This window comes from Pseudoalteromonas tetraodonis (genome assembly GCF_002310835.1).
In the GTDB taxonomy this organism is placed as follows: domain Bacteria; phylum Pseudomonadota; class Gammaproteobacteria; order Enterobacterales; family Alteromonadaceae; genus Pseudoalteromonas; species Pseudoalteromonas tetraodonis.
Map to the genome: position 1 here is coordinate 897,843 of NZ_CP011041.1, position 332,158 is coordinate 1,230,000.

At 40.7% G+C, this 332,158-nt stretch carries 301 protein-coding genes, 16 tRNA genes, 4 pseudogenes, 1 riboswitch and 1 other annotated feature (1 of these 323 running past the window's edge); of the genes and pseudogenes, 211 read left to right on the top strand and 110 right to left on the bottom strand.

The features are described from left to right. Positions 1–5 precede the first annotated feature (5 nt). Positions 6–1,013, top strand: a complete 1,008-nt coding sequence (locus PTET_RS04205; protein WP_096038252.1) for a general secretion pathway protein GspB — start codon at positions 6–8, stop codon at positions 1,011–1,013. A 7-nt stretch (positions 1,014–1,020) separates the two neighbouring features. On the opposite strand, the gene PTET_RS04210 is transcribed toward PTET_RS04205, so the two are convergent. Together PTET_RS04210 and putA are read right to left on the bottom strand one after the other, a co-directional pair. After that, the gene (locus PTET_RS04210) at positions 1,021–2,217 is read right to left on the bottom strand and encodes an HD-GYP domain-containing protein (protein ID WP_096038253.1); all 1,197 of its coding nucleotides are present in this window, start codon (positions 2,215–2,217) and stop codon (positions 1,021–1,023) included. Positions 2,218–2,327: 110 nt separating this feature from the next. After that, entirely contained in the window at positions 2,328–6,131 is a 3,804-nt protein-coding gene (gene putA / locus PTET_RS04215; RefSeq protein WP_013464326.1) for a bifunctional proline dehydrogenase/L-glutamate gamma-semialdehyde dehydrogenase PutA, read from the bottom strand. Between the two features lie 169 nt (positions 6,132–6,300). On the opposite strand from putA, the gene PTET_RS04220 reads away from it, so the two are divergent. Next, a complete protein-coding gene (locus tag PTET_RS04220; RefSeq protein WP_016899359.1) occupies positions 6,301–6,783 on the top strand; it encodes a winged helix-turn-helix transcriptional regulator in 483 nt (160 codons plus the stop codon). Positions 6,784–6,874: 91 nt separating this feature from the next. Here the strand turns inward: PTET_RS04220 and PTET_RS04225 are convergent, their stop codons facing one another. Continuing rightward, positions 6,875–7,480 (bottom strand): TIGR04211 family SH3 domain-containing protein, encoded by a 606-nt coding sequence (locus tag PTET_RS04225; protein ID WP_096038254.1) that lies wholly within the window; start codon positions 7,478–7,480, stop codon positions 6,875–6,877. A gap of 212 nt (positions 7,481–7,692) precedes the next feature. Here PTET_RS04225 and PTET_RS04230 point away from each other — a divergent pair, with 212 nt between their 5' ends. Next, entirely contained in the window at positions 7,693–9,213 is a 1,521-nt protein-coding gene (locus PTET_RS04230) for a CYTH and CHAD domain-containing protein (RefSeq protein ID WP_096038255.1), read from the top strand. Next, positions 9,213–9,905, top strand: coding sequence for an START domain-containing protein (locus tag PTET_RS04235; protein WP_096038256.1), 693 nt, complete (start codon positions 9,213–9,215; stop codon positions 9,903–9,905). Before PTET_RS04230 ends, PTET_RS04235 begins: the two co-directional genes overlap by 1 nt. A gap of 53 nt (positions 9,906–9,958) precedes the next feature. Here PTET_RS04235 and PTET_RS04240 read toward each other — a convergent pair whose 3' ends face one another. Beyond that, positions 9,959–11,476, bottom strand: coding sequence for a S10 family peptidase (locus tag PTET_RS04240; RefSeq protein WP_096038257.1), 1,518 nt, complete (start codon positions 11,474–11,476; stop codon positions 9,959–9,961). Between the two features lie 304 nt (positions 11,477–11,780). Here PTET_RS04240 and PTET_RS04245 point away from each other — a divergent pair, with 304 nt between their 5' ends. From PTET_RS04245 to PTET_RS04270, 6 genes are all read left to right on the top strand, one after another. Then, entirely contained in the window at positions 11,781–12,206 is a 426-nt protein-coding gene (locus PTET_RS04245; protein WP_244186371.1) for a response regulator, read from the top strand. A 259-nt stretch (positions 12,207–12,465) separates the two neighbouring features. Continuing rightward, a complete protein-coding gene (locus tag PTET_RS04250) occupies positions 12,466–12,828 on the top strand; it encodes a response regulator (protein ID WP_244186372.1) in 363 nt (120 codons plus the stop codon). A 255-nt stretch (positions 12,829–13,083) separates the two neighbouring features. After that, positions 13,084–13,422 carry a P-II family nitrogen regulator gene (locus tag PTET_RS04255; protein ID WP_010391070.1) on the top strand — a complete coding sequence of 113 codons (339 nt, stop codon included), beginning with the start codon at positions 13,084–13,086 and terminating at the stop codon, positions 13,420–13,422. 9 nt (positions 13,423–13,431) lie between these two features. After that, a complete protein-coding gene (locus tag PTET_RS04260) occupies positions 13,432–14,661 on the top strand; it encodes an ammonium transporter (RefSeq protein ID WP_016899363.1) in 1,230 nt (409 codons plus the stop codon). A 138-nt stretch (positions 14,662–14,799) separates the two neighbouring features. Then, positions 14,800–17,133, top strand: coding sequence for a penicillin-binding protein 1B (mrcB, locus tag PTET_RS04265; RefSeq protein ID WP_096038258.1), 2,334 nt, complete (start codon positions 14,800–14,802; stop codon positions 17,131–17,133). A 237-nt stretch (positions 17,134–17,370) separates the two neighbouring features. Continuing rightward, positions 17,371–20,391: a TonB-dependent receptor gene (locus PTET_RS04270; RefSeq protein WP_096038259.1), complete on the top strand. Its 3,021-nt coding sequence runs from the start codon at positions 17,371–17,373 to the stop codon at positions 20,389–20,391. A gap of 88 nt (positions 20,392–20,479) precedes the next feature. Here the strand turns inward: PTET_RS04270 and hemL are convergent, their stop codons facing one another. The 4 genes from hemL to PTET_RS04290 all read right to left on the bottom strand — a co-directional run bounded on the left by hemL (position 20,480) and on the right by PTET_RS04290 (position 25,061). After that, positions 20,480–21,760 carry a glutamate-1-semialdehyde 2,1-aminomutase gene (hemL, locus tag PTET_RS04275; RefSeq protein ID WP_024601882.1) on the bottom strand — a complete coding sequence of 427 codons (1,281 nt, stop codon included), beginning with the start codon at positions 21,758–21,760 and terminating at the stop codon, positions 20,480–20,482. Between the two features lie 38 nt (positions 21,761–21,798). Beyond that, the gene (locus tag PTET_RS04280) at positions 21,799–22,815 is read right to left on the bottom strand and encodes an aspartate carbamoyltransferase (protein WP_013464336.1); all 1,017 of its coding nucleotides are present in this window, start codon (positions 22,813–22,815) and stop codon (positions 21,799–21,801) included. 112 nt (positions 22,816–22,927) lie between these two features. Continuing rightward, complete coding sequence (locus tag PTET_RS04285) at positions 22,928–23,362, bottom strand: CopD family protein (protein ID WP_010391077.1); 435 nt, start codon at positions 23,360–23,362, stop codon at positions 22,928–22,930. A 16-nt stretch (positions 23,363–23,378) separates the two neighbouring features. After that, positions 23,379–25,061: a chloride channel protein gene (locus PTET_RS04290; RefSeq protein WP_016899367.1), complete on the bottom strand. Its 1,683-nt coding sequence runs from the start codon at positions 25,059–25,061 to the stop codon at positions 23,379–23,381. Between the two features lie 238 nt (positions 25,062–25,299). Here PTET_RS04290 and erpA point away from each other — a divergent pair, with 238 nt between their 5' ends. Beyond that, positions 25,300–25,638, top strand: a complete 339-nt coding sequence (gene erpA / locus PTET_RS04295; protein WP_096038260.1) for an iron-sulfur cluster insertion protein ErpA — start codon at positions 25,300–25,302, stop codon at positions 25,636–25,638. Between the two features lie 58 nt (positions 25,639–25,696). Here the strand turns inward: erpA and PTET_RS19155 are convergent, their stop codons facing one another. Then, positions 25,697–25,885 (bottom strand): hypothetical protein, encoded by a 189-nt coding sequence (locus PTET_RS19155; RefSeq protein ID WP_013464338.1) that lies wholly within the window; start codon positions 25,883–25,885, stop codon positions 25,697–25,699. Between the two features lie 361 nt (positions 25,886–26,246). Between PTET_RS19155 and PTET_RS04305 the strand changes: the two genes are divergently transcribed. Next, positions 26,247–26,486, top strand: a complete 240-nt coding sequence (locus tag PTET_RS04305; RefSeq protein WP_008111877.1) for a helix-turn-helix domain-containing protein — start codon at positions 26,247–26,249, stop codon at positions 26,484–26,486. Between the two features lie 68 nt (positions 26,487–26,554). Here PTET_RS04305 and PTET_RS04310 read toward each other — a convergent pair whose 3' ends face one another. Genes PTET_RS04310 through PTET_RS04325 form a run of 4 tightly spaced genes read right to left on the bottom strand, consistent with a single transcriptional unit; the run spans position 26,555 to position 30,320 of the window. Then, the gene (locus PTET_RS04310) at positions 26,555–27,934 is read right to left on the bottom strand and encodes an AmpG family muropeptide MFS transporter (protein WP_016899368.1); all 1,380 of its coding nucleotides are present in this window, start codon (positions 27,932–27,934) and stop codon (positions 26,555–26,557) included. Positions 27,935–27,987: 53 nt separating this feature from the next. Further along, the gene (locus tag PTET_RS04315) at positions 27,988–28,608 is read right to left on the bottom strand and encodes a peptidylprolyl isomerase (protein ID WP_013464341.1); all 621 of its coding nucleotides are present in this window, start codon (positions 28,606–28,608) and stop codon (positions 27,988–27,990) included. Positions 28,609–28,610: 2 nt separating this feature from the next. Next, positions 28,611–29,171: a YajG family lipoprotein gene (locus tag PTET_RS04320; RefSeq protein WP_013464342.1), complete on the bottom strand. Its 561-nt coding sequence runs from the start codon at positions 29,169–29,171 to the stop codon at positions 28,611–28,613. Continuing rightward, positions 29,172–30,320, bottom strand: a complete 1,149-nt coding sequence (locus PTET_RS04325) for a methyltransferase (RefSeq protein ID WP_096038261.1) — start codon at positions 30,318–30,320, stop codon at positions 29,172–29,174. 43 nt (positions 30,321–30,363) lie between these two features. Here PTET_RS04325 and PTET_RS04330 point away from each other — a divergent pair, with 43 nt between their 5' ends. The 17 genes from PTET_RS04330 (at position 30,364) to cyoE (ending at position 46,174) form a co-directional block, all read left to right on the top strand. Next, positions 30,364–30,963: an alpha-ketoglutarate-dependent dioxygenase AlkB family protein gene (locus PTET_RS04330; RefSeq protein WP_096038262.1), complete on the top strand. Its 600-nt coding sequence runs from the start codon at positions 30,364–30,366 to the stop codon at positions 30,961–30,963. 68 nt (positions 30,964–31,031) lie between these two features. Further along, positions 31,032–31,343 carry a BolA family protein gene (locus PTET_RS04335; protein ID WP_096038263.1) on the top strand — a complete coding sequence of 104 codons (312 nt, stop codon included), beginning with the start codon at positions 31,032–31,034 and terminating at the stop codon, positions 31,341–31,343. A gap of 108 nt (positions 31,344–31,451) precedes the next feature. After that, positions 31,452–32,645: an enoyl-ACP reductase FabV gene (gene fabV / locus PTET_RS04345; protein ID WP_069440331.1), complete on the top strand. Its 1,194-nt coding sequence runs from the start codon at positions 31,452–31,454 to the stop codon at positions 32,643–32,645. A 355-nt stretch (positions 32,646–33,000) separates the two neighbouring features. Then, entirely contained in the window at positions 33,001–34,344 is a 1,344-nt protein-coding gene (locus PTET_RS04350) for a Na(+)-translocating NADH-quinone reductase subunit A (RefSeq protein ID WP_036983299.1), read from the top strand. Between the two features lies 1 nt (position 34,345). Continuing rightward, on the top strand, positions 34,346–35,560 hold the full coding sequence (locus PTET_RS04355; protein ID WP_096038264.1) for an NADH:ubiquinone reductase (Na(+)-transporting) subunit B: 1,215 nt from the start codon (positions 34,346–34,348) through the stop codon (positions 35,558–35,560). After that, positions 35,553–36,302 carry a Na(+)-translocating NADH-quinone reductase subunit C gene (locus PTET_RS04360; RefSeq protein ID WP_096038265.1) on the top strand — a complete coding sequence of 250 codons (750 nt, stop codon included), beginning with the start codon at positions 35,553–35,555 and terminating at the stop codon, positions 36,300–36,302. Before PTET_RS04355 ends, PTET_RS04360 begins: the two co-directional genes overlap by 8 nt. After that, positions 36,302–36,934 (top strand): NADH:ubiquinone reductase (Na(+)-transporting) subunit D, encoded by a 633-nt coding sequence (locus PTET_RS04365; RefSeq protein ID WP_036979663.1) that lies wholly within the window; start codon positions 36,302–36,304, stop codon positions 36,932–36,934. The genes PTET_RS04360 and PTET_RS04365 overlap by 1 nt, the downstream gene beginning before the upstream one ends. 10 nt (positions 36,935–36,944) lie before the next feature. Continuing rightward, the gene (gene nqrE, locus PTET_RS04370) at positions 36,945–37,553 is read left to right on the top strand and encodes an NADH:ubiquinone reductase (Na(+)-transporting) subunit E (RefSeq protein WP_036979660.1); all 609 of its coding nucleotides are present in this window, start codon (positions 36,945–36,947) and stop codon (positions 37,551–37,553) included. Between the two features lie 17 nt (positions 37,554–37,570). Further along, a complete protein-coding gene (nqrF, locus tag PTET_RS04375; protein WP_036979658.1) occupies positions 37,571–38,794 on the top strand; it encodes an NADH:ubiquinone reductase (Na(+)-transporting) subunit F in 1,224 nt (407 codons plus the stop codon). A gap of 140 nt (positions 38,795–38,934) precedes the next feature. After that, positions 38,935–39,960, top strand: coding sequence for an FAD:protein FMN transferase (locus PTET_RS04380; protein WP_096038266.1), 1,026 nt, complete (start codon positions 38,935–38,937; stop codon positions 39,958–39,960). A 97-nt stretch (positions 39,961–40,057) separates the two neighbouring features. Further along, positions 40,058–40,270 (top strand): (Na+)-NQR maturation NqrM, encoded by a 213-nt coding sequence (gene nqrM / locus PTET_RS04385; RefSeq protein ID WP_096038267.1) that lies wholly within the window; start codon positions 40,058–40,060, stop codon positions 40,268–40,270. 324 nt (positions 40,271–40,594) lie between these two features. Further along, complete coding sequence (locus PTET_RS04390) at positions 40,595–41,023, top strand: hypothetical protein (protein WP_013464351.1); 429 nt, start codon at positions 40,595–40,597, stop codon at positions 41,021–41,023. A gap of 327 nt (positions 41,024–41,350) precedes the next feature. Further along, the gene (gene cyoA / locus PTET_RS04395; RefSeq protein WP_096038268.1) at positions 41,351–42,304 is read left to right on the top strand and encodes a ubiquinol oxidase subunit II; all 954 of its coding nucleotides are present in this window, start codon (positions 41,351–41,353) and stop codon (positions 42,302–42,304) included. Positions 42,305–42,306: 2 nt separating this feature from the next. After that, positions 42,307–44,295, top strand: a complete 1,989-nt coding sequence (cyoB, locus tag PTET_RS04400) for a cytochrome o ubiquinol oxidase subunit I (protein ID WP_096038269.1) — start codon at positions 42,307–42,309, stop codon at positions 44,293–44,295. Further along, the gene (gene cyoC / locus PTET_RS04405) at positions 44,292–44,924 is read left to right on the top strand and encodes a cytochrome o ubiquinol oxidase subunit III (RefSeq protein WP_008111916.1); all 633 of its coding nucleotides are present in this window, start codon (positions 44,292–44,294) and stop codon (positions 44,922–44,924) included. The genes cyoB and cyoC overlap by 4 nt, the downstream gene beginning before the upstream one ends. Continuing rightward, complete coding sequence (gene cyoD, locus PTET_RS04410) at positions 44,924–45,280, top strand: cytochrome o ubiquinol oxidase subunit IV (protein ID WP_096038270.1); 357 nt, start codon at positions 44,924–44,926, stop codon at positions 45,278–45,280. Before cyoC ends, cyoD begins: the two co-directional genes overlap by 1 nt. A gap of 9 nt (positions 45,281–45,289) precedes the next feature. Beyond that, complete coding sequence (gene cyoE / locus PTET_RS04415) at positions 45,290–46,174, top strand: heme o synthase (RefSeq protein ID WP_096038271.1); 885 nt, start codon at positions 45,290–45,292, stop codon at positions 46,172–46,174. Between the two features lie 95 nt (positions 46,175–46,269). Here the strand turns inward: cyoE and PTET_RS04420 are convergent, their stop codons facing one another. The 4 genes from PTET_RS04420 to PTET_RS04435 form a co-directional block, all read right to left on the bottom strand. After that, positions 46,270–46,947 (bottom strand): hypothetical protein, encoded by a 678-nt coding sequence (locus PTET_RS04420; protein ID WP_036983297.1) that lies wholly within the window; start codon positions 46,945–46,947, stop codon positions 46,270–46,272. 135 nt (positions 46,948–47,082) lie between these two features. Further along, the gene (locus tag PTET_RS04425; protein ID WP_096038272.1) at positions 47,083–49,050 is read right to left on the bottom strand and encodes a phytase; all 1,968 of its coding nucleotides are present in this window, start codon (positions 49,048–49,050) and stop codon (positions 47,083–47,085) included. 11 nt (positions 49,051–49,061) lie between these two features. Then, positions 49,062–50,036 carry a metallophosphoesterase gene (locus PTET_RS04430; protein WP_096038273.1) on the bottom strand — a complete coding sequence of 325 codons (975 nt, stop codon included), beginning with the start codon at positions 50,034–50,036 and terminating at the stop codon, positions 49,062–49,064. A gap of 64 nt (positions 50,037–50,100) precedes the next feature. Continuing rightward, complete coding sequence (locus PTET_RS04435; protein ID WP_096038274.1) at positions 50,101–52,407, bottom strand: TonB-dependent receptor plug domain-containing protein; 2,307 nt, start codon at positions 52,405–52,407, stop codon at positions 50,101–50,103. Positions 52,408–52,692: 285 nt separating this feature from the next. Between PTET_RS04435 and PTET_RS04440 the strand changes: the two genes are divergently transcribed. Further along, the gene (locus PTET_RS04440; RefSeq protein ID WP_096038275.1) at positions 52,693–53,601 is read left to right on the top strand and encodes a GGDEF domain-containing protein; all 909 of its coding nucleotides are present in this window, start codon (positions 52,693–52,695) and stop codon (positions 53,599–53,601) included. Beyond that, on the top strand, positions 53,585–54,583 hold the full coding sequence (locus tag PTET_RS04445) for an AraC family transcriptional regulator (RefSeq protein WP_096038276.1): 999 nt from the start codon (positions 53,585–53,587) through the stop codon (positions 54,581–54,583). The genes PTET_RS04440 and PTET_RS04445 overlap by 17 nt, the downstream gene beginning before the upstream one ends. On the opposite strand, the gene PTET_RS04450 is transcribed toward PTET_RS04445, so the two are convergent. The 3 genes from PTET_RS04450 to ettA all read right to left on the bottom strand — a co-directional run bounded on the left by PTET_RS04450 (position 54,584) and on the right by ettA (position 57,723). After that, a complete protein-coding gene (locus tag PTET_RS04450; protein ID WP_096038277.1) occupies positions 54,584–55,492 on the bottom strand; it encodes a histone deacetylase family protein in 909 nt (302 codons plus the stop codon). Positions 55,493–55,549: 57 nt separating this feature from the next. Continuing rightward, positions 55,550–55,912, bottom strand: coding sequence for a PilZ domain-containing protein (locus PTET_RS04455; RefSeq protein WP_096038278.1), 363 nt, complete (start codon positions 55,910–55,912; stop codon positions 55,550–55,552). Positions 55,913–56,049: 137 nt separating this feature from the next. Next, positions 56,050–57,723: an energy-dependent translational throttle protein EttA gene (gene ettA, locus PTET_RS04460; protein ID WP_024601901.1), complete on the bottom strand. Its 1,674-nt coding sequence runs from the start codon at positions 57,721–57,723 to the stop codon at positions 56,050–56,052. Between the two features lie 224 nt (positions 57,724–57,947). Between ettA and PTET_RS04465 the strand changes: the two genes are divergently transcribed. From PTET_RS04465 to PTET_RS04500, 8 genes are all read left to right on the top strand, one after another. Continuing rightward, positions 57,948–58,895 (top strand): homoserine O-succinyltransferase, encoded by a 948-nt coding sequence (locus tag PTET_RS04465; RefSeq protein ID WP_016899385.1) that lies wholly within the window; start codon positions 57,948–57,950, stop codon positions 58,893–58,895. Next, positions 58,885–59,955 carry a homocysteine S-methyltransferase family protein gene (locus tag PTET_RS04470; protein ID WP_016899386.1) on the top strand — a complete coding sequence of 357 codons (1,071 nt, stop codon included), beginning with the start codon at positions 58,885–58,887 and terminating at the stop codon, positions 59,953–59,955. The genes PTET_RS04465 and PTET_RS04470 overlap by 11 nt, the downstream gene beginning before the upstream one ends. A 10-nt stretch (positions 59,956–59,965) precedes the next feature. Then, positions 59,966–62,596: a methionine synthase gene (gene metH / locus PTET_RS04475; RefSeq protein WP_096038279.1), complete on the top strand. Its 2,631-nt coding sequence runs from the start codon at positions 59,966–59,968 to the stop codon at positions 62,594–62,596. Positions 62,597–62,846: 250 nt separating this feature from the next. Then, positions 62,847–63,713, top strand: a complete 867-nt coding sequence (locus tag PTET_RS04480) for a hypothetical protein (protein WP_013464370.1) — start codon at positions 62,847–62,849, stop codon at positions 63,711–63,713. A 54-nt stretch (positions 63,714–63,767) separates the two neighbouring features. Continuing rightward, on the top strand, positions 63,768–64,535 hold the full coding sequence (locus PTET_RS04485; protein WP_096038280.1) for a hypothetical protein: 768 nt from the start codon (positions 63,768–63,770) through the stop codon (positions 64,533–64,535). Between the two features lie 71 nt (positions 64,536–64,606). Next, positions 64,607–65,302: an aspartate/glutamate racemase family protein gene (locus PTET_RS04490; protein ID WP_013464372.1), complete on the top strand. Its 696-nt coding sequence runs from the start codon at positions 64,607–64,609 to the stop codon at positions 65,300–65,302. A gap of 281 nt (positions 65,303–65,583) precedes the next feature. Then, a complete protein-coding gene (locus PTET_RS04495) occupies positions 65,584–66,114 on the top strand; it encodes a DUF6795 domain-containing protein (protein WP_013464373.1) in 531 nt (176 codons plus the stop codon). Between the two features lie 32 nt (positions 66,115–66,146). Further along, entirely contained in the window at positions 66,147–67,295 is a 1,149-nt protein-coding gene (locus PTET_RS04500) for a lipase family protein (RefSeq protein WP_013464374.1), read from the top strand. 71 nt (positions 67,296–67,366) lie between these two features. Here PTET_RS04500 and PTET_RS04505 read toward each other — a convergent pair whose 3' ends face one another. From PTET_RS04505 to flgA, 5 genes are all read right to left on the bottom strand, one after another. Then, positions 67,367–67,564 (bottom strand): CsbD family protein, encoded by a 198-nt coding sequence (locus tag PTET_RS04505; protein WP_010391132.1) that lies wholly within the window; start codon positions 67,562–67,564, stop codon positions 67,367–67,369. A gap of 336 nt (positions 67,565–67,900) precedes the next feature. Beyond that, positions 67,901–69,418 carry a DUF3360 family protein gene (locus PTET_RS04510; RefSeq protein ID WP_013464375.1) on the bottom strand — a complete coding sequence of 506 codons (1,518 nt, stop codon included), beginning with the start codon at positions 69,416–69,418 and terminating at the stop codon, positions 67,901–67,903. Between the two features lie 507 nt (positions 69,419–69,925). Next, complete coding sequence (flgN, locus tag PTET_RS04515; RefSeq protein WP_013464376.1) at positions 69,926–70,348, bottom strand: flagellar export chaperone FlgN; 423 nt, start codon at positions 70,346–70,348, stop codon at positions 69,926–69,928. Then, positions 70,345–70,635, bottom strand: a complete 291-nt coding sequence (flgM, locus tag PTET_RS04520) for a flagellar biosynthesis anti-sigma factor FlgM (protein WP_096038281.1) — start codon at positions 70,633–70,635, stop codon at positions 70,345–70,347. The genes flgN and flgM overlap by 4 nt, the downstream gene beginning before the upstream one ends. A 93-nt stretch (positions 70,636–70,728) precedes the next feature. Then, positions 70,729–71,490, bottom strand: coding sequence for a flagellar basal body P-ring formation chaperone FlgA (gene flgA / locus PTET_RS04525; protein WP_013464378.1), 762 nt, complete (start codon positions 71,488–71,490; stop codon positions 70,729–70,731). Positions 71,491–71,549: 59 nt separating this feature from the next. On the opposite strand from flgA, the gene flgB reads away from it, so the two are divergent. The 40 genes and pseudogenes from flgB to PTET_RS04730 all read left to right on the top strand — a co-directional run bounded on the left by flgB (position 71,550) and on the right by PTET_RS04730 (position 108,213). Beyond that, positions 71,550–71,969 carry a flagellar basal body rod protein FlgB gene (gene flgB / locus PTET_RS04530; protein WP_081745136.1) on the top strand — a complete coding sequence of 140 codons (420 nt, stop codon included), beginning with the start codon at positions 71,550–71,552 and terminating at the stop codon, positions 71,967–71,969. After that, positions 71,969–72,385 carry a flagellar basal body rod protein FlgC gene (flgC, locus tag PTET_RS04535; protein ID WP_010391144.1) on the top strand — a complete coding sequence of 139 codons (417 nt, stop codon included), beginning with the start codon at positions 71,969–71,971 and terminating at the stop codon, positions 72,383–72,385. Before flgB ends, flgC begins: the two co-directional genes overlap by 1 nt. 4 nt (positions 72,386–72,389) lie before the next feature. Beyond that, the gene (locus PTET_RS04540) at positions 72,390–73,043 is read left to right on the top strand and encodes a flagellar hook assembly protein FlgD (RefSeq protein ID WP_013464380.1); all 654 of its coding nucleotides are present in this window, start codon (positions 72,390–72,392) and stop codon (positions 73,041–73,043) included. 18 nt (positions 73,044–73,061) lie between these two features. Then, positions 73,062–74,390, top strand: coding sequence for a flagellar hook protein FlgE (locus PTET_RS04545; RefSeq protein ID WP_013464381.1), 1,329 nt, complete (start codon positions 73,062–73,064; stop codon positions 74,388–74,390). An 11-nt stretch (positions 74,391–74,401) separates the two neighbouring features. After that, positions 74,402–75,133: a flagellar basal body rod protein FlgF gene (locus tag PTET_RS04550; RefSeq protein WP_013464382.1), complete on the top strand. Its 732-nt coding sequence runs from the start codon at positions 74,402–74,404 to the stop codon at positions 75,131–75,133. Between the two features lie 14 nt (positions 75,134–75,147). After that, complete coding sequence (flgG, locus tag PTET_RS04555; RefSeq protein ID WP_010391154.1) at positions 75,148–75,933, top strand: flagellar basal-body rod protein FlgG; 786 nt, start codon at positions 75,148–75,150, stop codon at positions 75,931–75,933. A 2-nt stretch (positions 75,934–75,935) separates the two neighbouring features. After that, positions 75,936–76,658, top strand: a complete 723-nt coding sequence (locus PTET_RS04560; RefSeq protein WP_013464383.1) for a flagellar basal body L-ring protein FlgH — start codon at positions 75,936–75,938, stop codon at positions 76,656–76,658. Between the two features lie 18 nt (positions 76,659–76,676). Then, on the top strand, positions 76,677–77,786 hold the full coding sequence (locus PTET_RS04565) for a flagellar basal body P-ring protein FlgI (RefSeq protein WP_013464384.1): 1,110 nt from the start codon (positions 76,677–76,679) through the stop codon (positions 77,784–77,786). Positions 77,787–77,797: 11 nt separating this feature from the next. Then, the gene (locus PTET_RS04570) at positions 77,798–78,259 is read left to right on the top strand and encodes a rod-binding protein (RefSeq protein WP_013464385.1); all 462 of its coding nucleotides are present in this window, start codon (positions 77,798–77,800) and stop codon (positions 78,257–78,259) included. A 6-nt stretch (positions 78,260–78,265) separates the two neighbouring features. Further along, positions 78,266–79,573 carry a flagellar hook-associated protein FlgK gene (gene flgK / locus PTET_RS04575; protein WP_010391163.1) on the top strand — a complete coding sequence of 436 codons (1,308 nt, stop codon included), beginning with the start codon at positions 78,266–78,268 and terminating at the stop codon, positions 79,571–79,573. A 12-nt stretch (positions 79,574–79,585) separates the two neighbouring features. After that, positions 79,586–80,482 (top strand): flagellar hook-associated protein FlgL, encoded by an 897-nt coding sequence (gene flgL / locus PTET_RS04585; protein ID WP_013464386.1) that lies wholly within the window; start codon positions 79,586–79,588, stop codon positions 80,480–80,482. 26 nt (positions 80,483–80,508) lie between these two features. Next, positions 80,509–81,534 (top strand): flagellin, encoded by a 1,026-nt coding sequence (locus PTET_RS04590; RefSeq protein ID WP_096038282.1) that lies wholly within the window; start codon positions 80,509–80,511, stop codon positions 81,532–81,534. A gap of 235 nt (positions 81,535–81,769) precedes the next feature. Then, on the top strand, positions 81,770–82,609 hold the full coding sequence (locus PTET_RS04595) for a flagellin N-terminal helical domain-containing protein (protein ID WP_016899401.1): 840 nt from the start codon (positions 81,770–81,772) through the stop codon (positions 82,607–82,609). 124 nt (positions 82,610–82,733) lie between these two features. Beyond that, a complete protein-coding gene (gene fliD, locus PTET_RS04600) occupies positions 82,734–84,032 on the top strand; it encodes a flagellar filament capping protein FliD (protein WP_096038283.1) in 1,299 nt (432 codons plus the stop codon). A gap of 6 nt (positions 84,033–84,038) precedes the next feature. Next, positions 84,039–84,425 carry a flagellar export chaperone FliS gene (gene fliS / locus PTET_RS04605; RefSeq protein WP_016899403.1) on the top strand — a complete coding sequence of 129 codons (387 nt, stop codon included), beginning with the start codon at positions 84,039–84,041 and terminating at the stop codon, positions 84,423–84,425. Between the two features lie 225 nt (positions 84,426–84,650). Further along, positions 84,651–84,986 (top strand): hypothetical protein, encoded by a 336-nt coding sequence (locus tag PTET_RS04610; RefSeq protein ID WP_096038284.1) that lies wholly within the window; start codon positions 84,651–84,653, stop codon positions 84,984–84,986. Beyond that, positions 84,983–86,272 carry a flagellar hook-length control protein FliK gene (locus tag PTET_RS04615; protein ID WP_096038285.1) on the top strand — a complete coding sequence of 430 codons (1,290 nt, stop codon included), beginning with the start codon at positions 84,983–84,985 and terminating at the stop codon, positions 86,270–86,272. Before PTET_RS04610 ends, PTET_RS04615 begins: the two co-directional genes overlap by 4 nt. Positions 86,273–86,297: 25 nt before the next feature. After that, positions 86,298–86,729 (top strand): flagellar basal body-associated FliL family protein, encoded by a 432-nt coding sequence (locus PTET_RS04620; RefSeq protein WP_016899406.1) that lies wholly within the window; start codon positions 86,298–86,300, stop codon positions 86,727–86,729. 9 nt (positions 86,730–86,738) lie between these two features. Beyond that, complete coding sequence (locus tag PTET_RS04625; protein ID WP_096038286.1) at positions 86,739–87,461, top strand: FliA/WhiG family RNA polymerase sigma factor; 723 nt, start codon at positions 86,739–86,741, stop codon at positions 87,459–87,461. Between the two features lie 17 nt (positions 87,462–87,478). Next, a complete protein-coding gene (gene motA, locus PTET_RS04630) occupies positions 87,479–88,342 on the top strand; it encodes a flagellar motor stator protein MotA (protein ID WP_010391179.1) in 864 nt (287 codons plus the stop codon). Then, positions 88,342–89,340, top strand: a complete 999-nt coding sequence (locus PTET_RS04635) for a flagellar motor protein MotB (protein WP_049775587.1) — start codon at positions 88,342–88,344, stop codon at positions 89,338–89,340. The genes motA and PTET_RS04635 overlap by 1 nt, the downstream gene beginning before the upstream one ends. After that, positions 89,333–89,734: a PilZ domain-containing protein gene (locus PTET_RS04640; RefSeq protein ID WP_013464393.1), complete on the top strand. Its 402-nt coding sequence runs from the start codon at positions 89,333–89,335 to the stop codon at positions 89,732–89,734. Before PTET_RS04635 ends, PTET_RS04640 begins: the two co-directional genes overlap by 8 nt. Before the next feature lie 33 nt (positions 89,735–89,767). Beyond that, positions 89,768–90,673 (top strand): FliM/FliN family flagellar motor switch protein, encoded by a 906-nt coding sequence (locus PTET_RS04645; RefSeq protein WP_013464394.1) that lies wholly within the window; start codon positions 89,768–89,770, stop codon positions 90,671–90,673. Between the two features lie 3 nt (positions 90,674–90,676). Continuing rightward, complete coding sequence (locus PTET_RS04650; RefSeq protein WP_013464395.1) at positions 90,677–91,009, top strand: FliM/FliN family flagellar motor switch protein; 333 nt, start codon at positions 90,677–90,679, stop codon at positions 91,007–91,009. Between the two features lie 4 nt (positions 91,010–91,013). Next, complete coding sequence (fliP, locus tag PTET_RS04655) at positions 91,014–91,766, top strand: flagellar type III secretion system pore protein FliP (RefSeq protein WP_013464396.1); 753 nt, start codon at positions 91,014–91,016, stop codon at positions 91,764–91,766. Then, positions 91,763–92,032, top strand: coding sequence for a flagellar biosynthetic protein FliQ (locus PTET_RS04660; RefSeq protein ID WP_013464397.1), 270 nt, complete (start codon positions 91,763–91,765; stop codon positions 92,030–92,032). The genes fliP and PTET_RS04660 overlap by 4 nt, the downstream gene beginning before the upstream one ends. Continuing rightward, the gene (gene fliR / locus PTET_RS04665) at positions 92,029–92,808 is read left to right on the top strand and encodes a flagellar biosynthetic protein FliR (protein WP_028835454.1); all 780 of its coding nucleotides are present in this window, start codon (positions 92,029–92,031) and stop codon (positions 92,806–92,808) included. The genes PTET_RS04660 and fliR overlap by 4 nt, the downstream gene beginning before the upstream one ends. Positions 92,809–92,812: 4 nt before the next feature. Continuing rightward, a complete protein-coding gene (gene flhB, locus PTET_RS04670) occupies positions 92,813–93,943 on the top strand; it encodes a flagellar biosynthesis protein FlhB (RefSeq protein WP_096038287.1) in 1,131 nt (376 codons plus the stop codon). A 16-nt stretch (positions 93,944–93,959) separates the two neighbouring features. Continuing rightward, positions 93,960–96,035 (top strand): flagellar biosynthesis protein FlhA, encoded by a 2,076-nt coding sequence (gene flhA, locus PTET_RS04675; protein WP_096038288.1) that lies wholly within the window; start codon positions 93,960–93,962, stop codon positions 96,033–96,035. Positions 96,036–96,174: 139 nt separating this feature from the next. Continuing rightward, positions 96,175–96,257: riboswitch (cyclic di-GMP riboswitch) on the top strand. 95 nt (positions 96,258–96,352) lie between these two features. After that, a complete protein-coding gene (locus PTET_RS04680; RefSeq protein ID WP_096038906.1) occupies positions 96,353–97,225 on the top strand; it encodes an OmpA family protein in 873 nt (290 codons plus the stop codon). A gap of 20 nt (positions 97,226–97,245) precedes the next feature. Then, a complete protein-coding gene (locus PTET_RS04685) occupies positions 97,246–98,559 on the top strand; it encodes a sigma-54-dependent transcriptional regulator (RefSeq protein ID WP_096038289.1) in 1,314 nt (437 codons plus the stop codon). A gap of 17 nt (positions 98,560–98,576) precedes the next feature. Next, positions 98,577–98,900 carry a flagellar hook-basal body complex protein FliE gene (locus PTET_RS04690; protein WP_096038290.1) on the top strand — a complete coding sequence of 108 codons (324 nt, stop codon included), beginning with the start codon at positions 98,577–98,579 and terminating at the stop codon, positions 98,898–98,900. An 8-nt stretch (positions 98,901–98,908) separates the two neighbouring features. Continuing rightward, the gene (gene fliF / locus PTET_RS04695) at positions 98,909–100,636 is read left to right on the top strand and encodes a flagellar basal-body MS-ring/collar protein FliF (RefSeq protein ID WP_096038291.1); all 1,728 of its coding nucleotides are present in this window, start codon (positions 98,909–98,911) and stop codon (positions 100,634–100,636) included. After that, positions 100,617–101,636, top strand: a complete 1,020-nt coding sequence (locus PTET_RS04700) for a FliG C-terminal domain-containing protein (protein ID WP_028835449.1) — start codon at positions 100,617–100,619, stop codon at positions 101,634–101,636. The genes fliF and PTET_RS04700 overlap by 20 nt, the downstream gene beginning before the upstream one ends. A gap of 2 nt (positions 101,637–101,638) precedes the next feature. After that, on the top strand, positions 101,639–102,271 hold the full coding sequence (locus PTET_RS04705) for a FliH/SctL family protein (RefSeq protein WP_013464405.1): 633 nt from the start codon (positions 101,639–101,641) through the stop codon (positions 102,269–102,271). Beyond that, positions 102,264–103,613 carry a FliI/YscN family ATPase gene (locus PTET_RS04710; protein ID WP_096038292.1) on the top strand — a complete coding sequence of 450 codons (1,350 nt, stop codon included), beginning with the start codon at positions 102,264–102,266 and terminating at the stop codon, positions 103,611–103,613. The genes PTET_RS04705 and PTET_RS04710 overlap by 8 nt, the downstream gene beginning before the upstream one ends. After that, the gene (locus PTET_RS04715) at positions 103,606–104,022 is read left to right on the top strand and encodes a hypothetical protein (protein ID WP_013464407.1); all 417 of its coding nucleotides are present in this window, start codon (positions 103,606–103,608) and stop codon (positions 104,020–104,022) included. Before PTET_RS04710 ends, PTET_RS04715 begins: the two co-directional genes overlap by 8 nt. Positions 104,023–104,070: 48 nt before the next feature. Next, positions 104,071–106,497 carry an ATP-dependent helicase HrpB gene (gene hrpB, locus PTET_RS04720; RefSeq protein ID WP_096038293.1) on the top strand — a complete coding sequence of 809 codons (2,427 nt, stop codon included), beginning with the start codon at positions 104,071–104,073 and terminating at the stop codon, positions 106,495–106,497. Between the two features lie 220 nt (positions 106,498–106,717). Continuing rightward, positions 106,718–107,269 (top strand): heme NO-binding domain-containing protein, encoded by a 552-nt coding sequence (locus PTET_RS04725; protein ID WP_013464409.1) that lies wholly within the window; start codon positions 106,718–106,720, stop codon positions 107,267–107,269. After that, a pseudogene (locus tag PTET_RS04730) lies at positions 107,262–108,213 on the top strand (sensor histidine kinase). The gene PTET_RS04725 and the pseudogene PTET_RS04730 overlap by 8 nt, the downstream one beginning before the upstream one ends. Positions 108,214–108,289: 76 nt before the next feature. On the opposite strand, the gene PTET_RS04735 reads toward PTET_RS04730, so the two are convergent. After that, positions 108,290–108,511: a hypothetical protein gene (locus tag PTET_RS04735; protein WP_008108632.1), complete on the bottom strand. Its 222-nt coding sequence runs from the start codon at positions 108,509–108,511 to the stop codon at positions 108,290–108,292. 192 nt (positions 108,512–108,703) lie between these two features. Between PTET_RS04735 and PTET_RS04740 the strand changes: the two genes are divergently transcribed. Next, positions 108,704–109,417, top strand: a complete 714-nt coding sequence (locus PTET_RS04740) for a DUF1499 domain-containing protein (protein ID WP_013464411.1) — start codon at positions 108,704–108,706, stop codon at positions 109,415–109,417. 119 nt (positions 109,418–109,536) lie between these two features. Continuing rightward, complete coding sequence (locus PTET_RS04745) at positions 109,537–110,583, top strand: NAD(P)-dependent alcohol dehydrogenase (RefSeq protein WP_013464412.1); 1,047 nt, start codon at positions 109,537–109,539, stop codon at positions 110,581–110,583. 55 nt (positions 110,584–110,638) lie between these two features. Here PTET_RS04745 and PTET_RS04750 read toward each other — a convergent pair whose 3' ends face one another. Further along, complete coding sequence (locus PTET_RS04750; RefSeq protein WP_013464413.1) at positions 110,639–111,844, bottom strand: MFS transporter; 1,206 nt, start codon at positions 111,842–111,844, stop codon at positions 110,639–110,641. A 520-nt stretch (positions 111,845–112,364) separates the two neighbouring features. Between PTET_RS04750 and PTET_RS19160 the strand changes: the two genes are divergently transcribed. The 3 genes from PTET_RS19160 (at position 112,365) to PTET_RS04765 (ending at position 115,016) form a co-directional block, all read left to right on the top strand. Beyond that, positions 112,365–112,607, top strand: coding sequence for a hypothetical protein (locus tag PTET_RS19160; protein WP_244186373.1), 243 nt, complete (start codon positions 112,365–112,367; stop codon positions 112,605–112,607). Then, positions 112,604–112,801: a helix-turn-helix transcriptional regulator gene (locus PTET_RS04760; RefSeq protein ID WP_013464415.1), complete on the top strand. Its 198-nt coding sequence runs from the start codon at positions 112,604–112,606 to the stop codon at positions 112,799–112,801. The genes PTET_RS19160 and PTET_RS04760 overlap by 4 nt, the downstream gene beginning before the upstream one ends. A gap of 88 nt (positions 112,802–112,889) precedes the next feature. Beyond that, positions 112,890–115,016, top strand: coding sequence for a TonB-dependent receptor (locus tag PTET_RS04765; protein ID WP_013464416.1), 2,127 nt, complete (start codon positions 112,890–112,892; stop codon positions 115,014–115,016). A gap of 79 nt (positions 115,017–115,095) precedes the next feature. On the opposite strand, the gene PTET_RS04770 is transcribed toward PTET_RS04765, so the two are convergent. Beyond that, positions 115,096–115,977, bottom strand: coding sequence for a LysR family transcriptional regulator (locus PTET_RS04770; RefSeq protein WP_013464417.1), 882 nt, complete (start codon positions 115,975–115,977; stop codon positions 115,096–115,098). A gap of 111 nt (positions 115,978–116,088) precedes the next feature. On the opposite strand from PTET_RS04770, the gene PTET_RS04775 reads away from it, so the two are divergent. Continuing rightward, positions 116,089–117,069, top strand: coding sequence for a TDT family transporter (locus PTET_RS04775; protein ID WP_013464418.1), 981 nt, complete (start codon positions 116,089–116,091; stop codon positions 117,067–117,069). A 73-nt stretch (positions 117,070–117,142) separates the two neighbouring features. On the opposite strand, the gene PTET_RS04780 is transcribed toward PTET_RS04775, so the two are convergent. Then, entirely contained in the window at positions 117,143–118,543 is a 1,401-nt protein-coding gene (locus PTET_RS04780; protein WP_096038294.1) for a pre-peptidase C-terminal domain-containing protein, read from the bottom strand. Positions 118,544–118,838: 295 nt separating this feature from the next. Continuing rightward, positions 118,839–119,012 (bottom strand): DUF2986 domain-containing protein, encoded by a 174-nt coding sequence (locus PTET_RS04785; protein ID WP_013464421.1) that lies wholly within the window; start codon positions 119,010–119,012, stop codon positions 118,839–118,841. A 161-nt stretch (positions 119,013–119,173) separates the two neighbouring features. Here PTET_RS04785 and PTET_RS04790 point away from each other — a divergent pair, with 161 nt between their 5' ends. Next, the gene (locus PTET_RS04790; protein ID WP_041695847.1) at positions 119,174–120,661 is read left to right on the top strand and encodes a dipeptidase; all 1,488 of its coding nucleotides are present in this window, start codon (positions 119,174–119,176) and stop codon (positions 120,659–120,661) included. 71 nt (positions 120,662–120,732) lie between these two features. On the opposite strand, the gene PTET_RS04795 is transcribed toward PTET_RS04790, so the two are convergent. The 5 genes from PTET_RS04795 to PTET_RS04815 all read right to left on the bottom strand — a co-directional run bounded on the left by PTET_RS04795 (position 120,733) and on the right by PTET_RS04815 (position 125,481). After that, on the bottom strand, positions 120,733–121,494 hold the full coding sequence (locus PTET_RS04795; RefSeq protein WP_013464423.1) for an EAL domain-containing protein: 762 nt from the start codon (positions 121,492–121,494) through the stop codon (positions 120,733–120,735). 256 nt (positions 121,495–121,750) lie between these two features. After that, a complete protein-coding gene (locus PTET_RS04800) occupies positions 121,751–122,179 on the bottom strand; it encodes an OsmC family protein (protein WP_013464424.1) in 429 nt (142 codons plus the stop codon). 192 nt (positions 122,180–122,371) lie between these two features. Further along, positions 122,372–123,529 carry a N(5)-(carboxyethyl)ornithine synthase gene (locus PTET_RS04805; RefSeq protein WP_013464425.1) on the bottom strand — a complete coding sequence of 386 codons (1,158 nt, stop codon included), beginning with the start codon at positions 123,527–123,529 and terminating at the stop codon, positions 122,372–122,374. Between the two features lie 285 nt (positions 123,530–123,814). After that, positions 123,815–123,949 carry a DUF2256 domain-containing protein gene (locus tag PTET_RS04810; protein WP_010391223.1) on the bottom strand — a complete coding sequence of 45 codons (135 nt, stop codon included), beginning with the start codon at positions 123,947–123,949 and terminating at the stop codon, positions 123,815–123,817. A 2-nt stretch (positions 123,950–123,951) separates the two neighbouring features. Then, on the bottom strand, positions 123,952–125,481 hold the full coding sequence (locus PTET_RS04815) for a cryptochrome/deoxyribodipyrimidine photo-lyase family protein (RefSeq protein ID WP_013464426.1): 1,530 nt from the start codon (positions 125,479–125,481) through the stop codon (positions 123,952–123,954). A gap of 102 nt (positions 125,482–125,583) precedes the next feature. Between PTET_RS04815 and PTET_RS04820 the strand changes: the two genes are divergently transcribed. Beyond that, on the top strand, positions 125,584–126,192 hold the full coding sequence (locus PTET_RS04820) for a flavin reductase family protein (protein ID WP_013464427.1): 609 nt from the start codon (positions 125,584–125,586) through the stop codon (positions 126,190–126,192). An 18-nt stretch (positions 126,193–126,210) separates the two neighbouring features. On the opposite strand, the gene PTET_RS04825 is transcribed toward PTET_RS04820, so the two are convergent. From PTET_RS04825 to PTET_RS04850, 7 genes are all read right to left on the bottom strand, one after another. Then, entirely contained in the window at positions 126,211–127,512 is a 1,302-nt protein-coding gene (locus PTET_RS04825) for an MFS transporter (RefSeq protein ID WP_013464428.1), read from the bottom strand. A gap of 67 nt (positions 127,513–127,579) precedes the next feature. Then, positions 127,580–128,848 carry a response regulator gene (locus tag PTET_RS19165; protein ID WP_307725482.1) on the bottom strand — a complete coding sequence of 423 codons (1,269 nt, stop codon included), beginning with the start codon at positions 128,846–128,848 and terminating at the stop codon, positions 127,580–127,582. Then, a complete protein-coding gene (locus PTET_RS19170) occupies positions 128,815–130,884 on the bottom strand; it encodes a PAS domain S-box protein (protein WP_244186374.1) in 2,070 nt (689 codons plus the stop codon). The genes PTET_RS19165 and PTET_RS19170 overlap by 34 nt, the downstream gene beginning before the upstream one ends. Next, the gene (locus PTET_RS04835; protein WP_036956826.1) at positions 130,884–132,122 is read right to left on the bottom strand and encodes an ABC transporter substrate-binding protein; all 1,239 of its coding nucleotides are present in this window, start codon (positions 132,120–132,122) and stop codon (positions 130,884–130,886) included. The genes PTET_RS19170 and PTET_RS04835 overlap by 1 nt, the downstream gene beginning before the upstream one ends. Before the next feature lie 179 nt (positions 132,123–132,301). Further along, the gene (gene yghU / locus PTET_RS04840; RefSeq protein WP_096038295.1) at positions 132,302–133,144 is read right to left on the bottom strand and encodes a glutathione-dependent disulfide-bond oxidoreductase; all 843 of its coding nucleotides are present in this window, start codon (positions 133,142–133,144) and stop codon (positions 132,302–132,304) included. Positions 133,145–133,162: 18 nt separating this feature from the next. After that, positions 133,163–133,768 (bottom strand): rhomboid family intramembrane serine protease, encoded by a 606-nt coding sequence (locus PTET_RS04845; protein ID WP_096038296.1) that lies wholly within the window; start codon positions 133,766–133,768, stop codon positions 133,163–133,165. A gap of 115 nt (positions 133,769–133,883) precedes the next feature. Continuing rightward, positions 133,884–134,567, bottom strand: a complete 684-nt coding sequence (locus PTET_RS04850) for a type 1 glutamine amidotransferase domain-containing protein (RefSeq protein ID WP_096038297.1) — start codon at positions 134,565–134,567, stop codon at positions 133,884–133,886. 156 nt (positions 134,568–134,723) lie between these two features. On the opposite strand from PTET_RS04850, the gene PTET_RS04855 reads away from it, so the two are divergent. After that, positions 134,724–135,641 (top strand): LysR family transcriptional regulator, encoded by a 918-nt coding sequence (locus PTET_RS04855; RefSeq protein ID WP_013464434.1) that lies wholly within the window; start codon positions 134,724–134,726, stop codon positions 135,639–135,641. A gap of 6 nt (positions 135,642–135,647) precedes the next feature. Here PTET_RS04855 and PTET_RS04860 read toward each other — a convergent pair whose 3' ends face one another. The 4 genes from PTET_RS04860 to PTET_RS04875 all read right to left on the bottom strand — a co-directional run bounded on the left by PTET_RS04860 (position 135,648) and on the right by PTET_RS04875 (position 140,939). After that, complete coding sequence (locus PTET_RS04860) at positions 135,648–136,382, bottom strand: dienelactone hydrolase family protein (RefSeq protein WP_013464435.1); 735 nt, start codon at positions 136,380–136,382, stop codon at positions 135,648–135,650. Between the two features lie 71 nt (positions 136,383–136,453). Then, positions 136,454–137,779 (bottom strand): glycerophosphodiester phosphodiesterase family protein, encoded by a 1,326-nt coding sequence (locus tag PTET_RS04865; protein WP_013464436.1) that lies wholly within the window; start codon positions 137,777–137,779, stop codon positions 136,454–136,456. 69 nt (positions 137,780–137,848) lie between these two features. Further along, a complete protein-coding gene (locus tag PTET_RS04870; RefSeq protein ID WP_013464437.1) occupies positions 137,849–138,703 on the bottom strand; it encodes a carboxylate/amino acid/amine transporter in 855 nt (284 codons plus the stop codon). Between the two features lie 100 nt (positions 138,704–138,803). Then, on the bottom strand, positions 138,804–140,939 hold the full coding sequence (locus PTET_RS04875) for a M3 family metallopeptidase (RefSeq protein WP_016899417.1): 2,136 nt from the start codon (positions 140,937–140,939) through the stop codon (positions 138,804–138,806). A gap of 289 nt (positions 140,940–141,228) precedes the next feature. Between PTET_RS04875 and PTET_RS04880 the strand changes: the two genes are divergently transcribed. The 6 genes from PTET_RS04880 (at position 141,229) to yegD (ending at position 148,187) form a co-directional block, all read left to right on the top strand. Then, positions 141,229–142,101 carry a mechanosensitive ion channel family protein gene (locus tag PTET_RS04880; protein ID WP_016899418.1) on the top strand — a complete coding sequence of 291 codons (873 nt, stop codon included), beginning with the start codon at positions 141,229–141,231 and terminating at the stop codon, positions 142,099–142,101. A gap of 348 nt (positions 142,102–142,449) precedes the next feature. Next, positions 142,450–144,714, top strand: coding sequence for a TonB-dependent receptor (locus PTET_RS04885; RefSeq protein ID WP_016899419.1), 2,265 nt, complete (start codon positions 142,450–142,452; stop codon positions 144,712–144,714). Positions 144,715–144,829: 115 nt separating this feature from the next. Further along, positions 144,830–145,129, top strand: coding sequence for a hypothetical protein (locus tag PTET_RS04890; protein WP_016899420.1), 300 nt, complete (start codon positions 144,830–144,832; stop codon positions 145,127–145,129). Positions 145,130–145,209: 80 nt separating this feature from the next. Beyond that, positions 145,210–145,866, top strand: coding sequence for an HAD family hydrolase (locus PTET_RS04895; protein ID WP_016899421.1), 657 nt, complete (start codon positions 145,210–145,212; stop codon positions 145,864–145,866). A 34-nt stretch (positions 145,867–145,900) separates the two neighbouring features. Next, the gene (locus PTET_RS04900) at positions 145,901–146,743 is read left to right on the top strand and encodes a DNA ligase (protein ID WP_016899422.1); all 843 of its coding nucleotides are present in this window, start codon (positions 145,901–145,903) and stop codon (positions 146,741–146,743) included. A 79-nt stretch (positions 146,744–146,822) separates the two neighbouring features. Then, positions 146,823–148,187 (top strand): molecular chaperone, encoded by a 1,365-nt coding sequence (gene yegD / locus PTET_RS04905; RefSeq protein ID WP_016899423.1) that lies wholly within the window; start codon positions 146,823–146,825, stop codon positions 148,185–148,187. A gap of 4 nt (positions 148,188–148,191) precedes the next feature. On the opposite strand, the gene PTET_RS04910 is transcribed toward yegD, so the two are convergent. From PTET_RS04910 to PTET_RS04925, 4 genes and pseudogenes are all read right to left on the bottom strand, one after another. Continuing rightward, positions 148,192–148,656, bottom strand: coding sequence for a methylglyoxal synthase (locus PTET_RS04910; protein ID WP_013464445.1), 465 nt, complete (start codon positions 148,654–148,656; stop codon positions 148,192–148,194). Between the two features lie 15 nt (positions 148,657–148,671). Beyond that, positions 148,672–149,304, bottom strand: coding sequence for a LysE family translocator (locus PTET_RS04915; RefSeq protein WP_024602846.1), 633 nt, complete (start codon positions 149,302–149,304; stop codon positions 148,672–148,674). 145 nt (positions 149,305–149,449) lie between these two features. Further along, positions 149,450–151,223 (bottom strand): annotated as a pseudogene (locus tag PTET_RS04920) (S8 family serine peptidase). 225 nt (positions 151,224–151,448) lie between these two features. Next, positions 151,449–152,624 carry a multidrug effflux MFS transporter gene (locus tag PTET_RS04925; RefSeq protein WP_013464448.1) on the bottom strand — a complete coding sequence of 392 codons (1,176 nt, stop codon included), beginning with the start codon at positions 152,622–152,624 and terminating at the stop codon, positions 151,449–151,451. Between the two features lie 184 nt (positions 152,625–152,808). On the opposite strand from PTET_RS04925, the gene PTET_RS04930 reads away from it, so the two are divergent. Beyond that, positions 152,809–153,282 (top strand): hotdog fold domain-containing protein, encoded by a 474-nt coding sequence (locus PTET_RS04930; protein ID WP_016899426.1) that lies wholly within the window; start codon positions 152,809–152,811, stop codon positions 153,280–153,282. Between the two features lie 76 nt (positions 153,283–153,358). Here the strand turns inward: PTET_RS04930 and PTET_RS04935 are convergent, their stop codons facing one another. The 5 genes from PTET_RS04935 to PTET_RS04955 form a co-directional block, all read right to left on the bottom strand. Beyond that, a complete protein-coding gene (locus PTET_RS04935; protein WP_013464451.1) occupies positions 153,359–153,841 on the bottom strand; it encodes a bactofilin family protein in 483 nt (160 codons plus the stop codon). Then, on the bottom strand, positions 153,831–154,994 hold the full coding sequence (locus tag PTET_RS04940) for a M23 family metallopeptidase (RefSeq protein WP_016899427.1): 1,164 nt from the start codon (positions 154,992–154,994) through the stop codon (positions 153,831–153,833). The genes PTET_RS04935 and PTET_RS04940 overlap by 11 nt, the downstream gene beginning before the upstream one ends. Before the next feature lie 142 nt (positions 154,995–155,136). Next, positions 155,137–156,450: a fumarylacetoacetase gene (gene fahA / locus PTET_RS04945; RefSeq protein ID WP_016899428.1), complete on the bottom strand. Its 1,314-nt coding sequence runs from the start codon at positions 156,448–156,450 to the stop codon at positions 155,137–155,139. Between the two features lie 197 nt (positions 156,451–156,647). Continuing rightward, positions 156,648–157,694 carry a 4-hydroxyphenylpyruvate dioxygenase gene (hppD, locus tag PTET_RS04950; protein WP_016899429.1) on the bottom strand — a complete coding sequence of 349 codons (1,047 nt, stop codon included), beginning with the start codon at positions 157,692–157,694 and terminating at the stop codon, positions 156,648–156,650. A 540-nt stretch (positions 157,695–158,234) separates the two neighbouring features. After that, positions 158,235–159,734 (bottom strand): peptide MFS transporter, encoded by a 1,500-nt coding sequence (locus PTET_RS04955; RefSeq protein WP_013464455.1) that lies wholly within the window; start codon positions 159,732–159,734, stop codon positions 158,235–158,237. A gap of 742 nt (positions 159,735–160,476) precedes the next feature. Between PTET_RS04955 and tyrR the strand changes: the two genes are divergently transcribed. Together tyrR and PTET_RS04965 are read left to right on the top strand one after the other, a co-directional pair. After that, positions 160,477–162,033, top strand: coding sequence for a transcriptional regulator TyrR (tyrR, locus tag PTET_RS04960; RefSeq protein ID WP_013464456.1), 1,557 nt, complete (start codon positions 160,477–160,479; stop codon positions 162,031–162,033). Between the two features lie 112 nt (positions 162,034–162,145). Beyond that, positions 162,146–162,682, top strand: a complete 537-nt coding sequence (locus PTET_RS04965; RefSeq protein ID WP_016899430.1) for a thioesterase family protein — start codon at positions 162,146–162,148, stop codon at positions 162,680–162,682. A gap of 53 nt (positions 162,683–162,735) precedes the next feature. On the opposite strand, the gene PTET_RS04970 is transcribed toward PTET_RS04965, so the two are convergent. Continuing rightward, positions 162,736–163,389: an OmpW/AlkL family protein gene (locus PTET_RS04970; RefSeq protein WP_013464458.1), complete on the bottom strand. Its 654-nt coding sequence runs from the start codon at positions 163,387–163,389 to the stop codon at positions 162,736–162,738. A 273-nt stretch (positions 163,390–163,662) separates the two neighbouring features. Here PTET_RS04970 and PTET_RS04975 point away from each other — a divergent pair, with 273 nt between their 5' ends. Together PTET_RS04975 and dapE are read left to right on the top strand one after the other, a co-directional pair. Beyond that, entirely contained in the window at positions 163,663–165,081 is a 1,419-nt protein-coding gene (locus PTET_RS04975) for an MATE family efflux transporter (protein WP_016899431.1), read from the top strand. 71 nt (positions 165,082–165,152) lie between these two features. Continuing rightward, positions 165,153–166,358, top strand: a complete 1,206-nt coding sequence (gene dapE, locus PTET_RS04980; protein WP_013464460.1) for a succinyl-diaminopimelate desuccinylase — start codon at positions 165,153–165,155, stop codon at positions 166,356–166,358. A gap of 83 nt (positions 166,359–166,441) precedes the next feature. On the opposite strand, the gene PTET_RS04985 is transcribed toward dapE, so the two are convergent. Beyond that, positions 166,442–168,172 carry a GNAT family N-acyltransferase gene (locus PTET_RS04985; RefSeq protein ID WP_013464461.1) on the bottom strand — a complete coding sequence of 577 codons (1,731 nt, stop codon included), beginning with the start codon at positions 168,170–168,172 and terminating at the stop codon, positions 166,442–166,444. A gap of 160 nt (positions 168,173–168,332) precedes the next feature. Between PTET_RS04985 and PTET_RS04990 the strand changes: the two genes are divergently transcribed. Further along, on the top strand, positions 168,333–169,253 hold the full coding sequence (locus PTET_RS04990; protein ID WP_013464462.1) for a 2-hydroxyacid dehydrogenase: 921 nt from the start codon (positions 168,333–168,335) through the stop codon (positions 169,251–169,253). Between the two features lie 257 nt (positions 169,254–169,510). Here the strand turns inward: PTET_RS04990 and smrA are convergent, their stop codons facing one another. From smrA to PTET_RS05005, 3 genes are all read right to left on the bottom strand, one after another. Further along, positions 169,511–170,092, bottom strand: coding sequence for a DNA endonuclease SmrA (gene smrA / locus PTET_RS04995; RefSeq protein WP_020476932.1), 582 nt, complete (start codon positions 170,090–170,092; stop codon positions 169,511–169,513). Between the two features lie 395 nt (positions 170,093–170,487). Then, the gene (locus PTET_RS05000; protein ID WP_013464466.1) at positions 170,488–170,733 is read right to left on the bottom strand and encodes a hypothetical protein; all 246 of its coding nucleotides are present in this window, start codon (positions 170,731–170,733) and stop codon (positions 170,488–170,490) included. Between the two features lie 106 nt (positions 170,734–170,839). Further along, complete coding sequence (locus PTET_RS05005; protein WP_244186375.1) at positions 170,840–171,259, bottom strand: hypothetical protein; 420 nt, start codon at positions 171,257–171,259, stop codon at positions 170,840–170,842. 109 nt (positions 171,260–171,368) lie between these two features. Between PTET_RS05005 and PTET_RS05010 the strand changes: the two genes are divergently transcribed. Continuing rightward, the gene (locus PTET_RS05010; RefSeq protein ID WP_008114419.1) at positions 171,369–171,752 is read left to right on the top strand and encodes a response regulator; all 384 of its coding nucleotides are present in this window, start codon (positions 171,369–171,371) and stop codon (positions 171,750–171,752) included. Between the two features lie 67 nt (positions 171,753–171,819). Here the strand turns inward: PTET_RS05010 and rpsT are convergent, their stop codons facing one another. After that, complete coding sequence (gene rpsT, locus PTET_RS05015; protein ID WP_008114420.1) at positions 171,820–172,080, bottom strand: 30S ribosomal protein S20; 261 nt, start codon at positions 172,078–172,080, stop codon at positions 171,820–171,822. 295 nt (positions 172,081–172,375) lie between these two features. Here rpsT and murJ point away from each other — a divergent pair, with 295 nt between their 5' ends. From murJ to PTET_RS05080, 13 genes are all read left to right on the top strand, one after another. After that, the gene (gene murJ, locus PTET_RS05020) at positions 172,376–173,914 is read left to right on the top strand and encodes a murein biosynthesis integral membrane protein MurJ (RefSeq protein ID WP_407681288.1); all 1,539 of its coding nucleotides are present in this window, start codon (positions 172,376–172,378) and stop codon (positions 173,912–173,914) included. 74 nt (positions 173,915–173,988) lie between these two features. Then, complete coding sequence (gene ribF, locus PTET_RS05025; protein WP_010391271.1) at positions 173,989–174,915, top strand: bifunctional riboflavin kinase/FAD synthetase; 927 nt, start codon at positions 173,989–173,991, stop codon at positions 174,913–174,915. A 29-nt stretch (positions 174,916–174,944) separates the two neighbouring features. Next, a complete protein-coding gene (gene ileS / locus PTET_RS05030) occupies positions 174,945–177,773 on the top strand; it encodes an isoleucine--tRNA ligase (RefSeq protein WP_013464470.1) in 2,829 nt (942 codons plus the stop codon). Between the two features lie 12 nt (positions 177,774–177,785). Next, positions 177,786–178,286: a signal peptidase II gene (gene lspA, locus PTET_RS05035; RefSeq protein ID WP_013464471.1), complete on the top strand. Its 501-nt coding sequence runs from the start codon at positions 177,786–177,788 to the stop codon at positions 178,284–178,286. Continuing rightward, on the top strand, positions 178,283–178,723 hold the full coding sequence (gene fkpB / locus PTET_RS05040) for an FKBP-type peptidyl-prolyl cis-trans isomerase (protein ID WP_013464472.1): 441 nt from the start codon (positions 178,283–178,285) through the stop codon (positions 178,721–178,723). The genes lspA and fkpB overlap by 4 nt, the downstream gene beginning before the upstream one ends. Continuing rightward, the gene (gene ispH, locus PTET_RS05045) at positions 178,723–179,652 is read left to right on the top strand and encodes a 4-hydroxy-3-methylbut-2-enyl diphosphate reductase (RefSeq protein WP_013464473.1); all 930 of its coding nucleotides are present in this window, start codon (positions 178,723–178,725) and stop codon (positions 179,650–179,652) included. The genes fkpB and ispH overlap by 1 nt, the downstream gene beginning before the upstream one ends. 30 nt (positions 179,653–179,682) lie before the next feature. After that, on the top strand, positions 179,683–180,717 hold the full coding sequence (locus PTET_RS05050) for a sensor histidine kinase (RefSeq protein WP_013464474.1): 1,035 nt from the start codon (positions 179,683–179,685) through the stop codon (positions 180,715–180,717). Beyond that, a complete protein-coding gene (locus PTET_RS05055; protein ID WP_013464475.1) occupies positions 180,714–181,418 on the top strand; it encodes a LytR/AlgR family response regulator transcription factor in 705 nt (234 codons plus the stop codon). The genes PTET_RS05050 and PTET_RS05055 overlap by 4 nt, the downstream gene beginning before the upstream one ends. Positions 181,419–181,532: 114 nt before the next feature. Continuing rightward, positions 181,533–182,093 carry a type IV pilus modification protein PilV gene (gene pilV, locus PTET_RS05060; protein WP_013464476.1) on the top strand — a complete coding sequence of 187 codons (561 nt, stop codon included), beginning with the start codon at positions 181,533–181,535 and terminating at the stop codon, positions 182,091–182,093. Between the two features lies 1 nt (position 182,094). Then, positions 182,095–183,093 carry a PilW family protein gene (locus tag PTET_RS05065; RefSeq protein ID WP_013464477.1) on the top strand — a complete coding sequence of 333 codons (999 nt, stop codon included), beginning with the start codon at positions 182,095–182,097 and terminating at the stop codon, positions 183,091–183,093. Then, entirely contained in the window at positions 183,081–183,584 is a 504-nt protein-coding gene (locus PTET_RS05070; RefSeq protein WP_016899436.1) for a hypothetical protein, read from the top strand. Before PTET_RS05065 ends, PTET_RS05070 begins: the two co-directional genes overlap by 13 nt. Before the next feature lies 1 nt (position 183,585). Next, a complete protein-coding gene (locus tag PTET_RS05075; RefSeq protein WP_013464479.1) occupies positions 183,586–186,759 on the top strand; it encodes a pilus assembly protein in 3,174 nt (1,057 codons plus the stop codon). 9 nt (positions 186,760–186,768) lie between these two features. Continuing rightward, positions 186,769–187,188 carry a type IV pilin protein gene (locus PTET_RS05080; protein ID WP_013464480.1) on the top strand — a complete coding sequence of 140 codons (420 nt, stop codon included), beginning with the start codon at positions 186,769–186,771 and terminating at the stop codon, positions 187,186–187,188. Positions 187,189–187,194: 6 nt separating this feature from the next. On the opposite strand, the gene PTET_RS05085 is transcribed toward PTET_RS05080, so the two are convergent. After that, positions 187,195–187,728 (bottom strand): GspH/FimT family pseudopilin, encoded by a 534-nt coding sequence (locus PTET_RS05085; protein ID WP_013464481.1) that lies wholly within the window; start codon positions 187,726–187,728, stop codon positions 187,195–187,197. 78 nt (positions 187,729–187,806) lie between these two features. Continuing rightward, the gene (locus PTET_RS05090) at positions 187,807–188,352 is read right to left on the bottom strand and encodes a GspH/FimT family pseudopilin (RefSeq protein WP_013464482.1); all 546 of its coding nucleotides are present in this window, start codon (positions 188,350–188,352) and stop codon (positions 187,807–187,809) included. Between the two features lie 158 nt (positions 188,353–188,510). Here PTET_RS05090 and PTET_RS05095 point away from each other — a divergent pair, with 158 nt between their 5' ends. Beyond that, entirely contained in the window at positions 188,511–188,849 is a 339-nt protein-coding gene (locus PTET_RS05095; protein ID WP_013464483.1) for a P-II family nitrogen regulator, read from the top strand. A gap of 54 nt (positions 188,850–188,903) precedes the next feature. Here PTET_RS05095 and PTET_RS05100 read toward each other — a convergent pair whose 3' ends face one another. Beyond that, positions 188,904–189,668, bottom strand: a complete 765-nt coding sequence (locus PTET_RS05100; protein WP_013464484.1) for an outer membrane protein assembly factor BamD — start codon at positions 189,666–189,668, stop codon at positions 188,904–188,906. 141 nt (positions 189,669–189,809) lie between these two features. On the opposite strand from PTET_RS05100, the gene rluD reads away from it, so the two are divergent. From rluD to clpB, 3 genes are all read left to right on the top strand, one after another. Further along, on the top strand, positions 189,810–190,787 hold the full coding sequence (rluD, locus tag PTET_RS05105; RefSeq protein WP_013464485.1) for a 23S rRNA pseudouridine(1911/1915/1917) synthase RluD: 978 nt from the start codon (positions 189,810–189,812) through the stop codon (positions 190,785–190,787). A 2-nt stretch (positions 190,788–190,789) separates the two neighbouring features. Continuing rightward, the gene (gene pgeF, locus PTET_RS05110; protein ID WP_013464486.1) at positions 190,790–191,521 is read left to right on the top strand and encodes a peptidoglycan editing factor PgeF; all 732 of its coding nucleotides are present in this window, start codon (positions 190,790–190,792) and stop codon (positions 191,519–191,521) included. A 96-nt stretch (positions 191,522–191,617) separates the two neighbouring features. Further along, positions 191,618–194,194 carry an ATP-dependent chaperone ClpB gene (clpB, locus tag PTET_RS05115; RefSeq protein ID WP_024602825.1) on the top strand — a complete coding sequence of 859 codons (2,577 nt, stop codon included), beginning with the start codon at positions 191,618–191,620 and terminating at the stop codon, positions 194,192–194,194. A gap of 62 nt (positions 194,195–194,256) precedes the next feature. On the opposite strand, the pseudogene PTET_RS19270 reads toward clpB, so the two are convergent. Further along, positions 194,257–195,802 (bottom strand): annotated as a pseudogene (locus PTET_RS19270) (methyl-accepting chemotaxis protein). Between the two features lie 427 nt (positions 195,803–196,229). Between PTET_RS19270 and gshA the strand changes: the two are divergent. Together gshA and PTET_RS05130 are read left to right on the top strand one after the other, a co-directional pair. After that, positions 196,230–197,807 carry a glutamate--cysteine ligase gene (gshA, locus tag PTET_RS05125; protein ID WP_096038299.1) on the top strand — a complete coding sequence of 526 codons (1,578 nt, stop codon included), beginning with the start codon at positions 196,230–196,232 and terminating at the stop codon, positions 197,805–197,807. Between the two features lie 388 nt (positions 197,808–198,195). Continuing rightward, positions 198,196–198,804, top strand: coding sequence for a transglycosylase SLT domain-containing protein (locus PTET_RS05130; protein ID WP_013464490.1), 609 nt, complete (start codon positions 198,196–198,198; stop codon positions 198,802–198,804). Positions 198,805–198,845: 41 nt separating this feature from the next. On the opposite strand, the gene PTET_RS05135 is transcribed toward PTET_RS05130, so the two are convergent. Beyond that, positions 198,846–200,114 carry an HlyC/CorC family transporter gene (locus PTET_RS05135; protein ID WP_013464491.1) on the bottom strand — a complete coding sequence of 423 codons (1,269 nt, stop codon included), beginning with the start codon at positions 200,112–200,114 and terminating at the stop codon, positions 198,846–198,848. 61 nt (positions 200,115–200,175) lie between these two features. Then, positions 200,176–200,982, bottom strand: coding sequence for a cytochrome C assembly family protein (locus PTET_RS05140; protein ID WP_013464492.1), 807 nt, complete (start codon positions 200,980–200,982; stop codon positions 200,176–200,178). A gap of 223 nt (positions 200,983–201,205) precedes the next feature. On the opposite strand from PTET_RS05140, the gene ffh reads away from it, so the two are divergent. The 7 genes from ffh to tyrA all read left to right on the top strand — a co-directional run bounded on the left by ffh (position 201,206) and on the right by tyrA (position 207,286). Further along, positions 201,206–202,585, top strand: coding sequence for a signal recognition particle protein (gene ffh, locus PTET_RS05145; protein WP_013464493.1), 1,380 nt, complete (start codon positions 201,206–201,208; stop codon positions 202,583–202,585). 261 nt (positions 202,586–202,846) lie between these two features. Further along, positions 202,847–203,095: a 30S ribosomal protein S16 gene (gene rpsP, locus PTET_RS05150; protein ID WP_008114468.1), complete on the top strand. Its 249-nt coding sequence runs from the start codon at positions 202,847–202,849 to the stop codon at positions 203,093–203,095. A gap of 17 nt (positions 203,096–203,112) precedes the next feature. After that, the gene (gene rimM, locus PTET_RS05155; protein ID WP_008114470.1) at positions 203,113–203,649 is read left to right on the top strand and encodes a ribosome maturation factor RimM; all 537 of its coding nucleotides are present in this window, start codon (positions 203,113–203,115) and stop codon (positions 203,647–203,649) included. Beyond that, complete coding sequence (trmD, locus tag PTET_RS05160) at positions 203,649–204,416, top strand: tRNA (guanosine(37)-N1)-methyltransferase TrmD (RefSeq protein WP_013464494.1); 768 nt, start codon at positions 203,649–203,651, stop codon at positions 204,414–204,416. Before rimM ends, trmD begins: the two co-directional genes overlap by 1 nt. Positions 204,417–204,449: 33 nt before the next feature. Further along, positions 204,450–204,809: a 50S ribosomal protein L19 gene (gene rplS, locus PTET_RS05165; RefSeq protein ID WP_008114473.1), complete on the top strand. Its 360-nt coding sequence runs from the start codon at positions 204,450–204,452 to the stop codon at positions 204,807–204,809. A 192-nt stretch (positions 204,810–205,001) separates the two neighbouring features. Continuing rightward, positions 205,002–205,871: an MYG1 family protein gene (locus PTET_RS05170; protein ID WP_013464495.1), complete on the top strand. Its 870-nt coding sequence runs from the start codon at positions 205,002–205,004 to the stop codon at positions 205,869–205,871. A gap of 281 nt (positions 205,872–206,152) precedes the next feature. After that, entirely contained in the window at positions 206,153–207,286 is a 1,134-nt protein-coding gene (tyrA, locus tag PTET_RS05175) for a bifunctional chorismate mutase/prephenate dehydrogenase (protein WP_013464496.1), read from the top strand. A 61-nt stretch (positions 207,287–207,347) separates the two neighbouring features. On the opposite strand, the gene PTET_RS05180 is transcribed toward tyrA, so the two are convergent. After that, positions 207,348–208,505: a chorismate mutase gene (locus PTET_RS05180; protein WP_013464497.1), complete on the bottom strand. Its 1,158-nt coding sequence runs from the start codon at positions 208,503–208,505 to the stop codon at positions 207,348–207,350. Positions 208,506–208,549: 44 nt separating this feature from the next. Then, positions 208,550–208,672 (bottom strand) — a sequence feature (Phe leader region). A gap of 189 nt (positions 208,673–208,861) precedes the next feature. On the opposite strand from PTET_RS05180, the pseudogene PTET_RS05185 reads away from it, so the two are divergent. Continuing rightward, positions 208,862–211,871, top strand: a pseudogene (locus PTET_RS05185) (bifunctional diguanylate cyclase/phosphodiesterase). 15 nt (positions 211,872–211,886) lie between these two features. On the opposite strand, the gene PTET_RS05190 reads toward PTET_RS05185, so the two are convergent. Further along, on the bottom strand, positions 211,887–212,216 hold the full coding sequence (locus PTET_RS05190) for an SUI1 family translation initiation factor (protein WP_008464752.1): 330 nt from the start codon (positions 212,214–212,216) through the stop codon (positions 211,887–211,889). Positions 212,217–212,463: 247 nt separating this feature from the next. Between PTET_RS05190 and PTET_RS05195 the strand changes: the two genes are divergently transcribed. Together PTET_RS05195 and PTET_RS05200 are read left to right on the top strand one after the other, a co-directional pair. Then, positions 212,464–213,123, top strand: coding sequence for a GAF domain-containing protein (locus tag PTET_RS05195; RefSeq protein WP_013464500.1), 660 nt, complete (start codon positions 212,464–212,466; stop codon positions 213,121–213,123). A gap of 78 nt (positions 213,124–213,201) precedes the next feature. After that, complete coding sequence (locus tag PTET_RS05200; RefSeq protein WP_008464755.1) at positions 213,202–214,392, top strand: amino acid aminotransferase; 1,191 nt, start codon at positions 213,202–213,204, stop codon at positions 214,390–214,392. Positions 214,393–214,544: 152 nt separating this feature from the next. Here PTET_RS05200 and PTET_RS05205 read toward each other — a convergent pair whose 3' ends face one another. Genes PTET_RS05205 through PTET_RS05240 form a run of 8 tightly spaced genes read right to left on the bottom strand, consistent with a single transcriptional unit; the run spans position 214,545 to position 222,762 of the window. Then, a complete protein-coding gene (locus PTET_RS05205) occupies positions 214,545–215,297 on the bottom strand; it encodes a DUF3379 family protein (protein WP_096038300.1) in 753 nt (250 codons plus the stop codon). Then, positions 215,297–215,854, bottom strand: coding sequence for a sigma-70 family RNA polymerase sigma factor (locus PTET_RS05210; RefSeq protein WP_013464502.1), 558 nt, complete (start codon positions 215,852–215,854; stop codon positions 215,297–215,299). The genes PTET_RS05205 and PTET_RS05210 overlap by 1 nt, the downstream gene beginning before the upstream one ends. A 54-nt stretch (positions 215,855–215,908) precedes the next feature. Further along, the gene (locus PTET_RS05215) at positions 215,909–217,555 is read right to left on the bottom strand and encodes a BatD family protein (RefSeq protein WP_013464503.1); all 1,647 of its coding nucleotides are present in this window, start codon (positions 217,553–217,555) and stop codon (positions 215,909–215,911) included. Next, positions 217,549–219,444: a vWA domain-containing protein gene (locus tag PTET_RS05220; RefSeq protein ID WP_013464504.1), complete on the bottom strand. Its 1,896-nt coding sequence runs from the start codon at positions 219,442–219,444 to the stop codon at positions 217,549–217,551. The genes PTET_RS05215 and PTET_RS05220 overlap by 7 nt, the downstream gene beginning before the upstream one ends. Continuing rightward, complete coding sequence (locus PTET_RS05225) at positions 219,444–220,427, bottom strand: vWA domain-containing protein (protein ID WP_013464505.1); 984 nt, start codon at positions 220,425–220,427, stop codon at positions 219,444–219,446. Before PTET_RS05225 ends, PTET_RS05220 begins: the two co-directional genes overlap by 1 nt. Beyond that, a complete protein-coding gene (locus tag PTET_RS05230) occupies positions 220,420–220,854 on the bottom strand; it encodes a DUF4381 domain-containing protein (RefSeq protein WP_013464506.1) in 435 nt (144 codons plus the stop codon). Before PTET_RS05230 ends, PTET_RS05225 begins: the two co-directional genes overlap by 8 nt. A 3-nt stretch (positions 220,855–220,857) precedes the next feature. After that, on the bottom strand, positions 220,858–221,802 hold the full coding sequence (locus PTET_RS05235; protein WP_024602812.1) for a DUF58 domain-containing protein: 945 nt from the start codon (positions 221,800–221,802) through the stop codon (positions 220,858–220,860). A 3-nt stretch (positions 221,803–221,805) separates the two neighbouring features. Beyond that, entirely contained in the window at positions 221,806–222,762 is a 957-nt protein-coding gene (locus PTET_RS05240; protein WP_013464508.1) for an AAA family ATPase, read from the bottom strand. 330 nt (positions 222,763–223,092) lie between these two features. Here PTET_RS05240 and fadI point away from each other — a divergent pair, with 330 nt between their 5' ends. Continuing rightward, the gene (fadI, locus tag PTET_RS05245; protein ID WP_013464510.1) at positions 223,093–224,403 is read left to right on the top strand and encodes an acetyl-CoA C-acyltransferase FadI; all 1,311 of its coding nucleotides are present in this window, start codon (positions 223,093–223,095) and stop codon (positions 224,401–224,403) included. Continuing rightward, the gene (gene fadJ / locus PTET_RS05250) at positions 224,403–226,595 is read left to right on the top strand and encodes a fatty acid oxidation complex subunit alpha FadJ (RefSeq protein ID WP_013464511.1); all 2,193 of its coding nucleotides are present in this window, start codon (positions 224,403–224,405) and stop codon (positions 226,593–226,595) included. Before fadI ends, fadJ begins: the two co-directional genes overlap by 1 nt. A gap of 110 nt (positions 226,596–226,705) precedes the next feature. Here fadJ and PTET_RS05255 read toward each other — a convergent pair whose 3' ends face one another. Further along, entirely contained in the window at positions 226,706–227,092 is a 387-nt protein-coding gene (locus PTET_RS05255; RefSeq protein ID WP_013464512.1) for an MmcQ/YjbR family DNA-binding protein, read from the bottom strand. 193 nt (positions 227,093–227,285) lie between these two features. Between PTET_RS05255 and efpL the strand changes: the two genes are divergently transcribed. Beyond that, positions 227,286–227,858, top strand: coding sequence for an elongation factor P-like protein EfpL (efpL, locus tag PTET_RS05260; RefSeq protein WP_013464513.1), 573 nt, complete (start codon positions 227,286–227,288; stop codon positions 227,856–227,858). A gap of 174 nt (positions 227,859–228,032) precedes the next feature. After that, a complete protein-coding gene (locus PTET_RS05265) occupies positions 228,033–228,227 on the top strand; it encodes a hypothetical protein (protein WP_138686387.1) in 195 nt (64 codons plus the stop codon). On the opposite strand, the gene PTET_RS05270 is transcribed toward PTET_RS05265, so the two are convergent. Both PTET_RS05270 and PTET_RS05275 read right to left on the bottom strand, forming a co-directional pair. Then, a complete protein-coding gene (locus tag PTET_RS05270; RefSeq protein ID WP_096038301.1) occupies positions 228,224–230,464 on the bottom strand; it encodes a sensor domain-containing protein in 2,241 nt (746 codons plus the stop codon). The genes PTET_RS05265 and PTET_RS05270 overlap by 4 nt on opposite strands. A 51-nt stretch (positions 230,465–230,515) precedes the next feature. Further along, positions 230,516–233,239 (bottom strand): insulinase family protein, encoded by a 2,724-nt coding sequence (locus PTET_RS05275; RefSeq protein WP_096038302.1) that lies wholly within the window; start codon positions 233,237–233,239, stop codon positions 230,516–230,518. Positions 233,240–233,423: 184 nt separating this feature from the next. Here PTET_RS05275 and sixA point away from each other — a divergent pair, with 184 nt between their 5' ends. Further along, a complete protein-coding gene (gene sixA, locus PTET_RS05280) occupies positions 233,424–233,900 on the top strand; it encodes a phosphohistidine phosphatase SixA (protein ID WP_020476934.1) in 477 nt (158 codons plus the stop codon). A 66-nt stretch (positions 233,901–233,966) separates the two neighbouring features. Here the strand turns inward: sixA and PTET_RS05285 are convergent, their stop codons facing one another. After that, positions 233,967–234,890, bottom strand: a complete 924-nt coding sequence (locus PTET_RS05285; RefSeq protein ID WP_013464518.1) for an AEC family transporter — start codon at positions 234,888–234,890, stop codon at positions 233,967–233,969. A gap of 32 nt (positions 234,891–234,922) precedes the next feature. Then, positions 234,923–235,480, bottom strand: a complete 558-nt coding sequence (gene smrB / locus PTET_RS05290; protein ID WP_016899440.1) for an endonuclease SmrB — start codon at positions 235,478–235,480, stop codon at positions 234,923–234,925. Positions 235,481–235,775: 295 nt separating this feature from the next. Here smrB and prmB point away from each other — a divergent pair, with 295 nt between their 5' ends. The 3 genes from prmB (at position 235,776) to PTET_RS05305 (ending at position 238,413) form a co-directional block, all read left to right on the top strand. Continuing rightward, a complete protein-coding gene (prmB, locus tag PTET_RS05295; RefSeq protein WP_013464520.1) occupies positions 235,776–236,711 on the top strand; it encodes a 50S ribosomal protein L3 N(5)-glutamine methyltransferase in 936 nt (311 codons plus the stop codon). Positions 236,712–236,802: 91 nt separating this feature from the next. Further along, positions 236,803–237,900, top strand: a complete 1,098-nt coding sequence (aroC, locus tag PTET_RS05300; RefSeq protein WP_033103875.1) for a chorismate synthase — start codon at positions 236,803–236,805, stop codon at positions 237,898–237,900. Between the two features lie 126 nt (positions 237,901–238,026). Next, entirely contained in the window at positions 238,027–238,413 is a 387-nt protein-coding gene (locus PTET_RS05305; RefSeq protein ID WP_013464522.1) for a DUF4112 domain-containing protein, read from the top strand. 46 nt (positions 238,414–238,459) lie between these two features. Here the strand turns inward: PTET_RS05305 and PTET_RS05310 are convergent, their stop codons facing one another. After that, entirely contained in the window at positions 238,460–239,158 is a 699-nt protein-coding gene (locus tag PTET_RS05310; RefSeq protein ID WP_029609924.1) for a 2'-5' RNA ligase family protein, read from the bottom strand. Between the two features lie 220 nt (positions 239,159–239,378). On the opposite strand from PTET_RS05310, the gene PTET_RS05315 reads away from it, so the two are divergent. The 5 genes from PTET_RS05315 (at position 239,379) to PTET_RS05335 (ending at position 246,398) form a co-directional block, all read left to right on the top strand. Beyond that, on the top strand, positions 239,379–242,564 hold the full coding sequence (locus PTET_RS05315) for an HD domain-containing phosphohydrolase (RefSeq protein ID WP_096038303.1): 3,186 nt from the start codon (positions 239,379–239,381) through the stop codon (positions 242,562–242,564). 165 nt (positions 242,565–242,729) lie between these two features. Further along, positions 242,730–243,284, top strand: a complete 555-nt coding sequence (locus PTET_RS05320; RefSeq protein ID WP_013464525.1) for an elongation factor P hydroxylase — start codon at positions 242,730–242,732, stop codon at positions 243,282–243,284. Then, positions 243,274–244,416: an ATP-NAD kinase family protein gene (locus PTET_RS05325; RefSeq protein WP_010391378.1), complete on the top strand. Its 1,143-nt coding sequence runs from the start codon at positions 243,274–243,276 to the stop codon at positions 244,414–244,416. Before PTET_RS05320 ends, PTET_RS05325 begins: the two co-directional genes overlap by 11 nt. A gap of 3 nt (positions 244,417–244,419) precedes the next feature. Next, positions 244,420–244,695 (top strand): YfcL family protein, encoded by a 276-nt coding sequence (locus PTET_RS05330; protein ID WP_010391380.1) that lies wholly within the window; start codon positions 244,420–244,422, stop codon positions 244,693–244,695. 143 nt (positions 244,696–244,838) lie between these two features. Beyond that, on the top strand, positions 244,839–246,398 hold the full coding sequence (locus tag PTET_RS05335; RefSeq protein WP_010391381.1) for an AbgT family transporter: 1,560 nt from the start codon (positions 244,839–244,841) through the stop codon (positions 246,396–246,398). Between the two features lie 79 nt (positions 246,399–246,477). Here PTET_RS05335 and PTET_RS05340 read toward each other — a convergent pair whose 3' ends face one another. The 3 genes from PTET_RS05340 to PTET_RS05350 all read right to left on the bottom strand — a co-directional run bounded on the left by PTET_RS05340 (position 246,478) and on the right by PTET_RS05350 (position 249,701). After that, positions 246,478–247,029 (bottom strand): hypothetical protein, encoded by a 552-nt coding sequence (locus PTET_RS05340; protein WP_236613528.1) that lies wholly within the window; start codon positions 247,027–247,029, stop codon positions 246,478–246,480. Positions 247,030–247,444: 415 nt separating this feature from the next. Then, the gene (locus PTET_RS05345; protein ID WP_016899447.1) at positions 247,445–249,277 is read right to left on the bottom strand and encodes a DEAD/DEAH box helicase; all 1,833 of its coding nucleotides are present in this window, start codon (positions 249,275–249,277) and stop codon (positions 247,445–247,447) included. A 160-nt stretch (positions 249,278–249,437) separates the two neighbouring features. Then, positions 249,438–249,701, bottom strand: coding sequence for a GrxA family glutaredoxin (locus PTET_RS05350; RefSeq protein WP_008114535.1), 264 nt, complete (start codon positions 249,699–249,701; stop codon positions 249,438–249,440). A 289-nt stretch (positions 249,702–249,990) separates the two neighbouring features. On the opposite strand from PTET_RS05350, the gene PTET_RS05355 reads away from it, so the two are divergent. After that, positions 249,991–250,437 (top strand): Hsp20 family protein, encoded by a 447-nt coding sequence (locus PTET_RS05355; protein WP_016899448.1) that lies wholly within the window; start codon positions 249,991–249,993, stop codon positions 250,435–250,437. Between the two features lie 59 nt (positions 250,438–250,496). Here the strand turns inward: PTET_RS05355 and PTET_RS05360 are convergent, their stop codons facing one another. The 4 genes from PTET_RS05360 to PTET_RS05375 form a co-directional block, all read right to left on the bottom strand. Further along, complete coding sequence (locus PTET_RS05360; RefSeq protein ID WP_016899449.1) at positions 250,497–251,009, bottom strand: hypothetical protein; 513 nt, start codon at positions 251,007–251,009, stop codon at positions 250,497–250,499. Then, a complete protein-coding gene (locus PTET_RS05365) occupies positions 251,006–252,196 on the bottom strand; it encodes a peptidyl-prolyl cis-trans isomerase (RefSeq protein ID WP_016899450.1) in 1,191 nt (396 codons plus the stop codon). Before PTET_RS05365 ends, PTET_RS05360 begins: the two co-directional genes overlap by 4 nt. Then, positions 252,196–253,209 carry a phospholipase C/P1 nuclease family protein gene (locus PTET_RS05370; protein WP_016899451.1) on the bottom strand — a complete coding sequence of 338 codons (1,014 nt, stop codon included), beginning with the start codon at positions 253,207–253,209 and terminating at the stop codon, positions 252,196–252,198. The genes PTET_RS05365 and PTET_RS05370 overlap by 1 nt, the downstream gene beginning before the upstream one ends. A 159-nt stretch (positions 253,210–253,368) precedes the next feature. Continuing rightward, on the bottom strand, positions 253,369–254,922 hold the full coding sequence (locus tag PTET_RS05375) for a cryptochrome/photolyase family protein (protein WP_016899452.1): 1,554 nt from the start codon (positions 254,920–254,922) through the stop codon (positions 253,369–253,371). Between the two features lie 224 nt (positions 254,923–255,146). On the opposite strand from PTET_RS05375, the gene PTET_RS05380 reads away from it, so the two are divergent. From PTET_RS05380 to PTET_RS05500, 25 genes are all read left to right on the top strand, one after another. Continuing rightward, positions 255,147–255,223 (top strand) — tRNA-Met (locus PTET_RS05380). A gap of 279 nt (positions 255,224–255,502) precedes the next feature. Further along, complete coding sequence (rimP, locus tag PTET_RS05385) at positions 255,503–255,958, top strand: ribosome maturation factor RimP (RefSeq protein WP_008114543.1); 456 nt, start codon at positions 255,503–255,505, stop codon at positions 255,956–255,958. A gap of 38 nt (positions 255,959–255,996) precedes the next feature. Beyond that, positions 255,997–257,496 (top strand): transcription termination factor NusA, encoded by a 1,500-nt coding sequence (nusA, locus tag PTET_RS05390; RefSeq protein ID WP_013464535.1) that lies wholly within the window; start codon positions 255,997–255,999, stop codon positions 257,494–257,496. Between the two features lie 25 nt (positions 257,497–257,521). Further along, positions 257,522–260,179 (top strand): translation initiation factor IF-2, encoded by a 2,658-nt coding sequence (gene infB, locus PTET_RS05395; protein ID WP_013464536.1) that lies wholly within the window; start codon positions 257,522–257,524, stop codon positions 260,177–260,179. Between the two features lie 157 nt (positions 260,180–260,336). Then, positions 260,337–260,744 (top strand): 30S ribosome-binding factor RbfA, encoded by a 408-nt coding sequence (rbfA, locus tag PTET_RS05400; protein ID WP_008467148.1) that lies wholly within the window; start codon positions 260,337–260,339, stop codon positions 260,742–260,744. Further along, positions 260,744–261,688: a tRNA pseudouridine(55) synthase TruB gene (gene truB / locus PTET_RS05405; RefSeq protein ID WP_013464537.1), complete on the top strand. Its 945-nt coding sequence runs from the start codon at positions 260,744–260,746 to the stop codon at positions 261,686–261,688. The genes rbfA and truB overlap by 1 nt, the downstream gene beginning before the upstream one ends. Positions 261,689–261,797: 109 nt before the next feature. Further along, positions 261,798–262,067: a 30S ribosomal protein S15 gene (gene rpsO / locus PTET_RS05410; protein WP_006793376.1), complete on the top strand. Its 270-nt coding sequence runs from the start codon at positions 261,798–261,800 to the stop codon at positions 262,065–262,067. Between the two features lie 362 nt (positions 262,068–262,429). Then, a complete protein-coding gene (gene pnp, locus PTET_RS05415; RefSeq protein WP_013464538.1) occupies positions 262,430–264,556 on the top strand; it encodes a polyribonucleotide nucleotidyltransferase in 2,127 nt (708 codons plus the stop codon). 185 nt (positions 264,557–264,741) lie between these two features. Continuing rightward, positions 264,742–265,614, top strand: a complete 873-nt coding sequence (nlpI, locus tag PTET_RS05420) for a lipoprotein NlpI (protein WP_013464539.1) — start codon at positions 264,742–264,744, stop codon at positions 265,612–265,614. Continuing rightward, on the top strand, positions 265,598–266,737 hold the full coding sequence (locus PTET_RS05425) for a hypothetical protein (RefSeq protein ID WP_096038304.1): 1,140 nt from the start codon (positions 265,598–265,600) through the stop codon (positions 266,735–266,737). Before nlpI ends, PTET_RS05425 begins: the two co-directional genes overlap by 17 nt. A gap of 289 nt (positions 266,738–267,026) precedes the next feature. After that, positions 267,027–269,819 (top strand): monovalent cation/H+ antiporter subunit A, encoded by a 2,793-nt coding sequence (locus tag PTET_RS05430; RefSeq protein WP_096038305.1) that lies wholly within the window; start codon positions 267,027–267,029, stop codon positions 269,817–269,819. Continuing rightward, complete coding sequence (locus tag PTET_RS05435; RefSeq protein ID WP_013464542.1) at positions 269,819–270,166, top strand: Na+/H+ antiporter subunit C; 348 nt, start codon at positions 269,819–269,821, stop codon at positions 270,164–270,166. The genes PTET_RS05430 and PTET_RS05435 overlap by 1 nt, the downstream gene beginning before the upstream one ends. Then, positions 270,163–271,680 (top strand): monovalent cation/H+ antiporter subunit D, encoded by a 1,518-nt coding sequence (locus tag PTET_RS05440; RefSeq protein WP_096038306.1) that lies wholly within the window; start codon positions 270,163–270,165, stop codon positions 271,678–271,680. The genes PTET_RS05435 and PTET_RS05440 overlap by 4 nt, the downstream gene beginning before the upstream one ends. After that, a complete protein-coding gene (locus tag PTET_RS05445; RefSeq protein WP_016899457.1) occupies positions 271,680–272,216 on the top strand; it encodes a Na+/H+ antiporter subunit E in 537 nt (178 codons plus the stop codon). Before PTET_RS05440 ends, PTET_RS05445 begins: the two co-directional genes overlap by 1 nt. Continuing rightward, a complete protein-coding gene (locus PTET_RS05450) occupies positions 272,210–272,479 on the top strand; it encodes a K+/H+ antiporter subunit F (protein ID WP_008114565.1) in 270 nt (89 codons plus the stop codon). Before PTET_RS05445 ends, PTET_RS05450 begins: the two co-directional genes overlap by 7 nt. A 9-nt stretch (positions 272,480–272,488) precedes the next feature. Beyond that, entirely contained in the window at positions 272,489–272,821 is a 333-nt protein-coding gene (locus PTET_RS05455; RefSeq protein ID WP_013464546.1) for a Na+/H+ antiporter subunit G, read from the top strand. A gap of 128 nt (positions 272,822–272,949) precedes the next feature. Then, entirely contained in the window at positions 272,950–273,447 is a 498-nt protein-coding gene (locus PTET_RS05460) for a DUF2059 domain-containing protein (protein ID WP_036956928.1), read from the top strand. Between the two features lie 209 nt (positions 273,448–273,656). After that, a complete protein-coding gene (locus PTET_RS05465) occupies positions 273,657–274,094 on the top strand; it encodes a MerR family transcriptional regulator (protein WP_096038307.1) in 438 nt (145 codons plus the stop codon). Continuing rightward, a complete protein-coding gene (locus PTET_RS05470; protein ID WP_096038308.1) occupies positions 274,091–276,334 on the top strand; it encodes a heavy metal translocating P-type ATPase in 2,244 nt (747 codons plus the stop codon). The genes PTET_RS05465 and PTET_RS05470 overlap by 4 nt, the downstream gene beginning before the upstream one ends. Positions 276,335–276,356: 22 nt before the next feature. Then, entirely contained in the window at positions 276,357–276,710 is a 354-nt protein-coding gene (locus PTET_RS05475) for a cupredoxin domain-containing protein (protein WP_058154388.1), read from the top strand. A gap of 69 nt (positions 276,711–276,779) precedes the next feature. Continuing rightward, positions 276,780–276,995 (top strand): TIGR02450 family Trp-rich protein, encoded by a 216-nt coding sequence (locus tag PTET_RS05480; protein ID WP_016899463.1) that lies wholly within the window; start codon positions 276,780–276,782, stop codon positions 276,993–276,995. A gap of 578 nt (positions 276,996–277,573) precedes the next feature. Further along, positions 277,574–277,786 carry an EF-hand domain-containing protein gene (locus PTET_RS05485; RefSeq protein WP_008467122.1) on the top strand — a complete coding sequence of 71 codons (213 nt, stop codon included), beginning with the start codon at positions 277,574–277,576 and terminating at the stop codon, positions 277,784–277,786. Between the two features lie 160 nt (positions 277,787–277,946). Next, entirely contained in the window at positions 277,947–278,159 is a 213-nt protein-coding gene (locus tag PTET_RS05490; protein ID WP_016899464.1) for an EF-hand domain-containing protein, read from the top strand. 69 nt (positions 278,160–278,228) lie between these two features. After that, a complete protein-coding gene (locus PTET_RS05495; RefSeq protein WP_013464551.1) occupies positions 278,229–278,444 on the top strand; it encodes an EF-hand domain-containing protein in 216 nt (71 codons plus the stop codon). Positions 278,445–278,675: 231 nt separating this feature from the next. Next, positions 278,676–279,623, top strand: a complete 948-nt coding sequence (locus tag PTET_RS05500; RefSeq protein WP_096038309.1) for an EAL-associated domain-containing protein — start codon at positions 278,676–278,678, stop codon at positions 279,621–279,623. 31 nt (positions 279,624–279,654) lie between these two features. On the opposite strand, the gene PTET_RS05505 is transcribed toward PTET_RS05500, so the two are convergent. After that, positions 279,655–281,268, bottom strand: a complete 1,614-nt coding sequence (locus PTET_RS05505; RefSeq protein ID WP_096038310.1) for a M28 family metallopeptidase — start codon at positions 281,266–281,268, stop codon at positions 279,655–279,657. Positions 281,269–281,430: 162 nt separating this feature from the next. Here PTET_RS05505 and PTET_RS05510 point away from each other — a divergent pair, with 162 nt between their 5' ends. Next, positions 281,431–282,801 (top strand): Gfo/Idh/MocA family protein, encoded by a 1,371-nt coding sequence (locus PTET_RS05510; protein WP_016899467.1) that lies wholly within the window; start codon positions 281,431–281,433, stop codon positions 282,799–282,801. Between the two features lie 53 nt (positions 282,802–282,854). Here PTET_RS05510 and PTET_RS05515 read toward each other — a convergent pair whose 3' ends face one another. Beyond that, positions 282,855–284,432, bottom strand: a complete 1,578-nt coding sequence (locus tag PTET_RS05515) for a lytic transglycosylase (RefSeq protein WP_013464555.1) — start codon at positions 284,430–284,432, stop codon at positions 282,855–282,857. A 187-nt stretch (positions 284,433–284,619) separates the two neighbouring features. Continuing rightward, on the bottom strand, positions 284,620–285,393 hold the full coding sequence (gene gloB, locus PTET_RS05520) for a hydroxyacylglutathione hydrolase (RefSeq protein WP_013464556.1): 774 nt from the start codon (positions 285,391–285,393) through the stop codon (positions 284,620–284,622). A 53-nt stretch (positions 285,394–285,446) separates the two neighbouring features. Here gloB and PTET_RS05525 point away from each other — a divergent pair, with 53 nt between their 5' ends. Continuing rightward, a complete protein-coding gene (locus tag PTET_RS05525; protein WP_008465729.1) occupies positions 285,447–286,208 on the top strand; it encodes a class I SAM-dependent methyltransferase in 762 nt (253 codons plus the stop codon). A 14-nt stretch (positions 286,209–286,222) separates the two neighbouring features. Here the strand turns inward: PTET_RS05525 and rnhA are convergent, their stop codons facing one another. Beyond that, on the bottom strand, positions 286,223–286,687 hold the full coding sequence (gene rnhA, locus PTET_RS05530; RefSeq protein ID WP_013464557.1) for a ribonuclease HI: 465 nt from the start codon (positions 286,685–286,687) through the stop codon (positions 286,223–286,225). Between the two features lie 68 nt (positions 286,688–286,755). Here rnhA and dnaQ point away from each other — a divergent pair, with 68 nt between their 5' ends. The 11 genes from dnaQ (at position 286,756) to PTET_RS19200 (ending at position 290,645) form a co-directional block, all read left to right on the top strand. Beyond that, complete coding sequence (gene dnaQ, locus PTET_RS05535) at positions 286,756–287,469, top strand: DNA polymerase III subunit epsilon (RefSeq protein WP_013464558.1); 714 nt, start codon at positions 286,756–286,758, stop codon at positions 287,467–287,469. Between the two features lie 9 nt (positions 287,470–287,478). After that, positions 287,479–288,849 (top strand): TIGR03503 family protein, encoded by a 1,371-nt coding sequence (locus tag PTET_RS05540; RefSeq protein ID WP_013464559.1) that lies wholly within the window; start codon positions 287,479–287,481, stop codon positions 288,847–288,849. Positions 288,850–288,947: 98 nt separating this feature from the next. Beyond that, positions 288,948–289,024 (top strand) — tRNA-Asp (locus tag PTET_RS05545). Between the two features lie 27 nt (positions 289,025–289,051). Further along, a tRNA-Asp gene (locus PTET_RS05550) sits at positions 289,052–289,128 on the top strand. A 41-nt stretch (positions 289,129–289,169) separates the two neighbouring features. Next, positions 289,170–289,246, top strand: a tRNA-Asp gene (locus PTET_RS05555). A gap of 31 nt (positions 289,247–289,277) precedes the next feature. Further along, positions 289,278–289,354, top strand: a tRNA-Asp gene (locus tag PTET_RS05560). A gap of 38 nt (positions 289,355–289,392) precedes the next feature. After that, positions 289,393–289,469, top strand: a tRNA-Asp gene (locus tag PTET_RS05565). Between the two features lie 37 nt (positions 289,470–289,506). Then, positions 289,507–289,583, top strand: a tRNA-Asp gene (locus PTET_RS05570). A 53-nt stretch (positions 289,584–289,636) separates the two neighbouring features. Next, positions 289,637–289,713, top strand: a tRNA-Asp gene (locus PTET_RS05575). Positions 289,714–290,051: 338 nt separating this feature from the next. Further along, on the top strand, positions 290,052–290,159 hold the full coding sequence (locus PTET_RS19195; protein WP_236613536.1) for a hypothetical protein: 108 nt from the start codon (positions 290,052–290,054) through the stop codon (positions 290,157–290,159). 78 nt (positions 290,160–290,237) lie between these two features. Next, on the top strand, positions 290,238–290,645 hold the full coding sequence (locus PTET_RS19200) for a hypothetical protein (RefSeq protein ID WP_013464560.1): 408 nt from the start codon (positions 290,238–290,240) through the stop codon (positions 290,643–290,645). Between the two features lie 63 nt (positions 290,646–290,708). Here PTET_RS19200 and PTET_RS05585 read toward each other — a convergent pair whose 3' ends face one another. Beyond that, positions 290,709–292,652, bottom strand: coding sequence for a S9 family peptidase (locus PTET_RS05585; RefSeq protein ID WP_013464561.1), 1,944 nt, complete (start codon positions 292,650–292,652; stop codon positions 290,709–290,711). 162 nt (positions 292,653–292,814) lie between these two features. On the opposite strand from PTET_RS05585, the gene PTET_RS05590 reads away from it, so the two are divergent. Both PTET_RS05590 and PTET_RS05595 read left to right on the top strand, forming a co-directional pair. Beyond that, the gene (locus PTET_RS05590) at positions 292,815–293,405 is read left to right on the top strand and encodes an ABC transporter ATP-binding protein (RefSeq protein WP_013464562.1); all 591 of its coding nucleotides are present in this window, start codon (positions 292,815–292,817) and stop codon (positions 293,403–293,405) included. Beyond that, positions 293,402–294,514, top strand: coding sequence for a DUF6136 family protein (locus PTET_RS05595; RefSeq protein WP_013464563.1), 1,113 nt, complete (start codon positions 293,402–293,404; stop codon positions 294,512–294,514). Before PTET_RS05590 ends, PTET_RS05595 begins: the two co-directional genes overlap by 4 nt. Here PTET_RS05595 and fadE read toward each other — a convergent pair whose 3' ends face one another. Further along, positions 294,515–296,977, bottom strand: a complete 2,463-nt coding sequence (fadE, locus tag PTET_RS05600; protein WP_013464564.1) for an acyl-CoA dehydrogenase FadE — start codon at positions 296,975–296,977, stop codon at positions 294,515–294,517. A 307-nt stretch (positions 296,978–297,284) separates the two neighbouring features. On the opposite strand from fadE, the gene PTET_RS05605 reads away from it, so the two are divergent. Continuing rightward, entirely contained in the window at positions 297,285–298,049 is a 765-nt protein-coding gene (locus tag PTET_RS05605; RefSeq protein WP_013464565.1) for a class II glutamine amidotransferase, read from the top strand. Between the two features lie 112 nt (positions 298,050–298,161). On the opposite strand, the gene PTET_RS05610 is transcribed toward PTET_RS05605, so the two are convergent. The 5 genes from PTET_RS05610 to cmoA form a co-directional block, all read right to left on the bottom strand. Further along, positions 298,162–298,959: a DUF3108 domain-containing protein gene (locus PTET_RS05610; RefSeq protein ID WP_244186386.1), complete on the bottom strand. Its 798-nt coding sequence runs from the start codon at positions 298,957–298,959 to the stop codon at positions 298,162–298,164. Beyond that, the gene (purN, locus tag PTET_RS05615) at positions 298,913–299,560 is read right to left on the bottom strand and encodes a phosphoribosylglycinamide formyltransferase (protein WP_013464567.1); all 648 of its coding nucleotides are present in this window, start codon (positions 299,558–299,560) and stop codon (positions 298,913–298,915) included. Before purN ends, PTET_RS05610 begins: the two co-directional genes overlap by 47 nt. After that, a complete protein-coding gene (gene purM, locus PTET_RS05620; RefSeq protein ID WP_013464568.1) occupies positions 299,560–300,612 on the bottom strand; it encodes a phosphoribosylformylglycinamidine cyclo-ligase in 1,053 nt (350 codons plus the stop codon). Before purM ends, purN begins: the two co-directional genes overlap by 1 nt. A gap of 196 nt (positions 300,613–300,808) precedes the next feature. Beyond that, a complete protein-coding gene (gene cmoB, locus PTET_RS05625; RefSeq protein WP_013464569.1) occupies positions 300,809–301,777 on the bottom strand; it encodes a tRNA 5-methoxyuridine(34)/uridine 5-oxyacetic acid(34) synthase CmoB in 969 nt (322 codons plus the stop codon). Positions 301,778–301,792: 15 nt separating this feature from the next. Further along, positions 301,793–302,518, bottom strand: a complete 726-nt coding sequence (cmoA, locus tag PTET_RS05630; protein WP_008111640.1) for a carboxy-S-adenosyl-L-methionine synthase CmoA — start codon at positions 302,516–302,518, stop codon at positions 301,793–301,795. Between the two features lie 116 nt (positions 302,519–302,634). Between cmoA and PTET_RS05635 the strand changes: the two genes are divergently transcribed. Further along, positions 302,635–303,318, top strand: a complete 684-nt coding sequence (locus tag PTET_RS05635; protein WP_008111638.1) for a DUF3334 family protein — start codon at positions 302,635–302,637, stop codon at positions 303,316–303,318. Positions 303,319–303,530: 212 nt separating this feature from the next. Here PTET_RS05635 and PTET_RS05640 read toward each other — a convergent pair whose 3' ends face one another. After that, a complete protein-coding gene (locus PTET_RS05640; RefSeq protein WP_013464570.1) occupies positions 303,531–304,028 on the bottom strand; it encodes a M48 metallopeptidase family protein in 498 nt (165 codons plus the stop codon). Between the two features lie 27 nt (positions 304,029–304,055). Continuing rightward, a complete protein-coding gene (locus PTET_RS05645; protein WP_013464571.1) occupies positions 304,056–304,904 on the bottom strand; it encodes a DUF72 domain-containing protein in 849 nt (282 codons plus the stop codon). A 237-nt stretch (positions 304,905–305,141) separates the two neighbouring features. Here PTET_RS05645 and aspS point away from each other — a divergent pair, with 237 nt between their 5' ends. Both aspS and PTET_RS05655 read left to right on the top strand, forming a co-directional pair. Beyond that, positions 305,142–306,920 carry an aspartate--tRNA ligase gene (aspS, locus tag PTET_RS05650; RefSeq protein ID WP_013464572.1) on the top strand — a complete coding sequence of 593 codons (1,779 nt, stop codon included), beginning with the start codon at positions 305,142–305,144 and terminating at the stop codon, positions 306,918–306,920. Between the two features lie 89 nt (positions 306,921–307,009). Next, positions 307,010–307,609 (top strand): pentapeptide repeat-containing protein, encoded by a 600-nt coding sequence (locus PTET_RS05655; RefSeq protein WP_013464573.1) that lies wholly within the window; start codon positions 307,010–307,012, stop codon positions 307,607–307,609. A gap of 35 nt (positions 307,610–307,644) precedes the next feature. On the opposite strand, the gene PTET_RS05660 is transcribed toward PTET_RS05655, so the two are convergent. Continuing rightward, positions 307,645–307,968 carry a hypothetical protein gene (locus PTET_RS05660; RefSeq protein ID WP_013464574.1) on the bottom strand — a complete coding sequence of 108 codons (324 nt, stop codon included), beginning with the start codon at positions 307,966–307,968 and terminating at the stop codon, positions 307,645–307,647. Between the two features lie 129 nt (positions 307,969–308,097). On the opposite strand from PTET_RS05660, the gene PTET_RS05665 reads away from it, so the two are divergent. After that, positions 308,098–308,844, top strand: a complete 747-nt coding sequence (locus PTET_RS05665; RefSeq protein WP_013464575.1) for an alpha/beta hydrolase — start codon at positions 308,098–308,100, stop codon at positions 308,842–308,844. A gap of 70 nt (positions 308,845–308,914) precedes the next feature. Here PTET_RS05665 and PTET_RS05670 read toward each other — a convergent pair whose 3' ends face one another. After that, complete coding sequence (locus tag PTET_RS05670; protein WP_013464576.1) at positions 308,915–310,117, bottom strand: bifunctional alpha/beta hydrolase/OsmC family protein; 1,203 nt, start codon at positions 310,115–310,117, stop codon at positions 308,915–308,917. A gap of 425 nt (positions 310,118–310,542) precedes the next feature. On the opposite strand from PTET_RS05670, the gene PTET_RS05675 reads away from it, so the two are divergent. Both PTET_RS05675 and PTET_RS05680 read left to right on the top strand, forming a co-directional pair. After that, positions 310,543–311,382, top strand: coding sequence for an isopenicillin N synthase family dioxygenase (locus tag PTET_RS05675; protein WP_013464577.1), 840 nt, complete (start codon positions 310,543–310,545; stop codon positions 311,380–311,382). 171 nt (positions 311,383–311,553) lie between these two features. Then, positions 311,554–312,951, top strand: a complete 1,398-nt coding sequence (locus PTET_RS05680; protein WP_013464579.1) for a DEAD/DEAH box helicase — start codon at positions 311,554–311,556, stop codon at positions 312,949–312,951. A gap of 69 nt (positions 312,952–313,020) precedes the next feature. Here PTET_RS05680 and PTET_RS05685 read toward each other — a convergent pair whose 3' ends face one another. Beyond that, positions 313,021–313,767: a DUF3307 domain-containing protein gene (locus PTET_RS05685; RefSeq protein WP_013464580.1), complete on the bottom strand. Its 747-nt coding sequence runs from the start codon at positions 313,765–313,767 to the stop codon at positions 313,021–313,023. Further along, complete coding sequence (locus PTET_RS05690; protein ID WP_013464581.1) at positions 313,767–314,390, bottom strand: hypothetical protein; 624 nt, start codon at positions 314,388–314,390, stop codon at positions 313,767–313,769. The genes PTET_RS05685 and PTET_RS05690 overlap by 1 nt, the downstream gene beginning before the upstream one ends. 139 nt (positions 314,391–314,529) lie before the next feature. Between PTET_RS05690 and PTET_RS05695 the strand changes: the two genes are divergently transcribed. From PTET_RS05695 to PTET_RS05730, 8 genes are all read left to right on the top strand, one after another. Beyond that, positions 314,530–315,024, top strand: coding sequence for a LabA-like NYN domain-containing protein (locus tag PTET_RS05695; RefSeq protein WP_013464582.1), 495 nt, complete (start codon positions 314,530–314,532; stop codon positions 315,022–315,024). Between the two features lie 187 nt (positions 315,025–315,211). After that, positions 315,212–316,138, top strand: coding sequence for an NAD(+) diphosphatase (gene nudC, locus PTET_RS05700; RefSeq protein ID WP_096038311.1), 927 nt, complete (start codon positions 315,212–315,214; stop codon positions 316,136–316,138). Between the two features lie 3 nt (positions 316,139–316,141). Further along, positions 316,142–317,320 (top strand): cystathionine beta-lyase, encoded by a 1,179-nt coding sequence (locus PTET_RS05705; RefSeq protein WP_013464584.1) that lies wholly within the window; start codon positions 316,142–316,144, stop codon positions 317,318–317,320. A gap of 143 nt (positions 317,321–317,463) precedes the next feature. After that, positions 317,464–318,291: an ABC transporter permease gene (locus tag PTET_RS05710; protein WP_013464585.1), complete on the top strand. Its 828-nt coding sequence runs from the start codon at positions 317,464–317,466 to the stop codon at positions 318,289–318,291. After that, positions 318,288–319,196: an ABC transporter ATP-binding protein gene (locus tag PTET_RS05715; RefSeq protein ID WP_013464586.1), complete on the top strand. Its 909-nt coding sequence runs from the start codon at positions 318,288–318,290 to the stop codon at positions 319,194–319,196. Before PTET_RS05710 ends, PTET_RS05715 begins: the two co-directional genes overlap by 4 nt. Next, positions 319,196–319,570: a PH domain-containing protein gene (locus PTET_RS05720; protein ID WP_013464587.1), complete on the top strand. Its 375-nt coding sequence runs from the start codon at positions 319,196–319,198 to the stop codon at positions 319,568–319,570. Before PTET_RS05715 ends, PTET_RS05720 begins: the two co-directional genes overlap by 1 nt. 208 nt (positions 319,571–319,778) lie before the next feature. Beyond that, complete coding sequence (locus tag PTET_RS05725) at positions 319,779–320,567, top strand: putative porin (RefSeq protein WP_013464588.1); 789 nt, start codon at positions 319,779–319,781, stop codon at positions 320,565–320,567. A gap of 213 nt (positions 320,568–320,780) precedes the next feature. After that, on the top strand, positions 320,781–323,057 hold the full coding sequence (locus tag PTET_RS05730; RefSeq protein WP_013464589.1) for an acyl-CoA dehydrogenase: 2,277 nt from the start codon (positions 320,781–320,783) through the stop codon (positions 323,055–323,057). A gap of 126 nt (positions 323,058–323,183) precedes the next feature. Here the strand turns inward: PTET_RS05730 and PTET_RS05735 are convergent, their stop codons facing one another. Continuing rightward, on the bottom strand, positions 323,184–323,633 hold the full coding sequence (locus PTET_RS05735) for a hypothetical protein (protein ID WP_013464590.1): 450 nt from the start codon (positions 323,631–323,633) through the stop codon (positions 323,184–323,186). Between the two features lie 145 nt (positions 323,634–323,778). Beyond that, the gene (gene cysK, locus PTET_RS05740; protein ID WP_096038312.1) at positions 323,779–324,747 is read right to left on the bottom strand and encodes a cysteine synthase A; all 969 of its coding nucleotides are present in this window, start codon (positions 324,745–324,747) and stop codon (positions 323,779–323,781) included. Positions 324,748–325,124: 377 nt separating this feature from the next. Here cysK and PTET_RS05745 point away from each other — a divergent pair, with 377 nt between their 5' ends. The 12 genes from PTET_RS05745 (at position 325,125) to PTET_RS05800 (ending at position 330,580) form a co-directional block, all read left to right on the top strand. Continuing rightward, positions 325,125–326,276 carry a dicarboxylate/amino acid:cation symporter gene (locus tag PTET_RS05745; protein WP_016899481.1) on the top strand — a complete coding sequence of 384 codons (1,152 nt, stop codon included), beginning with the start codon at positions 325,125–325,127 and terminating at the stop codon, positions 326,274–326,276. Positions 326,277–326,443: 167 nt separating this feature from the next. After that, positions 326,444–327,094, top strand: a complete 651-nt coding sequence (uvrY, locus tag PTET_RS05750) for a UvrY/SirA/GacA family response regulator transcription factor (protein WP_016899482.1) — start codon at positions 326,444–326,446, stop codon at positions 327,092–327,094. Positions 327,095–327,103: 9 nt separating this feature from the next. Continuing rightward, positions 327,104–328,927, top strand: coding sequence for an excinuclease ABC subunit UvrC (uvrC, locus tag PTET_RS05755; protein WP_024601643.1), 1,824 nt, complete (start codon positions 327,104–327,106; stop codon positions 328,925–328,927). A 42-nt stretch (positions 328,928–328,969) separates the two neighbouring features. Continuing rightward, positions 328,970–329,515, top strand: a complete 546-nt coding sequence (pgsA, locus tag PTET_RS05760; protein WP_013464594.1) for a CDP-diacylglycerol--glycerol-3-phosphate 3-phosphatidyltransferase — start codon at positions 328,970–328,972, stop codon at positions 329,513–329,515. A 139-nt stretch (positions 329,516–329,654) separates the two neighbouring features. Then, positions 329,655–329,730 (top strand) — tRNA-Gly (locus PTET_RS05765). A gap of 28 nt (positions 329,731–329,758) precedes the next feature. Continuing rightward, positions 329,759–329,832: transfer RNA gene (locus PTET_RS05770), tRNA-Cys, on the top strand. A gap of 36 nt (positions 329,833–329,868) precedes the next feature. Further along, positions 329,869–329,955, top strand: a tRNA-Leu gene (locus PTET_RS05775). Between the two features lie 66 nt (positions 329,956–330,021). Next, positions 330,022–330,097, top strand: a tRNA-Gly gene (locus PTET_RS05780). A gap of 39 nt (positions 330,098–330,136) precedes the next feature. Beyond that, positions 330,137–330,223, top strand: a tRNA-Leu gene (locus PTET_RS05785). Positions 330,224–330,288: 65 nt separating this feature from the next. Further along, positions 330,289–330,364: transfer RNA gene (locus tag PTET_RS05790), tRNA-Gly, on the top strand. A gap of 18 nt (positions 330,365–330,382) precedes the next feature. Then, positions 330,383–330,456: transfer RNA gene (locus PTET_RS05795), tRNA-Cys, on the top strand. 37 nt (positions 330,457–330,493) lie between these two features. Continuing rightward, positions 330,494–330,580 (top strand) — tRNA-Leu (locus tag PTET_RS05800). 687 nt (positions 330,581–331,267) lie between these two features. On the opposite strand, the gene PTET_RS05805 is transcribed toward PTET_RS05800, so the two are convergent. Beyond that, positions 331,268–332,158: the 3' portion of an alanine/glycine:cation symporter family protein gene (locus PTET_RS05805; RefSeq protein ID WP_013464595.1), read on the bottom strand. The gene runs 528 nt beyond the window's last position; only the last 891 of its 1,419 coding nucleotides appear in the window; its start codon lies beyond the right edge, outside the window; the stop codon is at positions 331,268–331,270.

A 332,158-nucleotide genomic window follows, 5' to 3' on the forward strand; every position in this document is an offset into this window, starting at 1 on the left:
GATTCATGTCTTATTTATTAGATGCGTTAAAGCAGTCAAAGCACGATACCATGAGCGCAGAGCAATATGACTTGCAAGCGCAACAATTAAAACAACAACACCAGTTGATGACCTATCGTCGAATTAGTTTTTTACTCGCAGGAAGTTTATTGGCAACGGGTATATTGACCAGTGGCTTTTTTGTCGGGAAGTTGCTGCAACAAGAAAATGTAGCCGTAAAAAATAAGGTTGTCCAAAATGACCTTAGTCAAAAAGACTCAGCAGTGGTAGAAAAACCAACAAGCCCAGAGGAAGTACAAAAAACGGTTGTTCAAGCAGTAACAAACCCTCAAGCGCCCCTTGTTACAACTGCGCCTAACAATTCTGTGCCACTGGCAGGGCAATTGGTTTATGTACAAACCCCAACGGGTGTACAGCAAATGTTGCTTACGCCTCAAGGGCAATATTTACCTATGAGCGTTAATCAAGCGTCTCAAGGGCAAGCGCACAATTTCTCGGCGCAGAATAACGTTCCATCTAGTTTTCTATCACCGAGCAACCAACCGAAAAGCGTACCAACTCAAGCAACGAAAAGAACACTCAGTGCCGATGAGTTAAGTAAATACAAAGTGTTAGGTAAACCACTTAATCAAAATGTGCCTGCCCAGCCAGAATCAACCGCTGAACTAGATACGGTTCCCGACACGCTTAAAAATGCGTTTGCGCAAGCCGTTAATGACACAGAAACAACAGCCGACTACGAAGTAACTCAAGGCTCTCGTCATTCATCACGGGTACAACCCGTTGAGCTACTGCCGGATGGCCTACAAAGTATGTTGCCAAGCATTAAATATCAGGCACATATTTATTCGTCGACAGCAGATAAGCGCTGGATAAAGCTCAATGGCAGAGAGCTATATGAAGGGGAGTCTATTGGTGCATTGAGGGTGCTAGAAATAGCACCGGATCAGAGCGTACTTGATTTTGATGGCTATGAATTTAGCTTAAAAGCTCTGCAAGATTGGCCACAGTAGTGGCCAATTAACTAAAGATAGAGTGCTTATAAAAACCCTCTAAATCTATATTATATTCTTTGGGTTTCACTGCTGATTCAAGCGTGTCTTGTGTTCTTTTGCTTGATAAGTCAATATCTTGAACTTCAGTGTAACGCCCATGTTTGGCATTAAAAAACGTTTTTACGACTGGTTTTAATGGTGTTGCAGGATTACTTTGGGTCACCAGCCCCACTTTTTGGCTGGAAAGTTTTACCAGCGTGCCCACTGGGTGAATACCAATGCATTGAATAAACTTATTAAGTAGCACGCCATCAAAGCTATCAGGGCAACCTTGTTTTAATATTTTAAACGCCTTAATTGGCTCCATACCCGCTTTATAAACGCGTTCAGCGGTTAATGCATCATATACATCAACAATAGAGGCCATACGAACATATTGGCTTATTTCATCGCCTTTCTTACCAAAGGGATAGCCTTTACCATCTAAGCGCTCATGGTGCATACCTGCGATATCAACAGCAATCCCCGTTAATCCTGCGTCTTCTAGTATTTCTTTGCTAAAGCGCGCATGATTTTGCATCACTTTAAATTCTTCGTCACTGTAGCGACCTGGTTTGTTGAGAATCGCGTCAGGTATTTTTATTTTTCCCATATCATGCAATAGGGCACCTGTTGCAAGTTCTTCAATGATTGGTTTTTCAATATTGAGATGTTTTGCAAAAATACTCATTAAAATAGACACATTTATCGAGTGCTCTAATAAATAGGCATCTTTTTGGCGCATTTGCGTAATGCACGCCAGCGCATCTTGATTTCTAAAGACGGAGTCAATAAACCCGCTAGCCAGCTCCCTAAAAGGAGCAACATCAACAGTGCGGCCAGATTCTATATCGCCAAATGCTTTGGTTTGTAAGTTTTTTGCTTCATCATAAAGCTTTTTAGCTTTACTCATTTCTTGCTCAGCGCTGTGGGTTATTAACCATGGATCGCGCTTTTTGATTTCGTGCTTAGTCGCAGGCGTTGGTTGTGTTTCAGGTTCTTCAGAGGTGAGCATTTTATCAGGATCGATTTCAACCTCTAAAATGCCAGATTTTTTTAATTTATCAATTCCACTTTGAGTTTTAACCCAGCCTTGGTTTTTTATTCTAATATTGCCAGTTTGCTTAACAACTTTTTGCACAAACATACCAGGTTTTAGCTGTGTAGTAGGAATGGTTTTCAAAGTGAACTCTAATTAACAAATATGATTAGAGAAAGTAACAAATAAATTCACATTTAGAAATAAAAAAAGGCATCAAATTGATGCCTTTTTAATTAAATGATGACTATTTTCTATTCATCATCTTCAACAAGCGTCATCAACGAGGTGTTACCGCCTGATGCCGTTGTATCGATACTGATTGTTTTTTCAGTAATTAAGCGCTTAATTAGCGTGTCGTAATACTCTGAGCTGATCACTGGCAGTATTGCGCCTTTACGTTGTGCAAGCTGTTGGCTGAAGTAGCCTAAGCGAGAAGAACGTGCAGCAACTACCGCACCCGCTAAGTGAGGGTGTGCCAATATAGCTTGTAACTGGTTTGGTTTAGCTACTTGGAAAACACCTTCAGCAACGCCGGTTGCAATAAACTTATCTCTAAAGGCAACCGCTTCGTCGTAAAATATTTCAGATGCAACAGTAATTACCGTATTACCAGCCGCTAGTGCGGTAATAATAGACAGTGCCCAAAAGTTAAATGAGGTGCTTTTATCTGCGTAACAAACCACACAACCCCGAGCTTCAAGGTGAAGTGTATTCGACTCACCTGTTGGCCCTGGCAATGTTGTATATTTACGCATGTGCTTTTCTAAGCGGTTTAACTGAGCGCGAGCATCGGCAAGTGTTAACGCTAAATCGTCCGCGAGGTCGTCAATAATTTCAACCGTCGCTACTTTCGCTAATAACTGACGTACCGCAGAAACACGGTCATTCAGTGGCGTTGCACGCCAGATTTTTTCATCGCGCATAGAGTTAACCATCAGCTTTTCTACTTGCTCATTTGCGCCACTGTAGTGGTGTAAATCAAGCTCATCTGGCGTTAGGTTAGTCATTTGTACGTTATCTGGTGATGCTTTTTCTTTTATTAGGCGTTGTAGATAGTTTGGTCCACCGGCTTTAGGGCCAGTACCAGAGAGTCCACGGCCACCAAACGGTTGCACGCCAACAATGGCACCAATCATATTACGGTTGATGTATACGTTACCTGCACGCGACATTTTCGCTAAATGTTCACAACGTTCTTCAATGCGAGAATGAATACCCATTGTTAAGCCGTAACCCGTGTTGTTGATTTGGTCGACAACACTATCAAGCTCACTCGATTTAAAGCGGATAACATGCACACACGGGCCAAATACTTCACGTTTCAATACCGATAAGTCTTTAATTTCGTATAAACGTGGTGCAAAGAAAAATGCGCCATTTTCGCTGTTATCAGGAATTTTACACTCATAGTGAAGTGTTGCATTACCCTTGAGGTATTCAACATGGTCGTTGAGTGTTTTAAGCGCTTTTTCATCTATTACTGGGCCTACGTCTGTAGAGAGTAATGATGGGTCGCCAATATGCAACTCAGCAAGTGCGCCTTTAAGCATATCGATAATGCCATCAGCTACGTCTTCTTGAATAAAGAGTACGCGTAATGCTGAACAACGTTGACCCGCACTTTGGAAACCAGAACTGATAACATCATCAACAACTTGCTCAGGAAGCGCTGTTGAGTCAACAATCATACAGTTTTGGCCGCCAGTCTCTGCAATTAAAGGCACCTGAATATCGTTACGTGCCGCTAATGTTTGCGAGATAAGCGTGCCCGTTTCAGTTGAACCTGTAAACATAACAGCTTGAATACGCTCATCAGGAACAATGGTTTTACCTACTTCGCTACCGCGAGCAATGACAGGTTGTACAACGTGCTCAGGTAAACCAACTGATAGCATTAATTCAATGGCACGTAGTGCGATTAAGCTGGTTTGCTCTGCTGGTTTTGCAATAACCGTGTTACCAGTAACAATGGCCGCTGCAACTTGACCCAAGAAAATAGCGAGCGGGAAGTTCCATGGGCTAATACATAAAATAACACCGCGGGCTTCAAAGCGTTCATCTTGCGCAAGCTCTTCAGCACGGGCTGCGTAGTAACGACAAAAATCAACGGCTTCACGTACTTCATCAATACCATCTTGTGCTACTTTACCTGCTTCTTTAATACAGATAGCAACAAGCTCATCGTGATGGCGCTCTAAAATATCAGCAACGCGACGTAATAAATTGGCGCGCTCTTTTACCGGTGTTTGTGACCATGATTCAAATGCGGTTTCAGCGTTGGCTAGCAACACTTTCATTTCATCACTATTTTGTAATTTTATATGGCCAATAATTTCTTTATGGTTTGCAGGGTTTTTAACTGCCAGCGCGCCCTCTGGTACTTGGCTTTCATCAATTAAATGCTCTTCAAACCAAGTATCTAAATTTTCTTTAAACGGGGTGATCACGTTAATATCAGTTAAGTCCATACCTTTTGAATTGGCACGTTCTTCACCGTATAAATCAATTGGCATTTTTATCTGTGTGTTGTATTTATTACGTAAACCTTGCAGTGTTTCAACAGGATCTGGCAATAATGCTTCAACCGGTTGTGTGGTATCTACAATGGCATTTACAAATGACGAGTTAGCGCCGTTTTCTAGTAAACGACGCACAAGGTAAGCAAGTAGGTCTTCGTGTTGGCCGACCGGTGCGTATACGCGGCACTGAATTTTTTCTTCATCAACGATTTGGTCAAATAAAGATTCACCCATACCGTGAAGACGTTGGAATTCAAAACCTTGGTTATCACCTTTGGCCACTTCTAAAATAGTCGCTGCGGTGTAGGCGTTGTGTGTTGCAAATTGCGGGTAAAGTACATCACGTGCTTCGAGCATTTTAATCGCACACGCTTTATATGATACATCCGTGGTTGCTTTACGGGTAAACACCGGGAAGTAATCTAAACCATCTTGTTGTGTGGTTTTGATTTCTGTATCCCAGTATGCGCCTTTTACTAAACGCACCATCATTTTGCGACCCACACGGGTTGCTAGGTCGGTTAGCCATTCAATAACAAAAATAGCGCGTTTTTGATAAGCCTGAACTGCTAAACCAAAACCTTGCCAATCGCCTAAATCGTCATCGCTAAATACTGCCTCAATAACATCAAGAGAAATATCTAAACGGTCAGCTTCTTCTGCATCAACAGTAAAGCCGATATCGTATTTTTTAGCGGCAAGGGCTAGCTCTTTTAGTTTTGGAACGATTTCTTCCATTACACGCTCTCTATGAGTGAACTCATATCGAGGGTGAATAGCCGATAACTTTACAGAAATACCTGGGCTTTTTATTGGACCACGGCCATTTGCGGCTTTACCGATAGCATGAATCGCATTCATGTAACTATCAAAGTAACGCTTGGCGTCTTTCATTGTGCGAGCACCTTCGCCTAGCATATCGTAAGAATATACATAGCCTTTTTGCTCTTTTTCAGCAGCACGCTCAATCGCTTCGTTAATGGTACGACCCATTACGAACTGTTTGCCCATTATCTTCATAGCAAAGTTAACAGACTTACGTATAACTGGCTCGCCTAAACGACCAATGGTTTTTTTGAGTATGCCAAACTGTTGCTCTTTAGTCTTATCGTTATAGTTAACCATTTTACCGGTTACTAATAATCCCCAAGACGAGGCATTAACGAATAAAGAGTCACTACTACCTAAGTGAGAGCTCCAATCGCCGTTTGCTAATTTATCACGTATTAATGTTTCTTGAGTTGCTTTATCAGGAACACGAAGCAGCGCTTCGGCTAAACACATTAATACCACACCTTCTTCACTCGATAGTGAAAATTCATTTAATAGCGCATCAACACCGCTTTGACCGTCTTGGTCTTTACGAATGTTTAAAACTATTTGGCGAGCTCTTTCCCATGCACGGCTTCGTGCTTTAACACCGACTTCTGCAAGTGGTAAAATGTGATCAATAACCGCATTTTCATCTATACGGTAGAAGTCACGGATCTTTTGTCTGATCGGACAAGTCGTTGTTAAATCGCCATTGAATAACATAAGCAACCCTCAGGAGTGTTAAGACTTAGGGTAATTGTTAATTACCGCTAAATGTTGTTGGTGTAAAGCGTGCATTCTAATTAAAATCCAGCAGAATATGCTGGTTAATTTTGCCGTTTTACGATAATTTACAGGGCATATTATTAACTTATCCATATAAAATACTGATATGACTAATCCGAATAGATTACGCCTGCTTGATCGTATCGATATATCAATTTTAGACGTTTTGCAGCGCAATGGTAGAATTTCAAATGTTAACCTCGCAAAACAAGTGAATTTAAGTCCTAGTCCTTGTTTAGATAGAGTTAAACGTCTGGAGCAAGAAGGCTACATTGAGGGATATTTTGCAAAGTTAAGCGAGGAAAAGCTCAATCAAAGCTTAGTGGCGCATGTGCAGGTATCATTAGTCACCTCAAATACAGCGGTATTTAAAGTGTTTCGCGAACACATTCTTAAAATTAAGCAGGTTGTTGAATGTGACATGGTAGCGGGTGGTTACGACTATTTATTAAAAATTCGCGTCTCTAATATGGATGAATACAGAGAAGTATTAGGTGATTTGGTTGATATTCCAGGGGTGGGTACACACCACACTTACATGGTAATAGAAAAAATCAAACAGGATCCTGGACTGCGTTTAGATATGTAACCTTTGAGTACATTATTGCAGGTATAAAAAATTGCAGGCATAAAAAAAGCATCTTTCGATGCTTTTTTTATGCCTGCAATATAGGTGGCGCTTACGCCCAACCTTCATAGCGTTTTCTGCGTGATAACACAATAGTTAAAATAATTCCTAAGAACAAACCTAAAAATGCAATAGCACCACCATAAGTGAGCAGCTGACGCTTTTCTTTAGCACTGGTTGCTTGCTTTAATTGTTGTTCTTGAGCAAGCGAGTCTTGTAATTGACTTATTTGTGCTAACAGCTGAGCATTTTGTTCGGTTAGCTGTGAGTTTTGTTCTTGTAGTTCAGGTAATTCTACTTGCGCTTGGCGTAATTTATTTTGCATAGCGCTAATTTCGCTGTTAAGCGCTTGATACTGCTGCTTTAAACCAGCTGATTCGCTGATGAATTTAGCCTCTACCCAGCCTTCACTGTCTTTATCATCTTTAACTTTTATAAAACCGTTTTGTTCATCAGATAATAAAGTCAGTTGCGTGCCTGCATCTATAGAACCGAGTAAGCGATAGTCTTTACTGGCGCCTGAACGCATAAAAGTATACAAGTTATCGATTATATAAGCTGTTTTAGCATTAGTAGGCGGCGTTGATTGAGCTTCCTCTGCTTGGCTCATAAACGGGGCGGCTGTTAAAAGCAGCCATAGTAAACAGTGTTTTAGCATTTATCTACCTTGTTAATCTAGCAGTGTCCGTTGTGAACGTGATTTTTATTTCGCATAAGTATATAGATAGTATGGATTTAATAGTTTAATAGCAAGATAGATATTGTAACCAAAGCATTTTGCTTGCGTGTTTATGACTAAAAAATTTGCAATATAGGTCTGCTTTGTTTATTTTGAGCACTTATTAATTTTAAGGGTAATCCGCAAGCCTAATGGATACTGAGATAGAACTGAAGTTTTTGGTATCAGATGACGTCATTCCACTGATCCCCTCGTTAATTACTCAATTTGCAAAAACAGTCACAAACAAGCCTTCTAAAAGTTTGCAAAATGCTTATTTTGATACGCCAAGCAGAGAGCTGAGAGCACTCGATATTGGTTTTAGAACGCGTTGTACAGACGAGCGCTGTGAGCAAACAATTAAGCTTGCAGGAGACGTGGTGGGGGGATTACATCAACGTCCAGAATATAACCTTCCCATAGAAACACACCGACCTAATTTAATGGCGTTTGATTCATCAATTTGGCCACACGGCATGCAAATTGATGTTATATCACAAAACCTCTACCCTATATTTAGTACTAATTTTATCCGCCGTACGTGGTTAATTGAAACGCAAAATGGTGCCAAAATTGAAGTGGTATTAGATAAAGGTGAAGTGGCCGCCTCGGGTAAAGTGGAGATTATTAGCGAGCTTGAAATAGAGCTCGTCGAAGGTAGCCGGGATGAGCTATTTGCTTTAGCAGATAAATTAATAAGCCAAAACAGTGTGCGCTTGGGGCTTTATTCAAAAGCAGCAAGAGGCTACCGCCTAGCGGATAACACACCGTTACAACCGAGTAAATCTATCGGTTTTGTTAAACTTACTAAGCAAGCCACTCAAGAGCAAGCACTTATTGAAGCCATGGGCTTTGGTATTCGCTTTGTGCAAAAACATGAGCAATGCTATTTTGATAAGCCAAGTTTAAAAACATTAAAACGTGTGACCGACGGTATTAGTTTAATTCGTCATAACTTTTGGTTATTTGATGATATTGTCAGTAAAGACAGCACCGAGAACCTCAGAACGGAGCTAAAGTGGTTATTGAGTGAATTAGCATGGGTTGAAAATGCCATTCAGTTAAAAACTTACACTTCTAAGCGCCATGCTTTTTATAAAAAAATAAACAGTGCGCCCGCCTTAGCTCAAGTTATTAACGATTTAAAAGAGTTACAACCGAGTATTGATGATATTTTTGCGCTTTTTCATAGTGCGCGTTACAACCGTTTATTGCTGAGCTTAACAACATGGCTGATAAATAAGCAGTGGCGTAAAGACTGGAGCCAAGCAGAGCTACAAAACGCTGAGCAGCCCGTTATTAATATTGCTCATCGTTTATTTGATAAAGATTGGAAAAATTTACACCGCTTATTGCCTAAAGAGCAAAGTTTAGCGGGCAATGATTATTTAAATTTTCGTACTCAGTTAGAAAATAGCTTACTCAGTGGTAACTGTTTAGGTGCACTGTTTAATAAAGATGAACGATTAGAATTTAGGCTTCCTTGGCTCGATATTTCTCATGGCATGTATGAGCTAAGCACGCTTGATTATTTAAAACAGCTGTGTGGCGGTCAAGAAGATGCTCAACTAGCAAAAATACAACTATGGTTGGAACAAAAGTCTGACTTTTTAGTCAGTGCCATGGAGCAAAGTCGACACGCTTCATTTGATACAGAACCGTATTGGCTTTGATGGCTAAGCACTTTTGCACGCTTAACTTGTTGCAAAAGTGCATTATTCTATCGCTTTTGTGTTTTGTTACAAATGTGTATTCACAGCCCTCTTGGCAGCTTTACGAGAGTAAACAGGGGGTGAGTATTTATTTTCAGCGTTTGAGCGATGATACCTTGAAAATGAAAGCTGAAACGGTGGTTGAAAATACCACAGCAGAAGATTTAATCGCCTTACTCAGTGATACCGATGCTGCTCCCCGCTGGATAGAAAATATTGCTAAAGTAAAATTACTGAAATATTTAAGCCCCTCAGAAAACCTTGTTTACAGCTTTATTGACTCCCCTTGGCCCGTTGCAAATAGAGATTTAGTCACGTATTCGTGCTATACAAAACGCAGCGCGTTGCAAACTCAACTTAGTATTCATGCCCGTCCTGATTTTTTACCTCAAACTAAAGGGGTAGTAAGAATAAGCACATTAGATGCGACGTGGTTACTGACTCAGCAAGCGAATAACTTGCATATTGACTATCAGGTTTATGCGTTACCAGGCGGAAGTATACCCAATTGGCTAAATAACCGAGTCGCTCTCAAAAGCACCTTTAACACGCTAATAAATTTAGCTGAAATACTTGCTACTAAGCAGTACACAGCAAAGCCAACCGTCATCCGTACTGGGGATTGCACACATGGCGAATTGCCGCGGTTATAAGCAAAAAAGTGACCTAAGTGGTCACTTTTTTAATTGTTATAAGCGCATAATCATTAGTATTTAGCGGATTGACCGTCTTTAGGTATAGACTGTTTTATAAACTCGCGTAAATCGTTGTTAGAGCTTTCTAAATCTGCATGACGTAGGTACATCATGTGGCCACTGCGGTAGCCTTTAAAGCTCAATCTATCTTGCATTTTGCCACTTGGATCTAGTTGCCACATTGTGTATTTAGCATCAAAGTAGTTTGTTGCACCATCAAAATAGCCCGCCTGAACCATCACATTTAAATACGGATTTTGAGCCATAGCTAAACGCAAGTTTTCACCGGTATTGTTTCCGCTTCTATCCCATGGGTGAACGTTACCAAATAAGTTATATTTGATGTCGGTTTTGTAATTAAGCTCTTCACGCAGGTAGTAGTTAATTGCAGGGGTAAAAGAGTGCAGCCACGATGTAAGCTCTGCCCAGTAATCTGGTGATTCACCGGCATCGCGCTTATCAATCCCTAAATAACGAGAATCCAGACGACCAACCATTTGTCCGCGTTCACGTAATAGCTCTTTCCAAAAAAATTGTGTCGGGATGTCTAAGTTATTTTGGCTAACAAATGTTTCAGATAGACCTGCATATTTGGCCATTTTTTTAATAATACGACGTTTTTCATCTGGGGCAATAAATCCGCCTTTTGCAAGCGCGGGAGTGAGCTCATTAACGGTAAACTGTTCCACTTCAGGTAATAGCTCGTCTAAGTCTTTAGCTTGTAAATCAGCGCTTAATGCCTTGTGGTACCAGGCTGTAGCTGCAAAGTAAGGTAAGCGGTTAGCGGCTTTTACAGGACCATCGCGCTTAATACCAATATCGGTAGGTGAAACGAGTACAACACCGTTAATGTACATCCATTGACTATTTTGTAGCTCATGCGCTAAGCCTGATACACGAGTGGTACCATAGCTTTCACCAATTAAAAATTTAGGAGAGCGCCAGCGTTCATTGCGAGATACAAAAGTATTAAGCCACTCTGCTAGATATTTTATATCGGCATTCACACCAAAAAATAACTCTTTTTGTTTATCCTTTGGTAGAAGGTTACCATCTTTATCTTCAACGACACGCGAATAACCCGTGTTTACAGGGTTTACGTAAACGATGTCGGCTACGTCTAAAACCGAGTAAGGGTTATCTTTAACACCGTAAGGTTGAATAGGGTAGCCTTCGTCGTCAATTTTTAAAACGCGTGGGCCGGTGTATGCTAAATGCATCCAAACTGACGCTGAGCCTGGGCCACCATTGAATGAAATAAGTAATGGGCGCTTTGTTCTATCATCGACCTTATCGCGCGTGTAGTAAGTGTATTGAAGGGTTGCGATGGCGTCTCCCTTGTCATCCCATACCGGTTGTGTGCCAGTTGCTACTGTGTAAGAAAATCGTTCATTATTTATTTTTGCTTTGTGCTGGGTAACCACTTTACTGTCAATATCAATGCGACGTTGATTATCGGCAAACGAGGCGCTACTTAGGGTGAGCGCAATAGCGGCAATGGGTAAAAATAGACTTCGACTAAATTTCATAAGTGACCCTTTTTATTTTATGTACTGCAGTTATAGCGATATTTGAGTAAAAAACAAAAGTAATGAGACTAGCTGCCGATAATAATCGTTGAGTTTATGTAATTAAGATTAATCTGATCACAGCAAACAGGCGAAATATGCTTGATGTGTATACCGCAATGTAAGTTTAAGGCGATTAAAAAATTTAATTATTAATTAAGTTTTTAAGTAGTTGGTCGCTTTACTTGTTTCTATATGGATGATTGAAAGTGATTTCTTTTTAGGTTTATAACCTTAAAGAGTGAGCGCAAATAAAAGGGAGTTTATGCAACGGGTTTTAATTGTTGAAGATAATATTAGGGTACAGCAGGTACTCAAACATACTGCTGCTCAATACCTTGATGTTTTGGTTGATTTTGCCTCGTCACTTACTCAATGCAAACAACTCCTGAGCCAAACAAGTTACTCACTCGCCTTAGTTGATTTGCCACTTAGTGGACAAAGCGATATGGATGTTGCTCGCTATATTTTATCGCAAGGTATCCCTACGCTATTAATGACAACGCAATTAGAAGAGTCCACGCGCTTAAAAATACTGGAATTAGGGATTATTGATTACATTATTAAAGATAACCGCGATTCTTATCTTTACGCTATTAAATTAGTTGCACAGTTACTGCGTAATCAAGGGCGTAAGGCGCTAATTGTTGATAATTCCTTGTTAAGCAGTAGTTTGAATAGGGTCTGTTGATCTTTCAGGGTTAAATTTGTTCAATCTAGGGGCGATTTAATCGCGGCGCGAGGTTTGTAACCTAGTGGGCTAAGTAAAAATCGAGCAACAAAGAGTAAATTGCCCCTAGGCAGAACCCTTCGGGCAGCGTGTGTTTGGCATTTATGCTACGTTATCGCCTATTTATGGGGAGTAACCACACTACATAGACTCTGTCTTGCCTAAAAACCAAACACACAGCTGCAAATTTAACCTCGAAAGATAAACAGACCCTCAGCAAATGCTCGAAAAACAGTTATTTGATGTTATTACTGCTGATAATAGCGCTCAAGCATTGCATATACTTAACCATAATAGGGCAATTAAGTTAGTCATTACTAATCATAATTTAACTGATATGAATGGGTTTGAATTAATTAGAGCAATTCGAAATGTTAAAAGTCGTGAGCAATTAGCTATTATTGGTCTGGCCGATGTATATAGTTATGGTGTTGCCACGCAGTTTATTAAATCGAGTGCAAATGACTTTTTAACTAAGCCCTTTACTCATGAAGAGTTTCATTTTCGAGTGGTAAAAACTATGGAATCGCTATGGCTGGGTGAAGCTATAAGAGCTGATTTATCCCTCGACGCGACTGAGTAAGTCATCATGCTTAAAAAATTAATCAGTACTTAGAACGTTTTGCAGCGGGTCACTAGAGATGACGTCTTGCTTTTAGTTATCTCGCACCAATGCAGTATTTTGTTTAAAAAAAGCGCACCTAAATGGTGCGCTTTTTTGTTTTATATATTATTTATTTTTTTAAGTTTATGTTTTTATTATTAATTTAAAAATGGCACAAAGGTTGGATTGTATAGAGGAAATACAATAACAAGCTAGCGTCCTAAGGGGGCCTTTGTGAAAATGATCAGTGCAATAATAAAGCCATTCAAACTAGATGATGTGCGTGAAGCACTCGCTGATTTAGGCATCGAAGGAATGACAGTGGTTGACGTTAAGGGATTTGGACGTCAAAGAGGGCATACTGAGTTATACCGTGGTGCTGAATATCAGGTTGACTTTATACCTAAAATTAAACTTGAAATTGCTACTCGTAGTGAAAATTGCCAACGCGTTGTAGAAACCATTACCAAAGTCGCTGGAACGGGCAAAATTGGTGACGGCAAAATTTTTGTTTACGACCTAGACCAAATCGTCCGTATTCGTACTGGCGAGCTTGATGATGATGCAATTTAAGGGGGCAACATGGAAAATACAATTATAGAGCTGAAGTTTTCGCTCGATACGTTTTACTTTTTAATGTCTGGCATCTTAGTCATGTGGATGGCAGCCGGTTTTGCAATGTTAGAAGCGGGTTTAGTGCGCTCTAAAAATACCACAGAAATTCTAACTAAAAATATCGCGCTTTATTCTATCGCGTGTACTATGTTTTTGTTGATAGGCTACAACATTATGTACGTAGATAATGTTGAAGGCGGTGTTATTCCTTCGTTTGGTGGCCTAATAGGTAGCCAAGCGGCAGATGCTAATCATTCGTTAGAGTCTGACTTTTTCTTCCAAGTAGTGTTTGTTGCAACGGCCATGTCTATCGTATCTGGCGCCGTAGCGGAGCGTATGAAGTTATGGGCTTTCTTAGTGTTTACTGTAGTACTAACAGGATTAATTTACCCAATTGAAGGTTACTGGACATGGGGTGGCGGCTTCTTATCTGAATTAGGCTTTGTTGATTTTGCAGGCTCTGCAATTGTACATGCAACGGGTGCGGCTGCAGCGCTTGCGGGTGTAATACTACTGGGTGCACGTAAAGGTAAATATGGTAAAAATGGTGAAATTTACCCAATTCCAGGTTCAAACTTGCCACTTGCTACATTGGGTACGTTTATTTTATGGATGGGTTGGTTTGGCTTTAACGGCGGATCACAGTTATTAATTTCAGATAAAGAAAACGCAACAGCGGTAGGTCAAATATTACTTAATACCAATGCTGCTGCAGCTATGGGGGCAATTTCAGCCTTGTTCTTATGTAAACTTTTATGGGGCAAAGCCGATTTAACCATGGTACTTAATGGTGCACTTGCAGGCTTAGTGGTTATTACTGCAGACCCATTATCACCATCACCACTAATGGCGTGTTTATTTGGCTTACTAGGTGGCTCATTAGTGATACTTAGTATTGTCGCACTGGACAAAGCGAAGATAGATGATCCCGTGGGTGCTATTTCTGTTCATGGTGTGTGTGGCATCCTAGGTATCGTGCTAGTACCTGTTACTAATGCTGAGGCCAGCATTGTTAATCAGTTGATTGGCCTACTATGTATTATTGGTTTTGTGTTTATTGCTTCATTCATTGTATGGGCAATCCTCAAGCAAACCATGGGTATTCGTGTTACCGAAGAAGAAGAGTTAAACGGTATGGATCAACACGATTGTGGTATTGATGCTTATCCAGAGTTTGTATCAGTTAGAAGTAATTAATTAAAAGTATTGTGTGTTCAATCAAAGCCCTACTCTGTTAGGGCTTTTTTGATTTCAGGGGAGGTTAATTTTTCAGGTGCTAGAGTAATGTGATAAGCTCCTCGCGTTAAATTAACCTTCGGAATATATTACACTTAAATGGCTGAAAAAAAGAAAACATCGACCAGTAAACCCTCGACTAAGCGCGCTACTAAGTCATCTAAATCATCGGCGCGAAAAAGTGCGACTAAAAAAACTTCAAGCACCACAAAACGGCCACTTTTTAAAACGTTGTTTTCTATTTTTTGGAAACTGAGTCTGGCGACGTTTATCGCCATTGCACTTTATTTTATTTACCTTGATGCAAAAATAACTCGCCAGTTTGAAGGTAATAAATGGCAACTTCCGGCACAAGTATATGCCCGCTCAATGACTTTTTTTCCAGGCCAGTTTTTATCAGAGCAAGAAGTTTTATGGGAGCTTAAGCGCTTAAACTACACGGCGGTTAATCGCTTAAGCCGGACTGGGCAGTATATTAAAACAGCCAATAGTATTAAGATTTTTCGTCGTGACTTTGAATTTTATGATGGTTTAGAGAGCGCTCATGTTATTGAATTGCGTTTCTCTGGAGAGAAGGTAGTCAGTATTAAAGATAAGTTTGGCCGTCGCTTAAACACTGCCAGATTAGAGCCTGTACAAATAGCCCGTATTGGTAATGACTCAAAACAAGATAGAGAGTTTGTACCATTAGATAAATTTCCTGACATGCTTAAAAATACCTTATTAGTAGTTGAAGACCGCGATTTTTATGATCATCACGGTGTATCGGTATTTTCAATTTTACGCGCTTTGTATACCAATATTCGCGCAGGGCGCACCGTGCAAGGGGGGAGTACATTAACCCAGCAGCTGGCTAAAAATATTTACCTTACCCGTGAGCGTTCGTTAGTGCGTAAAATTAATGAAGCCTTTATTGCGCTTATTCTTGATTACCGTTACTCAAAAGATCAGATTCTCGAAGCCTATTTAAACGAAGTGTACTTAGGTCAGTCATACAACCAAGGAGTACATGGAATGGGGCTGGCCGCCGAGTTTTACTTTGCCAAACCTGTTGATGAACTCGAGTACGACCAAATTGCCTTGCTGGTGGCTATGGTTAAAGGCCCATCTTATTACAATCCTAGACGTTACAAAGAACGTGCGATGGAGCGTCGTGACCTAGTGCTGCGTTTAATGGTCGATAACAAACTTATTTCTACTAAAGAGTATAGAGCCTCGTTAAAGCGCGCAATTGATATTGCACCAATGAAAGCCAGCTTGCAAAAGTCTTATCCAGGTTACTTAGAGTTGGTTAATCGCGAGCTTAAACAGCTACTACCCGATCAAGACGTATTGGATGCGGGTGTGCGTGTATTTACCTACTTCGATTTACAAAAACAAACCGCGATGGAAGAGTCGATTCAGGCCAGTTTACCTTATTTAGAAAGACGTCCAAATACCAAAGAGTTAGAAGCGGCGATGATCTCCGTTAATGTTGAAAAAGCCGGTGTATCAGCGTTAGTCGCTGGACGTGATGTACGCTACTCAGGATTTAACCGCGTGCTCGATACCAAACGAAATATTGGCTCATTAGTTAAACCTGCAGTGTATTTAAGTGCACTGCAGCTTCCTCATTATAACTTAGCGACGTTACTTGATGACTCGCCTGTTCAAGTCACCAACGAGGAGGGTAACGTATGGCAGCCAGAAAACTTTGATCATCAATACCGTGGTGCCATGCCTCTTTATAAAGCATTTAGCCACAGTATTAATATTCCGGCAGTTAACTTAGGGCTTGATGTAGGCGTGGATAAAGTGGCTAACACGCTCAGGGGATTAGGAGCTAAAGGCTATATTAATGAATACCCATCGTTATTATTAGGGGCTATTGAAATGTCGAGCTTTGAAGTGGCGCAGCTTTATACCACGATTGCAGCAGACGGTGAATACAGAGAGCTGACGTCTATTTCTGCGTTAACCGATTCTGTTGGTAAAGTACTTTATAAGCACAAAGTAATTAACGAGCAACGCTTTGATAAAGATGCCATGTACATGACCAAATATGCTATGAAGCGAGTAACTAAAGATGGCACCGCTAAGCGCTTAAACTTACATTTTCCGTCAATCCAGTTGGCAGGTAAAACAGGCACCAGTAATGAATTACGCGACAGCTGGTTTGCTGGATTTGATCAAAATACAGTGACGGTTGCATGGATAGGCCGTGACGATAATAAAAGCACCGGCTTAACTGGCAGTGTTGGCGCGCTTGAAACCTATATTCGTTATTTAAAACCGCTAAACCCGCAAGCAATTGCCGATACGCGTCCGCCTTCAATTAGGTGGGCATTTGTAAATGAGCAAACTGGGAAGCAAGCACCACCGGGCTGTGGCAAAGTGATTCAACTGCCACTTAGAGCCAGTGAGTTTAAACCAAGACTAGAATGTATTCGTTAAATAGTAATGCATAAAAAAAGCCCGAAAGGGCTTTTTTTATGCATTACTTTAGCTAAGAGGCTTGTAAGATATCTGGGTTTTTATTTTCATAGTAAAAGAACTATCTAGCCCTTTCAATGTAATTTTTTTAAGTTTTTCTGTTAATTAAGTGTTTATTTTGTTTGCATTTTTGTTTTACGGGAATATTATAAATATGCCTTTAAGGCATATAATTATAATTTCAAACAGGGATAAATAATGAAATCAATATTTAAGAAAAGTATAACGGCTATTGCCGTATCAGCATCCTTAGGTCTAGCATTACCTGCTGTTGCATCTGATGTAATAGGAACTGTTAATAATATTAATGATAATAGTTCTTACACTGTAAAAGTTAAAAACCCTGCAACTGGTTTAGAGCGTACTCTAAATATCTCTAGTGAAGGTACCTTTCGTTTTGCCTCCCTGCCTACAGGTAGTTACGAGATACAAATATTAAAAGGCGATGCTGTAGTTGCTGAAGACCGCGTTAGAGTCTCTTTAGGTGCCAATTCAAAAGCTAACTTTGACCTAAACAGTTTCGATTCTTCTGGCCCAGAGGTAATTCAAGTCGTTGGTGCTCGTATTTCATCAATAGATCTTTCAACAGCAGATTCGGGCCTAGTTATTACAGATGCTGAAATTGACAGAATGCCAATTAATCGTGATTTGACATCAGTTGCATTATTAGCACCTGGCGCAGTAAAAGGCGATAGCGCGTTTGGTAATACAGCATCATTTGGCGGTTCCTCTGTTGCAGAAAATGCGTGTTATATTAATGGATTAGAAGTTACTAATACTCGCCAAGGCTTAGGGTGTGGTGAAGTTCCGTTTGAATTTTATGATCAATTTCAAGTTAAAACAGGTGGTTATTCAGCCAAGTTTGGTCGAGCTACTGGTGGTACTATTAATACAACTACAAAAGGTGGTACTAACGAGTGGGAATTTTCTGCTGTAGTTCAGTACCAACCTGATTCTTTGCAAGAAGAGGGCAGCATTTCTCGTGGCAATAATGGAGCAGGTCAAATTTTCAGAGATGAAAGCTATGACTCTGATAACAAGACTGACGTTACACTTGCCGTTGGTGGCCCACTTATTGAAGACACACTTTTTTTCTATGGTTTAATAAACCCTCGTGATACTGAGTCGTCTTATACTTGGGGTGGAGATGAATTTTCACCGAACGATCAGTACCGAGAAGAATCTGCATCTGGCGGAGATAATTTATTCTGGGGTGGTAAACTCGATTGGGATATTAATGAAAACCATCGCTTAAGCTATTTTGCTTATTCAAATCGTCGTGATATTGAACGTTCTGTTTATGATTACAACAACGGTGTTATAGGCGACCGCAAAGATGGTGCATTACTTAAGCGTGGTGGCGAAGCGCAAAGCTTGAGTTACACAGGTGTACTAACTGAAGATTTAGTTGTCACAGCAATGGCTGGTACAATTGAGACTGAGTATGAAACGCAATCAGAAAACTTAATTTGCCCAAGTATTACAGATTCTCGTGGTACTTCTAATCCAATCACTGGTTGTGGTGCTGGTGGTAGCTTTGGTGCAAATAATGATGAAAATACTCAGTACCGCCTTGATATTGAGTATGTTTGGCAAGACCATCAGATTAGCTTTGGTATCGATTATCAAGAGCGTGAATCTGAGCGTGTGAGTCGTCCTATCGGTGGCCACAGTTATGATTACCGTACACTAGCGGCTAACGGCAGTTTTCAAGCTGATAATGGCGCATTAACAAACAATACTGGTAATGTATTGCAATACGTTGAAGATCGAGTGTTTGATGGTGGCGGTAGCTTTAAGTCAGAGCTTACGGCTTATTACATAGAAGATAATTGGCAAGTAACAGATGATTTTGCGGTAACTGTTGGCTTACGTATAGATGAGTTTGATAGTTGGGGCACAACAGATAAGCTACTTACAAGCTTCAAAACGGATGTTGCTCCTCGTTTAGGTTTCACGTGGGATCCAACGAGCACTGGCGACACTAAAGTATATGGTACTTATGGACGTTATTACTTACCTGTTGCAAATAACACTATTTTTCGTGCTGCTTCTGGGGTAAGTGATATTACTACTGCTTACACGTATACGGGTGTTGATGCAACGACAGGAGCACCTACAGGTTTGGCTCCTTTGGCGGATACTCTTGGCTCAGGCGGTTTAGCAAACTCACAACAAGTAAGTGGTGTTCCGGTTATCCCAGAAAAAGATATTTTCCAAGCGCAAGAAGCCGAACCATTTTCAAAAGATGAATATATTTTAGGTGTACAGCAAGCACTAAATGATGAGTACACTGTTGGTATTAAAGGTGTTTATCGTGAAGTTGCTACTGCATTAGATGATTACTGTGGTCGTTATGCTTACCCATATTGTGTGATGATTAATCCTGGTTCATCTTCTAGCTGGTATAGTGATGGTTACTATTGGAATGGTACTGATTGGGGTGATTCAAGCTTTGATAACGACGGTGTTCCAGATGAAGGTTCACTAACGACTTACTCTGCCGACACTATTGGTTTACCTAAGGCTAATAATGAATATACCGCCGTAGAGTTTAACTTAAATTATCAGGCTGATACGATTCGTTACCAGTTTGGTTATACATGGGCACGAAGTGTTGGTAACTTTGAAGGTGCTGTTAAATCCGATATTGGCCAAGCTGATGCGGGTATTACACAAGACTTCGACTTCCCAGCTGTAATGGATGGCTCTCAGGGTTATCAACCTAATGATCGTCGTCATACATTTAAATTCTTTGGTAGTTGGGAGCCAGTTGAAAACTTGACTGTAGGTTGGAATGCAACATTACAAAGTGGTCGTCCTAAAAGTTTATTCGGCCAAGGTTACCCGTCAAAAGATCCAAATCTAAATGGTGGTTGGGGTGATACTTTCTACATTTACACAAATGAGTGTCCTGATACCAATGGTAATGGTGAATGTGAGCAAGAAGAAAAAATCTATGAGAAGCATGACCGTGGTACAAATGGTCGTACACCATGGACATTTAACTTAGATTTATCTGCTGCATATGACTTTACTGTTTCAGATATTGATATGAGAGCATCAATCAATGTGTTCAACATATTAAATAGTCAGTCAGAAGCGTCTGTAAATGAGCATTACGAGCAAAATGAAGGCGAAGTTAATGCTTACCATGACGCTGCTTACTCTTGGCAGACTCCACGTTATGTTCGTATAGGGTTTGAAGCTCGATTCTAATCAACAGAATAACGATTCAATAGCGTTAAAAAACAAAAAAAGCCCGAAAGGGCTTTTTTTATGGGTAAGCGTTTTTAAAAACTAAACGTTATAGCTTAGCAAAAGCGCGCTCTGCCGCTTCAATCGTTGCTTGAACTTCTTGCTCTGTGTGCGCAGCACACACAAAACCAGCTTCAAACGCTGAAGGCGCTAAATAAACCCCTTCTTCAAGCATTAAGTGGAAGAACTTTTTAAAGCGCTCTAAATCACATTCAGTGGCTTGTTTGTAAGTAGTTACTTTTTCTGCATCGGTGAAGAAAAAGCCATACATACCGCCAGCGTAGTTAGTCGTTAAGGCAATACCTGCTTTTTTAGCTGCGGCTTCAAAGCCTTCACAAATCGCTTTACTAATGGCTTCTAACTTATCATGCACGCCAGGTGCGCTTAGTAGTTCAAGTGATTTTAAGCCTGCTGCCATCGCAATAGGGTTACCTGAAAGTGTACCCGCTTGATAAACAGGGCCCACAGGGGCTATGTAATCCATGATTTCTGTTTTACCACCAAACGCGCCTACTGGCATGCCACCACCAATTACTTTACCTAAACAGGTTAAGTCTGGTTTGATGTTGTAATACGCTTGAGCGCCACCAAGGGCGACACGAAAACCTGTCATTACTTCATCAAAAATAAGCACGGATTGATACTGATCACATACTTCACGCAGACCTTCTAAAAAGCCGGGTACTGGTGGAATACAGTTCATGTTACCGGCAACTGGTTCAACAATAATACACGCGATTTCATCGGCGTACTTGGCAAAAATCGCTTTCACTTCTTCAATATTGTTAAACGAAACGGTGAGTGTGTGCTTAGCTAAATCTTCAGGAATACCTGGAGAGTTAGGTACACCCATAGTTAATGCGCCAGAGCCGGCTTTTACTAGTAATGAGTCTGCATGGCCGTGGTAACACCCTTCAAATTTTAAAATTTTGTCACGACCAGTAAAACCACGGGCTAAACGAATTGCACTCATTGTTGCTTCAGTACCAGAGCTCACCATGCGTACTTTTTCGATTGATGGTACTAGCTCTTTTACTTTTTCAGCCATTAAAATTTCAGCTTCAGTAGGCGCTCCGTAGCTTAAACCATTTTCTACCGCGTCATGTACTGCTTGTTTAATTTCAGGGTGATTGTGGCCCATAATCATTGGACCCCAAGAGCCTACATAATCGATGTAACGGTTGCCATCAGCATCAAATGTAAACGCGCCCTGTGCTTTAGTAATAAACAGCGGAGTACCACCTACACCATTAAATGCACGCACTGGCGAATTTACTCCACCAGGAATAGAGTCTTGAGCTCGTTTAAATAAGTCTTGGCTAATTGTCATGAAAAATCCTATTGTTTTATCACTTTAAAATTAAAAGCTTAGCTGTCGCGTTTGCGGCTAAACCAAGGAACGCTTACTTCATACTGCTCGACTTTGTTTTCTACGCCGAGGGTTAAAGCAAACAGTGCCATACGAATGAGGACGCCATTTTGTACTTGGCGGAATATCGCTAGATTGTCGTTAGCATTTAAGTCGTTATCAAGTTCGTTTGCCTCTAGGCGACTATCGCGAGGAAGCGGGTGCATTAATACTGAATTAGGTTTGCAATGAGTATTATAAATAGACTGGCTAATTCTAAATCCACCACGATACTTATTAGCTTCTTCTTGTGATGGAAAACGCTCTTCTTGGATTCGTGTTTGATAAACGATATCGGCTGCTAAGTTACCTTCCATTTTATCTACCAGTTCAATTTTATGTCCTGCATTTTCAACCGCAGATAAAATTGAGTCAGGCATTTGCAAGCCATTAGGGGCAACCATCGAAAACTTAATGTCTTTGTAATGACACAGTAACTTAGAGAGTGAGTGAACAGTACGGCCATATTTTAAATCGCCGACTAGCGCAATATGCATACCATCGATATTTTGATCGAAGCGGTTAAGTTCACGCTCAATAGTTAATAAATCAAGCAGTGCTTGGGTAGGGTGCTCATTGGGTCCATCACCACCGTTTATTACTGGTACGCTGCAACCTGTTGCAAATTCAGCTACCGAGCCTGAGTCAGGATGGCGCATAGCAACAGCATCAGCATACGCTGAAATAACTCGTGCGGTATCATAAAGTGATTCGCCCTTAGCAAGCGCAGAGCTTTGCATGCCGGTGGTTTCACGAACTAGTCCACCGAGTAAGTTAAACGCAGTGCCAAAACTAACACGAGTACGTGTACTGGGTTCAAAAAACAGATTTGCTAAAATCGCGCCTTCAAGCACGTTGGTCCGCTTTTGTTTTTTAGCGTATGGCTCCATTTTTTTTGCCACAGCAAATATGCGTTCAATACAGTCTCGGTCGAGTTGATTAACAGAGAGTATATTTTCACCTTGGAAACTGAACATGGGGGTTATTCCTAGTTATTCAAAAAGGCGCGATAATCCACAAAGGAGCACGCAATCGCGCGTATTATACAAACTTAGTATGCGACTTGGCAGCGTAATTTATAAGCTTTTGCTAAAAGCTTGGCTTAATAATCGCCAAAGCGACAATAACGAGTAGCGCTAAAACAGGTAGCTCGTTGAAAATGCGATAAAACCGATCGCTTTTAGTATTTCTATCGTGTTTAAAATCAGCTAACAATTTGAAACAGTAGCCATGATAAATATATAAAATAATCACCAGCACGAGTTTGTAATGCAGCCACATGCTGTAACGAAACCATTCTCGGCCGTATTCAACAATAGTCAATACGCCAAATACTGCGGTAAGCACCGCAAAGGGTGTAACAAAATAAAGTAGCCGACGTTCCATTACTTTTAGCATTGAGTTACACGATTTTTCTTCACTCATAGCGTGATAAACAAAAAGTCGAGGTAGGTAAAAAATACCGGCAAACCAAGCAATCATAAAAAATACGTGCAAGGTTTTGTAGATTAATAATGCGCTCATATTGTTCTCATTATTGTTAAAGTAGACTGTTACGTATGGTTAAAATATGGTGGATTTGATCCCACCTTAGTAATCCCATAATTTGTTGATTATCTAATAAGTTATATACATAAAGTGCACCACTGCGTTTATCATTCAAAATTTCAAATGCATCTGCAAGGGTGGCTTGGCTGCTAATACCTTGTAAGCTAATGTATTTTATATTGACCGCCTGATCAGACATTAAACTTAAGTCATATTCAGCTAGGCGATAACCATTTTCTTCATCAAATACAATTAATGGTGTTTGGCTGTCCATGGCATCTAAACTGTTTTTTATTTGCTCTTTATCGTCGGAGTAGAGCAGTTTAAAGTCTTCATCCATGTCATCCATCACTCCTACTTTCTGTAAGGCTTCAGTGGCGGGAGAGACATGATAGGGAAGCCCTTGAAAGTCTAATTGCTGTAAAAATATGGAGCGGTTACCAAATACCTGTAAAGCTGTAACGTAGGCGGTAGTAATGACGATCATCGCAGGCACAATAATTTCCGGTGACGAGGTCAGCTCCATCACAGTGGTCAGTGCCGCTAAGGGGGAGTGTAGTGTGGCCGCTAATAATCCTGCCATGCCCAGCACCCCGTAAGTGCCGGCTATATCGGTGCCGGGGCTAATAAATTGAGCAAAAAATGCCATTAAAGTACCGGTTAAAACGCCCAGCCCAATAACCGGACCTATCAACCCACCAGGAATACCTAAGCCAATAGCAAATAAGGTGGCTAATAACTTAGCAATTAAAATAGTAGTGAGTAGTTGAATATTTTCAGGTGACTCAACCGCAATAGTGATAGCGCTCATACCCGAGCCCATTGCTTGTGGAACTGCATAGGCAATTAAGCTGGCAATACACCCTGCAATCATTAAACGTGGAAACATACTAAGTGGTTTAAAGGTTTTAATAATTAACATTAAATTCTGATTAAAAGCATAAGCCACCGCGCCTAATCCCATGCCGCATAAAATTAAATAGGGGTAATGCCACCCACTTAAGGGGGCAATGGTTATTAGCGCAAGTTCTGAGCCCTCACCAAATACAAACTGTGTTGCTAATGCGCCGGTAACGGCTGCGAGCATAATCGGCACAAAAATATGTACTTTGTATTCTCTGAGCACCACTTCCATTACAAAAATAACCGCAGCGAGGGGGGTGTTGAACGATGCAGCAATGCCCGCGGCAACACCACAACCACTGAGGGTACGCATAGCGTTGTGGGGTAAGTGTAGTTTATTTGCTAATATGCTTGCCCCCGCTGCTCCCATATGAACTGAGGGGCCTTCGCGGCCAACAGAAAAACCGCTGATCAGTGCCAGCGCGCCGCCTACAAACTGGTTAACCGTATTATAAAGTGGCATTTGCCCGTAATGACGTTTTATTCTGTGTATTACAAAAGGGATACCCAAGCGGTAATGTTTAAAGCCGGTAAAAGCCGCAAATGTGGCTATCAGAAGTGCAGCAATCAAAGGCATTAATACCCGTTCTAGGGTAGGGAGAGTAGTAAAGTCGTCAGGGGTTTCTAAAAATAAGCTTTGAAAAAATAAAATGGTTAGGCGAAACAGTATAATGAAAAATGCAGCAATTAATCCGGCACTTACGCCCAATAAGCATAATTGTACGGATGTTTTTGGTTTTGCTAATCGACGTCTCAGTCGCTCAAGCCACATGCTTTATTTCCCCGTAGCATTTTTAGGCGTCAAGTTTATCAAAATAGTCTAGGGAAGTCCTTGAGATTTTTAACAACCGATTAATTTAAATTAAATTTATAGTATATTGATTCACAGAACAGATTAAACGCGTATTGTTTTAATTAAAGCTTATAAACGCGAGCTTACTATACTTGATTAAAACACTCAGGTATTAGATAATCTGGTGCATTAGTATAAAGGTATTGAGGGTTATAAAATGTCTGGAGAATTACCCATTAAGTTTAGCGACGCAGCCGCTGTGCGTGTTAAACAGTTAATCGACGAAGAAGAAAACCCAGATCTAAAACTGCGTGTTTATGTCACAGGCGGTGGTTGTTCAGGTTTTCAATACGGTTTTACTTTTGATGAAAAAGCGAATCCTGGCGATTTAGAGATTGTTAAAAACGGGGTTACCTTAGTCATTGACCCAATGAGTATCCAGTATTTAGTTGACGGTGAAGTAGACTACACCGAAGGGTTAGAAGGGGCACGCTTTTTTGTCTCTAACCCTAATGCCACAACAACGTGTGGCTGTGGCGCTAGTTTTAGCGTGTAAAGATACCGTTATTTGAAAAAAAAACCGCTTAATTAGCGGTTTTTTTATGTGTTTAAAATCATAACTCAGTTGGTCTGTATTCTGTTATTTGCATTATTAACACAAAAAAACCAAGTACGAATGCAGAGAAAGCTAAAATATAGATAAAGCCTTTTTTACCCTGTTTGATTGGAATTGCATAATGGCGCAAAAAAAAGTACCAGCCCAAGCATAAAATAATAGGCAGTAAAAAAAGTAGTCTAAACATGATTTAGCCTTTTTAAGCAAATAATAAGTTAATAATAAACGGCTTATATTTAAATGAAACAAAAAAGTTATAAAATATTTAACCTTATTCAGAGTTAGTAAATATTTGTTGTTAAACTTTAATCGCATAATTACTAATTAATCATTCAGATCAACGATGAATGGTATATAATGTATCCAAGAGTGAAACGGGCAAGGTTTCATTTTTCACAATAATAAAGTGTTAATACATATTTGAGCGTTTTTATTGGTTGAATTGTAAGCGTTTACACTGCGCTTTAGTGAGTGGTTGTAGGTTTACAGTGTTGGCGATTTTAAGCGCTTAGCTATATGTATATTTAAACAACGAGTAGGAGTTGTATATGATGGGTAAAACCGTATCTTCGGAAGAAAATGCAAAATTAACAAAGTGGCTTAAAACTAAGCGCCATGAAAAAGGCTACACCATGCGCAGCTTAGCGCAAATCTTGGGTACGCCACATTCTTTTATTGGCAAAATTGAAAATCAGGAACGTCGTTTAGATGTAATTGAGTTTGTTCGCTACTGCAATGCATTAGAAGTCGACCCGTATGAAGCATTAAGCTTAATTAAAGCTGACTAACGCTTTCTTTTTGGCTGTAATCGTAAAGCTAAATTAGCGTCTACAGCCAATACTAGTGCAGGGATGCATTAGGTATTTTTATGATAATTTTGCTCTAGTGAATATAGTTTGTGCCTAATTAGAAATAAAAACACTAATGAGGGTAAAACCATAAGCGCAGTTAATACAAAGAACAATGACCAATTCCCCATTAGCCAATCATCAATAACCACGCCACTGTAACTCGATAATAACGTACGCCCTAAGTTGCCCAATGATGCCAATAGCGCATAATGAGTAGCGCTAAACGCTCTGTCACACAGCATAGATATAAAAGCAACCATTGCCACTAAAGACCAAGCTTGGGTAAAGCCATCAACTACAATTGCCATTGCATATAAGTGCTCTTGTGGACCAGCTAAGGCAATCCAAGAAAACATTAAGTTAGATGCTGCCATGGCTACGCCACTAATAAATAAGCCTTTCACAATGCCATATTTATGGTTAAAAATACTGCCCAAAAAGGCAAATACAATGGTAATTAACCCCGTGCCGAGTTTTGAGTAATTTGCTATTTGCGTATTACTAAAGCCAACTTCTTTATAAAATACAATCGACATCCGCGCTAAAAATGCTTCACCAATCTTAAATAAGAAAATAAACGCCAGCAGCGCCAACGCGGTTTTAACGCCATTTTTAGCAAAAAAGGTTTTAAACGGATCAACCACGGTAACGCCTAGCCATGCGAGCGTTTTTGTCAGTGGTGTTTGTTTAGTTGCGGCGAGTTTTTCAAGATAAACACGTTCTAGTTCGGCATGTACGGCTTCGCGATTTGATTGTGGCTCTTTAGCCCAAAATACACAGCTAATTAATAACAGCATAATCGCGGATAAAAAATAATACACCTGTGGCCAGTCAATATTTGGCATATCAGCCATGTAAAAAGGCACAGCTCCTAATAAAGCATAGCCAGTCCACCAACCTGAGGTGGCCATTGCAGCAGCCGCAGTGGCTTTGTGAGATTCATTTTCACTAAGGGTGTCTATTCGAAAGGCGTCAATTGCAATATCTTGCGTGGCAGAGGCTATGGCGATTAACAAGCAAAGTGCGGCGGCAACCGCTAGGTTTGCTTTCAAATCAAGTCCTGCAAGTAGCAATGTGCCAAGCAAAATAAAGCTTTGGCAAAACAGTATCCAACTACGGCGCTGACCAAGCCAATTATATAAAAAGGGCAGTTTAGTGCGGTCTATTAAAGGTGACCATAAAAAGTTGATGCTGTAGGCACCAAACACAATGCCAAATAGGCCAATCATGCTGCGGCTCAAACCTTCATCTTTAAGCCATGCCGACATTACTGAGCCAATTAATACCCACGGAAAGCCACTGCTCATTCCAAATATAAAAACATTAATCAAACGTTTATCTTTAAAATAAGAAAAGTATTCGCTAACAGAAAGTGTGCTATTCATAGGGGCTCATTGGCTTATACAAAGAGCAGCTAAGGCTGCTCTTATTAAAAAAGTTATAAAGGAACTTGCTCAAGCACCTTAATATTTAATATAACGACCGGTTTTTCGGGTACAAAGTTGTAGCCAATTTTGTCATTAAATCCGGTTTTTACAGCCATGATTTTATCGAGTGTTTCATAGCCTTCCATCACACTGCCAAACACTGCAAATCCCCAATCACGGCCAGGGTTTAAATGATCGTTATCATCCATATTAAAAAAGAACTGACGCGTTCCTGAGTGTGGTTCACGGTCTTGATAAGCCATCGCAATGCTATACATATCATTTGTTAAGCCGTTACCGCTTTCATTAAAAATAGGGTCGTTTTCATGTAGGCCATCGTAATCTTTATCATAACCACCGCCTTGAATTACAAAGTCACGATCATTTTCTACGTCGCGTTCTACACGATGAAACACACTACCTTGATAGCTTTTATCCGACACGTACGTTAAAAAATTATTGACAGTAATAGGAGCTCTTGATCGGTCTAATTCAACCACAATGCTGCCCAACGATGTCACAATTTCTACCCGAGGAAAAATGTTATCTTTTTGCACAAAACGACCCTCTTGAGCCGCTAAGCTACTAACGCTAAATAATAAGCTTACGCAGATTAAAAAAAGTTGCTTCATTGTTAACCTTCTAAAAATGCAATTAATTCTGGGTCAGATACAATGCGGGTAATTAACTGCTCAGTCAACTTATTGAGCTGACCTTCAACTTTTGCCCTATCGTGACCAAGCGGACCAGATAAATTAGCATTACCGCTGTAGCGTTTACTAAAATTACTGGTCGGGCGAATCACCCGCACTTCAAACTCAATCTTGGCTTCACTGGTATGGCTCATTAGCGTTTCTGTAACTACCGCTTGCAGCGTGTGAATATCTAACTCAAAACGCAATTGCGCTAAATTAGAAATGCTGGCGCCATTGCGACTCAGTGCACTGTCTAGCGCACTTTTAACCGATTCAGTAATACCCGTACTGGCAATGGTTTTGGTTTTGCTCGATTCAATTAGCTTTAAGGTTGCACTGTCACCACGTAAATCAATCACGCTGGTGTTTAAGCTGCTGTTTATTGAGCTTATTTGACCACTTTTATACACAGGGTTGAGAATAAGCTGATTAGGCTGATTGGCACACCCCGAAAAAACCACTAATGTACAACAGCTCAATAATGCTTTTAAGAGTTTCATTTATAACGTCCCACTATTTTTAGTTGCGCTGAGTACCACAAACTTTTTATTAGAGCCTAATAAAGTACAGTTACCAAACATACGGTTTAGTTTGTCGTGGTAATCTAGATGGCGGTTACCAATAATACGCAGCTCGCCACCTTCTTTTAATGTGTCTTTTGCTTGCTTGAACATTTGCCATGCTATGTGGTCGGTAACCGCTTGTGCTTGGTGAAATGGCGGATTACACAATACAATATCAGCGCTTTTACGTTCAAAGTCAGTTAAACAATCATTCTCTATAAAAGTACATTGTTCAAACTTGTCTTCCATGTTTAATTCAATGTTGAGTCGAGCTGATTCAACCGCCATATATGATTCATCAACAAAGCTAATATGAGCATTAGGACAGCGCGCTAATGTCATTAAACCAACCACGCCATTACCACAGCCTAAATCTATAATATTTTTGGCTTTATTTGTTTGTGGCAAATAATTAAAAAAGAAGCGCGCACCTATATCAAGTGAATCACGTGAAAACACATTGGCATGATTGCTTATTGTAAAATCAGTGCCTTCGAGTGGCCAGCTGACTGGGAAATCTGCGCCTTTATAACCGCCAGCGGCTTGGCTAATAATTAAGCGTGATTTTTTTACTGCGAGGCTTGTTTTCGTCTCACCAATAAAATCTTCAAATGCTTTAATCGTAGAGTTATGCACGTCTTTAGTTTTTGCTGCGCCAATAACCGGTGTACCGGGCGCCAGTACTTCGCTTAATTCAGATAACTGATATTGTAAAAAAGCCAATGTGCGTGGTACTTTTACCAACACTAGGTCTACTTGTTCGGGCAAAGCCGATAAACTATCAAGCTGGCTAAACGCAGTTGCTGCAATTTTGTTTTGCGCTAAGTTATGAGCCGCCGCCTGATGGCTAATATAAGAGTCGTTTACTGAACAAACAGTTAATTGTTGTTTGCTAAAATAACAGCTAAGTGCACCAAAGCTGTCGTTTAAGATCAGTAACGAGCGACAATCAGGGTAGTGTTCATTAACATAGTCAATGAGGTATTCGTCTGCTGAATCCCACGCTTGTAAGCTGCGGTTTTTTTGATCCAAAGGAAAGCGTTCAAGAGTAAAGGTGTTATCGCCGAGCGTAGCTTGCGTAGTCATAATAGTTTAATGATCGGTAATCAAATGATAGGTAAATTCTAACATGCAACCGCCAAACGCCAACCCCCAACTGTTACCAAATGGCTTTTCTTATCAAAGTAGGGTGCTTAGTGCGCAAAAAAGCCTCGGTTTATTTTATTATTTGCAGCAAAACTTAAATTGGCAACAACCAAATATCACGGTGTTTGGCAAAACGGGGCCAATACCAAGGTTGCAATGTTTTATCAGCGAAGAGAATCTTGAGTACGGCTATTCTGGGCATAAACTCGATTTAGAGCCTTGGCCAGACGTATTACTTGCTATGCGAACACGTTTAGAAAATTACCTACAGCAACCGTTTAATTCAATTTTGGTTAATTACTATCGAGATGGCCACGATAGTATGGGCTGGCATAGTGATGACGAAGCTGAGCTTGGCCCTGAGCCTACCATAGCCTGTGTATCGCTTGGCTCAGAGCGATTATTTAAACTTAAACACAAAGTAAGCAACAGCATTACTAACATTAAATTACAAAGTGGTAGTTGTTTAATAATGAGCGGACAGAGCCAACAAAATTACCAGCATGCGCTACCAAAACAAACAACACTTAAACACCCGCGGATCAGTTTAACGTTTCGCTATATTAATAATGGTTTCAGTTAAATAGCATTAGCCATGGTGTAGCCGCAGTTGTTATAGTAACCATATAACTGAATTTTGAGGGTGGTTTTATGTCAATGCAACAACAAATACGTGACAAGCTAGCAAATGCTATTGCGTGTAAGCATTTAAATGTTATTAACGAAAGCCATATGCACAGTGCAGGCACTGAATCACACTTTAAAGTGATTGTAGTTAGTGAGGAATTTGCTGGTAAGCGATTATTGCAGCGTCATCGTCAAATTAATGAAATTTTAAAAGATGAGCTGGCAAATCATATTCATGCGCTTGCGATGCACACTTATACTCCTGAGGAATTTACAGAGCACGACGGCGAAGCGCCGCAGTCACCTAATTGCATGGGCGGCTCAAAAGTTGGATAACAGGTATAGTGAATTGGTTTGAGCAGTGAGTAACTGATCAGATCAGTTTTTTTTGTTTTAGCCTTTAAACTAGCGCTAATTTTTATTGTAAAAGATATAGGATGATCAATGGTCATTAAGCCTAAAATTCGCGGATTTATCTGCACCAATGCACACCCAGTAGGCTGTGCAGAGCATGTACAAGAACAAATTAATTATGTTAAGCAGCAAGGGGCGTTAAAAAATGCACCTAAAAATGTATTAGTTATTGGTGCGTCTACAGGTTATGGCCTAGCGTCTCGCATTACCGCTGCATTTGGTGGTGGCGCTAAAACATTAGGTGTTTTCTTTGAAAAAGAAGGCACTGAGCGTAAAACAGGCTCTGCGGGTTGGTATAATACGGCGGCGTTTCAAGCAGCCGCTGAAGCTGAAGGTTTATGGTCAAAAAATATTAATGGTGATGCGTTTTCTAACGAAATTAAACAAAAAGCAATCGACACCATTAAAGCTGAATTAGGTAAAGTTGACTGTATTATTTACAGCTTAGCGTCACCTCGTCGTACTGATCCAAATACCGGCGAAGTGTTTTCTTCAACGCTTAAGCCAATTGGTAATGCGGTAACCACTAAAAACTTGAATACGTCAAAGCGTGAAATTGATGAAGTAACTGTTGAAGCGGCAAACCAAGACGATATCGACAACACCATTAAAGTAATGGGTGGCGAAGATTGGGAAATGTGGATTGACGCACTTAAGAACGCTGATGTACTCGCAGATAACTTTAAAACCACGGCTTACACTTATATTGGTAAAGAACTAACGTGGCCAATTTACGGTCATGCAACAATTGGTAAAGCCAAAGAAGATTTAGACCGTGCCACTGCTGCTATTAAAGCTGCTACCCAAGATTTAAATGGTGAAGCCTACGTTTCATCGCTTAATGCGGTTGTTACTCAAGCAAGCTCTGCAATTCCAATCATGCCACTTTATATTTCTGCCTTATTTAAAGTGATGAAGGCTGATGGCACGTATGAAGGCACCATTGAGCAAATTCATGCGCTATTTAGTGAGAACTTATATGGTGATTCACCTCGCTTTGATGAGGGCGGGCATTTATTCCAAAACTATAAAGAACTGGAAGATGATGTTCAATCTCGCGTTCAAGCCATTTGGGATAGTGTAGATACAAACTCAATTGATGAATTAACCGATTATATTGGTTACCATAATGAATTTTTACGCTTGTTTGGTTTTGGTATTGACGCGGTTGATTATGAACAAGATGTAAATCCTGTTGCACCTATTGCTAATATGATTGACTAACTTGTCGCTGATAACGCATTTTTGAAAAAGTCGCCTTGTGCGGCTTTTTTGTTTTTTAGCTTTGATTTAAAAAAATATTTGCTAATTGTTGGCTAATTTACCACTTTGGTCTAGCTTGTATTTTATTAATTGTTAATTACAAAACTAAATAAACGTTTCTCTCGTATAATTTTCATAAATACACTCGCATAGTCAGCCACAATAATGTTAAAATCAAAGTAATATGTGAGGAGTTTTACTGCGCTGCTTGTTTGGTATTTTTAGCGAGTCATTTTATATAGCTTGCAATAATACAAATAGCGGCGTGGTTAGTACGATTTTTCAGTTTCTTTCCGTTAATGTAGTGCAAGTGCGTATGATCAATATAAAAAAAGGTCTGGATTTACCCTTAGAGGGCGCACCTCAGCAAGTTATTCATGATGGTTCTGCCGTCAAACGTGTAGCTGTGCTAGGTGAAGAGTTTATCGGTATGCGTCCAACCATGCATGTTCGTGTGGATGACCAAGTCAAAAAAGGCCAGGTACTTTTTGAAGATAAAAAGAACCCAGGCGTATTATTTACTGCACCAGCTTCTGGTACAGTAAAAGAAATTAATCGCGGTGCTAAACGTGTTCTGCAATCTGTTGTTATTGAAGTAAACGGCAGTGAGCAAATCACCTTTGGTTCTTTCTCGGAAACTGAGCTTAACAGCTTAGATCGTGAAAAAGCTAAAGAAGTACTAGTTCAATCGGGTCAATGGGTAGCACTTCGTGCTCGTCCATTTAGTAAAGTAGCAGCGTTGGATGCAAATCCGAGCTCTATTTTTGTGACAGCTATCGATACCAATCCACTTGCTGCAGATCCTGCAGTAATTATTGCTGAAAATGCGAAAGCATTTGAAGCAGGTTTGGCTGTTGTGTCACGTTTAACCGATGGCAAAGTATTTGTTTGTAAGCAAGCAGGTAGTCAAGTTCCTAGTTCACCTATTGCTCAAGTAGAAGTGCATGAGTTTGGTGGCGTGCATCCGGCTGGCCTTGTTGGCACTCATATCCATTACCTTGACCCAGTATCTGCTAGTAAGCAAGTTTGGCACATTGGTTACCAAGACGTTATTGCGTATGGTCACCTTTTCCTTACTGGTGAAATTTACACAGACCGTGTTGTTTCTCTCGCAGGTCCACGCGTTAAAAATCCTCGTTTAGTGAAAACACAATTAGGTGCTTCACTAGATGACTTAGTGGCAGGCGAATTAGAAGACGGTGATAACCGTGTTATTTCTGGTTCTGTACTTGCCGGTGCTACGTCGTCTGGTGTTCATGCATTCTTAGGTCGTTACCATGTTCAAGTATCTGTTTTACTTGAAGGTCGCGAAAAAGAATTTTTTGGCTGGATTGCACCAGGTAGTGATAAATTCTCTGTAACGCGTACATTCTTGTCTCACCTTACACCGAGTCGTTTATTTAAAATGACAACGTCTACGGGCGGTTCAAAACGAGCCATGGTTCCACTTGGAAGCTATGAGCGTGTTATGCCACTTGATATTTTGCCAACGCTTTTATTACGTGACTTATTGTCTCGTGATTTAGATAGTGCAATTTCATTAGGTGCGCTTGAATTAGATGAAGAAGATTTAGCGTTATGCACCTTCGTTTGTCCTGGCAAATACGAGTACGGCGCAGCCCTACGCGATTGCTTAACTACGATCGAGAAGGAAGGCTAAAATGGGCTTAAAAACTTTCTTAGAAGATATCGAACCGCATTTTGAACCAGGTGGTAAGCATGAGAAATGGTACGCGCTGTATGAAGCCGCTGCGACTATTTTTTACACGCCAGGTTACGTAAACAAAGGTTCAACTCACGTTCGTGATAACATCGACCTAAAACGCATGATGATTTTAGTGTGGATGGCGACGTTCCCTGCCATGTTCTTTGGTATGTTCAATATTGGTCATCAAGCGGCAATCGCGCTTGGTAATGGTTTTGAACTAGCTAACATTTGGCAAGTAGGTTTATTCCAGTTATTAGGCGGTGAGTTAACCGTTGATGCTGGTTGGGGCGCAAAAATGTTCTACGGAGCATGTTTCTTCCTACCTATTTATGCAACAACCTTTATTGTCGGTGGTTTTTGGGAAGTATTGTTTGCTTCTGTGCGTAAGCATGAAGTAAATGAAGGTTTCTTCGTAACCTCTGTATTATTTGCATTAATCCTGCCTGCAACGATTCCTTTATGGCAAGTTGCGCTAGGTATTACTTTTGGTGTAGTTATCGCAAAAGAAATATTTGGTGGTACAGGTCGTAACTTCTTAAACCCTGCGCTTGCTGGTCGTGCGTTTTTATTCTTCGCATACCCTGCACAAATTTCAGGTGACACAGTATGGACTGCCGTAGATTCATTCTCTGGCGCGACTATGCTTGGTCAAGCGTTTGCTGGTACGTTAGGTGGTGACTTAGGTTACGCTAACATGCAAATGTGGTGGAATGCGTTCTACGGCTTCATTCAAGGTTCTATGGGCGAAACGTCTACACTAGCAGTGCTTATTGGTGGTTTATTCCTAATTTATGTACGTATCGCGTCTTGGCGTATCGTGCTAGGTGTATTTCTAGGTATGGTAGTAACCTCATCAATACTAAATACTATTGGTTCTGAAACCAATGCTATGTTTGCTATGCCTTGGTACTGGCATATGGTATTAGGTGGTTTTGCATTCGGTATGTTCTTTATGGCAACTGACCCTGTATCTGCTGCATTTACTGATAAAGGTAAATTAGCATACGGTGCGCTTATTGGCTTTATGGTAGTTATGATCCGTGTAGTAAACCCTGCATACCCAGAGGGCATCATGCTAGCAATCTTGTTTGCTAACTTGTTTGCACCTTTATTCGATCACTTTGTAGTGCAAGCTAATATCAAGCGGAGGTTGGCACGTAATGTCTAGTAATAACGAATCAATTGGCAAAACGCTAGCTGTTGTTGTCTCATTATGTTTAGTGTGTGCAGTTATTGTGTCGCTAACGTCTGTGCAACTTCGCCCTCTGCAAAAAGCAAATAAAGCAAAAGATATTCAAAGTAATATCTTAGCTGCTGCTGGTATTGGTAAAGTTGATAACGTTGCCGAAACGTTTGAAGCTAAAATCGAAACTCGCTTTGTTGATATGCAAAGTGGTGAGTTTGCTGAGCCGGTAGAAGATTTCGACTTTGAAAAAAGCAAATACGATGCTGATTTAAGTAAATCTTTAAAAGAGAATGGGATTAAGGACATCGCAGGTATTCAACGTATTACCAAACGTGCGCCTGTTTACATCTCTAAAAAAGACGATGGCTCTATTGATGCAATCATCCTTCCTATTCAGGGTTATGGTTTATGGGGTTTAATGTACGGTTTTATCTCGCTTGAAAGCGATGGCGAAACTATTAAAGACATTATTTTCTACAAACATAACGAAACACCTGGTTTAGGTGGTGAAATTCAAAACCCACAGTGGACTGCAACGTGGGAAGGTAAAGAGTTACCAATCCAAATCGTTAAAGGGACTGCAGCCGGTGATGAGCACAAGATCGACGGTCTTTCAGGTGCTACATTAACGTCTAATGGTGTTGACCATGCAGTTGACTTTTGGACTGGCGAAAATGGCTTTGGCCCTTTCCTTGCGAAAGTACGTAAAGGAGCATTGAACTAATGGCTGATACTAAAGAAATGAAGGCGGTCCTATTCGGTCCAGTTTTCGCTAATAACCCAATCGCATTACAAGTACTTGGTATTTGTTCTGCGCTAGCGGTAACGTCTAGCTTAAAAAATGCATTAATCATGTCAATCGCATTGACCTTGGTAACTGCATTCTCTAGCCTTTTTATCTCGACTATTCGTAACCATATCCCATCATCAGTACGTATCATCGTACAGATGACGATTATTGCATCATTAGTAATCGTGGTTGACCAAGTACTACAAGCTTTCTCTTACGCTACGGCAAAAGAGTTATCAGTATTCGTTGGTCTAATCATTACTAACTGTATTGTAATGGGTCGTGCTGAAGCGTACGCAATGAAGTCGCCACCACTTATGTCATTCTTAGATGGTATTGGTAATGGTTTAGGCTACTCAGTGGTATTACTTACTGTTGGTTTCATTCGTGAGCTATTTGGTAAGGGAACACTATTCGGTGTTGATATTATTCCATTAGTACAAAATGGTGGTTGGTACCAACCTATGGGTCTATTGATCTTACCACCGAGTGCATTCTTCATTATTGGTTTATTCATTTGGGTACTTCGTACTTATAAGAAAGATCAAGTAGAAGCTAAAGCGTAAGGGGCGATAAGTGGAACATTATATTAGTTTATTTGTAAAAGCCGTTTTTATTGAAAACTTAGCGTTAGCTTTCTTCCTAGGTATGTGTACTTTCTTAGCCGTGTCTAAAAAAGTAACTACATCAATTGGTCTAGGGGTAGCGGTTATTGTTGTATTAGGTATTTCAGTACCGGTTAATAACTTGGTTTACCATGCGGTACTTGCACCGGGTGCATTAGAGTGGCTTGGTTACCCAGAAGCGGATCTTAGCTTTTTACGTTTCTTAACGTTCATTGGTGTTATTGCTGCACTGGTGCAAATTCTTGAAATGGCATTAGATAAGTTCTTCCCACCGCTGTACAACGCATTAGGTATTTTCCTACCACTAATCACAGTTAACTGTGCAATTTTTGGTGCGGTATCATTCATGGTTGAGCGTAACTATAACTTCGGCGAGTCTGTTGTTTATGGTATTGGCGCTGGTGTGGGTTGGGCGCTTGCAATTACATTACTTGCAGGTATCCGTGAGAAAATGAAGTATTCAGACGTACCAGATGGTTTACGTGGTCTAGGTATTACCTTTATCACTGTTGGCTTGATGGGTCTTGGCTTTATGTCATTCTCTGGTATTTCACTGTAATAATAGCGAGGTCAATCATGGATATTTTCTTAGGCGTTGGTGTTTTTATCGCTATCGTTGTAATACTAGTTTTAATCATCATTGGTGCTAAATCTAAGCTAGTTGCAAGCGGTGACATCATCATCGGTATTAATGGCGATCCAGACAAAGCCATTAAAACATCAGCAGGTAGTAAGCTATTAGGTGCACTATCTGAGTCAGGTATTTTCGTATCTTCTGCATGTGGTGGCGGTGGCTCTTGTGGTCAGTGTCGCGTTCACATTAAAGAAGGTGGCGGTGATATTCTGCCAACTGAACTTGACCACATCTCTAAAGGTGAGGCACGTGAAGGTTGTCGTTTAGCGTGTCAGGTTAATGTTAAAAATGACATGGAAATTGAACTTGAAGAGTCAATTTTCGGTGTTAAAAAATGGGATTGTGAAGTTATCTCTAACGATAACAAAGCAACGTTCATCAAAGAACTTAAGCTACAAATTCCAGATGGCGAGTCAGTGCCGTTCCGTGCGGGTGGTTACATCCAAATCGAAGCGCCAGCTCACCATGTTAAATACGCTGATTTCGATATTCCTGAAGAGTATCGTGGCGATTGGAACCATTTTGGTTTCTTCGACCTGGAGTCAAAAGTAGACGAAGAAACAATTCGTGCTTACTCAATGGCTAACTACCCAGAAGAAGAAGGCATTATTATGCTTAACGTGCGTATCGCTACGCCGCCGCCAAGAAACTTGAGCCTACCATGTGGTAAAATGTCTTCGTATATTTGGTCACTTAAAGAAGGCGATAAAGTAACTATTTCTGGTCCATTTGGTGAGTTCTTCGCTAAAGACACAGACGCTGAAATGGTATTCGTAGGTGGTGGTGCAGGTATGGCACCAATGCGTTCACATATCTTTGACCAACTTAAGCGTTTAAACTCTAAGCGTAAAATTAGTTTCTGGTATGGTGCGCGTTCTAAGCGTGAAATGTTCTATGTTGAAGATTTTGACGGCCTAGCTGAGCAAAACGAAAACTTCGTTTGGCACACAGCGCTTTCAGATCCGCAACCAGAAGATAACTGGGAAGGCTACACAGGCTTTATCCATAACGTGTTATTTGAGAACTATCTTAAAGATCACGAAGCGCCTGAAGATTGTGAGTTCTACATGTGTGGTCCTCCAATGATGAATGCGGCAGTTATCTCTATGCTTAAAGATTTAGGTGTAGAAGACGAAAACATCTTATTAGATGATTTCGGTGGCTAATACCCAAACTAAATAAATTTAGTTAAAATACCAGCCTCATAGCACTAAGTGTTATGAGGCTTTTTTATATCAACTGACTGAGTTTGGCTTTACCGCTGATTTTAGTTGATACTCTATTTAACCTTTATAAGTAGGCTATTATGAATCGATTAAGCACAGTTAAAGGCGTGGTAGCCTTATTTTTAATCATATCCACGTTACTTATTACCGGTTGTGGCAATTCACAACACAACGAAGAAGCTTACCTTGAAGGTAAAACGATGGGGACAACTTACCACATCAAGTTTTACGCTGATCAAGTGGACCCTCAAGCAGTACAAGCAGAAATAGATGCGGTTTTAGTTGATATTAACCAGTCTATGTCGACCTATATTGAGGATTCAGAAATAAACACCTTTAACCGTTTAGGTGCTAATCAAGTAATGCCAATTAGTGATGATTTTAGAGCGGTTATTGCAGAATCTATACGAATTGGTGATTCAACTAAAACACTCGATGTGACTATGGGACCGCTAATTGATTTATGGGGGTTTGGTCCTGATAAAAAACCAACAAAGCGCCCAACGGATGAAGCACTGGCAAATATGGTCAGTAACATTGGTATAGATAAGCTGGTCCTTAATGAGCAAGGGTTAGCTAAAACAGTTGCTGATTTAGAGTTGTCGTTTTCAGCTACAGCAAAAGGCTACGGTATTGATAAAGTGGCTGAGCTATTGCAAAGCAAAGGCATTACAGATTACATGGTTGAGATTGGCGGGGAGCTACGTATTGCTGGTACAAAACCAGACAATCAAGCATGGCGAATAGCAATCGAACAACCTGATGCAAATCCGGGCGATCGCAAAGTACACCGCGTATTAACACCGGGTAATAATGGCATTGCCACCTCAGGCGATTATAGAATATTTTATACTATGGATGGCGAAACCTATACGCATCTCATTGATCCAATGTCAGGCATGCCGATTAAACACGACTTAGTCTCTGTTACTGTTTTACACCCAAGTGCAATGACGGCGGACGGTTTAGCGACTGCTTTAACGGTAATGGGCATGGAAAAGGCACAACGTTATGCGCAGCAGCATGATTTACCTGTGTATTTAATTGCGAAATCGGCACAGGGGTTAGCCACCTATTCAAGCCCTGCGTTTAAGCCTTATTTATAGTCTTTAGGTTTATATCCTTATCATGAGGGTATATAATGCAATGAGCTCAGATATGATGTTTGGGCTCATTTTATTGCTGAACAATAGGGGCTAAGCAATGTCACTTTTTTTTCTAACCTTTGGCTTACTTATTTTAATTGTCGCTGCAATGGCGGTAGGCATGATAGTACAAAGAAAATCGATGGCGAGTAGCTGCGGAGGCCTAGGCTCTGTAGGTATTGATAAAGCATGTGATTGCGATGATCCATGTGATAAACGCAAAAAGCGTCTGGCCAAAGAGCAAGTATGGAAAGAAAACCAAATTCTTTAAATAGGGTATCCCTGTTTAAAAAAAAAACCTCTCGTAGCTCACTACGGGAGGTTTTTTATTTATATCGGCATAAATAAATCACCAGCCGATAAAATAATCGTGTTTTTATCTTGAACAGAAAATTCTCTTTGTTATACTCATGCCCGAACTTTCAGTAAGTTTTGAAAGTTCTATTGATGCGGATCAAAACTAGCTTGGCAAAATAGTGCTAATGCGTTGAGACTGTATTTCATGTCACTGTATAAGGCTTTACGGCTGCAACTTGTTTTGTTGCCACGGTGTACTCCGAATTTTGTTATTAGTCATTTTAATAGGTTAATGTTTTTGAACTCACTTTCTTTGTTTCATACCAGCGCTTTGCTTACCTTAGGTAAGTCAGTGTTGCATGAGCGCTTTAAAAAAGCGAAAAAGGGCGTGAGTGTGGCTGTAACATTATTAGTTTTTAATGTCGTTATGTTGCTTAGTGGCGCTATTGAGGATGCCTTTAGGCTTGAAGCATTGGTCAGTGATGGCTTTTTTATAGAGCCATTATTACTGACAATTGCCGAATTTTTAGCTCATCCCATCTTATCGTGTCAGTTACTTATTGGCCTTTGTTGGCTATTGTTCCACATGTTTCCAGCGCGTCGTGCTGGGATAATCCTCCGTAAAGCAGCCTTTGCTTTTAGCGAGGCTAAAGTTCAGCAACCCGTGCAAGCTGCGCATGGTTGTCGTGCTCCACCTAGCTTTACAGGTTGTCTGTTTACCCATTAATTTTATGGGTATAGGTTACACCTGTGGTATCTAATTATTTATTCTTGCTGTAAATAACGATTACTTTCATTGTAGCTTAGTGTTTTTTACACACTCTCAGCCAACCACACCTCACCCAAGTTAATTTTTATTGCGTTATATTAATGTGTTTAAAAAGCTGGGTTGGTTCTGCTAGGTGTTTATTATTAAGCCAGTGGTCAATACTTCATGCTTGCATTCGCTCTGCATTATTGTAATTCAATCTTAATTAACTTGGGTTTTTATCAAATATCGTTGCTAAATATTTTTGGCAGCTAATAAAAACTCTTTAGGTTTTAGGATAGTCCCTTGTTAATTCGTAACCTTTTTAATATTGCTTTAGCTAGTATGGCGCTGATTTTATCAGGCTGTAATGGCGGGGTACTCGACCCAAAAGGGCAGATAGGTATTGATGAGAAAAATCTGATCATCATCGCCACTGTGCTTATGTTGTTAGTTGTGATCCCCGTTATTGTGATGACTTTATATTTTGCTTGGAAATACAGAGACACACAAAACCATGAAATTTACGCACCAAAATGGGCTCACTCTAATAAGATTGAGGCTGTTGTATGGGCGGTTCCTATTGTTATTGTTGTTATTTTAGGTGTGATCACCTGGCAGTCAACTCAAGAGCTTGACCCCTATAAACCGATAGAGGGTAAAGGTGAACATCTTACTGTTGAAGTGGTGTCACTTAATTGGAAGTGGTTATTTATTTACCCTGAACAAGGTATTGCCACGGTGAATGAATTGGTATTTCCTGCTAATGTTCCGGTTGAATACAAAATCACGTCAGAAAGTACCATGAACTCGTTTTTTATTCCTCAGTTAGGTAGTCAAATCTACTCAATGGCGGGCATGGAAACTAAGCTGCATTTAATTGCTAATCAGCCAGGCACATTTAAAGGCTTTTCGGCTAATTACAGTGGCGCAGGTTTTACCGGTATGAAATTTAATGCCATCGCAACGCCAACAAAAGCTGACTTTAACCAGTGGGTTGAACAGGTTAAAACCAACGCTAATAGCCTTACTCATGCCAATTATGTTGAGCTTGCCAAAGCGAGTGAAAACAATCCTGTCGCTTATTATGGCAAGGTTGATGACGGTTTATTTCATACCATAGTGATGAAATACATGCAGGCGCATGGCGATATGAATAAAAAACATCATGCTATGGGTAAACATCAGCAGATGAGTAATGAGCATCAAGCAATGGGTAATCATTCAATGCCATCATCACACAGCCAGGGCGAGGAATAATCATGTCGTTTTTAGGTAAATTATCTATAGATGCAATTCCGTTTCATGAACCTATTATCATGGTTACTATGGCGGTGATTGCTGTTGTCGGGCTTATTATAGCTGGGCTAATAACAAAATATAAAAAATGGGGTGTGCTTTGGCGTGACTGGATCACCTCGGTTGATCATAAACGCTTAGGCGTTATGTACATTTTATTAGCACTAATCATGCTGTTTCGTGGTTTTTCTGATGCCATTATGATGCGTGCGCAGTTAGCGCTTGCTACCAGTGGTGCGCCAGGCTATCTGCCGCCAGAGCATTACGATCAAATATTCACCGCTCATGGCGTTATTATGATCATCTTTATGGCGATGCCATTTATGATTGGTTTAATGAATATTGTTGTACCACTGCAAATTGGTGCCCGTGATGTGGCTTTTCCATTTTTAAATAATTTAAGTTTTTGGTTTACCGCTAGTGGCGCCATTTTAATAAATTTATCACTTATATTTGGTGAATTTGCTAAAACAGGCTGGGTTGCTTACCCACCGTTGTCGGAGTTGACCTTTAGCCCTGGGGTGGGGGTCGATTATTATATTTGGGCCTTGCAAATATCGGGGCTCGGTACGCTATTAACCGCTGTTAACTTCCTAGTGACAGTATTTAAAATGCGTGCCCCTGGTATGACACTGATGAAAATGCCAATTTTCACATGGGCATGTACCTGGGCAAATATCTTAATTGCGGCATCATTTCCAATTTTAACCGCAGTGCTGGCCATGCTAACGCTAGACCGTTATTTAGATTTCCACTTCTTCACTAATGAAGCCGGCGGTAACGCCATGATGTATATCAACCTGTTTTGGGCATGGGGTCACCCAGAGGTATACATTTTAGTATTACCAGCTTTTGGTATTTTTTCTGAAATAGTATCTACCTTCACTGGTAAACGCTTATTTGGTTATAAATCGATGGTATATGCCAGCGGTGCCATTTCTATTCTTGGCTTTATTGTATGGTTACACCACTTCTTTACTATGGGCTCAAGCGCCAATGTAAATGCCTTCTTTGGGGTGATGACCATGGTCATAGCTGTGCCTACTGGGGTTAAGTTATTTAGTTGGTTGTTTACTATTTACCGTGGCCGTTTGCGCATTACTGTACCGGTACTTTGGACGCTTGGTTTTATGGTTACCTTTAGTATTGGTGGTATGACGGGGGTATTACTGGCAATCCCTGGTGCCGATTATGTATTGCATAACAGCTTATTCTTAATCGCTCATTTCCATAACACCATCATTGGTGGCGCAGTATTTGGCTACTTAGCCGGGTTTGTTTTTTGGTTTCCAAAAGCAATGGGCTTTAAGCTTGATGAGCGTTGGGGTAAAGCGTCATTTTGGTGTTGGTTAATCGGTTTTTTCGTAGCCTTTATGCCATTGTACGTACTCGGCTTTTTGGGCATGACGCGTCGCTTAAACCACTCTAATAATCCTGATTGGAATATCTGGCTTTATATTGCTGCAGTGGGTGCCGTGATTATTATGTTCGGTATTATTTGCCAAGTTATTCAGCTTTATGTGAGCTTTAAAAACCGCGAAGCGCTTGATGATATCACCGGCGATCCTTGGAACGGCCATACGCTTGAATGGTCAACGTCATCACCACCGCAATATTATAACTTTGCTGAAATCCCGCATGTTGATGATATTGATGCATGGACTGACATGAAAGAAAAAGGCCTAGCTTATCAAGGTAAATCTAGCTATAGCCCAATTCATATGCCAAAAAATACCGCATCAGGTGTGCTTATTGCTGCGAGTTTAACGGCGTTTTGTTTTGCCATGATCTGGCATATTTGGTGGCTAGCAGGGCTTGGTTTTATTGGCGCGATTGCGCTGTTTATTAACCGTGCTTACACCAGTGATGTAGATTACTACGTGCAAAACGATGAAATATTACAAATTGAAGGCGCGCATATTGCCAGTAACACGAAGGAGGTAAGCGCATGAGTACGTTATCTGCAACTCAAGGCCATGTAAATTTAGAGCCTCATAGCGTAAGTCATACGCATGAACATCACGATACCTCAGGCGATACAATCTTTGGCTTTTGGCTTTATTTAATGACCGATTGCCTTTTATTTGCCTCATTTTTTGCAACCTACGCAGTGCTTTATATGAACACCGCAGGCGGTGTATCGGGCAAAGATATTTTTGAGCTTGATTTTGTTGCCGTTGAAACTGCGGCGCTACTTATAAGTAGTATTACTTTTGGTTTTGCCATGATTGCCGCTCAAGGGCAAAAAAAGGCGCTGACGCTTGGTTGGCTCGCGGTCACTTTTTGTTTAGGCGCGGTGTTTATTGGTATGGAAATTTATGAGTTTCATCATTTAATTGTTCATGGCAATGGCCCACAGCAAAGTGCTTTTTTAACATCGTTTTTCTCATTAGTGGGTTTGCATGGCTTACATGTAACTGCAGGCCTTATTTGGATGAGCATAATGATGATAGAAGTGATCAAGCGCGGTTTAGGTAAACAAACCGTCACGCGCTTAAGCTGCTTAAGCTTATTTTGGCACTTTTTAGATATTGTGTGGATTTGTGTATTTACCGTTGTTTATTTAATGGGAGCAATGTAATGAGTCATAGTGAAACGCATGCTTTAGCGCAAATGCAAAGCCAACATCATGATCAGTCACACGGCAGTGTTAAAACCTATCTTATTGGCTTTGTCTTATCAGTGATTTTAACGGCCATTCCATTTTGGATGGTGATGGAGGGCGATTTTTCAAAAGTCATCACGCTTTGGAGTATCGTTACTGTTGCAATCGTGCAAATTTGGGTGCATTTAAAATACTTTTTACACCTTAATTTCACCACTGATGAAGGCAAAGCGAATACCTTTACCTTCTTGTTTAGCGCGTTGATCATCGTCATGGTGGTTGGACTGTCTGTTTGGATCATTTATGAATCAAACGCAATGATGATGTATTAGAGGTTTCAGATGTTTCGCCGTTATTTAGCTGTTACTAAGCCAGGTATTATTATGGGGAATTTGATCAGCGTTGCCGGTGGTTTTTTACTTGCCGCCCGCGGTGATATAGACCCATGGTTAATGTTGGTTACCTTGGTTGGTTTATCGCTTGTTGTTGCATCGGGATGTGCCATAAACAATGTTATAGATAGAGACATTGATGTTGCTATGGCGCGTACTCGCTCACGTGTAACTGTAACGGGCGAAATGTCTGCAGAAGCCGCTTTAAGCCATGGCGTGTTATTAGGGCTAATTGGCTTTGGCTTATTAATCGGCTTTACCACTCAAGCGGCGGTATTTTTTGCCGCCTTTGGCTATGTGATTTATGTCGGGGTGTACAGCCTCTACATGAAACGCAACTCTGTTTACGGCACCTTTATTGGTAGTCTGTCGGGCGCAGTTCCTCCTGTTGTTGGCTATTGCGCCGTTACGGGTGTGTTCGATATGGGGGCATTAATACTGCTGGTGATGTTTAGTTTGTGGCAAATGCCGCACTCATATGCGATTGCTATTTTTCGCTTTAAAGATTACCAAGCCGCTAATATTCCAGTATTGCCCGTGGCGCAAGGTGTTAATAAAGCTAAGCGCCATATTGTTCTTTATATTGCGGTATATGCTTTAGTGGTGATGCTATTGCCAATTAGTGGTTATACCGGTGCTGCCTTTATGGCCGTTGCCTGTATTACGAGTTTTTGGTGGTTACTTATGGCACTTAGAGGATACCGCTACAATATAGATACTACCCGTTGGGCACGCCAAGTGTTTGCGTTTTCTATTATTAATATTACCGCTTTGAGTATTGCGATGGCGGTAGATTATCAAACAATTGCGCCACAATTAGTGGCGCTAAACTGATCTTATCTGATCAGTGAACCGAGTTAATTCCCAAAGTTAACCAAAGGCTCTGAGCATTGCGAGGAGCCTTTTTTCGTCCCTAAAACAAAGCTAAATTATTTACTTAAGCTTTCAGCATCATAAAACATGGGTTTCAATGTGCCACAATTTATAAACTTATAATTGAGCTCATCAGCAGAGGGCACTTCAGTTGAGGTGCGAAACTTTTGTAAACAGGCACCACTTAAATTAACAAACATTATATGATGATAGCTTGGTGGCTGAGTTATTTGGTGAATATAAATACGCTCGTTATTTTTTAGCGTAACCATATCGTACTGTTGCCATTTTGAGGCTGGGCTTAAATCAGTTAGCTCACGAGTAAATAACTGCTCGCTAAGCTCTATTAATTTATCACTATAAACTAAGCTACCTCCTTGTCTAAAATCTCCAAGATACACATCTGCGGTAATCGCGACTTCTTCGCCTCGCATTAAGCGTTGAATATTAAACGGCTTTGGTTTTACTGTAACTAACTCAGCATCGCGTACTAAATTTAAAAATGGAATATCAGATACATCTACCTTGTACATAACATGTACATCATAAGGAAGCTCAAAGCTTGGAATGTTAATCGCGTATACACTTGAACCTTTATTAACCAACACCATGGCATGCTCTGCTTCATATTTGGGGTTCAATGGCGGAAGTTCTGGTGGCTCTTCGGCATTAACAAGCGAGCTGGTACAAAATATAATGCTGATAAATAAATATACGAAGTAGGGTAGCCGCATAATAACCTCAATTAATTTATAGATATAAAGTGTAGTATACATTTATACATAATTATCTTTAGTTATATTTTAGTAAAGCTTAAACGTGATACACACTAAAGCTTTAGTGTGTATCAGTACATTTAGGGTTAGCTATTATCTAATTGCTTTTTTCACTTCGCGCCAGTCAATAATTTTAAAGTTTTGTGGTTGTAGAGGCATGCGATTGTAGCCATCTTGTACTATAAGCATGCCTTCAGGGTAACCTGGCAAAGCCGTTGCTGTAACGGTTAAACCGTCAGTTTCACCTACGCCATCAATGCCTTTATCTAGGTTTGCAATTACATTAAACTTACCTGCAAAGCTTAGACTAGGCTCTTTGTCATCTGAGATTTTATAAAGCACATAGCTATTATCGCCTTGGCTTGATACCACTAAATAGCGAGCATCATTAGCATGATAAATTTCCATACCTTCAACATCTGCCACCAGTTGCTCATTAACTCTTTGTAGCTTTACTGCTTTGTTACCAGCGGTAGGCTCTGCACCGATATACCAAATGCCTGCATCTTCTTCACCTGCAAATAGTTGGCCTAGATTATCATCAGCACTACAGCCTTCAGGTTGGCTTGGTAGAGTAAACTCTCTAACCAGTTCACCACTTAAATTACTTTGCTCACCGGTGAGTTTATACTGCTGAAATAAACCTGATTTATCATTAACAAACACGTAATGGCCAGACTCAGAGGAATACATACACATACCGTAAATCTCAGATAGGTTAGTGGCTATTTCTGTCACATGGTTTACTTGGTTATCGCCATCTACAGTAAATACGCTAATGCTATTAAGAGTACGGTTACTGGCAGTGATCCACGTATGGGTCTGGTTGTTTATACCTTGATGTTGGCGCACATCAACATTATTTAAACGCCCAACATTAAGCGATTGTACTTTGCTGCCAGCAAGGTCATAAACCATCAAGCCGCGGCGTTTATCTGTGCCTAAAATTAAGCTTTTTTTAGCGTCTTGCTGATTAATCCAAATAGCCGGATCATCTGCTGCATCACCAAACGCAGCAACCGGTGTAGTTTGTGCGCTGGCATGAAGGTGAGTCATCGCGACATTGTTTTGTGAAGTCGCTGTTTGCGCTGTGTAGTTAACGCTTGCTTGAATGTAAGCGCCTGTTTCATCATCAATTAATACCAGCTGGGCTTGACTGTCATTGATAAAGCTCGCTGCAACAGACTCTATTGTGTGCTCACCTGCCAGTGACCATTGGCTTAGCTTGTCTGTTTGAGCTTGGTAAGCATAAACCTTATTACCATCAGTGGCACTGAGCCATAAAGTACCGTCTTGTGATACCGATAGAGCCCCAATTTCACTGTTTAATTCGCCGTAGGGTTGTACCAAAGCCACAGGCTGCTTATTGGCATCAGATTCTGCATCCGCGTTAATGGCCCACACTCCGAGCTCTGCTTCACCCACATACAGGGTTTTTGTGTCGTCATTTACTGCACAACCTGAAGCCTCTGTGACTGCAGAGAACTCACGTACTGCGATATTTTTAGCTTGGTTAGTGGCTAAATCATAAATAACCGTTTCGCTGATCAAGCCGCGAACATCTGGCACAAATGCTGATACAGTTTTGTTATTGCTATTTTTAAATAAACACACGGCATCGGGCTGGGCTTGAGGTGGACTAATGCGGGTGAGTTCATTTAGCTGCCAAGTTTGGCCATTTTTTATAAGCTTAAAAATAACCACATTATCTTGGTTGTTATCTAGAGTTGCCAATAAAAATTGCTGCGCTGCTATTTTTTTCAGTGAAATTGACTCAAAGTTACCGGCGAGCAGCACACTGTCTTTCTCGTTATCGGCAAGTAATAAGCCTTGGCTTTCGCTCGCTATTAGCCATTGATTATTACCTAGCGATGCTGCTTGAGAGCCTTGCATGTTTTGTTGTGGGCCGAATAATTTGGTTTCAATGTCTGTTTTTTCAATATATGGTTTTGTAACTGCTGCATTATTTTGCGTATCGTTATTACGTGTACAGCCGCTTATAGTAGTCAATAGAAGTGCACTGCCAAGCACAGCTGAAATTGTATTTAGTTTAAAGTTCATTATTTTATCCTTTACTTATCTAGGTGCTTTTCAGTGCTAAAACGTACTTCACCAAGGTGGTTAATCGCGCTCATTGTTAGCGTTTCGCCATTGATAGAGATACTTAAAAAACCCGGTGTTGCTTCTGCGTAGCGGGTAAATTCACGTTGTTTGACAAACCGTGCTTCACTGCCACCACCAGAGACAAAGTGAGCCACCTTGCTATTTTTTGGTTGATTGTATTGCAAGTCATGCTCGTGCCCTGCGATATAAACGTGCACGTTATGGCGTTCTAAAATAGGTTCTAAAATGTCGCGAAGACCTTGGTTGCGACCAAAGCGTTTACCGCTAGAGTAGAGCGGGTGATGGCCAACAACAATTTTCCATTTTGCGTTACTGCCGGCAAGTTGGGTTTCAAGCCATGCCAATTGTGTTTGATAGCTTTGACCTTGGGTTGAGCGGTATTTTTCACGGGTTTTATATTCAGGTTGAATCGGGTTGGTATCTAAAAAAACCATTAACACTTGCTCGTTGTTTTCAAGTGCAAATGTTTTACTGTAGTACCTTGCTGGTAATTGCCAGCGCTGACTTTTTGCTGTGTAGTCAATTTGTGCTTGAGCATTACCAAGGTAATCGTGATTCCCCAAAACAACATACCAATCTTCAAATGTGTGAGGGCCGTGGTATATATTCTCAAAGGCTGATTGCCAAAGAGGATCGTTCACACTTGCCACACCATTTGGGTAAAAGTTATCGCCGGTCGAGACAACAAAATCGGCATCGGTTTGGTACATGGCGATTTCTAGCTGATGAGCCACCTCTTTTTGATAAAAGTGGCCGTTGTGTCCCCAATCACCAATAACCATAAAGTTAAGGCTATTAGGTAACGTAGTTAACTTGGCTATTTTTTGTTGTTGATATAGCGCATCTTTATAAATAACGGGCTCACCAGCACTAAGCGCTGATGAGCACAGTAGCGCGGCCATTATGAAAGACAATTTAAACATGTTTTAACTCCAAAAAAGCACGCGATGGCTTGCCAATACGTGCTTAAAATGACAATACGTGTGATTAAAATGCGTAACGTAGCATTACTTGAATCACAGGACCTGCTTCTTCAGACTCAAGCTCGTACTCATCAAAGTTACGATTATTTTGATCATCAAGAGAGTCAAACTTGTTGAAAACTTCATCTTTACTGGCATCAAGTAGGTTTGAACCAACTAGGCGAAGCGTTACATTTTCCCAGCGTTTTTCTACGAATAACTCTAAATCAGCACCATAAGAGGTTGTCACTTCTTCACCCACAAAGCGTCCGTATGCATCACCTTGATTACGGTACGTTGCACCAAATGATGCGCCAAGTGTTGGTAAATCTTGGATAAAGCCTACGTTATAAACATAATCAGATTGATCATTAAATTTACGCTTACCAAAGCTGTCTTCAACTTCACTGTCGAGCCAAGAGTAATTTAAGAAGATTCCAGTGTTAGGCATGTTCAAGGCGCTTAGTGGAGTTGATAAATCAAACTCAACACCTTGAACTGTGCCATCACCAGTATTTTGTGGTTGCAGTACAAATGTGCCTTCGCCTTCAGAGCCTTCAACACCGGTACTGGCAATTTCAATAAGGTCGCTAACGTCACGGTAAAATACGTTTACACCAACAACACCACTTTTACCTAAACGGTATTCGTAACCCAAATCGATCCCCCAAGATGATTCTGGCTTAAGGTTTGAGTTACCTAAAAAGTCATTATCGGCGAGCTCTTTTTCAAGTAAGGCGGGTGTCATGTAGTCAAAGTCAGGGCGGCGTAAGCTGCGAGCAACAGAGGCACTGACTCGTCCGTTATCGCTGATGCTATAACGAAAGTGAGCCGACGGTAAGAAAAAGTCATAATCATTCTCGGCAGTTACGCCTTCATTGGTATCAGTAATACTTGAATCAGTTGACTCCCAGCGCACCCCCATCTCCCACGAGAACACATCGGCTTCGTGTTTGATTAGCGCAAATAAATCAAAACGGTCTTCTTCTAGGGTATTAACGCCACCAGCCACTGGTTCAAAGGCGTTGTCAAAACCGGCAAGAGTCAGTGGATTCTTAGTAAATTGATCCCAATTGGTAAAGTCTTTTTCAAGCTCATCTTCAGCGACAAAAATAGCGGTATCGCGCTCTTTGCCTTGTATAAAAGCACCAAATTGAATTTCTTTTGAATCACCTACTAGTAAGCTGTGCTGCCATTGTAATGACCATTCTTTATCATCGATATCAACGGTTTCTTCTGCTTCTTCAAATACCATTGGAAGTTCTGAGGTATCAAGCTCAACTTCTTGTTCGTAAACAGACTCTTCAAAGCTGGCGTAACCCACTTTAAATTTACTGGTGCCGCCGAGCAGAGGTAATTCATAGCCAGAGTTAATGTTGTAGTTGGTTTGATTAATAAACGAAACGTTTGCGTTATCTGAGAGTAAATTACCCCCTTCAACAACAGAGCCTGATGTTGCCGTTGGGTTGTCGTATTCAAAAGAGCGCTCATCTTCGGTACGGTCGGTATCAACCCACATGGCGCTAATATCAAACTTACCGCCATTATCAAATACCTTCTCAAAGCTGGCATTTAAAGAGGTATCATCGCCATCACGGGTATCAGATTGATCTTCACGGTTATCAAAATCGTCTGTTGCGTAATTCGGGTTATTTTCAGGGCTATCACCATAACGTCTGCTTGATTTTTGTTTTGGGTTATAACGACCTTGTAAATTAGCGCCTAACAGTAAACGCCCGCCTGCAAACTCAGTGCCGTAAACGCCAGCAAAGCTCTCTTTTATTTCGCCATCATCATAACGTAAGCCACCAGCGCGAATATAACCGCCGTCTAAGCTATAGCCATCGCGTAGTACAATATTAAGCGTACCTGCTATGGCATCGGCAGAGCGGTTGGCACTAGATGAACGAATAATTTCTACACGCTCAATTAATTCTGCAGGAATACGGTCAACAAAGAATGAACGGTCAGCACCTGCGCCCGGAACTTCCTCGCCATTAATAAGTACTTTAGTGTAAGCAGGGCTTAAACCGCGCATACGTGCGCCGTCTGATTCCAGTACATCAGATAAAAAAGTAACACTAGGAACACGCTTTAATGCATCACCTGCGGTGAGTGGTTCAAAACGCTGGAAGTATTCTTGTGAGTATTCTAGCGTGGGCGCTAGTTCTTGCGAGCGGTTGCGATAACCAATCTCGCCATATACCACAAGTTCTTCAGAAACCTTTACTTCAGGTTCTCTTGGTGATGTTTGTTCTTGTGCATTCACGCTAACACTAAATTGGCTCAGTGCTAATGCCGCCACAACAGCATTTAACTTAAATTGTTTCATTGATTTGCTCCGGTTGTCCTTGGTTTGGTGAGCAAACTAAAAAAAGTTAATGACGCTAATGTGACAGTTTTACCGTTAATTCCTGACAAAACGCCAACTTAGTGCTTTTTAAACAGACATTTGAGCTGTTTAAACACGGCTCCAGCGCACTAAAGATGGTTATTACTAGGTTAAATACCTATAAATTTTAATCTCAATGTCATATCAATGAGCCAATATGACCCTGACGAACACAGCATGACTAAGCTAGCATGCAGACCAACATAGACTAAAGAAGCCACCCTAATGCGATATAACCCATTTACCAACCATGCAAAATTAACCAACACCATCATTATATTGTTAGTTATTGCTGTAGCAATATGTACTTATTTTGGCGAACTTAAGCAATGGCAAGACATTGCGTGGCTCGATATTGTCGGTGAGGGCGGGATTGTGTTGATGACTCTCAGCTGGATAGTTGCATTACTTATTTCACGTCCGCCAGGCAAAGTAACCACCTTATTGGTGCTAGGTTTGGGTTTGTTTATGTTCTCCGCCACGCTCGATTTACTCGATGAGTGGTTAAAACAACCACCACAATTATGGCTCACTTGGTTTGAATCACTGCCAGCGCCGTTTGGTATGTCGCTTACCAGTGTTGGGCTTTATTATTGGCATCAAGAACAATTTGTTTTAAATCGTCAATTGCGTCGTCGAGAAGCGCATCTGCGAGAGCATGAAAAAGTCTGTCCTGTAACAGGGTTATACCGAGTTAACTACTTACATTCACTGATGCAGCAACGCCAAACAGAGCAGCAATCCGCCACTTTAGGTGTTATTGATATTCGTGATTTTGCAAAGTTTAATGCGCAGTTTGGTTTTAGTGAAGGCGATAGGTTACTACGAGAAATTAGTGATTTATTAGTAATGAATTGCCGATTAAACGATGTGCTATGTCGCTATGCCGGTGATTGCTTTATTGTACTTATGCCGAATACCAGCCAAAGCCAAGCCAAAGAGCTATTAGCGCAAATGAAAGCGGCGCTTAATCACTGTGCGTTTAAAGTCGCAAAAAGCAAAGGTGCACAGTTTCAGCATATTTTAACCGCCACCATGGCAATGGATTTAGAGCAAGATCCAGTGCAGCAAACCAGCCAGCTACATCAACAATTACAACAACAAAAGGCGCTTGTAGGTGCAGCAGTATATTAGCTTAGACGATAAATACCTCAGCGCCGAGGGGATTATCACTGCGCTGGTGGAGCTTGCTCAAGGACGAGGGATCCCGTTGCATAAATTGCTGCGTGGTACGGGTATTTTTGAGCAAGATTTATATGACCTATCACAGCGTTTTAGTTTATCGCAGTTATTGGCTTTAATTAGCCAGTTTAAAACCTTAATGAAGAGTAACGACAGTGGTTTTTTACTGGGTCATCAATTGGTTAATGATGTTAGCCCTGCAGTGCAAAGTGTGCGTTTAAGCCCAAGTTTAGGTATGGCTTTGAAGCAATTACAACAAATTCGCACTGTTATTGCGCCTTTATTTTTTACCCGTAAGCATATTTTTCAAGACGATTTTTATCTGTACTTGCAACCGAGTATCGGTATGGACGAGTCATTAAAAAATTATTGTTTTGAAATATATAGTGCCGCGTTAATTAGCTTACTTAAAAGAGTGAGTGATCACTACCCACAGTGTTATTTTGATTTTACCTGTAAGCGCCCGCGGCATATTCAAGAGTATGAGCAGCACTTAGGCTTACGGGTTCGGTTTGAACAACCCTACACCCGTTGGCACTTTAATAAACAATTACTTAAGTGCTCAAACCCAGAGTCAAGCCCATTGCGGTGGCAGCAGTGCATAGCGCAAAGTCCATTGCCTAAAAATGTATCTTTGTCTTTTGTTGAGGCGGTTTGCCTATCCATTTACCACAATACAAACAATAATCTCGTTAGTACTGCAGAGCAATTTGCTATGAGCTCGGCGACTTTTAAGCGCAAACTGAAACAGCATGGTTTTAGTTATTCACAATTACAAGATGAACAAAACAAACTTAAAGCGCTTTATTTACTGGGGGTGTGTCAGCAAGGCAATGAAGAAGTCGCGATGCGTTTAGCATTTTATGATATTCCTAATTTTCGCCGTGCATTTAAGCGTTGGACAGGTATTACGCCGAGTCAGTTAAAAGTATAATTAAAAACTGGCAGCTTGCTCTATAACAATGCCATGGCGCTTTGCAAGGCGCTGATGATCTCTGTCATAACCTCCGCCAATCACAGTGGCTACAGGGGTGTTATTTGCTAGGCAACGCTTAAGTACTAAGTGGTCGCGCTTTTCTATACCTTGCCAACTAATATCCAGTTTACCTAAGCCATCCTCTTGCCAAATATCAACGCCAGCATCATACAAAACCAGATCTGGGTTAAGCTCGTTCAATAAAAATTGCAGGGTATCGTCAACAATACCTAAGTATTCAGCGTCTTGTATATTATTGGCTAAACCAATATCTAAATCGCTAGGGGACTTTCTAAATGGGAAGTTTTTCTCACAATGTATTGAACAGGTAAACGCATAAGGTTGATGAGCCAGCATGGCTGCGGTGCCATCACCTTGGTGAACATCTAAATCAAAAATCAGTACGTTAGTCACTTCACGGTTTTGAATTAACGTCTGTGCGGTAAAAGCTAAATCGTTCACCATACAAAAACCCGAGCCAAAATCACTGTGGGCATGGTGAGTGCCGCCCGCTAAATGGCACGCAAGCCCACTTTTAAGCGCTAAACGCGCAGTTTGCAGTGTCCCTAATGGGGCGGTAAATGTGCGGTTCATTAGTGCTTGTGACCAAGGTAGGCCTATACGGCGCATGGCTTTTTCATCTAGGCGGTTATGCCATAAATCGTGAATGTAGTTTTCACAGTGTACTATTTCTAACTCTTCAACACGACCATGTGGTGGCTCAATGATATTATCGCCAGCTAACCCTATTGTTTTAACATGCTGGTATAGCTGCGCAAATTTACTCATTACAAAGCGGTGTTTGGGATCAAAACTAAACGAGTAATTAGGATGATAAACTAAAGGTAGATTGGGATTTAAATTCATATCTGCGTCGTTTAATTATTTTTGGTTATGGTAATCAACTTCACGCAGTGCGTCTATTTATGTTTGGTAAATAAGCGTTTCAAGCTCACGGTGTAATAATGTTTCATCAGCAAGGTTTAATTCAACCAAGCGCTTTAAATGCGTAATGCTGTCTATATCAATGTTATGACATTTAAGACCAATATGATTTTCTTCTATATGACGAATAACCACCGGCATTTTTATTTCAATATCGCTTTGTGGCAAGGTAAAACGTAATATTGCTTCGTCATTTTTGTTGCCTGCAAAGGCATCGCTTTTAGTGATCAGTGCACCATGTAAAGAAATATCTAATAGGGTACATGCATACTGGGAGCTAGCCGTTTCCAATTGCGCTGCTGTAGAGAACATAATACGAGAAAATTGCCGACGGTTTTGCATAATAATCTTATAAAGTTGTTATTTATAATAAGCATAGCTGGTAATGCTCAACACGCCAATTTGCTCAAAGATAAAAATAGCTCGCATAAAAAAGCCCCGCATAAAATGCAGGGCTTTTAACTTATTAACGGTGGCTGTTAGCCAATTTTTTTGTACTTAATACGCTTAGGCTGTGCAGCTTCTGCGCCAAGGGTCTTTTTAAGCCATTCTTCGTACTCAGTGTAGTTACCATCAAAGAAGTTAATTTGGCCTTCGTCACGGTAATCTAAAATGTGTGTAGCAATACGGTCAAGGAACCAACGGTCATGCGAGATACACATGACACAACCAGGGAATTCTAAAATAGCATTCTCAAGAGCACGTAATGTTTCAACATCCAAGTCATTGGTTGGCTCATCCAGAAGCACCACGTTGCCGCCTGCTTTTAACAGCTTAGCTAGGTGTAAACGGTTGCGCTCACCACCTGAAAGGTCTTTAACAAACTTTTGCTGATCGTTACCTTTAAAGTTAAAACGGCTAACATAAGCACGGCTTGGGAACTCAAAGTTACCAATTTTTAGTACATCTTGGCCGTCAGAGATTTCTTGGAATACCGTTTTGCTTTCGTCCATGTTGCCACGGAACTGATCAACAGTTGCCAGTTCTACTGTTTCACCAATGCTGATATTACCGCTATCTGGCTGCTCTTCACCGCTTAGCATTTTGAATAGCGTTGATTTACCTGCACCATTGGCACCAATAATACCCACAATAGCGCCTTTAGGCATGCTAAAGCTTAAGTCATCAATTAAAACGCGGTCGCCAAAGCTTTTACGTAAGTTGTTTACTTCTAATACTTGGTCACCTAAACGTGGGCCAGGTGGAATAAACAGCTCGTTGGTTTCGTTACGTTTTTGGTAATCAGACTGTTGTAGCTCGCTAAACTGTGCCATACGCGCTTTTGATTTAGCTTGACGACCTTTAGGATTTGAACGCACCCATTCAAGTTCTTGAGCAATTGATTTTTGACGTGCTTTTTCAGATTTTTGCTCTTGCTGTAAGCGGGCATCTTTTTGCTCAAGCCAAGACGAGTAGTTACCTTCCCACGGAATACCTTCACCACGGTCAAGCTCTAAAATCCAGCCAGCAACATTATCAAGGAAGTAACGGTCATGCGTTACTGCCACAACGGTGCCTTCGTAGTCATGTAAGAAGCGCTCTAACCAGGCAACCGACTCAGCATCTAAGTGGTTAGTTGGCTCATCGAGAATAAGCATGTCTGGCTTTTCAAGTAACAAACGACAAATAGCAACACGACGACGCTCACCACCCGATAGGTGCTCAATTTTAGCATCCCACTCAGGTAAACGCAGTGCATCGGCAGCACGCTCTAATACGTTATCGATATTATGACCATCATGCGCTTGAATAATCGCTTCTAATTCACCTTGCTCTTTTGCCAGTGCGTCAAAGTCAGCGCCTTCCATTGCGTATTCGTTATACACTTCGTCAAGGCGGTTAAGGGCATGTTTTACTTCACCCACAGCTTCTTCAACAATTTCACGAACTGTTTTGCTTTCGTCCAAAACAGGCTCTTGCGGCAAGTAACCAATTTTAGTGCCTGGTTGAGGGCGAGCTTCACCTTCAAAATCTTCATCAACACCTGCCATAATGCGTAGTAATGATGATTTACCAGAACCATTTAGACCTAGCACACCAATTTTTGCGCCTGGGAAAAAATGCAACGAAATATCTTTTAAGATAGTGCGTTTTGGTGGCACAACCTTAGATACTCGACTCATCGAGAATATAAACTTATCAGGTAAAACCATAGAAGAAGCCTTCAATAATAATAAAAATTTCAATGCTGTATTGTAGTGGCTCACAGGTGAAACAGTCAACGAATGGGGCTGTTTTAAAGTACATATTCAATTTGTACAAAACGCGTGAATAAATTTCATTTAGACATCTATACATCTAGAGGTTGATATTTTTCACATTCTGTTCATAATGAGAGCGTATTAATTCTCGGTTTTTATGAGCAGGAGCTTTAAGAATGCCAATTACAGTAGAAGACGAATTGCCAGCTATTGCACGTTTACGTCATGAAAACGTGTTTGTAATGCCAAAAACACGTGCAAAAACGCAAGAAATACGCCCTATGCGTTTGGCTATTCTTAATCTTATGCCTAATAAAGTAGAAACCGAAGTACAGTTTATTCGCTTGTTGGCTAATTCTCCGCTGCAAGTAAATGTTGAGCTATTGCGCCTAGACACGCACCGTAGCAGTAGTAACTCAGAGCAACACTTAGATACCTTTTATCGTTATTTCTCAGAAGTGAAAGACAACAACTATGATGCACTATTAATTACCGGTGCGCCGCTCGCACATTTAGAGTATGAAGAGGTGGCGTATTGGGAAGAATTCAAAGTGATTATTGATTGGGCCGAGCAGCATGTAACCTCTACCTTGTTTTCTTGCTGGGCTGCCCACGCGGCTTTATATCACCGTTATAATTTAAAGCGCGATTTAAAAGAAAATAAACTGTGTGGGGTGTTTACCCATCAATGCTACTTTGCCCATGGTGCACTTACCCGCGGCTTTGACGATACCTTTTTAGTGCCGCACTCACGCTATGGCCACATAGATATAAATAAAATAAACGCCTGTGAAGAGCTGGTGGTATTAGCGGGCTCTGAACGAGTCGGGGCTTATTTACTTAAAAATAAATCGGGCAGCCAAGTGTTTATTACCGGCCACCCAGAATACGATGCCGACAGTTTAAAAGCCGAATATGAGCGCGATTTACAAAAAAGCCCTGATGCGCCAAAGCCCGAAAACTATTTTCCTGATGACGATGCCAGCAAGCAACCATCTAAAACATGGCAAAGCCACGCGTTTTTGCTGTTTTCAAACTGGTTAAATTATTACGTTTACCAAACCACACCCTATGATATTAACTTAGTTAGCCAAGACGTAAGGACTAACAACTATGCCGAATAATCCTCAAAACAATAAGCATCAAGAGCTGAGCGCTGCGCTCAAACAGCGCATTTTAATTTTAGATGGTGCAATGGGAACCATGATCCAAGCGCATAAGCTTGAAGAGCAAGACTACCGTGGTGAACGTTTTAAAGATTGGCACGTGCTTATTAAAGGCAACAACGATTTATTAAGCCTAACCAAGCCAGAAATTATTACTGATATACACCGCAGCTTTTTAGCCGCTGGTGCCGATATTATCGAAACTAACACCTTTAACTCTACCACCATTTCGATGGAAGATTACGACATGGCGAGCATAAGCCGTGAAGTCAATTTAGAGTCGGCTAAGTTAGCCCGCGCTTCATGTGATGAATTTAGCGCCAAAACCCCAGAAAAACCGCGCTATGTAGCCGGTGTGTTAGGGCCAACGTCTAAAACCTGTTCGTTATCGCCGGATGTAAACGACCCCGGCTATCGTAATATCACCTTTGATAAGTTAGTGACTGCGTATGTTGAGTCAACCCTTGCGCTTATGGAGGGCGGTGTAGATATTATTTTAATCGAAACCATATTCGACACGCTTAATGCAAAAGCCGCCTCGTTCGCAGTAGAAGAAGCGTTTGAACAAGCAGGGCGCACATTGCCAGTGATGATTTCAGGTACTATTACCGATGCCTCAGGCCGTACGCTTTCAGGGCAAACAACCGAAGCATTTTATAACTCTATTCGCCATATTAAGCCGCTTTCAATCGGCTTAAATTGCGCCCTTGGGCCAGATTTACTGCGCCAATACGTTGAAGAGCTATCGCGTGTGTGCGAAACCTTTGTCTCTGTTCACCCTAACGCGGGCTTACCTAATGAGTTTGGAGAATACGACTTAGAAGCAGACGACATGGCAAAAGAGATCATAGATTGGGGTAAATCGGGCTTTATTAATATTGTTGGCGGTTGCTGCGGCACTACGCCTGCGCACATTCGTGCCTTTGCCAAAGGGCTTGAAGGCACAGCACCACGAAAATTACCTGAGCTTGAAGTGCGTATGCGTTTATCAGGCCTAGAAGCCTGTAACTTAAATTAAGGAGCCGCCAATGACCCAACAAATTGCAGTATTTACCAATGTCGGCGAGCGTACTAACGTAACTGGCTCGGCGATGTTTAAACGTTTGATCATGGAAGAAGACTACGAGACCGCCCTTAATGTGGCCCGCGAACAAGTAGAAAATGGCGCACAGGTTATTGATATCAACATGGACGAAGCCATGCTGGACTCAAAAGCGGCCATGGTTAAGTTTTTAAACTTAATTGCCTCAGAGCCTGATATTTCTAAAGTACCTATAATGGTCGACTCCTCTAAATGGGAAGTAATAGAAGAAGGCCTAAAGTGTATTCAAGGCAAGGCCATTGTTAATTCCATTTCACTAAAAGAGGGTGAAGAGCCGTTTATTCGCCAAGCTAAAATTATAAAACGCTTTGGCGCCGCCGCTGTTGTGATGGCATTTGATACCGACGGCCAAGCCGATACTGCAGATAGAAAATACGAAATATGCGAACGTAGTTACAGAATATTAGTCGACGAAATTGGCTTTCCGCCAGAAGACATTATATTCGATCCCAATATATTTGCCGTTGCCACCGGCATAGAAGAGCACGACAACTACGCCGTAGAATTTATTGAAGGCACCCGCCGTATTAAGCAAAACTTACCGCACTGTAAAGTGTCGGGTGGGGTATCAAACGTATCGTTTTCGTTTAGAGGTAATAACCCAGTACGTGAAGCGATTCACTCGGTGTTTTTATACCATGCTATAAAAGCGGGTATGGATATGGGCATAGTAAACGCAGGGCAGCTTGCGGTTTACGACGACATCCCCGAGGAACTTCGTAAAGCCGTAGAAGATGTAATTCTTAACACCGACTCAGGTGCGGGCGAGCGCCTTGTTGAACTTGCGCCTAAATATTCAGGCATGGCACAAGCTGAGCGGGTAGAAGATTTAGAATGGCGCACTTGGCCTGTAGAGAAGCGCTTGGAGCATGCCCTTGTAAAAGGCATAACCACCTTTATAGATGAAGATACAGAAGAGTGCCGTGCTGGCGCCGATAAACCTATTCACGTCATTGAAGGGCCACTCATGGATGGCATGAACGTGGTTGGGGATTTATTTGGTGCCGGTAAAATGTTTTTACCCCAAGTGGTTAAATCGGCTCGTGTGATGAAGCGAGCCGTAGCCTACCTTGACCCATTCATTGAAGCCGAAAAAGAAGAAGGCGCCACCAACGGTAAAATTGTTATGGCTACCGTAAAAGGTGACGTGCATGACATAGGTAAAAACATCGTAGGCGTAGTACTACAATGTAATAACTACGAAGTAATCGACCTTGGGGTAATGGTACCAGCAGATAAAATACTGCAAACCGCCATTGACGAAAAAGCCGATATTATAGGCCTTTCAGGTTTAATTACCCCATCGCTTGATGAAATGGTACACGTAGCCAAAGAAATGAAACGCCGAGGCTTTGAGCTACCGCTCATGATTGGTGGGGCAACCACCTCAAAAGCGCATACCGCAGTAAAAATAGAGCCGCAGTACGACAAAGGCGTGGTGTATGTAAATAACGCCAGCCGCGCTGTGGGTGTAGTGTCTAACTTACTTTCTAAAGAGCATAAAGCAGAATTTTTAGCTAAAACCACCGCCGAGTACGACAAAGTACGCGAACAACAAGCACGCAAAAAGCCGCGCTCAAAACCAGTTACCATACAGCGCGCCCGCGATAATGCTGCAAAGCTCGATTGGGATAACTACACACCACCCGTGCCGAAAAAGCTGGGCGTGACCGAGTTTAAAAATGTATCAATCGCGACTCTACGCAAATACATAGACTGGACGCCGTACTTTATGACCTGGTCAATCGCCGGTAAATATCCGCGCATAATGACCGACGAAGTAGTGGGTGAACAAGCACAAAGCTTGTTTAAAGACGCCAACGACATGCTCGATGAGCTTGAAAAGTCAGGCACTTTGCAGCCATTGGGTGTAATTGGTTTATTCCCTGCAAACCGTGTGGGCGATGATATAGAAATTTACACCGACGAAACGCGAAAAGAGCTATTAACTACCTCATGCCATTTACGTCAGCAAACCGAAAAAACCGACTTTGCTAACTACTGCCTAGCCGATTACATTGCGCCAAAAGGCACACCCGATTACTTTGGTGCGTTTGCGGTAACAGGCGGTTTAGAAGAGGACGACCTCGCCAATGCGTTCGATGCCAAGCAAGACGACTATAATAAAATAATGGTAAAAGCCGTAGCCGACAGACTCGCTGAGGCGTTTGCCGAATACTTGCACGAACAAGTGCGTAAAGAGTATTGGGGTTATGCACCGGATGAAAACCTGGGTAACGATGAGCTAATCCGCGAAAACTACCAAGGTATTCGCCCAGCACCGGGTTACCCAGCGTGCCCAGAGCACACTGAGAAAAAGAAAATTTGGCAGTTACTCGATACTGAAAAACGCATTGGTATGCAGCTCACCAGCTCGTACGCCATGTGGCCAGGTGCTGCGGTGTCGGGTTGGTACTTTTCACACCCACAAGCAAAATACTACGCCGTAGCGGCAGTACAACGTGACCAAGTGGAAGACTACGCCAAGCGAACAAATATGACGCTCGCAGAAGCCGAAAGGTGGTTATCGCCTAACTTGGGGTATGAGCCGGAGTAAAGCGAAGTGGTTAAATAGCGAAGCGGTCAGTTTTTAGCTGTCAGCTATCAGTTAAAACAAAAACGAGCCAAGTTAGGCTCGTTTTTTATTTTTGTATCTTTTTATCGCAATAAATATCGATAACTCAATTGTTTACATAATAGGCATTAGATGTGACTATTGAATGAATTGAACGTGTAGTCTAGGTATTAATTTTTTGGACTAAGCATAAAGAATACTAAGTTTTAGTTACTCTAATTAAGGAATTATAATGCAGACAATTACGGAAGATCAGCTATCTCTTGAATATTACGGTGCAGCAGTTGAAAAAGGGCAGCTAAAAGCGAAAGATGTTGCTCGCTATATTTTAGCACTAGATGAATTTATGAACGTGATTACAACAGAAGCTTATGGTAAAGATGCATCGCTATGTATGGATGTCTCAGGTTTTAGAGGGCAATCATTTGATATTGATTTTTTACTACAGGTGGTAGGTTTATCCTCTGGAGCATTATTTTGTACTAGCTCCCCCAAAGACCTTATTACTCTGGCTACTGACTCAATTAAATTATGTATTCATTTAGCTGGCAATCAACCGAAGCAGTGCACACCAGATAGTAATGCGAATACAGTTAATATCGAAAACTCTAATGGTCATACTCAGGTATTTCATATTCAAACGCTAAACGTTCTTTCTGATCCAAAAGCTGCTAATTCGTTAGATACATTTATTAGGGAGCCTTTGGTTAAAGGATTAAGCGAAGTAAAGTTAAAATCTTCAAAGTTTGATATCCAAACTAAAGCTTCGGCTAATGATGCTGAATTTTTTAAACCTCTTGATTTCGATTTACCAATTTCAAAAAATACAATTACTACAGGTTTAACGATTGAATCTCCATCCTTTAAAGATGGAAATAAGTGGAAATTATTTGATGGACAGTCCAGTTTTTATGCAGAAATTACTGATAGAGAGTTTATTGATACTGTTGATAAGGGAGAGAGGTTTGGAAAAGGGGATCTATTAATAGTTGAAATGGAAATAATTCAGACTAAAACACCGCAAGGTTTGAAGATCGAAAAACTTATTACGAAAGTTACCGATCATAAAGAAGCGCCTCAACAGAAAGGTATGTTTTAAGATTTTAGGTCAAAGTATTAGCACATAACGAAAGTCAAAATTGAAGGTTTTTTAATGAAGTATCTAAATTACATATTGCTTTGCCTATCCCTATTTTTCACATCGAACACATTTGCGCTTGAGCAAAAGTATCACGAGAGTGTTTTACCTGTTATTACTGCTTTTAAAATGCATGATAAAACTGCGATTGCTGCGCATATTCGCTACCCTCTAAAAAGGCAATATCCATTGCCCGACATTAAAAATGAAGTTGAGTTTATTACCCGCTTTGATGAAGTGTTTGACGAAGAACTTGTTGGCGTTATTGCCAGTTCAAATATTGATACTGATTGGGATAAAGTGGGTTGGCGCGGCATTATGCTCAATAACGGCATAGTGTGGGTAGACAAAGACGGCAAAATTATTTCTGTGAATACACAAAATGCCACTGAGCAAGTGCGTGTTGAAAAGCTAATTTCTCAAGATAAACAATCACTCCATTCAAGTATTAAAACCTTTCAAAAACCAATACTCGATTGGGACACAGCAAAATACCGAGTTCGTGTTGATGATTTAGGCGATGGAAACTTCCGTTATGCGTCGTGGAGCATTGATAAAAGCCCAAGCGATAAGCCTGATATCGTTTTAATTAATGGTGATATTACCTTTGAAGGTAGTGGCGGCAATCATCACTATACGTTTAAAAACGGACGTTACAGTTACGTATTGCAAGTAACTGTAATTGGTTGTGATACCTCACCACCAGGTTGGCTTGAAGTATATAAAGACGATAAGTTGTTATTGTCTGACGCTGTGATAAGTGCAGTTAATAAAGCTAATTAAGTTTCTAGTGAAGAGCGGCTATTTTTAACTTACTGTGAAACGTAAACTGCGATCGAGAGAGGGAACTAGCTATGAAAACAATCGGCATGCTCGGAGGTATGAGTTGGGAGTCAACAGCCAGCTATTACAAAGTTTTAAACGAAGGCGTTAAAAACTCATTGGGTGGACTACATAGTGCCAAAATTTGTATGGTGAGCGTCGATTTTGCAAAAATTGAAGCGCTACAGCATCAAGGTGATTGGCAACAAACAGCTAAGTTACTCACCAAGGCAGCTAAATCTGTAGAGGCTGGTGGTGCCGAGTTTTTACTTATTTGTACCAACACTATGCATAAAGTGGCCGATGAGATTGCCAGTAATATTACTATTCCTATTTTGCATATTGCCGATGCCACCGCTGAGCAACTAAAGCACGATAACATTACGCGAGTAGGGTTGTTGGGAACGCAATTTACAATGGAGCAAAACTTTTACAAAGAGCGTTTAACTAATAAGCATAACATTGAGGTATTAATACCTGAGCCTAATGAGCGAAAGCGAGTGCACGAGGTTATTTATTCGCAGTTATGCCAAGGGATTATTGATGACGATTCGCGAGCTGATTATATACGCATTATAGAGCGATTATTTGCACAAGGCGCGCAGGCCATCATTTTAGGCTGTACTGAAATCGCCTTGTTGGTAAAGTCACAACATACGCAGGTTCCGCTTTACGACACCACCAAAATACATGCCGAGGCAGCAGTGAAGTTAGCACTGGCAAAATAGTTAAGCTTGAGATAACAAAAAAACCGCCAATTGGCGGTTTTTTATTAGCAAGTAAAGCTGTTAACACGCTTATATTAATGACCTTTCTCAAAGTCATTTACTTCGCGCTCGGCTTAACTTCCTTTAACCTATACATCTGAAGCTTTAATTATTGTATTTTATATAGGCTTGTTTATCATATGAGGTCTATTTACAAAGGCATGTGAATATTTAAGCTTATAGGGAATCATGTAGCAACCCTCCACAAAATGTTCACGGCCTATTTTTAAGGCTTCTTGTTTATGTCATTTTTAACGACACTTAAAAAGTTTGGTAATCATATTGGTGCTTACAAAGTGCACTTGTGCCCTGAGGTGAAAGGCCAAGTTAGTGAAAAGGGCAAGCCTTTATCTAATGTGAGAATAGACAGAGTATTAAATTTTTCTGATGGCAAATGTGCTGAAGATTTCACTTACACCGATAAGAACGGAAGTTTCTTACTACCTGAAATTAATATCCGTTCTAATCAACCAGCAGTCCCACTTGCTGAGATTTTTACTTCTCAAGCTATTTATTTATCCTACAATCATGAAGAATATTGCCTTTGGGGTTCCAGATTGTCAGGCGCTAAATACCGAGAGGAATATGCAAAAAAATTAAGGCAATTAATAGCCGATACCACTGATGAAAAGGTTCTTTTTAAATTTGAGAATAAAAAAACTGAAGGCTATAAATTTGAAGCTTTAAGTATCTGTCGTTGGTCTGATGATTTTGAAGTAGTGGAAAAAAATGCTTATTTTGACCTTTCAGAAATTGAAACGGATGAAAATTAATAAAACAAAACCTAAATTATAAGGAAATATTGATGAATGTTTTAAGCCCTGCAATAGCTGCTAACTTTGCTGCTATCTCATACGAAAGCCTTGATAAAAGAGGCTTAAGAGCTAATCCATATTTTGAAAGGATTAGCTCTTTATTTTCATTCGAATCAGAATCTATAAAAGGTGTAAGTGGTTCTATTCTTGAGCGAGTTTTTAATCACTCGACCAATTTTGGCTGTATTGCAAAAGGTAAGAAGGGTGCATATGAAGATGATTATGTTTTAGCTTTACGTGGCACGGCAAAAATACGTGATGTTGTTACTGACTTACATTGTGGTTTAAGTACTTGTAGTAATAATCAACCTGTACATGCAGGCTTCAACCATACATTTAACTCTTTCAAAAATCAGTTAGAGCTGTATTTTAAACAAAGCACTAAGAAAAAATTAAACATTCATGTTGTAGGTCATAGTTTAGGTGGTGCTTTAGCAAACTTAGCTGCTAACTGGTTAAAGCAACGTTTTGGAGCGAATGTAAAATTATATACTTTTGGTGCGCCGCGAGTTGGTTATAATAGTTTTGCAGTAAAAACTGAGTCCGCAACAGATAATAGCATTTATCGTTGTGTACATGCAGCCGACCCAGTTCCTTTAGTGCCTGTGTGGCCATTTATGCATACGGAGCAAGAATATATTTTACACGGTGCTGCCACTATTACTCCAAAAGCACATAGTATGACTAAGGATACGCCAGGATATTTGCATACAGCTAGCAACTTCAAAAGTTATTCTGCTATTAACAAGGGAATGGAAAAACGAATTCAAGAAGAGGTAAGGCTTGATTATGATAGACGACTCGAATGTAGCCGCACCTCTAAATGGGCTCGGAAAATTGGTGCAGCTTTAATTACTCATTTACGTGAGACTGGTAAATTATATGCGATACAAAATCATTTTTCGAACGCTCTCACAGTATACGATCAGATAGCTAAAGCATTAGCTGATAGCATTGATTTTTCTAAAAATTGTACTAAAGATGTAAAAGGGATTTTAGGGCATATGCTGACATTTTGTGGCTATCCATTTCAGGTGATTTCTTTTACTTACGCTTCTATTAGGCATATTTTGCAATTAATGCTTAAAAATATTTTTGCACTTGCTGGCGAAGCGCTAGCATTAGCAAAACCTTCCTAGAATTAAGGTATACAAAAAACCGCCAATTGGCGGTTTTTTATTAGCAAGTAAAGCTGTTAACACGCTTTATTTTAATGGCCTTTCTCAAAGTCATTTACTTCGCGCTCGGCTTCCTCTTTCGATTTACCGTATTTTTGCTGAATTTTACCAACAAGCTCGGTACGGCTACCTTCAATTTTATCTAAATCATCGTTGGTAAGATCGCCCCATTTTTGCTGCGCTTTACCTTTAAGTTCTTTCCAGTTTCCTTCGATACGATCGCTATTCATAATTAGCTCCTTATTAAGAGTGATGATTTTTCATTTTAAAAGCGTTACTAATAAAATGATTTTTAACGTTCACTTATAAAGTTGCAAAGGCTATACCAGAAAATAAAACTTTTAATTTCATTTATATATCAACTGCTTATGGTTTTTTGATGCGTAAAGTCTTTTAGCTGGTGGCGAGCTTTATAAAAATTCTGCAGGGTGGCTTGTAATTATTGCAGGGACTGTGACTTCAGGGGCTGTTACTTCAAGGGGGATTATTGCAAGTACACTGTGCTGGTTTTTATAAGTACAAAAAAAGCGAGCTATTAAAGCTCGCTTTGGTGTTTAATAAAGGAATTAATGTCTAAAGCTTGGCATTAGCGCAGGAATGCCTGGCAGCATACCTACCAGTGCCATTACACCGGTTAATAACACAAACATAATAAGTGGGATGATCCAGCGGCTCATTCGTGATAAATCAGCACTTCTTTCTTTACAGCCAATAAGGCCCAAGTTATCCAAAAGCATAGTCAGTGACCAACCAAATGCAGGGTTTACTAAGCTTGAGGCAAACACCACAATAGCTGCCGACTGCGTGGTTTTACCTTCACGGGTCATTTCCATACCCGCTTCAAGTAGTGGAATAAACACCCCTACAATTAAGGCAACACATAATACTGGCTGCCAAATAGCTAAGTCCATTGGATAGCCCCAAACACCCGCGATAATACAAAATAACGCAGTTAAAATAGCGCCTGCAGGAATAGGGCGTTTTGCAATAGCAGCAGGAACAATGTAAGTGCCCCAAGATGATGCAAAGTTAGCACCGCCTAATAGCGAGCCAAAGGTTTGTCTTGTTGATGCGCTAAGCATGGTATCGTCAATATTCATTTGTACTTTTTCAGTACGCTCTGGGTAACTAATTTTTTGAAATACTTGATGGCCTAAAAAGTCAGGCGACCACATAGCAACCGCTAAAACTGCAAAAGGAAGTACAACTACAAAGCTTTCAGCGGTTGGTAAACCAAGCATCCAACCAGTGTTTTCCCCCCACCAGTACATAGGGTTCATGTTTGGTAAGCCTGGAGCTGTATGAAACTCAAACGGTGCGCCCAATGCAAAAGCAGTAAAACCACCAATTAAACAGCTCAGTGGCACGGCTAACCAGCGTTTTTTGTAATGCTCCAATAAAGCATAAAGTAAAATTGTGGCTAAGATTACGATAAAAGCAATATGGGTCATTTGAATTTCTTCAGCCCATGCAAACAGCTTTTTAACTTGTGAAATGGTACCCACAAAGCCTAAATAGAGGAGTAGGCCACCACACACCCCTTTACTGGTGAGCTTGGCCATGAGGCTGCCGCCTTTACTAAATGCTAATATCAATCCAAAGGCACCTATGAGTAAACCAAAGGCCATAGGGTGTCCGCCTGCGGCAACTACAATAGGAATTAATGGAATGAGTGGGCCATGAGTACCCGCTAAGTTAGCGGTCGGTAAAATAAAGCCCGAAAATAGTAAAATAAATAGCGAAACAATTAAAAGTTCGTAGCGTACGTTTTCAAGTACAAAGCCATCACTTAAACCCAAAGGGCCTGCAAACGTGGCAGCAATGGCTGCAACCATGACTACTTTCCCTATAGTAGCGGCCATCGCAGGAATGGTGTCTTCAAATTCAAAGCGATAATCTCTAAATGGTAAATTTGGACGCCAGCGTTTTGGCTGCATAATTTGCAGTTCGTGCTCTAGGTAAGCGTCGCGGCTTTCAAACTCAGAGCTGGGCTTATGAAGATTTTCATAGCTATCGGACACGGTTTGAGTATCCGCTCCTGGTATAGCATCAGATGAATTATCATCTAGCGGCTTGGTGGTCATGACTTCTCCTGCAACTTAGTTGCTAACTCAAAATAAAAATACAGCTTTTACAAAGCAAATGAACATTGAGTGCGCAGGGTAAAACAGCTTGCTACAGATTGTAATTAGGCAAAAGGTCGTGCATAGCCCAGTTTAACGCTTTGTAAGTGTTAACAAAAATGGCAAAGGGATGTGTTGTAACTGGCTTGTTAAATCTAAAAGATATTTAAATTCAATGTCTTATGTTTTTGTTTTTACAGTGTGATCTTGCCATGCAGAATAGCAAAAAGGTCATAAAATCAGCAGGTTCAGCAGCAATCATTCTTTAGTCTAATAAAGGTGGCGTTAGCCGCTATTTGCTTATTATAAATACAATTAGCCGCAAAGTTGCACAAAAGCTAACAATACTAAGCTTTAACGGAACGACTATTTTTGGACTCAAGATAGGATTTTGAAAGGTAATAATAGGAGTAAAGTAAAAATATGGCGTAAAGTGACTAAACAAGAAAAAGCCTTTATGTAACGTATTTATAAAGGCATTTCTGGGTACGCTTGTTTGTTTTCACCGCCAGTTAAACGCTGTAACAACCGACGTTGGCTTGACAGTAATTGCCCTGAGCGTTCATTCATTATTTTGCAGGTTTTGGTTTTTAGCTCAAGTTGGTGTAATAATTTTGTGGTGAGCGAGTTTATATCAGCAGGCAGCAACGCGGTTAATTGTGCTAAGCCTTCTTTGCCACCTTGCAGGCCTAAACTCACCAAAAAGCCATCGCGCTGGTTATGCGATTCATTTAAGCTTTCTAAAAAGCCAAGCATTTTTTTATTGTGTGTTTCTAGCTGCACATTACGTTGGCTTAGCAATTCGTATTGCGTTTCAAGTAATTCAATTAATGCGTCTAGCTTAGTAATGTCTTGTTGCAGACTTACAATATACTCTTTTACAGTTTTCATTTTTTATGAAGTTCAACCATAGCGTTAACGGTTTCATCAATATTAATTTTAAATTCACCACTGGCAATTGCCGCTTTCATTTGGGCTACTTTATCCATATCAACGTCTGGCTTTGCAGCTAAATCTTGAAATGTTGAGTCTATTGATTTACTTAATGCACTCACTGAATTTACTTGCTCTTGTTTAGCCGCTACAGTTTGTTGCTCTGGTTTTGCATCCAGTGATGAACGCTGGTTTGTTTTTTGACTTTGCTCAACCGCAGTGGTCGTTATTGCGCTTATATTCATTGTTTGTTACCTAATTCGTTTATCGAATTTATATTGCTTAGTTTATATCAGCGACCAAGTACAAGCATTACTTAACTTTTATTTCGACATTTTTTAAAACGCCGCCTCTGCCACACCTTGCGCAATTACTCTGCCTTGAACAACTTTTTTTGATGATAAATTTTTTACATTAATAACCTCACCAAGTTGACCATCTTCAAGGGCAATAGCTTTAACATTAGCTGAGAAAGTTGCGGTCGTTATTTGCAGTGAAATATGCTCATTTTTATTGATTAAATACTGCTTTTCTAGGTACCGGTTGGAGATCACCGTGCCTTTATCAATCTCGCGTTTAACGGTGAATCCAACGAGCTGGTCAATACCTGTTTCGCCTTGATGGCGGTGCTTGCCTAAATCCACGCTTTTATATTCTAAGTCTTGCTTATTAAGCACTTTACCTCGGTTTAAAGTGTGCTTAGCAGCTACTAGGTTTATCCACACACTTACTTTGGCGCTGGCTCTAAAGCGCCAAGCAGGCGATGGGCAAGATACAGAAACACTTACTCTGCCTGCGGGTGGCGTGTGACTTTGTGAGCGAGTGATTTGCAATTCATCACAGCTTAAATTTTCGCTGCCTTTAGGAATAAATAATTCTATATCTTGTCGCTGACTTTGCGAATTAACCGAGCGCAAATAGCTCTTAATTTCACTGTGCAAAAACTGCTGAATTTCTTTATCAAAATTAATGGGGGTGGCCATAGCATGAGCTGGCAGTAGTCCAATAGTTAAAAGCAAGCGGAAAAACCAACGCTTCCCTTGGGGAAGTTTAGCTTCCGTATGTTGGGCTGTTTTTTGCTCTTTTTTTATATAAGTCATTGAAAAAATATACTTTTAAAAGTTGGCATAAAGGTTGTTATACACAAGGTAGAAAGTGTATGCGAAGCGCGAAAGCATACAAGAAACAAAAATTAGAGGCAACAATGGAACTATTTGATAAAGCGTTAGGTGTTCACCCTTTTTCAATGAAATTAAGGTTAGACAGAGCAGAAATCATTGCCAGTAACTTGGCTAATGTTGACACGCCAGGGTTTAAATCTCGAGATGTAGATTACCGTCAAATTATGCAAAGTGTTTCATCCAGTTTTTCGCAAAACAGAGATGTTGATTTTGCTGGCGTACAAACAGATGAACTTAAATATCGCGTTCCTTATCAACCATCAAGTGATGGTAATACTGTTGAGTTAAATATTGAGCAAGCAAAATTTGCTAGCAACAGTATGGATTTTCAAACCAGTTTGACCTTTTTAAATATGAAAATAAATGGCTTACATAAAGTTATTTCAGGGAAATCATAATGTCTTTTAATTCAATTTATGACGCTAGCGGCAGCGCCATGCGCGCTCAAGTTATTCGCCTCGATACCATTGCATCTAACTTAGCGAATGCCGATACCGCAGCCGGTTCAGAAGCCGACGCTTACAAGGCACTTAAACCGGTATTTTCTGCTTTGTACAAACAAACTCAAGACAGCCAATCAATTTCAGCCTCGGTTGATGTACTAGGGATCACTGAGTCAAACCGAGCGGTAGAGCAGCGCTACGAGCCAAACAACCCAATAGCTAACAACGATGGTTATGTATTTTACTCCAACGTAAATGCACTCGAAGAAATGGCAGACATGATGTCTGCAAGTCGCAGCTATCAAACATCTGTTGAAGTAATGGGGCGTGTAAATAGCATGCAGCAAAGCATTCTTAAGTTAGGGCAATAATATTATGCAAGTTAATTCAGCCGTTCCAAGCGCTGCAGACGCCACAAAAAACACCACGAATATTGCCGGTAATAGTTCTGCAGATGAAATGTCGACCATGTTTTTAGAGTTACTCGTTGCGCAAATTAGTAATCAAAATCCATTACAACCTATGGACGGCACTCAGTATGTAAGCCAGCTTGCAGAGTTTTCGAATGTTGAGTCGTTACAAAGCATTCGCCAAAACACCGCCGATGGCTTGGATTATGTCAGCAGCTTAGCGGTGCTTGAAGCCACTAATATGGTTGGTCAAACGGTTGATGTGCAAGCAAGCAGTATTGCCCTTGAGCAAGATGGCAGTGTCTCAGGCATGGTTAATTTAGGTGAAGCCGCAGACTCTGTCACTGTACAACTTTATAACCAAGATGGTGAGTTAGTTGAAGAAAAACAACTGCCTTATTCAGGAGTCGGTTCGCTGCGTTTTGAATTTGAAAACCAAGAAGCCGGTGCGTATGCAGTCAGAGCGTATGCCACTACAGCCGAGGTGCCAAAGCAGCTTGATACTTGGTTAAGCGGTGAGGTTGAGCGTGTTTCTGTAGGTAAGTCGTTAGAAGATATTTTATTGCAAGTCGATGGTTTGGGTAATTTTGGTATCACTGAAATTAATCAAGTGGCATAAATAAGAGGAATAAATAATATGTCTATGTTCAATATAGGATTAAGTGGTCTTAAAAGTACCCAAGCAGGATTAGAAGTAACCAGTAATAATATTGCTAACTCGGGTACTGCTGGTTATAAAAATAACACTGCAGAATTTGCCGCGGTTTATAACGGTAGCCAACGCGGTGGTGTAAAAGTTGCCAATGTTAAAGAAGATTTTGTTACCGGTGGTGAAATTGTGCGCACTGGTAATGCGCTGGATATTGCTATTGATGGCCAAGGGTTTTTTGCCATATCAGAAAACGGCCGAACGGCTTACACCCAAGCTGGCCAGTTTCAGTTAGATAACGACTTAAATGTTGTTAATGCCAACGGCGGCAAACTGCAAGGCTTTGGCGTGTCTCAAGTTGATGGTGGTGATCCGACAATTGTACCGGGTGTATTAACCGATTTAAAAATTGAAGCCTCAAACATAGAAGCGCAAGCTAGTACAAACATTAATTTTAACGGTAACTTAAGTTCTTCTAGCGACGTGATTGCTTATCCAACAGCTCCTGCGGTATTTGATCCTAAAGATGGTAGCCAATATAACTTTTCTCAATCTACCGAAGTGTTCGACTCATTAGGTAATAGCCATGTGATGACCCAGTACTTTAACCATACGGGTAGTAACGAATGGCAAGCGATGTTTTTCTTAGATGGTAAACCCCTTACTCAAGGTCAGCTCTCAGCGCTTGGTGCTACGACAGGTACTCAAGCTATTGATGATGGTGCGGGTGGTTCAATTAACGCCGGTACCATTACACTTAACTTTGATACCGATGGCCAAATGGTGCCGTTTTCAGGCGATTTAACGGCGGTTGATTTAGAAGTGCCTATTACTTCAACACCAGGTAATGCAGAAATAACCAGTGGTGCTGCAGCATTAAATATCGCACTTAAATTCGATGGCACTACGCAGTTTGGTTCAAGTTTCAGTGTTAACGAAAATGATGCCAACGGCTATACCTCAGGAGCGTTCTCTGGTGTGAAAGTTGAAGACGATGGCCGTGTATTTGCGACATTTACTAACGGTGAATCTAAATTACAAGGCCAAGTTGTACTTGCCTCGTTTGCGAACGTTGATGGTTTAGAGCAAGGCAGCAATACCGTGTGGTATCAAACTGAAGAGTCTGGCTCTGCACTCTACGGCGAGCCAGAAAGTGGCTCTTTGGGTAAATTGCTATCGGGTTCATTTATGGGCTCAAATGTTGATATTAGTGAGCAGCTGGTTGGCTTAATGTCATTTCAACAAAATTACCAAGCCAATGCTAAAACCATCAGCAGCGCTGATGAAATGATGCAAATTTTATTTAGTAACACCTAAGGAAGCTGAGCGTGGAAAAGTTAATTTATACCGCCGTCTCGGGTGCTGAACTTAATAATACCGCCTTACGTGTTGCTGCAAATAACCTAGCAAATGTTAGTACGGTGGGCTTTAAAGCCGACTTAGAGCAAGCGCAATCAATGATGGTACAAGGCGAGGGGTTTCGTACTCGTTACCACGCGCAACTAACGCCAGTAACTACTGATTTATCGTCAGGGCCAATCATGGACACTGGCCGTAACCTTGATATAGCGCTGAGCAATGGCGGTTATTTAGAAGTGATGGATGACAATGGCGAACCGGCTTATACCCGCGCGGGTAATTTAGTGGTTGATGCCGATGGCTTTGTTACTGTTAATGGCCGACGTGTGCAAGGTGACGGTGGCGATATTCAACTTCCTGAGTTTGGTGATATTGAAATTGGCTCAAACGGCATGATTAACCTAACCCCCATTGGTGGCGGTGTAATTGCAGAAGATGCGCAAATTAAATTAGCCAGCACCGATGCAAATTTAATTAAAGGTGCTGATGGCTTACTCAGAGCTAACGATTTACAGCCTCTTGAGGCCGACGAAACAATCACAGTAAGAACTGGTGCTTTAGAAGGCTCTAATGTGAATGCCGTGGCTGAAATGATCAAAACCATGAATATCAGTCGCCAATTTGAAATGAACGTAAAAATGATGAAGTCTGCTGACGAATTAGCGACCAGCGGTAATAAGCTCATCAGTGGACGTGGATAAACAGGAAGCCAAACATGAATTCAGCATTATGGGTGAGTAAAACTGGTCTTGCAGCGCAAGATTTAAGAATGACAACAATATCTAATAACCTCGCGAACGTGAGCACTGCCGGTTTTAAAAAAGACAGAGCGGTATTTGAAGACTTATTTTACCAAGTACAAAAACAACCTGGCGCGCAGGTAGATGAGCTTAATCAGCTGCCATCTGGGATTCAGGTGGGAACCGGTGTGCGTATTAACGGCACGCAAAAGCAATTTACTGAAGGCAGTTTTGAAACAACCAGTAATCAGTTAGATGTGGCCATTGCTGGGCAAGGTTTCTTTCAAATTGAAAGCCCTGACGGCGAGTTATTATTTACCCGTAACGGTCAGTTTCAGCTTAACTCTGAGTCATTACTGGTAAACAGCAACGGCTTACCATTGGCACAAAATATTGCGCTGCCAGAGGGCACCACTAAAGTGAGTATTGGCACCGATGGCACCGTTACTGCGGTAGTGGGTAAAGATGCGCAAGCGGTAGAGTTAGGTCAAATGTTAACGGTTAACTTTGCAAACCCTGCAGGCTTACAAAGTTTAGGTGGCAACTTGTACCGCGAAACAGCGGCATCCGGTGAACCTGTTGAGGGTATCCCTGGCGAAGATGCTTTTGGGGGCTTACAACAATTTACTATTGAAGGCTCAAACGTGAGCGTCGTTGATGAAATGGTGAGCATGATTGCCGTACAGCGCGCTTACGAGATGAACGCTAAAGTAGTCTCTGCGGCAGATGAAATGCTGCGCTTTATAAACCAAAACGTATGATTATGATGAATAAGTTAACATTATTTTTGCTGCTTTTAGGTGTTGCTGGTTGCAGCAACACTCCATCAAAAACCCAAATGGTGGAATGTGAAGTGGTGTATGGGGAAGTGAAATGCCCACAAAATACCACTCAAAAATCAGTTCAAGACTATGAAATAAGCCAAGATGCCTATGCACAGGGTTTGAATCAGCAAGATGGTAGCTTATTTCAAGATAACTATATGTTTTCTTTGTATGCAGATAAACGTGCTTACCGGGTTGGCGATATTTTAACTGTGGTGCTTAACGAGCGTACGCAATCGAGTAAAAGTGCCGATTCGAGTTTAGATAAAAGTACCGACTTGGATGTTTCGGTGCCAGTAGCTGGTGCACTCAATGTAGCTGATTTTAATTTGGGTATAGGCTCGAGTGCTAAGTTTGACGGTGAAAGCAGTGCCAGCCAGCAAAACTTCCTCAGTGGCGCTATTACTGTACGGGTTAATCATGTTTTATCTAATGGGTCGCTGGTTATTAAAGGGCGTAAGCAAATTAAGCTCAACCAAGGTGATGAATACATTGAAATTGAAGGGTTGGTTCGCCCAGGCGATATTGATGTAAGTAACCGTGTTTCGTCGCTTCGTATTGCAGAGGCACAAATAAGTTATACCGGCAAAGGCACTTTGGCAGATGCGAATCGCCCAGGTTGGTTTACCACTTTATTTACCCGATTCTTAAATCCGTTTTAAGGGATTACTGAGGTTTTAATGAAATATTTACTATTAATGCTAGTGTGCTTTTTTAGCCTATTAGCGCCTGCAACTGTAGCCGCCAAAGCACGTCCATTACTAGATATTGTTGATGTGCTAGGTGTGCGAGAAAACCAACTGGTAGGTTACGGACTAGTGGTAGGTTTACCGGGGTCGGGTGATAAAGCCCAAGTGAAATTTGCCGGCCAATCATTAAGTAATATGCTAAAGCAATTTGGTGTCTCTGTAGATGAAGAACGATTACCAAAATCAAAAAATATAGCGGCTGTTGCGGTACATGCTACGTTGCCGCCAATGGGAAGCCCAGGCCAAGCCATTGATGTAACTGTGAACTCATTAGGCGATGCAAAAAGCTTACATGGTGGTAGCTTAATGTTGACCCCGTTAAAAGGGGTTGATGGCAAAGTGTATGCGCTAGCACAAGGTAACTTAGTGGTAGGGGGTATTAATGCCAGTGGTAAAAGTGGCTCCTCGGTGACTGTCAATGTGCCTACTTCGGGGCTTATTCCCAATGGCGCCATCATTGAGCGCAGTGTTACGGCTATGTATGAAAGCCAAAGCGATGTGATTCTTAATTTAAAAGATCCAAATTATCAAACTGCTCGCAATGTCGTGCGCGCAATAAACAAAGTATTTGGACCCGATGTGGCCACTGCTGAAAATTGGGCGCGTTTAGTGGTCAGTGCGCCAAGCGATGCCAATAGTCGCAACACGTTTATGTCGATGCTACAAGACATTAGTGTAGAGCAAGGCTCTGAGCGTCCTAAAATCGTATTTAATAGTCGCACCGGTACTGTCGTAATGAACGATACTGTACGGGTGAATCAGGCGGCTGTTAATCATGGCAATTTAACCATTACCATTAGCGAACAAGAGCAAGTGTCGCAACCTGGGCCGTTTTCAAATGGCCAAACCACAGCTACACAATCAAGTGATATCACGGTAGATCAACAACAAAGAAATATGCTGCTGTGGCCTGAAGGCACCTCATTAGATGAGATAGTAAAAGCGGTAAATGCACTTGGCGCAACGCCAGCCGAGTTAATGTCGATACTAATTGCACTAGATAATGCTGGGGCTCTAGAAGCCGAGCTATTAGTTATTTAAAGGAAATAGCCATGAAAATAGAGTCATCAACCCAATTATCTCAGTCATTAGCGATAGACCCCACTCACCTAGAAAATATTACCGGCAACAGTGAAGCAGGCGTAAAGCAAGCGGCAGAGCAGTTTGAAGCGATTTTTTTACAACTCGTGTTAAAAAGCATGGACAGCACCACCAAAACTATGGCCGGTGACAATGGTTTTTTTAATAGTAACGAGCAAGCCCAATTTAGAGACATGCATAACGCCCAAACTGCGCAGCACTTGGCCTCAACTCATCAATTGGGTTTAGCCGAAGCGATTATTAAGCAGTTTGATGAGAAAATTACCCCGATAGAAAATACATTTAAGAATAGCCAAACCTTGGTCGCTAATGATCATCATAAAGATGCTGAAAATGTTGAACCCACCAAAAGCTATGATATTTATGCAGGGTCGGCGTTTGTTCAGCCATTGAATGCTAATACGATTAGGTAGTTAATTATGTCTATGTTAAATAACGCGTTAAGCGGCCTCAATGCTGCAAATATTGCGCTGACTGTGTCAGGGCAAAATGTCGCGAATGCAGCCGTTGAGGGTTATTCGCGTCAGCAAGCTCAATTTAAAACCTCTAATGTATATTTAGGCGGGGTTGAGGTGGCGTCTGTTGATCGGGTTGTTGACGCCTTTTTAAATGACGATATTTGGCGCACTAATTCTGATACCACTTATTATGAAAACAAACAGTCATATCTAGGTTTTATTGAGCAAATCATTGGTACCGACTCGTTAAACTTAAATAACTCCCTTGCAAGCCTAACAGATGCACTCAATGCTGCAGCAACCAAGCCTGATTCACAGGCTTTCAGGCAACAATTTTTATCCTCTGCAGAGGGCTTTATGCAAGATATTGCGCAAATTAATGGCGCTTTGGCAGGACAAGCAACAAAGTTAAATGCACAAATGAGTAATGTGGCGCTTAATGTGTCTTCTATTACTAAGCAAATAGCCGAAATTAACAGTAGCATTGGATTAGCAACAGCAAACAAGCAATCAACCGCAGAGTTAAAAGATAATCGAGAACGCCTAGTAAACCAGTTATCAGGGCATATTGGCGTATCTATTGTTGAGCGAGATAATGGCTTTATTGATATTAGTACCTTAAGTGGTGCCCCGCTGGTGGTAGGGAGTAAAGCGGCATCAATCTCAGTAAATGGAACAACAGTAACGAGTAACTTTATTGGTCAAGAATTCACCCTTGATAAAAACGTTGGTGGTCAATTTGGTGGCTTAATAAGCGTTGATAACGATGTAATAAAACCAACCCTTGCAACCTTAAATAGCTTAGTTGCCGACCTTGCCGATGATATGAATGGCGCATTACAAAGTGGTTTTGATTTAAATAACGACCCCGGTGAAGCACTGTTTACATACAATCCATTAAACCCATTAGGGACGATTGAGATTAACCCTGCGATCACCACTGATAAACTTGGCTTTAAAGACAGTAGTACCTCAGGACCTGGTGATAACTCTAATATTGCTAATATTGTTGCTTCAATGGCAGGAAAAGGCGATAAGTTTACGTTATTAGTAGGAGATCTTGCTATTACTAGTAAGCAAAACTTAAATAGCATTACCACCGCTACTAATTTAAGTGAAAACGCCATTGCTGCGCGCGATAGCTACAGCGGGGTGAACCTTGATGAAGAGGCGGCAAACTTAATGCATTTTCAACAAATGTACAGTGCCAATGCCAAAGTAATTAGCACGGCAGATCAAATGTTTAAATCTTTACTGCAAATGTTTTAAAAGGGCAATGTTATGCGAGTTAGTAGTCATCAGTTTCATTTAAATTCAATCAAAAACATTCAAAGTAATACTGAAAACTTTAACGAAAAATCAATTCAGTTAGCAACCAATAAGCGTATTCTTAAGCCCTCAGATGATCCGCTTGGCACTGTAATGATCATGAACCTAGGTTCAGAAATAAAATCGTTAGAGCAATACAAAACCAATATGGATGCAGTTAACTTTTCATTAGGTCAACAAGAAGTACAGCTAACCGGTATTGTTAACCAAATATATTCACTGCAAAGTTTAATTACCACCGCAGCTGATGGTTCAATGGGCGAGGCAGAAATTAAAGCACTCGGCCAAGAAATGAGTGTGGCTTTTCCGGCAATTGTTGATTTACTAAATGCAACCGACAGCGATGGACAATATTATTTTTCGGGTAGTAAAACCGATGAAAAACCGTTTCAAATTGATGCGACGGGTAATTATGTTTATGCCGGTGACGATATTGTCAGAGAAGTCGCTGTATCTGACGACTCAAGTGTAAAAAACAATATCGTAGGTAATGATTTAGACCCCGGTGCAGGTTTTTTAAATGCCATGCAAGACTATCTTGTTGATGTAAATAATCCGCCAGCAGGTGGTGTTGGCAATCAATCACGGGTGATGATAGATAAATTAGCTGACTTTTTAGGTACTATTAGTAGCCAAGTGACCACCATAGGCTCTACTATGGCTTCGCTTGATTCGATTACTACCAGTAATCTAGATATCACCACATTTACGGTTAACTTGCAGGACGATTTGAGTGCTGTAGATTATCCAGAAGCGTTTATTTCGATGAATGAATCTATGGCGGCGTATGAATCATCGATGCAGGTTTACTCGACAGTAAGTAAACTTTCATTGTTTTCATACATTTAAAATTATAATACTTTCAGGAACTAACTATGCTGGTTAAAAGTAGCGAAAAAGCGCAAGCAATTGACTTGGTTAATACCAATAAATCGGATGCACTCGTTACATCAACAAAGGATTCTGCTAACAATTTGTGGAAAAACAAAATTGTTGCCAGAGAGGAGCAAGTTAAAGTACTGACTGGCTGGGCGCAGCGCGGGGCACTGAGTCAAGCGCTAGCAAAAGCCGAGCAAAGCGAAAGCACTATTCGTAATTTGTATATGGGACTTGAAAAATTAGCACAACAATTAAATACCCAAGCTGCTAATACTCAGCCACAACCTATGCAACAACAGCAAATTAAAGTGCAAATAGGGTCATTACAAAACATAGCAAATAAAAAAGGCTCAGGACTTGATACCCAGCTAAAAATAACAGATCCAAATCGCGCTATTAGCAAACAGCTTAATGCAAATATAGACCTGCTTAGCGCACGTCCACATGAAGAAAATATCCAGTTAGTGATGGGTCGTTCGGGCAAATCATTAAGCTTAAAGCTACCCGCCTATCAAGACGAAAAAACCAATTTAACCACCATTCAAAATGCGTTTTCACCACATCATATTAATGTTGAGCTTAATCGTGAAAACCGTCTGCTTTTTAGTGCGCAAAAAGAAAATGCATCCCCACTTTTAGAGCCTTGGGTGATGAGTGGTCAAGGTGTGCGCGTTGCGGCGGGTAACCCGATTTCGTTGCAGCTTAATGATTTAGATAACCCACTTAATGAGCTTGCTAAAATAGCGGATAAAAATGCCTCTATTGCACAGCATCGTGAACAAATTCAAACTGCGCAGCGTCATTTAAAGGCCAATTTAATAAAAATTCAGGCACAAAAACAGCAATTACAAAGCCAACTAGAGCAGCTTGACTCTGCTAGTTCATTAGGCAATACCGATGAACTACTTGCTTTAAGTTTAGGGGTTAAACAGCATATGCAAAACCCGAGTGTAAATAGTGTGGCTGCGATTATGTCGCAAGCAAACATTACTCGTAATATGGTGCAATACTCTCTCACTTAATTTTTTAATGCAGCAATCTAGTATTGCTGCATCGTTTTTTATTTCTGCTATTCCACTTATCTGCTTTTAGCCAGTCTAAAACGCTTAATTTACCTTTTTTGAACACATTGATTAAAAAAATAAAAAAATAATTAGAAAAAAGTTTATGTAATTAAAAATATGGTCGCTCTTAGTTATTAGAAGGTGATTTAGGTTCACTAATTACTTTAGCTATTAATTCAAAGAGGAAATAAACATGGCTTTATCAATTCAATCAAACATGGCTTCAATGTCAATCCAAAACCAACTTGGTCGTAGCAACAACGATTTGTCTACAGCACTTGAGCGTTTAGGTTCTGGTTTTAAAATTAACTCTGCAAAAGATGATGCAGCTGGTCTACAAATCGCTTCACGCTTAAACGCACAAGTACGTGGTCAAGACGCTGGTTTATACAACGGTAACAACGCTATGTCTATGATGCAAACTGCTGAAGGTGCGTTTGATGAAATGACTAATATTGCTTACCGCATGAAAGAACTTGCTACCCAAGGTTCAAGTGATACAAACGGTGCAAAAGAGTGGGCTGCACAAAGTGCAGAATACACAGCACTAGCTACTGAGCTTACAAACATCATGACTAATACGTCGTTTGGTGATGGCACTAAACTTTTAGCAGCTGCTGGTAAGTTTGGTGCAGGTGCGGTTAATTTCCAAGTAGGTTCAAGTGCAGCAGAAACCCTTAATGTTGATATTTCTACAGAGCTAGGGAATGTGACAACGGCTATTGGTAATGCTGCTGCATTTACAGACGTTGCAACAGCACAAGCGCAGATTGCGTTTGTTGATACTTTGGTTGGCGAAATTGGTACTGCACGTTCAACGCTTGGTGCATCAATGAACCGTCTTGACCATACAATGACTAACGTATCTAACATGAAGCAAAACACTCAAGCTGCTGTAGGTACGTTAATGGACGCTGATTTTGCTGCTGAAACATCAAACATGACTAAGCAACAATTGCTAATGAACTCTGGTATCTCGGTACTGAGCACAGCTAACAGCACAACACAAATGATTGGTTCACTACTTCGTTAATAGTGATTAATCAATTAAGTATGCATAGCTACACCTAAGGGTGTAGCTATTATTGTTTATAGTCATAAGTAAAAATATTTACCCTAGATTTTTTTGCTTATAACTAAAATGCTTGGAGATTAAAATGAGCTCTGCAATAGGAATCAATCCTGGGCAATTAGCCTCACAATATACACAAATTGAGCGTAGCGCTAAAGATCAGCAATTAAGTACTAAAAGTAGCCTTTTTAGCAATCAAATTAAGGCGTTTGATAGCTTGAAAAGTAAATTATCAAGCTTTTTTGATGACTTACAAGCTAGCTTAAAAGACACCAGCAGTTTATTTTCCAACACAGCCACAGTGAGCAATCCATCGGCATTAGGTGTGAGTGCAACTGGCACAGCAGCCAGCGGCGAGTACGATGTATTTGTGGAGCAATTAGCACAAGCACACCAAGTGGCATTGAGTTTTGATCCGGCTAAAGCTTTAACCACCGATGGTGAGTTAAGTATCGATTTGGCAGGCAGTGCGTTTAGTGTTGACTTTGCAAGCCTTGGCGCCGATGCATCATTAACTGATGTTGCTAATGCCATCAACTCACATGTTGATAATAGCGGTGTTAAAGCCTCTGTTGTTCGCTCTGGTACCGAAACGTTTTTAACCTTAACCAGTGCTGAGTCGGGTGCTGCTAATCAGGTAGGGGTGAGCTTTACTCCAGCTGCGGATGCCAATGGCAGTGATATCACCAATGCTATAACAAACAAACAAGATTTAACCTTAGCGCAAGATGCGATTGTTAAGCTAGGGGCTAACTCGGCACTTACCATCACTTCAAGCAGTAATAAACTCGATACGGTTATTGATGGGGTAACGATTGATTTAACGCAGGCGCAGTCGCCGGGCGATCAGCCAATTCATATATCAATTAACCAAGATCAAGAAAGCTCTAAAGAAAACATTCAAAGTTTTGTAGATAAATTTAATTCGCTCACCAATGGTATTACCAGTAATCAGTACTTAAAAAGAGACAATATGGCTGCCGGCCTTGCTCGCTCTTTACGCAACGATTTTCAGGGTACGTTTGAAGGTAAAACCTTATTCTCTGTAGGTATTGAGTTTGATCGTAGCGGCAACTTAAAAATAGATAATAAAAAACTTGAAGAAGCCATGGCTACTAACCCTGAGCAGTTAACTAGCATGCTGACAGGTGAAAACGGGTTGTTATCTAAGCTAGAAACCCGCGTAGAGCCTTTCACTAAAAGCTATGGTTTGATGACGGATAAAAAGCAATCATTGCAGGCGAGCTTAAATATAGTCACTAGGCAACAAAAAGATCATGAAGTGTCGATGGAGCAAGTGTACCAACGTTACTTGTCGCAGTTTACACAAATGCAACAGACTATTGCGCAATTAGAATCTACAATGGGTCAATTTGGGAGCTAAACATAGATGTTAGATTTAAATGATGGCTTTTCAGCCTATAAAAGCACATCGGTAGATGCAAAAGCGGCCAGTGCTGATATTCATAAACTGGTGTTAATGTTATTTGATGGTTTTTCGGATGAGCTTGAAAGAGTAACCGGCCATATAAAACAAAAAAGACATGATAAAAAAGCCGAAAGTATTGAAAAGCTAATGCGCATTTTAGGCGGGCTTGAGGCCTCATTAGACCTTGAAAAAGGCGGTGAAGTAGCGCAAAACATGCAAAACCTTTATCAGCATTGTGGGCAAGCGTTATTGCAAGCGAGTATAAAAAACGACTTGAGCTATATTGATTCCACCCGTGTGGTGATGAACAACCTGCAAGAAGGGTGGCAAGGGTTAGGCACACAATAAACGTATTAGAACCAGCTACCCTTAGCTGGTTTTTTCATTTTTAACACGGCTATTTTTTACTTCCTCTACTGCTTAAATAATCTTTCTATTTATTATTAATAGCACATCACTTCCTTCCGAGGTGGAAGTTCCGCTTCCGCCTTTTTGGGTTTTTATTTTATTTATTAATATAAAACAACAACTTAAAATTGGCTTGCTTTTTGCTAAAAGAAATATGAACTTATAATGAATTCAGTATTGCTAATGGAACACTCTCAAAAATACGCAGCTCAAAAAATGGAACAATTACTTAGCACCATGGAAGATGCTATCCATGAGAGTAATTGGTATCAAGTTAAAGCAGCCGATAAGCAGTTACTTGCGCTTTATGCACAGTTACAAAGTATGCCTTGCTTTAGCTCAATGAAAACTGAACAAGACAATCTAAAAGCACGCTACGCGGACTTAATTGAGCTGGTTAGTCAAAAGCAAGCAGCTATCAAAGTGCAAATGCAGCGCCATCAAGAGGATAAAGAAGGCTTACTGGCATATGAAAAAGTACAACAAGGACTGTCATTATGAGTATTCAAGCGAATAATATGGCGACAAAGACTGACTTTGGCAGTGCCACTAATAAACCAACCATATTAAAAAGTAGTACGCCTGCAGATGCGCAAGAACTACAGAGCGAGCTTGAGCCGTTTACGCTTTCTTCAAAGCAACAGCAAACAAAACAGCAAAATGTGCAAGGTGAACAACCTCAAGAAAGTTCAGAACAACTAGCGCAAGAAGATGCTAGTGCAGAAACACAAGAAATAATAAATCCGTATTTTTTTAGCACCGCAAATTATAATCTTGATACCAATAAAATAAGCGCGCCTGTCAAAACCTTACTAAATCCAAATAGTAACCTTGGTGTAGATAGCGAAGTAATGGCTGAGGAAACACCAACAGCACAGCTTGTGACTAATGAACAGCTACAGACTACGCATTTAGAGACTCAGAGCGAAGACAGCTTTGTAACTCAAGAGCCTGCTAAAACTACGCCTGTGCAAAACATTGCAATGAACATAGCCACCACGGCTGCGCCTACTGCGGCGATAAATGTAACGCCAGCAAATGCAGTAGTTAATAAAGAATTAAATACACTCGAAGTAGACAAAGCACCACAAACACTATACTCGCAAGCGCTTTTGAATCGATTAAATCAACCTTCGGTAGTGTTGAACACTTATGCACAAGCGCAATCAAGTAGCCTAACCAGTGAGCAAGTAGCCATACAACCGAGTGTGTCGCTGAGCAAACTTGAGCTTGCGGCATTGTCACAAAGTGCGCAATCGAAAATGGTCTTTACAGAAAGTCGCGAGAGTACGGGTCAAAAATCAACATTAGTGAATGCATTTTCAGCGTCCGCACCCGCGCCAGAGAGCTTTGAGTGGCATAAAGAAAAATTAAAAGAGGCTCCCAGTGAGTGGGGGCAGCGCTTATTACATGTACTTGGCGACAAGGTAAAACTGCAAATAGGCCAACAACTACAACGCGCGCAAATTAGATTAGATCCTCCTAATTTAGGCAGTATTGAAATATCGATAAATATTGAAGGTGATAAAACCTCAGTCAGTTTAACTACGAGTAATGCGCAGGTGAGAGATGCTATAGCACAAACTTTAGATCAGTTGCGTCAGTCATTATCACAAAACTCATCCACCACAGTGGATGTTAATTTAAGTGATAAACAGCAGCAGTCGCAACAGCAGCTTGAAAATAACGAGATTGCAAATAATCAAACCGAGTCGCCCTCCCATAGTGATACAGCCAGCACTCACTCAGCAAAATCGCCATTAGATTGGTTAGATTTATTAGTATAACTACCTTGGATTAAGAGAGATAAAAGTGAAAAAAATAATAATACCCCTAACCGTATTAGCACTTATTGCGGCTGCATTTTTTGCGGGACAGTTTTTTAACGACAGTGACTCATCTCAAGGGAGTAAACAAGCTGACATTAGTAAAGTTGAATATCACGAAATGGAGCGCTTTATTATAAGCGTATCAGATGACTCAATTGCCCGTTATTTGGTGCTCGACTTGGTACTTGTTACTTCGCCATCAGTTTACAACACAGGAACAGAGGCCATGGAGCCGCTAGTGAGAAATGTACTGGTAAAACAGTTTGCCAACATGAGCCATAGCCAAGCAAAAGCTGTTTTTAAGGATATCGATGCGGTTCAAAAAGACTTACTCGAGCAGTTTAATTTGGTTTTAGCGAATGCTGTTTCGGTTCGTCTAGATAATGTACTCATTACGAATGTCTTTATTCAATAGGCTATCGCTATGATGCTGCAAGAGGAGTGGGGCGAGCTAGTCACCGAGCCGCCAGTGATATTCACACCGCAAAAAGAGACGCAACTATTATCGCAGTACGCTTTTTTAGTTAATAGAGCGGCTGCGCATATGCGCACTCAAGTAGGCGTTATTGTTGATAACGATGATATTTATCAAATAGGCATTATTGCCTTGCTGTCGTCTATTCGTCGCTATGGCCGCGACTTAGATGAAAAGTTTGCTGCATTTGCGTTTAAGCGTATTCGTGGAGCCATGCTAGATGAATTTCGACGTGTTGATTGGCGACCGCGTCAACTAAGGCAGCAGTCTCATCAGCTTCGTGATATGAGCCGCTCACTTCAAAAGCAGCTTGGTCGTGATGCAACAGACACCGAAATGTGTGAAGCATTAGGCATAAGCCATAAAGAGCTTATTCAACTGCACTACAGTGAGCAAGCCGAGGCATTTGATAGCCTTGAAGCGCTATTAGAAGCTAACCCTAATTTAGCGCTTACCAGTGCCCATACACACGACAAAGAAGAGACAGCAGCTACGCTAAAAGCGGCCATGAGCAAGCTCAATACCCGAGAAAAGCTGCTCTTACAATTGTATTACATGCACGAAATGAATATGAAAGAAATAGCATTAACACTCGATTTAACAGAGGCACGTGTTTGCCAACTTCATAAACAAGCACTTGAAGCGCTCACACAAGCGCTTCAAAAAATCTAATACCTAAGGAATAAAGAATGCAAAGAGTTATAGGGTTAATAGTGGTACTTGCAACAGTATTAGGTGGTTTTGCGTTTGCCGGCGGTAACATTGCCACTATGTGGCAGCCATACGAATTTTTAATCATTTTTGGCGCTGGCTTAGGAGCGCTAATTGTGGGTAATTCAAAATATGTACTGACAGAAATGCTATCGCAATTAAAGTATCAATTTATTAGTGGTAAAGGAACCGATACCTCTGAGCTTTACCACGACCTGCTACTGGTTATTTACTCTTTATTAGATTTAGCCAGAGTGAAAGGCATAAAGGGCCTAGATGAGCATGTTGAAAACCCCGAAACCAGCTCTATTTTTCTTGCCTACCCAAAAGTATATGAGTTCCCCCAATTAGTCACTTTTATTTGCGATAACTTACGTTTGTTTAGTATGGGAAAAATCAACTCGCATGATTTTGATGCCATGTTAGAGCAAGAAATTTACACCATTGAAGAGCAGCGCCTGAAGCCATCTCACTCACTGGCTAATATTGCTGAAGCTATGCCCGGTTTTGGTATTTTGGCTGCGGTAGGCGGCATTATTATCACCATGCAACACTTAGATGGGCCTTTAAGTGAAATTGGCTACCATGTAGCAGCCGCGCTAGTAGGAACCTTTATTGGTATTTTTGCCTGTTATTGTTTAATTGCACCGCTTGCTTCTGCGATGGAGCAGTATGTAAAAAAACAAGTGGCAATGTTTGAGTGTGTGCGTGCCATGTTAGTGGCTCATGCCAAGGGCCACGTGCCAATTGTGGCGACTGATTCAGGCCGAAAATTAATTAATGAAGAAATTAAACCGACCTTTACCACCATGGAAGAGTGGATCACTAACAAGGCGGCTTAATGATGGAAAACAAAAATCAAGAAATCGTCATCAAACGCTCTCGTAGAAGAGCAACCGAAAAGCCTCATGGTGGTGCTTGGAAGGTTGCCTTTGCCGATTTTACTTTGGCGATGATGGCGTTTTTTATGGTGATGTGGATCATGGCGATCACCAATGAATCTGAGCGTGAAGAAATAGCACACTATATGCGAACTCACTCAATTTTTGATGGTGGCCCCGCTATTTTTGATCCTCAAAACAGCCCATTCCCCGTTGATTTAGGGGGATCTCCTTCTGTAATTAAGCACTTAGAGTCGGGAATTACGCCTCCGGACTCTCCAAAACCTGGAATGAGTGAAGTATTACAAGTGCCCGATGGCACCGTTGAGCCTAAAGCTGGGCAAGGCGAGAAGTTAAATTCAGCCATTGATAGCCAATTTGAAGCTTCATCTGAGCTGAGCTTATTACTGGAAAGTATTGATGAACTCAGTAAAGAAGAGTTACTAAAAAATAACTTACTAGTTGAAGAAGTGCCCTTGGGGCTCAGAGTGATCATTAGAGACGACAAGCACCACCAAATGTTTGAACGCTCAAAGTCGCAAATGACTCCGTTTTTTGAAGATCTGTTTTTATACCTTGGCGGCTTAGTAAAAGACATTAATAACAAAATTATTATTTCTGGGCACAGCGACGCCAGCCTATTTATTGATGGTAGCTCTCGTAATTGGGATATTTCTGGCGATAGGGCGCAACAGGCCAGAAAAGTGATGACCATGGGCGGAATGCCATCAAGCCAAGTGTTGCAAGTAAATGCATTCTCCTCTAATCGACCACTGAACAAAGAAAACCAAAAAGCCAGTGAAAACAGACGGGTTGAACTACTTATTTTAACTAAAGATGCAGAGGGAAAATTTAATCAGTTGTTTGATGATAGCAATATTAATAACCCAGTAAAAAAATCTGCCAGTGCGGCAACTGCTAATAAACCTGTGCTACGCCTTGAAGAGAATTATGAGTAACCAATCAGAAACTAAACGAAGTTACAAAAGATGGAATTTAAACCTCAAAGATAATTACGAGCCAGAGTCAGTTCAGCTTGGCGGGGTGGGCGTACAGTTACTTCGCCGCTGCTTTATTGATATTCCACTTTGTCATGGCGTTGCAAAAGACATTAGCGTGGGTGGTGTGGGTTTATTAGTGCCTGCTGAAAAGGCTATTCCTGACAAATTTATTGTGGTTTTTGATAAAGCCAATCGATTGACTGGCAAGGTAACGTACCGCCGCGAAGTAAGTGACAAGTTAGTGTTTTTAGGGGTTGAGTGGATAAGTAAAAATGAGCGCCTACGCAGCGATATAGTTAACCATTTACAGTTACAAGCCCAATTAAAAAAAGCAAAAAAAACCAATGCATAGGCAACATAGAAATGAATCAGGAAATACAGTGATATGAGTAAAACGTTAAGCGCTAAAGCAAAGTTAATTAAAGCGAAAGATTCTGAGCATATTACTCCATTTGCACTAACGCTAGAGCAAAGAGCCTACGAACACGCGCAGCAAAAAGCAGCGCAAATAAACGTCAATATTCGTAAAGCATTGGAGTTAGAACTTGCCCAATTATTTAACGACAGCCGCTTTGATGTAGAAATTTCGCCTTGTTCGCATTCAACCATTAATAGTTGGTTTAAAGAATCGCCTAGAATATTTCTTGCCTGTCCTTTATTTGCACCCACTCAAGGCGAAGCTTTCTTAGCGCTTGATTTTCAAAGTGCTCATAAAACAGCTGATTTATGTTTAGGCGGGCAATTCAATAATTCAGATAATTCAAGCCACGATTACTCGCCTACCACGAATGAATTGAGTGCAACAGAGAGCCGTATTTGTGGCCGTTTATTACAACGCCAAGTGCAAGGTATTCAGGGCTTATTATTTAGAGAACGCTCTGCGCTATTAGGTGAAATACAAAAATCACATGCTTTACCAGAAGCATTACAATATTTGGCTTTTAAAGTGCGGTTTATATTAGAAAGCCAAGTAATAAGTTGGTTTTTATGGCTACCAATTAGCTTTTTTTGCGCAGCCGATAGCGAGCAAGACCCAGCAAGTAGCGACACACTCAATACCGATATGTGGGCACAGTTTGCAGTGCAAGGCCAAATTGAAATGGCGAAGAAAAAAGTCACATTAAAACAACTAAAAGCCTGTGTTGCTGGCGGTGTCTTACCGATTGAGCTTAATGAAGCGGCGCTATTTAATCTAGGGCATAAACAAATATTTAAAGGCCAAGTCGTTGAGCAAGAGGCTGGCTTAGCATTTCAAATCACACAATTATCAAACAATACAACGAGTAATTAAATTATGAACGAAAACCTTGATAGTGCCTTAGCGGGCTTAGAGCTGGATGCTTTTGATGGATTTGATGATAAATCTGCTAATAAAACGAACGAAGGCAGTATGTCATTTTTTCAAGACGTTCCTTTGTTAGTGACTCTTGAAGTTGCAAGTACTGAAATTACCTTAGGCGAGCTTAGCCAAGCCAAAGAAGGCGACGTGCTTAAACTAGATAAAGTAGCCGGCGAAGCGCTTGATGTAAAAGTGAATGGGGTGTTTTTTGCTAAAGCAGAAGTCGTGATGGTTGAAGGGCAGTATGGTTTGAAATTTGCTCAAACAGATACCGCAAAGGATCAGTAAAAAAATGAATAAACGCGTAATTTTTAAAGTTAGCCTACTGTTGATCATGTTGTTTATACCAAGCTGGCTAAATGCAGAAGAACTTACGCTGTTTTCGCTAAAAGATACGGCCGACGGACAAGACTATAGCGTTAAACTGCAAATACTTTTGTTAATGACGGTATTGAGCTTATTACCTGCGCTATTAATGGTTTTAACGTCTTTTACGAGGATTATCATTGTATTGGCGATTTTACGCCAAGCAATGGGGTTACAACAAAGCCCGCCGAATAAAATTTTAATTGGCATCTCACTGATGCTCACCATGTTGATTATGCGACCGGTTTGGCAAGATATTTATCAAAACGCGTATACGCCTTTTCAGCAGCAAACCATAGGATTAGAAGACGCTTTACTCACCGCTGAAAAGCCTTTACGTGCTTTTATGCTCAGACAAACCCGTGAAAGTGAGTTGCGCCAAGTGCTACTAATTGCCAATGAGCCAACGACACTCACCGCCGAAGAAATTCCGTTTGAAGTGTTAATGCCTGCGTTTGTATTAAGTGAGCTTACTACCGCTTTTCAAATTGGCTTTATGTTGTTTATTCCTTTTTTAATTATTGACTTAGTGGTCAGTAGTGTATTGATGTCTATGGGTATGATGATGCTATCGCCGCTGATCATTAGTTTACCGTTTAAGCTCATGGTGTTTGTACTTGCCGATGGCTGGTCAATGATAGCGGGTACACTGGCGGCTACATTTGGAATGTCACCATGACCCCAGAAATGTCGGTAGAGCTTATTTCAAGCGCAGTTTACACCATCATCAAGCTCATTTTAGTGCTTATTGTACCCGGATTATTGTTGGGTATTGTGGTCGCCATTATTCAAGGTGCTACTTCTATCCAAGAGCAAACTCTGACGTTTTTACCCCGTATGTTATTAACCTTGTTAATGGTGGTATTTGCAGGCCATTGGATGCTACAAATTTTGATTGATTGGTTTGATAAGCTCAAATTTATGTTACCTGGGGTATTTGGTTGAGCTCATTACTCTCTTTAACGTCTACTGATTTAGTCAGCTGGATGGGCACGCTTTGGTGGCCATTTGTGCGTTTTTCTGCACTTTTATGGTCTATGCCGGTATTTGATAATCCGGCGGTAACGCCGCGCTCTCGTATTTTAGTGTCTATGATGTTGGCTTTTTTAGTCGCCCCGCAGTTACCGCTAGCCCCTGCTATTGACTTATTTTCTTTGGATGCGGTCATTTTAACGTTCGAACAAATCATTTTTGGGGTGATGATGGGGCTATCACTGCGCATCTTGTTTGAAGTGATGGCGATGATAGGGCTGATTTTATCCATGCAAATGGGTTTGTCGATGGCGCTTGTTATGGACCCAGGCAGCGGTAATCAAGTTGCCCTGTTAGGGCAATTATTTTGGATTATGTGTGCCTTATTATTTTTTGCTGTTGATGGCCACCTGATAACTCTACAAGTTATGGTGGAGAGTTTTCATAGTTTTCCGATTGGGCGCAGTATTTATGAGTTTGATATTCAATCGATCATTATGCTATTTGCGTGGATGTTCTCCTCTGCTTTACTGCTTTCGCTACCAGGAATAGTCGCCATGTTATTGGTTAACTTAACCTTTGGTGTGGCAAGTAGAGCAGCGCCGTCATTGAATATTTTTGTATTGGGTTTTCCTATGTCGCTGTTGATGGGCTTTTTCTGTGTATTTATGACCTTAGAGTACACTGGAAGTGCGTTTTCAAGGCTAACGTATTATGTGCTAACAACCTTTGCACAGGCGATGAGGTAGCGATATGTCTCAAAATAGCTCGCAAGAAAAAACAGAACAACCCACAGAAAAACGGCTAAAAAAAGCCAAAGAAGACGGCCAAGTTGCGCGCTCAAAAGAGCTTAACACCGCTATTTTATTAATGGTTAGTATTGCTGGGCTATTGTGGTTTGCCAATTTATTTTACAGCTTATTTGTTAACTTAATGAACAGTACCATGGTGCTGGATCACACAATTATAAATAACAAAAAAATGATGCCCATCGCATTGAGTGACGCCATTATGAATATGCTGTCGACCCTTACGCCGTTTTTATTATTAAGCTTTTGCGCAATGTGGATCACTGGGTGTTTACCGGGTGGGTTTGTGTTTTCAAAAAAACTGGTCGCACTAAAAATGAGCAAGCTCAACCCATTAACCGGGTTAGGCAAAATGTTTGGTAAACAGTCGTTAGTTGAGCTGCTTAAATCGATATTAAAAATAACCTTACTGGCGATTTGCTTATATACCTTTTTAACCAAGCTGTGGATGCAGCTGATGATGTTACAAAACTTAGATATCAAAGTGGCGATAGGCCAAGGTATTGAGCTGTTATTTTTATCATTAATGATCACGGTAACTTTGCTGCTTTTTATTGCGGTTATTGATGTGCCTTTTCAGCAAAAACAGATTGCTGATAAAATAAAAATGACCCACCAAGAAGTAAAAGAAGAGCGTAAATCTTCAGACGGTAGCCCTGAGATAAAAAATAAAATTCGGCAAATACAATATCAGCAATCAAACCGAAAAATTGAAGAGCGTGTTCCCACTGCCGATGTCATTGTCACCAATCCAACTCATTATGCTGTGGCAATAAAGTACAGTGAAGAGGCAGCTAAAGCCCCTTATGTTGTCGCCAAAGGCGTGGATGAAATGGCGCTGAGAATACGCGAAGTGGCCCGTATGAATAACAAAGAAATTATAGAAATCCCTGCATTAGCACGGGCTATTTATTTTTCGACCCGGGTCGACCAAGAAGTGCCTAACGGCTTATACAGTGCGGTTGCCTATGTACTGACCTACGTATTGCAACTAAAAGCATACAAGCAAGGGCGTGGGCAAGCACCCGCAGCCTTACCTGAATTAACAATCCCTAAAAACTTACAGAAACCTTAGATGTTGGAGTTATAATTTGAACTGGCGCAGTTTTACTCAACCTTACACCGCTATTCCTATTTTGCTGTTAGCTGTTTTGTCGATGGTTATTTTGCCATTACCAGGATGGCTATTAGATGCATTATTCACTTTTAACATTGTATTGTCGGTGATTGTATTGTTAGTGGCGGTATCTACTAAAAAGCCGCTCGATTTTTCTGTATTTCCGACTATTTTGTTAGTCGCCACCTTGATGCGTTTAACACTAAACATTGCCTCAACACGTGTGGTATTACTGCATGGCCATGAAGGCTCCGATGTGGCAGGTCGCGTTATTCAAGCGTTTGGTGAAGTGGTTATAGGTGGTAACTACGTCGTTGGTATTGTGGTGTTTGTCATTTTAATGGTGATTAACTTTGTGGTTATTACCAAAGGTGGCGAGCGTATTTCTGAGGTGGCAGCTCGCTTTACCTTAGATGCTATGCCTGGTAAGCAAATGGCAATTGATGCGGATTTAAATGCCGGATTAATTGGACCTGAGCAAGCAAAAGAGCGACGTAGCACCATAGCCCAAGAGGCCGATTTTTATGGCTCTATGGATGGTGCCTCAAAGTTTGTGCGCGGTGATGCCATTGCCGGTTTAATTATTTTAGTGATTAACCTACTCGGTGGTGTATCAATAGGTGCTTTTCAACATGGTTTAAGTTTAGCCGAAGCGTTTCAACGTTTTGCCCTATTAACTATAGGTGATGGCTTAGTTGCACAAATCCCCTCGTTGCTGTTAGCCGTTGCTGCTGCAATTATTGTTACGCGAATGAACGATGAAGGTGATGTGAGTGAAGCGGTCGGTAAGCAGTTACTTGCCTCTCCGCGTGTTATTTTTACCGCCGCTTTAATCATGGTCACGCTTGGTATTGTGCCTGGGATGCCAACTGTCGCCTTTTTAGCATTTGCTGCGCCATTGTTTTATGTTGCTTGGCGATTGCAGCGCTCTCTCCCCGATAACTCTTTAATTGAAGCAGAGCAGATGACCGACACCATTTTAAGTGAGCAACAAGCTCACTTAGAGTGGGGAGATATTTCTCATGTTGATAAGCTGTCGGTTGAGCTTGGCTTTCGTTTGGTTTATTTAGCAGATAAAGACAAAGGGGAAGAGCTGGTAAAAACCTTAAGAGGTGTGCGTAAAAATCTCTCTGAACAACTTGGGTTTTTATTACCGGAGATCAGAATAAAAGATAACCTGAAACTAAATCCACAAGAATACAAAGTAAACTTAGCGGGTGTACCCGTTGCCAGTGCCAATGTGAATGCCAAAGAGTTACTGGCGTTAAATACCGGGGATGTATATGGCTCGCTAGATGGTGAAATAACCACCGACCCTGCTTATGGGCTTGAAGCTGTATGGATAAAAGATGACAGCAAAACCCAAGCGTTGAATATGGGCTACTCAGTGGTAGATTTAGGCACCATTATTGCCACACACACTGGTAAGGTGATCAAAGAGCATTTAGATGAGCTATTCAGTTATGAGGATGTACAAAAACTCAATGAGCGTTTAAAAGAGATTTCACCTAGCTTAGCGGAAACCTTCGAAAAAGTCTTACCCACTAACTTGCAGCTTAAAGTCATTCGTTTATTGCTTAAAGAGCACATTAGCATTAAAGATATTGTCACCATTGCAGGCACTTTAATTGACAGTGTTGAGGTAACTAAAGATCCTATTCTACTGGTTTCAGATGTGCGCTGTGCTTTGCAAAAAGTATTAGTAAAACAGGTAATGGGTAATCGTGATGAACTCAGTGCTTACAGCTTAGATGAAAAACTAGAAAGTACCTTACAAAGCTCACTCGACCAAGCGATGCAAGCAGGCAAAGTTGTACTGGATAGTTTTGCGGTTGACCCTAATTTACTAGGCCAATTTCAACGCACTATGCCACTGATTGTCGAAGATATGAAATCAAGAGGGGTAACACCTACATTAATTGTGGTGCCACAGTTACGACCCTTGCTGGCACGTTACGCCAAAACCTTTACTAAAGGCAGCTTAGTAGTTCTTTCTTATAATGAAATTCCAGATACCATTCGTGTTGATATACTCGGATCGTTGGGATAATTAGTTAGATTTCATCTATCAAATGAACTTAGCATGAATTTTGTAAGTAATATTTGCAATTAATTCTATTTAACTATAGTCTATTGTTTTTATTATACATAGTTACTAGTTTTTATGTTGGTAAAAAACAATGCATAAGTAAATTAAATGGCAAACTATGCGAAAGCATAGGACGCAAAGCTTCCAGTCTAAGGCAATCGCTACGATCGTGGGGTTACATTAACTTAGTGATATTAATTAATACCTTGTTTGTATTTGTTGTATTTCGCTATTCATTTAAAAAACTTAATTGTTCTCTAAACTTATACGGAATACTCATGAACGGATTTCCTAACATTATTAAATTTGCACTTCCTTGTGCATTATTTTTAACGCAATCAGGGCTGGCTGCAGAACAAAATCTGGTCCAAAGTTATGAAAACTCGACTTGGACTGTTAAGGGCGATTCTTTCGCTTGTTCGCTACAACAGCGCTTTGAAAATTATGCGTTGCTTGAAGTTAAAACCGTGCCAGCACTGCAGCAACAACTTGTGTTTACTTGGCTTTTAAAAGATAAGCCAATAACCCGCTTGCACGTTTCATCACGCAAAGCCGATTGGCAATCAGCAAATACAGTACTCACCCCACTTAACTTCACATCAACAGATATCGAAGACAATAAAGTGCAATTTTCAGCGGATGTAAGTGCTTTACTTCGTTTAATTAAGCAAGGTGGTTGGTTAGACACTTTAGTCAGCTTTAAAGATGAGCAGTTGCGCCTAACGTTTACCAATACCCATAGCGATGAAATAGTTGCAGATTATCAACAGTGTTTAAATAACCTTTCTCCGCTTTCTTGGGAGCAAGCACGTGATCATCAGTTACAGTTTGCCAGCGGGCAGCGCACGGTAACAGCTGAAAAAGACTTAAAATTTCTAAAGGATTTAGTGCGTTATATTTCTTTAGACAATCGCGTTAGTAAAGTACTTGTGGATGGCCACACCGATAATACAGGCTCGCCGCTATCTAATCGGCTGCTTTCAAAAGAAAGAGCGGATGACGTAGCTTCAAGACTCATTGAATTTGGTTTACCCAAAGACATTTTAGAAGTGAGAGCGCATGGTCAACGCTACCCCATTATTAAAAATTCAAAGCAGGGCGCATCGTCTAATCGCCGTGTTTTAGTTCGTCTTTTCAGACACTCAAGTTAATTGCATCGTAAGGGAATTATATGAGTCAAAGATACCTCTTATGGATCAGTGAACAACAGCCAACGCCTGAAATTCAGCAAGTTGTATTTGCCGAAAATTTTAAGTTTTTGCATACAAACTCCATCAGCGATGCGGTTAGTCACTGTCTTATTAATAAACCTGAGCTCGTGTTTGTTGATGCTGATACTCAACAACTCGAGCTGGTTGAATTAGTAAAATTACTGCGCAAAACATGCCCAACTTCACAAATTGTGACTTTAGTGGATTCATCGCAAAGTGAAATTGCTTCAAAAACAATTAATACCGGTGGCGCTGTTGATTATCTCTTAAAACCTTTCTTTGCTGAACAGCTTAAAAAAACAATCAGAAACACTGATTCAATGAAGCATGGGTTTGAAGATTTAATCGCTGTTTCTACTAAATCACAGCAAGTATTACGTTTAGCCAACCGCGCTGCACATACCTCAGCAGGCGTGTTAATCACCGGCGAGTCTGGAACAGGTAAAGAGAAGCTCGCGCACTTTATTCATAAAGCTTCAGATCGCAAAGATAAGCCATTTATTGCAGTTAACTGTGCTGCTATCCCAGAAAATATGCTCGAAGCTATGTTATTTGGATTTAATAAAGGTGCGTTTACCGGCGCTGTAAATACCCAGCCAGGCAAATTTGAAATAGCCAATGGCGGTACTATTTTACTCGATGAAATTACTGAGCTACCGCTCGATTTACAAGCTAAGTTACTGCGCGTATTGCAAGAGCGCGAAGTTGAAAGACTGGGTAGTCATCAAAAAATCAATTTAGATATACGCATTATTGCCGCCTCCAACCGCGTACTGCGTGAACAGGTTGAGCAAGGCGCTTTTCGTGAAGACTTATTTTATCGTTTAGATGTATTACCACTTAGTTGGCCTGCACTTCGGGATCGTGTTGATGACATCATCCCATTGGCTTATCACTTTATCAAAAAATATGGCAACTCTGAGTTTCATATTAGTAAACAAGCAGAAGATGTGATGCTTTGTTACAACTGGCCAGGGAATGTGCGTGAAATTGAAAACGTAATCCAACGCGCCTTAGTGATGGCAAGAGGGGCAGAGATTCAGGTTGAAGACTTAAATTTACCGCAATGCTCACCGGCGGCGGCAGCTTATTGTGCCACCCAGTTAAAAGAAAATAAAAAGCAGGCAGAATTTGATTACATATACAGTTTGTTGAGTCGATTTAAAGGGCATCGTACCCAAACAGCAAAGGCGCTTGGGGTAACTACCCGAGCATTAAGATACAAAATTGCCGCCATGCGTGAATGCGGTATTGATATTGATGCAATTGCATAATTTGAAGGAAAAATAAAATGTCGCCAATTGAAAGTCAACAAATGATGCTGGGCAAAATGATGGACATGCACAAAATTGCAGGTCCAGAAAGTATAGAGCCGGCTGCTATCAGTAATCAAAATGTAAATATTAGTGAAGATTTTAAGCATGTTATTCGCTCTATCAACGCCCAACAAAATATTGCCGGTGAGATGGTTAAAGCCGTTGATACCGGTGAAAGTGAAGACGTAGTAGGGGCGATGATTGCCAGTCAAAAAGCAGGGCTTAGTTTTTCTATGCTAATGGAAATGCGCAATAAAGTGCTCAATGGCATTGATGATGTCATGCGCATGTCACTGTAGAGGCTGATATGAAAGGAGAATTAGCAAAAGTACCTGAGCAAAATGAGAGTAACCTAAAAGAAAGAGTGGTTAATCTCTCAAATAAATTAAATTTTGGCAGCTCAGGTGACAGAAGTGTCGCGACCATTGCTCTACTAGCGACATTAGTAGCGGCAACCATAGTCCTTATTTTATGGACATCGGCTAAAAACTACGTGCCGCTCTACGGTAACCAAGAAAGCTACGATAAAGCCAATATTTTAGAGATTTTAGATAAAGAGCAAATCACTTTTCGCATTGATACCGATAGCGGCAATATTTTGGTTCCTCAAGAAAAGCTGGCGGATGCACGTATTACGCTTGCGGCCAGAGGAATAAAAGCCTCTATGCCTGAGGGAATTGAAAATATTAGCGATAAAGTGTCTATGGGCACCAGTCAATTTATCGAATCTATGCAATACCAGCATGCCTTAGAAGGTGAGCTGGCGCGCACCATTATTAACATGCAAGGTATTCGTAACGCACGCGTGCATCTAGCAGTTCCCAAGCGCAGCTTATTTGTAGGGCGTACTGAACAAAAAACTGCGGCTTCGGTAATGGTGGATTTAGCCCCAGGGCATGAGCTAAAACCAGAGCAAGTGGAAGCCATTATTGCACTGATTATTGGCAGTGTGCCAGGGCTTGATTCTCGTTCTGTGTCGGTGGTGGATCAGCGCGGTAAACTACTCAGCGGCGACTTATTTGATACCACCCCAGTAGGCAAAGAAACCGATAAAAAACTCGCCTTTATCGAAAAAGTTGAGCGCAACATAGAGCAACGTGCCTCTATTATGTTGTTGCCAATTTTAGGCGAAGGCAATTTTAGAATTCAGGTTTCAAGTGATGTTGACTTTAGCGTGGTAGAAGAAACCCGTGAAATGGTTGACCCACAAAATGTATTAACACAAGAGTTTATTAAATCTGATAGCACCCTAGATCAGCTGGCGGCGGGCATTCCGGGTTCTTTAGCTAATGAGCCACCAGTGCCTAATGAACAAGCTGAAGATGAAAACAACGAGCGTACTTCACAACGAAGTGAGAGCAAGCGACAGTTTGAAAATGGCCGCTCAGTCACTCACACCCAATTTGAAGTAGGCCGAATTAAAAACATGAGCTTATCGGTACTTATTAATGAGCAAGTAGCAGGTACTGCTGATGGCTGGAGCGAAGAAAAGCTCGCTTCATTAGGTGAAATGGTAAAAAAAGCCACGGGGTTTAACGACGCACGCGGCGATCAATTCAACATAACTAGCTTTGCCTTTGTAGAACAAAAAATACTTGCCCCAGGTGAAGGCCTTGAGTGGTGGCAAATGCCAGAGCTTAAAGAGTATGCCCGTTATATTGTTGGCACTTTAATTAGTTTATTGCTGATTTTATTTGGCGTGCGTCCATTAGTTAATCACTTAATTAAAGGCAAAAGTAACGACGCAAACAACGCCATGGCAACCACAGATAATGAGGTTAAGTCAGTCTCTGCAACAGAAAGACAAAGTAGTCCGCTTGATGAAGCCATTAATGCGAAATCGCAAATAGAAAACTTAACTGCCAAAGAGGGCGCAAGCGAACATCAAAATATGTCGTTACCGCAAATAGGCAATGACTTTGAAGAACAGATAGCGCACATGCAGTTACTTGCTAATAAAGAAACCGAGCGTGTCACATCGGTAATAAAATATTGGGTAGAACAAGGAGTTGAAATTGAATCAAGAAAAGCTTGATAAAGGCTCACAATTACCGGCGTTAGATCGCGCCGCTATTTTATTGCTAAGTATGGGCGAGGAAAACGCCGCCAGTGTTATTCGTAAATTAGGCCGCCGTGAAGTGCAGGCTATTTCTGAGCGTATGGCTAAAATTTCAAACGTTACTCAACATGATGTTGCAGGCACCTTGAGTGAATTTTTTGATTGCTACCGCAATGAAAGTGGCGTCAATGGTGCATCGCGTGTGTATTTAGAGCGAGCACTCGATAAAGCCGTCGGTAGAAAGCTTGCCAAAACTATGCTTGATGATATTTATGGTGGTGCCATGAATGACGATTTACGTCGTTTAGAGTGGATCCCGCCTGAACTTATCGTGCGCTTTTTAGAGCAAGAACACGTGCAAATGCAGGCGCTGTTTTTGGCTTTTTTACCGCCAGAGCAAGCCTCTGCCATTATTGTGCTGTTTCCAGAATCTAAACACGATGACTTACTTTATCGTATTGCGAGTCTTCGTGAAGTGAGTGAACACGTTATTGATGATGTGCGCTTAACGCTTGAATCGTGTATTGAATTTGTTGGCCGCCAAGTTGGCGCGCAGGTCAATGGCGTCGATAAAGCAGTTGAAATTATGAATCGTTATAACGGTAATAAGAGCCAAATTATCGAACTAATGAAAAAACATAACACTAACGTGGCTGATGAAATACAAGAAAAAATGTACGATTTTGACAGCTTAATTAAGCAAACAGACGAGACATTAACCTTGTTGCTTAATGACATTCCTGATGAGTTATGGACGATGTCATTAAAGGGTGTGAACAGTGAGTTTTTAGCGCGTGTTTTAGGTGCACTACCTAAACGTTTAGCGCAAGTGTACCAACAGCAAATAGACGGCTTAAGTGCACAACCACTGAGCAAAGTGATTGCCGCCAGAAAAGAAATTATGTCGATAGTTAGAGACATGAGTAAACAAGGTGATATTGAATATCGCTTATTTGAAGAAGAGACTGCAGGCTAGCTATGAGTCAAGCATTTAGGTTTCCCACTTTAAATAAAAATGAGCAACATCAAACGCTGCAAGAGCGTTTAGATGCTGCTCAGCGTGTTGGTTTACAGCAGGGCTATGAAGAAGGGCTCGCGCAAGGGGCTGCCAATAAGCAAAGCGAATTAGAGCAACAAATGGAGCAACAAATAGAGTTGCGTGTTGCTGAGCGTCTTGAAGCGCAAAAAACACAGCTTATTGAACGTTTTAACACTTTATTCGACAAAGCGAATAACGAACTACTTAACTTTAATGATGAGTTTAAACAAGACATTGCCTTGATGATAAACAAGTTAGCAGAGCACGTTATTGACTGCGAGCTAAAAGTACGCCCCGAAATACGCGCGCAGCTTATTGAAAAAGCCATTACCTTGCTTAGCAATCGCGATGTAGTAACAAAAGTTATGATCTCAGGGGCTGATCGCCACTGCTTTAATGATGCGCGTTTAGCTGAATTTTCGGTGCCGATTTACTTTGATGAGGCTCTGATCAGTGGAGACGTTGAATTGGTGGCAGAGCAACAAACACATCGGTTTTCTTTTTCAGAGCGCCTACAAAGCTTACTGGGTGAAGTGATACCTGAAATACTCAAAGCGCAGCCACATGACTAACCCCCTACACACTAGTTTAAAATCTGCGCTGACAGCGCTAACCCCGCCTGAATTAGTTAAAAGCTATGGTCGTTTAACACGAGTCAATGGTTTAACACTTACCGCGACGGGTGGGCAATTCGCTATGGGCGAAAAGTACCAAGTTGAGAGTGTTGACGGTCACTGGTATGACGCTGAAGTTGTGGGTTTTAATCAAGATGAAGCCTATTTAATGCCCTTGAAAAAAATACAAAATTTATATTCTGGTGGGCGAGTCAGACCAGTTATAAAAAACAGCCATGTGGCTATTTCAGAAAAGCTATTAGGGCGAGTAATTGATGCGCAAATGCAACCCATTGATAACTTAGGCCCACTTGAACAAGACAGCACAATGAGTGCTTGTAAATTGGGTAACGATTATTCTTTAACGCCACTGGAGCGCAAAGGCGTTACCGAGCCGTTAGATGTGGGTATTCGCGCTATTAATAGCCTATTTAGTGTGGGTAAAGGCCAGCGGTTAGGGTTATTTGCAGGTTCGGGTGTGGGTAAAAGTAAATTACTTGGCATGATGACCCGTTTTACCTCGGCCGATGTAGTTATTGTAAGCCTAGTCGGTGAGCGTGGTTGGGAAGTAAAAGATTTTATTGAGCAAAGCCTAGGTAAAGAAGGGCTAAAAAAGGCCATTGTAATAGCATCACCGGCGGACGATTCTCCCTTATTGCGTATTAAAGCCGCCGAGCTTAGTCATAAACTGGCGGCCTATTTTAGAGATAAAAACTCAAATGTATTGCTATTAATGGACTCATTAACCCGCTATGCGCAAGCACAGCGTGAAATTGGCCTATCGGTAGGCGAGCTGCCCGCATCTAAAGGGTACCCGCCATCGGTATTTAGTAAATTAACCCAGTTGGTTGAAAGCTCCGGTAATAGTGAAAAAAGTAAAGGCAGCATGACCGCCATTTATACGGTATTGGCTGAAGGCGACGATCAACAAGACCCAATAGCCGATAACGCCCGAGCAATTCTTGATGGCCATATAGTATTGGATCGCACCTTAGCAGAAAAGGGCCACTATCCGGCCATTAATATTGGTTCATCGATTAGTCGAGTGATGCCAAATATAGTGAGCGATGAGCAATTGAGCTTTTGTTATAAATTGAAAAAACTTTATAGCCGCTATATGCAAGTACATGAGCTTATACCTTTAGGGGCGTATCAGGCAGGTAAAGATCCGGAACTCGACAGTGCGGTAAATTTGTATCCAAAAATCGAATCATTTTTATGCCAAGGATTGAACGAACAAGTGGATTTCTCACAGTCAGTGAATCAGTTAAATGCAGTGATGGGTGAACTGAATGCTTAATAAATTTTTAGGATTACAACAACAAAAATTAGATAAAATGCTGGCCGAGCAAACTCAATTACAACAAAGAAGTAACTTAGAGCAGCAGCGACTATTGCAGCTACAGCAGCACATAAACAGTATGGATAAAAACCAGCAAATGAGCTCAGCGATAAGCTTACAAAATTTATCAGGGATGAAACGCATTTTGTCTGGTTTGTCAGCGCAGCAACAAGCGCGGATTAATGATTCACAGCAAGATGAATTACGTCAACAGCAAGCTTGTTTTAAGCAAATGAGCTTCACCAAAGGCATAGAAGGAATAGTGAGTAATAGGCATCGTGCTGATCAAAATAAAGCGCAGCAACAAGAAGCTAAAGTTTTAGATGAAATGATCAGCCAAGCACATAGTCGTACCCTACATAAATAACTGCTAATTTTTGCTACAATGGCGGCAAAGTAATTTAGGGTAAATAGCGTGCTGCCGGTTCAAGAAATATATAACTCACTCATTGATGCATTAAAAGCCAACCCAATCACCTTACTGCAAGCGCCGCCTGGTGCAGGTAAATCAACGTGGTTGCCATTACAGCTTATGCGCGATGGGCATTATAAACACATAGTGATGTTGGAGCCTCGGCGCTTAGCTGCACGTAATATTGCCAATTATTTAGCGCATTGCCAAAACGAATCCCTTGGACAAAGTGTTGGTTTACGGGTGCGAGGTGAGAGTAAAGTAAGTGCGAACACGCGCCTTGAAATAGTCACCGAAGGCATGCTGACACGCATGTTACAAAATGACCCTGAGCTCAGTGATGTTGATTTACTGATTTTTGATGAGTTTCATGAGCGCTCTATCGCAGCAGATACCGCGCTGGCTTTTGCTTTAGAATCGCAAGCGGCGCTACGTGAAGACTTAACCATTATGCTGATGTCGGCCACCCTCGATAGCGATCGTTATACCGCATTTTTTAATTGCCCAGTTATTCAGTCAAGCGGGCGAAGTTACCCGATTGACGAAATATATTGCCCAATAAAAGATGAAAGCCGCTGGCTTGATGCCATCCCCGCTATTATAAAACAAGCACTCAATGAGCAAACCGGCAGTGCGCTGGTATTTTTACCCGGCCAACGAGAAATACTGCGCGTGCAACAAGCATTGAGCGACTTACCTAGTAACTGCCTAGTCGCCACTTTATTTGGTGAGCAAGATAAAGCCAATCAACAAGCTGCAATAGCACCTGCGCCTCAAGGGATGCGAAAAGTAGTACTGACCACCAATGTTGCCGAAACCAGCTTAACCATTGAAGGCATTCGAATTGTGATTGATAGCGGCAAGCGCCGTGCAGCCAGCTTTAATTTAAAAACCGGTGTCACTGAGCTGACGACTCAAAGTATATCGCGTTCATCGGCAGTACAACGCGCAGGGCGTGCAGGACGAATAGAACCAGGGGTTGTGTATCGGTTAGGTTCCAAACAAACTTTTGAGCGACGAAACAGCCACGATAACCCTGATATTCTTACCTCAGATATTAGCCAACTGATGCTAGAGGCGAAGCAGTGGGGTGCAAGTATTAGTGAACTCACCTTACTTGACCCGCCGAGTGAGCAACAATGCAGCCAAGCTACTAATTTATTATCTATGCTTGAAGCTATAGATAGCCACGGTAAGCTCACCACGCTGGGTAGTAAAATGTTGGGCTTTGGTGCCGATATTCGCTTAGCGCATATGTTATTAAAAGCGCAAATGCTAGAACCACAGTTAAGCGGAATTTATCGCTTAGCTATTTATTTAGTCGCCTTACTAGAAAGCCGAGTTAGTACTGCCAATGAGCTCAACCTAGCACTGCATAGTCAACAGCAGCGTCCGCATCCTGTGTTTAAGCAACAATTAAATTATTGGTTAAAACGCTTAAAATTTACCGACAGCAAAACAGATTTAAACACCGATCATTTAAGCTTATTAGTGTCGCTTGCCTACCCAGATCGCATCGCTAAAAAACGCGGTAATGGCTACTTACTTGCTAATGGCGCAGGGGCCGAGCTAAACCCTGACTACTGGCATAATGACGAATATATAGCTATTGCCAGTATGGGCGGACACAAAGGCGGGCGAGTTTTTGCGGCCACGGCGCTAAATCCAGTAGCGCTTAAAGAGTATTTACCGCATTTATTCACTGAGTTGATCCGCTGCGAGTTTGATGAAAAAGCTGCTCGGTTTATTCATCAAGATGAAGTAAAACTTGGGGAAATTACCCTTAGTAGCCAACCAAGTAAACATAAGCTTGATAAAACAGAGCGCACCAAGGCATGGCTTAGTGTGTTTGCCAAACAGGGCTTTTCACTGTTTAACGAGCAAAAAGAAAGTGAGCAGTTACTTATTAGAATGTGCCTAGCCAGCAAATTGATGCCAGAACAGTTTCCTGTTATTAATCAGCAGCAGCTCATTGAAACAGCAGGTGATTGGTTAGGGGTATACCTTGAAGATATTAAAACCCTTGAGCAACTTAAAAAGTTTAATTATTTTGAGGCACTACAAAACTGTTTTAATTGGCAACAGCAAAGCGAGCTAAAATCTTTACTCCCACTGCGACTAACAGTACCAAGTGGCTCTAACATAAAAATTGAATACCAACTTGATGGACCTGCCAAGCTTAGTGTGCGCATGCAAGAGGTATATGGTTTAACCAGTACACCTATGTTAGCTAACGGTAAATTAGCATTGCTAATGGAGTTGTTATCGCCAGGCAAGCGTTCACTACAGTTAACCCAAGACTTAGCACATTTTTGGAATAGTAGTTACCGCGAGGTACAAAAAGAGATGAAAGGGCGCTACCCCAAGCACTTTTGGCCAGACGACCCTGCCAATAGCGTTGCCACCAATAGAGTAAAAAGCAGAATGTGATCACGCTTCCTTAATGTCACTTAATGTTAAACGTTGACGATACAAATAACGAACATTTTTGGGCGTTTTACAAGCGACTAAACTATTATTACTTTAATGCTGATATTTTACTGGGTAAGACTTATTACCCTAGTGTACATATGAGCCGTAAGGTAGCGAGCGTTTGTAACTAATTGAAGATGCAGCTAACAATCTAAAAGTGATAATAGAGGGAACATGCATGAAAGGCGTTATCTTTAGAGGGCTTGAGGCACTGGTTATTGAAAAATGTGGCATGGCAGCATGGGACGACTTACTTGAAAAAAATGCACCGGAGGGTCGTGTTTATATTTCTGCAGAAAGTTATCCAGATGAAGAAATAGTTGGTTTAGCACAAGATGTAGCAACTGCACTTTCTATGTCTATGCCAGAGGTATTAAAGGCCTTTGGTGAGTATTTATTTTCTCACTTAAAGGCACGTCATCCAAGCATTGTTGCTAACTTTAATTGTTTTGCTGATCTCATTATTGGTATTGATAAAGTAATTCATGTTGAAGTAGCTAAGCTTTATCATGAGCCTAATTTACCTGAAATTGACGCCCAAATTATTGAAGACGGGTTTATTTTAATGCGTTACAACTCTAAGCGACAGCTTTGTATGTGCGCCGAAGGGCTTATTTTTGGTGCTGCGGCTCATTATGGGGTTGATGCTAAACTTAATCATGCCCAGTGTATGCATGATGGGTTTGATTCGTGTTTAATTGAAATAAAATATGAGACTCCCCATGGCTGAAGACGACTACAATTATAAAAAAGCGTATTTGCGCGAAAAATCAGCCAGAGATCAATTAGAAACCCTACTAGAAGACAAAACACGGGCATTGTTTATTGTTAATCAAGAGCTGGAAGAAAAGCTCGAAACGGTCAAAAACCAACAAATAACCTTAATGCAAAGTGAAAAAATGGCCACGCTAGGGACACTCTCTGCTGGGATGGCCCACGAAATAAATAACCCGCTTGCTTACATAACCAGCAATGTAGAAAGTATAAAATTTATAAAGCCCGTGTTGGTTTCGTTAATGACGGCGGCTCAACAATTTGTAGATAAATCGATTTCAGTATCGCAGTTAGAGTCTATTTTAGTTCAGCTCAATCAAGAGAACGATTTAAGCTTTATTGTGGACGATATTGATGACTTAGTTGATGATACCCAAGAGGGATTAGAACGTATCGCTCATATTGTTAATAACCTTGTTGACTTTGCAAGCCTAAAAGACAACGTAACTGCAATGGCAGATATTACAGAATCACTCAATAGCACACTAAAACTACTCGACAACCAGCTAGGGACATGTGCTATAGAGTTACACATTGAAAAGTTACCTCTAACACGGTGTAATATATCATCGATGAAACAAGTGTTTGTAAACTTATTAATTAATGCCAAACACGCCTGCGACGATTTGCGCGATCAGCAAGGAAAAATAAGTGTTAAGCTGTTTGCCAATGAAAACAATATTTACATAGAGGTGGCAGATAACGGCTGTGGAATGGACGCTGATACACATTAAACAAATGTTCGATCCCTTCTTTACCACTAAACCCGTAGGCCAAGGCACTGGTATGGGGATGGCTATAGTTTACAATGTACTTAAAGAGCACAATGGCACTATAGAGGTTGAAAGTAAAGTGGGTATGGGGTCTTTAATACGTTGTGTAATACCTATTGCTACATAACTTTGTAAGCTTAAAGTTTACAATGCAGGCATGGCTACAAAGTGTGTTGTGGCTATTGAGCGTAGGTATAAGTATCTTAACTCGATACTTCTTGTCCGCCGTGTTGCTCGGCTAAATCATCAAGTTCGGCAACCGTATAATCAAATCCGCTTTCATCATATTCGTAGCTTACTTTAACGCTGTCGCCGCCATTAAAAAGACGTGTTTTTACGTCATTGACTGGCCAATCTTTTAATTCGTGTAAAAAGCGGTTGGCTACTTGTGATGACTCAAACCGATAACTAATCTCTGTTTTCATAAATAATAATACCCTGATAATTTTACCCCCGTAGTTTGTTGATTTTTACCAAGGAGTCAAGTTATCAACTTTAAAAGGGCAATAAATTATGACTTTATAGATACTTATCGGTCATAGTAATCTAAATTGGAGTGTTAACAGTATAAAGCTTGTTTAAAAAACAATAATCATATAACAATAACGGAGTAGGCAATGAAACATTTAGTGACCTTAGTTGGGCTTATCGCTTTTTTAATGGTGGTACTACCGGGACCTCTTTATAAATTTAATATTGTTGAACTAGGTACTGCCTTTGCTGGTTTTAGATTAGGCGTTTATGTTGGTGGGGCAGCATTAGCCTTATTATTAGTTCAAGTGCTATTCATGCGTAAAACAGTGAGCCTAACCAGTGCAGTGGTCACGGTTATTTTTGCAGCTGTTGCGATTGCAATGCCGATTAACATGATGAATACAGCAAAAAGTGTTCCGCCAATTCATGATATTTCTACCGATTTAATTAACCCACCTAAGTTTGTTGCGGTTGTGCCTTTGCGTGCTGATGCACCTAACCCTGTTGCTTACGCGGGTGAAGAAACGGCAGCGCAGCAACGTGAAGCGTACCCAGAACTAAAACCGCTCGAGTACAACCAAACCCAAACAGAGCTGGTGGCAGCAATTACTAAAGCCATGGAAAACTTAGGCTGGGAACTGGTTAATAGTGATGTTAATAATGGCATTGTTGAAGCAACAGACACCACGACCTGGTTTGGCTTTAAAGACGATGTTGTGGTTCGTATTAACGATAAAGGCAGTAAGCGTGTGGTCGACATACGTAGTAAATCACGCATTGGTAAAAGTGATTTAGGTAAAAATGCACAGCGTATTAAAACACTGATTGACGAGTTAAATGCCGTTGTTGTGGAATAATTGAATACTAATAAACAGCCCTGCACTTTATGGGGCTATTTGCAGTTGCACATGATCAGCTTATGTTCATAGCTGACAATGCATACTGTGGATGATTTTTAATAAACTATGGAGTTATTATGAAAACAGTCGGATATGCAGCAAAAAGCCAAGGTTCTGAGCTTACAGAGTTTTCTTTTGAGCGCCGCGATTTACGAAATAACGATGTAGCAATAGAAATTTTATATTGTGGTGTGTGCCATTCAGACTTACACGCAGTGCGTAACGACTGGGGGGGTAGTAATTACCCATTAGTTCCTGGGCACGAAATTGTAGGTAAAGTAATATCAGTCGGTAGTGATGTAAAAAAATACAAACAAGGCGATACCGTTGCCGTAGGGTGTATGGTTGACTCCTGCCAAAGCTGTGACCAATGTGATAATCACGAAGAGCAATTTTGTCGTGAAGGCATGGTCGGTACTTACAGCGGAACCGATAGAGTTAACGGCGAAATGACTCAAGGTGGTTACTCTAAACACGTTGTAGTACGCGAAGAGTTTGTATTATCAGTGCCTGAAAACTTAGAATTATCGCGCGTGGCGCCGTTACTTTGCGCCGGTATTACTACTTATTCACCGTTACATAAATGGGGTGTAAAAACAGGTAGCCGTGTTGCTGTGGTAGGCCTTGGTGGATTAGGTCATATGGCGGTTAAAAATGCAGTAGCAATGGGTGCAACCGTTACTGTTATTGGTCGTACAGAGTCTAAAAAAGAAGATGCAATTAAGCTCGGCGCACAGCATTATTTAGTATCAAACAATGATGATGAAATGAAAAATGCGCAGTCAGCGTTTGATGTCATTATTGATACCGTGCCTGTAAAGCATGACTTATCAATTTACACACCACTACTTGATATCGATGGTACCTTGGTTATTGTTGGCCAAGTAGGCCCAGTAGATGAGCTAAACACAGTTCCTCTTTTAATGGGTCGTCGTCGTGTGGCTGGTTCGTTAATTGGCGGCATTGCAGAAACACAGCAAATGCTTGATTTTTGTGGTGAGCACAACGTACTGCCAGAGTGCGAAATGATCAACATAGACGAAATTAACACCGCTTATGAGCGTATGGAACGCTCTGATGTGAGATACCGTTTTGTTATTGATATGTCATCTATTAGCGTTTAATACGCTAAAGAGTAAAATGTAAAAAAGAGCCGCTTAGCGGCTCTTTTTGTTTTTATTAACAAGGCTGTGCCTGTTTAGTTTTGTTGCCGCTAATTTGTATATAACTAAGCAGCCACATTAACAGCCCACCTAAAAATAAAGCCGCAGCAACATAGCCTGTTTGATTTGGCGCTGCCCCTTTTGCAATAGCAATGCCGCCAACCCAAGGGCCAATAGCATTTGCAATATTAAACGCACACTGCACTAATGCCCCAATCATGGCGTGGCCGTCAGGTGATACATCCATTAATAGCGTTTGCACTAAGGTTGATAGCCCTAAGCTGCAGCCAATAAAAAATATAACCGCATACAGCAGATAAATATTATAGCTGGCACTGACATATGCAAATGCAAAAACAATGGTAGAGGCAAGCGTAAATCCGGTGGTTTTTATCGCTGATTTATCGGCAGCTTTACCTAGTACGTAATTACCGAGCGTAGAGCCAATACCAAACATCACCATAGCAATTGAAATTGTATAGGGCGCGCTCTGAGTGACCTCTAAGATCGTATCGGCCACATAGGTATAAATACAAAATACGCCACCAAAGCCAATAATAACAATCCCTAATATTGACCAAACCAGTTTGTTTTTTAGCACCCCTAATTCGTTGAGTAAGTTCGAAGTATGGGTGTTTTTAACATTAGGCACCACGTTATACACAAAAATAAAGGCAATAAACGCCAACACCCCAGCCGCAGCGAGGCAATAACGCCAACTAAGATTTTGCCCAACCAATGTCACCACCGGCACACCAACGATAGTGGCTATGGTTAAGCCCATAAACACTTTTGACATAAAGCTAGCGCGTTTTCCTTGCGGTGCTATATCAGAGGCCAGTAATAACGCGGCACCAAAATAAGCGCCATGGGGAAGGCCACTTAAAAACCTAAACAGCACCAGTTGTTCTAACGAGGTCGCTAATGCACTTAAACTGTTTGAAATACACATTAAGCTTAAAAATAATAATAGCGCTCGTCGTTTTCGCATATTTGCCGTTGCCAACATTAAAATGGGTGCGCCAACCACCACCCCAAGAGCATAAGCACTAATAGCATAACCACTTTGTGACGGGGTACTGCCAAAAGCCTCACTAATTAATGGCAACATAGGCATCATAGAAAATTCAGATAACCCCAAAATAAAAGTACCCAACGCCAGCACAATTAAAATAGCGGTTCTATTGGGCTGACCCGACGGCGATGTAGTATCAACGGCCATATAAAATCCTTGAAGATAATAAATAAAATTTAATAACAAACTAAACGCCAGTGCGTTTAAAAATAAAGCACACACGCTTATTTAGTTGAATGTGGAAATGAGGAGTAAAGAGGCGTGCATTTTAAATTAAAAGCTCTCTTTCGTCATGGACTAAACCATAATTTAAGATGAATAAAATTTAACTTAAGCCAACCAAAGGATGGTTAAGTAAGTTCAGCAAAGTATTAACGCAATCAAAAATAAGCAGTGTTAAATTTAAAATGTAATGTTAACTTGACTTTTTGTAAGGCATGAATGATATTTGTAAAGTAAACATTACTTTTAAAAACAGGATAAAGGCAATGAAAGCAGAATTAAATTTAAAACAACGCCAAATTAAAATACCAGTTACCTAGCTAAATGGACCTTAATATGGCTTTTTACTTTAGCTATTTGCAGCTTTGGCCCCACTTTAATCTGGGATCGTTCAGCGCTAATTAGTGGCTTTTTTATTATTATAAATTTGGCTGCTGGCGTAGGGATGATTTTAGCCAACAAGCGCTATTTGCAAGGCATGGATGAATTAATGCAAAAAATACATCTCAGTGCCATGGGGTTTACCTTAGGTGCAGTGTTAGTAGGCGGGCTGGCATACACCAATTTACAATTGAGTGGTTTAATTGATTTTAAAGCGCAAATACCCGACTTAATGTTTTTAATGGGGGCGGTGTATTTAATTAGTGTGTATGTGCTTAATAAACACTATTGCGCAGGTGATGAATGAAAAATAGATTAAAAGTGTTAAGAGCCGAGCATAATTTCACTCAAGCAAAGTTGGCCGAGCTGTTGGATGTATCGCGCCAAACGATTAATGCCATTGAAAAGGGCAAGTTCGATCCCAGCTTGCCACTGGCTTTTAAGGCCGCAAGGTTGTTTAAACTTAAAATAGAAGACATTTTTGATGACGAACAGGGTTAAAAATTAACAAAGTGCGACAATATGTCGCGCTTTTTAACTTGCCGCAGCACGTATAATTTACCTACAAAATTTTTGTGGTAAATCAATAATGACTGATAAAAAAAATCCCCTAACCTCCTATTTAGTATCGCCTTTGGCACTTGTTATAAGTGGCGTACTATCGCCTGTTGCCTTTGCAGATGACGCCTCAATTGAAGTGATTGAAGTACACGGTCAAGCACAAAACAAACACCTATCGTTAGGTTCATCTGAATCGTTATTAACTGATTTAGGTGTGGACTTTTCAGCCGCCGGTGGCATGGCTAACTTACCTGTTTTAAATGGTTTAATGGGCGATAGAGTGGCGGTACTGGTCGATGGAGCGCAAATCACCGCCGCCTGTGCCAATCAAATGAACCCGCCACTGTCGTATATTTCAGCCAATCAAATTAGTAGCTACAAAGTAATTGCAGGTATTTCTCCGGTAAGCGCGGGAGGCGATAATATTGCAGGGGTGATCGCGGTTAATTCTATTTCACCTCAGTACAGTGAAAGCAAGCAACTTGGCTGGCACTCTGGCTACGTATCAGCCCAATACAATACGCTAGATAACGCCAAAAAGGTCGGCGCAGGTATGCGCATTGCCAGCGACGTATTCAGTTTTAATTATCAAGGTGCGTTTAGCGATGCTAACAGTTATGAAGATGGTAATGGCGATTTAGTGCTCGATACCCTGTACCGCGCGCAAAACCATAGTTTAAGTGCTGCCATGCGCGATGATAAGCAACAATTAGTTGTTAAGCTAAGCCATCAAAAAATACCCTATCAAGGCTTTGCTAACCAATATATGGATATGACAGATAACACCAGCTATGGCGCTGTTGCCCAGTATAAGCGTGCTTTTACAAACAGTGAGCTTGAAGCGCAGTTAAATTGGCATAGCGTAAAGCATGAAATGGGCTTTTTCAGCGCAGAAAAAACCGGAAAAATGCCAATGAAAACCGACGCCGAAGATATAAGCACTCAGTTAAAATGGCGATTAGCGCTTGAAAACAACAGCCAGTTATTACTCGCCCAAGAGTACCATTATATGAATATTGATGATTGGTGGCCTGCGGTTGAAGGCTCAATGATGATGGGGCCAAATGACTACAACAATATTAATAACGGCCGGCGTCAGCGTATTGCCCTGCTTGCTGAATATGAAAGCCAACTAAATACTCGCTGGTGGTTAAATGCAGGCGTTCGATTTGAAAATGTAATAACCAATACCGACGATGTACAAGCATACAACGCAGGTATGGCCGCTATGAGTGCGATGGCCATGGCGATGCCAAGCGATGCAATGGCCGCTAAAGAGTTTAATGGTCAGAACAAAAAACAAACAGACAACCTAGTCGATGCAAACGTGCTGATTAACTATCAACTAAGCAATAATGACGAGTTACAAATTGGTTTAGCTCGTAAAAATCGCGCACCTAATTTATACGAACGTTACAGTTGGGGGGTGGGAAATATGGCCACCACCATGATAGGTTGGTACGGCGATGGTAATGGCTATATTGGTAACATTGCCCTTAAACCTGAAACCGCACATACGCTTAGCACTACGTATACCCGTATGGCTAAAGACGACAGCTGGCGTATCAGTGCTAATGCGTGGGTGAGCGATGTAAATGATTATATTGACGTCAACAGAGTAAGAAGCTTTAACCGCACAGCGCTTGCTGCCAATACTCGTAATGTACTTATGTTTAATAACGTAGATGCCACGCTTTATGGAGTAAAGCTAGATGCGGTTGCTACTCTGCACGAGTCTAAGCAGTATGGTAGTTGGTCGTTAAAAGCTAACATTACCAATACCCGTGGTAAGCGCGACGATACCAATCAGCCGCTTTATCAAATTAAGCCACTGCAAACCTACTTTGCGATTAACCAGCAAATAGGCCGCTTTGAAAACGCACTCACGTGGCAGTGGGTCGATAGTAAAACCCGCGTAGATAGCAACCGCCTAGAAAACCAAACCGAGCAGTATCATTTACTTAATTTAAGCTCAAAAGCCAGTTGGGATGCATTGACTGTGAGTGTTGATATTACCAATCTGCTTGATGAGTATTATGAATTACCACTGGGCGGCGTAAGTATTGCTGAGTTTAAACAAGATTCAACGCAGGGGTTCAATCAATTAGCAGGGCAGGGTCGTTCTATTAATTTGGCTATGAGTTACGCGTTTTAAGATGAGAGAGTAAGTTAGTGTGAGCTGTCAGATTCGATTTTTGGTTAATCGAATCTGACAGTTAATTACTATTAATTTTTTAATTCTGCTTGTGACAAAAATCTATAAACTGCGTTAACAGCGGATTTTTGTATTTGTCTTTATGCATCACTAACCAAAACTGTCTTTGCATGGGGTGGTTTAAGTTAAGCTGCGTAACGCGGCCATCGTTTAAAGCGTACTGTGCCGCGAGTGACGATAAACATCCCAGCCCTAATCCTTCTGCAATGCTGTTGATCAATGCCTCTGTGGTATTGAGCTCAAAGCTTTGGCTCCAATTATCGATATGCGTAGCAAGGTTTTGTAAAAAGAATGAGCGTGAGCCAGAGCCAGCCTCTCTTAATACCCATTGACTGCTTGCTAAGTTATTAAAACTAAGCTGTGGTTTTGCAGCTAAAGGGTGGGATGGCGGCGCAATAATGCACATGGTGTCTTGACTAAACACGGTTGAGACTAAGTCGCTTTGCTGGGCATGGCCTTCTATTAATGCAATGTCGAGTTCAAAGTCGCGCAGTTTTTGACAAATAAGCTCAGAATTTGAAATAAAAACCTGCTGTGAATAATGCTGCTGTTGTTGGCGAAATCCACTGAGTATAGAGGGCAACACATGATTACCAATGGTATCGCTGGCACCTATTTTTAACGTGCCGCTGGCTTTTGCGTGGGACGAAAAAAGCGTATTAATATCATTTGCTCTGTGCAGTAATTCATCTGCCAAGGGCAGTAATTTTTGCCCTTCTTGATTTAAAATTAAGCGATGATTTACCCGATCAAACAATGGGTGACCTAACTGCTTTTCAAGCTCGCTAAGCGCCATACTGAGTGCCGCTTTAGACAAGTAAAGTCGCTCTGAGGCTGCGCTAAGCGTTGTATGCTGGGTAATACCTACAAACACTTTAAGTTGTTTAAGAGAAATATTCATGAGCTTGGTGTTTAGTTTTTCTGAACGTGTGTTCTATATAATTAGATTTAACTAAACAAAATGCAAGGTTAAACTTCTTTATAAGATAAACAGTGAGTGTGGAGTATAAACATGTTTAATCATATAAAAGCCAAAGTAATAACCGCACCCACCCCAATGGGCGGATTAGCATTAGGCATAGCCAGCCTTGGTTGGGCTTGGGAAAATATGTTCAATGTAAATGGCGCAGCGCAATACACTGGGGCGGCAATTGCAAGCGTATTATTGTTAATACTTGGCTTAAAATTTTTACTGCACCCGCAATTACTAAAAGCCGACTTAGCGCACCCTGTTGTAGGCAGTGTGGTGCCTACTTTTGCTATGGCAACGTTGGTGGTATCTAATTCGTTAGGGCACGTTAATCCATTAGCAGGGGATGTGCTTTGGGTAGGCGCATTTTTATTGCATTTGGGATTTTTACTGAGCTTTATTATTCATCGTGTTCGTGAGTTTAAAATTGAACACATGGTGCCAAGTTGGTTTGTACCACCGGTGGGGATTATTGTTGCCGATGTCGCGTTCTCGGGTAATCCTGCACTGCTATTTTTAGCGCAAGGGGCACTTTATTTTGGCATGTTAATGTACGCAGTTATGCTGCCGATAATGATTTATCGGATAATATTTGCTGAGCAAATTCCTGATGCTGCACAGCCTACACTAGCTATTTTAGCGGCGCCAGCAAGTTTATCGTTAGCGGGGTATTTCACTGTGGTGACCCAACCGTCACCAGTGATTATTGGGGGGTTATTTGGTATTGCCATACTAATGACACTCATTATTTATACGGCATTTTTTAAATTACTACGCCGCAGGTTTTGCCCAGGGTTTGCTGCATTTACCTTTCCCATGGTCATTGGTGCTACAGCGTTATTTAAACTCGCGGATTGGATGCTAACGATGAACGTGGATATGCAGTTTATAAATCAAATACATTACTTAGCGCTATTTGAGCTGCTAGTAGCAAGCGCTGTGGTTGGCTATGTAGCGATCCGTTATACGCATTATTTTAACCCTTTGGCTTCAAAGTGGCTTGAATATAAAACGAATAGGTAATTATCAGGTTTTTGTTTATTTAATTATTATTTTTGCGACAGTTAAGAGCCCAAAGGGCTCTTAACTGGGGGGATTAATAAGGATTGATAGGGGAGTAGAAGTTGTTGTTATTACCATTAATGCTCACGTCTAGTTGCATACCATTATGAGTGTGGCTAACCACATTGTAATTATCACCAGGTATTAGCTTTACTCTATTAATATTTTGATAGTTAACAGCACTGCCACATTGCAATGTCACTCTTTGCGTATTAGCGGTTTCTTTGAAGATGTAAACTTCATTGCTGCCGTCAACAACACCTGTACCAGAGGCCTCGATGAACAGTGAGGTTGCCTCACTGGCTGCAATAGAAAAGTACTGATTGCTGTGATGGCCTAAAGACACGATGGCGCGCCCCATTCTGTCTCGTTCTTGGAAGTGCGTATCGGTTAAGCTATTGTCTAAAACAGGCACATCAATAAAGCGACTGCTGAAGTTAAGTGTCTCATGGCAAAAGTCAGTGACTACTTCATCGGATACTGCACCAGCAACACCATCCGGGTCGTACACGCTGTTTGCCATTAATGCCATGCCTGCAGACGTTCCGCCAACGACACCGCCCTTATCAAAAACGTGTTGCACAGCGGTTTGTACTTTTGTACCTTGCCATTGATTAAGGTAATCAGATTGGTCACCGCCTGCAATCCATACAAATTCGGCACTGCGGATAGCCCAGTCAACATAGTCATCATTCGCTTTGTTGCGAGTATCAATGATCAGTGTTTCTACTGAGTCGGCATTCATTAAGTTCAGTAAATAATCGTTGTAGGCGTCAGTACCTGAGGTTCTAAGCACAACAACATCGGCACCGCTGCCAACATGGTTGGCAACGCGATTACTAAATGCTTGATCAACATCGCTGCCACCACCCATAAGTAATACAGCACCTTGATCAGCTGTTAATGTGCTACATGAATCAGCACTGCCACCTTGTAAATATGCTTGTAATGAACCTGGTTTTGCAGGACGAGAACTATAGCCACAATCATCGTTACCACTTCCGCCACCGGTGTTACTACCTTCACCAAAATTGACTGTTAGATCGTACCAACCTGTACCCGAGTAACGCGTTACTTTTACATAATAAGTACCCGTTGATTGCGCGTTATAACTGCCTGTTTCTGGCACATTACTGGTCGCCCCTTCGGCTAGGGCCGACCCCGTTTCTTGATATAATGCCCAGTCAAAGTCATCACGAGTATGATGATCAAGATTAACTTCAATAGGTCCGGTTTGCGTTAGTTCGAATCTAAACCAATCAGTATCATTTCGACTCAACGAGCCTGCAACGGCGGTATTACTACAAAGTGGGGAATTTGCATTGCTTTCAGTGTCGTTTGATTCAACTTCGTTTGTTAAACAAGCATTACTTGCAAACGAAAAAAACATGCACGCGGCTAGTGATCCATTAAGAATTGAGAGTTTTCTTTTCATTATTGTTACCTGAATTTTAATTACATAGAAGCCTTCCTACTGCGAGGCATTATTGCTTTTAAATTATTCAGGTTTTTTTATTCGTCGAACCATTCACTTAAATGATAGTCGACAGAACATTCTTGAGGAGCACTAGGAGTGATAATAAATAGTTTGTTCATTTATGCCTCCTAAGTGATTATTGGTGTGTTTCAGCATTGTTGCTGAATGTTCAATGTTACAGTTAGGTGTTTAGTTTGCAACTATTTATTAACTTTTATTTTACTTCCTGTTCCAGGCTTTTGTTTTTATTGATTTATAAACATGTTTCATCGTTTATAGACTCTATTTGCTGTTCTTGAGCCAGTAATGCTAATTTTTCACGTTCAGCTTTAGACACATAAGCAGGTTTATTACTTTTATGTAATTTTGCATTTGCGCGCTTATCTTTGTTATTAAACTTTGTAATGATCTTTTTTCTGCGATTCATGATTAACCCCGTAATTTTAAGGTGCGCATTATACAGGCATCTTTAGTAAAGCTGTTAGATAAATATAGTGGCGGTTTTACGCTCTGTCGCAAAGCGTTGTTTGTTATTAAACAAGGGCGTTATAATTATGGTTCTTAGTTGTTAATTAAATGGGATTTGTTTTGAAAAAGTTAGCTTTAGCTAGTATCGCTTTATTGGCCTTTAATACTCATGCACAATTAAATAAAATTAATGACAGCGTGGCTGATTACGCTGTAAATACCTACCAAAGTGCGCAAGTACATACACTCACAAATTTGGTGTCTTTTCCAACGGTTAATAAAAGTGATGTTAGCGCACCACAAAATCCCGACTTTATTGGCTTTAAAGCGTTACTAAAAATGAAAGCGGCTGAGCTTGGTTTTGATTATCAAGATTTAGGTTACACCGTACTTATTGGTATGGGGCAACAAACTGATAAGGTAACCATAGTAACTCATGGCGATGTACAACCTGCTAATGCCAGCAAATGGAAGCAAAGCCCTTTTATTATTGACACCTCAGAGCCGGATAAATTAATTGGCCGTGGTACCGAAGACGACAAAGGCGCTATTGCGACTGCAATGTACGCCATGAAGGCGATAAAAGATAAAGGCATAGCGCTTGATAACCGTATTGAATTAATGATTTACCTAGCGGAGGAGTCTGACTGGGGGCCGTTAACTGAGTTTATGAAAACTTATCAGCAACCAAAGTATGCGGTAACCATTGATGCCTCATACCCTGTAGTGGTTGCTGAAAAAGGCTGGAGCTTAATTGCGCCAACATTTGATGCAACATCACCACAAACAGGTGTGTATGTCAGTGATGTAACCGGCGGCGCATTTGCCAGTCAAATCCCTGAAGATGCCAGCCTATTACTACATAACGCCAACGAAACATTAATTAATCAATTAAAAGCAAAAGCTAACACACTTAAGCAAGTTGAATTTAATTTTACAGAGCAAAATAACGCGCTTGCCATAAGTGTTAAAGGCATGTCGGCCCACTCATCTGAACCGGAATCAGGCGTTAACGCCATTGCTTATTTAGCTGAAATATTTAAAAACGTTGAGCTTGAAAACAATAGTGATGGCCAGCTCATTGATTTTGTTAATCAGCTTATTGGTTTAGATATTCACGGTAAACAGTTTGGCGAAATTGCTTATGAACATGACTTTATGGGGCCAATGACCGTAGCGCCTACGGTTATTGAACGTGAGGGTAACGCGCTTACTTTAGCGGTCAATGCTCGCCGTCCGGTTGGTAAAGATGAGACGTTACTTAAACAACAAATTGATACTGCGCTTGCTAATTGGCAAACGGCTAATCAGGTTACGTTAGCTAACATTAAAACCACCATTGGTACGCCCATGCTTTTAGATAGCGCACCCCATGCGCAAAAGCTACTTGATATTTTTAAGCATTATACGGGTGATAAAAACGCTGATTTTGTTTCAATAGGGGGCGGTACAAATGCCAAGCTATTTGATAATGCCGTGTCGTTTGGCCCATCTATGCCGGGTAAACGCTACACCGGGCACTCAGAGCATGAGTTTATTACCCTTGAGCAATTAGCACTTAATTTACGTATGTACACCGCAATGATGATAGAGCTGGGAAATATGTAATTTTGGATATATAACCTATATCTAATACGAAAAAACCGCCGTAACGCCGGTTTTTTTATAGCAACGGTGTGCTATTGAAAATCAACTTCTGGCAAGCATTCAAACCCAGGTTTTGCAAATAAGTAACCTTGCATTAGCTCAATACCTGCGTATTTTAACCACTGATATTCTTCAACAGTTTCAATGCCTTCAGCCAGAGCTGTAACATTTAGCGCGCTAAACATGTTTAAACAGTGAGTTACGATTGCCTGGCGATTTTTATCTTTGTCGATATCTCTGATCAGCGCCATATCAAGCTTGATAATATCAGTTTGAAAATCGGCTAATAGGTTTAATCCAGAATAGCCTGAACCAAAGTCATCGGTGGCTGTTTTAAAGCCTAATTCTTGGTAATAGCTCACAACACGTTTTACATGTGCGCTGTCTTCTATTTTTTCGACTTCTGTAAATTCAAACATAATATTTGTTGTAGGGAAGTTATACTTTTTAGCGGCTTCTAGGGTGGTACGAATACAACGCTCTGGCTTGTAGATAGCGTTTGGTAAAAAGTTAATACTAAGCATCGAATCTACACCTAGCTTTGATGCAAGTGCAATCGCTTTAATTCTGCATAACTGATCAAACGTATAGCGGTTAGTATCGTTAACACGAGAAATAATAGAGTAGGCCGATTCATTATTTAAACCACGGACAAGTGCTTCATATCCAAAAATAGTATTATTTTGACAATTTACAATAGGCTGAAATGCCATGGTAAAGTCAAAATCTAGTTCATTCGAATCAGCGCAATTGCTACAAGAAACTTTTTCGCAATTTAGTGATTTATCATTCATTCATCGTACCCTTTGTTTTAACCTACAAAATAAGGTGTGGTTAAGCCTGCCCTTAATCCTAACAAAGTATTGATATTTTACATAATCTATTTAACTGTTTTTGTTTAACCTTTTTGTAACTCACCGCGATTAAACAGTGCCTTTATTTCTATGATTAATGAAAAAGTAGCAATAAGGTTATGGCTTTTTTACATGCGCATAACCTTACTTTTCATGAGCTTTAAGCGCTTTACGCCTAGCTTAATACACTAGGTATTTACTTAAGTGTGGCGTTAAGCGAAATCTCAGTATTTAATAATTTTGAGATAGGGCAGCCTTTTTTGGTTTGTTCGCACAATGCTTGAAATTGCTCATTTGAAATATCTGCAATGGTTGCATTTACTTCAAGGGCAATGTGCGTCACGGCAAAGCCATCATCCACTTCATCTAAACTAACCACTGCTTCGGTGTTTATGTTCTCAGCGGTAAAGCCCGCTTCACCAAGTGCCAGCGATAAAGCCATACCAAAACAGGCACTATGTGCTGCACCCACTAATTCCTCTGGGTTTGATCCTGGCTTATCTTCAAAGCGGGTATTAAACCCATACGGCTGGTTATCTAATGCGCCACTTTGCGTTGAGATATAACCTTTCCCTTTTTTAATATCACCAGACCATGTTGAACTTGCAGATTTTTTAATCGTCATTATGTTCTCCTTGTTGAGGGTGTAGGCTTTTTAGGTTAATTAGTCATACCGTGTAGTGTTTGCAATACCTTGTAAACACTACATGGTAAAACAGCTAAAAAGCGTTATTTACATAGATAGTTGCAAAATAGAAGCCAAATAATTTAATAAACAAGGTCCACGTTATGTTTGGGATTATTTATTATCCCGAATTTAGGTTATATCAGCTATTTGCAGGTGATAAGGCGGGGCGCTTTCACGGTTTTGAAACGCTAAAATAGCGTTGTTTTTAATTATTCCGTGTTCAATATTGATAGCGCGGCGAATGGTTTCGTCTTTTTGCCATTGCTCTGGGCCGGCTAAAACAGTTGGCAAGTATACAATGAGCGCGGCAGAAATAGAGCGCGTTGCACTTTCCCATAAGTAGCTAGGGGTATGATCAACCGCGTAATAATCCGTGGTTTTATAGCTAAACATTGGGTGTTTAAATGTTGTTGGCTTTGCAAAAAAGAATCCCATTCCTTCATCACAGCTTACATCTATTATAAGGCTATTGGGTTTTAAGCAATCGGCTTCAGATTCAATCAAAAAATTGACGGGGTTTGCGGTTTCTTGGTAGGTGCCATTAACAATAATGTCAGCTTCGCTAATAAGCTCAGTAAGCGGACGCTGCGACCCATCGTGCTCAACCACTATCATACGAGCTTCGCCTTCAGTGCCTGGGCGTACTTTAACATAATGACAATCAAGTACTTCTTCACGCACTTCATGATCGGGGCGCTGTATACAAATTGTAATATCTCTAAAACCATGAGCTTTTAATGCATAAATAGCGCCTCGGCTAACAGCGCCAAAACTAAAAATAATGGTTTTACGTTGATTACCGTAATGACCATCAATGCCTTTTAGTTGCAGAGCATGTAACACCGCACAATAACCAGCCATTTCATTGTTTTTATAAAAAGTATGACGGCCCACATTCCCCTGTGGTGACCATACAAACATGTCTTCAAAGGCAATAAGAGTAAGCTTTCTATCAAGGGCAGCTTGGGTAATTGCTTGTTGTTGTACGCAATGTACATAGCCCCAAATTGTGCCGCCTTCTTTAAGTTCTTGTAAATCAGCAAGCACTGGTTTGGCAATAATGACGGTGCCTAATTGGGTTAAAATATCACTGCGGGTGGCAATGCCGCCTGTCAGTGCTGCAATTTCTTCGTCGCTCATATTAAATGCCGCGCCATAACCTTGCTCAAAAATCATTTTTTTTCTGAGTTTTTCAGGTATACGCATTAAATGCGCAGGATGAATAGGGTAGCGTCTTTCATCTGTTTTACGTGATGTTCCAATTACGCCAATAGTTAATTCACTCATGCTATATCCTTGATTAAAGTATGCTGAGTTTATAAACGAATAATGCTACATCGCTAACAAACAAAGAGGGGTTTTACAGGCAAGCTCACGCCATGGCTGTAAAATAAGGCTTGGTAAAGGGTGTTCTTTTAATTAGCTGTGCTAGGTGTAATGAATGTTGAGCAGGCAGAGGGTAGAGTGTTAACTTGCATTGAATAACAAGTTGAAACGTTAACCACTATAACAGCTATGTAAGATATAAAGTGAGATTAAAGCGAATATGCGTGTATTGGTTTTTATAAGCGGCTATTTGCTGCGTTTGCACCGCTCTGAGCAATAAATAACGTTATCCCAATCTCGTTGCCACTTTTTACGCCACGCAAACGGCTTATTGCATACTGGGCAAATTTTTTGCGGTAAGTTAAGTTTTTTGTGCGCCATAATTAGGTGTTCTCTTTATTGCTGTTACTGCGAGTTTTGCGTTTTACACGGGTGATTTTTTGAGTCGGAGCTACGTGTTTTTTAAGAATTTTACCTATGGCGCGTTTTACATCGGGCCGCTCTCGGTATTGCCATAGCCGTTCGCGGGCTTCTTTTGAGGCGGTGGTTAAATCAAGCATCGGCTCAGGGTAGTCTTCACCTAGTTTAAAGTCGTTAAATAGCGCTTCCATGGGCGTTTGCTCCCAAGGTTGATGTAAATATTCAATGGGGAGCTTTTCAAGTTCAGGGCACCATTTTTTTATAAACGCACCGGTTGGGTCTTGATCCTCCGATTGCTTTATTGGGTTGTAATGACGAATGGTATTAATACCGGTGACAGAGGCTTGCATTTGAATTTGTGGGTAATGAATTCCCGGTTCAAAGTCTAAAAAGTAATTAGCCAGCGGAAAACTTGCCTGTTGCCAGCTGATGTTTAAATGATGCGTTACAAAGCTAACTAGCATAGCGCGCATTCTAAAATTAATATAACCGGTGGCTTTTAAACAGCGCATGCAGGCATCAATAATAGGAATACCAGTTTGCCCCTGTGCCCAGCGTTCAATATCGCTAGTAACCTGGGCGTCATCACGATACGGAAATGCATGGTAACCCGGATTTAGCGCTTTAAATTCCATGGTGCATTCGCTTTCAAACTTTTGCATAAAATGGCAATGCCAATGCAAGCGTGATACAAACGCGGCAAGTGGGCGCTTCCACCCTTTTTTATCAGCAGAAGTGCTATGGTATGCGTCAATCGCCATTTGATACACTTGCCTCAGGCTGATATTTCCCCACGCTAAATAGGGCGATAACCTAGAGCAATGCGTACGGCTTAAGCTTGGGCTGGATATTCCTTTTTGATAACCCTTACCGCGTTCAGCAAAAAAGCTTTGCATTACTTCACGGGCAAGTCGAGGGCCCCCGTGCTGAAAATGTTCATTATCTTGCGTGTAGGCGCTCGGCAGTATAGGTGTTTGATAATCAGTAAGAGTAAGTGGTTTTATTTGCTTCCAATTAGGTATAGCAATAGGTGCTTGCATGGTTTGTTGCCAGCGCTCGTTCCAATTACTGCGATTTCTTTTGCCACGTATCACAGCCCCGGTTGGCGACTCTAACCAGTTAATGTGATGGTGTTGGCACCAGGCTTTAATTGCTATGTCACGCTCAAAGGTATTGTTTAGCCCTATTTCTTGGTGGCTAAAGAGGTTTGTGATTTCAAACTGCGAGTGAAGCGATTCAAGTAGGGTTTGCATATCTTCATTAAATATATATACGCGGCTGTTAAAGCGAGCCAACTGAGTGTTTAAGTCGCAAATAGATTGATATACAAAGCGCCAATGCCGCTCGTTGTAATGCGCATCGTCAAGTAGTAAAGGTTCGAAATTATAAATTAAGAGGGTAGGCAGGCCGTTACTAAACGCATTTTTTAAAGGCTGATGATCGCTTAGGCGTAAGTCACGTTTAAACCAGACTATGTTTATTTTTATGCGCATGGATTCAATGTATTATTTAAAAATGCTATGAAGTAATTATTTAACTTGTACGCAGCGTAGCGATTTTCCGATTTAGTTTTTTAAGATTAAAAGTGAGAAACCATGTTTTTAGATTTAACCGATAATAGCAACCACTCTGTTTATAGCTACTTAGTAGGCGGTATAAGCCCAAGACCGATTGCGTGGGTAAGCACGTTAAGTGAAGAGGGGGTTGCTAATATTGCGCCTTATTCGTTTTTTACTGTTGCTAGTTGTAACCCGCCGGTTTTAAGCGTAACGCAGGTAAACCCTCGCGATAATGCAAATAAAGATACGTTAAATAATTTACTCGCTACCAAAGAGTGCGTAGTTAATATTGTTAGCCATTCGCTTGTTGAACAAATGAACCAAAGCTGCGCTAACTATCCACGTGACGTGAGTGAGTTTGATGCTGCAAATATACAGCGTACCCCCAGCCAATTAGTCAGTGTGCCAAGTGCTGCTGCGTCAAAAGTGCGCTATGAATGTAAGTTGCGAGAGGTGATTACTATTTCAGATGAGCCAAGCGGTGGGCAAATGATGCTGTTAGATGTAGTGGGTATTTTTCTCGACGACACCGTTTTAGTGAACGGATATATTGATCCAACGCGTTTAGATGCGGTGGGTAAAATGGGCGGCGATTATTTTAGTACCACGAAAGACAAATTTGCACTAAAGCGCCCACAGTTATAAAGCAATGTTGGTAACCTATTATTCGGTTTGTGGTAAAAAGAATGCACTTATAGCACCTAAAAAACCAAGGGTGCTGTAAAGTAAAATTAGCTCAGCGGTTGATAAAAAAGCCTCGAGTAAACCTATACTACCCAGAAGTAGTAATAACACCCCAATTACCGTGTTACTTACCGATACATAATCGGTGCGTTTATTGCCCTCAGCCATATCAACAAGGTAAGTTTTTCGCCCTAAACGCACGCCTTGGTGTGCAACTGAGAGTAAAAAATACAATATAGGCATAACCCACCAATTTAGCAGTAGTGCGCTATACCAAGTGGCAATAACAAATACGGCTAAGCCATTAAATGTGACTAATATAGCGCTAAGCACTAAAACACGCTGGCTAGATAAATCACTGAGCCTGCCCCAAATAGGCGCCGAGACTAAACTAGCAAAGCCAGAAACGGCAATAAAAGTGGCAAGCAGAGAAAATTCAAAAGACTGTTTACTGGCTAAAACTATATAAAAAGGGGCACTTAGAGCTGAGCATAAAAGTAGCGCACGGGTAACAACAAAATGGGCAAATTGTTTATCTTTATAAAGCAGCTTAAGTTTAGAAAACGCATGCAGCAAGCCATTTTCACCGCCATCGGTTGCCCCTTTATATTCATTTATTTGGCTGTAAAAAAAAGCCGCGATCACCCACATTATTGCACCGAGTGCTAAGGCTATAATGACGGTGTTTTGATCTTTTTGTTGTGAAAAAAACCACATGAGCAAGCCAAACGTTAAGGTGGCAAAACCGGCAATACTGGCAGCTAAGCCACTAATATTACCGCGCTGTTGCTTAGGAATAACTTTTCCAAGCACATCTTTTGCGGCCACCGAGTTAAACCCTCTAGCTAAGCTAAATAAAATTAATAAACCAATAATGGCGTAACCCGCAAGCTTGCCCTCAAGTGTAAACGCGACACCAACCATAGCCAAAATACATAAAGACTGCACAATAGCGCCAATAACCCACACCCATTTACGAATAGGCAATTGGCGGATAAAGCCAGCAATAGCTAACTGTGGCAGCAGTGAACCCGACTCTCTAATAGGTACTAGCCAAGCAATAAAACTCGCTGGCACGTTTAAGCTTTGCATTAACCACGGCAGCGTTATTTTGGGATTGAGTAGCGCATCAGCAAACTTACTAAACAGTTGGCTTAGCAGTAAAGTAATAAAATTACCGGGGACTTCTTGGCATGCGTTATCGTCAATGGCCTTACACGCGCGAGCATCTTCTTCGTTATTTAAGCGTTTATAAATTTGCTCTTTTGTTAGTTTTTTCACTCTATTTTACCGCTGTATAAGTACAAATATTTATATATATTAAGATGATATGGTTAACATATCTACTTTACTCATTGTTTTTAAGCTCATATGGCAACCACTTTAGAAGTTTTTTAAATAATATGTCTTGCGCAATGGGCTTAGAAATATAGTCGTTCATTCCAACCTGTAAGCACTTAGCTTTATCGCCCACCATAGCGTTTGCTGTCATAGCAATAATAGTAATTGGGGGATTTTTACTTCCAGCTTCATTTACTCTTATATGGGTTGTGGCTTGGTAACCATCCATCACTGGCATTTGGCAATCCATTAAAATGAGTGAGTACGGGTTATGGGAAGTTGTTTGTTTTAAATATTCGAGCGCGTGCTGGCCATTTTCTGCAATATCAATGCTATTAATTCCTATTTTTTTAAGCGTGGTAGAGGCGACGATTTGATTAATGTTGTTATCTTCAACCAGTAAAATACGAATGTTTTTGTCCCACACAATATCATCGCTCGACAAAGGCTGAGTGTCAGATAAATCCTCAGTAATGAGGCTGCTATTACTATGCTGTTTATCGCTAAAGCAGGTCGATAGCATCTTAAAAAGATTTTGTGTGATTATGGGCTTTGTAACAATGGCTGAAAACCGAGACGCTTGATATAAATCGCGCTGTTTATTTAGCTCACCCGTGGTCATTAAAACAACATGCGCAGCCATAAGATCTACTTCTTTATCAAGGGTTTTACTTAAGGTTAAAGCATCGCCGTCACTTAGCTGCATATCAATCATAATTAAATCAAAACAAAGGTTTTGTTTTTCGATATATTGCTGACATATTTGCACAGCCTGCTTTGCGGATGGGCTGATTACGGCTGTTGCTCCCCATTTAGTAAACTGCTTGTGTAAGATAGAAGATTGAGTTTGATTGCTGCACACAATTAAAATATTTAACGATGACATATCTACAGGGGGTAATACTTTTTGTGGGTTTTTACTGCGTTTTAGAACAACATTAAAGCTAAAGTTACTGCCCTTATTTTCTTTAGATTGTACCTGTATATCACCTTCCATTAGGTGGCATAACTTTTTAACAATCGCTAAGCCCAAGCCCGTGCCTCCATATTTTCGTGTTGTTGAAGAGTCAACTTGAGAGAATGATTTAAATAGCTTGGCTTGTTGGGCTGCAGAAATACCAATCCCAGAGTCTATTACTTGGCAGTTAAAACGCATTTGATTATTGTTAATCGGTGTGAGTTTAGCAATAACTTGCACTTCACCTTTATGAGTAAATTTAAGCGCATTATTTACTAAGTTTGTTAAAATTTGTTTGAGGCGTCCGGCGTCACCAATGACAAAAGCGTATTCAAGGTGCTTATATCTAGCATTAACGGAATATTTTTACTGTGGGCATGAATTGCTATTGTTTCGATAAAATCGTCGAGCATGTTACAAAGGTTAAACTCTAACTCCTCAAGCTCAAGCTTACCGGCATCCACTTTTGAAAAGTCTAAAATATCGTTAATAATATTTAATAAGGAGTTTGCACTATTGAGTGCAATGCTTACCTGATGGTGTTGTTTTTCATTTAATGAGCTATCTAAAATCAAATTAAGCATGCCTAATACGCCATTCATAGGCGTGCGAATTTCATGACTCATTGCTGCTAAAAACTCGCTTTTGGCAATGTTAGCCTGTTCAGCCGCCGCTTTTGCTTCAATTAATAATTGATTCGCTGCTTTTTGCTCAGTGATATCTTGCTGAATTCCCACGTAAGCTGTGAGTTGTTGCTGCTCGTTAAAAACAGGCGAGATTTGTAGGCTATTCCAAAATTCCGTGCCATCTTTTTTATAATTTAGTATTTCTATACGTTGAGTTTTTAATGTTTTTATTGCATTAGTAATAATATCTATTGCGTTCTTATCGGTGTTTGGCCCTTGAAGTAAGCTGCAATTTATTCCTAGCATTTCCTCTTTACTATAGCCTGTTATTTTTTCAAATTCAGAGTTTAAAAAGACTAAAGGAAAGCCTTGCACACTCGCATCGGCTATAGAAATACCCACATTACACGATTCGATTGCCTGCGCTAATAAATCATTTTGCTCTTTTGCTTGTTTTAATGCTTTTTGAGAACGTTTTTGCTCAGTAATGTCAGTTACAGAGCCTGCCATTCTAATTGCTTTATTATGCTCATTGCGCAGTGCCATCCCTTTTACTGTAAAATAACGATAAGCGCCTGATTTAGTCTTTAATCTATAATCGTAATTAAAGGGAATGTTGCTAATTAAGTGATTTGCTATTTGCTTTTTATGCTTGGTTATATCATCAGGGTGAAGTAACTTATAAAGTGCATCAGCACAGTGAGGCAAAGCGTTTTTATCGTTTTCGTCGTAGCCAAGCAATACGCTAATACGGGGAGAAAAATATACTTCATTTGTAACAATATCCCAATCCCAAATACCATCATTACTGCCCTTAACCGCCAGTTCGTAACGCGCTTCACTTTGCTTTATAGCTTCTCTTGAGGATTCTAAAAGCTTAAACGGGTTTAGTAGTAAGTGCCGACCAAATACAAACAGGAATAACGACGATAAAGCCATACTTACAATAATTGATATAGCAATATCGATTATGAAGCGAGTAGTTTTAGCAGCAATTAAATTGGCAGTAATGTAGTAGTTTAATGTTATATCTGTATTGCCAATGAGGTTTTGGTTAATACTGACATACTCGTCACCTTGATTTAAATTAGAATAATAAACCCATGGGCCTGCTAAAGTCAGTCCATGGCTTTCACGGTCAAAGTCGGTCGGTAGTAACTGGGTCATTGGCGTATTAAATTGCACCATAAGCACGCCCTCAGTAAAGTTATTATATTTTATAGGCACCGCAATGGTGAATAGGTCGGTATTGGTTGGCTTATTTAATATCACCGCCTTTTCTGTTTGCTCTTCAAGTAAGCTATTTATCCATGGTTGCTCAATTATACTCAGCTCGTTAAGCGAAGGGTCGTTACTAAAAACCACCTCTTTTAATACGTTTATAATCGTTATTTTTTCGGTGCTACCCATTATTTTATATTGAAAAAGGTAATCTTGGAGTAGCGCTTTTGAGGTGTCTGACCCCATTATGGCGTTAGATAAAATAGGTTGACGAGCAAGGTCATTAAGAATTTGTGTTCTTGTTTCTAAAAATAGTGTGAGGTAGCTGGTGGTGAGTTTAGATTCAATCTCAAGACTTTTACTTTGCAAATCATAGATAGCTGTATTTGCGCGATGACCAACAAACAGTAAAGAAATAGTCACTGATAATATTAAGCTCAATGCTAAAAAAGTATAAAAAGCATTATTTGTTGAGAGCTTAAATTTTTTATTTATTAATGCTCGCATTACTCAATATTGCCTATTGGGTTTTCGATAATGTGTATTTTTCCATCTGGCTGATAATTTGCCATGCATAAATCGTCAAAACCAAGTGCTTCGTGGGCATCAATATTATTAGCTGACCACACAGCAAAAGGACGTTGGTATTGTTTTATTAAGCCATTAACTGGCATGGTTAAGTTCTCAAGCGCATTTTTAATTTTTGCTCTGTTGTGCTCTGTATTATCGGTTAAAGTTATTTGTGATATGCCCTGTAACAATAGTTTTGTTAAGTCGTAGGCATGAATAAATCCAGCCGGAGAAATTAACTCAGTGGGTGCTACAGGGGTAGGCTTGAGGGATAAGCTTTGTGCTATAACATTTTTAGTTAAAGCGGTTTGCGGCGTTTTTAAAAATGAAAAACAGCTTTGTATAAAATGTAAGCTCAAGTTTGATTTTATGGCTTGCTCAACGTTGGCAAAAATACCCCCACCCGTTATTCCCCAATGACTAACAATAGGAAGGCGTTCATTTTTGGCAAAACTTGCCATCGCATTTATAAATACAGCCCCCTCAATGGCATTTCCAACAAATAAAATACACTCTGCAGGTGTATTTTTTATTTGATGTAGCATTAATTTGGCGTTATTTATTTTTGTGTTCCAGTTAAACCATTTTACTTGTGGTTTTATATCACCAAAGGCCTTAAGCATGGTGTTGTTGTTTGATTTTCCCCATGGCGTGTCTTCTAAAAGTAAGAGCGGATTTTTGCAATTTAGAGTTTGCGTTGCAAATTGGGCCATTCTATAACCGGCTTTTGTATCATCTACCGAGAGCCTAAATACCCAGTTATCATCGCTAGGGTATCGGGTAATAGACCCTCCGGCAGCCCAAGGCAGTAGTAGTAATAGTTTGTTTTTATTGATGAACTCTCTATTTTTTATATAGGGCGGGGAGTGCAATCCACCAATAAAAACCAGTGCATTGGGGTCTTTTAGAAACTGCTGCATGTGCAATAAGCTGCGATTCGCATTACCTCGGTTGTCTTTTTCAATCAGTGTGAGCTGATAATCTTGCACGTTATTATTAATCTCTGCTAAAGCAGTCAGCACCCCCATCTTCATTGCATAGGCCGATTCGTAATGGTTTGAATAGTCTGAGTCATGGTAGAGCGTTAATGTTTTCAGATCTTCGCTGCGTGCACTTAAAGGAAATGCTGCAATATAAAGTACACTTAAGAGGAGTACACAAACCAAAGATCGCATAATAAACTTTATGTTAGTAATTTTTATTAAAGTTAGTCCATTTTGGCGTGTTTTCCTGTTTTAAAAGGAAATTATTTAATTTTTTATAAAATATGAAACTGAAATATGATTCAGTTTTTTTTTATTAATGGACATAAAAAAGCCAGCTAAGCAGCTGGCTTATTGAACTGTTTTGACTTTTATTTAAAGTCTTGGGCCGTGTGGCGCTCTGCCATTTGCTCTTCTTCCGGGCCCCACGTACGATTAACGCGACGACCTCGTTTTACGCCTGGGCGTGCAGCCACTTGTTTAGCCCAACGAACCACATGGGTATAAGATGCAACATCTAAAAACTCTGCCGCGTCGTATAGGTCACCTAAAACCAGTGAGCCATACCACGGCCAAATAGCAATGTCGGCAATTGAATATTCACTGCCTGCCATGTATTCATTGTCACTTAAATGGCGGTTTAGTACATCAAGCTGGCGCTTAGTTTCCATGGTAAAGCGGTCAATCGGGTATTGCATTTTACTCGGTGCATAACTGTAAAAGTGGCCAAACCCACCGCCTAAGTAAGGTGCTGAGCCCATTTGCCAAAATAGCCAGTTACGACACTCTGTTTTGGCTTTGAGATCGTTAGGAATAAAGGCATCAAACTTTTCGCCTAGGTATTGTAAAATAGCACCTGACTCAAATATGCGTGTTGGCGGTGTGGTTGAATGATCCATCAGCGCGGGTATTTTTGAGTTCGGGTTGATATCAACAAAGTCAGAGCCAAACTGATCGCCTTCACCAATATTAATTAAATACGCATCGTATTCAGCATCGGTTAAACCAAGTTCTAAAAGCTCTTCAAACATAATACTAACTTTTTGGCCATTGGGTGTTGCCAGCGAATAAAGCTGAAATGGATGTTCGCCAATCGGTAGTGTTTTGTCATGAGTAGCGCCTGCAATGGGGCGATTTATATTAGCAAATTTGCCACCACTTTCACTGTCCCATGTCCATACTTTAGGCGGGGTGTATTCGTTGTTTTCACTCATAAATAACCTCTATTTTTATTAAACGCGTGTTTTAGTTGTTGCCTGCTGATCTTTTAATTTATCTGCTTTTGCTAGTTTATAGCCTAAAAACAATCCACTTAATGCACCAAAAAAATGGCTCTCAAACGAGATATGAAAACGCTGCGGTAATACGCCCCAGATAAAGCCACTGTATAAAAATGCTACGATAACAGCAGTAAAAATCGATTTAAATGAACGTCTTACAATGCCATAGCATAAAATAAAGCCCCACAAACCATAGATGACACCGCTTAGACCCACATGAATATTACTGCGGGCAAACATCCAAACTAATAGGCCACCTACTAAAGCGGTGAATATAAATACACTATAAAAGCGCTGTACGCTGTACTGGCAAATTAACCAGCTTAATACAGCAAATGGCAACATATTACTGGCAAAATGCCACCAGCTACCGTGTAAAAAGGGAGCACAAAGAATACCAACCAGCCCTTGAATACTTCTGGGATAAATACCTAAACCGTTTAAATTAATGCCAGGTAGGCTATTAATAAGCTGCAATACAAAACAAATAATAATAATGCTAAAAATAGCAAAACGGGTACTGGTAATAAGTGAAAGCGTGTTTGGTTTAGTGGCCATAGTGTGATCCTAATTTACCGAAAGTGTTGCCAGTATAGGAATTGTATAAGGTAATGAAAAGCAATTAAAAAAGCACAGCATAAAATGCTGTGCTGATTTGAGTTGTTGGCTGCTATTAACCTAGTTTAGTTAATAGCTTTTTAGCTGCAAGTTCTGAGCTTGCTGGGTTTTGACCGGTGATCAATAAACCATCTTCTAGAGCAAGTACGCCCCAGTCATCGGTTTTTTGGTAATCGCCACCTTTTTTGATAAGTTCGTCTTCAACTAAAAATGGAACAATGTCAGTAAGTTGTACAGCAGCTTCTTCGCTGTTAGTAAAGCCCGTTACTTTTTTACCGGCGACTAATGCATTGCCATCAGCGTCTTTAACATTTAAAAATACCGCACTTGCATGACACACGCCAGCGACTGGTTTTTGCTCTTTAATAAAGCTTTCAATGAGCGATACAGAATCGGTGTTATCGACTAAATCCCATAAAGGGCCGTGACCACCAGGGTAAAATACGGCGTCGTAATCAGAAGAGTTTACTTCGCTTAAAACCTTGGTATTTGCCATCAGTGTTTGTGCACCACTGTCTGCATCGTAACGTTTGGTTGCCTCAGTTTGAAAATCATCAAGTGTACTAGTTGGGTCAATCGGTGGCTGACCGCCGTTTGGAGAAGCCAATGTTACTTTAATACCTGCATCAACAAATGCGTAATAAGGGGCTGCAAATTCTTCTACCCAAAAACCAGTTTTTTCGCCTGTGTTACCAAGCTCTGCATGTGATGTAAGAACCATTAGTATTTTTTTAGCCATGTAAGGTATTCCTTATGATGATTTAAATTAATTAATCTTGCTTGGTAAATACTATATGCACTAAGAGAGCTTTAAACAACGATGATAAATTTAACTTAATTGATTCAATAATTGATACAATAAGAGGGTTGAAGTTAAAACCGCATTGGAGCACCTATGAAAGTCTCGTTTGAACAGTTAAAAAGCATGGTGGTATTTGCACAAATTGTAGAGCAGGGCAGCTTAACTGCAGCGGCAAAACAATTAGGGCTGACCCGTGCCGTAGCGAGTTATCACTTAAAAAAATTAGAAACACAGCTCGAAGTGACGCTACTTAACCGTTCTACCCGCACTATGGCGTTAACCGAAGCCGGAATGGCCTATTATGAGCGTTGCCGTGTTATTACAGAGCAAGCTAATGCCGCTAATCAGCAAATAGAAAATATAAAAAGCGAACCCCAAGGGCTATTAAAAATAAGCTGCCCCGTAAATGTGGGGATGCAGTTGATTGTACCGGCAATAAATACCTTTAAGCGCCAGTACCCTAAAATTGATATAGATTTACAGCTCACGGATGACGTTGTGGATATTATTAAGCACGGGTTTGATTTTGCGATTAGAGGGGTTGCACTGCGCGATTCGAACTTACAAGCCACTAAGCTCACTACTATGAGCACGTGTATTTGTGGTGCGCCCGATTATTTTGCGCATTTTGGCAAACCCACTACACCCGATGAGTTGGTAAAGCATCAGTGGGTGGTTTATCAATTAGGTAGTAAAACGCTGACCTTACAAAAAGAAGGCAAAAAGGTCGATATTACAATGCAAGGTAGTTTAAGCACCAATAACGCTGCTGCACGCACTGCGTTTGTAGAGGCGGGGCATGGTCTTGGCCGTATTCCACTTTACGATGCATGGCCAAAAGTACAAGCGGGTTTGCTGCAAATTATACTTGATGATTATAAAAGCAAAGACATTGAGCTTTATGGGGTGTTCCCGCCTGGGGCGGCGGGCTCTAAAAAACTGCGTTTGTTTATTGATTATTTAAAAGCGTATTTTGTAAAGCAACATACCGCATTAGGTATGCTTAAATAATAGCGCTTAAAGCACTCGGTTAAACAAAGCAACGGCTTGTTGATACATGGTGATAGCAAGTGCTGCGTCGTACCGCTCGCCTTCATCACGCATAAAGGCATGTTGCGCGTTCACTTCTTGCCATTGGTAATTAATACCCGTACTAACCGCTTGTTGATAAATTTTGTCGCGACCTTGTTGTGGCACATGAGGGTCTTGTTTTCCCCAAATAAAGTGGATTTCACCTTGTATATCGGCCATACGTTCAAATGAATTATTCCCTTTATGTGCGGGAAGAGTATCGCTATGAATATCAGTGGCATATAAGCAAAAAGCGGCTTTTATTGCGGGGTTTAATGCGGCCCTATAAGCTAAATGCCCACCAATACAAACACCCATTGCACCCACAGAGCCAGTACAATAATCGTGTGTTTGCACAAAGTCGATTAACGCTTGGGTATCGCTGTCGTGAGATTCAAGCGGTTTTGCCCATTTATCTTTATTGCCTTTATCTTTACCCGCATCGTCATAAGCAAGCACTGTCCCGATAGGGTTAAGCTCATGAAAAACTTCTGGCACAAGTACCACAAAACCATGGCTTGCTAAAATAGCGGCGCTGCGAGCAATAGGCGCGGTTTGCTGAAAAATCTCAGAGTAAAAAATAATGGCTGGGAATTGCCCGTGAGCGTGTGGGCGATAAACTGTAGTGCGCATTAACCCCGTTGGGGTAGGCAAGTCAGCATGGTGGTGTTGGATGATCATAAAAGCGCTCAATTAAATAATATATAAAATATATGGTAACTGAGCGCGATAAAATAAACACGCCTTAAAGTCTAAATACTTGCAGGCATGTTATTACAGCTAGCATAGTAACTTACGGTTGCTGGCCAATCGGAAAAGATACCCATTACACCTACGTCTTGCGCTAACACATCAACCACAGTGAACATATCGCCATCGTTATCTATAACATCACTAATTGACTGATAATAATAACCGCCACCTTGATTTAGAGGGCCTGAGCGCTCAAGACTCCACGCAATAATATTAAGCCCCGCGGCTTTAGCATCAATAGCATACTGTGAGGGGACAATATTACTGTTGTTATCTATGCTTAATAGCATCCATATGGGTGGCGCAATAATTTTAACGCCGTCGTTTACGAGCTCTGCCATAGATGGCTGCCATGTTGCAGCGTTGTTTGGATCAAACCCTGCATTGCTGTCGCGCCCATCTAAATAGACACTCTGCGCTGCAAATTCAGGATTAGTATTAATCCAATATTTTACGTCAGCTAAATTAAATGATTGCGGATACACTCGCGAAGCGGGTACTTCCATTTGCGTGTATTCATTCAGCATTTTTTGTGCGTATTGCGTTTGGGTCATACCGTTAAAGGGCATACTCACTTGAGGGGATTTAAGCTCTGGGGTCATTTTTACTCCCAGCTCTTTAAAGAGTGCAATACTTTGTTTGTGGGTCATGAGTGTGCCAGAGGTGGCGTATAAGTCAGTGCGCCAACTGGGTGTACCTTTCATGTAATCGCTAACATTGGTGGCACTGGTGTTTGCGCCATCCATCTTGCCCTCAAGAGTTAAAAATTCTGCCAAACTAATATCACTGGTACAACATTTAGCTGAAGCAGGCGTGCCACTGTTAGAGTTTGCAGGGGTAAATGGCTCACTACATTTAGCAGCCAATGTTGGAATGGCTAAAATATTGGTGGTGGTGTGCAAGTCGCACTGAGAATGACGACATACTAGCTCTTTATCATTGGTAAAGGTGACATCGCATTCGACAACACCTGCTCCCATGCGAGCGGCTGCAATATAAGATTCTTTAGTGTGTTCTGGGTATTGCATTGGAGCACCGCGGTGACCAATTGAAAAATCAGTACGATAAAAAGGACCTTCTTTGCACGATTCTAATTTTGTTTTTAGTGCGCTGTCAGCCATATCGTCAATTAAGTAGTCGGGGCGAGTACCTAGTTGCGTATTGGTGCCTTGAGCTACTTCAACAATAACCGGGGTAGGTACTTCAACAATTTCAACGTTAGTGTTGGTAACAACCACTTCTTTTTCGACTATTTTTACATCGTCATCACAGCCAGTAAGTGAGCTTAATAATAAAAAAGTTGTCAGAAAAGGTATGCGCTTCATTATTTGTCCTTAAAAATAAAAGTGGACGCTACCTTACTAATTATTAATGACAATTTCACTACAGAGTGATTAATTTGCTGATTTAGTTATTATTTGGTTTACCACTAAGGCAACTAGCATCACTCCCCCGCCAATGCTTAATCTAAGTAGGTCAGCGTCTCGATTCCAAATAAGCACATTAACAATTATACCGGCAGGAATAAGTAAGTTGTTCATCACCGCCAGCGCACCAACATTGACAAGCGTCGCGCCTTTATTCCACATAAAGTAGCCTAAACCAGAGGCCACAATACCTAAATAAATAAGTATGCCCCATTGAGTTGAGGTACTTGGTAATTTGTTAAGATCACCAAATAAGGCGTAACAGGCGCTTGCAACAATTAGTGCGCCAATAAAAAACCAACCAAATACGGTTTTATCATCGAGTTGTTTATTAAGCATTAATCGTTTGTAGGTTACTTGGCCGATGGCAAAACTAATATTAGCGCCTTGAACCAGTAATAATCCGACTAAAAAGTTACTGTCTAAGTTTTCATAACGAATGGTAATAGCACCTAGTACGGCAATAAACGCAACGATAAAAAACTGCGGATTAAACTGTTTATTTAGCGCATCGTTTAAAAGCGTAATGTAAAGCGGGGTCATTACAGTAAATAACAGCACCTCAGGCACACTTAAAAACAAAAATGAGTGGTAATAAAAGCCATACATAACCCCCAGTTGCAGTGCGCCTATCAGCATGAGTTTACATGCAAGCGGGGTGGGGGTTTTCTTTAAAAAAGGCAAAAATACTAACGCTGCTAAAGCCACACGAATTAACACACTAAACCATGCGTCAACTTGGCCTGCTAAATACACACCAATTAAACTAAACGAAAACGCCCAAAGAAGGGTAACTGCAAATAAATAGCCCATAACACTCATCTTGTCTTAAATAATGGTGTCAGTTTATCTGTTATGTATTGTTCTATAAACAATAAAAGCCCGCAAGCGGGCTTTTATATCAGTTGATTAAAAATATTAATTAATCAACTAAACCACGGCGCTTAAGCAGGGCGTCAGTGGTTGGTTTTTGGCCTCTAAACTCAATGTAGCTTTGCATTAAGTCACGGCTATTACCTTTTGATAGGATCTCTTTACGGAACTTATCGCCATTTTCGCGCGTTAAGCCACCGTTGTTTTCCATGTGAGCAAACGCATCGGCTGCAAATACTTCAGTCCACAGGTAAGCGTAGTAACCCGCTGAGTAACCACCTGCAAACGTATGGCTAAAGTAGTTTGATTTATAACGCGGTGGAACAGGGTAGTAATCAATACCATGTGCCTTTAATGCGTCACTTTCAAACTGCTGTACGTCAGTTACTTTCTTATCAGAACCAAATGAGTGCCATTCCATATCCAGTAGTGCTGCTGCTAAATATTCAGTGGTACCAAAACCTTGGTTGAACTTTTGCGACTCAAGTACTTTATCAAGTAGTGCTTGAGGAATTGGCTCTCCAGTTTTGTAATGTTTAGCGTAGTTAGCAAGTACCGTTGGTTCAATCATCCAATCTTCGTGTGCTTGTGATGGAAATTCAACAAAGTCACGTGCTGTTGCAGTACCTGCCAGGCTTGGGTATTTAACGTCAGAGAATAAACCGTGTGCCGCATGACCAAACTCGTGGAACATAGTTGATACTTCATCAAACGTCATGAGTGTTGGCTCGCCTTCAGCCGGCTTTGGAATGTTTTGTGCGTTGTAAATGACAGGTTTAGTGCCTTTTAAGCCGCTTTGGCTTACGTATGCACTCATCCATGCACCGCCACGCTTACCTTCACGTGCATATGGGTCCATGTAAAATAAACCAATGGCGCTGCCATCGGCGTTAAATACTTCAAATGCCATTACATCGTCGTGGTAAACCGGCAGGTCTTTACGCTCTTTAAAGGTAATACCGTAAAGTTTTTCCATAGCGAAGAACAGGCCGTTATGGATAACCGACTGCATTTCAAAATAAGGCTTAACTAAGGCTGGATCTAGGTCGTATTTTTCAGCGCGTACTTTTTCTGCGTAGAAAGACCAATCCCATGGTTTAAGTTCAAAGTTTTCACCCGAATCATTAATTACTTTTTGAATTGCTTGTGCTTCTGCTTTCGCTTTTTCAACGGCTTTTGGCGCTAAGTCATCTAAAATGCCGTACACGTTATCAGTAGTTTGCGCCATGCGTGAAGTCATTACATAAGAAGCCCAATCTTTAAAGCCTAACAGTTCTGCTTTTTGTGCGCGCAGGTTAGTTTCTTTAATAATGATAGGGCCATTTGTTTTAGCAGCACGATTGGTTGATGCTTTAAAAATTTGCTCACGTAGTTCGCGATTTTCAAGGCTTGCTAAAATAGGTTGTTGCGTGGTGTTCACTAAGGTGATCATGTAGCCATCTTTGCCTGCTTTTTCAGCAGCGGCTGCAAGACCGGCAATTTCACCTTCAGATAAACCCGCTAATTTGCTTTTATCTGTTACTAAAATGACATCTTCTTTAAACGATTTTAATACGTTTTGAGAAAACTCAGTTGATAGTTTTGCAAGCTCTGCGTTGATTTCACGCATTTTTGCTTTTTCAGCATCGTTTAATTTTGCACCGGCTTTTACAAACTGTTTGTAGTAAAAATCGACTAGGCGTTGATCTTCAGCGCTTAACTTATCTTTATTGTCGTATACCGTTTGTACACGTTTAAACAATGCACCATTTAAATAAATGTCATCAGAGTGAGCCGAGAAAACTGGCGCCATTTTTTTATCAATACGTTGGTATTCATCGTTTGAGATAAGGCCAGATAAGTTATAAAACGCAGCTGATGCGCGGTTTAGTAGCTCGCCTGCCAGTTCCATTTCAACTAAAGTGTTTTCAAAAGTGGCTGGCGCTGGGTTGTTGGCAATTGCCAATATTTCTGCATTGTGCTGTGCAATCCCTGCATCAAATGCGGCTTCGTATTCAGTCGTACCAAACTTATCAAACTCAGGTGCCATGTATTGAAGTGGACTTGGTTTGAACAACACATTGCTTGCGTTAATGTCTTGAACTTGTGCTGTGCTTTGTTGTTTTGTTTCTTGGGTGCTTTCAGAAGAACAGGCAGATAATAAAAGTGCACTAGCAATCGTAGTGGCAATCAGTGTTTTACGCATAATAACTCCATAAAAAATAGTAGCCGAAATAGGCTTTTCGAGTCGAAAACCCAGTTAACTTACCAAATTTTGACTTATATACAACAAAGTTTATCGATTTAAAGCGGGATTTAAACGCAAATTAGGTGATAAAAACTCGGTATGTAAATAAAAAAGTAGAAAAATACAGCAATTATGCAATTAGCTTTAAATTTGTTGCTGCGTATTTAAGCTAACCGCATGCTAAACTTGGGGTATTATTAGCGCATAAAAATAATCGTTTGTGTGCGACCTTACACATGGAAAATCAATGAACTTAGAACAAATTAATCACATTCTCGCCTTCGTATTGTTTAGCTACAACGACATTCACATTACCGTGGCAAAAGTAATTCAAGTGCCGCTAATTTTGTTTACTATGTGGGTTGTGGTGACTCAGATTGGCAAGTTAATTAAAAAGTCATTACTTGCACGAAAAATGAGCCCAGATGCAGTACATTTATTCACGCGTTTTTATTTTATTTTAAGTATTGCGATTTTACTTTTTACCTCCCTTGAGGTGCTCAACATTCCACTAACCGCATTTGCCTTTGTATCGGGTGCTATTGCCATTGGTGTAGGGTTCGGTGCACAAAATATTATTAATAACTTTATTAGTGGCTGGATATTAATGTGGGAGCGGCCAATCCGTATTGGTGACTTTTTAGAGGTTGGCACTGCAAAAGGGGTGGTTGAAACCATTAATACTCGCTCTACTCGTATTCGCAGGAACGACGGTGTTCATATGCTAATACCCAATAGCCAGTTATTAGAAAACACTGTAACCAACTGGACGCTTATTGACGGTAATGCGCGCTCATCTGTGAGCGTAGGCGTAGCTTATGGCTCTGATGTATTACTGGTTAAAAAGTTAATTCAGCAAGTATTAGATGAACATGAGGCAATATTGGCAACGCCTCAATCAACCGTATTGTTTGATGACTTTGCCGACAGCTCGCTGGTCTTTAATGCTATTTTTTGGGTGTGCGCTGAATCTGAAACTCGCTTAAGACAAGTGCGCAGTGATATTCGCTTTAGTATTTATGAAGTGTTTGAACAACACGATGTGGTGATTGCATTCCCGCAGCGAGATATTCATATTGATGGTGAAATTGCACTGACGCGTTCTTTAGTGAAAAAGTAGTATCTAGAAAGTACCGCTTTATTTAGCTATATTTTTTAATAATTCATTGTAAGGACATATGTCCGCTTTTTGGCTGTTTAGTTGCTAAAAGTACACTAAAAGTCGGGATAGTGCGCTTAAGTGTTAAAAATAAGTTTATATTTTTAACGCTCAGTATGCGGTAAATTAATTACAGCATGGTATAATCTCGCGCATTCAGTCAGCCTTATTTATGCCGTTTTTGTACTCTCGGTAATAAGGTCCGCGCCGCATAGAGCAAGTCGCGAAAAATTGACTGAATCCGTAATTATTTAATTGCGCAACACATCAACCGTTGAACAAGAGTGCACTAAAAAGGTTAACCCCGACATGAAAGCAATGAAAAGATCTACGTTAGCAACCCTTATCAATGCAACGTTGTTCTCTGCCGTAGCAGGTACTTCAATTTCAGCTGTAGCTGCTGAGCAAGAAACTACTGCTAAGAAGAACCAACTAGAAGTTATTCAAGTAACTGCTCGTAAACGAGTAGAAAACGCTCAAGAAGTACCTGTTGCTGTTTCAGCCCTGCAAGGCGACAGTTTAGATGCTTACAGCTCAGCTGGTATGGATATTCGTTTTATGAATGCGAAAATCCCAAGTTTATCTATTGAATCTTCATTTGGCCGTTCATTCCCACGCTTTTATGTACGTGGTTTAGGTAATACTGATTTCGATTTGAATGCTTCGCAACCAGTGTCGCTTGTGGTTGATGAAATTGTACAAGAAAACGCAATCTTAAAAGGTTTTCCTGTATTTGACGTAGCACGTGTTGAAGTGCTTCGTGGTCCTCAAGGTACATTATTTGGTCGTAATACACCGGCTGGTCTAGTTAAATTTGATACCGTAAAACCAAGTCAAGAATTTGAAGGCTATGGCTCTGTATCTTACGGTAGTCGTGGTGCTGTTGATTTTGAAGGTGCTGTTGGTGGTTCATTAACAGACCGTTTATCAACGCGTGTTTCAGTACTTTGGCAAGATAAAGACGATTACATTGATAATCGTGCACCAGGTTTTGAGCAAAAAGATGCCTTAGGTGGTTACACTGAACAAGCAGCCCGTATTCAATTTTTATATGAAGGTGATGATTTCACTGGATTATTAAACTACCATGTTCGTGATTTAGATGGCTCTCCAATTGCCTTTCGTGCCAATACTATCAAGCCTGGTACTAACGATTTAGTTGATGGTTTTGAAAATGACGTGGTGTATCACGATGCCGCATCTCGTGCGACGCAGCAAGTGGAATCGCAAGGTGCAAGCCTTAAGCTTGAGTGGGACTTAGCTAACCATACATTAACGTCAATCTCTGGTTGGGAAAGTGCAGAAATTTACTCTCGTGCTGACATCGATGGTGGTTTTGATTCATCTGGTATTCCTGGTTATATGGGTCCAGGTTCTACTCCTTTTTCTTCAGAAAGTGCTGATGGTATTCCAGACCAAGACCAATATACACAAGAACTTCGCTTATCAAGTAACTTTGCCGGTGATGTTAACTATCAAGTGGGTGTTTTTTACTTCGACGAAGCATTAACAATTGAAAACTTTAGCTATGATACAGCCAATAATGGCGTATTGAATGGGTTTGTTAGTCAGCAGCAAGACACTAAAGCGTGGGCAGTATTCGGCTCAGTTGATTACACCATTACTGATGATTTGAAAGTAACCGCGGGCCTTCGTTATTCAGATGATGAGAAAGAGTTCTCAGCAAATCGTACATTTGGTCCATTACCAGGTGAGGCAGGTGCTCCATTATTTATTGAGCGTGATGTAAGTGATGATCACGTAAGCTGGGACTTATCAGCTAACTATAAAATCAATGATGATGTAAATTGGTATGGCCGCATTGCTAACAGTTTCCGCGCACCGAGTCTTCAAGGTCGTATCTTATTTGGTAGTGAAGTAACCGTTGCTGATTCAGAGACTGTTACGTCATACGAGACAGGTATTAAATCTGATGTGTTAGATGGTCAAGGCCGTGTTAACGCAACGATATTTTATTACACCATGGACGACCAACAGCTAACAGCTGTAGGTGGTGGTGCTAACTTTAACCGTTTATTAAATGCTGATAAAACAACTGGCTACGGTTTTGAGCTTGATTCTGAGTGGGTGTTAAGTGATGAACTAAATGCTACGTTTAATTTAAGCTACAACAAAACTGAGCTTAAAGACGATACTCTTAGTATTGCTGCACCAAGTCGATTGGAGCTTTTAGATCCAATCATCAATGGTCAAGCTATGCTTGATGGTAACAGCTTACCGCATGCTCCAGAGTGGATCTCTAACATCACACTTCGTTACACTAAAGAACTCGCTGAAGGTGAATTCTTCACTTACGCTGATGTGTCGTACCGCAGTGAAATTGACTTTTTCTTATATGAATCAGTTGAGTTTGAAGGTAAGCCACTAACAGAAGTAGGTCTACGTGCTGGTTATGCATGGGCACAAGGCGACTACGAATATGAAGTATCAGCATTCGTGCGTAACCTATTTGACGAGCAACAAGCAATTGGTGGTGTTGATTTCAACAACAACACAGCAATGGTTAACGAAGAGCGTTACATTGGTGCTGAATTTAAAGTTAACTTTTTCTAATCGATAAATTTAACGTTAAATTGTAATTATTGATAAAAGCCTGCCTAGTGCAGGCTTTTTTATTTTTGTAGAGCTGCTAAAGTAGCGCTCATATGTTTATTAAAGAGAAAAAGTAATGGCTGGATTTTGGAATTACCGTGTAATTTTTTGTGAAGCAACCAAAGATGAAGCGGCGCAATATCAAATACATGAAGTGGAATATAACCTAAATGGTAAAGTAACTAACTGGTCAGAAACGGGGGCAGCGCCGTTTGGTACTTCGTTAGATGAACTAAAAGATGATGCTGAGCGCTTAAAAACCGCATTTGAAAAACCCGTACTTAAAGTGATGCGCAAAGCCCGTGGTTACGAGTTAGTTGATGTAAACACCGGTGAAGACGCTTATGCTGAGCCGCCAGCAGGCTTGACTGAGTAACACACATTAATGAAAGGTGCTTAGGCACCTTTTTTAATATTCAGGGCATAGGCTAAACAGCTAAATTACAAGGAGAAGGTATGTCTATTGAAGCGGTATTATTTGATATGGATGGCACGTTAGTTGATTCTGAAAGTGTGCATTATATCTGTTGGAGCCAATTACTTGCGCCTTTTGGTGTGCGTTATGACGAAGATGATTTTTGTCAGCGCTTTTCTGGGCGCCCCACAATTGACGCTGCAAAGGAAATAAAACAAACCCATAACTTGTCTGTGAGTAGTCGCTATTTAGCGGATGAAAAATACCGTTTGTTTAGCAAATTCGTTCAAACCAATTTACCGCCTTTAATGCCTTATGCTGCAGATATTTTATTCGCGGTTAAAGAGCAAGGCTTAAAAATGGCGTTAGTAACAGGCAGCGCACGCCATGAAGCTGAGCCAATACTAAAAGGATTAGGGTTTTATGATTTATTTGATACGGTGGTTACAAAAGACGATGTAACCAATCCAAAGCCTGCCGGTGATCCCTATTTATTAGCACTTAAAAATATGCAGGTCGCTGCAAAAAATGCGATTGCCGTTGAAGATACCTTCACTGGCGTAACAGCAGCAAACAATGCAGCCTTAGCCGTTGTAGCTATTGCTAATAAGCACACTGAGCAGCACGACTTCAGTAAAGCAACACAGCAAATGCATAACCTTGAAGAATTTTGGCAATGGCTTCAATCTCAACTATAGTTTAAGCCATATTTAAATTTGCAAGGATGCAGTTATGGTTACTATTCAAAGATACCTATTTATTTTTTTTACGCTTTTTAGTGCGAGTTTATTAGCGCAATTGCCGCAGGTGCAACTCGCTGATGTTTATGATGAAACTAAGCATAACGATATTCGCCAATATTTGGTGAGTGAAAAGTTTGACGGCGTTAGAGCAATATGGACGGGGAAACAATTTGTTACCCGCCAAGGTAATCCAATTAATCCTCCTAAGTGGTTTACCGCCCCTTTGCCTGATGTTTGGTTAGACGGTGAGTTATGGACCAAGCGGGGTCAATTTTCTGTTCTCAGTGGTATTGTTAGAACAAAAATACCCAACGACTTACTCTGGCAAACAGTGACTTATCAAGTATTTGATATGCCAGATACAAACACGCCTTTTCATCGTCGCTATCAAAATTACCTGTCACTCATTACTAAGTTAAATAGCTCACATATTAAGGCGGTTAAGCAATATCAATTTAGCGACAATCAGCAACTAAGTGATTACTTTAATGAGGTCACCAAACAAGGCGGGGAGGGCGTTATGCTTCATTTAGCAGAGGCTAAGCATACGAGTGGTCGCTCTAGTGCATTGTTAAAACTCAAACCTTATTTGGATGCTGAAGCGCTAGTTATTGAATATTTACCAGGTAAAGGTAAATACACAGGTATGCTCGGGGCATTGCGAGTGCAAACCAAGCAAGGCGTAACCTTTTCTATTGGCACGGGCTTTAGTGATGAAGAACGCAAGCGTCCGCCAGCCATTGGTTCAACAATCACTTATCGATACCACGGATACACTAAAAATGGTTTACCGCGTTTTGCTAGCTTTTTGCGAGAAAGACCCGAAAAATAAAGAGTGTAGGCCAATTCAGTATATATTTTTTAGCAATTATGCTAAATTGCGCGGCCTTTTTGGTAATGTTTGGTGATCTATGTTTGTTGGTTTTGATTATGGTAGTTCTAATTGTGCTATGGGTGTTTTAAACGAAGAGCGTGTTCAGCTCATCCCTTTAGAGCAAGGCAAACATTATCTTCCATCAACTTTATACACACATCATAGCGCCTTAGTCGTTGATTTTGTTGCGCAGCATTTGCAGGGCTCAGAGCATGAGCATGCCTATAAAACCGCGCGCCAACCCTTACTTAATACACTCCCGCGAATTAAATCAGACCTAGACTTACAAGCCGGCGACGACACTCTATTTATTGGCCGTGAGGCAATTAATGAATATGTGCAATTTCCTGAAGAGGGTTATTTTGTAAAATCCCCTAAATCATTTTTTGGCGCAACGGGCTTAAAGCAAGGGCAAATCAATTTTTTTGAAGATATTGCCACAGCAATGATTTTAAAAATAAAACAACGTGCTGAATTATCTTTAGGGTATACGCTGAGCCAAACTGTTATTGGACGCCCAGTGAATTTTCAAGCGGTCGGTGGTGAGCAGTCAAACCAACAAGCCGTGGGTATTTTAACACGCGCAGCAAACCGAGCAGGCTTTAAAGATGTTGAGTTTTTATATGAGCCACTCGCGGCTGGGATTGATTATGAAAGTGACTTAACGCAAGACCAAAAAGTATTGGTGATTGATATTGGTGGTGGTACCAGTGACTGCTCATTTGTACAAATGGGGCCAAGTTTTAGGAATAAGCAACAACGAGATGCAGACTTTTTAGCGCATAGCGGAAAGCGAGTAGGCGGAAACGATTTAGATATTGCTTTGAGCTACCATGGTTTAATGCCGTTACTCGGGCTTGGCAGTACGTTTAAGTCAGGTTTACCACTACCTAATCAACCATTTTGGCAAGCTTGTAAAATTAACGATGTGAATTTACAGAGCCAGTTTTATAGTGCCCAGCATTATCGTGAACTCAGTGCGCAGTTACGCGATGTCAGCGCTCCTGAACTTTATAAACGACTTATTCACTTACAGCAAAATAAGCAAGGTCACCAATTAGTTCAACAAGCTGAAGCGGCTAAAATTGCATTAACATCCGCAAATAGTTTTAATTGTGATTTAGCCTTTTTAGATAACTCATTAAGCAAAGATATTTCAGTCGCTGATTTAGCGCTTGCTGTTGACGATAGCATTAGTCAGATTGTTACCTTGGCTAAACAGGCAATTACTGATGCGAATACCACTCCCGATGTGATTTACTTAACGGGAGGAAGTGCACAGTCTCCATTAATTAAAGCGGCGTTGAGTGAGCATTTAGGCAACATAAAAATGGTGAACGGTGATCACTTTGGTAGTGTAACTGCTGGCCTTACTAAATGGGCCAGCATGCTTTATAAGTAAGCTGCTATAGAGATATTTGTCGGGTTGCGAGGTATTTTTCGTAATCTGGCAATGTTCGCTCAAGCTCTATATCCATTAATGGTGAGCTAAGTAGCATATCGGCACTCACTTCATTACACGCCACAGGAATATTCCACACAGCAGCTAAACGTAGCAGAGCTTTAACATCGGGATCATGAGGTTGCGAGGCTAAAGGGTCCCAAAAAAAGACTAATACATGTATTTCATGCTCCGCTATTTTCGCCCCGAGTTGTTGATCGCCGCCCATAGGGCCACTTAATAATTGAATAACATCAAGCCCTGTTGTTTTCTCAATTAAATGCCCAGTAGTCCCTGTGCCATATAAAGTGTGTTTACTTAGAGTGGCCTTATGTTTTTCACACCATAACTTAAGCGCGGCTTTTTTGCCGTCATGTGCTACTAAGGCTATATTTTTTTGCGCAGGTAGAGATTGTATTTTTTGATCCATGCTGGTTCTTATTAGTTAGAGTAATAAATTGATAGCCAAGGCAATAAATACAATGCCTGTGAACCTATCAATCCAGAGCTGGCTATTTGGGTGATTTCTAAAAAATTGAGCTATTTTATCGCCGAAATAAATATACGTGCAGTCAATCGGAAAAGCAAAGATTGGATAAAGTAGCCCAAAAAATGCCAGCTGAAAGGTTGCAGATGACAAGCTAGGGTCAACAAATTGTGGGATAAAAGCAATAAAAAACAAAGCCACCTTAGGATTAAGCACTTCAGTCATCATGGCTTGAAACATGACATTTTTGTTTTTATTGGTTGTAACATGCGGTTTATCGCTTTGCTCACAAGATGGTGGCATAAACGTGCCTTTAAGCATCATAAAACCTAAGTAACATAAATAGGCTGCACCTGCATATTGTACGCTGGCATAGGCTGTTTCAGAGGCTTTTAAAATAGCACTTAAACCAACAACCGCAAAAAATGTATGTACTACGCCACCTAAGGCAAAGCCAAAAGCACTTTGCATACCTGCTTTTCGCCCGTTAGCAAATGTTTGTGCCATTAAAAACGCGTTTGATGGCCCAGGCGCAACGGCCATGAGAAAACTGGCGAGTAAAAATGAAAGTAAAAAGTCAGGGTTGATCATTAAACAGTACGAAAAAGAAGTGATAAGTGATTTTATCAAGCAAATACAAAAATAAAAAGCGGGCATATTGCCCGCTAAGTTGAGGATACTAAGTTGTTATAAAACTAGCCGTTATGCTTTTAAACATAACGAAGTGCTAAATTTCTTAAAAACTAACGGTGATATTATTTGAGCACACCGTAGTGCTCAGCGCTTTACATACTTGATATGTATACGTACCACCCCCTTTAGTATTAATACTGTCGGTGTAGGCATTATTATTTGCAGTGGTAATGACTTTGCTACCATTGCGGTAGATATCAACTTGGCTTGTTGCTGCGCCATTCCAACTTAAATCAACAAATTTAGTGCCTTTTGATTTGTAACCTGAAGCGCTAAGAGAGATAGCATCTACGCCTGGCTCGGGATCAACACCACCAGTATCGCCACCCGCACAGCCGTTTGCTGTAAGGTAAGCATCAGCGTCTGCCGCTTTTACAATACCATATCCAAAGTAATCATCACGACCAGCAGTCCCTTGATCTTGCGCAGTTGCTTTTAACGCATCGCGAATTTCTGTGCCTGTAAAGTCGCTATGGTTAGACCATACTAGCGCAGCAATACCTGAAACTGCAGGCGTTGCCATTGACGTTCCACTCATAAAACCATAATCAGTTGCGCCAATATTAATTGTCACGTTTGTACTAGCAACTAATGCGCTACGATCTTCAAATGCAGCGCCTACAGCAGGAATTGAAGTATCGTTGGTATCACCTAGTGTTGCGCATAAAATGCCGGCTTCATTGTTAATAATAACCGCACCTAAACCGCCTGAGTTTTCAAAGTTAGCAACTTTGTCGTAAAATGAAACAACGCCGCGGTCAATCATACATACTTTACCAGCCGCTGCTGGATCAACTGTTTCGCCGGTCCCCATAAAGTAGGCACTCGCCGTGACTTGACCTGCATTTACCATTGCTGATGAATTTTATGCTGTGCCATCGGCTGACATACTCGCTGCTGTAGCCATACCTGCAGGGTAGGTTGATAGCGTATCAACACCACCGGCTGTTACTTCTACACAAATGGTTTCATCGTTTGTTGCACGTTTACCACGACCTGATGAACAACTTGGGAATTGTGAAAAATCAGCAATTTGATTATTGGCATCATTAGCACCAACCATCATTACCCGCGGCAGCAACAACAAGGCCGCCTGCATTAGTAAAGTTAGCAAACGCATTTGATTCTGTACTGTTTGAGCCGCCGCCCCCTAAGCTCATACTAATAATGTTCGCACCTGCTTGAGAACATAAATCGGCCGCTTGAGCTAAATCAGATGAGTAACCCCAGCCTGATTCGTTAAATACTTTAATAATGTGCATTGCCACACCCAGTGCCATACCCACAACACCGAGGTTATTATCTGCAGCACCAATTGTACCGGCTACATGCGTCCCATGTGGGCCGTCATTATCAAACCAATTACCGGTGATGTTGCCCCAAATAAAGTCAGGGTTTGAGCTATCTAAGCCGGAATCGATAACACAGACTTTCATGCCTGCATTGGCATCAAAAGTTACTTGATCAACCTGTGATTGATAAACGGCATAAGGCGTAATTTGCTGCTGCATTACATCGCCTACATCATCGTTAAATAATGACATAGGTACACGCTTATGATCTTCTTCAATGAGTTTAATATGTGGGTTGTTGAGTAGGCCTTTTAAGCTACTTAAATCTTGACCAGTAAATTTTGCGGCAATAAATCCATTACCATCTACTTTAATCTCACCACCTAGTTTTTTAGTAAGCGCTTTAACAACACCTTTTTTATTGTTATCAACTTGAATGATGAAGCGATCGTTTGCAGCATGGGCAGTTCCGGCTGCACAAATACCAGTAAGAACTAATGCTAAGGCGAGTTTATTCTTTTTCATATTATAATATCCTAGAATTAATTGGTTAACTTTCTGTTAACTTAAGCCGGCATTAAAATAATAAAAAGCAAAAAACAAGGTGTTTTATCTACAAAAACAAAATTGTTTAACTAAAAATTAATCATTTTCAAACAAAAAATATATACTTTGTTTGGATTAGGGGCGGCTAATCAAGTAGCACCTGAATTAGCCAAAATGAGAGAAGTATTGAAAATGCGTTAGTGGCTAAGCATATTTAGCATAACGAAACAGTAAATAACAAAATGGAATTAATAATAGAAAGTGCGTACCAATAAGCTCTGGGGTTGATAAGTTTAAGTATTGAGTAATAAAAACCAATAAGCTTGCTCCACTCATTTGCATTGCTCCCAAAAGAGCAGAGGCGGTGCCTGCTTGTTTAGGAAATAAACTCAAAGCACGCCCAGCGGCAGACCCAAGCGTCAAGGCAAAACCAAATGCTGCAATGAACATAGGGATCATTAATGCCAATGGCGTTTTATATTGGCTTAATAACAACATAAGTAAGCCGGCACTCACTAGCACTAAAAGGCCTATTTTTAAAGCTCTTTTAGGTTGGCGTTTAATGTAAATAGGCATAATAAAACTAGCAAGAATACTAAGCACTGCATTGAGCGAGAACCAAAAGGTAAAGTCGGCTACGCTGCCACCTAATTCAGTAATGAGCCAACCGGGAGCCAGTGTTACAAATACCAATATGGCTGACATAGTGACCATACATAACAAGCTATTAAATAAAAATAATGGAGTTGAAATGATGGGGAAAAAGCGTCTTAAATCTAAAATATGCCCCTGGTAATGACTGTCTGCTGGTCGTGTTTCCCTAAACAAGAACAAAGTGACAATAAACCCCAGTAATGCAAAACCGGTTAAAAATAGAAAGTTCATTTGCCAACCAAACTGTACGGTTAGCCAAGCACCTAAAATGGGCGCTAATGCTGGAATAAAGCAAACTATACCGTTTAGATAGGTAATTATTTGGCCACTGCGTTCACTACCAAACTTATCTCTTACTATTGCAAAAGCGACAACAAAGGTAGCGCACGCGCCTAACCCTTGAATAGCACGAGCAAACATCAGTACTAAAAAGCTAGGAGCATAATATGCACCCAATGCCGCCAGTCCATACAAAGCGACCCCAGTTAAGGCGACGGGCTTTCTGCCAAAACGATCAGCGAGTGGACCTGCAATTAACTGCCCCAAACCAACAGTAAGCATAAAAATAGCCACCGTTTGCTGTACTTGCTTTTCGCTCACTGAGAATTGCTCTGCGATAGTGGGAAAGGCAGGCAGGTAAATATCAATGCCCATCGGACAAAAAATGACGAGTAACGCTAATATAAGTAATAAAGTAAAATTGGGTTTAGCGGGCTGTGTATGCATCAGGTCTCCTTTTGTCGGTATTTTAAGTGGCGACTGATGAAAAAGAAAGGGCTTATGGCCGATGTATCAGCCAAGTTACCTACTTTTAACCTTATTATGATTATTTTTGTTTAAGTATCACACTTCTTTAAACTGATCCGATGTGTTAATTTGCTTTTTAAGCAAAGACAATGGAAAAATAATAATGAGTAATGAGTCTGCATTAATTAAAACATGGCATAAATTTAAAAAGTGGCCATGCGGTAACTGGCTTTTCAGTAAAGCCGTGTGTTTCAAGGCACCTTATTTTGGCTCTATGAAACCCACTATTTTAGATTTAAAAGCAGGACACTGTAGTGCTGTGGTTAAAAACACACGCCGTGTACATAATCACATTGGAACAATTCATGCGATTGCTCAATGTAATTTGGCTGAGCTGTGTGCGGGAGTGATGGTGGATGCGACGGTACCGTATAAAACACACCGTTGGATACCTAAAGGTATGACAGTACAATATTTAGCTAAAGTAGACACAGACGTTACCGCGATTGCTGAAATTGAGTTGCCTCATCAATGGATTGATAAAGAAGATTTAGTGGTGCCGGTAAAGCTTTATAATACCCGAAATGAGTTGGTGTTTACTGCAGATATAACCATGTACATCACAAAGAAGAAGTAATTGCTAAATTATATTTTTATATAAAGTATTAAAAACAATGGTTTAGTTTATTGACTAAACCATTTTTTGTTCAGGTTTAACTTTTTGCAGTAGACGACTTGTTTACAAACGAAAGGCCACTGTCTTCATTGTCAACAATGGCTTTTACATCGTTAACCGGTTTTGGTTTATCTTTAGCATGCTCAATGACTTCTTTTTCAAAGCGCTGCTTTAAACTACCTTCAATAATCGCACCGGCTTCTATGCTTAGTGTGTCATGAAAAATATCGCCAAGGACATGGGCATTATTTTCGATCTTCACTTCGCTTGCATTTAAAGAGCCTATGATTTTACCTTTAACAACAACGCTGCTAGCCTCAACAACGCCTTCAACAACACCGGAGGAGCCGATAACTAAATGCTCAGCTTTAATATCACCGTCAATACGTCCATCGAGTTGCACTTCACCTTGGCTAACTAAAGAGCCCGTAATACGCACATCGTTAGAAATAATTGAGGGAGTATGACTCACTCGCTTGATTGATGAGTCCGTTTTTGCTTGTTTATTTTTACCAAACACGAGAAAGCGCCTTTGTTATTTTTAGTGGATTGACATGCTTGTCGTCTATTAATACTTCATAGTGTAAATGAGTACTTGTACTTCTTCCGGTACTGCCCATTAAACCAATGACATCGTGCTTTGCAACAACTTGGCCTTTTTTAACATTAACTTTGTTTAAGTGACCAAAGCGCGTTACAACGCCATTTTTATGTTCTAATTCAATAAAGTTACCATAACCACCATTGCGGCCAGCTCGGCGTACCGTTGCATCGGCAGGGGCAAAAATTTCTGTTTTATGCCAGCCAGCTAAATCAACGCCTTTATGAAATGCGCGTCTTTTATTCATGGGATCTTTTCGAAGCCCAAAGTTGCTCGAAATATAATATTTTGCGGCAGGTAAGGGTAATGTGTTCGGCAAGGCGGTTAAAAAGTTTTCTAGCTGATTTAAAACAAGCAACTTATCGGCAATGGCTAAAAATGTATTGGGTATTTTACTTTCATCAAGTATGTCCAGCGGGCCACCTTGCGCCGTTGTTTGTGCCGCTAAGGCGAGGTGCTGTGCAAGTGCATTTTCAAGACCTGTGTCTTGCAATATCTCTAAAATAGCGTCGTGGCGTTGATTAATTTGCGCAGCTAATAAGGTAAAATTAGTATCGTATTGTTCATTTAGTAAAGTATAGCGCTGCTCAAAACTGGTGGCGCTATTATGGGCATGTTTGTTTTGTGACTTGTCATCTTCGAGCGGCTCATGGAATTCGCTCTCACTCTCATTTATAGGGGAGGAGTCAAGCTCACCCTCTAATTTAATGGCGTCTTTGCTAATAGAAGCAGGCAATGATTCAATCATACCTTGTAATAAAGCTTGTTTTTGTTCTAGTTCAGCTAACTGTTCTTGTTGTAATGCATAGCGTTGCTGCTGCTGCTTTACTTTTTGTTGCCACTGCGCTTGCTTATCAAGTTGAGTTTGTTCGATATGAGATATTTGGTGTGTTTGCATATACACACGAATACTAGAGACACTCATCCACACAATAGCGGTGATAATAATAGCGAGTACAGAAACTTGTAACCATGGTGCCAAAACCACATGCTTTACTTCGCCATTTTGGCGAATAAGCAGCTGGCGAGCTGGGAAGTTTTTATGAAAAAAAGATTTTATGAATACAGACATGTCACATATTTACTGGCTATTAACGGATTCAAGATAGCAATTTCAACTAAAAAAGCCAGAAAAAAATTGTAACTATGGCTTAATTAATAAAAAAGGGCGGCTTATTCGGCCACCCTTTTTTACTAGTTTATTGATTTTACAATTATTTTGCTGGCAATACCGTACTCTCCACGCAGCCGAAGCCAATACGTGCAAAACCTTCTTTTTCACACCAGCCACGCATTATCACGTTGTCGCCGTCTTCTAAGAAGCTACGCTGTTCGCCGTTGCTTAAGGTAATTTTTTCTTTACCACCACGAGAAAGCTCAAGTAATGAACCGGCTTCTTCATGAGTTGGGCCTGATTGCGTTCCAGAGCCCAGCATGTCGCCTGGCATAAAGTTACAACCGTTTACCGTATGGTGAGTCACCATTTGTGCCACAGTCCAGTAAGAATGCTTAAAGCTAGATTTAGACACTTGTGTTGGATTGTAGCCTTCATCACGCATTTTTTGTGTTTGAATTTTAACATCCATTTGAATATCAAATGCGCCTTGATCACGGTTAGCCGTTGATTCTAAATATTCCAATGGTTGCGGATCATTTTCATCACGCGTCCAGCTTGTTCTAAATGGTGCAAGTGCTTCGGTAGTTACAATCCATGGTGACACGGTTGATGCAAAGTTTTTTGCTAAAAATGGACCAAGCGGTTGGTATTCCCATGCTTGTAAATCACGTGCTGACCAATCGTTGAAAACACAAAAGCCAAACACATGTTTTTCAGCATTTTCAATGGCAATAGCATCACCCTGCTCATTACCCTTACCCAAGTAAATACCCAGTTCAAGCTCGTAATCAAGACGCTTACACGGACCAAATGAAGGTACTTCTGCGTCTGGCGCTTTAGTTTGTCCTTTAGGGCGATGGAACTGCTGACCAGATACGCCAATAGATGACGAACGACCGTGATAACCAATCGGTACCCACTTGTAATTCGGTAGCAGTGGGTTATCAGGGCGGAATAAACTACCTACGGCCGTAGCATGATAAATCGAGGTGTAAAAGTCGGTGTAATCGCCAATGCGACACGGCAGAGCAAATTCAATCTCGCTTTGCGCAATAAGTGCGTGTGTAAGTTGTTCTTGATGCTCAGAACCTTCACGTAATGCTTTCGATAATGCTAAACGTAGGGCTGACCAATATTGCTCACCCAGACCCATAAACTCATTTAGTGTAGGTTTACTTGCTGCAGCAATGGCGACTTGAGCATCGCCACTAAAAATAGCGAGTTCATTTACTTTTGCTAAATCAATAACCTGATCGCCAATGGCAACCGCGCCTCGGAAAGCTTCGTTGCTATTTTTGCGACGTACTTCGGCAAAAGGTAGATTTTGGATAGGGAAGTCACATTGTGCATCATTCGCTGATGCAACCCAGCTAGTTAAATTTATATCATGGGTTTCGTTAATTAAACTCATTACATTTCCTTTGGTTTAGTTGGTCGCGCATATCAATTTATTAGATAAGAACATAGCACCAGCAAATTTTAAATATCTACTAGTTATATGGTGATGAAAAGCGCGATTTAAACACGCAAAGAGAGATAAGCTCTCTTAGTTACGATTAAACGACAAAAAGCAGCGAAATACGCTGCTTTTTAGAGTCATAATTTTAATTATAAAACGCCGCGGCGTTCTTGATCTCGCTCGATTGATTCGAACAGCGCTTGGAAGTTACCTTCACCAAAGCCACCATCGTCAACACGTTGAATCATCTCAATGAAGATAGGGCCAAATAAGTTTTTAGAGAAAATTTGCAATAAGTAGCAATCTTCGCTTTGGCTATCAACCAGGATTTGATGCTCACGAATCTTTTCTTTGTCTTCTTTAACCCATGGTACACGGTCAAAAATAGTATCGTAGTACTCAGGGATAATATCTAAAGTGGCGATAGTTGATTTATCTAACTTATCAAGTGAGCTCACTAAGTCATCAGTTAAAAAGGCTAAATGCTGTACACCTGGGCCATTGTATTCGCCTAGGTATTCATCAATTTGGTTATTGTCGTTACCTTTACCTTCATTGATTGGAATAGAGAAAGTGCCACAAGGTGATTTTAATGCATAAGAGAGTAAGGCTGTTTTTTGGCCTTTAATATCAAAGTAGCGCACTTCGGTAAAACCAAACACGTCTTTATAAAAGTTAGCCCATGTTTCCATTGTGCCTTTATAAACGTTGTTAGTTAAGTGGTCGATACGTAAGAACCCTTTATCATTAACGACGTTTTGCTCAGCTAAATCTTCAAAGTCGTTTGCGTAGATAGAGCCTTTATCGCCAAACTGTTCAATAAAGTATATTAAGCTGTCGCCAATGCCGTAAATGGCAGGGTACGGTAAGTCTTTATTTGCCGCATCAGTAGCAGGCTTAGCGCCACGCTCAACCGCTGCTTCAAACGCCGCTTGAGCGTTCTCTACGCGCCAACCCATAGAACAAATTGCTGGGCCATGATTTTTAGCAAATTCAGCTGAAAAACCATCGCGTTCATTATTTAGTAAAAAATGAATATCGTTTTGGTTGTAATAAACAATGTCTTTACCTTTAAATTTTTTTAACTTTGAAAAACCAAAATCGGTAAACACTTTATCCATGTAATCGGCATCGGGTGTTGCGTACTCGGTAAATTCAATACCAACCAAACCTAAAGGGTTATTTACTTCACTCATTATAATTACTCCCGCAATTAAGCACTGCGATTATTAGTTATCGTATTGCCTGCATGATTAACCAGATTGGTGTTTTGGGGAAGAGGGTGTTGTTATTTAGTAAATAGCGCGTGTGTAAATTTTACGAGACGGTTATCAAAGTATGTTGTTTATTTACATACGAGCAGGTGAAAGTAAAAATTAGGTAGCGAGATGAAAGTGCAGGTTTTCTTGTTAAGTTATTGATTATTAATATTTTAATTTAATTTATTTATATGTGTTTTTAGTTTTTTTGCGCTTAAAAAAGTGCGGTTTTTGTATTTTATTATTTACACTTTTAATGAGTTTGGTTAGCTGCGATATATATAAAATCAAAGAGTATTGATGGTTTGCTGCTATAAACTCGTTTGTGCACAGTGATGAGGTATAAATAATAAACGGCTGAATGTAAAAATTGTGTGGTTTAATCTAGCGGCCATAAAAATACCCCCTGCAGTTAACTACAGGAGGTATTTGATATCATTTATCAAAGCTCATAATTATGCGTGTGATAAATCTAAATTATTGTGTTGGTGCGGTTTGTTCTAAACCTTGTTTTTCCCATATTTTAGCTTTAAAACTCATCAGTACTAAGATGATACCTACACCGATACTAAATAAGGCAATTTGTAGGTAAAGGTTCGGGATTTCTTCAACATTGTTAGGATCAAAGTTACCAGCAAGTAATCCTGAAATAACGTTACCGATAGAGTATGTAAGTACGAATACCCCCATCATTTGACCAGTAAAGCGGCGAGGCGATAACTTACTTACAGCGCTCAATGCAACTGGGCTTAAACAAAGCTCACCCACTGTGTGTAAGAAATACGTAGTAACAAGCCAATAAGGTGCTACTTTTAAGCCTTCAGCGGCATAGTGTGCTGCCATAAACATTACTAAAAAGCCTGAAGCCATAATAACGAGGCCCAACGCACATTTTACGCTGTAAGTAGGCGAGACCATTTTTTTAGATAAATTAATCCAAAAAGCGGCAAAGAATGGTGATAGCGCAATAATGAACAATGAATTTAGAGATTGGAACCAGGTCGTTGGAATTTCAAATGTGCCAACCAGACGGTCTGTGTAGTCACGAGCAAACAGATTTAATGAAGAACCGGCTTGTTCAAAGCCAGACCAAAAACAGGCTGAAGCGACACAGACTAAAAATAGCGCCCACATTCTTTGTTTTTCAGCATCGGTTAGTTTGCCTTTGAAGTATATAAGGCCAAAGTAAACGAAAAAGATAACAGTAAATATAACTGCGGTGTACCCTGCAACAATCGATGGGTTAATGACAATAGCACCTGTCATCGCAGCAGCGGTAACACCGGCGGTCGCGATAACAAATGCAGCAATACCACCCCATGCGCGCGAAGTACCTTTAGGACTTAATGGGTTAGCAGGTAAGGCGCTGTGATCTGGTAAGTTTTTAAGTGTACGCTTGTATTGAATTAAACCAATACCCATACCAACAGCCGCGGCACCAAATGCCCAGTGCCAACCTACGTTTTCCATAAAGTAACCACACACGTAGTAACCAATTAAAGAACCTAAGTTAATACCCATGTAGTAAATAGCGAAACCACCATCACGGCGCTCATCTTCGTCAGTATAAAGCTGACCAACCATGGCACTTATATTAGGTTTAAGTAAACCAGTACCTGTTGCAACAAAGATCAAACCAATGAAAAATGAATATTCATGTGGCACGGCTAAGATAATATGGCCACACATGATAATAATACCGCCATACCATACTGCTTTTTGGCCACCAAACAATCTATCTGCTAACCAACCACCAGGTAAACCTAAAAAGTATACTGAACCTGTGTATAAGCCATAAATTGCAGCAGCAGAAGCAACGGTAAATCCTAGGCCTTCTTGTTGTAAACTTGCTGTCATAAATAATACGAGCATCGCTCGCATACCGTAGTAACTCATTCGTTCCCACATTTCTGTGAAAAACAGGGTTGAAAGTCCTTTAGGGTGACCAAACCAGCCACTGTCAGAATTTGAACTCATATTTACTTCCTAATTCATTATTGTTTTGATGACCTTGTGGTTTTTTATTTAGCTAAATTTTTACTCATAAAAAGTATAATAAATGCTCGATCATCAGTGTTTTTATGCAGCTAAGGTAATGGTTTGCTAAACGCAGCTATACGTTTAGGTAAGAGTCACACCCTTATCCTAGTTACAATTGCGCCTAAGTATACATAGACCTTTGTGCGAGGGGAAGCGTTGAGCGCGCTATCATACATCGGTTATGTAATTGTTAAATACCAGTGTGTGAACCCCTATTTGCTGCAGTAAACACCTAAACTTATCAAAAAATATCTTTAACATCATAGGTAACATTGTCATACCAACGTTATCTTTAACACTGTTTAAATACAGCTTGAAAAATAAATAAAAGCTTTGTTTTACGGGTAGTTACAGCTACTAAATTTTTAATAATAGTTAACCTTTACTACTTTAATTTAATAATCACCACTTAGATTAAACATGAGCGAATATTGGCGTATGGACAGTAATGATTCGCTCATTGCAGCATATAATTTATACAAGGCCAGCTTGACTAAATTGAGTTGCAATAACCCCGACTTTTAGTGAACAGCCAAGCTTGAATGCGTTAAGTGCTTGAAAAAGCCCTCTAGTTAGTAAAAAAACATTTTTTCGTCCAAATTTCTTTACAATAAACTATGCTCGTAAACAGAGTTAGCGTATTATTCACGCCAACTAGTTTTTCCTTACCTGAGGGTGTATGCGTTTAGATATTCACTGTGCAGACCGAGTTGGTATTGCTCAAGAGATTCTTAATATTTTAGTTAGCTACAATGTTGACTTAAAGGGGATTGAAGTCGACTCAGTAAATTGTCGTATGTATGTGAGTTTTCCTGAGATTGAATTTGAACAATTTCAAAAAATCATGCCGTCTATTCGCTTAATCGATGGTGTACATGATGTACGCACAACCGCGTTTTTACCGTCTGAACGTGAGCACAACGAACTTAACACCTTATTAAGAGCACTTCCTGATGGCGTTATATCTATTGATGCTAAAGGGTGGGTGCGCCTGTGTAACGACGCAGCCTGCAAAGATTTACAACTCACAGAAAAAGAAGTCACCGGTGCTAATATTAATAATTTGCTCAAAGGCTTTAACTTTACGCGTTGGTTAGAGGGCAAAGAAGTACTGGGGCAAACCACGCGTGTTGAAGTAGCAGGTGAAGATTTTATTGCTGATATTCTGCCTATTGCGGTCCCTCAAGGCAGCGAAGGCGATGTGTTAGCGGGCGCGGTAATTAATATAAAATCGCAAAGCCGTTTAGGTCAGCAAGTGAGTGCTTTTAGGCGTTATGGCCAAGAAAGCTTCGCGACTATTCATAACTTTAGCACGGCGATGCGCCGTGTGGTTCGCGAAGCGCGAAAAATGGCGCAACTTGAAGCTCCCATTCTTATTACGGGTGAAACGGGGACGGGTAAAGAGTTGCTAGCACGAGCTTGTCACTATGCATCTAACCGCTCAGTAAAACCATTTATTGCTTTATCGTGTGCCTCGTTACCAGATGATGTTGCTGAGTCCGAACTATTCGGTTATGCCGGGTATGAAGAAAACGCAGCGCCTAAACGTGGTGTACTCGAACAAGCGGATGGTGGAACGGTATTTTTAGATGAAGTAGGTGAAATGTCGACGCAGCTACAAACTAAATTGCTACGTTTTTTACAAGACGGTACATTTAGAAAAGTTGGCGACGAAAACGAAGTTAAAGTGAACGTGCGTATTATTGCTGCCACGCAAAAAGATTTACCAGCAATGGTTCAAGAGGGCGTATTTAGAGAAGATTTATACTACCGAATTAATGTATTAACACTGGAAATTGCGCCGCTTAGAGATCGTAAAGCGGATGTTGGGCCACTTGCTGAACACTTTATTCAAAAATATGCGCAGCAAAATGGCCATACAGTCCCCGAGTTATCTGAAGAATGTTTAACGTTTTTACAAGATTACCCATGGCCTGGCAATGTACGCCAATTAGAAAACGCGATTTACCGTGCGGTATCGTTGTTAGAAGACAGTGAACTGCGCGTTGAACATTTACAGTTACCTACGTTTACCCATGATTTAGGCTATTTAGAGTCTGATTTTGAGGGCTCGCTTGATCAAGCGGTTAAGCGTTTTGAAGCCACCTTACTGCGTAAGCTTTATCCTGCCTATCCTAGCTCTCGTCAGTTAGCTAAACGCTTGGGACTGAGTCATACTGCTGTGGCTAATAAATTGCGTGATTACGGCATTAACCGCAAAACGGTTAAAGTTTAAAGATAGATACCCAAATATTCTCATTTAGTGATTGATTCCTTGGTTTAAAAACAACCAAAGGAGTCAATCGCTATGATACACTGATAAAAACTCAACTGGTAAGACCTCTACTGTGAACTTATATTTTAGACTACTGCTGTTATTTTTTAAAATTAAACGTAATCGTGACTATCAATCGTTGTTAGATACGGTTGATATAGACTACAAAGCATTACCAAGTGACTGCGATATTAATTTGCATTTAACCAATTCACGCTATTTGGCGATGATGGATTTATCGCGTACCTGGATGACTGAACGGGTTGGTTTGCTTAAGCAAATAATGAAACGTCGTTGGTTTCCTATTGTTAATGCGACAGCTATTACCTACATCCGCGATATTAAGCCAATGCAACGTTTTACTATTAGTACGCGTTTGGTTGGCTGGGATCATAAATACTTTTACATTGAACAAAAGTTTCATTCTGAGCGGGGCTTACATGCCATTGCTTATGTGCGCGGCGTGTTTAAAAGTAAGAAAGGGGTGGTCAGTGTTGAGCATATGCTCGAGGTTGCAGGCTTTGACGGGGTTGCCCCCATTTTACCGGCTGAAATAATTCACTGGAAAGAAATGCTTGAGCAAAAAAAAGTAAATAACTTACCTCGCTAAACACAGGCAAAAAAAAAGGCCTAACGGCCTTTTTAACACACACATAAACGTTATTAAAACGAGTATTTAAGACCAAACATGGCAACAACAGGGTCAAGTGACACGGTTGATGTTAATGCTTTTGCGCCATTAGCATAAACAGTCGCATCAGTATCAATATCCATGATTGATACCATAGCGTGTAGGCCCCATTTTTCATCAATCTTGTAGTTAGCACCTACTTGAGCAACAAAACCAAATGAATCATCTAGTTTTACTTCTACATCGTTAGTTCCTAACGTTGCTTTAAGTGCTGCAGAAGGCTGTTCGTCAAAGAACGTCGTATAGTTAATTCCCACACCTACAAACGGACGAAGTGCATAGCTGCTATCTAAAAAGTGGTATTGTGCAACCAGTGATGGTGGTAAATGTTTAATATCAGCAATTTTATTACCAGCTAAACCACCAGTACCTTCTACATCATGAGAAAACGGCGTTGCTGCAATAAGCTCTAATACCCATTGGTCGTTAAATGCGTAATCTACAGTAATACCTAACTGAGTATCTGAGTCGCCTTTTAAGCCTAGAGTAGGTGCTTCGTTAATTTTTGAACCATCGTTATCTGGATTAACATTAATTGCGCCAACATTAACACTAAAGTTAGCGTGTGCTGCAGGAGAAAGAGCCAGTAAAGAAGTAAGTATTGCAATGCTTAGTTTAGTTTTCATGTTGTTCTCCGTGAACTACTGTGTGACTATTTGTTGATTGAGGCTATTATTGCTCGAGGTTAAAAATAAAAACCTGTTCTAGATCAAAGTTTCAAAAGCGGATGAGTAAAGAGCCTCTATTTATTGATTTAGATTAAACTTTTACTTAATTAGTGCTTAAAAATTATTGACTGATCACTTAAATACAAGCCGCAAACGAAGTATTCATAATATAATCAGCTAGTTTTGTTAAACTAAGGCTATGTTCACGGTTTAATAAAAGAAAGCGACCTCATGACTCCCTCTGGTCAACTATTTCTTCAAGGCTCCATTGCTAAAGCGCTGTTGAAATTAGGTATTCCTATTATCCTCATTAATATATTGCAGTCGGCTTATCAGCTTACGGATGCATTTTGGGTTGGGCGATTAGGAGCAACCCAAGTCGCTGCAGTGTCTATTAGTACCCCGATCACTTTTTTAGTCATTGCTATAGGCTCTGGGCTTGCAATGGCCGGTGCTATTTTATCGGCGCAATACATGGGCGCAGGTCAGCAAGATAAAGTGAACCATGTTGCAGCGCAAACGGTGTTAATGGTTGCATTTACCGCCTTAGTGTTAGGGCTACTTGGTTATGTACTTTCCCCATACTTTTTAAAACTGCTAGGCGTTGAGCAGGCGGTTTACAGTGATGCGCTTAAGTTTATGCATGTGTCCTTTATTGGCGTTATTTTTGTGTTTATTTACGCCATGTTCCAATCACTAATGCGGGGCATTGGGCAAACTAAAGTACCTTTAATCATAGTTAGCACCACCGTGTTACTTAATTTTATTCTCGATCCGCTATTTATTTTTGGTTATGGCCGTTTTGAAGGGCTTGGCGTTATGGGCGCTGCGCTGGCGACTTTGGTTACACAAAGTTTAGCGGCGCTGGCGGGAATTATTATATTTTTACGCGGTCGCCATGGTATTCAATTACAGCTAAAAAGCTTCTATCCCGATTGGCAATATATGAAACGGGCTTTTTTCTTAGGAGCGTCTGGCTCTATTGAATTATCAACACGTGCTTTTGGCTTGATCATCATGTCATTTTTAGTGGCAAGCTTTGGAACCGTTACCATTGCGGCTTATGGCGTGGGCTCTAATATTTTGCAAATGGTGATGATCCCTGCCATGGGTTTATCAATGGCGGTATCAACCTTGGTGGGGCAAAATATGGGCGCCGGCAATATTAAACGGGCTGAGCAAATAACGAAGCTTGCCAGTATGTGGGGATTAATAGGCCTTTCTTTTGTTGGGGGCATTGCTTACTTGTATGCTGATACGCTGGTGGCATTTTTTATTCCCGAAGATAACAGTGTAATAAATAAAGGCGCGCAGTTTGTTCAAGTGATGTGTTTAAGCTGGGGGGGAATTGGTGTTCAGCTTTGTATTGTTGCTGCTTTTCGTGCCTCTGGGAATATGCTTAATGCCATGATTATCGCGTTATTATCACAATGCGTGGTGCAGTTTCCTGCCGCTTATATTCTTTCTAATCACACTTTGCTTGGCGATCAGGGAATATGGTATTCGTTTGCAATTACGAACATAACCATCGCACTGATAGCGTTCGCTTGGTTTATGCGTGGCGCATGGAAAAAAACCAGATTAACCAAAGAAGATAAACACATTGTGCAGGTGACACGAGAAACATTAATAGAAGAGGGCACACGTTAGCCTGTACTTTCATAATGCGGTCATAAAAAGTCGTTGTAATAAATACACTGCTAAAACGAGGTGTGTTTATTATGACAAAAGCTATCAACAAAAAAGTACCCGCGCCGTACTTAACTATTGCACAGTTAAAAACGCTCAGTCACTTACAAACGCTGATCCAATTTAAGTCAATTACGCCTAATTCCGCTGGTGGTATTGAGTGGCTGGCACATCAGCTAACTGATTTAGGTTTTAGCATTGAGCAGTTTAGTGCCCATAATGTCACTAATTTAATTGCTAAAATATCTTTTGGAGCAGGCCCTGTGGTGGCATTTTCTGGTCATATTGATGTGGTCCCTGCTGCGCAAGGTGGCTGGTTAGCTGATCCGTTTGATGGAAAAATAATTAATGATGCGATTTATGGGCGTGGTGCCGCCGATATGAAAGGAGGCATTGCAGCCATGCTTAGCGCAACGCAGTCGCTAATACATAGTGCGCAGCAAAAGCAGGGCACCTTGTATTGGTTGATCACCTCTGATGAAGAAGGTGAGGCAGAGCATGGCTCAGTGTTGATTGCGAAACGCCTAGCACAACAAGGTGTTGTACTTGATGGCTGTATTGTTGGTGAGCCTACAAGTCATTTGCAAGTGGGCGACACCATAAAAAATGGCCGACGTGGCGCGCTGTCAGCACGTTTAACCATTCAAGGAAAAGCAGGACACGTGGCCTATCCTGAAAATACCATCAATGCTGCGCATATCAGCGCTGAAGTAGTGAATAGATTAACCCAAATTGATTGGCTTTTAGATGAGCCAAGCTCAAAAACAAGCTTGCAAGTTACCGGTATTAATATTGATAACGTGCTTGATAATTTAGTGCCTGCTCAATGTGATATTACGTTTAATATTCGCTACAGCCATGGGTATAAAAGTACAGATGTGAAACAGCTGGTACTTACTGCACTGAATGATTTAAACGAATATTTAACGGTGCAATGGGAGCGCCCATGTGAGCCTTATTATACAAGCCATAGGGCAGAGCGCTGCTTACTCGCCCAGCTAGAGCAGGCAATATTTAACGTGACCGGAAGCTATCCAGTACTTAGTACCAGCGGCGGGACTTCAGATGGGCGGTTTTTTGCAAGTAAAAACACGCAAGTGATAGAGTGCGGGGTTTTAAACCAGACCATTCATCAAGTTAATGAACATGTGCCCATTAGCGACTTGTTACAAATAGAGAAAATATACACCCAACTATTAGTACATATATTTACTCAGTCTAATAATCAGGGGATTTGATAAATATGAAATTGCCTAAGTTTAAGTATTTAAGTTTAAGCGCCCAAGCTTAGGCGCTTAAGTTAATATTTTAACGGCAAAGCTTAGTTTATTGAGGCGGTGTCTTGCGCTCCCAAATAGCGTTTTGCTTTACTCGGTTTTACTTTCTTAAGGTCGACCAATACCAATCCATCAATACAATTATTAAATTGCGGATCAATACTAAAACTTAAAAACGTTACCCCATTTGGCTCACATAGCTCGGTGTATTGTTTAAATAGTGTGGGTACATGGGTGCCCATATTAGCCAGTATGTGTTTAAGTTCTACAAAGTCTTCTTTGATGTTGTTACCCATAAACAAATTAGTGCATTGAATCTGCTGCTCACGGGTATGACGAAAAGCATTGTTAGGCGTTGCGAGTGACTTTTCAGAGCCATAATAGTGCTGATAGTAATGCACCAGTAAGGATTTTGCTTGCTCTGGCAGTGCGTTTGACACACTCACTGCACCAAATAAGTAACGATACTGGGGGTAGCGATTAATAAAAGCACCAATGCCATACCATAAATAGTCGAGGCTTTTTCTGCCCCAGTATTTGGGTTGTACAAAACTACGGCCTAATTCTATGCCTTGCTTGAAGTATGGCGTCATCTCTTGGGTATAATTAAATAAGCTATCGGTATAAAGCCCACGTTGAGAGTGCTGTTCAATCACATCCTGCGCGCAGGCTAATCTGTAAGCGCCAACTAGTTCGAGTGATTGTGCATCCCATAAGACTAAGTGTTGATAATGCATGTCGTATTTGTCTATATCACGGCGATTGCCACTGCCTTCACCTACTGCACGAAAGGCAATTTCCCGTAAGCGACCCAGTTCACGAAATAACGGTGAGCTGCCTTGGTATTGGTATAAATAAATAACCATGCCATCACTGGTTTTACCTAAATGTTCACAGCTTTCGATGGCTTTTTTTAATTCTTTTTTACACTCTGGTGAGGCAATAGGGGCATGAGTTTTTAGTGGCAGTGTTTTTTTAGTGGTTAAACGGTACAGCTGTTTTCGTATAAGCTCGACCACTTCCTTGTCTTTTAAATCGGGTATTAAATAAGATTCAGGAGCAATGGAGGCGCCTATTTCAAATTCGAGCGATTTTTGGCGCTGTTTAAACATTTCTTTGACTAGTAATAAACTGGCAAGCGGTTTATATAGCATAGAGGCACCGTAAAAAAGCGGGCTGTTTCTGGCTTTTATATGTATGGGTAAAATTGGGCTATTGGCTTTTTTAGCGATACGTAAAAACCCGCTGTTCCATTTACAGTCTTTGATCCCTGTTGGTCGAAGTCGAGAAACTTCACCCGCAGGGAAAATAAGTAATGCTCCTTCATTTTTTAAATGCTGGTGGATATTACTAAGCTCTTGTTTTTTACTTTGCCCCGACAAATTATCAACGGGTAGTAATAATGAATGCATTGCATCAACGGTCATTAGCATTCGGTTAGCCACGACTTTTAAATCGGCACGCACCGTCGATAACACATTAATTAATGCAAGCGCATCTAAGGATCCAATTGGATGATTAGCAATAATGACAATTTTCCCTTCACTGGGAATATTTTCTATTTGTTTTGCTTTGTATCGAGTGTCAAAATCAAGTTCATCAAGTACTTGCTCGACAAATTCTATTCCTTGAAGATGGGGATAAGTTGTTGCAAAGTTTGTAAACTCTTGTTCATGTAATAAGTAGCTAAGGCTCTTTTTTACCAGTTTTTTTATTTTAAATGAGTTAGTTAACTGTGGTAAGTTAGTCGCAATTACTTTATCTACACTGATCATACGCACCTCTTTTTTATACTAGGCTAAAGCCAATATGTTTAGCTTAGAGTGCGGATATGACAATACGCGGTCAGTTGTGTGACTTTTTAAAACCGTTTACATACTATTGAATTGAACCATATCAGTACTACTATTCAGGGTTACTTTTTAAGGAATCATCATGTCAGTTTTGGTGGCTATAACAGGCCGAGACAACACAAAATTAATAGCAAAAATGCAATCACGATTGCCTAGTATTCGAATTGAAGAACTTAATGATTGCCAAAATTTAGAGAGTGTAGAGTTCGTTTTAGCGTGGAATGCGCCTGCATCACTGTGGCCCACGTTACCAAACCTAAAGGCTGTGTCATCATTTGGCGCAGGCGTTGATAGCATTGATTTAAGTTTATTACCTGCGGATGTAGAGGTCGTGCGTATTGTTGATAAACAGTTAGCCAACGATATGGCTGAATACGTACTTACCCATGTATTAGCACAAAAATTGCGATTAAAAGAATATGCAATAAAGCAACAGCAAAGTATATGGAAACCTAAAAGAGCGCATAAACATAATCAAGTAAGCATTTTAGGGTTTGGCGAACTAGGTCAAGCATGTGCACATAGGCTGGTTAATAACGGTTTTAACGTAAATGCTTGGAGCCGAAGCCCTAAAACATCAAACATTGCGACACTCTATCATGGTGATGACGGCTTAACACAGATGCTTGCGCAAACCGATTATTTAGTATGTTTATTACCGCTTACCAGCAGTACCCAAGGCATTATTAATAAACAGTTACTTGAGCAACTGCCTGAACATGCTGTGGTGATTAATGTGGCCAGAGGTGGGCATATAGTAGAAGCTGATTTACTTGATGCACTTAACAATACACGTATACGCGCAGCAACGCTTGATGTGTTTGCCAGTGAACCACTGCCAAGCGAACACCCTTATTGGTTGCATCCAGGTATTACTTTAACACCGCACTGTGCTGCGTTGTCAGATCTGGATAGTGTTATTGAACAAATAGCAGAAAACATTTTGCGTTTAAAAGCGAAACAGCCATTAATAAATTGCATTGATAAGCAGCAAGGTTATTAATTGGCAGTTGTTGGCCTTCAAGGATTAAAATTTGTTTAATTTTTAACAGAAACAGCTTGTTAACATTTGTAATTTTTATTATTGTTAAAAACAGTTCTAACAATAATAAAAAAATAGGATGAATTATGAAACCCAATCAAGGGGGCGCAAAAATTAGCATCGTGGTTGTATCTATCATTATATTAGGAATATCTGCCTGGTTTAATCAAGCCAATGCGGCAGCGCTGCTGATCTGACCCTTATTTTCACAGCAAGATTTAGCTACGCTTGCTGTGTATTTCTCTATTTTGATGCTTTTTATCATCACTTTTCTTCAATAAAACATACGTCGCACCACTTCCTCCATGCTGCCTAAGTGCAGTATGAAACGCTAAAACGCATGGAATTGTTTGTAACCACTGATTTACGTAACTTTTTAATATCCCTGGCTTGGTTTTATTTTTAATACCTATGCCATGGCGAACGAGTACCATTCTTATATTTCGCTGATGGCAGTCTTGAACAAAGGCTAATAATGATGCGTGTGCATTTTTTAAAAGTTGCCCATGTAAATCAAGCGTCGCATCAAGCTGATATTTCGCTAATCTTACATTTTTAAAAACCGCGCTTTGTACGCCCTCTTTTTTAAAGCTTAATATGGCAAATGGATCGAGTAATTCAAGTGGTTCATCCAACGGATTGAACTGTTCAGAGACTAAATCTGATTGTGCTGCTTTATTTTTTTCTTGCTGGGCGATGACCGCTTTATGGTTTTTAGGTGGTAAGGTCACAGTGTCATGCGTTATGGGGGTAACATCTTCCATAGAAGATAAGAATAAATCGAAATCTGACAATGGCATGGGCTTATCTCAAATTAGGCAAGGGTCTGTTGACCTTTGCGGATTAAAATTTGTTCAAAATAGAGGCGGTTTAATCGCGGCGCGAGGTTTGTAACCTAGTGGGCTAAGTAAAAACCGAGCAACAAAGAGTAAATCGCCCCTAGGTAGAACCCAAAGGGCAGCGCCTGTTTGGCATTGATGCTGCGTTATCACCTATCTATGGGGAATACCACACCACATAGGCTCTGCCTTGCCTAAATACCAAACAGACTGCTGCAAATTTAACCTTGAAAGGTCAACAGACCCTGTTACGAGATAAATTTTAACTTAGTTCAAACCCAGACCCAAGATTTTTAACAGTGAGATATAAAAATGCCCAGAAAAACTGGGCTATAAAATATTCTAAGGGGAAGTAATTAATGCTGAGATACGCTAAATTGCCCAAACGTATAAACTTTGAACAAGTAAAATGTGTTGATCAACACTAAACTCATATTTGAAATAATACTCGACGACATAAGATCTAAGCTAAATGATAGGAATAACAAACCACACGCACTAATCGCAGCAACGCGAAGCAGTGTCAGTTGGTTGATAAAGAATGCACCTAAACCTAGTGCAAGTAGTAATGTATTTAAAAGCCAATCTAGCTCGTTTAGCATGGTCGTTTCAATAGTTCAGTTGTTGAAAAAAGGAGCGCCATTATGTTGATCTTTTGCACAGCTTTCAACCAAGTAATTTTAAATTTTCAGATTAGTTTTTTTAATGCTAAAGGTAGGTCATTAATACCGAAAATAATCCCTCTTCAGCAATAACATGATATTTTTGGCAGCTTTGTGGTTGCTGAAGATCTACACAGAGGTATAGTGTTCTGCGATGCTTATCTAGTCTAGGGTGCAGCGTTGAATCCAGTAGCTTTGGTTTATTGGCAAATAGCCCTGGCCAATAAATACTTTTGCTAACCATGGCTGATTTTTTATAGGTGAGTAAACTAGGCTTTGGCGCTAAAACAAATATAAGTAATAATATCGTGAAAATAAAAAATGCGGTTAGTTTGGCGCCACGTTTTACACCTACTGCGCGCGGGTTTGATTGTGAGCCAAGGTTTGCAGGCTTGTTACTAAGTATTGGTTTAACATAGGCCGCTTTATTTTTTTTGCGACGACTCTTTTTTGTATTTTTCGACATAAAGCAAATCTGGCCTTTTTGGCTTAGCTCTCTATAATAAAGTAAATATTTGTATTTTAAGCAAATCACCAATTTCGCAGACACGGCTTTTAGCCTATAAGGATTATATATGAATACGCAGCTATCTATTTTAATAGTTGATGATGTTAGCACGGTGCGTAGCTTTCTAAGTCAAACATTGATGCATTTAGGGATAGAGAATGTAAAAGAAGCGTCTACGGCCGCGCAGTGCATAAGTGAATGCCGTGCAGCAAACTTTAACATTATATTTTTAGATATAGAGCTACCTGACGGCGATGGTAAAGAGCTTATTGCGCAGATAAATGAGTTATCACCAGAGACAAACGTGGTGATGGTGTCGGCGCATTCAGGCGTTGAAAATGTGAAGGATGCAATAGATAGAGGGGCAAAAGGATTTGTGGTTAAGCCTTTTTCTCCGAAGAAAATTGCGGCGATGCTGAAAAAGTTTTATCCAGAGCTCGATAACGTTTAAAAAGCGTATTTATTTTGGGCAAAAAAAAACCGGCAAAAGCCGGTTTTTTTAATCTTGCAAAAACAAATTATAGCGCTTTAATTTTAGCAGCTAAACGGCTCTTATGACGAGCAGCTTTGTTTTTGTGGATTAGACCCTTAGTTGCGTAACGGTCTAGGATAGGTGTAGCAACAGAAAAAGCTTGCTGTGCAGCTTCTTTATCGCCAGCTTCAATAGCTACGATTACTTTTTTGAAGTAAGTACGCATCATTGAACGACGGCTTGCGTTGTGCTGACGGTTTTTTTCGCTTGTGATAGCGCGTTTTTTTGCAGACTTGATGTTAGCCAAGGTTTGCTCCTAACAATCTTAAATAAAGCTTAAATTAAAGGCCGTGGAATATGCCTGTTTTTATCATGAATGTCAATTTAATTTTAACAATCCAAGAAAAACTGCTCCTTATAACGAACATCAATTTGCCGCTTTAGCAGTTAATGCCGCTATTGTAACAAAGCAAGGGGTTCGAGCCTAGTGCTTTAAAGCGATTTATAAAAAAGACTATGGCATAATTAACTTAATTGCTGATTTTTAATATGGATTTATAGTGTCAAAAGGTTTGTTTCGTTCCGGGATGATTGTAAGTGCAATGACAATGATCTCGCGTATTTTAGGGCTAGTACGAGATGCCGTCGTAGCTAACTTGTTGGGGGCAGGGGCTGCTGCCGATGTGTTTTTATTTGCAAACCGTATTCCTAATTTTTTACGCCGTTTATTTGCTGAAGGGGCTTTTGCACAGGCGTTTGTACCGGTATTAAGTGAAATTAAACAGCAGCAAGGCGATGAGAAGGTCAGAATATTTGTTGCCCAAGCCGCCGGCACGTTAGGCACTATTTTACTGATAGTGACGCTCTTTGGTGTGATAGCGTCACCTGTTATTGCTGCTTTATTCGGCACTGGTTGGTTTATTGATTGGTGGCAAGGTGGCCCTGACGCAGAAAAGTTTGAGCTTGCCAGTTCACTATTAAAGCTGACCTTTCCTTATTTATTTTTTGTAAGCTTAGTGGCGCTTAGTGGCGCAGTAATGAATGTGTACAACCGTTTTGCAGTTGCCGCATTTACTCCTGTATTACTTAATGTTTCTATTATTGGTTGTGCCATTTTATTGCATGACCAATTTTCTGTTGGTGCATATGCATTAGCAATAGGCGTATTTTTAGGGGGCGTGGTACAGCTATTATTTCAACTGCCGTTTTTATATAAAGCAAAAATGTTGGCCCGCCCGCGATGGGGTTGGCAAGACGAAAATGTTAAAAAAGTACGTAAATTAATGCTCCCAGCGTTATTTGGTGTATCAATTAGTCAAATTAACTTATTACTCGATACGGTAATAGCTTCATTATTGATGACAGGCTCTATCGCTTGGCTGTATTACTCAGATAGACTGATTGAATTCCCACTTGGTTTATTTGGTATTGGTATTGCGACGGTTATTTTACCTGCGCTATCAAAATTACACAGCAGTAAAAAAAGTAGCGACTTTCAACATACCCTAGATTGGGGAGTGCGATTTGTTATTTTTTTAGGGCTCCCGGCCATGATAGGGTTGATGATTATTAGCCCGTTGATTATTACCGTGCTGTTTGATCACGGTGCGTTTAAAGAGGCTGGCATTGATCACGTTAAGGCAGTGAGCTTAGGGGTGGTTGCCTACTCGGTGGGATTAGTCAGTTTTATGTTAATTAAAGTGTTGGCGCCTGGGTTTTATTCTCGCCAAGATACGAAAACACCGGTGCGCATTGGTATTGTCACTTTGGTGCTTAACATGGTGTTTAATATTATGCTGGCGCCCTTTATTGGCTATTTAGGCTTAGCCCTGGCAACCTCTATGTCGGCTAGTTGTAATGCCTACTTACTGTACCGACAGCTTAAAAAAGAGAATGTTTATCAGTTTTCCAGCATGAGTGGCTACTTCACTTTGAAGTGTTTGTTGGCAAGTATAACAATGGGCGCATTGGTTTGGTTTACTAGTAGGCAATATGACTGGGTTAGTTGGCACTTTAGCGAACAAGTTATGTTATTGGTTGTGTTATTAATTATTGCGATTGTTAGTTACTTTTTTATGTTGTTTTTGATGGGTGTTAGACTAAATACGATAAAAAGTGTAGCAATTACTGAATCAAATTAAAAAAAAGATTATAATCGGACACTCTGCGGCCCGAGGTCGCATTTTATCGCTCGCTGAAAAAGGCATTAGGTGGCATGGAGTTAATTAGAGGTATACACAATATACGCCCACAACACTTTGGTTGTGTGCTGACCATTGGTAATTTTGATGGTGTTCATTTGGGTCATGCTGCCGTATTAAAAGGGCTTTTAGCTGATGCAAAAGAAAATAATTTACCCAGCACCGTAATGTTATTTGAGCCTCAGCCACAAGAGTTTTTTGCAAAAAATAACGCTCCGGCTAGGCTGACTCGACTGCGTGATAAACTACGCCTATTGAGTAACTTAGGAATTGAACGCGTTATTTGTATTAGCTTTAATCAGGCTTTTGCAAACATGCATGCTGAGCAGTTTGTTAGCGATATTTTAATTAAAAAGCTGGGCGTTAAAGCATTAACGGTTGGTGATGATTTTAGGTTTGGTAAACAGCGCCAAGGTAACTTTAGTCTATTGGCAACTATGGGCACCCAAGCGGGAATGAGTGTTAAAAGCACTGCCAGCTTTAGGCAATTAAATGCTAGAGTAAGCAGCACCTTGATACGAGAGGCGCTTGCAGAAGGTGACCTAGTTAGTGCAAAAGTTATGCTTGGGCATAATTATGCAATATCTGGACGTGTTATTCATGGCTGGAAAAAAGGCCGCGAACTGGGTTTTAGAACGGCAAATATTGCGCTAAAACGTCAAGTTTGTCCGGTCAATGGTGTATTTGCGGTTCAAGTGATGATCGCAGGAAAGCAAGTTTTTGGGGTGGCTAACATTGGAAACAAACCCACGTTTAATGGAACTCGTGCCTTATTAGAAGTTCATCTTTTTGATTTTGCACAAGATATTTATGGACAATTTATGCATGTGGAGTTGATTGAAAAACTCCGCAACGAGAAAAAATTCGAGACATTAACACAACTGACGGCACAAATAGCAACCGATGTTGCCGCCGCTAAGCAGTGTTTTGGTTTAAATTAGGTAGCCGATAGAGACGGAAAGTAGGATTAATGAGCGACTACAAACATACTTTGAATTTACCGGAAACAATGTTTCCAATGCGTGGCAATTTGGCACAACGTGAACCAAAAATGCTTAAAGCATGGTATGAAGACGACCTGTATGGTCAAATTCGCAGCGCAAAGAAAGGTAAAAAAACTTTCATTTTGCATGACGGCCCTCCGTATGCAAACGGCGATATCCATTTAGGCCATTCAGTAAATAAAATATTAAAAGATATTATTGTTAAGTCTAAAACCTTATCAGACTTCGATGCGCCATACGTACCGGGTTGGGACTGTCATGGTTTACCAATCGAGTTAATGGTTGAGAAAAAAGTCGGTAAACCCGGTGTTAAGGTAACTGCTGCAGAATTTCGCGAAAAATGTCGTGCCTATGCTAAAAAGCAAGTGGAAGGTCAAAAAGTAGACTTTAAACGTTTAGGCGTTTTTGGTGATTGGGATAAGCCTTACCTAACCATGAACTTTGACTTTGAAGCCAATGCAATTCGTGTACTAGGTCGCATTATAAAAAATGGCCATCTACATAAAGGCGCAAAACCTGTGCATTGGTGTACAGATTGTGGCTCTGCATTAGCAGAAGCAGAAGTTGAATACCAAGATAAACAATCGCCAGCTATCGATGTACGTTTTACTTTTGCTGATCAAGACGCAGTAGTAAATGCGTTTAACTTAGCTGATGGTCATCAAGGCACTGGCAGTGTAGGGACTGTTATTTGGACTACGACACCGTGGACTTTGCCAGCTAACCGTGCGGTTGCTGTGCATGCTGATTTAGAATACGCGCTAGTACAAGTAGACGATGAAGGTGCTCAGCAGCGTCTGATTTTAGGTTCTGAGCTTGTTAAAGATGCGATGGATCGTTTTGGCTTTAACCACTTCCATATCCTTGGCTATGTTAAAGGTGCAGCACTTGAAAACTTAAACGTTGCACACCCATTTTATGACTTTAACGTACCGGTTATTGTAGCTGAACACGTAACCACAGATTCTGGTACGGGTGTTGTACATACTGCACCTGGTCATGGTCAAGAAGATTTCGTGGCAGGCCTTGAGTATAATCTTGAAGTAGCTAACCCAGTTGGCGCAAACGGAGTGTACTTACCTGACACTGAATTATTTGCCGGTCAACATGTGTTTAAAGCCAATGCGAGTGTAATTGAGGTATTAAAAGAAAATAATGCCTTAATGCATCATCATGCATTAACTCATAGCTACCCACATTGTTGGCGCCATAAAACGCCTATTATCTTCCGTGCCACACCACAATGGTTTGTTAGCATGGATCAGGCTAACTTACGCAAAGATTCACTGGCTGAAATTAAAAATACTCAATGGTTACCTGAATGGGGCGAAAGCCGTATTGCCAACATGGTTGAAGGCCGCCCTGATTGGTGTATTTCGCGTCAACGTACGTGGGGTGTACCTATTGCATTGTTTGTTGATAAAGACACGGGTGCATTACACCCAAATACTCAAGAGCTGATTGAACAAGCTGCAGTACTTGTCGAAAAATCAGGTATTCAAGCATGGTATGACCTAGAGCCTGCTACTTTGCTAGGTGAAGAAGACGCTAAACAGTACATGAAAGTACAAGACACGCTAGATGTGTGGTTTGACTCAGGTGTGACTCATGCCTGTGTTGTTGATGCGCGTGAAGATTTAGTTGGTCCTGCAGATTTATACCTTGAAGGTTCTGATCAACACCGTGGTTGGTTTATGTCATCAATGATGACTTCAGTGGCAATTAATGGTCATGCACCATACAAGCAAGTGCTTACGCATGGCTTTACGGTTGATGAAAACGGCCGCAAAATGTCTAAGTCATTAGGCAATGTTATTTCGCCACAAAATGTGATGAATAAACTGGGCGCTGATATTTTACGTTTATGGGTAGCATCAACTGATTACACAGCAGAAATGACCGTATCCGATGAAATATTCAAACGTTCGGCAGATCGTTACCGTCGTATTCGTAACACCAGCCGTTACTTACTTGCTAACCTAAGTGGTTTTGATCCAAAAACGGATCAAGTTGCTGTTGATGATATGGTTGAGCTTGATAAGTGGATTGTAGGGCGCGCAGCACAGTTACAAGATGATATTTTAGCGGCTTACGATAGCTACCAAATGCTATTAGTAACGCAAAAGCTAATGAACTTCTGTACCGGTGAGCTTGGTTCGTTCTACTTAGACGTTATAAAAGACCGTCAGTACACGGCAAAAAGCGACAGCCATGCACGTCGTTCTTGTCAAACAGCGCTTTATCATATTGCTGAAGCTATGACTCGCTGGATGGCGCCAATCATGAGCTTTACAGCGCAAGAAATTTGGGAAGCACTTCCAGGTGAGCGCAGTGACTATGTATTTACTTCAACATGGTATGAGGGATTACAAGCACCAACAACGACCAAGTTTAGTAATGAAGACTGGCAAGCTATTTTAAATGTGCGTGACGAAGTGAACCGTCTGTTAGAAGCTGCACGTAAAGAAGATGTGATTGGCGCAACATTACAAGCAACCGTAAACCTGTTTGCCAGCAAAGAGCTTGCAGCAAAACTTGCGGCGTTAGGCGATGAGCTACGTTTTGTGTTGTTAACCTCTGCGGTTAACGTTACCGAGGTAGACAGTCAACCTGCAGATTCACAAACTACTGAAATTGATGGCTTATACATTAGCGTATCAGCAACAGATGCTAAAAAGTGTGAACGTTGTTGGCATTACAGTGAAGATGTAGGTGTTGAGCCTGCTCATCCCGAAATTTGTGGTCGTTGTGTAAGTAACGTTGACGGTGAAGGTGAAAAGCGTCAATTCGCTTAGGAGTTGTTTTTAGTGAGCAAACTAACCCAAAAAAGTGGTTTAGTGTGGCTTTGGTTGAGTCTATTACTGCTTGTAATAGACTTTGCCAGTAAAACACTGGTTGTAAACACCATGGCTTATGGTGAGTCAATTAATTTACTGCCTGTTTTTAGCATCACTTATGTACATAACTACGGTGCAGCCTATAGCTTTTTAAGCGAAGCGGGTGGCTGGCAGCGTTGGTTTTTAAGTGCAATAGCAATCGCGATTAGTTGTTTGTTGGTGTGGTGGTTAAAACGTCTTCCAGCGTCTAATAAAGTATTATGTGGTGCTTACTCGTTAGTTTTAGCCGGTGCTATTGGTAACTTGTACGACCGCATTGCTTATGGTTACGTTATTGATTTTTTACATGTGTTTTACGAAGACTCACATTTTCCCGTATTTAATATTGCAGACTGCGCTATTTGTATTGGTGCTGCATTATTACTATTTGACGCCTTTACCGGCGAAAATCCAAAGGAGCATAAAGCATGAGCCAAGCTGTAATTGGTGAAAACTCAGACGTTATTTTTCATTTTTCTATTAAACTAGAAGATGGCTCTGCCGCTGACTCAACGAAAGTGCATAACAAGCCGGCTAAGCTCACTATGGGTGATGGCAGCTTAACCGCTAATTTTGAAAAATGTTTACTTGGCCTAACGGCCGGTGAGAGCAAAACATTTGAGCTTGAGCCGGAAGATGCCTTTGGTCAACCAAACCCAGATAATATTTATTATGTAGATCGTAGTAAGTTTGGTGTAGAAACGCCGGCTAAAGTAGGTGCTATTATTGCGTTTACTCAACCTGATGGCACCGAGCTTCCGGGTTTGGTGCGTGAAGTGCAAGGCGAGTCAGTTACTATCGATTTTAATCACCCATTAGCGGGCCAGCGCTTAACGTTTGAAGTTGATATTATTGAGGTGCAAGGTTAATGGAAATATTATTAGCTAATCCACGAGGCTTTTGCGCCGGTGTTGACCGCGCAATTAGCATTGTTGAGCGCGCTTTAGATATTTTTGAAAAACCAATCTATGTGCGCCATGAAGTGGTACACAATCGTTATGTGGTTGATGGCTTAAAAAATCGCGGCGCTGTGTTTGTTGAAGAGCTTGATCAGGTACCGGATGACAGTATTGTTATATTTAGTGCTCATGGTGTATCACAGGCTGTACGCAGTGAAGCAAAACGCCGTGAGCTTAAAGTATTTGATGCAACCTGCCCGTTAGTGACTAAAGTGCATATGGAAGTTACCCGTGCCAGCAGAAAAGGCATTGAATGCATTTTAATTGGTCACCATGGACACCCCGAGGTTGAGGGCACTATGGGTCAATACGACAATCAACAAGGTGGCATTTACCTAGTTGAAACCGTTGATGACGTGTTAAAGCTTGATGTTAAGAATGCAGATAACCTTTTTTATTGCAGCCAAACAACCTTGTCGGTAGATGATACTGCGGATGTGATTGATGCTTTACGCAGCAAGTTTCCTGCTATTGATGGTCCGCGTAAAGATGATATTTGTTATGCAACTCAAAACCGTCAAGATGCAGTACGTGACTTAGCAGACAAAGTCGATGTGCTATTGGTTGTAGGCGCTAAAAATAGCTCTAACTCCAATCGTTTACGAGAACTAGCTGATAAAATGGGTACGCGTGCGTACTTAATTGACGATGCCAGCAATGTTGAAGCGTCATGGTTTGATGGTATCAATAGTGTGGGGGTTACCGCAGGCGCCTCAGCACCTGAAGTGCTAGTGCAGCAAGTGATTACCCGCTTAAAAGAGCTCGGTGGTAACCAAGTAACAGAAAATCCTGGTGAAGAAGAAAACATTGTTTTTGCTGTACCAGTAGAGCTGCGTTAATTTAGAGATAAATCATAAAAGGAGGGTCGAATGGGTAAGCAACTGTCACCAGATGCGTTACTTTTTTCGGCCCTTTTTAATGAGCGTGGTGTGCTTGCATCCCTCGTAGTAACACAGGTTGTGGCTATTATATTAGCTTTTGCTCCTAATGCTGGCGATGACATATGGCTGCATTTGGGGGCGATCAGTTTGTTTCTCCATGTAACTGTGCTGGTCAGTACCTCTTTTTTATATCTTTGTCGTCGATTACTCGCAAAACAGACTCAGTTTATTCAGATCAGTTTTTTTATTGCTTCATATAGTCTCAGTACTGCTGTATTTAGTCTGGTGTTTTCTCATATTGCTTTTGATATTGAAAACGAAAAACAACTGACGTTTTTTGTGCTGCGTAATTGCATTATTGTATTTTTGCTTACCTTACTGTTTGTACAATTTTTGCTTATTCATTTTGAAAAAGAGCAGCAAACCAAAGCACTTTCTCGTGCAGAACTTGATGCTTTGCAGGCACGGATCCGACCCCACTTTTTATATAATAGCTTGAATACGGCGGCAGAATTAACGCATCATGACGTTGAGGCTGCAGAGCATGCAATTTTAGCACTAGCAGCGCTGTCTCAAGCTGCAATGCGTTCAGGTCAAAGTGTATTACTCAGTGATGAAATAACATTAACTAAACAGTATATTGCGCTTGAATCATGGCGCTTTGCAGAGCGCTTAAAGGTTGAGTGGTTATTACCAGAACATCTCCCTGCGCTCTATATTCCATATCTAACATTACAACCTTTGGTAGAGAACGCAGTATGTCATGGCATTGAGCCAAGCCAAAGTGGTGCTACTATAAGTATTGAACTGCATGTGACAACACATTATTTAACCTTAATTGTAACTAATCCTGTACCTACTGAAACTGAAAATACTAGAGAGCATAACGGTATGGCTCTTGATAATATTCGTTCTCGTTTAAGTATTTATTATAAAGGTCGGGCGCAACTGACAATAACCAACAAAGATAATCAATTTAGAGTCAAAGTAGTCATCCCAAAACAAGCAGAGAATACGTTATGAATGTATTGATTGTAGATGATGAACCCTTAGCAAGGGCACGATTGAAGCGTTTACTCGCTGAGAACCATACATCCATTCATGTGCAAGGAGAGGCTAGTAATGGCAACGACGCTTTAACACAAATGAAAAAGCAGCAGCCTGATTTAGTGTTTTTAGATATTGATATGCCAGGCTTAAATGGCATCGAAGTGGCCAATCAACTCAATGATCTAGCGGTACCTCCGGCGATTATTTTTATAACCGCTCATCCTGAGCATGCACTTGATGCGATGCAGTTAAATGCAGCCGGATATTTGGTAAAACCTATATCAGAAAAAAGTTTGCAACATGCATTACAACAGCTAGGACGTTTAAACAGAGTACACCTGCAACAACAACAAACAGAAAAAATAACCTATCAATTAGCAGGCACCGTAAGAAGTATAAAAATAGAAAATGTTTTTTATTTTTATGCACAGGAAAAGTATACCAAAGTTGTGTTCGATGGTGGGGAGGCTCTAATTGAAGACAGTTTAAAGCAACTTGAAATGCAATATCCTCGTCACATATTGCGAATTCATCGAAATACCTTAGTGAATAAAAATAAAATTTTGGCACTCCATACACTTAAAAACCATCAACATGTTATTGAACTCAAAGGGTGTTCACCTTTTTTAGCTGTTAGTCGTCGAGCGCTCAAAAGCGTAAAAAGCGTACTTTAGCACACCGACCTATTAACCGCTTATCAACATAATTAACCGTTGGTCGTGGTCCTAGTTGAATCTATTTTTTTATTGCATACACTTAGTATCAGATAATTATTATTTGGTTTTACTATGTCTTTGAGCACGTTTAAATTGCAAAAAGGTTTTACCCTTATTGAGGTCCTGATTGCGTTTATTATTCTTAGCTTTGGTTTATTAGGGGCCGTTGCCTTACAAGCTAAAGCTAAGCAAGCTAGTTTTGACTCAATGCAACGTGCCGCTGCTGTTGCGCTTGGTAATGATATTATTCAACGAATACGGGCTAATGACACACCGCAACTAGCTACATTATACGACCTTGAGTTTACCAGCGAGACAAGTATTAATTCCTCTACAACCTGTTTTACAAGTTCATGCAGTAATGCACAAATTGCGAGTTTAGATATAGAGCAGTGGAAGCGTGCTATTCGTGCCCGCGAAAATACGGGATCACTTGATGGTGCCACCGTATGTATTAATCCAGAGTCGGTAGCAGGCTCTGGCGGTAAGGCGTTTAATATTGAGGTCATTGTTTCTTGGCAGGGTCGTCAAGAATTTAAGGCGAGTGAAGCAACAGGCAAAATTAGCTGTGGTGTAGCAGATAAAAGGCGCCGTTTAGTTGTACTTACTAGCTACATTTACGTTAGGAGCTAAGATGAAGCAAGCTGGTTTTACACTCATTGAAATGATGATCTCTTTATTTATAGGGGGATTAATTTTGGGTGGCGTAATGTTTACCTATATTGGTATGAAAGTGACGACCCGCGATACGATGACAATAGGTGAGCTGCAAGAGTCTGGTCGATTAGCCATTAATATTATGCAACGCGATATAGAACAAGTAGGCTTTTGGGGAACATTTTATGATGATTCGTTTACTGCAATAAATACATCATCATTAACAAATCCTACAGGTGATTGCTTCGAAGGTCTCAACAATGGCAGCTTTCCTGATTTAACCAGCAGCAGTAATTTTAAAACCCTTTATGCAAAAACAGCGGCAAGTTCAAGTGAACTTAATTGTGTTAATAACCCTTTAGCGGGTACTGATATTTTACAGGTTAAGTTTTTACAAGGTCACCAACTAGAAGTTGATGCCGCAGGTGTTAATGAAACGCAAAGTGATGAGAATTACTTTATTGCTGAGCAAGAAAATGCACGCTTTGTTCGAGGTGTTATCGACCCTGATAGTTTAAATGTTAATGCCAGTGTTTGGCCTTACAGCCATCATAGTTATTATATTGCTGAGCAAACTTATACAGTCAATAATAAAAGTATTACTGTACCCGCACTCATGCGAAAACGTTTAGTAGCTGGTTCTATGAATACAGAAACTATAATGGAAGGCGTGGAGAATATGCGTTTTGTGTTTGGTTTAGATACCACCACCGACAGTCGCGTGGATACCTATAAAAGCATTAATAACATGACAGCCACAGACTGGGAAAACCGCAAAGGTATTTTAACGGTACAAGTTTTTTTATTGATTAGAGCACTGCAACCTGATCCAGGTATTACACTCAAAAACCAAACCTATGTATTAGGGGAAGATGCTAATAAACGCACCCTTACTTTTTCAGATAACTTTAGACGTACTGTATTCACAACAACTATCCGTTTAAATAACGTGGGAGCAAATTTATGGCGTATTTAATCCCGATGAAAAATAAACAGCAAGGTGTGGTGCTTATCACTGCACTAATAATGGTCATAGCCGTTACAGGTATTGCAGTGACGTTAATGAGTAGCAGTAGTATAGATATTAAAATTACTAATTCAGCACAAGAGCGAGAAGTTGCCGAAAATGAACTTATCGGCGAAGTGCAGCGCATGATTGCCGATGAAGCGAGCAATGGTGCAACAAATCAATTTTTTTTAACGCCAGAGGAAGTAACTACCATGGCGTCTGGCAATGAAAAAGGCATGGTTATAGCCGAACATAATGATATGCAAAGTAGAATGATTAACTTAAATAAAGGCGTGCTTGATTTAGAATGTCCTCGTCGTTTTAGTTTTACAGCTGGGATCTCATGCAACATGGTACAAGTTTCAACAACTATTGAGTATGGCTCTAAAAGTAAGCACCAACTAACAATTGTGACAGGCGTAGCCCAAGAGATGGCTAGCCTAAGCAAGGGGATTTAAAATGAAACTGATACTAAATAAAGCACTCATTTCTTTAATAGGAATAATGCTTAGCATGTCAGCAGGCGCTGAAGATATAGAGCTGTATGTTAATCATAATGTACAAACCAATGAAAAGCCTCGCGTAATCATGATTTTTGATACATCGGGAAGTATGGCATGGGATGTAAATGATGGTGATGCCTGTTATAAAAGAAGCGGTAATAGTTATTACGAGGTTGATTGCTTTGAAAGTAAAGACAGTTATAAACGAAATGAGCAATGTTATAAAAGAACTAGTTACTACAATTATGAACCCACATGTAGTGATAGCCGCTTAAGAGTTGCGCAAAATGCTATCACCCAATTAGTGAACGATAACGATGATATTGAATTTGGTTTAATGCGCTTTAATGGTAGTAATGGTGGGTATGTTTTAGCCAGAGTAGGGGCTGAAAAGTCATTTTTACTAAATAAAGTAGAAGAGTTACCTGCAAGTGGTTCAACTCCATTAACAGAAACACTCTGGGAAGCCTACCTGTATATCACGGGACAAAACGTATATTACGGGGGAAATACTAATGAACGAGATTTTACAGCAGAGTCATCAGGGATATATAAATCACCCTTTGCGCCTGTTACTGGCGAGCCACTTAGGTGTGATAACAGTATTAATATTATTTTAATGACAGACGGCGATCCAACCAACGATTCAAATAGAAATAATGATATATACAACCTTCATAATAGTTATTTCTCTGGTAATCCGCCTGCTGTTAGTAACAGCTATTTGGCGGCGCTAGCAAAAATTATTCACGGTACAGATGATGTAAAAGTTGACTTGTATAGCAAAACTAAGAATGTACTTGACATAGGACGTGTATTTCCTATCGGTTTTGGTACGGGTATGAGTGACTCAGGTAAAAACTTACTTACTGAGACTGCAGATTACGGTGGTGGGCAATACTTACATGCGAATACAGCTGCGCAACTATCTGATGCACTTAAAAATACGATTTCTCGTATTCGTGAAGTAAATGACAGTTTTTCATCGCCGTCAGTGGCGAGTAACAATGTAGATCAAACTCGAAGTCGTGATGCTATTTATTTTGCTATGTTTTATCCAGAAACCGGGGCGCGCTGGCGTGGTAACCTGAAAAAGTTAAAGGTATCGGGCAGCCAAATAGTCGATGCAACCAACAAACAAGCCCTTAATAGTGACGGTTTAATTTCAAAAGAGGCAAAAACATTTTGGTTACCTGCGGGCCAACCCGCTGATGGTAACGCGGTTGCGCAGGGGGGGGTAAACCATTATTTAAGCACCATAGATCCACTTGCTCGTAATTTATTTACGGAGAATCAAGGCTCGATTATTAGTTTTGATACTTCGGCTGTTAGTGACATTCTCAGTGGCATTGTTAATAACCCGCTGACCTTATCCACTCAAGATGTTAATTGGGCAAGAGGAGTAGATGTTGATGATGAGGACAAAGATGGCTCATCACAAGACCAACGCGCTGATATATTTGGTGATCCTTTGCATTCAAAACCAATTGCAATTGATTATGGTAATGATGATATTCGCATCCTCATAGGGACAAATGCTGGCTTCTTACATATGTTTAAAGATGCCGGTGAGACTGTAAGTGAAAGTTGGGCATTTATACCTTCAGCACTGTTTGACATTATTAAACCACTTAGAAATAAACAAGCAGATAGTAAAGTATATGGTATGGATGGCCCTATCAGTGTCTACTTTAGTAATAAAAGCTTAAATAGTGAAGGTTTGAATGACGGTATTATAGATGCTAGCAAAGGAGACGAGGTATGGGCTTTTGCTGGAATGCGCCGTGGTGGTAAAAACTACTATGGTTTAGATATTACAAATCCTAATCAGCCAAAACGTCTTTGGAGCAAACCAATTGAAGGGGGTAAAGGCGACTTTACTGAATTGGCACAAACGTGGTCAAAGCCACAAATAGCTTATATTAAAGCTTTTGGTAATAAGCCTTTGCTTGTGTTTGGCGCGGGTTACGATACAAATAAAGATGCGGCAATAAGAGCAGAGGACTCAAAAGGGCGTGGTATTTATATTGTTGAGGCAAAAACAGGCAGCTTAGTTTGGGCGTTAACCCCAGACAGTAATGGCTTTAAAGGTAAACACAGCATTGCTGCTGATTTAACTACGCTTGATTCAGATTATGATGGCTATATTGACAGAATATATGCTTCAGATACCGGTGGTAATATTTGGCGAATTGATATGCCTGGAGAAGATAGCAGTGAGTTTAGCCATTTCAAACTTGCAGAGCTAGGTAGTAATCAAGATACTCAAGATAGACGCTTCTTTTATAAGCCATTGGTTGCGCGTACTTTGTTTAGTAAAGTAACAGAGACCACGGTTAATGGTAATAAAGTGATTACTCGTTTAGATACTCCTTATGATGCAGTTGTTATTGGCAGCGGTAACCGTTCAAAACCAACGAATACAAACGAGCAAGATCAATTGTTTATGATCCGTGATGAGAATACTCTGACGCGTTCATTTAAAACTAATGCTCCTGCGCCAATTGTGCCTGCAGATTTAATGGTGATGAATAGTGACCCCTTTGGTAATACTTTAGATGACTTAGATGGTTTCACCCTTGTTGAAGCTGAACTGGCGAAAAAGAAAGGGTGGCGTTATGAGCTAGCGAAAGGTGAAAAGTCATTAGCTGCAGCTACCGTTGTTGGTGGGGTTGCTTATTTTACCTCTTTCACGCCAGCATCTGATGAAGTTGTAGAGAATCAATGTTCTTTAAGTGGCGGTGGCGGCGCACTTTATGCTTTTCATTTGCATTACGGTACTAAAGTGTATGAACAACTAAAATTTGCAACCAGTTATGATGTGCCAGATACACCACAGCTTTATTTTGGTGCGACTAATTCCTGTGCTGATTCTAACAATGATGGAAAATGTGATGATAATCCAGAGGAAGATGTTATCGAAGAGAGCCAGTTTTTTCTAATTGGTCCTGGGATCAAAGGGGAACAAGCTGAAAATCCACTTAAGCCAATAGAAATTACAGGACCTGGCTTAAAAGTGGTAGATGGTAAAATTAAGCTAGTGAATGATAAACAACCCATTGGCTTTGGTTTTAAAACGCAGCAAACATATATTTATAAGCGTGAAGAAAACGATGAGATCAACAATTAAGGGCTGTATATGAATAAGACACAACAAGGATTTACATTAATTGAGTTAATGATCACCGTTGCGATTGTTGGCATCATTGCCGCCATTGCAGTGCCTAATTACAGTGAATATATAAAAAGGGCATCACGCGCAGAAGCCGCTTCTGCGCTTTTAGATGCGGCAAACAAGCAAGAGCAATACTTTGTGGATAACCGAGCATATTCAACTTCGTTTAGCGACTTAGGTATTCAAAGTAAAACTGAAAACGGTCATTTTGAGCTAACAATTAATGTGGTTAATAGCAATGAATTTACAATCACTGCTAAACCCATTGCTGGTGCTGTGAAAGGGGATGCTGATTGCACGTCATTAACCATTAATGACGTTGGCTTAAAAGGAGCAACGGGTAGTAAAGGCAATACCGACATCAACTATTGCTGGGGTAGATAACATTAGTTATTTTTGGCATTTGTTAGTAGATTTTATTCGTATTCGCCCAGTTTGACTTATTGACAGAGCAAGCCCCTCAAGGCTTGCTTTTTCGTTATTTGGGCAATAGATAAAAGTACCGTTTTGAAAGCCGTTTAAAGAGCCATCGGGTCTAAAAGTGATGGCATCCCGAGGATACTCTAAGCTATCAGAGGGATGGATATGTTCAAAGGTACTAATAAGGCGCTCGTCATCATCTAAAGAGGTTGACTTGTCGTTATCAATAAAAAGTGACACCTGATTGTCCCAATCATCTTCTAAACACTCATTATTTTTCAAGGCACATAGAGTGACGTAGCTATTATTTTCTATTGCATAAAGACGTGCATAATTAATGTTTCTGTGTAATAGATTAATCTGGTTATCTGCGCGATTGAGCGCCAAGAAATCAGGAAAAAACCATAATGAGAGTTGGCTTAGTATCGCTATAACTGAAATGGTTACTAGTAATTCTAATAATGTAACGCCACCATTTTTGTGAGCACTTATAATTAACTTCATCCCTGAAGCCTTTCATTGAACAGTCCATTATATTAGTTTAGTAAACAATCAAAAAAACGACAAAGTATGAAATGGCTTTTAACCACAGCTCTCTGTGGTATCCCCTAAATAAAAAGCGGTGCCTGATTGCGTTAATGTTAACGCTTTTTGGTTTTTGTTGTCGCCGTTAGGACAAAATATGAAGTTCCCAGGATTTGTAGTTATACGTCCGCTGGTATTAAATCGTATACGGGTATCTGTAAATGAAACGCGATCATTAGGACTAATTTCCTCCATGACTCTGATCAAGCTATCTGTTTCATTATTATATTGGCCATTATTATTAGCATCTATAAAGGTAATAATTATTTGATCAACATCCCATTTACTTGAGCAAGTTAGGGTTTTATCATCACTTTTTACTTTTGTACCTGGAGCAGCGCACACAATTACGATCTCATCGGTACTAGCCGCTTGTGAGCGTGCAAAGCTAATATTACGTTTAAGTTCTAATAAAAAATTTTCACCTCGGTTTTCTTCCAGCATATCGCTACTGTTCCACAACGCAATAGTGGCTATAATGCCAACAATGGCCACGGTGACCATTAACTCTAATAGGGTAAATCCACGGTGCTTAGTTTTCATATAAATCTCATTAACTCGGTGATGTTTTAGTATAGTTATTTTTATTAAAATAATCATACCATGATTATTTTTCACCGGTGCTATTCAATCTCTTTGTTTGCTATGAACCTCATGATTGTCTAAAATCGAGGCAACTGAAGCTTTCAAAAGTAATTACTATGAAAAAAATAGAAGCAATCATTAAACCGTTTAAGCTCGATGATGTGCGTGAAGCATTATCTGATGTAGGCATTACGGGTATGACAGTAAGTGAAGTAAAAGGGTTTGGGCGTCAAAAAGGCCACACAGAGCTATACCGTGGTGCTGAGTACATGGTTGACTTTTTACCTAAAGTAAAACTAGATATTGTGCTCGGTGATGAAGACGTAGAACGTGCTATTGATGTTATTGTTAAAACAGCACAAACTGGCAAAATCGGTGATGGTAAAATATTTGTCACTGACGTAGAACGTGTGGTTCGAATTCGTACTGCAGAAGAGGATGAAGAGGCTATATAGTCGAGTAAACCTCGTAAAAAAGGCGCTAATTTTATAACTAGCGCCTTTTTCGTGTTATTTATTTCTGCTATTAAATTTACGCGTTTGCTCTGCATGCTGACTTAGTTCAGTCAAGCCAAGCTTCTCGTAACTTTTTTCCATCATGGCGAGTGCCGCATCAAGATAACTACTTTGTGAGTAGTGCTCTACCACATATTTACCGCGATTTGCGGCTGCTAAATAGGCTTCACGTTCGTAATAGTAAGTTGCCACTTTTAACTCATAACGTGCCATGCGGTTTAATAACCAAACTAAACGACGTTTTGCTTCTGGCGCATAATCACTTTCTGGAAAACGTTTAACCAAAGTTGATAAGTCGGTATAAGCAACACGGGTGCGTTTAGCATCTCTGTCAGCTCTGTCTACACCAAAGTATTCTTGGAAAGCATTTTTATCCGCCTTAATATTAACCAAGCCACGCATGTAGTACATGTAATCTAAATCTTTGTGGTTTGGGTTTAAGCGAATAAAACGGTCGATTGTAGCAAGCGCTTGCTCTGTATTACCTGATTGGTAATGTGCATACACTAAATCCATTTGGACTTGTTTTGAAAACGGACCAAACGGGTAGCGAGAATCAATTGCCGTTAATAATTCAATTGCACGAGCGTATAAACCAGAATCAAGCGTTTGTTTTGCATCTTCGTATAGTGCTTGTGCCGATCTGTTGGGTACGCGTTGAATATCTTCTTGGTCAGGTGCAGACGAGCAGGCCCCTAAACTAAGCACTGAAACTGAAAAAACAATGGCGAATGCACGTTTCCCTATTTTATTTATCATTTTATTTGTTACCTTCGATGTCTTCGGCTAGGCCAAGTGGGTAAAACCGAGTAAACTATGCGTATTATGTTATGCTTTTATTAAAAGCGATTCTAACCCAGTCAAGCAAAGCTTGCACTGGTAAATTGGGTAAAGTTACTAATGTCAGAGCAAATATCTCTCCAAGCCGAGGTCCCAACAGACTTAGGTGGTAAACGTCTAGACCAAGTATTAGCACAATTGTTCCCTGATTATTCACGATCACGGATAAAAACGTGGATTTTAGATGATAAAATCACCGTTGATGGTGAAATTTTCAACACCCCGCGTGAAAAACTACTCGGTGGTGAAGTTGTAGCTGTTGAAACAACAATAGAAGCACCTCGTGAATACGAAGCACAAGATATCAAATTAAACATCGTTTATGAAGACGATGATATTTTAGTGATCAACAAACCAATGGGATTAGTGGTTCATCCTGGCGCAGGTAACCCTGATGGTACGGTGTTAAATGCTTTATTACACTACTATCCGGAAATTATTAACGTACCACGAGCGGGTATTGTGCATCGTTTAGACAAAGACACAACAGGTTTAATGGTTGTTGCTAAAACGATTCAGGCACAAACACATTTAGTTAAAGCACTGCAAAAGCGCGAAAACTTTACACGTGAATATGAAGCGTTATGTAATGGCACTATGACAGCCGGTGGTATGGTTGAAAAACCAATTGGTCGTCATGCTACGCAGCGTACGCATATGGCAGTACATGAAATGGGTAAACCAGCTATTACGCATTACCGTGTTGCCGAAAAATTCCGCGCCCATACACGTTTGCGTTTACGTCTTGAAACAGGGCGTACACACCAAATTCGTGTGCATATGGCATACTTAAACCACCCATTAATTGGCGATCAATCTTATGGCGGTCGTCCTCGTCCACCAAAAGGGGCAACGCCTGAGTTATTTGAGTTACTGCGTAGCTTTAAACGCCAAGCGCTTCATGCCGTTAAATTAAGTATTGCGCATCCAATCACCGGTGAAATGATGACCTGGCAAGCGCCTATCCCTGATGATATGGTCCAAATGACTCAAGCATTGCGCGAAGACACAAAAGCAAACCCTGATATAGCGAGTTAACAATGTTTGGCTTATCAGCTACATGGCAATCTCTTCATGGTGTAGATACATTGAGTACTACACGTGAAGGGGGCGTATCTCAGCCTCCATTCGATAGTTTGAATTTAGGGTTGCATGTAGGTGATAACAGCCAAGATGTATTAAATAACAGAGCACGTGTAAATGCTCATTTGCCTAAACCGGCAATTTGGTTAAATCAGGTTCATAGCGCTGATGTAATTACAGTGGATGAGCGATTTGACCCCAATCAAATACTCACAGGCGATGCGTTATATACGCAATTACGCAATCAACCTTTAGCCATAATGACTGCTGATTGTTTACCTATTTTACTCTCATCGAGTGACGGGCAAGAAGTGGCCGCAATTCATGCCGGTTGGCGAGGGTTAGAGCAAGGGGTGATAAACAATACGCTGGCATGTTTTAAAAATACCTCGGCAAATATACATGCTTGGTTAGGTCCTGCAATAGGGGCTAATCAATTTCAAGTAGGCCAAGAGGTAGTCGAGTTATTTACAGCAAATAACCCCCTAATGCACAGCGCGTTCAAAGCTCAAAATAATGAAAAGTATTTAGCTGATATCTATCTAATAGCAACTATTTTACTTAATCAACAGGGCGTTATAAACATTAGCGGGGGGGAATATTGCACTGTAACTCAAGCTAACTTGTTTTTTTCTTATCGGCGCGATGGCCAAACCGGTCGTATGGCAAGTTTGATCTGGCGCAAGTAAATAATCATTAGGTGATTATTTTTCCCACAATACCTTGAACAAACCCGCTAACATACCCATCTATTAAGTAATTCGTTTTTTTATAGGTAAACCCCCATGCGTTTAGATAGATTTACAAGTAAATTTCAGTCTGCGCTTTCAGATGCGCAATCATTAGCGCTAGGTCGCGATCATCAATTTATTGAACCTGTGCATCTAATGTACGCTTTGTTAAAACAAAGCGGCTCAAGTGTACGTGCACTATTTGCACAAATGAGCATCAGCGTTGATGAACTCAACACTAAATTATCACAAGAGATAGAAAAGTTATTTAAAGTGGAAGGTGTTGGTGGCGATGTACAGTTGTCAAATAACATGGTGTCACTGATAAACCTATGTGATAAATACGCCCAAAAGCGTAAAGATAAATACATTTCAAGTGAGTTGTTTGTATTAGTTGCGTGTGAAGATAAAGGTCCGCTTGGCAGTGTTTTTAAAGCACTTAACATTACTGCGAGTAAGGTTGAAACGGCAATTGAGGCGATTCGTGGTGGCCAAAAAGTTGACGATCCTAATGCGGAAGAAACACGCCAAGCACTTGAAAAGTACACCATCGATTTAACTGAGCGTGCAGAGCAAGGTAAGCTTGACCCTGTAATCGGTCGTGATGATGAAATTCGCCGCACTATTCAAGTATTACAACGCCGTACCAAAAATAACCCTGTGTTAATTGGTGAGCCAGGGGTGGGTAAAACAGCCATAGCTGAAGGGCTTGCACAGCGTATTATTAATGGTGAAGTGCCTGAGGGCTTAAAAAACAAGCGCGTATTATCACTTGATTTAGGCGCATTAGTTGCTGGTGCAAAATACCGAGGTGAATTTGAAGAGCGTTTAAAATCAGTACTTAATGAGTTGGCTAAAGAAGAAGGCCAAGTTATTTTATTTATTGATGAAATTCATACCATTGTTGGAGCGGGTAAAAGTGATGGCGCTATGGATGCGGGTAACATGTTAAAACCTGCCTTAGCACGCGGTGAACTCCATTGCGTAGGCGCAACCACTTTAGATGAATACCGTAAGTACATTGAAAAAGATGCTGCGCTTGAGCGCCGTTTCCAAAAGGTATTAATAGAAGAGCCCTCAGTAGAAGACACCATTGCTATTCTGCGTGGCTTGAAAGAGCGTTACGAATTACACCATTCAGTGGAGATCACCGACCCCGCAATCGTTGCCGCAGCGCAGTTATCGCATCGTTATATTAGTGATCGCCAATTACCCGATAAAGCAATCGATTTAATTGACGAAGCGGGCTCTTCTATTCGCTTGCAAATTGATTCAAAGCCAGAAGCTTTAGATAAATTAGAGCGTCGCATTATCCAATTAAAAATTGAAGATAACGCATTGGCCAAAGAGAAAGATGAAGCAAGTCAAAAGCGCCGTACAGAAATGGTCGAGCTGATCACTGAGCTTGAAGGGCAATACCGTGAACTAGATGAAGTATGGAATGCAGAAAAAGCGTCTTTACAAGGCACGCAGGTTATTAAAGCTGAGCTAGAGCAGGCGCGACTTGATTTAGAAGTGGCTCGCAGAGCAAGTGACTTGCAGCGTATGTCTGAACTGCAATATGGACGTATACCTGAGCTTGAGCGCAAACTCGATTTAGCATCACAAGCAGAAATGCAAGAAATGAGCTTGCTTAAAAATCAGGTAGGCGAAGATGAAATTGCAGAAATTTTATCACGTTGGACCGGGATCCCAGTGGCGCGTATGCTCCAAGGTGAACGTGAAAAACTATTACAAATGGAAGAGCAGTTACATAACAAAGTCATTGGTCAAGATGAGGCCGTCGTTGCGGTGGCTAATGCCATTCGTCGTTCGCGTGCTGGGCTTGCTGATCCCAATCGTCCAATTGGCTCGTTCTTATTTTTAGGGCCTACAGGGGTTGGTAAAACAGAACTTACCAAGGCACTAGCAGGCTATATGTTTGATACCGAAAGTGCCATGGTGCGTATAGATATGTCTGAGTTTATGGAAAAACACTCAGTCGCACGTCTAGTCGGTGCGCCTCCAGGGTACGTAGGTTACGAAGAAGGTGGTTATTTAACCGAAGCTGTTCGTCGTAAACCCTATTCGGTTATTTTGCTTGATGAAATAGAAAAAGCGCATCCAGATGTGTTTAATATTTTATTACAAGTCCTTGATGACGGGCGTTTAACGGATGGCCAAGGGCGTACGGTTGATTTTAAAAATACGGTTATCATTATGACCTCCAACTTGGGCTCAGATATCATTCAAGAGCAAGCGGGAAGTAATGACTATGACGAGCTTAAAGCAAAAGTCATGGGTGTTTTACATAATGAATTTAGACCCGAGTTCATTAACCGTATTGATGAAACTGTGGTATTTCACTCACTTTCACATAGTCATATTAAAGAAATTGCAGATATTCAGTTAAGCAAATTACGTCAACGATTAACAGAGATGGGGTATTTACTTGAGTTGACAGATGCTGCTCTTGAGCGAATTGCTGCCAGTGGCTTTGATCCTGTCTATGGCGCTCGTCCGCTTAAACGGGCAATACAGCAAACCATTGAAAATCCATTAGCACAAAAACTGCTTAATAATGACTTTCAACCAGGTTGTATCATTGTCATTGATGCTAACGAAGACGGCTTAGTGTTTACGAGTCGATAATCTGAGCACAGCAAAAAGCCGCTGTTTACAGCGGCTTTTTTGTTTCTATTTTAGGGCGTTTGTTAAACTTTAAAAGTCAGTAATAAGTCATTCACTTTTCTTGAGCCTTCAACTAGTTCAGCCGCACCGCGTGCTACGCTAAAACTCAATTGTAAATTCTCATCCCCTAAGCCTTTAATCTTTTCAACATTACTACCAATGTCTTTACTTACAACCTGCTGCTGTTCTGCTGCGGCTGAAATATCCGTGGCGAGCTGTGAAATTTCACTAATTTGAATAAAAATACTATCAAGCTCTTGTTGTGTTTGTCCTGTTGTATTAACACAGTCATCGGCTTGTTGTTTTGTGCTCTGCATGATTTTAGACCAGCTAAACAAGGTATCTTGAATTTCTTTAATTGAGCTATGAATTTGTGCTGTGGCGTTTTGAGTTCGTGACGACAGCGCTCTTACTTCATCGGCAACGACGGCAAAACCACGCCCATGCTCACCGGCGCGTGCAGCTTCAATAGCCGCATTGAGTGCCAATAAGTTAGTTTGTTCAGCAATCCCTTCTATTTCACTCATGACTTGGCCAATTTTATCGGCTTCAGAGGCAAGCCCCGTTGCTGTGGCGGCCGCTTGCTCAACTTGTACAGCTAAGTCAGACACCATTTTACTGTTATCTGCAATATGATTTTTGATATCAGAGCAGCTTTGATAAGTAATGCCTACTTTATCAGCCGTGTTATTGGTATTGTTAGAGATTTCACCAATCGTGGTACTCATTTGTGACATCGCTGAAGCAATTTGTTCTAGCTGAGTGCCTTGAGAAGAAATACCTTGCTCGGTCAACGTCGATTGTTGATCTAACCCTTGGGCAATCGAATTAAAACTCAAGGTTGAATCTTTTACCCGCCCTAGTACCGTTCTTAATTTAGCACTGAGCATCTGCTCTCTATACTCACTAATACTATGTGGGTGCGAGCCACTAAACACATAACGAGATACAGAGTCTGCTTGGCTTTTTTGTTGTTTGAGGGTTGCAGGTGTTATTACCAGCTCATCATAATTTAAAACTAAAATAACAATACATACTAATAAGTTAATCGCGGCAAGCGAAAGAGGGCCCCACATTGCGACACTGGCTAACCAAATTATAATCCCTAATGCTCAAACCTTGTCTTAATGATGTCCGTTCGCGCCAGCTGAATAATGATTTATTAGCGTTAATTTTGGCATAGAGCTTTTGCGCTCTGCGTTTTGCGCGTTGCTCTAATTTTATTCGTACAGACTGATAACCAATAAGTTGGCCATGCTCAAAAATAGGCGTTACAAATGCATCAACCCAATAATAGCGGCCGTCCTTACATAAGTTTTTTACCGCGCCACGCCACGAATGGCCTTGTTTTAAAGTGTCCCACATTTCTTTAAATGCAGCTTTTGGCATATCAGGGTGGCGAACGATATTGTGATTTTTATTTATCAGTTCATCCATCTCGTAGCCTGCGATACTACAAAACTCATGATTGGCATAAGTAATAACACCGCGTAAGTCAGTGGTTGAAACCAACTCTTGGTGTTCTTCGAAGTTAACTTCTTCATCTATTAAGCTTTGATTACGACGCATAGTGACTCTTTATCATTCTTTATTATGGCGGCTATTGTAATTACTAAAACTAATGTACGTTAGTGATATGTGTAAAATAGCAGGAATAAGACATTTTTTTTGATATTTATATGATCTTTATCAATATTAAGCGTAATTGAATTTTTCAGTTATGACAAACTTTTAGGGTTTAACTCTATCTTATCAAAGTGTTTTAAAACGCCATGTCGTCAGCGGGGGGTTATGGCAAATAATATGTAAAAGAAATTGTATATTCGTAGTGGCAATGGCAAGATTATCTTTTATAGCGTGAAACAAAGCGTGTTTAAAATCCAGTAAAAACTATATCTAATAAATTCATATAGTTTTTTCATCGTTTAATCTTGAGTAAAGGTAAAAAGACCCCATAACCTTATGATTAAGCCACTTGGCTCGAGGAAACTTTTTTTTGACAACTTATAATTTAAAGAACACGCTCAACGCGCTATCTAATGCAAATAATCAACAGGCTATTAAAGGCATTATGCGCGGTATTGAGAGAGAATCATTAAGAATTAACCACGATGGTTCTATTTCTAAACAGGCTCATCCTCAAGGTGTGGGCTGTGCGCTCACCAATGGGCATATTACCACTGATTTTTCTGAGTCTTTACTTGAGTTCATTACACCGGTTAGCGAGTCATCAACGCAAACTTTGCAGCAGCTAAAAGATTTACAAAAGTTCACCCTAGAACATATGGGCGATGAATTGTTGTGGCCAATTAGTATGCCGTGCTTTATAAATCATCAAGACGATATTGTATTGGCACAATTTGGCGACTCTAATGTCGGTAAAATGAAAACCCTATATCGCGAAGGCTTGAAGAATCGTTACGGCAGTATGATGCAAGCGATTGCTGGCGTGCATTTCAATATTTCTTTTCCACAAACGCTATGGCAGTCACTGCACTCATTAAAGCAAAGTGACGCGAAACTTGAAGATTTTATATCGGATAGTTACTTGGCGTTAATTCGTAATTTTAAACGCGAACTGTGGTTAATTAGCTACATGTTTGGCGCATCACCGGCATTATGTAGCTCTTTTTTACAAGGGCGTAAAAGCGACTTACCGTTTAAAAAACTCGGTAAAGGCACTTTATATTTGGAAGTGGGTACCGCATTACGGTTAGGTAACTTAGGCTATACCAATAGCGCACAATCGTCATTACGAGTAATGTATAACTCATTAGATGAATATGTTGCAGGACTTAAAAAAGCCATAAATACGCCTTCAGATATTTACGGCAGTATTGACGATTACACCAGTTCGACGCCAAAGCAATTAAATAAAAACATTTTGCAAATAGAGAACGAGTTTTACTCGCCAATTCGTCCTAAACGTAATGCAAAAAATGGTGAAACGCCCACCGATGCATTGCTAAGAGCGGGTATAGAATATATTGAAATTCGTGCATTGGATGTTAACCCGTTTAGTGAAGTTGGGATTGACTTAGAGCAAATACACTTTTTAGATGTGTTTTTAACTTATTGTTTATTAAAAGATTCAGCGCCTATGGATTGGCAAGAGCAAACTCGTAGCACTGAAAATCTTGATACGGTGGTTAACCAAGGTCGAGAACAAGGCTTGATGCTTAATTTTAATAATGAGCAGCGCAGCCTAGAATCTTGGGGTGATGAAATATTTAGTCAGCTGAGTGATGTTGCTCAGTGGATGGATACTGCTTACGATGTTGACTACTACTCAAACACTATTAAGCGCATGGCGACTTGGATTCATGATCCGGCATTAACGTATTCTGGTCGTTATGTTGAGCAGTTAAAAGCGTCAGGGTTAGATAATGGCCACTTTGCACTGTCACTTGCTCAGAAGTACAAACAAAGCCATGAAACAGCAAGTTATACTGAATTTTCAAAATCGTGGCTAGAGCAACAAGCTGCAGAGTCGTACCAAGCCCAAAAGGCAATTGAACAAGCTGATAAACAATCATTTACCGCATTTTTAGATACGTATTTCAGGGTCTGTTGACCTTTGCGGATTACAATTTGTTCAAACTAGGAGCGGTTTAATCGCGGCGCGAGGTTTGTAACCTAGTGGGCTAAGTAAAAACCGAGCAACAAAGAGTAAATCGCTTCTAGGCAGAACCCGAAGGGCAGCACCTGTTTGGCATTGATGCTGCGTTATCGCCTATTTATGGGGAATAACCACACCACATAGGCTTTGCCTTGCCTAAATACCAAACAAACTGCTGCAAATGCAACCTTGAAAGGTCAACAGACCCAAGTAAGTAGCAGGCAAAAAAAACGCAGCTCATAGTAGCTGCGTAAATATTCTTTAGGGATGAAACAATGCTGTACTGCTGCATTCATAGATTCAGACCCACACTTTTTTAAAAAGTTCAGTGAGATCTTAAAAAATGAAAAAAAATATTATTACCTTATCTTTGCTGCTCACTATAGCTGGGTGTGCAACAGCTCCCCCAAAGCAACCAGAAGATATTTGTAAAATTTTCGAAGAGAAATCTGACTGGTATTTTGATGCCAAAGACGCGCAGGAAAAGTGGGGCTCCCCAAAACATGTGTTAATGAGCATGATGTATCAAGAAAGTTCTTTTCGCCACGATGCAGCACCGCCTATGGAATACTTCTTATGGATAATCCCTACTGGTCGTGCAAGCGATGCCTATGGCTATTCTCAAGCTAAAACGCCTACTTGGTCTGATTATATTCGTGAAACAGGTAACAGTGGCGCCGACAGAGACGAATTTGAAGATGCGATTGATTTTATGGCGTGGTTTGTTTATAAAACCCATAAAGTTAATGGTGTGTCTAAGTGGGACGCCTACGCACAGTATTTAAATTATCATGAGGGATGGGGCGGTTATAAACGAGGCACCTATCGTAAGAAAAAATGGCTAATGAGCGTTGCCAATAAAGTAAAACATCGGGCAAGCCGTTATGGCGCACAGCTAAGACGCTGCGAAGATGATTTAGATAAAGGTTGGTTAGAGCGATTGTTCTTTTAGATTAGATTAAAAAGGAGCCAGCAGGCTCCTTTTTTATTGGTTTATTTTTTACGTTTGTTTGGTTGAATTTTAACTTGTTTAATCATGTTTTCTTTTACCTCAAGTACTTCAACCGGATAGCCTGCAATACGAATACTTAAATTAGCATCGGGTATATCTTCTAAGTACTCAACAATCAAGCCACTTAATGTTTTAGGACCGTCTAATGGGAATTCCCAGCCCATTTCTTTATTTAAGTCGCGAACGTTAGCACCGCCGTCGACAATATAAGAGCCATCGTTTTGTGTGGTTACTTCTTCACTCGGTGTCCGAGTTTGAGTGGTAGTAAAATCACCCACAACTTCTTCAAGAATATCTTCAAGAGTGACTAAGCCCTGAATGTCGCCATATTCATCAACAACAATACCAATACGTTCTTTTGATAACTGAAATTTTAGTAGTTGAGTGTTCAGCGAGGTGCCCTCAGGGATAAAGTAAATTTCACGTACCGCACGCAATAGCGAAGGCTTATCAAACTGCTCTTTAGTTAAAAGGCGAAGCGCATCACGAGAGTGAATAAAGCCAACAGCATCATCAATATTGTCGCGGTATAAAAGCACCCGGGTATGTTGAGCGTGAGTAAGTTGTTTACTGATTATTTTCCAATCGTCATTAATATCAATCGCCACAATTTCATTGCGAGGGATCATAATATCTTCAACGGTAACTTGCTCTAAATCTAAAATAGAGGTCAACATACTTTGGTGACGAGCGGGGATCAGCGCCCCCGATTCATTTAGCACGGTTTTTAATTCTTCTTTACTCATGCTGTGCTCATCTATTTGTGCAGCGCTAATACCAAATAAGCGCAATATACCATTGGTCATCCAGTTAACAACGACAACAAATGGGAAGAGAATTTTTAGTAACCCTTTGAGTATCACCGAACTTGGAAAAGCGACTCGCTCAGGATAGAGGGCGGCCAGTGTTTTTGGCGTTACTTCAGCGAAAATCAGCACCACAAGTGTTAATGCACCTGTTGCTATAGCAATACCTAAATCACCATACAAACGAATACCAATAATGGTGGCAACTTGGGCAGCCGCAATATTGACAAGGTTATTACCAATAAGGATAAGACCTATCAACCTGTCAGGTCGACTGAGTAATTTACTAACGCGTTTCGCAGCACGATGATTCTCTTTAGCGAGGTGTCGTAAACGAATACGGTTGATTGACATGATTCCGGTTTCTGACCCGGAGAAGTAAGCAGAAAAAAGTACCAATAAACCTAAAATGATAAACAGCGTACTTGTCGATATGTCGTCCAACGATGGATCCTTTTTTTATAAACCAATGCGTATTAAGCTAGAGTGAGCTTTCAGAGTCAAGTTAAAACTTATTTAGAACCACTTCTTGTATAAAACGGCTGCCAAAATAAGCGAGTGTGAGTGTAAATGCGGCAATCATAATACTCACTACCACCATTTTCCCTCGCCAACCTCGTTTTACATGGCCAACGGCAATCGTAGCAAAAATAGCCCAAGCAACTAAAGATAAGATTGTTTTATGAATAAACTCTTTGGCAAACATGCCATCAAGAAATACAAACCCTGTAATCAGCGCCACGCTTAATAATACTGTGCCTAAATTTAATAGTTGATAAAGTTGACGCTCTACCACCATTAGTGGCGGTAAATGGCTATGTACTATTGCTAAATCTTTACGTTTCAAACGTTTATCAATAAAGTAAAATTGTACGCCGTAAAGGGTGGCGATAATTAAGATACAGTAGGCTAATAACGACAGTGAAATATGCGCAACTAACGCAAGCTCTACATTAATGCTATGAAGTAAAACGTGATGAGGAATAAACAGGCTAGCAATAGTTAACAGGGCAGCAAAGCCGTATACAACAGGTAATAGCAGTGTCGCAGGAAACTTCAAAGAGACGGTGGTGACACAAAGCACTATTACCCAACAAGTCAGTAATGCAACATTAACAATACTTAAATCTTGGCCATCGGCTCTAAACACCGAGTTTACTAAAAGCAGCATATGCGCCAAAATAGCGACAGTGCTCAGTATTATAGTAATTTTTTGGCTTGGTCCCTGACGATGAAACAATCGCGAAAGCACGTGAGACGTTGCTAACACATAAAATAAACTGGCAATAATAGTTAAACTAATAATCAGCATTTTGCTTTGGCCACTTAATTGAAGTCAAATAATTCGTGTTCGTTATCTGGTCATTGTATTTTATAGCAACGCAAATGCATAGACCCTGTAAAAAGAAACTCAATAAGCAGCACTTCAGCACTGTATTGTATGCCACCATTTACGGTATACTATTTTCAATTGAATTTTAATAACATCGACCTTATTAATAGAGTTGATATAAACGTCTTTTCGGAACCGTTACATGTTTGAGAACCTCCAAGAACGATTAGGTAAAACCCTAAAAAATATTAGTGGCCGTGGTCGCTTAACTGAAGACAACATTAAAGATACACTTCGTGAAGTGCGAATGGCATTTTTAGAAGCCGATGTGGCGTTGCCTGTTGTTCGCGAGTTTGTAAAGCAAGTTAAAGAGCGTGCGGTTGGTGTTGAAGTCACCAAAAGCTTGAGCCCTGGCCAAGTATTTATAAAAATTGTTCGTGAAGAACTTGAAAAAGCCATGGGTGAAGCTAACGAAGAGCTAAGCCTTAACGCACAGCCGCCAGCGGTAGTGATGATGGCTGGTCTTCAAGGTGCGGGTAAAACCACCAGTGTGGGTAAGCTGGCTAAGTTTTTAAAAGAGCGCAAGAAGAAGTCTGTGCTAGTGGTGAGTGCCGATGTGTATCGTCCAGCGGCAATTAAGCAATTAGAAACCTTAGCAACAGAAGTTAATGTAGAATTTTTCCCAAGTGATATTTCGCAAAAACCAGTTGATATTGCAACTGCCGCCATTTCTCATGCGAAAAAGAAATTTATTGATGTTGTATTAGTCGATACTGCGGGTCGTTTGCATGTTGATAGCGACATGATGGATGAAATTAAAGCCTTGCATCATGCAATTAATCCAATCGAAACGCTATTCGTTGTTGATGCAATGACAGGTCAAGATGCGGCAAATACAGCAAAAGCATTTGACGAAGCTTTACCGCTGACCGGTGTGATACTGACTAAAACAGATGGTGATGCCCGAGGTGGTGCTGCTTTATCTATTCGTCATATTACTGGTAAGCCAATTAAATTTATGGGTGTGGGTGAGCGCACTGATGCCCTTGAGCCTTTCCACCCAGACCGAATTGCTTCACGTATTTTAGGCATGGGTGATGTACTTTCATTAATCGAAGAAGTCGAGATGAAAGTAGACAAAGAACAAGCGGCAAAAGTAGCACAAAAAGTATTTAAAGGTGATGGCTTTACGCTGGATGACTTTGCTGATCAATTAAAGCAAATGAAAAACATGGGTGGCATGATGTCGATGCTCGATAAACTGCCTGGCATGCAAAACATCCCAGATGCGGTTAAAGGGCAAATGGGTGATAAAACCTTTATTCAAATGGAAGCGATTATTAGCTCTATGACCAAAAAAGAGCGTGCACGCCCAGAAATCATCAAAGGTTCGCGTAAAAAGCGTATTGCTGCGGGCTCTGGTACGCAAGTACAAGAGATCAATAAACTGCTTAAGCAATTTACGCAAATGCAAAAAATGATGAAGAAGATGAAAGGTAAAGGTGGCATGCAAAAAATGATGCGTGGCATGAAAGGGATGTTACCACCTGGCATGATGGGTGGCGGTGGTCCAAAATTTTAATAATTTAACCTTTAATACCTCCAATACGAGATAAAAAGTAATCAATAAAGAGGCAAAATGCCTCTTTATTGTTGAATAAACTATGCACAGAATAGCTTATTCATATACTTTTTCATCTTGGATCACGGTTTAATCTACTAAACTGCCTTTTTGCATCACTTCTTACTTGCATTGTTGCTAAAAACTCGTACAATTCACCGGCTCCCTATACTGGGGAGTAAATCTTATTAATGAAAACAGTCAATCTATTTAGAGGACGGTATGGTAACTATTCGTTTGCAACGTGGTGGCGCTAAAAAACGCCCTTTCTATCAAATTGTGGTTGCGGATAGCCGTTTCTCGCGTGACGGTCGCTTCATCGAGAAAGTAGGTTTCTTTAACCCAATCGCTTCAGGTCAAGAAGAAAAACTTCGTTTAGATTTACCACGTGTTGAGCACTGGTTAGGTCAAGGCGCAGGTCTTTCAGATCGTGTAGCTAAATTAGTTAAAGACGCTCGTAAAGCGGCTTAATAGGCGTAAGTGTAACCATGAGTCAAGAGAACACCTCATCAATAATTGTCGTAGGAAAGCTCGGCGCCCCATATGGTATAAAGGGCTGGCTTAAGGTGCATTCATTTACTGATGATCCCCAAGGGATCTTCGATTTCAGCCCGTGGTTGATAGGGCAGCAAGGTAAATGGCAATCCTTAGAAGTGGTCGACTGGCGTCGCCACAACAAAGGCTTTATCGCTAAGTTTGCGCAAGTAAACGACAGAGACCAAGCAATGGCTTATACCAATGTTGAAATTTCTGTGGATTCAGCGCAGCTACCAGAATTACCGCAAGGTGAATTCTATTGGCGAGATCTCATTGGCATGTCGGTTGTAACTGATAAAGGTTATAACTTAGGCATTGTTGATGACCTTATGGAGACAGGCTCAAATGACGTACTGGTTGTGAAAGCAAACAGTAAAGATGCATTTGGCCAAGCAGAACGTTTAATTCCTTTTTTAACTGATTCAGTTATTCAAGAGGTTAAATATGATGCGAAAGAAATTACTGTAGATTGGGATCCAAGCTTTTAATGAGTCAAACAAGTTCGTTGTGGGTAGGGGTTATCAGCCTTTTCCCGGATATGTTTGATGCAATTACAACGCAAGGTGTAACCGGTCGCGCTGTTAAAAAGGGTTTAATCGACTTTAACTGCTGGAATCCACGAGACTATGCAACTGATAAGCATAGAACCGTAGATGATCGTCCTTACGGGGGCGGGCCAGGCATGTTAATGATGGTTGAGCCGCTTAAACAAGCCATTCTTGAAGCCAAACAGGCTGCAGGGGATGGTGCAAAAGTAATTTATATGTCGCCACAAGGGCGCAAACTAGATCAGCAAGGGGCTAGCGAACTCGCAAGCTCTGAAAAACTGATTTTAATTGCCGGTCGCTATGAAGGTATAGACGAGAGAATAATAGAATCGTACGTTGACGAAGAATGGTCAATTGGTGATTTTATTTTGAGTGGAGGTGAACTACCTGCCATGACATTAATTGACGCAGTAGCTCGATTAGTGCCAGGGGTGTTAGGACACAACCAGTCAGCAGAGCAAGATTCATTTTCGGATGGCTTGCTAGATTGTCCTCACTATACACGGCCAGAAACATTGGACGACAAACAGGTGCCTGCTGTATTACTCAGCGGAAACCACCAAGAGATAGCAAAATGGCGGCTTATGCAGTCATTAGGTAGAACTTGGCTTCGCCGTCCTGACTTGTTGCATAACCTAGCTCTGACTGAGGAGCAAGCGGTATTACTCGCGAAATTTCAGCAAGAGTACCAAAAAGCTTGTGGCTAGAAGACAGTTACACCTAGGAAAGTGAGAAACATAATGGCAAAAGTAAACCAAAATATTATTAAAGCGCTTGAAGAAGAGCAGCTTAAAACAGACGTACCTGCATTCGGCGCTGGTGATACAGTAGTTGTACAGGTAAAAGTAAAAGAAGGTGCTAAAGAGCGTCTACAGGCCTTTGAAGGTGTTGTAATCGCTAAGCGTAATCGTGGTCTTCACTCAGCATTCACAGTTCGTAAAATCTCGAACGGTGAAGGTGTTGAGCGTGTATTCCAAACGCACAGCCCTCTTATTGATAGCGTAACAGTTAAGCGTCGCGGTGCGGTTCGTCGTGCTAAGCTTTACTATCTACGTGAGCGTTCAGGTAAATCTGCACGTATTAGAGAAAAACTTAACTAATACGCGCTGTTTATCAACGCAAAAAAACGGGTTGCAACCTTTGGGTTGCAACCCGTTTTGGTTTTAATGCTATTGCAATTTTTATATCGCTACATTTAAAAACCAATACACACCTTAACCAGCATGCGTTAAAGTGTGGTTCACTTCAAAGCACAATATCTTCTCACTTCTTGCAAAAAATGATGTACAAAAATGAATGATAAAACGATAGTTACGCACAACGGCAATTTTCATGCAGATGATGTTTTTAGTATCGCTGCGCTTAAAATTATTTTCCCTTCTTTTACCCTTATCCGCACACGCGATAATGCGATTATTAATGACGCTGATGTGGTTATTGATGTTGGCGGCCAATATGACCCAGAAACTGACCGGTTTGATCATCATCAGCGCGGCGGTGCCGGTGCTCGCGAAAATGGGATTCCTTTTTCGTCATTTGGCTTGGTGTGGAAAAAATATGGCTTAGCAATATGTGATGATAATCAAGATGTGGCGAATGCAGTTGATGCAGGGCTTGTATCAACTATTGATGCCATTGATTGTGGTCATGTTGAAGGTGTTGCCACAGGAATTAGTTTAAGCCAAACAATTTCTATGTTTAACCCAACATGGGAAGAAGAAAGTAATTTTGATGCTGCTTTTGATCAAGCGGTTGAATTTGCACACACTTTGCTGCTTCGTTTTGTTGCCTCAGCGCAGGGTGGTTTAAATGCTAAAAAGATTGTTGCTCAAGCAATTAAACAGGCAGACGATCCACGATTAATCGTACTAGAGCGTTATACGCCGTGGAAAAAAACCGTACATAGCTTATCAGAAGAGGCGCTATATGTAGTGTATCCATCGCATTCTGGTAAGTGGATAGTGCAAACGGTACCTGCAGAGCTAGGCTCGTTTGAAGACCGAAAGCCATTACCTGCACCGTGGGCTGGATTATCTGATAGTGAATTTCAAGCAGTGACCGGTATAGATGATGCTATGTTTTGCCATAATGGCCTATTTATCGCCGGTGCAGAATCATTTGAAAGTGTTATGTCGCTTGCGACTATGGCATTGGAATATTAGATAAAAAGTGCTAATTAAAGTGGCTATTAAGCCACTTTAATTTTCATTGTTTAAACTCGGCATAGACTTACATTTTTATATGCTTTTTAATTCACTTTACGCAAGCTGTGCTCTATTCATTTAATTATCCTACCTTGGTCGCAGTTGAGTGACTCATACTGATCTTTTCACTAATTAGCCTTTTAACCCCTAACGTATCCTGTTAGTATTTATCGTATTGATTAGTTTACTTTTTTGTAATTATTAATTTACGATTTTGCTTTTTTGGATGGAATGAGAACGTGGCAGAGATAAGTGATTTAGCGCAGCTAAGAAAAGGTATAGATGAATGCGATGCGCAACTGGTTGCCTTACTTGCAAAGCGCAATGGTATTACTCAACAAATTGGCGCAATAAAACAACAAACTGGCGCGCCACTACATGCACCCGATAGAGAAGCTGATTTATTAGCTGCACGACGCCAAGAGGCAATTAATCAAGGTGTAAACCCTGATTTAGTCGAAGACATTCTCAGGCGCATGATGCGTGAAGCTTATCAAAATCAACAGGCCAAATTAGCTTGTGCCGACTCACAACTATCTCCGATTGTCATTGTTGGTGGTGAAGGGGCAATGGGGCAGCTATTTGCAAAACAATTTCAGCGCTCGGGTTACGAAGTTAAAGTTTTAGATAAAGCCCAGCAATCACAGGCAGCAGAGATTTTAAAAGGCGCAAAACTGGTGATGATCAGTGTGCCAATTAATGCCCTCGAAACGGTTGTTAACGCGTTACCTAAACTCGATGATGATTGTTTGCTGGTTGATATTACATCGGTTAAACAAGCGCCGTTAAATGTGCTCAAAAAAGTTCACAATGGCGCTGTTGTTGGCTTACACCCCATGTTTGGTCCTGATATTTCTCATTGGGTGAAACAAACCGTGGTGGTATGTGAAGGGCGTAATCCTGAAGTGGCACAAGGTTTATTAAAGCAGCTACAAATTTGGGGCTGTCAGTTAGTAGAACTTGATGCTAAAAAACACGATGAAGCGATGCAAATCATTCAGGTTATGCGCCATTTAACCACCTTTGTGTACGGTCAGTTTTTAGCAAAACAAGGACATACACTGGCAGAGCTGCGTAGTTGCTCATCACCTATTTATCAGTTAGAGCTGATGATGGTCGGTCGTCTCTTTGCGCAATCGCCAGAGTTGTATACTGATATTATGCTGGCGCAATTTGATAATGTAGAAAGCTTATTAGCGCAGTATCAGTGTTTGTTCTCAGAGACGCTTAAAAAGTTAAAAGCAGGGGATAAGCCAGCCTTAATCGATGCCTTTGCTGATGCAAAAGCCTACTTTTCTGACTCCACAGCGCACTTTTTGACACAAAGTCGCAGTTTATTAAATAAAGCGAACGACGCCAAAGTACTCGATTAAACGTGACAGATTAATTAAAACGAAAAAGGGCCCGCAGGCCCTTTTTTAATGTTGCTTTAGGCTAGCTTTGTACACTCACCGCTTGCAGTGATTCGCTTTGATAACAGCCTAATACGCGTACGTACTGGGTATGCTCTTTAAGCTCTTCTAACGCATGTTTCACTTGGCTATCAGCAAGGTTCGCTTCTAAATCCACATAGAATACTTCTTCCCATGGATTTCCTGGTACAGGGCGAGACTCTAATTTTACTAGATTTATATTATGCTGTTTAAAAATCATCAGCGCATCGGCGAGTGAGCCTGCTTGTTGCTTAGTTGCCATAATTAAACTGGTTTTAGTGGGGATTTGTTTAGATACATGTAGCGGTTTACGTGCAACCACAATGAAGCGACTATGGTTTTCTTTTTGATTAGCAAGATTGGCCTTAATGACTTCAAGCCCTACATTTTTACCTGCTTGTGCAGAGCCAATAGCCGCACTGTTAGGTGTTTCAAGTGCTGATTTTAATGCACTCGATGTTGAATCGCAGGTCTCATGCTGCAAATCGCCAAGCCCTTGTAAAAAACGGCTACATTGAGCAAACGGTTGCGGGTGAGCAAACACTTTGGTTAATTGGTTAAGTTCTGTGTCTGGGGCGGCTAATAAACAATGCTCTACGCTGTGAGTGACTTCGCCGACAATAGAGACTTGCGCGTGCTGGAGTAAATCAAATACTTCATTAATACTGCCTGAGCTGGTATTTTCAATAGGTAACAAGCCAAAGTCGGCTTGGCCATTTTCTACTTTACCGGTGATCTCATCAAAAGAACTACAGCCAATTTCAATTAATTTGCCTGGTCGGCGACTAAAGTACTTATGACACGCAAGTTGACTGTAAGATCCTTGTCCGCCTAAATAGGTCACCCGATGGGTTTCACTTAGCGCATCAGGGTTGAGGTTTTTTTGCAGCATAGCTTGTTGATGTAATACTGAGTCTTCTAATATGGTTTGAAAAACATTATTTACATAGTAGGCATCTAAACCAAGAGATTTACCATAACCGATTAATTTTTCGAGTAATGCTAATTCACGTGCTTCATCACGAATTGGTTTATTATTCGCTATCTTATATTCAACAACACCATGGCTAATACGGCGTCGCTTCGCTAATAACACAAGTAGGTCAGAATCGATTTCATTTATATCGTGCCTAAGCGTGTCTAAAACATCATTGCTCATTTGGTTTTCCTCATTCCAAAAATGTCACTGTATTTAACAGCGTAAACAAAAAAGCCTCCCAGTTGGGAGGCTTTACTATTCGATTGATTTTATCTCACAAACAGGGAAGCCTCTTCTATATAAAGAAGCTAAAAAAAGATAAGAAAGTAAGTGAGTATTTTATATTCATGCCCTTAATGTATGAAGAGTAACCTCTAATGTCAACAAGCACTTATATTAAATAGGTTTTTTACCTGATATATATACAAAACATATTGTTTTTTAAAAACTTTACAAATAATTTATAATTCTGATTTGAGATCTGGTATATTTCTACTACTCGCAAAAATAATAATTATAAATAAGGTTGGCCTTTTGTGTATCGACGCCCTCCATCTCGATTTGGAATAAACTCACTCAGTGTCAAGTTATCACTGTTGATCTCTGGCATTTGTTTAGTTGCAGGTATTTGTGCGGCTGCTTTAATGCTCAAATCAGAAGAGAAACAGCTTGTATTTGAAGAGCATGAGGTATTAAAGCAATCAAATGAATTATTAATAAACCAGTTTAATAATTTGATAGCGACCAAAGTTAAAATAGCTGAGCAAGCTAATATTGTTGTTAGCGAGCAGTTATTTGAGGGGCAATTATCATTTAAGAATAACAATGCCCCGACTATGCAAGTCACCAATGATGGTTCAGTGCGCAGCGCATCTGCCGATGGCTTATCTGCGGCGTTCATTCCCGAAAATGCTTATTCTCCTTTTTATAAACAGTTAATTGCAGATTCTGAATCGCTTTGGAAAGTGATTTCCCCCACGTTAATTCAAGATTTTTATAATTTTTACCTGATCACCAAAGATAATTTTATCCGTGTTGCGCCACCAAATTGGGCACTTAATGTCCCCGGAGATTACACCTTTAATCAAAGCAAAAGTTTTAATTACGCAAAATCGTTAACAAACCCACAACGCGAGCCGCTGTGGTCACGAGTGTATTACGATGGCGTTTGGAATAAGTGGGTCGTTAGTTTAATTGTACCTATTTATAAAAATGATGAGTTTTTAGGAGTTACGGGTAGTGATATTTCTCTCGACTCTCTCATATCGCAATTGCCCGTCGGCGGAAAAGAAAAACATTTAGTGGTGTTCGATAAGCAAGGGCAGCTATTGGCGCACCCTAATTTAGGAGCCGATAGTTATACCCAATACGGAGAGGCGGGTAAAAAGTTGCTACCTGGCGATTTTATTTCTCCTGAGCTAAAGCGAGTTATTGATAATGCAGGGCAAATACAATTGCCGGAATATGCCGACTCGTTTTCATTAAATGGTGAAGACTACATTATAAATATCCATAAAGTTGAAGGTGTAAATTGGTACGTGGGCGTATATAAAAAGCGCTCTTCTACACTATCGGCACTGAAAGACTTAAAACTGAAGTTTTTTGGCTTGTTTATTCTGTATGCCATTTTAGTTGCTTTGTTATTACATCAAGCACTTTATCAATTAGTTTTAAGACGCCTGCATTCATTGGTTTATGCGGTTACTAACTTTGGTAAAGGCCAGTTAGAAATTGATTTTCCAAAAGAAAATAAAGATGAAATCGGTACGCTTAATGGTTCATTTAAAGATATGACCATTGAAATCCGCAAACTCATCGATGGCTTAAACCAGCGCATAATAGAAAAAGAAATTGCAGAAAAGGCTGCAAATCGCTTGTCTAAAGCGGTTGCCTTCTCGGGCACAGGTGTGGTGATTACTGATGAAAACTTTGTGATTGAATATGTTAATCCAAAAATGCTGGAAATGACCGACTTTGCAGAAAGTGATTTCCTGCGCCAGCCACTTCTGACTATTATTGCTAATGAAATGACCATGCTGGTAGAGGACATTGACATTGATTTGCGCAACCGTAATTACTGGCGAGGGGATACCCTTATTGAAGCGCAAAACAAGCCACCCATATGGGTATCGCTGAGTGTGTCACCTATTCGTGAAGATGGTGGAAAAATCACCAGTTACGTTGCTTCAGCGCAAGATATTTCATTTGTAAAAGAAAGCCAACGCAAAATGGAACAGCTCGCTTACTTCGACACATTAACCGGGCTTGCTAATCGTACATTCTTTAGAATGCAGCTTAGAAAGTCGATGGCGCTTGCTGAAAGAGGGCGTTACTCGTTTGCTTTATTTTATTTTGATCTGGATGAATTTAAGCGTATTAACGATACTTTAGGTCATGATGCAGGCGATCAACTATCAACTATTGGTTGAAGTGGCAACACGCTTAAAGCAGCGCTTACGAGCAGAAGATACTATAGCCCGTTTAGGCGGTGATGAGTTTGCGGTATTACTCAGTGGTATTGAGCATCAAAAAGAAGCATCGGAAGTCGCTGACACCATTCAAAAAACGTTAAATCAGCCAATAAAATTAGGTAGTAACGAAGTGATTGTTAGTGCCAGTATTGGTATTACTTTGGCGCCATTTGATAGCTTAGAAGAAGATCAGTTATTAAAACATGCCGATTTAGCCATGTATGAAGCAAAAGCGAAAGGGCGCAATACGTTCCACTTTTATAGCCAAGATCTAAATGCAGCCGCCAATGAGCGATTATTCCTTGAAAATGAGTTGCGCCATGCAATTAAAGAAAAACAACTCACACTGCATTATCAGCCACAAGTTGATTGTCGCGATAATAGTGTAGTGGGATATGAAGCATTGCTTCGCTGGTTCCATCCTACGCAGGAATTCATTCCACCTACCAAATTTATTCCTATTGCTGAGGCAACGGGTTTAATTGTGGAACTTGGTAAGTGGGTATTACAACAAGCGTGTGAGTTCACTAAACGACTAGAGCAACAAGGTAGAGCGAGCAACATGTCGATAAACCTGTCAGCAAGGCAGTTTAAAGACGCAAGCTTAGTACCTATGCTGAAAAAAATAATCATAGAGACGCAAATTAATGCTAAAAGCCTGCACCTTGAACTGACTGAGAGCATGCTAATGGGTAATGTTGAGGCGGCTATTGATCAGCTACATCAATTGAAAAAGCTGGGTATTTCAATTTCTATTGACGATTTTGGTACGGGCTATTCTTCGTTGAGTTACCTTAAACGTTTTCCTGTTGATATTCTTAAAATTGACCGCTCGTTTGTTAAAGATATCCCTGAAGATGATAATGATATGGAGATCACCGCTGCGATTATTGCGATGGCACAAAAGCTCAAGCTTGATGTGGTTGCTGAAGGGGTTGAAACAATAGAGCAAGTTGAATTTTTACAAAACAATAATTGTTTTATTGTGCAAGGCTATTACTTTAGTAAGCCCGTAGCCGAAGCCGATATCCCTGTGTTGTTTGATCAATTAGCTGCGTTAAAAGTCCCTGAATAGAACAAAAATTGCGGGTTAACCACCCGCAATTTTCACCTTAAACTTTAATCCTTCTAAAATCGCCTTTAACTTATCGCGATCATCACCTTGTACTTCAATAACTCCTTCTTTTACTGCGCCACCTTGGCCCATCTTACTTTTTATTGTTTTTGCTAACTTTTTTAAATCGTGCTGTTGGGGATCTAATCCTACAACTAGCATTACGCCTTTACCTTTTCGACCTTTGGTTTGACGCTCTATGCGAATAGACCCGTCTTTAAATAGTTTTACATCCAGTTCTTTTTCTGGCTTTGGCTGGTCAATTCGCCCTGTTGCTGTTGAATACACTAAGTGATTATCACTCATAATTAACCTATCTAAGATTGAATCTAATATTGGGCTAAATAATAACAAATTTGTGACGCAAAGGCGTAATTTTTGCGCCTAAGCTGAACACCTTTTAATCCCGCAAAGATAAACATCCTCTGTTTAAGTACCGCAATAGTGCTTATGAATAAAAGTGCTTAAGGATTTTAAAAAGCGCTTTAAATTGGCTAGCGCTATAAAAATATCCATGCTACTATTTCGGCATTATAGATGTATGGATGGCCAAATGATAAATTCTTATTTAGAGCAAGCTCAGCTTAATGTAGAGCAACAGTTAATTAATGCTGAGCTAGAAAAGCTTGAGCAGTACTTAAATAGCAATGCTGCACCGGCCGTGCGTTGGCAGTATCAAATTCCAGAACTCGGTGAAGGTGGCGCATGTAGTTTATTCGGCTACTTGCAAGATGAGCCGTTTAATTTAAACGATTACGTTAGCCAAAATACGCAAACAACGGCAAAGTTAGCGCAACTTCAGTTGATTGTTGACTATGTAATCGAAAACACCCAGTTAGATTGGTATGGCATCTATCAAAATACGGCCACCCCTGAAGGCGAGCAGTTATTAAAGCTCGCTTATTTTGGTGCACCGAGTCGCCCTTTATTTCCGCTCACCGCTGAATTTGCAACCGGCAGTAATAATGTGCAAGTGGCACTCAGTGGTAAAGGACGTGTCATTAATAATGTTGAGCAATATTTAGCCGCGGGTGGTGAGTATTACACCTGCGATCCGAAAGTAAAAGCAGAGGCCTGTTTACCACTATTTAATGCGCAAAAGCAGTGCATTGGCATTGTCGATGGCGAAGCCTTTAGCACGGATTTTTTTGATAATGCGACACTCGCGTTATTAATTGCATGCTGTATTAAAATTCCTCACTTTTTAGTGTAAATAACACTGGTCAATCGAGTGAGTTTTTATGTTAAGCTTAGCGCAACAGCTAACCCCTAAATAACGAAGAGATAGTCAATGTTCTCAGTATTAAAACCATTACCAACAGACCCTATTCTTGGCCTTATGGCGGCCTATAAGCAAGATACTAACCCTAATAAGATTGACTTAGGGGTTGGTGTATATAAAGACGAGCAGGGGAATACCCCGGTATTAAAGTCAGTAAAAAAAGCAGAAGCGTTTCGTTTAGAAAATGAAATGAGCAAATCTTACATTGGTCTTGCTGGTAACTTAGATTACTGTCAACAAATGGAAAATCTTCTTCTTGGTGAGCACCCGGCATTATTAGCTAATCGCGTACGCACAGCACAAGCACCTGGTGGTACAGGCGCACTTCGTGTTGCAGCAGAATTTATTGTACGTTGTAACCCAGGCGCTACTGTATGGGTTACTAACCCAACGTGGGCTAACCACATTAGCTTATTTGAAGCTGCAGGCTTAACTGTTAAAGAATACCCATACTACGACTACGAAAACAAAGATTTATTGTTTGATGAAATGGTTGAAACATTAACACAGGTGCCTAAGGGCGATGTTGTGTTATTACATGCATGTTGTCACAACCCAAGTGGTATGGATTTAAACGAAACACAATGGAATACCATTGCTGAACTTGCAAAAGATGTGGGCTTTACGCCATTGATTGATATTGCATACCAAGGTTTTGGTTCTTCTTTAGAAGAAGATGCGAATGGTTTACGTATTTTAGCCAATGCGGTTGAAGAGTTGATCATTTGTTCATCATGTTCTAAAAACTTTGGCTTATACCGTGAGCGTATTGGTGCGTGTTCAATTATTGCAAAAGACAGTGCAACCGCTGATATTTCAAACTCGGTATTATTAAGTGTGGTACGTAGCATTTATTCTATGCCGCCAGCGCACGGTGCAGACATTGTAAACACCATTTTAAGCAGCACAGAGTTAACGCAGTTATGGCACAGTGAACTTGATGAAATGCGTAACCGTATTAATGGTTTACGTAGTTTAATTAAAGACAGCCTTGCAGCCAAAGACATTGCTCAAGACTTCTCATTTATAGACCGCCAACACGGTATGTTCTCTTTCTTAGGTATTAATAAAGAGCAAATCGAGCGTCTACAAAAAGACTACGGTATTTATATTGTGGGCTCTAGCCGTGTAAACGTGGCGGGAATTAGTCAAGCAAACATCGATTACTTTGCTAACGCTGTTGCTGATGTATGTAAGTAACCAATAATAAGTTTTAGCTTATTAGCAATAAAAAAACCGCACACTCGTTGCGGTTTTTTTATTGTTTGTAATACCCATCCCCTTATATCAATCTGCTTAGATATAAGGGAGTTTAACTCGTTAAATTGTTCAAATATTTATACAAATTGGTATTACAGCCAGCGAATAGCGCCTGCAATACGTTCATTATACATATCAACCGGTGAGCCTAGGCTTGCTATTAGTACAGTATCAGCTTGTTTTCCTCGGCTTATATGGCCTACGTAGCGAGAGTCACTAAAGTCACCCGAGCCAATTTCAAAGACTTTGTTATCACTAGGGACAATAAACACGGTCATAGGGCCAAAGTCCGATTCAAACACTAAATGGATGCCTTTCTCGCCTTGAAAATCGCAAAAGTTAACATAAGTAACTTTCCCAGGTAAATCATTAAGTTGACCGCCAAGTAAAGCCAGCTTTTCATTGACTGTTTGTAAGCTGATAGGTTGAGTTTTATTTAACGCGTTAAGTTCATGATAAACATGCGCCAATGCATGCTCGCCAGCCGCATGATTCAAGTTTTGCTCTGTGCTAAACATAAACGCACTTACCGCAATCACAAATGAAGCAGCGAACGCCAAATATACACGGTTAAACTTAAAGCGTGAGCGTGAATCAATGACATTGTCTTTTTGTTCAAGCTCATCTTTTCTGACTTTTTCTTTTAACGAGGTGTTTAAAATAATCCGTTCAGCAAGGTTGTCAGGCACAGGAATATCAAGCGCATCATTGAGTTGCTTATCAAATGTTTTGTTTTCATTTAAAAATTGTTGTCTATCGGGACTGCTGTTTGCAAATTCCAGTAGTTCTTTGTCTAGCTCGTTTGGCTGTGCAATCGTGCGGCGACGAAACTCAAGTTCATCCATTATTTTGATGCCCCTTTAAGTTGTTCATCATCACGGCTTAGTGCCTCTTTAAGTTGATTTTTTGCTCGAAATAAACGTGTCATAACCGTATTTTTGTTTAAATCGAGTATGTCTGCAATTTCATCCCCAGAGCAGCCCATAACCACTTGTAATAGTAGCGGCTCTTTGTATTCATCGGCCAACAACGAAATTTGCCGTTGAATAACGGTTTGCTCCATTTCATCATCTAAAGAATGACTGGTTTGATCCACTAGCGTGTCGTTGTCTACATCACTGTAATCAAATTGCTTGCGCTCAAAGCGCCTTGCATTTTCACGTCTTAAAATTGTTAGCAACCATGGCTTAGCTGCTTTTTGATCGAGTAACGAGTCAAGCGAGCGCCAAGCACGTAAAAAGGTTTCTTGCACTAAGTCATCTGCAATATTCGGATCGTTACATAACCAGTAAGCGAAGCGATAGAGTTCCTTATGATAAACGTGAACCAGGGCTTCGTAGCGTTGTTGTTTTTCAGCCATATTTAATAAGACCCGATCATTCGATTTTTTATTTCCAAACATAAGCACTTTTTAATTAAAATTATTATAGGCCAAAAAAGCAAAATACAATTGAGATCAAGAATACAGCTCTTTTAACGCAGGTGATGATGGCTTAGCTGTTTGCGATTGATGTGCCTTTAACATGCTAACTATAGCGTCTAAGTTGGCGCTAGCCGTTTGCTTACTGTACAACTGTGCTTGTAAATCGTTTACCTGCGCGGTGAACTCTGAGTTGTTTATCATAGCGCATAAATGGGATAAGGCCCCTACCTTTTTACCTGTAAGGGTTAGTGCATACTGATTAAGCGCATCGTAAAATGCTTTTTCGTCATGGCTTTTAGCTAATACCAGCAGGGCTTTTAAAGATGGTTGTTGATTTGTTTTATTAGTTGTTTGAGCCGCTTGTTGCACTTCTTTAGCTGGGCGTTTAATAAAGTAAAAAATCACCGTCGCAATCCATAAAACATAACCAAGCGAGGCCACAATAATTAGCCACAGTGGTGTGACAGTTTGCTGTTGCACTGTAACTGCTTGCTCCGTTGACTCTGCCATAGTGTTATTTAGGTTGTTTTCAGCTGGCGGATTAAGCGTTTGCACTGGCGCTGTTGTACTGGGGGTTACTGTAATAGTACGCTCAGGTAAGGTCGCGTAACTAATTCGATTCATTTTGGTGTTATACCAAGGCAAGCTAATTTCAGGTAATGTGTAAGTGCCAGGTGTTTGTGGCAGTAGCGCATACGAGGCGCTTTGCTGCGATACCACTCGACCATCACGTACCGCATTATTGGTTTCTTTTTCATCAGGGTAGCTGCGAATACCATTAATAGTAGGCATATCAATTTCGGGTAACTGCTCTTTAGTCACCCCTAGCGCGGTGAGCATAATTGTACGTGTTATCGGCGTGCCGGCTTCAACGGTATTATCCTCTGGCTGCCATTGCTCGGTTAAGCTCACCAGTTCACTGGGTAACCAGTCTCCTTGATAGTTTTCAGGGATAGGTTTAATTTCAATTTGCTGCTCATCGCCAAGCGCTGACACTTCCAATTGACGATAGTTTTGCTGAATACGCCCCTGAAAAACGGGAGCTGCAATAGTGTAGGCGCCACTTTTTTGGGGCTGAATTAAATAATTACGGGTGATCACTAAATAACGTTTACCGTTAACCAGTTCATAATCTTCGCTTTGTTTACCGAGTTGGGTAAGTTGTGCATTTTCCATACTTGGCGCACTTAAGCTGCCATCAAGAAGCTCTTTGGCTAAGTAAAGCTTAATGGTGTAAACGCCAGCCTCTTGTACAAATAAGCTGTTGTTTGAGAGTGAGGTTTTTAAAAATATATCGTTATTTTTATCTGCGTCGCTGCTGCGCTCTTTAACCGATAAACTAATTGGTTGCGAGTTTAGCCCTGCAACACTAAAACTGGGAATGGTGTATTCACCCGCCTTGCGGGTCATTAGTTTAACAGACCAAGAGGTTTGTTTTTTTATACTGCCATTAATAATGTTAGTGCGGCTACTTAAGCTCATAGGGCCGACTACAAAATCTTTTAATAATGCTGAGGTGTCGGGTTGTTGCCCTTTTATTGAATCATCAATGCTAATATTAAGCATAAAAAATTCACCCGCTAATACTGGGTTTTTATCAACGCTTGCCTCCAAAGTGGTGGCGGCCATTAATGGCATGGCAGTTAATAGCAATAAACAGCAAAATAATCGCATTACCATGATTTTTCTACTCCTGTTGGACGACGTTGATATTGTCTTTTTTGGGCTTCTAATTGCATTTTGTTTCTTAATAAAATAGCGGGATCGTCGGGCACTTTTCTTAATAACTGATTTAGTTGCTGTGCTTTTTCTTTTTCTTCATTAGTGAGCTCAGCGGCTTGTGCCTGCATGGCTTGTTGCTGTGCCTGCTGTTTTTGCTCATCAGAGGGCGGTTGCTCACTCATTTCATTAGGTTGATTTTGCGGCTCATCTTGCTGCGGTTTATTCTCGTCTTTATTTTCATTTTGTTGGCTTTGTGACTGAGCTTGCATGTCAGGCTCATTCTGTTTGTCTGATTGCTCACCAGATTGGCCTTGTTGATCTTTTGATTGTTCCGAGGACTGATCTGATTGCTGTTGTTCACTGTTTTGGCTGTCCTCTTCGCTTTTATCTGCGCTGTTTTTCTCGCCATTTTTTTGCTGATCTTGTTTTGATTTATCTGCATCATCTTGACTTTGCTCATCTTGATTTTGCGAATCATTGCCTTGCTGATTTTCTTGGTCTTGCTGTTGATTCAGTAACTGCTCAACAAGCGCTTGATTCTCAGCGGCTTCACTAAAGTTATCTTGCTTTACTTGCGCTTGTTTATACGCGTCAATGGCAGCCTCTAATTGTCCTGCTTTAGCCAAGGCGTTGCCATAGTTATAATAACCGGTTGCTGACTTATCTTGGCTAAACTCATTCAAGGCAGCATCAAATTGCCCTTGCTGATAAAGTGCAGCCCCTTTGAGAGCGCTTGAGCGAGCCTGAGCTGCTTGTTGATACTCTTTGTTGTTGTATGCCTCTAATGCCCGTTGATCCGTATTTTTAAACAGGGTTGGCAGCTCTGCGGCATGCGCATTTTGTTGAGGTAAAAAGCTAAGTAATAGTACTGCGCTAACTAATGCAGATCGTCTAAATAAATACAAAGCTAAAGGCAGTAAAATAAGCAAACCATAAATACCGGCGTCAATTCGCCATAAGGCTAAATTTGGTTTTTCACTTTTTAATACTTCACTGTTTGCTTGCGGTGAAAAAACGGCAATATCGCGATTGCTTGGCTGATAATCGGCAAACTGCCCACCGCTATTTTTTGCAAGTCCTTCAAGTAAAGATGCATTGAGGGTTGGCACCACAATTTGACCATAATTATCTTTTAAAAACCCGCCTTCAGGTAACTTTATAGGGGCTCCTTGTGCGGTGCCTACGCCGTAAATATTAAGTCGATATTGACTACTGTTGGTAAAACGGCTTACATCGCTTTGCTGTTGTTGCTCAATACCATCGGTGATCAAAATAATATCGCCATCGAGGTAGCCGGCTTGGCTTAGTAGCTCTTGTGCCATATCTAAGCCAGCGAGTACGTTTGAGCCTTTATCTGGCATAATTTCAGGGCTTAAACTAGGAATAAGGTTGGCAAGAGTCTTAGCGTCGTTGGTCAGTGGTGAAATGGTATAGGCAGTGCCTGCGTAAGCCACTAACGCGGTATCGCCTTCTTTGAATAGCTCAACCATATCGAGGGCTTTAAAACGTGATTGCATTAATCGATTGGGAGCAATGTCGGTGCTATACATAGAGTAGGACATATCCATGACAATAACGCGGGCACTTTTACTTTGAAACACGGGTACTTGTTTCTCTTCAAAGCTTGGCCCTGCACTAAATATAATCGCTAAATTGCAAAATAACGCAACCAGCCACAGCGGCTGGCGAGCTTTATTATTTGATTCACTCATTACAAATGGTGCCAAATGCGGCGCAATAAGTGGCGCTGACTGGGTTTTTTTATGTTTTAGTAAGGCGATAAAAAATAACCCTGAGGCAGGGAGTAACAGCCATAAAATAGCAGGACGAATAAATTCAAAATCCATTAGTTCGGCTCCTTCATTGCGCGCACCGTTTTTATCAATGCCATTGCACTTATGAGTAAAATGGCCAGTAATAACGGATAATAGAACAAGGCTGTTTGTGGGCGAAAGGTTTGCTCATCGGCACTAATTGGTTCAAGCTTATCAAGCTCAGCGTAAATCTGTTGCAGGCCAGCGACATCTTTTGCTCTAAAATACAGACCGCCTGTTTGCTCAGCAATTTTTTTCAATAAGCCCTCATCTAGGTTACTGCCCCCAGAGCCCATATTAAATAAACTAAAGCCGCGCGGGTTATCTGAACCGACTCCGATGGTGTACACTTTTATACCTTCTTCACGGGCAAGTAACAGTGCATCTTCTGGGTTTAAATTTCCCGCGGTGTTTTGTCCATCTGTAAGCAACACCACAATACGGTTACTTTCTTTTTTACTGGCAAAGCGTTTTACCGATAAACCTAAAGCGTCACCAATCGCCGTGGCGCGTCCTACTAAACCAATTTGCGCCTCAGAGAGCATTTTACTGACGGTTTTCACATCACGCGTCAATGGGGTTTGTAAAAAAGCGGTATCACCAAACAATATAAGGCCGAGTCTGTCGCCTTGGCGCTGCTCTATAAAGTCACTTAGCACTGCTTTAACCATGGTTAAACGGTCAACATATTGGCCATTGTAAGCCATGTCTTGTTCGGTCATTGACCCTGACAAATCCACAGCGAGCATTATATCGCGGCCTTCGTTGGGTAGCGATATGGGCTCATCTAACCACGTTGGATTTGCTGATGCGGTCACTAATAATAACCATAGCAACCACTCGATAATATTCAATTTACGCGCACTTGGCTCTATGCTTTGATTGCTTAAATTATGTGATGCAAAACTTGGAATGCGCAGACGCGTGTTGGCATCATTGGCGGCGGGTTTTAATAGTAACAATACTAAAGGCAGCGGCAGTAATAAAAACAGCCATGGCCAGCTAAATTCAAACATGCAGCGGCTCCTTTAGTTTAAATTGTTTAATGGCTTGGCGAAATTTATCACTGAGGGCTGCCTGTGTTTGATTAGCGTTATATAGGCTTAAAATTTCTTCTTCTGTAAAGCCAATAGCTGAAAGTTGGTTTAATGTGTTGCACCAATGCGTTGTTGATTGCGCGGCCAAACGCGGATCGTAATAGGTGATCACTAAACGCTTTAAAATGACATGTAATTGCTGCGCTGACTGTTGTTGATTAGCTAATGCAATGGCATCACGTTTTGGCTTTTTAAAGCGATAATTTTTATAAATTATGACAATTAAGCTACACAATAAACACACAGCAATTGCAATAACAACCCACCAAGCAGGAGCGAGTGGCCACCAGTCGACTTGGGTGGGAGCAATAATATCGTGTAGACCATCAAGTGGAGAGGTTTGCATGATTTATTTTCTCACTAATTGCAGTTCCAGCGCAGTGGCTGCATCAAATGATAATAGGGTGAGTCCAGACTTTGTTAAGCGATTAATGCGCGCGCTAAATGCGTGCTCGGCATTTTTGGCAAATCGTTGTCTAAAGCTCTTGTCCATTAAGGGCAGGGCAAATTGCTGATTATTAGCACTGACGGTTACCGTTTGTTTAAAAGCAGGTAATTGATGTTCAAAGGGGTCGCTAATATGACACCCAATCAGTTCGCAATGACGCGCTAAAAGTTCAAGTTGCTTAAAGCTGGCGTCATCCAAGGCGTTAAAATCAGACACGATATAAACCAAACTACCGGGCTTAGCTAAGTGATTTAAACGTTTGAGGTTATCGCTAAAATTATTCGCGGCCGGCTTATCAATGTTCTCAAGAGCCAGCTGATGCGCATCGCATAAATTATGGCATAGTTTTAATACCGCTTTTTCACGAGCGCTGGGTTTTAGCTCTAAATGCGAGTGCTGATTAAACACAATACCGCCAATTCTGTCGCCACGCTGACACGCTGACCACGCAACTAAGGCGCTAATATGTGCCGCTTGCACCGATTTTAACAGTAATTGCGAGCCAAATAGCATTGAGTTTGAAAAGTCAGTAAACACAAATACCGGGCGCTCTTTTTCCTCTTGAAAAAGTTTAGTGTGGGTTTCGCCTGTGCGTGCGGTAACGCGCCAATCAATAGAGCGTATATCGTCACCGTTTTGATAATGACGCACTTCGGCAAATTCCATACCCCGGCCTTTGTGGGGCGCAAGGTATTGCCCCGCCAAGGTGTTTTTTATTCTAACTTTAGGTGCCAGCTCAAGCAGTTGCGCTTTTGCTTTATAATACATCAGCTCTTTAAGCGATAAATTAACACCATGGCTATGGCTTAATTTAAGCCATGCCTGAGAATCAACGTGTGTTTGCATAACTTAAGGTACTGCGACTAGTTCAACAATACGGCTAATAACCTGATCTTTTGTAATACCATCGGCCTGTGCTTCGTAACTTAAAATAATACGATGGCGCAATACATTATGTACAACAGCTTGTATATCATCAGGTGATACAAAATCACGGCCACTTAGCCACGCATGAGCGCGGGCACACTTATCAAGAGCGATAGTAGCGCGAGGGCTTGCGCCGTATTCAATCCAGCGGCCAAGTTGCTCATCTAAGTTTGCGCCTTCTCGAGTAGCAATAATCAATTGAACTAAGTACTGCTCTAATGGCTCGGCCAAATACAGACCTAAAATTGCTTTTCGCGCAGCAAACAAATCGGGTTGTGAAATTTGCTCAAGCACTGGGGCTTCATCATTAAGTGCTTCACCACGGGTCAAACGTAAAATATCAAGCTCATGCTCAGCACCTGGGTAATTAATACTTAGGTGCATTAAAAAACGGTCTAATTGCGCTTCTGGTAGCGGGTAAGTACCTTCTTGCTCAAGCGGATTTTGTGTTGCCATCACTAAAAACAGGTCACTGAGTGGATAGGTGTTTTTGCCCACCGTGACTTGGCGCTCGGCCATTGCTTCTAATAATGCCGATTGTACTTTTGCTGGTGCTCGGTTTATTTCGTCCGCTAAAATAAGGTTATGAAATAAAGGGCCTTTTTCAAACACAAACTCACTGGTTTGTTGGCGATAAATATCGGTGCCGGTCACATCGGCTGGTAATAAATCTGGGGTAAACTGAACACGCTGAAACGAGCCTTCAATACCTTTTGCTAAGGCATTAACAGCGCGTGTTTTTGCAAGCCCCGGTGGGCCTTCAACTAATAAATGACCATCGGCTAAAATAGCAATTAATAGTGCTTGAGTGAGCGCAGGCTGGCCAATAATTTGGGTGTCTAAATACGTTTTTAATTGTGAAAATGCGTTAGCTGCCATAATAAGTGGACTGTCCTCGTCAGCTTAAATAATACCTAAATTGGTTAGGTAACAAATACTGAGCTAGTTATAAGGTTTATAAGTGGATAACTCAAGAGTTAGACTGATTTTTTAAAAATAGTTCGTTATTTTTTAACGATTTTTTAGCCTAACATAAAACTTTGTAAAACCAGCTAAAAAAGCCTATTGTATTACCCTCATACAATGTATGTAGTGATTTACAATGGCGCTTTTGTATTAATTTACCTTTATCTATTGGCTTTATCACACGGGTTGTTTAGAATCGGAGAAAACATACAGGTCTGACCTGTCAGCGGGAGAGAATAATAAATGTCTGAGCAAAACATACTTAAAACACCAAAAGGCGACCGTATTGCCATCGTAAGCGGCTTACGTACTCCTTTTGCTAAGCAAGCGACTGCGTTCCACCATGTACCAGCGTTGGATATGGGTAAGTTAGTAGTTAATGAAATGCTTGAGCGATTAAATTTCGACAAGTCAGAAATCGATCAATTGGTTTTTGGGCAAGTAGTACAAATGCCAGAAGCGCCAAATATTGCGCGTGAAATTGTATTGGGTACTGGGATGCCAGTATCGGTTGATGCGTACTCTGTATCGCGTGCTTGTGCGACGAGTTTTCAAGCGATAGCAAACGTTGCCGAATCAATTATGGCAGGCTCTGTAAGCGTAGGTATTGCCGGTGGTGCCGATTCATCATCTGTATTGCCAATTGGTGTAAGTAAAAAATTAGCGGGTAGCTTAGTTGATTTAAACAAAGCACGTACGCTTGGTCAGCGTTTAAAAATATTCTCAAAACTACGTTTAAAAGATTTATTGCCAGTGCCGCCAGCGGTTGCTGAGTACTCAACGGGTTTATCAATGGGACAAACAGCCGAGCAAATGGCTAAAACCCATAACATTAGCCGTGAAGATCAAGATGCCTTAGCGCATCGTTCTCACTCACTGGCAACTCAAGCCTGGGCTGATGGCAAGCTTAAAGATGAAGTAATGACGGCTCATTTACCGCCTTATAAAAGCTTTATTGAAGAAGATAACAATATTCGTAAAAACTCAACGGTTGAAGGTTATGCCAAGCTTAAGCCGGTATTTGACCGTCAACACGGCTCAGTCACTGCAGCCAATGCAACCCCATTAACCGATGGCGCAGCCGCAGTGTTAATGATGAGCGAAAGCAAAGCAAAAGCATTGGGTTACGAAATTTTAGGCTACGTACGCAGTTTTGCGTTTTCAGCCATTGGCGTAGAAAAAGACATGCTAATGGGGCCGGCTCACTCAACGCCTATCGCACTTGATAGAGCAGGTATTACGTTAGCCGATTTAGATCTAATTGAAATGCACGAAGCGTTTGCATCGCAAACCTTAGCGAATATGAAAATGTTTGCTTCAGATAAATTTGCACAAGAGCACTTAGGGCGTAATAAAGCCATAGGTGAAATTAACATGGATAAGTTTAACGTGAACGGCGGCTCGCTTGCATATGGTCATCCATTTGCGGCAACCGGCGCGCGTTTAATTACACAAAGTTTATACGAGCTTAAGCGTCGTGGCGGTGGTTTAGCGTTAACGACTGCCTGTGCTGCGGGTGGTTTAGGTGCAGCCTTTGTATTGGAGAGTGCGTAATGACAGATTCAGTATTTAATTTAACGGTTGATGATAACAAAATAGCCGTAGTGACCATTGATGTGCCGGGTGAGAAAATGAATACCCTGCGAGATAGCTTTGCTGATGATTTAAAAGCATTATTAGCACAAGCTAAAGAGCACGCAGTTAAAGGTATGGTATTTATTAGTGGTAAAAGCGATAACTTTATTGCTGGTGCCGATGTTAAAATGCTAGACAGCGTGCAAAAGCGTGAAGATGCATTAGCTATTAGCGAATTATGCCATCAAGCATTTTTTGATATGAAAAAGCTTCCGTACACCACAGTTAGTGCTATACATGGCGCAGCGCTTGGTGGCGGTTTAGAATTTGCTTTAGCCTGTGATTACCGCGTAGGTACAGATAGCGATTTAACTAAAATTGGTTTACCAGAAGTGCAACTTGGTTTATTACCTGGCGGTGGTGGTACACAGCGCTTAACTAAAATCGTGGGCATTCAAAAAGCCCTTGAGTGGATGCTAACCGGAAAACAAATTCGTCCTAAACAAGCTAAAAAAGCCGGTGTATTGGATGATTGTGTACCACAAAGCGTACTGCTAAAAGTGGCCAAAGAGTTTGCGGCGAAGAAAAAGCCACAAGCTAAAGAGCCTAAACTTGATAAGATCAGTAAGTTATTAGAATCAAACCCGTTTGGTCGTAACTTTATCTTTAAAAAAGCTAAAGAAAACGTTCTTAAAAAAACCGGTGGTCATTACCCTGCGCCGCTTGCAATTATTAAAGCGGTACGTGCAAGCGTAGAGCTTGATGAAATGAAAGCGTATAAAACCGAAGCAGAAGGTTTTGCCACATTGGTAATGAGTGATGAGTCTAAGGCGCTGCGCGGTATTTTCTTTGCAACCACTGAAATGAAAAAAGAATGGCGCAATGATGATGCTCCCGCGATTAGTAAAACTGCCGTGTTAGGTGGTGGCTTAATGGGTGCAGGTATTGCCCATGTGAGTGCGGTCAAAGCTAAATTGCCGGTGCGAATTAAAGATGTGGCAGAGCAGGGCATAAGTAATGCCATGAACTACACATACAAAATTTTAGATAAGCGTCTTAAACGCCGTATTATGTCTAAAGCCGATATGCAGTTAACCATGAACCGCATTACCGGCACTACCGATTACAGCGGTTTTAAACACATAGATTTAGTGATAGAAGCCGTATTTGAAGATTTAGAGCTTAAGCAAGGTATGGTTGCTGATGTAGAGCAGCATTGCCAAGCGAATACTATTTTCGCAAGTAATACTTCGTCATTACCTATTTCGCAAATTGCAGCTAAAGCAGCGCGTCCTGAAAATGTAATTGGTTTACATTATTTCTCACCAGTAGAGAAAATGCCACTGGTAGAAATTATTCCTCACGAAGGCACCTCAAAAGAAACGATTGCTCGTGTAGTTAACTTTGCGCGTAAGCAAGGTAAAACGCCAATTGTGGTAAAAGATATGGCTGGTTTTTATGTTAACCGTATTTTAGCGCCATACCTGAATGAGGCGGCAAACTTAATGCTTGCCGGTGAGCCAATTGAAAAAATTGACGCAGCCTTAGTTGAGTTTGGTTTTCCAGTAGGGCCGTTGGCACTGCTTGATGAAGTCGGTATTGATATTGGTTCTAAAATCGCGCCAATTCTTGAAAAAGAACTCGGTGAGCGTTTTAAAGGCCCAGATGCTTTCTCGCGCATGATTGATTCAAAACGCTTAGGCCGTAAAACGGGTCGTGGTTTTTATGAATACGACAAGAAAGGCAAAAAGGTTGATGAGTCAGTCTATGAGCTACTAGGTGTAACCCCAGCTCCACGTTTAAATAAAAACGAAATTGCTAAGCGTTGTATCTCACAAATGCTTAATGAGGCCGTTCGCTGTTTAGATGACGGTATTATTGCCAGCCCGCGTGATGGTGATATTGGTGCTATTTTTGGTATTGGTTTCCCACCGTTCTTAGGTGGCCCGTTTAGCTATATGGATAAATTAGGCGCAGGCAAAATAAGCTCTGATATGTCTACTCTGGCTAACAGCAACGCTATTTTTACACCTTGTGATACTTTACTTGCAATGGCTGACAAGGGCGATAAGTTTTACACAACAGCCGCTAATAAAGCTGAAGTGGAGTTAGCGCAAGGTGATGATAAATCAACTGACACTCCAAATGAGACGACTGAACACAAAGATTAATGTTTTAAGTTAACGTAAAAAAGCCGCAAATTATGCGGCTTTTTTGTGTTCGATAATCAACAATAATACTTAATCAATCGAATTGGTAAAAGTTGCGTCTGGACGCTTATTTACAGTAACGCTTCAATGGCCTTTTTATCTTTATCAGGCATGTTGTCGACCACCAAATTAAACGAGTTATCAATCATACGCTCAATTTCACCCTGTGGTACTGAGCCATCTAAAATCACGGTATTCCAAAGGCGTTTATTCATATGATAACCTGGAATAACGGCAGGGAAAATATCTCGTAATGATTGCGCCTCATCAGGATCGCACTTTAAGTTTAGCCACCAAATAGGTTCGCCATTTTCGTCGGTTTCACCCTCATTGCTAAGTGCAAGAGTGGCAAACATTTTATGATTTACTTTATACACATCAACATCTTTAGCAAAAGGCTGGGTTAGTTTAACTAACGGCTTGTTCATTAAATAGGTATGTACAGTTTGTTGGTTCATGAGCCATTCCTTGAGGTCATAATCGATAACTTAACCATAGCAGCTTTTTGCCACTAGATAACACGAGTTTAAGTCTAAATTACAGATTTATGAGTCAGTACGAAGTAAGAAGCTAATCATATCACTTTATTGTTGAACAAAATCAGTTTCGTGGTATGTTTCTCGCAATCAAAAAAACAATAGGAATTCACCCATGCCAAAGGCAAGTGATGTTAAAAAAGGGACGGCTATTGACTTTAATGGCCGTGTATTAGTAGTAAAAGATATCGTACGTTCTGTACCACAAGGTCGTGCCGGTGGTAGTTTATACCGTATGCGTTTATACGATGTGGTCACGGGTAGCAAAGTTGACGAAACATTTAAAGACAGCGACATGCTTAACCTTGCGGATTTAACCCGTCGTGAAGCGATGCTGTCGTACATTGATGGCGATGAGTATGTCTTTATGGATAACGAAGACTACACGCCTTACAACTTGGCTAAAGAGGCCATAGCTGAAGAGATTCAGTTTGTTAACGAAGAGACCCAAGGCGTGCATGTTATTGTGATTGATGGTGCGCCAGTTGGGCTTGATCTTCCTTCAAGTGTTGAGCTTGTAGTTGAGGAAACCGACCCTTCAATTAAAGGTGCTTCAGCCAGCGCGCGTTCAAAGCCTGCTCGTTTATCAACCGGCTTAACTATTCAAGTGCCAGAGCATATTTCTACGGGCGATCGCATCCGTATTAATACTGCAGAGCATAAGTTTATGGGCCGTGCTGACAAGTAAGCCGCTATAAATCTATGATGATTAGCCGAGTATTTAAGTTGCTCGGCTTTTTTGTGTCTGATTTGCCCCTCAAATTGATTCAGCATTATTGCTGATTAGCAGCATGCGTTGCTTCAAATTTAGCCAATTTAACGCTATTATACGCGCCTTATTTTTGAGCTGGTTGAGGTGGTGGTGTTATTTATTTTGCTTAGCGGTGTATTTATAGCGCTTATGTATTTAGAAACCATTAAAAAGGGCATGCCTGTTAAACGCTGGTTATTTTTAGGTGGCGTATTTGGTCCTGTTGCTTGGTGCTTGTTTAATATACATTATCGACGTGCATTGATACGCAATATAGGTGTAAATGCGTGTCTATGGCGTGCTTAACTGGTCGCTCTAATTAAACTGAGTTTTGATTGGCTTTGTTGTTGTTTTAAAAACGCAGTAAATTCATCTTTTGAGAGTGGTTTAGAGTAGTAATAACCCTGCAGTGTTTCACAGTTTAGCTCTTCAAGTATGCTTATTTGCGACGCTTGCTCCACCCCTTCGGCAACTACATGCAAATCAAGGTTATGCGCAATAGTGACGATAGAGTCCACCATATTGCGGCCACGTTCAGTCTTCATATCATCGATAAAGGCTTTATCTACCTTAAGCGTATTGAGTGGAAACTGCTTTAAATACGCAAGTGATGAATAGCCGGTACCAAAGTCATCCATTGCTAAGTGAATTCCACGGGCACTTAAAGAGCGCATAATCGCAATGGCTTCTTGTGGATCGTCCATTACGGTGCCTTCAGTTATCTCAAGCTCTAAAAAGTACGAGGGCAGTTCATTTTTTTGTAAAATCACATCTATGCGCGAGGTTAGATCGGGTAGGCTAAATTGTTTTGCTGATAAGTTAACAGCAACACGGGCATTAAATAAGCCTGCATCTAACCACTGTTTTACATCGCGACAAGCTTTGTTTAAAACTACTTCACCAATTTCAATAATTTGCCCTGTTTCTTCGGCAATTGGAATAAATACCCCTGGGCTAATAACCCCCTTTTTCGGGGTAATAAAACGTACCAACGCTTCCATTCCAGCAAGCTTACCAGTACGAATATTCATTTTAGGCTGGTAATACACCTCAAAATGATCTTCTTTTAAGCCAAAGCGCATTAGGTTTTCTATTTGCAGTCGTTTTACTGCTTGGCGGTTCATGGTGTCATTAAAGAACAGGTAGCTATTGCCTTTCTTTTTAGCATGATACATCGCAGTATCGGCGTTCTTTAATAGTATTTCGGGGGTGTTACCATCTTCGGGGAACAACACTATACCAACGCTTGAGGTGATAGCAAGTTCATGGCCTGCCATTTTAAATGGTGTAGCTATGGCCGCCAAAAACTGTTTAGCCATGCGAGTGATAGTGAGAATATCGTTGGTGTTTGACATAACTAGTGCAAATTCATCGCCGCCAAGGCGATAAAATACGTCATTTTCACGGGTGAGCTTATTTAAACGCATAGCAAGCTTTGCCAGTAAACTATCACCTAATTGATGGCCTAATGAGTCGTTTATCTTTTTAAAGTTATCTAAATCAAATACGAGTAATGCATGATGAGAATGCTGCTTTGCAAGTTTTTGTAAGTCAGAAAAAAACAAATTACGGTTGGGTAAGCTGGTGGTGCGATCTCGGTTTGATAAATTATTCAGTTCAGATTCGGTCTTTTTACGTTCGGTTAAATCTGAATACACCACCACATAATTGGTTATTTGATTTTGCGCGTTTTTAATTTCGTCTATTGATATTTCAAATGGCAGCAGAGCATGATCGCTATTGCGAAGCTTTACTTCTTCTTGAATATGTTCGTGCTTTCTAACGGTATTTTTTATGGATTCTATATAGCTTTTGTCGTAACCGGCTAAATGAAACTCTTTCTTTAGGTATTGCTCGCGTACGCCGCCAAACAAAGTTAAAAAGCTTGGATTAATATCCACAAGCCTAAAGTCTTTATCATAAATGGCCAGCGCATCAGTGAGTGACTCAACACATTTTGCAAATAAGTTAAGTCGATCTTCCGTTGATTTTAACTGCGAGATATCTCTGACTGTGCCAGTCATTCGCAGTGGGCTTAGGTTAGCGTCTTTTTCAATGATTTTTCCGCGGTCGAGCACCCAGTGCCATTTACCAAAGCTGTCTTTAATACGATAAGTTGCTTCAAAAAAAGTACTTTCTTCGGCAAAGTGTTTTTTTAGTAGGTAATCAACATGGGTTAAATCGCGGGGGTGGATCAAGCTTTTATTCGGTGGAAATTCTACTAGGTTATTACTATTCATCACGTATTTGTCATTGATACGAATAACTTTACCGGTTTTGATATTCCAATCCCATAGAGTATCACCACTGCCTTCTACGGTACTTTTTAATCGTTTTTCAGAAAGCTGTAATTGAGAGTGTGAACGCCTGAGTGAGTGAACAATCGTTAACAAATAAACCACAACTAACGACATTATTGCGCACACGCTCACGACCAGCGCATTTAAATTCAAGTTAAACGATGACTCGAATGCACTCGCTGAGTAGGCTGTGGCCAAAGAGGCCAACAATAGAATGTATTTTATTATTTTTATTTTTTTCATTGTCTTACTTCTTATTAACAAAAGACAATCTAAATCAAGCGCGAGCAAGAGTCAAAGAGAATGCGAATAAAGTGGTAGTTTCTCAGACAAATTCACAGATTTGGCACTTAAAAGCTCATATCTTGGGCGATCTGCATTAAAAATTTCAGCGGCGTAGGCTTTTAAATGTTCAAGCGTTAATGCGTTTAAAGAATTCAGCAGGCGTTGCTGCATATTAAACCGATGATCGCCATTACCTATAGCAAGCCATAAACGTTGTGAACGTAAACGCAAATTTTTGTCTTTTTCAGCAATATGGGTTGTTAATCCATGTTTTTGTTGCAGCCAGTCTTGTTCTGTTAGTTCATTAATTGTTGCTAAATACTGGCTAATAAATAAATTATGCCTGTGCAGTAACGTGGTGGGCTCAAATTTTGGTGATTGTATATAAAAGGCAATACCAGCACGGGTATTAAAAGGAGCGTATCCTGCGCCTACTAAATAACCGAGTTGTTGCGTGGTTCTGAGTTCATTAAAGTAATCTTGATTAATTAAATGATTCAGCGCCATCATTTTCACTTTTTCATTAACGTCATCGCTTTGTGCTTGGTAGTAAATCACCATGGCATTATCGCTGCAGGCAAGTTCAAGCTCGTAGCGGGTCACTTTAGTGATTTCATAAAGTGGGCGCTTTAAATCGTCGATAACGGCTGATTTTTTAAGGTGCTGGGCGACCTTCTTTTGAAACTCAAGCGCATCATTTTGCTGCCAATTACCATGTAAAAAAGACTCAACATGAAGGGCATTAAAAAACGCTTGTCTAAATTCATTAAACTGATGGAAACAGGTGTCTTTGAGTGCATTTGCTAACTCGTCAGGCTGAGGATTCCACGGCATTATTTTAGCGCCTAAAATACTAAATAGCTCACTAACGGGTTTGTTTTGGTTGCTATTACGCCAGTGCCTTACCAGTTGTTTTTTATATTCTGCAAAGCGTTTGGCACAAATTTTTACGTTAAATAGTGCATCAATCAGCTGATCGACTAATTCGAGTTGGCTTGAAGAAAGCCCCGCAGTGTGAAGCGTTAAGCCACCTTGATGAGAGGTTAAGTGATAACTTAAGCCCGCAAGTTCCGCTGGGTAAAACTGTTCGCCAACACTGTCCATGAATAAATCTGAAAATAACCGCGTCAGTGCCATATGTTTCACATCTTTTACTGCAAAGTCAGAGTCCATGGCTAAATAAAAATGCCCTTTGGCGACTCTAAAGGTGGCGTCTTGTTTAAACCAAAAGTCAAAGCCTGCTTCTTTTACCAGTAATGTTGGATGTCGTTGCTGTGATTCAACCGGATATAAAATGACATCTTTAGCTAAATAAGGATTAGCCGTGGGCAATAGCATTTCACTTTGTGGCTGGCTAATCTGTGCAAGTGCTTCGAGCCAATGTAGCGACAATTTTTCAATTTTATAGGGGGTGTTATACCAAGCAGCTGTGTGTTCAGGCTCTACATCAGGATGAATAAGCACTAAACGCATGTTGTGCGGAGTTAACCACTGCATAGCCATTTCATGCGTGCTGGCTTTAAAGCCCTCCATTAAATAGTCACCCTGTAAGTAATTAACTTCATCGTAGTGTTGCATGTTAATACTTAAATTACTGACCCAATCAATTAGGCGAGACTTTTCTTGGTTATCAAATGCGATTTGTAATAGTTTTTGCTTATCTTGATATAGGCGAGGTAGTTTGCTGGTGTTGTTATTAATTAAACAAATGTATTCAAACACCATTTCAATAATATCTTCGTAGTATTCAATGCCTTCATCGGTCAGCGCCATACTAATATTAAAGTCTTTAAAATTACTGCCATTAATTCCGCCACCTGCAGAGAGGGCATTGATCCAACCTTGCTCTTTAAGCACAGAATACAACGAGCCTTGCCCCTCATAACCTAGTAAGTGCGCAATAAAGCTGACCGTTTTATGACGATAAAAATCGTCAATGTTTGGCATGGCAAAGCTAATAATCAGCTTTTGTACATGTTTGTGTGGCTCAATATGAAGCAACTTACCCAAGTCTTGGCTGCGATAAAGCGGCGCTTCTATAGGTGGCTTTAATTGGTGTTTATCTCCCTTTATCTGGGAGAAATACTGGGTTGCCCATGCCTCAAGTGTATCTAATGACTCATTGGCACAAATCACTAACGTCATCCACTGAGCTTGGTAATGCCTATTAAAAAAGTCACGTAATTCATCACTAATACAGCGCTTTCTATCTGCTAATGTTTGCAAGTTTCCCACTGAGAACTTAGCAAAAGGATGTTCTGGGTTAACCGTTTCTTTATGCACTTGATAAATTCGACGGCCATCGTCTTTAATTTTTAATTTAAACTCAGCCTCAATAGCATTACGTTCTTTTTCTGTTTCAGCGGGGTTTAGTGTGGGCGCTATAAAAAACCGACTAAATTGTGCTAATGCTGTTTCAATATGATGGTTATTAATATCAAAGAAATAGCAGGTATGCTCTGTGCCAGTCCACGCGTTGGTATTGCCACCAGACTGCGAGACAAAATTATTAAAACTTCCTGATTCAGGATAAAGGTCAGTGCCTAGAAACAACATATGCTCTAAAAAGTGCGCTAGGCCTTGTCTATCAAGCGGATCATCAAAGTGACCAGCGTTAACAGCCATGGATGCGGCAGCTTTTGCTGAGTCTTGATCGTGCACTAAAAGTACTTTTAGACCATTGTCCAGTGTTAGTGTGCGGTAAGCTCTGTTATCATTGGTGCTGATTTTCAAATGATGCTCCTGAAACTAAACGTATAATTGTTAACAACAGATGATAACTTCAGGAATGCAATGCTATTTACCTGAACATCATGAAAGAACTATTTTAAGAAAATAAATAGGTTTGAGTTATTAATATAGCGGAAATTCGAGCAAACTGGCTACTGTTTTATATTCTTTAATTGGTTGATTTTTTATGAAAACAATCTTGATAATGCGTCATGGTGAAGCAATACCGATGCACTCTGATGATGTCAGTAGAAATTTGACTCCTTTGGGCCATCAGCAGGTAGAAAAAATGGGGCTGTGGTTACAAAAAAAACATGCTCCAACGGGGTTATTAGTGAGTCCTTATGTAAGAGCGCAGCAAACAGCTGAGGGTGTTAAAAAAAATAATACCTTTTTATTTGAAGAGACCTGCCAAGATATTATTCCTGAAGGTAACCCGCAGGTTGCTGCAGATTATTTAGAAACGTTAATCGCGCTTCATCCAGAATGCGATACTTGGCTTGTGGTTGCCCATATGCCTATGGTGAGCTATTTGGTTGATCAGTTGTGTGCTGGGCACATGCCTATTTTTAATACCGGCGCTGTTGCACAAATTAGTTATGATGAAACTCGCCATAAAAGTGATTTTATCACCATTAATGCACCAGCGAATGTAGATGCATAGCGTGTAAACGAGCATTTAGCTAAGCTACTTTCTGTTAGATAAATGCCAATACTTTTAGGTATTTGTCTACAGTAGAATTGTTAACCACATACTAAAACTCACCACACTCAAAACTGTCGATAAAACAACCGCACTGGCTAACGTATCTTGATGTTGTTTTATTTGGCATGCAATTAAGTACGCATTAACCCCCAAGGGCGATGCGCTCAATAATACGAGTACTTTTAACAGCGACTCATTAATAGCAAATACATGTGAGCCTAACACTAATACTAAGGCGGGCAATATAACTAGCTTTAACAGGCTGGCAATAGCTGCCGCTTGCCAGTTATCGCTAATTTTATAAAAAGCTAAGTTTGCGCCTAAAACAAATAACGCACAGGCAATGGCAGGTTTAGCTAAAAGCGCTAAGCCATTAGTTAAATCAGAAAATAAAGTAATCCCTGCTAAATTTACCAACAAACCCGTGCTAATACTCAATACGACAGGGTTGAGTAGCATATTTTTGGCAAATGTTGACCAAGAAAACACATGACTGGCACTGTTTGCACTAATTAAAAAGGTAAGGGTGAACAATAGCGCGCTATGAAAGGTGATGATCATAAAAATAATGCCCATCATTTGCTCACCTAATGCTGCAATGATAATGGGCAAGCCCACCAATACGGTATTTGAATAACTACTGCCAAGGGCAAATACACTGTGACGTTCATATTGAGGATGTTTAGAGAGAGTGTAGCGGTCAATAATGAGCGCAAAAAAATAAATTAAAATAACGGGAATATAAAAGCTTAAAAAGCCATTTAAGCTCACGCTGGTTTTTAGGTCTGCCTGGGCCATATTTAAAAATAAAAAACTGGGTACACTAATGTAAAAAGTAAATTTACTGAGCCCTGTTATATGAATGCGTTCTAAAAACTGACTTCGGCTTGCTATGTAGCCGCATAACACAATAAAAATAAGCGGAAATATAATCGAAAATATATGCACTAAAAAAGACTCTTATTGATTGGCTCTAGTGCTCAGCGTCTAAACTCATCACTTTGCGGTAAGTTAATTAATATGAGTACCGCCCCTTTACCGCCATACTCAAGCGGAGCTTGGTGCATAGCAATTACATCGGGGTGTTGCACTAAATATTGCGGTACTTTATGCCTGAGGATATGGCCGCCAATTCCATGTACAACACAGGCACAATAGTAATGTTTTTTTTTACACTCATGAATAAGCCCTGCGAGTTCATCTTTGGCTATCTCTTTATTCAAGCCATGCAGGTCGAGGGTTAAATCAGGAATAAAATCCCCTCGACGAAGTTGTTTGGCTAAAAAACGATCCTGACCCTGTTGTACATAATTAACGGTACCATGTGTGTCTATATCGGGCACATATTCATCAGAAAAGAAAAATTCTGACTGTTGTTGCTTTTTTTGCTGGGCAAATTGCTTCGCTTGTGACACTTTAGGTTTATTGCTAAAACGGTGAGTGTCTTGTTTAAATACACGCGCACCACTGATACTTTGACGAAACAAGTCAATGTCGTCAGGACTAATTAGGCTGTTTGAGTGGGGATCTTTTTTCATAGCGGCAGTCTAAACAAAAAAGCGGTAAAAATCGAGTAAAAAGGTGTGATACCCAAGCAGCTTTGAGGTGCATAGTACAGCGCCATTAGGGTTAGTTAAAAAGCGATTTATACTGCGTTATTGATTTGAACAATAGAGTGACTATTATTTGCAATCAAAGCCTTACCTAAATCGCTTTTAATACTAACTGCGCTCGCACCTAGAGGTGGCTTGGGTATACAATAGGGCAATCATGGGGCCAATGATGCGCCCCGATTGAGTTTATTTTTTTGAAAGTAGCAGGCAGATAATACTGATGAGTGAATTACTAATAGAAGAAGCAACCCTAGATGAAGCTGTTGCAGAACTTTCAACCTTACACGATTGGCTTCGTTGGACAACTAGTCAATTTGCAAGTAGCGGTATTTTCTTTGGTCATGGCACCGATAACGCATGGGATGAAGCGGTAAGTTTGTTATTACCGGCGCTTAGTTTGCCTATCGATGCACCCAAAGAGCTGATGCATGCGCGTTTAACCAGTACTGAAAAAAATCGTTTAGCGGGCTTAATTGCCGAGCGCATTAACGATTTTACCCCAGTACCTTACCTTACCAACATTGCATGGTTTGCTAACATGCCATTTTATGTGGATGAACGCGTATTAATTCCTCGCTCGCCTTTTGCTGAGCTTATTAATAATCGCTTCACCCCTTGGTTAGAAAAACCAGAGTCAGTAGGGCGTATTTTAGATTTATGTACAGGCTCAGGTTGTATTGCTATTGCCTTGGCACAAGCGTTCGAGAATGCGCAAGTTGATGCGGTTGATATATCCTATGAAGCGCTTGAAGTGGCTGATATTAATATCACTGACTATCAACTAAGTGATCGCGTACTACCGATTCAGTCTGACGTATTCAGTGGTGTACCTGGGCAAAAATACGACTTAATCGTAGCAAACCCGCCGTACGTTGATGCTGAAGATATGGCTGATTTACCACGTGAATTCCACCATGAACCAGAACTAGGATTAGCATCGGGACACGATGGCCTTGATGTAACACGTACTATTTTAGATCAAGCTAGTGAGCATCTAACAGATAACGGTTTGTTATTTGTCGAAGTAGGTAACTCTATGGTACATATGGATGCACTGTATCCAGGCGCACCATTTGAATGGATTGAGTTTGAACAAGGCGGATTAGGGGTGTTTGTTATTAGCAAACAACAACTAGATGCCTACTTTGCACAGTAACAATTAATACTAGCCATTCATCCGAAATGGCTGGGCAAAACAATAGCCGAGTTAATCCTCGGCTATAAGTCATTAGGAATGAGGAAAGTTAATGGCAGGTAATAGCATAGGGCAGTTATTTAAAGTGTCCACCTTTGGCGAAAGCCACGGCGTTGCATTAGGCGGCGTAGTGGATGGCACGCCCGCAGGCCTTGAAATCACTGAGGCCGACATACAACACGATTTAGACAGACGCAAACCTGGGCAAAGTCGTTATACCACGCAGCGCCGTGAGAGCGACCAAATCAAAATTTTAGCGGGCGTTTTTGAAGGTAAAACCACTGGTACCAGCATTGGTTTATTAATTGAAAATACCGATCAACGTTCACAAGATTATGGCAAAATTAAAGATGTATTTCGCCCAGGCCACGGTGACTATACCTACTGGCACAAATACGGCCTTCGCGATTACCGTGGTGGTGGCCGTTCATCTGCGCGCGAAACCGCTATTCGAGTTGCCGCAGGCGCTATTGCTAAAAAGTATTTAAAGCAATTTCATGGTATTGAAGTACGTGCGTGTTTGAGCCAATTAGGGCCAATTAAAGCTGAAAATTACGATTGGGATGAGGTGGAAAATAACTTATTCTTTTTCCCAGACGTTAGCAAGCTTGAAGCACTCGATGAATATATGCGCGAGCTTAAAAAGCAAGGCGACTCAGTGGGCGCGAAAGTCAAAGTGGTCGCTAAAAATGTGCCTGTTGGTTTAGGTGAGCCGGTATTTGATAGGCTAGATGCCGAACTTGCCCATTCATTAATGAGTATTAACGCTGTAAAAGGCGTTGAAATTGGCGATGGCTTTGATGTGGTTGAGCAAAAAGGCTCAGAGCACCGTGATGAGTTAACCCCTGATGGTTTTACCTCAAATCATGCCGGCGGCGTATTGGCAGGTATTTCTACAGGGCAAGATATAATCGCATCCATTGCGCTTAAGCCAACATCAAGCATTACCATTCCCGGTAATAGTATTAACACGAGTAATGAAGCGGTTGAGATGATCACCAAAGGTCGTCACGATCCTTGTGTAGGTATTCGTGCTATTCCGATTGCTGAGGCAATGATGGCCATTACTTTAATGGATCATTTACTACGTCAACGCGGTCAAAACCCACATGTTAACCACGAACATGGGCCAATTAAAGGCGCTATTTAAGCGCGCTTTACTATAAATTAATAATAAACGCGCACTAGCGCGTTTATTATGTACAGGCTATACATCTTTATTGCCGCTCAATAATTTCCATGTGCTTAGCGCACCTAAAAATAAAGAGCAGTCATTATGCAAAAAAATAATCAATCTCACGTTACACAAGCTGAATATAAAGCCACCATAAAACGGCTTGAAGAGTTTAGCCGCTTTACCGACAGCAGCATTGGTATTCCGTTTACTAAATTTAGTTTCGGTGTCGAATCATTGATTGGGCTATTGCCAGTGGTAGGCGATTTAGCCGGGCTTATTTTATCTGGGTATGTATTAATTGAAGCGCAGCGATTAGGTGTTAGTAAGCGAGTAAAAAGCCGGATTATTTTAAACATGTTAGTTGATTTTGTAGGTGGGCTTATTCCATTTTTTGGTGATATTTTTGATGCCATGTTCAAAGCAAATACGCGCAATACCCGCATACTTAAAAAGCATTTAAGCGATAAGCTAACCACAAATCCATAAACCACTTAAGTTAATAAATGTGTAATTAGCTCCCATTATTAATTATTTATTTGGTATCAAAGAAGTACTTAGCGATGATCTGTTTTTGTTGCCCAAACTGATCAGAAATTCCAATTCCAATCCCAATTATTTCACCTTGTGCTTGCGGTGGCTCAGCTTGCATAACTTTATTAAACGCAGCCAATGCAGGGTTTTGCTCATTTGCAAGTAGGGTTAAATGTGGCTGAAAGTTTTGAAACACATTTGGGCTACCATAACGCTCAAAGGCCACGAGTTTATTAGGGTAATGCTTTACCCAACTTGGTACTGGCGCTTGATGATCGCGAAGTGGCTCAAGTTTAAGTGTCACTTCATCGGCTAAGCGTTGTAACTGATAAGATTTTTCTAAGTCTATAAAGGCCCAATTACTGGCAGATACACTAAACCCATTGGCTTTAATTTCAAAAGGTTGATGTTTCTTTACAATACGCTCCACCACCTGCTTAATTTCATTTTGTGCCTCTTGCGGATAATCAGTCAAATATAATGTGGCATGCACGGGTAAGCCTTGCTGATAAAACGTGGTTATTTGCTGTTTGGCTAGTTCATTGCTGGTTGTAGCCATGAGCTCAACAATTGGCGAAGAGGGAATAGCAAACACGTTAATACTCACGCTTTTTGCATAACTATTGGCAGAGGCACTCAGTAGCGCTAAAAAAGTAAGAATGCTAACTGGCCATGCTTTAGTGGTGTGTTGTTTAACCATAAGAGTGTATTCATTTAGGTTTTTAGTTTGCATATGGTAAGCGCAATTAGGTGTTCAGTAAATAAAGGCATAAAGTTTTTAAATTTCTGATTTTGTGACTAATATTATTTTAGCTCAAACAATTAATGATTAACTTACTTCATAGGCTTTGAATATTGCTAAATTGCAATTTTCAACGACGTATATTTACTGCTTTTAAAAGTGTCGCAAGGAACGTTCAATGATATTTAAAGCGCTTAAAAAGTTAACAAAAACAGTACGCTTTTCTATTCGTTTGACGGTTGTGGCAGTATTTGTGTTGGCAACGTCTATTACCGCTATTATAGCCACGAGCTTACAGTATTATTTTAGTGAAAAAATGGCGCTCGAGTCGAATGTGCAACACTTTAATATGACCACTCAATCGGTTGCTGATTACCTAACACGCATTAATGAAAAATCTGAAAATACTTTATATATGATGGTAAAAAACACCTCGTTAGTCGGTGAAAACCTTTCAGATAAAACAGAGCTACGAAATGTATTAAGTGAAATGATGGATTTGAATCCTTTGTTTTATGCTTTTTATATGGGCTATAACAATGGTGACTATTTTGAGGTTATTAATCTTGAAAGTAGTGCGATGGTTCGTCAGCGCCTTGGTGCAACGGATAATGACCGCTGGGTCGTTATTCAAATAAAATCTGAAGAAGGGCAAAGAATACAGCAAACGCTTTATTTTGATGCGTCATTTAGCTTAAGAGAAAAAACCAAAAAACCGACGTATTTTGATCCCCGCGAGCAAGCATGGTTTAAGCAAGCAAACTCACAGCAAGTAAACAAAACCAAGCCTTATCTATTTACCCATTTACAAACCTCTGGGCAAACGTATTCGATTAAGATAGCGGGTAAAAATCATGTGCTTGGCTTAGGGATTATCGTTGATAACATGTCTAATTATTTAATCGAACAGAAACAGCGTTTGGAGATGCACAGCTCAACACAGTTACTTATTTATAACCGAGAAGGAGAAATTATTGCCTCAAATCAGCCCTTTAGCTCAACGGTTGAGGCAAGGCTAAATCGGTTGGTACTGGATGAGCAACAGCAAAAAATAGTTGCCAAATATCCTACTATCACAGTTTCAAATGAAACCAATTGGGCACCTATGGATTTTAGTGTCAGTGGTAAGCCTAAAGGCTACAGTGTTGAATATATAAATGCGATTGCTGAACTGTTGGGTATTAAGGTTAATTATATTAATGGACTCAGTTGGCAAGAATTACTTAATTTATTTGAAAATAAGCAGATAGATGTGATTCATCCGGTACTTAATACAGCATCGAATAATACATTGGGTATGCTCAGTATACCCATGGTAACTTTGCCTTTAAGTATTGTTAATCAACAAAACAATCCACCAATTACCCATATGCAGCAACTTGCTGGTAAGTCAGTTGCGGTGGGAGAGGGCTGGTCAATTGTAAAAATATTACGAGCGCAATTTCCAGAAATTAACCTCGTGGAAGTTCCCAACACAAAGGCGTTGTTAATGCATGTTGCCAATGGTGATACTTATGCGGGAATAGACAGCAAAGCCGTATTGCAATATATACAGCAGCAATTTTTTATTGAGGGGATCCAGTACAATCCGCTTGATGAAGACAGTGCCGCGCTTTTTTCAAATGACTACCATTTATTGTTTCAAAACCAAGACGCACAATTAAAAGCTTTGTTTGATTACGCCGCCACGCAACTTCCTCTGCAATTTAAACAACAGCTTAGTGATAAATGGCTCAATACTAACTCAGGGAAAAAATCAAAAATTGTAGGCACTGTTCCTGATGAGCAATTAATCACTTTATTGGATGATGATAGTAACTTCTCTAAGCTACAGTTAGTGAACATTAATGGTAAAGAACAGTATGTTTTTATTAAGCCACTATCTGATTATTTAGCGCTAGCTAGTACGGGCTATTTAGCCATTATGGTTTCTAAAGAAGATGTATTGAGCTCCACAAGAGAAAAAATAAAGCTTTCAATAATAATTACGGTTGCCTGCTTAATTATGATGTTACCAGTGTCGTGGTTTTTTGCATCCCCCATTGTCGGTCCTATTAAAACGCTGGTGGGTGAAAACAATAAAATTAAAAATCGGCAGTTTAAACAAGTCTCGACTTTAAAAAGTCATATTAAAGAAATTAATACGTTAGCTTACTCTATGGTTGATATGAGTAAGTCGATACAGCAACATGAAGACAGTCAAAAAGCACTCATGGCGTCGTTTATCGAGTTAATAGCACAAGCCATTGATGATAAATCTCCCTATACAGCGGGGCATTGCGAGCGCGTACCTGAACTCGGTATTGAGCTTGCTAAGGCCGCTTCAGAGTCAGAGTTACCCGCTTTTAAAGGGTTTAAGTTTAAAAATGATGATGAGGTTGAAGAATTTAGTTTAGCCGCTTGGCTACATGATTGCGGTAAAATAACCACTCCAGAGCACATAGTTGATAAAGGCACTAAGCTGGAGACTATTTATAATCGTATTCATGAAATTAGAACGCGTTTTGAGGTACTTTGGCGAGATGCCGAACTTGATTACTATAAATCATTGCAACACAGTCCTCAAAATCAGCTCGACTTAACCAAGCAGTTGGCAGCTAAACAGCAACAGTTGCTGGACGACTTTGCTTTTATTGCACAGTGTAATATTGGCGGCGAAAAAATCACAGAAGCTGCCCTTGAGCGTTTAACTGCGTTGAGTAATATTACTTGGCAGCGTCATTTTGACGATAAGTTGGGGCTTTCACCAGTAGAAATGTATCGCTATGAAGGGACTGATGACACGCTTCCCATCACAGAAAAATTACTCAGTGATAAACCTTGGCACTTAATTCCTCATGATAAGCCGATTGAATATGATGAGCGTTTAGGGATTAAAATTGCCCCATGTAAATATAAATATAACCTAGGGGAGCTTTATAATTTAACAGTTTCAAGAGGCACTCTTACTAAAGAGGATAGGTTTAAAATTAATGAGCACATGATAAGTACGATACGTATGCTCGATACACTGCCGTTCCCTAAAGAACTTGAGCGCGTACCGCGTTATGCCTCTACCCATCACGAAACATTAATCGGCACAGGCTATCCGCGTAAACTCAATGCGGATGACTTATCGATACCTGAGCGGGTGTTGGTACTTGCTGACATTTTTGAAGCATTAACAGCAGCCGACAGGCCCTATAAAAAGGCAAAAACACTCAGTGAGTCCATCGGTATATTAGCTAAAATGGTGGCCGATCAGCATGTTGATAAAGCCGTATTTGAATTATTTTTAAGTTCAGGTATTTATCTTGATTATGCTAAGCGTTATCTCAATGCTGAACAAATAGATGAAGTAGATATTTCTAAATATATAACTTAGGGCCAAAGCGTTAAAATTAAACCGCTTAGCGCTAACAATGTTTTTAATCACTTGTTTTTTACTTTGTAGATAAAAGTACGTACAATTCGCTTCGTTTTTAGTGTGCTTTATACTAATTTCATCTGTCTTTAAAGCATCGGGTTCAAACGAGTATACGAAGTATTTATGCACCAAGTAGCTGATCTGATTTCTATTTTCGAACACACTTTTTACCAAAGCTATAACACGCGTTTGGTAAAAGGTGATCATGAGCCTATTTACATTCCCGCAAATGATACAACCCCGCATCATCAAATTATGTTTGCCCATGGTTTTTATGCCAGCGCATTGCATGAAATAGCCCATTGGTTAGTGGCAGGTTCTCAGCGCCGCTTAGTTGAAGATTATGGTTATTGGTATTGCCCTGATGGGCGCGATGCTTCACAGCAAGCGGAGTTTGAATCAGTAGAGGTAAAACCTCAAGCAATAGAGTGGGCATTGAGTGTGGCTGCCGGGTTTGATTTTAACGTATCGGTAGATAATTTAAATGGTGAGCAAACATGTCGATTTGCGTTTCAGTCTCGCGTTCATGCAAAGTTATTAGAGTTATTGCAAAACGGGTTTAACCCAAGAACAACCTTACTATTAAAAGCACTGTGTAAATTTTATAACACCACGTGGCCATTACATGCTGCGCAGTTTTCATGGCATTCTCCCGAGGAGTTAAAAGATGCAGTTTAAGTTAGGATTGATTGTAAATCCGGTCGCAGGGCTCGGTGGTAGTGTTGCGCTTAAGGGCAGTGACGGTGAAGACACCGCTGCTAAAGCCATTGCATTAGGTGCAGAGCCTAAGTCAAATAGCCGCACTAAAGCTGCACTTGAAGTGCTTGTACCTCATCAATCAAACATTACTATTTATACTGTTAATGATGAAATGGGGGAGCAAACAGCAAAAGCGTTGGGCTTTAATACGCAAGTGGTTTATCAAAGTAACTCACCCACAACCAGTGACGATACCGAAGCTGCAGCTCGTTTATTACAGCAACAAGGTGTAGATTTAATCTTATTTGCTGGTGGCGACGGAACGGCGCGCAATATTTGCCATGCTGTAGAAGACTCTGTACCCGTGTTGGGCATTCCTGCTGGGTGTAAAATTCATTCCGGCGTCTATGCCATAACGCCAAAAGCCGCAGGCCGTGTAGTTGAAATGCTGGTAAAAGGTGAGCTGGTAACATTAAGCGATGCTGATGTCATGGACATTGATGAAGTGGCTTTTCGCCAAGGAACAGTAAAAGCAAAACGTTATGGTGAAATGCAAGTGCCAAGTGAAGTGCGCTATGTACAAGCGGTTAAAAATGGCGGTAAAGAAACTGACGAGCTGGTGCTAGCAGATATAGCTGCTTATGTCGTTAGTGAAATGGATGCCGATATCCTCTATGTCATGGGTAGTGGCTCTACCGTTGGCGCAGTGATGGAAGAGATGGGGCTTGAAAACACCTTACTCGGTGTTGATCTCGTTGAAGATCAAGCTTTAGTAGGGCAAGACCTAACAGCCCAGCAACTTCTTGAACTTACCAAAGAACGTGAAACAAAGTTAGTGATCACCCTAATTGGCGGTCAAGGGCATATTTTTGGTCGAGGCAATCAACAACTCAGTCCTGCGTTAATTAAAGCGATAGGCCGCGATAATATTATTGTGGTGGCTACTAAAACAAAATTACAGGCTTTAAATGGCCGACCGCTGATTTGTGATACCGGCGATAGCAAATTAGATGATGAATTAAGCGGTTATATACGTGTAACCAGTGGGTTTAACGACCATATTATGTATGCAGTAGGTCATCAAGATGGGCTGCACCCAGAGGAGAAGTAACACATGAGTTTAGTAAATTACATAGATGCTGCGCAGCAATATTTTGATGATTTAGTGATAAAAGCAACCGATGACGAGTTATTTGCTGGCGGTTATTTACGCGGCCACTTTGATTTAGCCGTAGGTTATGCACAAGTTGAAGAGTTAAATCTAGAAATTGCAGAACTAAACGACACGGTTGAAAAAAGCTTAGTAAAAGCTTATCGCAATGGCGAACTTAATGAAGATGATAAAGCACTCGTAGTAAGAATATGGGATGAAGTAAAAGCACTCGCATAAGCTTTTTTTATTCATTAAAAATAGCGCGGCTACTGAGCCGTGTTTTTTTGTGCCTAAAAAAGAACTTGTTTATTCAGTTAAAATTTACCTCATTCCTTAGATACGCTAAAGTAGCACAGTCTAAATTCTAGGGAACAAGTGAAATGAATAACAATAATGATGCGACAATGCCAACTGGCATAGTTGCGCGATTTTTAAATTTTGTTGAGCGGGTAGGTAATAAGCTTCCTGATCCAGCAATTATCTTTTTGTTTGCCATGTTATTAATCTGGTTTTTGTCTTGGTGGTTTTCAAGCGTCACATTTGATGCAATAGACCCTCGTACTGGCGAAGCCATTATTATTAATAACATGCTTGCCAGCGATTCGTTGGCCACTTTTTTATCTTCTATGGTAAAAACATTCACCGGTTTTGCGCCACTGGGTGTAGTACTGGTTGCTATGCTAGGTGTAGGCGTTGCAGAGCATTCGGGCTTTATTAATACCGGCCTTAAATTAATGCTCAAAGTAACGCCTAGAAAATTACTAACACCCTCAATTATTTTGGTAGCTATTGTGAGCCATACGGCTACCGATGCAGGGTATGTGCTGGTTATTCCACTTGCTGGGGTAATATTTTTTGCAGCAGGTCGTCATCCGCTTGCAGGTATTGCAGCGGCATTTGCAGGGGTTAGCGGTGGCTTTGGCGCTAACTTTATTCCATCTGGGATTGACCCGTTACTGCAAAGCTTTACGCAAAGTGCAGCACAAATTATTAATCCAACAATGAGCATTAACCCGCTTAATAACTGGGGCTTTGCTTCAGCATCAAGCTTATTTATTGTAATGTTAGGCTGGTACATCACCGATAAAATTATTGAACCACGTTTAAAAAATTCACCAGTAGATGGTGAAACTCAAGACCTACCAGCATTTGAAGATGCCCGTAGTGACGAAAAGCGCGCCTTTCTTATTGCTAGTTCCGTAATGATTGCAGGTATTGCGTTATTAGCGTATGTATCCGCACCCGCTGATTCAGCGATGCGCAGCAGCGATGGCTCTTTAACAAACTTTAGTTCACCACTAATGCAGTCAATAGTGCCGCTAATCTTCTTACTGTTTTGGATCCCAGGCGCAGTATATGGTTTTACCGTAGGCACCTTTAAAAGCTCTAAAGACATGATAGATGCGATGAGCAAAGCCATGAATGGTATGGCGTATTACATTGTTATGGCATTCTTTTGTTCATTATTTATTGCTGCATTTAGTAAATCAAACCTAGGTGCCTTACTGGCAATTGAAGGGGCTCAGGTATTAAAAGCAATGGAGTTACCGAGCTCTGTAACGGTCGTAGGGATTATTTTCTTAACTGGTTTTGTAAACTTATTTGTTGGTTCAAGTTCGGCTAAGTGGGCACTATTAGGTCCGGTATTTGTACCTATGCTAATGCAACTCGGTATTTCGCCAGACTTAACGCAAGCGGCGTACCGTGTGGGAGATTCTAGCTCTAATATTATCACTCCGCTCATGCCATACTTCCCACTAGTTGTGGTGTACTGTCAAAAATACGTTAAAGGCACAGGCATAGGTACGCTTATCGCGATGATGCTACCGTATTCAATCGCCTTTATGATTGGCTGGAGTATCTTCTTGCTAGGCTACTGGGCACTTGGTATCCCATTAGGGCTTGATGCCAGCTACGTGTACCCAGCAGTAGCGCCTTAACTTAAATCTTGATTCATAAACCTCACTCACTCGAGTGAGGTTTATATAAAAGTGCTGTAATATTCAAAGTAAGTCTAAGTTACCTTTCTAAATCTCTCACTATATAGCCAAACAAACTAGCCTCACCAAAAATATAAACATAATCGTTTTTGTTATTCATTATTGTAGACTTATCTTCGTACCATCTAAAATCATGAGTTTCGTTTGTTTTAGGATCTTTAAAATATAAACGAGTACAATTATCTTCATAATCAGAACCACACTTTTGCACATCAGTTAGGATATATTCCTTATACCAATAGTCGCCTTGCGTGTAGTAAGCCCATAATTTAATGGGGGCAGAGAATAAAAAATAGAGACTTGCATAGATTAACAAAGGGATTAATGGGTACGCGAATATTAATGATAATTTCGTTTTTGTATCTGAAAAACTATATTTAAGGTGCTCTCTGTATTTACTGCAGCGTCTATATTTATTGAATACAAGTATATTTAAATAGATGAATGATGCGCCACAAATAATAGGGAATGCTATAAAGAAAATAACGTCGTATATTTCATTTGTGATAAATGGTGGATCTGTAAAGTCCATTAAAATAGGAATAATTATGCATAATAAAATAGGTAACATTATTACTACAAAGAGTAAGTTGTCGTAATTTCTTTTCAATTTTTAATTCGTCCATGAATTATAGCCTTTGCTTAGTTTACATAAATTTTATTGTTTTAAAAATCAAAGAAAACATGTTTATACACATTAAGTAATCTGAGTTTTGGATAATAAAGCTATCTCAATCAGCTTTTTCAACGCTAATTACGTTGAATTTACTTACAATAGGCTAGCTATTGACGCGTAATTTCGCCTTGTTTTCACTGCAATCTCTGGTTAGAGAAAACAAAAAAATATTTTTAATTCAATCTGTTAGTTAAGTGCCTAATACTGACTTGCGGCTTCAAGTTACGGAAATTAAGCAGATAGCTGAATTCTAGACACAAAAAAGCCTTGGCACTTTCATGCCAAGGCTTTTTTTCTAAAGAGTCGTTGCTTACTTAGCGGTAAAGCTAACTGGGCGACGTTCTTTACGAGGGCCGCTACGCTTATCAGGGCGTTGACCATCTTTATTAAAGCTACGCTTCTTGTCACCAGCAGGGCGTTCAGAACGCTCGCCGCGTGGCTCAGAAGGGCCTTGATCTTGTGTTAATGTCATACCCATTGGGCGTTTACAAATAAACACTTTCTGGAAGTGATCAAGTACATCTTTAGGCATGTTTTGCGGTAATTGTACCGTACTGTGACTGTCGTGAAGACGAATGTCACCAATAAACTTGCTTGAAATGTCTGCTTCGTTAGCAATTGCGCCAACAATGTTCTTAACCTGAACACCATGCTCACGACCTACTTCGATACGGTATGTATCCATAGGGCCTGCATCACGGCTGTTACGCTCGCGTGGTTTACGCTCAGCGCGCTCACCACCGCGTTCAGGGCGTTCGTTACGACGACCACGGTCATTGCTACGAGGATTACGATCATTACGTTCGTTACGCTCACGCGGTTGAATCTTAACTTCTTCAACTTTAATTGGTGATTGTTGCTGTGCTAAACACAGTAACGCACCCGCTAAGTCTTCAGGAGCAAGCTCAAGTTTTTGTGCCATGTTGGCAGCCACTTCATTGAAGAAAGTAATATCTTTGTTTTCAAGCGCAAGCGTAAGCTTTTCTTGTAAGGCATTGATACGTTTTTCTTCAACAACTTTAGCTGTAGGTAATTCAACTTGTGCGATTTCAGATTTAGTATGACGAATGATATTTTTAAGTAAATAACGCTCGTTATGCTTAACGAAAAGAATCGCTTTACCAGTACGACCAGCACGACCTGTACGGCCGATACGGTGAACGTAGGCTTCAGAGTCTTGTGGAATGTCGTAGTTGATAACTAAGCTTAAACGGTCTACATCAAGACCACGTGCCGCTACGTCTGTTGCAATAACAACGTTTAGCATGCCGCTTTTTAAACGATCAACCGTGCGCTCACGCGCTTGCTGGTTCATGTCACCGTTAAGTGGCGCTGCAGAGAAACCTTCGCGCTCTAATAACTCAGCAAGTTGCACTGTATCGTTACGCGTACGTACGAAAACAATAGCACCTTCGTATTGTTCAGCTTCTAAGAAACGAACAATCGCTTTATTTTTATGTACGTGTGCATTCCAAAACACTTGTTCAACTGATGATACAGTTGAGTTGCGCGCAGAAATATGAACCTGTTCAGGGTTATTCATATATTTGCTGCTGATGTTTTGAATTTGCTTAGGCATAGTCGCAGAGAAAAGACATGTTTGCTTTTCACGCGGTGTTTTTTCCATGATGCTTTCTACATCATCGATAAAGCCCATACGTAGCATTTCATCGGCTTCATCAAGTACAAGGGCTTGTAAAGCATCAAACTTGATAGTGCCACGGTTTATGTGATCGATTAAACGACCTGGTGTAGCAACGATAATCTGTGCGCCACGACGAAGTGCGCTCAGCTGGATGCTGTAGCTCTGGCCACCATAAAGTGCCAATACTTCAACACCACGAGTGTGTTTTGCATATTGTTCAAATGCCTCAGCTACTTGGATCGCAAGCTCACGGGTAGGTGTGAGTACAAGGATCTGTGGCTGTTTCACAGACGGGTCAATATTATTTAGTAATGGCAGTGCAAATGCTGCTGTTTTACCTGTACCCGTTTGTGCTAGTCCCAGTACGTCCTTTCTTTCTAGCAATAACGGTATACATTGAGCTTGGATTTCAGATGGTGTCTTGTAACCCAACTCTTCAACTGCCTTTAAAATTGCAGGAGAAAGATTTAGAGATTCAAACGTGACTGGTTCTGACATTAATACGCCTCAACGAATTTAAAGAGGCGCGCATTGTATAGGAAATGCGAGGCAAATGCTTGTATAAATTACAACTAATTTATATGTGTTTGATGTTGGTCGAAATTTAACCAGCTTCAATTGTACGTTAATTGAGCTGGTTAACACTCTGTCTACAAAATTACTGGTAAAGGCCTAGGTTTTCTTTAGCATAAGCTTCAAATTCAGTGAATCCACCAATATGAGTTTGGTCTACAAAAATCTGCGGTACGGTTGGGCATGGTTTGCCTGCAGACTTCTCTAAATCTTCTTTACTGATACCTTCTTTGATGATGTCGATGTAGCGGTATTTAAAATCATCGCGATCATTAGCAAGTTGCTCTGCAACATCTTTAGCGCGAACACAAAAAGGGCAGCCTTCACGGCCAAAAATTACTGTTAACATAACGCTCTCCTCAAATTAGTTGACCCTAGTGTAACTAATTTCATTTTTTATTACAGTGCAAAAAAACGATTATTGCGTTCGCTTTTTTTAGGGCCTGTAAAAAAATAAAAATATTTTATAAAAAAATCTTGAAATAAAATTGCCCGCCCATAAATAGTTATTTGAGGACGCCTGATGGGTCTTCAGTAAATCAGAACTATTTGAAAATTATATTATTAATTAACTTTTGCCGTTACTTGTTCAAACGAAAAGTAGCAGCAATATATCGCTTAAATATGAGGATATTATTATGCGTACAGTAGATTTATCACCCCTATACCGTTCATTCATTGGTTTCGATCATTTAGCATCATTAATGGATGCCGCTGCACGAACTGATAAGCAGCCAAGTTTTCCTCCTTATAACATCGAAGCGCTTGATAAAGACAAGTACCGTATCACTATGGCAGTCGCTGGATTTAGTGAAGACGAGTTAAGCTTACAATCTGAAAACAACACTTTGGTTGTATCAGGCACTAAAGCAGGTAAAGAGCAAAATGATGAGCGCAAATTTATTCATCAAGGGATTGCCGAGCGTAACTTTGAGCGTAAGTTTCAGTTAGGCGACCACGTTAAAGTACTTGGTGCAGACTTAGCCAATGGCTTACTAAGCATCGACCTTGAACGTGAGATCCCAGAAGCCCTTAAGCCACGTAAAATCGAGATTGGCTCAGGCAATATGCTAGAAAGCAAATAGTTAAGCTAGCACATGTATTTTCCCTGTGAAAAGCCGCCATTTGGCGGCTTTTTGCGTTGTTAGTCTTTTAAGTTTATTTGCATTTGTTTTAAAGCGTTAATTTTATCTATCGCAACTTGCAGTTGTTCTTGTGAAAGCTTTTTTTGTCGGCCTTTAGCCAGTAATTCTTCAAGTTTTAATATTTTGGCTTGTGCAGCAATAACAAAACGTTGCTCTAGCTGTCTTTGCTGTTCAAGGTGGAAATCTTGATATGCCTGGTGATTATTTAAATCACCGCTGTACTGAGCAACTGGCTGAGTATTTTTTACTATGTTGGGTAAATAGGCAGGAGAGGTTATTGGTGGCAAAGGCTGAGGGCTCGTATTGTTAGTTGTAACCGTGTTTAATTGCGTGCTTTTCAGCTCTTGGGTCATGTCAGCAGTAGTCAGCTCAAGTGACGTTATTTGCTTAACACTTTTAGCTTGGTTAAGGGAATCAATATTCTTTATCGTTGGTTTACTAGTATATTGAGTAAAAAGTGCGTACATACCAACACAAGCTACAACAACAGAAACGAAAACTTTTTTGCTCATAAAATTACTCCTGTCTTATTTTGCCACTTGAGCCAAGTATCCTCATACTGTTGTACCGCTTTTTGTTTTGCGATGGCCTTTGTTGCTTGGTACCGAACGGTTTCATCTTCTGGCGAAAAGTACTCAAACTGATGCTCATAACTGTGTATCACCACCCATTCACCACTGGGTGTACGTATAACAGGAGAAATGGTGTTTTCTTTAGTTGTGAACGCAAGTTGTACAACCCAGCTACTTTTGTTTTTACGGTTTAATTCACTGTTGTATTGAGCATATATATCTTGTTTTCCTGATATTACTAATGCTTGTTTTAGCGTTTTGTTACCGGCCAAGGTGCGAAAACCTAAAGCATTGGCTCGATTTGCAAATTGAGCTCCATGGGCTTTTACGTGGCTTAAAAATTTAAACTGCGATTTATTGGCTTGATAAAATGCTTTAATTTCGCTTTTGTTTACTTGTTTCTCTAGTTTTTCAAGAACGGGGCTTTGCATATGCATCATTGTATTTATGCCTAGCCAGCTTTGAATGGAGGAGCGCAAAATATCTCCTTGAGCTATTTCATACAGATGTTCAATATCAATATTCTGTTTTGCCAAAATCGGTTTGGCTTTTGAAAACGCTATATTGAATTGCCGTTTTTTTATTAATTCACTTTTGAATAGTTCACTATCTCCTTTGTGGAGTTTAAAGCGTACCTGCATTGATAGTGAATCGACAAATTCATATAAATTAATAGCGTTATACAAAAGAGGGGTTAAATCAAACTGCTGCATTTTTTTGATGGCGCTTTGCACATACTGGCCATTTTTAGGGTAGGGCCCTAATGTGTGTTTAAGCCATTGGTTATCATAAATTTCAAGCTTTATCGGGCTTGACTGTGCACTTATAGCTAATTGTGAATCGAGCAGATTTTTTAAGTAACGTTCAACATGGTATTGAGTACTAAAACCAACGGCAGATTGTCGTTTTATTATCGCAGGGGTTTTTAGCGCAGCTTGTTGTAATAAAAACTGATTCTCATACAGACGAGTTCTAACTTCATTGATTGTAATATCAGGGTTGTGCTTTAAATAAGCACGATGCATAAAGTTAATTTCATCACTGTTGTATTGTGTAAATGATGCCATTACTAGGGAGTGGTAAAACACACCTAGTAATGTAATCACTAAAATTGCCATTTTTTTCATTAGCGAGCAACCATGGCATGGTTTAATAAGTGCACCACCATTGCTATTGCATGGGGCACGACCTGCTTAGCTATATTAAGGCGATCAAAATGATCTTCTGAGTTGAGCACAATCCCACCTTGTGCATAAGAAAATGAACCGCCTTGAGTTAATAATGGGCGAACATCTTGGCTATTTTTATCTAAAGGCGAGAACGTTTGCATTGCTTGAGTAACGAGTGATAAATCGTTGAGCTGCTCTTGGTCATAGTAATCGTTTACCCAACTTTCCCAGCTAGAATGATTTAGATCTGATGTGGTCCACGTGTGGTGAGGCTGTAATAAATCAGTAGTATGGAACACAAACCCTAATACTTGCGGATTGCCGCTCTGTAAGTAACTTTGATACCAATATTGCCCTAAATTATCGATAGGTTGAAATGGCATTTCTTCAAAGTCATCGTACATAGAATAGGTTGAGTTGCTATCGATTCTGTAGTGAGATTCTGTTACACCATAACTGTTATATTTTGAAGAGTCGGCATTGAACCAACCTGTTTCTCCCCCTTTACCATCATCAAGATAGTCACCTTTAAGCCAAGCAGATGCAAGATTATCAATAGTGCCCCAAACGGTGAGCTTTTCATAATTATAACCACCAAAATCGTTTCCATGGTGGTCTGCACCTTGGGTATGATTTTGAAAATGCCAATAGCTTGTATATTTAACTATACTTTGCGCTGCTCCCCATACTGGCGCTTGAACACATGAACCTGTAATAGCACCACAGAAAAAGGTGTCTTCAAAGTCATCTACATCATAAGCAGCTTGTCCCAGCAGCTCCGCTAATTCAGAGATTGTCAGATTGTTTTGTGCAGCGTACTGACGTAGGGCAGCATATTCGGTGCTGGCTGGGTGTTGCTGCATATAATTTACGGCATCAAGAACAATACGTTTGTGAGTTTCTTGACTAAAAGCTTGAGCTTGGCTTGTACCGAGCAATAAAAGTGTCGCTGCAATTAATTGTTTTTTCATTTTATTCTCATCATAGTCTGGAGTAAGAGGTGCTATTAAAAAATAAGCTCATTACACTGACATGACAAATAAATTAAACATTTAATTAACAATATTACCTATTTTGGTACTTTAATATTAACTATCAAGAATGCTGCCGTCAATTGACGGCATTTATATTTAAAGCTTTTCAATATTATTTAAATAGTTGTTAGCTTGCTCTAAGGTTTCTTGGCGCAATGATTCATCTTGTTTATCCCAATTGCGATAAACCATGCCTATTCGTGGATTTTTTTCAAGCCGCTCTCGGTGTGTTTGCATAAATTGCCAATAGAGGCTATTTAGAGGGCAAGCGTCTTTTCCTACTTTTTCTTTCACCTTATATTGGCAGCTTTTACAGTAGTCGCTCATTTTATTTATATAGTTGCCGCTAGCCGCATAAGGCTTAGTAGCAATGATGCCATCGTCAGCAAATTGACTCATGCCACGCGCGTTAGGCATTTCTACCCATTCAATAGCATCGATATAAACACCCAAATACCATTCATCCACTTCATCAGGGTTAATAGCGGTTAGTAAACAAAAATTACCTATTACCATTAAACGTTGAATATGATGGGCATACGCGCTGTCTAAGCTTTGTGTTAATGAGTGGCTTAGGCAGTTCATTTTTGTTTTACCATTCCAAAAATAACGTGGCAGTGCACGGGTTGCATTAAGCTGGTTTTTGTAAGCGTAATCGGGCATGTTTTTCCAATAGACACCACGCACATATTCGCGCCAACCCAGTACTTGACGAATAAAGCCTTCAACCTGAGAAATAGATATTTCATCTTGGCGTTGTTGGTATTCTTTGACCACACGGTCGATAACATAGCGAGGATGTAAAATTTTGGCATTTAACGCAAATGATAACCGGCTGTGATAAAAGGTATCTTTATCAGGGCATTGATCTGTCATCGCATCTTGAAATTGACCAAAGCGGGGAAGTAAATGTGCACAAAAGTGATCAAGTGCGTTTATTGCTTGTTTACGGGTTGTTGGCCAGCTTAATTGGGTTTCTATTTGCCCAAAGTATTTTATTTTATGTTTATCTAAACGCTCAATGATGGTGCTAACATCATTTTTAAATAATTTGGGTTTGGGGATATCGGCTAAATCGCTTTTTGAAAACTTATTACGGTTATTCGCATCAAAGTTCCATTGGCCACCTTGAGGTTTGTCATCATCCATTAAAATATCAAACTGCTTACGCATTGCCCGATAAAAATGCTCCATAGTGACGTGCTTATCTTTTTTAAAGCGTTTATCTATGTCGCTGTAGGCTAATAAAAAATGCTCGCTGTCACAGGCAGTCACAGCTAATTCGCTGTTAGTGGCAAAGTCGTGCAGTTGTGTTTTTAAACGGTACTCATCTGGGTATTGATATTCAATTGAGGTGCATTCATGCTGCTTAGCTAATCGAGTTAAAAGAGCGGGTAAGTTATCATCGTCTTTGGTGTCATCTAACGTTAAATGCAACACGTTAAAGCCGGCATCTTTTAAGGCGTTAGCGAAGTTTTCCATGGCTTTAAAAAAGGCTGATATTTTTTGCACGTGATGCTTTACGTACAGCGCTTCTTGCATGAGCTCGGCAATAACAAACACGGTGTCATCGGATTTATCTTTAAACCAAGAATGAGCGGGGTTTAGCTGGTCACCTAAAATTAGTTTTAAGGTTTTGAATTTTTTCATAATGAGCCAAAATTATCTTTATACGCTGTATTTTAAAAAGCGATCGATTTCTACATGTCGTTTTAATCATAGAGCAAAGCAATAAACAGCATTGCTTTTTTTATCAACTTATTACTTATTGTGGTTGCTAATTTAGGTGTACATCTTTATAATAGCGGCCATTGTTTAGTAGGTTATAAAATTTACTAACAGCGATATTAAGTTATTAACTTTTTATCTATTGGCGCGGGATGGAGCAGTCTGGTAGCTCGTCGGGCTCATAACCCGAAGGTCGTTGGTTCAAATCCGGCTCCCGCAACCAATCTTAATAGTAGGTTTATGCTTACTACTTTATATCGCGCATTCTAAGTAATGCGCGTTTTGCGTTTAAGCTAATGAAGTTTAATTTGGTCAGGGTACTGACTCGCAACCAAGCTTGGCCATAGGCCACACAGTTTTGCGTTTTTTGGTGTGACGCCCCGCTTGGTTCGGGGCGTTGTTGTATCTGCACCGTTTGATTTAATGTTTATCGATTAAATCAAAATTTAAACTCAGTATTTTAGGGCTATAAGCCCTTTTTTTGTTTGTATGGAGGATTTTCGTGACAAAACTTGAACAAGATTTAGTAACCATGTTAACGCCTGCGGTAGAAATGTTAGGCTTTGAATTACATGGGCTTGAGTTTGTACAAGCGGGTCGCCATTCTACCTTAAGAGTATACATTGCTCATGAGGATGGGATTTCAGTTGACAACTGCGCCGATGCAAGTCGTCAAATTAGTGCGATTTTAGACGTCGAAGACCCAATTACAAACGAATACGATTTGGAAGTGTCGTCTCCTGGTGTTGATCGTCCATTATTCAAACAAGATCACTACGAGCAGGCGCAAGGAGAGGAAGTACGCGTGCGTACTAAGCTTCCACAAGATGGTCGCCGTAATTTTAAAGGCGACTTAATAGCAGTTAGCAGCGATATGATCACACTATCTAGCGATGGTGCGGAGCATTTAATCATGCTTAGTAACATTGAACGTGCGAACATAATCGCAAAGTTTTAATTCGAGTGCGAAGGAATAGGGCAAGCGAGGCATTACCCATGGCAAAAGAAATATTATTGGTTGCTGAAGCCGTTTCCAATGAGAAAGCGGTTCCAAAAGAAAAGATTTTTGAAGCTCTAGAGTTCGCATTAGCGACAGCGACAAAGAAAAAGCATGATGGTGAAATTGATGTACGTGTTGCAATTGACCGTAAAACCGGCGATTACGATACCTTCCGTCGCTGGCAAATAGCTGAAGTTTTAGAAGATGGTTCTTTAGAGAATCCATACAGCGAAATCACGTTAGAAGCTGCTCAAGTTGAAGAACCTGACTTGAAAATGGGCGACTACGTAGAAGAGCAGATTGAATCAATTAAATTTGACCGCATAACAACACAGATGGCTAAGCAAGTGATCGTACAAAAAGTACGTGAAGCAGAGCGCGCCTTAGTCGTTGAAGCATATAAAGATCAAGAAGGCGAGCTGGTAACGGGTGTTGTTAAAAAAGCAACCCGTGATGCAATCGTACTTGATTTAGGTAACAACGCAGAAGCGGTTATTTATCGTGACGACATGCTGCCACGTGAAAACTTCCGCCCGGGTGATCGTATCCGCGGTCTTTTATATGAAGTGAAGCCTGAAGCACGCGGTGCACAATTATTTGTAACCCGTTCTAAACCAGAAATGCTGATGGAATTATTCCGCATTGAGGTGCCAGAAATTGGCGAAGAAATGATTGAATTACGCGCTGCAGCACGTGATCCAGGTTCACGCGCTAAAATCGCGGTTAAATCTAACGATAAGCGTATTGACCCTGTTGGTGCGTGTGTTGGTATGCGTGGCGCACGTGTTCAAGCGGTATCGTCAGAACTTGGCGGTGAGCGTGTTGATATCGTACTTTACGATGACAACCCTGCACAGTTTGTTATTAACGCAATGGCACCAGCAGAAGTGGCTTCAATCGTAATGGATGAAGATACACACTCAATGGATATTGCTGTTGAAGCTGATAACTTAGCACAAGCTATTGGTCGTAATGGTCAAAACGTACGTTTAGCAAGCCAATTAACTGGCTGGGAATTAAACGTAATGACCGTTGATGAAATGCGCGCTAAGAACGAAGCTGAGTCAGATAAGTTAATTAACTTATTTACTGAAAACTTAGATATTGATGACGAATTTGCATCATTACTTATCAACGAAGGTTTCTCAACACTTGAAGAAGTTGCTTATGTTCCGGCTTCAGAGTTTTTAGAAATCGACGGCTTAGATGAAGAAACAGTGGACGTATTACGTTCACGTGCAAAAGATGCATTAACAACGAAAGCGCTTAAAACGGAAGAAAGCTTAGAAGGCGCTGAGCCTGCAGAAGACTTACTTGCGCTTGAAGGCTTAGAGCGTCATTTAGCATTTGTTATGGCAAGTAAGGGTGTAGTAACACTTGAAGACTTAGCTGAGCAAGGCATTGATGAGCTTGTAGATATTACAGAGCTATCTTCAGAGAAAGCGGGCGAGCTAATTATGGCTGCACGTAATATTTGTTGGTTTGCAGACGAGTAATTTATTAACGGAGGTATTAGAGACTATGGCAGAAGTAAATGTTGAAAAACTAGCCGGTGATATAGGTACAACTGTTGATAAATTACTACAGCAGTTTTCACAAGCCGGTATTACTAAACAAGCAGGCGATAATGTAACTGAAGCTGAAAAAGCGACGTTACTTGATCACCTAAGCAAGCAACATGGTGGCACGGGCTCTGAAGGCCCTGCTCGCATGACATTGCAACGTAAGAGCAAAAGCACATTAAGTGTGACGGGCTCTACGGGTAAAGCAAAAGCTGTGCAAGTTGAAGTTCGTAAAACACGCACTTATGTGAAAAAAAGTGCTGTTGAGCAAGAACAAGAACAGCAACGTCTAGCCGCTGAAGAAAAAGCACGTCTTGAAGAGCAGCAAAAAGCTGAACAAGCCGCTGCTGAATTAAAGGCAAAACAAGAGGCAGAACGTAAAGCAAAAGAAGACGCTGATCGTAAAGCCAAAGAAGAAGCTAAACGCAAAGCAGATGCTGAGCGTAAAGCGAAACAACAGCAGATGACCCCTGAGCAAAGTGCTAAGTCTGAGAAAGATCGCATCGAAGCTGAGCGTCTGCAAAAAGAAGCAGAAGAGGCCGCATTGAAGAAAGCTGAAGAAGAAGCGAAACGTCAAGCAGAAGAGGCAAGAAAGCTAGCTGAAGAGAACTCAGCACGCTGGAAGAAAGAAGAAGAAGAACGTAAGAAACGCGAAGAAACCGCGGATCACCACCTTACGACTTCAACGTACGCACGTGAAGCAGAAGATGTAGCTGATGCTCGCGAAGAGCAAGGCTCTCGCCGTGCGAAGAAAAAGAAAAAAGCGCCAGCAAAAGATAAATTTGCAGCGTCTAAAGGTAAAAAAGGTAAGCTAAAAGCGCCAGCGTCATTACAGCACGGTTTCCAAAAACCAACGGCTGATGTTAAAAACGAAGTGCGTATTAGTGAAACAATTACAGTTGCTGAGCTTGCATCACGCATGGCGGTTAAAGGTGCTGAAGTTGTAAAAACTATGATGAAAATGGGTGACATGGTTACTATTAACCAAGTTATTGACCAAGAAACTGCGCAACTTGTAGCAGAAGAAATGGGCCATAAAGTTATCATCGTTAAAGAAAACGAATTAGAGCAAACAGTACTTAATGACCGCCATGAAGATGGTAAGTCAGAGCCACGTGCGCCAGTAGTAACTGTTATGGGTCACGTTGACCACGGTAAAACATCGACGCTTGATTACATTCGTTCAGCTAAAGTTGCATCAGGCGAAGCCGGTGGTATTACACAGCACATTGGTGCATACCACGTTGAAACTAACGGCAACATGATCACTTTCTTAGATACTCCGGGTCACGCCGCATTTACATCAATGCGTGCTCGTGGTGCAAAAGCAACTGATATCGTAATCCTAGTGGTTGCAGCCGATGATGGCGTAATGCCACAAACTAAAGAAGCGGTACAGCATGCTCGCGCAGCTGGCGTTCCTTTAATTATTGCTGTTAACAAAATGGATAAAGAAGGCGCAGATCCAGATCGCGTTAAAAACGAACTAGCTCAGCTAGACGTTATCCCAGAAGAGTGGGGCGGCGATACACAGTACGTGCACATTTCAGCAAAAACTGGTTTAGGTATTGATGACCTGCTAGAAGCTGTATTAATGCAATCTGAGCTTTTAGAGTTAAATGCGCCGACCGAAGGTATGGCTGCAGGTGTTGTTATTGAATCACGTCTTGATAAAGGCCGTGGTCCTGTTGCGTCTATTCTTGTTCAGTCAGGTACGCTTAATCAAGGTGACATTGTATTATGTGGTCTTGAATACGGCCGTGTTCGTGCAATGCGCGATGAAAACGGTAAAGACATTAAGTCTGCCGGTCCTTCTATTCCAGTTGAGATTTTAGGTCTGTCTGGTATTCCAGCTGCCGGTGATGAAGCAACTGTAGTTAAAGATGAGCGAAAAGCGCGTGAAGTTGCACTTTACCGTCAAGGTAAATTCCGCGATGTTAAACTAGCGCGTCAACAAAAAGCGAAGCTTGAAAACATGTTTACTAACATGACTGAAGGCGACGTATCTGAAGTTAACGTGGTACTTAAAGCAGACGTTCAAGGTTCAATCGAAGCAATTTCAGACTCATTAACTAAGCTTTCTACTGATGAAGTAAAAGTGAAGATTGTTGGTTCTGGTGTTGGTGGTATCACTGAAACTGATGCAACTCTTGCGGCAGCGTCTAACGCGATTGTGGTTGGCTTCAACGTTCGTGCTGATGCATCAGCGCGTAAAGTGATTGATTCTGAAAACCTAGATCTTCGTTACTACAGCGTAATCTACGCGCTAATCGAAGAAGTTAAGCAAGCCATGTCTGGTATGCTTGCGCCTGAGTTTAAACAAGAAATCATTGGTCTTGCTGAAGTACGTGACGTATTTAAGTCTCCAAAAATTGGTGCAATTGCCGGTTGTATGGTTACTGAAGGTACTATCAAGCGTAGCGCACCAATTCGTGTACTTCGTGATAACGTGGTTATTTACGAAGGCGAGCTTGAGTCATTACGTCGCTTTAAAGATGACGTTGCTGATGTTCGTAACGGCATGGAATGTGGTATCGGCGTTAAGAACTACAATGATGTTCGCGTTGGTGACCAAATCGAAGTATTTGAAACAGTTGAAGTACAACGTACTCTTTAATTGTTATTAGGTGGTGTTGGACATTCAAGGTTGTACCTCGATAGCCCAACATAACCTATGCTAAGATTTTAAATGGGGGCTCAGCCCCCATTTGTGTATCCATTATTTAGTTAGCTTATTATTATTTTTCAATAAGTTATAATTTTAGGAAAGTGAAATGAGAGAATTTTCTCGCACTGATCGTGTTGCTCAGCAAATTCAAAAAGAAATTGCGGTGATTTTACAACGCGAAATTAAAGATCCACGCTTGGGCATGGTGACAGTGTCTGCGGTAGAAGTATCGCGCGATTTATCTTATGCCAAAGTTTTCATTACTGTGTTTAACACTGAAGATGAAAATGCAGCCAAGCAAAGTGCCAAAGTACTTAACGAAGCAACCGGTTATATCCGCTCGTTGCTAGGTAAACGTATTCGTGCGCGAATCATGCCTGAGCTTAAATTTGTGGTTGATAATTCATTAATGGAAGGGATGCGAATCTCTAACTTAGTGGACTCTATCATTCGTGAAGATAATGCTAAGCATGTTGATGATGAAACAGATAGCGAAGAAGGCACTAAAGACTAATGGCAAGACGCAGTAAAGGCCGTCCAGTTGATGGTATTTTGTTGTTAAACAAACCAGAAGGTATTTCATCAAACAAAGCACTGCAGCAAGCGAAAGGTATTTATTTTGCTCAAAAAGCGGGGCACACTGGTGCGCTCGATCCGCTTGCGACCGGTATGCTGCCTATTTGTTTTGGTGAAGCCACTAAGTTTACCCAGTTTTTACTCGATACAGATAAAACCTATGTTGTGCGAGCAAAACTGGGTGAGCGTACTACCACGTCAGACTCTGATGGTGAAGTGGTCGAAACGCGTGATGTTAATGTTACTGCTGAACTGCTTACACAGGAAATTGCTAAATTTTTAGGTGAGTCAGATCAATACCCATCAATGTACTCAGCGCTTAAATATGAAGGCAAGCCTTTATATAAATATGCGCGTGAAGGCATAGAAGTTCCTCGCAAATGTCGAAAAATTAACGTATTTAGCTTAACGCTTGATGAGTTTGATGAGCAAGCCAACGAAATACAAATGACTGCCCATGTATCTAAAGGCACATATATTCGTACTATCGTTGATGACTTAGGTGAAAACCTTGGCTGCGGCGCGCATGTGATTATGCTGCATCGTAGTGCTGTAGGGCATTACCCAGCAGATAAAATGGTCACACTTGAGCAGTTAGAAACGTTATTAAATCAAGCGAAAGAACAAGACGTTGCGCCTTCTACTTACCTTGACGAACTATTATTGCCAATGGATACCGCGTTAGTTGATTTACCTGTTGTGGAAATTACTAAAGAGCAGGGAATAGCATTTAGCCATGGTCAAGCTGTGGTGCTAGGTAAAGAATTACCTGAAGGTGCAATAAAAGTTCTGGCTGACGGAATCTTTATTGGTACTGGTGAACGTAATCCTGATGGCCATCTAAAATCAAAACGTGGCTTGTCTAATCAGCAACCAGAGTAAAGTTTAACTTGTAGTTATGCTGATAATTGGTAGAATACGCCCGCTTAATCGTTTTGGCTGAATTAGTGATCGGCTAAAGCACCTATTAAATTTAACTTTTGGAGTTATTATGTCACTAAGCAATCAAGAAAAAATCGATATCATTGCTAAATTCGCACGCGCTGAAGGCGACACTGGTTCACCTGAAGTACAAGTAGCATTACTTACTTTTGATATCAACAAGCTTCAAGGTCACTTTGCTGATCACAAGCATGACTTCCACTCACGTCGTGGTCTGCTTCGTAAAGTAAGCACTCGCCGTAAACTGCTTGATTACCTTAAAGGTAAAGATATCTCGCGTTACACTGCGTTAATCAAAGAGCTTGGCCTACGTCGCTAAGAACTTGATTATCAAAAGGGGAGCTTTTTAGCTCCTTTTTTTGTGTCTGAATTTTCTCGCTTTCCCCAGTACTTCTTAGTAAACCCCTTGAAATATCGAATAAAAGCCATACTATTATCTTTCACAAAGCGAATGTTTTTGACATTGCTGCAAGCACTATTTTATCTCGGTGCTAAGCTCGCAATTTTACCTGACTTTGTTATATACTATGGCGCGTAGATAAAAAGGTTTATCTACGGTTATTTACATCATTGCCAATTGTAGTACTTAATTGATTTCCAACTGAATACAATTATGTACTGTAATTGGTACTTTGATGAAAACTTAATTAATACTAAAAATACATTTAAGGAATATTTTAAGTGCAAGCAATTATAAAAGAATTTCAACTAGGTCAACACACAGTGACGCTAGAAACAGGTGCTATCGCCCGTCAAGCAGATGGCGCAGTACTAGCAAGCATTGGCGACACGTCAGTGCTAGTAACGGTTGTTGGTAAGCGTGAAGCTCAACCAGGCCAAGACTTTTTCCCACTAACAGTTAACTACCAAGAGCGTATGTACGCTGCAGGTCGTATCCCAGGTGGTTTCCTTAAGCGTGAAGGTCGTCCTAACGATGGCGAAACGCTAATTGCACGTCTTATTGACCGTCCAATTCGTCCACTTTTTCCAAATGGTTTCGTAAACGAAGTACAAGTTATCGCGACTGTTGTTTCTGTAAACCCTGAAATCCAACCTGATATGGTTGCGATGATTGGTACATCAGCAGCACTTGCTATCTCTGGTATCCCGTTCAGCGGTCCAATTGGTGCATCACGTGTTGGTTACATCAACGGTGAATACGTACTTAACCCAACACTAAAAGAGCTTGAAGAAAGCCAACTTGATTTAGTTGTTGCTGGTACTGATAACGCCGTACTTATGGTTGAATCAGAAGCAGACGTACTTGCTGAAGACGTAATGCTAGGCGCAGTTGTATACGGCCATGAGCAATCACAGTCTATCATCAAGGCAATCAACGAATTTAAAGCAGAAGCAGGCAAACCTACTTGGGATTGGACTGCACCTGAGAAAAACGTTGCATTAGAAGAGAAAGTAGCAACACTTGCTGCTGATAAAGTAGGCGAAGCTTACCGTATTACTGATAAAGTAGCGCGTAAAGAAGCATTAACTGCAGCAAAAGATGCCGTAGTTGAAGCGCTTACTAGCGAACTTGCTGAAGGCGAAACGCTTGATAAGCAAGAAGTAGGTAAAGTATTCGGTTCACTTGAGAAGAAAATCGTTCGTGGCCGTATCGCTGCTGGCGAAAAACGTATCGATGGTCGTGAACCAGATATGATCCGTGCACTAGATGTAATGACGGGCGTACTTCCACGTACTCACGGTTCTGCAATCTTTACACGTGGTGAAACGCAAGCATTAGTAACAGCAACACTTGGTACAGAACGTGACTCACAGTTAATCGATGATTTAACTGGCACGCACAAAAACCACTTTATGCTTAACTACAACTTCCCTCCATTCTGTGTAGGTGAAACGGGTTTTGTAGGTTCTCCTAAGCGTCGTGAAATCGGCCACGGTAACCTAGCTAAGCGTGGTATCCAAGCTGTAATGCCAACATTAACTGAGTTCCCTTACTCAATTCGTGTTGTATCTGAAATCACTGAATCAAATGGTTCATCTTCAATGGCATCGGTTTGTGGTACGTCTCTAGCGCTTATGAACGCGGGTGTACCAATTAAAGCCTCTGTTGCGGGTATCGCGATGGGCCTAGTTAAAGAAGAAGAAAACTTTGTAGTACTTTCAGATATCTTAGGTGATGAAGATCACTTAGGTGACATGGACTTTAAAGTAGCGGGTACAACTAACGGTATCACTGCACTACAAATGGATATCAAGATTGAAGGTATCACGCAAGAAATCATGCAAATCGCGCTTAAGCAAGCTAAAGCAGCTCGTTTACACATTCTAGGTGTGATGGACGAAGCGATTTCTGCACCTTCTGAAGAGTTATCTATGTTTGCTCCGCGTATTTACACGATGCAAATCCCACAGAAGAAAATTGCTGAAGTAATCGGTAAAGGTGGCGCAACTATTCGTCAACTTACTGAAGAAACAGGTACTACGATTGAAATCGGTGATGATGGCACAATCAAAATTGCTGCTACAGACGGTGAAAGTGCAGCAAATGCAATTAGCCGTATTGAGCAATTAACTGCTGAGCTTGAAGTTGGTACTATCTACGAAGGTAAAGTTGTACGTATCGTTGACTTTGGTGCGTTTGTAAATATTCTTCCTGGAAAAGATGGCCTAGTGCATATCTCACAAATCAGCACAGAGCGTGTTAACAACGTTGCTGACCACCTTAGTGAAGGTCAAGAAGTTAAAGTTAAAGTACTAGAAGTAGACCGCCAAGGCCGTGTACGTCTAAGTATTAAAGAAGCAATGGAATCAGCAGCACCTGCAGCTGACGAGTCTAAAGACGCGTAATTGCTAATCTTTCATCCAGATAATTACTGGATAGTATAAAAAGGGGCTGTTTAGCCCCTTTTTTTATGCTTTAATGTTAGCAATCTATTGTGTTCAAGACGTTAAGTAACATATAACAAGAATGAACCTTACAAGACAGCTTATGTCTTATCTATTTGCTACTTACCTCGGTATTAAGGATTTTAATGAGACTTAAACATTTAGCCTTGGCATCTTTTGCTATTTTGTCTTTAAGCGCTTGTCAGGCTACTACTAAACCCGCTGCTATTATTAATGTGCCATTTACTGCGCCACTTGCATCAGACTTTAGAAATGAAATTGCCATTGCTCGTTTTTCAGAGCTATTAAATAGAGCAGACTTAAGTACAGAGCAACAAGCAAAGCTGTATTATGACCGTGGTGTGCTGTTTGATAGCTTAGGCATGACAACTTTATCGCGAATTGATTTTAACCGAGCGGTTAAGCTTAAGCCCGACTTGGCTGAAGTGTATAACTTTTTGGGGATTCAACATACCTTGATGCAGCAATACGAAAAAGCATACGAGTATTTTGATTCAGCCATAGAGTTAGACCAAGAACATGAATATGCGTATTTAAATCGTGGTATTGCTTTGTACTATGGTGATAGAGCTACGCTTGCAAAGGATGACTTTAAAACGTTTTTGGAGCGCTCTCCTAACGATCCTTATCGTGTGCTGTGGCTTTATTTAGCGCAGGCCGCACAAGATAAAACTCAGGCACTCGCTTCGTTAAAAGCTAATGCGGCGGCCCTTGATGAAAATGAATGGGCATACCAGCTTATTGCCTTGTATGTAGGTGATATGAGTGAAAAAGCATTTTTTTCAGGGATAGCCGATGGTGTAAGTTCACAACAAGAATATGCTCAACGTTTATGTGAAGCTTATTTTTACTTAGCTAAACAGCACCAAGCCGCAGGTGAGCTTTCAATTGCAACAGATTACTTTAAGTTGGCGCTGGCCACGAACGTTCATGAATTTATAGAATATAAATATGCACGTTTAGAGCTTGAGTTGATGGCAAGTGAAAGCGCGGGCTAATTTTTTTAAATTAAGTATTTTATTACTGTGCACTAGCTTAATTAGTGGCTCCAGTAATAAACAAAATAGCATTGGCTTTTGGCAAGTATTGCACGCCAAAGCCAATGTGATTGATAGTTATTGGCAATTCCCTGGTTACTTTGCATCGCATATTTTACAACTCCCCCCGACCTCATTAGCCACCTTAGCACGCAATAAAATAGCCCATGCACAATACGGATATGGGTTATCATTAATAGCCAATAATCAAACTGAAACCGCCAAGCTCTTTTGGCAAGCAAGCCTCGATGAGATAACAATTAAACAACAAAAACATCTCGCAGCTTCATTGCTTGCTCAACAGCGTTGGCAAGATTTAGCGTTATTAAAAGCTCACAATAAGTTACCTAAAGGGGATGCCTTTTATCATTTACAGTTACAACAGCATGCTCCCTTCGATGCATTAAACAACTCCTTTATGAATAAATTAGGGTTTTTGGTAGCGAGCGATCAAATTGAGATACAAAAGCAATGCACATTTAATGTGCTAATGCTGAGCGATCACCGTGATGGTTTATATAGGCTCAACCACTTTGTGAAAAAATACGCACAACACCCAGAGCCTAGTAGTAATGCATTTTGTTTTTCAAAGCCTATATATGTTGGTAATGCAATTGCTTGTAACAGCACTAAAGCAACGCTTGCGCAGTGCGATTGGCAACAGTCATCACTTAAGCAGCGGCTTCCTAAAGGATTCGATTTTGCGATTATGATGCCCAAGCAAGGTACTGCCAATGTGCATCAGGGCTTAATGCATATTAACTCGCAGGCTAATTATGCAGTCTTTTTACATGAATTAATGCACTTTAATGGTTTTGAAGATGAATATGCTTTACCAGCAAAAAAACAAGCTTGGCTTTGTCAGCTTGAGGGGTTGGTTGCCCCTAACTTGTTTATTGCTCATAACACTGATGCGCCAAAAGGATGGCACAAAAGCAAAAGCTGTCAGCAAGGAGGTGTTGCTTATAAGCCAAGCGCACAGTGGTCTATTATGCAATATCAACAGGTTGGACTTTCAGAGCAATATCGGGCTTTGTGGCAAACTCATATAGAGCAACATGCAGATTTATTCCCGCGCTTTTAATCATTAAATAGAGTGCTTTTAGGTTGTTTAACCAATGATTATATGAGCCTATTAAAACTGCTTAAAAGCTGAGCCGGTTTTATCCCAGTTCATTAATTTATAGACTTTTTTGTTTGATTATTGCCCCGCTAGAAGCGCTTTCTATAGACAAAAACCGTGTTTATCAGTATAACTGTACGTATTAATGTTGTTAAAAAACAGATATAAAACGTATACCCAAGTCACTTTGGTATTTAATAATAACAAGTAGCGAATTGATAAACTTTATGATTCAAAAAGGCCCTTCATTATGACTTTGCTCTGGATACCCCTGTTATCCTTATTAGGCAGTGTTATTTCTGCATGCACCGGCAAACTTTCTCGAAATCAGGCAACGAGCCTAACGGCTATTGCGCCTTTAGCCGCGCTTGCAATTACACTTTATCATGCGCCTGCGGTTCTCGCGGGAGAAACCATTCGTTTTAGCGCGCAGTGGATACCTGCTTTAGGGCTGGATATTTCCTTACGCTTAGATGGATTGAGTTTACTGTTTTTATTTATGATTTTAGGAATAGGGCTGCTGGTTATTTTGTATGCCCGTTATTACCTAAGTCAAAACGATTCACTGCCAAAGCTATTTAGTTACTTAATGTTATTTATGACCGCCATGCTGGGCATTGTTATGTCAAACAATGTGATTCAGTTATGGGTATTTTGGGAGCTAACCAGTATTAGCTCGTTCTTGTTGATTAGTTACTGGTGGCATAAATCAGAGGCGCGCAAGGGGGCGCGTATGGCACTGGCGGTAACCGGTGCGGGTGGTTTAGCATTACTGGGCGGCTTAATGCTGCTAGGTGATATTGTTGGAAGCTACAACCTAGACACTATTTTAGCTAGCAAAGCGATTATTCAATCACATGATTTATACGAATTAGCGCTGGTGCTAGTATTACTAGGCGCCTTTACCAAGTCTGCACAATTTCCGTTTCATTTTTGGTTACCCCACGCCATGGCAGCACCTACGCCTGTTAGTGCCTATTTACACTCTGCCACTATGGTAAAAGCGGGTATCTTTTTACTTGCGCGTTTTTATCCAGCACTGGCGGGAACCGACACTTGGTTTTTATTAGTCGGTTTGACGGGTTTAACTACACTTTTATTTGGCGCTTACATTGCGCTATTCAAACATGATTTAAAAGGCTTATTAGCCTATTCAACAATTAGTCATTTAGGCCTAATTACTCTATTACTCGGCCTAGACACACAACTTGCAACCGTAGCCGCTATTTTTCATATTATTAACCATGCTACGTTTAAAGCGTCGTTATTTATGGCCACGGGTATTATTGACCATGAAACCGGCACGCGTGATATGCGCAAACTCAATGGCATGTGGCGCTACTTACCTTATACAGCCACATTGGCGATGGTTGCTGCGGCGGCAATGGCTGGGGTGCCGCTATTAAATGGTTTCTTGTCAAAAGAAATGTTTTTTGCTGAAACACTGCATCAGCAAGTACTTGGCTCTATGTCGTGGTTAATTCCTGTGCTGGCAACCGTTGCAGGTGCGCTGTCGGTAGCGTACTCATCTCGCTTTATTCATGACGTGTTCTTTAATGGTGAACCGATAGACTTACCACGCACTCCTCATGAGGCACCACGTTATATGCGAGTGCCAATCGAAATTTTAGTGGTGCTGTGTATTTTAGTGGGGATTTTTCCGCACTTTGCAGTAGATGGTATTTTATCGGCTGCCTCATTGGCGGTGCTTGGCCAAGCTATGCCTGAGTACAAGCTAACTATTTGGCACGGTTTCAATTTACCTCTACTTATGAGTGGTATGGCGGTGATTGGTGGTTTATTTATTTACGTTAATCGTAAGTACTTGTTCCAGTTTCAGGCGTCGTTACCCCCTTTTAATGCTAAAAAAATATTCGAGCGTTTTTTAGCGGTTGTGGTTAATTGGTGTCAAAACAAAATCCAATCAACAGAAAATGGCTCATTACAACGCTATGTATTTATTATGTTAGGTGTTGTATTACTTGCCTCAGGTTGGCCATTATTTGAAATGAAACAGCTAGCTGGCAGTGTACCTAACACCCCAGTTGATATTCAAAATGCTATAGGTGCAGGGCTATTGATTATTGGTGCTATTGCTACCGTTATTTGGCATCGAATTCGGATGGTGTCGTTATTAATGCTGTCGATTGTGGGATTAATGGTGTCGGTAGCGTTTACACGTTTTTCAGCGCCTGACTTGGCCTTAACGCAACTTACAGTAGAAGTTGCGACCATCATATTATTAATGTTGGCACTGTTTTTCTTACCGCAAAGTACGCCAAGAGAGTCAAGCTCGTTGCGTATTTTACGTGATGTGGTTATTTCCTCTACGGTGGGGGTAATTATTGCTAGTATTTGTTATGCATTACTGACCCGTCCTCTTAATTCAATTTCTGAATTCTTTGTTGCTAATGCTAAAACAGGCGGTGGGGGTACTAACGTTGTTAACGTTATTTTAGTTGATTTTAGGGGCTTTGATACCTTAGGTGAAATCACCGTGTTAGGGATTGCAGCACTGGGTATATTTAAACTGTTATCAAGAATTCCGCTTTATATGCCAGCAAGCGACAGTGAAGGGCGCCCATGGTCTAAAGACCGTCACCCTATTTTATTGGCTTGTATTTCACAAAGCTTATTACCATTGGCGCTATTAGTATCCGCTTATATTTTCTTACGTGGTCATAACTTACCGGGCGGTGGATTTATTGCCGGCCTAGTGACCTCTATTGCCTTTATTTTACAATATATGGCCCATGGTACTGCGTGGATTAATGAACGTTTTGATGTTAACTATCGAAAAATTATTGCATCAGGTATCGCTATCGCCATGTTTACGGGTGTCGGAAGTTGGTTCTTCGATAAACCATTCTTAACTACCTGGTTTGATTACTTTGATATTCCGTTTGTTGGTAAAACAGAGCTAGCTAGCGCCATTGTATTTGACTTGGGCGTGTACTTAACCGTCGTTGGCGCGACGCTAATGATCCTTGCGAGCTTAGGTAATATGACAGCGAAAGCAGAGAAAGAAGAGGTAAATATTTAATGGAACTGTTATACGCATCTTGCGTTGGCGTGCTAGTCACCTGTGGTGTGTTCTTATTATTAAGAGCGCGCACATTCCCAGTGGTATTGGGGCTGACAATGATTTCTTACGCGGTTAATTTGTTTTTATTCTCATCAGGGCGCTTAACTATCAATAAAGCGGTGGTACTTGGAACTGGCGCTGATTACGCCGATCCGCTGCCACAAGCCTTAGTATTAACAGCTATTGTGATAGGATTTGCCATGACTGCGTTTGTGGTTATTTTATCGATACGAGGGCGAGCAGATTTAGGGAATGATCATGTTGATGGCACCCTAACCAGAAGTAAACGCAAGGAGAGAAAATGATTCAGCATTTAGCATCTTTGCCTGTTTTAATGCCTATGCTAGCGGCAATCATTCTGCTACTGCCACCGTGTGGCAAAAGTTTATTTGCACGGCGATTAACTTCAAGCCTAATGGCTATTTTAACCTTTGTAATTACAGTATTACTGCTGGTTCAGGTTAAAGATAACGGGATTATTGTTTATGCAATCGGTAACTGGTCAGCGCCGTTTGGTATTGTACTGGTAGCAGATATGCTCTCAACTTTACTGGTTACTTTAACCGCCTTTTTAGGTCTTGGTGTGGTTTTATATGGGTGTGCCGGCGATGACGAGCAAGGCAGCTTTTTCCATCCCTTGGTTCATTTTTTAATATTAGGGGTAAATGGTGCGTTTTTAACGGGCGATTTATTTAACGTCTTTGTCTTTTTTGAAGTGTTACTAATTGCTTCTTATGCGCTATTAATGCACGGCGGCGGTAAACCAAAAACACGTGCAGCACTGCATTACGTTATTTTAAACTTGGTTGGCTCAAGTGTATTTTTAATCGGCTTAGGTATTTTATATGGGGTATTGGGTACCCTAAACATTGCTGATATGGCTAATAAAGTACCGCAGTTAACTGGTGATGATGTTTATTTAGCTAAAGCGGGCGGGTTACTATTGCTTGTAGTATTTGCCCTTAAAAGTGCACTATTACCACTGCATTTATGGCTCCCAAATGCCTATTCAAGTGCGACACCCGTGGTTGCTGCATTATTCGCGATTATGACCAAAGTAGGTGTTTACGCCACTTTACGCGTATATACAGTGGTATTTGGTGAGCAAACCGGTGAACTTGAGCATATGGCGCAGTCTTGGCTATGGGCGTTGGCCATTGCTACCATAGTGATTGGGGCAATCGGGGTGTTGGCAGCACAAGATTTACGTAAGCTTACCGCAAACTTAGTACTGGTTTCTGTGGGTACTTTAGTGGCACTGGTTGCACTTCAAAATATAAACGCCACAGCTGCACTATTGTATTATTTGGTGCACTCAACGTTAGTGACTGCAGCACTATTTTTACTGGCTGATTTAATTGCAACTCAGCGAGGTAAAGCCGGCGACAGATTAGTTGGCGGACGCGCAGTTAAACAACCATTCTTGTTGGGAGCGTGTTTTATTATCGCTGGACTAACCGTCATAGGTATGCCGCCACTTTCAGGTTTTGTAGGTAAAATTTGGATTTTAAAAACCACCTTAAACAGTGAGCAAGCACTGGTATTTTGGCCTGTTTACTTAATTATGAGCTTAGCGTTAATTGTTGCTATATCACGTGCAGGCACGAGTTTGTTTTGGGAGCATAAAGACAAAGGCGGTGAGGCTGCTGATGTTGCTAATGCACATCCGTTGCAAGTTATCGTACTTGTTGGCCTGCTCACAAGCTCAATACTGTTGGTTGTTTTTGGTGATTTGGCAACGCAATATGCACTTGAAACAGCAACTCAACTTCATGATATTAGTGGTGGTATTAATGCGGTACTCAAGGGAGGTCTGTAATGCGCTTAGAAGCTCGTTTTCGTTGGTTACCCACACCGTTTCGTAGTCTATTTTTATTTATAGTATGGCTATTATTAAATAACAGTGTGTCTGTAGGGCATATTATATTGGGTGCATTGTTAGCACTGCTTATTCCTTTATTTAGTATGTCGTTTAGAGATCCACAACCACTCATATTAAAGCCTGGCTTGGCGTTTAAGCAGTTACTTATTGTGCTTTACGATATTATTGTGGCTAATTTACAAGTGGCCTTATTAATACTGGGCCCTTCAAAAAATTTACGTCCAGGTTTTGTTAAAGTGCCTATCGATTTAATGCATGAAATGCCAATTACTATTTTAGCTAGTTGTGTGTCTTTAACGCCGGGTACAGTCAGTGCTGAGGTTTATCCTCTCATTAAGTCACTTAATGAAGACGATGAACCGGCGCAGCGATATTTATTAATTCACGTGTTAGATTTAGATGATGAGCAAGCACTTATCAAACAAATTAAAGCACGCTACGAAGCTCCCCTAAAGGAGATATTTCAATGTTAGATACAGTATTACTGATTGTTTTTTCAATGGTTGGATTGTCATTACTACTAAATCTATGGCGACTTATTATTGGTCCATCAGTACCAGATCGTATTTTGGCGCTCGATACAATGTACATTAACGTTATTGCATTGATTATTTTATATAGCATCAGTATGGGAACAGGTTTATATTTTGAAGCCGCTTTGCTTATCGCAATGTTAGGCTTTATAAGTACGGTGGCAGTATGTAAGTATTTACTTCGTGGCGATATAATTGAGTAAGGTATTAAAATGATAAGTGAATGGATCGTATCAATATTGCTGTTATTAGGTGGGCTCTTTATTTTAATTGGCTCTATTGGCTTAATTAAACTGCCGGACTTTTTTATGCGTTTACATGGGCCAACTAAAGCAACCACTTTAGGGATGGCAAGTATACTCACGGCTGCGATGGTATTTTTTGCCAATTCAGCTAGTGGCTTAAGCGTAAAAGAAATATTAATCACTATATTTTTATTAATCACGGCGCCCATTAGTGGTTATATGCTAATTAAAACCGCTATTCATCATAAGTTAAAAGCCAAAGATGGAACGAAAGGACTCGATAATATCGAAAAAGATTAACCCTAACAAACGACAAAAAGCCGAATAATGGTAGTTATTCGGCTTTTTGTTTTTTTGGTTGTTCCCATTTACAACACTTATTGAACATGTGAGTATGGCGTAAATTCAAATACAAAAAGGATATTAATATGGGTAAGGTATTACTTTTATCACTACTTATTTTTTCAACTAACTTATATGCAGCGCAAACTACTAAGCAACAAAAAATTGATGAGCTGGTAGAGGTGATGGATATGGACGCCATGGTTGACTCTATGTATTCTCAAGTTGAGGGCATGATGCAAAATATGTCGGTGCAAATGGGTGTAAAGCCAGATGAAAAGCCAATATTTGATAAATATTATGCCGATATGACTGAGGTGCTAAAAACCAAAATGAGCTGGCAAAAAATGCAGCCTATGATGGTTAACCTTTATGATAAGCAATTTAGTGAGCAAGAGATTAGCGATATGCTCGATTTTTATAAAACAGAGTCAGGGCAAGCTATTTTGAAAAAAATGCCACAGGTGATGCAAGCATCTATGCAAATGTCACAATCTTTAGTGCAAGAAGCCATGCCTGAGATCCAAGCAATTGCTGGGCAGCTAGGTGAAGCACTTAAACAATCGCGTAGCGAAGCAAATTAAATTATTGTTAACCTAACTCTTAGCAAAATAACGTCTACATTTTCTAGCAGTCACTATTTTGTGACTGCTGTATTCTTCCTCTTCTTTAAGCAAACGTAATCACTTATTTAATGTGCCGATAACGCATTCCCTGAGTTTTAAAATAGCGGTTGACCTGTGTGTTACACATAGGTTTATTATATCACTATTAAAACCCGATGGAGTGAGTTATGTATGTTAAACAGCTAGCTAAAATCATGGAAGTGACCCAAGATACAGTGCGGCACTACACGCGTATAAAGTTACTTAACCCCATTCGTAGCCAAAGCAATGGCTATCAAGTGTATACCGCTGCCGATCAACAGCGTTTAAAGTTTATTATTAGTGCACGGCAACTTGGTTTTTCTATTAAAGATATTCAGCAAATAGTTGCTCAGTCGGAGCAAGGGAATTGTCCGTGTCCACTGACACGACAATTAATAGCAAAGCGACTTGAAGAAACAGAGCGGCTATTTCAAGAAACACTCAAACTAAGAACGCGTATGCAAGCAGCGGTAAAACAGTGGGAAAACTCAAGCGATGGTGCCGCAAGTGCTGATATATGTAGTTTAATTGAGACCTTTGTAGATCCCCTTAACGAACAAGTTAGTTCCGAGGAAACAAAATGAGCAACAATAAAGACACAGTGCAAAATTTTATAATTGAAGGCGCCAATTGCGGCAGCTGCGTCGCAAAAATAGAAAAAGCGCTAAAAAGCGTATCAGGTGCGCAGCGTGTTGAAATGAACTTTGCTGATCGCAGTGTGCAAGTTGAAGGCAATGCGCCATCAGCAGAGCTGATTGAAGCAGTCGAAAATATTGGTTACAAGGCTAAGCCAATGAATAGCGAGTCGGAGCAAGACGCGCTAGATGAAAAAGCCAAAGCCGATAACGCACATTATAAAAAGCTAATGCGTAATATGGTATTGGCGCTAGGCGTTGGCGCTCCGCTTATGTTGTATGGGCTTATTTTTGATATGAGTGTTACCACCAACGCGCAGCGCATTGGCTGGTTTATTGTTGGTATAGTCACTTTAGTGGTTATGGCCATTGCGGGTAAACAGTTTTACAACGGCGCATGGCAGTCATTTAAAAACCACACCGCCAATATGGATACACTGATTGCATTGGGCACAGGTACCGCGTGGTTGTATTCTATGGTGGTAGTCATTGCGCCAAGCGTGTTACCCGAGGTGGCTAGGCATGTTTATTTTGAAGCCTCAGCGATGATCATCGGTTTAATTAGCCTAGGCCTTGCCTTTGAAGTAAAAGCCCGCGGTCGTACTTCTGAGGCGATAAAACGCTTAATCGGTTTGCAGCCAAAAACCGCTCGGGTAGTGCGTGATAACAAAGAGCAAGATATAGCTATTAGTGAGGTACTAAAAAACGAGACTGTGCGTGTACGCCCCGGTGAAAAAATCCCTGTGGATGGTGAAGTCATTGAAGGTCGCAGCTCAGTGGATGAGTCAATGCTCACGGGTGAGCCTATGCCAGTGAACAAAACTGAGGGCGATACCATTGTTGCAGGCAGCATTAATAAAAGTGGCACGTTGCTATTTAAAGCCACCCATATTGGCAGTGAAACCACACTTGCCAGTATTATTAATATGGTTAAACGAGCACAAAATTCTAAACCCTCCATAGGGCATTTAGCCGATGTAATATCCGGCGTATTTGTTCCTACGGTAATGATTATTGCAGTGCTCGCGGGCCTTGCTTGGCTTAATTTTGGTCCCGAGCCGAGCATTGCTTATGCGGTAGTGGCCGTGACTACGGTGCTTATCATTGCCTGTCCGTGTGCGCTGGGTTTAGCAACCCCTATGTCAATTATGGTTGGGATAGGTAAAGCCGCTGAATCGGGAATACTTATCCGTAATGGAGAAGCGCTGCAAACTACCTCTAAAATAACCACCATGATTTTAGATAAAACCGGCACGATCACAGAAGGTAAACCCACCGTTACCGATATCATTAATTTTAATGATAGCGATAAAGTACACGTCCTTAAGCTTGCTGCTAGTCTTGAAAGCGGCTCTGAGCATCCTTTAGCACAAGCTATTGTAAGTTATACTGAAAATGAAGATATCACGATTGAAAAAGTCAGCGATTTTAACGCTGTGACGGGGAAAGGTGTTACAGGCACATTTGATGGACAAACTTTATTGTTTGGCAATGAAGCGCTTATGAGCCAACATAATATCAGTATTGCAGAGGCAAAAGAGCAAGCTGAGCAATTAGCCAGCGCCGCTAAAACGCCAATGTATTTTGCTATTGATACCCAACTACAAGCCATTATAGCGGTAGCCGATCCGATAAAAGACGATTCAGCAGAGGCCATTAAACGTCTACAAAAAAAAGGTATCCATGTTGTTATGCTGACCGGTGATAACCAAGCTACCGCTAAAGCCGTCGCTAACAAAGTCGGTATTAAGGACTTTATTGCCCAAGTAATGCCTGATGACAAAGCCAGTGAAGTAACTAAACGCCAAGCTAAAGGTGAAATAGTCGGTATGACGGGTGATGGTATAAACGATGCGCCGGCACTGGCACAGGCCGATGTTGGGTTTGCTATTGGCACTGGCACCGATGTGGCGATAGAAAGCGCTGATATCACCTTAATGCGTGGTTCATTACAGAGTCTTGGCGATGCCATTGCGGTTAGTAGCGCCACTATAGTCAATATTAAGCAAAATTTATTTGGTGCATTTATTTACAATGTGGCAGGTATTCCAATTGCTGCGGGGCTGTTATATCCATTCTTTGGTATATTACTCAACCCGGTTGTTGCAGGTGCTGCTATGGCGTTGTCATCACTAACTGTGGTCACAAACGCCAATCGCCTGCGCTTTTTTAAACCCAGTAAATCGTAATTTTATAAATAGGAGTAGCATTATGTTGATGATCAATATACTTGGTGCGTTGTTAATTGCGGTTATTATATACTGGTTTTGGCTATACAAACCTAAGCAAGTGCAGAGTAATAATAACAAAATAACGATAGTGGTTAATAACGGCGTTTATTATCCTGCCCATATTAAAGTGGCTGCTGATAAAAAAATAACGCTGACGTTTAATCGACAAGACAGCGCCCCATGCGCCGAAACGGTGGTGTTTCCTTCACTCGATATCAGTAAAACGCTCGCTATGGGTGAAAATAACACTGTTGAGCTGCCGGCACTTAAAGTGGGTGAATATGCTTTTCATTGCCAAATGCAAATGTATAAAGGCACGTTAGTAGTGTCTTGAATATCAGATTAATAAAACTAAAAATGGCTCTGATGCGTATGTTCAAGCAGAAAACTTAGAAGGCGTAGTATGAATAAATTAAATCCTAAAAAACTGCTTAATAGTAAATGGACAGCGATCCCAGCAATTAATAAGGATAAACATTTTATTATTGTTGAGGTTGAGTTTGATGAAGACGGCAACGTCATTGAATGTATCACTGAGGCGGTAATGTCAAAAAACCAATACCCAATCCAGTGGCGCGATTTAAAAGATCAACAAAAATGGTTGCAAGGTTGGAAATAAAGCAGGCTGTTTAAAACACATTGCTCACGCTCATAGCCCTTATGAGTATGAGCGACTAGTTTATTGTTTTTTAGAGCAACACATTGCTAGCGACTCTCCTCTATTACAGCTTGTTTTCATCCCAATTCGCCATTTGGCAACAAAACGATAGTTTTTAAATCGTTCTTCAAAAGTTTTTATAAAAAATAATAGAAAAATTATTTTAGTTATTATATTTCAATGCGTTATGCGTATTATTTTATACCGTTAAAGTAAGTATGTCGGATGTGTTCAGAGTCGGTTTATTCTCATAACTGCTCTAAACATGATTTTTCCGGTTTTTTCATTCCCATGTCTCTTTTTATTATAATTTAACTTATTGATTTTAAATGTTTATTTATTTCAGCCTCAGTGGTTGTTGCTAAAAAGCAACAAAATCATGGTTTATTTTTATTAAAATGCTTCAAAATCATTCTAACTGCATGTTTTTAAATAACTTTAAAAACATGGCATCGAAGTTGTAATACCTAAGCTGTATTTAGCAAAAAACGTGATAAAGCACATCGCTTCATCACACAACCTAATGAAGGAATTACATTATGAAAACACTTAAATCAACACTGGTATTAATGGCTTTAGCTTCTTCATCAGCGGCTTTTGCAGCAACCGATTTTGACACACTCGATGTGGATGGCAACGGCGCTATTAGCCAAGCTGAAGCATCAGTTGACGCCTCACTTATGAGCCAGTTTACTGAGCTTGATACTGACCAAAACGGTGAGTTATCTAAAGCAGAGTTTTCTAAGGCGTAACCAGCTTTAGTGCTCAATACTACTACTGATTCTGAGTTGCCCAAGACAACCTAAATAGGCAAGGGAGCTTATGACAAAGAATCGCAAGGATATGAGGTTGATAGTTTTGAGCCAATTATTTTTTATTTGACGAACATTGCACACTTTGAAGGATTATATTATGAAAAAGTTACAATCAACACTGGTATTAATGGCGCTTGCTTCTTCATCTGCAGTATTTGCAAGCACAGACTTTGAAACGCTTGATGTAGATGGTAGTGGCACCATCAGCCAAGCAGAGGCATCGGTTGCTGCACAGCTTTTGGAGCAGTTTGCAGAGCTAGATGTAGATGGTAATGGTGAACTTTCTAAAGACGAATTTTCAGCGTATTAGTTTCCCTTAAGGATCTTTGAAAAGGACTTCTTACCATTTTAATTAAGGCATTTAGCCTAAGGATTAATTATGAAAACATTTACTAAAACACTCGCTTTAATTGCACTTGCTTCATCTTCAGCGGCTTTTGCTGCGGTTGACTTTGATTCTTTCGATACTGATGGCGACGGCGTCATTAGCCAGTCTGAAGCACAAGCTAACTCACAACTAGCTCAATTATTTGATGATTTAGATGTTGATAGCAACGGTGAGCTTTCAAAAGAAGAGTTCGCAAAAATTCAGTAATTATATTACGGATGAAAGCGTTTATGTAATTTATAAACGAGACATAAAAAGCAGCTAAGTAGTAAATACTCAGCTGCTTTTTTGTGCGTGGCGAGAAATAGTGTGTGCAGTTGTCACTAAAATAGTGCAATGGCGTCAATGAATTTAAATTAAGTTATTGATTTTTAAGTTCTTTAATTTTTGGTTTTAAACTTGCTTAGCTGTTGATTAGGGTATTTAAGGAGCCTAACTATGGCGAGAATGAGTTATATAAGTAGTGTTGAGCGCTATAACGAATATGAGCAGATAATACATAGCTTATTAGAATCAATTTTAATGAGTATAGATGACGGCATCGCTAATAATCGTGATATGCGCTATTTAACAAAGCATTATCCTTTTTTAGAATTACAATACTGTTTGGACGAGAAGGGCTCACAACAGGGCAATAACGTTTGCTTTAAACGTGCCTACAATAAAAAATTGGCACAGAGAGGCAATAATCAGGATTTAAGTGAGCGGCCTTATTTTTTAAATGTAAAAGCCTGTAATGCTATTTGTTTTACTGCGCCTTATATTTCTATTGCGACCAACCATTTATGTATATCTTCGATTAAAGAATTAAACAAACCTATCAATAATCAGCATTATTTAGTTGTTGATGTAAGTTTAACGCAGCTTATTGAGTTTGTGATGGGTGATACCGCTCGTGCGACTATGTCACCTTATTTTAAAGCAGGTTATGGAATTATTGTGGCGTGCTTATTTAGTTTGGTGCTTTTTTTACTCAACATCGTATTTATCGACATCTATGAATTAATAACTCACGTAAATAGTTCGTCCGATCCCCTAGAACCCTTTAGCATCATCATTTATATCACGTTAGCATTGGCTGTTTTTGATCTTGGCAAAACAATTCTTGAGGAAGAAATCCTCATGCATAAAGATATTTTTAGACACTCATCAACACGACGAACCATTACCCGGTTTATCTCTACCGTGTTAATTGCTATATCAATTGAAGCACTACTCACTATGTTTAAAGCCGCATTAGGGCAATCAGAGTATTTAATGCCAGCTATAGCGATGATGCTTGCAGTGGTGGGACTTTTAATTGCTTTAGCGATATATGTGTATTTAGGGGCAAAAGCTGAAACATTGCTTACACAGGCACGGGTAAAACTAAAATCCTCCGAGTAGGAGGATTTTAAATAGTAATGTTTAATTGTATTTATTGTTTGTCAGCGGTGCGTTTGGCTTTAAAGTCAGACTCGCTTGTCCATTTTGGCCAATCACCGTTATTCGCCAGTTGTGAGGCTATATCAACAATCAGTTCTATATCTTGTTTTACCCCACCTAATGACCAATCAGCTGAGTAATCGTCAGCTTCTTTATGGTATTTATGAGTGATGTAGTCAGGCTCGGTATCACCTAAGCTCATAAACAGTAAGCTTGGCACACCTTGTTTGGCGAGTGAAAAATGATCCGATCTAAAAAATAAGCCATTTTGCGCACGAGGATCCAGTTTAACTTGACGTCCTTGCGCGTTTGCGGCTTTAGCTAAATAGTGTTCCATAGTCGAGAGGTCTTTACCGTACTGTAAAATATAGTCGGTGCTATCGAGTACGTTCATCCCATCAATATTTAGTAGGGCAACCATATTCTTTGTTGGGATCACGTCACCAGAGGCAAACTGCGCTGAACCAATTAAACCGGTTTCTTCGGCGGTGAAGTTGGCAAAAATAATCGAGCGTTTAAACGGTGTTTGCTGATGCATTTTTTGCATTATTCGAGCAATCTCAAGGGTGGCCGCGGTGCCTGATGCGTTATCAACGGCGCCATTATAAATTTTAGGACCGCTGTCGGTTTGTTTAGTGCCAAAGTGATCCCAATGGGCACTAATAACGATGTATTCATCTGGGCTTTCACTGCCTGTGATTTTTGCGACCACATTATGTGATTTTGCATGTGACACTTCGTTTTTAAATGCAAGGGTTGCTTTTAAATTCAACGCTTTAGCTTGAAATTGCTCACTAAGTGCTTGTTGCTTTAATTGTTGGTAATTTAAGTGTGCTGATGCAAATATTTGCTCGGTGGCATCGAGTGTTAGCCAGCCCATAACGGGCAATTCAGATGCATTGAGGTTGTTATCCATTAGACTGTATTTAGTGCCGGTATTTGAGCTTTCAACTACCCCCCAAGGGTATGCGGCAGGAGCTGTTTCGTGAACAATAAAGACCGCTTTAGCGCCTTGGCGCGCGGCTTCTTCATATTTATAAGTCCAACGACCATAATAAGTCATGGCATTACCAGTAAATAACGTATCGTCTTGAGTGGCAAAGCCCGGATCGTTTACCAGCACAATAACGGTTTTACCAGTTACATCAATATTGGCGTAGTCGTTCCAGTTATATTCAGGGGCATTTATACCATAACCGACAAAGACCACATCAGAATTTCGAACATCAATAACAGGCTGTAATTGTTTAGTACGAGCAGTAAAGTCTTTACCCCCTTTAAAGCTTAAATCACCCATGGTCAATTGCATGTTTTGATCTGCGGTGATCATGGCCATTTTAACCGGATGTAAAAAATCACCGTTATAGGCACCAGTTAACCCTATGGCTTTGTATTGTTCACTCAAATAGCCAACGGTTTTTACTTCACCCAATGTTAATGGACCGCGACCTTCAAAGTCATCAGAGGCAAGGGTTTTAATATGCTGTTTTATATTATTTAAACTAACGCCCGGACTGTTTTCGAGCGAGGAAGTGGGGGTTGCAGACTCTGAGCAACCCGTTAGTACAATAACTAAAAAAAATGTGATGGTTTTTATATAAGACATAATAAGTTAGGAAATAATATTTTTTTCGACTATAACCCCAAACAATAACACAATGCGAATTTTTATCCCTTTTAAACCTATTTTTATGCAGCTTACCTCTTTGGCCCTTTACCCATTAACCGCCATTAGGTAAGTTAAAAATAATAACAAAAGGGATAAGTAATGAAGCAATTTAATCGTCGGGATTTTTTAAAGGCAGCCAGTGTAGCTGCCGCTGCTGGTGTGGTTAGTGGCTGTGCATCTAGTGGCAGTGTTCATACTAGCGCGCCTATGCAACAAGGGCGCTCCGTTATCGGTTTGGTCGCACCTAAAATGGATGTGGTGAGAGTAGGGTTTATTGGTGTGGGTCAGCGCGGGTTTGGCCATGTAAAGCGTATGAGCCACATTGAAGGCACTCAAATAGTGGCTATTTGCGATACTCATACAGAGGTTTTAGAACGTGCCGCTAATTATTTAGTTGATACGGGAGTGGCAAAGCCTGCATTGTATAGTGGCAGTGAGCGCGCTTATCAACAAATGCTCGAACGACAAGACATTGATATTGTGATTATTTCAACACCATGGGCATGGCATGCGCCAATGGCTATCGATACCATGAACAACGCAAAACATGCTTTTGTTGAAGTGCCTCTAGCACTGACTGTTGATGAAATGTGGCAAATTGTTGATACCGCAGAGCGTACGCAAAAAAACTGCATGATGATGGAAAATGTTAACTACGGCCGCGACGAGTTAATGGTATTAAACATGGTACGCCAAGGTGTATTTGGGGAGCTGTTACATGGCGAAGCGGCGTATATTCATGAACTGCGCTGGCAAATGAAAGAGCTTGAGCACAAAACAGGCTCATGGCGAACGCAGTGGCATGCAAGACGTGACGGTAATTTATATCCTACGCATGGATTAGGGCCGGTATCGCAATACATGAATATAAATCGTGGCGATCGGTTCGATTTTTTAACCTCAATGAGCTCACCTTCACTTGGCCGAAGCGCCTATGCGCAACGTGAGTTTGCTGCCGAACACCCCCGTAACCAGCTCAATTATATTGCCGGTGACATGAACACGACGCTGATTAAAACTCTCAAAGGGCGCAGTATTATGGTGCAGCACGATACGACAACCCCTCGGCCGTACTCACGACATAACTTAATACAAGGCACGAATGGCGTGTTTGCAGGTTTCCCTAATCGTATTGCCCTTGAAACTGGTGGCTCAAAAAGTTTTCATGAGTGGGATTATGATATGAGCGCATGGTATGAGCAGTACGACCATCCCTTATGGACAAAAATGGGTGAAGAGGCGCAGCGCAATGGTGGTCACGGTGGCATGGACTTTTTAATGTTTTGGCGGATGATTTACTGCTTAAGAAATGGTGAACCGCTAGATCAAGACGTTTATGACGGGGCGGCATGGTCGGTTATTTCGCCGTTATCAGCCCAGTCTGTGAGTGAGCGTAGCCGCTCAATAGATATTCCCGATTTTACTCGCGGGGCATGGCAAACCGCACAGCCTTTGGGCATTGTAAGCTAAGCCAAATAAAAAAAGAGCGCATGCGCTCTTTTTTTATTTATTGGTTATGTTTATTAGCTACTTCTCACATCAACCTTGAGTTTAAGCTTTTGGCCTGGCTGTAAGTATTTTTGCCCAGCCAAGTCATTCCATTTAATTATATCGCTCACGGTTAAATTAAACTTAGAGGCTATACGCGCTAATGAATCACCCCGACGCACTTTATAAGTAATAGTGCGATTGGTGTTATTCGCTGACTCTTTAGGCTGATTTGCTGATTTATAAACAACCAATTTTTGATTTAAACGCAGTACTGCATTTTTCTTCAGCTTATTCCACTTAGCTAATTCACCTATAGTGACATCGTATTCGCGGCTTATGTCCCACAATGTGTCACCACTTTTTACCGTGTGTGAGAGCTTAGTACGCAAACTTTTATTAGCAGCCGCGCGTACTTGCTGAGGTAAATGTTCACTGTTAATTTTACCATCTGTTAGCGGCACTAAAATTTGTTGGCCAACACGAATGACGTTTGAATTAAGCTTATTTAATGACTTTATTGCATTGGTGCTAGTGGTAAATTTACTGGCAATTACCGACAGGCTATCACCTTTTTTAACTTTGTATTGTTGCCAGCGAAGACGATTTTTAATGTCAGTTGCAGCCAATTTTTCTGTAAATTGCTCTACTTTATCGGTGGGTATTAATAAAAAGTGTGGACCATCAGGGTCTGTTGCCCAGCGGTTAAATCCAGGGTTTAGCCTGTATAGCTCGGTGAGGGTCATGTCGGCCATGTCGGCTGCCAGCGCTAAATCAATTTGTGACTCAATATTGACCACTTCAACCACTTGCGCGTTAATAATAGGCTTCCATGACACATTAAAATCATCAGCACGCTTTAATAAATCGGCTAATGCTAATAATTTAGGCACGTAGGCAGTGGTTTCACGAGGTAAATCAAGTGACCAAAAATCGGTAGGTAAATGCTTTTTACGATTCTTTTTAATCGCACGCAGTAAGCGGCCTTCACCTGAGTTATAAGCTGCAATTGCGTTCAGCCAGTCACCCTCAAGGGTTTTGTGTAAGTATGAGAGATAATCAAGCGCTGCGCGAGTTGATTGCACAATGTCGCGACGGCCGTCATACCACCAGTTTTGTTTTAAATCAAAACGCTCGCCGGTTGCTGGCATAAATTGCCAAATACCTGATGCGGTGCGATGCGAGTAGCCATAAGGGTCAAAAGCACTTTCTACTATAGGTAAAAGTGCTATTTCGATTGGCATTTCACGCTTTTCAATTTCTTCAACAATAAAGTGCAAATACGGCTCAGCACGTTTAGAGATACGATCTAAGTATGCTTGATGGCGCGCATAATAGTTACGCTCAGCGACTACTGGGCGATTTTGTGGAATATCGATAGATAATTGGTAACGAATACGCTCCCAAACATCGTCAAACACAGGGGCTTCCTCTTCGATATCGTTCACTTGTTGATATTGCGCGTTCATCATCAGCGCCGTGCTAATATCGTTTGGGCTTGCGCCTTCAAGCTGGTCTAGTGCCTGATTTTGTGAATCTGTGTTTAACGTTGTCAGAGTTTGACAACCGCTTAGCGTCATCGCTAAGACCAATAAAAGAGGAGATTTATTCATAAATACCAATACATAGGGTAAAAAACTCGGCGAATACTACCCATAATGAGTCAACATTGCCACTTATGACCGTTAAAAGTTCCAAACAAATATGATTAGAAAATGTTAACTTATTGTTTATTAACTAATCGTTTTATTATTGTTGTTGCTAGCGCATGTTTAACCTTGAAAGGTCAACAGGCCCAAATTAAAAATGATCTTTGAACTTTCTCAGACTAGCAAAGTTTTCCCAAGGTTCATTGTTTTTTGTAACTAAACAATATTCTTTTGGTATTAATTCTGTAATGTTTGGCAAATTACTACGCATAAAAGGGTTAATTTTCAGCTCATGGCCTATGGTACTTGGCAACGTTATTTCATCTTTATTACGCAATTCATCCACTTGCTGGCTGTAAGCGAGTAACTCGGGGTTTCGTGGCTCAACCGCTTTTGCAAACGCCAAATTCGCCTGGGTGTATTCATGAGTACAATACACTTTGCAATCACTCGGTAGTGCACTAAGTTTATTAAATGAATGCCACATTTGTTCTGGAGTGCCTTCAAATAAGCGCCCACAACCACCGCTAAATAATGTGTCGCCAGTAAAGGCAAGTGCATCATTAACATAACAAATATGATCGAGTGTGTGGCCAGGCGTGGTGATAATATTAAATGAGGTGCCTAAAACGGTAATCGTTTGGTCTTCATTTAAAGGCTCTGTTATTCCTTTAAATGGACTGTTACTTGGGCCATAAACCTCAACGTTTGGATACTGTTTTACTAATTGGGCAACGCCATCAGTGTGATCATAATGATGATGCGTTATTAAAATACCGCCTAGGGTTAAATTATACTGTGCTAAATGCTCAGTGACCGGCGCAGATTGGCCAGGGTCAACCACCCACGCTTGATTATTATGCTCGGTGGTTAAGCACCAAATGTAGTTATCAGAAAAGGCTTTAATTGCTTTGACTTGCACCATGTATCGTTGCTCTATAAAGTGGTATTTAATTAATATTATAACGAGCTTATATAATGAAACCAGCCCTTAGTTTTCAAGAAGGCCCCAAACCGTTGTCATGGCAACAGTTTCCGCATGGTGATTATTTACGTTGTGATATAGAACGCAAATTGTCGCCGTGGTTACCACGTATGTTTGGCTATCATATGCTTAAATTGGGTAATTTAAGTGGCGAGTTAGATACCAGCAAAAGTTCCATTAAGCATCAAGTATGCGTTGCAGAGCCAGGCCCTTATACCGGAGTGGTGGCTGACATAGACGAACTGCCTTTTTATGAGCACAGTATAGATGCGTGCATTATGAGCCATTGTTTAGAGTATCACTCAGATCCACATCATATATTACGTGAGGCTCATCGTACGCTTATTCCCGGCGGTTATATTGCCATTACCGGTTTTAATCCGTTTAGCTTTTGTGGGTTAGCGCAATTACTGCCATTTAGTGGTCAAAAATTACCGTGGACAGGGCGCTTTTTTACCCCTGCACGGGTAAAAGACTGGCTTAATTTGCTTGGGTTTGAAATTGTGGCCGATGAACGCTTTATTTATTCATCGTTGGCACGCGGTAACCGGTTGTCGCGGTTTGCGTTTTGGCGCAGCTTTACCAAGCAATATTTAAAACCTATGGGCAGTGTATATTTGCTGGTGGCACGAAAGCGTGTTGCGCCACTTACGCCAATAAAACCTAAGTGGCATGCACGGCCACAATTTGCGCCAATAAAAGGGGTAGGGCTTAGGCAGACCTCAAAACAACATTATCAGCAAAATAAAAAATAGTGCGATGTTGAGGGTTATGGTTGGTAACCTTCATCATCAATTAAGTTGTTGCCGCTGGCCGCATCACGTGCAAGGTCGTCAACAATTTCATTATATTTATGGCCACTGTGACCTTTTACCCATTTCCAGGTAACGTCGTGCTCGGCGCAGGCTTTATCGAGACGTTTCCATAAGTCGACATTTTTAACCGGCTTTTTAGCAGAGGTTTGCCAACCGCGTTTTTTCCAATTGGTGATCCACGACTCAATGCCTTGTTTTACGTATTGGCTATCGGTAGTCAGGGTAACAGGGCATGAACGATTAAGTGATTCTAGCGCAACAATGGCAGCTAGCATTTCCATGCGGTTGTTTGTTGTGAGTTTGTAACCTTGACTTAATTTTTTTTCGTGGGCTTCATAAATCATAAAAATACCATAACCACCGGGGCCTGGATTACCTAAACACGAACCATCGGTGTAAATCTCTACGGTTTTTTGCACTGTTTTACCTTGATATTATGTACAATAAAGTGATTATAGAAAGATACCAGAGTCAGGCTTAATTCGATATGGCACGCAGACAAATAGTTTTAGATACAGAAACCACCGGCATCGACCCTAAACAAGGGCATCGTATTATTGAGATTGGCTGTGTGGAGCTAATGAATCGTCGGTTAACCGGCAATAATTTTCACGTTTACATAAATCCACAACGCAGCATTGAAGAAGAAGCAATCGACGTTCACGGTATTACCAACGAATTTTTACGTGACAAACCGCTTTTTAGAGACATTGCCCAAGAGTTTTTTGACTATATTAAAGACGCAGAACTCGTTATTCATAACGCGCCGTTCGATATTGGCCATATGGATAATGAATTTGCGTTATTAAATCAAGGTTATCAAAACACCCATGATTTTTGTGGCGTGCTTGATACCCTTAAAATGGCGCGTGACTTGCATCCAGGACAAAAGAACAACCTAGATGCGCTTTGCCGTCGCTACGATGTTGATAACACTAAGCGGACGTTACACGGCGCCTTACTGGATTCTGAGATTTTAGCCGATGTTTACCTGGCAATGACCGGGGGACAAGTAAAGCTAAATCTAAATCAAAATAAAGATGACTCAAGTGAAGATCAAAAGGGCGGTATTAGGCGCTTAAACAGCGATAGAGCCCCTTTGGTTGTTGTAGCAGCAAGCGAAGCAGAGCAAAGCGCACATCAATCACGTTTAGACATTGTACAAAAGGAGGGCGGCCATTGTTTATGGCGCGCTGAATAAGGCACTATTATGAAAACGCTATTAGTAGTTTCACTGTTTTTAATAGCCGCGTGCTTCATTCCCGATGCACACAGCGTTAAACAAGTTGAAGAGTTAAAAGGCAGCGGTAAACAAAATGAAATACCGTTACTGGATAACCGTTTTCGTATAGATGACAAAATTGATGAAATAAAATTAATATTTTTTAGACGTCCTGGGTCGCCTGCCGTTATTTTAGTTAGACCCGATGGCACTAAATACTTTGCAACCAATGCGGTAAGAAACACCAGCCTAGATTGGTACGACGAATTAAATTACGACCTAGTGGTTATTCGCAACCCTATGCCTGGGCCATGGCAAGTTATTGGCCAAATAATGCCACAGAGCCGTATTGTTGTAATTGGTGAGCTATCACTTAAGGTTGATCCACTCCCTAAGATTCTTTTTCAGGGTGAAACTGTAAAGGTAACCGGTGAGATTTTAAATGATGGCGAGCCCATTCGCGCTAATCTTTTCAAAGATGCGGTATCGCTCAATGTGAGTTTTGTGAGTACCAATAATGAAAATTTTGAAAATTTTGGAGCGGGCATACAGCAAGTTACTGAATTTAAAGACGATGGCTACGGATTTGATGAAAGTGCAAAAGACGGTGTGTTTACGGGTGAGTTTACCTTAAATTTCACTCCAGGCGAGTGGCGGCCAGAACTTTATATTACCACCGATGTCCTTGAGCGACGAGTTGTTCAAGACACGATAGTTGTGCATGAGCCGCCTTTTAGTTTTACCTCAGTTGAAGCAACCGATGAGGGGGACGATCACCGTATTACTATAAATATTGATGAAAAGTTATTAAAGCCTGAAACCGTGATCATGCAAGGGAAAATTTATTATCCCAATAATGAAGAGCAAGTATTTTACTTAGACACTAATAACACCGCAGTAAGAGAACTGGCTTTACAAGATTACGGATGGGGACGTTACAACATTGAAATTTCTGTGTTTGGCTCAACAGTAAATGACAGAGAGTTTATGGCTACGTTGCCAACCTATTTATTTGAAATAGAAAGACCGATAGAAGTTATTCCTGAAATTCCAAAAGCGAGCATCATTAAGGAAGAAAATATTCCAGAGCCTGTTATAAAACCAAAAGTAATGGCCACGGGATTAATGGTTAGTTTAATTATTGGTGGGAATTTGGCCATATTATTTATTGGTTGGTTATGTATTCGTGTTTTTGTGCAGAATAAACCGATAAAACTTAAATTGAATTTTGCTTTTTTAAAGAAAAAGAAAGCAACCGAGGCAAAAAAATCAGATCAGCAAAAAACAACTGATGCAGAAAATGGCTCAAAAAATGACAAAACAGGTGAAATTTTAAACCTTTCGATGTCAGATGACTAAAAAACCTGTAAAAAAACAAAAAAGCCCTTGACGAAGTAGGGGCTGGTTCGTATTATTCACGCCGCTGTCAGGGGAGACTCAGACAGCAACGAAAATGCGGAGTGGTAGTTCAGTTGGTTAGAATACCGGCCTGTCACGCCGGGGGTCGCGGGTTCGAGTCCCGTCCACTCCGCCAATTTTCGACAATTTGTAAGTAAAAGCTGGAGTGGTAGTTCAGTTGGTTAGAATACCGGCCTGTCACGCCGGGGGTCGCGGGTTCGAGTCCCGTCCACTCCGCCAACACTTACACAACATATGGTTGTAAAACATATTCTTATTATGGAGTGGTAGTTCAGTTGGTTAGAATACCGGCCTGTCACGCCGGGGGTCGCGGGTTCGAGTCCCGTCCACTCCGCCAATAAGAAAAAATAACAGTTTAAATACACGCTGGAGTGGTAGTTCAGTTGGTTAGAATACCGGCCTGTCACGCCGGGGGTCGCGGGTTCGAGTCCCGTCCACTCCGCCAACTATTTAAACACTGTTATATTACAAAATTTGTATGCTGGAGTGGTAGTTCAGTTGGTTAGAATACCGGCCTGTCACGCCGGGGGTCGCGGGTTCGAGTCCCGTCCACTCCGCCAACAAATTAAGTAATGACAAGTAAAAAGATATCTCTGCGGAGTGGTAGTTCAGTTGGTTAGAATACCGGCCTGTCACGCCGGGGGTCGCGGGTTCGAGTCCCGTCCACTCCGCCATTTGATATCGTAACAAAATTAGTAAGTGCATTACCCCATGCACATACCACTGCGGAGTGGTAGTTCAGTTGGTTAGAATACCGGCCTGTCACGCCGGGGGTCGCGGGTTCGAGTCCCGTCCACTCCGCCACTTGTTATTTCCTCAATAACAAGCAATAAATAATTTACTTATTAATAAATACAAACATCATTTTATCAGCTATCGGCTATCAGCTATCAGCTATCAGCTATCAGCTATCAGCTCGACTCTTATATACTAACCTGCTAATATTCTTGTCTATTCTTCAATATTCAGCTTCTTATCTCTGCATGAATTACCAAGAATCTAATCTCACTTTAAAAAAGGAAGCATTAAGATGAGTACATTAGGTCAGCAATTAAAGCAGCTAAGAAATAATAAAAAATTGAGCCAACCTGAATTTGCCCAGCAAGTAGGTATATATATCAAAACTTGAAAACGATAAATCAATTCCCTCGAATGAAATATTTAGAGCTTTATTGATAGCATTAGACCTTTCAATTGATGAGTTTATGAAGCCCCTTACCTACAGCCATGACAAAACAAGACTCATGTAAATACCCGATTTAGAGCTGTGGTTTAAAAGTAAAGCAGTAAAGAGCTCAGTCGCACAGCGTAAAATTATATACCTCGCTATGTTTCTGATTTCTTTTGGCTGTGCATTATTTTATGCAGGACATAAAAATTATCTGTTTAATGAACGCTTTTACGAATACAAATCACTGGGTGTGATCAAAACAGATGAACCCCTGAATGTTTTTACTCATTGGAGCAATTATATTATTGATTCAAACCGAGAGAAAAGAGAGGAAAAAACTCGTGAAATGCTGGCCAGAAGGGTACCCTGTTTTAAGTTAATGGATGAATACATCGGTGAATCATTTGTTGAAGAAGTCGAGGGAGGTAAACGACTTTATAACGTAGATGAACTCTCGCGAACAATACCACATGCAGGCAATAGTTGGTTTGAGTTTTTAGGTATTTTGGCTGCTGTATTTGGTTTGGCGTTCGCTTTACTGGAACCCAGATTAACCAAGCAATAAAAAAGTAATAAAAAGCCTGCTTACATGAAAACGCAGCAGGCTTTAATATAAATTGGCTTGCAATTATCCTTGTGGGCCAAATAACTCTTTTAAGTAAGTATCTAAAAAGTTGAGGTAGGCGTTTGAGGCGCTGATACGGTTTTCTTTTTTGCTAAAACCGTGTCCTTCATCATCAAATAATACATATTCTACTGGCACACCATTAGCTTTAACCGCAGCAACCAACTCATCGCTTTCAACTTGTAATACGCGTGGATCATTAGCACCTTGTATTACCATTAAAGGCTTAGTGATGTTATCGGCATGAAACAGCGGTGAAATAGCACGGTGACGTTCACCATCGGTGGCAGGATCGCCCATTTCATCGTAAAGCGCCTTTTTAAAGCTTTCCCACCATGGTGGAATTGAGTTCAGTGTGCGTACCCAGTTAGTCACACCAAAAATATTGATACCTACTTTGAACTCTTCCGGTTTAAAGGCAAGCGCGGCTGCGGTCATAAAACCGCCGTAGCTACCACCCATGATGCCGATTTTATCTGCATCGACCCAATCTAGGCTTTGTAAGTGTTTTTTACCGTAGATAATATCTTGTAGATCATCGGTGCCATGTTTTTTATCGTCTAAATGGAAAAATGTTTTACCATAGCCTGAGCTACCGCGGTTATTGACGGCAAAAATAGCATAGCCATGATTAACTAAATGTTGCTGCATTGCGCTATAACCAGTTCGGCTTTGCCCACCTGGGCCGCCATGCACCCAAATAAGTGCAGGTACTTTATTGGTGCTGCTGGCTTGTTTTGGTTTGTATAATACGCCCGGTATTTCTAAACCATCAAAACTTTTAAAGCGCACAATGGTGCTCTCTACTAAGTCGTTTTGATCTATATCTTCACTTAATGTGTTGGTAAGTTGCTTGGCTTCATTACTGCCAACTTGCCAAACAAATAAGTTGCTTGGTGAGGTATCTGAATTTAAATAAAACGCCATGGTTTTCTCATCGCTTGAGAAATTCACACCACGTAGATTTCCCGCAGGTAATTTAGGCATGGCAATTTCATCCCCAGTTTGCGTGTCTTTTACTGTGACCTTTGTGCTGGCATCAGCATTTACACCGCTTACTTGGTATCGCCCAGATTTAGAAAAATCAATAAAGCTAACGTCCCAATCATCTTTTAATGCTGGACTGTGCTTGCCTGTGGCGAGCTCATATTGCCACACCTCTGAAAACTCTCCTTTAGCGTCTGTTGAGTAGTATAAATATTTGCTGTCTACAGAGAAGGTCTCAGGCGTATATTGTGCTGGTGTATCGTGTTTTGAAATTAATTGCGGCTTGAGGGTTTTCTTATAGGTATCAAGAATAAACGTATCGCTGTCTTTATTGGTATTATTTTTAGACAGCGCAATGTAGCGTCCATCAGGGCTAATTGCGCCCACATCTAGTCCTTGTGTGTTTTGATAAACGGGCGTGACTTTATAGGTTTTGCTATCTACGCGATACAAGTCCATAAACTTGGCATCGCGTTGATTACTGGTAATAAAAAACTGACTGCCATCTTTAGTAAAGCCTGCAAAACTCGCGCGGGTTTCTTCCCCTGGGGTTAAATCTTTGATTGAACCATCAACTTCACGCACATAAACATGGTAGCGCTCATTACCGCCTGAGTCCTTGGTAAATAGTACACGCTCATCATTTGGGAAATAGCGAATAGGGTAGGTGCTGTCTTCAAAATTGGTTAGGCGCGTTTTGCTACCTGTTTTTACATCAACTTCATACAAGCTGTAAATACCGCTTTCATCGCTACTAACTAGAACTTTATCGCCAGTCGGGGAAAAGCTACTGCCCATGATAGATGTTGTATCAAAAAAGGTTTTAGCGTTATAGGTTTTTACTTGTCGTGTTTGCTCAGTTGCCACAGGGGTAGAGGCTGAATTATTAGATTGACTGCAACCTGTTAATGCAATTGATACTGCACAGGTAATACAGGCAAATTTGAGGGCTTTTTTCATAGATACATTCCTTGGATTATAATTATGGACTTTTAGTGTTAACCGAAGGTTTTTTAAACGCAAGTAATTAGCCTATTCGAACTGCAATAAAGTGTTACAAACCATGTAGCCCACGAAAATAGAAAACCAGTTATAATTCACTTTCAAAATCAGGGAGTATTTATGATAGAAGTCATTGGGTTACATAAACAGTTTGCTGAAAACGTATTGTACAGTGGTTATAGTGTGCAGTTTTGTGCACCTAAAATATGCATTGAAGCGCCTAATGGCCAAGGTAAAACAACGCTGTTGATGATGTTGGCAGAGCTCGAAACGCGCCAAAGTGGGCAGATTTTATTTTCTAAAAAAGCATTAACCGAACCGCATAAACAAGTTGCTATAGCATCAGACTGTATTGCTTTACCTGACTTTCTTACGGCAAAGCAAATTATTAACTTGTCCGTGAATACGCTGGGTTGTGATTGGCCAACGACAATAATAGATGGGTTTAATTTCAATGAATTTTTAAATACTCGTTTTGATGCGCTGTCGTCAGGTAATCAAAAGAAATGCCAGTTAATTTTAGCGCTTATGCGTGATGCACCTTATTTACTTCTAGACGAACCCAGCGCAGCACTTGATCAAGCCAGTATTCAGTATTTATTAGTACTGCTTGATGAATATCTAATAGATAAGCCAAATGGGCAAATAGTCATCACCTGCCATGAACCAGCGCCATTTATTGAGCGTGGCTTTGAGTGTATACCGTTATGATTGCAAATTTAAAACAATCAATCGGGCAATATCGCTCTTTTATGGATTATCGTTATCAGGCTTACAAAACTGAACTCACGCAATTATTGTTACAACTAAAAAGCTTTGGGTTGTTATTTTTAGTGGTGTTAGGCTCGTCAGTGTTGGGTTTGATATTGCTACTTTTTTTAGGCCTTGGAAAAATTATAGACAGCAGCGCAGCACCCCAATACGGTGCACAAATGGCTTTATTTTATTTGTTACTACAAAGTGTGATGCTCAGCGCAATGAAGTCAGCAATTAAAAATAGTAAGCAGCGGTTATTTCAGCAAACTATTGCACGATCAGTTTGGTTAAATTTAGTCGATATTAAACTATTAACGCTCAGTAATGCATGGCTTATAGCCAGTGTATTAATTGCGCTAGATTTAACGCTAACACAATGGGTTAAAGTACCGCATTTTATTGTATTTATGTTGCTGCAGTTTATCTTGGGCGTTTTGTGTTTATACAAAACCAGCGCACTGGTATATGGCTTTTTGTTTAGCACGATATTAGTGCTGGTTCCTATTCATATGCAGCCGCTCACTTATCATATGGGCTTTGCTTTATTGTTTGCGCTGAGCCTTTTTGTCCCCGTGGTTAATGTTAACGGGCGTATTGCAGTAAGTTCATTATTGGGCTTTTGGTTTTGTTATTTATTAAACCATTGTTGGACACTTGTTTGGCGCGTGTCGTTACTTTTATGTGTATTCATGGCATCAGCTGCGCTAATAAACGAACGTGCTGATTTAGTACCTATACTTGTGATATTAGCCATGGCTTTTATTGTACTCTTTAGTAGTTCATTGCAATTTGATTGCGGTAGGGTGTATGAGCAGTATCGATTATTTTTTAAAACATGCGAGCAAGAACGCGCCTTTTATATTAGCCAGTTTTTACCTAGCATATTGCTGTTTTTATTAGCCACAATAAGTTATAGCGTTATTTTTGGTTACACTCATATTGTATTATTTGTCATTGGAAATATGTGGTGTGTATTACAGGTTTACCTTGCACAAAAAAAACCAGCGCATTATGCGCTGGTTTGGCTAATTTTAGCAGGGTTGCTGCTAGCTTTACTAAACTAGTTAAGCGGCATCTGCCTTTTTAGATTTAGCTTTGCTATTACGCGCTGCTTTGCCGGCAAGTAAATCTGCAGGGTCAAAGTCGTCAACGTTAATAACGTCTAAGCGAGCTTGTTCAACAGCTGCTAACTTATCAGCTTCAGCTTGGCTTAAAATGCCGGCTTCTAAGCCCATTTGCGCCACTTTATCAAGTTGGAAGAATGGCAATTTAACGCCTTTCTCTTTACATACGCGTTCAAATAAAGGCTCTACCTCTAGCACGTCTTTAAGCGTTTGCTCTTGACGACCTACAAGGTTAAGCGGCTCGTTTGTAAGGTATACATAACTTGCTAAACGATTACGCGTTTCGCTAGGCACTTGCAGTAATTGCGCTAGTTTATGCTCAAGTTTGTCGGTAGGTTTACGAACCGGGCGACCAAACGGGAATAACAATACTTTTAATACGCCACGAAGTGGTGCAGATGGCATATTGTTGATTAAATCAGCAAGCGCACGTTGACAGTGGTAAAGGTGATCCTGACAGCTCCACTGAACCAGTGCAAAATCTTCTTTTTTACGGCCTTCGTCGTTATAACGTTTAAGCGTTGCAGACACTAAGTAAAGGTAGCTTAATAAGTCACCTAAGCGTGCTGAAATACGTTCTTTACGTTTAAGTGAACCACCAAATACTGCCATACTAATATCAGACATAAGTGCAAGCGATGCACTAAAGCGTGAAGCTATACGATAAAACTCTGCCGTTTCGTCTTTGTACGGCACACTAGTAAAGCGAGCGCCAGTAAGTGCAAGCCACTTAGTGCGTACTAGGTTAGACATGGTAAAGCCAATGTGGCCCATTAGCGCTTTATCAAATACGTTAAGCGCTTCTTCGCGGTCTTCAATTTCACACGCACCTAGCTCGGTAAGTACAAATGGATGACAACGAATAGCACCTTGACCATAAATAATCATATTACGGGTCAAGATGTTTGCACCTTCAACGGTAATGGCAATAGGTGCACCTTGATAGCCACGACCTAAATAGTTATTTGGCCCAAGCATGATCCCTTTACCGCCTAGCACGTCCATTGCATGAATGGTGGCATCGCGCATTTGCTCGGTAAGGTGGTATTTAATAATAGCCGAAATCACAGATGGTTTTTCGCCTAAATCAACAGCACCGGTAGACATACTTACTGCAGCGTCTGAGCTGTAAGCATAACCGGCAAGCTTCGCCATTGACTCTTCAACCCCTTCCATTTTACCAATTGGTAAGCGGAATTGACGACGAATACGGCTATAAGCACCTGTTGCTACAGCAATCATTTTAATGCCACCGGCTGAATTTGACGGCAATGTAATTGCACGACCAACCGATAAACACTCAACCAGCATACGCCAGCCTTGACCAGCCATTTCTGGGCCACCAATAATGTAATCAAGTGGTACAAAAATATCTTTACCGCGAGTAGGGCCATTTTGGAACGGCACATTAAGCGGGAAGTGACGACGACCAATTTCTACCCCAGGGGTATCTGTTGGGATAAGTGCACAGGTAATACCAGGCTCTTTAACGTCACTTAATAATCCATCTGGATCTTGTAATTTAAATGCTAGACCAAGAACCGTAGCTACAGGTGCAAGTGTAATGTAACGCTTGTTCCATGTAAGGCTTACACCGACTACTTCTTCGCCATTCCATTGCCCTTTACATACTACACCGTAGTCTGGAATTGAGCTTGCATCAGAACCTGCCTCTGGCGAAGTAAGAGCAAAACATGGAATTTCTTGACCGCTTGCTAAACGCGGTAAGTAATGATTTTTTTGATCTTCAGTACCGTAGTGCTGTAATAACTCACCCGGGCCTAACGAGTTAGGTACTCCAACAATTGACGAAAGCAATGTTGATTTACTGGTTAGTTTTTGCAGTACACACGATTGTGCAAATGCAGAGAATTCTAAGCCGCCGTATTCCTTTTTAATGATCATGGCAAAGAATTTGTTATCTTTCAGATATTGCCATACATCCTGAGGTAAATCCGTTAGCTCATGCGTAGCTTCCCAATCGTCCAGCATACTACATACAACTTCAACAGGGCCGTCGATAAATGCCTGCTCTTCAATAGTAAGCTTTGGAACTGGATACTGGTGAAGCTTTTTCCAATCTGGGTTACCACAAAATAAATCAGCTTCCCACCAAGTTGTACCGGCATCAATAGCTGACTTTTCGGTGTCAGACATGCTCGGTGTAACTTTTTTGAAGACCTTGAAAATAGGCTTGATAATATATTGCTGACGAATGCCAGTAACAGAAAGAGGCACTGCGATGATTAAAAAGATCACCCAGCTAATTAAACCAAAAGCACCAGCAAAGGTACCAATTAATAATGTTGCGGCAGAAACACCAAGTGCTGTGTTCCAACTCGCTCTGTGGTAAAGCGCAATGCTGAGCAGTGCGATTAAACCGAGTGTAAATATGAGTGTCATTGCTAATTCCTTAATAGAGGTCAGACCACCTTGTTTAGAGTAGCGCTAGTAACGCTAAGTTTCAAGTACATTACTTAGATTAAAGTGTAGTTATCGGTACGATTATTACAATCCGTTGTATGTTATACGAACAGTTTGGCTGTAATCGTTTATTTTGGCTTATCATAAAAAATATAAGCGTTAAAAAATCAATTAATCTAGTAGTAATATAAGTTTAATTAAGTAAATATACTTATGATTTTCAGTGTACGCTTATTAAAAATAGAACGATATTCTATGTTTAGCTTTTTAAAGGTTTATTTATTTTATGTGTGAATTACTTGGCATGTCAGCCAATGTGCCAACGGATATTTGTTTTAGTTTTTCAGGGTTGTTGGAGCGCGGTGGCAATACGGGGCCGCATAAAGATGGCTGGGGCATTACTTTTTATGAAGGCAAAGGTTGTAGAACCTTTAAAGATCCTGAGCCAAGTTACCAGTCAGAAATAGCTAAATTAGTTAAAGCTTATCCGATTAAAAGCGTATCGGTGATAAGTCATATTCGTCAAGGCAACCGCGGGCGAGTGTGTCTTGAAAACACCCATCCGTTTACTCGTGAGTTGTGGGGGCGTGAAATAACCTATGCTCATAACGGGCAGCTTTCAAATTATCATGATTTAAAACCTGAATATTATCGACCTGTGGGTAATACCGATAGCGAGTTGGCATTTTGCTGGTTGCTTGACAAAATTCGTGAAAAGTACCCGCAGCGACCAAGTAATATGGCGTCGGTTTTTAGATATGCGGCTAAGCTTTCGCATACGCTACGTGAAAAAGGCGTGTTTAATATGTTATTGACCGATGGTGTATTTGTTTTAGCGTATTGTACTAATAATTTACATTATATAACGCGCCGTGCGCCATTTGGTAAAGCAACACTTATTGATGCTGATATGGTGGTCGACTTTCAACAAGAAACCACACCAAACGATGTGGTAACGGTTATAGCAACAAGGCCGCTAACCAACGATGAACGCTGGCAAAAAATGCAGCCAGGAGAGTTTGCGTTATTTAAAATGGGTGAATTAATGTAGGTTGGTAGAGTAAAACGAAACTCAACTTAAAGTTTCAAATTTAAGTATTGAAATGAAAAGCCCAAGTTATGGTTATCACACTTGGGCTTTTTATTAGCACCTTGTAAGCATTTTATTCTGGTGTTAGTTCGCTTTTAACTTCTGCAGATAAAGCAGGTGGATTGATCACGGTAAACGATTTCATTTGCACTTCAAACTGCTCCACACCTTTTTCACCCTTCCACATGCGCACTAGCATGTAATCCATTTCTGGGGCAAACCAGGCTAAAGCTTGGCGTTTATCGTTATCGTATAAGCGTTTAACTTTCACTGCTTCTACATTACCTATAGGCAGAGAAATCATTTCGGTTTCTACCACTTCAAAGTCGTAGTCACGGCAATTACCTTTTTTATCAACCAGTGGAAACGAGAAACTGGTTTTTCCTTTTTTAAGTCCTTCACGAACTTGTACTTGATAAGAAATACCATCTTGGAAGTTATCATGCCATTGGCATTTTAACGGGTAATCGCTGGTGTTACTGGTAACAGTTTTGGTTAGACGGTCAAAGTTAATTTTATACTTTTTGTCAGGCCCAGTGCCTGTTCGGATCATCGTGTAATCAATAGGCTCTACTGTATCATTCATAAAGCTAAAGGTTGATGACTCTTGACGTGAGTCAGAGAAAATCATCCATTCAATATCGCTGTGGTAAGTGACTCGGTAGTTATTATTATCGAGTTTTTTTAGTTCACGCTCGGCTTTGCCATGATTAGTGCCTTTGCGCAAAATATCGTAGCTGGCTTGATACTGGGTTAACTCACCTGCAATCAGGCTGGTAGGAAGTAATAAAGTGCCCGCACATAATAGCCAGGCACTTAATTTTTTATTTTGGGTAGTGCGCGCCGTGTGCAGGAAGTTGTTTTTCGTCAAGAACTGCATAATCTGCTTCCATCGTAAGTCGTTGTTCACTGAACCACTTGACCACCAAAGGATAAATTATGTGCTCTTGCGCATGCACACGCTTAGCGAGCGTGTCTGCTGTATCGTCTGCTAATACAGGCACTTTGGCTTGAAGAATAACGGGTCCGCCGTCTAATTCTTCAGTAACAAAGTGAACACTAACGCCGTGAATGTCGTCTTTTGCATCAATTGCTCTTTGGTGGGTATTCAGCCCCTGATACTTAGGCAACAAAGATGGATGAATGTTCAACATTTTTCCAACATATTTTTGCACTAAGCTAGGAGTTAGAATACGCATAAACCCAGCTAATACAACTAGATTTGGTTCAAAAGAGTCAATTATATGCATTAATTGGGCATCGTACGCTTCGCGTGAGTCAAACTCTTTATGACTCAGCACGTGTGTGGCAATACCTGCATTTTTTGCACGCTCTAACCCATAAGCGTCTGCTTTGTTACTAATAACAGCCGCTATATGGGCGTTTATCTCGCCGCTTTCACAGGCGTCTATAATGGCTTGTAAATTTGAGCCACTGCCTGAGATCAAAACTACTAGACGAGTGGGTGCCATTACGCAGCACCACCTACAATTTCAACTTGCTCTTCGCCAGCAACTGCATCTTGGATTTCACCAAGGTGCCATGCGTTCTCGCCAAGATCTTTTAAGATATTTAAGCTATTTTCAAGCTCATCCGCAGGTACAACTAACACCATGCCTACACCACAGTTAAATGTGCGGTACATTTCGTGTGTTGTAATGTTGCCGTTTTCTTGCAACCAGCTAAACACACTTGGCCACTGCCAGCTATTACCTTTAACAACCGCTTTAGCAGATTCAGGTAATACGCGTGGGATATTTTCCCAAAAACCGCCACCAGTAATATGCGAAAGGGCATGCACGTCTACTTGCTTGAACAACTCAAGTAATGGTTTAACGTAAATACGTGTTGGTTCTAAAAGGTGCTCACCTAAGGTTTTGCCATCAATCACTTGGTTAGTATCAGCGTTAGAGACTTCTAAAACTTTACGAATTAAAGAGAAACCATTTGAGTGAGGACCGCTAGAAGCAAGGGCAATAAGTTGATCGCCTGCAGCTACTTTAGTGCCATCAATAATTTTTGATTTTTCTACCACACCGGTACAAAAGCCTGCCATGTCGTAGTCTTCACCATCATACATACCTGGCATTTCAGCTGTTTCGCCACCAATTAGGGCACAACCTGAAATTTCACAACCTTTACCAATACCGGTTACTACGTCGGCTGCTGTGTCTACATCTAGTTTACCCGTTGCATAGTAATCTAGAAAAAACAGGGGTTCAGCGCCTTGTACTATTAAATCATTTACACACATCGCAACTAAGTCGATACCTACAGTATCGTGCTTTTTAAGGTCAATTGCTAAGCGTAACTTAGTGCCAACACCGTCAGTGCCTGCTACAAGTACAGGTTGCTTATAACCTTCAGGAATTTCGCAAAGTGCGCCAAAACCACCAATTCCGCCCATCACTTCAGGACGACGAGTTTTTTTAACTACGCCTTTAATACGCTCAACAAGTGCATTACCAGCGTCGATATCTACGCCCGCGTCTTTATAGCTTAGAGACTGTTTTTGTTCGCTCACAGGTTTTCCTCAAAATAGTTGTTTTGATGCTTACTTAGAAACGCGCGTATTTTACAACAATTGCAAGGGCGCGGCTAGTTGAAATCTGGATTTGATTTTAAAGACAAGGACACTTGTCCGCTAGTTGCTGTATTAGTAAACAAAAAAAGCGCCCAATGGCGCTTTTTAATATGGAAATAAAAATTAATACTACAAATTAGGCTTTAGCTGTAAGTATCGCTCTAAGTGGTGCAGGGTAGCCTTCAATGGTTTTACTGGTGTCAGCGGGGTCTAAAAAGTCAACTAAAGATTCGTTTTCCATCCAGTCAGTTTTACGCTGCTCGTCGAGCGTTGTAATAGCACAATCTTTAATTTTCACATCTTTAAAGCCAACACGTTCCATCCACAGCTTTAGTGCCGCAGTGCTTGGAATAAACCATACATTACGCATTTTTGCGTAGCGGTCGGTCGGAACCAGTACGGTGTTTTCATCGCCTTCAATAACTAAAGTTTCAAGTACTAGCTCACCACCAGGGCGAAGCTGTGCCTTTAATTGCGCTAAAAAGTCGATAGGTGAGCGACGGTGATAAAGTACTCCCATCGAAAATACCGTATCAAATGCTTTAAGCTCTGGCAGGGCTTCTACACCTAATGGTAATAAATGCACGTTTTCATCAGGGTTGAAGTGTTTAATTGCCTGAAACTGGCACAAAAATAAGTCAGATGGGTCAATACCCACCACAAACTGTGCACCTTCACCGCGCATACGCCATAAGTGATATCCCGAGCCACAACCAATATCTAATACAGTACGGCCTTTTAATGGCTCAATATGCGGTAGGAGTCGATCCCATTTCCAGTCACTGCGCCATTCTGTATTAATATCGATACCGTGAACGTTAAACGGGCCTTTACGCCAAGGCATCATTCGTTTTAATAAATGCGTGGTTTGCTTTTTTTCGCCTTCAGTCATTTCGCCAGGCGCGCCTATTGCTACTTTGCTGACAATATCAACGTGGTTTGTTGATACCTCAGGTAAGTTTTTTAGTACTTTTTGCCATTGAGGCAAATCGCCATGGCTAGCCTCTTGTTGCCAATGCTTTAATTGCGCAGGCAAGGTTTCTAGCCAGTGGCTAAGTGGGCTTTGTGCAATTGCAGCGTAAAATTGGTTAAACCATGCAGACATGTGTCACTCTCTAAATTATTTAATTGCTACCATTGAGCAAAAATTAAAACATTGATACCACACTTGCGTTTGGCTAAAACCAATGTCGCTTAAACGCTGTGTATGTGTGCTAAGTGTATCGGGGCGCATTACGTTTTCAATGGCGGTACGCTTTTGGCTTATTTCAAGCTCAGAGTAGCCATTATGACGTTTAAAGTCGTGGTGCAAGTCAATCAGTAAGTTATCGCATTGCTCGTTTTCGGCTTTAATTTTTTCACTTAATAGCAAAACGCCACCGGGCTTTAAATTAGCGTATATTTTTTCAAGTACCGCTTTGCGCTGCGCAGGTGGAATAAACTGCAGAGTAAAATTCATCGCTACTACTGAGGCATTTTGAATATCAAGCTCGTTAATATCACCTAATGTAACCGTTACAGGAACGTCCGATCTGAACCCTTGTAAATGGACCTTACAACGCTCCACCATGGCTTGTGAGTTATCTACAGCAATAATGTGGCAGCTATCTGTTTGAATATTACGGCGCATACTTAGGGTAACCGCCCCTAACGAGCAGCCTAGGTCATACAAATTTGAATTTGGCTGAGCATACTCGCCCGCTAATTTTCCCATGGTACTTACTATGGTGGCGTAACCGGGTACCGAGCGTTGGATCATGTCGGGAAATACTTCAACCACGTTTTGATCAAAACTAAAGTCTTTTACTTGTTGCTCAGAGGCATAAATACTGTCTTTTATACTCACGAAGGCAGTCTCTTTGAAAATAATAGTGCTATTTTAACATTTTATGCTGGATAGTCAGTGATAAATTCAGTAGCTTGACTAGAATTATGAAGAATAAGTATAAAAGAGATTATTAAATGAGCAAAAGTAAGGTTATTAGTACCGACGATATATTAGCAACATTATGCCACTCAGTAACGGGTGTACTTTCATCAGCCAGCGGCAACGAGATCAGCTATTCAGCCATGGTACAAAAAATAACGCGTACTTGTATGCGACCAGACATAGGCTGTTTTGTTTTATTTGACGGGGGCTTTACCGGCTTAGTTGTTACCAACTTTACAGCGCAAGCGGCCATGGAAATTTACGGCGATTATATGCGTAACATGGGTATGCCAGAAGACGAAATCGCGCATAGTCACTTATCTGATGACGTTTCAAACGTGATGGGTGAGTTGATGAACCAAATAGTGGGCGACTTCACGTCAAAAGTGCGTGAACAACTGCATACCTCTATTACCCAAAATCAGCCAAAAATGATGGCTATTAATAAACAGGTGCAAATATCGGTTGATACCACTATGGATCGCCCGCAAGCTCGCCGTGTAACGTTTACAACTCGCAATCAAAATATCTTCTATTTAGAATTGGCGATGGATAAAACAGAGTTTATTAAACTTCACGACTTTGACATTGTAGAAGCGATAGACCCAGACGATATTATCGAAAATGAGGCTAAGCAAAAAGCGGATAAAGAAAAAGCGAAACAGCCAAAGCAAGATGATAGCGATGACGACTTTATGGCCGAATTAGGGCTTTAACGTTTTTACGTAGGCTGGGTTAAGTGAAACGAAACCTAACACGCTTTTAAGCTCTTAGCTGTCAGATTAGAAAGTGACAATAATAAAAACGCGATGTATATCGCGTTTTTTGTTAACGAGGGCTTTCATTGTGAACTCGTGTGTCATTATTTTGGCTGACCGCTGACCGCTGACCGCTGACCGCTGACCGCTGACCGCTGACCGCTGACCGCTCAATTATACGGATTCTCACCCATCGCAATAGCCACACAAAAAATCCGTAAATCTAGCTCTAGCTGATGGTACTGTGGCTCCATATGACAGCACAGTTTATAAAAGCCTTTATTGTGGTCTTTTTCTTTAAAATGCGCGAGTTCGTGCACCACTAATGCTTTTAATAATGGCTCTGGCGCGCGCAGTAAATCGCTGTTTATTGCTAAATCGTGCTTGCGGGTTTTACCATGCATACGGTACGTGTGGGTACCGAGTGCATTGGTAACCATATCACCTTGTTTTTTAAACGCAGCGCGTCCAAATGGCGGGGCGTTTTTTAAATACTGCTTTTTAAGCTCAGTGGCGTAGCTATACAGTAACTTATCACTGGTAATTCGATGCGCCTGCGGGTATTTTTTAAGTAAATACTCACTTACTTTTCCTGCTTTTATTAGGCTTAATACTTGCTCAACGATATTGGCAGGGTAGCCGGTAAAGTAACGTGCGTATTCACTCATTATTGTCTCTGTATTTTGAATTTATTTTTAAAAAAGTGCTTGCTGGTGGGCTTCTTTTTCGCCACTAAATGGGTTGAGTACATTGTGATTATACCCCAAATCTTGGCAAAACTGACGAGCAAGCAGCGGCGCTTCGCGGTTATCAGCGGTATGAAAAAACACATAAGGACTTTTGCCCTCATCAAGCCACTGAGTTACTTTGCTAAGCCAAGGCTGATAAAAGGTCTTATAATCGTTTTCTAAATCAGCAATAACAAAACGTGCCATAGGCTGCGAGCCCGTAGCAATAGCGTGAACTGGTAAATGCGGTTTTTTCTGTTGTGCGTCTATTAGCGCTTCGGTGGTTGGCTTTACTGCAAAGAGCGCCCGAGTATCCATAGCAATACGGTTTATATTATTTGCCATTAAAAGCTGATTAAGTGCGATTTCGGCCTCACCTTTTTTAAAAAAATCAGGGTGGCGTACCTCAACCCCATAGTTTAGCTCTTTAGGAAGTAACTCAATAAAAGCGGCAAGCTTAGCTAAATGTTGTGGCGCAAACGCCTTAGGTAATTGCAGCATTATTTGCCCTGTTTTTTCAAATAGAGGGGCGAATAAATTAAGCCAATTAGTTAGCTCATGTTGCACGTTAGTAAGTTGGAGTTCGTGACTAAAGCGCCGATGAAATTTAAAGGTAAATTTAAACTCATCAGGTACACTGGCAGCCCATCGTAATACGGTGTCAGGCGAGGGATCGGCGTAAAAGCTAGTATTACCTTCTACCGAATTAAAATGCTGCGCATATTCGCTAAGCATATCGGCATTTTTACACTGGCGTGAAAATAAATTTCCTTTCCATGCGCTGCTCGACCACTGCGGGCATCCAATATATAGCATACAAACAAAAGCCTTGTTATAAAGTGCCTGTAGTGTAACAAATAACAAAACAGTGCGCTGTAAATTCAACCTCGAAAGGTAAACACGCCCTAGCATCTTCAACCTACTTGGGTATAATGCAGGGCTTAATTTGATTATTTTGAATTGCTAGCGGTTTTATTTTCATTTTGGTGTTTATAAAAACTTTTAAAACAACAGTGTTTAACCGCTATATGCCTTTTATCTGACAGGAAAACTATGCGCTCTATATACTGCGGACAGCTAAATAAAACTCACGTAGATCAGGAAGTTGAACTATGTGGCTGGATCAACAAACGACGTGACCTTGGTGGACTTATCTTTGTCGATTTACGCGATAGAGAAGGTTTAGTACAAGTTGTATTCGATCCGGAAGTTGAAGGATTAATGGAAACAGCTAACAAACTTCGTCAAGAATTTTGTGTTCAGTTAAAAGGGATTGTACGCGCTCGACCAGACAGCCAAGTAAATAAAGACATGGCTACCGGTGAAGTAGAAATTTTAGGCACGGGTTTAACGATTATTAACCGCTCTGAGCCTATGCCACTTGATTTTAACCAAGTGAACTCAGAAGAGCGTCGTTTAAAATACCGTTACTTAGATTTACGTCGTTTAGAAATGAGCGACCGTATTAAATTACGTGCTAAAGCAAGCAGCTTTGTACGTCGCTTTTTAGATGAAAATGGCTTTTTAGATATCGAAACGCCAGTATTAACTAAAGCAACGCCAGAAGGTGCGCGTGATTATTTAGTACCAAGTCGTGTACACAAAGGTAGCTTTTACGCATTACCGCAGTCGCCACAGTTATTTAAGCAATTGTTGATGATGTCGGGTTTTGACCGTTACTACCAAATTGTCAAATGTTTCCGTGATGAAGACTTACGTGCTGACCGTCAACCTGAATTTACTCAAATAGATTTAGAAACCTCGTTCATGAGCTCTGATCAAGTACGTGGCATGACAGAGAAAATGATCCGTGAAATGTGGCAGTCATTACTAAATGTTGATTTAGGTGATTTCCCAATTATGCCTTACTCTGAGGCAATGAGCCTATATGGTTCTGATAAGCCAGACTTACGTAACCCAATGAAGCTAATTGATGTAGCCGATTTAGTAAAAGACGTAGAGTTTAAAGTATTCTCGGGTCCAGCAAATGATGAAAAAGGCCGTGTTGCAGTACTAACGGTACCAGGTGGTGCATCACTTTCTCGTAAGCAACTAGATGACTACACTAAGTTTATCGGTATTTACGGTGCTAAAGGTTTAGCATGGATGAAAGTAAATGACCGCGATGCAGGCGTTGAGGGCGTGCAATCGCCAATCGCTAAATTCTTAAATGAAGATGTGATCACGCAGTTACTTGAACGTACTAATGCACAAACAGGCGATATCATTTTATTTGGTGCGGATAAACGCAACACGGTAAATGAAGCCATGGGCGCACTTCGTTTAAAAATTGGTATTGATTTAGAAATCACTAATTTAGATAGCTGGGCACCACTTTGGGTTGTTGACTTCCCAATGTTTGAAGAAGATGACGAAGGCACATTACACGCTGTACACCATCCATTTACTGCACCAAAAGATATTAGTGCCAGTGAGCTTGAAGCAAACCCAGCAGCGGCTATTTCAGATGCTTACGATATGGTATTAAACGGCTACGAAGTGGGCGGTGGCTCGGTACGTATTCACAATGCAGATATGCAAGAAGCGGCATTTAGAATTTTAGGTATTGAAGCGCAAGAGCAGCAAGATAAATTTGGTTTCTTACTTGATGCACTTAAATACGGCACACCGCCGCATGCAGGTTTAGCGTTCGGTTTAGACCGTTTAGTTATGTTGTTATGTGGTACTGATAACATTCGTGACGTTATTGCTTTCCCTAAAACCACACAAGCATCGTGTTTATTAACCGATGCGCCTAGCAAAGCAAACAGCGATTCGCTGACAGAGCTTGCTATTAGTGTAGTTGAGAAAGAATTACCAAGCGCAGAATAAAGCTAGCTTTTAGTTAGATTAAAACCCCTTAGGCTGAATACCTAAGGGGTTTTTTGTTTGGCATAACCCAATTTAGGTGCTTTATTTTTATGAGCGAGTTATTTAAAGATAGTCATTATTTTGATCAGTCATTTTCAAACTTTACAGCAAATGCAAAGCGCTTTAGCGATATTGAGTTTGAACAATGTCAGTTTATTGATTGCGATTTTAGTCACAGCCAGTTTAGTGCCTGTCGGTTTATAGAGTGTGAATTTATTAACTGTAATTTGACTGAACTTAATTGGAATTACAGCTCCTTAGAAGAGGTGAGCTTTGCAAATTGTAAGCTCAATAGCATAGTGTGGGGGCAAGTAAATTGGCCGCAATTAGCGCTAACGTCACCGGTGAGTTTTAAACAGTGTGAGCTGAGCCATAGTTCGTTTTTTGAATTACAGTTAAAAGCCTTAACAATGACGAACTGTTTTGCCAAAGATGTCGATTTTAGACACGCTAACTTAGCTCAAAGCAACTTCTCGGATACTGACTTTAGAGACAGCCTGTTTCATCAAACTAATGTGAGAAAAGCAAATTTTGTTGGCGCAACGCAATTTAATATTGATATAACAAGCAATGATGTGAGTAATGCAAAGTTTGAACGGCTTGAAGCGTTAAATCTATTAACAGGACTTGATATCGAGCTGGTTGATTAGCCGCAAGAGCTTACGGCTAATACGTATATTTACTATTAGCAAGCAGGGCCATTTTTGTTACGTGCACTAGCAAGTGCGCGGGCTATGCTCAGTAGCTCAGGCGAAATATCATCAGCGCCATCTTTAATCAGTTTAGTTACATCACCAGATGAATATAAGCTATCACGCGGTGATTTAATCCCAAGCTCTCTCACAAAGTCTTTGGTTTTACCTGTACTGCCGGTTTCAATAAACTTAAAAATAATGCGTTCGTTGTTACTTTTCGGCTCGGCTTGTAACACTTTAATTTCTTCTTGGTAGGCTTCAATTCTGCTTTGTAAAATATTGATGCGCTGTTCAATGCTGCTGTATGATTTCATGAATGGATTCTTTTGCGATAATAGTAAAACAATAATCGCTATTATCGCACAAATTAGCAAAGGCGCGCGCTAACCTTTATAATAAAAATTAATACTAGTTAAAAATATATAGATAATACAATGAAATGCATGTTAAAAATTATAAAAAAGCGTTTAATATTAAGTGCGCTTACTTTAAGTACTACGCTATTTGCATCATCAAGTTATGCCCAAGACGATGCAATCATTGATGATAGTCGTAATCGCTCTATACCTGTAAATATTACCCTACCAACTAACCACCTTAAGTGCAGCGCGCAAGTAAAATGCCCAGTGGTATTTGTAAATGCGGGGTACGGCATTAGCCACAATGAATATACCTTTGTAAGTAAGTTATTTAATGCGCAAGGCTATTTAAGCATCGCGGTAGCACATGAGCTTAAAAGTGACCCTGCGCTTAATCGTGCGCAGCCATACCTAACTACTCGTATGGAAAATTGGCACCGGGGTGTTGTAACCCTCAAATTTTTAGTTAATGAGCTAAGTGTTAAATACCCTGAGTATGATTTTACAAAACTCACTTTATTTGGCCACTCAAATGGTGGGGATATCTCAGCCTTGTATACAGCTATTTATCCAAGTGAAGTAAGCCAATTAATTACGCTCGATCACCGCCGCATGTTATTGCCACGCAATAAAAACATACATGTGCTCACACTTCGAGGTAGTGATTACCCAGCCGATGTGAACGTGCTTTTAACCGACCAAGAGTTAACTGTTTATCCTGTTACACAAACGTTGATAGCAGAATCACGTCATAACGATATGTACGATGGCGGCCCTAAATGGCTGGTGGATAGAATGAGTAAAGAGGTAGCGGCGTTTTTAGAAAATTAAACGATACAGTCAGCTTTTAAATTAAAATCCTAAAAATAGCGCAGGCCTACTGCGCTATTTTAGTTTTAAGTTACTCTACCAGTTCACTCACCACCAAAGGGCTATTATGTAGCGTTTTATGCACAGGGCATTTATCGGCTATTTCGAGTAATCGATTTCGCTGAGCGTCAGTTAAATCTCCTTGTAAGGTTATTTTGCGAGTAATAGCCTCTAAATTGCCGGTTTTTTCGCAATCATCACAATCTTGGTTGTAATTGCGGGTATGGTTAAGCTCTACTTTTATATGCTCTAGCGGTAACTCTTTGCGACTTGCATACATGCGAAGTGTCATTGCAGTACACGCTCCAAGCCCAGCGAGTAAATGATCATAAGGGTCTGGGCCTAAGTTTTTACCACCAACATCAGTAGGCTCATCAGCAAGCCATGTATGGTTTTTAGTACTCACGTGCTGAGTGAATTGATGATCTTTTTCTTCAACTAATACACTGCCGTTAGTTAATTTTGCACTATAGGGTGTTTTCTCGTATTTAACATAGCGATTAGCCCACGTAGCAATGACATCGGCTGCGTAGTTAGCGTCTTCTTTATTGCTGAGTAAGTGATCGGCATTATCTAAACTTATAAAGCTTTTTGGATGCTTGGCAGCGGCGTAAATTTTTTCGGCTTCGCTAATATTCACGGTGGCATCAATAGGAGAGTGCATAACCAACAAAGCACGCTTAAGCTTGCCTATATGGCTGTTATCGTATTTGGCGATGTCATCTATAAATTGCTTTTTAATCGTAAACTCACGCCCAGCTAAACACACTTTTGCTTCACCCGATTGGTTTATTTCATCTAAATGAGCAGCAAAGTTATGAGTAACATGCTGGGCATCTGATGGCGCGCCTATAGTCGTAATAGCTGACACTTCGGGTATGTGCTCTGCTGCTGCAAGCACCGCAGCACCACCTAAGCTGTGACCTATTAATAACTGAGGTGCTTTAAAGTGTGTTCTTAAGTGATTGGCAGCAGCCACTAAATCTTGAATGTTTGATGAAAAGTTACTGTTGGCAAAGTCACCATCGCTATTACCAAGCCCTGTAAAATCAAAGCGTAATACAGCAATGCCTTGCTGAGTGAGTGCGCGGCTTATTCGTGTTGCAGCCGCTACATCTTTAGAGCAGGTAAAACAGTGGGCAAATAAGGCATAAAATTTCACCTCACCAGAGGGCTGTTCAAGTTGTCCAGCAAGTTCTAATTCACCGCTTTTAAAAGAGACTTTTTGTCGCATGAGAATACCTTAACTAATTGATAAAGTGTGTGGTGCTGATAAATAAGAGATTGGTACGGTGGGATGAAAATTCAATATTGGCATTATTTTGATCTCGATCAAGCTAGAAAGGGCTTGCCAATTGAGTGCGGACATATGTCCTTATAATTTCAAAGGGGTTTGTCTATCCTCGCACAGCATAAAAATGCAGTCTTTATTACTTGAATTAAGTAGTTCAGCTATATTTGAATGTAATACCAATTCGTATAAATATTTGAATAATTTAACGGTTTAAATCATTTTCTAACGTTATTAAAAAAATTTTATTTAGAACAACTAGATATAATTTTTTGCTTAGTTAGAACTTTATTTTTTTATCGTTAAATATACCTACACTCAAGCGAATTGGTAAATGGCTTCTAACAACCTACTTACTGGAATGTACCATGCAATTACCTACAGTTGATTATAAAGCGGACGATGCGGCTGCGCAATTTGTTGAATCGTTGAGAAATACTGGTTTTGGCGTATTAAAAAACCATCCTATTCCGCAATCTTTAGTTGAGTCTATTTATAAAAATTGGCAAGACTTTTTTAACTCAGAGCAAAAGCATGAGTTTTTATTTTCAAAAGAAACGCAAGATGGCTATTTTCCACCGTCGGTATCAGAAGTTGCTAAAGGCCATACAGTAAAAGACATTAAAGAGTACTTTCATGTTTACCCTAAAGGCCGTGTTCCTGCACAACTAGAGGCTGATGTGCGTGAGTACTACCGTTTAGCTAATGAGTTTGCGGCAACATTATTAAGCTGGGTTCAGGCTGAAGCGCCTGAAGAAGTCCGTGCTAAGTTCTCTATCGATTTAAAAGATATGATTGCCCAGTCTGAGCAAACGTTGTTACGTATTTTACATTACCCGCCAATGACAGGTGATGAAGAGCCAGGTGCTATTCGTGCTGCTGCGCACGGTGATATTAACTTATTAACTGTATTACCAGCGTCAAACGAGCCAGGTTTACAAGTACAAAAAACCGATGGCGGTTGGTTAGATGTGCCATGTGATTTTGGTAGTTTAATTATTAATATTGGTGACATGCTACAAGAAGCATCAGGTGGCTATTTCCCATCAACGATTCACCGTGTAATTAATCCATCAGGTAAAGCAACAACCAAATCACGTATTTCATTACCTTTGTTTTTGCATCCTCGTCCAGATGTGGTGTTATCTGAACGCTACACAGCAGATAGCTACTTACAAGAGCGTTTACGTGAGCTAGGTGTAAAATAATCCTTTAGCATATGTAATGCTCAGGTAAATAAAAAGCGGCTGTTTAGCCGCTTTTTTAGTATTTGTGTGTATTGATTTGACACAAAGTAAATAATGGCATGCATTCTGAGCTACTAAAGGTATAATGCGCGCAACTGGCCACTTTGGCCTAATTTGAAATAGAGAGTTTATATGAGTTTTGATGGTTTAGGTTTATCACAGTCTTTAGTTAATGCGGTTTTAGAAAAGGGCTATGAAACGCCAACGCCTATTCAGGCTCAAGCTATCCCAGCAATTATTGCGCGTCGCGATGTAATGGCCGCAGCACAAACAGGTACCGGTAAAACCGCTGGTTTTACTTTGCCACTAATTGAGCGTTTATCGTCGGGCACTAAAGCAAAAAGTAATCATGTACGTGCGCTTATTTTAACGCCAACCCGAGAGCTTGCGTTGCAAGTAAGCGAAAACGTTGAAGAATACGCTAAGCATTCTGATGTGAGTTCGTTTGTGGTTTACGGTGGTGTAAAAATTAACCCACAAATGCAGCGCCTGCGTAAAGGGGTTGATATTTTAGTGGCCACACCTGGGCGTTTAATTGATTTACACAATCAAAACGCGGTTAAATTTGATAGCATTGAAGTACTGGTTTTAGATGAAGCCGACCGTATGTTAGACATGGGCTTTATCCACGACATTAAACGCTTAATTGCAAAAATGCCTGAAAAACGTCAAAACTTAATGTTCTCAGCAACCTTTTCTGACGACATTCGTGCATTGGCCAAAGGGTTAATTAACGATCCGGTTGAAATTTCAGTCGCTGCCAAAAACACGACTGCTAAAAGCGTGACTCAATGCGTGTACGCAGTAGATAAAGCGCGTAAAACGGCCTTATTAAGCCATTTAATTCGTAGCAACAATTGGCAACAAGTACTGGTATTTAGCCGTACTAAACACGGTGCTAACCGTTTAGTTAAGCAACTGGAACGTGATGATATTGTTGGCGCAGCAATCCATGGTAATAAATCTCAGGGCGCACGTGTTAAAGCATTGGAAGGCTTTAAAAGTGGTGAAGTGCGCGTATTAGTGGCAACCGATATTGTTGCCCGTGGTTTAGATATTGTTGAGCTTCCACACGTAGTTAACTACGACTTACCTAATGTATATGAAGATTATGTTCACCGTATTGGCCGAACTGGTCGTGCGGGTGCATCAGGGCATGCCATTTCGTTTGTAACGGTCGACGATGCAGTGGATTTATACGGTATTGAACGCTTTATTGGCGAGTTAATTCCTCGTGCTGAAGAAGAAGGCTTTGAACCGGCTAACCCTGTTGCTGAGCGCGCCCTCGATGCTCGCCCACTGCCTGCTAAAAAGCCAAAGAAAAAACAACCATTTAATAAGCCTAAATCTGATAGCAGCAAACCTAATAGCAAAAAGCCTAACAATGGTGGCAATGGTACAGGCCCACGTCGTGGTGGTTCTAAAAAGCCAGCAGCAAAAACAGACGAGAATGCACAAAACCCTTGGGCAAAACGCCAATCGGTAGGGGGCACTGGTCAGCGCCGTCGTCGTCCAGCAAATAACGACTAATTGTCACTGCGTTTAGTTAAACGCAGCTGCAAAAAAAGCGCTAGCTTTAAGGTTAGCGCTTTTTTGTTTTTAATTTATCAGTAAGTAATTAATGCCTAGGCCAACAAACAGCGTAACGCTAACACTCAGTAACGTGCCTAGCATCACATATTCCGTGAGTTGTTTATCTTTGCTGGCACTTAAGTCGCCAAATCTAAACACGGATTTGGCGGCAATTAAAAACCCAAGCCCAGCAAACTGATCTAATAAAATAAATGTCAGCATAAGTACTCGTTCGAGCATACCAATACTTTGTCCTGCTAAAGGGAGGCTACCATCACTAGAAAAGTGATTAGTTAAACGCTCTAACATCATTCTTATAAATACCGCACTGGGACTTAAAATAATAAGGTAACCAGTTATAACCCACAGCACTTTTTCGTTGAACAATAACGCCATAAAATTGTTAGTAAATTGCTGATTATCAGTGAGCCAAATGCTTATCACAACAAGGACGGTGATATGGGCAATTTGGTCTAATAAAAAAGGCACCACGCCTTTATTTGAATACGATTTTGCAATATCAATAAAGTAGTGGCTGATCATAATAATACCGGTGGCCAGTAATACGCTGCTTAGTTGTTGCCAGCCAAAGCTATATTCCCAAAGTGCAACAACGACAGCGCTGGTAACTCCGTGAACCAATACATGGTAGTAAAGTTTTTTTGCTTTAAAATGACGGGTGTTTCTGTCGTTTACCCAGCTCATGGGTTGCCAATAAAAATCAGCGAGTAAGTGGCTAATAATCAGTGCGACGAGCAATATTGAAAATTCCATTAGTCATGTCCTTGCTGTATGCTTTTAAGCTGTTGTTGTGCATGTAAAATAAATCGTTCTATCAGCTGATAGTTAGCAAGGTTAAGCAGCTTAGTAACGTTTTCGCGGCTGGTGTTGAGCTCATTAGCTAAGGCTGCATGGTTGTTATTAGTATGGGTTAAATATACATACAAAGCATTTGCTTGTTTTTGGGTTATTTTACACAGTAATACATCGACAAACGCTAGGTTTAGCTTAAAGCTCTCATCAACTGGTTGTTTTGCAATAGCAAATGTAAAACGTTGGTTTGTCATTTTATCTAGCTCATGACCAGAGAGAGTAAATGCAGAGCCTGTAGCAGTTTTTATACTCGTACCAGGGTTATCTATGTGTCCCAATGCCATGCTTTGGCGCAATTCATAGCCGGCAGATTTGAGCTGTAGATAGATAAGAATAGCGGTGGTAACTAACCGTTCACTTTTTTCTACTTGCAGCTGAAATGCATCCCCACGGTAAATATCCCAAGATGTTGTTTTATTACAATTTGCACGTAAACTTTGCTCTAGCTGATAAAGCATGGCATCGTATTGTTGTTTAGGTATTTTTTGCGATTTAATTATATCGCCGCTGATCACACCAATCATATAAATCCAGATAGATTATTTATATGTAACTAATTTTGGTTACATCTTAAAATGTAACCGTATTTGGTTACATTGGGTTTGGTAACTAATTTAGGTTACTTAACACGCAATTGCAAGTATTACTCATTAGGACATAATAATGACCTCACAACAAAGCAGCAAACCTCGTGTAGGTATTTTTGTCGATGTACAAAATATTTATTACACCTGTCGCGAAAGCTACGGTAAAAACTTTGATTACAATGCCTTTTGGCGAATGATAGAGCAACAATACGATATTGAATGTGCGTTTGCTTATGCAATATACCGAGGTGATGAAAAGCAAAATCAGTTTCAAAATATTTTGCGCGCTATTGGCTTTGAAGTAAAACTAAAACCCTTTATTCAACGCCGTGACGGCAGTGCCAAAGGCGATTGGGATGTAGGTATAACCATAGATATGCTAGAGCAGGGAAAGCAGCTTGATAAGGTTATTTTACTCTCGGGTGACGGTGACTTTGCGTTATTACTTGGGCACTTAAAAAATCAATACAATGTTTCGTGTGATGTATACGGTGCTGATAAATTAACCGCAGAGGTACTTAAGCAAAGTGCTGAGCAATTTCATTTAATTGACAATCAGTTACTACTTTAAAAAGTATAAGCGCTGCGTTGGTTCGGTGTAATTTTGAGCAGAATGCCCACCTTCAACATGAGCATTTTTAATACAGCGGGTGCATAGATTAATTAAGCCTAATTTAGGCTTTTTTTATGGCGGTAATAAATTGGGTTTAGTGGATGATTATGGTAATTTTAAGAATCAATTAGTATCAAGGAATTACATGCTTAACTACAGTAATATGCCATTAGACAGAGGCTCAAATGCGCGCAAAGACCCTACTTGGGTAGACGCAAAAAAAACAGCAGACAGCTTATGGCTTTTAGTTAAAGGCAATCACACCTTATTTGCTAACAGTAGCCCTGAGGTGGTGTATTTGGCTTACCTACAGGTGGCACATTTAGATTTAACGCAGGCTATTTTTTTAGGTTCAAATGAGCAGGATAATGCCGTATTTGCGCTAGATGTAACCGCACTCGACGAGTCGTTATTAGCAACGATTATTGATGGAGCCCAGTTTGCAGATATTCGCCAGTTTGGTACACAGGTGGCGCTTGAAGATGGCTCAAATGCAGCGCTTGCCCGTGGGTTGTGTTACTGGCATGCCACTCATAGTTTTTGTGGTCGTTGTGGTACCAAAAATCACTTAGTTGAAGCGGGTCACTCTCGATTATGCCACAATCCTGCGTGTTTGCACCAGACTTTTCCGCGTACCGATCCTGCGGTTATTATGGTAGTAACTAAAACATTTTCTGATGGGATTGAACGCTGCTTATTGGGTCGCCAAGCAACTTGGCCAAAAGGATTGTATTCATCCCTTGCAGGCTTTGTTGACCCTGGTGAAACCCTTGAACAAACCGTGATCCGAGAAGTAAAAGAAGAGGCGGGTATTACTGTGGAAAAAGCAGAATACATTGCTTCGCAACCTTGGCCGTTTCCTTCGTCAATTATGCTAGGTTTTATTGCCACAGCAAGCAGTGATGAAATAAGCACAGAGCAAGATGAACTTGAAGATGCAAAGTGGTTTTCTCGCGAAGAACTTGCGCAATTTAAAGATTGGCACCATCAAGGGGAGCATTTAAAGCTACCTAGAGCTGATTCAATTTCGCGTTATTTAATTGAATATTGGCGTACTCAGATAGAAGGATGAATCATGTCGAGCAAAAATAAAAATACTCAGTTAGTCTCATCAGGGCGCAAAAAAGCGTACACCCATGGCGTAGTCAATCCTGTGGTACAGCGCGCTTCAACGATTGTGTTTGATTCTGTGAGTGAGCTTAAAGAAGCGGCTAAAACACGCGGTGATAAAACGTTATTTTATGGCCGTCGTGGCACCACTACGCATTTTGCCCTGCAAGAGGCAATTACTGAACTCGAAGGGGGTGAAGGCTGTGCCTTATACCCATGTGGCGCGGCAGCGATAAGCCAAACATTGTTATCGTTTTTAAAGTCCGGTGATCATATTTTAATAGTGGATACTGTTTACGAGCCAACCCGTGATTTTTGCGACAAGATTTTAGCGGGGCTGGGCATTACTACGACCTATTATCCGCCCATGATTGGCGCAGATATAAAAGAGTACATTCAAGACAATACCAAAGTGTTGTTTTTAGAATCTCCGGGTTCAATTACCATGGAAATTCAAGATGTTCCCGCTATGGTGCAAGTGGCAAATGATCATAATGTGATGACAGTGCTTGATAACACTTATGGTAATGGTTTGCACTATCGCCCACTTGAACATGGTGTTGATATTAGTATTCAAGCGGCAACCAAATATATTGTAGGTCATTCAGATGTGATGATGGGCGTAGCTGTAGCGAATAAAAAATATTGGCCAACACTTCGTGAACACTCTTATTTACTCGGGCAATGCACCAGTGCAGATGATGCGTATTTAGCACTACGAGGTTTGCGTACCATGGCGGTGCGATTAAATCAGCATGAAAAAGCGGCTATTGAGGTTGCTAAATGGTTAGAGCAGCACGAGTTAGTTGATCATATTCGCCACCCAGCATTTGAAACATGTCCTGGGCATGAATTTTTCAAACGCGATTTTGACGGTAGTAATGGTTTGTTTTCGTTTGTAATGAAAACCGGTAACCAAAAGGCCATTGATGCTTTTTTAGATAGCTTGCAGCATTTTAAAATGGGCTTTTCTTGGGGAGGCTTTGAGAGCTTAGTAACGGCAAACCTATCAATGAAAGGGCTGCGCTCGCAAACAGGATGGGAGCATGGACCTGTTATTCGTTTGCACATTGGCTTAGAAGATGCTGAAGATTTAATTGCCGACTTACAGCAAGCATTAGCTATTTATGAGCAACATTTATAATTACTAATTGTTTAAATTACATTATTTGTTACAAAGCCTACCTCTGAGTAGGCTTTTTTTTGCTAGCAATTCAACGTGTTTACACTTAGTGTTGTTAAATAACGCTTATTTTAAAGCATGAACAACGTCATTAAGGATAGTCAATGGCAACACCATTACCAATAAACGTAGGGCGCTTAACTCAAATTGCGGGTTTTGAGCTTGTACGTATGTTTTTAACTAAACGAGGACTTATTGCACTGGCGGCTTTTGCACTAGTGTGGCTTGTTATTTTACGTTACCCCATAGGGCAGGCAGTGGGCATTATCAGCTCCCCCGATTTTGAACAAATAGCCCGTGATATTTCCGGCTCTATTGGATTAAATAAGTTACTTGATTGGCCTGAAGCCGAATTTGCTATGTATTGGCTAATTGCTTTGTATAGTTTTCCTGTTTTTAGCTTATTTATTTGTAGTGATCAAACTGTGGGTGACAGAGAGAGGGGGACTTTAAGGTTTTTATCACTGCGCTCAACCCGCTTTGAAATACTCTTTGGTCGATTTTTAGGGCAGTTAGCGGTACTAACCTGTTTAGTTGGCATTACATTGGTAGCGACATTGGCGGTGCTCGGGTTTCGCGATCCGAGCTTACTTGCTGGTGGCGTTGGCCGTGCAGTTTCAATATTTTTAATTCTCATTGTTACTTTTGCGCCGTTTGTTGCGTTAATGAGTTTGATTAATACTTTTGCGAGCTCATCTCGCTTATCTATTGTGTTAGCCATTTTATATTTTACAGCCGGTGGCATTATTGTTGGATTGCTGGAGTGGCAAATACCCGCATTAAGTGTGCTTGATTATTTATTCCCTGGTGTGCAAATAGAGTTATTAGCGGGACAGAACTTACCGCTATTGGGTGCATTGGCTATTCCGCTTGTGCAAACAGCGGTGCTACTTGTGGTTGCGCAACGTGTTTTTGCAAGGAGCTCACTATGAAATCATTAATCACAGGGCGTAATTTAAGTAAATCGTACGGCTCAAAACTGGCTCTTAATAATGTGAATTTTGAGATTCAAAAAGGTGCTCCCGTTGCGCTTGTTGGCCCTAATGGCGCAGGAAAAACTACTTTATTTAGTTTGCTGTGCGGCTATATAGCCCCTAGCATGGGAGAGCTTGAAATACTCGGCCATAAACCAGGCAGCGCTGCTTTATTTAATAAAGTGAGTGCATTACCGCAAGATGCCCAGCTTGATCCGCGTTTTAATATAGATAAACAACTTAGTTTTTATGCCAAGCTACAAGGCATGAGTACTAAGCAAAGCCACGTAGAGGCACTTCGTGTGCTTGATTTAGTGGGCCTTAGCGAAATTGCAAAAAACCGCGCTGGGGATTTATCCCACGGTATGCGCAAGCGTGTAACCATAGCGCAAGCATTAATTGGCTCACCACAAATTGTAATGTTAGATGAAGCCACGGCAGGGCTTGATCCTATTCATGCCAGAGAAGTGCGCGAGTTGGTATCTCAGTTAAGTGACCAAGCGACGTTTATTTTAAGTTCACATGATTTAACTGAATTAGAACGACTGTGTTCCCAAGTACTCCATTTGGATAAAGGCGTATTAAGCGAGCACCAAACTAAAGCAGTGAACACCGATAAGCACTTTTACACCTTAATGCTTAGCGACGTGTATCAAAATGTGGAGCAACAACTCCAAGCACTTGAGGGGGTGAGTCGTGTTTATATGAGCCAGCACAAAGAGTACGTGATTGAGTATCAACCAACCAGTGATCCGCTCGATATAGCACTATTGCAATTTTGTCGCCAACATAATTGGCAGTATCGGCAGTTAGTAAATGGCCATACATTAGAAAATCAAATATTTAAACAGGAGAAACTATAATGGGACTATTTAGTGGTTTAATGGGTAATGCCAGTGAAGTGGATGACGCTGATTTAGAGAAAGTGTTGGCAAATACCCTTATTGAAGGTGAGCAAGTTGAAAAAGCGTATAAAGTTGTCCGTGATATGTTTATCTTTACTAATAAGCGACTTATTTTAATCGATAAGCAAGGCGTGACAGGGTCTAAAATGGAAATGATCAGTATTGCCTATTCTAAAATTACTAAATTCAGTAAAGAGAGTGCGGGGCACTTTGATTTAGACGCCGAGTTAAAAATATGGGTAGGTTCAGATCCAACGCCTATTAGCAAGGACTTTAAAGCAGGTGATAACATAAATGATGTTTATAGGATAATCAGCCAGTATTCATTATAGAAACAAACAAAAATCGGTGTAAAATTAAAGTAATTGTTTACAGCTTGTTGCGATTACTTTAACATAAATTACTCCAACACTTTCTTACAAATTCCCTAACAAATACAATTGCTTGATTCAGTTTTCGTTCAGTTTCGCGGCGTTAGCATACCCCCACTTTAGCAATGTAGTTAAAGTACAAAAACAATGTACATAGGGATGTTTCATTATGAAAAAGTTAGCAATTATTATTTCAGGTCTTTTATTATCAAGTGCTGCACACGCTGCAGATAGCTATCAATCAATCAGTAACTTAGGCTACACAGATACTGATAACAACGATACTATCAGCGTGGACTCTACTTACTACTTCTCTCCAAAGAGCACACTAGGTCCATACGACCAATTCGAATACATTAACAAGCAAAGCAACGTATTTGGTGGCTACGCTGATGACGATTTTGGCGATGTGACTGCTATTGGTGGTGAATACTTCGTTGAAGATTTTGTTGTTGGTGCGTCTTACCAAAATGCTGATTACAACTCTAACAACGAGTCATACACACTTTCTGCTGGTTACTTCTTCAACCCTGACTTACTTGCAAAAGTAAGATTTGTTGATCAAAAAGATGGTGATAACGTTACATTCTTTTCTTTAGCATACAACCACATGCTAAACGATACAGATTACGTAGGTATCACTGTAGAATCAGATGATGATTTTGATTCTCGTTCAGTAGCTGCTAAATACTTTGTTGATTTACAACAAGGTAACTACTTAACAGTAGAAGGTACATTTGTAAGCCTTGACGAAGCAGATGATCAATGGAACGTAGAAACAAACTACTACTTCTCTAAAGCGACTTCTGTATTTGCAGCTTACGATAAAGAAGACAACTACAGCTTTGGTGCTCAACACTTCATCAATAAAAACATTGGTTTAAAAGTGGGTTACGGCAACAACGCAGATGACTCAGATAACGATGCTTACTTTGCTAACATGCGTTTTCAGTTTTAATTAAATAATTAAAACCAGTTAAGTAGTAAAAAGCCCACATTTTGTGGGCTTTTTGCTGTGTGTAATAAATTAGTGACTTTACTCATCGTTATATTTTAATCGCAATAGAATAACTTCATCATTTAGTGGCACTCGTCTGACAGCCCATTGTATTTAAATTAAGATCGGTCATAATTAAATCAATGTTTTTATAACTGTAAAAGGAATGTGCTCATGTCAGTATTTATTATATTACTGGTTGTGGTGGTCGTGGTGTTTGCGATTAAAGATATCCGCCTTAATTTAATTACTCGACCTACTTTTAAGATGTTTAAAAAGGTGTTGCCGCCATTATCGCAAACAGAGCGAGAAGCCATGGAAGCAGGCGATGTTTGGTGGGATGGCGAGTTATTTAGTGGTGAGCCTGACTGGCAAAAATTACATAATTATCCGCGCCCTAAGTTAAGTGAAAAAGAAACTGCATTTATAGATAATCAAGTTGAAACTTTATTAGCCATGCTTGATGACTATAAAATTGTACAAAAAGACAAAGATTTACCTAAAGAGGTTTGGGACTTTTTAAAAACCGAAGGTTTTTTTGCAATGATCATCCCAGAAAAATTTGGGGGTCTTGAATTCTCTGCTATTGCTAATTCCACCATAGTGTCAAAAATTGCGACTAAAAGCTTAACGGCCGCCGTAACGGTCATGGTACCAAATAGCTTAGGTCCTGGTGAGTTATTACTGCATTACGGAACAACTGAGCAACAAAATCGTTGGTTACCTAGCCTTGCAAAAGGCGACGATGTACCTTGTTTTGCATTAACGGGCCCAGAGGCTGGCTCTGATGCTGGCAGTATTCCAGATTCAGGCGTGGTGTGCAAAGGCGAGCATGATGGTAAGGAAGTGTTGGGACTGCGTTTAAATTGGTCAAAACGTTACATTACCCTTGCGCCTGTGGCGACTGTGTTAGGTCTTGCATTTAAAATGTACGATCCAGATGGATTGTTAGGCGATGAAAAAGAGCTCGGAATAACGTGTGCACTTATTCCAACTGATCACCCAGGTGTTAAAACAGGAGAGCGTCATTACCCACTTAACATGGCGTTTATGAATGGCACAACGTACGGTAAGGATGTATTTATTCCGCTTGATTGGATTATAGGTGGCCAGCAAGGGGCAGGGCGCGGTTGGCGCATGCTAGTAGAGTGTTTAAGCGCAGGGCGTGGTATTTCATTACCGGCATTAAGCACTGCAACAGGGCACTTGGCAGCTAAGATGACCTCGGCTTATACGGTTGTACGCCAACAGTTTGGCGTGTCAATTGGGCAATTTGAAGGCGTACAAGAAGGGTTGGCACGTATTGGTGGACTAACTTATGCATTGGAATCATGCCGATTAATGACCGCAGGTGCAATTGATTTAAAACTTAGCCCGTCAGTAGTAACTGCAATTGCAAAGTACCACATGACAGAAATGGGTCGAACGGTAATGAATGATGCAATGGACATTCATGCAGGTAAAGGGATTCAGGTTGGGCCTAATAACTATTTAGCACACGGTTATATGGGTATTCCCGTCTCTATTACCGTAGAGGGCGCCAATATTCTTACCCGTAACCTTATGATATTTGGCCAAGGTGCAACCCGTTGTCATCCTTTTGTGTTAAAAGAAATGGAAGTTGCAGCAATGGATGACGATGATGCTGCACTTGAGCAATTTGATGGCTTGTTAATGAAGCACATTGTATTTGCACTGAGTAATGCAAGTATGGCCTTGGTGCATGGTTTGACTCGCAGCTACTTTGCCAAAGCGCCTGTGTGTGGAGAGACGGCCGTCTATTATAAACAATTAGGTAGAATGAGCCGAGGATTGGCGTTTACAACGGATGTTGCAATGTTGATGTTAGGTGGTGAACTTAAACGTAAAGAAATGATATCGGCACGTTTAGGCGATGTGTTAAGTCATTTATATATTGCATCAACGGTATTAAAGCGTTTTGAAGATGAAGGGCGTCAACAAGCTGATTTGCCTTTTGTAAAATATGCTATAGAGACATCGTTATATGCAATAGGCCAAGCATTTGATGGCTTCTTTAAAAACTTTTCTAATCCAGTGATTAACTTTGCACTTAAGCGTATTGTTTTTCCATTAGGTAACCATTATCACAAACCAAGTGATGCTATTGCCCAGCGTATTTGCGAGCACATGACTCAACCAGGGGTATTTAGAAATAGACTTACCCATTTGTGTTATGTGGATGAAAATGCCGGAACGGGTGTTATGGAAAATGCTTTCTTAGCAATGCACGATATGCACAATCAATTTAAGCAGTTGAAACAGTGGCAACGAAAAGGCAAGGTGCCTGCCACCTATGATATTGAACAAGCGATTGATTACGCACTTGAACACGAGCTCGTAACGAAGGTTGATGGTGAGGCAATGCATCATGCTAATAAGCTAAGAATGCAGGCTATTGCGGTTGATAACTTTAAACCAGAAGACATCTAACGCTGAGTTATAATAATAAAGAAGATAATAAAAAAGCCTTAAATTTATGATTTAAGGCTTTTTTTATGTTGTGTATTTTTTAAGCTCGAATATACGGTTATCGTTACTAAGGCTCTGAATGACTGATCAGCGCCCGTAAGGATCGGCGATGATTTTATCTACGTACCACTTACCTTTTATTTTAAGCATTTCGATGCTGCGGAAATCATCGATTTTTTTACCATTAAAATAACCGGTAAACACAATGTTTATTTTAGCCTGATTGCCATACTGTTCTCGCAGGCTTGAATTTGACATATCAATTTCAATCACAACTTCATCGTATTGTAAATTAATAAGACTACGCGCAAACTGTTTGGCCGTCCCATACGATTTCATTATGCGGGCTAATTTAGGCGTTGCGAAATCGCTGGCTTTTTGCAAGTTATGCTGGTTATAAAGCGCATCAAAATACACAGTAGCAGTGTCGCCTGGACGATCATTGTCAATATACTGCTCTTTAGGTTTAGTATTTTCATTACAGCCAACGATCAAAATACTAAAAATGAGCACAAAAATGGTTAAAATTGTTTTCATATTTGGTCAGGTTGATTACTTATACATAAAGTGTGTGATGGAATGGAGAAGATGTAAAGAGGAGTGAACTAAATAGATAGTAACTTATTAAAAAAGCAATAAAAAAGGATGTTAAAAAACATCCTTTTTTAATCAGAACGCTCGATTATTGAACAAGCTCTTGTTCGCTAAACTCTTCGTCAAACATCGGGCTTGATAAGTAACGCTCTGTTGCACTTGGCAAAATAACCACAATATTTTTATCTGCATTTTCAGGACGTTCAGCAATACGTTTCGCTGCAACCACAGCTGCACCTGATGAAATACCAACTAAAATCCCTTCTTTTTTCATTAGCTCGTGACACATTGCTATACATTCTTCATTAGAGACTTGCTCTACACCATCAATTATTGATAGGTCTAAATTCCCAGGAATAAAGCCTGCACCAATACCTTGAATCTTATGTGGCCCAGGTTTTACTTCTTCACCAGCAAGTGTTTGGCTAATTACCGGAGAGTGGCTTGGCTCTACAGCGATTGATTTTACATCTAAGCCTTTTTCTTTTTTAAGATAACGGCTTACACCTGTGATAGTTCCACCAGTACCAACGCCTGCAACAAAGAAATCGATTTTGCCATCAAGTGCATCAAAGATTTCTGGGCCAGTTGTTTCAAAGTGAATTTTAGGGTTTGCAGGGTTTTCAAATTGTTGTAATAAAATAAACTTTTCAGGGGCTGATGCTTGAATTTCTTTGGCCTTAGCAATAGCACCGTTCATACCTTTAGCACCGTCTGTTAGTACAAGATTAGCACCGAGTGCTTTTAATAGCTTACGACGTTCTAAGCTCATGGTGTTTGGCATTGTAAGCGTTAATTTGTAGCCGCGTGAGGCTGCTACAAATGCCAGTGCAATGCCCGTGTTACCTGATGTTGGCTCTATAAGCTCTTTATCTTTGGTAAGTTGACCTGATTTTTCAGCTTCCCAAATCATCGATGCACCAATACGGCATTTAATACTAAAGCTTGGGTTACGCGACTCAACTTTAGCGTATACATTCCCACCTGTAACACGGTTAAGTTTTACCAACGGTGTGTTACCGATGCTTAGTGAGTTATCTTCAAAAATAGTAGACATAATGTTCCTTTAGGTACAATCTGATCAACACATTAACAGTTAGTCTGTTAACTTTATAAGCCTACTTTACTGTGAGATAAAAAAAGTTAAAGTAAGCTTTGGCTATAACATATATTAATTCCGCTTATAACGGATTGAACTAAAAACTCAACCTGTTATTTTTTTAGTTATTAAAAAGGTGAACTTGAGGCCATTTGTTCGTTTTTAACTTTGTACTGTATTTTTTGTTTATGTAGTCGTTATTTAAACAAATCAACACTACATACTTATATTTTGTTGGTTAATTGTGCAAATGAACTGCGGTTGAACAGTTTATTGACACAAACTATTCAAAACATGATAAAAACACATTATCTAAATTCAATAAAGTAATCACCATGAAGTTAATCTTAAAATTAATTGCCGGTATTGTGGCCGGTATTTTAGTCGGACTCTATATTCCCTTAACTGGCGTTGAGCTTTTATACACAGTAAAAGAGCTTATTGGCCAGCTTATTAGTTTTACAATTCCACTGATTATTTTGTTTTTTATTGCCTCTGGGATTGCCGGGCTTCCTAAAGGATCAGGGCATTTACTGGGAAAAACGGTTGGTTTTGCTTACGGCTCAACAATTATTGCCGGTACCTTAGCGTTTTTATTAGTCACAGCGATTATTCCGTTCCTAAGCGGTGGAATTTCATTTGAAGCTGAAGCAGTCACCGAGGTAGGTAGCTTTATTGACTTAGAAATTCCACCATTAATGGGTGTAATGACTGCTTTAGTCACAGCATTTGTATTTGGTATTGGTATGAGCCAGCTAGGTTTAGACACATTAAAAACGGTGTCTGATCAAGGGCGCGATATTATAGATGGTTTACTTGCTAAAGTAATTATCCCAGCATTACCGTTTTACATTGCGGGTGTGTTTGCTGAAATGACCGTGGCAGGTACCGTTGTTGATACATTACAGGCCTTTGGTGTAGTACTCATTGCCGCATTAGTGATGCATTGGTTATGGTTGAGTGTGCTTTATATTGTATCGGGCCTATTACTTAAGCGTAATCCTATTGAGCTAATTAAAAACATGCTACCTGCGTACTTTACTGCATTAGGAACCATGTCGAGCGCGGCAACCATTCCAGTCTCTTTGCAATCAAGTAAAGCAAATAATGTTAAAGAAGATGTAGCTAACTTTACAGTCCCATTATGTGCCACTATTCATCTATCAGGTTCAACAATTACAATAGTTACCTGTGCTATGGCTGTGATGTTTTTATCGCCTAGCATGGAAGTACCTTCACTAATGGCTATGCTGCCATTCATTATGATGCTAGGTGTGGTTATGATTGCTGCACCAGGTGCCCCAGGTGGCGCGGTAATGTCGGCGTTAGGTTTACTAACTAGTATGCTTGGTTTCAACGAAGGTGCAGTGGCACTAATGATTGCGCTGTACCTTGCACAAGATAGCTTCGGTACTGCGTGTAATGTAACTGGCGACGGTATCATTGCTTTGTGGGTAGACCGTTTTAGTGAAAAAGCCTCAGCTTAAATCACTATGGCGTATTTACCTACGATAGGTAAATACGCTTTGACAATATTGGGTCATAGCGACCGACGGCGAAAGCATAATATTAGTTATGGTTTCGTCGTATCTATGCTAATGTTGAAAATTAATTTTGTTAACTTGCATCTTATTAGGCTAGTGAGGGTGTTCCATTGATTAACGTACTTTTAGTTGATGACCATGAACTTGTGCGCACAGGGATCAGACGTATTCTTGATGACATACGTGGTTTTAAAGTAATAGGTGAAGCTAAAACAGGCGAAGAGGCTGTACAGTTTTGTCGTCAACATGCGCCAAATATAGTATTAATGGATATGAACATGCCTGGTATGGGCGGGCTTGAGGCAACTAAAAAGATTTGCCGTTATTGTCCCGATGTAAAAATTATTGTGCTTACAGTTAATTGTGAAGACCCATTTCCGAGCAAGGTTATGCAAATTGGTGCTCATGGTTTTTTAACCAAGGGGGCAGGATCTGATGAAATGGTGCGTGCTATACGTTGCGTGCATGCAGGGCAACGTTATATTGCGCCAGAAATAGCACAGCAAATTGCGCTTGCGCAGGTTACTGGGCGAACTGATGAAAACCCATTTCAAAGTTTGTCTGAGCGTGAACTGCAAATTATGCTGATGATCACCAAAGGTGAAAAAGCACAGGATATTGCTGAGCGCTTAAATTTAAGCTCTAAAACAGTAAACAGTTATCGCTACCGTATGTTTGAAAAGCTTAACGTAGGGGGCGATGTAGAGCTTACTCATTTAGCCATACGTTACAAAATGATTGATATAGATATCTCTTACTAGTCGATATATATGTCTGAATTTGATCATGCCCAGTTTTTAAAAACATTATCGAGTGAGCCTGGCGTTTATCGCATGCTCGATAATGACAACCAAGTTATTTATGTCGGTAAAGCTAAAAGTTTAAAAAAGCGGGTGAGCAGTTACTTTCGCAGCAACATTACCGACAGCAAAACCCGTGTTTTAGTGAGTAATATTTGTAATATTGAAGTCACACTTACTAATACAGAAACAGAAGCGCTTCTGCTTGAAAATAACCTCATTAAGAAATATCAGCCACGTTATAATATTCTGTTACGTGATGATAAATCGTACCCGTACATATTACTCACGAATCATAAGCACCCTCGTTTAGCCTTTCATCGTGGTAGCAGAAAAGTAAAAGGCGAATATTTTGGCCCGTTTCCAAGCGCTGGAGCCGTATCAGAAAGTTTGCGCTTAATGCAAAAAATATTTCCGGTACGTCAATGTGAAGACGCTTACTACCGTGCGCGTAGTCGGCCATGCTTGCAATACCAATTAAAACGTTGCTCTGCGCCGTGTGTTAATAAAGTCTCTGAAGATGAATACGCGCAGCAAGTTGATTATGTCCGTAAATTTTTAACCGGTAAATCCCATGAAGTAATAGCCGAACTTATCGCTAAAATGGAAAAAGCCAGTGAGCAGCTTAACTTTGAACTCGCAGCTAAAGTTCGCGACCAAATTATGCTATTGCGTAAAATGCAGGAGCAGCAGTCTATCTCAGGTAATTTTGCTGAAATGGATGTTGTAGGTTTTGCCCATTTAAATGGCTTAAATGGGATTCATCTACTAATGATCCGCGATCATAAAGTGCTGGGTAGTAAGACTTACTTTCCAAAGGTGCCTAAAGACTCACAGGAGCAGGAAATCTTAACCTCTTTCTTAGGCCAATATTACTTAGCACCGGGAGCAACAGGACGCATTGCCAAAGAAATCATCTTACCATTTGAAATAGAAGAAAGTGATGCGCTCAGCGAAGCACTAACTCAAATTAGTGAACGTAAGGTATCGCTTAAAGTGGTTACCCGTGGTGAGCGTGCACAGTATTTACAGTTAGCGAATAAAAACGCATTAAATAGTATTACGGTTAAGCAAAGCACTCAAGACTCTATAAACAAGCGTTATGCTCAATTAAAGGCTACCTTGCGTCTTGATGACATTAATCGCATGGAATGTTTTGATATCAGCCACACCATGGGCGAAAACACCGTGGCCAGTTGTGTTGTCTTTGATTCTCAAGGGCCTAACAATAAAGAATATCGTCGTTACAACGTCACGGGCATAACTGGTGGCGATGATTACGCCGCTATGGAATTTGCACTAAACAAACGTTATAACAAGTTAGTGGATGAAGATAAAATTCCTGATGTGATTTTTATTGATGGTGGTAAAGGCCAATTAGGTAGGGCAGAACAATACTTTGAAAACTGGCCGCATGCAAAAATGCCACTATTAGTTGGGGTTGCAAAAGGCACTAGCCGTAAACCAGGCCTTGAAACTTTACTTATTGACGGTGGGCGTAAAACTATTCCTATGGATTCTGATGCACCCGCACTGCATTTAATTCAGCATATTCGCGATGAGTCACATCGCTTTGCTATTGCAGGACATCGAAATAAGCGTCAAAAACAGCGAACTCAGTCGCTATTAGAAGAAATAGATGGCGTTGGTTCAAAGCGTCGACAAACATTATTAAAATATTTAGGGGGCATGCAAGGCGTAAAAGCTGCTAATATAGAACAGCTAAAGAAAGTTCCTGGGATCAGTCCTGACATGGCTGAGAAGATATTTAACCATTTGCATGACAAGGGCTAGCCCTATGTGCGAATATAGAAAAAAAGACATATCCAAGTAGTTATGTGGAATATTCCAAACACACTCACAACGTTTAGACTCTTTCTTATCCCCATTTTTTTGGTGATATTTTATATGCCTTATTCATGGGCATTCTTTGTTGCTGCCTTTATTTTTTGGCTTGCTTCAATCACTGACATACTCGATGGCTATTTAGCGCGTAAGCTTGAACAATCAACGCCTTTTGGTGCGTTTTTAGACCCTGTTGCTGATAAAGTAATGGTGTGCGCTGCTTTGGTTGCTTTATCTGAGCATTATCAATCTTTGTATATGACTATTCCTGCACTTATTATTATAAGCCGTGAAATTGTTATATCGGCGCTACGAGAATGGATGGCTGAGCAAGGCAAACGCGGCAATGTAGCTGTATCCGATATGGGTAAGTTAAAAACCGCAGCGCAAATGTTAGCCATTATTGGCCTAATTTGGCAGTACGATACCTGGATGATGTATTTAAGCTATGGCTTACTTTATATAGCGACGTTTTTAACGCTCAGTTCTATGGTGCAATATTTAGTTGCAGCATGGGCAGAATTGACCAAAAATTGATTGTAAACGTCTAATAACGCACCATTTTAGATAAAAAATAATCAAACAGTTCAAAAGTAGCATTTTTTGTGTTGACGCGTTTAATAATCTCTGTAGAATGCGTCCGTGTTGAGAGGGCATAGCCCCCTAGATAAACAAAGCGGCACTAGCTCAGTTGGTAGAGCGCGACCTTGCCAAGGTCGAGGTCACGAGTTCGAGCCTCGTGTGCCGCTCCAGTTTATCTTAAAGCTAACCTAGTATTGAGGCGGAATGGCAGAGTGGCCATGCACCGGATTGCAAATCCGTTTACCCCGGTTCGACTCCGGGTTCCGCCTCCAATCAACACTCCACGCGCTTTAATTAGCAAACTCGATGCCCGAGTGGTGGAATTGGTAGACACAAGGGATTTAAAATCCCTCGACTAACAAGTCGTGCCGGTTCAAGTCCGGCCTCGGGCACCACGTTGTGGTTTGGTTACATACACCAATATGTAACTTATAAAAAATCTTATTTAGAATTAATATGATGCGGCACTAGCTCAGTTGGTAGAGCGCGACCTTGCCAAGGTCGAGGTCACGAGTTCGAGCCTCGTGTGCCGCTCCATATTAGTTTTATCCACTTGCTTTAAATAGCAAACTCGATGCCCGAGTGGTGGAATTGGTAGACACAAGGGATTTAAAATCCCTCGACTAACAAGTCGTGCCGGTTCAAGTCCGGCCTCGGGCACCACTTTGTGGTTTGGTTACATACACCAATATGTAACTTATGAAAAAATTATTTAGAATTAATATTATGCGGCACTAGCTCAGTTGGTAGAGCGCGACCTTGCCAAGGTCGAGGTCACGAGTTCGAGCCTCGTGTGCCGCTCCAAATTATTTGATATGTTTAGGCGGAATGGCAGAGTGGCCATGCACCGGATTGCAAATCCGTTTACCCCGGTTCGACTCCGGGTTCCGCCTCCAAATAATTACTCCACACGCTTTAATTAGCAAACTCGATGCCCGAGTGGTGGAATTGGTAGACACAAGGGATTTAAAATCCCTCGACTAACAAGTCGTGCCGGTTCAAGTCCGGCCTCGGGCACCACTTTATATTCTTTCCGTAAAATCTAATTAAATCATCATATCTTTATTACTAAGTCCCTTGAAGCACACTAATTTACTACCCCCTGTTGTTAGCAATAATGGTTTGTTGCAAGGTCTGATACATACTCTTGGCTCACCAATAGACTGTCATTGAACACTTCAGACTTTTTTACAAGTTAATCAAGGTGTAGTGTAGGTCGTTAGCTAAATCATAAACTAGACTCTTTAATACCAATTCGCTTAATTAAGCGGTCTATTTTGAGGCAGGAAAAACGGGGTGATAGCTAGGCAAAAAAATAGCTATTTAGTTGTTCTAAATGAGAATTTTTCAACACAGATAGCGACACGTTTAGCCCCGCAAAATGATTGAGTATTATTGCGGATTGGTATAATAAGCGCAGTGTTAGTTATTATGGTTATGCAGTAATGTATATAAACCTAAGCAGGGATGTCGTTATAAGCATTCAGACCTACTACATAGGTTATTAAATTTACTTGTAGGATGCTTATAATGTTTAGATAAGGTGAGCTTATAGGTAGGTTGGGCGGCTTTAATAACGTCTATCTTCGCACTAGTAATTTATAAGTGACTACTGTTATCAATAACTTTTAGATTAAAGTTAAATCAATAAAAAACCCGAAATGACAATGGCCGTTTCGGGTTTTTAACTTGAAGTATAAAAACTAATTATTTATGCCAAATACCTTTTGGAATAGTTTTATTGAGTTTGTCGTTCTTACTTGGATCAAACGTCGGTAACTTTCCGGCGCGTCGCTGAGCGTTATAATCTTTAGCAAGCCACACGACAACACCTGAGAGCATAAATAATGCGATTACGTTCACTATTGCCATTAAGCCCATAGATACATCAGCTAATGTCCACACTAGTGGTAATTCGCCCAATGCACCAAACATTACCATACCTAACACTAATAACCTGAAGATCAACATGCCAGATGCGTGGTTATGCTCTAAGAATAATAAGTTCGTTTCAGCATACGAGTAGTTAGCCACAATAGATGTAAATGCAAAAAACAAAATAGCGACTGCTACAAATATGGCACCCCAGCTGCCTACATGTTCTTCAAGGGCGGCTTGTGTAAGCGCTATACCCGTTACATCCGAGCCTGGCACTAATTGCTCTGATAATAAAATAAGAGCGGCAGTTGCAGTACAAATAATAATAGTATCTACAAATACCCCCAGCATTTGTACATACCCCTGTGAAGCAGGGTGAGGTGGGTTTGGCGTTGCCGTTGCTGCAGCATTCGCAGCGCTACCCATACCGGCTTCGTTTGAGAACAAGCCGCGTTTGATCCCTTGGATCATCGCTTGCATTACCCCATAACCAATTGCACCGGCACCCGCTTGTTCAAGACCAAAGGCACTTCTAATCACATGCATAAATACATCAGGTAATTCAGTGTAATTTACAGCACATATATAAAGTGCAACCACAAGGTAAGCAGCAGCCATAAATGGAACGGCTAATTCAGCAAATCGAGAAATGGTTTTTAGACCGCCAAATATAATAATACCTGAACCAATAACAAGAGCGATACCGACTATATAGTTAGG

Bases quoted from the DNA above. Each gene is read 5' to 3' on its own strand.
- PTET_RS04205 (WP_096038252.1), top strand. From the start codon at position 6: ATGTCTTATTTATTAGATGCGTTAAAGCAGTCAAAGCACGATACCATG.
- putA (WP_013464326.1), bottom strand. From the start codon at position 6,131: ATGTTATTCAATGGCGATTTAACAACGACTTGTCCGATCAGACAAAAG.
- PTET_RS04220 (WP_016899359.1), top strand. From the start codon at position 6,301: ATGACTAATCCGAATAGATTACGCCTGCTTGATCGTATCGATATATCA.
- PTET_RS04225 (WP_096038254.1), bottom strand. From the start codon at position 7,480: ATGCTAAAACACTGTTTACTATGGCTGCTTTTAACAGCCGCCCCGTTT.
- PTET_RS04230 (WP_096038255.1), top strand. From the start codon at position 7,693: ATGGATACTGAGATAGAACTGAAGTTTTTGGTATCAGATGACGTCATT.
- PTET_RS04235 (WP_096038256.1), top strand. From the start codon at position 9,213: ATGGCTAAGCACTTTTGCACGCTTAACTTGTTGCAAAAGTGCATTATT.
- PTET_RS04240 (WP_096038257.1), bottom strand. From the start codon at position 11,476: ATGAAATTTAGTCGAAGTCTATTTTTACCCATTGCCGCTATTGCGCTC.
- PTET_RS04245 (WP_244186371.1), top strand. From the start codon at position 11,781: ATGCAACGGGTTTTAATTGTTGAAGATAATATTAGGGTACAGCAGGTA.
- PTET_RS04250 (WP_244186372.1), top strand. From the start codon at position 12,466: ATGCTCGAAAAACAGTTATTTGATGTTATTACTGCTGATAATAGCGCT.
- PTET_RS04260 (WP_016899363.1), top strand. From the start codon at position 13,432: ATGGAAAATACAATTATAGAGCTGAAGTTTTCGCTCGATACGTTTTAC.
- mrcB (WP_096038258.1), top strand. From the start codon at position 14,800: ATGGCTGAAAAAAAGAAAACATCGACCAGTAAACCCTCGACTAAGCGC.
- PTET_RS04270 (WP_096038259.1), top strand. From the start codon at position 17,371: ATGAAATCAATATTTAAGAAAAGTATAACGGCTATTGCCGTATCAGCA.
- hemL (WP_024601882.1), bottom strand. From the start codon at position 21,760: ATGACAATTAGCCAAGACTTATTTAAACGAGCTCAAGACTCTATTCCT.
- PTET_RS04280 (WP_013464336.1), bottom strand. From the start codon at position 22,815: ATGTTCAGTTTCCAAGGTGAAAATATACTCTCTGTTAATCAACTCGAC.
- PTET_RS04285 (WP_010391077.1), bottom strand. From the start codon at position 23,362: ATGAGCGCATTATTAATCTACAAAACCTTGCACGTATTTTTTATGATT.
- PTET_RS04290 (WP_016899367.1), bottom strand. From the start codon at position 25,061: ATGTGGCTTGAGCGACTGAGACGTCGATTAGCAAAACCAAAAACATCC.
- erpA (WP_096038260.1), top strand. From the start codon at position 25,300: ATGTCTGGAGAATTACCCATTAAGTTTAGCGACGCAGCCGCTGTGCGT.
- PTET_RS19155 (WP_013464338.1), bottom strand. From the start codon at position 25,885: ATGTTTAGACTACTTTTTTTACTGCCTATTATTTTATGCTTGGGCTGG.
- PTET_RS04305 (WP_008111877.1), top strand. From the start codon at position 26,247: ATGATGGGTAAAACCGTATCTTCGGAAGAAAATGCAAAATTAACAAAG.
- PTET_RS04310 (WP_016899368.1), bottom strand. From the start codon at position 27,934: ATGAATAGCACACTTTCTGTTAGCGAATACTTTTCTTATTTTAAAGAT.
- PTET_RS04315 (WP_013464341.1), bottom strand. From the start codon at position 28,608: ATGAAGCAACTTTTTTTAATCTGCGTAAGCTTATTATTTAGCGTTAGT.
- PTET_RS04320 (WP_013464342.1), bottom strand. From the start codon at position 29,171: ATGAAACTCTTAAAAGCATTATTGAGCTGTTGTACATTAGTGGTTTTT.
- PTET_RS04325 (WP_096038261.1), bottom strand. From the start codon at position 30,320: ATGACTACGCAAGCTACGCTCGGCGATAACACCTTTACTCTTGAACGC.
- PTET_RS04330 (WP_096038262.1), top strand. From the start codon at position 30,364: ATGCAACCGCCAAACGCCAACCCCCAACTGTTACCAAATGGCTTTTCT.
- PTET_RS04335 (WP_096038263.1), top strand. From the start codon at position 31,032: ATGTCAATGCAACAACAAATACGTGACAAGCTAGCAAATGCTATTGCG.
- fabV (WP_069440331.1), top strand. From the start codon at position 31,452: ATGGTCATTAAGCCTAAAATTCGCGGATTTATCTGCACCAATGCACAC.
- PTET_RS04350 (WP_036983299.1), top strand. From the start codon at position 33,001: ATGATCAATATAAAAAAAGGTCTGGATTTACCCTTAGAGGGCGCACCT.
- PTET_RS04355 (WP_096038264.1), top strand. From the start codon at position 34,346: ATGGGCTTAAAAACTTTCTTAGAAGATATCGAACCGCATTTTGAACCA.
- PTET_RS04360 (WP_096038265.1), top strand. From the start codon at position 35,553: ATGTCTAGTAATAACGAATCAATTGGCAAAACGCTAGCTGTTGTTGTC.
- PTET_RS04365 (WP_036979663.1), top strand. From the start codon at position 36,302: ATGGCTGATACTAAAGAAATGAAGGCGGTCCTATTCGGTCCAGTTTTC.
- nqrF (WP_036979658.1), top strand. From the start codon at position 37,571: ATGGATATTTTCTTAGGCGTTGGTGTTTTTATCGCTATCGTTGTAATA.
- PTET_RS04380 (WP_096038266.1), top strand. From the start codon at position 38,935: ATGAATCGATTAAGCACAGTTAAAGGCGTGGTAGCCTTATTTTTAATC.
- nqrM (WP_096038267.1), top strand. From the start codon at position 40,058: ATGTCACTTTTTTTTCTAACCTTTGGCTTACTTATTTTAATTGTCGCT.
- cyoB (WP_096038269.1), top strand. From the start codon at position 42,307: ATGTCGTTTTTAGGTAAATTATCTATAGATGCAATTCCGTTTCATGAA.
- cyoC (WP_008111916.1), top strand. From the start codon at position 44,292: ATGAGTACGTTATCTGCAACTCAAGGCCATGTAAATTTAGAGCCTCAT.
- cyoD (WP_096038270.1), top strand. From the start codon at position 44,924: ATGAGTCATAGTGAAACGCATGCTTTAGCGCAAATGCAAAGCCAACAT.
- cyoE (WP_096038271.1), top strand. From the start codon at position 45,290: ATGTTTCGCCGTTATTTAGCTGTTACTAAGCCAGGTATTATTATGGGG.
- PTET_RS04420 (WP_036983297.1), bottom strand. From the start codon at position 46,947: ATGCGGCTACCCTACTTCGTATATTTATTTATCAGCATTATATTTTGT.
- PTET_RS04425 (WP_096038272.1), bottom strand. From the start codon at position 49,050: ATGAACTTTAAACTAAATACAATTTCAGCTGTGCTTGGCAGTGCACTT.
- PTET_RS04430 (WP_096038273.1), bottom strand. From the start codon at position 50,036: ATGTTTAAATTGTCTTTCATAATGGCCGCGCTACTGTGCTCATCAGCG.
- PTET_RS04435 (WP_096038274.1), bottom strand. From the start codon at position 52,407: ATGAAACAATTTAAGTTAAATGCTGTTGTGGCGGCATTAGCACTGAGC.
- PTET_RS04440 (WP_096038275.1), top strand. From the start codon at position 52,693: ATGCGATATAACCCATTTACCAACCATGCAAAATTAACCAACACCATC.
- PTET_RS04450 (WP_096038277.1), bottom strand. From the start codon at position 55,492: ATGAATTTAAATCCCAATCTACCTTTAGTTTATCATCCTAATTACTCG.
- PTET_RS04455 (WP_096038278.1), bottom strand. From the start codon at position 55,912: ATGCAAAACCGTCGGCAATTTTCTCGTATTATGTTCTCTACAGCAGCG.
- ettA (WP_024601901.1), bottom strand. From the start codon at position 57,723: ATGGTTTTACCTGATAAGTTTATATTCTCGATGAGTCGAGTATCTAAG.
- PTET_RS04465 (WP_016899385.1), top strand. From the start codon at position 57,948: ATGCCAATTACAGTAGAAGACGAATTGCCAGCTATTGCACGTTTACGT.
- PTET_RS04470 (WP_016899386.1), top strand. From the start codon at position 58,885: ATGCCGAATAATCCTCAAAACAATAAGCATCAAGAGCTGAGCGCTGCG.
- metH (WP_096038279.1), top strand. From the start codon at position 59,966: ATGACCCAACAAATTGCAGTATTTACCAATGTCGGCGAGCGTACTAAC.
- PTET_RS04480 (WP_013464370.1), top strand. From the start codon at position 62,847: ATGCAGACAATTACGGAAGATCAGCTATCTCTTGAATATTACGGTGCA.
- PTET_RS04485 (WP_096038280.1), top strand. From the start codon at position 63,768: ATGAAGTATCTAAATTACATATTGCTTTGCCTATCCCTATTTTTCACA.
- PTET_RS04490 (WP_013464372.1), top strand. From the start codon at position 64,607: ATGAAAACAATCGGCATGCTCGGAGGTATGAGTTGGGAGTCAACAGCC.
- PTET_RS04495 (WP_013464373.1), top strand. From the start codon at position 65,584: ATGTCATTTTTAACGACACTTAAAAAGTTTGGTAATCATATTGGTGCT.
- PTET_RS04500 (WP_013464374.1), top strand. From the start codon at position 66,147: ATGAATGTTTTAAGCCCTGCAATAGCTGCTAACTTTGCTGCTATCTCA.
- PTET_RS04505 (WP_010391132.1), bottom strand. From the start codon at position 67,564: ATGAATAGCGATCGTATCGAAGGAAACTGGAAAGAACTTAAAGGTAAA.
- PTET_RS04510 (WP_013464375.1), bottom strand. From the start codon at position 69,418: ATGACCACCAAGCCGCTAGATGATAATTCATCTGATGCTATACCAGGA.
- flgN (WP_013464376.1), bottom strand. From the start codon at position 70,348: ATGAAAACTGTAAAAGAGTATATTGTAAGTCTGCAACAAGACATTACT.
- flgM (WP_096038281.1), bottom strand. From the start codon at position 70,635: ATGAATATAAGCGCAATAACGACCACTGCGGTTGAGCAAAGTCAAAAA.
- flgA (WP_013464378.1), bottom strand. From the start codon at position 71,490: ATGACTTATATAAAAAAAGAGCAAAAAACAGCCCAACATACGGAAGCT.
- flgB (WP_081745136.1), top strand. From the start codon at position 71,550: ATGCGAAGCGCGAAAGCATACAAGAAACAAAAATTAGAGGCAACAATG.
- flgC (WP_010391144.1), top strand. From the start codon at position 71,969: ATGTCTTTTAATTCAATTTATGACGCTAGCGGCAGCGCCATGCGCGCT.
- PTET_RS04540 (WP_013464380.1), top strand. From the start codon at position 72,390: ATGCAAGTTAATTCAGCCGTTCCAAGCGCTGCAGACGCCACAAAAAAC.
- PTET_RS04545 (WP_013464381.1), top strand. From the start codon at position 73,062: ATGTCTATGTTCAATATAGGATTAAGTGGTCTTAAAAGTACCCAAGCA.
- flgG (WP_010391154.1), top strand. From the start codon at position 75,148: ATGAATTCAGCATTATGGGTGAGTAAAACTGGTCTTGCAGCGCAAGAT.
- PTET_RS04560 (WP_013464383.1), top strand. From the start codon at position 75,936: ATGATGAATAAGTTAACATTATTTTTGCTGCTTTTAGGTGTTGCTGGT.
- PTET_RS04565 (WP_013464384.1), top strand. From the start codon at position 76,677: ATGAAATATTTACTATTAATGCTAGTGTGCTTTTTTAGCCTATTAGCG.
- PTET_RS04570 (WP_013464385.1), top strand. From the start codon at position 77,798: ATGAAAATAGAGTCATCAACCCAATTATCTCAGTCATTAGCGATAGAC.
- flgK (WP_010391163.1), top strand. From the start codon at position 78,266: ATGTCTATGTTAAATAACGCGTTAAGCGGCCTCAATGCTGCAAATATT.
- flgL (WP_013464386.1), top strand. From the start codon at position 79,586: ATGCGAGTTAGTAGTCATCAGTTTCATTTAAATTCAATCAAAAACATT.
- PTET_RS04590 (WP_096038282.1), top strand. From the start codon at position 80,509: ATGCTGGTTAAAAGTAGCGAAAAAGCGCAAGCAATTGACTTGGTTAAT.
- PTET_RS04595 (WP_016899401.1), top strand. From the start codon at position 81,770: ATGGCTTTATCAATTCAATCAAACATGGCTTCAATGTCAATCCAAAAC.
- fliD (WP_096038283.1), top strand. From the start codon at position 82,734: ATGAGCTCTGCAATAGGAATCAATCCTGGGCAATTAGCCTCACAATAT.
- fliS (WP_016899403.1), top strand. From the start codon at position 84,039: ATGTTAGATTTAAATGATGGCTTTTCAGCCTATAAAAGCACATCGGTA.
- PTET_RS04610 (WP_096038284.1), top strand. From the start codon at position 84,651: ATGAATTCAGTATTGCTAATGGAACACTCTCAAAAATACGCAGCTCAA.
- PTET_RS04615 (WP_096038285.1), top strand. From the start codon at position 84,983: ATGAGTATTCAAGCGAATAATATGGCGACAAAGACTGACTTTGGCAGT.
- PTET_RS04625 (WP_096038286.1), top strand. From the start codon at position 86,739: ATGATGCTGCAAGAGGAGTGGGGCGAGCTAGTCACCGAGCCGCCAGTG.
- motA (WP_010391179.1), top strand. From the start codon at position 87,479: ATGCAAAGAGTTATAGGGTTAATAGTGGTACTTGCAACAGTATTAGGT.
- PTET_RS04635 (WP_049775587.1), top strand. From the start codon at position 88,342: ATGATGGAAAACAAAAATCAAGAAATCGTCATCAAACGCTCTCGTAGA.
- PTET_RS04640 (WP_013464393.1), top strand. From the start codon at position 89,333: ATGAGTAACCAATCAGAAACTAAACGAAGTTACAAAAGATGGAATTTA.
- PTET_RS04645 (WP_013464394.1), top strand. From the start codon at position 89,768: ATGAGTAAAACGTTAAGCGCTAAAGCAAAGTTAATTAAAGCGAAAGAT.
- PTET_RS04650 (WP_013464395.1), top strand. From the start codon at position 90,677: ATGAACGAAAACCTTGATAGTGCCTTAGCGGGCTTAGAGCTGGATGCT.
- fliP (WP_013464396.1), top strand. From the start codon at position 91,014: ATGAATAAACGCGTAATTTTTAAAGTTAGCCTACTGTTGATCATGTTG.
- PTET_RS04660 (WP_013464397.1), top strand. From the start codon at position 91,763: ATGACCCCAGAAATGTCGGTAGAGCTTATTTCAAGCGCAGTTTACACC.
- flhB (WP_096038287.1), top strand. From the start codon at position 92,813: ATGTCTCAAAATAGCTCGCAAGAAAAAACAGAACAACCCACAGAAAAA.
- PTET_RS04680 (WP_096038906.1), top strand. From the start codon at position 96,353: ATGAACGGATTTCCTAACATTATTAAATTTGCACTTCCTTGTGCATTA.
- PTET_RS04685 (WP_096038289.1), top strand. From the start codon at position 97,246: ATGAGTCAAAGATACCTCTTATGGATCAGTGAACAACAGCCAACGCCT.
- PTET_RS04690 (WP_096038290.1), top strand. From the start codon at position 98,577: ATGTCGCCAATTGAAAGTCAACAAATGATGCTGGGCAAAATGATGGAC.
- fliF (WP_096038291.1), top strand. From the start codon at position 98,909: ATGAAAGGAGAATTAGCAAAAGTACCTGAGCAAAATGAGAGTAACCTA.
- PTET_RS04705 (WP_013464405.1), top strand. From the start codon at position 101,639: ATGAGTCAAGCATTTAGGTTTCCCACTTTAAATAAAAATGAGCAACAT.
- PTET_RS04710 (WP_096038292.1), top strand. From the start codon at position 102,264: ATGACTAACCCCCTACACACTAGTTTAAAATCTGCGCTGACAGCGCTA.
- PTET_RS04715 (WP_013464407.1), top strand. From the start codon at position 103,606: ATGCTTAATAAATTTTTAGGATTACAACAACAAAAATTAGATAAAATG.
- PTET_RS04725 (WP_013464409.1), top strand. From the start codon at position 106,718: ATGAAAGGCGTTATCTTTAGAGGGCTTGAGGCACTGGTTATTGAAAAA.
- PTET_RS04735 (WP_008108632.1), bottom strand. From the start codon at position 108,511: ATGAAAACAGAGATTAGTTATCGGTTTGAGTCATCACAAGTAGCCAAC.
- PTET_RS04740 (WP_013464411.1), top strand. From the start codon at position 108,704: ATGAAACATTTAGTGACCTTAGTTGGGCTTATCGCTTTTTTAATGGTG.
- PTET_RS04745 (WP_013464412.1), top strand. From the start codon at position 109,537: ATGAAAACAGTCGGATATGCAGCAAAAAGCCAAGGTTCTGAGCTTACA.
- PTET_RS04750 (WP_013464413.1), bottom strand. From the start codon at position 111,844: ATGGCCGTTGATACTACATCGCCGTCGGGTCAGCCCAATAGAACCGCT.
- PTET_RS19160 (WP_244186373.1), top strand. From the start codon at position 112,365: ATGATTTTAGCCAACAAGCGCTATTTGCAAGGCATGGATGAATTAATG.
- PTET_RS04760 (WP_013464415.1), top strand. From the start codon at position 112,604: ATGAAAAATAGATTAAAAGTGTTAAGAGCCGAGCATAATTTCACTCAA.
- PTET_RS04765 (WP_013464416.1), top strand. From the start codon at position 112,890: ATGACTGATAAAAAAAATCCCCTAACCTCCTATTTAGTATCGCCTTTG.
- PTET_RS04770 (WP_013464417.1), bottom strand. From the start codon at position 115,977: ATGAATATTTCTCTTAAACAACTTAAAGTGTTTGTAGGTATTACCCAG.
- PTET_RS04775 (WP_013464418.1), top strand. From the start codon at position 116,089: ATGTTTAATCATATAAAAGCCAAAGTAATAACCGCACCCACCCCAATG.
- PTET_RS04780 (WP_096038294.1), bottom strand. From the start codon at position 118,543: ATGAAAAGAAAACTCTCAATTCTTAATGGATCACTAGCCGCGTGCATG.
- PTET_RS04785 (WP_013464421.1), bottom strand. From the start codon at position 119,012: ATGAATCGCAGAAAAAAGATCATTACAAAGTTTAATAACAAAGATAAG.
- PTET_RS04795 (WP_013464423.1), bottom strand. From the start codon at position 121,494: ATGAATGATAAATCACTAAATTGCGAAAAAGTTTCTTGTAGCAATTGC.
- PTET_RS04800 (WP_013464424.1), bottom strand. From the start codon at position 122,179: ATGACGATTAAAAAATCTGCAAGTTCAACATGGTCTGGTGATATTAAA.
- PTET_RS04805 (WP_013464425.1), bottom strand. From the start codon at position 123,529: ATGAGTGAATTAACTATTGGCGTAATTGGAACATCACGTAAAACAGAT.
- PTET_RS04810 (WP_010391223.1), bottom strand. From the start codon at position 123,949: ATGGCGCACAAAAAACTTAACTTACCGCAAAAAATTTGCCCAGTATGC.
- PTET_RS04815 (WP_013464426.1), bottom strand. From the start codon at position 125,481: ATGCGCATAAAAATAAACATAGTCTGGTTTAAACGTGACTTACGCCTA.
- PTET_RS04820 (WP_013464427.1), top strand. From the start codon at position 125,584: ATGTTTTTAGATTTAACCGATAATAGCAACCACTCTGTTTATAGCTAC.
- PTET_RS19170 (WP_244186374.1), bottom strand. From the start codon at position 130,884: ATGCGAGCATTAATAAATAAAAAATTTAAGCTCTCAACAAATAATGCT.
- PTET_RS04835 (WP_036956826.1), bottom strand. From the start codon at position 132,122: ATGCGATCTTTGGTTTGTGTACTCCTCTTAAGTGTACTTTATATTGCA.
- yghU (WP_096038295.1), bottom strand. From the start codon at position 133,144: ATGAGTGAAAACAACGAATACACCCCGCCTAAAGTATGGACATGGGAC.
- PTET_RS04845 (WP_096038296.1), bottom strand. From the start codon at position 133,768: ATGGCCACTAAACCAAACACGCTTTCACTTATTACCAGTACCCGTTTT.
- PTET_RS04850 (WP_096038297.1), bottom strand. From the start codon at position 134,567: ATGGCTAAAAAAATACTAATGGTTCTTACATCACATGCAGAGCTTGGT.
- PTET_RS04855 (WP_013464434.1), top strand. From the start codon at position 134,724: ATGAAAGTCTCGTTTGAACAGTTAAAAAGCATGGTGGTATTTGCACAA.
- PTET_RS04860 (WP_013464435.1), bottom strand. From the start codon at position 136,382: ATGATCATCCAACACCACCATGCTGACTTGCCTACCCCAACGGGGTTA.
- PTET_RS04865 (WP_013464436.1), bottom strand. From the start codon at position 137,779: ATGAAGCGCATACCTTTTCTGACAACTTTTTTATTATTAAGCTCACTT.
- PTET_RS04870 (WP_013464437.1), bottom strand. From the start codon at position 138,703: ATGAGTGTTATGGGCTATTTATTTGCAGTTACCCTTCTTTGGGCGTTT.
- PTET_RS04875 (WP_016899417.1), bottom strand. From the start codon at position 140,939: ATGCGTAAAACACTGATTGCCACTACGATTGCTAGTGCACTTTTATTA.
- PTET_RS04880 (WP_016899418.1), top strand. From the start codon at position 141,229: ATGAACTTAGAACAAATTAATCACATTCTCGCCTTCGTATTGTTTAGC.
- PTET_RS04885 (WP_016899419.1), top strand. From the start codon at position 142,450: ATGAAAGCAATGAAAAGATCTACGTTAGCAACCCTTATCAATGCAACG.
- PTET_RS04890 (WP_016899420.1), top strand. From the start codon at position 144,830: ATGGCTGGATTTTGGAATTACCGTGTAATTTTTTGTGAAGCAACCAAA.
- PTET_RS04895 (WP_016899421.1), top strand. From the start codon at position 145,210: ATGTCTATTGAAGCGGTATTATTTGATATGGATGGCACGTTAGTTGAT.
- PTET_RS04900 (WP_016899422.1), top strand. From the start codon at position 145,901: ATGGTTACTATTCAAAGATACCTATTTATTTTTTTTACGCTTTTTAGT.
- yegD (WP_016899423.1), top strand. From the start codon at position 146,823: ATGTTTGTTGGTTTTGATTATGGTAGTTCTAATTGTGCTATGGGTGTT.
- PTET_RS04910 (WP_013464445.1), bottom strand. From the start codon at position 148,656: ATGGATCAAAAAATACAATCTCTACCTGCGCAAAAAAATATAGCCTTA.
- PTET_RS04915 (WP_024602846.1), bottom strand. From the start codon at position 149,304: ATGATCAACCCTGACTTTTTACTTTCATTTTTACTCGCCAGTTTTCTC.
- PTET_RS04925 (WP_013464448.1), bottom strand. From the start codon at position 152,624: ATGCATACACAGCCCGCTAAACCCAATTTTACTTTATTACTTATATTA.
- PTET_RS04930 (WP_016899426.1), top strand. From the start codon at position 152,809: ATGAGTAATGAGTCTGCATTAATTAAAACATGGCATAAATTTAAAAAG.
- PTET_RS04940 (WP_016899427.1), bottom strand. From the start codon at position 154,994: ATGTCTGTATTCATAAAATCTTTTTTTCATAAAAACTTCCCAGCTCGC.
- fahA (WP_016899428.1), bottom strand. From the start codon at position 156,450: ATGAGTTTAATTAACGAAACCCATGATATAAATTTAACTAGCTGGGTT.
- hppD (WP_016899429.1), bottom strand. From the start codon at position 157,694: ATGAGTGAAGTAAATAACCCTTTAGGTTTGGTTGGTATTGAATTTACC.
- PTET_RS04955 (WP_013464455.1), bottom strand. From the start codon at position 159,734: ATGAGTTCAAATTCTGACAGTGGCTGGTTTGGTCACCCTAAAGGACTT.
- tyrR (WP_013464456.1), top strand. From the start codon at position 160,477: ATGCGTTTAGATATTCACTGTGCAGACCGAGTTGGTATTGCTCAAGAG.
- PTET_RS04970 (WP_013464458.1), bottom strand. From the start codon at position 163,389: ATGAAAACTAAACTAAGCATTGCAATACTTACTTCTTTACTGGCTCTT.
- PTET_RS04975 (WP_016899431.1), top strand. From the start codon at position 163,663: ATGACTCCCTCTGGTCAACTATTTCTTCAAGGCTCCATTGCTAAAGCG.
- dapE (WP_013464460.1), top strand. From the start codon at position 165,153: ATGACAAAAGCTATCAACAAAAAAGTACCCGCGCCGTACTTAACTATT.
- PTET_RS04985 (WP_013464461.1), bottom strand. From the start codon at position 168,172: ATGATCAGTGTAGATAAAGTAATTGCGACTAACTTACCACAGTTAACT.
- PTET_RS04990 (WP_013464462.1), top strand. From the start codon at position 168,333: ATGTCAGTTTTGGTGGCTATAACAGGCCGAGACAACACAAAATTAATA.
- smrA (WP_020476932.1), bottom strand. From the start codon at position 170,092: ATGCCATTGTCAGATTTCGATTTATTCTTATCTTCTATGGAAGATGTT.
- PTET_RS05000 (WP_013464466.1), bottom strand. From the start codon at position 170,733: ATGCTAAACGAGCTAGATTGGCTTTTAAATACATTACTACTTGCACTA.
- PTET_RS05005 (WP_244186375.1), bottom strand. From the start codon at position 171,259: ATGTCGAAAAATACAAAAAAGAGTCGTCGCAAAAAAAATAAAGCGGCC.
- PTET_RS05010 (WP_008114419.1), top strand. From the start codon at position 171,369: ATGAATACGCAGCTATCTATTTTAATAGTTGATGATGTTAGCACGGTG.
- murJ (WP_407681288.1), top strand. From the start codon at position 172,376: ATGACAATGATCTCGCGTATTTTAGGGCTAGTACGAGATGCCGTCGTA.
- ribF (WP_010391271.1), top strand. From the start codon at position 173,989: ATGGAGTTAATTAGAGGTATACACAATATACGCCCACAACACTTTGGT.
- ileS (WP_013464470.1), top strand. From the start codon at position 174,945: ATGAGCGACTACAAACATACTTTGAATTTACCGGAAACAATGTTTCCA.
- fkpB (WP_013464472.1), top strand. From the start codon at position 178,283: ATGAGCCAAGCTGTAATTGGTGAAAACTCAGACGTTATTTTTCATTTT.
- ispH (WP_013464473.1), top strand. From the start codon at position 178,723: ATGGAAATATTATTAGCTAATCCACGAGGCTTTTGCGCCGGTGTTGAC.
- PTET_RS05050 (WP_013464474.1), top strand. From the start codon at position 179,683: ATGGGTAAGCAACTGTCACCAGATGCGTTACTTTTTTCGGCCCTTTTT.
- PTET_RS05055 (WP_013464475.1), top strand. From the start codon at position 180,714: ATGAATGTATTGATTGTAGATGATGAACCCTTAGCAAGGGCACGATTG.
- pilV (WP_013464476.1), top strand. From the start codon at position 181,533: ATGTCTTTGAGCACGTTTAAATTGCAAAAAGGTTTTACCCTTATTGAG.
- PTET_RS05065 (WP_013464477.1), top strand. From the start codon at position 182,095: ATGAAGCAAGCTGGTTTTACACTCATTGAAATGATGATCTCTTTATTT.
- PTET_RS05070 (WP_016899436.1), top strand. From the start codon at position 183,081: ATGGCGTATTTAATCCCGATGAAAAATAAACAGCAAGGTGTGGTGCTT.
- PTET_RS05075 (WP_013464479.1), top strand. From the start codon at position 183,586: ATGAAACTGATACTAAATAAAGCACTCATTTCTTTAATAGGAATAATG.
- PTET_RS05080 (WP_013464480.1), top strand. From the start codon at position 186,769: ATGAATAAGACACAACAAGGATTTACATTAATTGAGTTAATGATCACC.
- PTET_RS05085 (WP_013464481.1), bottom strand. From the start codon at position 187,728: ATGAAGTTAATTATAAGTGCTCACAAAAATGGTGGCGTTACATTATTA.
- PTET_RS05090 (WP_013464482.1), bottom strand. From the start codon at position 188,352: ATGAAAACTAAGCACCGTGGATTTACCCTATTAGAGTTAATGGTCACC.
- PTET_RS05095 (WP_013464483.1), top strand. From the start codon at position 188,511: ATGAAAAAAATAGAAGCAATCATTAAACCGTTTAAGCTCGATGATGTG.
- PTET_RS05100 (WP_013464484.1), bottom strand. From the start codon at position 189,668: ATGATAAATAAAATAGGGAAACGTGCATTCGCCATTGTTTTTTCAGTT.
- rluD (WP_013464485.1), top strand. From the start codon at position 189,810: ATGTCAGAGCAAATATCTCTCCAAGCCGAGGTCCCAACAGACTTAGGT.
- pgeF (WP_013464486.1), top strand. From the start codon at position 190,790: ATGTTTGGCTTATCAGCTACATGGCAATCTCTTCATGGTGTAGATACA.
- clpB (WP_024602825.1), top strand. From the start codon at position 191,618: ATGCGTTTAGATAGATTTACAAGTAAATTTCAGTCTGCGCTTTCAGAT.
- PTET_RS05130 (WP_013464490.1), top strand. From the start codon at position 198,196: ATGAAAAAAAATATTATTACCTTATCTTTGCTGCTCACTATAGCTGGG.
- PTET_RS05140 (WP_013464492.1), bottom strand. From the start codon at position 200,982: ATGCTGATTATTAGTTTAACTATTATTGCCAGTTTATTTTATGTGTTA.
- ffh (WP_013464493.1), top strand. From the start codon at position 201,206: ATGTTTGAGAACCTCCAAGAACGATTAGGTAAAACCCTAAAAAATATT.
- rpsP (WP_008114468.1), top strand. From the start codon at position 202,847: ATGGTAACTATTCGTTTGCAACGTGGTGGCGCTAAAAAACGCCCTTTC.
- rimM (WP_008114470.1), top strand. From the start codon at position 203,113: ATGAGTCAAGAGAACACCTCATCAATAATTGTCGTAGGAAAGCTCGGC.
- trmD (WP_013464494.1), top strand. From the start codon at position 203,649: ATGAGTCAAACAAGTTCGTTGTGGGTAGGGGTTATCAGCCTTTTCCCG.
- rplS (WP_008114473.1), top strand. From the start codon at position 204,450: ATGGCAAAAGTAAACCAAAATATTATTAAAGCGCTTGAAGAAGAGCAG.
- PTET_RS05170 (WP_013464495.1), top strand. From the start codon at position 205,002: ATGAATGATAAAACGATAGTTACGCACAACGGCAATTTTCATGCAGAT.
- PTET_RS05180 (WP_013464497.1), bottom strand. From the start codon at position 208,505: ATGAGCAATGATGTTTTAGACACGCTTAGGCACGATATAAATGAAATC.
- PTET_RS05190 (WP_008464752.1), bottom strand. From the start codon at position 212,216: ATGAGTGATAATCACTTAGTGTATTCAACAGCAACAGGGCGAATTGAC.
- PTET_RS05195 (WP_013464500.1), top strand. From the start codon at position 212,464: ATGATAAATTCTTATTTAGAGCAAGCTCAGCTTAATGTAGAGCAACAG.
- PTET_RS05200 (WP_008464755.1), top strand. From the start codon at position 213,202: ATGTTCTCAGTATTAAAACCATTACCAACAGACCCTATTCTTGGCCTT.
- PTET_RS05205 (WP_096038300.1), bottom strand. From the start codon at position 215,297: ATGGATGAACTTGAGTTTCGTCGCCGCACGATTGCACAGCCAAACGAG.
- PTET_RS05210 (WP_013464502.1), bottom strand. From the start codon at position 215,854: ATGTTTGGAAATAAAAAATCGAATGATCGGGTCTTATTAAATATGGCT.
- PTET_RS05215 (WP_013464503.1), bottom strand. From the start codon at position 217,555: ATGGTAATGCGATTATTTTGCTGTTTATTGCTATTAACTGCCATGCCA.
- PTET_RS05220 (WP_013464504.1), bottom strand. From the start codon at position 219,444: ATGGATTTTGAATTTATTCGTCCTGCTATTTTATGGCTGTTACTCCCT.
- PTET_RS05225 (WP_013464505.1), bottom strand. From the start codon at position 220,427: ATGTTTGAATTTAGCTGGCCATGGCTGTTTTTATTACTGCCGCTGCCT.
- PTET_RS05230 (WP_013464506.1), bottom strand. From the start codon at position 220,854: ATGCAAACCTCTCCACTTGATGGTCTACACGATATTATTGCTCCCACC.
- PTET_RS05235 (WP_024602812.1), bottom strand. From the start codon at position 221,802: ATGCAAACACACGTTGATTCTCAGGCATGGCTTAAATTAAGCCATAGC.
- PTET_RS05240 (WP_013464508.1), bottom strand. From the start codon at position 222,762: ATGGCAGCTAACGCATTTTCACAATTAAAAACGTATTTAGACACCCAA.
- fadI (WP_013464510.1), top strand. From the start codon at position 223,093: ATGTCTGAGCAAAACATACTTAAAACACCAAAAGGCGACCGTATTGCC.
- fadJ (WP_013464511.1), top strand. From the start codon at position 224,403: ATGACAGATTCAGTATTTAATTTAACGGTTGATGATAACAAAATAGCC.
- PTET_RS05255 (WP_013464512.1), bottom strand. From the start codon at position 227,092: ATGAACCAACAAACTGTACATACCTATTTAATGAACAAGCCGTTAGTT.
- efpL (WP_013464513.1), top strand. From the start codon at position 227,286: ATGCCAAAGGCAAGTGATGTTAAAAAAGGGACGGCTATTGACTTTAAT.
- PTET_RS05270 (WP_096038301.1), bottom strand. From the start codon at position 230,464: ATGAAAAAAATAAAAATAATAAAATACATTCTATTGTTGGCCTCTTTG.
- sixA (WP_020476934.1), top strand. From the start codon at position 233,424: ATGAAAACAATCTTGATAATGCGTCATGGTGAAGCAATACCGATGCAC.
- smrB (WP_016899440.1), bottom strand. From the start codon at position 235,480: ATGAAAAAAGATCCCCACTCAAACAGCCTAATTAGTCCTGACGACATT.
- prmB (WP_013464520.1), top strand. From the start codon at position 235,776: ATGAGTGAATTACTAATAGAAGAAGCAACCCTAGATGAAGCTGTTGCA.
- aroC (WP_033103875.1), top strand. From the start codon at position 236,803: ATGGCAGGTAATAGCATAGGGCAGTTATTTAAAGTGTCCACCTTTGGC.
- PTET_RS05305 (WP_013464522.1), top strand. From the start codon at position 238,027: ATGCAAAAAAATAATCAATCTCACGTTACACAAGCTGAATATAAAGCC.
- PTET_RS05310 (WP_029609924.1), bottom strand. From the start codon at position 239,158: ATGGTTAAACAACACACCACTAAAGCATGGCCAGTTAGCATTCTTACT.
- PTET_RS05315 (WP_096038303.1), top strand. From the start codon at position 239,379: ATGATATTTAAAGCGCTTAAAAAGTTAACAAAAACAGTACGCTTTTCT.
- PTET_RS05320 (WP_013464525.1), top strand. From the start codon at position 242,730: ATGCACCAAGTAGCTGATCTGATTTCTATTTTCGAACACACTTTTTAC.
- PTET_RS05325 (WP_010391378.1), top strand. From the start codon at position 243,274: ATGCAGTTTAAGTTAGGATTGATTGTAAATCCGGTCGCAGGGCTCGGT.
- PTET_RS05330 (WP_010391380.1), top strand. From the start codon at position 244,420: ATGAGTTTAGTAAATTACATAGATGCTGCGCAGCAATATTTTGATGAT.
- PTET_RS05335 (WP_010391381.1), top strand. From the start codon at position 244,839: ATGAATAACAATAATGATGCGACAATGCCAACTGGCATAGTTGCGCGA.
- PTET_RS05340 (WP_236613528.1), bottom strand. From the start codon at position 247,029: ATGTTACCTATTTTATTATGCATAATTATTCCTATTTTAATGGACTTT.
- PTET_RS05345 (WP_016899447.1), bottom strand. From the start codon at position 249,277: ATGTCAGAACCAGTCACGTTTGAATCTCTAAATCTTTCTCCTGCAATT.
- PTET_RS05350 (WP_008114535.1), bottom strand. From the start codon at position 249,701: ATGTTAACAGTAATTTTTGGCCGTGAAGGCTGCCCTTTTTGTGTTCGC.
- PTET_RS05355 (WP_016899448.1), top strand. From the start codon at position 249,991: ATGCGTACAGTAGATTTATCACCCCTATACCGTTCATTCATTGGTTTC.
- PTET_RS05360 (WP_016899449.1), bottom strand. From the start codon at position 251,009: ATGAGCAAAAAAGTTTTCGTTTCTGTTGTTGTAGCTTGTGTTGGTATG.
- PTET_RS05365 (WP_016899450.1), bottom strand. From the start codon at position 252,196: ATGAAAAAAATGGCAATTTTAGTGATTACATTACTAGGTGTGTTTTAC.
- PTET_RS05370 (WP_016899451.1), bottom strand. From the start codon at position 253,209: ATGAAAAAACAATTAATTGCAGCGACACTTTTATTGCTCGGTACAAGC.
- PTET_RS05375 (WP_016899452.1), bottom strand. From the start codon at position 254,922: ATGAAAAAATTCAAAACCTTAAAACTAATTTTAGGTGACCAGCTAAAC.
- nusA (WP_013464535.1), top strand. From the start codon at position 255,997: ATGGCAAAAGAAATATTATTGGTTGCTGAAGCCGTTTCCAATGAGAAA.
- infB (WP_013464536.1), top strand. From the start codon at position 257,522: ATGGCAGAAGTAAATGTTGAAAAACTAGCCGGTGATATAGGTACAACT.
- rbfA (WP_008467148.1), top strand. From the start codon at position 260,337: ATGAGAGAATTTTCTCGCACTGATCGTGTTGCTCAGCAAATTCAAAAA.
- truB (WP_013464537.1), top strand. From the start codon at position 260,744: ATGGCAAGACGCAGTAAAGGCCGTCCAGTTGATGGTATTTTGTTGTTA.
- rpsO (WP_006793376.1), top strand. From the start codon at position 261,798: ATGTCACTAAGCAATCAAGAAAAAATCGATATCATTGCTAAATTCGCA.
- nlpI (WP_013464539.1), top strand. From the start codon at position 264,742: ATGAGACTTAAACATTTAGCCTTGGCATCTTTTGCTATTTTGTCTTTA.
- PTET_RS05430 (WP_096038305.1), top strand. From the start codon at position 267,027: ATGACTTTGCTCTGGATACCCCTGTTATCCTTATTAGGCAGTGTTATT.
- PTET_RS05435 (WP_013464542.1), top strand. From the start codon at position 269,819: ATGGAACTGTTATACGCATCTTGCGTTGGCGTGCTAGTCACCTGTGGT.
- PTET_RS05440 (WP_096038306.1), top strand. From the start codon at position 270,163: ATGATTCAGCATTTAGCATCTTTGCCTGTTTTAATGCCTATGCTAGCG.
- PTET_RS05445 (WP_016899457.1), top strand. From the start codon at position 271,680: ATGCGCTTAGAAGCTCGTTTTCGTTGGTTACCCACACCGTTTCGTAGT.
- PTET_RS05450 (WP_008114565.1), top strand. From the start codon at position 272,210: ATGTTAGATACAGTATTACTGATTGTTTTTTCAATGGTTGGATTGTCA.
- PTET_RS05455 (WP_013464546.1), top strand. From the start codon at position 272,489: ATGATAAGTGAATGGATCGTATCAATATTGCTGTTATTAGGTGGGCTC.
- PTET_RS05460 (WP_036956928.1), top strand. From the start codon at position 272,950: ATGGGTAAGGTATTACTTTTATCACTACTTATTTTTTCAACTAACTTA.
- PTET_RS05465 (WP_096038307.1), top strand. From the start codon at position 273,657: ATGTATGTTAAACAGCTAGCTAAAATCATGGAAGTGACCCAAGATACA.
- PTET_RS05470 (WP_096038308.1), top strand. From the start codon at position 274,091: ATGAGCAACAATAAAGACACAGTGCAAAATTTTATAATTGAAGGCGCC.
- PTET_RS05475 (WP_058154388.1), top strand. From the start codon at position 276,357: ATGTTGATGATCAATATACTTGGTGCGTTGTTAATTGCGGTTATTATA.
- PTET_RS05480 (WP_016899463.1), top strand. From the start codon at position 276,780: ATGAATAAATTAAATCCTAAAAAACTGCTTAATAGTAAATGGACAGCG.
- PTET_RS05485 (WP_008467122.1), top strand. From the start codon at position 277,574: ATGAAAACACTTAAATCAACACTGGTATTAATGGCTTTAGCTTCTTCA.
- PTET_RS05490 (WP_016899464.1), top strand. From the start codon at position 277,947: ATGAAAAAGTTACAATCAACACTGGTATTAATGGCGCTTGCTTCTTCA.
- PTET_RS05495 (WP_013464551.1), top strand. From the start codon at position 278,229: ATGAAAACATTTACTAAAACACTCGCTTTAATTGCACTTGCTTCATCT.
- PTET_RS05500 (WP_096038309.1), top strand. From the start codon at position 278,676: ATGGCGAGAATGAGTTATATAAGTAGTGTTGAGCGCTATAACGAATAT.
- PTET_RS05505 (WP_096038310.1), bottom strand. From the start codon at position 281,268: ATGTCTTATATAAAAACCATCACATTTTTTTTAGTTATTGTACTAACG.
- PTET_RS05510 (WP_016899467.1), top strand. From the start codon at position 281,431: ATGAAGCAATTTAATCGTCGGGATTTTTTAAAGGCAGCCAGTGTAGCT.
- PTET_RS05515 (WP_013464555.1), bottom strand. From the start codon at position 284,432: ATGAATAAATCTCCTCTTTTATTGGTCTTAGCGATGACGCTAAGCGGT.
- gloB (WP_013464556.1), bottom strand. From the start codon at position 285,393: ATGGTGCAAGTCAAAGCAATTAAAGCCTTTTCTGATAACTACATTTGG.
- PTET_RS05525 (WP_008465729.1), top strand. From the start codon at position 285,447: ATGAAACCAGCCCTTAGTTTTCAAGAAGGCCCCAAACCGTTGTCATGG.
- dnaQ (WP_013464558.1), top strand. From the start codon at position 286,756: ATGGCACGCAGACAAATAGTTTTAGATACAGAAACCACCGGCATCGAC.
- PTET_RS05540 (WP_013464559.1), top strand. From the start codon at position 287,479: ATGAAAACGCTATTAGTAGTTTCACTGTTTTTAATAGCCGCGTGCTTC.
- PTET_RS19200 (WP_013464560.1), top strand. From the start codon at position 290,238: ATGTTTCTGATTTCTTTTGGCTGTGCATTATTTTATGCAGGACATAAA.
- PTET_RS05585 (WP_013464561.1), bottom strand. From the start codon at position 292,652: ATGAAAAAAGCCCTCAAATTTGCCTGTATTACCTGTGCAGTATCAATT.
- PTET_RS05590 (WP_013464562.1), top strand. From the start codon at position 292,815: ATGATAGAAGTCATTGGGTTACATAAACAGTTTGCTGAAAACGTATTG.
- PTET_RS05595 (WP_013464563.1), top strand. From the start codon at position 293,402: ATGATTGCAAATTTAAAACAATCAATCGGGCAATATCGCTCTTTTATG.
- fadE (WP_013464564.1), bottom strand. From the start codon at position 296,977: ATGACACTCATATTTACACTCGGTTTAATCGCACTGCTCAGCATTGCG.
- PTET_RS05605 (WP_013464565.1), top strand. From the start codon at position 297,285: ATGTGTGAATTACTTGGCATGTCAGCCAATGTGCCAACGGATATTTGT.
- purN (WP_013464567.1), bottom strand. From the start codon at position 299,560: ATGGCACCCACTCGTCTAGTAGTTTTGATCTCAGGCAGTGGCTCAAAT.
- cmoB (WP_013464569.1), bottom strand. From the start codon at position 301,777: ATGTCTGCATGGTTTAACCAATTTTACGCTGCAATTGCACAAAGCCCA.
- PTET_RS05635 (WP_008111638.1), top strand. From the start codon at position 302,635: ATGAGCAAAAGTAAGGTTATTAGTACCGACGATATATTAGCAACATTA.
- PTET_RS05640 (WP_013464570.1), bottom strand. From the start codon at position 304,028: ATGAGTGAATACGCACGTTACTTTACCGGCTACCCTGCCAATATCGTT.
- PTET_RS05645 (WP_013464571.1), bottom strand. From the start codon at position 304,904: ATGCTATATATTGGATGCCCGCAGTGGTCGAGCAGCGCATGGAAAGGA.
- aspS (WP_013464572.1), top strand. From the start codon at position 305,142: ATGCGCTCTATATACTGCGGACAGCTAAATAAAACTCACGTAGATCAG.
- PTET_RS05655 (WP_013464573.1), top strand. From the start codon at position 307,010: ATGAGCGAGTTATTTAAAGATAGTCATTATTTTGATCAGTCATTTTCA.
- PTET_RS05660 (WP_013464574.1), bottom strand. From the start codon at position 307,968: ATGAAATCATACAGCAGCATTGAACAGCGCATCAATATTTTACAAAGC.
- PTET_RS05665 (WP_013464575.1), top strand. From the start codon at position 308,098: ATGTTAAAAATTATAAAAAAGCGTTTAATATTAAGTGCGCTTACTTTA.
- PTET_RS05670 (WP_013464576.1), bottom strand. From the start codon at position 310,117: ATGCGACAAAAAGTCTCTTTTAAAAGCGGTGAATTAGAACTTGCTGGA.
- PTET_RS05675 (WP_013464577.1), top strand. From the start codon at position 310,543: ATGCAATTACCTACAGTTGATTATAAAGCGGACGATGCGGCTGCGCAA.
- PTET_RS05680 (WP_013464579.1), top strand. From the start codon at position 311,554: ATGAGTTTTGATGGTTTAGGTTTATCACAGTCTTTAGTTAATGCGGTT.
- PTET_RS05685 (WP_013464580.1), bottom strand. From the start codon at position 313,767: ATGGAATTTTCAATATTGCTCGTCGCACTGATTATTAGCCACTTACTC.
- PTET_RS05690 (WP_013464581.1), bottom strand. From the start codon at position 314,390: ATGATTGGTGTGATCAGCGGCGATATAATTAAATCGCAAAAAATACCT.
- PTET_RS05695 (WP_013464582.1), top strand. From the start codon at position 314,530: ATGACCTCACAACAAAGCAGCAAACCTCGTGTAGGTATTTTTGTCGAT.
- nudC (WP_096038311.1), top strand. From the start codon at position 315,212: ATGCTTAACTACAGTAATATGCCATTAGACAGAGGCTCAAATGCGCGC.
- PTET_RS05705 (WP_013464584.1), top strand. From the start codon at position 316,142: ATGTCGAGCAAAAATAAAAATACTCAGTTAGTCTCATCAGGGCGCAAA.
- PTET_RS05710 (WP_013464585.1), top strand. From the start codon at position 317,464: ATGGCAACACCATTACCAATAAACGTAGGGCGCTTAACTCAAATTGCG.
- PTET_RS05715 (WP_013464586.1), top strand. From the start codon at position 318,288: ATGAAATCATTAATCACAGGGCGTAATTTAAGTAAATCGTACGGCTCA.
- PTET_RS05720 (WP_013464587.1), top strand. From the start codon at position 319,196: ATGGGACTATTTAGTGGTTTAATGGGTAATGCCAGTGAAGTGGATGAC.
- PTET_RS05725 (WP_013464588.1), top strand. From the start codon at position 319,779: ATGAAAAAGTTAGCAATTATTATTTCAGGTCTTTTATTATCAAGTGCT.
- PTET_RS05730 (WP_013464589.1), top strand. From the start codon at position 320,781: ATGTCAGTATTTATTATATTACTGGTTGTGGTGGTCGTGGTGTTTGCG.
- PTET_RS05735 (WP_013464590.1), bottom strand. From the start codon at position 323,633: ATGAAAACAATTTTAACCATTTTTGTGCTCATTTTTAGTATTTTGATC.
- cysK (WP_096038312.1), bottom strand. From the start codon at position 324,747: ATGTCTACTATTTTTGAAGATAACTCACTAAGCATCGGTAACACACCG.
- PTET_RS05745 (WP_016899481.1), top strand. From the start codon at position 325,125: ATGAAGTTAATCTTAAAATTAATTGCCGGTATTGTGGCCGGTATTTTA.
- uvrC (WP_024601643.1), top strand. From the start codon at position 327,104: ATGTCTGAATTTGATCATGCCCAGTTTTTAAAAACATTATCGAGTGAG.
- pgsA (WP_013464594.1), top strand. From the start codon at position 328,970: ATGTGGAATATTCCAAACACACTCACAACGTTTAGACTCTTTCTTATC.